Below are 449,698 nucleotides of genomic sequence, written 5' to 3' on the forward strand. Positions count from 1 at the left end.
GGCGGGACCGGAACCGGTCGAGAGCGTCGTCGAGGCCTGGGAGCGGATGGCAGAGCGCGTCTCCGTCCGGAATCCGACGGCGACGACGCCGGTAGAGTACGCCCGTGCCGCCATCGATCAGGGGCTCCCACCCCAACCGGTCAGGCGGCTCACCGAGCTGTTTCGCCGGACCAGATACGGGCCGGACGCGGAGTCCGACAGTCGCCTGGAACGAGCACGGGCGGCACTCGATTCGATCCGGGGAGGTGAGGAGCGATGACCGAACGCGACGAACGCGTGACCGACTCGGCGACGGTCACCGCCGAGACGGTCGACGACGAACCCGGTGGCGGTGGCCGGTGGCGATACGCCGCCGGCCTCGGCACACTCGCGCTCGTCTGTGCCCTGGTCGTCGGCGTCCTACCGGCACGGTACGTCCCTCAGGTGGCCGTCGGCGTGGGCGAGACGGTCCGGGTGGCCGTGTTGCTCGGTGGCGGAGTGGTCGGGTTACTCGGACTCTACGCGCTGTCGGCCGACGACGGAGCGACGCCCCGAGAGACGACATGGGAAGTCGACGACGAGAACCCCGTCGAGCAGCCAGCGCAGGACCGGCCGACGGGCCAGACTGGGACCCAGCCCGGTCGAGAGCTCGACGCCGAACTCGAACGGATCGATGGGGTCGTCGACGAGATGAACCCGAGGGACGCCTATCGTGCGTACAAGATCAGACAGAACCTCCGCGAGCTTGCCGTCCGCGTGCTCACCGCCGAGCGGGGGTGGTCCGCGAGCACGGCACGCAGCCGGATCGAGTCGGGACGCTGGACCGACGACCCGAGAGCGGCCGCCTTCCTCTCCGAGGGGTCGGTCGTCCCGTCGGTGACGCTACGGCTGCTAGACTGGGCGCGCGGAGACGCCTTCCAGCGACAGGTCGAGGCGACCGTCGTCGAACTCGCACGGGAGATGGAGGTCGAGACGACGTGACGAGCGACCAGGTGAAAAACCGCGACGTGGGGCTCGCCGTGGCGCTGGTCGCCGGCAGTGCCGGGCTACTCGCGGGCGAACCGGCGCTGCTGCTCGCAGCCGTCGTCGGCCTCGTGTACACGGCCTACGAGGCGACCACCGGACCGCCAGCGCCGGCCCTCGAAATCGAGCGATCGGTGTCACGGGCGACACCGACGCCGGGACAGAGCGTCGACGTGACCGTGACGGTCACGAACCACGACGAGCGCGCCGCGCCCGACGTTCGGATCGTCGACGGGGTGCCCGAGCGACTCGCTGTCACCGACGGCTCCCCGAGAGTCGGGACTGCCGTAGAGCCCGGCGAGTCTGTGTCGTTCACCTACAGCGTCCGCGCTCGCCGTGGCACACACCAGTTCCAGCCGACGACCGTCGAGTGCCGATCGCTGGCCGGCGACGCGGCCGATCAGCAGACGGTCCCGATCGAGACTGAGATCGACTGCACCGTCGACGTCCGTGACATCGTCACCGGCACACAGACGCTGCCGTACCCCGGCCGGATCGAGACGGACTCGCCCGGTCGGGGGGTGTCCTTTCACTCCGTTCGCTCCTACCACTCGACGGACTCGCTGTCCCGGATCGACTGGAAGCGGTTCGCTCGGACCCGAGAGCTGGCCACCGTCGAGTACAGCGCCCAGCGGGCGGCGGCGTACGTCGTCGTCGCCGACACGCGTGTCGACTTCGCCGCGTCGGAACACTCGCCGACGGCGACCCAGTACGTCAGCTACGCCGCCGAACGAATCGGTACGGCACTGCTCGAAGATAGTCACCAGGTCGGTGGGGCGCTGTTCGATCGGGGAACCGTCCTCTCGCCGGGATCGACGCGGACCCAGTTGCTTGAGCTCCGAACGCTGATACTCGAAGGCCGACACCCCGACCACACCGAGACGGACGGTTCCGTGCTCGAAGGCTTCGACGGCCGTCGGTTCTTCGACGGTGCGCTCGACAGCGAGACGCCGGCAGTCGTCGACGGGGGCTTCGAAGGGGGCGGACGTACCCGGCCTGAATCGATCGGTCGCGATCGGGACGTGCGAGACCTCGACCGGCGTCTCCCGGACCGGGCGCAGATCCTCTTTTGTACGCCCCTGCTCGACCAGCGCGCGTCCCGCGCGGCACGGCGACTCGCCGCCTACGGACGAGATGTCACCGTCGTCTCTCCGGACGTGACCGGCGGGGACTCGCCGGGGACGCTCGTCGAACGGATCACGCGAGCGGATCGCGTTCAGTCGCTGCGACGCAGCGTCGGCGTCGTCGACTGGGACCCGGACCAGTCGCTCTCTGTGGCGCTCAGGCGGGCACAGGAGCGGTGGTCGAGATGAACGAGTTCGAACTCCGGACGACGCCCGCCAGACACACCGCGACGCTCTCGCTGCTCGTCGCAGCGGCCGTGGGAATCGTGCTGGGCTGGAGTGTGGGCGTCCCGCTCGCGACGGTGCTGACGGTCTGTGGCGGTCTCTCGATCGCCGTCGGCACGTGGGGTCTGAACGAACCGTCGGCGCTGCGTCAGGCCGGCGGGAGCATTCTCGCGGTCGCGGGAACGCTCTCGATCGTCGCGGGGACGAACGGGCTCCCGAGTCTCGTCCCGATTTCGGTCGGCGTCGCCGTCACGCTGGTCGGTATCGACGCGACAGTCGGCTTCGACCGAGCGCGTGACCGGACGCTCGGCACCTGGGCAAGGGCAAACGTCGCCGTGGTAGTGGTCGGGAGTGCGATCGTCGCCGGTGGCTGGCTCGGCGCAGTACCGGCCCTCCCGTGGCTCCACCAGTTCTGGCTCGGCGTCGTCGGGCGCTGGACGTTGCTCGATCTCGTCGTCGTGCAGTGTCTGCTCGTCGCGACGAGCTTCCTCCTCTCGGCGGCGATCCCGGTGCTCGATCGTTGGGCGGCGCGCACGGACGAGGGTGAGCAGTCGGTGCTGGCGTCTCTCGATCGGGTCAGTCTGACACCAGCGGGGATGCCAGACACGTACGTTGCCGCTCTGGGAGTGCAGGTGGTGCTGGCCTTCGTGCCACAGACTGCCCGATCCTTCGAGCGGTTCTTCGGGCCGGTCCTCGAACCGGTCCTCGGCACGGGACTCCTGCAACACGGCTTGCTCGTCGTCGTGGTCGGACTGTGTGCCCTGATCGTCGTCGGGAAGCTCCAGCGACTGGTCGTCGTGGTGCTTGGCGGAGCGCCAGCGGACCGGCTCGCGCTGGCGGCCGGCGGTGTGCTCGCGACCACTGCCGTGGTCGCAATCGAGATCGGGAAGTGGGCCGGTGTGGTCGATATTTCTGTCGACGGCGCGTTACCCGCGGCCCCCGTCGGCATCGCTCCGGTCGCCCTGCTCGCCCTCACAGGCGCGATGCTCGGCGTCGCCGTCGTCGCTTACGTCGCTCGGACGCTCGCGAACCATCGAGCAGTGCCGACTCCGGGATCCGGATACGCGCTCGGGAGCGGACTCCTCTTTGGGACCGCGATCGTCGGAAGCCTGCACTCGCTGCCGGCGGTCGGGCTCTTCGTCGGCGTCGCCGGTGCGATCCTCTGCTGGGACCTCGGGAGTCACGCGATCGGCATCGGACGACAGCTGGGCCAGCGCGCCCGGACCGACCGCGCCGAGTTCGTCCACGTCACCGCGACGACGCTCGTGCTCGGCGGTGCCGTCGTCCTCGTGACGGTACTCCACTCCGTCGTCCCGATGGCCGCGCCGACCGCCGGTCCGAGAGCGGAGAGCCGAGCCGTCCTCGGGCTCGGCGCGCTCGTCGTCGCGATGGTCGGCTTCCTGGTGGCCGCTTACCTCCGCCAGCGCGAGCGATGAGACGGCTGGCCGTCACTGGGCTCGCTACTTGCCACTTCGAGAGAGTGAGACGGGCCACAGATCTCCCGGCGGGCAGTGTGAAGCCGTCGCCCGACATTATATACTACCCCGCGTCTAACCACCGGCAATGCTTTCGGGAGTGAACGTCGTCCTGGGGGTGACCGGCTCGATCGCGGCGGTCAAGACCGTCGAACTCGCCCACGAGCTTCGCCGCCAGGGCGCGACCGTCCGGGCCGTCGTCACCGACAGCGCGTCGGGCATCGTCCACCCGTGGGCCGTCGAGTTCGCGACGGACGGCGAGGTGGTGACGGAGCTGACGGGAGCGGTCGAACACGTCGAGTTGTGCGGCGTCGACGGATGGGGCGACGTGTTGCTGATCGCGCCAGCGACCGCCAACACGGTCGGCAAGATCGCGGGTGCGATCGACGACTCGCCGGTGACGACGTGTGCGACGACGGCGCTGGGCGCGGATCTCCCGGTCGTCGTCGCGCCGGCCATGCACGAACCGATGTACGACCACCCCGGCGTGCTCGACGCGATCGACCGCGTCGAGTCGTGGGGCGTCGACTTCGTGGCTCCGCGCCTCGAAGAAGGGAAGGCGAAGATCGCCAGCGAGGACGCGATCGTCGCCGCGACGGCGCGTGCAGCCGGCGAGCGGCCCCTCGCTGGCGAGCACGTCGTCGTCACGAGCGGCGCGACGACGGAGTCGATCGACCCGCTCAGGACGCTGTCGAACCGGGCGTCGGGACGCACCGGTCGGGCGCTCGCTCGCGCTTGCTACGTCGCCGGAGCCGACGTGACGCTGGTCCACGACGGTCCGGACGTGCCCGTCGCGGAGGTCCGTCGCGTCGAGAGCGCCGCCGAGATGACGGCAGCGACCACGGAGGCCTGTGCGGACGCCGACGCGCTCCTCTCGGCGGCGGCGATCTCGGATTACACCGTCGAGCAGCGCGACCACAAGATCAAGTCCGGCGAGTCCTCGCTGACTCTGGAGCTGTCGCCGACGCCGAAACTGGTCGACACCGTTCGATCCGAGCGGCCGGAACTGCCGATCGTCGGCTTCAAAGCCGAGACCGACGTGGACGACGAGACGCTCGTCGAACGGGCCCGCGAGATTCGCGACCGCGTCGACATGGCGTTCGTCGTCGCCAACGACGCCGCCGTGATGGGTGCCGAGCGAACGCGGGCGCTGCTGGTCGGGGACGACGTATCGACCTACGAGGGCGACAAGCAGGGACTCGGGCGACGGGTCGTCGCGGCGCTGACGGAGCATCTGTAACCGCCACGCACGGCGTGTGGGACCCCGCGAACTGACAGACGAAACTGGATCCCGAAATAGTTATGCGTGGGCCGAAGTACCTCCAGAATGAGTCGAAACACGCGTCAACGATCCGTATTCGGACTGGACAACTGTGACATCAAACACACGAACGTTCCTGGTGCCGGTCGCCAAGTCGGTGACGTTACGCGACACCGTCTCGTACGCGATCGAGACGGCCGGTGACGCGGCCGAAACCGGGGAAGCGACCGTTCACTTCGTCGTCGTCGCCAGTGGCAGAGCTATCGATCCCGACGGCCCGGACGAGCTGGCCGCCGACAGGGAACTGCTCGAACGAGTCGAGGCCTGGGCCCAGGAAGACCGCAGCGAGGCGGACGGGATCGCAGTCGAGACCGACATCGTCGGCCTCGATAGGTATCTCTTCTCGCCCGGCGAGTACGCCGAGACGCTCATCGAGTACGCGACAGCGAACGGGGTCGACCGGATCGTCCTCGACCCCGAGTACGATCCCGGCGGCTCCGCGCCGATGTTGCGTCCGCTGCAGGTCGATCTCGCGCGCAGCGACATCGAGATCGAAGAGGCACCGGTCGAGCGCCAGACCCGCCGGACCGTACTCGCGCGTGCCGAAACCCTGCGGAAAGCCGCCGTCGTCTTCGGCGCGTCGCTGCTGTTTTACCTCGTGCTTGGGTCGCTGTCTCTGTTCGACGTACTGACCGGTGCGGTGACGGCCGGCATCGTCGCGGTCCTGCTGGCTCCCGTCGCCTTCAGCGAACAGCCGTCGTTCGGACGGCTCGGACGCCAGGTCGTACGAATGGGTCTGTACGCCCCCTTCCTGCTGTGGGAGATCACGAAGGCCAACGTCGAGGTCGCGTACGTGGTGTTACACCCATCGCTACCGATCGACCCCAAGATGGTCCGCCTCCGGGCGGCCGTCTGGGGCGATACGCCGGTGACGACGCTGGCAAACAGCATCACGCTCACGCCGGGCACGCTGACCGTCGACGTGGCAAAGCGTTCCTTCACGATCCACTCGCTGACCCAGTCGGCGCGAGACGATCTCTTCGACGGCGTGCTCGAACGGGCCGTTCGCTTCGTCTTCTACGGCCGTGCCGCCGCTCGGATCGCGAGCCCCGCCGAGCGGGGGGACGGGGAGGAAATCGATGATTGAACTGTCCACTGCCCTGCAGGGCGTCGCGGCGCTGTTCGTCTGCTTCGCCATCGTCGCCCTCTATCGCGTGTATCAGGGACCGACACCCCACGACCGCGTGATCGCCGTCAACGTCGTGGGCACCAACACCGTCATCGCCATCGCGTTGCTCGCAGGTGCGTTCGACGACCAGCTGTTCCTCGACGTGGCGCTGGTCTACGCGCTGTTGAACTTCCTGCTGAGCATCGCGTTCTCGAAGTTCAACGTCGAGCGCGGGGGTGTGCTGTGATGGAGCCGATCGGCTGGCTCGCCGTCGGCCTCGCGGTCGTCGGTGCCTTCTTCGCGTTCGTCGCGGCCGTCGGACTGGTGCGGCTGCCCGACGTGTACACCCGCACCCACGCGGCCTCCAAGAGCGACACGCTGGCCGCCGTGCTGTCGCTGGCGGGCGCTGCCATCGCGATCCAGTCGGAGCTGGCGACGATCAAGGCCGTCCTGTTGCTGGTGTTCATCTTCCTGACGAACCCGACGGCCGCCCACGCCATCGCTCGCGCTGCCGACGACCAGGGCATCGAACCGTGGACGACCGACGACACGGAGGTGACAGACAGTGCCGACGACAGTTGAACTCGCCTTGCTCGTGTTCGTCCTGGGCTGTGCGCTCGGGGCGGCAGTGCTGCGTGACGTGCTGGCGTCGGTGATCGCCTTCGCGGCCTACAGCCTCGGAGTCTCGATCATCTGGATCGTCCTGCAGGCACCCGACGTCGGCCTGACCGAGGCCGCCGTCGGGGCCGGCGTCATGACGATCCTGCTGCTGCTGGCGCTCGCCAACACGTCCCGGCCCAGCGAGGAACGGCGCTTCGAGTCGATCAGCCTCCGGACGGCGATCGTCGTCCTCGTCTTCGTCGCCGTCATGGCCTCGACGATCCCGGCGCTCCCGGCCATCGGTGGCCCGGACAATCCGGTCGTCGACGGCGAGGTGAGCCAGTACTACCTCGACAACGCCTACGACCAGACGGAGGTCCACAACGCCGTGACCGCGGTGCTCGCGGGCTATCGTGGACTGGACACGCTCGGCGAGGCCGTCGTGGTCTTCGTCGCGGGCGTGGCGACACTGTCGGTGCTCCGACGGGAGGACTTCGCATGAGCGACGCCGAACAGCCCGGTCTGTACGTCGAGAGTACGGTCATCATGACCACGGTGCGGGTCGTCACCCCCTTCATCCTCACCTTCGGCCTCTTCATCATGTTCCACGGGGCCGACTCGCCCGGCGGCGGGTTCCAGGGCGGCGTCATCGCGGGCTCGGTCGTGATGATGCTCGCGTTCGCCTACGGAATCGAGGCCACGCGCGACTGGCTCGACAGCCGTCTCGTCGTGGCGATCGCCTCGCTTGGCGTGCTCACGTTCGCCGGCATCGGCCTGGGATCGATCCTGCTCGGTGGCACGTTCCTCGAATACCACCTGTACCCCATCGAGAAGGCCAGCAAGTACGGCATCGAACTCGTCGAGCTGGGGATCGGCGGGATCGTCGCCAGCGTCATCATCGGCCTGTTTTTCGTGATCGCGGCCGGCTTCGGCCACGCGATCGACGGAGGTGACGAGTCGTGATCGACACGTTCCTGACACACTACAACTACTACGCGGTCGTCGCGTTGCTCGGGATCGGCGTCTACATGCTCGTCGAGTCGAGCAACCTCGTGAAGAAAGTCATCGGCATGAACGTCTTCCAGACGGGGATCTTCCTGTTTTTCGTGACGACGGCCTACCGCAGCGGTGCCGGCCCGGCCGTCGTCTACGAGGGAGCGGGACCCTACGTCAGTCCGCTCCCGCACGTGCTGATCCTGACCGCGATCGTCGTCGGCGTGAGCCTGACGGCCGTCGCACTCGCCCTGATCGTCCGCATCTACGCGGAGTACGGGACCCTCGACGAGGAGGTGCTGCGAGAACTCGACCATGATTGAACACGCCCCTGTCCTTGTGATCGTGCTACCGATCGTCGGCGGCGCGCTCCCGCTACTGTTCGGACTGTTCACCGACCGTCTCGGCTGGCCGATCGCGACGGTGACGCTGCTGGGCCAGACCGTCCTCGCCGTCGCACTGGCGACGACGGTGGTCGACGGCGGCGCGGTGTCGTACGTCCCGGGCGGGTTCGTCGCCCCCTACGGGATCGAACTGGTCGTCGACGGGCTCTCGGCGGTCGTGCTCGTCCTGATCGCCGTCGTCTCCCTGGGCGTGCTCGCGTACGCTCGTCGGGCGGGCCCCCACGCGGACAGCTTCTACGCCCAGTACCTACTGTTGGTCGCCGGGCTCTCCGGGATGACTGCCACCGGCGACGTGTTCAACCTCTACGTCTTCCTGGAGATCACGGGGCTGGCCGCCTACGGCCTCGTCGCGAGCGGCCGGTCTGCCAGTGCCGCCGTGGCCGCGCTGAAGTACCTCATCATCGGGACGATCGGCGCGTCGCTGTACCTGCTCGGTGCGGGCTACCTGCTCGCGGCGACGGGAACGCTCAACATGGCCGATCTGGCGGTCAAGCTCGCCGACGCGGGCTACGACTCCACGCTCGTGCTGACGGCGTTCGGGCTGATGGTCGGCGGCCTCGCGGTCAAGGTCGCGCTCTATCCGCTGCACACCTGGCAGCCCGACGCCTACGCCGCCGCCCACGACACCGTGAGCACGCTCATCTCGGCGCTGGTCTCGACGGTCGCGGCTTACGCGCTGGCACGCCTGCTGTTCTCGGTCTTTACGGTCGGCTTCTTCGACGCCGTGCCGATCGCACAGACGGCGCTGTTGACCGTCGCCGCGGTCAGCATCGTCGCCGGGAGCCTGCTGGCCGTCGCCCAGTCGGACGTACAGCGAATGCTGGCGTACTCCTCGGTGTCGCAGTTCGGGCTGGTGATCGCCGGCTTCGCGGTGGGGACCCAGGCGGCCATCGTCGGTGCGCTCGTCCACCTCGTGGGCCACGCCGTCATGAAGGGCGGACTCTTTGCCGCGACCGGGATCGTCGAGCGACGGACCGGCGCACGACGGCTCGCAGAGTACGCGGGACTCGGCGAGCGCGCACCCGTCACGGCGGCCGCCATCGCCGTGCTCCTGTTCGCGATGGTCGGCGTCCCGCCGGCAGTCGGCTTCGTCGGCAAGTGGTACATCGTCGTCGGCGCGGTCGAGGCAGGCAGGTGGTCGCTCGTCGTCGTCTTGCTCGCGAGTACGCTGCTGACGCTGGCGTACTTCGCGCGGCTGTTCGAGCGGATGTACTTCACCGCGCCGCCCTCGGCCAGTACCACGGACGTGACGCCGGTGCCGGACGGCGGTGACGGACGCGAGGCGGTGTCGACGGGGATGGTGGCCGTCGTCGTCGCCGCGGCCCTGCTCGCGGTCGTCCTCGGCGGGACCGCACCCCTGGTCGAACAGATCGTCGAACAGACTGTCAGTACTTTCCCACACCCATGATCGATCCTTCACTGCGACCGGTACTCGCCATTCTGGCGTCGTTGCTGGCGATTCCGCTCATCTTCGCCACGAGTAGCAGACGGAACCTCCGGGAGGGCGTGACGATCGCGGCCGCGCTGACGAAGTTCGGCCTGATCGCGAGTCTCGTCCCGAGCGTCGTCTGGGGCGGCGAGACCCACGAGGCCTCGCTGTTTACCCTCGCCAGTGGCATCGAGCTGGCACTGGAAGTCGACGCGCTCGGCCTGCTCTTTGGCCTGCTGGCGAGTCTGCTGTGGATCGTCACGAGCTTCTACAGTATCGGCTACATGCGCGGCCTCGACGAGCACGCACAGACGCGGTACTTCGCCTCTTTCGCCGCCAGCCTCGCGGCCGCGGTGGGCGTGGCCTTCGCTTCGAACCTCCTGACGCTGTTCGTCTTCTACGAGCTGCTGACGGTCGCGACGTACCCGCTGGTCACCCACGACGAGACCGACGAGGCCCGCGCGGCCGGCCGCAAGTACCTCACCTACACCTTCGGGGGCGGCGTCGCGGTGCTCGCCGGGACGGTGCTGCTGTACGCGGCGACCGAAACGACCGCGTTCACGCCCGGCGGTATCGCCGAACTCGCGACGACCGACCCGACGATCGCTCGCGCCATCTTCGCGCTGCTGGTGACCGGGTTCGGCGTCAAGGCCGCGCTGATGCCGATGCACTCCTGGCTGCCCGACGCGATGGTCGCGCCGACGCCGGTGTCGGGGCTGCTCCACGCCGTCGCCGTCGTCAAGAGCGGCGTCTTCGGGCTCGCGCGGGTGATCCTCGACGTGTTCGGCCCCGAGACCGTCGAGAGCCTGGGCGTCGGGCTCCCGCTGGCCGTCGTCGCGACGGCGACGCTCCTGATCGCGAGTATCATCGCGCTCGGCCGCGACAACCTGAAGCGCCGGCTCGCGTACTCGACGATCAGTCAGCTGTCCTACATCGTCCTCGGGCTCGCGTTGCTCAGAGAGAACGCGCTGATCGGCGGGCTCTTGCACATCCCCGCCCACGCGTTCATGAAACTCACGCTGTTTTTCTGTGCCGGCGCGATCCACGTCGAGACCCACACCGACGACATCTCCGACATGGCCGGGATCGGCCGGCGGATGCCCCTGACGATGGCCGCGTTCGCCGTCGCGAGCGCGGGGATGGCCGGCATCCCCCTGCTGGCCGGCTTCGTCAGCAAGTGGTACATCGTGATCGGCGCGATCGAGGGCGGCGGGTGGTTCTTCGCCGGTGCCCTGTTGCTCTCGGGCGTGCTCAACATCGGCTACTTCTGGCCGGTCGTCTACCAGGCGTACTTCGAGTCGCCCGACGACCACGACGAGAAGCCCCTCCTCAGGGGGGTCTTCGGCGGCCAGACCGCCGTCGAGACCGACGGGGGCCGCCCGGTCGAAGATGGCGACGACCACGCCGACGAGCCTGAGCCCTACGAGACCGATCACCTCGGCAAGTACGACGAGGCACACGACCACCACGGCGGGCCGCCCGAAGGTGGCTGGACCGCCGCCGGCTGGTGGGGCGGTGAGAGCACGTGGTTCATGCTCGGGCCGATCCTGGCGGCCGCCACGGGCGCGGTCGTGCTGGGGATCGTCCCCAACACCGCCGTCTTCCTGGAGATCGTCACCACCGTCGTCGAGAACGTGGGGGTGATGGCCTGATGACGGGGCTTGCGACTGTCCCGCCGGTGTTCGTCCTGCTGGCGGTCGCGCTGCTGGTGGCCGTGCTCCCCCGCCGCGTCGGTCACGGGCTGGGGGTCCTCGCGACGGGCGCGCTGGTCCCGTGGTCGCTGTCGATCTCGGCTGGCGTCTACCACGACGTGACCTTCCTCGGGTTCGACGCCGTCTTGCTGAACGTCGACGAGTTCTCGCGGCTGATGGGGCTGATCTTCGGGATCATCGGTGCCGTGGCGGTGCTGTACTCGCTGGCCAGCGACGCCGACCGAGTCCAGACGGCGTTCGCACTCTCCTACGTCGCGACCAGCGTCGGCGCGGTGTTTGCCGGTGACTGGCTCACCCTCATCTTCTTCTGGGAGCTGATGGCCGTCACCAGCACGCTGCTGGTCTGGCACTACGGCGGCAAGGCCGTCCGGGCTGGCTTTCGCTACGCCCTGCTGCACGGCCTCGGCGGCAGCCTCCTGATGGGGGCGATCCTCTGGCACTACAGCGTCGCCGAGACGTTCCTCTTTACCGGCGACGGGATCGCCGCCGGACCCGCCGCGATCCTGGCCGCGCTGGGGATCGGCGTCAACGTCGGCTTCGTGGGCCTGCACACCTGGCTGCCCGACACCTACCCGCGCCCGCACATCGCCGCGAGCGTGTTCCTCTGTGTGTTCACGACCAAGACCGGCGTCTACGGCATGTACCGGGCGTTCCCCGACGGTCACCTGCTGATCGCCTACATGGGCGGTGCGATGGCCGTCTTCGGCGTCTTCTACGCCCTGCTTCAGAACGACATGCGGCGGCTCCTCTCCTATCACATCCAGTCACAGGTCGGGTACATGGTCGCCGGTGTCGGCATCGGATCGGTGCTCGGCGTCGGCGGGGCCTTCGCCCACGTGTTCAACCACATCCTCTACAAGGCCCTGCTGTTCATGACCGCCGGTGTCGTCATCTACCGGACCGGCGAGGAGAGCCTGAAGAAACTCGGTGGCCTCGCCCGCGAGATGCCGATCACGGCCGGTGCGTTCAGCGTCGCGGCCCTGTCGATCGCCGGGTTCCCCGGCTTCAACGGCTTCGTCAGCAAGGGCATCGTCATCTCGGCGAGCCACTACGACTTCAAGAAGGAGGCGCTGGTCCACGTCGGCGAGTACACCGGGCTTGAGTTGCTCCTCTTGCTCGGCGGCGTGGGCACGTTCATGTCGTTCATCAAGTTCGGCTACTACGCGTTCTTCCACGGCGAGCACGACGGCGAGGTGAGAGACGCCAACCGCGGCCAGAGCGTCGCGATGGTCGTCGTCGCCGTCCTCTGTGTGGTCTACGGGCTCTACGACACGGCGCTGTTCTCGATTCTCCCCGTCGACGTGACCGCCGAGAGCCTCGCACACCCCTACAAGACCTACACGATACCCCACGTCGCCGAGGGCGTCGTCCTCGCAGTGCTTGGCCTCATCGGGTTCTACGCCACGAAAAAGCCCCTCTCGAAGCTCGGACGCGTGCCGGACCTGGACCGCATCTACAACCCGGCGGTGTTCTACGGCGCGCGCGGCGTCGTCCTCGGGACGATCCGACTGTACGGCGCGGTCGACCGCGTCGCCGTCCGGACGGCGACCACCGCGACCGCCGTCGCGACCCACCCTGAACGGGTGGCCGCACGATTCGAGCCCAGCAATCAGGACGACGGCCCCGTAACGCTGCGGGCCGGCATCGGCCTCAGTGTCCTCGTGCTCGCGCTGTTCGTCACGGTCGGGCTGATCCTGCTGTTCTGACCGCGACGACCGCGGCGCTCAGAACTCGCACCCCCGTCGAAACGGAACCGCCAACAGACGAACGCTGCCGACCATTATCTTCGTTGATTCTGCCGCCAACCCACCGCTGAAGCCCGGAAACACCGTCTCAAGCGAGGCCTAATTTTCTGCTTTGATACTGGCGCAAGAGCCTTTATTTACCCGTCTCGGGTATTTCCGGACAAGCGCGTGACCACCGGACGGCGTGTCCCGAATGGGATGTCGCGACGGCATCGACGGACCGCCGCCGGCAGGCGCGCGACGAACGGAGACAACACATGGACGTGAAAGCACTTTTCGACGACGACGAGGCTGTGAGCCCGGTGATCGGTGTCATCCTGATGGTGGCCATCACCGTGATCCTCGCAGCCGTGATCGCAACGTTCGTCCTCGGCCTCGGGGACCAGATCAGCAACACCGCACCGCAAGCCAGCTTCAGCTTCGACTACACTGAAGACGACATTACTGAAGGAGATACGCTCGAAGTAACCCACAACGGTGGTGAAACCATCTCTGCAAACGAGATTGAGGCAGCTGTCTCCGGTGCTAAAGATGGGGGGTCTGATGCTACCTACAATGGCAATCTGTTCACGGACAATAGTGGTTCAGACGTGAACGCTGGCACGACCGATACGATCAGATACGACGACTTCAGTGGTTCAGTATCGGATCTCGACCTCAGCGGCGCGACGGTCCGCGTCACCTACCAGCCCGCAGAGGGTGGCAACTCGGCGACGCTCGGTCGCTGGGACGGCCCGGACGCCTAACTGACGCCGTTTTTCTCTCGGTTTCGCCCGTTATGTCAATCAAGAGGGCAACCGCCGTGATTATATAGGATCATCCCACATTCCAGTTGTACGAAGGATGGTCGCGTGGGACTGCACCGGCTGGGGGCCGATACACTGTGAGTAACGCCGACGCAGCGCAAGCCACGGGCACGCACCCGACGCTCTCGAAAGGCGAGATCTTCGAGGTGCTCCAGAACAAGCGTCGGCGCTACGTCATCCAGTACCTCCGTCGACACGGCGGCCCGGTCGAACTCGGGGAGCTGGCCGACTACGTCGCTTCCCTGGAGTACGACTGCCCACAGACCAGCGTCACGTCGACGCAGCGCAAGCGCGTGTACACGACGCTCCAGCAGACCCACCTGCCGAAGATGGACAACGCCGGCATCGTCGCCTACGACTCCGAGGACGGCGTGATCCAGACGACGCCACAGACCGAGGATCTGACGGTGTATCTGGAGATCGTCCCCGGCGGAGAGTTCCCCTGGCGGGAGTTTTACCTCTCCTTTGGCGCGGTGAGTCTGGCGATCATCGCTACGCTGTGGGTCGGCGTGTTCCCCTTCACGCTTGTCTCGCCGCTGGTCTGGGCGACGCTGTTCGCGACGATCCTCACCGCCGCGGCGGCTTACCACACCCTCTCCGGCCGGACGATGACGCTCACGGAGTACGGCGAGCCCGTCGAGGACTGCGACGACGAGGCCGACGAGGAGTGACGCCAGAGCGGTCTGTGACTGCGCTCGAACGAATTGCCGAGCACCAGCGGTGTGTCTCGGAACAGAGTGACGGCCTGCGGGCCAGAAGGTCGCTGGTCCGGAGCCATCACACCGCATGGTGCCGTCGACGACTCCACAATCATTATCAACGGTGAAGATTGCTCCTCCCCTCGATATCGGGTATCCAAGGCCCTCTTGAAGCGTTCCAGCGCGTGATTGAAGCGATAAAACGTAGACAGGGTATAAGTACCCCCGGCAGTATCGATTGAGGTAGCACCCACCGCGAGCAGGGGGGCAGGGGATGCCCCGCTCGCTGTGGACGGGTGTGCGTGATAACCATGGATCTGAAACAGCTATTCAACGACGACGACGCGGTATCGCCTGTCATCGGTGTCATCCTGATGGTCGCCATCACGGTGATCCTGGCAGCCGTTATCGCGTCGTTCGTCCTCGGACTCGGTGACCAGACGAATACAACGCCAACCGCGAGCTTCAGCTTCGATTACGACTCCGATGCTCCATCTGTCAAGATCACCCACGACGGTGGAGACCCAATTCAGGCCGACGAACTGTATATCCGCGGTACTGGTGGTTCTGGTGGTGGTAGCGATATTGATGAATCTTGGTCAAACAAAGCTTCGGTACCAACATCTTCAATGGTCACGGCTGGTAATGCCGTGACGTACGACTCGGAAATCGGGAGCAATGGAGACTGGGATCTGAGTGTCGTCTACGTCTCGAACGAGGGCGATTCCTCGGCCTCACTGTCCTCTGACAGCGGCCCCGACGCCTAACGACCGCGCTCTTTCCTCCATTTTTTCGACCGGTGAGCGACGGCGCTGTCCACGACAGCTTTATTTCCCGTGTCGCACTGCCGTGATACGATGGACGTAGACCGGGCTGTCGTCTGGGGAGTCGTCGGGCTCGTCGCGGTGACGACGCTCGTCTCCGGGCCGCTCGTGGGGGCCGTCGATCTGACGAGCGACGCCGAGACGCCTGCGTACGGTTCGGGATCGGTCACGGTCGAGTCGGCGTCGCTGCCAGAGCGGGCGACGCTGACGGCGGGGCGGTTCGGGGCCGGCGAGTACACGCTCCGGGTGCCCGACGCGACCGTGGCGATCACCGCCGTCGAGGGCCAGCCGTTGCTCGTCTACCGGCTGGAGATCGACGAGCGCGGGTACACGCGGTCGACGACGCACTTCCTCTCGACGGAGAGCGTCGGCTCGTACGCGGCGTCGATGTCCGACGACACGTTCCCGCCGGACACGGTCAACCGGACGAGCTACGAGGGCCGCCTGCAGGTGGTCGTGCGCGCGAACGACACCAGCCGGGTCGTCGCCGAGCGCTCGACGACGGTGGAGGTGATCGAGTGATCGACCGCAAGTCGAGGAGACGAGCGAGCGGGCTGTCCTCCCGGTTCCTCTTTGGCGACCGCGTCGGGCTGCTCGTCTTTCTCGGGAGCCTCTGTCTGTTTCTGGCGCTGTGGCGCACGGCCTTTCTGATCAACGACTCCCACACGATCGCCAACGGGCTGGCCGCCGTCGCCGACGGCAATATCGCGTTGACGGACCCGGAGTACGGTTCGCTCCGGTCGCCGGGGACGAACTTCTACGGCGGTTCGACGTACTCGCGCAACTACGGCGTGATCGTCCTCGCGCTGCCGTTCCTCGCTGCCCTCCGCGGGATCGAGGCCGTCGCCGATCTCCCCGTCGCGCTGGTGGCGCTGTGGTCGCTGCTGGTGTACGGAACGATCCTCGTCGCCGGCCGGCAGTTCGGCCGCGAGCGCCTCGCGCGGCTCGGCGGCGGCTGTGTCGTCGCCGCGGTGTTCCTGCTCAACGTCGCGCTGGTCCGGCCGATCGATCCGGTCCCACACCACCAGCTCGCCTTGCAGTTGGTACACGCGACTGCCGGTGCCTTCGTCGGCACGCTGGCGTATCGCCTCGTTTCGTTCACCGACGGTCGACGGCGTGGCGTCGTCGCCGCCGTCGCAGTCGTGGGTGGGACGCCCCTGGCGTTCTGGGCGACCGTGCCCAAGCGCCACGTCGTCACGGCCGCGGTTGCGCTGGCGGTCGCTCTGGGACTCGCCTACAGCCGCGACGCCGAGCGCGACTGGGCCTTCGAGTCGCGAGCGGTCTGTTACGCGCTGCTGGCGCTGTTGGCGTGGGTTCACGCGCCAGAGGCGCTGGTGCTGTTCGTCCTGTTCGTGATCGTCGACGTGCCGACGGCACCGGACAACGGCCCGCGGACTCTGGGTGTGCTCGGCGGAGTCTTCCTGCTGGCGCTCGTCCCGCTGTTCGTGACGAACACGCTCATCACCGGCGATCCGCTGACCGTTCCCCGGATGCTCCGGACTGTCGGCCAGGGAAGCGACATCTCGCTCACCGGCGAACTGTCCTCGGGTGACGGGTCTGGCGGTTTCGACATGACGAATCTCCCTCGGTTCGTACGCGTCGGAATCGTCCTCGGACAGTCCGCGGTAGAGCCACTGATGAAACTGCTCGGACTCGTTCGGCGCGGTATCCACTCGCTCCAGACCGACCCGACAGCTGCCTATCGAACGCTCGTCCGGAGCGGATACATCCCGGAGGTCGCGAACAGCGCCGAGGGGACGCCCGAAGCGAATCTCACTCTGTTGGAGTCCACTCCCGTCCTCGCGACGATTGCAGCGGCGGTTTCGACCAGCCTCGTCGGGATCGAACGTGCAGTCGAGCGGCGATCACTTCCCAGTGGGGTTACGCCCGCCGACGCGTTCCTCGCGCTCGCTGCCGCTTCGCTCATACTCATATATATTGGTTTACTTCCCCACCACGCTCAGGTGACCGTTCGGTACCTGTTCCCCGTCGCTCCCATCCTCGTCTGCCTCGCCGTGAGGCTCCCACCGACCGGGCGAGCACTCGACGCCCACTGGCGGACGGTGCTCTGGAGCTGGAGCGGTGGCGTGCTGATCGGCGGCCAGCTCGTCCTCGTCGCGCTCGTCGCGCTCGACGTGGGCCGTGCCGAAGCGTTCCAGTTTCACGCCGTCCTCGCTCTCGCCGTGGCGCTGGCTCTGGGCAGCTGGTCGTTGCTGTCGGTCGCGAGCGAGCGCTTCGACAGAGTCGGCGCGGCACTGTTCGGGCTGGCGCTCGCGTCGTCGACGGTGTTCGTCGCGTTCGCAGCGGTGGAGTACTTCGGCCTGGGTGGCGCACACGCCCTGCCGATGGTGCGTACGCTGGCCGACGCGATCCCGCTCCGTTGACGACGGGTTTTTGTGCTGGCTCGAAGTACCGCCGACATGGATCAGCTCAAACAGTCGCTGTTGGACGCACCTATCATCGAGAAGGACGGATATCACTACTTCGTGCATCCGATCAGCGACGGCGTTCCGATGCTGCGTCCTGAACTGCTTCGCGAGATCGTCATCAAGATCATTCGGAAAGCCGAGCTCGAAGACGTCGACAAGATCGTCACACCGGCCGCGATGGGGATCCACATCTCCACTGCGGTCTCGCTGATGACGGACATCCCCCTCGTCGTCGTCCGAAAGCGCCAGTACGGCCTCGACGGCGAGGTGTCGCTCTCGCAGGTCACCGGCTACTCGGAAAACGAGATGTACGTCAACGACGTCTACGAGGGCGACCGCGTGCTCGTGCTCGACGACGTGCTCTCGACCGGTGGCACGCTGGCCGCGCTCACGGGCGCGCTCGAAGACATCGGCGCGGACATCTGTGACATCGTCTGTGTCATCAAGAAAGAGGGCGGAGAGAACAAGCTCGCAGACGACGGCTACCACGCGAAGACGCTCATCAACGTCGACGTCGTCGACGGCGAGGTCGTCGTGGTCGACGAGTACGGCGACGACTAAGAGGAGCGGCGCGCGCTGTCGCGGCCGCCGTGCCGCGACGACCGTGTGCGAGGGATGAGCGACCTACGGGAGCGAATCGGTTGGGGAGGCGCGTGGCTGTCGCGTCTGCTGGCCTGGCGGACGAACGGGCGAGTCGAGGGCGTTCAGGAGACGCTCCGCCTCGCCGTCGTGATACTGTCCGTTGCCGTGCAGACAGATTGCCGTACAGCAGATCGTTCGCGACGCTCGTCTGCTGAGGAATTCCCTCGACAGACGTTCTTCACTCGACTGAGAGGGTTCAAATCGACGTGTGCTATTTCGAGCGACCAGTCCACTCGTCGCTACGCTCCTCGTTCAGTTGGTCGCTCGGAAAATAGCGGGAGGTGGATTTGAACCGGAATCAGACGTGCTCGCTTCCCTGCGCGCGACTGATAGGGTACAAATCCACTCGGCGTAGATTTGCCGCTCGCGAGTTTGCTCGCGGCAAAATATAGCGGGAGGTGGATTTGAACCACGCCCACTTCGGTCGCGTCGCTCCCTCGTGGTCTGCTTCAAATCAACGTGTGCTATTTCGAGCGACCAGTCCACTCGTCGCTGCGCTCCTCGTTCAGTTGGTCGCTCGGAAAATAGCGGGAGGTGGATTTGAACCACCGATCTACGGGTTATGAGCCCGCCGGAATCTCCTGGCTATCCCATCCCGCTACTATCTCGTATCGTCTCCCCCCGATTAAGGGTTGTGATTCGGTCGTCCTCTGTGGGTTCCTCTCGCGGCACACTCACTCGTGGACGCGCCAGGTGAAGATGCTCTCGAAGACGTAGTTGACGAACATGGCGATTCCGATCGCGCCGCCCTTGACGAAGATCGGCCAGAGGTCGACCGGACCCACCGAGACGGGCACGTTGACCTCGTAGACGACGAGGACGGCGAAGAGAATGCTCCACTGCAGCGTCGACCCACCGGCACGGACGAGGTGCGAGCGCAAGAGGCGCGTGCCGAGCGAGCGGCGGTCGTCCTCGCCTTCGCTCGCGAAGGTCCAGTTGTCGTTGACGGCGAACATCACGAGGATCGCGATCTCGATGCCGACGGCGTTGGCGACGGCGGTCGACACGCCGACGAACTGGTCGAGGACGACGAACGTCGTCGTGTCGAAGGCGGCCCCGACCGCACCGACCGAGGCGAACTTGCCGAACCGGACCCCCGAGAGCAACGATCGGAGGGGAGCGAGGCGGCTACTCATCGTTGTCGATCAGTGCGGGACCCTCCTCGCGTGTCGCGGCGATGGCGGCGTGCAGACGGCTGTCGCTCAGTCGCTTCGCCCGGTGGCGTGCGCGCAAGAGCGCCGTCGCCATGTTCAGCGACGTTCGCACCGGCGAGACCGTCGAGCCGGGTCTGTCCTCCCACTCGATGGGGACCTCCGCGACGGTCAGCCCCAGCGCACCGGCGATCGCGACCAGCTCTACGTCCCAGGCGAAGCCGGCGTCGTAGAGGTGCGTGCGCACGTGCTCCCACCCCTCGGCCGTGATCGCCTTCGCGCCACACTGGTAGTCGTACAGCGACACGTCGAGCAGGTGGCCGGCGATCCAGGCGAAGCCGTCGCCCAGGAACCGCCGCGCGAAGGTCTGGTGGCTGCTGACGGTCGCGTCGGGGTGACGACGAGAACCGACCGCCAGGTCCGCATCGCCGGCCCTGACCCGGTCGATGACGTGTGCGAGCGAGGCCGCGTCGGTCGATCCATCGGCGTCGGCGAACGCGCGAACGTCCGTCTCGGTCGCCTCGAAGCCGGCGGTGATCGCGGCTCCCTTCCCGCGGCGGTAGGGGACGGCGTTGACCGCGGCAGGGAGCGCGGCCAGCCGCTCGGTGACGCCGGGTTCCGGGTCGTCGAGTTCGATACGGATCTGTGCCGGAGCCAACTGCTCGTCGAGCGTCCTGACGTACGAGCCCAGTCGATCCACGTCCGGTCGAAACGCGGGCACGACGATACCCACCGACTGATCCATTCGTCCGGGCAATCGAGACCGCGGCTAAAAACAGTTCGACATTCCCGCCGGCCACGGGGCAGTGCAAAAAGCGTATTATCGGTGGTGACGCTGTCCCCACTAATGGAATACGGTCTCGTCGCGCTCTGGCTGGCGCTCTATCTCGCTCTACTGGTGGCCGGCAGCGTCGTCACGAGCTGGCTGTTCCCGCGCTTCGAGGACGGGGGCTCCGGCGTCGCGGTCGTGCTGTCGATCGCCGTCGTCTGGTTCGTCACCTTCTTCGTCGGCCGACTGTCGATGACGGCGGGGATCTGGCTGGGCGTCGCCGTGCTGGTCGGCCTGGTCGCTCTGGCGGGAAGCCGTGGCGTCGACCTCGATCTGGGGCGGATCGGCGAGAGCTGTCTGGTCTTTACCGGGGCCTTCCTGTTCCTGGTCGGGATGCGCGTGTTCGCGGTCCCGCTGGGCGCGAGCGACCCGGTGATCGCGCCGCTCCCGCTGGCGATCGGCGAGAAGATGCTGGATTTCGGCCTGCTGAAGTCGCTCGTCCGAGCCGAGAGCCTGCCGCCCGAAGACGTGTGGTTCGCCGGTGAGCCGGTCGCGTACTACTACGGCGGCCACCTCGTCGCGGCGATTCTCACCCGCATCACCGGCACCGCAGGGCGGTTCGCCTACAACCTCTCGCTGGCGGGCTTCTACGCGATGCTCGTGACCGCGGTGTACGGCGTCGCCGGCAACGTCGCGGCCGACCGCTCGATCCCGCGTCGGCTGGCCGGCCTCCTCAGCGTCTTCGCGGTCGGGCTCGCGAGCAACCTCACGACGCCGGTGCGAGTGGTGCTCGCACTCCTGCCCGACGGCCCGTCCGCGTGGCTCGCTGGCGTCGTCGGGATCGAACGGGACGGGCTGGCAGACGGACTCGGTCAGTTCTACTACTTCGACGCGAGCCGCGTCATCACCGATCACCGGAGCGACTTCGCGTTCCAGTTCGGCGACGCCGATCCGGGTGCGACCGCGCCGACGATCAACGAGTTCCCCTTCTTCTCGTGGTTCAACGGCGACCTGCACGCCCACATGATGAGTACCGCGTTCCTCGTCTTCGCCGCGGCGGTCTGTCTGGCCTACTACCGGACGCCCGCCCGCGAGGTGTCGCGCCGTCGGCTGCTCGTGGTCGGCGTCCTTCCACCGGTCGCTGGACTGCTGGCGGTCACGAACACCTGGTCGTTCCCGACACCGGCCGGGCTGGCGCTGCTGACGGTCGTCCTCGCACCGGCCGACGCACGGTCACTGCTGCCCGAACCGCTCGCCGACCGGTTCCCCGAAACTGCCGTCTGGCGGGAGGGGTCGCGCCTCGCCGTCGGCCTGGGCGTCGCCGTCGCCGTCGTCGCGCTTGGCTTGCTCTGGTCGCTGCCGTTCTGGCTCGGGCCGGCAAGCGGGCGCGAGATCGCCGTCCTGCCGGACCGGTCCTCGCTGACGGAACTGCTGCTCGTCCACGGGCTCTTTCTGGTCACCTTCCTCGCGTACCTCGCGGCGCGGGGCCGCCAGCGCTTCGGCGAGCGGGCGACCACCGTGACAGTCGGGGCCGCCGTCGCGATCGGCGGCTTCGCGGTCCTCGATCTCGCCGCCCTCGGCCTGTTCGTCCCGCTGGTGGGCGCGTGCTGGGCCCTCGCGCGACGGCCCGGCACGTCTCCGAGCACCGCCGCACCCGCTGGCGACACGGACCGCGCACGCTCGGACGGCGGCGCGGCCAGTGCCGGGTTCGAGACGGTGCTGATCGTCGCCGGCATCGGACTCGTGACGCTGATCGAGTTCGTCTACCTCAAGGAGCCGACCGGACGGATGAACACGGTGTTCAAGGTGTCGATGCAGGTGTGGGTGCTGTGGAGTCTCGCCCTCGGGCCGGCGCTGGCGTGGGTGTTCACGAACCGCGTCACCGTCCCAGCGGACACACTCGGTCGGGCCCGCTCGGCGCTGCCCCGCGTCGCCCTCGCCGTCCTCGTCGTCGGTGCCGGGCTGTACGCCCCGCTGGCGGCGACGACCGCGTTCGACGGCTCGGACCCGACGCTGGACGGACTCGCCTACCTCGACTCGGAGTACCCAGAGGAGGCCGCGGCGATCCACTGGCTCGACGACCGCTCCGGGCGACCGGTCCTCGTCACAGCGGCACCGGGCGGGTACACCTGGGACGCCTCGGACGGCGAGGGATCGAGTGCGCCGGCCAGTCTGACCGGACTCCCGACCGTCCTCGGGTGGTTCCACGAGGCACAGTACCGCGGAGACGAGCCCTACCAGGAGCGACTGACGGACGTGCGGACGATCTACACCGGCGAGCCCGAAGAGCAGGCCGCGCTGCTCGAAGGCTACGACGTGCGGTACGTCTACGTCGGCCCGGTCGAGCGGGCCACCTACGACCAGATCACCGTCGACGCGGTGGCGGGCGTCGAGCCGGTCGAGGAGTTCGACGGTGTGACGATCTACCGGGTCACAGACGACAGTGACGAAGAGCCGTCCTAGCCCGCAGCAAACGGCGTGTGCCCCGTCGCTGGCGGCCCCAATGGCGGGATCCGAGAATCAGCCACCGGGACCCAGCGCGGCGATGTCGGCCCCGACCGTCGCGAGCGCGTCGGCGGGATTCGGATCGCTGTCCGCGAGGTGTCGCCAGTCGTCGTCCGGTGCCCGTTCGAGCAGCGCGACGACGGCCGCGCGGTACTCGCGGAACTGGGCACCGGGATCTGCCCGCTCCTCCCAGACGCTCCGGATGACCGTCCGCGAGTCGATCCTGACCTCGATCCGTGCGGGCTCGAACTGCGCCAGCAGGCGCGCCAGTCCGAGCGCGAGCGCGGCGTACTCGGCGGTGTTGTTGTCCGTCCGCGAGCCGACCGGCCGCGCGAGACGGAGCAGCGACTCGCCGGCCTCGTCCTGCACGACGGCCCCAGCGCCCGCCGGCCCCGGATTCCCGCGGGAGCTGCCGTCGACGTAGAGAATCGCCGTCTCGCCGGCCAGGTCGCGATCGACCCGCGTTTCGTGGTCGTCGGCCGCCAGCACGTGCTCGATCGCCGCCCGCAACTCCGCCGGCTCGGTTCCGGGCTCGAACAGTCCGCCGATGCCGGGGACCGCCGCGTCGATCGCGTCGATCGCTGCCGACACCTCGTAGTCGTACGCGGCCAGGACGCGCTCGGCCAGCGGTGACAGCGACTCCGCCGGGAGATCGCGGGCCGTCGTCACCGTGACCACCGCCACTGTCGTCGCGACCGTTCCATACGCGGAGTCGGAGCTGTAGCCACCTATCGATGTCGGTGGGTGTGATGTGCCCTCGACAGTCGAGAGTCGCCGCTACGAGAGACCGTCGAGGGCAGTGATAGCAGAGAGAACGAGACAGACCGCCAGCAGGATCAGGCTTCGCCGCGTGGCTCGACGACGCCGACCGCACCGGCGTCGACGTCTTCGGTGTCGAGGTGCATCGCGACGAACTCGCGGCGCATGAACCGTTCGCGCTCCTCGGGTTTGCCGATCGTACACCACAGCTGCGGTTCGTCCGGCCCGTGCCAGTCGCCCTGACGGGCGATCGCGAAGCAGACGTACTCCTCCCCGTCGTACTCGATTGTGGCACCCTTCCGGATTCCCGGATCCCCGTGGATAATGAGCTTCTTCATGCGCCAGTCTTTGCCGACAGCGCACTTAGCTTCTACGGTGCGGAACGCGAATCTGTTGCCCTGACCGAGCGACGCGAGGCGTGAGCGGGCCAACCGCGGGAGCGAGCCCCGACCGTCACGGACGGCTGGCTCTCGAACGGCCACAGCAGTTTTGCCCGTGGGACGACATTTCTTCGGGCATGGACGAAGTGTTCGGACGGCGTGACACGAATACGGGCTCGGGCGTCGGGCGGACAGTCGTGTGGGGCCTCCGCCTGCTCGGCCTGGTGATCGTGGTGCTGGGTCTGGCACTGTGGCTGCTGACCAGCGCGGGCCTGGTCCTCCTGCCCGGCGTCGTCGTTGTCGCCGGCCTCGCGGTGATGGTGATTCCGGGACTCCTCGCCGGGCTCGTCGAGTTGCTCTCCTGATACCGTCGAGTGGCCGGGACCGAACCGTCGGGGTTTTAAGCACCGCTGTGTAACCTCGCCGTAAGGTCGATATCTATGCAGATGCCACGCCGATTTAACACGTACTGTCCGCACTGTAACGAGCACAACGAACACGAGGTCGAGAAGGTCCGTTCCGGCCGCACGTCGGGCATGACCCACATCGGCGGCCGTCAGGCCGACCGCAACTCAAAGGGGATCGGGAACTCCGGGAAGTTCTCGAAGGTGCCCGGTGGGGACAAGCCCACCAAGAAGACGAACCTCAAGTACCGCTGTAGCGACTGTGGCAAGGCCCACCTCCGCGAGGGATGGCGAGCTGGCCGACTGGAGTTCCAGGACTAGAACGATGGCAGGAAGCTTCCTCTCCGTCGAATGTCCGGACTGTGAGAACGAACAGACGGTCTTCAGCAAGGCCGCCACCGAAGTCGCCTGCGCGGTCTGTGGGCACACGCTCGCCCGCCCGACCGGCGGCAAGGCGACCATCGAGGGTGCGGTCCTCGAAACGGTCGAACAGCGATGAAGTACAGCGGCTGGCCCGAATCCGGCGAACTCGCCGTCGGCAAGATCGACGAGATCGAAGACTTCGGTGTCTTCGTCGACCTCGAAGAGTATGAGGACAAGCGCGGCCTCTGTCACATCAGCGAGGTCGCCAGCGGCTGGATCAAGAACGTCCGCGACCACGTCAACGAGGGCCAGACTGTCGTCGTGAAGGTGCTGGAGATCGACGAGGACGCCCAGCAGATCAACCTCTCGATCAAGGACGTCAACGACCACCAGCGCAAAGAGAAGATCCAGGAGTGGAAAAACGAGCAGAAGGCCGACAACTGGATGGAGCTGGCCTTCGGCGAGGACCTCGCCGACGAGCAGTACGCCGCCGTCGCGAACGAACTGCTCGCCGACTTCGGCTCGCTGTACGACGGCTTCGAGGCCGCGGCGATCCACGGCACGGAAGCGCTCGACGAGACGGACCTCTCCGAGGACGAGATCGACGCCATCGTCGAGACCGCACGCGAGAACGTCTCGGTGCCCTACGTCGACGTGACCGGCTACGTCGACCTGACCTGTCCCGACAGTGACGGCGTCGAGATCATCAAGCAGGCGCTTCAGGCCGCCGAAGGCGACGCCGACGCACTCCCCGACGGCGCGGACGCAGACGCCGACGTGCCCGAGGAGGTCGAACTCGAAGTCACCTACGTCGGCGCGCCCGAGTACCGGATCAAGGTCCGGGCCCCCGACTACAAGCGCGCCGAATCCGAGCTCGAAGCCAGCGCCGACCGCGCCAGCGCGGTCGTCGTCGAACACGGTGGCACCGGCCAGTTCCACCGCGAGCGCAACGAAGACGAAGAGTAAGCCGATGCGGGCCGATCTCCGCGTCTGTTCCGAGTGGGCGTCCGAGCACGACCGGCCCGTCTACACGCTTTCTGAGCGCTGTCCCGAGTGTGGGAGCGACGCCGTCAACAGCGCGCCGGCACCGTTCGATCCCGCGGACCCGTACGGCGAGTATCGACGCGCACTTAAGCGGCGCCGACGGGAGTAGGGCCATGGACGAGTTCGAGATCGAGCGAATCGCGGACGGTGCGTTGACCGATCCGGTACTGGTCGAAGGACTGCCCGGCGTCGGCCACGTCGGCAAGCTCGCGGCCGAACACCTGCTCGAAGAACTCGAGAGCGAACTGGTCGCCCGCGTCTACTCCCAGCACTTCCCGCCACAGGTCACCGTCGAAGACGGCACGACACAGCTGGCATCGGCGGAGTTTCACGCCGTCAGACCGGAGGACGGACGGGACATGCTCGTGCTCTCGGGGGACCACCAGGCGCAGGACAACGAGGGCCACTACGGGCTGACCGACACCTTCCTCGACGTGGCCGAGGAGTTCGGCGTCGAGTCGGTGTATGCCCTCGGTGGCGTTCCGACCGGCGAACTGATCGAGGAGTACGACGTGCTCGGCGCGTCGACGACCGAGTCGCTGGTCGAGGAACTCGAATCCGTCGGCGTCGCCTTCCGCGAGAACGAGCCGGCAGGCGGTATCGTCGGCGTCTCTGGCCTCCTGCTTGGCCTGAGCGGCCGCCGTGATCTCGATGCGGCCTGTCTCATGGGCGAGACGTCTGGCTATCTCGTCGACCCCAAGAGCGCGCAGGCGGTTCTGGAGATCCTCCAGGAACTGCTCGGCTTCGAGATCGACTACGAGGCACTCGAAGACCGCGCAGACGAGATGGAGGAAGTCGCCCGGAAGATTCAGGAGATGGAACAGGGGACGCCGACACCCTCCGACGAAGACCTGCGGTACATCGGCTGATCGCGCCGACAGCGAACGATTCTTTATCGCCCCAGCCGAACGTGGAGCCGTGTTCGCGCAGTTTGGGTCGCTGCCGGAGTGGCTCCTCGTCGGCCTCGGGCTCGGAGTGGCCGGCAGTGTCGCCGTCGCCGGCCTGTTCGTCGCCGCGGCCAGACTCTTCCCGCCGCCGGCAGCGGGTGGCTCGTCCGGCACGGGCGAGGGACGGCGACGCGAGGAGCTGCGGTCGTACCTGCGAGCGATCGAGGAGCCCTTCGCGGAGGATCACTTCGTCGAGGGCCAGCCCGTCGCCTTCTACCTGCCAAAGCGCGACGTAGCGATCACGTTCGACGCGCGGGCGTACTACCGGATCGATCGCTCGCCGACCGTTCCCGTCCTGGTCGAACACGAGATGCCGGGCTGGCACCTCGGTGCCAGACTCCCGTTCGAGACGCCAGCGATCGACGGGGAGTCGACCGGAGAGAGCGAGAGGACGGAGTACCACCCGACGGCCGACGCCTTCCGCGAGCTCGGCCTGCCCACGTCGGCGACCCTGGAGGAAGTCAAGGGAGCCTACCGGAGCAAGGTCAAAGAGGTCCACCCGGACCACGGCGGCGACGAAGAGGCGTTCAAGCGCGTTAGACGGGCCTACACGAGAGCGAAGCAACACGCCGCCGACTAGATGCCCTGACTCATGAGGTGGCTGCGAAGCAGGTCGTCCTCCTTCGAGCCCGCGACGGGGTTGACCAGCGCGACCGTCTCTTCGTCGAACTCTGCGGCGAGTTCGCGCGCGCCGGCCAGGGCGACGCCGCCGGTCGCGCTGAGTTCGACGCCGGCAGTGCCGGCCGCGTCGACGGCCGCCTGCAACGCGTCGCTGTCCGAGACGGCGACGCCGCGCCCGCCGGTCTCGTCGACAGCCGCGACGGCGAGCGAGCCGACCGCGGGATCGGGGACTTCCAGGGGACCGACGATCGTGTCGGGCTGTTCCGTGGGCGCGACCGCGTCGGCGGTCCCGCAGGCGTCGACGACGGGCGCACAGCCCGCTGGCTGTGCGGCGTAGAGACGCGGCGTCACGTCGAGGATGCCGGCCTCTCGGAGTTCCTCGATCGCCGCGTGGATCGCGGCGAGGACGATCCCCTGGCCGGTCGGGACCACGATCGCCGACGGGGCCGGCCCGGTGAGCAGCTCGTAGCCCAGTCCCTTGACGCCCGCGCGGCGGTACGGCGACGACGGACCGACGGGGAACCGTTCGGCGTCGCTGTCCTCGTAGGCCGCCAGCGCGTCGGGATAGCGTCCCTCGACGACGTTCATCTCCCCGCCGTGGACGTTGATCATCGCTTTGTTGACGAACGGACACCGCGAGGGGACGTAGCTGTGAGCGGCCACGCCGGCCCGACCGGCGTAGGCAGCCGCCGACTGACCGCCGTTGCCGGTCGTCGGGAGCGAGACGGCGTCGGCACCGACTGCCGCGCCGGCACTGACGGCGACCGCGAGTCCGCGATCCGTCACCGCGCCGGTCGGATTGCGGCCCTCGTCTTTGAGCAGGAGTCGATCGGCCCCGATCTCGTCGGCCAGTGTCGGACAGTCGGTCGCGGGCGTCCCGCCCTCGTCGAGCGAGTGGATGCGCTCGCGGGCCAGCGGGAGCGGCGGCCGCGTCGGCTCCGTCCGGGCGTCGTGATCGTACCGGGCCACGAGGAGGCCGCCACAGGCCGGACAGCGCAGTTCGATCTCGTGTGGGTCGAACGTCTCCTCGCAGTCTGCACAGGCGAACTCGCGAAAGGCCGGACTCGTCTCCATACTCGCACTGTGGGCCCCGCTCCCTTGTGCTGTGCGGTCGGATGCTCCGCGTTCGTCGGCACGGACGACGCCCTCGTGGCGGTCAGGCCGTCCGGCGACGCGCCGGTCGGTAGGTGCGCCAGTACCAGAACGCGAACAGGCCGGCGACGACGAGCAGTCCCGTCCAGAGAGCGACGCCTCCGGGACCGGTCGCGAACGCGGACGCGGCGTCGACGACGGACTGTTGGGCAGACTCCCCTCGCACGGCCCTGACGGACGGTTGCAGGGCGCGCCACCGCCTGTGGACGAGGAGACTCGCGACGCCGACGACGCCGACGCCGCCGAGGACCCGTTCCAGCGCCGTCGTGATCGAGGGCGTCGACTGCTCGGCCCCGGCGTACAACACGAGGGCGGCACTGGTCGGACCGTACACCGCCATCTCGCGGCCCTGCTCGGAGTACCACGTCTCGACGACCTCCAGGAGATCGGCGTCACAGAGTCGATCGAGGTGGTAGCTGACGTTCTGGACGGAGCTCTCGATGGCGTCGGCGATGTCGGAGGCCGTCCGTGGCTCCGCGTAGGCGGCGGCGAGGATGTCCCGTGCGGTCCGCGAGGCGATGGCCGAGAGGATCTCGTCGGCCTCGGCGTCGGCGAGGTCGACGAGCTTCGGGTCGATGTCACGGTCCGCGACCCCCGCTGCCGACGGTTCGAGTGGCAGTAGCGATGACATCGTGTGTGACTCGCCGTCGATCGATATAGCTCCCCGGGAGGCTCAAAGGCGTCTTTCACTCCCGACGCCCCCGCCTCGTCGTGGCCCGGCCGCGACCGGAGCGGTGGCGGGGCAGAGCCCGAGTCGTTTTTTGTGGTCGCGGTCGAACGATCCAGTATGGATGTCGTGGTCGTCGGCGGCGGACTGGCGGGACTGGTCGCGGCCCGCCACCTCGCCGAGTCGGGCGCGGACGTGACGCTGTTCGAACGACGCGAGACCGTCGGTGGGCGCGTTCGCTCTCGTACCGTCGACGGGTACACGCTCGACCGTGGGTTCCAGGTCCTCTTTCCCGCCTATCCGGCGGTCGAACGGGAACTGGATCTCGACGCGCTCGACCTCCGGCGGTTCACTCCCGGTGCGACGATCGCCCGGCCCGGCAAGCGCTCGGTGCTGGCCGATCCCCTCCGGGATCCCGGCTCGGCGCTGGCGACGATCTTCAACGACGAGGTGACGCTTGGCGACCTGTTCGGGCTCTACCGACTCCAGCGCGAGCTGCGCGGACGCTCGGTCGACGAGATTCTCCGGCGTGGCGGCTCCTCGATCGAGGCGTATCTCGCCGACCGTGGATTCTCCGAGGGGTTCGTCGAGTCGTTCGCAGCGCCGTTCTACGGCGGTATCACGCTCGATCGATCGCTGTCGACGGACAGCGCCGTCTTCGAGTACACGTTCAAGATGCTCACCGAGGGCTCGACCGCCGTACCGGCCGGCGGCATGGGTGCGATTACGGCCCAGCTCGCCGACCGGGCGCGAGCGGCGGGCGTCACCGTCGAGACCGGGACGACCGTCGACGCGGTCGTTCCCGGCGGCGGGGTCACCGTCGAGACCAGCGACGAGTCCGTCGGGGCCGACGCCGCCGTCGTCGCGACCGATCCGAAGACCGCGAGCGATCTCACCAGCGTGGCAGCGATCACGACGACGGCACGGAGCTGTGTCACCCAACACGTCGCGCTGCCGTCGGGCGATCGTCCGGAGATGGGGCGACGGATCGTGCTCAACGCCGAGGACGACCGGCCGAACCAGATCGCACCGCTGTCGGCGGTCGCACCGGAGTACGCCCCAGACGGCCACACGCTGTACGCTGCGACCTTCCTCGGGGAGCGAGAGCCCGACGACGAGACGCTGTTCGAGACGGTCCGGACGGCCCTGTCCGAGTGGTACCCCCAGGCCAGCTTCGCCGACCTCGAACTGATCGCGACCGATCGCATCGAGTTCGCGCAGTTCGACCAGCCACCGGGATTCCGGGCCGGCTTGCCGGCGGTCGACGCTCCGGAAGGCCCGGTGGTGCTGGCCGGAGACTACACCCGCTGGTCGTCGATCCAGGGCGCACTGGAGAGCGGTCGAGTCGCCGCCGGAGCGGCGCTGGACACGCAGTGAGAATTGCGGAGCGAGCGATCACTCGCCGTTCGTGATGTGCGTGTGGGCCCCGATCAACGCGCCCGCCAGATCGAGGTCTTCGACGTGGGTCTCGCGGTCGATGATCGACTGCCGGACGTCGCTGTCCCGGATCGTCGCCTCGGGGAAGACGACCGAGTGGTCGAGACTGGAGTCGACGATCTCTGCGCCCGGGAGGACGTGGACGTTCTCACCGACGGTGGTGTTCTCGACCGTCGCCGAGTCGGCGACGACGGCGTCGCCGCCCAGTTCCCAGGCGACCGCGTCCAGGTAGCTCTCGGGCGTGCCGATGTCGTACCACGCGCCGTCGAACGTAAAGGCGGAGACGGCGTCGTTGGCGACGAGCCACTGGATGAACCAGCCGGGCTCGTCGGGGTTGTTCCCACCCGAGAGATACTCCTCGAAACGAACCGACTCGGCGGGGAAGGCGTAGCAGGCGATCGAAACGAGCGTGCTGTTGGGATCGTCGGGCTTCTCCTGGAAGTCGACGACCTCGTCGCCGTCGAGCTCGACCAGCCCGTAGGACTTCGCTCGCTCTCTGGAACCCACGTCGTAGGCCGCGATCGTCGGCGTACCGGCACGTTCGAAGCAGTCGAGGAACTCGGCCACGTCGAAGCTGATGAGGTTGTCACCGGCGATGACCAGCAGATCCTCGTCCGTGATCCCCTCCCGGTCGACGAGCTGGGCGAGCGCGCCGACGACGCCGAACTTCTCGTCTTCCGCCGTCGTGTCCTCGACGGTGAGCTTTGGCTTCTCGTAGTCGGCGTCGGCGAGGTGGGCCTCGAAGTCGGTCGCGAACCGCTCGTTGGTGCTGACGAACACCTCCGAGATCCGGTCGTCGCGTTCGAGTTCGCCGAGGATCCGGTCGATGACCGTGCTGTCACCGATCGGCAGCAACATCTTCGGCCGGTGTTTCGTGACCGGCCAGAGTCGGGTCGCGTAACCACCGGCGAGGACGACAGCCTTCATACCGCCACCCACCCGTGGCGGCAGTAAGTCCTTTTTGTTCTGCTCGTCGGATCCCACGACGAGAGGGTGTCAGTGCTCGACGAACTCCAGCAAGACGCCGCCGGTCGAGCGCGGGTGGAGGAAGGCCACGTCGTGGCCCCACGCTCCCGAACGCGGTTCCTCGTCGATCAGTTCGACGCCGGCATCACGGGCGGTAGCGAGTGCCGCCTCGATGTCGTCGGTCGCCACGGCGAGGTGGTGGATGCCGGGGCCGTGGTCGTCGAGATAGCCGGCGATCGCACCGTCGGCGTCGGCCGTCGGCTCCAGCAACTCGAAGTAGCCCCCGTCGAGTTCGAGAAAGACGACGTCGAGCCCGTCGAAGCGCTCTTCGTGAGCGATCGGTGCGTCCAGAAGGTCGCGGTACAGCCCCGCGAGCGTAGCCGCGTCGTCGGTCGCGATGCCGGCGTGGTCGAAGTGCATGTCCGAGCCGACGGCGCGAACCCACTAATGGCTGGGGCCGCTAAGCGGCCGATTCGTTGAGCTGCCAGAACCGTGACGTGCCGTCGCCTCGGTTCTGGATCCGGAGGACAGCACGCTCGTCGTGCAACACGGTCAGCGAGTCGAAGTTGTCGGGCAGCGTCAACACTGCCTCGTACCGACAGTCGGACGCAGAGCTGTTGGTGTCGATCGTCAGGCGGAAGTCGATATCGCCCTCCAGCGAGCTACTCGCCACCGGACCCGAGATCGTCTGGTTCAGGAGGATCGTCTGGTGGCCGCGGTTCGGGACCTGTGCCGCCCATCCGCTCACGTCAGCGGTCGAGTTACAGTTGCCGGACACGGACGCCGACGGCACCGAAACGCTCAGCGATTGCTGAAAACCCAGGCTCACGGCCGTCGTCGCGGCGACGCCGACGAGCAGTCCGATCAGGAAGACTGCGACGAGCCGTCTCGTTTCGACCATGTGTGCCCCCGATGTACCGCCTACTTAAATCAGTTGTCGCTATCGCCAGACGACGGTCCTACGCCGGTCCCCCGGGCTGGTACTCCCCGAAGGCGTCACGGAGCACGTCGCAGATCTCGCCCGTGGTCGCGTAGGCCTTGACCGCTCGGATCATCGGCGGCAGGAGGTTCGCGTCGCCCTCGGCGGCCACACGGAGAGCGTCGAGGCGCTCGGCGACGAGGTCGTCGTCGCGCTCCTCGCGGAGGGCGTCGAGGCGTTCGTGCTGTCTGGCTTCGAGCGTCTCGTCGACCTCCTCGATCTCGACTGGCTCTTCCTCGTCGACGGTGAACTCGTTGACGCCGACGATGATCCGCTCGCTAGCTTCCTGTTCTTGCTGGCGCTCGTAGGCCACGTCCTGGATCTCCCGCTGGACCCACTGGTCCTCGATAGCCCGGCGCATGCCGCCGCGGTCGTCGACGGTGTCGAGGATCTCGCGGGCGTCGGCGGCCAGTTCGTCGGTGAGAGACTCGACGTAGTAGCTGCCCCCCAGCGGGTCGATCGTGTCTGCGACGCCGGACTCGTGGGCGAGGATCTGCTGGGTCCGCAACGCGGTCCGCACCGAGTCTTCCGTCGGGAGGCCGACGGCCTCGTCTTTGCCGTTCGTGTGGAGGCTCTGTGTCCCGCCCAGCACCGCGGCCAGTGCCTGGTAGGCGACGCGAACGACGTTGTTCTCGACCTGCTGGGCCGTCAGCGTCGAGCCGGCGGTCTGGGTGTGGAACTTCAGTTGCTTGCTCTTTGGGTCCTCGGGATCGAAGCGTTCCTCCATGATCTCGGCCCACAGCCGCCTGGCCGCCCGGAACTTCGCGGCCTCCTCGAAGATGTTGTTGTAGGCGGCGAAGAAGAACGACAGCTGCGGAGCGAAGTCGTCGACGTCGAGTCCGGCTTCGAGAGCGGTTTCGACGTACTCGATCCCGTTCCCGAGCGTGAAGGCGATCTCCTGGGCCGCCGTCGACCCGGCCTCGCGGATGTGGTAGCCGGAGATGGAGATGGTGTTGAACTTCGGCACCTCCTGGGCACAGAACTCGAAGATGTCGGTGATGATCCGCATCGACGGCTCCGGCGGGTAGATGTAGGTGTTGCGCGCGATGTACTCTTTGAGCACGTCGTTTTGGATCGTCCCGCGAAGCTCCTCGCGCGGGACCCCCTGCTGGTCGCCGATGGCGACGTACATCGCCAGCAACACGCTCGCGGGCGCGTTGATCGTCATCGACGTCGAGACCTCGCCGAGATCGATCCCGTCGAAGACGACCTCCATGTCCCGCAGCGAGTCGATGGCGACGCCGGTCTTCCCGACCTCGCCGGCCGCCATCGCGTCGTCGGAGTCGTAGCCCATCTGAGTCGGCAGGTCGAAGGCCATCGACAGCCCGGTCTGGCCCTGGTCGAGGAGGTACTGGAACCGTTCGTTCGTCTCGGCCGCGGTCCCCATCCCGGCGTACTGGCGCATCGTCCACAGCTGGCCCCGATACATCGTCGAGTAGACCCCGCGAGTGTAGGGCTCCTCTGCGGGGAACCCCAGGTCCTCCTCGTAGTCGAGATCGGCCACGTCGGCGGGCGTGTAGAGCCGATCGACCTCGCGGCCCGCCGTGTCGGTGGTAAAGCGCTCTTCGCGCTCTCCGAAGCGATCGAGCGTCGGCTGGGCCGTCTCCTCGTGCCAGCGTTCCTTGCCGGCACGGATCTCGTCGAGTTCCTCGGGATCGAACATAGCTGATCTCTCGGGCGGCGCGATCAAAAGGGTGGTGTGGCACTCATCGGTCGCCCAGCGAAAGTGACAATGTCACACGATCTCCGTGAGAGACACCGTCGATCTCCTCGTCGAGTCGCAACAGTGTGACGCCGTCTCGGGCGTCGACGACACGGGCTTCGAACTCGTCGGCCCGGAGCCGCGTTTCGATCGCGTCGAGTCGACGCTCGATGTCCGCCAATCCCGGCGACCGCTCGTCTGCCGTCTCGTTACTGTCGTCCTGCGATGTCGTGTCACTGGGAGTGTGTGACGATGTACTCGTGTCGACAACTGATTCCGTCTGTTGGAAGCGCTCGTCGAGGCCGTCGAGATGGAGCCCCTCTTCACTCAGATCGACCGACGGAGTCCGTCCGACTGTCGGGACGGGGAGCGTCGATTCCGAGATGCCGTCGAGCAGGTGGCCGGTCGTGTCGGTGTTGGCCTCGACCCTTCGGACGGTTCGCTCTGACACCCAGGGAGGTCCGTGCCAGCCAGTTCGATCGAACAGGCAGTACTCGTCGGTGTCGTCGGTCGCCCATACGTAGCTGTCGTAGTGGTCCTTGAAGCAATCTGCAGCTTCGTTGTGCTGGTGGACGACGACCACGTGGACCGGATCGTACGCCGCCACGACTTCGTCGACGACCTCTCTGGTCGGGTGGTTACTAAAGACGGACGCGGTCGTCGTACACTGACCCGCCGTGACAGGCTCCGTCCCGCCGCCAGTCACTTGCAAGACGAAGGCGTTGGCGTCGGTCCGTAGTTGTTCGAAGAGTCGAGCCGAACTCCCGCCGACTGGCACTTCGGGACCAGCGATGGCGAGCGCGCCGTTGGCGACGAACTGCGTCGGATCGTCGAACACTGGGACCGACTTGACCGACGGCACCTCGTACCCAAGTTGGTCGTACACGTTCGCAACGTGGCCGGCGAGTCGGATCGGGACGTGTTCGTCGATCTGGTCGAAGTAGTGGCCGAGCCAGTAGGCGATCTGGACGCCAGTGAGCGCACTCGTACAGGCGAGGACCGGTGCCCCGGCGAGGACGCGCTCTGTGATCGACTCGACGATCTCCGTGGCCTCGGTCTCGAACGACGAGTTCGTCGCACCGGTCAGCACCAGCACGTCGACCGGGAGGTCGGTCGGCAAGCCGGGATAGCCCGCTGCACCACGTCGCGTAAAGTCCCCAGTCGCCAGGACCGTCCGATACACGTCGTCGTCTCTGACGGCGAAGAGAAATCCACAGGCACCCGGTGCGTGACCTGCCGGTACCGGATGGACGTGCAGACCTTCGACGAGGCGCGTCCACGAAGAGCACGCTTCGAGTCGTTCGAGGACGGTATCGGTCTCTGTGATGTCGTAGTACTCCTTCCCCGCTGCCAGCACGTCTTCGAGAATCGACGCCGTCGACGGCGTAGCGAGGATCGGTGCGCCGTCCCGAATCACTCGTCCGAGCGACTCGTAATGATCGAGGTGAGCGTGTGTGAGACAGACGGCAGTCAGGTACTCGCCGGCCGATCGGTCCAGTAAGTCGTCGACTACCACGCCGCTCCCAGCGTCGATCAGTACGGCGACGGTCTGGTCGGGAATCAATCCCTCGAACCGCAAGACTGTCGACTCCTTGCCCTCGCGAGGATTCGCGTGTTGATACGTTATCTGCACCCCCACCCACCCATTATACCCGCTCTAAACTTCGATTCGACAATAAATGTATCCCACTCGTGTGTCGGGAGTGAACGAACGAATCCCGGGCGTCGAACCGGCCATCTGTCAGGAGTCGGCGTGGGCGTCATACGGATTATTGTAGATCTGTACCGGATCAACCGCACGACAGTGTGCGGTCGACCGGGCAAACGGCTACAATAATCCGTATCAGTCCGCGAATCTCCCGACGACTGTCTCTGGCCGGGATCCGTCACGACGGGTGCTGATGTCTGATCTTCTCGGCGTGGACGCTCGGGACCGGCGTGTGGCAGTCGCCACAGAGCCACGTGGGCGTCCGACCACCGCCCTCGGTCACGAGGTCCTGCTTGAACCGCAGCGTCGCCCCGCAGACGCAGTCGTAGGTCGTCGTTGCCATAGACGACGGTAGGGACACGACGGGAATAATTCAGAGGCCTCAGACGGACGATTGCAGCGACGATCGTCTCCTCCGTACTCCCGGAGTCGCGAGATTCGTCACAGACCCACAGCTGGCAGTATCAGTCGTCGTCGATCAGGTACCGGAAGGCCCGCAGCGTGTTGTGGCCGGCGTCGGTCAGCTCGACGCGTTTCGAGCGCCCTCGCTCGGTGATCGTGACGTAGCCGGTCTCGGCCAGCGGCGAGAGGACGTGACTGTCCAGCAGCCGATACTGGCTCTTGCGGTTGGCCGCGTCGTGTTCCGCGAGGAAGGGCAGTCCCGCCTCCTCGCCGAAGTCGATCAGCGCCCGTTTGGTCACACCGCCCTCCGCTTCGAGGTGTGCCATGACGGCTACTTGCTGGGGGTCGGGATGGTCCATCGGATACGTCGGCAGCTCCGTCACCTCGCGGATCCCCTCTGCAACGTCGCCGTCGGTCTCTGCGGCGTAGCGCTCGGCGCGCACGTAGTACGGCGTCGCGCCCGTGGCCATGCAGGCGATCATGCCGCCGATGGCGGTGACCTTGCTGCCGGTCGCGAGGTTGACGTACACGTCGTGGTCGGCGAATCTGGTCGCCAGTTCGGCGATGGTCCCCAGCGAGTCGTAGAAGTCGAAGATGTTGCAGTCGATCGTCTCGTGGTCGATTCCCGCGTCGTCGAGGCGCTCCCGGATCTCGTCGGCGTAGGACGGGTGGGCCGTCTGATCGTCGTATTCCAGTAGCACGACGCGGTCGGCGCTGAACCGCTGGGCAGAGAGGACGATCCGATCGTTCTCGTAGCCGACGGGCATCAGGTGTACGCGCTGGGCAACGTCCATGTCGACGGCGTCGCCGTCCCCGCACAAAAAGACTGTGTCGACAATAGCGACAACTGTGTCGGCCGTCGCGTGGCTGTCACCGCTGTCGTGACAGTACTCTTACCAGACCGGCGAGTGCGGTCTATTGTGCCGACAGACCTGACCCCAGTCGACGAGTCGCTCGCCGAGGCACTGTCAGCCGAGCGAGAGCGCCAGCACGAGACGCTGACGCTAATCGCCAGCGAGAACCACGCCAGCGACGCCGTGCTACGGGCACAGGGGTCGGTCCTGACGAACAACTACGCCGAGGGTCGTCCCGGCGAACGCTACTACGCCGGCTGTGCGCACGCCGACGAGGTCGAACGGCTGGCCAGAGAGCGCGCGAAGAGGCTGTTCGACACGGTCCACGCGAACGTCCAGCCCCACTCGGGCACGCAGGCCAACCTCGCGGCCTACGAGGCGCTGCTCGAACCGGGCGACAGCATTCTCTCGCTGGAACTGACGAGCGGCGGCCACCTCAGCCACGGCCACGACGCGACCGCGGTGGCGACCCACTACGAGGTCGAACACTACCACGTCGAGCCGGAGACCGGCCGACTCGACTACGAGGCCGTCGCCGAGCGCGCTCGCGAGACGAATCCGGACCTGCTGGTCTCGGGCTACTCGGCGTATCCCCGCCGGGTCGACTGGGAACGGATGCAAGCGATCGCCGAAGGCGTCGACGCCGTCCACGTCGCCGACATCGCCCACCTCACCGGCCTCGTCGCCGCCGACATCTACCCCTCACCGGTCGGCGTCGCCGACGTGGTGACCTGCTCGACGCACAAGACGATCCGGTCGGGCCGTGGCGGCGCGATCATGGCCAGCGAGGAGTACGCGGCGGCGGTCGACCGGGCGGTCTTCCCGGGCCTGCAGGGCGGCCCGCTGCTGCACAACGTCGCCGGCAAGGCCGCGGGCTTCTACGAGGCCCTCCAGCCCGAGTTCGAGGCGTACGCGAGCCAGACCGTCGAGAACGCGACCGCCCTCGGCGAGCACCTCGACGGCCGTGACTTCGATCTGGTCTCGGACGGCACCGACGTACACTTCGTCCTCGTTGACTTCCAGCAGAGTCATCCCGATCTCACCGGCCAGCGTGCCGAAGATATCCTCGAAGACGCCGGTATCGTCTGCAACAAGTCGGCCGTTCCCGGTGACCCACGAAAGTCGACCGTCACCAGCGGCGTCCGCCTCGGTACGCCCGCGATCACGACGCGGGGCTTCGACGCCGACGCGACCCGGCGGCTCGCCGACGCCATCGCGGACGTGCTCGACGCGCCCGAGGACGACGCCGTCCGGGAGAACGCGGGCGAGGTCGTCGACGGCCTCTGTGATCGGTTCCCGGTCTACGAGTGACTACACGAATCTGATCGACTCGCCATCGGGATCGATCTCGACGCGCCCGCCGATCGGGATCGGCGCAGTCGGGTTCGTGTGGCCGAAGTCCAGATCGAAGACGGCCGTCGCCTCCGGGTTGTAGCGGTCGAGCATCGACAGGACCGCGTCGCGCTGGTCCTTGCGATACTGTTCGCGCGTGTCGTCGTCGCGATCCTCGAAGCGGTTTCGCGTCCTGGGCCGACCGACGAGGACGCCGTCGAACCGCTCCAGCAGCCCGCGCTCGCCCATCGCCTGCAGGGTCCAGCGAACCCGATCGGCGTCCGGCAGCGTCTCGGCCGTCTCGATCGCGAGCACTTGCCCGTCGAGTCGTGCGGGATCGGGTAGATACCGGTTCGTCGCCAGTTGCCAGCGAACGATCGCCAGACAGCCGCCCCAGACGCGGCCGGAGACCGCCCCGCCACCGTACCACGACCAGCCGGGCGCGTCCTCGTATCGAACCGATTGACCCACGTAGTCGTCGGTCTCCCAGTCGTACACGGCGTCGGTCCATCGCTTGGCAGCGGTGAGTTCACCGAGATGTTTGTCGAACAGCGCCCGGCGAAGGTACCGCTCCGTGTACTCGTCGAGCGACCCGGGCACGCCGACCTGATTGAGCAACTGCCCGCCGTAGTAGGAGACGATCCCGTGGGTCCACAGAAAGAGCGCGAGGTTCGTGTTGTCGCTCATCCCGAAGAACCGTGTCGGGTGCTCGCGTATGATCATAGGGTCGAGGTGGTCGAGGACGCGAATCTGATCGTCTCCGCCGATCGTCGCGAACACGGCACTGATCTCGGGGTCGCGAAAGGCGGCGTGCAGGTCTGCGGCGCGGGCGCGTGGACTGCGGTCGAGAAATTCGTCGGACTGGCGCGCCGTCGGGTAGACGACTGGCTCCAGATCGAAGTGATCGCGGAGTCGCTGTAGTGAGAGTTCGAGGACGTGTCGAGCGTCGGCCGCACCGCCGCTCGACGGCGCGACGACGGCAACCCTGTCGCCGGGCTCGGCGGGCGGGGGAGTCTGGAAGGTCGTCATCGCTCGCCCTTTCACGCAGCGTTCGAAAAATCGTTGTGCCGGTGTGGGATCGACCCACGAGGCGGGACTGGACCGACCGAGCCGACGCTACCGCCCAGTGTCGTACTTGTAGGTCGCCTCGTCCGGGTCGATCCCGAAGTCCTCCGGCCCTTCCTCCGGTTCCGCCTCCTCGTCGGCACCGGCGGCGGCCTCCTTGAACGCATCACGGAAGCGCTGGGGCAACTCGAAGCGGTCGACGACTAGCCGGACCGGCACCGCGTCGGGCTGGATGTTCTCCTGTTTGGTCGTCAGTCGCTCGCGGAGTTTCTCCGGTAGCTGGGCCACCTCGATGCGCTCGAAGCCGAACTGCTGGAGGTAGTCGGCTTCGTCGGTCAACGAGTACACCTCGTCGAAGCCCTGATCGCCGGCGTACTCGACGAGCCGTTCGATGACGTGTGCGCCGACGCCCTGGCCGCGCCAGCGGTCGAGGACGCCGATGCTCGTCAGCTCGCAGATCTCCGCGTCGTCGGTCCTGTGGATCCGGATGCGGCCGAAACCGGCCTTCTCGTTGTCTGCCTCGTCGATCGCGATGACGTAGTCGCGGGACCGAAACGCACTCGCGTCGAGCCCCATCTCCTCGATGTGATCCAGCAACCAGACCTCTTCTCGGTTTTTGGCGTCCCGGACGTACATGCTCGACTCTAGGCCGGCCCGAGTGAAAAGGATACGGTCACCCGTGTCGGAACGCCCGCCGGTCTACATGAACTGGCCGAGGCCGGTCTGTTCCTGGCCGGACTTGACTTCGTCCCACGAGATGCCCATCGCTTCGAGGATGCGGGCGATCGGACCCTTCAGCGTCTTGTCGAGCATCTTCTCCCAGTCGACCTCGAACTCCTCGGGAATCTGGTCGGCGAACTCGAAACAGATCACGTCCGGATCGCGGCGGAACTCGCCGTACAGCGGATCCTCCGAGGGGTCGAGTCCCTTCTCGGCCTCGATCCGCTGGAAGAAGTCGTCGTGAACTCGATTCAGGTAGAGCCGTTTGGGTTTCGACCCGCTCTGGAAGTTCGTCCCCAGCAGCATGTTGGCGTACTTCGCCCCACGCACCTGGGCCGTGTCGGTGTCGTAGTTGTCGAGCTTCTGACCGATGCCGCCGGGGATACCCACGTCCTCCGGGTCGACGTTGCCGGCCTGGTAGTCCTCGATCACGTCGTGGACGTACTCCTTGATCGTGTCGGCGTCCTCGCCGTGGACGATCATGTCGATGACCTCCTTCTGGACGCGTTTGGTGATCGGGGCGATGTCAGAGCGCTGGTACTCGAAGCCCGTGATGTCGATGTCGTCGACGTCTTTGCCCTCCTTCCAGACGATGTGGCCGGCGTAGCGCTTCTTCTTGCCGGCCTGGAAGAACCGCCGGTAGAGCTTCTCGAACTCGATCTGGAAGCGGTGCTCTTCGGCGTTGAGTTCCTCGCTCGCGAACTGGTCGTAGGCGCTGTTGATGTGCTCCTCGATCTCGAAGGACTGCTCGATGGCGTCCTCGGTGGAGACGTCGTTACCGAGTTCCAGCATGACCGAGTCGGTGTTGTGGAGAACGATACCGCCGACAGCGTCGACGAAATTCTCGTTTTCGGCAACGCTGAGATCGTAGACGTAGCCATCGTGTTCGACTTCCTCGATGACCGGGTCACGACCCGAGCGATAGTAGTCGCAAGTGCAGATCGTGTAGCTCCCTTTCTCGTCGCGGTACTTCAGCGAGTGCTTCTCGCCACGCTGGGTGAGCAACATCGAAAGACCGGCGGCGAGTTCCCGGCTCGTCGTCTCGAAATCGAAGTTCCGTTCGCAGTACGCGTCGCTGTAGCGTGGGAACTCTCGAGAGCCGTCACCCTCGACGAGTACGTCCAGGAACAACTGCTGTTTCTCGTCGTTCAGGTTGAAAACGAACCCAGGAATCCGCTTCCCCCTCGAACCCTGACCGGCGAACTCCCGGAAGAAGACCGCCGAGAGCTCGTTCATCATCTGGAGTTTCTTCGTCTGGTCGTCGTACGTGACTGACGCTTCAGCGCCCTGCGTTTCGTACGCTATAGTGCGCTCGGTACCGCTGTCGGAATCGATGACGCACGTCGTCGCGTTCTCGAAGAGCCTATCGTAATCGGCTTTTAGATCCTTGAGCCACTCGCGGCGAGATTCGGAGAGACTCGCACCGAACTTTGCTTCGGACGTTTCCGTAGTGGAGGCACTGCCTTCCGAGATGTACGCCGCGAGCAGGCGTAGCATCGCCTCACCATCCTCCGAGCTCAGGTCGATATATCGCTGTACTTTGATCGTCGAGTCGAGACTCCCGTGGTGCCTGTGGCCGAACCAGACGTACTCCTCGTCGGCGTGGACCTGTTTTACTTTCTGTTCGGCGTTTGCCGACCCGACGCTGCGGCCGTCTTCGTACGTTCGGGTGTAGCCTTCGAGGACATCGTAGACGTCGATCGTCTCGACAGCGTCCACGTCCGCCAGTCCGGGGATTCGGAGCGGTTCGTCGACGTCTTCGGGCGACGCTTCGACGTAGTCGCCACCTTCCTCGACGACGAACGAGTGGTCACGAGTCGTCGTCGACTCGCCGAACTTATGCTGGAGATTCAGAACGGGCTTTTCGGACTCGTGTCGAATTACCTGGTCGATGGCTTGCCACTCCGCCTCACCGTTCTCATTGAGCGAGAGCGCGTCCCACTCGTCGAGTTGACGACGATCCTTCCCCGGTGAGACCGTCGCTGCGGTGCCTCCGTCGGCGGTAATAACGACCTCTCGTTCCGCATCTGACGTGGCCCTGTCGAACAGGTCTTCGATCGGGAGGATACGGACGATTCCAGAGGGGTCACGGACGACGATCGGACGGTCACCAGTGACACTGTCTCCGTACGCCACCTCGTAGCCGATGTCGTTGGCAGCCGTCTCGGTGAACGAGATGACCTCGCGATTGGTCGAGGTCACGCCGGCGCTCATGTCACGATCGTAGAGTCTGAACCGATCCCACCCAAAAACGCCGTAGACGCTGTTCATGATCACCTTCACCGCGGCTTGTTGACGGTCGTACTGATCGTAGAGTTCACTGCCGGGTTCGTGCTCGTTCCGAAGGCCCTTCAGTTCCTCGCGCTCGGTCAGCAGTTCGTCAATCATCTCCCGGATGACGCCGTCAGGCTCTTTCCGGAAGTGTACCCCCGTCGGTGTGCGATACGTTTCACCGTCGTACTCGTCCGGATCGACCTGAGTTTCAGGCGACGCATTGATCGTCACCATCGACATCGGATAGAGTGACTTCAGGTCCAGCACCGTCACGTTCTCCTTGACGCCGGTGATCGGATCGAAGACGGCACCACCTTCGAAGTCCTCGCTCTCCTGTTGGCCCTTGGAGGGCAGCGCGTACTTGCCGTGGAGCTTGTGGAGGACGTACATGTCGACGGCGTCGCCGGGCGTCGTCGCGTCTTCGAGCTTACAGCCGACGAAAGTCCGGACCTCGTCCCAGAAGGCGACGATGTCCTGGTCGCGGTCGAGTTCGACACACAGCTCCACGTCCCGGAGGTTGTACTCCAGCAGACGCTCGGGATCGTCCTCCCAGAGGTCGCCGATATCGCCGGGATAGCGTTCCTTGCCGACGCCCAGTTCCACCTCGCCGACCGCGTCGAGCCGGTAGGAGTCGAGTTCGCTGAACTGGGTCCGCTGGTAGGCATAGAGGAGGTCGAAGACGACCCGTCCCTTGATGTCGGGGCCGCCCCAGCCCGAGCGCCAGACCTCGTCGACCCGCGAGAGCCGGTCGATACGCAGATCGTAGTCGTGGTGTGGGCCCTGGAGTTCCTCCAGTCGGTCGAGGAAGTACGGCGCGTCGAAGTCGTCGAAGTTCCAGCCGCTGAGGATGTCCGGGTTCGTCGTCTCGACGTAGTCGACGAACGACTCCAGCATCGCCTCCTCCTCGGTGAAGCGCCGAACGTCCACATCGATCGCCCCTTCGATGGGCTCGTAGTCGGGGAGAGAGTCCGGCCCCGCGACGCCGTCCGGGGCTTCGTACAGCCAGAGGACGTACTCGTCGCAGTAGGAGTCGTGGCTCGTCAGGCAGACGATCGGCTCCTCGCCGTCTTCGGGGAACCCCGAGCGGTCGTCGACCTCGATGTCGAAGACGTTGACCCGCGGTGTCGCCTGCACGTTCGCTGGCGCGACCTCCGCGTGGTGGACCTTGAGACTGCCGTCGTCGTCCTCTCTGCGCGGGACTTCGATGCCGCTGGTCAGGCCCTTGTCGATGAGAAACCGGTTGGGAAAGAGGATGTCGGCCTCGTAGTGGTCGAACTCGTCGCGGATCTGTCCCACGTCGCGGGGCGTCCGACCGAAGATCTTGACGAGGCGCTCGCCCCGGATCGACTCGTAGGGATCGCCGTCTGCGTCGGTCTCCTCCCAGCCGGTGATGCTGTCGTAGCCTCGCAGCCGCTCCTCGGAGACGTTGTCTGCGGGCGCGTAGAAGTACGGTCGAAAGTCGTAGATGCGGGCGTGGACGGCGTCCTCGTCTTCTGTCCGGCCGAAGACGTGGATGACCGGGTACTCGTCGTCGCCGCGCCCCTCGATGGTGTAGTCGATCTGGGTGACGGCCATCGAAACCGTCTCCTCGACGTCCTCGAAGAGTCGCTCGCTGGCGTCGACCACGTCGGCGGTCGAGGCGGTCGTGCCCGCGACCGCAGCGGCCTCTTCGGCGACGTCGCGTTCGTCGTCAGAGTCGTCGCTGTCGACGAACGCGCCGAGGTCCTGCTGGCCCTGCTCGCTCATGATGTGGCGTCGTTCGGGATGCCCGATAAAAACTACGGCGGTCGGCGATCCAGGGCCCAACGTGTCGCTCGAATCGCAAGACGAAAGTATGGTCGCGGCCAGAAGGTATATGGTAACTCATAACATACCTACGTTCGAGTCCCCATGTCGGACAACGCACACGCAGACGAGCGGGACAGCACGGAGGAACGACGCTCCGAACCCGGACTACCGTCGGCAGTAGAGACGACCGAGACCTACGAGACCGACGAGGGGACAGTGTTCTACGACGCCGAGAACCCGCTGGCCTGGCTCCAGACAGATTCGGCCGTCGCACTGACCGAGCGTCTGTAAGCCAGGGCGAACTGCTTTTGCCCGGTGGCACGAAAACCCGGACGTGAGCAGCGACGAGCCCGACGATAGCGCCGCGGATGAGGGGCCGACGCCCCCATCGGTCGACGGTCCCGACCCCGAACAGATCGGTCCGGGAGTGCCGACCGCCCCCGGGACAGAGACCGACCCGGAATCGATGGGGCCGGAGATTCCCGAACCGCCGGAACCGGGCGCGGCCGACGCCGACGCCGAGAGCGTTCGCCTGTTCTGGAAACTGGTGTTGGTGTTCAACGTCGCTGTCTTCGGCCTCGCCGTCGGCCCGATGTTCGGGTACTTTCTGGGCGACTGGGACCGGGGCCTCCAGATTTTCGCCGTCGGCGCGCTGGCGCTCGTGTACGGGCTCGTCAGGTACTACGGCTTCCGCCGGGACCGGCCGGAAGACGCTCGGTGAGACCGTCGCCGTCGGCGGTGTTCGCCCACGCGATTTGACGACCGACACCGCGCTCGGACTGCTCGGTCTGGAAACAACACAACACCTACACGCGTTCCGACCGAACGGCGACCGATGCGAACTGTGGAAGACCGGGACGGCGATCGGTATCTGCTGGTCAAGCAGTCCAGCGAGTCGAGTCTCGTCCGCGATCCGGCGACCGGCGAGGAGCACCACCTCCCGAACGACGCTCTCGAACCGGTGACGGAGACGAGCCCGCTCTCGACGGCGGCAACTGCGGTGTCCGAGCCGCTCCGTCGAGTCGTGACCGCCACACACGACGACCGCGCGCTGGGGCTGTTGGTGGCACTCGAAGCGCGCGGTCCGACGGACGTGCGCGTCCTCCTGGACCGGTACGAGCTGTGCGAGAGCGATCTCCACGGCCTGCTGGCGGAGTTTCGCGCTGCCGGGCTGGTCACGGAGGCGGACGTGCCGGGCGGTCGCGGGTACGACACCACTGCACTCGCCAGCGAGGCACTGGCGACGCTGCGAGGCGACTAGTCGGCGGCGTCCGCGACGACGCCCGCCTCGACCCGCTGTGCCGTCGAGCGGTTGGTCGTCGAGTCCTTCTCGACGCGGACCAGCGCGTCGGCCGCGCCGACGAGTTCCTCGTCGTGGCTGACGACGACGATCTGCTCGACGCCCACGTCGTCACGCATGAACTCGATCAGGTCGAGCAGCTGTGACACGTGCCCGGAGTCGAGAAAGACGGTCGGCTCGTCGAGGATCAGCGGCGGCATCGGCGCAGCCCCCTCGATTCCCTCGGCCAGCAGTCGGTAGATCGCACACCGGAGGCTGAGGTTGAACAGCGCGCGCTCGCCCCCGGAGAGCTGCTCGGGATCGAGCGCCTCGCCGTCTTTCTGGTACACCGTCAGCTGGTACTCCCCGTCGAGTTCGATGTGAGAGTACGAGTCGTTCTGGTAGACCAGATCGAACACGTCGTTGAGCATCCGTTCGAGCGTCTCGACGTTGCGCTGGCGCAGTTCCGCGCGGACGGTGCCGTACATCGACTCCAGCTCCTCGGCCTCCTCGTACAGCGTCGCGAGCTTCTCGACGGTCGCCGCCAGTTCGTCGCGGCGCTCACGGAGCTCCTCCAGGGCTTCGATCTCGTTTTCGACGGCTCCGGCGCTCGCCTGCAAGTCGTCGCGTTCGGCCCGGAGTTCGTCGAGCTTCTCGTCTGCCTGCTGGATGTACTCCGTCGCCCGCTCGCGTTCCGCGCGGGCCTCCTCGACGTTCGCGTCGTCGAACTCCGCTTCGAGAGTGGACGTGCGCTCTCGCTTGTCGGCGAGTCGCTCGCGGCGCTCGTCGTTGATCTCGTCTTTCTGCTGGCGCTGCTCGCGCAGTCGTTCGAGGTCGTCTTCGCACTCCTCGACCGCCGCGAGCAGCGTCTCGATGCGTTCGAGCCGTTCCAGCTCCGTCTTGCACTCCTGGCGCTGCTGATTGCAGTCGGCGACGACGTCGCGACACTCCTGGGCCGCTTGCTCGGCCTCGGTGGCCGCCTCGCGCTTCTCGTCGGCCTCCGACGCCAACGCCTCGGCGTCGGCCCGGAGCTCGTCGATCCGGTCTTCCTCCTCGTCGAGCCCCGCCTCGCGGTCCTCGATCAAGCGTGTAACGTCGTCGCGTCTCGTCTCCAGGGTCTCGATCTCGGCGGCCGTCTCGACGAGTTGCTCGGCTCGTTCGAGTCGCTCCTCGCGGGTCGTCACCGCCTCTCGGGCCGCGTCGAGTTCACGCTCGTGTTCCTCGATGCGGTCGCGCCGTTCGTCGATCTTCTCGACGTGAGGCGAGTCTGTCACGTCCTGCCCGCACTCCGGACACTTTCCGGCGTCGAGGAGTTGCTGGGCCTCGGCGACGCGCTCGCGTTCGGCTTCGAGCGTCGTCTCCAGTTCCGTGACCCGCTGGCGTGCGTCTTCGAGCGTCGACGCGACCTCGTCGCGGTGGTCTTCGACGCCGTCCCGATCCACCGGTGCGTCCTCGAAGCGGGCCGTGAGTGTCTCGATTCGTGCGTCGATCTCGTCGAGTTGGTCGCGCCGTTCCCGTACGTCCGCGCGGGTGTCGGCCACCTCGGCTTCGAGTCGCTCGGCCTCCTCGCGTTTCTCCGTGGCCCGCTCGTCGAGAGTCGCGGCGCTCTCGCGCAGCGACTCGGCCTCGCTGCCGTGTTCCGAGGCCGCGACCCGCTGGGCTTCGATCCGGTCTCGCAGCTCGTCGTCGCGGGCGGTCAGTTCGTCGATCCGGTCGGCGACGGCATCGGGGTCGGCGCTGTCGAGGTCGCTCTCGGCGACGGCCTCGCGCAGTTCCGTCTCGCGCTCGCTCAGCGTCTCCTTTCGGTCCCGGATCCGCTCGTCGATCTCGTCTCGCTCCCGTTCGGTCTCTGCGATCGTCTCCCGGAGCTCGTCGATCTCGGCTTCGAGTTCGTCGAGCTCGTCCTGTTTCTCCTCGTAGTCGTCGATGATCGACTGGGCGTCGTCGCGGGTCTGGACTGCCCGCTCGCGCTGGCCTTCGATGCGTTCGATCTCCTCGCTGGTCTCGGCGATCCGACTCCGGAGTTCGTTGAGACGATCGTAGAGGTCGCGGTCCTCCTTCTCGGCGATCTGCTCTTCGAGCTGGCCCAGCGCGCCCTGTTTGTCGTCGCGGACGCGGCCGATGCCGACGCGGGCGTCGCTTGCCCGCTCGCGGTACTCCTCTAGCTTCCCGAGCTGGAGGAGGTCGTCGAGCATGTCCTGGCGCTGGCCCGGCGAGGCGTTGATCAGCTTGTTGACCTCGCCCTGCCTGACGTACGCGCAGTTGACGAACGCCTCGCTGTCCATCCGGAGGAGTTCGGTGACGCGGCGGCGGACGGCGCGAGCGCCGTCGAAGCTCCCCTCCGGCGTTTCGAGGACGCACTTGGCGGTCGTCGCTCGCTCGCCCGTCGCCCGGACGCGGCGCTCGATGTGGAAGTCGCCGCCGCCGTGGGTGAACCACAGCTCGACGGTCGCGTCGTCGGCCCCGATCGAGACGATCTCGTCGAGGTTCTCGTCAAGGGCCTTGGTCCCGTAGAGCGCGAAGAAACAGGCCTCAAGCAGCGAGGACTTCCCGCTGCCGTTGAGCCCGTGAATGATCGTCACGCCGCGGTCGAGTCGCAGGTCGGCCTCGCCGTAACACTTGAAGTTCTCAATCCGGACCCGAGAGATCCTCATCGGACCACCTCTCGGGAGACAGCGTCGTCTCTCACAGGTACTCCTCCATCGTCGACTGGTCGTCCGGGTCCCCTGACTCCGTCTCGCCAGCGGCGTCGTCGGCTGGCTGGTCTGCCGTGGCGTCGTCGGCTCTCTCGTCCGACGCGGAACTGCGGTCGTCAGTCGGTGCGTGGCCGCCGTCGGCTTCGGTCTCTGGCTGCGCGTTCTCGGCGTCGGCTCCGTCGAAGACCGCCAGATCGCCCGCTTCGACGAGGTCGGCGACGCGCTCTTCGACGGTGTCGGCGACGTTCGAGTCGGGGACCTTCGAGGCGCGAATCGTCTCGTCGATGTCTCGGGCTGCTTCGCTCAGACCGAGTTCCCGCACGCGCTCGTGGACGGCCTCGTCGGGGTCGGCGAAGCTCACCTCCACCTCGCGTTCGTCGGCGAACTCCCGGTGGTCGGTGACGCGCGCGACCAGCGCTCCCCGTTCGAGCGCGAACTCCTCGATGCCGGCCGGCGTGATCGGCTCGCCCTCGCCGTCGACGTGGACGATCACGACCGCGTCGGTCAGATCGTACTCGCCGACGCGCTCACGGACGTGTTCGAGCCCCTCGTCGCCGGCCAGCTCGACCTCGACGAAGACGAACTCGCGGGTGTCGAGCCCCCGGCGCGTGATGGTCACGTCGCCGTCGAACGTGACGATGTTGTACCCCCGGTCGTCGCGCTCGTCCGCGCTGGCACGCTCGGTCGACCCACAGTAGGTGAGCCACGTCTCGTCGACCTGCTTCGTGCCGGGCGTGTGCTCGTCGCCCAGCAGGAGCGCGTCGAAGTCGACGGTGGCCTCGTCGACGATGGCCGTCGCGTCCCAGGTGCCGTAGTCGAAGGGCTGGAACTGGCCGTGACTGACCAGCGCGGCGTGATCCGCGTCGTGGGACCCGAAGTCGTAGTCGAGTGCGTCGCGCTGTGAGCGCGGGACGTAGTCGAGGCCGTAGAAGGCCGTGTCTCCGATCACGCGCGGTTCGTCGTCGAGACGCGTCGCCAGCCCCAGCGACTCGTAGAGGTCGAGCCACTGGGCGTCGCGCTTTGCCTCGTGGTTGCCGACGACGGCCAGAAACGGGATGTCGGCGTCGTCGAGTCGCTCCAGTACGTCCAGCGTTCCGAGCACGTCCGTGAGCGTCGGTCGCCGGTCGTGAAACAGGTCGCCAGCGTGGACGACGGCGTCGGCCCCCGAACCGATCGCGTCGTCGACGACCTGTCGGAACGCGTCCAGGAAGTCGTCCCGGCGCTCGGGCACGTGGTACTGCTGGTACCCGATGTGGGTGTCGCCGGTGTGTATGACCCGCGTCATCTGCTCTCGACTTTGGCACCGTCGCCTAAAGAGGTTCCGCGACCGGGGTGAAACTGATCGCCGGACGCAGCGGCCCGGTACCGCCGGTATGCAGCGAGTGTCTCGCGTCCGCGCTGGCTGGCGGCGCTGACCGACTCCTCGGCCGCCTCGACGGCTCGTTCGAGGTCCGCCAGTCCGCCGTCGTCGACGAAGGCTGCGGCCGCCGCCAGATCGTCGAGTGCGTCGGTCGCCCGTTCGATCGTCTCCCTGTGCTCGGCCTGGAGGGCGGTCGGCGTCGCGTCCGAGCGATCGGTGTCGTCGGTGTCTGCGAGCGCACGAAGCCGCGCCTTGACTGTCGCTTCGTCGGTCACGAGGCGGGCTGTGGCGCGTTCACACAAAAGGCTGTGGCGCGCTACTGCTCGACGGTCAGGGTGTAGATGCGCTTCCGTGCGTCCGCGAAGGAGAACCGGGAGTCGACGGCCCCCGCCTCTTCGAGGCGGTTGAGCGCGTAGCGGACGGTCCGTGCGGGCAACAGCGTCTCCTCGGAGAGTTGGCTCTGCGTGAGCGTTCCGTTGTACTCCAGGACCTTCGCGACGAGTTTGGCACTCGGCGGGAGTTCGCGGACCGCGTCCCACTCGACGGTCGTCGGCTCCGATGCACCACCGGGTCGATCGAGTTCTGACGTGCTCATCTTATCCCACCGTTGGAAATACAGAGTGATAATATTTGCTGTTCCATTTAATTACTTGAGGTAATCTATCGGTCGCGAGGGTCGAAACACCTGAGACGCCAGATATTCGGCGCGAGACGGTCCAGAACCGGTGGAGTCAGAACCTGACCCGACCCGAAGCCTCATAATGGCTGACCCGCTAGCGAGTGGTAATGACCGACACCGTCGACGAGGTCGATCTGCCGTACGACGACGACGCGTCCCAGCAGGAGAAAATCGAGGCGTTACAGGAGCGTCTCGAAGTGCTGGAGGATCAAAACGAGGAGATGCGCGACAAGCTGCTGGACGCCAACGCCGAGAACAACAAGTACCAGCAGAAGCTCGAACGGCTCACCCACGAGAACAAGAAGCTCAAGCAGTCGCCGCTGTTCGTCGCCACCGTCCAGGAGCTGACCGACGAGGGCGTCGTCATCAAGCAACACGGCAACAACCAGGAGGCCCTGACCGAGGTCACCGACGAGATGCGCGACGGCCTCGAACCGGACTCCCGCGTCGCCGTCAACAACTCCCTGTCGATCGTCAAACGGCTCGACGACGAGACCGACGTGCGGGCCCGCGTGATGCAGGTCGACCAGAGCCCCGACGTGACCTACGCCGACATCGGCGGGATCGAAGAACAGATGGAAGAGGTCCGCGAGACGGTCGAACTCCCGCTCAAGTCCCCCGAGATGTTCGAGGACGTGGGCATCGATCCGCCCTCCGGCGTCCTCCTGCACGGCCCGCCCGGCACGGGGAAGACGCTGCTGGCCAAGGCCGTCGCCAACCAGACCGACGCCACGTTCATCAAGATGGCCGGCTCCGAGCTGGTCCACAAGTTCATCGGCGAGGGGTCGAAGCTGGTGCGGGACCTGTTCGAACTCGCGCGCAACGAGGAGCCCGCCGTCGTCTTCATCGACGAGATCGACGCCATCGCGGCCAAGCGGACGGACTCGAAGACCTCCGGCGACGCCGAAGTCCAGCGGACGATGATGCAGCTGCTCAGCGAGATGGACGGCTTCGACGAGCGCGGCGAGATCCGACTCATCGCTGCCACCAACCGCTTCGACATGCTCGACCGCGCGATCCTCCGGCCCGGCCGCTTCGACCGCCTCATCGAAGTCCCCAAGCCCGACTACGAGGGTCGCAAACAGATCTTCCAGATCCACACCCGCGGCATGAACGTCGCCGACGACGTGGACTTCGAGCGACTCGCCGGTGACATCGACGAGGCGTCGGGTGCCGACGTGAAGGCGATCTGTACGGAAGCGGGGATGTTCGCCATCCGTGACGATCGCACCGAAGTCCAGATGCAGGACTTCACCGACGCCTGGGAGAAAATCGAGTCCGAAGAGAGCGACGACCAGGACGTGTCGCCGACCTACGCCTGATTCTGCCGGTTTCTCCTTCGGAGCGAGTCACTGCCGAACGACGCGGTTCGTCACGACGTTCCTGCCGGTGAGTCGAGTTCGCCGGAACGTCTTTGCTCGCTCGGCGTCAACAGGGCCGTATGGACGCACTCGATCGGTTCGAGGAACCGCCCTGGCTCGCAGCCGTCGCGACGACGATCAGCTACGGGCTCGTGCTACTGGTCGTCTTCCTGTTGCTGTTCGTCGTCCCGTACGCGCTGCTGTCGTGATCTCGGCGTCGTGACGTTCACATCCCCATGTCGGCGGCTGCATCCGGTACCGGGAGGTCGTGGGGACCGACACCGAGGAGTTCTGCGGCGTGGTCCAGTGCCATGTCGAAGCCGTAGTAACGTTCGAGTTCGTCGCCGTCGGCGGTCGGCCTGACCTTGAGCATGGCGTACCCGTCGGTGTTCTGAGCGATCGCGGCCGTCCGTCCGTCGCGATCGTATTCGAGGACGCGCTCGGAGTCGGTCTCGCGATACCGTGCCGTGATCCCGTCGGCTTCGGCCACCTCGTCTGTCATCGTCGGCCCTAGGGACGAGGGGTAGTCGAAACTGTCGGTCGGTGCGTGCCAGAACGGAACGCTTGTAGGCCAGAGCGCCGAGCCACCGCCCGTGAGGGGTCGTCTCGTCGCTCGTGCCAGCAGCGACGCCAGACAGTGGTTCGAGCAGCGATTTCGCGTCGACACGCGCGCGCTGGCGGCGCTGCGGATCGCCCTGGGAACGATACTGCTCCTCGACGTTCTCCTGCGAGCGCGCCACCTCGCGGCCTTCTACACCGACGCTGGTGTCCTCCCCACGTCGACGCTGCGGGCTGTCGTCGGGACGCCCGCCCTGCTGTCCGTCCACGCTCTCTCGGGGAGCGTCTGGCTGCAGGTCTGTCTCTTCCTCGCGGCCGGTCTCGCGGCGCTGGCGCTGCTGGTCGGGTACCGAACGCGACTCGCGACGCTGCTCTCGCTCGCCCTGTTGCTCTCGCTCCAGATCCGGAACCCGTTCGTGCTCAACGGCGGCGACACGCTCCTGCGGCGGCTGCTGTTCTGGGGCCTGTTCCTGCCGCTGGGTGAGCGGCTGTCTGTCGACGCGACCGAGACGACGCCCCGAGAGACGGTGAGCGGGCTGGCGACCGTCGGAGTGCTCGGGCAGGTCGTCGCGGTCTACGCCGTCAACGCGGTCGTGAAGCTCCGGGGCGACGCGTGGCTCTCCGGACGGGCGCTGGCGCTCGTCTTCGATCTCGACCACTACACCGTCCTCGCGGGCGATCTCCTGGCACCCGTCCCGCTGCTCCCGGCGCTGCTCAGCTGGGGCTGGCTGGCTCTCCTGGTGGCGTCGCCGCTGCTCGTCGGCCTCACCGGCCGAGCGCGTGGGGCGCTCGCCGGGCTGTTCGTCGCGGGCCACGCGGGCATGCTGGTGACGGTCTGGGTCGGCCTCTTTCCGCTGGTCTCGATCGCCGCGCTGCTCCCCTTCTTCCCGGCGTTCGTCTGGGACCGCGTGTGGGCTGGCGTCCCCGACGGGCGGGATCGCGGTAGCGCGCCGCGTCTCGAAGGTCACGCCGCCGCGACGATCCCGGCGGCGGTTCGGCGCGCACTCGGCAGGCTCCAACGGCCGCTACTCGTCCTCGTGCTGGCGGCGATGCTCGTCTCGAACGCCGCCACGCTGGGGGTGGCTCCAGTCGCCGACGCCGACGTGCCAGAGCAGTCCTGGGACATGTTCGCCCCCGCGCCACCGGGCGTCGACGGGTGGTTCGTCGCACCGGGAACGACGACGGCCGGGAGAGAGGTCGACGCGCTCGCGATGGCACCGCTGAGCTGGGAGCGACCGTCGAATCTCGAACGCGCGTACCCGAGTACGCGCTGGCGAAAGTACCTGCTCCGACTCCGGAGCGGAGACACCGAACCGCGCCGGGCAGCCCTCGCTGGCTCCCTCTGTCAGCGCTGGAACCGCACTCACGAGCGGGGGCTCGAACGGGTCGGCCTCGTGTTCGTCGCCGAGCCGACGCGACTGGACGGGCCGGACCCACAGCGCCGGAAGGAACTGGGGACGTACTCGTGTCGATCCGCGACCGAGAAGGGCAACAGTCGAGTGTCGCCCGCGCCTCGGTGAACCCATGACGAAGTGGCTCCAGAGCGGTCGCCGCCGGGACATCTGTATCATCCTCGCCGGCGAAGACGGACTGAACGGTCAGACGCTCAAGACGCGACTGGAACGGCACTACGACGAGCGGATCGACCCCAAGAGCTTCTACGGCGGCCTCTCGGCGATGGTCGACAGCGGCTTTTTGCAGAAGGAGACCGCCGGAATCGCCGACGAGTACTCGCTGACCGAGGCGGGCGAGGCGCGCCTCCGCGAACAGTACGAGTGGATGTGCGAGCAACTGGGCGAGACGGAGAGGTGAGACCGCCCGCCTCTGTCGAGGACAATCTCTATCTGACGGGTGGCCGATGGTCGCCACATGACCCTGTCTCGCTCCGCCCTCTACGCGGGTCTGGACGCCCTCCCGTTTGCCGCCCTCGGGACGCTCGCGGTGTTCGTCTTCGGTACCGCTGGCGGTCTGTCGTCCGAAGCAGTCGGTGGGGCCGCCGCGCTCGCCGGTGCTGCGCTCCTCCTCGGTCTGGGGACGATCAGCGCCAACCGACACCAGACAGAGGGGAAGCCGTTCTACTTCACGCGGGCCGTCGTCGTCGAGGGACTGCTCTCCGTCCCTTAGTCGAGCAGCTGGTCGGCGATGGTGTTGCGCAGCACCTCGCTGGTCCCCTCGTAGATCTCGTTGAGCTTGGCGTCGCGGTAGAACCGCTCGACCGGGAAGTCCTTCGTGTAGCCGTAGCCGCCGTGGATCTGGATGCCCTCGTTGGCGACCTCACGTGAGACCTCCGAGGCGTAGAGTTTCGCCTGGGCGGCCTCCTTGACGAAGTTCTCGCCGCGGATCTTCTTGTCCGCGGCCTTGTGCATCAGCATCCGGGCGGCCTCGGTCTTCGTGTCCATGTCCGCGAGCTTGTGCTGGATCGCCTGGAAGTCGCCGATTGGCTGGTCGAACTGCTCGCGCTCGCCGGCGTAGTCCAGCGCCTCGTCCAGTGCCGCCTGGGCGATCCCGACGCCGCGGGCGGCGATCGTGATCCGGCCGCCGTTGAGCGTCTTCAGCGCGTGGACGAACCCACGGCCCGCTTCGCCGAGGCGGCGGTCTGCGGGCAGGTGCATGTCGTCGAATCGCAGTTCCGCCGTCGGACAGCCCTTGTCGCCCAGTTTGTGCTCGGTCCCCTCGACGTGGAAGCCGTCGTCTTCCTCCGGCCGGACGACGAACGACGAGATTCCCTTGTTGCCCGCCTCGGGGTCGGTCTTGGCGAAGAGGACGACCGTGTCGGCGACGGAACCGTTCGAGATCCACAGTTTGCCGCCGTTCACGACGTACTCGTCGGGTTCTTCGCCCTCGTGTGGATCGCCGCCGACCGGTTCCGCCGTCGTCTCCATGGCCGGCACGTCGCTGCCGGCACCGGCCTCCGACAGCGCGAACGCACCGATCTCCTCGCCTGCCGCAAGCGGCGTGAGGTACGCCTCTTTCTGGGCCTCGTCGCCGAACTCGTAGAGCATGTTGCAGGCCAGCGAGATGTGGGCCGCGACGATGGTCCCCAGTCCGCCGCTGCCCCGCGAGATCTCTTCGAGCGCCATCGCGTAGGCGTGATAGTCGAGGCCAGCGCCGCCGTACTCCTCGGGGATCGGCATCCCCATCAGACCGAGCTCGGCCATCTGGTCCACGAGGTCCTGTGGGAACTCGTCGGTCTCGTCGATCTCGGCGGCCCGCGGGACGACCTCCTCGTCGACGAACTCGGCGACCATCTCCTGGATCTGCTTTTGCTCCTGGGTGGGGGCGAACTCCATACACCGACGTTGCGATCCTCGGTGCTTCATACTACCGGCTGTACAGCTGTGAACGATTTCGCCACCCCGGGTAGCGAAGATCGTCACGAAGTGACAGCCGGCAGTATCAGTGTTGCCCAGCGACCCCTCCGGGGAGCACCTGACTCACCGAAGGGAGAGCCGAGTCACTCGTACTCGTAGAAGCCCTGTCCCGTCTTCTTCCCGAGGTCGCCCGCCTCCACCTTCCGCCGGAGGAGGTAGGCCGGCTGGTAGCGGTCGCCGAGTTGTTCGTGCAGCGTCTCGGTGGCGTCCAGCACCACGTCCAGCCCGATGTGGTCGGCCAGCTCCAGTGGACCCATGGGGACGTTCGTCCCGAGTTTCATCCCGCGGTCGATGTCGGCCTTGGTGGCGACGCCTTCGTCGTACGCCCGGATGCCCTCGTTGAGCCACGGCATCAGGATCCGGTTGGTGACGAAGCCGGGTTTGTCGTCGGACTCCCAGGTCTCCTTGTCCAGCGAAGCGGCGAAGTCGTGAGCGGCTTCGACCGTCGCGTCGGCCGTGCGCTCGCCGACGACGAGCTCGACCCCCGTCATCAGTGGCACGGGGTTCATGAAGTGGAGGCCGACGACGTGTTCGGGGCGGCTCGTCGCGCTCGCGATGGTCGTGATCGAGATCGTGCTGGTGTTGGTCGCGAGCACGACTCCGGGGCGACACACCTCGTCGAGGTCCGAGAAGACCGACTGCTTTACGTCCACGTCTTCGACGACCGCCTCGACGACGAGATCGGCGTCCGCGAGGTCGTCGAGGTCGGTCGTGCCGGTGATCCGCTCGCGGACGGCGGTGCTCTCGGACTCGGTGAGTGTGTCGTTCGCGACGAGTCGCGAGAGGCTGTCGTCGATCGCCTCGAACCCCTCTGTGACCAGATCCTCGGCGACGTCGCGCATCACGACGTCGTAGCCGTGGGTCGCAGCCACCTGTGCGATGCCGCTTCCCATCGTGCCAGCACCGACGACGGCGACCGTCTCGATCTCTCCGATATCGGACATGCGCGACGGTTCGACCGCTATCGTGGTAAATATGGTGCCGCGTGACACGCCACACGTCCCCCCACGAGTCGGCAAGTAGGGCCGCGTCTTGAGGATATTAACTCAGATCGTAGTAAATGTCAAGAACAATGTATATATGCCCTGCTCGTGAACCAGCAGGTGATGCGTCCCATCGACGCGACTCCGCTTACGCGCGACGGCAACGTACTGATCCTGGCATACGATCACGGGCTCGAACACGGCCCGGTCGACTTCGCTGGCCGCCCCGAGAGTGCCGATCCCGAGTCGGTGTTTCGGGCCGCAACGCACGACGCCGTCACGTCGCTGGCAGTGCAGAAGGGAGTCGGCGAGGCGTACTACCCGTCCTACGAGGACGACGTGACGCTGCTCGCGAAGCTCAACGGCACCTCGAACATGTGGATGGGCGAACCCGACTCGTCGGTCAACTGCTCGGTCGAGTACGCCGCGACCCAGCTGGAGGCCGACGCCGTCGGCTTCACGATCTATCCCGGCTCGAACAACGAGGTCGAGATGGTCGAGGAGTTCCGCGAGATTCAGGAGGAGGCTCGCGAGTACGACATGCCCGTCGTCCTGTGGTCCTACCCCCGTGGACAGGGCCTCAAAAACGACACCAAAGAAGACGTCATCGCGTACGCCGCCCGACTCGGCCTGGAGCTGGGCGCGGACGTGACGAAAGTCAAGTACCCCGGTAGCAAGGAGGGGATGGCCCACGCCGTCGAGATGGCCGGCAAGAGCAAGGTCGTCATGAGCGGCGGTTCGAAGCGCTCCGACGAGGCGTTCCTCCAGAGCGTCCGCGCGGTCATGGACGCTGGCGGCGCGGGGCTCGCCGTCGGACGCAACGTCTGGCAACGAGAAGAACCCGAGCAGATCCTCGACGCGCTCGAACGCGTCATCCACGACGGGCAATCCGTCGACGCAGCACTTCAATGAGTAAATCAACCGACCTCACCCCCGGCATGACCGACACGACAACCGGGCGCATCGTCAGCGAGTTCGCCGACGCGGCGACCGAGATCCGCGAGGCGATCGCGACGGAGCGCCAGTTCGCCGACGAGGAGAACCCGAGCGGCGAGAGCCAACTCGCGGCCGACCTGGTCGCCGACGACCTGCTCGAAGAGCGCTTGCTGGCACTCGACGGCGTCGGGAGCTACGCCAGCGAGGAACGCGAGTCAGTCACCGTCGACGAGGGCCACCGCCACGTCGCCGTCGACCCGCTCGACGGTTCCTCGAACCTCGAACCTAACAGCGGCATGGGGACGATCTTCGGCGTCTACGACACGCAGCCGCCGACGATCGGTCGGAACCTCGTGGCCGCCGGCTTCGTCATCTACGGCCCGACGACCTCGATGGTCGTGGCGCGCAACGACCGCGTCCGCGAGTACATCATCCACGACGGCGACGCTCGCGTCGTCGACGACGACGTGTCGGTCCCGAAGGACCCGACGGTCTACGGCTTCGGGGGCGGTCGGGAGAACTGGAACGACGCGTTCGCCGACTACGCAACGGAGCTTCAGGAACGGCTCAAGCTCCGCTACGGCGGCGCGATGATCGCCGACGTGAGCCAGGTCCTCACCTACGGCGGGCTCTTCTCCTATCCCGCGCTGGAGTACCGGCCGACGGGGAAACTGCGCCTCCAGTTCGAAGGACAGCCGATGGGCTACATCGTGGAGGCCGCTGGCGGCAAGTCCTCTGACGGACACCAGTCGCTCCTCGACCGGGAGATCGACGACATCCACGACCGGACGCCGCTACACCTCGGCAACACGTCGCTGATCGAGCGCCTCGAAGAGCGATACGAGCGCCACGAGTAGTCTGCGTGAGTCGACGCTAGTTTTTCCGGTCTCGGAGGATTCCAGAGGCGTCACCCGTCACGCCGACGGGGTCACGTCGCCGGCAGTCTTGTAACAGTGGGGTGTGATGCGACGGACATGAAGGTGCGCATCGCCGCCGGTGCAACCCGCGAGGAGGCGTCAGCAATCGCCGCTGCCATCGCCGAACACGTCGGCGAGGCCGTCCGCGTCTTCGTCGGTGACGACGAAGAACCACGCGTGGTTCATCGGATCGACGAATCGGGAGACGACAGCGAGGACGACGAGACGGGCGACGACGACCTCGGCCCGACCGACCGCGAGCGTCGCCTGCGCGAGGAGATCGCCGACATCGAGGCCGGCGGTCCCGAGCGGTACCGCGAGCGCCTCTCCGACCAGGGGAAGCTGTTCGTTCGGGACCGGCTGGAGCTGTGGTTCGGCGAGCTGACCTTCGAAGACGGCAAGTTCGCGAACTTCGACAGCTGGTCGCCGGATTCGCCCACCGTCGACGAGGCAGATCCCGACCGGCGACTGCCGGCCGACGGGCTGTTGACCGGAGCAGCGGAGTTCGAGGACCGCTCGGTTCACTTCATGGCCAACGACTTCACCGTCAAGGCCGGGTCGATGGCCGAGCGCGGCGTCGAGAAGTTCCTCCGGATGCAACAGCGTGCGCTGACGACCGGACGGCCGGTGCTGTACCTGATGGACTCGTCTGGTGGCCGGATCGACCAACAGCGGGGCTTTTTCGCCAACCGCGAGGGGATCGGGAAGTACTACTACAACCACTCGATGCTCTCCGGTCGCGTCCCACAGATCTGCGTGCTGTACGGCCCCTGTATCGCGGGTGCGGCCTACACGCCCGTGTTCGCCGACTTCACGGTCATGGTCGAAGGGATGAGTGCAATGGCCATCGCCAGCCCGCGGATGGTCGAGATGGTCACCGGCGAGGAGATCGACCTCGACGAACTCGGCGGCCCGGAGGTCCACGCACGCCACTCCGGGAGCGCCGATCTCGTCGCCGAAGACGAAGAACACGCTCGGGAGCTCGTCGCACAGCTGATCGGCTACCTCCCGGACAACGCCGACGAAGACCCGCCACGAACCGACGGCCGCGAGCCCGCCAAGTCTCCAGCGGGGATCGACGGCGTCATTCCGCAGGCACCCAACCGGGGCTACGACGTGCGCCGCCTCGTCGAGCGGGTGATCGACGCCGACTCGTTGCTGGAGTTGCGCCCCCACTACGGCGAGGAGATGCTCACGGCGTTCGCCCGGATCGACGGCCGCCCGGTCGGGATCGTCGCCAACGACCCGAGCCAGCGGGCCGGCGCGATCTTCCCCGACGCCGCCCGGAAAGCCGCCGAGTTCGTCTGGACCTGTGACGCGTACAACGTCCCGCTGCTGTACCTCTGTGACACGCCGGGGTTCATGGCCGGCTCGCAGGTCGAGAAAGAGGGGATCCTCGAAGCGGGCAAGAAGCTCATCTACGCGACCTCCTCGGCGACGGTGCCCAAACAGTGTGTCATCACGCGGAAGGCCTACGGAGCGGGCATCTACGCGATGTCCGGCCCGGCCTACGACCCGGAGGCGACCCTCGCCTTGCCGTCGGGCGAGATCGCGATCATGGGGCCGGAGGCCGCGATCAACGCAGTCTACGCCAACGAGCTGGCCGACATCGAGGACGAGGAGGAACGCGCCAGACGGGAGGCCGAGCTTCGCGAGCAGTTCCGCGAGGACATCGACGTCCACCGGATGGCCAGCGAGGTCGTCATCGACGAGATCGTCCCGCCGAGCGACCTGCGGACGGAGCTGGCCGCTCGCTTCGCGTTCTACGAGGACGTAGAGAAGGACCTACCGAACAAGAAACACGGGACCGTACTGTGACAGTGCGTCGACGGCGAGTCGCGCGCTCGCGGCCGGCCTCGTGACGCGTGACCGGTCTGAAACACTTAACTATTTGAACCGGTAGCGCCACTGTCGACGTAGCTGCGAGGCGATTCGCAGAGAGAACCCTGGGTGGGTGGACGAATGGATCAGTACATCGTACCGTCGACACGTGCGTGGCTGGAGCATCGCTATCTGGAACTGTCGACCGTCGAGCTCGAACTGTGGCTCGTCGCGCTGTCGACCCTGACCCTCGACGTGGTCCTGACCTATGTCGGACTGCAGTCGGGGTTCAGCGAGGGGAACCCCATCATGGGGTACGCGTTCGAGCACGTCGGGTTCGCCGTCCTCGGTCTCGTGAAGGTGCTCGTACTCGGAACCGCGGGACTGGCACGCGAGTTGCGTCCGGAGTACGGGCCGGTCATCCCGCTGGGACTCGCGCTCCCGTGGCTCGCGGCCTCCGTGGTCAACTACACGCTGGTCTTCTAGGGTCGCTCGTCGGGTCGCTTCTCGGCGAGGACCGTCCGTTCGAACGAGCAAACGAGCGTGTCGTCTTGCTTGAACACGTCGACGGTCATCGTCACGACGCCGCGGTCGCCGTCGCTGGTCTCGCGCTTGTCGGTCACGGTCGTCTCGGCCCGAATCGTGTCGCCGTGAAACACCGGCGCGGGGTGTTCGACCTCGTCGTAACCGAGGTTGGCGACGATGGTCCCGTCGGTCGTCTCCGGAATCGTCAGTCCGACCGCCAGCGAGAGCGTGTAGAGCCCGTTGACGACCCGTTCACCGAAGTCGGTGTCGGCGGCGAACTCGGCGTCGAGGTGGAGGGGCTGCTGGTTCATCGTCATGTCGCAAAATCGCTGGTTGTCGCTCTCCGAGATGGTTCGGCGACGGGGGTGTGTGATCGTCTCGCCGACCGTGAACGCCTCGTAGTAGTTGCCGGCCATAGCGACCCGTCGTCGGCGTCGGTGAAAGTACTCGGGGGTGACGAGAAAGTGTCAGACAGTAATTCACACGATAAGGGGTAATTATTTGGGACCCTCGAAATAAGTAGGGACCATTACATGAGTGGCTCGGCAGCACGCGTCGATCAGTCCACGCTGACCGGCCTCCTGTCCGCGAAGAGTCCTGACGACGTGTACGACCGAGTGGTCGACGCCTGTCTCGATCGGCTCGGTGCGGATCGGTGTGTAATCTCGTTGGCCACCGGTGACGGCCTGGAGCCCGTCGCAGTCAGTGACGACGGGGCCACCGTCGAGGATCTCCGAGACCAGCCCGGCTGGGACTACCAGTCACTCGCCGTCCGGGACGGTGACTCCTATCTCGTCGGCGACCTCGCCGACGGCGGGTCGACCACGGGAAGGCCGACCGGGGGCGACGGGGAGAGCCCCAGCGACGCCACGCGATCGGTGCTCAGCGTCCCGATCGACGGCGTCGGCGTCGTCTTCGCGACCGCCACCGATCCGATGGCCTTCAGCGAGTCGGATCGGGAGTGGCTCGAAGCGGTCGCCCTGTACGTCGGGTCGTCGCTGACGCGGTTTCGCTCACCGGAGCCGATCTACACGGCCCCCGCGAGCAGTGGATCGTCGACTCGCTGTGAGCCGACCGAAGAGGACGCGGAAGCACCCGTCGCCCTGGAGGACCTCGACGAGCGGCTCTCGTTCGTGCTGGACGCGACCGACTCGGTGCTCTGGACGGTGAACGTCTCCGCTCGGACGCTCCGGCTGTTCGGACCGGTCGAACGGATCGTCGGTCTCGACCGAGACACAGAATATCCGCTCTCGGAGTTCGTCGACGGGTTCGTCCACCCCGACGACAGAGAGCGCCTCGTCGAGCAGCTACAGGAGGTCGCGACCGAGCAACGAGACAGCGTCGAACTGGAGTACCGTCTGGAGCCAGCCGACAGCGACGAGAGCAGGTGGTTCAGAAATCGCTCCGGGCTGTTGGAAGACAAGAAGACGACGCTCATCGGTCTGTCGACAGACGTGAACGGGCACGTCTCGCGAGAGCAACGGATCAAGCGGCTCCAACAGCGGACGACGCGGCTGATCGGCGCACAGTCCCAGACCCAGATCGCAAACGTCGCAGTGAACGCGGCCGAGGACGCGCTCACGCTGCCACTCGCCGGCATTCACCTCCGGGACGGCGACGTGCTCGAACCGACGGCGGTCAACGAGCGCGTGTGGGAGGTGATCGGCGAAGTGCCGAGCTATCGGGCACACGACGACGATCCAATCGATACGTTCGTCTGGGAGACGTACGGCCGCGGCCGACCGGCCGTCGTCGAGGACACGGCCGAGCACGATCAGTTGAGCGAGGCGACGAACGTCCGGAGCGTGATCATCTATCCGCTGGACGACTACGGCGTCTTCGTCGCGTCCGGACGCGAGCCCGATGCCTTCGATTCGGTCGACGTGGCGCTGGGCGAGGTCCTCTCGATGGGGATCGTCGCGGCACTGGAACGGACCGAGCAGGAAGACCGCCTCAGGGAACAGGCCCAAGCGCTCGAACGGAAGAACGAGCGCCTCGAAGAGTTCACCAGCATCGTGAGTCACGACCTCCGCAACCCGCTCAACGTCGCGCTCGGGCGCGTCGAGTACGTCCGGAACGACTACGACGACGATCACCTCGCGACGGCCCAGCAGGCCCTGGAACGGATGGCCTCGATCATCGAGGAGACGCTGGCGCTCGCCCGGCAGGGTCACTCAGTGAGCGACCGCGAGCCGGTCTCGGTCCCGGAGATCGCTCACCGGTGCTGGCAGACGGTACAGACGGCGTCGGCGACGCTGGAGACGGCGTTCGAGGGAGCGTTCACCGTGCTGGCCGACAGAGAACGGCTTGCTCACGTCCTGGAGAATCTGATCACGAACGCCGTCGAACACGGGGGCGAGAACGTCACCGTTCGGATCGGGCCACTCACAGAGGAACCCGGCTTCTACGTCGAAGACGACGGTCCGGGGATTCCCGAGACCGAACGGTCCGACGTGTTCGAGACGGGGTACACGACCGCACAGGACGGGACCGGATTCGGGCTCTCGCTGGTGCGAGACATCGTCACGGCCCACGGGTGGACGATCACCGCGACGACCGGGTCGAACGGCGGCGCACGGTTCGAAATCACCGGCGTCGAACGGTCGTGAAAGTGTCGTAAGGGCTATGCCACCGAGTGTGCAAGGGCACACCGATGGCCGAGCAACGTCGACGCGAACTGGCGGCGTCCGCCCGACTCGCCGTCGAGACGGAACGGTGGTTCTTCCTCGATTGCCTGCTCGCCGTGGTCGGCTTCGTCGGGTGGGTCGCCGGCACGGCCGCGACGGCTGCGCTGGGTGCCAGAGAAGCGGGCCTCACGCTCGCGCTCGGGACGGCCTCGACCCAGACGCTGGCACTCCTCGCAGGGGGCGTCGTCGCCTGGATCGTGTTGCCCGCACTCGCGGCGACGCTGCGGCTCCGCAGTCGGGTCACGAACGTCTCCGGAAACGTCGAGAGTCACTACCGCTTCGACGCGCCGGGGACTCTGCTGTGGCCCTCGGGGGTCCTCCTGACCCTTTCGCTGGCCGCCGCGATCGCCTCGCCGATCGCCTGGCCGGCGTACGTGGTCGCCTTCGTCGCTGGCGCACACCTGCTCGCACGCACCGCGGCGTTTAGCTACCGAGTGTTCTCGTTTTCCCATCCCGGGCTGGTCCACGTCGCGTCGTTCCTGACGTTCTCGGTGTACGCCACAGCCGGCGTCGTCCAGCTCGGTGCCGTCGTCGGTGCCGGCGCGATGGTCCGGGACGCGATGGCCGTCCTCGGCGTGCCCACGGCACTCGTCGGCGTCGTCGATGTCGGTCCCGTCAGCGCTCCGGCACTCCTGACGGCCGGAGCAGTGACGCCGGCCGTGCTCGTCGGCGCGTATCTCGTCTGTCAGTCGCTGGCGGCGGCGTACGTCAGGTGGTCCGAGCCGACCGTCGACCGCGGCTCGCTGCGTGCCGGCCAGCGCAACCCATTCAGTCAGGTGGCCGCCAGCACCGCGGGAGGACGGGCGACCGCGACCAGCCAGACGCGATCCGGCACGACCGACAGCGGCGAGGACCGGAGCGTCCCCGTCCACATCCAGACGACGCGAGTCTACGATCCCGGCGACGAGGTCTCGGACCCCGCCGGTATCGACACCGCACACCAGGGCCCCGTCGGTCAGCGGTGTCGCACCTGCAACGCGACGTTCTCGCCGGGGACGGAGGTCAGATTCTGCCCGAACTGCGGGCAGCGCCTCGACGACGGATAGCACGCTGTCCGGTCGAGCCGGTGTCCCGAGAGCGACAGAGAGCCACTGGACACTCCGTGTGAGACTATTTCGCAACCAAGAAAAATATTTTTGGATCTCGAAAGACAGTTCGGAGGATTGCGAAAGCATTATGAGCGTGACGACCATCTTTTCGGTTGACCTAAGTACATACTATGGCAGTACTCGAAATCAACAATCTCCACGCGAAAGTGGCAGAAGACGGCGGTGAACGGATCCTTCGCGGTGTCGACCTCGAAGTCGAGTCGGGCGAAATCCACGCGCTGATGGGCCCCAACGGATCGGGCAAGTCGACGACGGCGAAGATCATCGCGGGCCACCCCGCATACGAGGTGACCGACGGCGAAGTGCTCATCCACCTCGAAGACGGCGACGTGGCAGAGGACATCGAGATCGACGACGACCAGCGCACTTGGAACCTGCTGGAGCTAGAGCCCAACGAGCGCGCGGCGCTCGGTATCTTCCTGGGCTTCCAGTACCCAGCCGAGATCGAAGGCGTCACGATGGTGAACTTCCTCCGGACGGCGCTCAACGCCAAGCTCGAAGAGCAAGCAGAGCTGTTCGAAGAGGAAGACGAGGAGAGCGAGGCCGACGAGGAAGCGACCAACGAAGACGCCGCGGGCTACGACAGCTCCCCCATGGAAGGCCCCGCCGACGAGGGCGAGGTAAGCGTCGCCGAGTTCCAGCAGCTCCTCAAGGAGAAGATGGAACAGCTCGACATGGACGAGAAGTTCGCCAACCGCTATCTCAACGCCGGCTTCTCCGGCGGCGAGAAGAAGCAAAACGAGGTCCTCCAGGCCGCAATCCTCGAACCCTCGGTTGCCGTGCTGGACGAGATCGACTCCGGGCTGGACATCGACCGCCTGCAGGACGTCTCTAACGGCATCAACGCGCTGCGCGACGAGCAGGGCACCGGTGTCCTCCAGATCACCCACTACCAGCGCATCCTCGACTACGTCGAGCCCGATCACGTCCACGTGATGATCGACGGCGAGATCGCGAAGTCCGGCGGCGCGGAGCTGGCCGAGAAGCTCGAAGACAAGGGGTACGACTGGGTCCGCGAGGAAGTCTACGAGGCCGCGTGATACGGACAGTTGTAGACGTGTTCCCGATCGACTGCACGATGTCGTGGGGTCGCTCCGGGACAGAACTACAACGTTCCGTATACGGCACAACCCACATAACCAAGAAACCCTAAGCACGACTACAAAACATGAGTTCAGATCAAGACCACCTCAAAGAAACAGATACGGAGAAGCGCTTCGAGTTCAAGAAGGAGGAGAAGTCCGCCTTCGAAGCCGAGAAGGGCCTGACCGAGGAGACGATCCGCGTCATCTCGGAAGACAAAGACGAGCCCGAGTGGATGCTGGAGCGTCGGCTCCGGGCACTCGAACAGTGGCACGAGCTCCCGATGCCGGACGACTGGCCGGGCGCGCCGGACATCTCGGAAGTCGACGTCGACGAGATCGTTCCCTACATCCGCCCGGACATCGAGACCCGCGGCGGCGTCGACGACTGGAACGACCTCCCCGAAGAGATCCAGGACACCTTCGACAAGCTCGGCATCCCGGAAGCCGAGAAGAACGCGCTCTCGGGCGTCGGCGCGCAGTACGAGTCCGAGATCGTCTACCAGAACATGCAGGAGCGCTGGGAGGAGAAGGGCGTCGTCTTCTGTGACATGGACAAGGCCGTCCAGGAGCACGAAGAGCTCGTCCGCGAGCACTTCATGACCAAGGCCGTCCCCCCGAGCGACAACAAATTCGCCGCGCTCCACGGCGCGATCTGGTCGGGCGGTTCCTTCGTCTACGTTCCGGAAGACACGTCGGTCGACATGCCGATTCAGGCGTACTTCCGGATGAACAGCGACGGGATGGGCCAGTTCGAGCACACGCTCATCATCGCCGAAGAGAGTTCCGAGGTCCACTACATCGAGGGCTGTTCGGCCCCGAAGTACTCGGAGTTCAACCTCCACAGCGGCGGCGTGGAGGTCTTCGTCGGCGAGAACGCTCACGTCCAGTACTCGACGGTCCAGAACTGGTCGAAAAACACCTACAACCTGAACACCAAACGCGCCATCTGCGAGGCCGACGGGACGATGGAGTGGGTGTCCGGTTCGATGGGGTCGAAGGCGACGATGCTGTACCCCTCGACGGTGCTGAAAGGCCCCGGTGCGACGGACAACCACATCACGATCGCCATGGCTGGCGAGGGCCAGAACATCGACACCGGCGCGAAGGTCTACCACAACGCGCCCGACACGAAGTCGACCATCGAGTCGAAGTCCATCAGCAAGGACGGCGGCAGGACGAACTACCGCGGTCTCGTCCACATCGCCGACGGCGCGGAGGACGCGTCGACGAGCGTCGAGTGTGACGCGCTGATGTTCGACAACGAGTCCACGTCGGACACGATGCCGTACATGGAGATCCAGGAGTCGAAAGTCGACGTGGCCCACGAGGCGACCGTCGGCAAGATCGGTGACGAGGACGTGTTCTACCTCCAGAGCCGCGGTCTGGACGACGACGACGCGAAGCAGATGATCGTCGCCGGCTTCATCGAACCGCTCACGGAGGAACTGCCCATCGAATACGCAGTCGAGATGAATCGCCTCATCGAACTCGAAATGGAGGGGAGCCTCGGGTAACCCCCGGATTCACAATGAGTACGCAGGTACACGCCAACCTCACGGCAGAACAGGTAACGCAGATCTCCGAGGAGCTCGACGAGCCCGAGTGGCTGCTCGAAACGCGTCTCGACGCGTACGAGGCCCTCGACTCGCTGGACATGCCGGACGTGATCCGGACGCCGGGTCGAGACTGGACGAACCTCGACGCGCTCGACTACGAGACGCTCGTCGATCCTCTGGAGTGGGAACAGGAGAAAGACCGCGTCGACGCCGAGGGTGTCGACGTGCTCTCGTGGGCCGACGCGCTCGATCAGCACGGAGAGTTGATCGAAGCGCAGTTCGGCTCGATCGTCGACCCTCAGCGGGACTACCTCACGGCCCTCTCGACGGCGCTGTTTAGCGCCGGGACGGTCGTCTACGTCCCCGAGGGCGTCGACGCCGAAGACGTGAAGATCCGGACGACGATGAACAGCCGATCGCTGTTCAACTACACGCTGGTCGTCGCCGAGGAGTCCTCGTCCGTGACGATCCTCGAACGCCAGACCACCGGCACCAACGTCGACGGCGAGCAGTACTACTCCGGCATCGTCGAAGTCGCCGCCGAGGAAAACAGCAGCGTCCAGTACGGCACGCTCCAGAACCTCGACGACGACAGCTACAACTTCCAGGTCAAGCGCGGCCACGCCGGCACCTACGCCACGGTCGACTGGATCGAGGGCAACATCGGCTCTCGACTGACCAAGTCAAACGTCGAGACGCGCCTGCTCGGCGACGCCTCGGAGTCCCAGATCGTCGGGGCCTTCTTCGGCCACGAGGACCAGCACTTCGACATCGCGTCCCGAGTCTGGCACGAAGCCGAACACACCACGGCCGACCTCGTCACCCGCGGCGTCCTCGACGACGCCGCCCGCTCGGTGTACGAGGGCGTCCAGGACGTGGGTCGCGAGGCGTGGGACACCAACTCCTACCAGCGGGAGAACACCCTGATGCTCTCAGACGAGAGCGAGGCCGACGCGTCGCCGAAGCTGATCATCAACAACCACGACACCGAAGCCAGCCACTCGGCGACCGTCGGGCAGGTCGACGAGGAGGACATGTTCTACATGACCTCTCGCAGCGTCGATCCCGAGAGCGCGAAGAACATGCTCGTAGAGGGCTTCTTCGTGCCCGTCTTCGATGAGATCGCGGTCGACGAACTTCGCGACGACCTCGACGACCTCGTCGTCGAGCGCCTCCGCGAGTAGTTCGTTCGTCCACGAACCGCGCGTTGCCGACGACCGCGGCTCTGACGCTTTTTCGAAATTTCTGCTACCGTCAGCCGTGCTGTGACCGATGTCGTCACCCCAGATAGCGAATCGCTGCAAGAAGTCGACAGCACCACGCGATCGTCGTCTCCGTATTGCGGACTAGCAGTTGCGACAGACGGAATCTGTGGGCCAGTGACCCGCTATTACGAAACAGCGTGTCCCTAGTTTGAACACCGAGACGACGTTTCGCCAACGTAGATCCGAGTTTTCGTAACGATTTTGTGTGTGAAACGTGTGTGGTTGTGTGGCATCGTTACACAGGGATGTGCCGAGAAACGCACTCGGTGCTCCGGGGGGTGCCACGAGCGGCGATACGGACCGACGTATCGGCGACCGATTTGACACGACGGCTGGGGGTACGAAGCTTGGACGACCACCAGACGCCGTGTCGGTCGGTCGTGGTAGACACGACGCGGTGCTGATCAGTTCCGACTACGGCCCGCGTCCGAACCGACGACACGATCACACCAACACATGAAAGAGACACGACGAAGCTTCCTGCGAAACGCATCAGCACTCTCCGCGCTGGCGATCGGCGCCAGTGCGAGCGCATCGGCAGCAAACTGTAGCGGCGTCGCCGAGTGGGACGCGAGCGCCACCTACACCGGCGGCGATCAGGTCACCTTCGACGGCCAGCTGTGGACCGCCGAGTGGTGGACACAGGGCACCGAACCCGCCGAGAGCGAGAACGTCTGGACCCTCGAAGGGGCCTGTGGCGACGACGGCGACAGCGACGACAGCGGCAGCGGCGTCGACTGCAGCGGCGTCCAGTCGTGGGCGTCGGACGTTGCCTACTCCGGTGGCGATCAGGTCACCTTCGACGGCTCACTGTGGACCGCCGAGTGGTGGACCAAGGGGACCGAACCCGCCGAGAGCGAGGACGTCTGGACCCTGGAAGGGGCCTGCAATGGCGACGGCGGCGACGAGAACACCGCGCCGACGGCGTCGTTCTCGGCCGATATGAGCACGCCCGAACCCGGTGATTCGATCTCCTTCGACGCCAGCGCGTCGAGCGATCCCGACGGGTCGATCGACAGCTACGAGTGGGAGTTCGGTGACGGAACGACGGCGACCGGAGAGACGGTGAGTCACAGCTACGACTCGGCCGGCGACTACACCGTGACCCTGACGGTCACCGACGACGCCGGTGCGACGGCGACGGACTCGACGACGATCTCCGTTTCGAGCGGCAACGCCGCGCCGGACGCCTCCTTCACCGTCTCTCCCTCGAACCCGGCTCCCGATGAGTCGGTCAGCTTCGACGCGGCCGATTCGAGCGACTCCGACGGGACGATCGCCAGCTACGAGTGGGAACTGGGCGACGGAACGACGGCGACCGGCGAGTCCGTCAGTCACAGCTACGAGTCGGCGGGCGACTACACCGTCTCGCTGACTGTCACCGACGACGCGGGCGCGAGCGACACCAACGAGACGGTCGTCTCGGTCGGCGACAGCTCCGGCGGCACCGAAGGGTCGACCGAGTTCGCGCCGTACAACTACGTCTTCACCGATCCGGAGACGACGCTGGTCGATCACGCAGAGCAGGCGGGCAACGACAGCGTCACCACCGCGTTCGTCCTCTCTGACGGGAACGGCAACGCCGCGTGGGGCGGCGAAGTCGACCAGCTCGTCGGGGAAGCCGGCCTCAAGTCGGAGTTCCAGGCCTACCAGGATCAGGGCGGAACGATCATCATCTCCTTTGGCGGCGCGGTCGGGACGATGATCGCCCAGGACACGACCGACATCGAGAAGATCAAATCGGAGTACCAGTCCGTGATCGACACGTACGGCGTCACGCACCTGGACTTCGACATCGAGTCCGTCGACGAGGCCGCCGTCGACCGACGCAATCAGGCACTGGCCGAACTCCAGTCGGAGAACCCCGACCTGAAAGTGTCGTACACGCTGCGCTGTCGGACGACCGGCCTGACCGAGCACGGCACGTACGTCGTCGAGAACGCTCGCGACAACGGCGTCGACGTGCAGTACGTCAACGTGATGACGATGAACTACGGCTGGGTCCGTCCGAGTGCGAGCACCGTCAAAGACACCGCGAACGGCACCCACGAGGATCTGCTGTCGATCTTCTCGGACCTCTCCTCGGACGAGGCCTGGAGTATGGTCGGCATCACGCCGATGATCGGAGAGAACAACGTCGGTGGCCAGCACCGGCCCGAAGACGCCGAGGAGGTCGTCTCCTTCGTCGAGGACAAGGGGATCGGCCTCGTCTCGTTCTGGTCGCTGGATCGAGACAACGGCGACTGTCCCGACGGGACCGTCTCGGGCAAGTGCAGCGGCATCGAGCAGAGCGCCTACGAGTTCGCAGGCATCTACAACCAGGTGCAGTGACGGCGACGACGGTCGACCGCGAGCCCGTCACGAAACCACGACCCCGTTTTTTCGCCGCCGGCCCGTGCTACGACAGCGACAGTAGCCGTCGAAGCTCATACGGACAGTTGTAGCGATGACCGGTAAGCGTCTACCCCGTCGGTAAGCAGCGACAGCGTTCCGTCGCAGTCCATATCCGACCGCGTGACAGCGGTGAGATCGACTGTGAATCGGTTCGGTCGAGACGGCAGTAGTGCGACCGGGCCGTCGCGAGCGACGAAACCGGTCGATCCACCCTGCGAAACAGCCCTCAAATGGCGTTAGAGGGTTCGAAAGAGTGCTCCCCAGACCATGGTACAAAAGGACACACAATCAGCATCACCAGCGCGTTTTTCCTGGGTGAACAATCGTGTAGGACTGCGGCAACGACTCGCCACCGGCCTGGAGAGCAGATTGGATGCTCGGACCTCTGATAGACCGACGAACGCAACGAGAAGGGTGTTGACAACGCCAGTAGTGAGTGAAAGTGTCACATACCTCGTGTTAGTGCGAGAAGAGATCATTTATCATTATAAAATGGCGCAGCTATTCAGATGATTGTAGGGAGACGTTCCATGTATGGAAATATTAATTTTCGGAATTTTTTAGTGTATGCAGGAGTGTGGTACCTACAGCGGCTGGGTGAGAGAACGTTGGGTGCGGATTGGGGACTAGAACGCCGTCCCGGTAGTGGGGCGGCCAGATCCAACGGTGGCACGCCAACGGTCGACACCGCCGCGACAATAACCATGCAACGTCGCAACTATCTACAATCGCTTTCGGCGCTGGCCGGTCTGGCCGGCGTCTCAGCGGTAACAGCACAGGAAGAGTATCCGGCGTACGATTCGAGCGCCACCTACAACGGTGGCGACCGAGTCGTCTACGAGGGATACATCTGGGAAGCACAGTGGTGGACCAAAGGAACGGCACCGAGCGCAGACGAGGCCGTCTGGGAGAAGGTCGGACCTGCTGACGGGGACGGCGGCTCCGACGGCGGCTCCGACGGCGGCAGCAGCGACATTCCTGCCTACGATTCGAGCGCCACCTACACCGGCGGCGACCAGGTCACCTACGACGGATTCGTCTGGGAGGCCGAGTGGTGGACCAAGGGCACCGAACCCTCCGAGAGCGCGAACGTCTGGACGAAGGTCCGTGCCGTCGAGGACGGCGACAACGGCGGCGACAACGGCGGCGACGACGGTGGGTCCTCCGACCTGAACGCCGTCATCGACGCCAGCGCAACGCGCGTAGATGTCGGTGAGGACGTTACGCTGGACGCCAGCGGCTCCGAGGGCGACATCGAGTCCTACGAGTGGATGGTCGGCGATCAGGGTCCGATTTCCGGCGTCGAGAACACGGTCACGCTCGACGAGGAAGGCACCTACGAGGTCACGCTGACCGTCACCGACGCAGACGGTAACGAGGCGACCGCGACTCGATCCGTGTTCGTCGGCACCGCGGGCGGTACGCAGCCCGGCGACAAGCGAGTCGTCGCTTACTACCGACAGTGGGCACAGTACGACCGCGAGTACACCCCGTCCGACATGCCGCTGGACAAGATCACGCACGTCCAGTACGCGTTCGCGCGCCCGGAGAAGGACGGTTCCGTCAACCTCGTCGGCGCCAGTCACGGCCAGCAGGCGTTCTGGGACCAGAACACCGACTGGCGTGACGCACCCGGTGGAAAGAGCATCGCCGAACTCGCCGAGGAGAACGAGGACACCAAGTTCACGCTCTCGATCGGTGGCTGGGGCGACTCCGAGTACTTCTCGTACGCCGCAGAAACCGAGGAGAACCGTCAGCGCTTCGCCGACCAGTGTGCCGAGTGGGTCGACCGAGGCAACCTCGACGGCATCGACATCGACTGGGAGTTCCCCCACGGCGGGGGCTGTCAGGGCGACGGCGGCGAGGCGTGTAACAAGGAGAACGTCGAGCGCCCCGAAATCGACATTCCGAACTTCACGAAGCTGTGTCAGGCGGTCCGCGACCGTCTCGACGAGAAGGCGGCAGAGGAGGGCCGCGAGGAGCCGTACGAGGTCACTGCCGCAGTCAACGCCGACCCCGAAGCGATGGCCGACTACGAGCACGACGCGCTCTCGGACATCCTCGATTTCATCCTCGTGATGACCTTCGACTACGCGGGTATCTGGAGCGAGTACACCCGCCATCACGCACCGCTCAAGGAGAACCCGGACAACCCGTTCGAGAAGTCCGACAGCTGGAACGCTTCCTACGCCCTCAGCTGGTTCGAACAGCAGGGCTGGTCCCCGGACCAGCTCAACATGGCCGTTCCGTTCTACGGGCGTAGCTGGAGCAACGTCAACGACCCGGACGGCGAGGGCAACGGCGAAGACGACGGCCTCTTCCAGAAGTTCGACGGGGAAGACGGCAACGCCAGCGGCGAAGGTACCTTCGGTACCATCGGTGGTATCTACGAGTACTACGACCTCGCCGGTGGCGCCCGTGGCGGCTCCAGTATCATCGACGGCGACGACTACGAGACCTACATCGACGAAGACGCGATGACGGCCTACAGCTACAACCCCGACAAGGGCGGTGGCTACAACAAGGCCAGTGGCGAGATGATCTCCCACGACACCGTCGAGACCATGGAGATGAAAGCCCAGTGGCTCCGCGACTCGCCGTACGGCGGGACGATGCTGTGGGCCATCGGCGGCGACACGAAGGACGGCGAGCTGATCAGCACGCTCTGGAACACGCTCAACGAATAGTCGCGGTTCCACGGCGTTTCCCGGCCTGTGCGGTGACGTGCAATTACGGGGGTAACTGATGCGTCACCCACGGGCTGCTCGCGAAGTGACGGCGAAGGGGGCGACAGCGCGACCCGATAGCCCCGCCGCCGTCACGTCAGCATCGACCGAAACGACACGACGACACCGAACGACACCATACATGAGAGAAACACGACGCGACATGCTACAGAAGGCAACGGCTCTGTCGGCACTGGCAGTCGGTGCCAGTGCGACCGCAACAGCAGCAGACTGCAGTGGCGTCTCCGAGTGGGACTCGGGGGCCACCTACACCGGCGGCGATCAGGTCATCTACGACGGTGCGCTCTGGACCGCCGAGTGGTGGACCAGTGGCACCCAGCCGGCGGAGGACGCCAACGTCTGGACAAAGGAAGGTGCCTGTGGCTCCACGCCACCGGGCGACGGCGGCGACACCACTAATTGCAGCGAAGTATCGGCGTGGGATTCGAGCATGGCCTATTCGGGCGGCGATCAGGTCACCTACGACAGCAAGCTCTGGACCGCCGAGTGGTGGACCAAGGGCACCGAACCAGCCGAGAGCGAGAACGTCTGGACGCTGGAAGGTTCCTGTGGCGACAGCGGCGGCGGTGGCGGCGACGAGAATCAGTCGCCCGAGGCCTCCTTCACCGTCTCGCCGTCCTCGCCCGAGCCGGGTGAGGAAGTGACCCTCGACGCCAGCGGCTCCTCCGATCCCGACGGCGACTCCCTGAGCTACGAGTGGGAGATCGAGAACGTCGGCACCGTCGAAGGTGCGGAGAACTCGCTGACCTTCGACGAGGCCGGAGACTACGAGGTCACGCTGACGGTCACGGACGCCGAGGGCGCGTCCAGTTCCGTCACCGAGACGCTCTCGGTCATGCCGGCACCGGACGGCCCCGACGACGAGTTCAAGGTCATCGGTTACTACCCCGGCTGGAAGGCCACGCCGGAGTACGACTACTACCCCGAGGACATTCCCTTCGACAAGGTCACCCACGTCCAGTACGCGTTCCTCGGCGTCGACGCAGAGAAGGCAGTGCCGACGATCATGAGCGACCAGGACCGCAAGAACCTCGAGCGGTTCAAGGAGCTCAAGGACGGAGCGGCCTCGGACACCAAGATTACGCTCTCGATCGGTGGCTGGGCAGACTCGACCGGCTTCTCCGAGATCGCCGCGACCGAGAGCAACCGGCAGTCCTTCGCCGACCGGTGTGTCGAGATCCTCCGGGAGTACAACCTCGACGGCATCGACATCGACTGGGAACACCCCGGTAGCTCCCAGGGCAAGTGCCAGTGTGGGAGCAACAAGGACTACGAGACCCACGTCGACCTCCTGCAGGCGCTGCGCGACACGCTCGATGCAGCCGCCCAGGAAGACGGCAAGTACTACGAGCTATCCATCGCCAACGGTGGCTCGGACTGGAACGCCGGTGGCCTCCGCCACGGCGACATCGGCGAGATCTGTGACTTCGCCTCCATCATGGCCTACGACTTCACGGGCTCGTGGATGGACGTCGTGGGACAGAACGCGCCGCTGTACGGCGACTCCCACCCCACGGAGAACAGCCAGTACGGCGAGACCTACACCGCCCAGTACTTCGTCGAGTACTCGGTCGACAAGCTCTACGCTGGCGACCACGACGAGACGGGCTACTGGCCCGGTCAGTGGGAGTACCCGCCGGCCGAGCCCGCCGAGTACGACGAACTGGTCCTCGGGCTGCCGTTCTACGGCCGAGGCTTCAACGGCACCGAGATGTACGGCAGCTACAGCGGTCTCCCGAAGGGCACGTGGCACGACCAGCTCGAAGACGGCGCTGACCCGACCGGCGCGTTCGACTTCGGTGACCTCGAAGAGAACATCGAGGGCGCAGACGGCTGGACGAAGAAGCGCCACGACCCCGGTGCGGTCCCCTACATCGTCAACGAAGACGAAGAGACGATCATCAGCTACGACGACGAACAGGCCATCGAAGAGAAGGTCAAGTTCGCCAAAGAGCGTGGCATGCAGGGCGTCATGTTCTGGGAGCTCTCCCAGGACTGGAACGAGACGCTGCTCGACACGATCAACCGGACCGCATAACGCCGGTCACATCGCTTTTTTCGGCGCGTCGAATCGATCGCTGACGAACGAGTCACACTATCACACCAATGAAACAGACACGACGGAACATTCTACGTAAGGCATCGGCACTGACAGCACTCGGTATCGGAGCCAGCGGCATCGCGGCTGGCGCAGACTGTAGTAGCGTCCCGGAGTGGGACGCCGACACCACCTACACCGGTGGCGACCAGGTCACCTACGACGGTGCACTCTGGACCGCCGAGTGGTGGACCCAGGACGAACCGTCCGAGAGCGCCAACGTCTGGACGCGCGAGGGCGCTTGCGGCGGGAACGGGGGAGACGACGGCGACGACGGCGACGGCAGTGACAGCGCGAACTGCGACGACTTCCCCCAGTACGATTCGGGGGCGACCTACACCGGCGGCGACAGAGTGATCTACGACGGTCGGCTCTGGGAAGCCGAGTGGTGGACCAGCGGCACCGAACCCGCCGAGAGCCAGAACGTCTGGACGCTGGTGGGCACGTGTGGGAACTTCGCACCCAGTGCGGTCGCCTCGGCCTCGCCCTCCTCGCCGGAGGTCGGCGAGACGGTCACCTTCGACGGCTCCGGCTCTGCCGATCAGGACGGCTCGATCACGAGCTACGAGTGGAGCTTCGACGACGGCACCACCGAGACGGGCGAGACCGTCACCAGAAGCTACGACGCGAAAGGCGAGTACACGGCGACGCTGACGGTGACCGACGACGCTGGCGCGACCGCCAGCGACTCCGTGAGCGTCGCGGTCGGCGACAGCGGTGGCGGCTCCGAGAAAGAAGACGACGTGTTCGCGCCCTACCAGGGCACGTGGGGAAGTCTCGTCGACGGGACGCTGAACGTCGACACGGATCGTGTCGTCGTTTCGTTCGTCGGCGACGCGACCGACGACGGCGAGGTCAACCCCGGTTGGCTCACCTCGGACGGCCAGCGTCCGCTCACCGACTACACCGACGAGATCCAGACGCTCCAGGACAACGGTATCGAGGTCTGGGTCGCCATCGGTGGCTGGGACGGCCGGACCGTCGCACGGGACGCGACCGACGCGACGGAACTGAAGAACGTCTACGCAGACATCCTCGACACGCTCGGGGTCACTCACCTCGACATCGACGACGAGAACGCCAACGAGGCAGGCCGTGACGGCAGCGTCTACGAGATCCGCAACGAGGCGCTCGCGATGTTGCAAGACGAGCGCCCCGAAGTGAAGATCTCCTACACCGTCCCGGCCGGACAGGGCGGCATCGAGAACCGCAACTACTCGCCAGCCAAGGACATGGTCAGCGACGCCGTCGAGAAGGGAATCGACCTGTCCTACGTCAACATCATGACCATGGGCTTCTCGGGCGACTACACCTCGATCATCCCCTCGGCCGGACAGGGGACCGTCGACTGGCTGGCCAACGTCTACCCGGACAAATCCGAGCAGGAACGCTGGGAGATGCTGGGTGTGACGCCGAACGTCGGCGAGGACAACTTCACGACCGACGACGCCAGCGCCATCGTCGACTGGGCCGAAAACGAGGATCTCGGACTCCTGAGCTTCTGGGCGCTGTACAAGTCCAGTGCTGCCGAGCAGGCGGAGATCTTCGCGACGTTCGAGTCCGACGAGGACTGATACGGCCGGCTGGCACTGTTGCAAGATATGTGCGACCACGGGGTCGCAACATTTTTTACAGACAGTCAGCCGGCGGTATGAGGCCACGAGGCGTCACCGCCGCGAGCGAGTTCCCACCTCCGGGTGGCGGTCACCCGCCCGTAACACAGACCCGTCAGTGACACGTTCGATCCTTCGGGACCCCGTTCTGGCGCTCGAACGACCGGACGGACGGAACTGCGAGGGAACCGCTTAAGTCGCCGCCTCCCCGAGCAACGACTATGACTGTACAGACGCGTGACCGACGGGGGCAGGTACCGTGAGCCTCCAGCGGCCAGTCGGCTCCGACCACCAGCTCGCGCGGCTGCTCCAGATCGGCGTCGTCCTCGAAGAGGTCGTCGAGGCGCGCGCCGACAAGCACGCCAGCGTCTCGGCGGATCTCGATCCCGCGGTCGATCGACTGCTGGACCACGCCGCCGAAGAGTCCGAACAGCATCGACGCGCCCTCGAAGAGTTGATCGCCGAACTGGACGCCGAGACGGTGCCGTTCGACGAGATCCAGACGCTCGTCGAGGCCCAGTACGAGAGCGACGACGAGTTCGACGGCGTCCTCTACGATCAACTGTGCAACGAGGAGACGGCGTACAAGTTCTACGACGACCTGATCGGAGCGATCGAGACCTCCGAGACCGAGTTCAGCATCGACCGAGATCGACTCCTCTCGACGCTCGAACGCATCCGCGACGAGGAAGCAGACGGCGTCGAAGAAGTGACCGAACTCATGGAGGAACGCGAATGAGTGCCGCCGCGACACCAACGGAGGGATCCACGTGAACACCGCTAACCAGTATCTGAAAGCCATCTACCTCGTCCAGGAACAGGAGGACGGCCCAGCATCGACCGGTGACGTGGCCGACATGCTCGAAGTCAGCCCGGCCAGTGCCAACGAGATGATCGGCAAACTCGAAGACCAGGGCCTCCTCGAACACGAGAAGTACAAGGGCGTCGACCTCACGGACGAGGGGATCCACCGCGCTCGCGAGGCGCTCCAGAACTACTGCATCATCGAGCGGTTTCTCCTCGAAGTGCTCGAAGTCGAGGAGTTCCGCGGCGAGGCAAAGCAACTGGAGGGGGTCATCGACGAGACCGTCGCCGAGCGACTGGACACGATCATCGACCGGGAACCGCAGTGCCCGGACTGTTTCGACGCCGAAGACGACGTGTGCGGACTGATCGAACTGGAAGCCGAGGCGTCAGACTAGCGCCGCCGATCTGAACCGAAGACGTGCCCCGACCCGGCTACCCAGTGGCCAGTCCTGTGGCAGACGGCGACCGCAAAGACAATTCTATTAAACACCGCCGAGCAATACCCAGGTGAAGTCCCGTGGTGTAGTGGCCAATCATATGGGCCTTTGGAGCCCATGACGGCGGTTCGAATCCGCCCGGGACTACTTTTGCGCCGAACAAACCCGTGAGGCGCAAATATCCTCGGCGGTTCGAACTCAGAGGACGAGCGAATTCGAGCCTTCGCAGTTCGAATCCGTCCGAGGCTACGTTCGAGAGTTGCATCCCGGACCGCAAGGTAGATTCCCGCCGCCTGGTGAGTGAGAGTATGACCGAGACGATCACGGGCGAGGTGATTCACGTCGTCGGCCCGGCGGAACTCGACGAGGCCGAACTGGTCGCGGAGCTGGCGGCGCTTGCGGAGTCGCGGTACGTCCTCGTCTGTCGCGAGGGCGGCAAGCCGGGCTGGCTCGAACGGCTCTGGTCGTTTCTCAGGCGCGACCCGATCGAACCGGTGACGATCGTCACCGACGACGCCGTCGAAGAGGGCGTAGAAGTGACGGCGACGGTCCGGGGGACCGACCTGCCTGGCGTCTACGAGGCCGTCGACGTCCGGCCTGCGTAAGTGCCATCCACCAGGAGTGAGACACGGACTGTATCGATGGGATTCGAACGCCACCTGCAGTTTCTGCCCGACCACCCCCCGACGTGGCTGGACATCCTGATGGGCGTCTTCATGCTCTGGCAGTCCTCGTACGTCCAGACACGGGTCGTCGCGTGGCCGTGGTTCCTCGCCGGCACTGCCGTTACCCTCCTCACGCTCGGCCCGTTCAAACACACCAGCTTGGGCCGCCGGATCGACGAACACGGTGACGATGCAAGCGGCGTTCGTAAACTCGCGATCGTCGTGCTCATCGCTGGCGTCCTGTGGGGGCTGATACTCTTGTTGGAGATTTCGGTGCCGATCGCCACGAGTGGTGTTGCCGGTGCCATGGCGGGCGTGAGTGTGTTCGTATTCGTCCACCTCGCCAGCGCCCGCTCGGTCGACGGGTGGGTCCGACGAGAGCGATAACTGGGTTACTCGTAGCACTCGCTCTCGACGCGTTCGTCGTAGAGCCGCTGGAGGAGCTTCGTCATCGGTCCGGTGCCCACGTCGATGCCGTCGACGGTTGCGACGGGCCGGATCTCCCAGGTCGAGTTCGTCAGGAACGCCTCGTCTGCCTCGCGAACGTCGTCGACGGTGTACGTCCCGGTCTCGACGGGGAAGTCCTCGGCGTCGGCCAGTTCCATCACGACCGAACGAGTGACGCCGGGCAGCAGGTCCAGTTCGCTGGCGGGCGTTCGCAGGCCGGCCTCGGTGACGAAAAAGAGGTTGCTGGTGGCACCCTCGACGACGTGGCCGTCGGTGTCGCGCAACAGCGCCTCGTCGGCCTGGAAGCGGTCGGTCGCGGCGCGGCGCAGTTCCAGCCGAGCGAGGATTCCGTTGAGGTAGTTGTGGGTCTTGGCGTCGGCCGGAAGCGCCGCGTCGGGCACCCGTCGGGTCTTGACGGTCTGTACGTCCGCCGGATCGTCCCAGACTGACTCGCCTTCGGTCCCGCCGCGTGGAAGCTCGCGGACGACGACGACGATCGACGGATCGACCGTCTCGTCGGGCGTCAGCTTCCCGGGCTGGACGCCGCGGGTGACAGAGAGCTTGACGTAGGCGTCGTCGAGGTCGTTGGCGGCGAGGGTCTCGTCGACGCGGTCCCGGAGGTCGTCGGGCACTGCGTCGCCGAAGCCGAGCGTCTCGGCGGTCCGCTGGAGGCGCTCGCGGTGGGCCGTCCACTCGAAGGGGACGCCGCCGTAGGCCCTGATCGTCTCGAAGGCCGCGTCACCGTACTGGAACCCACGGTCTCTGACGGGGACGCTCGCTTCGCTCGCCGGAACGAGATCGCCGTTTACGTGGTATTGCATTGGAGACAGAAGTTCTCGATCATCGTCTTGCCGCCGTCGGTGAGGATGCTCTCGGGGTGGAACTGGACGCCGACGTGGGGCCGCTCGCGGTGGCGCACGCCCATGACGATACGGCGGTCGCCCTCGGCGTCGTCTCCGGCATCCCCGTCGGTCGCAGAAACCGTGGCTGCAGTCTCTTCGAGCGCGTCGGGCAGTGCGGTTCGCTCGACGGCCAGGGAGTGGTAGCGACCGACCTCGAAGGGATCGGGCAGGTCCGCGAACACGCCCGTCCCGTCGTGGGTGACCGTCGAGGACTTGCCGTGGACGACCGACTCCGCGTGAGTCACCTCGGCACCGTTGGCGCTACACAGCGCCTGGTGGCCCAGGCAGACCCCGAGCGTCGGGTACCGGAGCCGCGAGAAGATCGGCATCGAGACGCCGGCCGCCTCGGGGGTTCCGGGGCCGGGCGAGACCACGATTCCGTCCGGGTCGAGGTGTTCGATCTCAGCGATCGAGACCGCGTCGTTGCGCCGGACGAGCACGTCGTCGGGACCGCCGCCGAGGCGCTCGACGACCGCGCCGACGTACTGGACGAGGTTGTAGGCGAAGGAGTCGTAGTTGTCGATCACCAGGATCGTCGGCGCGACGCTCATCGCTCGGCCTCCACGGTCATCTCGGCGTCGGCGTCGAGTGCCTCGTCGACGGCGTTGATCAGTGCCCGTCCCTTCGCGAGCGTTTCGTCGTACTCCCTGCGGGGGACGGAGTCGTGAACGATTCCCGCGCCCACCCGGAGGTAGTACCGGGACTCGTAGCGCACCAGCGTCCGGATGAGGATGTTCAGCGTCGCCCGGTCGTCGAATCCGAAGATCCCGACCGAACCGGTGTAGGGGCCGCGTCGGGTCGCTTCCAGTTCGTCGATGATCTCCATCGTCCGGGGCTTGGGGGCACCAGTGATCGTCCCGCCGGGGAAGACGGCGGCGACGGCGTCGGCGAGGTCCATCCCGTCGCGTAGACGGCCCTCGACCTTCGAGACGAGGTGCATCACTTCGGAGTAGCGGTCGACCCGCCGGTAGTCGGTCACCTCGACGCTGCCGAACTGGCTGACCTTGCCGAGGTCGTTGCGTTCGAGATCGACCAACATCGCGTGTTCGGCCTGCTCTTTCTCGTCGTCGAGTAGCTCCGTTTCGAGGTCAGCGTCGTCTTCTGGCGTGTCACCTCGCGGGCGCGTGCCGGCGATCGGCTCCGTCTCGACCACCGCGCCGTCGCGGTGGAGCAGCAACTCGGGGCTGGCGCTCACGAGGTCCACGCCGGGGAACTCCACCAGCGCCGAGTAGGGGGCCGGATTGACCGTCCGGAGGGCGTCGAAGGCCGCGACGGGGTGGACGGCCGCCGGGGCGACGAGGCGCTGTGAGACGTTCGCCTGGAAGGTGTCGCCGTCACGGACAGCGTCCTGAACGGCCCGCACGCGGTCGGCGTACTCCTCGGGCGTGCAGTCGCTCTCGAACCGCGCGTCGTCGGCCGCCGAGGGCGGATCACCGACCGACGGATCGCCGTCGACGGCCGCCCTGGCCAACTCCAGCGCGTGCTGGCGGCCGAACTCGTAGGCCAGCGCCGGCCGTTCGAACTCGTCGAGGCGCGGACAGGCGGTCACGCGGAGTGTGACCTCGTCGCCGCGGGGTTCCTCCCAGGCGGCGATCCGGTCGTAGGTCGCGAGCTGGAGGCGCGGGAGCGCACGATCACGGAGTGCGTCGTCGGGCAGTGTCTCCAGTTCGCGGGCCACGTCGTAGGAGAGCCACCCGATCACCCCACACGGATACGGAACGTCGCAATCGCCACGCGCGAGGTCGTCGGCGTCGACGGCGTCGGCCAGGACGGCCAGCGAGTCGGCCTCGCCGGGGCCGACCTCGTGGAAATCGGCTGGCATCGTCGCGAAATAACCCCAGCCGGACTGGCCGCCGGTCGTCCCGAGGTAGACGCCGCCGGCCGCGTCGCCGTCGCGTGCGCGCCGATAGGCGGCGAACGGATCCGAGACGGTGACGCGCACCTCGACGGGAACGCGGGCCGCGGGACTGGCGTCGGCGGCGACCGAGCCGAACGCGTCCCTGTCGGTAACGACAGTGGGCATTACCGAACAGGACGTGTCCAGCAGATAATTCCCTTGCGGTCGACGGTCACGCCGTCGGCCGTCGATCTGTGAGAACACCGCGACTCCGGCGACGGCTGGAAGCGGCGACTGGCGGCAGTGTCAAAAGGAGTTCGCCTGTTCGATCCACCCGGAGACTCTGTTGGGTGAGAGATCGGTCGCCTCGCCCAGTTCGTCGGCGTCGGCCGCCGCGAGCTCCGAGACGGTCGAGATGCCGGCGTTCTCCAGTCGCTCAGCGTAGGCCGGCCCGACGCCTTTGATCTCGGTGACTGGGGCGTCGTTCTCGACCGACGGCTCGTCGTCGGACTGCTCCGTGGAGGGCGTCGCAGTCGTCTCGGCTTCGTCGTCCGCGTCGGCCTGCTCGCCGACGGTCTCTGATTCAGTCTCGTCGTCCGCGTCGTGCGTTGCCTCTGCGGTGTCAGTGTCGGTCCCCTTGACGGCGTCCTCCGACTCCGTCGACGGCTCGCGCTCGACGGTCACGTCGACGTCCTGGGGAGCGTTGGCCCCGGCGGACGGCGACCCCGAAGCGTCGAGCCCGAGTGCCGATTTCAGTTTCTGCAACAGACCCATGTGGGGGGCTACTGGTCGCCGACACTTAACACCTTCCGGGTTAGTGGCAACGTTCTCACAGGCGATCCCGGAGTGCGTCGTTCATCGCCGCGACCGGTGCGGACACACCGGTCCAGCGCTCGAACGCTTCGACGCCCTGGAACAGGAGCATCCACGCGCCGTCGACGGTCGTCGCACCGGCGGCGTCGGCCGCCCGGAGCAGTCGCGTCTCGATCGGCGAGTAGACGGCGTCGAGGACGGACAGATCGCCGTGGAGGGCGTCGGCCGGCACCGGGGTCGCGTCCTCGTCCATCCCGACGCTGGTACAGTTGACCAGCACGTCCGCGTCGGCGACGGTGTCGTGTAGTTCGTCGAGTCCGTGGCCGGTCGCCCCCGGCACGTCCGCGGCGAGGTCGTGAGCGCGCTCGACGGTCCGGTTGGCGATCCGGACGGCCATCCCCTCGTCGGCCAGCCCGAACGCGACCGCCCGACCGGCACCGCCCGCGCCGACCACGACTGCGGTGCCGTCGAGGGCCACGTCGTGGCGGCGGAGCGCGCGCACGGCACCGACGGCGTCCGTGTTGTAACCGCGTGGCTCGTCGCCGGTCAGGTCGACCGTGTTGACCGCGCCGATCCGCTGGGCCAGCGGATCCGGGTCGACGGCTTCGAAGGCCGCCTGCTTGAACGGGATCGTGACGTTCAGCCCCGTGATTCCCAGCGTCCGGGCGCTCTGGATGGCGGCGGCGGCCGCGTCTTCGTCCGGCTCGAAGGTGACGTAGCGAGCGTCCATGTCGAGCTGTTCGTAGGCCGCTTCGTGCATCGGCGGCGACAGCGAGTGACCCACCGGGTTCCCGATCAGACCGAACACGTCCATACCGCCTGGGCACGCGCGGTGGATATCAAAGACACGGTCGCGACGACCGACGACCACTCGCCGGCCGTTTCGCAAGCTTTTCGGACGGACCTATCCAGGGGTGTGGTAGTGAGCCGCCTTCGTCATCCACTGGTCCAGATCGGAGTCGCAGCCGGGCTGACAGCCCCCTGGATGGTGCTGTTCGTCTACAACACGCTGGTCGGCGTCGGTCTGCTTGCCGGTAGCGTCGTCCACCTCGGCACCCTCTCGGAGGTCGCTCTGACGGGGATCGCCGTCCTCGGTGCGTCCTTCCTGCTGGCGTGGGGAGCCGAGACGGCGGAGAAAGACGTGCCGCGTGCCTTCGCGATCGCCGTCCTCGCGGTGCTGGCCGTCGCACCGGAGTACGCCGTCGACGCGCTGTACGCCTGGAACGCCGGTGCCGGTGGCGCGACGACCGAAGCCTGTAACGCGCTCTCACCGGCCGCTATCGAGGCCGGCGAGACGGCCCTTGCCGGGGCCTGCCACGACGCCAACCTCGCCGTGGCCAACATGACCGGCGCGAACCGCATCCTCATCGGGATCGGCTGGGCCGGGATCGCCGTGTTCACGGTCTCGCGGGCCTTCGAGACGAAAGACCCTGCCGTCCAGGACCGCGAGGGATGGCTCGGCGACTCGGTCCAGCTCGACACCGACATCGCGACCGAGATCACGTTCCTCTTTGCCGCGACGGTCTGGGCCTTCCTGGTGCCACTGGGCGGCGGCATCGACATTCTCGATACGGTCGTCCTCGTGGGGCTCTACGTCGCCTACATCGCGTTGATCCTCAAGTCCGACATCGAACAGGGCGAGGAGCACGTCGGCGTCCCCAAGTACCTCCAGCAGTGGCCGTTGCCGTGGCGACCCCTGTCCGTGATCGTGCTGTTCGTCTACTCCGGCGTGGTGATCTTCACGGCCGTCGAGCCGTTCGCCCACGGACTCGAACAGATCGGGATCGACAACGGGATCCCGCAGTTCTTCATGATCCAGTGGGTCGCGCCCCTGGCCAGCGAGTCGCCGGAGCTGATCGTCGTCGCGGTGCTGGTCAACAAGGCCCGCTCGACGGCCGGGTTCAACGCCCTGATCTCCTCGAAGCTCAACCAGTGGACGCTGCTGATCGGGACCCTCTCGGTCGTGTTCTCGATCTCGTACGGGGCCTACGGCGTCCTGCCGTTCGACGCGAAGCAGGCAGCCGAGATCTGGATCACCGCCGCCCAGTCGTACTTCGCGCTGGCGATCCTCAGTAACTTCGAGATCAGCATCCGCGAGGCGCTGGTCCTCTTTGGCCTGTTCATCTCGCAGGTACTCCTCGAGTTCGTCCTGATCCGCGAGTGGCTGGCCCTGCCCGTCGACAGCTACGAACTCCTGTTGGTCTACACTGCGGTCTACATGGTCGCCGGGACCGCGCTGCTGATCAAGCGTCGCAAGTCGGTGCAGTTGCTGTTCGGGTTGACTGCCGACGCGGTCCGTGACGCGACAGATCGTGAGACCGTCCACGAGGAGTTCGCGGACTGATGCTCGCCGTCGTCGTCTCGCGATCTGACTCGGCCTCCGAACACGTGGGCGAACAGCTGCTCGATCTGGTCGAGTGGACGGAGACGGTCGACGAGGAGCGGCCAGACGGCGACGGTGGCGGCACCGTCTACCGTCGGGACGGGGTCGAACTCCGAACGTTCGACGCGATCCACCTCGACCTCGAATCGGCCGCGACGGCCTTCGACGACCCCGACCTGCTCGTCTTCGCGTCGCGCCACGCCGGTGAGACGGGGCCGCTGCTGACCGCACACCACACGGGCAACTTCGGGCCGGCAGAGTTCGGCGGCGCGGACGGCGTCCTCGCCCGTGCCTGCCCGAACGCACACCGCAGGGTCGTCGAGGCGCTCGAATCGTTCGCGCCCGAGGGCTACGAGGTAGGGATGGAGGCGACCCACCACGGCCCCAGCGTCGTCGGCGCTCCCTCGATGTTCGTCGAAGTCGGGAGCGACGAGCCCCAGTGGGACGACGCCGACGCCGCGCGGGCAGTCGCGCGGGCGATCCTCGCGCTGGAAGACACCGAGCCCGACACACCACGAGAGAACGGGACGCGTCGCCATCTCGTGGGCTTTGGCGGGGGCCACTACGCCCCCAGGTTCGAGCGCGTCCTGCGCGAGACCGACTGGGCGATCGGCCACGTCGGTGCCGACTGGGCGCTGGACGCGATGGGCGATCCACGGGACAACCGGGCCGTGATCGAGCGAGCCTTCGAGGAGAGCCGTGCCGACTACGCACTGCTGGAGGCCGAGCGGCCGGCACTGCGCGAGACGATCGAAGACCTCGGCTATCGGGTCGTCGACGAGACGTGGGTCCGCGAGACCAGCGGCGTCTCGCTGGGACTGGTCGACCGACTGGAAGCCGCTATCGGACCCATCGACGACGGCCTCCGGTGTGGCGAGCCCGCGAGAACCCACGACGCTGACTTCGTCGTCTGGGACCCGTCTGGGGAGTTGCTGGCCAGAGTGAGCGGGATCGACCGGGAACGGACCCGAGCGGTCGTCGCCGAGACCGCGCTGGCGTTCGACACCGAACAGAACGGGACCGAAGTCGTCGGCCCCGTGGCGCTGCCAGCGCCCGACGACCGCGAGCCAATCGTCGAGGGGCTCACCGCGGTCCTGGCACAGTCGTACGACGAGGTCGTTCGGGACGGCGACTGCCTCCGGGCGCGCGAAACGACCTTCGACCCGTCGCTGGCCCGCGAGTGCGGCGTGCCCGAAGGCCCGAAGTTCGGCCAGCTTTCGGCCGGCCACTCGGTCGAGGTCGACGGCGAGACCGTCGACCCCGCGGACGTGGTCCGAGAGCGCGTCGACGAGTTCGAACTCCCAGAAGTACGGTCTGCGTAACTGTTCGGCCCGGAATCGGCCGCCGCCGTCGAAATACGTCAGCCAGTCGTCAGACAGCAGGGGAACACTAATAAGCGCTCGTTTGTTATCGGCGTTCAAATTATGGACTCCATAATCGACGACGCAATCGACGAGGCCGAGGAGGAGCGGGACGGAGGCGATCCCGCTTCTGAGGGGCCCGACCAGGACCAGAGTTCGACCACGCCAGACGCCACGAACACGTCTGGGACGATGACCGACGAAGAGCTGGCCGACGTGGTCAAGGACCTCGAAACCAAGATCACCGTCGTCGGCTGTGGGGGCGCGGGCGGCAACACGGTCACCCGAATGATGGAAGAGGGAATCCACGGCGCGAAGCTCGTGGCTGCCAACACCGACGCCCAGCACCTCGCCGACGAGGTCAAGGCCGACACGAAGATCCTCATCGGCAAGAAACGCACCGGCGGCCGCGGTGCCGGCTCGGTCCCGAAGATCGGCGAAGAGGCCGCCCAGGAGAACATCGAAGACATCCAGCAGTCCATCGACGGCTCCGACATGGTGTTCGTCACCGCTGGACTGGGTGGCGGGACCGGGACCGGTGCCGCCCCCGTCGTCGCACAGGCCGCACAGGAGTCCGACGCGCTGACGATCTCGATCGTCACCATCCCGTTCACCGCAGAAGGCGAGCGACGCCGCGCCAACGCCGACGCCGGCCTCGAACGCCTCCGTGCCGTCTCCGACACCGTCATCGTCGTCCCCAACGACCGCCTGCTCGACTACGCGCCCTCCATGCCGCTGCAGGACGCGTTCAAGATCTGTGACCGCGTGCTGATGCGCTCGGTCAAGGGGATGACCGAACTGATCACCAAGCCCGGCCTCGTCAACGTCGACTTCGCCGACGTTCGCACCATCATGGAGAACGGCGGCGTCGCGATGATCGGCCTCGGGGAGTCCGACAGCGAGAACAAGGCCCAGGACTCGATCCGCTCGGCGCTTCGCTCGCCGCTGCTGGACGTGGAGTTCGACGGTGCCAACTCCGCGCTGGTCAACGTCGTCGGTGGCCCCGACATGTCCATCGAAGAAGCCGAGGGCGTCGTCGAGGAGATCTACGACCGGATCGACCCCGACGCTCGCATCATCTGGGGCGCGAGCGTCAACCAGGAGTTCGAGGGGAAGATGGAGACCATGATCGTCGTCACCGGCGTCGAGAGCCCGCAGATCTACGGCCAGAGCGAGGCCGAACGCGAGAAGGCCGCCCAGCAACTCGGCGAAGACATCGACTACGTCGAGTAGTCCCCGACGAGCGACTCGCCCGCGAGACAGTCCTTTCGCTGCCAGCGCGACGAAAAGTACTATTTCGACCGCTCGTGAAGACGACAGTATGGTGTCTGCACCGACGACGCGGAGCGGCTGGGCGACCTTCGTCGGTTCGATGATGGTGCTGTACGCGGCGATACTCCTGTCGAGTTCGGCGATAGAGCTGGTCGACGGCGTCGTTCTGGGTGCGTTCTACGGGCTATCTATGGCCGTGATCGTCGCGCTGCTGGTCGTCCTGTGGCGTGGGCTCCCGGAGCTGCTCTATCGCCAGCGGGTCGAGTAGCCAACGGGAACGGCGGCGGCCGAGCGGCGTCGCCGGTCACGTGACCCGCGACGCCGCGGCGAAATGCCGACCACAATATAGAAAAGCCCCCGGTGGCTACCGGTCGGCATGGACGTACCCTACGATCTCACCTCGTACGTGCGGGTGCTCAAGCTCGCCAGCACGCCCTCCTGGGAAGAGTTCTCCAGGGTCGCCCTCATCGCGGGGGCTGGCATCGTACTCGTCGGACTCATCGGATTCGTCATCTTCGTGTTGATGTCGGTCGTCCCCGGCTCTACGCCAGCGTGATACTATGGGAATCTACGCAGTCAAAACCACGGCCAGTCAGGAACGCACCGTCGCAGACATGATCATCAGCCGCGAGGAGGAGTCGATCCACGCCGCCCTCGCGCCGGACTCGCTGACCAGCTACGTCATGGTCGAGGCCGACGACGCCAGCGTCTTCGAGCGGATCTTGGACGAGATCCCCCACGCCAACGGCGTCGTCCCCGGCGAGTCCTCGCTGTCGGAGGTCGAGCACTTCCTCTCGCCGAAACCCGACGTGGAGGGGATCGCCGAGGGCGACATCGTCGAACTCATCGCCGGCCCGTTCAAAGGCGAGAAGGCCCAGGTCCAGCGCATCGACGAGGGCAAAGACCAGGTCACCGTCGAGCTGTACGAGGCGACGGTCCCGATTCCCGTGACGGTTCGCGGGGACCAGATTCGCGTGCTCGACTCCGAAGAGCGGTAAGCGAGTGTTCGGCGACGAAGTCGCCGATTCGCCGCGACCTCACTTCGCTCGGTCGCGGATCGTTTGCTACGAAGTTTTACAAGGAGTGGGTCGCCACGCGACCCCGACGCTGAAAAAGGTCGAGCCCCGGTGATTCGGAGCAGACGACAGGAGCCGCTACGATAGCAGCGACTGCTTCGAGAGGTCGACGGTCACGTCGGGATGGTACTGGGTCCATCCGTCGGCGTCGGGGTCGCGATAGGAGAGGGGCACGGCGTCGAAGAAGCCACGGAGCGTGTGGGTTCCGGTGTCGACGACTCGCTCGCCGTGGATCTCGTACTGCGCGCTGACCGACTCGCCGCCGTCCAGTGTGTCCGTGATCGGGGTGTTGTCGAGGTGGGCGCTGCTGGCCGTCGCCTCGACCCGGTCCGTCTCCTCGTACTGGTCCGACAGCAGGAGGATCGCGTCGGGTCCGTGTTCGCCGGGTGGGGCGAGGCCGAGCATGCCGAACGGCCAGACGCCCGTCGTTCGGATCTCGATTGGCTTCTCGCTGGTGTTCCGGAGCGTGAGCGCGAGCGTGCTGGGGCTGTCGACCGTCACGCTCCGGTCGACCGGCGTCACGTCGAGTGCGAGTGGGGCAGCGATATCGTCGACGGCGACGGCGCTCACGGAGTACTCCGTGTCGGCCAGACAGCCCGCGAGGCCGCTCATGGCCGCAGTGGCGAGGCCGAGGTAGCGGCGTCGGTTCATTCGCTCACCTCCCCCGTGCGAACGGAGTCGCCGGTGAGTTCCATAAACACCGCTTCGATGGTCGCGTCGGTCGACAGATCACATCGGTCTCGGAGTTCGGCCAGCGACCCCTCCGCGACGAGGCGGCCCCGGTGGAGGATGCCGACGCGATCACAGACCAGTTCGACCTGTCCGAGCACGTGACTGGAGAAAAACACCGTCGCGCCGCGTTCGGATTCGGCGTCGACGACTGCTCGAACGAGGGACGCCCCGTGGGGATCGAGTCCGGTGAAGGGTTCGTCGAGCACGAGGAGGTCGGGGTCGCCGACGAGACTCATCGCGAGGGCCAGCCGCTGTTCCATCCCCTGGGAGAACTCACCGGCGGGCTTGTCGATGGCGTCGACCAGCCCGACGCGTTCGAGCAGCGATCGCGGCGTGTCGTCGGCGCGCTTCGTGTCGATGACGAGTTCGAGGTGGCGTCGCGCCGAGAGATCGTCGTAGGTGTCGAACCGGTCCGGGCAGATGCCGACCCGCTGGTGGCAGGCGACCACGTCGTTCCACGGATCGTGGCCGAGGACCCGCGCCGTGCCCGCGGTGGGTTTGATGTAGTTCAACAGGAGGTTGATCGTCGTCGACTTGCCGGCACCGTTGGGTCCCAGAAAGCCGTACACCTCGCCTCGCTCGACGGTCAGGTCCAGCTCTGAGAGCGCCGTCGAGTCGCCGTACTGCTTCGTGAGGCCGTCCGTTTCGATGGCGGGCGGCGTCACGCGAGATCACCCCGTTCGAAGCGATAGCGAGCCAGTGCCAACGGGACGACACACCAGGCCACAAGCACGACGAGCCCGAGCGCTTCGTGGAGGTAGACCGGTGCCGTGGTCTGTCCAAACGCCGCGTCGACGACGAACGCGTTGACGTTCGATTCTGGCTGGAGCTTGGTCAGGACCACACTGTAGCCCGCGCCGGAGTTGCCGACGCCGAGGAGCCAGTTCGTCACGACGCCGTAGGCGCGTTCCGGAGTGAGACGGAGCAAGACGAACAGGAGCCCGTCGGCCGGCGCGGCGTAGGGATCGGCGGCGCTGCCGGTGAGCGCGCCGTAGACGGGACCGCTCGCGATCGTCTTCCAGAACACTGTGAGCAAGAGATAGAAACCGCCAAAGACCAGCGCTGTCGCGCGGACCGTGCTGGTCGTCACCGCCGACACCGCCGTGGCGACCGAGACGAGCGTGAGGACGTACAGCAGCGTGACGAGCGTGACTCCGAGAAAGAGCAGCGGCGAGAAGAGGCCGAAGCGAACGGCTCCGAGCAGCCCCAGGACGACCGCGGCCACGATGAACGGGACCGCGAGGCCGGCACTCCGCCCGAGGACCTTCCCGACGAGGATGTCGGTGCGAGTCACCGGCAGCCCCAGCAGGAACTTCAGGCTGCCCGAGTCTCGTTCCTCGACGATCGAGCGGTAGCTCAGCAGCAACACGCCGAGTGGGAGGAGCACGCTCCCAGCCGACTGGACGAAGGCGACCGTCATGTTCCGCCCGAGTTCGTCCCAGGCGAGATACTCCGGGCGGTACGCCCAGCCGACGAGGAGGAGGGCCAGTAACCAGGGACCTTTGGCAGTGAGAAGCGCGTACGCCTCGTTGCGAGCGATCGGGAACCATCGTGGGAGGGCCATACGATGGGGTCTGTCTCGCCATCTGATAATACTACCTATCAGTCACGAACTGCGCGAACGACGACACACAGCTACGGCGCACTCTCGTCGCCTTCGAGGCGGTCGATGACTTCTCTGATGTCGGCGGTCTCCTCGATGCTCTCCTTGACGTTCTCACGGCGGCGGACCTCGGAGGCGTCGGCGTCGTAGGCCCGGACGTACTCGGCGCGGCTGTGTTCGTCGAAGGCGTGGCGGATCGCGAAGTAGCCGTCGGGAAGCACCGCTCCACAGACCTTGCACGCGATCCGCTCGTGTTCGATAGACTGGTGGACGATGAGGTCCTCCACGCGTTCGAAGACTTCGCCGTCGGCGTCGATCGCACACTCCCAGCGTGGCATTGTCCGAGGAGATGCGAGCCGGAGTCAAAAGCGTTCTCCCCGACGACCGAGAGCGCAATCACTAATTACGGGACCACGGTACGTTGTGGTGTGACGGAGAGCGCTTGTCGGGTGGACATGCACGTAAAAGTGCTCGACGAACGCGTCGTCGAGCGGGCGAAAGCGCGCGGACTGGACGCACTCGTCTACGCACCGCACTTCACACGGCTCCCAGAGATCGAATCCCGAGCGGCGCAGTTCTCCGACGACGAGCTGACCGTCGTCCCGGCCAGAGAGCTGTTCACCGGCAACTGGCAACAGCGCCGCCACGTCCTCGCCGTCGGGCTCTCCGATCCGGTGCCCGACTTTCTCACCCTGGAGGGGACGATGGAGGAACTGAAGCGCCAGAACGCCGCCGCGCTCGTTCCACATCCCGGCTTTCTCAACGTCAGTCTCACGCGTGAGGAGATCAGAGCACACCGCGACCGGATCGACGCCGTCGAGGTGTACAACCCGAAGCACTGGCCCCACCACAACCGCCGGGCGGAGGCGCTGGCGAGTGACTTCGGTATCGAGCCGTTCACCTCGTCGTACGCCCACGTCAGGGGCACCGTCGGCGAGGCCTGGGTCACCTTCGACCGCGAGATCGACGACGCCGACGATCTCGTCGGGGCGCTCCGCGAGGAGGCTCCCAGACGGGTGTTCCATCGAGACGGGCTCGCACATCAGCTCCGCTGTGGCGTGGAGTTTTGCCACCTCGGCTACGAGAACAGCTGGTCGAAAGTCGATCGCCTCCTGTTGCAGGGAACGGAGCCGACCCACCCGAACCACGTCGCCTACGGCGGTCGGTTCGACGACGTGAAGGTGTACTAGGGGGCCGCCAGGCCGACGATCTGCATCGCCTCGGCCGGCACGTACTGCGGGAGGACGTGGACGAGGACGATCGCGACGACGACCTCGAAGGCGGTCACCACGACGGTGACGATCTCGGCGCGGTCGCTGGAGGTTGTGACGCCGGTGGGCGATCCGTACTCCTGGTCCGACAGCGGATAGAACAGCGCGATCCCCCGCCGAGAGCCGAAGTAGTCCAGCGCGTAGTGGGTCAAAACGCCGAGCCAGACCCACTGGAGGTTCGAGAAGTAGATCGGATACGCGAGGAAGATCGCGAGCACCGGGAGGTTGTGCAGCGTCTTGCGGTGGCGGCCGAAGGCCGTGTCCACGTCGGGAAAGAGCGCGCCGAGGACGATCGGCGCGGACACCTCGGCGATCGTGACGAACGTCACCACGTCACCGGAGGGTTCGAGGACGTACCCCAGTCCGATACTCAACAGGGCCGCGTTCAACACGTGCCCGCGTTTGTTCATGCAGTGGTGGCTAGCTGGCGACCGGTATAATGGTCGGCGATTTCCACCGGCGTCCGGCGTCGGTGCCGACCGGCGTGGACGAGGGCGTCAGGCTCGGCGCTGGACCGCGTCTTGGAGGTCCGAGAGGGCCTGTCTGGCGATCTCGTCTTTGACTGTCGTCCGGTCGCCGTCGAACTCGTAGCGCTCGACCGACGTCGACGAGTCGCCGGTTCCCCACGGCGCGGCGTAGGCGACGCCGACGTAGGCGGTGCCGACCGGCGTCGCCTCGGTCCCGCCCGAGGGGCCGGCGACGCCGGTCGTCGCGACGCCCCACGTCGTGTCGGCGGTGTCTCTGACGCCGCGAGCCATCTGGCGGGCGACCGGCTCGCTGACCGCGCCGACCTCGTCGAGGGCCTCGCGGTCGACCGCTAGCAGGTCCCGCTTGGCGTCGTAGGAGTAGGTGACGACCGACCGGTCGAAGTAGTCACTCGACCCCGGCACGTCGGTCAGCAGCGAGCCGATCAAGCCGCCGGTACAGGACTCCGCGACGGCGACGGTCGCGTCGGTCTCGCGCAGTGTCTCGCCGACGCGGGCCTCGATCCCGCCGTCAGTGTCGTCTGGCATACGCACACGTTGGCCGGACTGTCGGATAATGGTTCCACCCCGGCGGCGGCTGGACCGCGCGGTCAGAACCGACGGTCGGACCGACGGCTTATCTGTCGCCGATTTGTACTGTCCACATGGCCTACAGAACGACGCTCGGCTGGTCGCTCCTCACTTCCGGACTCGTCACGCTCGTCCTCGGATTCCTCCCCGGCAGCGACCTCTTCTGGGGGATCGCCCTGCTCGTGGTCGGCGTCGTCGTCCTCCTCGTTCGGCAAGGGTGACGACCGCAGACAGAAAGAGAAAGGGGAGTCGACGTACACTGTCGATCATGGACTATCAAACGCCCCGGTTCTTCCGGGTGGTCCAGTACGCGCGACGCGCCGATCGAGACGTGATCGACATGGTGTCCGGAAGCCCGGACTGGGACCCGCCCGCAGGCATTCGCGACGGCCTGCGGGAGTACGCCGACTTCCCGGCCGACGACTTCCAGTACCTGCCCAGCGACGGACTCCCGGAACTACGCGATCACATCGCCGCCCGGCGCGGTGTCGACCGCGACCGCGTCATCGTCACCAACGGGGCCGGCGAGGCCAACCACCTCGCGGTGTTCGGCGGTCTCGAACGGTTCAGCGGCAACGAGATCCTGCTGACCGATCCCGTCTTCCCCTACTACGCCGGGCGAGCGCACTTCCTCGACGCCGATGTCGGGTTCGTACCGGTCGAGGAGCAGGGCCACCTCGATCCCGAACGCGTCCGGGAACGGGCCAGCGAGGAGACGGCGGTGATCGTCGTCAACACGCCCAACAACCCGACGGGTGCGGTGTACGACGCCGACGTGATGGAACGGCTCGTCGAGATCGCCGAAGTGAACGACGCCCTGCTGGTCTCGGACGAGGTGTACGACCACTTCGACTACACCGGCCGATTCAGTTCGGCCGTCGAGATCGACTCACCCAACGTCGTCGCCACCAACTCCTTCTCGAAGGCGATGGCGATCACGGGCCTGCGCGTCGGGTACGCCATCTTCCCGCCAGAAGACGGGCCAACCGGCGACCTGCTCGAACGAGCGCGAACGCGACACATGCTCACGAACGTCACCGGCTCGCGCCCGGCACAGTACGCCGTCCTGCGGGCGCTCAAGACGACGGGTCCCGAGTACTACGCCGACATCCGAGACCGACTCCGCGAGCGGATCGACACGTTCTGTGAGACACTGGAAGCTGCCGGAGCGGAGTACGACCGCCCCGAGGGTGGATTCTACGTGATGGCCCGCTTCGATGGCTACGACGGAAACTTCGATCACGCCTACGAACTGATCGACGAGGCCGGCGTCGCGGGGATGCCCGGCCAGGCCTTCGGCGACTCGCGCAGCGAGTGGTTCCGCTTCGCGCTGATGACACCGCGCGTCGACGAGGCAGCCGACCGGCTCGCGACGTTTTTCTCCCGATAGCTGACCCGCAGTCAGCGTCTGACACACGGACCGTGAGCGTCGAGTAGCGACGGCACCCGCTCCGGATCGCGGCGTCGTCGCCCGCCTCGTCTGAGATGGAACGTTGTCGTCGCGTCCCGGAGCGCACCGTCCTCCCGTCTCAGACGGATTATTGTCGCCGTCTGCCCGGTCGACCGCACACTGTCGTTCGCTCGATCCGGGAAAGATCTACAATAACCCGTATCACTCCCTGACGACGTTCGATTCGAGGTCCCGCGGATAGTATGTCAGCCGCTCGATCCCGTCTGCCGTGATCGCGATCGTGTCCGAGTGGCGGTAGCCGGCCTCGTCGGTGTAGAGGCCAGGCTCGATCGTGTAGACGTGGCCCGGTCGCATCTCGGCGTCGTTGCCCCGATCGATGTAGGGCGGTTCGTGGCCGTCCATCCCGATGTTGTGACCCACGTGGTGGCGCGCGAGGTCGGCGACGCCCTGCTCCTCGAAGTAGTCCCACACCGCCTGATCGACGTGGCTGACCGGGACGCCGGGACCCATCGCCTCGAAGGCCACGTCCTGGGCTTCGACCATCAGTTCGAAGTAGTGGGCCTGCTCGTCGCTGACTTCGCCGACGAACATCGTCCGTTCGAGTTCGGCGTAGTAGCCGTCGACGTTGGCGGTCGCACCAGTGACGAGCACGTCCCCGGTCGTGAGCCGCTCGTTGGGCGTGTGACCGTGCGGGAGTGCCGTCTCCGAGCCGCTGATGTAGCCGGCGTGGACCGGGCCGTCGGCTCTGGTCCGGACGGCGTACTCGGAGCCGAGCGTGTCCAGCATGGCCCGTGACGCCTGCAGCGACGCCCGCTGGCTGACCGTCGCCGGGTGAGCCCCCGGCTCGGTGAGGTCTGCGAGGTGGCGGTGCCCGAGATTCGCCCACCGCGCGGACTCCTCGATCAGGTCGACTTCGGCGTCGCTCTTTGCCTCGCGCATCCCGGCCACCCAGCCGTCGTGTTCGGTCACGTCGAGGAACTCGCTCAGCGCTGGCCCCTCGTAGCCCATCACGCCGGGCGCGCCGTCGCTGTCTGCGAGGACCGCCTCGACGCCGAGTTCGGCGATCGTCTCGGCGACCGTCGCGATCGGCTCGCCGCCGGGGTAGTCGAAGTAGCTGTGGACGGCGTCGATCCGTGGGTTGGGCTCGACGCGCTCGACTTCGAGCCGGGGCACGGTGATCTCGACGCGCCCGTCGGTGACGACCAGCGCGACCGGGCGCTCGGTCTGGATGTGGTGAAAGCCGGTCAGATACTCGATGCTCGTCGCGTCGAACCAGACGGCACCGTCGGCGTCGGCTGCCGCCAGCCGGTCGCGGACGTTCGCGAGGCGATCGCGGAACTCGCTCGCCGGAAGTGTTGTCGGCATACTCGCTCCAAGAGCCCGGCCAGAAAAAAGCCAGCGCTGCCGGCACTCTCAGAGGCGGTCCCGCGCGGCTTCGACCGCCTCGCGCGTGTTGAGGTTCTCGAAGGTCTCCATCGTCGCGTGGCGTTCGATCTCGTCGCGGTCGATCACCGCGACGTCGAGGGCGTCCAGTGTGACGGCCACGCGACGCTGACCGTCGTCGAGCGCCCGCCGGCAGGCGTCGGCCATCGCGTCGGCGTCATAGACCGCCTGTGTCGTCTGGAACCACTCGTCGGGCCGTGGGACGGCAGCCTCGCGGCCCGCCGCTCGTTCGAAGAGGTGTGCGACCAGAGCGGGCTCGACGAACGGCATGTCGCAGGCGACGACGGCGGCGTACTCTCCCGCGACCGCGTCGAGTCCCGTCTCGATCCCGGCCAGCGGGCCGCGGTCAGGGACGGGATCTATCGCGAACGAGACCGGCACGTCGAGGCCGTCGAGGGCCGCCGCCACGTCCCGGCGCTGATCGGCGCGGCAGTTGACCACCAGCTCGTCGACGACCGGCGCGAGGCGGTCAGCGACCCGTCGGATCATCGGCGTCCCCGCGAGATCGGCCAGCGCCTTGTCTCGGTCGCCAAAGCGCGTCGAGCGTCCGCCAGCGACGACGACGCCGCTGTGCATGGCTGGACGTTCGCGGCACGCGCTAAAGAGCCTTGGCCGAACAGGTGCCGTGTGGGACCGGCGTCGATCACAGACGCCCCCGAGAGGGCCACAAGCACAACCCCTTTGCACCGGCCAGCCCAAGCACTCGCCAATGTCGAAGTGCGACGCGTGTGGCAAGACCGAGAACATGCCGTACCGGTGTCACCACTGCGGGGGGACCTACTGCTCGGAGCACCGGCTGCCGGAGGCACACGACTGTCCGGGGCTGGACGACTGGGGTGACCCCGACGGCGTGTTCGACAGCGGATTCGACGACAGTGTCGACGACGGCGGCGGGAACGGCGGTCTGGGAGACCGCCTCTCGGTCGACACCGGGCCGGGCAGCATCCTCGGATACTTCCGCGGGAACGCGACCTACACCATGCTGGGGCTGATGTGGGTCACTTTCCTCTTGCAGCATCTGGTCGTCCTCGTGGGCATCCCGATCGGCGGGCCGACCTGGAGCGCGATCTTCACGCTCCAGCCCCAGCACCCCGAGTACGTCTGGACCTGGTTCACCTCCGTGTTCTCCCACGCGCCGCTGAGCCTCGGCCACATCGCGCTGAACAGCATCGTGATCTTCTTCTTCGGCCGGATCGTCGAGGACTACGTCGGATCGAAGCAGTTCACGATCCTGTTTCTCGTCTCCGGTGCGCTGGCCGGCCTCGGACAGATCGGGCTCTCACACCTGCTCGTCTTCCTCGACTACCAGCCCGCCCTCGGTGCCGGCGTTCTGGGAGCCAGCGGTGCCGGGCTGGCGATCATGGGCGTCCTGACGGTCCTCAACCCCAGCCTCCGGGTCTACCTCTACTTCCTGATTCCGGTGCCGATCTGGGCGATCACCGGCTTCTACCTGATCGTCAGCGTCGCCGGCATTCTCGGCGTCGGCGGCGGCTTCACCGGCGGCAACGTCGCCGACATGGCCCACCTCGTCGGTCTCGTGATCGGGCTGTGGTACGGCAGCCAGGTCAAAGGCCAGCGTCGGACGCCCAATCAGTTGCAGTTCGGTGGCGGCGGTCGCGGACCCGGCGGTCCCGGCGGACCGGGTGGTCCCGGCCGCGGTCGGTTCTGATGGAGCCCGCTCGACCCGAGTTCCTTCCGGACCCCGCGCTCGGGCGCGACGAGATGGAGTCGCTCCAGCGAGAGATCGCGGCGACGGCGACGTTCGCTGACGATCTGGAGTTCGACCCGGCCGCCCTGGGTCGCAGCGAGCCGGACCAGCAGCGACTCGGCGACCACGGCGAGGGCGAGCGTGACGCCGGGGACCCGCCGCTGGTCGCGGGCGTCGACCAGGCGTTCGTCGACGACGTGGCGGTCTCGGCGGTCGTCCTCACCCGCGGCGGCGAAGTCGTCGAACGGGTCCACGCCGCCGTCGAGACCGAGATCCCCTACGTCCCCGGCCTGCTCTCTTTTCGCGAGGGCGGCGCGATCGTCGCGGCGCTGGGCGAACTCCGACGGACCCCGGACCTGCTGGTCGTCGACGGCAGCGGACGCATCCACTTCCGCGAAGCCGGGCTGGCGACCCACGTCGGCGTCCTGTTCGACGTGCCCGCGATCGGCGTCGCCAAGAGCCTCCTCTGTGGGGAGCCCCGCGAGTCGCTGGACCGGACACTCCCGGTCGGCGCGACCGTCGGCATCGAGGCCGACGACAGCGTCGAGACCGCGGAGCCGGAAACGTTGATCGGCCACGCCGTCCAGACGCGGCAGTACGACTCGCCGAACCGCCACATCAACCCACTCTACGTGAGTCCCGGCCACCGCGTCGGGGCCGCGACGGTCCCGGAACTCGTGCTCGCGACCACGGCCGGCTACAAGCTCCCGGAGCCGACCCGGCTGGCCGACAGCGCCGCCGACGAGGCGAAAGCCACAGTGCGAGAGGAGCGGGCCTGACAGCGCCGACCGCCACGCCGTCGACCGTTCCGTGAGACTGATGTGCCAGTCGCCGGAAGCCGCGTGTATGTCCCTCCAACGACCGTTCGTCGACGCGGCCGGCGGCCTCGACACCGACGCGATCATCCGCGAAGCGGTCCCCATCAGCGCGCTCATCCTGGTGTTCGTCGCCGTGGCGATCGTCCCGGCGACGCTGGGGCTGTGGCTGGGCGGCGGGCTCGGATTGCTGTTCTCGGTGATCGCACAGTTCGTCCTCGCGGTCGGGGCCGCCATCGTCCTGCTGTACGTGATCGTCCGGGCGCTCCAGCTCCACGAGGAACACGAGTCGGCGGCGACCGACGGAGCGGCCGGCCGGTGACGGGAAGGTTAACTATCAGGGGGGCGAGGCTGCCGACATGACGAAGACGGCGCTGATAACGGGTGCCTCCTCTGGCATCGGGCAGGCGACGGCCGAGGCGTTTCTCGCAGACGACTGGCAGGTGTGGGCGACGGCCCGGAACGAGGCCGACGTGGCCAGTCTCGCCGACTCGGGTGCGAAGACGGCCGAACTCGACGTGACCAACGCCCGCGAGTGCGAGCGGGTCGTCGAGACGGTCGTCGGAGCCGAGGGCCGCATCGACTGTCTGGTCAACAACGCGGGCTACGGCCAGTATGGCCCCCTCGAAGACGTGACGACGGCACAGCTCCACGAGCAGTTCGACGTGAACGTCTACGGCCCCCACAGACTCACGCGGGAAGTCCTGCCCCACATGCGGGACCGCGAGGACGGCACGATCGTCAACGTCTCCAGCGTCAACGGCCGGATCGCGACGCCGGGGGCCGGAGCCTACGCCGGCTCGAAGTTCGCCCTCGAAGCGATGAGCGACTCGCTGCGGGCCGAGGTCGCCGACTTCGGCGTCGACGTGGTCCTGGTCGAGCCCGGGCCGGTGGAGACGAGCTTCGTCGACCGGGCGAGCGAGGCGATGGCCGACACGGAACCCTCGGGCGCGTACGGGTGGCTCTACGACCTCTACGAGGACACCGCGCTGGTCAGCGAGAACGCGGTGTCGGTCTCGCCCGAAACGGTCGCGCACACGATCCGCGACGCCGCCGTGACCACCGACCCACAACCGCGGTACCCCGTCGGCCAGTTCGCTCGCGTCGCCACCCTCGCCAGCCACCTCCCGGGTCGTTGGCGGGACCTGGCGGTCGCCCTCCTGCGGAAGCTCGTCTGACCGACGCGGCGTTTTTGCGACTCGGGCACGTCGTGTCGGTATGGCCGACGCTGCCGTGCTCCTGTTCGACGGGGTCGAATCGCTCGACGCCGTCGGTCCGTACGACGTACTGGCGAGAGCCACAGAGAGCGATATCGCTCTCTCCGACGTGGCGCTCGTGACCGCGACACCGACCGAGAGCGTGACCGCGAGCAAGGGCACCGAGATCGTGCCCCACGGCACGCTCGACGCCGAGGACCCACCAGACTACCTGCTCGTGCCGGGCGGGCGCTGGGCCAGCGGGACCGCTGGGGGCGTCAGAGCGGCCGTCGAACGCGGCGTCGTCCCGGCCCTCGTCGCGGACTGTCACGCCGCCGGCTCGACGGTCGCCGCAGTCTGTACCGGTGCGATGGTACTCGCCCGTGCCGGACTCCTCGAGGGCCGCCCGGCAGTGACCCACGCCAGCGCGCTGTCGGACCTCGCCGCCACGGACGCGACGGTGGTCGACGCGCGCGTCGTCGACGACGGCGACGTGCTCACTGCCGGCGGCGTCACCGCCGGCATCGATCTCGCGCTGTGGCTCGTCGAACGCGAGTGGGGCGCAGGCGTCGCCGAGAACGTGCGAGCGACGCTCGAATACGACCGCTCGGACGACATCTACCGGAGCGAGAGCGCCTAGTCCAGGCAGGCCGCGACGACTTCCAGCAGTTCCTCCCCCTGAACTTCCTCGGCCAGCAGCGGCACGCGCCGGACCTCGTGGCCCCGGAAGAGGTCCTGAGAGCGGGCCAGCGCGTCCTGCTGGACGGACCACCGACGGGCACAGAACTCGCAGTCGTCGTGGTTCGGACCGACGTAGTCGTCCGGCAGTTCCGTGTCGACGACGCTGTCGAGGTCCTGTAACACGCGGTTGACGACGAGGGTTCCCGCCGGGATACCGAAAGCGTCCAGCCGGTCTAGCAGCCGCTCGGACTCCATCACCGAGAGCTCTTCGGGCACCATCACGACCCGGAAGTCGGTCTTCTCGGGATCGCGCAAGATCGCCCGGAGCTGTTCGATCTGCTCGCGCATCGCCTGGAGGTCGCGCTCCATCTCCTCCTGGTCCGCGTCGTCGCCGAACATCCCGCCCAGTCCCTCCAGCATGCCCGACATGCGCTCTTTGAGCGTCAGCAACTTGCCGAGCATCGAGTCCATGGCCTCGGGCAGTTCCAGCAGGCGAAGCGTGTGGCCGGTCGGCGCGGTGTCGACGACCACGCGCTCGAAGCGGTCGTCGTCCATGTACTGCAAGAGCAGGCGCATGGCCGCGGCCTCGTCGGAACCCGGCATCGATCCCGCGAGCGGGTTCGCGTCATCGCCGCCCAGCAACTGTTCGAGACCGCCGAGATCGGCGTCCATCCCCAGCGGCCCCTCACCGACGGCGGCCTCCGGGTCGATCTCGGCGGCGTACAGCGGGAGGTCCTCGCGGATCCGGGCGGGCTCGGCGGGGATCTCGGTCCCGAGCGTGTCCGACAGAGAGTGTGCCGGGTCGGTCGAGACGACCAGCGTCGCCGTGCCGTCGCGGGCGCTCGCCAGCGCCGTGGCCGCGGCACAGGTGGTCTTGCCGACGCCGCCTTTGCCGCCATAGAGGACGTAGTCCGGCGCGTCGACACCGGTCGGCGCGTCGATCTCTTCGACCGTCTCGACGTCGAGTTCGCTCATACGTGGAGGTACGCCGTTCCGTCCTTGAGACTGTCGACTGGGTAGTGACTCGAACGACGGCTGTGACTCGCGGGGACCTGGGAAAAACGGACCGGGCTACTGCCGAGAGGAGCGCGCTTCGCGCACGTCTGCGCCGTCACGAAGCTTGTCCTCGCAGTAGGGGCAGACCCGTGGCCCGTCGTGTCCTTCGGGCGTGAAGACCCGAACGTACTGCTCTGTTACGAACTCTCCGCAGTTCTGGCACTCGGGCATCTATTATTTCACTCACACGATTGCATATATGTTTTCCGCATCGCCACACTGTTGCCGGCAGTCACCAGTCGTGTGCGCGCCGAGCGGACTTCCGGCCAAAGGATATACGCTACGGCTCCAACACCCGCCCATGGACGATCTGACGCGGCGGCGGCTGCTCGGTGGGACCGCCGGACTGATGGCCGGGACGGCGGGCTGTGTCGGCGGTGACGCCAACACCGACGCCGACGCCACTCCGACCGACCGGGAGCTGATGACCAGCGGGAGCAGCGACGTGGACTTCGATCACCCGTCGGCGACGGGGATCAACGACCAGCCGACGCTCGGAGACCGGAGCCGGCAGGGGGTCATCGTCGCCTTCGAGGACCCCTCCTGTCCGACCTGCCGGCGGTTCAACCAGAACACGTTTCCACAGATCGAGTCCGAACTGCTCGCGCCCGGCGACGTGGCCTACGTCTTCCGGGGGTATCCCGTCGTCTACGAGTGGGGTGGCCCGGCGACTCGGGCGCTGGAGGCGACGTTCGCTCGCGACCCGGCGGCCGTCTGGGACCTGAAGGCACACTACTTCGACCAGCAGGGGCAGTTCTCGACGGACAACGTCCTCGATCGCACCCGCTCGTACCTCGACGACGCGACCGACGTGGACGGATCGGCGGTCGTCACAGCGGTGAGCGAAGACGCCACCGCCGAGGCGGTCCAGACCGACTACGACGCCGGACAGGCCGCTGGCGCGTCGGGGACGCCGACGTTCTACCTGTTCCGAGACGGCGAGTACCAGACGACGGTCAACGGAGCCCAGGACTTCACGGTCTTCGAGAACGTCCTGCTGGGATGATGGTCTCGCTACCGACGCGCCGGGCCGACTGGCGACTGATGGGACGCACTGCCCGGCTCGTCGTGACGATCCCCGCCTACGCCGCGGTCGCTCTCGCCGCCACGGGTGCGGGACTGACCGCCTTCTCGCTGTCGCTGAACGTCTCGCTGGTCGTCGACACGCTCTCGCTGCCCATCTCCACGGGGTCGAAAGTCGAGCTTCTCGTGAGCCTCTATCCCTTCGTCGGCACCGCCTTCACGCCGCTCCAGGGCGGCCTGCTCGTGGTCGTCGCCGCCACGCTGGGGGTCAACGTCGCGATGGTGGCCTACCACTTCCGAGAACACGGCCTCTCGCTCCAGCAGGGCGGAACGAGCGTCCTCGGGGCGGTGCTTGGCGCGCTCGGGGCCGGCTGTGCGGCCTGTGGCTCGGCGATCTTGCTGGGACTGTTGTCGCTGGTCGGCGTCTCGACCTCGCTGCTGTGGCTCCCCCTCGACGGCCTCGAATTCGCCGTGGTGGCACTGCTGGTCGTCGTCCTGTCGACGTACTGGCTGGCCGACGGCATGCGCGGCGGGCAGATCAACGGCTGTCCCGTGGACGCCTGAACCCGTCGGCAGTGCCAGTCGAGGGACGGTCCGACGACTCGCGGGTCGCTCGCGCGTCGTAGCGTCGCACCAGCACGCCGAGCCACCAGAACTTCAGCGCGACGCCCAGCGCCGTCGCAGCCGCGGCCGTCGTCGGGCGGCGTCGCCACGCGGCGTACAGCGCGTACCCAAAGGCCGAGGCACCGACGGCGTTGCACACGTTGGGGTAGGCCAGCCCGATCGTCTGGCGCTGCTCGTCGTCGATCCACCACCGTTCGGCGAGGACCGCACGGGTCATCCAGGCGTCGTCGGTCTCGGGCGGCGAGAACAGGACCGGGTTGAGCACCGTCCAGACGAGCGCCGCCGCGAGCAGTCGCCGGTCGCGCCGGTAGATCGCGTACACGATCACGGGGCCGGTGGGAACGCGCGACCAGCCGCTCTTGGGGTTCGCGTGGCGACGCCAGAACGCTGCCCGCGCACGCTCTGCTCGTGAGTCGCTCATGGTGGCAGTACGGACCGGTGGCCCAAATACGTCGGCCACGGGCTACGGGCGGTCCCAGAAACGGTCGAGCTGGTCGGCCAGGAACTCGGGGGTCAGCTGCGTGAACTCCTCGCGTTCGTTCTCCGGCAGGAACTCGTAGACGGAGTGGCGTGCCTCGGGACAGTAACGCCGGCCGACGAAGGCTCGGACGCCGACCTCCTCGGCCCCGCGGATCACCCGCCCGATGGCCTGGCGGGCGCGCCGGACCGCGGGCACGGTCAGGGCGTACTCGAAGGCCACGTCGTCGCCGAAGGCGTCGCCGTAGGCCCGCTTGACCCCCCGGACCCGCGGCGAGCCGATGTTGACCAGCGGGATGCCGACGACGGCACAGGTCGAGAGCTTCTCGCCGTCGTAGTCGACGCCCTCGGTGAGCGTGCCCCGTGCGCTGGTGACGAGCACCTTGCCCGGCCCGTCGTAGAAGCGCTGCTTGAGGCGGTTCGTCGCGTCGTTGCTGGACGACTCGTCGACGAGGACCGGCTTGTCGACGGCGTCGTCGAGGTACGCGCCGGCCCACGCGGCCTCCCGGTAGTTCGGCATCGCTACGAGGACGTTACCCGGCGAGCGCGCCAGGGCTCGCAGGGCGTGAGCGTACTCGTCGCGGGTCGGGTTCCAGGCATCGCCAAGCGGTCGCATCGACTCGGGATCGCCGCGGTTGCGGGCCGTGAAGGGGCGACAGTCCACGAGATACGACGCGCGGTTGTCCGGGGGAAAGGTCAGCCCGTAGGTCGCGGCCTTGACGAAGCGAGGATCTCGGTCCTGGCCGCCGTCACGGAGGAAAGAGAGCCCGGAGACGTGCTGGAACACGTCCAGCGGTTCGAGCGTCGCACTCATCAGGACGCCCCCGCCCAGGTCGTCGAAGACGTTGCGAAGCGCCGTCGAGGGCATGCAGTTGTAACACAGCAGCCCGGCGGTGTACGCGACCTCGTAGTCGGCGTCGACGTGGCGCTCGTCGGCGGGCGCGTGTTCCAGTTCGATCTCGCGGAGGAAGCCGGCGTGGTCGCGCTCCCACCACTGGCCCGCGATCGTCCCGACGGCGGCACAGACCGGCGTCCGTGCGAGCCCCAGCGTGTCGATTGCCTCTTCGACCGCCGCGCCGATCTTCGGGAGCGAGCGCCACAGACCGCCGTCGTACCCCTCGCGCTCGGCCCACTCGGTCAGGGCGTCTTGTTCGACGGTCTCCGGGTCTCGCAGCGGAATTTCGTGGTCGCGCTGGGGGAGCTGGTCGGGGTCGGTGCGCCACCCCTCGAACTCGCCGTCGAGGTAGGACCGAACCCGGTCGTCGAGCCAGTCCAGCACGTCGTCGTAGAACTGCTGGGCCTGCTCGACGGCCGCCAGCGGGACCTCGCGTGCGGCGAGCACCTCCTCGACTTGCTGCCGGTGGTCGTCGGTCTGGCGAGCCCGCTGGAGCAGGAAGTTGAGGTCGTTGCTGGCCTGTGTGAGCGTCTGGCTCCCGACGCGGTCCGAGAGCAGGTCCCGGACGCGCTCTTCGAGCCGGTGGGCCTCGTCGACGACCACGAACGTGTCCTCGTCGAGGATCGAGGCGAGGAGCGGACGGGTCTGTGGGTCGAACAGGTGGTTGTAGTTGCCGATCACCACGTCGGCGGCCTCCAGCAGGACGCTCATCGCGCGGTGTGGACAGGTGCCGTACTCAACCGACGCGGGGAGGTACTCCTCGGCCGTGACGACGCTGTGTTCCCCGACGCCGAAGTCGATCGGCGAGCCGGTGTTGCGGGCGTACCAGTCGGCCTCGAACGGGCAGTACAGCGGCGGATCGTCGCTCTCGGCGATCTCCTCGGGCGCGGCGGGCTGGCTGGGGCGGTACGGGGAGTCGGCACCGGCGGTCCCCAGCGTGCCCTCGCCGAGGCGCTGCTGGTCGCGGGCGTCCGGTCGGGCCGCCGCCGCGAGGTCGCTGGCGATCTGTGGGTCCCACCACTGCTCGTCGTCGCCCAGTTCCGCCTCGATGGCGGCGCTGGCCGGCGCGTGGTCGGTGCCGTCGCCCTCGGCCTCGACGAGCCGTGCCGTGTTCTCGCGCAGGTCTTCACAGCGGTCGTGGACGGAGCCGTCCTCGGGGAAGATACCTTCGCGCCCGTACGGACAGAGGTCGCGCTTGCCGACCAGCGAGATGCCACGCAGTGGCTCGTCCAGTCCGGCGTTCATCGCGCGCAGGTCGGTGACGAACTGCTGGAGTTGCTGTTTGACCGGCGTCACGACGACGATCCGCTCGTAGTGGCCGGCGTCGAGCAGGTGTGCGCCGGCCGTCAGGGCCGCCATCGTCTTGCCGGTGCCACAGGGCCCCTCCATCGCGAGGTAGCCCCGCGCCTGGCCGGCCTCGATCGCGCGCTCGATGGCGTCGCCCTGGTTCGCGTACGGCTCGTCGAACGCGAAGTACTCCTCCCAGCCACGTTCGTCGGCCGCCGAGTCTCCCATTACACCGGCCTTCGTCGTCCCTCCGTTTGAACGTCCGGATCTTCCCGCGCCGACGAGGACCTGTCGGTTTCGTTCGTGTGACAGATTTCCAGTAGTACACGAATCTTTATACTGTTGCAAGGACGCTACGGTAGTACTTAGGGCAGCGAGGGTGACAAAAAGAATGGGACAGCAGCGAGCCGCGGGAGGGGGGAACGGAGACGCCGTCGACGGACGGATCGACGTGCTGTGTATCGGGGACCGATCGTCGTCCGGAGCGATCAGCGAAGCGGCCAAGGACGCCGACGCCCCGATCTCGGTCGCGTGGACGACCGACCGCCGACGGATCCGGACGGTCGCCGAAGCCAGAACCATCGACTGTGTCGTGATCGACGGCTCGCTGAGCGAGCACATCCACGAACAGGTGCGCCAGATCCAGACCTTGCCCGTCGTCCTCTACACCGAGACGGACCCGGCGAACGTGTCCGACGAACTGCTCGACGTCGTCGACACGCTGGTCGACAGGGGCGACCCGGGCGACACCGCCCCGTTCCTGATCGAGAAGGTCGTCGGGCTCGTCAGCGAGCGAGAAGAGAAGAGCGAGTACGCGCTGGCACAGGCGCTGGCGCGGGTCGACGACGACGCCGCCTGCGAGGGGTACCAGTTCCTCGTCGAGCCCGACGGGACGATCTGCTGGGCCAGCGAGCCGTTCGAGACGGTCTTCCCCGTCGACGCCGCGGCGGACTCGGGTGGCTTCTACGAGCGGCTCGTGGCGCTGCTGGGGGACAGACCGAGCGCTATACGGACCGTGACCAGAGCCCAGCGAGGGGTCGACGCGACCAGCGAGACCGTCGTTGAACTGCCGACCGACGACGAGACACGTCACTTCAGCCACTCGGCACACGAGCTGCCAGACAGCGTCGGCTCGTTGCGCCTCGAAGTGTTTCGCGACGTGACGCCACAGGTACAGCGCGAGGCGCGACTGGAGCTGCTGGACCTGCTGGTCGAACAGGCACAGGACGGGCTCTACACCCTGGACGAGAACGGCGTGATCGACTTCTGCAACGAGTCGTTCGCCGAGATGCTGGGCTACGAGCGGACCGAGATCATCGGCCGGCACGCCTCGACGACGCTGGCGGAGGGCGAGCTAGAGAAGGGCCAGCGGACGCTGCGCCACCTCGAACGCACCGACGAGGAGAGCGCCACCGTCGACATGACCTTCCTCGACCGGGCGGGCACCCGCCTTGAGGTGTCGATCCACTACACGCTGTTGCCGTCCGAAGACGGGAGTTACGCCGGGCTGATGGGTGTCGTTCGGGACATCACGGAACGCAAGGAACGCGAGCGGGCACTGGAACAGTACCAGACGCTCGTCGAGAGCGCCGGAGATCCGATGTACGTCCTCGACGCCGAGGGCCGGATCGAACTGCTCAACGAACCGATGGCGTCGTTCTTCGGCCGAGAGAAAGACGCCGTCGTCGGCGAGCGAATCAACGAACTGCTCCCGGAGGCCGGCGGCGAGCGCGGCGACAGGGCGCTCAAGTCGATTCTCGGCGACGAGAGCCGGACCTTCGAGAGCTTCGAGAGCTGGCTGGCCGACGCCAACGGGATCCAGCGTCTCTACGAGGTGACCGTCGGCGTGATCGAAGACGACGGAGAGTTCGTCGGCTCGGTCGGCACGCTCCGGGACATCACCGAACGCGAGCGTCGTCGCGAGGAGCTGGATCTCCTGCGACAGGTCTTCGCTCGCGTGTTGCGACACAACCTCCGCTCGGAGCTGTCGATCATCATGGGCAACACCGAGGTCGTGATGGAGGAACTGGAAGGGCCGAACAGGGAGCTGGCCGGCACGGTGCTGGAACGGGGCAGACGGCTCGAAGAGACCGCGAGGAAGGCCAGAGCGATCGAGTCGGTACTCGACAGCGAGGCGGGCCGGACGACCCAGCGCGTCGAGCAGGTCGTCGACCGCGCCGTCACGGCCGTCGAAGACGAGCACCCCGACGCGGTCATCGAGACCGACGGGTCGTCGTCGCTGTCGGTGCGTGCCCACCCGAACCTGGTCGTCGCCGTCGAGAACCTCGTGGACAACGCCGTCGAGCACGGCGAGGCGCTGGCGACGTGTGATGCCCGCGTCGAGGTCGAGAGCGACCGGGACGGCGTCTCGCTGTCGGTGGTCGACGGCGGACCCGGCCTGCCGGAGTGTGAGCGCAAGGCGCTGAACCAGGAGTCCGAGACGCCACTGGAACACGGGAGCGGACTGGGCCTGTGGCTGGTCAACTGGATCGTCGAGCGTTCCGGTGGGACGCTGGGCTTCGACCACACCGACGGCCGGACGACCGTGACGATCGAACTGGACGGCGATCCCGAGAGCGGTCCCGGCTGACGCCGTTCGGATTAATACAGCAACACTAAGTACAATCGATATTCTCTGTTGTACTAACACGAATGCCGTTCCGCCACCAGGCGACCATCGGCGCGTACGAAACGAGCGGGGACCGAGCAGACGACTCGCCGCAGTTGACCACGCCGGTCGGCGTGTGCCAGGACCCACGCGGAAACGTGTGGGTCGCAGACACCGCGAACAGTCGGCTCGTCGTCCTCGACAGCGCCCTGGAACAGCGCCTGACGGCCGTCGGCGAACCCGGATCGGAGCCGGGATCGTTCGAACTTCCCTTTCGGCTCGCCCACCACCCGAGCGATCCGGCGCTGTTCGTGACGGACCTGGCCAACGGCCGGGTTCAGCGGCTGTCCTACGAGTACGACGGTCGACGGCCCGAAGTCGTCGCCGTCGACACCTTCCGACCGGACGAGGGGGAGCAGTTTCACCCCAACGGCATCGCAGTCTACGAGTACGACGACGGGCTTCGGGTGTTCGTCGCCGACGAGTTCTACCACGAGGGCGACGATCTCCGTGCGCGGATCACGGTCTTCGACGACGAGGGGACGCTCGTCGACACGATCCGGTCGGTCGACTCCGAGTTCGCCGGTGCGCTCCCGCTGTACTGGCCACAGGGGTTGGCCGTCGACACCGCGGGGAACCTCCTGATCGCGAACACTGGTGAGGGCGTGTTGCGCCGGACCGGCGCGTTCCCCTCGTACTTCGCGACGGTCCTTCGCTGTGACCGGGCCGGCGCTGGCGTCCCCTTCGAAGAGACGGGGCTGCCGATCGTCCCGCAATCGTACGTCACGCCCCGTGGCGTCTCCGTGCTGGGCAGCGGCGACGACGAGCGCGTCGCCGTGCCGGACGTAGGCGGTGGCTTCGTCCACATGTACGACACGGCGCGGGGCCACACGAGCGAAGTCCCCTCGACGATCGCGCCGAGCTTAGACGACCGGCGGTTCGGGTCGCCGATGCAGGTCGCCCCCTACGACTCGCCGGGCTACGCGGCGACCGACGACACGACCGAGCGAGTCCTGGTCACCGAGGCGATGGACCACACCGTCGCCGCCTACGATCTGGGGACGATCTCCGAGTCGAAGCGACGGCTGGCCGGCGTCGGCGGCGACCACACCGCGCCCGAGCGACTGGACTTCGCCAGCGCGGCCGTCGGCGTCCCCACGGTGGGCGGCGAGCGACTGCTCGTCGTCGACGCCGACAACGCTCGGCTCCAGGTGACCGACGCCGACGGCGGCGGACCGCTGGTCCAGCGACCACTCTCGCACAACCGATTCCCGGTCGGAACGGCGTTCTGGTCGGTCGAGCCCGGCTTGGGCTATCTCTTCGCGGCCGACTACTCGCTGACCTACGACACGGACAACGACGAGCCACAGATCGCCGTCTACCGCCTCGACTGTCGCGATGGCGTCCGGATCGATCACGTCACGTCGGCCGCCACCTGGGGCATCTGGGGGAACAACTGCAAGCTGCCCCGAGGGCTGGCGACGGACGGGATCGACGACGACCGGACGCGCCTGCTCGCGGTCGACTCCTTCAACGGCCGATTGCTCCGGTGGACCTTCGACCGGACGACCGAGGAACTCACATACGAGGACGACGCCGGTCGCTTCGGGCACGACCGCGGCGAGTTCTGGAACCCCAGCGACGTGGCCGTCGGCGAGCGCGCGACCTACGTCACCGACCGGAACAACAACCGGCTCCAGTACCGCGACGACGACGGGTGGCACGTCTACGGCGAGGCCGGCTACGGCACCGACGGCGATCGGTTCCTGTTGCCCCAGAGCGTCGCCGCCGCCGACGGATACGTCTTCGTCGTCGATCTGGTCGATCGCGCGATCAAGGCCTACAGCGAGACCGACGCGGACGACCCGCTGGCGTTCGTCGACGCGATGCAGGCCTTCGGCGGTGACCGCGACGGGGGCGATCTCTGGATGCCCTCTCTGCTGTCGGCCAGCGGGCGCGAGGACGGGGTCGAGCTGGTCGTCCCCGATTCCGTCCTCGGCGTCGCCTACCGGTACCACTGGACGCCGCCAGCGTGACCTCGCAGACCGCTCGTCGGCGGGTAACCAGCTGCTTCGGACAGGTAGCTGACACGTAACTATCCGGGATCGGCGTCTCTCTGCCGTCGAGATGGACACTGTGACCGGCAGTCCACCCCTCGACGTGCTCGAACCGCCCACTGGCCTGTGGCTGCTGGCACTGGTCTTCTTCGGGATCGGCGACCTCCTCACGACCGGGGTCGGCCTGACGCTTGGCTCCTCGACCGAGGCGAACCCAGTCGTCGCATCGCTCGTCGAACGGTACGGCGTCGCGGTCTTGCTCCCGATCAAAGCGACGTTCTTCGTCGGCACCTACCTCGTGTGGCGAGCGTTGCCCCACCCGTACTCGACGACCGTCCCCGCGACGCTGGCGCTGGTGGGCGTCGTCGTCACTGCCTGGAACACCGGAATACTGCTCGTCGGAGTGCTCTCGTGACGCTAGCGACCGGCGAGAACGGGACGCCAGTCAATCGTCGCTGCCAGCTCGCCGACCGTCTTCAGACTCGCTACCGGCGGCTTCGAGTATCTCTTCGCGGTGTTCGTCCAGCAGCGGCGCGCGGCCACGCGGTCGCGGATCGGTCTCGGTCATCTTGATCGGGCTGCCGGCGATCGTCACCTGCTCGTCGGTGCCGGGCTGGTCGACCGTCGCCAGCATCTCGCGGGCCGCGACGTGTGGGTCCTCGAAGATGTCTGCGGTGTTCTGGACCGGCGCGGCGGGGACGCGGCCGTCGAGGGCGTCGACGATGGCGCTGGTCTCGCGGTCGCGCGTCCAGTCGGCGATGGCGGCCCGGAGCGTCGCCCGCGCGTCGCGGCGGCTGGCGGCGTCGGGGTACTCGGCGGCCAGCGCCGGACGGTCCATCGTCTCACAGAGCGTCCGCCAGTGGCCGTCCGAGAAGGCGGCGATCACGACGTAGCCGTCGGCCGCTTCGAAGGCGTCGTAGGGGAACAGCGTGGGGTGTGAGTTGCCCCGTCGAGTGGGAGCGTGGCCGTCGTAGGAGTACTGGTAGATCGTCCGCTCACACAGCGAGAGCATGGCGTCGTACATCGCCGTGTCGACGTACTGTCCCTCGCCGGTGCGCTCGCGGTGGTGGATCGCAGCGAGGATGCCGACGGCGTTCAGCGCCGCGGTAAAGAGGTCGCCGACGCCGGGGCCGACCTTCGTCGGCGGACCGTCCTCGGGGCCGGTGATCTCCATGACTCCGCCCAGCGCCTGGGCGATGAGGTCGAACGAGGGCTGGCCCTGGCGGTGCGTCTCGCCGGTCCGCGGGTCGCCGAAGCCACGGATCGAGGAGTAGACCAGCGACGGATTACGCTCGCGGAGTCGCTCGTAGCCCAGATCGAACCGTTCCATCGTTCCGGCCTTGAAGTTCTCGACGACGACGTCCGCGCGCTCGACCAGCGAGAGGAAGGCCTCGCGGTCGGCCTCGTCGCCGAAGTCCAGTTCCAGCGACCGCTTGCCGCGGTTGACACTCTGGAAGTACCCGCCGTAGGGCTCGTCGTCGGTTTCGAGGTACGGGGGGTTCGACCGGATCAGGTCCCCGCCGGGGCGCTCGATCTTTACCACGTCCGCGCCCATGTCCGCGAGCAACATCGTACAGTACGGGCCGGCCAACACCTGTGTCAGGTCCAGGACCCGAAGGTCCGAGAGGGCACCCATGCGTCGTGGCTCGGTCGGCACGGCCATGAATCTTTGTGATTAATCATTATGAATTCCTTAAGGACGTATTATCATGAAAGATCATTACATTTATTGTGGGGAGCCTCGTCTGCACTACCACATGCCCCGGACGGTCATCCTCGGCGTCATCGGCTCCGACGCTCACGTCGTCGGTATCACGATTCTCGAACAGGCGCTGTCGGCCGCAGGCTTCGACGTCGTCAACCTCGGCGTCAAGACCTCGCAGGCGGACTTCGTCGACGCGGCACAGTCACACGACGCCGAGGCGGTACTGGTCTCCTCCCTGTACGGACACGCCCGACAGGACTGTGAGGGCTTTCACGACCGGATCGAGGCCGCCGGCCTCGACGTCTGTACCTACGTCGGCGGCAACCTCGCGGTCGGTCAGGACGAGTTCGAGCAGACCCGCGAGCGCTTCCGCGAGATGGGGTTCGACCGCGTCTTCGACGCGGAGACCGACCCACAGGAGGCGATCGCGGCGCTTCGCCAGGACCTCCAGCTGACGGCCCGCGAGGCCGAGCGAGCGAGGGTCGACAGCTGACCATGCCCCGCGACCAGCGGCTCGCTGGCGAGGAGCTACAGCGACTCGCCAACGAACTCCGCGACGAGTGGCACACCGGCCGCGAGGTCGACTTCGAGGAGGCGATCGCCTTCCATGAGTCGCTCCCGGCCGGCAAACAGTTCGCCCCAGTGCTGGAGTCGGCCGACCAGCCTCTGCTCCAGCCACGCGCGGGCGTCCCCTGCCTCGAAGCACAGATCGAGCTGTTGCAGTACCTCGAACAGCAGGGCGGGGCGGACCTGCTCCCGACGACGATCGACTCCTACACCCGCGACAACGAGTATGAGAAGGCAGAGGAGGGGCTGGCGGCCTCGCGCAACAGCGACGAGGACGCGCTGAACGGGTTCCCCGCGGTCAACCACGGCGTCGAAGACTGTCGCCGGCTCGTGCGGGCGCTGGACACTCCCATCGAGGTGCGCCACGGCACGCCCGACGCGCGCCTGCTGGCGATGGTGACGCTTGCGGGTGGCTTCCAGAGCTTCGAGGGCGGCCCCATCTCGTACAACATCCCCTACACGAAGGGCCACAGCCTGGCGGAGACGATCACACACTGGCAGTTCGTCGACCGCCTCTGTGGGGCCTACGCGGAACGGGGCGTCGTCGTCAACCGCGAGCCGTTCGGCCCGCTGACGGGGACGCTGGTCCCGCCGGCCATCGCCATCGCGGTGATGCTGGTCGAGGGGCTGCTCGCGGCCACACAGGGCGTGCGCTCGCTGACGCTTGGCTACGGCCAGGTCGGCAACGTCGTCCAGGACGTGGCCGCGCTGCGAGCGCTGCGCGCGCTGGGCGAGGAGCATCTCCCCGACGACGTGACGGTCACCACCGTCTTCCACGAGTGGATGGGCGGGTTCCCGCCCGACGAGGCGCGTGCCAGCGGCGTCATCGGCCTCGGCGGCGTCACGGCGGCGGTCGCGAAGCCCGACAAGGTCATCACCAAGTCCCCACAGGAGTTCCAGGGCGTTCCGACCAAGGAGGCCAACGCCGCGGGCCTGCGGACGACGCGGCAGCTCATCGACATGACCATCGAACAGGACATCGACCTCGCTGGCGTCGACGAGGAGCAGCGACTGATCGAACAGACGACGCGCGCGCTGATGGACGCGATCGACCGCCACGGCGACGGCGACCTGGCCCAGGGGGTGATCCGAGCCTTCGAGTCGGGCGCGATGGACGTGCCCTTCGCCCCCAGCGACGCCGCGGCGGGAGCGGTGTTGCCGGCCCGCGACGACGACGGCCGCGTCCGGATGTTCGAGTTCGGGGATCTCGCAGTGCCCGACGAGGTCCGCGAGATCCACGAGAACAAGCTCGGCCAGCGCGCCGAGCGGGAGGGCCGAGCCCAGTCGTTCCAGATGGTCGCCGACGACGTGGACGCCATCAGCGACGGCAAGCTCATCGGTCGCCGGGGTGAGACGGATGCGGATTGAGTCCGTCCGGGCGACGCCCGGCGTCGCCGGCTTTTTCTTCGACGACCAGCGCGCGATCAAACAGGGAGCCAACCGCGACGGGTTCGCCTACGAGGGCGAGCCGGTGACCGACGGCTTCGATCGAATCCGAGAGGCCGGCGAGAGTCTGCTCGTCGAACTCCAGCTGGGCGACGGCCGGTGGGTGCGAGGCGACTGTGCCGCCGTCCAGTACTCCGGGGCCGGGGGCCGCGACCCCCGCTTTCGGGCCGAGGAGTTCGTGTCGGTCGTCGAGAGCCAGGTCGCCGACGTACTACGCGGACGGGACGCGACCCACTTCGACGAGAACGTCACGGCCGTCGAAGCGCTGCCCTCTCGCCGGGGCGGCCGCCTGCACACGGCCGTCCGCTACGGGGTCTCGCAGGCACTGCTGAACGCCGCCGCCCACGCGACTCGCGGCACGCCCACCGACGTGCTCGCGACGGCGCTGGGCACGGAACCGGCCACGGAGCCCGTCCCGGTGTTCGGCCAGTCCGGCGACGAGCGATACACCAACGCCGAGAAGATGCTCGTCAAGGGCGTCCCGGTCCTGCCCCACGGCCTGTTCAACTCGACGGACGCGATGGGCGCGGACGGCGACGGCCTGCTCGACTACCTCGACTGGCTGTCGACACGCACGGACGACCTCGGAGGCCCAGAGTACGAGCCCCGTTTCCACGTCGACGTGTACGGGATGATCGGCGAACTGTTCGGACCGCCCTACGACCGCCCCGAAGTCACCGACTACTTCGCGGCGCTCGAACGGGCGGCGGCCCCCTACCCGCTGCAGGTCGAGGGGCCGATGGACGCCGCGGGGCGGGCCGATCAGATCCACGCGATGGCCGAACTCCGCGAGGCCCTCGCCGACGCGGGCGTCGCGGTTGACGTCGTCGCCGACGAGTGGTGCAACACCTTCGACGACGTTCGTCGCTTCGTCGACCACGAGGCGGCGGACGTGGTCCAGATCAAGACGCCGGATCTGGGCGGCGTCCAGCGGTCGGCCCGCGCGGTCCGCTACTGCGAGGGTACCGACACCCGCGCGTATCTCGGTGGCACCTGCAACGAGACGGCGACCTCCGCGCGGGCCTGTGCCCACGTCGCGCTGGCGACCGACGCAGCGCAGGTGCTCGCAAAGCCCGGCATGGGCTTCGACGAGGGGTACATGATCGTTACCAACGAGATGCGCCGGACGGTGGCACGGATGGACGGACGAGCGACCGGGGCCGACGCCGCCGAGCGACGGGACGCCCCGCGTCGCGATCCCGGTCCCGGCCGGGCGGGCGGTGGTCGCCGATGAGCGAGTGGACCGATCCCGACGCCTTCGCGTCGGCCCTCGATCGCGCGGAGACCCGAGAGAAGGGCCACTACTTCGAGCGCTTCGAGGTCGGCGAGACCATCGAGCACGAGCCCGGGCTGGTGCTCGACCGGCCCGGCACCGAGCGGTGGATGGGCCAGACGCTGAACCACGATCCCGCCTACTGGCGGACCGACGCAGCCCGCGAGCGGGACTTCCCCGAGCCACCGATCCACCCGGACTACCTGCTCGCCTGTGTCATGGGCGCGACCGTCGAGGACCTCTCGGAGAAGGGCGGGTACTTCCTCGGCCGGACCGACCTCCGGTTCCACGAGCCCGTCCTGCCGGGGACCGAGATCAGAACCCGATCGACCGTCGAGTCGACCGCCACCTCGAACTCCCGGCCCGACTACGGGATCGTCACCTGGCAGACGGCAGGCTACGACGCCGAGACGGACGCCGTGCTGGTCAGCTACGAGCGGACGAACATGGTCCCACGACGCACCCCCACGGCGGCCGACGGGGGGCAGGTGACCGACGACGAGCGGGAGGCCGACAACGAACAGGCGGTCGAGGAGGGAGCGTCCGACGACTCCCTGCCGGCGACGCTGATCGCCCCCGACGGCCCCCACTTCGAGGACTTTCGGGCGGCGCTCGATCGCGTCGGGGACGACCCGGACGCTGCGGTCGCCTACCGCCACGAGCGCGGTCGGACGATGGACGACCAGCTCGTGGCCGGGCTCCCGCTGGCGACGCTGAACACGGCCCGCCAGCACCACAACCGCGACGCTATGGCCGACTCGCCGTCCGGAGATATCGTGGCCTACGGCGACGTGACCCGCTCGGTCGCGCTGGCCCACGCCCGCTCGGACGAGGCCACGTACCGCGAGCGCGCCTATCACGACGAATCGTTCCACGACTTCGTGACGCTTGGAGACACGATCTACGGCTTCACGCGCGTCCTCGAAGCCGACCCCGACCCCGGTCCGCCGCGAGCCGGCGAAGTGACCTTCGAACACGTCGCGTTCGACCAGGACCGCCGCCCGGTCTACTCCGGCCGGCGAACCGCACTCATCGACAGCCGACACCAATGACACGACTCTGTCGCACCTTCCAGACCGCACCGGCCGCCGTCCCGCGCGAGAACTCGGCGAAGTACCTCGACTCCGGGCTCACCGCCGAGGGGTTCGAGGCCCCGGACTGGCTCGCGCCCGACATCGAGGACGGCACCGCGCCCTCGATGAAAGCCGAGGCGCTCGAAAACACGATCGACCGGCTCCCCGAGTACGGCCCCGACTTCGGCGGCGAGATCTGGCCCCGCGTCGAGTGGAGTTACGCCGACCCGAGCTTCCGAGAGCGAGGCGTCGACCAGATCGACCGCCTCGTCGGCGAGGCCGGCGACCACCTCGACGGCGTCGTCGTCCCGAAAGTCGGTCGACGAGACGACGTAGAACGGGCTCGTGCAGCCGTCGCCGAGGCCGAACGCGAGTACGGGTACGACGACGGGTCGATCGGCCTCTCCGTGATCGTCGAGACGGCGCGAGCGTTCTCGGACCTGCGAGAGATCGCACGGCTGGGCGAGGACTCGCGTCTGACCGGCCTGATCTTCGGACCGGTGGACTACACCGCAGAGCTGGGCGGGCGCGCGATGGATGGCCAGCGCCCGCAGTGGGCCGCGATGCTCGAACGGCTCTCGAACGAGGCCAGCGCCGCCGGTCTCGTCGCCGTCGGCGGCCCCTTCGATCAGCTCTTTCACGAGCGAGCAGGAGTGACCTACTACAACGCACCGGGCTACGCCGACCAGGTGACCCGCGAGGCGACCATCGGCATCGACGGCTCGTGGTCGCTCCACCCCAAACAGACCGTCCAGGCCAACCGCATCCACATGCCGACTGCCGAGGAACTGGAGCGCGACGTGGGCAAGATCGAACGCTTCGTCGAAGCCAAGGCCGAGGGGTCGGGCGCGGTCGTACTGGACGGCCAGATGGTCGACGAAGCCACGTACAAGAACTTCGCCAACACCGTCGCGACGGTCCGTGCCATCGACGAGACCCACCCCGAACAGACGGCCGACCGCTACGACGGCGACCTCGTCGAGCGTGCGCGCGCCGTCGAGCTGGGGTTCGAGGGCTCGACGTAAGCGATCAGAGATCGACGCTGAACTCGACGGTGATCCCACAGCCAGGGCAGACAGTCTCCATGACGCCCTTCCGGATCGCAGACTTGGTGATCTTTTTTATACTACCGGCTGTAAATCTGTGAACGATTTCGCCACCCCTGGGTGGCGAAGATCTTCACGAAGTTACAGCCGGCAGTATTACGATCGTCTTCCCACAGCCGCTACCGGTACAGTTCTTTTTCTTTTTCTCGCCGATCTTTGCAGTACACTTGGCACACTGTCCGAACTGCTTCGCGTATCGGTCGCCACAGATTTTGCATTTGAGCATACGATCACTCCGGTATTTATAGCAGAGAGTTGCTGCAAAAGTTTGTCCCCAGTGTGTGATATTATGCCTTGGGTCGTTCTCTCCATTCCCTATGTCGGTGCGACGAGCCCGCCGGTGTCCGAGCCGGCACGAGGGCGGTCCGGGCAGCGGCGGGCGAAGCGAGTAAGACCCTCCCGACCGAAGGCGACCACGTGAAAGACTTCGAGCGCGAGCAGTTGCTCGAACGCATCGGCCGGGAGAGCGCGACGGTCGGCGTGGACATCCCCGAAGCGATCGAGGTGCAAGGCGAGACGATCGAACTCCAGTCGTTCGTCTTCGAGATCAAGCGCCGGGACACGATCCCCGCCGGAGAACGCGAGCGCGTCGAGAACGCCAAGCGCAACCTCCGACGCGAGCGCCGCCAGCGCACACAGCGCATCGAGGACGACGACATCACGTTCGCGCAGGGAGAGCGCCTCGCGAACTCGATCATCGGGATCGACCGGGCGCTGAACGCCCTCGAACAGCTCGGCCCGGCCGACATCGAGCAGGAGGCCCAGGCCAAGGAAGCCGCCGACAAGAAACGCTGGATGCAGTTCCTCAAGAAGGCGCTGGGCCACGAAGACGCCGACTCCGGTACCGGGAGGGCGAGTCGCGGCCGATGAGTCGCAACGACGAGATCGCCCGGCAGTTCGAGGCCTTCGCGGACCTGCTGGACGCGAAGGGCGTCGACTACAAGCCACGCGCGTACCGCCGCGCCGCGGAGAACATCCGCGAGTACCCGCAGGCAGTGGAGAGCCTCGCCCAGGAGGGCGAGGACGCCGTCGGCGAGATCGACGGCGTCGGCGACGCCATCGCGAGCAAGGTCGTCGAGTACGTCGAGACCGGAGCGATCTCGGAACTCGACGAGCTGCGCGAGGAGTACCCCCTCGACATGGCGGCGATCACCAGCGTCGAGGGCGTCGGCCCCAAGACCGCCGGGACGCTGTACGAGGAACTGGGGATCGAGACGCTCGACGACCTCGAAGCGGCCGCCGAGGCCGGCGACATCCAGACGGTGAAGGGGTTCGGAGCAAAGACCGAGCAGAACATCCTCGACGGTATCGACTTCGCCCGCGAGGCCCACGAACGGCAGTTGCTCGGAGACGCCCGCCCCAACGGCGAGCGCGTCGTCGAGTACCTCGACGCCGTCGACGCGGTCGCGTCGGTCGAGCTCGCGGGCTCGCTGCGACGCTGGCGGGCGACGATCGGCGACGTGGACGTGCTGGTCGGCAGCGACGACGCCGAGCGGGTCGTCGCGGCGTTCACCGACTGGCCCGAGGCCGACAGCGTCATCGAGGCCGGTGACACGAAGGCGAGCCTGCGGGCCGACGGCGTCCGGATCGATCTGCGCGTCGTCGTCCCCGAGGAGTTCGGGGCTGCCCTCCAGTACTTCACCGGGAGCAAGGCCCACAACGTCGCCGTCCGGAACCGCGCGATCGAGCGCGACCTGAAGGTCAACGAGTACGGCATCTTCGACGTGGCCGGCGTCGAAGACGACGACCAGCGGGCCGGCGAGAAGATCGGCGGCGAGACCGAAGCGTCGATGTACGATCCGCTGGAGATGGACTGGGTCCCCCCAGAACTCCGAGAGAACCGCGGCGAGATCGAGGCCGCGGTCGAAGGGGAGCTGCCGGACCTCGTCGAGACGAGCGATATTCGCGGCGACCTCCACACGCACACTACCTGGTCGGACGGCCGCGCCACCGTCGCGGAGATGATCGAGGGAGCGGCCGCCTTCGGCCACGACTACCTCGCGATCACGGACCACGCCACCGGGCCGGGGATGGTCGGCGGCGTCGGCCTCGACGACGAGGAACTGCGCGACCAGCTCGGCGAGATCCGGGCGGCGGCCGACGACGCCGCGATCGACGTGTTCGCGGGCGTCGAGGCCAACGTCGCGGCCGACGGAACGGTGTCGGTCGGCGACGACCTGCTGTCCGACCTCGACCTCGTGGTGGCCTCGCCCCACGCCGCGCTCGACGGCGACGGCACCGAGCGGCTGGTCGCGGCGGCCCGACACCCGGCCGTCGACGTCGTCGGCCACCCGACCGGTCGCTACCTCAACCGCCGTCCGGGCCTCGACGTGGACGTATCGCGGCTGGCGACGGTCGCCGCCGACCACGGCACGGCACTGGAGATCAACGCCGACCCGGCACGACTGGACCTCGCTGGCAGCGCCGTCAAGACGGCGATCGAGGCCGGCGCGACCGTCGCCATCGACACCGACGCGCACTCGCCGGCCGGCTTCGACAGCCTCAGGTACGGCGTCCACACCGGCCGGCGAGGCTGGGCCGAGCCCGCGGACGTACTCAACGCGTGGCACGTCGACGACGTGCGGTCGTTCCTCCACTGACCGATGACCGACCTCTTGCTCGACGTGATGTGTGGGAAGCTCGCGACGTACCTGCGAATGTGTGGCTACGACGCCGCCTACGCGCTCGATCGGGACATCGCCCCGGACGCGCCGGACGAGGCGCTCCTCGCGCTGGCCCGGCGCGAAGGGCGACGGATCGTCACCAGGGATCGCGACCTCGCGAGCCGGAGTCCCGACGCGATCCTGCTCGACGGCCGAACGATCGAGACACAGCTCTCGGCGCTGTCGGCGGCGGGCTTCGAACTCGCCGTCGATGACGAACCCGCGTACTGTGGCGACTGCAACGGGCGACTGGACGCCGTCGACCCCGACCGCTCGACGCCCGACTACGCACCGGAGCCCGACGAGACGGACGTGTGGCGCTGTCGAGCCTGCGGACAGCACTTCTGGCGAGGGAGCCACTGGGACGACGTGGCCGAGACGATCGCCGGAATCGAGGACTGATACTACCGGCTGTACGAGACGGGTTGTTGTAGATCGTTACCAGATCGACCGCACGCTGTCGTGTCGTCGACTGGGTAAACGTCGACGACTCTGTATCATCACGGGCCGGTATGCGGGTGTTACCCACCCGTACCAACCGCCCCACTCAGAGCGGAGTGAGCACGGACCGGCCGGCCGAGCCGACGCAAAAACCGCAAGACGGCAGCGGGTTAACCGACCGTACCAAACCCCCTAAGAGTATCTGATCCGAACGATGGTGTATGAGCACGACAGCGACAACGGCCGACACGCGCCTCTCGGAGAAACAGCGCCGCATCCTCGAGTTCCTGCGAGACAACGCCGACACACAGACGTACTTCAAGTCCCGGCTCATCGGCAACGAACTCGGTCTCTCCGCGAAGGAAGTCGGGACGAACATGACGGCCATCGAAGACGGCGAGTTCGACGTCGACGTCGAGAAGTGGGGCTACTCCTCGGCGACGACGTGGAAGGTCACCTGCTGACCGCTCGTCGAACTCGTTCGTCGCTTCTCGGAGTGCCCCCAGTCAGTGCCCCGACGGCCGGCTGTCGGTCACGCCCCCCGGCAGCGACCTGTAGTCGACCGGAAAACGACGACAGTTCGCCGTCTCACTCCGGATCGTACGAGACGAGATCGGCCGCCTCGGTAGCGAGCGTGGCCGCGTGCTCACCGAAGGAGTCCGCGTAGCGAACGAGCAGCGTCAGGACGGTTTCTGGCTCTTCGACCGCGTAGCCGTCGTCTCGCGAGAGCAGGCCCACACTCTCCAGTTCGCTCGCGTACTTGCTGACGGTCGGCCGAGACACGTCCAGCGTCGCCGCCAGGTCCCCGCCCGTTGCCGACGGATCTCTCAGCAGCGCGACGAGCATCCCACGCGGCGTCTCGCGGCGGAGATAGCTCAACACGACCATCTCCCGCTCGGAGAACTGTCCGGCCGCGAAAAAGCGCCGGTAGTCGCCGTCGCGGTAGCTGTCGATCCGTCCGTCCTCGGCCAGTTGCCGGAGGTGATGCTGGCTCTCGCCGGTCCCGAGCTGGAGGTCGTCTCTGATCTTCGAGAAGTGCGCGCCGGGCGTCGTCGAGACGTAGCCCGCGATCGCTTCGCGGGCGTCGCTCTCGGAGTCCCCGTCGCTGTCAGAGAAACGCGCCAGCGGACCCGCCGCACCGAGCGCGGCGAACCGGCGCAGCGTCGCACGCTTCGATTCGTCGACCGGACCATCCCCACCCATGTCTGGTTCAGCTACGCACACCAGTAATAAAACGGCTTCGACTGTGGTGACTACCTGGCCTACAGATCGTCTTCGTCGGTGCTACCGTCGCCAGGGGCGTTGCCGCCGTCACCGAACTCCTGGTCCATCTCCTCGATGGCCTCGTTGGGGTCCTGGATGTCGGTGCTGTCTTCGCCGTGTTTGATCTTCTGGGCCTGCTGTTCCATCTCTTCGACGTCGACCTGGGCCTCCTGGTCGATCTGACCGAGGATCTCCTCGATGTCGTCGAGTCCCAGCATCTCGCGTGCCTCTTCGTCGAACTCCAGGCCCTCGAGCACGTGGCCGTTCTCCTTCACGTCCGAGCCGGTGAGGTGCTTGCCGTAGCGGCCCACCAGCGAGGTGAGCTCCTGGGGGAGGATGAAGGTGGTCGACTCGCTGCCGCCGATCCCTTCCAGCGTCTCCATGCCCTTGTCGATGATCGCACGTTCGCCCATCGACTCGGCGGATTTGGCGCGGAGGACCGTCGAGATCGCGTCACCCTGCGCTTCGAGGATCTGGCTCTGCTTTTCACCCTGCGCGCGGATGATGTTGGACTGCTTGTCACCCTCCGCGGTCTCGATGGCAGAGCGACGTTCACCCTGCGCTTCCAGGATCATGGCACGGCGTTTCCGTTCGGCGGAGGTCTGTTGCTCCATGGCCTGCTGGACGTCTTTCGACGGATTGACCTCGCGGACCTCGACGCTCTCGACGCGGACCCCCCACTCGTCGGTGGGCTCGTCGAGTTCCTTCCGGATGCGCGAGTTGATCTCCTGGCGCTTGTTGAGCGTGTCGTCGAGTTCCATGTCGCCCAGCACCGCACGGAGCGTCGTCTGGGCGAGGTTCGAGACGGCCCGCTCGTAGTTGTCGACTTCGAGGAACGCCTTCTTCGGGTCCATCACCTTGATGTAGACGACGGCGTCGGCGGTCACCGGGGAGTTGTCACGAGTGATCGCCTCTTGGCGGGGCACGTCGAGTGTCTGGGTTCGCATGTCGAACCGCGTCACGTCGGACACGAACGGATAGATGAAGTGGATCCCCTGATCGAGGAGGCCACGATACGAACCGAGGACCGTGTACGCACCCTGCTGGTACGGGCGGATGATGACGATGCTCGAATACACCAGTGCGACGGCGAGCAAGAGGAAGACCACTGCGACGAACAGGATCCCCCCTCCTTGGAGGACGACACTTGGAAGCATATCGTCCGAACCTCGGGGTGGCTAAAAGAAAAGCCTTCGGTCGTCGTGACAGGTAGTCTCTGCTTACAAATCGCACACGGTGACCGTTCGTACGGACAACTGTAGCGATGTCTCGGTGAGCGTCTCCCCCGTCCCAGCGCTCACCGCGAAGCAGCGACGACGTTCCGTCTCAGGCGGCGTCGGACTCGACGTCGGGGTCGAACTCGCGTTCCGGTTCGGTGTCGGTCACCGACTGTTCGCGGTCGTTTTCGAGCTGTCGGTCGATCTCGTCGCCGCCCGCGACGACCTCGACGGTGACGACGTTGCCGCCGCCGGGGTCGACGACCATCACTTCCGCCCCCTCTTCGATCTCACCGTCGACGCTGCGAGCCTGGTAGTAGGGGTTGAAGCCGGCGTCCTGTAGCTTCACTTCCCCGTCGGTCTGGGTGACTCGCTCGGTGACGCGGCCGAACTTGCCCCGCAGCGAGTCCGAGTCGAGCGTCTGTGCAGAGCCTTCACCGCCGTAGATGTCGATGCGACGGTACCCCCACAGCGTCAGCGCGGTGGTCACGAGGACGGCGGCAGCGAGCACGAGAATCCCGATCGCACCCCCGACCGGCGAGAAGAGTCCGACGACGCCCGCCGTCAGGAGCGCGACGCCCAGCACGAAGAAGTGTGCGCCCGGAGCGACCGCTTCGGCGACGAGCAACAGGGCTCCACCGACGAAGAGCAGCGTCGAGAGCGATTCGCTGAGCAGAGACATACGCGACCTACGGCCTCCGGCGGATTAAGTCTCCGGGGTCAGGAGTCCGAAGACGCCGAAGGACAGCAGGGCGACGACGAGGAGCCCGCCGCCGAGGACGAGCACGTTCTGGAGCGACGAGACGAAGCCAGGTGCGAGCATGGCCGCGAACCCGAAGACCGCGAGGTAGACGCCGAGAACGACGAAGAGAGCGTTCTCGCGGCTCGCCACTTGGGGTTCGATCGGCCCGGCCGAGAGCAGACTCCCGGCGACGTTGCCGTCAGCGTCGGCCTCGTCCTTATCGACCAGCGGTTCCGGTACGTCCTCACTCGACAGCTCGACCGCCTCGTCGTGGCCGTTCGTCGCGGTCTCCGCGTCGGGGCCGACCTCGTCGACCGAGAACTTCCAGTCGTCGGAGTCGGCGTCGTTTGCCATACGCCGTCATTACAGGTGGTGGTACAAAAGCTCCCTGCGTCCGATCAGTGGATACGGGTGCCCAGTGGCGAGTCCTCGTGAGTCGTCAGCAGGTCGGCGTCGTCGCCGGCCGCGAGGATCATCCCGTTGGATTCGCGCCCGAACAGCTCCGCTTTCTCCATGTTGGCGAGGAGGACGACCCGCGTTCCGGGGAGGTCGTCCACGTCGTGAAGCCCCTTCAGGCCGGCCACGACCTGTCGGGTCTCGATCCCGATGTCGACCGCCAGTTCGAGGAGGTTGTCAGAGTCGGCGATGTCCTCGGCGGCGACGATCTCGCCGACGCGCATGTCGACGCCCTCGAACGCCTCGAAGCCGATGCGCTCGTCTTCCAGCGGTTCGAGTTCGACCGTCTCGTCGTCTTCGTCGCTCTCGTCGTCGTCCTCGTCGTCACTGGCCGCCTCGACGCGGCGCTGGAGCTGATCGTTCAGCCCCTCGATGTGGTCGTCTTCGACCTGTCCGAACAGCTCCGTCGGCTCGTCGAAGTCGGCGGGCGGCGTCGCCAGTGCGGCATCGAGCGGGACGTCAGCCACGGAGCCCTGTTCGCCGAGCTGCCCCCAGATCCGTTCGGCCTTCTCCGGCAGCACCGGCTGGAGCAAGATCGCGACGGCCTTCGAGAGCTGGACGCAGTCTCGGATCACCTGCTGGGCCTGCTCGGGATCGTCGTCGACGAGGTTCCAGGGCTCGTTGCGCTGGATGTACTCGTTGCCGAAGTCGGCGAGTTCGACACCCACGTCGGCGAGGGCACGCAGTTCGTAGTCGTCGACCGCGTCCTCGAAGGTCTCGATGGCGTCCTCGATGCGTTCGCGCACGTCGTCGCTGACCTCGGTGTCTGGCGTGCCGCCGTAGTTGCGCTGGGCGAACAGCAGCGACCGGTAGAGGAAGTTCCCGACGTTGCCGACGAGTTCGCCGTTGACTCGCTCGGCGAAGCGGTCCCACGAGAAGTCCACGTCGGTCTCGATGCCCGACCCGGAGACGATGTAGTAGCGGAACAGATCCGGGTGGAAGCCGGCGTCGAGGTACTCGTCGGCCCACACCGCGCGGTTCCGGGAAGTCGAGAGCGACTTCCCGTCGATGTTGACGAACCCGGTCGCGAGGATCGCGCGGGGTTCGTTGTAGCCCGCGCCCCGGAGCATGGCCGGCCAGAAGACGGCGTGGTGCTGGATGATGTCCCGGCCGATCACGTGGACGATCTCGCCGGCCTCGTCGGTCCAGTCGTCGTCCCACTCCGTGCCGTGACGTTCCTCGCCGTCGACCTTCCAGACCGACTCCCAGTCGTAGGTGTCCTCGCCGACCCGCTCGGTGTACTGCTTCGTGGAGGCGACGTACTCGATCGGGGCGTCGACCCAGACGTACAGCACGAGCTCTTCCTCGGTCTCCTCGTCGTCGGCGTCTGCCGGGTAGTCGACTCCCCAGTCGATGTCCCGCGTGATACAGAGATCTTGCAGGTCGCCCTCGACCCACTCGCGGGGCTGGTTCTGGGCGTTGTCGGTGCCGTCGAGACGGTCGAGAAAGCCCTGGAGGTACTCCTGGAAGTCGTTCAGGCGCAGGAACTTGTGCTCGCGGGTGCGGTACTCGGCGGGGTTGCCCGTCCGCGTCGAGACGGGGTCCTCGATCTCGCCGGGTTCGAGGTGGCGCTGACACCCCTCGTCGCACTCGTCGCCACGCGCCCGTTCGCCACAGTACGGACAGGTGCCCTCGACGAGGCGGTCCGGGAGCCACTGGTCGGCTTCGGGGTCGTAGCCCACCTGGATCTCCTTCTCGTAGACGTGGTCCTGCTCGACCCACGAGCGGACGAACTCCTGGGTGAGTTCCTGGTTCGTGGCGTCGTGGGTGTGACCGTAGTTGTCGAACTCGACGTTGAACTGCGGGAAGGTCTCGGCGTAGGTCTCGTGGTACTCCAGCGCGTACGCCTCGGGATCGACGCCCTCCTCGCCCGCGTTGACGACGATCGGCGTGCCGTGCATGTCAGAGCCACAGACGAACGCGGTCTGCTGGCCGACGCGCCGAAGCGCGCGGGCGTACACGTCGCCGTTGACGTAGCCACGAAGGTGGCCGACGTGCAGGTCGCCGTTCGCGTAGGGCAACCCGACCGTCACCACTGCGGGATTGTCGGTGGGGAACTGCTGGTCACTCATATCGGATCGATACCGCCGTGGCTGTGGAAAGTGTGCCGATTTGCAGCCGCGTGCTCGCCGCCGTCGGTGCCGGGGAAAACGCCGCACGGCCGAGGGTGTCAGAAGATCGCGAAAAAGCCCGCGGCGAGCCCGATCGTCACGACCAGCCGGCCGGCGCTGCCGAAGAAGGTGGCGACCGCGAACTTGAGGTAGTCGTCTTCGAGGATCGAGAACGCGTAGATCGAGATCGTGTCGGGGAAGAAAGGCACACACAGCGCCAGCGCGAGGCCGGCGTAGCCGTACTTCTTGGCGATCGAGACCGTCTTGCGCTCGGACCAGCCCAGAATGTCGAACCGAGACCGCTCCAGCAGGGAGAGCAGCGGCCCGTACTCTTTGGTCTCCTGGCCGATGTGGAAGGCAAAGAGACTACCCAGGGCCTTGCCCGCCCCGCTGACGACGATGATGACGGCGATCGTCGCCGGTTCCGAGAGGCCGAGTCGCAGCGTCCCGCTGGGAGCGAGGACGACCTCGCTCGGGAACGGCAACAGGAACGCGATCAGGAACGAGTAGACGCCGATGATCAGCAGTCCGAACGGCCCGGTCGCCGTACAGACCGCTTCTTCGATTCCCGTCGGATCTGTCGCTGTTCCACACTCGGACAGAAACAGCACGAACCCATCGAGCACCACTGACAGGGCCTAACGTGAGGGGCGTAGTAAGTGTTGATATGTCGCGTCGGTACCGCTCTATACTCTCGGTCGCCGTCGTACTGTCGCCTGCGTCGTGGCGATATCCGCCACTCGGGTAGCGAAATCGAGCACAGAGCGACGCCGCCAGAATCAGTACCAGTCCAGATCGGCGACGAAAGACCGCAGCATCGACCGGGTGACGTGGGGCATACAGACGACACGCATCTCGCCGCTGCCGGTCTTGGAGACGCGCCAGCCACGCTCTCGCAGCTCCGTCGTCATCGGGATCGAGAGGTCCGCCGCCACGAGTGGCAGTTCGGGGCCGATCACGTCGTGGCCCCGCACGTCGAGTTGCTCGGCGAGCCACTCGGCGTTGTCCATCGCCCGTTCGTAGGTCTCTCGGTACCCCTCCCGCCAGAGGGCGTCCATGGCGGCGACGGCGCTCGCGACGCCGGCCCCAGAGCGCGTCCCGGTCAGCGTGACCTGACTGCGCGATTCCAGGTACGGCGTATCGATCGCCAGCTCGTCGAGGAGATCGGGCGAGCGCGCGAGCAGTCCGCCCGCCGGCACCGCGGCCTGCCCGACCTTGTGTGGGTCGATCGTCAGCGTGTCGATGTCGGCGTGTCCGAAGTGCCAGTCGTGGTCGGTAAAGGGGAGGTAAAAGCCGCCCCACGCCGCGTCGACGTGACAGAGCGCGCCGACATCGTCTGCGAGGTCGGCGATGGCCGGGATCGGATCGACGTAGCCGTACTCGGTGGTGCCGGCGACGCCGACGACGGCGACGGTGTCGTCGTCCGCGAGGTGGGCCATCGCGTCCATGTCCGCCCGGTAGTCGGTCGCGGGTGCGGTCCGAAGCTCGACGCCGAGCATCTCCGCGGCCTTCGTAAACGAGAAGTGAGCGTGTTCCGGCGCGACGACGTTGGGGTCGTCGGTGTCGCCGCGGTTGCGCGCGATCCGGATCGCCTGCACGTTCGCCTCGGTGCCGCCGCTGGTGACGTAGCCCGCGGGATCGCCGAGGCCGGCGATCGTTCCCAGTCGCTCGACGGCCTCGCGTTCGAGGTCTGCGACCGTCTCGTACGTCCCCGGATCGCCCGGATTCGTCGCGAGGAACCGCTCGGCCGCCTGCCGAGCCGCCGGGTGGGGTTCGGTACACATCGACGAGAGAACACGTTCGAACGACTGGGGCTCGGCCCGCTGCATCAGTTACGAACACGGACTTGACGACTTTAGGCGTTGTGTTCCTACCAGTTCGACGGACCGATCTTCTTGGTCGCCTTCGCCCGGAGGCCCGCCGGCCCGACCGAACTCTCGAAGACGGTCTGGCGTTCGGTGTCCAGCGCGCCGCCGAAAGAGCCGACGCGCATGGTTCGATACGTGTCGTGACCCTGGTCGTTCGAGTAGAAGAAGACCGAGCCGTGGAGCAGTCCGTGGATGTCGGGATCGCTCCGCACGTCGGCGGCCCGGCGTTCGTAGACCACGTAGGCGATCCCGTCCCAGCCGACGACCGCTTCGCGCAACCCCAGCAGGAAGCCGAGCACGACGCTGCGATCGAGCCCGAAGTTCGTCGCCAGGAGGAGGTCCGAAAGCCCGTCGATCACGAGGATCGCGTCGTCGCCGCTGTCGGCGACGTACTCGCTGATCTCGTCGAGCAAGGCGGACACGTCGTCGGTGTCGTCGGTCTCCGTCGAGCGCTCGTCCGGCAGCGTCACGTCGTCGAGCAGCCCGGCGACGCCGCTGTCGTCGTCTTCGGTCGGCGCGGGCACGTCGTCGCGGCGCTGGTCGTACAGCGCAGCGGGCACGTCGACGGCCGAGAGGAACTGCTGGGAGAAGTCGGCGACGGTGAGGTGGTCGGTCAGGACCTCGAACTGCTCGGAGTCGAGGACGGCGTCGAGTTCGCTGTAGATGTGTTCCCGGTCGTGAGTCAGCGAGACGTAGCTGACGCACTCTGGGATCGCCTCGCGCGCGTCGCCCAGCCGTCGCGGGTACAGCGCCGGCTCGTGTTTCGCGAGCATGAGGGAGGCGAGGCTCGTGTACAGGAAGGCGTGGCTGCCGGCGTCGGGCGCGCCCGCGAGCAACACTGCGCTGCCCGTCGGGATGCCTCTGACGGCACCGTCCAGTCCCGGAATGCCGAACGGGACGTACTCGACTCCCGCACTGACGCTCTTGGCCTCGGGCGGCGAGAGTTCGTCCATACGACCACTCCACCGCGCCGGCTGAAAACAGTATCCCCGAAACGCGGTCCGCAGTCGACTCGGGTCGCTACGACTCGCGGACCGACTCAAGCAGGAGGCGCTGCTCGACGCGCTTGACCTCCTGTTGCACGTCGCGGACGGCGTCGACGTTGGCGCTGATCGAGGTGACCCCCTCGTTGACGAGGTAGCGGACCATCTCGGGCTTGGAGCCGGCCTGCCCGCAGATGCTCGTCGCCACGTCGTGCTCGCGACAGGTCTCGATCGTGCGGCCGATCAGTTCGAGCACCGCCGGGTGTAGCTCGTCGAAGCGTCCCGCGACGGCCTCGTTGTTCCGGTCGACCGCGAGCGTGTACTGGGTGAGGTCGTTCGTCCCGAACGAGGCGAAGTCGATCCCCGTCTCGCACAGTTGCTCGATGCCCAGCGCGCTGGCCGGCGTCTCGACCATCACGCCCCACGTTCGCTTGTCGGGGTCGATGCCGGCCGATTCGAGCAGCTGGCGGGCCTGCAACACGTCTTCGGCGTCGTTGACCAGCGGGAGCATGATCTCGACGTTGTCGTAGCCCAGATCGTACAGGCGAGCGATCGCGTCCAGCTCCAGCCGGAACGTCTCCGGCCGGTCGAGGCTCCGGCGGATCCCTCGATAGCCAAGCATCGGATTGTGCTCGGCGGGCTCGTTCTCGCCGCCGTCGAGCTGGCGGAACTCGTCGGTCGGCGCGTCCAGCGTGCGGACCCGGACCGGACGCGGGTAGAACGCCTCGGCGACGGTCCGGACGCCGTCGACGATCTCGTCGACGTAGGCCCGTTCGCCGTGGTCCTCGACGTAGCGTTCGGGCGTCTTGCTCGTCGAGAGGATCATGTGCTCGATCCGCAACAGGCCGACGCCGTCGGCACCGGTCGCGGCCGCCCGCTCTGCGGCCGCGGGGATCGAGACGTTGACCTTGATCTCGGTGCCAGTCATCGGCTTGGGAGCGGGACCGGCGTCGGTGCCGTCGCCGGCCGACGACGGGTCGGGCGTGTCGGCAGCATCGGTCGCGCCCGGTTCGACGATCCCCTTGTCGCCGTCGATCGTCACGTCCTGACCGTCCTGTAGCCGGTCGGTCCCGGCGTCGGTGCCGACCACCGCGGGAACGCCAAGCTCGCGCGAGACGATCGCCGCGTGGCTGGTCATCCCGCCCTGGTCCGTGACGATCCCAGCGGCCCGCTCCATCGCCGGCACCATGTCCGGCGTCGTCATCTCCGTGACGATGATGTCGCCCGGTTCGACTTTGTCCAGCTGGTCGAGCTTGGAGACCAGCCGGACCGAGCCGGCGACCTGGCCCGGACTCGCCCCCAGCCCGGAGACGAGGACACCGTCCTGCTGGCCGGTCATCGCACCGCCGTCGGCGACCCCGGCGTCGGCCCCGTCGGTAGCCCCACTCTCGTCGATCGTCGTGATCGGACGAGACTGGAGGAGATACAGCGTGTCGTCGGCGATCGCCCACTCGACGTCCTGGGGCGTCCCGTAGTGGTCTTCGACCCGCTCGCCCATCTCGACGAGCTGATCGAGCGTCTCGGTCCCCAGGACGCGCTGCTCGCGCTTGTCGTCCGGGACCGCTCGCTCGACGGTGTCGTCGCCGTCCCGGACGTGCATCACTTTCTTCTCGGCGACGGTGACTTCCTCGACCCGGCCGCTCTCGCGGTCGACGACGTAGTTGTCCGGCGAGACCGCACCGGAGACGACCGCCTCGCCCAGTCCCCACGCGGCCTCGACGATGGCTCGCTCGGCTCCCGTCGAGGGGTGGCTCGTGAACAGCACGCCGCTCTCGTCGGCGTCGACCATCGCCTGGACGACGACCGCGATGTCGACCGCGTCGTGAGAGAAGCCCTGTTCCTGGCGGTAGTAGATCGCTCGCTGGGTGAACAGCGACGCCCAGCACTCCCGAACTCGGTCGAGCAGATCGGCCCGACCGACGTTGAGAAACGTCTCCTGCTGGCCGGCGAAGGAGGCGTCCGGGAGGTCCTCCGCCGTCGCCGAGGAGCGGACCGCGACCACGTCGTGGTCGAGGTCGTCGAACGCCGCCAGCAGCTCGTCCCGGACCGAGTCGGGGACGGCGGTCTCCAGAATCAGCTCCTGTGCGTGCTCGGCCGCGGCTGCCAGTGCCTGGGAGTCGTCCGTGTCCACGTCGACGGTCTCGGACAGCGCCGTCTCGATACCGGTGTCCTGTACGAACGAGCGATACGTGTCGGCCGTAACGACGAACGCGGGCGGAACCGGGAGGCCAGCGCCCGCGAGTTCACCGAGAGATGCCGCCTTGCCGCCGACGCTGTCTACGTCGTCGGCCGTGATGTCGTCGAGCCAGCGTAGTGCCATGTGCGCGTTCGTACCATCATGAACGACCGTTATGGTATTGCCGGTTCCGGCACGTTTCAGCGGGAGTCACTCGGATCCGAAAGAAGGATTGATACTGCCGGCTGTAACTGTTGCAAGAGATTCGCGACCACGGGGTCGCGAAATGCTTCACAAACGTACAGCCGGCAGTATGAGAGATCACTGCGACGGAACGGCGTCGTTGCGCATCGGTGAGCGTTGGGACGGAGCACTCACCGGTACATCGCAAGAACCGTCCCGTACGAGGCCGCTGCTCGGTCGACCGCGCTCTAGGCTTCGATGATGTCGTCGTCCTCGCTGTCGGGGACGGTCAGCTCTCCGTCGAGTGTCGTCACCGCCTGCCCGCCGACACGCACGTCGTGGCCGTCGGTCACGACGCGGACGCGGCCGGGGCGGTCGAGGAAGTGGCCCTGTTCGACGACGATCTCCTCGCGCTCGCCGTCTAGCGCGTTGTGCCGGCGCAGATAGGCACATGCCGCCCCGGCGGCGGTGCCAGTGACGGGGTCCTCCGGAACGCCGGCCAGCGGGACGAACGCCCGTGCGTGGATCGTCGCGTCGCCGTCCAGCGTGTCGAAGGTGAAGGCGTACAGCCCCTCGGCACCGACGGATTCACAGAGCGACTCGATCGCCGCCATGTCCGGCTGGGCGTCCCGCAGGTGTTCGAAGTAGTTCACCGGCACGACGAGGAAGGGGAGGCCGCTCGAAGCGACCGAGAGCGGGAAGTCCGCACCCACGTCCCGCAGCGTCGCCACGTCGATTCCCAGAGCGTCGGCCACGTCCTCGTCGGCCACGTCGACGGGCCTCACCGTGGCGGTCGCCTGTTCCATCCAGACGGTGCCGTCGTCGTCGATCTCGATCTCGAACGTGCCCGCGGCCGTCGCCAGCGTGTGGATCCCGGCGTCGAGCCGGTCGTGCTCGTAGAGGAGCGCGTGGGCGGCGACGGTCGCGTGCCCACAGAGATCGACCTCACATTCGGGCGTGAAGTAACGCAGCCGCCGATCCGCCTCGTCGTCCGGGAGCACGAAAGCCGTCTCGCTGGCACCCAGCTCCGAAGCGATCTTGCCGAACTGCTCGTCGTCCAGTCCGTCCGCGTCCGGCACGACGCCCGCCGGATTGCCCGCCATCGGCTCGTCGGTGAAGGCGTCGACGAGCAGCGCCTGTCGCGTGTCCATGCCCGCTCAGACTCGCCGCCGGCAGTAAGGCTTGGTGGTCGACGGGCCCGCCAGCCCGACACCGTCAGCGACGAGATCGACAGCGTTGTGTCCCTGCTGGACAGACCCCCGACCGTGTCGTTGCTCTCGATTTTCGCGACGGCGATCCTACCGGTCGTCGCCGTCGCCGGTGCTGGCTACCTGCTGGGTCGGTTTCGGGACGTGGATCCGGGCGCGCTCAACACGGTCACCGTCTACGTGCTCGCGCCGGCACTCGTCGTCTACAGCTTCGCGACCACTCCTTTCCCCGCCGCGACGCTCCTGCGCGTCGTCGTCGCCGTCACCGCCTTCTCGGCGGCGATGATCGCCGTCGCCGAGTCCGTCGGCCGACTCCAGGGACAGACCGAGCCGCTGCTTGGCGCGTTCGTTCTCGTCGTCGCCTTCCCCAACGTCGGCAACTTCGGCATCCCGCTCTCGGAGTTCGCGTTCGGCCCGACCGGTCGCAGCACTGCGATTCTCGTCACGGCGCTGCAGGGCGTCCTGCTGTACACCGTCGGCGTCTACATCGCCGCTCGTGGCGACGACGGGAACCCGCTGAGCAGCATGAAGCGCGTCTTCTCGATCCCGCTGGTCTACGCCGTCGTCGGGACGCTGGCGGCCCGGTGGCTCGGGGTCGTGCCGCCCGAGTCCAGCGCCGCGATGCAGACCATCGAGATGCTGGGCAACGCTTCGATCCCAGTCATGCTGCTCATCCTCGGGATCCGCCTGTCGAACGTCAGCGTCGACGAGACCGTGCGGCGGGTCGGCGTCGCCAGCGTGGCGAAACTCGCCGTCGCGCCCCTCGTCGGGGTCGGGATCGCACTCGCGGTCGGCTTTCGCGATCCCGTCGTCGCGCGGACGTTCGTCCTGCTCACCGCCGCGCCGACGGCGGTGACCCCCGTCATCCTCGTCGGCGCGTTCAGCGGCGAGAACGACGGCCTGTCGGCCGGTCAGTTCGTCAGCACGTCCGTGCTCGTGACGACGCTTGGCAGCGTCGCGACGGTCACGCTGCTGGTGGCCGTCCTCCAGTCCGGGGCGATCGTCTGACCGAGATCGAGCGTCGTCGATCTGGTGGCCGCGAACTATCGACGGAAAAACGACGGCAGTAGTGACAAGTGGACGGAGTCGCCACTGGAGCGGGCGTCGACGGCCCGCCGCTGGATCAGTGCCGGCCGTCGTCGCGGACGTAGGTGAGCGCGTCGAGGAACTGCTCGGTGTCGATGCGATCCTCGCGCTCTCGGAGGCGTTCGCGGAGTTTCGTCGGCGTCATGCGTGTTAATGACTTACACAATATAGGTATTTAACACTTCTCACGCCGCCAGCACCGCTGCCAGTTCACCGTCGCGAGCCGCGGTGCTGGCAAGAATCAGTCGATCAGCGGCGTCGACACGCCGGCTCCCGCTAGTCGGCCAGTGCCTCTTCGGAGCCGGTCACGGCGTTGGGGTCCTGAATCCAGAGGTCCCCGAACAGTTCGTCTTGCTGGAGACGGACCTGCCCGCGGTGAGAGAGAAAGAGCAGCCCAAGGAACGTCTCGACCCGAGAGCCGCCGATCTGGTGGACCTCCCGAAACAGGACCTCCTCGCGGCCGGCGTCGTACTGCTCGCGCACCGCCTCGTACACCTCGTCGACGATGGCGTCGATGTCCTCGCCGTGGGTGTTTGCCGTCACCTCGTCGGCGGTCGGCTCGTCGTCCATCCGCACGTCCTCGGCCCCGCGGTAGTCCAGTTCCTGGGTCCCGCGGCGGAACCCCGACGGCGAGTCGCTCGTGTCGTAGCTGCGTGATTCTTTCCACCACGAATCGCGCTCGGCCTCCCGGAGGTCTCGCACCAGTTCGTCCAGCGTCTGGGGCATCCCCCGTGCCCGACGGCGCTCCAGTCGCCGATCCATCTCCTGCTCCAGCGAGGCGAAGGGGTCCGGCTCGTCGATGGGATCGTCCCCGGCCATCGCCGCCTCCCAGGGCTCGGCCGGCGGTGCTTCCTCGTCCTCGTCGTTCAGCATCGCGTCGCTCTTCATGCGAATCAGCACCGACGCGTAGAACAGCGCCCGCCCGGAGGTCCGCAAGTCCGCTTCGTCGATCACTTCGAGGAACTTGTCGGTCACCCGCACCACGTCGATGTCCCACGGGTCGATCTCCCCCGCGTCGGCGAGTTGGACCAACACCTCGACGGGCTCGACTTCTTCCTCGTCGTCTTCGTCGTCGCCCTCGCCGGCTTCGACCGTCTCCGACTCGCCGTCCGGGTCGTCGCCTGCCGCTCCGAAGGGGTCGTCCGCATCGGCCTCGCTCGGCGGTGTCCGATCGTCGTGCCCGGCGATGTTCAGCGGGATGTCGTCGCCGTCGTCGCTCTGCTCACGGGTCGCTTCGCTCCCCGTTCGCGTATTCGAGTCCCCCTCGTCCCGCTGGTCCTCGGAGCTCCCGCTATCCTCACGGGTCGCTTCGCTCCCCGCTCGGCTTTCCGAGGGCCGCTCCTCACTTCGTTCGTCGCGCCCCTCGCTAGCTCGCGGGTCACTGCGTTCCCCGCTCGCTTTTTTCGAGTCCCCCTCGTCCCGCTGGTCCTCGGGCGACTCGCTAGTCATCGGCGGGCACCTCCCCGATCTCCCCGGTGAGGTCGATCCCGGTCACCGCGCTCACGTTGTCGTCTTGCATCGTCACGCCGATGGCTCGCTCGGAGCGGTCCAGCAGCGCCGAGCGGTGGGAGACGACGACGAACTGGGCGTCACCGGCGAGTTCGTCGACCATCTCGCCGACCAGTTCGGCGTTGGCGGCGTCGAGGAAGGCGTCGACCTCGTCCAGCGCGTAGAACGGCGCGGGGTTGTGGCGCTGGATCGCGAAGATGAAGGCCAGCGCCGTCAGGGACTTCTCGCCCCCGGACATGGCGTTGAGCCGCTGGATCGGCTTGTCGCCGGGCTGGGCCTTCATCGTCAGGCCACCCTCGAAGGGGTCGTCCTCGTCTTCGAGGTGGAGGTGCCCCGTCCCGTTCGAGAGCCGTTCGAAGATGTCCTCGAACTGCTCGTTGATCTCGTCGAACGCGTCCATGAACGTCGCCTTCTTGCGCTGCTCGTAGGTCTCGATCCGGTCGCGGATGCCGTCGGCCTCCTCGACGAGCGTCTCTTTCTTGTCTTCCAGCTCGTCCAGTTCCGCCTCGACGGCGTCGTACTCGTCGATCGCGCGCATGTTGACCGGCTCCAGTTCCTCCATCCGGGATTCGAGCCGCCCGATCTGGGATTCGACGACGTGGTGGTCCGGAATCTCGTCCGGGTCGTAGTCGCCGACCTCGGCTTCGAGTTCGTCGATCTCCCAGTCGAGGCGTTCGCGCTCCTCGGTGGCGTCGTCGAGGTCGCGTTCGAGTTCGGTGACCTTCGACTGCTGTTCGTCGCGTCGCTCTTTGGCGTCCTGTAGCTCCTCGCGGAGCTCCTCGCGCTCGCTTTTGAGGTCCGCCAGCTCGGCCTCCAGCTCCGCGACCTCGTCTTCTTTGGCGGCTTTCTGGGAGCGTTTCTCTTCGATCTCGGCTTCGAGTTCGGCGATCCGTTCCTCGGCCTCGGCCTTGCGGTTCTGTGCGGCTTCGATGTCCTCGTGGAGCTCCTCGATGTTGTCTTCGGCGTACTGTTTCTCCAGCTGGAGCTCGTTGAGGTCGGCGTCGAGGTCGCTCTCTCGGCTCTCCAGTTCGTCGATCGCCTGTTTGATCTGGTCGGCCTCGTCGGTAAGCGCCGGCAGCTGGGAGTCGGCGACCTCCGCCTCCAGCTCGTCGATGTCCGCCTCGATGATGGCGATGGCCTCGTTCTGGCGGGCGATTTTCCCCTCCAGTACGTCCATCTCGTCGGAGACGTCCTCGCGTTCGGCCTCGATCTCCGCCAGTTCCGCCTCCAGGCGCTCGACGCGCTCGTGGGCGTCCTCGATGGCCGCCCGCTTGCGCTCGATCTCGGATTCGATCTCGCGGACCTGATCGTTCGCGTCGGTCTGTCGGTCGCGGGCGTCGTCGAGGCGCTCTTCGACGTCGCGAAGCTCCTCGCGGCGCTCCTGGCGTTCGTCTTCCAGTTCGTTGATCTTCGCGGCGACGCGTTCGAGCTGGCCCTGGCCGCCGGAGAAGGAGTATCGGGTCCCCGACGAGGACCCCCCGGTCATCGCGCCGGAGGTCTCGACGAGGTCGCCTTCGAGCGTGACCATCCGGAACTCGCCCATGAACTCGCGGGCGGTGTCCATGTCCGCGACGACGACGGTGTCGCCCAGCACGTAGGAGAAGATGCCCGCGTACTCGGGATCGAAGTCGACGAGGTTGTACGCGAAGTCGACGACGCCGCCGTGCTGGGGGAGGCTGGGCAGCGACCGCTGGTGCATCTCCGTGATCGGCAGGAAGGTCGCACGGCCGGCGTTACGGGACTTCAGGTACTCGATACCCTGCTGTCCGACCGTGTCGTCGTCGACGACGACGTGTGCGAGCCGGCCACCGGCGGCGGTCTCGCAGGCGGTCGCGTAGTCGGGGTCGACGCCGCCGAGCTGGCCGACGGTGCCGTGGACACCGTCCATGCCGGCGTTCAGGATCGTCGTCACCGCCCGACCGTACGAGGAGTCGCCGTCCTGCCCGGCCTTCGCTTCGAGGTTCGCGTACTCCTGCTGGAGCCCGCTGATCTCGTCTTCCAGCTCGTCGATGTCGCTCTGGAGTTCGCGTTTCTCCGCCGTGAGGTCCTCGACGACCTCGGTGATCGTCGCCGAGTTCTTCTGGGCTTTCTCCAGTTCCGTCTCCAGGTCCTCGATCTCGGCTTCGAGGTCGGGGACTTCGGCCTCCGCGTCCTCGATCGCGTCCCGTTTCTCTCGTTGCTGGTTCGACCGGCGACGCGCTTCGTCGAGCAGGCGGTCCTGCTCGCGCTGGTGGTCGTTCTTCGTCGATTTGGCCGCTTCCAGCGCGGTCCGTTTGGCCTCTAGCTCCGACTTGACCTCTTCGAACTCCTCGCCGACCGCGTCGATCTTCGCCTGTACGTCCGCGAGTTCGGCCTCCCGCTCGTTGATCTCGGCTTTGACGTTCGACTTCTCGACTTTCGTCTGTCGGATCTCGCCCTCCAGTTCGTCGATGGTCTCTTGCTTGCGGTCGATCTGGACGAACGCCTGTCGGCGCTCGTTCTCGGCGTCTTCGACCTTCTCTTCGGCGGTCGCGGCTCTGTCTTCGAGCCGCGAGATGTCGCCTTTGATCTCCTCGATCTCGCGTTTGATCGCCAGCTGTTCGTCCTCGCCCTTGCGCTCGATCTCGGTGTTGAGCGACTGGAGCTCGTCTTCGAGGCGGACGACCTTGCCCTGGCGTTCGTCGAGTTCGCGCTGGAGGTCCGCGAGTTCGTCTTCCAGCGCCTCGATCTCGTCGCGGATCTCCGCGCGCTCCTCGCGCTTGTCTTCGAGTTCCGCGGCCTTGCGATACCCCTCGTACTCCGCTTTCTCCTCGCGGAGTTCCTGGTACTGCAGGGCCGTCTCGCGTTCGTCGGCCAGCTGGTCGAGGCGCTCCCGTTTCTCCTCGATGCGGAGCTCGGCCTCGTCGATTCGCTCCTGGACGACCTCCAGTTCCTCGAAGGCGTCGGCTTTCTGCTCGTCGAACTGAGCGACGCCGGCGATCTCGTCGATGATCTCCCGGCGCGAGCCGGCCGTCATGTTGATGATCTCGGTCACGTCGCCCTGCATGACGACGTTGTACCCCTCCGGCGCGACGCCGGCCTGGGCCAGCAGGTCCTGGATGTCGCCGAGGTTGACCGAGCGGCCGTTGATGTAGTAGTACGAGTAGTAGTTGTCTTCGGTCTCCTTGACGCGGCGCTTGATCGAGATCTCGTCGACGTCGCCCACGTCCTCGGTGCCGGCCGCGTTGATCACCTGCGAGCGGTCGAGCGTCCGGTCCTCGTTCGCGAGGATGACCTCGACGCTGGCCTCGCGCTCCCCGCTGCCGTCGGTCTCCTCGTCGGCGTGGCCGGGGTTGTAGATCAGATCCGTCAGTTTCTCGGCGCGGATGCCGGAGGTGCGGGCCAGTCCGAGTGCGAACAGAATCGAGTCGATGATGTTGGACTTGCCCGAGCCGTTGGGGCCGGTAACGACGGTAAAGTCCTCGTAGAACGGGATCCGTGTCTTCCGGCCGAAACTCTTGAAGTTGTCAAGGACGAGCTCTTTGATGTGCATGGGGTCGCTCGTGGCCCAGCCTTACGCGACGATGATGTCGGAGTCAGACTCGGCCTCGCTTTCCTCTCGGTTGTGTTCGTCCTTACCGTCCGCTTGCTTAGTACTGTCGGCTACGATCGTCTCACTCGTCGCTTCGGTGTCAGATTCCGGCGCGGCGTCGTCTGTCTGGTCGTCGGCGTCGGTCGCCTTCGGCGCGAGGCCGATGTCTTCGTCGACCGCGCTCTCCAGTTCCCGCAGTCGAACCTTGCACTCGACGAGTTCGTCGGTGAGTCCTTCGACGGAGGCTTCCAGTTCTTTGACGCGCGCTTCGAGTTCCTCGACACGGTTGCCGCACATACCCAGGACCTGCCGGTCTGTCCACTTATACCTACGTCAGACATTGACAACGAGCGTGACAGGTCGCCGATCAGTCGGGCCGCCGGGGGACCTCGACAGAGAGCGACATGACTCCGGAGAGGTCGATCTCGTCGCCGGGACTGATCCGGGTTCGCTCGCCCGGCCGGAGTCGCTCGCCGTTGCACCGGGTCAGTCCGTCACCGCCGACGATCAGCGTGAAGCCGTGCTCGTCCCGGTGGAACCGGAGCTGGCCGTCGTCGATCCACTTCGCGTGCTCGGCTTCGTCGGCCCCGCGCAGCATCGCCCGGAGCTTCTCGTCGACGGTGTCCCCGTCGCCGACGACGACGCGCTGCTTCCCGTAGCCCAGCGCGAGCCGGTCCGGAACGGTGGCGCTCTGGCGGGGCGGTGTCTGCGAGGGCGTCTCAGACGACTGCTGGGAGCCCTTGTTCTGCGCTAATTTGCTCCCGGTCGAGGGGCTGGCGTCGCCGTCTGCGCGCTCGTCGGTGTCGTCGCTCGATCCGGCCCGGTGGTGAGCGCTTTCCTCGTCGTCGCTCGCTGTCGAACCGGAGACGGCGTCGCGGACGCTCCAGTCGGGCTGTGGGACCAGCGCGCTCGCTCGCCCTCGAAGCGCGTCTCCGTCGAGCCACCACGGCACGTCCGTGTCGGCGAGCACGTAGCGACGGAGACCGACGGCGATCAACAGCACGAGCGCCTGAGGGATGAACGTGAAATAATCCAGCAACGCGGTGGAGTCGCCCCCGGGCTGGGCCGTCAGCGCCGGATCGACGCCACCCGCGACGCCGGTCGCCGCGACCGCCAGCGCGACGACCGACAGCCCGATTCTGGTCCGGCGGTGACGTGGGCGGCCGGCAGCCGACTTCGGAGCCGAGCGCCGGCCACGGCGCTGGCTGTCCGCCCGCGGCCCGTCGTCCCGTGACGTGCTGTCCATGGTTCCCTGGTGTATCGCGGCGGCGCTTGCCACCCGGAGTGGTCGCCGACGAACGGCCACTTCCCTCCCGGTCGGGAATCGACATAGCGTTTGGGGCCGTCAGTGATGGGACCGTCTCGGAGGTCGTTAGCCTTTAGCCGCGCGCCACCGAACCGCGGGTAATGACTGCGCAAGCTGCCGAATCGCGCGAGCTCGCGACCGTCATCGGGCTCGAGGTGCACGTCCAGCTCGAGACCGAGACGAAGATCTTCTGTGGCTGTTCGACCGACGGCGGCGAGGAGCCAAACACCAACACCTGCCCCGTCTGTCTCGGGCTCCCCGGCGCGCTCCCGGTGCTCAACGAGGCGGCCGTCGAATCTGCGGTCAAGATCGGCAAGGCCATCGACGCTTCGATCCCCGAAGAGACGACGTTCCACCGGAAGAACTACTACTACCCCGACCTGCCGAAGAACTTCCAGATCACCCAGTACGACTCGCCGATCTGTCAGGACGGCGAGCTGGAGTTCTCCCACGAGGGCGACAGTCGCACCGTCGGCATCCGCCGGGCCCACCTCGAAGAGGACCCCGGATCGATCAAGCACGTCCGCGAGGGCACCGGCCCGCTGGACTCGCGGACGACCGGGATCGACCGTGCGGACTACACCCTGATCGACTACAACCGCGCGGGCACGCCGCTCATGGAGATCGTCACTCGACCGGACTTCCGAGATCCCGGCGAGGTGCGGGCCTTCCTCGAAAAGCTGGAGGAGGTCCTCGAATACCTGGGCGTGTTCGACGCCACCCGCGACGGCAGCCTGCGCATCGACGCGAACCTCTCGCTGGTCGACGCCGAGGAGGTGAACGACGACGGGAGTATCGACGACGACGTGCTGGAGGACGCCAACCGCACCGAGGTCAAGAACATCTCCAGTCACAAGGGCGCGGAGACGGCGCTGGCCTTCGAGGCCTCCCGCCAGAAGAAGCTCGTCCAGTCGGGCCGCGAGGTCGCCCAGGAGACCCGCCACTTCAACGAGACCCACGGCAACACCGTCGGGATGCGCTCGAAGGAAGAGGAGAAAGACTACCGCTACTTCCGCGAGGCCGATCTCCCGCCGCTCCGGGTCAGCCACTGGAAAGAGGAGATCGACATTCCGGAGTTGCCCGACGCCCGCCGGGACCGCTTCGTCTCGGAGTACGACCTCAGCGAAGAGGCCGCCTCGAAGCTCACCTCGACGAAACAGGTCGCCGACTTCTTCGAGGCCGTCGCCGATCGCTTCGACGCCGATCTGGCGGCGACGTGGGTCGCAGACGAGCTGCTTGGCGAACTGAACTACCGCGACATGCTGATCACGGACGTCGACGACCGCTTCGAGGAGATCGAACGCCTCGTCGAACTCGTCGCCGACGACGAGATCACGGCCAAGAACGCCAAGGAGACTGTCCTCCGGACGATGCTCGACGAGGGCGACGCCCCAGACGAGATCGTCGACCGCGAGGGGCTGGGCAAGACCAGCGGCGACGAGGTCCAGCAGGCCGTCGCGGCCGCCATCGAAGAGAACCCCGACGCCGTCGCCGACTACGAGGACGGCGACGACGGCGCGATCAACTTCCTCGTCGGCCAGGTCATGGGCAAGACCGGCGGCAGTGCCGATCCGGGCGACGTGAACCAGTTGCTGCGGGAGGAACTGGCAGAATGACGGCCGCGAGCTGCGAGGCGCGCCGAAGGCGGGCCTCGAATGCGAACGGGGAGGTACGACCCGTGAGCGGTGCGAGCGGCCGCTTTTTCGCCCACGTTTTTGCGCGAGTGGTCGCGAGCGGTGCGAGCGACCCGAAGCGGAAAAAGGTGGTCGTGAACCAGCTGCTGCGGGAAGAGCTGGAAGCGTAGTTTGCTCGTCCCCGACAGTGTCCCCGATGTCGGATCGAGGACACTCGAACGACTGTGTCGCCAGAGAGACTAAGAGGCAGCCCCACAGGAACACAACAACCACTATGCAACAGTATCTCGATCTCGTCGACTCGACGCTCCGGGAGGGCACGTACAAGCCCAACCGAACGGGCGTCGACACGATCGCGTCGTTCAGCCAGCACTACGAAGTCGATCTCGCCGAGGGGTTCCCCCTCCTGACGACCAAGGACCTCTCGGGCTTTCGGTGGAACTCGCTGATCCACGAGCTGCTGTGGTACCTCTCAGGCGAAGAACACATCCGAGAGCTACGAGAGGAGACCGGGATCTGGGACGCCTGGGCCGACGAGGCGGGGCACCTCGACACCGCCTACGGTCGGTTCTGGCGGCGCTACCCGGTCCCGGACGACGACGCGCAGCTCCCCGGCGAGAGCTGGCCCGACGACGCCCACCGCTGGGTCAACGACGACGGGACGTTCGACCAGCTCGCGTACGTGATGGACCAGCTCGAAGCGAACCCCCACTCTCGCCGGCTCGTCGTCAACGCCTGGCACCCGGCGAACGCGACGGTCTCGACGCTGCCGCCCTGTCACTACACGTTCGTGTTCAACGTCCAGGGCGGTCGCCTGAACGTCCACCTGACCCAGCGGTCGGGCGACATCGCGCTGGGAGTCCCCTTCAACGTCGCCGCGTACTCGCTGCTGGCCCAGGCCGTCGCCCAGCGGACCGAGTTCGAACTGGGCTCGTTCGCCCACACCATCGTCGACGCCCACGTCTACTGTGGCAGCGGTGCCCGCGGCGAGTGGTACGGCGAGCACCTCGACCAGCTGCAAGCGCGCCTGGCCAACGTCGAGGCCGACCAGGAGTACCGCGCGGTCCGGGAGTGGCTCGAATCGACCGCACCGGCCGAGGACGACGGACAGGACGGGTACGACCACGTGCCCGGCCTGCTCGAACAGTGCGCTCGCGAGCCCCGTGCGCGCCCGACCATGGAGATCGCCGACGAGCCACTGGACGACCTGACCTACGACGACTTCGAACTGCGCGACTACGATCCCGCGCCGGGGATCTCTTTCTCGGTGGCCGAGTGATGACGGACGAGAGAGCCGACATCGAGATCGTGCTCGTGGCCGAGTGATGACGGACGAGAGAGCCGACATCGAGATCGTGCTCGTGGCCGCCGTCGCCGAGAACGGCGTCATCGGGAACGACGGCGAGTTGCCCTGGCACTACCCCGCCGACCTGAAACACTTCAAGGAGACGACGATGGGCCACCCGGTCGTGATGGGGCGACGGACCTTCGAGGGGATCGTCGCCGACCTCGGCGAGCCACTGCCCGGCCGGACGAACGTCGTCCTGACGAGCCAGCGGCGTTCGTTCCCGGAGGGGGCCGTCGGAGCGGGATCGATCACGGCGGCGATCGACGCGGCCCGCGAGACCGGCAGCGACGTGGCCTACGTCGTCGGCGGCGCGACCGTCTACGAGCAGTTCCGCGAGCGGGCGGACCGACTCGTCCTCACGGAAGTCCACGAGACGTACGACGGGGACACGTACTTCCCAGAGATCGAGTGGGAGCGCTGGACCGAGACGAGTCGCGACGACCGGGACTCCCTCTCGTTCGTCGAGTACGGCCGCGAGGAGTAGCGAGCGTTCACTCGCGCGTCGCGCGGTCGCCGCCGACCGGCGCGTCGTCGACGGTCGACTCGCTCGCTGCGGGATCGCGCCGGAGGAGCCAGGCGAACAGGCCGGCAGCGAGCAGTTCGACGCTCTTGATGACGCCCTCGATCGGCGTCGTGACGTAGTGATCGTAGATCGTGTAGAGGACGCCGCCGTGGGTGTGGCCACCGGTCTCGGGTGCCGGCAAGCCGGTGAGGAAGGCACCGTGGCCGGTCTGGTGCCAGGCGACCCAGGCGAGGAAGGAAAGCACCATCAGCCCGGCCCCGGCGAGATAGCCCCGGCGGACGGTGAGGTACTCGCGAGTCACGAGGTAGGGGCCAGCCAGCAACACGAGCGCGAAGGCGACGAAGAGAAACGGGCGCGGATCGGGAATCAGACCACGGCTCGCGAGCGAGCCGAGTCCCTGGAGGTAGACGAGCATTCGCGGGAACCCCCACCAGAGGTGGTAGGCGGCAGTGACGAACACGAGCCCGGCGGCGACGGCGCGGGCGATCCTGACCGAGCGGTCCATAGTCGACGTTGCCACTCGCCCGAAATGAGTCCGTCGAAGCGAGCCACCGACCGAGACCGAAGCCTACACCACGCCCCCCGCTGAATCGGGAACCAATGAGTGAGATGACAGTCTACGAGGATCGGCTCGCCCGCCAGATGGACCGCGGAGAGTTCGTCCTCGCGGTCGTCACGGCGACGAAGCCAGACTTCTACAAGCAGGCACCGGTCGTCGACGCCGCCCGCGAGCGGGGCCTGCCCTGTTTCGTCCTCCACACCGGCCAGCACTACGACGACGTGCTCGGTCACGGACTCGCGGAGTACGACCTCGAAGACCGGATCGCGGTCGATCTGGGCATCCGCGGCGGGCTCTCGGAGAAGACCGCACAGGTCCACGAGCGCATCAGCGAGCTGGCCGACCGACTCGAACAGTGGGAGGACACGACCGTGCTGCCGCTGGTCCACGGCGACACCCACGCCGCCGGCATCGTCCCCCAGGCCTGGCAGTTCGCCACCAACCAGGCGGTCGCCCACAACGAGGCCGGGCTGCGCGGCATGTCGCCGGACTTCGACTTCGAGGCCGACCCCGCCGAAGCGGTCGAGGCCCAGTGGGAGGGCGAGTGGTCGCTCAACCGCGCCGAACCCTTCCCCGAGCAGTACGACACGTTCGTCGGTTCGGCGGCCTCACACTACCACTTCGCACCGGTCGAGCTGAACCGCGACCACCTCGAAAACGAGGGCTACCCCGCCGAGGTCGACGGGCGTGAACGGATCCCCGTCGTCGGCAACTCCGTCGTCGACGCCATCGCACAGAAGACCGACGCCGACCTCGAAGAGAGCATCTTCGACATCTACCCCGTCCTGGAAGAGCGCGACGACTGGATCCGGGTGGACATCCACCGCCGGGCGAACCTCCTGCCCGAGCGGTTCAGCGCCATCGTCGAGGCCGTGATCGGCCTCGTCGAAGCCGGCTACAACGTCAACTTCCTCGAACTCACCGCGACCAGGAAGGCCCTCGAAGCGTACGGCTACCGCGAGCGCCTGCTGGACCTCGAAGCGGAACGCGAGAACTTCCTCTTTACCGGGCTCTGGAAGAAACACGCTCACGTCTACGAGTTCCTCCAGTCGGGCCAGTGTCTGGCCGAGCTAACCGACTCCGGCAGCATGCAAGAAGAGCTCAACGTCATCGACGAGACGATCTGTCTCACCGCGCGCTTCAACACGGACCGGCCCGAGACGGTCTTCGACGCGGAGACGAACCTCCTCGTCCCGCCGGTCTCTGGCGAGTCCATGACCGAGATGGTCGAGTACGTCGTCGAGACCGACGCCGTGCGCGAGCGGATCCAGTCCGGCGAGACCATCTACGGCGAGAACCCCGCCGAACAGATCGTCGACTTCCTCGACGACCGCCGCGACGACGTGCCCTTCGACTGGGCTCACGACCGCGTGGGCTTCGAGACCGGGGACGCCGACTTCGAGTATCTGTAGCACCGGCCTGCGAGCGGCGAGGTCGGTCCGCGGATCGGCTCCGTTCGGGGGCAGACTCGCGTCCGGGCGCGCGCTCGACGCACAGGGACGCCCACGGGTCCGCAACCGTACGCACACACGCGCTATCCCCCGATTCTGGCGAAAGCCTTTAGAACACAGTCGGCCGTACCCGGAGATATGATCGAAGGGTCTGGTGATGACGTGTGGAACTGATCATCACCGAAAAGGAGAACGCCGCCCGCCGCATCGCAGAGATCCTCAGCGACGGCGCTGCGACCGCCGAGCGGGAGAACGGCGTCAACGTCTACCGCTGGGGGACCAAACGCTGCATGGGACTGTCGGGCCACGTCGTCGGCGTGGACTTCCCACCGGAGTACGCCGACTGGCGCGACGTCGAGCCGGCGGAGCTGGTCGAGGCGGACGTGGTCAAGTCCGCGACCCAGGAGAACATCGTCGCGACCCTGCGCAAGCTGGCCCGCCGGGCCGACGAGGCGACGATCGCGACGGACTACGACCGCGAGGGGGAGCTGATCGGCAAGGAGGCGTACGAACTGATCCGCGAGGAGACCGACGTGCCCGTCGACCGCGTGCGGTTCTCCTCGATCACCGACCGCGAGGTCCGGGAGGCCTTCGCCAACCCCGACGAGATCGACTTCGACCTCGCCGCCGCCGGTGAGGCCCGACAGGTGATCGACCTCGTGTGGGGCGCGGCGCTGACCCGATTCCTCTCGCTGTCGGCCCGACAGCTCGGCGACGACTTCATCTCGGTGGGCCGCGTCCAGTCCCCGACCCTGAAGCTGATCGTCGACCGCGAGCGCGAGATCCAGGCGTTCGATCCGGAAGACTACTGGGAGATCTTCGGCGATCTGCAGGGCGACGACGCCGCCTTCGAGGCCCAGTACTTCTACGACGACGACGGCAGCGAGGCCGAGCGCGTCTGGGACGAGGCGACCGCCGACTCCGTCTACGAGGATCTGGCCGCACTCGACGCCGCGACGGTCACGTCCGTCCGCAAGCGGACCCGCACCGACGCGCCCCCGGAGCCGTTCAACACCACCGCCTTCATCTCCGCCGCGGGGTCGCTCGGCTACTCGGCCCAGCGGGCGATGAGCCTCGCCGAGGAGCTGTACACCGCCGGCTACATGACCTACCCCCGGACGGACAACACCGTCTACCCCGAGGACCTGGAGCCGGACGAACTGCTGGACGAGTTCGTCGGCAGTCGGGCCTTCGGCGAGGACGCCGAGTCGCTGCTCGAACAGGACGAGATCGTCCCCACCGAGGGCGACGAAGAGACGACCGACCACCCGCCGATCCACCCGACCGGGGAACTCCCCCCGCGGGGCGAGCTGGACGACGACGAGTGGGAGATCTACGCGCTCGTCGTCCGGCGCTTCTTCGCGACGGTCGCCGAGCCCGCGAAGTGGGCCCACCTCCGTGTCGTCGCCGAGGCCGCCGGCCACTCGCTGAAGGCCAACGGCAAGCGCCTGCTCGAACCCGGATACCACGCCGTCTATCCCTACTCCTCTGCCAGCGAGAACGTCGTTCCAGCCGTCTCCGAGGGGGATTCCCTCACCATGAGCGACGTGACCCTCGAAGCCAAACAGACCCAGCCACCGCGTCGCTACGGACAGTCCCGCCTCATCAAGAAGATGGAGGAGTTCGGGCTGGGCACGAAGAGCACCCGCCACAACACCATCGAGAAGCTCTACGACCGCGGGTACATCGAGGGCGACCCGCCGCGGCCGACGACCCTGGCCGAGGCCGTCGTCGAGGCCGCCGAGGAGTTCGCCGACCGCATCGTCAGCGAGGAGATGACCGCCCAGATGGAGGCCGACATGTCCGCGATCGCAAGCGGCGAGGCCACGCTGGACGCGGTCACCACAGAGTCCCGCGAGATGCTCGAACGCGTCTTCGAGGAGCTGGCCGACTCCCGCGAGGAGGTCGGCGACTACCTCCAGGAGTCGCTGAAAGCCGACAAGACGCTCGGTCCCTGTCCGGAGTGTGGCGAGGACCTGCTCGTGCGCCGCTCGCGGCAGGGGTCGTACTTCGTCGGCTGTGACGGCTTCCCCGAGTGTCGCTTCACTCTCCCGCTGCCGTCGACCGGCGAGCCCCAGGTCCTCGACGAGCGCTGCGACGACCACGGTCTCAACCACGTGAAGATGCTTGCGGGTCGCGACACCTTCGTCCACGGCTGTCCCCGCTGCGAGGCCGAGAAGGCCGACGAGACCGACGACGAAGTGATCGGGGCCTGTCCCGAGTGTGGGGCGGACCACGACGGGGAACTGGCGATCAAGCGCCTGCGATCTGGCTCGCGACTCGTGGGCTGTACGCGCTATCCCGACTGCGAGTACTCGCTGCCGCTGCCGCGCAACGGCGACATCGTGGTCGGCGAGGACCGCTGTGAGGAACACGATCTGCCCGAGATCTCGATCGTCGACGACGAGGACGACGACGATCCCTGGGAACTGGGCTGTCCGATCTGCAACTACGCCGAGTACCAGGCCCGCAACGCGATCGACGACCTCGAAGATCTGAACGGCATCGGCGGCGCGACCGCCGAGAAGCTCGCGGCCGTCGGCATCGACGAGCCCGCCGACCTCCGGTCGGTCGAACCCGACGAGATCGCCGCCAACGTCCAGGGCGTGTCGGCCAGCCAGATCGAGGACTGGCAGGCCGAACTGGCGGACTGATCTGTTACGCTGTTTCCGTTTCCTGTTGCTGACTGCGCAATCCACCACACCCTGGTGGACTGAAAGGGCGAGGTCCGGTCGCGTTTATATCGTCGGTCAGTGAGCACTACCCGAGCGGGGCGAGGGCTTTCGAGGCCTGCGTCGTCGCTCGAACACTTGCGGTGCTGTGTTCGACCGTCTCTCCTAGAAGCCGATGTGGGAGGTCGAACTCGGCCCGTCGTCGCCGTCGTCGTCCGCGATCGTCCCCTCGTGGACGAAGGTGTAGTCCTCGTCGGCGAGGTAGACCGTCCCGTCCTCGACGGCCACCTCGACGCCGGGCAGCGTCGTCCCCGCGGCCTCGCCGTTGTCGCAGTCGCCCGAACAGGCGTCGAACATGGAGCCGTGCTTGGGGCAGATCATCTGCCCGTCCCGCATCGCCACGCCACGGCCCGTGTCGAAGCGCTGGGCCTCGTGCGTACAGCGGTTGATCCACGCCCTGACCGCGGCGTCGCCGTCCTCGCAGGGCACGACGATCACCTCGTCGCGCTCGCCGTAGTTGTCTCGCACCGTACAGACGTAGGACCGCTGTTCGCGGACCGCCGCGACCGTGGTGAGTTCGCTCGCTCCGAGCATCTCGGGGCTTCGTTCGGCGCTGTCGGGCAAGTGTCTATCGCCCACCACGGGAGGGCGTCGACTGGCACCGACACCGCCGGGGCCGGCTCAGTCGAGAACCTCTCTGAGAATATGTTCGATCTTCTGGTCGACCTCGGAGGCCTGAAGAATCTTGATCGAGCGCTGCTCGTCGATAGGTGCCGTCTCGTCCTCTGGTAGGTCCTGAACTACGAGGACGCCGTTCGATCCGTTTCCGAACATATTCTCGTCGTCGTGGACGAGCGTTCCGTTCTGGCGAAGGAATGCGAGATACTCCAGTGTCTCTGAGATCCCTCGTCGAATCGTTTCGGGGCGTTTCGAGTGTTTGACTTCCGTGATGAGATACTCCTTCGAGTTTCCCGACTGGACTTCCAGTACGATAACGTCCGGACGGCCGGTTGCACTTCGGAACGTTCTGTCTCGGAAATAGCTGTCGGCGACCGCCCGTGCCTCCCGCTCGATCCGCTCTGTCCGTGAGAGCGCCTCTGACGCCTTCTCTGATACATCCGATGCGAACGACACACCGCGGTCACGAGCGGAGTTGTCGTGGTACAGGACGATATCGTCGCCGTTCGTCGACAGGCGAGCGACCTCTTGTGAACCAGACTTGATGGTCTGTAGCTCGAAGTTCTCGTCCGTCATACGCTCTACGGCTGCGATGTAACGGAAGAGAACGAACAGTTCGAACAACGTCTCGTCGTCGTCAGGCGTGATCGCCGTGTCAGACAGGAGGTTCGTAATTGCCTCTGGTTCACCAGCGAGTGTCCGCTGGTACTCTTCGAGGAGTGTTGCGGCCTCACGGTAGATTTCGCTGCGGGACTGGGCTGCCGTCTGGAGCATTCGGTCCGTCGGCTCGTACACTTCTGGTCGGCGGATTCGACGGACGTGTACGTTTCGCTCGACGACTTCGCGCATCGTTTCGACCAGGTCTGTACTCTCCTTCCATCGCTCTGTCACCCAGTCGTACTCTCGTTCGAAGTACGGCTGGCAGTCCTGCAGCGTCTCGTGGACGAGTGCGAGCAGTCGTTTGAGAACGACGTTCTCGTCGATGTCGTAGTTCTCAGTCCGGTTTTCACAGACGAACAACGAGCTTGTCACGAGGATTTCGAGCGTATCGCTCTCGCACAGTGCCCGCCCAGTCGATCCGACCTTCCACGGCACCGCGAGTGGTCGTCGAGACGTTTTCAGTCTGTGTTTTGATGCTTCGCAACCGTTTTGGTAGCTGTTCCACGAAGTCGACGACTGCCGGCTTCAAGACGAAGTGAAGTCGGACGAGCGTCTCGTAGTCGTCGAACCGGTCTGCGAACCCATCTGGTGCAATCTCTTGGACGAGGTGTCGCTCGGGAAACGACCCGTGCATCACGTACGCGAGGATGTCTTCGGACAGTTGCTCAAGCAGAGCGTCCCTATCCATCAGGTCTCACCTGCAACACGTCGCTCGCGACAGATCGAAGTCGAGACGAGTCGATCGCGTCGAGTTCGGCGAGCCGAGCGATGACGGCCTCGCGCTTTCTGACACCCTCTAACTGCGGGAAGACGTAGCTGAGAACGGCCTGAGTAACGACACGATCACGCTGAGCTTGGGGGTGTCCCTCGTACGTGAGAGAGCATATCCCGGACGATCGCCGGACCGATCTTCCGTTCGTCCGCCGCGTTGTTCATGACGAACCAGACATCTCCGATTGCAGCGACGAGATCAGGCGCGACATCGAGATCCCAAACGTCGGCGTACGTGTCAACGAGCCGGCGACGCGCGTCGTCGTCCTCGGGAACGGTCGGAGCGTCGACGTAGACGAACGCAAACCGGCGCATGAACGCGTACGACATCTCGTACAACGACGTTTTGTCGTAGCTGTTCATCGTCGCAAAGATCCGCCAGGACGACGGCATCAGATACTGGTGCGGGGGGAGATCGCTCTTCTCGGTTTCAGAGCCGGGCCGGATATCGATCTGCGACCCCTCCCTCGTGAACGGAAGAGAGATACCCTGACCAGACAGCAACGTGAAGAGTTGGCCGAACGATTTGTCGATGTCCGAGCGATTGATTTCGTCGATGACGAGCAGGTCGTTGCGCTGTTGCTCGTCGCGTTTGAAACAGTGCAACACCTGTCCCGGTTCAAAGGAGAGATCGTCACCACCGTCTTCGCTCGGCATGTATCCGCCGACGGTCTCGAACGTCGACCAGTCCGCTGTGGCCGTAGTCGTCTGGTAGCCAGTGTAAAAGTCAGTCTCTGTTTCGGCGAGGTATCCAGCGACACGGCGAGCAATTTCTGTCTTGCCAGTACCGGGTGGACCAGTGAGGATAATGTGCTTTCCGGCGTTCAACGCATCCTCCAGTTCTCCGAGAAGTTCAGTAACTCGGTCCTCGTGGTTCTCGTCCGACGGAAAGTGTAGTCCGTCGAGAATCGAATCTGGCAGTTCGAATTCCGGCTGACTATCTACGTCGATCCGGGGAGTGATTGTGTCGAAGTCCGTTTGTTCTACGGCGCTATCGTCTCCCGGTCGGTCACCGTAGACGAAAGACTCGATCGATCCGTACTTCCCTCTGAGGCCGCCGATTCCCATCTCGTTTAGCGGGGAGAACCCCATCGGGTAGTCGATGTCGTAGCCAGCTAGCCCGTGTACTTCCGACGAATCGACGCCGAGTTCGACGGGCTCGTCGAGATAGATAACACAGAGCCATGGACTTCCCTCTTCGTAGTTCGGCCAGACATCTTTCGCCAACCGTTCGTTTCGTTCCGTGCCGAGAACTTCGGCAGCGTATTCGTACGTGCCGTCACGGTAGAACAAGAGAAAATCGCCCGGTTCGATGTTGGTCCACGTGCCCTCGATAGACTGTTTGGTCCCCCACAGCCGTACTGGATCGTTATCGGGCGTTCGATCGGTGAACTGCTCGATGCGTTCTGCGGCGATACCGTCACGAACAGTCCGCTGGAAGTTCTCCTGTGCGGCGCTGTTTGCAATCGGGGCCCTGAACACTCCCGGCCCGTCGTACGTCATGCTGTCTCCCAGTCAGTGAGTGCCAATATAAGTAGGGGGGAAGCGGCAGGCCGATAGTTCATCAGTCGGGAGGAATCGAACCCGTGGTATGGAACTCCAGCGACACGACACAGCGAACTGTCGCCACTGCGGAGAGCGCATCTGGTACGGTGTGAAAGCAGAGAGTACGTGTTGGAAAGTCTTCTGTCATTGTCTCACAGGCTGTGGCCGTGAGTGGCGGACTGATCGAATCAGTCGGTCGACAGTGGACTCTCTCGACGACGTGTACCGGCAGGCCGAACAGCAGTGTCAGCGCGTTTTCGGACCAGACTGACGCATTCGACCCACGACGGTAGTCCCCGAGAGACGACTGGCAACAGTAATCAGGCGTACCGACTTCCGAAGCGGTTATACGGCCACGGTTGACTCTGTGCACGTATGAGCACGTGGGCGGACTGGGACCACATCGTCAAGATCGACCCAGACAAGAGCCTGGTCGCGGGCGAGACCTTCGAGGACGTGGCCGCGACCGGAACGGACGCGATCGAGATCGGCGGCACGACCGGCATGACCGAAGAGAAGATGGCCCGCGTCGTCGAGGCGTGTGGGGCACACGACATTCCCGTCTACATCGAGCCGTCGAATCCCGCGTCGGTCGTCCACAGCAACCGTCACGACGGCTACCTCATCCCGGTCGTGATGAACGCCGGCGACGTGACCTGGATCACCGGCGCGCACAAGGAGTGGATCCGCATCGACGACGACATCGACTGGTCGCGCACGTTCACGGAGGCCTACATCGTGATGAACCCCGAGGCCTCCGTCGCCAGCTACACGCAGGCGAACTGCGATCTCGACGCCGACGAGGTCGCGGCCTACGCGGAGGCCGCAGAGCACCTCCTGGGCCAGGAGATCGTCTACGTCGAGTACTCGGGGATGCTGGGCGATCCCGAGAAGGTGGCCGCCGCGGACGAGATCCTCGACGACGCGACGCTGTTCTACGGCGGCGGCATCCACGACTACGACTCGGCCCGTCAGATGGCGACCCACGCCGACACGATCGTCGTCGGCGACCTGGTCCACGACGAGGGCGTCGACGCCGTCAGAGAGACCGTCGAGGGCGCGCGCGACGCCACGGCGGCCACGCCGCCGGGCGAGTAGATCCCGCCGACCGACGGCGTGGTCACCGGGAGCCCTTCTGCGTGGCGACACCCGCCGCCAGCGACGACCGCCGTCCGACTGTGGTTTTCCGACGGTTCGACGCGTACCGCACGAGGTACGGTGCCACTGGACACTGTCGGCTCCGCAGCGACGAGAGTTACGCCACGGCCACGTGCGCTTTTGTTCGTCCGGCGCGAACGGCGTGCCATGACGACGCCCGCGGCCGTCGTGTTCGATCTCGACGGGACGCTCTGCGAGGGGACACAGCCGGAGGAGTCCCTCTACGAGGCCGCGTTCGCGGCGACCGACGTGGAGCCGTTCGGCTCGCCCGGCGAGCTGTGGGCCGCTCTCGACGGCCCGCCAGAGCCCGACCCCGAAGACGAGCGGTCGTCGCTGGCGGCGGGGTTTCGCCGTGTCGGGGCACAGCACGGCCGTCGGGGGGTGCCGGCCGACGCGCTCGCGGCGGGCCTGATCGACGCCGTCGACTACAGCGCCGTCGCCTACCGGGCGGGGGCCGAGGCGGCGCTGGCGGCGGCACGCGAACACGGTCCGGTCGCGGTGATGACCAACGGCCCGGCACGGCGACAGCGGCCCAAGGTCCGGACGCTCGGACTCGACGAGCGCGTCGACGCCGTCGTCTACGCGGGCGACATGGAGCGACGGAAGCCCCACCCCGAGCCGTTCGCGAGGGTCTGTCGAGCGATCGAGACGCCGTCGGAGACGACGCTGTACGTGGGTGACTCACTGGAAAACGACGTGGCTGGTGCACACGGCGCGGGGCTCCTGGCGGCCTGGTGTCCCCAGCACGAGCGCGATCCCGGCCAGTACCGTCCCGAGCACGTCTTCGACGGACCGGCCGATCTGGACGGGGTCGTATGACCCGGATCGCGCCCGACGTGCCCGTCCAGCGGATCCTCGACCGTGTCCTCCAGACGCGAGCGCCGGCTGGGGCCGAGACACCGCCCCAGGGGAACCACAAGGACACCACGATCGTCAGGTACCCCGACCGACCGGACGTGGTCGTCCAGCTGACCGCGACGCCGAGCGGCGCACACACGGAGGCGACGCTGCTGGCCGCGGTCTACGACCAGACGACGGTCCCGGTGGCGCGACTCCTCGGCCGGGGGCGCATCGGCGACCGAGGGTATCTCGTCACGGAGCACGTCTCCGGCCGAGACCTCCACGAGTCGTTCGTGGCCTGCTCGCGTGCGACCCGAGAGCACCTCGCCCGTCGGTTCGGCCGCTGTCTCGGCGAACTTCACGACGCGTTCGCGTTCGACGCCGCCGGCCCCGTCGAGGTCGGGGCGTCGGGGACGCTCGCGGCCACGGGTCCGGACGGCGCGACCTTCTTCGAGGAGTACGCGAGCGACGCCGTCGAGGCGCTCCCCTCGGCCTTCGACGACCGCCGGCCCGCGATCGAGGCCGCCGTCGCGAGTCGCCCGGAGCGCGCCGTCCAGCCGCGTCTCTTCCCCTGGGATCTCAGACCGGGCAACGCGATCCTCGCAGACGGCGATCTCGCTGCGGTGCTGGACTGGGCCGACCCGCTGGCCGCCGATCCGGCTCTCGCGGTCGCGAAGGTCGAACACCTCGTGGCGGCGTGGTACGTCGACGACCCGACCCCGCTCAGGAGCGCGTTCCGCGAGGGGTACGCCGCCGTGCGACCGCTGCCCGACGTGTCGGTGGCCGATCGAGTCGCAGCGATCGCCGCTTCGGCCGTCGACTCGAACGGCACCGTCACGCGACCTCGATACCCCGAGTTGACGGGAACAGCGGCCGTCGCCGTCCACCGCGAGTGGTTCGACGAGTGGCTCGACGAGTAGATCGACGAGCGACACCGCCGTGGCGCGGTCGACGCCGTTCCGAGTCGCGAGCGTCGGACAGATAGCAGTCGAGAGCCCGAAACCCAGAACGCTCAAGCCGCCGCGCTCGCGAGGACCGGTATGGAACCGACGGCCGACGAACTCGCGGGCGTCGTCGACCTGTTCGGCGCGCTCACCCGCGACGAACTGGTCGAGGCGCTCTCCGAGCTGGCGTTCAAGCGGGGCGAAGACGTGGACGATCCAGCGGGGGCGATCGACGACGCCGTCGCCGCCTATCACCTCGCGGTCGTCGAACGCGACGGCGAGACACTGCTCGCGGCCGGGCCGGCGGCGTTCCCGGAACTGCCCGACGGCGCGACTGACCTGCCCCACATCATGGACGTGCCCGAGCGATCGATCGACAGGGGGCGACTCGCGGCGGCCGTCGAAGAGCGGTTCCGCGAGGAGAGTCTGGTCGCCGTCCGCTCGGACAACGAGGCGTTCGTCGAGCGCCTGCTGGACGTGAGCTACGAACTCGAAGTGTGGGGTCCGATCGACGTGAGCGCGGCCCGCGAGCGTCTCGCCGACGCGGCCGGCGAGTGAGCCACTCGCGCGTTTCCGCTCAAATTAAGAGCGTCCCGGCCCCATCCTGACGCATGGAGTTCGATCGGGTCGCCAGCCACGAGGCGATCGAGATCACGGCAGAGCCACGCGAGGCGGCCGTGATCGTCCCCGTCGTCACCGACGCGGGCGACGCCGACGACCACGCCGTGCTGTTCACGAAGCGGGCCGACCACCTCTCGGACCATCCCGGCCAGATGAGCTTCCCCGGCGGCGGCCGCGAACCGGAGGACGACTCGCTGTTGCGGACCGCACTCAGAGAGGCACAGGAGGAGGTCGGTCTGGACCCCCGCGCCGCCAACGTGATCGGGCGGCTGGACGACATCCGCACCGTCTCGGAGTACTCGGTCCGGCCGTTCGTCGCCAGGATTCCCGACCGGGAGTACCAGCCCAGCGACGAGGAAGTGGCCGAGGTCGTCGTCCTCGCCGTCGACGACCTCGTAGACCTGGACAACTACGAGTCCGAGCGCCGGGACCACCCACACTACGGCGACATCCGACTGCACTTCTTCCACGTCGACGGCTACACCGTCTGGGGGGCGACCGCGCGGATGCTCGTCCAGTTGCTCGAACTCGCGACCGACTGGACGATGCCGACCGAGCCGGACCGCGTGGCCGGCCCCGACGACGACTTGCCGTCCAGCGTCCGCGATCAGGTGTAGTCGGGCAGTTGCTGCCCGCCCTCGTCCGTCGAGAGACTCCCTGTCGGTCCGAGAGCGACCGCGATCCCAAGCGACAGGCATTTGCCAGCGGATCGGGTACGGGTGAGCAATCGAACGGGCACGACGCCCACCCAAATCATGCTCACAGGAGTGACGCTCGACGATGTCGGGATCGACGCGGCAGCGCTCAAGCCCGCCGAGGTCGACGTGGCAGAGGCCAGTCGCCTCGACGTGTCGACGGTGACGATCGACTACGAAGGGGTCGAGCACCTGCCAGACCGGTCGACGCTCGCCGCGCTGGCCGACCAGAAACGCGTCAGGCTGACGACGCCGGTCCGGGCCGACGGCTTCGACCCGCTCGGCGACGACAGCACGCTCGCGACGCTTCCCGACGGCGTCGGCCGAGTGCTGGTCGCCGGCCACGACGCCTACCTCACGAGCGACGAGGCCGAGCGGGCGATCGTCCCCCGACTCGAAGCGGCCGCGGCGACGGCCACCGACCCCTGGGTCGGGACCGAGGGCATCGAGCGCGTCGCGCTGGCGATCGGCGGCACCCAGTTCGAGTTGCTCTCCCGATCGACGGGACGGGACCTCCGGGCGCTTCGAACGGCCGGCTTCGAGGGGGAGATCGCCCTCTACGCGCCGACGGTGCTGACCGACGACGAGAGCGAGATCCTCGACGCCGTCGGCGACTACGCCGCCCGGCGTGGCCCGGTCCGTGCGGCCCTGCCCGACGGCGCGGCGACCGACGCGACCGCGAGCGGGCGAGCCCGCGACGTGCTCACCCAGGCCGTCCGCGACTACGCGCTCGTGGGCGAGCCCGAGACGGTCGCAGAACGCATCGCACAGCTTCGAGCGGCCGGCGCGGACACGATCGTCGGCTACCCGGCCAGGGGCATCGAGCCGGTGCGGTGACGATGCGAGTCGCCGTCGTCGGTGCCGGTGCCGTCGGCCTGACCGCCGCACGGACGCTGGCCGACCGTGGCACCGAGGTGGTACTGTACGACCGCGGGGAGATCGCCAGCGGTGCGACCGGGCGCGCGGCCGGGCTGTGCTACGACGCGTTCGCCGAGGACCGGGACGCCGCGGTGGCCGCCGACTCGCTCCGGCGGTTCCGCGAGCTGGGCGTGCTCACCGAGTGTCCGTACGTCTGGTACGCCCGCGACGGCGACGAGGCCAACGCCGACGCCATCGAGCAGCAGGTCCCGCGGATGCAGGCCCACGGGCGCGACGTGGCGCTGGTCGAGCCCGAGCGACTTGGCGAGCGGTACCCACAGCTTCGCACCGACGAGATCGGCGTCGCCGCGATCGCACACCGGGCCGGCTTCGTCGATCCGACCGAGTACGCGAGTGCGCTGACAGAAACCGTGCTGGAACGCGGCGTCGGCGTCCGGACGGAGACCCCCGTCTCGCTGGCCGGGCCGACGACGGTCGCCGAGCCCGACGGGACGGTCGCGTTCGACGCCGTGCTCGTGGCCGCCGGCCCCGCGACGAAGCCGCTCGTCGCCGACGCTGGCGTCGACCTCCCGCTACAGGCCTATCGCGCCCAGGCGCTCGTGACGGAACCGCTGCGGGCGACGCTCCCGATGGCCTACGACGCGACCCAGCAGTGCTACTGGCGGCCCTGCGAAGGCGGCTTGCTCGTCGGCGACGGTGCCCACGAGGCCGATCCCGACGACTGGGACCCCGAGGCCGACGCGAGCTTCGAACGGAGCGCACTCGATCGGCTGACGGCTGCGACGACCGTCGACGCGACGCGAGCGCAGTCCTGGGCCGGGCTCTGTACTGCGACGCCGGACCGAGAGCCGCTGCTGGGTGCAGTTGCAGACGGGCTCTACGTGGCGACGGGGTGGCACGGCCACGGCCTCATGCGATCGCCGGCACTGGGCGAGCGGATCGGCGAGCAGATCCTCGGCGGGCCGGGCGTCGACGCCTACGATCCCGACCGCTTTGCCGGCGACGAGACGATCGACATCGTCGACGGCATGACGCTCGACGAGGACGAGGAGAGACCGAACTGAGACGACGGGTGAGACGACCGGTCAGTCGGCCGCTTCGTCGGCCTTCGGGACCCGGACGTGCAGCGTACCGTCGTCTTTCAGGGTCGCCGACGCGGCCTCGGCGTCGACCACGGCGTCGGCGGGCAGGGTGACGCTGCCGTCGAGAGAGAGCCCGCGGCCGGGATAACGCATCTCGAAGTCCTCGTGGAACGGCCGGAACCGGTCGACGCGGACCTCGACACGGTCGTCGACGTACTGGACCTGCAGATCCGACGCCTCGACGCCGGGCGCGTCGAACACCACGAGGTACGCGTCGTCGCTCTCCAGCAGGTCGGCCGGCAGCGGCGTGCGTTCCTGGACGCGGCCGGCCGCGCGGCCGACGTTCTCGACGATCGCGTCGCCGAGCGAGCGGGCGAAGTCGAACATCACAGCTCGACCTCCTCCAGGCAGTCGACACCCCCGCAGTAGGGACACTGGAAGTCGGTCACGCCCACGCTGTCGGGCATGTCGTAGGTGTAGTGGAGTTCGAACATGTCGAGTTCGCAGCCGTCGTCGGTACAGACGAGTTCGAGCGTCGCTGGCATACGATTCTGTTGGACCGCGCGGGACAAACAGCTTTCGGAGCCCGGCGTACGCGCCCCGCCGGACGCACGGTGACAACGAGAACATTCATGTCGGCCCGGCGAGTGGGCTGGGGCATGAGTTCGCGTGTCTTGGGCGTCGACTTCAGCGGTGCGAGCGACGCGGGGCGCTCGCTGTGGCTGACGGAGGCGCGGGAGACGGGGGACGGACTGCGGGTCGAAGACTGCTATCGCGCGGCCGACGAGTGGGGACCGGACCGCGAGGACGCCCACGCCGGCCTGCGATCGCGGCTCACGGCCTTCGACGTCGTCGGACTCGACTTCCCGTTCAGCCTCCCGCAGGCGCTGCTGGACGAGCACTGCGACGGCGAGTGGGCCGGGCTGGTCGAGTGGCTCACCCTCGACGGCCCGACCGATCCCGACGAGTTCGCCTCGACGTGTCGCTCCTCGGCTCGCGAGTACACGGGCGACGGCACCGCGTCGCTGCGTCGCGAGACGGACCTGCGTCGCGCCGCACTGTGTCCCTACGACCGGATGGTCCAGTACCAGACCTTCTACGGGATCGGGAACGTCCTTGCCGGCCTCGCCGACGACCCCGCCGTCGCCGTCGCACCGATGCAGGACGGCGACGCCCCGACCCGCGTCGTCGAGGTGTACCCCGCCGCGACCTTCGGCTGGCTGGGGCTCTACCGGGAGGGGTACAAGAGCGATCGGCGCGATCGGCGCGCGACCAACGTCGACGGGATCGAGGCCTGCAGCGTCGATCTCGGGGGGTTCCGCGAGGAGTACGAACGACACCACGACGCGCTCGACAGCCTCGCGGCGGTGGTCTCGGCTGGCCGGGTCGCCGAGAACGAGAGACAGCCGCTCCACGGCCCGCGCGAGGAAGGCCACATCTACGTGTGAGTGGCGCAGACGTTCCAGAGCGACGTTCGAGGGCTGACATTTATCCGTCGACCGCGCGTCGGGACGAACACCGTGTCCTCGACTGACGCCAACTCTGCGGAGTCTCCCCGTTCGTTCGGCCCGATCCGGATACTCGAAACGTCGCTCGTTCGGCAACTACTCGGTCTCGCGCTCGCGCTCCTCGGCGTTCAGATCTTCGGCTGGGTGATCGACACCCGCCCATCTCTCTGGTACGGGGTCGCTCACGCCGCTGTCGGAGCCTTCGTCGTCTGCAACGGGCTGTATCTCGGTGGCGTTCGGCTCCGGTAGCCCGGAGAGATCGACTGCCCAGTCATCGTAGACACCTCTGGAGAACCTCGGCGTTCGTGCCCGCTACCGGCCCGGCGAACGCGTGCGGGACTTTTTACTCGGCCACGACGTACGGACGGTCGATGGAAACCCAGGAGCGACCGCAGACGAGCGCCGACGCGGCCGCGACGGACGAGTCGCCCGACGACGCCGCTCTCGTCGTCGAGGGGCTCGCCAAGCGGTTCGGGAGCGGCGAGGCAGCGGTCACCGCCGTCGACGACGTGTCCTTCAGCGTCGGCCGTGGCTCCGTCGTCGGACTGCTCGGCCCCAACGGCGCTGGCAAGACGACGACGATCAAAGCGATCCTCGGGATGGTGTTGCCCGACGCGGGCTCGGTCCGGATCGACGGGATCGACGTGTACGAACAGCCGAGTGCCGCCTACGCCAACGTCGACGCGATGCTCGAAGGCGCGCGCAACGACTACTGGCGGCTGACCGTCCGGGAGAACCTGCGGTACTTCGCGACGATCGGCGGCGTCGATCCCGACTCGGTGACGGCGCGCCACGAGCGGCTGCTCGACCAGCTCGACCTCGCCGAGAAGGCCGACGAAGCGGTGCGGGACCTCTCGCGAGGGATGAAACAGAAGGTGTCACTCGCCAGCGTGCTGGCGACCGACGCCGACGTGGTCTTTCTCGACGAGCCGACGCTGGGGCTGGACGTGGAGAGTTCGCTGACGCTGCGACGCGAACTGCGGCGGATCGTCGACGAGCGGTCGCTGACCGTCGTGCTCTGTAGCCACGACATGGACGTGATCGAAGCGGTCTGTGACCGCGTCGTGATCATGAACGACGGGCGCGTGATCGCGGACGACACCGTCGAGCGCCTCCTGTCGGGCGACGGCACGCAGCGGTTCAGTGTCGCCAGCCCGGACATCGGCGAGGCGCTGCTCGCGCGCCTCCGCGAGCGCTTCGAGGTGACTCAGGTGACGACCGACGGCGAGCGAACGCGCGTCGAGGTGGCGACCGACAGCGAGGGGTTCTACGACCTGACCGACCAGCTACGGGCCGCCGACGTGACCCTCGACAGCGTGAACACGGCCCAGTCCGACCTCGAAGACGTGTTCCTCGGGCTGACCGACGACGGCGAGGGGCGACGATGACGGGGCAGCCAGCCGGTGAGACGCCGAGGGGCGGTGAGACGCCTCGTCCGGCGTCCTACTACCACCTCGCGAGGGCCGTCCTCGTCCGTGAGTTCCTGCTGTTCGTGCGCTACCCGGCCAACGCCATCGGCGGGATCGTCGTCTCGCTGTTCTTCTTCGGGCTGCTGTTCTACGGCGGCCGGATGATCGCCGGACAGGCGCTGACCGACTCGCTAGAGGGGATCGTCGTCGGCTACTTCCTGTGGACGCTCGCGGTCGGTGCCTACTCCTCGATCTCGAACGACATCGGCAGCGAGGTCCAGTGGGGGACGCTGGAACGCCACATCATGACGCCCTTCGGCTTCGCGCCGGTGGCGCTGTTGAAAGGCGTCGCGAAGGTCGTCCGGACGTTCCTCACGTCGGCGGTGATCCTCGCGGTGATGCTGTTGCTCACCGACACCACGCTCCAGTTGCCGGTGGTGACGATCACGGTCGTCTCCGGGCTGGCGATCGCCTCCGTCCTGGGACTTGGCTTCGCGGCCGGCGGCGTCGCCGTCCTCTACAAGCGCATCGGCAACTGGCTGAACCTGCTCCAGTTCGGGTTCATCCTGCTGATCTCGGCCCCGGCGTTCGACCTCGGGTGGACGAAGTTCCTCCCGCTGGCACAGGGGAGTGCGCTCCTCCAGCGGGCGATGATCGACGGGACGCGGCTGTGGGAGTTTCCCGCGCTCGACCTGCTGGTCCTCGTCGGCGTCGCCGTTGGCTACGTCGTGCTTGGCTACGCCCTCTTCGAGGCCGCGACGCGGCGAGCCCGGCGACTCGGCGTGCTCGGAGACTACTGATACTGCCGGCTGTACGTCTGTGAATGATTTCGCCACCCCGAGGGAGACGGTCTTCACGAGGTGATAGCCAGGAGACGGCGACGACACTCCGTCCGGAACGGTAGCTGTCGTCGTCGTGCGCTCGCCCGGGCAAACGGCGAGAATCCGTCTCAGGTCCGGCAGATGTCGTGGAGGTCCGACAGCGAGTCGATGTCCCACGTCGGCCAGACGTTGAGCTCCCAGTCCGTGCGGTGTGGGCGACGGATGAACGCCGAGTCGATCCCCGCGTTCTCCGCGGCGCGGATGTCGGACTCGTTGTCGCCGACGAACAGCGCAGAGTCGGCGTCGAGGTCGGCCAGCGCGCGGTCGAGGTAGTGGCTGTTTGGCTTGCGCCGATCGAGGCTCTGGATCGTCGGCTCGCGGCCGTAGGCGGTGCCGAAGTGATCCCGCACCGAGAAGTGATCCAGGAGGAAGTCGACGGTCGCCTGCTGGTTCGAGCTGACGATGCCCTTCGCGGCGTCCAGGCCGTCGAGGGTGTCGATGTCGTCGTACGGACGCTTGCGTCCGGCGCGGGCCTCTTCCTGCTGGGCCTCGACCATCTTCTCTTCGCGAGCGCGCCAGAACTCCTCTCTGGGGAGATCGTACTGGCCGCAGATCGTCGCTACCTGGTGTGGGGTCGCTCCCACCGTCATGTTTTCGACGTGGTTGGGGTCCGGATCGGTCACACCGAACGCTTCGAACGTCTCCTGGGTCGCGTCCTGAAGAACGTCGAAGGCGGTCCGACCGACGAGGACACCGTCGTTGTCGAACACGACGGTATCGTAGGTCATACGCCAAATACGTCGGTGGGTGGTATAAGTGTTTCACCACCGCGGCTGGAGGCTCCGCTTCGTCCAGTCGGCAGGAGCTCACGAACTCAGAGGTCGGGAAACGGGCGACAGCGACGGATGAATGCGGACGCGAGGCGGCACGTTCGACCGACGGTTTTTCCCGCCGATCTAGTCGCCCCCAGCGCGGTATCGAGCCACGCCGCGAACGACGAGGTTATCGCGGGAGTCTAACCCCCGTTCCGACTTCTAACCACGAATGTGCCGCCTCACGGCGGCTCTGTATAGGGCGTTACAGCCCACAGAGTCCACGGTTTAAAATACCCCTACTCGCAAATAAAGCTTGAGACGATGGGGATCTACGAGGGGACGATCACCGAGACGACACAGGCGTTCTACCTGGAGCGGCTGTTCGATCGGTCCGAGCTACGGCCGGCCGTCCGGAACAGGTCCGAGAGCCTCGTCACCGACGGCGACCACGACGCGAAGACGGTCGAAGTTGACGCCGTCGGCACCTTCGACGGTGGGTGGGAGTTCTGGGATCACCTCCAGTACCCGGAGCGGCGCAACAACTTCGAGTTCCGGCCGCTGTTTTGCGTCCCCAGCTACGAGTTCACGCTCCCCGACTGGACGTTCGGCCGGTACGATCTGGTGAACCTCGACGTGACGGCCCGAGTGCTCTACTACCCGTTCGGTCTGGCCGTCGCCCGGTTCCGAGTGTACTTCGAGAGTTCGAGGCCCCTCGACCTCTCCGATTTCATCGCGTTCCAGCGGACCGTTCGTCAGGACCTCCGCGTCGCAGGAGATCCTCCCTCGTGGGCCGACGGCGGTGGTCCCCTCGTCCAGGAGATCTTCCGACCGATCGATCGGTGGCTCTTCGGAGCGACCGTGCCCGACACGTACGTCGGCCGAATCGGTGAACGGCCAGTTGCCACGATCTCGTTTCTCTACGACGCCGACGCGCTCAGCGAGCGAGAACGGGGGCAGCTGATCCGCCGCGACGACCGGCCGCTGGACGAAGAGACGCTAAACAGCCACGCGAAGCCGTACATCGGCCGCTTCGACACGGACGCCATCTCGGTTGCTCGACCGGGAGCAGTGATCCAGACCGGCGCGTTCGACGAGCACCGTCACTGGAGCCGTCGCTGGAAGCGACTGCAACTGCTCAACAACCTCTACCTGGCGTACGATTTCGCGATGCTGGAAGACCAGCACCTGACGCGGATCCGGGATCGCCTCGGTGCGACCCTCGACGACCTCGACAGCGTTTCCGCCGCTCGGAAACCACTGACTCCACGAGCGCTCCAGATCACGGACGATCTGTTGCGTTTCGGTGGCCAGCTCCGGGGGACCCGTGGGCAGGTCTACGAACAGCTCGAACCCACAGATCTGAAAGCGTCCGCGAACCCGGTCGTCGACGACTACATAGACCGGCTGTTGGGCCACGAGACGATTTTGCAACAGACCGCCGGTCGACTCCCGGCCACGCTCCTGAAGTACATCCCGTTCGCAGGCTGAGCCGCCACCTCCGATCCCGACCAGACACCGTTTTAGGCGTCGAGGCGGTAACGACGGACATGACTACCGACCCCGCCGACCTCTCGGTGACGATCGTCGACGGCTACGTCGACGAGCCGGCCCACTTCGGGGTCCCGCCGTACATCTCGACGTATCCGCGCTACACCGCCGGAGCGCTCGTCGACGCCGGTGTCCCCCGGACACAGATCACCTACCACACGATCGACGCGCTGCGCGAGGACAACGCCCGCTGGCAGGACGTGGAGGCCGCCGACCTGCTGATCTACGTCGGCGGGATGACCGTCCCCGGCAAGTACGTCGGCGGGACGCCGGCAGAGCCCGACGAGGTCCGCAAGCTGGCCTGGACTGCCGAGGGCACGTCGATGATGGGCGGCCCCGTCCGCTTCGGCGTCGGCGAGGCCAACGAAGGGGCCAGCGAGACGGCCCGCGACGACCTCGACTTCGACTTCCTGGCGATGGCCGACGTGGAAGCGGCGGCCTACGATCTGGTCGACAACGGACTCGAAGGGTTCGAAGACCGCTACCGCGGCGTGCCCGAGGAGACTCGCTGGGCGCGCCAGGGGGCTTTCGTCGTCGAGCAACACCCCAACCATCCGGAGTATCTCATCGCGGAACTGGAGACCTCGCGTGGGTGTCCCTACCGCTGTTCGTTCTGTACGGAGCCGATGTACGGCGACCCTGACTTCCGACCGCCCGAGAGCGTCGTCGACGAGGTCGACGCGCTCTCCGATCGCGGCGTCGCGAACTTCCGGCTGGGTCGGCAGGCGGACATCCTCGCCTACGGCGGCGACGGCAAGGCACCGAATCCCGACGCGCTCCGCGATCTCTACGGCGGCATCAGGTCGGTCGCGCCGGACCTGGAGACGCTGCACCTCGACAACATGAACCCCATCACGATCGTCGAGTGGCCCGAGAAGGCCCGCGAGGGGATCCGCGTCATCGCCGAACACAACACGCCCGGCGACACGGCGGCGTTCGGGCTGGAGTCGGCCGACCCGCTCGTCCAGGAGGAGAACAACCTCAACGTCTCCGCCGAAGAGTGTTTTCAGGCCGTCCGGATCGTCAACGAGGTCGCGGGCGTCCGACCGGGCGAGTCGCCCGGCAGCGGTCCCAGTACGGGCAGTGACGCCCCCAACCGACTCCCGAAGCTCCTGCCGGGGATCAACCTCGTCCACGGACTGAAGGGCGAACGCCGGGAGAGCTTCGAGCACAACAAGCGGTTCCTCCAGCGGGTCTACGACGAGGGGTACATGCTGCGCCGGATCAACATCCGGCAGGTCATGGCCTTCGAGGGGACCGACATGGCCGACACCGGCGCGGAGATCGCCAAGGACCACAAGCAGCTGTTCAAGCAGTACAAGCAGGAGGTCCGCGAGACGATCGACAATCCGATGCTCAAGCGGGTCGCGCCGGTCGGGACTGTGCTCCCGGACGTGACCCTGGAGTACCACCAGGACGGCAAGACCTTCGGCCGCCAGCTTGGCACCTACCCGCTGCTGGTGGGGATTCCCGGCGAACGCGAACTCGGCCGGACCATCGACGTGGCGATCACCGACCACGGCTACCGGTCGGTGACCGGTGTGCCCTATCCGCTGGACCCGAACGCCGCCTCGATGGCCGAGCTACGGGCGATCCCCGGCATTGGGCGCTCGACGGCCGGCGACATCGTCGTCGACAGACCCTACGACTCCGTCGAGGAGATCGACGACGCACTGGCTCAGTTCGTCGCCGCCGAACGCCGACGGGGCGCAGACTGAGACGGCCAGCCGTCGGTCTGTCGGCAGTGTCGTGGCGACGGAGTTTCGACGGTCGTCACGATGAAATCGCCGACCGCGGTCGTCGGCCGAACAGAAGGTACTTTTCGGTCGCTCGCGCACCGTGACACAATGAGCGACGTGGAAGTCAGCGTCGTCCTGCCGGCTTACAACGAGGCCGCGACCATCGAGGAGACGGTCGAGACGACGCTGTCGACGCTGGCGGCCTTCCTGCCAGCGGGGAGCTTCGAAGTGATCGTCGCGGAGGACGGCTGTGAAGACCGCACACCGGAGATCGCGACCCAGATGGCCGACGCCGACGAGCGGGTCCGCCACGCCCATTCCGACGAGCGACTGGGCCGGGGCGGCGCGCTGACCGACGCCTTCCGGCGGGCCGACGGCGAGACGCTGGTGTACTTCGATACCGACCTGGCGACGGACATGCGCCACCTCGAAGAGCTGGTCGAGTCGGTCCGTTCGGGCGAGTACGACGTGGCGACGGGATCGCGGTGGCTTCCGGAGAACCGCGCCGATCGCCCCGCGAAACGAGGGGTGCCGAGTCTCGGCTACAACACCCTCGTGCGGCTGTTCCTGCGATCTGACCTGCAGGACCACCAGTGTGGCTTCAAAGCGTTCGATCGGGCGGCGGCGCTCGATCTCCTCGACGATGTCGAAGACGAACACTGGTTCTGGGACACGGAGCTGCTGGTCCGCGCCCAGCGGAAGGGGTACCGCGTCAAGGAGTTCCCGGTCGACTGGACGCCCAAGGGCGACTCGAAGGTCGACCTCGTGCGGGACGTGTTCGGGATGGGGAGCCAGATCGTCCGGACCTGGTGGCAGCTGTCGGTGAGTCCCCGGATCACACGGAAGGTGAGCATGACTGCCGGGTCGCTGCTGGTGATCGCCGCGCTCGTGCTCGCGGTGACGGTCGTCTTCGACCCGGCGGCCGTCCTGGACGCGATCAGCGGGGCGGACGGCGGCGTCGTCGCGTTCTCGGGCGTGGTGTACCTGCTGTCGTGGCCGCTGCGCGGACAGCGCTATCGAGACATTCTCGCTCGGCTGGGCCACGACAGCGACACGTGGTTCCTCACGGGCGCGATCTTCATCAGCCAGACGGGGAACCTCGTCTTCCCCGCCAGGCTCGGCGACGGAGTCCGGGCTTACGTGGTCAAGGCCCGCCGGCAGATCCCGTATCCGACCGGGTTCGCCTCGCTGGCCGTCGAACGCGTCTTCGACCTGCTCGCGATCACCGTCCTGGCCGGGAGCGTCCTCGTGGGCCTCGTCGTCACCGGTGGGACCGACCAGGTCGCCCGAGCGATCGCGGCCGACGTGCCCCCGGTGACGATCGGGGACGACACGCTCGATCCCGCCGCGGCGGCGCGGACGGCGCTCCGTGTCGCCGCTGTCGTCGGTGCGGCGGCCATCGCGGGCGTCGCCGTGATCGTCGTCAGCGCCCGCCGGGACAGCGATCTCGTCCACCGTGCGGTCACCGCGCTCAGCAACGACTCCTACGCCCGGTACGTCTCCGGGATCGTCGAGCAGTTCGTCGGCGACGTCGAGACCGTCGTCGCCGACCGGGGTGCCTTCCTCCGGGTCGGCGTCGGCAGCCTCGTCATCTGGATCGTCGACGTGTTGACGGCGGTCGTCGTCTTCGCTGCCTTCCCCAGCATCGAACTCTCCCCGTCGCTGGTGGCAGCCGCGTTCTTCGCGGTCAGCGTCGGTAACCTCGCGAAGATCCTCCCGCTGTCGCCGGGCGGGATCGGCCTCTACGAGGGTGCCTTCACCCTCATCGTCGTCGGGCTGACGACCGTCACGGGGCCGGTCGCGCTCGCGATCTCGATCGTCGATCACGCCGTCAAGAACGCCGTCACGATCGTCGGCGGGCTCGGATCGATGGCCTGGCTCAACGTCTCGCTGACGACCGCGGTCGAAGAGTCCCAGCAGTCCGGCGAAATCGAGCCGGAGGCCGACTAGTACGTACCAACTGTCGGCCAGACCCTATTTGAACGGGTGCGTCAAACTCTCTCAAACACCACGCTCGCACCGTTCACACCGGTTTCGACTTTCGAGATTCGATAGATTTAAATGAGTTTCGAAGGCACTGTGTTGGTACCAATCGAGCGTCCGGGATCGTCGATGACGGACCGGAACCATCGCCGTTCGTCGCCTGGCATGGGACGACACCAGTCGTTCTCGGCACCGATACCCCGGATAGCGCCCGCATTCGTACAATGAGCGATTCGAACACCAGAACGCGAGCGAGAGCGCGCACGACCACCGACGAGGAACAGACAGAAGAAGAGAGCGAGACGACATCGACCGCGTGTCCGGAGTGTGCGGGCACGCTGGTCGTCGACGACGAGCACGGCGAGACCGTCTGTGAGGACTGTGGACTCGTCGTCGAGACCGACGAGATCGACCGCGGACCGGAGTGGCGCGCGTTCGACTCCAGCGAGAAAGACGAGAAGTCCCGCGTCGGCGCACCGACGACCAACATGATGCACGACAAGGGGCTGTCGACCAACATCGACTGGCGCGACAAGGACGCCTACGGCAACTCCCTGTCGGGCAAGCAGCGCCAGAAGATGCAACGCCTGCGCAAGTGGAACGAGCGGTTCCGCACCCGTGACTCCAAGGAGCGCAACCTCAAGCAGGCGCTGGGCGAGATCGACCGGATGGCCTCCGCCGTCGGCCTCCCGGAGAACGTCCGCGAGACCGCGAGTGTCATCTACCGCCGTGCGCTCGACGAGAACCTCCTGCCCGGCCGCTCTATCGAGGGCGTCTCGACGGCCTCCGTCTACGCCGCCGCTCGCCAGGCCGGCGTCCCCCGGAGCCTGGACGAGATCGACGAGGTCTCCCGCGTCGAGAAGAGCGAGATCGCACGCACGTACCGCTACGTCGTCCGCGAACTCGGGCTCGAAGTCGCGCCGGCCGACCCCGAGAGCTACGTCCCGCGCTTTGCCTCCTCGCTGGAGCTGTCGGACGAGGCCGAACACCGCGCCCGCCAACTGCTCCAGAACGCCAAAGAGCAGGGCGTCCACTCCGGCAAGTCCCCGGTCGGACTGGCCGCCGCGGCCGTGTACGCCGCCGCACTGCTGACCAACGAGAAGACGACCCAGGCCGCCGTCAGCGAGGTCGCCGACATCTCGGAAGTGACGATCCGCAACCGCTACCACGAACTGCTGGAGGCCGAGCAGGGCCTCCCGATGGCCTGATACGGATTCTTGTCGACCAGGGGCAGATCGACTGTACGCCATCGGGAGACGCTCTCCGTCGTCTCCCGAGCCCGTCCGCACAGCGTTCAGCGGGACGCCGCCCGGTCGACCGGACAAACGTCGACGCCACTCCGTCTAACTGGAGCCCGTTTTTCGCCGCTCGGAGACGGCGAGCCGACGCGGCCGCCAGTCTCGCTGCCGCTGGCGTAATCAGCCCTGATAACTGAGTGGTCACGTTTAATTCGGTCCCAGACGCTGGTACCGCTATGGACCAGGAACGAAGTACCGATGGAGGCGTCGAGGCCTCGTCTGGTGGAACTCTCGCTGGTGGCGAACTCGGGAGCGCGATCGACGAGTTGCTCCGGGCCTCCGAGGGTGTCTCGGAGAGTTCCCAGCAGATCAGCGATCTCGCAAACGAGCAGTCCGAGAACATGCGCGAGGTCGCGAGCGAGGTGTCGAACCTCTCGGCGACCGTCGAGGAGGTCGCCTCCAGTGCCAGCCAGGTCAAGCAGGTCAGCGACGACGCCCGCGATCTCGCCGCCGAGGGCCGCGAGGCCGCCGACGACGCGATCGGTGCGATGGAGGCCGTCGACGAGGCCAACACCGACGTGTCGGCCGACGTCAAGCAGTTGCGCGACCGCATCGACGAGATCGACGAGATCGTCGAAGTGATCAACGACATCGCAGACCAGACGAACATGCTGGCGTTGAACGCCTCCATCGAGGCCGCGCGAGCGGGCGAGGCCGGCGAGGGGTTCGCAGTCGTCGCCAACGAGGTCAAGAGCCTCGCCGAGGAGTCCCAACAGAACGCGGCCGAGATCGAAGAGCTGGTCTCGAACATCAAGTCTGACACCGAAGAGACCGTCCAGAGCATCGACCACGCCAACGAGCAGGTCGAGGAGGGGCTCACGCAGGTCGAGACGGCCGTCGACATCCTCCGGAAGATCGACGAGGCCGTCGAGGAGGCCGCGATGGGTGCCGAGGAGGTCGCCTCCGCGACGGACGAACAGGCCGCCTCGACCGAGGAGGTCGCGAGCATGGTCGACACGACCGCCGAGAGCGCCGAGGAGGTCGCCACGGAGATCGAGCAGATCGCCGCGGCCAACGAGCAACAGGCCGCGAAGGTCAACGAACTGCAGGACATGATCGAGCGCCGCTAGAGCGCGAACCAGAAGACACGAGGGGGTTCGTTTCGACTGCCGTTCTATGGAGACGACTCACCGGGTAGTGACGGGTGACGCCCGCGAGCTGGCGCTGCCCGACGACAGCGTCGACCTGGTCGTGACCTCGCCACCGTATCCGATGATCGAGATGTGGGACGACATCTTCGCGACGCTCGACCCCGCCGTCGAGGACGCGCTGGCGGACGAAGACGGCGAGCGCGCCTTCCAGTTGATGCACGACGTGCTCGATACCGTCTGGGCCGAGGTGGTCAGGGTACTCCGGCCGGGCGGGATCGCCTGCATCAACGTCGGCGACGCCACCCGCTCGATCGGCGACGGCTTTCGGTCGTTCTCGAACCACGCGGAGATCACGACCCGCCTGACCGACCGGGGCCTCCGGGCGCTACCGGACATCCTCTGGCGCAAGCCCTCGAACCGCGCGACGAAGTTCATGGGCTCGGGAATGTTGCCGCCCAACGCCTACCCGACGCTGGAACACGAACACGTCCTCGTCTTTCGAAACGGGCAACGGCGCACCTTCCCGCCCGGCGACGACGACCGCTACGAGAGCGCGTACTTCTGGGAGGAGCGAAACGTCTGGTTCTCGGACCTGTGGGAGCTGACGGGCGAGCGCCAGGCCGTCGAGGACGGGCTGCGCGAACGGTCCGGTGCCTTCCCGCTGGAACTGCCCTACCGACTCGTCTCGATGTTCTCGACGTACGGCGACACCGTCCTCGATCCCTTCCTCGGGACCGGCACGACGACGATGGCCGCGCTCGTCGCCGGCCGCAACTCGGTGGGCTACGACCGGGACGCCGATCTGCTCTCTGCGCTCGACGACCGCGTCGAGGACGCCCCCGAGCGCTCGCGGGCGATCGCCCAGCGGCGACTCGCCGATCACTGCGAGTGGGTCCAGCAGCGACGAGCCGACGGGAACGAACCCGGCTACGAGGCCGAACACTACGACACCGCCGTCAACACCAAACAGGAGCGACGCATCCGCTTTTACGGCGTCGACGGCGTCGAACGGACCGACGAGGGGTATCGCGCGACCCACTCGCCGATCGAAGCGTGCCCCGACGGCGAGAGCGAACAGGCTTAGTGGGAGTCAAAAGAACAGCGGCGCATGGACTTCGACTCGTTTACGCTACTGGCAGCGGGGGCCGACCTCGCCGACGAACCGGCCGCTCGCGAGGACGCCGACGGGATGGAGCTACGGATGGACTTCGCCGACGAGCCACTGGCGATGCTCGACGACTACGAAGGAGACCTGCCGCTGCTCGTCACCAACCGCGTCGAGTGGGAGGGCGGCGAAGCCGCGGACGACGCCGCCCGACTCGACGCCCTCGAAACGGCCGTCGAACACGACGGCGTCACGGCCGTCGACGTGGAGCTTGCTGCCCTCGAAGGCGAGGGGGAACACGACGCCGCCCGCGTCGTCTCGCACGCTCGCGATCACGGCGCGAGCGTCGTCGTCTCGACTCACGACTTCGAGGCGACGCCGGCCGAAGACGACATCGTGGCTCGGCTGGAACGGGCCTGCGAGTACGGCGACGTGGGCAAGATCGCGACGACGGCACGGGACCGTGGCGACGTGCTCGCGCTCCTGGAAGCGACCCACCGGCTGACCGAGGCCGGCGAGACCGTGGCGACGATGGCGATGGGCGAGGCCGGCCGCCACTCTCGGCCCGTCGCGCCGCTGTATGGCTCCCGGATCGGCTACGCGCCCGTCGATCCGGCCGACGCCACGGCACCCGGACAGTACGATCTGGCGACGCTCAGACGGCTGGTCGACCAGCTGTCCTGATACGACCGGCTGTACATCTGTGACCGATTTCGCCACCCCGGGGTGGCGAAGATCCTCACGAAGTGACAGCCGGCAGTATGACTCCGGAGAGCGACCGGCAACCACTGGAAGAGAACTCGGTGCGCAAGATTAACAACGATTGGCCCGGGAGTGGGGGGTACCATGGTCGATGCAGACCAGAAACGGCCCCTGCTCGCCGCCGCCCTGGCGTTTCTCTCGCCCGGTCTCGGTCACCTCTACCTCCGTGAGTGGATCCGTGCGCTGCTGTGGTTCAGCCTCGCGATGCTCGGCGTCAGTATCCTCGCGCCGGAGGCCACGCTCCCGGCGGCCACGACGCCGGAGGCGATCTGGACGGCGTCGGTCGAGATGATCCGCGCCCTCTCCTGGCAGGCCCGCGGCGCGTTGCTGGCCGTCTCGCTTTTGAGCGTGCTCGACGCCTACCGGATCGCGACCGAGATCAACGCCGCGGCCGCCATCGAAGAGGGCCAGCAGTGCCCCTACTGCGGGCGGGAACTCGACGAGGACCTCGACTTCTGTCACTGGTGTACGGCAGAGCTCCAGTGACGAGGAGACCGCAGAGCGCTACTTCTCGATGATCGACTCTTCGACGGCCTCGCCGAAGTGACGGGCCTTGTCGTCGGTGTACAGCAGGAGTTCGTCGCCGGGTTCGATGTCGGTGATCGCCGTCCGGCCCTCGCTGGTGTGCATCTTGATCGTCTCTGCGTTCTGGATCAGCGTCTCGATGCGGTCGCCGTCCTCCGTCTCTGCCTGGACGCGGAACATCGGCCGTTTCTCGATCTTGGCGCGGCCGACGATGGCCTCGCGGGTGTTGCCGTCGGTGTCGACGACCTGGACCTCGTCGCCGCTCTGGAGTTCCGAGAGGTACTTGGTCCCGCCGTCGGGCGTGCGGACGTAGGCGTGGACCGCACCGGCGTTGACCCGGAAGGGACGCGAGGCCACGTAGGGCGACTCGGCAGTCTCGGCGTGGACGAAGAAGAGCCCGCGTGCCATCGAGCCGATCAGCATTCCCTCGTCGTGTTCCATCAGCGAGCCCGTATCGATGCAGACGCGGTCCGCGGACCCGGTCTGTTCGATGTCGGTGACCTCGGCCCAGGACAGCGAGAGCTGTTCGCGGCCGGCCTCGTCGCGGACCTCGACGGTGCGGCGGATCTCGTCCGGGTCGTCGGTGTCCAGCAGGACGCCGTCGGCACCGAGTTCGAGCGTCTCGTAGGCGGTCTTGGCGTCTTCTGCGGTCTGGACGCCGGTGATCAGCTCCGTCTCATCGCCCACGCGGGCGATGAGATTCTCCAGAGGGATGATCTGCCAGTCGTCGCCGATGACGATGGTGAAGGCGGCCTCCTCGGCGACGGCCTCGGCGAAGCCCTCGTACTCCTTGGACCGGATGCGGACGTAGCCACCCTGTGGGGCCTCGCCGTCCTGGCGGAGCGCAGAGAGGTCCGCAGAGCCAGAGAAGTCAGAGGGCAGGTCGACGGTGCCGTCGCCCTCGCCGTCCTTGCCGACGACCCGAGCGTCGGGTTCGGCTTCCTCGCCCTCGGCGTCCATGACCGTCACGTCGCCACCGGCGAAGGCGGCGACGTTGACCTCGCCGAGGTCCCGGACGCGGGCCACGTCGTGTTCGTCGACCAGCACCCAGTCGACCCCGGCTTCGAGGCCGGCGGTGATTCGGCGCTTTCGGGTCTCCCAGTCGCCGACCTCGCTGTCGGCCTTGAGCCACACGCTTCGTGTCATTGTCCCACCTCTCGAATCGGTCCCGCTTGAACGTGGCGAATGCGGGCAATCGGCCCGGCTAGAGGGATCGCCGTCGGCACGTCACTGTCTCGTCGGTCAGAAGTCGCAAGCGGTGGCCGTGTTCGTCGTTCGCTACGCCTCGACGGCGAGGCCGGCCGCACGGAGCGCGTCGGCGGCCTCGCTGTCCTCGTGGACGACGCTGGCGACGGCGCGAGCGATCTTCTCGGGTTCCTCGTGCTGGAAGATCGAGCGTCCCATCGAGACGCCCGCCGCACCGGCGTCCATCGCCCCGCGGACGATGTCGAGGGTCTCCTCGTCGGTGCCCTTCGAGCCGCCCGCGATCAGGACCGGCAGTGCGGTCGACTCGACGACGCGCTCGAACGTCGCTGGCGTGCCGCTGTAGGCGGTCTTGACGAGGTCGGCGTCGAGTTCCTCTGCCAGTCGGACCGCGTGGCCGAGGTCCTCGGCGAACAGCTCGGGGTCCTCGTCGCGAACGTCGTGGCCGCGGGCGTAGGCCATCGCCAGCACCGGCAGCCCGTACTCGCGGGCCGCGCTGGTGACCTCGGATAGCTGTGAGATCTGGTCCGGTTCGTGCTCGCTGCCGACGTTGATGTGAAAGGAGACGGCGTCGGCCCCGGCCCGGATGGCGTCCTCGACGGTGCCGGTCGGCCGTTTGTCGCTCTCGTCTGGCCCGATCGAAGTCGAGCCGTTGAGGTGGACGATGTAGCCCGCGTCGTTCGTGTTCTCGTGGACGCGATCGGCGACCCCGCGCTGGGTGAGGACGGCGTCCGCGCCGCCGGTCGTGACCGCGTCGATCGTCGATTCGATGTCGACGAGACCGTCGACGGCCCCGAGTGTGATGCCGTGGTCCATGGGGACGATGACGTGTCGCCCCCCTGTCCCGATCCGCGCCAGTCGTGCTGCTTTCCCTGCGGTCATGTTGTGCGAATGTGTGGCAAGTACGATTATGTTCCTTCCGGTTGCGGCCGATTCTGTGCGCCCCGAAGCGCGCCCTGCTTCAGTTCGCGGGCCTTCTGTTCGAGGCGTGCTGCGACCTCGTCGGCGGGGTCGCCGTTCTCGTGGCCCTGGGCCACGATGTCGACCAGCGCGGAGCCGACGATGATGCCGTCGGCACCGGCCGAGACGATCCGCTCCGCGTGATCGCCGTTCTTGATGCCGAAGCCGACGGCCTTGGGCACGTCCCACTCGCTGATGCGGGCGAGGCTCTCCTCGGTCGCGTCGTCCACGTCGTCGCGCGCGCCGGTGACGCCCAGTCGCGCCTGCACGTAGACGTACCCCGAGGTCTGATCCATCATCGACCGGAGCCGGTCGCCCTTCGTGGTCGGTGCGACGATGAAGATCAGGTCCAGTCCGTACTCGTCACAGGCCGCCCGGAGCGGTCCGGCCTCCTCGGCTGGCAGGTCCGGCACGACGAACCCCTCGATGCCGACCTCGGCGGCCTTCTTCACGAAGGGCTCGGGGCCTTGCCCGGAGCCGTACTGGTAGATGAGGTTGTAGTAGGTCATACAGACCAGCGGCACGTCCACGTCCAGCTCCTCGACGAACTCGAAGAACCGATCTGGACTCATCCCGGCGTCCAGCGAGCGGACGACGGCCTCCTGGATCGTCGACCCCTCGGCGATCGGTTCGGAGAACGGCAGCCCGAGTTCGATCACGTCCGCGCCCCCGCGAGCGAGCGCCTCGACGTACTTGATCGAGGCGTCGTAGTCGGGGTCGCCAGCGGCGAGGTACGGGACGAAGGCAGGTTCGTCGGCGAAAGCTCGCTCCAGTCCCATCTAGATCCCGCCTCCGATCTCGTTGAAGATCGACATGTCCGGCGCGATGTCCAGATCTCGCTTCTGGGTCTCCTCGATGACGGTTTCGAGGTCCTTGTCCCCCCGGCCGGAGACGTTGACGATCACGGTGTCGCCGAGGTCGTCGTGGTGCTCTTCGAGGTAACCGAAGGCGTGGGCAGTCTCTAGCGCCGGGATGATCCCCTCGTCCTGAGAGAGTCGGTGGAACGCCGTCAGTGCGGTGTCGTCGTCGACGTTGACCGGCGTCACGCGCCCCTCGTCGACGAGGTGGGCCAGTTCCGGACCGACGCCCGCGTAGTCCAGCCCCGCCGAGACGGAGTGTGACTCCATGATCTGGCCGTCAGAGTCCTGTAGGAGCTTCGTGCGCGCCCCGTGGAGCACCCCCTCGTCGCCGGTCGACAGCGACGCCGAGTTGGGTGCGACACCCTCCTCCTCGTCGACCGACAGCGAGGAGCCCCCGGCCTCGACGGCGTAGAGATCCACACCCTCGTCCGGAACGAAGTGGTGGAACGCGCCCATCGTGTTCGAGCCGCCGCCGGCACACGCCAGCACGGCGTCGGGTAGCTCGCCGGTCTGTGCCTGGATCTGCTCGCGGGCCTCCTCGCTGATGACCGACTGGAAGTCCCGAACCATCGCCGGGAACGGAGCCGGCCCGACCACCGAGCCGATGACGTAGTGGGTCGTCTCGACGGTCGTCGCCCAGTCTCGCATCGTCTCGCTGATCGCCTCTTTGAGCGTCCCGCGGCCGGTCGTCACGGCGTTGACCTCGGCGTCGTTGATCCGCATTCGGAAGACGTTGGGCCGCTGGCGGGCGATGTCGGTCTCGCCCATGTAGATCTCGCAGGGCATGTCGAGGTGGGCCGCGGCCATCGCCGTCGCCGTGCCGTGCTGGCCAGCGCCGGTCTCGGCGACGATCCGCTCTTTGCCCATGTACTTCGCCAGGAGGACCTGCCCGAGCGCGTTGTTGAGCTTGTGGGCCCCGCCGTGGAGCAGGTCCTCGCGCTTGAGGTACACCTCGGTGTCGTAGCGCTCCGAGAGCTGGTCGGCCCGCTGTAAGGGCAGGGGCCGGCCGCCGAAGTCCGCCAGCCGCTGGCGGAACTCGTCCATGAAGCCGTCCTCGTTGTCGATCACGTACCGCTCGTAGGCGTCGGTCAGCTCCTCGATGGCCGGCATCAACGCCTCGGGTACGAACTGTCCGCCGTAGTCGCCGAATTTGGATTCGCTACTCATGTGTTGTCGTCGCTGTCGTCAGTCGTCGTGTGTTCGCTGTCACGTCCGTCTCCTCGGCCGGTGTGCCGTGGTCCATGATCGCAGAGCCGACGAGCAGGGCGTCGGCCCCGGCCCGGCGCATCCGGGCCACGTCGGCCGGGCTCTGGATGCCGCTCTCGGCGACGAGAGTCACGCCCTCGTGTGCGTCCGGTGCGACCCGCTCGAAGGTGCCCAGATCCACCGCCAGCTTCGCCAGATCGCGGTTGTTGACGCCGACGATCTCCGCGCCGGCCTCGATGGCCCGCGCCAGCTCGTCGGCCGTGTGGGTCTCGACGAGGACCTGGAATCCCCGCTCGCGGGCGGCCGAGAGCAGGTCCGCCAGATCGCCCGTGCCGGGCTCGTCGAGAAAGCGCACGATCAACAGGATCACGTCCGCTTCGACCACGTCTAACTGGTCCTCGTGGAGGACGAAATCCTTGCGAAGAACCGGCACGTCGACGGCCTCGCGGATCCGGGCCAGCGTCGCTGCGGACCCACCGAAGTGGTCGGGCTCGGTCAGCACGGAGAGGGCCGCCGCCCCGCCTTCGACCATCTGCTCGGCCAGCGCGACCGGATCCTCCGTGCGTTCCCCCGCCGCAGTCGGACTCGTCGGCTTTACCTCGGCGATCACCGGGACGCGACCGTCCGCCTCGGCGGCCGCGAACGCGTCGGTCAACGACCGGGGCTCGACGTCGACGCGGCCGTCGGCACCGCCACGCTCGCGGGCCGCCGCCAGGATCGACTCGACCGCCGGTGCGATCTCCTCACTATCGCCCATTACTGTACACTAACGGACAGAGTTGCACATAAGACTTGCCCTTGGCGACGACGCCCTCGGTTCGCTCGGTGGCCCTCGACGGGGTCGGCTCGCTGGCAGGGACCCGTCGGCGTCTCGGACAGCGGTTCGTCGTTCCGGAGCCGAATCTTCAAGACGCGACCGGGCGAGTGACCGGACATGGCCAGCCCAGACGCGGGAATCTACGCGCGCGAGTTCGAGTTTCTCGACCGGTACGTCCAGTTCGGGGCAGCAGGCGAGAAGATCATCCAGCTGTCGTTCCCCGAGCAGCCGGCAGCGGAGAGTCGAGCCGACCACGACCTCCTCGACCGAATCGAGGCGTATCTAAGCAACGAGACGGACGATTTTCGTGACGTCGACGTCGGCCTGACCGTCTCTACCGAGCGCCGGAGCGTGCTCGAAGCGGTCCGGGAGATCCCTTACGGCGAGGAGGCCGGCGTCGACCAACTCGTTCGGATGGCCCCAGTGCTCGATCCGAACGACGACGAGAGTCGCCGGATCGTCAGAGAGTCCCTCGCGGACAACCCGGTCCCGCTGGTGATCCCCGACCACCGCGTCCGGGACGGCCCCAGCGGCGCGCCGCCGGCAGTCGAGCAGAAACTCCGGAGCATCGAGGGACTCTGAGACGGATTATTGTAGATCTTTACCGGATTGACCGCACACCGTGGTGCGGTCGACCGGGAAAACGGCTACAATAATCCGTATGAGACGCGTTCGGGACGACACTCGCCTTCGACCGGGCGCGGACCCGAGGGCCACACGTTTATGTAATACGGCGTAGTTGGACGCAAACATGCCGACGATCAGTGCGCGTCTCTCCGACGAGGAGCAGGCAGAGCTGGACGCCGTCGCAGAACTGCTCGCAGAGGACCGCTCGACGACGATCAGGAAGGCCCTCGACGAGGGGCTGGAGACCCTCCGGATTCGGGTCGCGGTCGAGCGCTACCAGTCCGGCGACGTGTCGGCCGCCGAGGCCGCACAGCTGGCCGATCTCTCGATCGCCGAGTGGCTCGACGTGGCCCGGGAGCGGAACCTCACGACACAGCTCGCGCTGTCGGATCTGGAGCTCGACGCCGACACCGCGACGGAGCTATGAGTCGGATCTACGTCGGTCCGACGGCGGTGTACAGCCTCGGACAGGTCGGCGAACTCTCTTTGCTGACCTCTTTCGACGGCGACGTCGTCGTGCCCCAGCCCGTCCGGGAGGGCTCGACCGTCGAGCCGACGGCGACGAACCTCGACGAGTTGCTCGACGGCGACGACGTACGAGCGATCACCGAAGCCGACGCCGACATCGAGCACGCGCAGCGACTCCTCGGCGAGAAGGATGTGGGGACGGCGGCGTCGGTGATCGCGGGAGTCCTGGCGCGTCGGGACCCCGACGATCGATCGGCCGTCGCCGTCGTCTCGGAGGATCGGACCGTCCGCCAGATGTGTCGCGGACTCGGTGCCCAGGTCACCAGCAGCTTCGGCGTCGTCGTTCGGGCGACGCTGGAAGACAAGTACCTGAGCCCGCGACAGGCAAAGCGGATCGTCCGCCGGATCGACCAGCACGGGACGCACCTGACCGGCGAACTCCGCGAGCGCGCCGTCGGCGAAATCGGCGACTAGGGTGACACCGCCTGGGACGCCGACGAGTCCTCGCGAACGAGGATGTAGATCAGCAGTCCGATGACGCCGCCGACGAACGTGACGACGGCCCACAGCGTCGCGGTGTCCATGCCGCGGTCGGTGGCGTCGGTGTACACCCAGTACGACACCCACACCCACAGCGCGGTGATTGCGAGGCCGAACAACAGAAACACCAGGAAGAATCCAGCCTGGAGGGGGACCATTTGGAACACGCGTGGCTGGTGTCGTGGCTCCAATAAAAATCGTGTGGTCGTCGGCGAGAGCCGCTCGCCTCGTTGGTTCCCAACGTCTTCGCCCTACGGGCTCAGACGTTGGCGATCTCGCGGGAACACCTGAAGACGGTCCTGCTCGCCTCGCGTTGCTCGGCTGCGCGGGCCTGCGACTTCCGAGCACCCGCTCAACTGCCAGCGACCAGTCCTAGGGACTGAGTCGCTGCCGATCTCGCGGGAAGAGAACGGCTTCGCGGATGTTGCCGAGTCCGAGCATCGTCATGATGAGGCGTTCGCCGCCCAGTCCCCAGCCGGCGTGTGGGGGCATGCCGTACTTGAACATCTTCGTGTAGTAGTCGAAGGCTTCGGGGTCGAGGCCCTGCTGTTCGAACCCTTCGACGAGGTGGTCGTAGCGGTGCTCACGCTGGCCGCCCGAGACCAGTTCCATCGACGGGTGCATCATGTCGAAGCCGGTCGAGACCTCGTCGTCCTTGTCCATGATGTAGAACGGCTTGATCTCGCTTGGCCAGTCGGTGATGAAGTAGTGCTCGCCCACGTCCTGGCCGAGTGCGTGTTCGCCCTCGGTCGGCAGGTCGTCGCCCCAGACGAGCGGCTCGTCGAGCTCGCCCGTGGCGTTGATGCGCTCGATGGCCTCCTCGTAGGTCAGGCGCGGGAACTCGCCCTCGGGTGCCTCGAACTCGTCGGCCAGGTCCAGCGCTTCGAGCGCGTCCTGACAGTTCGCCTCGACGGCCTCGTAAGCGGCCTTGACGACGGCCTCACAGGCGTCCATCGCTTCGGTGTGATCGGCGAAGGCCGACTCGAAGTCGATCGAGGTCGCCTCGTTGAGGTGGCGCGGCGTGTTGTGTTCCTCGGCGCGGAAGATCGGGCCGATCTCGAAGACTCGCTCCAGTCCAGAGCCGACCATCAGTTGCTTGAACAGCTGGGGGCTCTGGTTCATGAACGCTTCCTGGCCGAAGTAGGTGATCGGGAACAGTTCCGTCCCGCCCTCGGTGCCGGTGGCGACGATCTTGGGCGTGTTGATCTCCGTGCAGCCGAGTTCGCGGAACTGTTCGCGCACCGCGCGCAGCACTTCCGCGCGGATCTCGAAGATCGCCTTGACCTCGTCCTTGCGGAGGTCCAGCGTGCGGTTGTCCAGTCGGGTCGACAGCTCGGCGTCGACCTTGCCGGAGGGGTCGAGAGGCAGTTCGGGGTCGGCCTCGCTGATCACGTCGACCGACGCGGGCGTGACCTCGACGCCGGTCGGTGCGCGGGGCTCTTCTTCCACGTCGCCCGTCACGGAGATGACGGACTCGCGGTGGACGTTCAGACCCGTCTCGACGAGGTCGTCGTCCATCTCGTCTTTCTCGAACTTGACCTGAATCTTTCCGGTCGTGTCTCGGAGGATGAGGAATGCGATGCCACCGAGGTCGCGCACCTCGTGGACCCAGCCGGCGACGGTGACCGTGTCACCGGGCTCGGCGTCTGCCGTGTACGTTCGATCGTCCATGGGCGTTCGTTTGACGGGCGGGACTTAAACTCCGTTTATTCTCTCTCGTCGATTGCGTCCCGTGACAGTCCGCGGATCGTCTCGGGAGCCACGTCACAGCGATCCCAGGCCGGCAGTCGACGGTCCTCACCGGGGTCGGCCACCCCACGGACGTACTCCCGGACCTGCTCGCGCTCGCTGGCGGCGTCGTAGGTCAGCCCGTTGAACCGCGCGTCGGCGGCGTACTGGTCGACGAGCGCGTCGGCAGCGGTCGTGTACGCGTCCCGGAGGCGGTCGTAGTCGACGGCGACGCCCTGGTCGTCGAGCACCCGGAAGAGCGCACTCCCGACCGCCTCGCACATGTCGCCCAGTCCCGACGGGCCGCCGACCGAACGGTGGTCGTGCTCGTGGGTCCCCAGGTCGACCTGTGCGCTGCCGGAAAAGCCCGCCGCGTCGTAGGCGTCCCCGAGCGTGCCGATCTCCAGTCCCCAGCCGGGCTGGGCGCGGAGCGATCTGGCGACCGCACTCGTCGCGGCGAACTCGCCGGCCAGCGCGTAGCGGAACGACAGGAGGTAGTCGATCACCGGATGATCGACCGTCTCGTCGAGGGCGCGCAAGAGCGGGCGGACGAACAGGCGAAACAGCCGCCCGTAGAGCCGTCCGTCCTCGACGCGGGCGTAGTAGCCCTTGGCGAAGCTGTGGTCGCCGGCCAGCGGTGCGAGCAGCTTCGGGACGTGCTCGGCCCCGTAGCTCGTTGCGTCGGCGTCGTGGACCACCACGTAGTCGTGGCGCGCGGCAACGCCCAGCGCGAGCCACACGTCTCGGCCTTTGCCGGCCTCGGCGACGAGGTCACGCTCGCGCAGGTGCTCCTCGACGCGGGGCGCGTTGCACCACAGCACCTCGGCGTCGAAGTCGAAGCCGTCGATCCACTCGGTCACCGCGACCACCTCGCCCGGGCTGGCCCGCAACGGGACGTACACCCGCTCGGGATCGACCGACGCCAGCGTCGAGAGGACGTGCTCGGCCGCGAGGCTGGCGTGCTCGCGCTCGGTCATGGGGACGACGACCGCGGCCCGATCGGTCGGCGCGTCGGGGTTCGTGTCGTCGTAATCGTGTAGCGTAGCGATCCGTTCCTGGACGTACTCCATCACTCTCCACTTCGGTTCTGGCCCCAAAAACAGCGTGCCTACGCCCGTGCGCCGGTCGGAAGCTGGCCGTCGACGTACAGTCCCGTGAGCCCGAGCAACACCGCCGCGAGCACCGCCACCAGCCAGGTGAAGATCGTCTCGAAGGAGTAGCCGGCCGACGAGAGGCTGCCGACGATCGTGCTGCCCGAGGCCTGGATAATCATCATCGTCCCGCTGTAGACGGCGTAGGCGCTCCCGCGGTGGTGGTCGGGGAGCGAGCCCAGCAGGTACGTGTCGACCGCGGGAAAGAGGCTGTGGATCACGTAGCCGAGAACGGCGCTGAGGACGGCCAGCCCGAGGTAGCTGGACAACAGCGTCGTCGCGTAGACCGAGAGCAGGAACCCGCCGATGATCGAGAGGATGTAGGGCAACACCGGCAGTCGGTCGGCCAGCCGCCCGGAGACGAAGAAGGCCGGCACGCCAGCGCCGAACGCGATCGTCAGCAGCTGATTCGCCTGGGAACCGGTCAGCCCCTTCGCGAGGAAGTACTTCACGTAGAAGTTGAACAGGCCGTTCCAGACCAGTCCGGTGACGCCGATGACGGCGACACCGGCGAGGATGATCCGCCACTGGTGCCGTGCGGCCCCGAGGAAGGCGGTGTCCTCGTCGCCGGCGTCGGGCATCTCCGTCCGACGAGCAGTGAGCGCGAAGGCGATCCCGGAGACGACCGCCGCGACCGCGATCGCGCGAAAGACGGTGCGCCAGTCGCCGAACCCGATGGCGACACCGACGATCGCCGGCGCACTGACGGCTGCGAACTGACTGGCGGTGCCGTGGATACCCAGAGTGGAGCCGACCCGGTCGGGAAACAGTTCGCTCGCCAGGGGATTGCCCGCGATGAAGTACGAGCCGCTGGCGAGTCCCATCAGGAAGGCCCCCACCATCACGGCCGGGACGCTGTTGGCGAGCGACGTGGCGACGGCCGCGACCGCCAAAATCCCCGAGGACGCGAGGATGACGGCGCTGCGAGAGATTCGCGTCAGCAGGTAGCCGGTCGGGATGCGGGGCAGCGCGCTCCCGAGCCACGCGAGCGTCGCGATGGTCCCCAGCGCGGCGTCGTTGGCGTCGAGTGCGCCACCGAGTGGCTCCAGCAGGGGCGCGAACACGACCCGAGCGAGGTTGACCAGGAAGACCAGCCCCAGCAACGACCCGAAGACCGTTCGGCGAGACACGCTAACTGGTCGGTCAGTCAACGGCACAAACCTTCCGGTCCGTCGCGAGCCTTTTTACCCTCGGCCGTTCCACCACCAGCCATGGACTCAGTACGGTCCGGACTGCGGGCGGGGGATCTGGAGAAGGACAACTACGGGCGGCTCTCCTGTACCAGCTGTGACCAGGAGCTGGGAACGGAGAACGATCCCGACGAGATCGGAAAGATCCGCGTCTGTCCGAACTGTGAGAGCAAGTGGCAGGAGATGTAGCTACTCGAAGACGGCGTCGAACGCGCTCGCACCGAGTGGTTCGTACCGACCGGCGGCGACGTTCTCGACGACGTGCTCGGGCGATCCCATCCCCACCAGCGCGGACGTGACGCCCGGCGGCGACCGGGCGAAGTTGATCGAGCGCTGGACGCTGGTGTCGCCGTCGAGTCTGGCCGCGATATCGTCGGGCAGCCCCGTCGACAGCTCCCCTTGCATGATCGACGCGCTGGTAAACACCGACAGCTCGGCCTCGTGTGCGAACCACAGCGCCGACTGGGTGTCCTCCGCACCCTCGTGGGCCTCGACGGTGAAGGCGTCGGCCATCTGCACGTTGAAGGGAAGCTGGACCCCGCGAAAGCCCGTCGTCTCGTTGTCGACCGTGTCGGCCGCCGACTGTGCACGACGCACGATCTCGGGCAGCGAGAGGTAGCTGTCGTGGTCCGCGGGCACCCGGAACGCGTCCCACGTCGCCACGCCGTAGTGTCTGATGTCCCCCGCCGCGCGGCGTCGCTCCAGGCGCTCGAAGGTCGCTTCGAGCTGGTCGTACACCGCCGCTCGCGAGTTCGCTTCGAGCTGTGTCTCCGGGTTGTGGACGTAGTAGAGGTCGATCGTGTCCACCCCGAGGTTCTCCAGCGAGCGGTCGAGCTGGTCCTCGATGAACGCCGGTGCGATGCAGTGGTGCCCGCGGACGAGGTCGTCGCTGTCGACGATGCCGGTGTCGAGATACTCCGACCTGACGTACGCGCCGGGATCGGCCGGCCGGTCCCCGTCGAAGGGGACGAACCCGCCTTTCGTCGCCACGAGGACCGCTTCTCTGTCGACCGGCCCCGTCCGGACCACGTCGCCGACGACGCGCTCTGAACGCTGGTGTCGGTAGTTGATCGCCGTGTCGACGACGTTGATTCCCGAGCGGAGCGCGTCGGCGATCGCTTCCCGGTAGCGCTCGTCTTGCTCGTCGGTCGGGTCGCCCAGGTAGGTGCCGACGCCGATACTGGAAACGACACAGTCGCCGAACCGCCTGAAGTAGGTGCGGGCGAAGTCGTCGTGGTCGTCACGGTAGGCCCAGGTCGCCGACTGAGTTGCCATAGTCGTCGTTGGCTCTCGACCGCCAAAAGCAGTCAGATGTCGCCGGCCATCGCGTCGAACAGGTGCCCCTTGAAGTCGGTCATCGCGACGCCGCTGCCCGGTCCGATCCCGTTCATGTGATCGATCGAGAGCTGGCCCCCACCCATCCGGGCGTGGCCGCCCGCCGACCCCATCGGAATGTCGTCGACGACCGTCTGGAGGACGTTGCCCATGTGGACGCGGTCGTCGCGCGAGCGCCCGGAGAGGTGCAGCGTGTCCTCTTTCCGCCCCATCACGACGACCGCCGTCACACCCTCCAGTCGGAGCAGTTCGTCGGCGGCCTGTGGAATCGCGTCCACGTTCGAGATCGCACCCACGTCGCTGATCGCGAAGGCGTTCTCGATCTGGCGGTCGGTGATCGCACGGGCTTTCACGTCTAACACCTCGGCGTCGACCTGTGGGTTCGCGATTCTGTCGAGCAGGTCTTCGTCGATTCCGTCGTAGAGGTATTCGGCCGCCGAGAACTCCGCGGACGAACACCCCTTCGTGAGCTGCTTGGTGTCCGACTGGATGCCGTAGAGCAGCCCCGTCGCGACCTGTTGGTCGATCTGCTCGTCGTCGTCGGCCGCCGCGTCGTCGTCGGCCAGTTCCCAGTCGAGTTCCTCGAAGTACTCCGCGAAGATCGTCGCACAGGCACCGTATCCGGTGCGCACGTCGGAAAACTCCGACCCCTCGCCGCCGCCGGGGTGGTGGTCGATGACGGCGATCGGATCGATGGTCTCCGCGCCGGGAAAGCCGCGCGCCTCGTTGTGGTCGACCAGGACGACCTCGTTTTCCTGTAGCTGGCCGGCCTTCTCGATGCGATCGAAGTCCAGGTCGAGAACGGTCTGAAATGCACGGTTTTCCTGGTGGCGAATCTGTCCGGGGTAGTACAGCGTCGGCGACGAACCGGCCTGCGCCGCCAGCCTGCTGACGGCCAGCGCACTCGACATCGCGTCCGGATCGGGATTCGGATGCATCAACACGGCGATCTCGTCGGTCGACGCCAGCAGCCGCTGGAGGCGTTCGGCCGGCGATCGGCGGAGTCTGTCGATCGCGAGCCGGACCCCGACGAGAAAGACGAGGAGTCCGACCACCACGAGCGCGGCCACCAGCGGCGATTCACGCGCGAACACGGTGACGCTATCGACGACTCGCTGGAGGCCACCTACTTGCCAGATCGGCATACGGACGCAGTTTTCAGCGTCACCGGATAAGAAGGTTCCCCTGGTCTGATACGTGTGGCCGTCAGTTCCCGGCACGGTAGCGCTCGATCGCGTCGCGGTACCCCGACCGGAAGGTCGGATGGGCGAACTCGTAGCCCAGCGAGTGCAGTCGGTCGTTCGAGCAGCGCTTGCTCGTCTGGATCCGACGACGCGCGGTCTCCGAGAGATCGTCGTCCGCGAGACGCTCGCCCGTGGTCTGTTTGGGTGGCTCTGCGACGCCACACTCGTCGGCCAGCCAGTCGGCGAAGGTCCACTTCGAGACCGGTTCGTCGTCGACGACCAGCACAGTCTCGTCGCGCGCCACTCCCTCGCGGAGGAAGAAAGCGACCGCGCCCGCCGCGTCCGCGCAGTGAACCATGTTCAGGTACCCCTCGGTGACGGGACCGTCGAGGTACCGCTCCAGCCGGTACCGGTCGGGACCGTACAGTCCGGCAAAGCGGGCGACGGTCCCGTCGATGCCGCGCTCCAGCGCCCGCTCCCTGGCGATGCGCTCGGCCTCGGCGAGGACCCGCGTCTTGTCGGTCTGGGGGTCGAGCGGCGTCGTCTCGTCGACCCAGTCGCCGTCGTGGTCGCCGTACACGCCCGTACTCGACGTGTACACGAGCCGCGCTGGCGACTCGTCGCGCGCTCCGAAGTGGTCGATCACCGTCTGAAGGCCCTCGACGTACACCCGGCGCGCCGCGTCGGCTCCCCGCCCGCCGGAACTGGCAGCGAAGACGATCGCGTCTACGTCGGGGACGGCAGCGAGCTCGTCGGCCTCGGTCACGTCGGCCCGGACCGCCGTGCCACCGGCGTCCTCGATCGCCGCCGTGGCGTCTGGAGAGCGGCGTACACCGATCACGCCGTGGCCCGCGTCGGTCAACTGGCGACAGAGCGCCAGCCCGACGTACCCGCAGCCGAGGATGGCGACCCGCATCGGTTACCCCTCGCGCTGGGCGATGAACTGGTGGAGCAGGGCGTACTCCGCGACAGTCATCGGAAACCGACCCTCGACCTTCTGCTGGATCTCCTTCGGTTCGAGCTGGCCGTCGACACCCGACGCGAGCGTTTCCACGTCCAGGACCGCCGTCGTCATCCCCATCAGGAGGATGTCTCGCGCGTCCGCCGCGATCGTGTCGGCGTGGGGACGGTCCTCGTCAAGCGCCAGGATCGCCGCGGCTTCGGTGAGTTCGATCTCCGGGGAGGCACCGTCGAGGAGTGCCGTGATCCGGTCTCGGTCCAGCGGCGTCTCGTCGACGGCCCGGTCGACGCCGACCGATTCGACGGTCTCGGCCAGCCGCGTCTCGTAGGCCCGCCGGAGAGTCTCTGGTGACTGCTCGCCCGCGTCCTCGAATTCGCCTCTGAGCATACTCACCCTACAGGACGGGCCTACAAGTCAGTGTCACTCCGGTCCCGGATCGGGCCACCCCTCGGACTCCTCGATCGCGACGCCGTTGGTGTCGCCGACGCCGGTCTTGCCCGGCGGCACGACGACGAGGACCGTCGCCGTGGCCTCGAAGTCGACGCGGGTGGACCGCCCGAGCCGCTCGGGAGACCCGTCGTCGTCGACGTCGAGAGAGACGTTCTCGCCGTCTCTGGCGTAGACGAACTCGCCGCCGGGCGTCGTCGGCCGCCCCTGAGAGACGCGCACGCCGAAGCGGGCGTACTCGCCACGGACCGTGACGTGCCAGACGTTCGTCGTGGCGTACCACGAGCCCGGTACGGGTGCCAGCGGGAGTCCGGCCGGCATCGCCTCGAACGTGTCGTTCACCACCGCACCGTAGGCGCGCTTCGTGGCCCGTTCCGCACCGGCGGCAGCGGCCTCGCGGGCCAGCTCTCGCGCGACCGTCTGCGTGCGCGATCGGCTCGCGTCGACGGCGTCGGTGTCCGGTCGTCCGCCCTGCTCCCGTAACGTCGCGCGGCGCGTGGCGTTCAGTCGGATGGCGAGCCGGTCGCGTGCAGCCACCGAGAGGTCGGCCCGCTCGCCGGCGAGAGTGACGAGTCGGTGGCTGACGGAGCCGTTCGCCAGCGCCAGCGCCCGAGCGTGGGTCGTCTGCCACGGCGCGAGCGCGTCTCGAAGCATCGCCTCGCGCTCGCTGGCACTGCCGGCGACGCCCCGTCGGGACAGCACCGACCGCTGGCCGTCGAGCACGTGCTCGTTCGCCGACGCGACTTCCCGTCGGAGGGTGTCGCGTTCGCGGGTCAGCGCCGAAACGTTCTCGGCGTGGGGTTCACGCTGGCTCGCGTCCGTCCGTCGAACTTCCTCGCCCTCCACAGCGGCGGCGTTTGCCTCGGCGAGCGTCGCGTTGGTCGCGTTCAGCGTCCGGGCCGCCGTGTCGAGTCTGACTCCCGATCGATCGCCGAACAGACCGTCGACCAGCGAGTCCGAGACGGTCTGGTGGGGCACGGTGAAGACGTTGACGTTGCGCGCGACCAGCGGGTGAGACTCGTTCTCGATCGCCGGGTCGTCGTCGTGGCTGAGCGAGGCCTGCGTGAGGTAGGCCGGTGCGCCGTCGGCCGTCAGCGCGACCGGACCCCCGACACCGTCCAGTCGCGGCTGACGATCTGACGGAGGCCGTCCGCGAGCGTCGAGTCCCTCGCGCAGCGTCTCGATCGACGTACTGGCCTCGTCGAGCCGATCGCCGAACGCGTCGGCCCTGCCACGCCGGTCGTCCGCCCGCGCCCGGAGGCGGGCCTGCACGCGGTCGAGGTACGCGACCCGGACGGCGATCCGCGCCTTCGTCGCCGCGCTGTCGTAGCTGGACGGTGCGTCGATCAGCCGCGTCCGCTCTCGCTCGACGGCCCGTGCCAGCGCTGCCGGCGGGTTCGATTCGTACGACCCGACACGTCCCTGACGCACCTCGACGGCGACGGACCGGACCCGTTCTCGGAGCCCCATCAGATCCCGATACGCCCACTCGGAGGCGTTCGCGGGCACGTCCAGCGCGATCGTGTGAACGTCGGAGTCCGGCCCGCTGTGGACCGCGTATTCGAGGGCCGCGGATCGGCCGCCCTGGCTGTCGATCAGGCGGTCTCTGGCGCGTTCGCGAGCGTCGGCGAGGTTCGGTCCGTCCAGCGGGCCGGCACCGCGCTGGTGGGCTCGCCGGATCGGTCGAACGGGTGCCTGCGAGGTGCGGTCGTGACGGCCGACGACCGCGAGGGTGACGGTCTGTCGGCTCGTGCCCGTCCTGTCGGTGGTCCTCCGCTCGATCTCGACGCTCCCGTTTGGCCCCTCGACTCGGCGCTGCCAGACTGCTACCGCTCGCTCCGTAACGACCGTCTCTCGCCCGTAGGTCTCGAACTCGTGCCAGCCGTCGGGGATCGGTGGCGGCGCGACGGAGACGTTCCGGTGGCGGAGCGATCGCTCACGGCGCTTGTCGACGCGCGTCCAGTTCGAGCCGGCGGGGCGTGGTGCCGACACGCCGACGTGGCGGTCGCCCTCGACGCGGCCGACCGTCCGGACCTCGACGCTGTAGGCGTCCCGTATCGTGCTGTCGATGGCTCCGTCGTCGAGCACGTCGACGAACGCTCTGTCTGCCGTCTCGTTGACCGCGATCTCGCGCCGGTCGTCGGGACTTGACCGGCGCGGTGGCTCCAGTCCCTCGATGTCGCTCGCCGCTGGCTTCGTCGGACCGCTCAGAACGGCGTCGGTCACGCGCGAGTCGGTCCCCGTGGCGACGGTGAGATCGCGTGCAGTCGTCCGTGCCGCCGCGACCGCGAGCGTGCGACGGCCCCGTGGATCGGCGTGGCCGATCGTCTCGCGCTGGAGGTCCAGCAGTGCCTCGTTGGTGACGACGCCCACGTGCTGGTTCGAGACGACGTTGCCGATCGGCACCTCGCCGTACTGGAGGTAGCCCCGCGACCACGCCAGCGCGTACAGCTGGGTCGTCAACCGCTGGCTCAGCCCTCGCTCCGTCACCCCGGCGTCGAGTCGCCGCTGGTAGGTACTGACTCGATCGTGGGCCGCGAGCACCGGCGTCACGACGGTGACAGTCGGAGCGATCGTCGTCCGGGAGCGCACCTGCCCGCCGCGGTGGGTCCGAACCGTCACGTTCTCGACGGTCACCCGGATCGCGGTCTCGTCGTCTGCCCGTTCGATCGTCACGCGGTCGATGGCGGCGCGGCGCTCGGCCCGCGTCTCCGTCGAAGGCAGCGACACCGAGCCGGTGACCTCGCCACGACGGACCGCGACCCGAGAGAGGCGATCGCGGGCCTGTAGGTAGATCCGGAGCCGTAGCGCGTCGCGAAACGCCGTCTCTTCGCCGAGAAGGCGACCGGCGGCGGTGTCGGCCGGATCGACGACGGGGTCCGCTGCGGCCGCCCGGCTGGCGGTCGTCACGGCCTCGCGCAGTTCCGTCTGTGCGGTCGCGGTCGTCCGTTCGGTGACCACCTCGGTCTCGCTGTCGGCGGGTGGACGCCCCGGATCGATCGTCGTCGCAAGCGTCGCGCTGCTGACGAGCAGGAGGACGCCGATCAGTGCGAACGGCACGCGGCCGCGATCGTCCATCACGGCGACCACGTCCTGACGACGATTCGCACCTCGTCCGTCGAGACGGCGCGGGCCGTGGCCGCCGGTGTCTCGAATCGGTCGCGCATGTCGGCCGCGAACCGGTCGGCCAGCGCAGCCGTGAGCCGGTCGTTCGTCGCCGCGACGGAGCCGTTCTCCAGGTCCAGAGCCGGCGCGTCGGTGAGTCTGGCGACGCGGCGGTAGCGGTGGGCCGCCAGCGTGTCGGCCGGCGCGTCCCCCCGGAGCGCGACGCGGCTCTCGGCGGACGAGAAGAACCCCTCGACGACCGCCGCCGCGACCACGTGCGCGACGCCGTCCGTGCCGTCGGTCCGGGCGGCCTCGCGTGCGCGCTCGTCCACTGGCGCGACGCCGCTGTCGACGGTGAGCCGAGCCGCACGTACGTCGGCGCTCGCGGGCGGTGTCGGTCCGGCGTGGACGCGACCGCTCAGGGGCGCACCGTCGTAGGGTTCCCAGACGGCGGTGACGCCGACGGCGGTCGCGCGGCGGTGGACGGCGGCGTGAGTCTCGTTGCGAACCGCTCGCTCGAACCCGCCGCCGGCAGGGGCGATTCGCTCGCCGTCGAGCGTCGCGGCGGTCCGCGTGGCTGCCGCGAGGAGCCCGGCGACCGTCCCGTGTGCCGTCCGGTCGAAGTCGCCGCTGTGGCCGTAGCTGACCCCGTCGCTGTGGTTGTTTCGCGGCGTCAGTTCGTAGTCGACGCCGACGGTGGTGGTCGCCAGCGCGGTCGCCGTCTCGTCGGCGTGGTCGTCCCCCGACGGCGGCGTGTCGAGGCCACCCGTCCCGGCGACGAGCGTCCCGACGGCACCCCCGAGCAGGAGGAGGAACAGCGTCGTGTCGACGACGGTGCTGATCGCTCTCATCGCCACACCGCCACCCGGAGGCGGCCCGCGTCGACGTGGGCCGGCTTCGTCCGGACGCTCACCTGCTCGCTCGCGGTCCCGGCGTCGTCTGGCGGGACCGGTCCCACCCGCCACTGTCGGCCGTCGGCGGTCACGCTCACGTTCGTGTGATAGCCCGACGGACCCGCGTCGACGGCGTCGGAGAGCCGTCCGGGCTCGACGACGCCAGCGGGCGCGAGGTGATCGTCGACCGCCGAAAGTGTCGTCTCGGGCAGTTCTCGTTCGCGTTCGCCCGGCAGTGTGTCGTCGAGGACGCCAGCGTAGAGCGACAGGGCGATCGAGACCGCGGCGACCGCGACGAGGGCAACGATGGGCTCGACCTGTCCCCTATCCCACGAGCGTGACACTGGTCTCACCCCACTGGACGCGTCGCACGTCGATCTCCGTCGGTGCCTGTCGCCACTCCCCTCTGGACTGAGCGTCCGCGACCGCCTGCTCGAAGGCCGCGCTCGTCTCGAAGACGCTCGCTGGCGGCTGCCCGTAGAGGACGAGCGCGAGCCGATCGTCCGCCAGTGTGGGCGTCACGGGGCCGTACGCGAACGTCGCACTCGCGGTCCCGCCGTCGTTACGCAGCGAGAGCTGGCGAGGACCGAGCCGGATCGCCGTCGCGTCGATCGGAACCGTCGCTCTTGCGTCTGGCGGTCCGACGGCGACGCGATCGACGGCGTCGGCTGCTGTGGTCGCGTCGGGCGGTGCGGTCGTGGGGAGCGCGACGACGACGCCGAGCACCGCGACGCTGACGGCCGCGACGCCGAGCCACGCGTACAGTGCGTCGACCGGGACCTCGAACATGGCACGCCCTCGCCGCGCCTTCGAACTTAAACCCTCACACGAGCGAGGTCGCGCCGACGAACGCGGTGAGGTACGTCGCCGTCGCGGCCAGCAGCGCCAGCCCGACGCGATAGCCGACCAGCGACCGATCGAGCCCGTCGGTCAGCCCGGTCGCCAGCGTCGTCAGGACGATCGCGAGCACGAGGACGTACCACCCGACTGCGAGGCCGAGATCGGCGGTCGCGACACTCCCGCCGAGGGGGCCGGCCGATCCCATCGCCGCCGACAGCGCGACCGTCGCACCGCCGACCAGCGGCGCGAACACGGCCGCCGTGTTCGAGAGCGTGTTCGTCACCTGTGCGACCGCGCGGCGGTTCGCCTGCTCGGCCTCGTCGATCGTCTGGAGGTGATCGGCCATCGCCAGCAGGGCGTCCCCGGCGGGGCGTCCCTCCCGAGCCGAGAGGGCCAGTAGCGAGGCCGCGCTCTCGGCCCGTTCGCTCGGCACCGTCGCCAGCGCGCCGCGTTCACCGACGAACGCCGTCCGGAGGTCGACCCCGAGACGACGCTGGCGACCGGCCACCTCGGCCAGCACCGTCCCGGTCGCACCCGGAACCGCCGTAGCGACGTCTTCGACGGCGCGCTCGGTCGCGGTCCCCCGTGTGACGCGCCGGCCGATCAGCGACAACGCGTCGGGGAGCCCCGCTTCGACCGCCTCGACGGTCGACCGGACCGACTGCATCGGCTGGAAGGCGACCACCAGCGCGGTCCCCAGACCCGCCCCGGCCGCGGCGACGAACCCCATCCAGTCAGAGAGGACGAGGCGGACCGACCAGCCGGCGAGGAGAGCGGCCGCGATGCCGGCCACGACGGCGTGTGTCGGACGAGACCACACGTCCGGATGAGATCGACGTATCGGCGTCGGCCGGAACGCGACCGGCCGCTTCGTCAGCAGCCAGGCGCTGGCGAGGGTGACGGCGATGGGCAAGAGCACGTCGTAGACGACCACGAGCAACGACAGCGGTGCCGGCACGCCGGCCGCGTCCAGCGCGGGCAAGAGCGCCACGAGTGCGAGGGGCAACAGGACCCCGAAGGCGTACAGCGCGGTCGCCGGCCCGCTGATCGAGGCCGCGAACGCGGCCGTCCGGTCGTGGATGCCGTCGAGGACCGTCGTCCGAGCGCGTTCGAGCGTCGCCCCGCGCTGCTGGGCCGGTTCCCGCCCGGCGCTCTCGACGAGCGAACACGCGCGTTCCAGTTCCGGCAGCCACGGTCGCCACTCGCGCCCGAACGCCTGGAGACCGGTGTTGGGTCCGTTCGCCGTCCGGCGGACGTGACTCGCCAGACTGTCGGCCAGCGCGCCCGGAACGGACTGGGCACCGAACGCCGCCGCAACACCCGGTGCCGGCGTCAGGGACAGCCGCATCGTGAGCCGAGTCACGAGCGCCGGTGCGTCGCCCAGCGCCTCCGCTCGCCGGACGCTTGCGAACGCGACGACGAGCTTCGTCGTGGCGAGCACGACCGCGGCACAGACGAGACAGCACCCGGCGACTGCCAGTCCGACACTGTCGCCAAGGACGGTCTGAACGAGGAGGCCAACCAGAGCCAGCGCGACGGCTGCCACGTAGCTCGCCCCCACGACCGTCTCGGCGTCGACGCCCCAGCCGAGGAAGGCGACCGCACGCCGGAGCTCTGAATCGGGCGACACCGAGAGGGGGCAGCACCGCGCGACCGCCCGGAGCAGCGTCCGTTTCATGCCTCGACCGGCCGGCCAGTTCGGCGTTCCCGGCGTCTGATCTCGTCCGTGCGCTCGGTCAGTCCCGCACGCACGTCGGCGTAGGATTCGTCGCTGTCGGCGAGCGCAGCGAGGAGTTCGCTGTTGCCCCGTTCGAGCCGATCGGTCGACTGCAAGCGTCCCTCGCGGAGCCGATACAGCGGCTCGAACGCCACCGCGTCCCCGGCGGTGACGACCTCCTCGATCGCCGCGACGCGACGCGCCGGTCCGTCGTCGGTCTCGAAGCGCCCCATCGTGACGACCAGATCAGTCGTCGCGAACGACGAGGCGGGCACGTCGAGGTCGGCGACGACGCGTTCGCGCACGTCCTCGCCCCCGTCGCCGTGGATCGTCCCCAGAACGGCACTGCCGCCGGCACCGACACGCATCGCCTCGTAGAGGACCTGGGCCTCCTCCCCGCGGACTTCGCCGACCGCGAGCGCCCCCTCGCCGAGTCTGAGCGCGGTCCGCAGCGTCTCGTCGGCCGGCAGTCCGGGACCGTCGCCCCGCGCCGTCACCAGCGACTGGACCTCCCGTCCGTCGGCCTGGAGCTGTGCGACCGGCAGCTCCGGGGTGTCCTCGATGACCAGCGTTCGCACGCCGGGGTCGAGCTCCCACAGCAACGCGCCCAGCAGCGTCGTCTTGCCCGCTCCACGGGGGCCGGCGACCAGCGTGGCAGCCGCGCGGTCGACCGCCAGCGAGAGCAACGCGGCGGCTGCCGGCGGGACGGTGTCGTTGTCGACGAGCTGTGGGAGCGTCCACACCGTCCGGTCGTGGGCTCGCAGCGCGAAGGCCGGGCCGTCACTGACCGGCGCTGTCGTCCCGGCGATCCTGACCCGCCGGTCGCCGACCGTCGTGGTGGCGTCAAGCGTCGGACTAGCCCGCGAGAACGCCCGTCCGCTCTCGCGGCGGAACTGCGAGGCGAGCGTTTCGACGCCGCGCCGGCTGACCCGGACGTTCGTCGTCGCCAGTTCCCCGTCGACGCGCACCCGCAGCGGGTTCGACGCGACCGGTGCGGTCGCGAACACGTCCGTCACGCGCGGGTCGTCGAAGCACTCGGCGAGGACGCCGTAGCCGGCGGTGTGCCGGTCGAGCACGCGCCCGAGCCGTTCGACCGGCTCGTCGTCGGAAGCGACCGTCCGGATCGCACGCCAGGCGGCACGCTCGCCGGTCACCGTCCCGTCGGCGACGAGTTCCCGGCCGCGTTCGAGCGTCGCCATCGCAGCGTCGTCCAGCGTGGCCCCCAGCGGTTCGAGGTGGTACACCGGGAGGTCGTCGTCGCGTTCGTAGAGTCGCACGCGTCCGCCCGTCGAGAGTCGCCGGCTGTCGCGGAGCCGACCGTCGGCCGGCGGATCGGCGGCGAGACGGGTGTGTCCGATCGTCGGGCCGACGTACGGGGAGAGCGACGCGATCTCGCCGACTCGCCGGGCGCACACCCCCAGACCGGTCTCGGCCGCGATCGACGCGACTGGACCCGCGCGACCGACGGCCTCTCGGGAGGCGTCGATCGGATCGGACAGGGCCCGTTCGGCGAGGGTCTCGTCGTGGAACCGCGTCCGTTCGACGAACCGGCCGGCCGCACAGAGCAGGGCCGCGTGGTCGTCGAGATAGGCCCGTTCGCGACCGTTCGACCGCGTCACCACGCGCTCGGCGTCGCGTTCGGCGAGCGTCTCGACGACCGTCCGGCGACAGGCTGCCGACTCGGCCAGTCGACCGTCGTCTGGACAGTCCGTGGCGTCGACCAGCAGCGTCTCGCCGCTGTCGTTGCGTCCTCGTCGTACTGTACATCCGCAGTCGGAGGCCGGCGTCGAACGGCTGAACCACCCTCGCATGGGCGGCGGTGGCCCCCTCATCTCACTTCAACCGTCGGACGGTGAGCACCGGCACACCCGGCTGCCCGTCGAGCGAGATGACGAGCCGGTGGGGACCACTGCGCCGGAGCACGACGGGACTACCGTCGGCTGTTCTCAGTGGGACACCGGGGAGCTGTCGCGTTCGGGGTTGTCCGCCCGTGAGGAGCCAGGAGAGTCGTGCCGGCGTCTGGTCTGTCGAAGGGCGGAGCGAGACGCGTTCGACGCCGCCGCTGGTCCACGTCCGGACCGGAACGCGGAGCGTCACGACGCGGCGCGCACCCGGCCCGCCGATCGGATCGTCCGTTTCGAGGAGCGTGTCGGCGGCGCGTTCGAGATCGCTCGCCTGGTCCGAGACCGTCGCCGAGGCACGCTGTCGACGCGCGTCGTCGATCGGACCGAGCGTCGCGGCGACGAGCGCGGTCGCGAGCACGACTGCCAGCACGACGCGATAGATCACAGCCGCGATCGGAGTCTGGCGAGGACACCGCTCTCGTCCCCGCTGTCGCTGCCGTCGACGCTGTCAGTGCCGTCGGCTCCAGTGGCTCCGTCGATCGGGCCGACAGCGCTTCGGCCGTCGCCCGTCGGTCCGGAGACGGGCTGGTCGCTCCGGTCAGACCTCGACGAGTGAACTGGTCGCCGTGTCCCGCTGGCTGTCTCCGTCGACACGGGTTCTCGGCGGTGGCGCTCCGGAGCGGCGTCGGCGCGATCGGCCGACTGCGGCGTGCTGTCCGGACGGCGATCGTCTGTGCCGTCGGCGAGTCGCGCTTCGAGTCGATCCACCGCGGCCACCGCGGCGTCGGCCCGCTGCTCGACGTCCTCGTTGACCGACCGGACGTTGCCCACGTAGCCACGGAGCGCCTGCGTCGCGGCTTCGAGTTCGTCGATCCGTCGCTGGGCGCTGTCGAGTTGCTCCTCCAGTTCCTCGACCCGGCGGGCGAGATCGCCTCGTTGCTGGAGGGCGTCGAGATCGTGGTCGTCGCCCGTCAGCGTCCGTTCGACCGCCCGCAGTCGCCGGTCCAGCCGTTCTCGGTCTGGCATGGCCGTCGGTGGTCCTGTCATCGCATTTGAACCCTCGGAACGGGGTAACGTTGATTAGTCGTCCTGTTCAGTCCTACAGTATGAAGGTCGTCCTGATTGGTGTCGGTCAAGCCGGGGGGAAGATCACGCAGTCACTCGCAGAGTTCGACTACGACATGGGCTTCGACGCCGTCAAGGGGGCACTGGCGGTCAACACGGCCCGTCCGGATCTGAGCGAACTCGACATCGACACGCAGCTGATCGGCCAGGACAGGGTCAAAGGTCACGGCGTCGGCGGCGACAACGAACTCGGCGCGGAGATCATGCAAGAGAGCGCCACCGAGGTGATGGACAACCTCGACGGTCGACTCACCACCGAAGCCGAAGCGATCGTCGTCGTCGCCGGCCTCGGCGGCGGGACGGGATCGGGCGGCGCACCGATGCTCACGCGCGAACTCCAGCGCATCTACAACATCCCCGTCTACGTCCTCGGCGTCCTCCCCGGTCGTGACGAAGGCGGACTGTACCAGGCAAACGCCGGCCGCTCGGTCAAGACCTGCGCCCGTGAGGCCGACTCGCTCATCCTCATCGACAACGACGGCTGGAAGGCCTCCGGCGACAGCCTCGAAGCCGGCTTCGAACGCATCAACGACGCCATCGCCCAGCGGATCGGTCTCCTCTTTGCCTCCGGAGAGGCCGTCGAAGGCGTCGGCGAGAGCGTCGTCGACTCCTCGGAGATCATCAACACGCTCAAGGGCGGCGGCATCGCCTCCGTCGGCTACGCCGCCGCCGAGTCAAGCGAGGACCCCGGCGAGAACGTCAACACGATCACCAGTGTCACCCGAAACGCCCTCCTGACGAGCATGAGCCTCCCGGACGCGATCGACGCGGAGCGTGGCCTCCTCGTGATCGCCGGCCACCCCGAGCGGATCTCGCGAAAGGGCGTCGAACGCGCCCGCAAGTGGATGGAAGAGGAGACCGGCAGCCTCGAAGTTCGGGGCGGCGACTTCCCCATCGACAGCGAGAAACTCGCGTCGCTGGTCGTCCTCGGCGGCGTCGAACGCTCCGAGCGCGTCCAGGAGTTCATGGACCGCGCACGCGAGGCCGAGCAAGAGAAGAACAAGGAGATCGATCCGATGGAAGGCCTCGAAAACGACGGGCTCGACGACCTGATGTGAGTCCCGTCTTTTCGCGCGAGCGGTGAGAGATGTGCGGCGCGCCTTTCGAACGACTACGCTCGGTCTATCCTACACCAGACTGGTGCCGTCGAACTCCGTCCGATCGAAGTCCACGTCCATCAGGTCCAGGATCGTCGGCGCGATGTCGTAGAGGTCGGCGTCGTTGATCCGGGCGTCCGGATCGTCGACGAACAGCGTCGCGTTGTCGAAGCTGTGCATACCGTTGCGCGGGCCGACGCCGAAGACGTCGTCCGAGCCCTTGAATCCGGCCTTGAGGTCGAAGCCGTGGTTCGGGACGACAGTCAGGTCGGGCGCGATCTCGTCGTGGTCGCCGCGGTAGGCCTGTTCCTTGGTGACGACGCGGTCTGCGACGGGGTTGCCGTCGGGACCGGTCAGGTTCTCCAGTTTCTCCTGGAGTTCGTCGCGGACGGCCTCGTACTCGTCTTCTGGCACGGAGCCACGCGGCTCCCGGCCTTCGAGGTTGATGTAGAAGCGACCGGGGATCAGGGAGTACGCCTTCGTCGACTCGTCGATGTCGCCGAGGGTCTCGTGGTCGTCGTCCTCGTAGGTGAGCCACCCCTCTTGCTGGAGCCACTCGTTGAGGTGGACCTCGTAGTCGAGACTGGTGAAGCCGTGGTCGGAGGCGACGACCATCGTGACGTTGTCGGCCAGCAGGTCACGGAGCTGTCCCAGGTAGTCGTCGACCTTGCGATAGAACTCCAGGAACTCCTCTTTGTACTCGCCGTCTTCCTCGTAGTGTTTGAACAGGAAGTGGTTCACCCGGTCGGTGGTCATGAAGACGCCGAAAAAGAGGTCCCAGTCGTCCTGTTCGATGTAGTGTTTGAACGCTTCGAAGCGCCGGTCCAGGGTCTTGTGTGCGTCCTCGATGAACTCTTCTTTGTCCTCGCTGTGGCCGAGTTTGGCGTTGACGTCGATGCGGTAGTCGTTGTCGTCGAGGTAGTCGCCGAGTTCGTCGGGATAGGCGGCGTCGTCGACGCCCGGCGAGAGGAATCCGGAGACCATCCGCTGGACGTTGCGCTGGGGTGGGAACGTGACGGGGACGTTCAGCACCGTCGCGTCGCCGCCGTCGTCTGCGACGCGGTCCCACAGGCGTGTCGCCTGTACGTCGCGGCCCATGGGAACGTAGGTGTCGTAGGAACCGATCTCTCGGTCCTGAAAGCCGTAGACGCCGGTCTCGCCGGGGTTGACGCCGGTCGTCAGCGCCGGCCAGCACGCGCTGGATTCCGGTGGGACGATGCTGTCGATCGGTCCAGCGGTGCCGTCCTCGGCGATCGCCGCGAGGTTCTCGAACTCGTCGTAGTGGTCCGCGATCAAACTGTGCGGTACCCCATCGACGCCGAAGAAGGCGACTCGGGGTCCGTCGTCGCCGCGAATACGGTCGAACAGGCCCATGTCACCTCGTTCATCGTTCGGGGACAAGAAGCTTCTTTTCGCGGCCGAGTCGGGTGTGCGTCACCGGAAGCGGCAATCACTGCTCGGGTTCGGCGCAGTCGTCGTCGGCCGACGAGGAGTCGTCGCGATCGAAGTTCGCCGGAACGACCGTCAGGTGGTTCATACCGACTGTCTGTTTCGTAGCCATCACGGGAGACAGTTCGCCCCCGAAACCCAAGTAATTACCCATAATCATAATTAATCGGCAATACGGACCGCCATTACTCCAGAACATGCAAGGGCCGTGTCGACTCGATGCCCCCAGCGATAGCTGGGTGGACGGATCGTGACACCACGGAAAAATGGCGGAGTCGAACGGCGACGCGGCTCGCTTACGCGATCTGCTCGTCGTACAGCTCCTGGGCGTGTTCGATCGCGTCGTAGGCGGCCTGCTTGTCCTCCCAGCCCAGCGTCTCGACTTCCTTGCCCGCTTCGAGGTTCTTGTAGGTCGCGAAGAACTCGTCGATCTCGTCGAGTTGCTGCTGTGGGATGTCGTCGAGGTCCTCGATGTGGTCGTAGCGGGGATCCTCGCTCGGGACGGCGATGACCTTGTCGTCTTGCTCGCCGTCGTCGTCCATCTTCATCAGGGCGACGGGTCGGGCCTCGATGATACAGCCGGGGAACGTCTGGTCCTCGACGAGGACGAGCACGTCGAAGGGGTCCTCGTCGTCGTAGTACGACTGCGGGATGAAGCCGTAGTCCGAGGGGTAGTGGACGTTGCTGTGCAGCACCCGGTCGAGGACGACGCCGGGAACGTCCTTGTCGTACTCGTACTTGTTGCGCTCGCCTTTCAGGCACTCGACGACCGCGTAGATCTCTTCTGGCGGGTTCGGACCGGTTTCGAGGTCTTCCCAGAGGTTCGTCATCATCGGCGACTGCGACGGGCGTCCAAAAAGTACTTTCGTAATCAACTACGACTATCGAGAGGAAGCGCAAGACGACGGGTATTTCGCCGCCGGTGATATTCGCGGGTGATAACAACACCCGTTATTTGGAATATTTTCGATACACTGGCGCAGAGAGCACGACGGCGCAGTCTCTCGGTAACGCGCCGACCTGCGAGCGAGTTAACAAGTGTTAAATAGCTTGATGACATTCAGCTAACCATGTCAGAGGCACAAACGAAAACTGACACACCCGGCATCGCAAGTGAATTGACGGCGTTCCAGCAGAACATTCTCGTCATCCTCTCCGAAGAGCCACGCTACGGGCTGGCCATCAAGCGAGAGCTAGAGACCTACTACGACGACGAAGTCAACCACGGGCGTCTGTACCCGAACCTCGACGACCTCGTCGAACTCGGCCTCGTCGAGAAGAGCGAACTCGACAAGCGAACGAACCAGTACGGACTGACCGAGGCGGGGAAGGAAGCTGTGCTCGACCAGCTTTCGTGGGTCTTCGGGAAGTTCGTCACCGAGGAATCGCGCGCCGAAGAACTCCGGGACCTCGTCCAGCAGCACGAGTAAGAAACACGATCGCCCCGAGTCACTCGGGGTGATCGCTGCCGAGTGGGTACGGCACGTCCATTTTTTCGAAGGTGCGACGAAGTGACTCGTCCAACAGCGACGCCTGTCGGTCGTCGGGCCAGACGTTGCGCTCGAAGTAGTCGTCGCGAAACTCGACGAGCTCTGCCCGCGTGAGGTCCTCGATCGGTTTCGCGTAGTGGTTGCTCGCGAAGTCTGCCAGCGCGCGGGCGTTCGCTGCGTGGACCTCGCCGTCGGCGTCGGCGACCGCTGCGACGAGTTCGTCGTTGTGTTCGGCCACCACTGCCCAGTCGCTCCCCTCGCCGGGGCCAGACAGCGGCCGTTCGATCCCACGGTCGACGTCGTCGATCCGGTCCGGGTGGATCTGTCCGTCGGAGACCCACTCGCGCGGGTGACAGACGAGCACGTCCCGGGCGTCGTCTTCGCGGACCCGAGCGGTGTACTCGTACTCGGCGAGCAGTTCGTCGCGCTCGTCGCGGTAGGCCCGCGCTTCCGCGTCGTCGACGGCGTCCCTGGCCAGTCGGGTGAGTCGCTCGGCCTCGTCGATCACGTCCGTCGGCAGCGCCGAATCCGTCGTCGAATCGTCGTGTTCAGGCATCGTCGAGTGCCTCGTTGGCCAGTTCGTCTGCGCGTGCGTTAATCTCTCTCGGTACGTGTTCGATCGACCACTCGTCGAAGGCCAGCAGTCGCTCGCGGGCGTCGACGCGGTGCTCTCGGAGTTCGGGATCGTTCGTGTTCCACTCCCCGCGGACCTGCTTGACGATCAGCTCGGAGTCGCCGCGGAGACGGATCTCGTCGAATCCGTGATCGCGTGCGACTTCGAGCACGCGAAGTAGCGCCCGGTACTCGGCCTGGTTGTTCGTCGCGGTGCCGATCCGCTCGCCCCCGTCAGCGACGATTCCGTCGTCGGTCACGAGCACCCAGCCGACCGCGGCGGGGCCGGGATTCCCGCGCGAGGCCCCGTCGAAGTACGCGTGGACCCGCCCGCCGTGTTCGCGAAGGAGCCCCTCCAGCTGGGCCGTGTCACCGCCCTGGACGACGACTTTCCCGTCGTAGGCGACCGCCGTCCCACCGCCGTAGCTCGCCCGCCACTCCTCGTGGTCGGTGTTGCCCGCCTCGACGGTCACGCCCGCCGCTTCGAGGCGTTCGCGAGCCTTCGTCTCGTCGCACTCGATCGTCGGCATCGTCTCGTTGATCACCGACCGACCGATAAAACGCTTCCCTCTCCGAGACCGGCGACGGGTCACGGCACACGTCTGCCACGTCGTTCGGTGGGACCCGCCACTGCGACGCCCAGCCGACGACTGGCGAGAGTCCAGAACCACCAAGTATGGTGGTGGTCGTACAGGCTACCGATGGCACTTTCCGAGGAGGCTCGCGACCGACTCGCCGACATCGTCGAGCTCCAGCCCACGAAGAACGCGGATCTACAGGATCGGTGGGGGATGGACAGCGGGAGCGAGGTCCACCAGTACCTCGAAAACGAGCTCAAGGAGTACTACTACCGCGACGAGAGCAGCCTCATCTGTGCCACGCCGGAGGCCGTCGAGGTCGTCGGCGGCGACCCGGCAGACGGCCAGCAGGTGACGGTCACCGAGTTACAGCAGGCGGTGATCGACTGTCTGGCCGGCCCCGACGAGGAGAGCCAGAGCGTCGTCTCGGTCCTCCACGACTTGCGCGAGGCGGGCCACGACCCCGAAGTGGACGACGTTCGATCCGCGCTGCGGTCGCTCGCGGACAAGGGGATCGTCGAGACCGTCCAGAAGACCGTGCCGACCTTCCGGCTGGCCGTCGGACGCGACCAGATCGACGTGGCACAGCTCGACGATTGATACGGATTCTCGTCGCCGTTTTTCCGGTCGACCGCATACCGTCGCGGTCGATCCGGTGAAGATCGACGATAATCCGTATAATTCACGCAGTGTCGTCGTCGAGGCCGGGCCGGTGCCGCCGTCGCTGCTCGTCGAGCAAGCGTCTGATTCCCGCGCCGGGTCCGCCGTCGATGGGCCACCCACCGGTCCGCCAGGTGGGCGGTTCGGGCTCACAGTCCCGGCAGGCCGCTCGACACGTCGACGGCGTCGGCACTCGGTCCTTCGCTTCACAGTACGGGACGACGCTGTCGCCCTCCGTCCGGAGCTGGAAGTGCCGACAGTCTGGTCGCAGTGAGTCCGCGTAGGCCCGCCAGCCCCGTTCGTAGGCGCGTTCCGCGATCGAACGCCGCTTCTCGACTTTCCACTCGGGGTCGACGTACTCGAAGCGCGCGGCGCTCAGGTCGTCGTCGGGTCGCTCCTCGATTCGCGTGCCCGGCTCCGAGACCGCGAGAGACTGGGGGTACCACGCCACGTCGGCCTCGACCGTCGACGGATCGACCGTCAGGACGCCGGCCGCCGCGGGGAGATCCTCCAGCAGGATCGGCTCGACTCGCTCGTCGGTCCGCTCGGTCGCGACCCACACCTCGTCGGCCAGCCCCAGCGCCACGTCGCGTTCGATCTGGGGCGCGAGCCTGCTGGCAGCACTCGCGTCCAGATCGGGCTTGTTCTCGATGGCGACGATCCGCTCGATCCAGTCGGGATAGGCGTACTTCCGTCGAATCTCGATCCGGTTGCCCCGCTTGCGACGGTCCAGAACGCCGCGGTCGGCGGCCGTGTGAATCGCCTCGCGGACGTACCGCCAGGGATAGCCGGGATGGGGCAGCGCGTCCCGGTAGTACGCCCACTCGGCGGGCGCGTGTCCGAGGACGTGACGGAGGTCCGAATCGAGTCGCTGGCGGCCGAAGGCGGCCCGCCGACGGAGTCCGGCGCGATCGCACTCGACGACGATCGTGTCCCAGCGGCGTCGCTTCGTCCCCAGTTGCCGAGCGACGAGAACGGGGTTGTCGCGGTCGCCGTCTGGCGGCCACGCTCGTTCGGCCCACTGGCAGACGCGCAGTTCGAAGGCGAACTCGGAGTCGGCCACAATCCCCATCGAACGCTCGTCGACATGAAACGCTCGTCTCATGAGCGTCCCCGTCTGGTCACGACGATCCGTTCGTGAGCGATGTATCCCCCCATTTGACACCGATTACACATTCACGTATATTTATATACGAGCCGGAAACACTCCGATTGTATGATTCCAACAATTCCTGCAACGGTAGCGAGTGACACGGCAGTCCTATTACAGAGCAACGGTGGTGGCGGTCTGATCGGGGGAATCCTCGGTATTCTCTTCTTCCTGTTCTTCCTCGTCCTTTCACTGGTCCCGCTTGCTGGTATGTGGAAGGCCTTCGAGAAAGCCGGGCAACCTGGCTGGGGAGCGATCATCCCGATCCTCAACATATTCTACCTGCTGGAGGTCGCCGACAAAGAGACCTGGTGGCTGATCCTGTTCTTTATTCCGTTCGTCAATTTCCTGATTGCAGCCGTCGTGATGATCGACGTGGCAAAGAACTTCGGGAAGGGGCCCGGCTACGGACTCGGGCTGTTCTTCCTCAGCTTCATCTTCTGGCCGTTGCTGGGCTTCGGCGACGCGCAGTACGTCGGCGACACGAGCGCGGGCGTCTAGTCACAGATCACTCTGGACGGGGATCGTCAGAGTGTCCAGACGATCTCTGGTCTGGGAGGACGGCGACAAGCCGTCTTCACTCTTCGAGCTTCTCGTCGAGGAACTCGTGAGCCTGTTCGAGGATCTCACGAGGGCCGTCCTGCGTGACGGTGTTGATCGCCTGCTCGTAGTCGCGCCACTGCAGGTCGCGGTGTTCGTTGGACAGTTCTGCCGATGCTTCGTAGGACTTCGCGACGAACAGATGCACCGTCTTGTGGATGGTGTTGCCGTTCGCCTCGAAGACGTAGTCGTAGTCTTCGCGAAAGCCATCTAACAGCCGGAAATCGCCGATTCCGGCTTCCTCTTTCACTTCGCGGATGGCGGTCTGTTGTAGCTCCTCGTCGCCTTCGACCCCGCCCTTGGGGAACTCCCAGTCACCGGGTCTGCTCTTGAGCAGCAGGTACTCCCGCCGGCCACGCGTGTCGCGAAAGAGGATGGCTCCCGCGCTCGTGGCCTCGATCATTAGATACGCTTAGACCGGCCCTACTTATGAGGATATCGGAGCGACGACGGGCAGACCCGCATCCGTGGCGGGCGCGACCGTCCCACCACGTCGGAACTGGGTACACCTGTGGCCGGCCGTGCGCACCGTCGCCATACCGGACTGGTGGCCCTCACCACGCCTTCGTGCGGACGATTCCGACCGTGATGCGACACTGTTTTGATCGTGGTTTCGTATGCAAAAACGTATGCCGTACATGTCGGCCGACGACTTCTCGGTTCACGACGACGACTGCGAGAAACAGGAGAGCGACTGGATGCCGCTCTCGGACCTCCCCGACGAAGTGACTTCGATCGACGACCTCGACTGTGAGTGCTGGGCCGACTACGAGTCGCTGTCGGAGATCTAAGTAACAATTGAAACGATTGACACACCGATCGCACTGCTGTCGTGCGATCGGGTGTGCATTGACTTGCAATGGCTACTATAGCCCGGTCCGAAAGCGAGCCCTTTTGAGCACGCTCGCCGACACAAACACCAGAGATGCCCTTCGTGACGAAACTTACACTGGAGAGCGGAGATCGACGGCGTCTGGACAGCGTCGTCGACGAGATCAAAGAACAGGCCGAACGGAAGGGTGTCGAGCTCAAGGGCCCACACCCACAGCCACCGGACCACCTGCGCGTGCCACAGTCGAAGACGCTCGGCCCGGCCGGCGGGCGCTTCGAGTCCTGGGACTACACTGTCTACACGCGCACGATCGAGATCGTCGACCACGAGGAGTTCGCCCGCGCGGTCGCGGGCCGAGAGTTCGACGACGGCATCCACGTCGCCGCCGAGGTCGAACAGCGGAGTCACCTGGGTTCCTGACGGGTCCCGACAGGAGAGAGCGCAGGCCCCGAGCAGTATGTTCCGGCTTGGCCGTTCGTCACAGACACACAGCTGGTAGTACCAGCGACGGCGACCGTCACCCGCCGGAAGCCAGGGCCGTCGTCCGTCCTGCGCAGATCTGCCAGACCACGATTTTTATGTGAGTGGAAAATCGTTCACAACACATGGAGTACACACGACTCGGTTCGACTGGGTTGCAGGTATCACCGATCTGTCTCGGGACGTGGCGGTTCGGGCTGGAACACGAGGACAGCGGCGTCGTCGAGACCGATCGCGAGGACGCCCACGAGCTGCTCGACGCCTTCGCAGCGCAGGGCGGGAACTTCATCGACACCGCCAACGGCTACGGGCAGGGCCGCAGCGAGACCTGGATCGGCGAGTGGCTCGAAGACCGGGACCGGGAGGACTTCGTCGTCGCCTCGAAGTGCTACTGGTCGCAGGTCTCTCGGTTCCAGGAGAACCTCTCGAAGAAGAACGTCAAAGCGGAGGTCGAGGGCTCGCTCGACCGGCTGGGCACCGACTACCTCGACATCCTCTACTGTCACCGCTTCGACGACGGGACGCCCCCAGAGCGCACGCTGCGCGCGCTCGACGACCTCGTCAGCCAGGGGAAAGTCCACTACGTCGGCATCTCGACGTGTGACGCCTGGAAGCTCACGAAGGCGCTGTGGGAGGCCGACGTGAACAACTACGAGGCCTTCACCGTCACCCAGCCCCAGTACTCTGCGACCTACCGCGAACCGGTGGCGGAGTACCTCGACGTGTGTGCCGATCAGGACCTCGCGGTCTGCCCGTACTCGCCGCTCCACGGCGGCTTCCTCACCGGCAAGTACGAGCGCGTCGGCGACGGCGAGATCGAGGCCCCGGACGGTTCCCGCGGCGACATCGACGACCACTTCGAGGACTGGTACTTGACAGAACAGGCCTGGGACGTGCTCGACGAGGTTCAGGCCGTCGCCGACGAGGCCGACGCGACCCCGGCACAGGTTTCGCTGCGCTGGCTGATGGACCACGAGCGGTTCACCTGCGTCCCGATCGTCGGCGCACGCACGATCGACCAGCTCGACGAGAACCTCGGCGCGGTCGAGGTCGAACTGTCCGACGACCAGTTCGCTCGGATCGACGACGCGATCGAGGTCTGAGGCGGACAGTTCGTCGCCACGTCACTCGACTGTTTCGTTCGGATCGACGACTTCGCCAGTCGCCGGCCCGCCGCTGCTGTTCCTGGTCGGCTCGGGATCGGGCACTCGTAGGCGTGTCTCGGGCCAGCCGCGAGAAAAGCTCTCCAGCTCGGTCAGGGCGTCTCGACGGCGAACGTGATCGTCGCGTCGGCACCGTCCGCGAGCGCAGCGACGAGCCCCCGATCGAGGTCGGTCGCCGCGGCGTCGGCCTCGACCATCACGGTCCGGTCGTCGACGTAGTCGCTGGTCCGACAGACGTGGCTCCGGTCGCTCTCGAAGGTCAGGTCGGGGTGGCCGCTGCCGGTGACGGTGTCGGTGTCCCCGCCGGCTTCGATCGTCATCGTGATCGTCGCGTCGCCGTCCTGGCAGGCCGCGACGAAGTCGGGGTCGAACTCGGACGGGACTCGATCGGCCTCGATACCGAGGATACAGTCCCCGGCGGGCGTGAGGAAGTCGTCGCTGGTCACTTCCAGCGTACTCTCGTGTTCGGCGCTGACGTGCTCGTGGCCGTGTGCGTGAACGACTTCGTCCATACGGACGCCTGCCGCCGCCCGCACTTCAGCGAGTCGACTCGGGCCGGGAGACGGTGATCGTCACCGCACCACAGGCACACTCGTAGGCCGACTGGCGACCGGCGGCCGTCTCGAAGACGATAGCGGGTTCCTCCGGCAGCGCTCGGTCGCATTCCGGTGCCTCACAGGTGGCCGAACCAGTCGTGAGTTCCTCGATCATGGTCGATCGTTCGGCCGACACCCACGTCAAGGTCCGGAAACCCCGGAGTGAAAGTGAAAGTGGTGGTCGAGGGTAAAGGATATGCCCACGGGGAACGCCCGATGATGCATGTCGCTGGAGTGGAGCGCTGGGGCGGTCGATCCGGGGGGAGATCCGCCGTCAGCCGAGACCTGGCAGCCGATCGACGTGCCTGGGCGACCGACCGAGTTCGTCGACGCCGAGGCCGTGGCCTACCGGGCGACGTTCGAGGACCCGCGAGATCCGACGGAAGCACACGCCGTCCTCGTTCTCGAGGGCGTGTACGCTCACGCGCGCGTGTGGCTCGACGGTGAACTGATCGCGGAACACGACGCGTACTTCGAGCCACTCCGAGTGCCCTTGCCCGTCACCGAGGACAACGAACTGGTCGTCGAGTGTCGCCGTCCCGACGATCGGTTCGGCGGAATCTACGACACCGACCGCGTTCCGACCGCCTCGTCCGTACCGGGTATCTGGTGGGACGCACGCATCGAGACCCACCCGGACCCGTACGTCGCCGAGTTGAACGTCGCGCCCCGCGTCGACGGGGAGGCGGCCTCGGTCGCGGTCGAGGCGACGGTCGTCACCGACGAACCGCTCGACGATCGGCTGACACTCTCCTTGCGACCGACCGGCGAGGTTCGGGGCGGGGGAATGATGAACAGAGCGCGGGTCGACACCGACGCCGGCCGAGCCACGGTCGACCACGAGATCGACGTACGGGACCCCTCGCTGTGGTGGCCCCACGACGTGGGGAGCCAGCCGCGCTACGCCGTCCGGGCGAAGCTGGCCGACGACGAGCGGACGGTCGAGACTGGACTGCGGTCGGTGTCGTACGACGAGTCGGGACTGCTCGTCAACGGACAGCGCGTCCCGGCGCGGGGCGTCACTCTCGTCGACGGGACGGTCGAAGACGTTCGGCGGGCGGTCGACGCGAACGCGAACCTCGTTCGAGCCCACGCCCACGCGCTCTCGCCCGCGGTGTACGAGGCCTGTGACGAGCAGGGCGTGCTCGTCTGGCAAGACCTCCCGCTGACCGGACCCGGCGAATTCGACGCCGACCGTGCCGCGAGTCTGCTGGAGCGGCTCGTGTGGTCGCGCCGTCGACACCCGAGCCTCGCAGCGGTCAGCGTCCACGACGGGCCGGTCGCAGACTACGCCGACGGGCTGGGCTCGGGACTGCTCGACCGAGTTCGGTTCCGCTGGCGGGCGTGGCGTGCCGACTACGACGGTGCGCCCGCTGAGCAGGTGGCCGACGGCATCACCGAGGTCCCGACGTTCCCCGTCGTCGGGCCGGCGGGCGTCGATCCCGACGCGGCGACGATGTATCCCGGCTGGACGTTCGGCGAGGCCCGCGACGCCGAGTGGCTCTGTGATCGCTACGGGCTCGGTACCGTGGTCGCGGCGTTCGGTGCCGGGGCCCTCGCGGACGGCGACGAAGCAACCGACTTCGAGGGGGAACGTCACGCGGCCCGCGTCGACGGCGGTGTCGACGACTCCCAGGCGACCCAGGCCAGCGTCGTCGGGACCGTCGCCGAGACGCTCCGCCGACGCGACGCCGACGTACTCGCCGTCGACACGCTCCGCGACGCCGACGGGGCCGGCATGGGCGTCCTCGCCGAGGACGGGACACCGAAAGCCGCCTTCGAGCGACTCCAGAGCGCCTACGAACCGACACAGGTCCTGCTGGCCGACCCGACGCCGGGCGACAGCGAGGTAGTACTGGTCCACGACCGGCCGACCGGCGGTCTCGCGACGGTCGAGTGGGACGTAGACGGTGAGAGAGAACAGACCGAAGTCGAGATCGAGGCCTACGGTCGCCAGACGGTGACGACGATCGCGCCGCCGGCCGGCTCGGACGTGACCCTCGCGGTCGCGATCGACGACGTGGTCGCACGGAACCGGTACACGCTTTAAGATAACTGCGTTCCGTGTGAATATCTCACAACCACCGTTCTGGGCCGTGTGACCGGCAACCACGGTAGTTGGTGCATCGGAATATTTAAACCACATCCCCCCGAATGTGTAGCTACCAGAACGTCTTCGACGTTCAGGCAGTATCGCGTTACGCCCAGCATGACAGGGAACCCTGCTTATCGGAGACAGCCCATCATCGTTAGGGAGTCGACTGCCCAGCGTCGTGGCGGACATGGCATCGAGGATTAACAACAATGGTAGATTCGATAGATCAATCGAAGAACGTAGAACTCACAGAAGACGATCTCGAAAACAAGTCCAAAGGCGAGCTCATCAAGCTCGCGGGACAGCTTCGAGACCGACGAAACGAACTCAACCAGATGGCGTCCGAGCGCGCGTCCGACCGGGACGACCTCAACGCCAAGACGCGTGAGAAGGTCGACGAGGCCCAGGAACACCGCGAGAAGCGCGACGAGCTCAACGAGCAGGTTCAGGAACACAAAGAGAGCCGCAACGAGCTCAACGCCGAGGCCAACGAGCTGTTCGACAAGGTCGAGGATCTCAAAAACGAGATGGAGCTCGACGAGGGCAAGTCCATCGAGGAGCTCGAATCCGAGATCGAGGATCTCGAATTCAAACAGCAGACGGAAGTCCTCTCCAGCGAGGACGAGCGCGAACTCATCGAGAAAATCGAGGAGAAGCGCGACAAGCTCGCCAGCAAGAAAGAGAAGCTCGACCAGACCGAGGACCTCGACGGCCTCAAAGAGGAAGCCGAGGAGGTCCGCTCGGAGGCCAGCCAGCACCACCAGAAGGTGACCGAGCTCGCCGACGAGGCCCAGAAGCACCACAACGAGATGATCGAGGCCTATCGCGAGGCCGACGACATCCGTGACGAGGCCGACGAGATGCACGAGAAGTTCGTGGAGGCCCAGGAAGCGGCCGACCAGCACCACGAGGACTTCGTGCGCGTCCAGAAGCGCCTGCGCGAACTGGACAAGAAAGAGGAAGCCGAGGAACGCTCGGCTCGCGAGGAAAAGCAGGAGGCCGCCCGCGAGGAGGCCGAAGAGATCTACCAGAAGTTCAAGGAAGGCGAGACCCTCGACACCGAGGACCTGATGAAGCTGCAGAAGGCCGGCAAGCTGTAACTGCTCTCTCACTCTCTCCCGTTTTCAGCCGTCCAGCAGTGCCGACGGTCGCGAACGACAGGATTACACCGGACAGCGACCAACGCCCCCCGTGGAACTGTTCGTGACACTGCTTGGCGGCGTCGTGTTCGGACTCGCGCTGGCGGCCCCGCCGGGACCGATGAACGCCGTGATCGCCGAGGAGAGCGTCCTCCGGGGGTGGCACGCCGGCTTCCGAGCCGGCCTCGGTGCGATGATCGCCGATCTGGCCTTTCTGGGCCTCGCGATCGTCGGTCTGGTGACGGTCGTGCGCGACAACCCCGACGTGGAGACGGCGATGCTCGCGGTCGGCGGCCTGTTGATGCTGTACTTCGCAGTGGGTGCGGTCGACGACGCACAGACGTTCGTCGGCGACGATCCGGGGGACGGAAACGGGTTCTGGAAGGCGTTCCTGCTGGCGCTGACGAACCCCTATCAGGTGGTGTTCTGGCTGACCGTCGGCGTCGGACTGCTGGAGCCGGGCCGACTGGACGTGCTGGCACCGCTTCCCGTCGTCGGTCCGTCGCTGGCAGAGCGGGTCGTCGTCCAGACCGGTCATCCCGTCCTGCTGGTCGGGCTGTTCGCGGGCATCGTACTGTGGATCACGAGCTTTCCCGCGGCGCTCGTTGGGGCCCGAGAGCGTGTCGAACGCCTCGCACCGGCGGTGGCGTGGCTCTCGGCGCTCGTGCTTGCGGGCTTCGGTGGCCTTTTTCTCGTCGAAGCCGTGGGCCGGCTCTAGTCGTCGCTGCCGACGCCGGTCGCCACGTCGCCGACGAGCGAGTCGTCGTCCATCTCGGCGACTTCCATCTCCAGCCACTCCTGGAACCACTTGGCCCGTTTGAGACGGCGGTGGACGATCGCTTCCGCGGTCTCGCTCTCGATGCGCTGGCGAGCGTCCTCGCCGCGTTCGATCACGCGGCCGACCATCTCGGCGGCGTCCATGTGCGAACGCGACTCGTAGCCCATCCGCAGGAGCATCAACGCCGTCCCGTTGGCACCGACCTTGTCGAGTACGTCGGCCTCGATGAGACACTGGGTCTCCAGCGGGAGGTCGGTCAGATCGTCCTGGTAGGAGTGGTCTCGGACGGCGCTACACACCTGCTCGACGAACGAATCGGGATAGTCGCCGTGGCTCAGCAGGTACTCGCGGGCGATCGTCGCGCCGACCTCCGCGTGGACGTCCTGTTCGGCCTCCAGCTTCGCGATGTCGTGAAACAGCGCGGCCACGCGGGTCACGTCGACGTTCGCCCCTTCCTCGCGTGCGATCTCGACGGCGAGATCGACGACGTTCAGGATGTGGTTGAAGCGATACTCCGCGGAGTGCCACGGGTACCACCGCATTCGGCCGCCTTCCTCTTCGTTCTCGACGCTCGCGGCGAGATAGTCGTGGACGAAGTCCCGCATCGCCTCGAACTCGGCGTCCGAAACCGGTGATTCACGGATTTCGACGCCCACAGAAGCACCTCCGTCGTCGCAGTTCGTTATTCATCTTACGTACAAAAAGGTCCGTTCGACTCTTTAGCGTTACGACACCTCCAACGACTCGAAACGATCCCGAATACACCCACAGTCAGGCCACAGAAGCACCACAGCGACGCTCTCGGGGTTAGTCGAGCCGAACAGAGAGACGAACGCGTGTCTCGATCGTGGTCGTCGAGGCGTCGCCATATTCATCGTTGGTTGTCACACAGTCAGCACGTCGCGAAACGAAAAGAGACAGGGGCGACAGATTCGACCGCGGTCGTGGTTGAGCGACGTATTGGATGCAGTCGGAACCTGTCACTGAGAAGTACGCTCTGGAGCATGAATGCCAGATCAGAGCCGATGGGTTTCTGTCACCGTTCGATCTTTTGTTGCCGTATCGTACACCTCCAACAACAGAAGGCAGGCATTCGGACAGTAATAAGCGTTTCTCCGGGAGAGAATAAAGTAGTAAAGCACGGCCCCACACCTCTAGGAGTTCTAGGGAACTGTACGGAGAATGCCGGGCCAGAACACACGACTCCCCGGAAGTAGTGTTGCTCGTCTGAATTTTTATGCCGCCGGGGCCCGAACGAGGACGTATGTCGATCAGAAGAGCGGCGTCCCCAGACAAGCCCGCGATCCGCGACGTTGCCCGACGGTCGTTACAGGCGTCGTACTCGCTCGGACCGCACGCGATCACGAGCGCGATCGAGGAGTGGTACGGCGAGGACCGACTCGACGAGACGCTGTCCGACGACGGCCGCGTGTTGCTGGTCGCCGTCGAAGACGAGCAGGTCGTCGGCTTCTCGGAAAGTACGCTGGCCGGCGCAGAGATCGGAACGCTCCTCTGGTTGCACGTCGATCCGGCTTACCGAGGTCACGGCATCGCTTCGGAGCTGTTCGAGGCGACGAGGACAGAACTCGAATCGCTCGGTGCCGAACGGATCCACGGACGCGTGCTCTCGGACAACGCCGACGGAAACGCGTTCTACCGTTCGAAGGGCTTCGAGCCTGCCGGCGAGGAGACCGTCGAGATCGACGGGCGAACCTACGTCGAGCAGCGCTATGTCGAGACCAGCCCGAGCGGTCGCGAGCCCATCGAGACCGACGGTACCACCGTGTTCGTCGACCACGACGCGACCGAGAAGGGCTCTGTCGACGCCTTCCACCTGGTGTACCGAGACCAGGCGGACAGCGATCTGTACGGCTACTACTGTGTGAACTGTAGCACGCTCGCGAACGCGATGGACGCGATGGGACGGATCGAGTGTGACAACTGCGGCAACGTCCGCAAGCCCACGCGCTGGGACGCCGCGTACCTCTAGGTGTCCCGTCGTACGGACGTTACAGCGGCAGAGCGAGCCGGTCGCGAAGAGAACCGAAGGGCGAGTGCGATGGGGCCAACAGGTCAGGGATCCGGGCCGCGGCCGTCCCGCGCTGGGCGCAACACGAACGCGTAGTAGAGGACGAACACTGCGATCGCGATGGCGACGCCCAGAATCGTATCCATCAGGACCGTTTCGAGCGACGAGTGCAACGCGACGGCTGAAGCGATCGTACCCCCGAGAACGAAGCTTCGGACGAACATAGGCGTAGTTCGACCCACCGTTATATAAACGGAGATCCCCGTTTTCAGTCGCTGGGAGAGGCCCGTACAGAATCGGGGCGTTGAAACGGAGCTGTCCCGAACGGAGAGGCGAGCATGGACGCCGACCGACGTATCGTCGATACCGAGGCCGTTCCCGACGACGGCACCGTGCTGTTCACCATCGTCGACGGGAGCGAACGGAGAGAGGGGATCTTACGGGGCTACGAGGAGAAAGCCCCGACCTTCAGGGCGGGGATGAAGCCGACAACTCCTACGCAATCCACCGTTCGATTGCTCGGCTGGATATTCCACGCTCCAATCCATACTCTCAAGTAACTCTGACTACATAGGTTACGTATGGCGAAACAGGTCGTTACCCGCACCTACACTGCTTCCATTAGGAACCAGCAGCGGGTGTCTGACGACCTTGATTCGCTCGGGTTCGCAGCCTCGAAACTCTGGAACGTCGGACGGTGGGTCTGCGACCGAGTGTGGTCTGAAATCGGCCACATTCCCAGTCACAACGAACTCACCACCTACCTGAAGTCGCACGAACGCTACGATGACCTGCATTCTCAGTCAAGTCAGCGAGTCCTTCAAGAACTCGCTGAAGCGTTCAACGGCTGGTACGGCAAACGACGCAATGGAGACACGAGAGCCAACCCGCCGAAGTACCGCAAACACGGCGACGACCACCCCCGAAGCACGGTCACGTTCAAAGCCGCCGGCTTCAAACTCGACACCAACTACGAGCGAGTCCGCCTCAGCAAAGGCTCGAACCTCAAAGCATACTGGTCGGATTTCATCCTCTGCGAATACCAGACTCGTCCCGACGTTGACCTCTCCACCGTCGAGACCGTGCAACAGGTTCGGGCTGTCTGGACCGGCGACGAGTGGGAACTCCACTTCGTCTGCAAAGTCGAGATCGAGGTTTCTGAAGCACCCGGTGAGAAGACCGTGGGTGTTGACCTCGGCATCAACAACTTCGCCGCACTCGCCTACCAAGACGGTCACAGCGAACTGTACCCGCTCAACTGCTTGAAGCAGGACGACTACTACTTCAGCAAGCGACTCGCCCAATGTGACGATTCTAACTCCGAGCAAGCTACGCGGTTGAACCAGAAGAACTCGGCTCGTCGCACTCACTACTTCCACACGCTCTCGAAACACATCGTTCAGCGATGTGTGGACGAAGGTGTTGGTACGATCGTGGTTGGCGACCTCTCCGGCATCCGCGAGGACGAGGAGACCGACGAGTCGAAAAACTGGGGGAAACACGGCAATCTCGACCTGCATTCGTGGGCGTTCGACCGCTTCACTTCGATGCTTGCGTACAAAGCCGAGATGGACGGCATCACGGTCAAGCAAGTGTCTGAGCGGGACACGTCGAAGTCGTGTTCGTGTTGTGGTCGGAAGCGGAAGGCGAACCGCGTGGAGCGTGGGTTGTACGTCTGTGATGAGTGTGAGACGGTGGCGAACGCGGATGTGAACGGTGCTGAGAACATCCGGCAGAAAGTATCTCCGAATCCTCACGGAGAGGATAGGAGTAACGGCTGGTTGGCACAGCCATCGACGTTCTTGTTTGACAAGGAAACTGGTGCGTTCGCACCTCAAGAACAGATCACGTCGTAAACCACAATATCCCAACGGCGGTCGGGAATCCTCGCGCTTTAGCGCGGGGAGGATGTCAATGCGACTGTCCGACGGCATCGTCGCCTTCGAGAACTACTGCCCACACTGGCGAGACGTGCGTCTCGACAAGGGTTCGGGGGCGACGCTACGGGGAGCCGAACTCGTCTGTGAGAAACACGGCGCGACCTTCGAGACCGACACCGGATACTGTAACTTCGGTCCCTGTGAGGGCGCGACACTCAGCGAGGTCGACGTGACCGTCGCGGACGGCGGCGTCTACCTCACCGAAGACGGCTGCGAGTTCGGCGGACTGGGGCCGGCCGACGACGGTGACCTGTCCTCGGGGAGTCGGATCGGCTTCTCGGGGAACTGAAGCTGTCGGGAACCGGTCACTCGATGCGATAGGCGGGCTCGGAGATCGCCTCGCTCTTGCACTCGGGGCACCTGCTGGGTCGGTTGGTCAGGTCGTCGAAGTCGTCGAATCCACACTCTTCGCAGGCCGGCGGTGCGACGAGCAACTGCTCGTCTGTCGACTCCAGCGAGCGAGCGATGTGTTCGACGTGATCGAGCGCGTCGCTGGTCCGTATTTCGAACTCTCGAGCGATCGCGCCCGCGGCGAGCGCCTCGGCCCGGAGTCGGTCGGCGATGCGCTGGCGCGTCGTCCGACTTGCCTCACGCATGATATCCTTTGGCACACTATCGGTAAAATACTTTTTGTCTCCGGAATCGCCCGGCGACGACGGTTCCGACACCGCAGTTGTACTGTGATTGTTACGAGAGGCCGCGATCCCGGTGGGAGACAGGCGACACAGACGGACGCCCAGCAGTGCCAGCCGACGACGCTGTCGGTCCGAGACTCCCAGCGGAACACCCTGGGAGTCCCAGCTACCCGAAGTTCTCGATCTTGGCGTCGTCAGTCGTCCCGCCGGCATCCTCGACGGCGGCCGTCGCCGCGTCGATGAAGTCGGCGAACCCGTAGACGAACAGCTGGCCACCGTCTTCGAGCGCCGCGGCGGTGGCGTCGATCAGGTCCTCGTCGGCGTCCAGGAGTCGCACGAAGGCACCGGCGTCGTCGAGCGCCGCCAGTCGCTCCTCGTGGACCGGCTCGTCGTCCCGGTAGACGATCGCCGCGTCGTTACCCTCGGACAGCGCACGCTCGGCGATTCCGACGGCGGGGCCGACACCGGGACCGCCGGCCAGCACGACCGCTCGTGACTCGTCCTCGTAGTAGTCGCTGCCGAAGGGACCGGCCACGGTAACGGTGTCGCCGGCCGTCAGCTCGCCAAGCAGCGGTCCGACCGTTCCGTCGGGATCGATCCCGACCGTGATCTCGAACGTCTCGGTCACCTCGGGCGAGGAGATCGTGTAGAATCGCGGTTCGGTCTCGCCGTCGACTTCGAAGGTGAGCTTGACGAACTGTCCCGGTCGAGCCGAGAAGTCCGCTGGCGTCTCGATGTCGATCGCCACCGTGTCGGGGCCGACCGCTCGGACGGCCGCGACGCGACAGTCGGTGTCGTCCATGGAGTCGCTTGGTGGATCGGCGGCAAGCCGGTTTCGATCCCGGCGACGCAACGTGTGACGAAAATTGTGACTCGGAATCGTGTATATATCCCCGACGCTACGATTGCAGAATCGCTCCACCCGATAGTCGACGGTTTACAGAAGGTTTTTCCTTTGGCGACGGGTACCCGAGGCTAGAATGCCCGAAGACCTCAACTGGGCCATCGGCGGCGAAGCCGGCGATGGAATCGACTCTACCGGGAAAATCTTCGCCCAGGCACTCTCACGGGCAGGTCGACACGTCTTCACGTCCAAGGACTTCGCGTCGCGTATCCGCGGTGGGTACACGGCCTACAAGGTCCGGACGGCTGTCGACCGCGTCGAGAGTGTCGTCGACAGACTGGACGTACTCATCGCACTGACAGAACGTACCATCGACGAGAACATGAACGAGCTCCACGAGGGCTCGGTCATCATCTACGACGGGGAGCGGACGACGATGCAGAACGTCGAGATCCCCGACGAGATGATCGGTCTCGAAGTGCCGCTCAAGCGACTCGCCGAGGAGGCCGGCGGCGCGATCATGGCCAACGTCGTCGCGCTCGGTGCCGCCTGTGAAGTGACCGGCTTCCCCATCGAGAACTTAGACGAGTCCCTGGAGAAGCGCTTCGGCGACAAGGGCGAGGCGATCGTCGAGAACAACAAGAAGGCCGCCCGCGCCGGCCAGGAGTTCGTCCAGGCGGAGTACGACCACGACTTTGGCTACTCGCTGGAGACGACGGACAACGACTACGTCCTGCTCAACGGCGACGAGGCCATCGGCATGGGCGCGATCGCCGCCGGCTGTCGGTTCTACTCCGGCTACCCGATCACGCCCGCGACGGACGTGATGGAGTACATGACCGGCCGCGTCGACCAGTTCGGTGGCAAGGTCGTCCAGGCCGAGGACGAACTCGCCGCGATCAACATGGCGCTTGGCGCTGCCCGTGCCGGCGCGCGTGCGATGACGGCCACGTCCGGCCCCGGGATCGACCTGATGACCGAGACCTTCGGGCTCGTCGCGACCACCGAGACGCCGCTGGTGATCTGTGACGTGATGCGCTCTGGCCCCTCTACGGGGATGCCGACCAAGCAAGAACAGGGCGACCTCAACATGGCGCTGTACGGCGGCCACGGCGAGATTCCGCGGTTCGTCGTCACGCCGACGAACATCTCGGAGTGCTTCTGGAAGACCGTCGAGGCGTTCAACCTCGCCGAGAAGTACCAGACGCCGGTCTTCCTCGTGTCCGACCTCGCGCTGGCAGTGACCGAACAGACGTTCGCACCCGAGACCTTCGACATGGACGAGGTCGAGATCGAGCGCGGGAAGGTCGTCGACGAGGACGACATCGACGGCTGGCAAAACGAGAAAGATCAGTTCCAGCCACACTTCCCCAGCGCCGACGGCGTCTCGCCACGGGCGTTCCCCGGAACGAGCGGCGGCGCACACATGACGACCGGCCTCGAACACGACGCGCTCGGTCGCCGGACCGAAGACACCGAGGTCCGCGAGGAGCAGGTCGAGAAGCGCGAACGCAAGGTCGAGACCGCCCGCGAACAGGAAGACTGGGACTACCGCGAGTTCGGCGATCCCGACGCCGACACGCTGGTCGTCTCGTGGGGCTCGAACGAGGGGGCGATGCGCGAAGGACTGGAGATGCTCGCCGACGAGGGCCTCGACGTGCGCTTCATCTCGGTGCCCTACATCTTCCCGCGACCCGACCTCAGCGAGGAGATCGAGGCCGCAGAGCAGACGATCGTCGTCGAGTGTAACGCCACCGGGCAGTTCGCCGACGTGATCGAACACGACGTGCTCGAACGCGTCGACCGCGTCAACAAGTACGACGGCGTCCGCTTCAAGGCCGACGAACTGGCCGAAGAGATCAAAGACGCAGTCGCCGAGGAGACAGAGGTGTCAGCATGAGCTCAGACATTCGCTTTACCGACTTCAAGTCCGACAAGCAACCGACCTGGTGTCCCGGCTGCGGTGACTTCGGGACCATGAACGGCATGATGAAGGCGCTGGCCGAAACGGGCAACGACCCCGACAACACCTTCGTCGTGGCCGGCATCGGTTGTTCAGGCAAGATCGGAACGTACATGCACAGCTACGCGCTCCACGGCGTCCACGGACGCGCGCTCCCGGTCGGTATCGGCGTCAAGCTCGCCAACCCCGACCTCGAAGTGATGGTCGCTGGCGGCGACGGCGACGGCTACTCCATCGGTGCCGGCCACTTCATCCACGCCGTCCGCCGGAACGTCGACATGACCTACGTGGTCATGGACAACCGTATCTACGGGCTGACCAAGGGCCAGGCCTCGCCGACCTCGCGCGAGGACTTCGAGACCTCGACCTCGCCGGACGGTCCGAACCAGCCGCCGGTCAATCCCAAGGCCCTCGCGCTCTCGGCGGGCGCGACGTTCATCGCTCAGTCGTTCTCTTCGAACTCCCAGCGCCACGCCCAGCTGGTCCAGGAAGCGATCGAACACGACGGCTTCGGCTTCGTCAACGTCTACTCGCCGTGTGTGACGTTCAACGACGTCGACACCTACGACTACTTCCGCGACTCGATCCAGGACTTGGAGGAGACCGACCACGACGAGACCGACGCCGATCAGGCCAAAGACAAGATCCTCGACGGCGACAAGGAGTACATGGGCGTGCTCTACCGCGACGACGACTCCGTGCCCTTCGACGAGCGCGAAGGATTCGACCAGAACATGAGCGAGATCCCCGACGGCGCACCCGACGGTGCAATGGACCTCGTTCGAGAGTTCTACTAAACCATCTTTTTGCTCAAGCGGTTCGAGTCGCGCTCTCCGAGCGCGCTCGAACCGCTTGAGCAAAAACATGGGTGAAAAAGGCTCGACCTCACTCCGTTCGGTCGAGTGAACCGGGCGACCTACCGGGTCCTTCGGACCGCTCGGTCGCCCGGATGCTACGACGAAAACGATCGGTACCTCAGCCGTCACCGTCGTCTTCGGGAAGTTCGCCCGGTGTTCCGCGAGATGGAGCGACGTGTTCGTGTCGGAGTCGATGCCCAGCATCAGGACGCGTCCGCCCCGTTCGTACACCGCACCCAGCGGCGAGCCGTCCCCGAGTCCGTAGTCGAAGCTGTGGTCGGCGACGACGGCGTCGGCGTTCGCGCCCATCGCCGCGAAAGGGCGGTCTACACGACGTCGTTGCCGAGACCGATCACGAGATCGACAGCCGACGGACCGACAAACAGGGATTTACCCACGCCTACGTCTACGACGGGCCGATGGGCAGGCCCACATCGACTATGACTGCAGTACCCACCGGGAGAAGGGGATGCGAGGCGTGATCGCAGTGGGCGACGGTGCGAAGCTGTAGCGTCGCTTGATCGTGCTCAGGGTTTGCCGGGCAGTACGTCGGGTTCTCCAGACCGATAGATGTCCTGGCAACCACCGTTTTCGTGGTCGGGTTGTTCGCCCCGTCTGCTCACGGGCCGTAGGCCCGTTCGCATGGTATGCGGGACCGCTGGTCCCGTACTACTCACAACCGCTCCCCGAAAAACGTGGGCGAAAAAGCGGGATTCGCGCACGACGCGAATCCCGTGGCTCAGGGCTTGCCGGGGAGTCCTTCTGGCTCACCAGACCGATAGATGTACTCTACGGCGACGCCGGTCAGCGGCGAGTCGACGGCGGTCGCGTACTCCTTGGCCAGATCGAGGTACTGTTCGGTGATGTCGACGACCCGGCGGTAGGCCGCCTCGTCGTCGGGTGCCAGCAGGTACTCGGCAGTGACCGGCGTCAGCTGGCCCTCTCGACGGTCGTCGGCGTAGTCGTCCACGTCGTCGAGCCAGATCTGTGCGCCGACGATCGCGAGCACGATAGCACGGGCGAACTCGTCTTCGACGTCGAGGCCGGCGAGTCGGTACAGGTCGAGCATACCGTCGTACAGCACGCCGACGCGGGCGTACTGAGTCTTCATGTACGGAAGTTCTCGTTCGGCCTCCGAGAACAGTTCGGCGACGTCGTCGTCGGTGAACGCGGCGAACTTGTACTCGTCGCGAACGTCCGCGAGTGCCGCGTCGTCGCCGTCTTCGGCGGCGTCCATGAGGTCGCGAAAGTGGGCGTCCCGGTCCTGGTGGGCCTCGCTGTAGTCGACGGCCCACTGGTAGCGCTGGGCGACGATCGGCGGCAGCCCGTCGAGGATCTCGTCGAGGTGGTCCTGGAGCGCGCCCTGTGCGACTTCGGCGACGCGGCGCATCTCGTCGGGCTCGAAGTCGACGGCGAAGTCCTCGAACTCGGCGTCGTTGATCGCATCGCGCATGTCGCCGTCGATCAGCGCCTCGATGGAGAGGCGGGTCATCTGCTCGGCCCGAACGACCATCTCACGGGGCGACAGCTCCTGTGCGGGGCCGGCCTGGAGCGCCGTCTCGTCGACGTCGGGGACGCCGCTGGCGATCTCGTCGGTCACGGGGTCCTCGTCGGCTCGCTGGCGCGCACGGCGGTAGACGTAGCCAAGCGTCAGCTGTGCGGGCAACACGAGCTTCGTGTCGTACTCGAAGCTGACGCTGTCGCGGTCGAACGCCTCCGCGAGGGCGTCCTCGACGAGCGCGAACACGTCGTCGATCATCCGCTCGGTCCGATCGTCGATCTCGCCTTTCAGCGACAGACTCCCGTAGTCGAAGACGCCGACGTCGGCGTAGTAGCCAAGCACCGCTCTGACTGCCGTCGGGAGCCGACCGCTGTCGGCGAGTCGCCCTGCACCTGTCTTGAGCATTGAGACCACCTGCGGACGAAATCGCCCGCGCTATCGAAGTGCTGTGCTCGGCGGGGGCTTTACGCTTTCGAGAGACGCGGCGACGACGTTCAGCAAGACTCATTACCGGCACGTCGTATCACAGGATATGAGTGAGCGTTTTGACGTGGTCGTCGCCGGTGCCGGGCCAGCAGGGGCCCAGTGTGCCCGGGACCTGGCTGCGCGGAACTACGATGTTCTCGTCCTCGAAACGGAGCCAGAAGACGGGTTCCCACGTCAAAGCAACAAGTCGACGGCGGGCACCTTCCCCTCGATGATGGCGTCGTTTTCGATCCCCGACGACGTGGTCATGCAGTACACGGACAGCGTCGTCCTCGAATCGCCCAACGACTACTACGTCCAGGATCAGGCCGGCGCGGTGCTCGAGTTCGCCGAGTTCAAGCAGTTCCTCGTCGCCGACAGCCGCGAGAAGGGCGCAGAGTATCGATTCGACTCGCGGGTGACCGCGCCGATCACCGAGGACGGCGAGATCGTCGGCGTCAGCTACAACGGCGATCGGGAGGTCTACGCCGAGATCGTCGTCGACGCGACGGGACCGGCCGCGCCGCTGGCGAAGAAACTCGACGTGTGTGACCTGAAGCGCGAGCACCAGGCTATCGGAATCGAGTACGAGTTCGAGAACGTCGACGTGAACCACCCCGAGTACGCCGACCTCCGGGACGCGATGATGCTCCGGCTGGACCACGACCTCGCACCGGGTGGGTACTCGTGGATCTTCCACACGGGCGGGCGGTCGGCGAAGGTCGGGCTCTGCTACATCCAAAACGACTCCCACAGCCAGCGAGCGAAGGAGGGAATGGGCATCGACGACTACCTCGACTACTGGCTCGACCGTGATCCCCGGTTCGACGACGCCGAGAAGCTCGAATCGAAACAACACCGCGGCTCGGCACACATCCAGCGGCCGTCCTCGATGAGTACGGACTCGTTCATGGCGATCGGCGACACCGTCCCGACGATCGATCCGCTGTGGGGCGAGGGGATCCACAAGGGGATGAAGTCGGCCCGGATGGCGGCGATCACCGCCGACGCCTGCCTCACGCCCGAGACGCCAAACACCGACGCCGAGACGATGGCGACCTACGACAAGCTCTGGCACAGCGAGGTCGCACCACGAGCTCGCGAGCGACTGTTGATGACGGAACTGCTCTATCTCGTCCCCAACAGTCGCTACGACCAGCTGATGGCCGACCTGAAGGAAGTCGGTGCGGGGACGCTCGCACGCGTCAACGCCGGCGAGAAGCGCGCGATCAGCAAGCTGTTGCACCTCTCGGACCTGCCGACGCTCGTGAAGTACGCCCGTCGGCGACTGAGCGCCTGACTGTCGCGGTCGTTCAGCAGCTTTTTTGCCGGCCACTCGGATGCACTACCAATGAGTTCTGGGGCACCAGTCGTCGGTGTCGTCGGTGAGATCGACGACGATCTCGTCGATGCAATCGAAGACGCAGGGGGGCGGGTGCGAACCGGCACGGCCGAGGCCGTCGTCGCAGACGCCCCCGACGTAGTGGTCGCCGTCGGCGAACCCGCGACGCTCGGGGTCGCACGCCAGCACCCGTCGATGCCGGTCGTTCCCGTCGAGGCGGGTCGTGGACTCCGCTCGGTTCCCGGAGACGCCGCCGTCGAGGCGGCCGACTCGATCGTCGCCGGAGAGTGGACGACTGAGTCCCACCCGCTGGTGGCCGTCGAGCTGGACGGCGAGCGAGTCGACCGCGCCCTGCTGGACGTGACGCTCGTCACGTCGGAGGCCGCCCGGATCTCCGAGTTCGCCGTCACCGCACGGGCGACCCGCGTCGGGCAGTTCCGGGCCGACGGCGTCGTCGTCGCCACGCCGGCCGGAACGCCCGGGTACGCACGGCAGGTCGGAACGCCGGTCGTCGCCGCCGGGACCGGCGTCCTCGCGATCGCTCCGATCGCACCCTTCGCGACCAACCCCGACCACTGGCTCGTGGGCGACGAACGGATTACTCTCACTGTCGAGCGGGACGAGGCCGACGTGACGCTGTTCGCCGACGATCGATCCGTCGCTCCGGTCCCACCCGGCGAGACGGTGACGCTGACGACGGATCGCTCGGTCACGGTCGCCGTGCTCCCGGCGAGCCGACCCAGATTCCCGTAGCTCGGACCGAGAATTGGAAAGACACTAATGGGCGTCGGACGGATTTGCTTCTATGGAGCCGTTCGTCAACATCTTCGGGCAGCTGGACACGCTCCAGAGTTTTATCGAGCCTGTCCTGCTCGCGCTCGTCGTCGCCAACATGGTGACGCGATACCTCGCCCACAACCGTCACGTCGAACAGTACGAGGACGGCGGTGCGGACGCGATCAGCCGCTTTATTCCTCACGAGGCGACCAACGTGCTGTTGATGCTGGCCTCGTTTTACTACCTCACCGTCAACCACCACGGGGGAATGGTCCTCTCGATGTTCGTAGCGGGACTGCTCATCACCGATCTCTTCGAGTTCGAGTCCCGGAAGGTCGAAGCTCGTCGTGACATCCCGCTGGACCGACCGAAGGCGTCGCTGAGCCTCTGGACGCTGTCGCTTCTGTACCTGGGCTTCCAGATGCTCTTTACCGGGACGCTCGGAACGATCCTCTGAGACGGATTATTGTAGATCTTTACCGGATTGACCGCACACCGTGGTGCGGTCGACCGGGAAAACGGCTACAATAATCCGTATGAGACGGGCCGTCGCCGTTTTCCGGTCAACCGTACGTGGCGTGTGGCCGGCCGTGATTGCTACCGATCAGTGGTGGGTCCGACAGTCGTCGCTTCGTCTCCGATCGGCCACACGCACTCGTGGCCACGTTTCTGTTCTGTGATCGGCAGCTCCCGTTTCGACGCCGGCAGCGCGCTCGCCGGCTCGGCGACGACGCGATGCAGTCGGCCGTCACCGTCACGAGCGGGGCGCTACGCTCGATACATCACAGACAGCACAGACGATGTCTCTGGCGTCGCCCACGGGACAGCGGCATATTGCGATGGCACGGAAGAGAGCAAAGCGGCTGTCGATCTCACGTGCGGGAGCAGCGAGAACGACGCCGTCGGTCAGTTGCTACGCTCGGCCCAGACCTGGCGGCCTTCCTCGACCAGCGGGATCAGGAGCCAGAACGTGAGCGCGCCGATGATGGCGAACCAGAAGAACGCGTCGCCCATGAACAGGGCCACCTGGTCGTAGACCGTCAGCGCCTCTGCGGGGGGCGCTTCGCCGGTCAGCTGTGCGCCTTCGAAGCTCGGAGTCCTGTACCAGCCGGCGACCGTCATCCAGCCGAGACCCCCGATCACGAGGGCAGATAGCCCTTTGATGAACTCGTCAGCCATTACCTGAATCTTCGGCAGCGTCGTCTTTAGACTTTCCCATTTCCTCGGTGCGAAAGCGCGTCGAGAAGGCGTAGACGACGGCACCGAACACGATCAGTCCGATCCCGGCGAGTGCCACGATCGGGTCGATCTCCGACGCCGGGAGCGTCGCTCGTTCCGTCGCTCGGTCGACGAGCACGAAGCCACCGACGACGCCGACGACCGCAAACAGCGTCGAGAACACGGTGACGGTCTTGTACACCCGGAGGGGGACGACCACGTCACGGTCCTGGTCTGTGCCCGCGTCGACCGACTGTTCGTCCGTCATCGACGGCTCTAGGAGCGGCAGCTACTTATATCGGGCGAGACGGCGACAAAAGAGCGACGGCGAGTTACTTCGGCGGTCGCAGCCGGTAGTAACGACGGTTGAGGTTGAACATGTACCCCTCTCGCATCGTCCGGAGCGCGGCGTAGGTGATCGCTCCGCAGACGATCGGGAACAGGAAGCTCAGGTCGAGCAGGAGATCCGACCCCATGGGGATGAGGTTCTGGACCGACAGCGCCGCGATGGTCAGGCTGAAGACCACGCCGGCCATCCCGACGGCCGCCCAGAACGGCTGTTCGACCGGTCGCCGCGCCGAGCCCTTGTTGAGGAAGGGGACGATCGCGACGATGCCGACGACGACGACGTTCGCGATGACGCCGTACATCCGGTCGCTCATCAGCTTCTGGCCGCCGAGGAGACTTATCTCCGGATTCAGACTCTGGATCTTCAGGAGGCCAAAGGACCAGTAGAGATACCAGTCGGGCAGGATGATCGCCGGGGTCTGGTTGGCGTTGGCCGGGTGGGGCATCTCGGGGGGGAGTGCCGCCGAGAGGAACAGGATCATCCCCACGAAGAAGGAGGTGAGCGCGAGGTTGCGCATCATCTCGTGGGGCCAGGCCGGGAACGCCAGCACGTCGCGCTCGACGTAGTCCGACTGCTGGCGCAGATCCTGATCTTCACGCCGGGACCGCTCGAAGTACTCGTAGGTCAGGCGGGCGAGTCCCTCGGTTCGTTCCTTGCGCTCTCGCCACGTCGGCGTCTCGTCGTCCGGCGCGACGATGCCTGTACCGGAACCGTCCGTACGAACGTCGTCGTTGGTGTCGTTGTCGCTCATGATTAGTGTGGTTCAGCGATGCCCTGCATCCAGACGATACCGATGTGGACTGCGATGATCGCAGTCGTGATGAACGGCAGGAAGAACACGTGCAGGATGTACATCCGTTGTAACGTGCTCTGTGACAGGGTGAACCCGCCGAACATCAGCTGTGCGACCCACTCGCCGATGAGCGGGATCGACAGCGCCATCTCGACGCCGATCTGGCCGGCCCAGTAGCTCAGCTGGCTCCAGGGCAGCAGGTAGCCCGTGTACCCGAACACGAGCGTCAGCGAGATCAGCACGATGCCGATGATCCAGTTGACCTCACGGGGTTCCTTGTACGCGCCGGTGAAGTAGACCCGGAGCATGTGGAGGAACACGGCGGCAACCATCACCTGCGCGGCCCAGCGGTGGATCGAGCGCAGGAGGTACCCGAGGTTGAGTTCGCCCATGATGATCTGGACCGACTCGTAGGCGACCGTCGCGGTCCCGTCGGAGGCGGCCGCAGCCGGTGCGTAGTAGAACCCGAGCAGAGCACCCGAGATCGCCGCGACGACGTAGGAGATCGTCGAGAACGATCCGAGCGCGTACAGCGGGTACCAGTACCAGAACTTGTTGTCGAGGTTGTACTGTTCCGTGTGGCTCTTTGGCATCTGCATGTTGACCTTGTAGTACAGGTCCTCGAGCAGTTCCAGGTAGTCGACGATGCGCAGTCGCTTGTCGAGCCACAGCAGCGCCGTCAGGTAGATGGATTCGAGCGTCGTCAGCTCTCTGGACTCCATCCACCCTTTGTGGTCGTGGTCGTCTTTGCGTTCTAAACTCATTGTTCTATAGTGGCCGCGGCAGCGCGGTGAAGGTCACCTGTGTCGGGCTGAAGGGGTCGTACACCGACTGGTGGCACTGGCAGTACACCTTGTCTTCGGCGTTGTACGCAGCAGCGCCCGACAGCGTCTTGTAGCCAGGGTTACAGCAGAAGTGGGTACACTTGTTGACCCAGGCCATGAAGGACTGTTCGGTCGCCTCGGCGAAGTACTGCTGGACCGGGCCCGGAACGCTGGAGTACTTGCCCTCTCCGTTCGCGATCTTGGGGACCTCCGGTGATCGGAGGACCTGAACGGTGATGCTCTGTACGTCACCATCGGACCGCCAGTTCGCGGTCGCGGGTTTGCCCAGTCCATCGCTCCCGATGTCGTTGCCCCACTCCTCGTAGTTGTCGAACATATCGACGGTGAGGGGGTCGCCGTCGGAGTACTCGGACTGCCAGTCGTAGTCACCGGTCGCCATGGTGAACGTGTTGTTCTGATCGGCCTGGGGCTGGACGCCCTCTGCCGTCTGGAGCCCGCAGTACTGGAGCATCTGCGAGGAGTAGGGGATCCCGCTCCCGCCGAAGTCGTCCTCGATCGCGATTCCACGCTCGGGGTCGTACTCCGGCCAGAGGCCGTTCAGTTCCCCGTCTTCGATCGTGATCGGGATGATCGGCATGCCGCGTGGAGCCGGACCTGCCGTGTTTTCGATCGCGACGTACGTCGACGAACCGCCACCGACACCGCCCGACGACGTGGTACTGTCGAGGGCTGCTGCGCCGCCAGCGCCGACGCTCGACAGCGTCGCGCTCCCGACGACGCCCTTGACGAACCGTCGACGGCCGGATTCGGCCGGATACTTGTCTTCGTCTAGTGGCATAGTTATTTCTTGTAGTAGGGGTAGACCGCTCGCTTGATGCTCTCGATGGGATCGTCGCCGCCGAAGGACTCGCCGTCGACGTCTTCCTCGCGGATGTAGAGGTCTTCCCACTTGCGACGGCGCTTCTTGACGATCATCACGTCGGGGAGGAACTCCTTGCGATACAGTAGCATGATGAACGCGAGGTCGACGAAGATCACGGTCAACACGCCACCCATGAACATGTTGGCGTTGATGATCCGTGGCGTCAGGGACGGCCCGACGCCAGAGGCCCAGCCCGCGAGGATGCCGTAGGTGAACAGGCCGACGAAGACGACCTCGATGATCGTCAGGAGGACGATCCCCAGGGCCGCCGCTGTACTCTCTCGTGGCTGCTCGTAGCGATGGATGTCGCCGTAGTTAGAGCCTGTCGATGACATCAGTTGTTCCCTCCTTTGGTGTTGGCCGATTCACCGTACTTCAGCAGGTAGAACGTAAAGATCGTCGAGACGACCATCGCGAGACCCGCACCGATACCGACCCAGTGGGGCTGGATGGGCACACCGGCTTCCTCGGGGTCGAGCGTCTCGACGCCACCGCCCTCGCCGCCAGAGCCACCGCCCGCGGTGGCGTAGTCGGTCCCGACGACGATCGCCCCTTTCATGTTGAGGCTCTTGTGCGGGGAACAGTAGTACGGGTAGATACCGTCCTCTTCGAAGGTGTGTTCGTACTCGACACCGGTCGTCTCGACGGCGCTCCCGGAATCGAGTGGACCTTCGCCCTCGGAGACGACGTTGTGTCGCCCGCCTTCGCCGGTCCACTCGAACTTGACGGTCGCGCCGTTGTCGACGTGGATCGCCGGTGGGCCGAAACCGAAGGCACCGCTGTTTGCCTGGGTGCCGACCTTGACGGTCGCCGAATCCTGGCCCGTCGCGTCGACGGTTTCGCCGTCGAAGTTGCTCACGCTGCTTAACCAGTCGCCGTAATCCGGTGGGCCGCCACTGCTGCCGCCATCGCCGCCTTCCTCTTCCTGGGCGACGGCAGCGCCGGTGGCGCTGGCGGCCGCGGAGGCCCCAGCGACACCCCCGGCAGTCCGGACGAACTCCCGCCTATTCATAGACGTGCGAAACTCAGGACCGAATTTGTATAAACCCACCGAATACCGCCAGCAGGCACCGTTATCCTTCGTGTTGCCCGTCCTCACGCTGCCCGGAACCGTCGGGTTCCAGCGCCGGCACGAACTCCGGACGCTCTCCGTCCGAGAGGCCGATCGCCCGGAGCCGATCGCGGTACTCCTCCGAGCGGAACTTGTCCGAGAGGCGGGCGTTGGCGACCACCAGAAAGAGCACGAGCGCGATCGCCAGGAACGCCAGTCCGGCGACGATCAGGAGGACCGGGCTCGCACCTTCACCGCCGATCTGACCGGCGGCGGCCAGGATACCGCCGCCGATCAGCACGAGTCCGGCGAGCAACTGAACACCGGCGATCAACTGGAGCATCCAGTTGCCCAGTTCGTTGCCGCCCTCGGGGACCTCCTCCGGTTCGGGGAGCGGATCGTCGCTGGGCGGTTCCGGCACGTCGTAGTCGTCCATCGAACAGAGCGCGACGGTCGGCTTCACGTCGCGCAGCACCGTCCCGTGTCCCTCGACGGTCCCGTCGGGAAAGACCAGCGCGTACCCCTCGTCGGAGTAGGCGAGCACGCGCTGGGGGTCCGTGTGGCGTTCGACGCGGGCGAACACCTCGCGCGTGGCGACGCGCGAGCGGAGGTCGTCGGCCACCCGATCGAGCAACTCGCCACCGGTGATCCAGCTCTCCTCCTCGAAGGCGACTTCCCACTCTTCGGCGGTCATCTTCGCCATGTCCTCGGGGCCGAAGTCGTCGAAGTCGTACTTCTCTTCGACTTCCGCCCGGAGCGCCTCGACCGACGCTTCGTCGGTTGCTGGCCCGGACGACTGCTCGTCGTCGGCGTCGATCCCGCTGTCGGCTGTCGCCCCCTGCTGGTCGGCTTCGTCTTCCGGCGGCGTCGATTGCGGGTCGGCCATGTGGCGACGCTAGGTCCCAAAGGCTCTTGTGCTTTCTGACATCACCGCTGTCGCCGTCCGGCAACGGGACCGCGGCTCCGGCACGTTTTAGCGCGGGCTTTCCCTAGGTGGGGTATGCCGGTCTCCGACGCCCTCGTCGCGACGATCGTCTTCCTGGCTGTGACCGCGAGTCTCCCGTGTTTCCTCTACGGCGCGTACTACATCATCGAGACCGAGCCCGTCACCTGGGGCGTCCTGATGCACCACCTGAAGTTCGTCGTCACCGGCCTCGTGTTGACGACGGTGCCGATGCTGGGCTGGATGCTCCCCCGGCTGCCCGACCAGTTCGGCGGGCTCTCGGCGCTGCACGCCGTCCTCGGACTGCAGGCCTACGCGATGCTGCTGTTCGGGATGACGGGGATCGTCCGCATCTTCGGGGCGAAGTACGAACACGACCTCTACGAGGAGTACGATCAGGAACTGCTGCTCGACGAGATCGGGGGCGACCGGATGGACCACTGGCGCAGTCGCCTCCGGATCGGCGTCTTCGGCTACGTGATCTTCTGGCTGCTCGCCTACGTGGTCGGCGTCGTTCGCTACGTCATCAGATACCTGCTGTGACGGGCCGACGCGCACTCGATCACGACCAGGGCTCGCCGCTGGCGAGGTCCACGTCGCCGTCGCCCTTCTCGGACGGACAGATGTCGGCCAGCACGCAGTCGCCGCAGTCGGGATTGCGAGCGTCACACACCGCGCGGCCGTGGTCGATCAGCAGGTGCGTGAACTGCTGCCACTCCGACTCGGGGACGACCGGCATCAGGTCTTCCTCGATCGCTTCGGGGCGCTCTTCCTCGGTCAGTCCCAGCCGTCGCGTGATGCGCTGGACGTGCGTGTCGACGACGATCCCCTCGACCACGTCGTGGCCGTGCTGGAGCACGACGTTGGCCGTCTTGCGCCCCACGCCCGGCAGGTCGGTGAGTCCGTCCATCGTATCCGGCACCGCCCCGTCGTACTCCTCGACCATGATCTGGCCGGCCGCCGTGAGGTAGCCGGCCTTGTTGTTGTGGAACGTGATCCCGTAGATGTCCTCGGCCAGTTGCTCCTCGTCGGCCTCGGCGTAGTCACGGGCGGACTGGTACTTCTCGAAGAGGTCTGCGGTCACTTCGTTGACCCGTTCGTCCGTACACTGCGCCGAGAGGACGACGGCGACGAGCAGCTCCAGTCGACTGGCGTAGTTCAGCGAGATCGCGGAGTCGGGATACTCCTCGTGCAGTCGCTCGATGACTTCCTCGGCCTGTGCCTCCCGCGTCGCGAGCGTCGTGCCCATAGGCGTGGCTCGGTCCGGCGCGGCTTGAGCGATTCGACTCCGGCATTCGTGACGATCCCTGTGACGGCTACGGGTTCGACGAGCGGAACGCCAGTCTCGCTCTCGACAGTTCAGATCGATTCGAGCGCCGCGAGCACGTCGTCGATCGGCGGATCCGCGGCCGGGTCCTCGGCCCGCCACGCGAACCGGAACCGACAGGACCGGTCGACGACGAACAGTGCGCGCCGGGGCCGCCAGCCGTCGGGCGTCTCCGCGAGGGCGTCGTACCGCTCGGCGAAGAATGCGTTCGGGTCCGCGAGCAGCGGGAACGGGAGATCGAGGTCCGTGGCCAGCGCTTCGACGGTGTCGAGGTCCGCGATCCCGACGCCGAGCACCGAGAGCCGGTCGATCGATCGCGACCAGTCGACGGCGGCGAGATCACGGAGGAGCGCCGTCCCGGACTCGTCCGCGCCGAGGAAGGCCACCACGACCGGGGCCTCGTGGGCCGCCGCGGAGAGGCGATAGGTCTCGTCGCCGTCGGCGAGCGGTCGCGGGAGGTCGAAGTCGGGAGCGGGGTCGCCAGCGTCGAGCATACCCCGACGGAGGAGCGACCGGCACAAGAAAGCGCGGTGTGTCCAAAGACGCGGTAACACACACCACGCCGGGGAAACACTCAGGTGTGTCTCGCCGGTGGGTTGGCGTATGCCCGGCCCACTGTTCATCGACGGCGACGGCGTCGAGTTGCGGACGATCGAACGAGAAGACCTCGACTTCTGTCGGCGGACGCTGAACGATCCGACGGTCCGTCCGGGACTCGCCGCGACCGATCCCCTGACCAGCAGCGCCGAAGAGGAGTGGTACGAGCGCCACGTCGTCGAGGGAGACGACGTACACCTGCTGGTCTGTGACGACGGCGAGCCGGTCGGGACCGTCGGCCTCAACGGCGTGAACGAGACCTTCGGCAACGCGGAGCTTGGCTACTGGATCGCCCCCGACTACCACCGGAACGGCTACGCGACGGCGGCGGCCCGAGCCCTCGTCGACTACGCGTTCACCGAGCGGCGGCTCCACAAGGTGTACGCCAACGCCTTCGCGTTCAACGAGGGCTCTCAGCGCGTCCTCCAGAAGGTCGGCTTCGAGCGGGAGGGCGTCCACAGAGAGCAGGCGTTCGTCGACGGCGAGTACGTCGACGTGTACCGCTACGGCCTCCTGGCACCCGATCACACGGCACCGTGAGGTTCATGCGCGCGAGCGGAGTACCTCTCGCGTATGATCGAACTGACGGGAGACCACACCACGGCTCGGGTCATGGTCGAGGACGAGTCGCTTGTCGAGGAGAACTGCCTCGACCAGATCCGGACGCTGATCGACCACCCCGCGTTCACCGAACCGGTCCGCGTGATGCCAGACACCCACTGGGGAGCCGGCGCACCGATCGGCTTCACGATGCCACTCGGCGAGCGCATCGTCCCCAACATCGTCGGCGTCGACGTGGGCTGTGGGATGGCCGCGACGAAGCTGGGTTCGACGCTCCCGCTCTCGGACGCCGAACGCGAGCGCCGCGTGCGCGATGTGATCCCGATGGGCCAGGCCGTCCACGACTACGACGACGCGGTCCACCTGATAGAGGCGTTCCCCTTCGAGCGGGCCAACGAGGTCTTCGAGGCGTTCGCGGCCAGCTTCGAGGAGCGGTTCGGCACCGCGATCGATCCCCTGGAGTTCGACTTCGACGGCTACGACGCCGACTACTTCGAGGACCTCTGTGAGCGGGTGCTGGCCCAGCAACGCCAGAGCATGGGCTACGTCATCCGGGGCGTCGGGACGCTTGGCGGTGGCAACCACTTCGTGGAGTTCGCTCGCGCCCAGACGACCGGGGACTACTGGCTGATCGTCCACAGCGGCTCGCGATACCTGGGCAAGTCGGTCGCCGAGTACTGGCAGGGCAAGGCGACCGAGCGGCGCAACGTCGCGACGATCCGCGAGTCGCTTCCGGAGCGGTACCACGAGTACCTGAAGTTCGACCCCACGGCCGTCTCGGATCGAGACCTCTACGAGTGGGTCACCGGCGGCAAGGGCGAGTCTCACCTCCGGAAAGACGCCATCCGCGAGGCGTTCGACGGCGGCGAGATCGAGGACGTCTTCGACCGCCTCGGCGACCTCCGGCCCGACAGCGGCGACCGCAACACCGATCTCGACTACCTGGCGGGTCGCGAGGCCCACGGCTACTACGTCGACATGCTGTTCGCCCAGCAGTACGCCCGCTGGAACCGCGCGGTCATGTCCGACCGGATCTGCGAGGCCATCGGCGTCGAGCCCGTCGAGCGGTTCCAGTCGATCCACAACTACGTCGACTTCCGCGACCTGACGATCCGCAAGGGCGCGACGCCGGCCCGCGAGGGCCAGCGACTGATCGTCCCCTTCAACATGGCCGAGGGGTCGCTGCTGGCACGCGGGCGGGGCAACGACGAGTGGCACGACACGGCCCCCCACGGCGCGGGCCGCGTGATGGGGCGGGGCGAGGCCCACCGCACCGTCGACATGGCGGACTTCGAGGCGGCGATGGAGGGGGTCTACTCCGAGTCGGTCGTCGAATCGGTCCGCGACGAAGCCCCGATGGCCTACAAGTCCGCCGACGCCATCGCCGACGCCATCGAACCGACCGCCGAGGTCGAAGACTGGCTCGACGCCGTCCACAACCTGAAGGCGAAGTGATACTACCGGCTGTGAATCTGTGACCGATTTCGCCACCCCGAGGTGGCGAAGCTCGTCACGAAGTGACAGCCGGCAGTACGAGTTACAGTCCCAGTTCGCGTCCCAGCACGAGCCGCTGTATCTCGCTGGTCCCCTCACCGATCTCCATCAGCTTGGCGTCCCGGTAGAACCGCTGGGGTGCGAAGTCGGTCGTGTAGCCGTACCCGCCGAGCACCTGGACGGCGTCCTCGGCGACCTCCCGGCAGATCTCGCTGGCGTCGAGCTTGGCCATCGAGGAGAGGCGTCCCACGTCCTCGCCCTGATCGTACTTCGTCGCGGCCTTGTGGGTCAACAGACGGGCGCGTTCGATCTTGCGGTCCATCTCGACGAGCATGTCCCGGACGGCGTCGAACTCGCCGATTGGCTGGCCGAACTGCTCGCGCTCTTTGGCGTATTCGAGGGCGGCTTCGAACGCGCCCTGTGCAAGTCCCACGGAGAGGGCGGCGATGGAGATACGCCCGCCGTCCAGCGTCTTCTTCGTCTGCTCCCAGCCGTCGCCGGGCTCGCCGAGGAGCCGGTCTGCCGGAATCCGGCAGTCGTCGAAGCGGATCTCACAGGTCGGGGACGCGTTCAGCCCCATCTTCTCCCACTCCGTCGTCACTTCGAACCCGTCGTCGGCCTCGGGATCGACGAGGAAGGTCGAGATACCGTCGTAGCCCGCACCCGGTTCGGTGACAGCCTTGACGACGAGCGAGCCCGCGACCGAGGCGTTGGTGATGAACTGCTTGGTGCCGTCGAGGACCCACTCGTCGCCCGCTCTGGTCGCGGTCGTGCTCATGTCGCTGGCGTCGCTCCCGCTCTCTGGCTCGGTCAGCGCCCAGCCACCCAGATACTCGCCCTCGGCCAGGGGCCGGAGCCAGCGCTCGCGCTGTTGGTCCGTGCCGAACAGCTCGATCGGCTTCGAGGCCAGCGAGACGTGGGCGGCATAAGAGAGCCCGATCGAGCCGGACACCCGGCCCAGTTCCTCGGTCACGAGGGCGTACATGAGCTGGTCGCCGCCCAGTCCGCCCCACTCCTCGTCGATGGGGACCCCCATCACGTCGAGTTCGGCCAGCTGATCGAAGATCTCGGCGGGGAAGCGGTGCTCGTCTTCGATCTCCTGGGCGATGGGTTCGATCTCGGCCGCACAGAACTCCCGGACCGAATCGCGAATCATCCGGTGTTCGTCGGGGAGGGTAAAGTCCATGTCGCTGCCTTCGAGGCGAGCGAACATATAGCATGGTGACGGCTGGCGTCAGAACCGCTTTGAGTGTGGCCCCCCTCGGTACGCTCATGGCGTTTCGACGGTTCCTGCGCGGTCGCGTCCCCTGGGAGACCCTGGAGGGCGTCGCCGGGGAGATGTGCGAGCGGTACGACGAGCCGTCGGTTCGCGTCGAGTTCCTCGACGCGGACAACTGGCTGTCGACCCCGATGGCCGTCGACGATCGCTGGTTCGTGAAGCTGATCACCGAGCAAAACTCCCTGGTCCACGCGCTGTTGACCGCCGGCCGGAACCTCGGGGCCTTCTCCTCGGGGACCGAAGGCTTCTTCGAGCACTTCGGGACGCCCTACGAGATGGCCGACCACGAGCTGGCGGCGACCCGAACCATGCGCGAGCTGGGAGTGAACGCGCCCGAGCCGATCGAGGCCTTCGAGTACGAGGGCCACGGGGTGCTCGTACTGGAGTACATCCCCGACTTCGCCGTCCTCGAAGAGCTGTCGGACGAGACCGCGAGCGACCTCGCACCGGCCGTCTTCGACTTTCTCCACCGGATGCACGACGCGGGGCTCGCACACGGGGACTTCCGGGCCGAGAACGTCCTCGTCGCCGACGGCGAACTGTACTTCATCGACGCGACGAACGTCCGTGACGGTGCGATCGACGACGCCCGATCCTACGATCTCGCGTGTGCCCTGGGTGCGTTGACGCCCCTGACCGGCGGGCGGCGGGCCGTCGACGCGGCCGCCGACCACTACACGCCCGCAGAGTTGCTCGCGGCCCGCGAGTTCCTCGATTTCGTCAACATCCGGCCGGACCACGACTTCGAGGCCGCCGGACTCAAAGGTGAGATCGAGAAACTCGCAGAGCAGTAGCGGCGATCACTCCGACGACCGCGCGGTCAGCGTGATCCCGGCCAGGACGACCGCTCCGCCCGCGACGGTCCACGACGACGGCACTTCCGTGAGCAAGAGCAACGCCAGCAGCGCGCTGCCCAGCGGTTCGCCAAGCAGCGTCACGCTGACCAGGCTCGATTCGACGTGGGCCAGCGACCAGTTCACGAGCGTGTGCCCGAGGATGCCGGGACCGACGGCCATGCCGAGAAAGAGGAGCCACTCCCGGCTCTCGTAGCCCGTCAGCGGGAGGCCCTGTGCGAGGACGACCGCCAGCAGCGCCAGCGCGGCGACGCCGTAGACGACGGTGACGTAGGGGAGCAGGGGGAGTCGCTGCCGCAGCGACCGGCCGGCGAGGACGTAGCCGGCGGCCATCAGCCCGCCGACCAGCGCGAGGGCGTTGCCGTACAGCGGTCGCGGGCCGACGGCCGTCCCGCCCAGCAGATCGCCGAGGGACATGACGACGATCCCGGCGATCGCGACGACGACTCCCAGAACCGTCCGCCCGGTCACGCGCTCGTTCAGGAGGAGCCACGCGCCCGTGACGACGAAGATCGGCTGGGACTGGACGAGCGTGACGCTGGCGGCGACGCTGGTCCACGAGAGGCTCTCGAACCAGGTCGCGAAGTGCGCGGCCAGTGCCACCCCCGTGAGGCCGGCGGCCAGCAGGTGCCGTCCGGAGAGGTCGCCGAGCGCGTCGGCGTGGCGAGCGAGCAAGAGGGGAGCCAGCAGCGCGGTCGTCAGCAGGACCCGATAGAACGCGGCGACGACCGGCGGTGCCGTACTCCAGCGAATCAGGATCGCGCTCGTGCTGATCGCGACGACCGCGACGGCGAGCGCGAGACGCGGCCGAGAAACACTGTCGCTCACGGCCGTACGTGGAACAGCGATGGCTTGAACGCTGGGAAGTCGGCGAGACGGTGGCCGGCCGTCACTCGGCGTCGGCGGGTACGTCGAAGTCGTGGAAGTGCTCGCCTTTCTCCTTCGAGAGGATGTTCAGCGCCGCCGCCGCGCCGTCGCCAGCCGAGATGACCGCCTGCCACTCTTCCGCTCGGACCATCGCGCCGGTGGCGTAGGCGTCTTCGACGCTGGTCTCCATCGAGACCGTCACGTCGACGGTGTCCTCGTCGGTGAACGCACAGCCCAGCGAGTCGGCCAGCGACCGGTCCGCGCCGGTCGCGAGCACGAGGTAGCGCCCTTCGACGGTCTGGTCGCCCCCGGTCTGGTCGCCGGCCTCGCCGGCCTCGGACACCGCTTCGGTCGTCACCGCGAACCCTTCGGCGGTCTCTTCGACGGCCGTCACTGCCTCGTCTCGCAGCGTGACGCCGAACTCCTCGACCTGCTCGCGAGACTGGGCGACGAACTCGGAGCCGTCCATCGAGTCGATGCCGAGGTAGTTGAACAGGTGTGCCTTGTGCATCCACGTCTCGTCGGTGTCGAAGACCACAGTGTCGAGACCGTTCTTCTCGGTGAACAGGGCACCACTCAGGCCGGCGGGGCCGCCGCCGACGATGACAACGTCGTGCATAGGCAGGAGTTCGCAACAGTGACATAAATAACTCCGGCGACACCGGCGTAACCGGGTGTGCTGAGAGAAACGGTCGGAAACGACCCGCCCGATTATTGGCGCTGATAGCGCGGCCACATCGTTTTTGCTGTCATCTCCCCACGGTCAGCTATGGCGGACATCGCAGCGGGGCCAGACCAGAACCACAGTCGACGAAGTTGGGGAGCGACGCTCCGAGAGTTCGTCGAGTACATTCCGAGCGGCGACACGATTCCCGACGAAACGTGGCGTGGACGCCACCGAAACGTCCTCCTCTTGCTGGTGGCACACGTGCCCTTCCTGCTGGCACTCGGTCTCGCCGACGGAACGGAGTCGATGGTGACGGGCGCGCAGTTGCCCGAGATCCCAGTGACGAACGTCCTCGCGGAAGTCGGCGTCGTCGTCACGCTGGCGATCGTTGCGTGGCTGCCGCTGTTCAAGCGGCGAACTCGGACCGCGCTCGCGACGCTGGGGCTCGTGACGACCTCGGGATTCCTGGTCCACTTCTCGGGGGGCTACATCGAAGCGCACTTCCACTTTTTCGTCGTGATGGCCGTCGTCGCCGTCTACGAGGACTGGCTCCCCTTCGTCCTGGGGATCGGTTACGTCACACTCCAGCACGGCTACTTCGGCATGATCGATCCGAGCCGGGTGTACAACCACGCTGCCGCGATCAACAACCCGTGGGCCTGGGCGTTCATCCACGCCGCGTTCGTCCTGGGCCTGGCCGGCGCGCTGATGGCACACTGGTACTCGACCGAGCGGTCCCGAGAGCAGGCCCGGGAGCAGCTTCAACAGGCCCGCGCCAAGACCGAAGAGGTCGAGGATCTGGAGGCCAAGCAGGCGGAGATCGAGCGTGCGAAAGCCGAGGCCGAGGAGGCGAAAGCCGAGGCAGAGGCCAAACGCGAAGAGGTCGAACAGCTGTACGAGCGACTGGAGGCCGACGCCGACGACTGCAGCGCAGCGATGGCACGAGCGGCAAACGGTGACCTCACCGTGCGCCTCGAAACCGACAGCGACAGCGAAGCGATGGCCCAGATCGCGGTCTCGTTCAACGAGATGATCGCAGAGACGGAAGCGACGATGCAGGAGATCCAGTCGTTCGCCCAGGAAGTCGCGGACGCCAGCATGCAAGCAAACGCCAGCGCCGACGAGGTCAAACAGGCCAGCGAGGGCATGAGCGGTTCGATACAGGAGATTGCGAGCGGCGCGAGCGAACAACGCGAGCGGCTCGCAAGCGTCGCCGACGAGATGACCGACCTCTCGGCGACGGTCGAGGAGGTGGCCGCGTCGGCCGAGACGGTCGCCGACAGATCGCGCGAGACCGCCGAGATCGCCGAGGCCGGCGAGACGACCGCACAGCAGGCGATCGAGAACGCACGCGAAGTTCAGGCCGCCATCGACGAGACGGTCGACAACGTCGAACTCCTCGACGAGCAGATGGCCGAGATCAGCGAGATCGTCGAGCTGATCGGCGACATCGCCGAGCAGACGAACATGCTGGCGCTCAACGCCAACATCGAGGCTGCTCGTGCCGGCGGCGAGAGCGGGACCGGTGGCGGCGAGGGGTTCGCCGTCGTCGCCAACGAGGTCAAGCAACTGGCCGAGGAGACCCAGGAGTCGGCCGCCGAGATCGAACAGCGGATCGAGCGGACCCAGAGCCAGACCGACGCGACCGTCGAAACGGCCCGTAGCGCCGAAGCGGACATGCAGGCGGAGGTCGAGGCCGTCGAAGCGGTCGCCGACTCGTTCCGGCAGGTCGCCGAAAACGCCGAGAAGACCGACGACGGCATCCAGCAGATCAGCGAGACGGCAGACGACCAGGCGGCAAGCACCGAGGAAGCCGTCTCGATGGTCGAAGCGGTCGCAGACATCAGCGAGTCGACGGCAGACGAGACCGAGAGCGCGTCCGCGGCGGCCCAGCAACAGGCCGCGTCGATGAACCAGGTCAGCACCAGCGTCGAGGCCCTCAGCGAGCAGGCCGAGCGCCTCCAGTCGCTCCTGGCGAAGTTCGAGGTGAACGCGACGGCGACGGACGGCGGGACCGACCCAGGAACGGACGGGACCCGCGACGCTGGCCGCCGCTGACGCGGACCCCCGTTCGAGCGCGATTTTCGGAGACTACTCTAACAGCTGCTTCGTGGTCCGGTGTCGGTAGCGAAACATCGGCTCGAAGCCGACGTAGGCGAAGGGACCGATCGCTTTGCCGAGCGGGCCACCGGGGAACTGGTACTCGATCCGATCGTGGACCAGCGTCGCGTCGCCCTCCGCGACGAACCGGTGGGTGTGCAGCCAGTGGGCGAAGGGTCCCTCGGTCATGTGGTCGCGGAACATCGCGTGCTCGTCGCTCTCTTCGCGGGCGACGATCTCGGAGGTCCATGTCTGGCGCGGTCCGACACCCAGCGGCCGGACCGACGAGACGATGACGGACCCTTCCGTGAGCACGTCGGGATCCGGTTCGCCGTCTGGGCCGCGTGACTCCTCGATGACGAGGTTCATCCAGTCCGGCGTCAGGGCTTCCAGCCCGTCCCCGGTCGAGTGAAACTCCCACACGTCTGCCAGTGGCGCATCGACGCGAACCGACCGCTCGTAGACGCTCATGTGACGCCCTAGGCGGGCAACGGTGAAAAGCGAGTGGTCCGCGACAGCCCTCAGGGCCAGGTCCCGGCTTCCGTGGCCGCGCGGTGGACCCGCTCGATGGCGACGGCGTACATCGCGGTCCGCAGCGTCGGCGCGTCGGTCGCCTCGTACCGCTCGATCAGGGCGTCGAACGCCGACGTGATCACGGTCTCTAGCTCGTCGTTGACCCGCTCCAGCGACCACGAGAAGCGCTGTCGGTTCTGGACCCACTCGAAGTACGACACCGTGACGCCGCCAGCGTTGGCGAGGATGTCGGGGAAGACGGCGACCTCGCGGTCTGCCAGTACGTCGTCGGCGTCGGGAGTCAGCGGACCGTTCGCGGCCTCGACGATCACGTCTGCGCGTACGTCACGCGCGATGGCGGCGTCGATGGCGTTTTCCAGGGCCGCCGGCACGAGCAGATCCACGTCCAGCGTGAGCAACTCGCGGTTGCTCAGTTCCTCGCTAGCTCCCTCGAAGCCCGTCACCGAGCCGGTTTCGCGCTTGAACGACTTGGCCGCGCTGGTGTCGATCCCCGACGAGTCGTACACCGCCCCCGAGGAGTCAGAGACCGCGACGACGGTCCCGCCCTGCTGGGCGATCAGTTCGGCCGCGACAGAGCCCGCGTTGCCGTAGCCCTGGACCGCGACGGTTGCGTCGGCGATGTCCCCGCCGAGGTAGTCGAAGGCCTCGCGAGCGACGATCGCGACCGACCGGCCCGTCGCCTCGACGCGGCCCTCGCTGCCGCCGGATTCGATCGCCTTGCCGGTGACGACGCCGGGCGCAGTCGTGTTCTCCAGGGTCTCGTAGGTGTCTTTGAGCCAGTTCATCTCGCGCTGGCCCGTGTTCACGTCGGGCGCTGGCACGTCCCGATCCTCGCCGATCAGCGGCCGCAGTTCCGTCGCGAACGCGCGGGTGATGCGCTCGACCTCGCTCTCGGAGTAGTCGCTGGGGTCGAAGGCGATCCCGCCCTTGCCGCCGCCGTAGGGGATGTCGACGGCGGCACACTTGTACACCATCCACCCCGAGAGGGCCGTGACCTCCTCGCGAGAGACCTGCGGGTGATAGCGGATTCCGCCCTTGTACGGGCCGCGGTCGCCGTTGAACTGCGACCGGAAGGCGCGAAACGTCTCGATCGAGCCGTCGTCCAGCTCGACCGACAGCGTCGTTTCGAGGACCCGTTCCGGCCGCTTGAGGCGTTCGAGCGCGTCGTCGGGGACCGCGACGAACGCTGCGGCGTCGTCGATCTGCTCCTGGAGGCTCTCGAAGGGATTGACCTCGGACATGCCGAGAGTGACGGCCAGTAGGCGCAAAAGTGTGACGGCAGTTGACGCGCCACACACCTCACCTGGCGGTGCCCGCCGACGGGATCACTCCGCTGCCCGCGCCAGGATGCGCTCGGCCTGGCGAACCTGTGGCGCGTCGATCATCTCCCCGTCGACGACGAACACGCCACGCCCCCGCTCGTCGGCCGCCTCGCTGGCCTCGATGATCCGGCGCGCCCAGGCGATGGCCTCGTCGTCCGGCGTGAACGCCGCGTTGACGACCGGGACCTGCGCCGGGTGGATCACCATCTTGCCGTCGTAGCCCAGCCGCCGGGCCTCCGTGGCCGCCTCGCGCAGTCCCGCCTCGTCCTCGTACGCCGGATAGTGGGTGTCGATCGCGTCGACGCCCGCCGCACGTGCCGCCAGTAGTGCGTGCTGGCGCGCGTGGGCGACCTCGCGACCGCTCTCGGTCCGGGTCGCCCCGAGATCGCCCGCCAGATCCTCGGCACCGAACAGGAGCGCGTCGGTCGCGTCGGCGGCGGCGATCGCCTCGGCGTGGAGGACGCCAGCGGCCGACTCGACGAGCGCCAGGACCGGGACGCTCGCGTCGCGTTCGGCGAGCATCCCGGCCAGCGTCTCGACGGCGTCCGCGTCCGGTACCTTCGGAGCCATCACGCTGTCGGGCTCGCCACCCGACAGGACGACCGAGAGGTCTCTGGCCGCGCCGTCGTCGACCGGGTTGACCCGCACGCACAGTTCACACGTCGACTCGACCGTCGCCAGCACGTCGCGGACCGCCTCCCGTGCGGCCTGCTTCCGGTCGGGAACGACGGCGTCTTCGAGGTCGAAGACGACGACATCGGCCCCGCTGTCGGCCGCCTTCCGCAGTTTCTCGGGCTGGTCACCGGGGGCAAAGAGGACGCTCCGTCGAGCCATATCGACGCTTCGACGGCCAGCCACGTAACTGTCTGGCACGCTGTCAGAGCGCCACCGAACGCAGTCGCTTCTCGTAGATCACCAGAAAGAGACCGCCTGGTCCGCCGTCAGGGCGTCTCGACGTCGAGCGAGACCACGTCCGACAGGCGGAGTTCGTCGCCGGGGCCGATCGGCTCTCGATCGCCCTTCGACAGCCGAGTGCCGTTGAGTTCGGTGGGATTGTCGCCGAGATCGACCACGTAGAACTGGTCGTCTTCGCGCACGAAGCGGACGTGTTCGCGGTGGATCAGCACGGACGTGTCGTCGTCCTCCCCGGCGTCGGCGAGCAGCGACCGGATCTCTCGACCGACGGTCTCGTCGTCGCCGACGACGACGGACTGCCCGTACGCAGAGAGCGCGAGTCGAGACGGGGCGACGGTCCCGCTCGCGTCGCTCCCGCGGTGGGCGTCCAGATCCTCGCCACACGACGCACAGAAGGCGTCGTCGGGCTCGACGTCGCTCCCACAGCCGGGACAGGCGTCGAGGGTCGTCTCGTCCGTGCCGCGGTGGGCGTCCAGATCCTCGCCACACGACGCACAGAAGGCGTCGTCGGGATCCACGTCGCTGCCACACTCCGGACAGGCGTCGAGGGTCGTCTCGTCCTCGTCTTCGTCGGCGGTGCGGTGGGCGTCCAGATCCCCACCACAGCCCGGACAGAAGGCGTCGGACGGATCGACGGCGGTGTCACACTCGGGGCAGCTTCCCAGCGCCACCGCCTCGTCGGGCTCGCTCGTCTCTACGCTCCCCTCGTCGACGGTGTCGGCGGGCTCGCTCGTCTCGTCGACCGCTTCGTCGACGGCGTCGCCCGGTTCCGGCGCGTCGTCGGTGTCCTCGGTGCTCTGGCGCTCTGGTTCGTCTGTCGCCGTGTCGGTCGCCTCGTCCGCGGTGTCTGCGGGCTCGCTAGCCGTGTCGGTCGCCCCGTCCGCGGTATCCGCGGGCTCGCTCGCTGCGTCGTCGCCCAGCGGCGAGTCGTCCGGCTCGGCGTCTGGCTGCGAGTCTGTCGGATCTTCGAGGTCCAGCTCGTCGTCGCCGAACAGTGGGTTGTCGCTGACGGCGTCGCCCTCCGGGTCGTCCTCCCCCGTCTCGGCCTCGGGCTCGTCGTCCGTGGCCGCCTCGATCTCCCCGTCGTACTGCCACTCGCCACACTCCGAGTTGGTACACCACCCCCCTGCAGCGGTCGGATCGAACGTTTCGCCACACAGCGGACATTCGACCGACCTACTGGTACTTTCTGACATACGTGTTCGATCAGTCTACCTACGCATAAAAAATAGTTTTCCTCAGGGCGTTTCCCCTTCCTCCGGGAGCAGGACCGTCTCACGGTCCTCGACGGGTTCCGTCGCCAGCGCGCGGGTCAGCGGTCGATTCTCCGGTGTCGTCGGAAGCGCCGGGTCCTGCAAGAACAGCGTCGAGAGGTTGTCCTTCCCGCCCCGGTCGTTGGCCATCTCGACGAGCGCCTCGCTGGCCGCGGCCAGCGACTCCGCCGTCAGGACGCACTCTCTGATCTCCTCGTCCGTGACGACGGCGTCGAGGACGCGCTGGGCCGCCGCCTCCGAGCAGTCCGACTCGACGTACTCGTCGTACAGTTCCGGGGCGTCGGTCTGGGCGTCGATGAGCCCGTCGCTGGTGACCAGCAACACGTCCTCGGCGTACAGCGGGACGACGTTGCTGTCGACCGCGACCGTCGCAGCGTCCGGGTCCTGGTCGGCCCCGCCGCCCAGTGCGCGAGTGATCTCGTTGCCGCGAGGGTGGACGTGGGCAGCCACGTCGTCGATCTCGCCGCGATCGCGGAGTTCGGCGACGACACCGTGGTCCCTGGTCAGCAGTTCGATCGTCTCGCGCGCCTCGTTGAGCAGGTACGCGCGGCTGTCGCCGACCCACGCGTAGTAACACCGACCGCCGAAACAGAGGCCGGCGACGACGGTCGTGTACGCTCGGTTGCCGGTCTCGTTCGTGTAGCGGACGATCTCGCGGTGGGCGGTCGTGATGGCCGCCTCCAGCGCGCTCTGGATCTCGGCCGGCGTCGGCGGGTCGGTCGCGACCGCATCGGGCAGGGTCACGTCGAACGCCGCCGGGTTGCTCCGGAGGGCACGACTCGCAACGGCCTGCAGTTCGGTCGTGATCGTCGTCGTGGCGATGTAAGAGGCCACGTCGCCGGCCTCGTACCCGCCCGCACCGTCAGCGAGGACGAAGGTAGCGACGCTGCGGTTCCGTGGCTCCGATCGCTCCTCGGACGCCGCTCCCGTCTCGTCGCTTGCCGCCTCGGCGTCGGTGCCGTCGTGGGCATCGTCCGGCTGGCCGTCGACCTCCTCCGAGCGGTCGACGAGGCCGTCGCGGTGGCCCTGTTCGATCACGTCGACCGCGAGACTGTCCTCGTTGATCCCGCTGGACCGCTTGCGTTCGCCGATGTCGTAGTTCGTCGCGTAGATCATGTCTGAGAGACGTTGAACTCGAATGTCGTCCCGTAGCTCGGGTGGACGAGCGCGATGAGGTCCCCGTCGCCGAGCGCGTGCTCGCTGGGCGGGTCCTCGCCGTTTCGGTCGGTCGGATCGCCGCCACGCGCTTCCAGTAGCTCTTTGCCGCCGGGCTGGAGGAGTCGCTGCCAGCCGGTCTGAGTGTTGACGTAGGTCCCGTTGAGGCTGTGGTCCTCCAGTCGCCAGATCGCCTCGTCGTTGCTCGTATCGAAGCGAACGTGGATCGGCGAGACGTGCTCGTCGGCGTCTTCGAGCGTGATCGACGGCGTCGTCGCACCGCCGTCCCGGCCGATCGTGTCGCCGGGGTGGATGGTGAACGACCGGTCTTCGCCCAGCGCCTCCAGGCTCGCCTGTGGCGGCGGACTGGGGTCTTTGGCCTCTAGCACGTACTTCATCGAGGTCGCGTTGGGGTAGCGATCCCGGTAGTCGGTCTGTGTCGCGCGAGCGATGATCTCCGCGAGGTACGTCGGGCAGTCGACGCCGAAGTCCCGGGGGTCGACGCCGTCTTTCTTCGGGACGGTTCCCTTCAGCAAGAACAGGAGGATCTTCCCGATCGAGTACACGTCAGACCACGGGCCCTGCCCGTCCTCGGCGTCGCTGGCTTCGGCGATCTCTCGGGGTTTGTACGGTCCGAGAATCGTCGTTCCGGCGTCGTCGGCGTCGGTTCCGTCGAACCCCGTCGCCGTGTTGAAGTCGATCAAGATCGGGTGGTCCTGTCCGGCGAGCATGATGTTGTCGGGCTTGAGGTCCCGGTAGACGATGTCGTTCTCGTGGAGGAAGCTCATCGCGTCACAGAGCCCGATCCCGACCCGCCGGACCTCCGCGGGATCGAGCGGCCCGACGCGGTCGATGGCGTCGTCCAGCTCGTAGCCGTCGACGAACTGGACGACCAGCACCGGGGTGTCGCCCTCGTCGGTGCGCTCGATCAGGTCCATCACGTTGTCGTTGCCTCCCGCCGCCCGGACGGTTTCGAGCGCGTCGGCCTCTTTCAGGAAGTACTGCTCGATCACGTCACGGTCGTTGCTGGAGCCGGCGTAGTTTGGGACCTTCACCGCGACCGTGTCGCCGCTGTCCTCGTCGATCGCCTCGTAGGCGACCGCGAAGCCGCCGCTGCCGGCCTCGCCCTGAACGCGATACTGGCCGGCGACGAGGTCGCCCGCCTCGAACGTCGTCATCGAGTCTCACCGCCGACGCGGGCCATCACTGGATGCCGTCGTCGCTGTCGACGATCTGGGTCGCCTGGCTCTGTTCGGCACGACCGCCCTCTTTGACGATCTCGGTCTGGCGTTCGGCCTCTTCGACGGCGTCGGCGTCCTCGCCGTGGATCACCGTCATCTGCTCGACTTTCGTCTCGGCGGCCTCGACGTTGCCCTTGCCAAGCTCCGTCCGGATGACGGTCTGTTTGTGGTCGATGTCGACGGACTCGTTGTGCTCGGCCAATTTCTCCTGTTCGTCCGTGTACTCGACGGCGATCTGGTCGCTCGCAGTGTCGCCGCGGGCCGAGAGCTGTACGTCTGCGAGCACCTCCTCGCTGCCGGGCTCGCGGGGCGGCGCGTGGATCTTGAGGACGACCCGCTGGCTCTCCCGTTCGATCAGGTCGGGGAGCTTGATGCGGGTGGCGTTTGCCTCCCACTCGGGCGAGACTTCCTGGGCCTGCGGGAGCGCGCGATACACCTCGCTGACCTCGACGCCGGGAGCAACGTCGAGATCGAGGTGGGCGTCCGGCGCGACGACCGAGCCGGCCTGCTCGACGGCCTCGCCGAAGAAGTCCTCGATGTCGCCGGGCGCTTCGAGGTGAGTCCACGTCCCGCGCCCGACCGTCCCGAGCGTCCGGATCGTGTCCTCGTTGTAGTCGGTCCCGATCCCGGCCGACTGGATCCGGATCCCGGCGTCGTCGATGGCTTCGGCCAGTCCCTCGAACTCGTCGGGCGTGCGTTCGTTGTCCTTGCCGTCCGAGAGCAAGAGGAGTCGCTTGACCGTGTCGGGGCCGGTCGCGGAGGACGACAGCGTCTCCTTGGCGGCCTTGAGCCCGTTGTACATGTCGGTGCCGCCGCCGGCAGTCAGCTCCTCGACGTGGTCCATCGCGGTCTGGCGGTCGAGATCCGACCACCGTGTCGCGGGCAGGATCACCGTCGCCTCGGTGTCGAACGCGACGATACTCACGTAGTCCTCGTCGGCCAACAGCCCGAAGACCCACGCAGCGCCGTCGCGAGCGCGTTTGATGTTGTCTCCCTCCATCGACCCGCTCGTGTCGATACAGAGAGCGATGTGGCGTCGCACGTCGGTCTCCTGTTCCCCCGGCTCGACGTCGATTTCGGCGGTCACGGTCGTGCCGTCGGCCGGCACGTTCGGCCGATTGACGCTCGTATCGATAGATGCCATGGGTGACAGTAGCTCGCGACTCGTATGTATAAATTGTGCCTGTCGGCCGACAAAACAATAGCTAATCGCCGGCCGTCGCGTCGGGAACCAGTCCGCGGACGGTCGCGCCGAGGGGCGCGGCGACGACCGGCACGACCACCGGCACGAGGCCGAAAACACCCATTCGGAGCGTGGCCACGAGCGAGCCGCCGAGCGCGAGTTCGAACGCGAAGAGGGCGACGACCGCGATCCCGAAGCCGAGTCCGGCGAGGACGGCACGCCGGAGCGTCGGCCACGCCAGACCCACGAGAGCCCCGCCCGCGAGGAGACCACTCCAGTGGACCGTCGCGAGCAACGCCCCCACCGTCCCCGCGAGCACCGTCGCACGCCAGCGGTCCGTCGGGTCCGTCTGGAGCCGCCAGAGCAGATCCGGGAGCCCGGGGACACCGCCGTCGTCACGCACTGTCGCCACCTCCCGGCCGGAAGCGAATCGAGGGCGAGCCCGTCAGACTGGGAGTCAGCGGCGAGTACTCGCCGTCGGCCCACGCACGGAGCTGGTCGGCGTAGTGATCCGAGAAGTAGTCGCCGTCGTTGCCCCCCGGCAGCACCGACAGCGAGCGCTCGCCGTCGAACCGCGCGAGCAGTCGGTAGCTGCTGCCGATGCCCGACTCGACGCGGACGTTCCGCAGCGTCGCGGGCGATCCGTCGGTGGGGTACTCGGGGTAGTTCAGGAAGCCCAGATCGAAGGGGTGGTCGATCGCCGTTCGGTTGTAGTCGCCGTATCGTTCGTACCCTTCGGCGTCGATCTCGGCGGCGGTGTCGGCCACGGCAGCGGCGAGGAGCGACTCGCGTTCGCGGGGCTCGCCGATCGGCGGGTCACGGAACCACGGATCGTCGGCGTCGAGGTGCAACAGGATCCAGTCGTTCGGAACGAGTTCTCGGTCGAGCCCAGCAGCGTCGAAGAGCGGCCCGAACACCCGCTGGCGGTAGTGATCGAGAAAGAGCGCGAAGACCAGCGCCGCCCGCGAGTCCCGGACCATGCGGAAGTCCCAGTCGACGAGTTCGTCGGCCAGCGAGCGGGCACGGTCGTTCATAGCCGGCCGTGCGGCCAGGATCTCTGGGACGAAGAGCGCCGCCCGGCGGTCGTAGCTGTCGAGCTGGAGCGCCCGGCTGTCGGCCGAGGTCAGGGGTGTGTCGGCCGCCACGAGTTCGTCGAGCCGATCGTAGAGCCGCTGGCCGCGCCAGGGTGCGGAATACCCATCCGAGAGGTAGTACTCGCTGGCGGCGTCGGCGACGACGCGCTGGTTCGCCGTCGCCAGCAGTGCGGGGTCGTCGGCGTGGGGTTTGTCTTCGAAGGGGATCCAGCCGTCGCTCTCGAAGTCGGGCTGACCGTAGGGTTCGTAGCCCGCCCACTCGCCCTCCTGTGCGGACCCGTCGAAGATCCTGTCTCCGGCGACCGCTTCGCCGTCGGTCCGCCTGATCGGCACCAGGCCGGTGACGTGGTAGTGAGTGTTCCCGTCCCGGTCGGCGTAGACGGCGTTCTGGGTGGGCTGGTCGAACATCGAGAGGGCCGCGACGGCCTCGTCCCGGCCGTCGCTCCGGTTGAGGCCGCGGACGGCCCTCGCGGTTCGGCCGGCCGTGAGTCCGGTCCAGGCGACGCCGACGCGCTGGCCCCGCCGTTCGAGGAGCGGCCCGTGGACCGTCTTCCTGACGGTCACCTCGCGGTCCCTGCCGCCACTGACCGCGACGGTCTCGGTGCGGGTGTCGAACGACCGCCACTCGTCGCCGTAGCGGTACTGTTCGCCGTCGATCTCGTAGTCGTACACGTCAAGCACGTCCAGACCGGCGTTGGTGAACCCCCACGCGCCCGCGTCGTTCTCGCCGATGACGACGAACGGCTGACCGGGGAACGTGACGCCGCTGACGGAGTGGTCCGGCAGTTCGTGGTGCATCTCGTACCACACGGGCGGCGCGAGCAGCGTCAGGTGCGGGTCGTTGGCCAGCAGGGGCAGCCCGCTCTCGGTGTGTTCGCCGCCGACGACCCAACTGTTCGAGCCGACGCCGTCGGGCCACTCGAACCCCGCGAGCCAGCCGGCGAGATCGCCCGCACCGCTCCCTCCGGCGGACCCGGCTGTCCCGTCGGCGAAGGACACGTCGGGCCGGCGCGAGCGGAGGATCGCGGCGTCGTGATCGTACCGACGCGGGGCGATACGGTCGGCCGTCTCGGCCCCGAACGCGTCGGCGATCGTCGCCCGCCGGAGCGACGTGAAGTCGCCAGTCAGCCCCCACGAGATCTGTTTCTGAATCAGCATGCTGTCGACGGGCGTCCAGGGTTCGGGCTCGTAGCCCAGCAGCCGGAATTCGAGCGGGTCGGATCGACGACGCCGGAACGCGTTCACGCCCGCCGCGTGGGCCGCTACGGCCTCGCCTGCCGGCGTTCCCGACAGCAACTCCCAGTTGGCCTCGGCCGCGGCGGCGAAGTCCATCTGTCGATGGAACAGGTCGCTCTCGACGGTCTGTTCGCCGACGGCGGCCGACAGTTCGCCCCGCATCCGACGGCGGATCAGATCCATCTGGAAGAGTCGATCCGCCGCGTGGACGTAGCCCACCGCGAAGTAGAGGCTGTCCTCGTCGTCGGCCGCGATCGTCGGGACGCCCTGGTCGTCGTACCGTACCGTCGCTTCCCCGTACGGTGTCGCGACGGTCTCCGGAACCGAGTCGGTCGCCGCGTCCCAGACATCGCCGCTCAGCGGTGCGAACCGGTCGAGGCCGCTCCGGAGCGGCTCGACGACCGACGCACCGACGCCACCGGCGAGCAGGGCCGCGACGAGTGTGCGTCTCGTTGGCACGGCCGTACAACGTGAGCGACTGGTAAGAACTTTGCCGCGAGGCCGGACGGCAGCCGCCGCGGCGCTCGGTAGTGTTCCCGCTCGACACGCGCAGCTAGCGGCAAATTTTATGGGAAAGTGGCGAGAGGTTCTAGACAGAGGGCGGTATGTATGCACACACCACAGCCGAACGGCGAGGGTGGACCAGAGGCCCGAGAGACTACCGCGTCGGGAGCGTCTAGCCCCGGAGAGCACGCCGCCTGTGGGCTGGTAGCGCTCCTCGTCGTAGGGGTTGTGACACTCTATCTGTACCCCGCACTGGTGGTCGCCACGCGACCCCTGCTGTTGCTGTCCTCGACGGTGATCGTCGTCGCGCTCCTCTGGGTGTGGCTCTCCGTCTGGCTGAGTATCGAGATCGTCCTGGAGTGGCAGACGACACGGGTTCGTACGCAGTGAGAGACTGCGCTGGCCGTCACCACGAGGCCGAGAACGGCCGACAGGGCCGAAACCTCCAAATCCTCGGGTCGCCCAACACGACCGTGGCAGACATCACGACCCGTGTCGTCGAGACCGTCGCCGAAGCGGCCGACAGCGACGGCTGGTGTTCGCACGACCAGATCGTGGCGCTGATGACACAACGAGGTGTCGACCGAATGGAGATTCGACGGGCGCTCCAGCGCGGCGTCGACGAGTCGCGACTCGAACGAGACGGCGACCGGTACCGGCGACGCTAAGATGCCTGCGCCAGACGAAGACGGCCGAGAGCGACCCGGTGGCCGTCGACCCAGCGACCTGTCTCTGCGGTCGGGCGAGCCACGCATCGGCGGGCGACTGGTCGCCGCACTCGCGGAGGGGCTGGGGTTGACCCTCGTGGCCAACGGCTTCTACCTCCCGCTGTCGGGTCCCGACAGCACGTGGGGCCACCTCGCACTGGCCGCCTTCGGCGGCGTCGTCGTCCTCGCTGGCGTGATCGCCCACCGCGGCGACACCCCGTGGCTCGCGGCACCGTTTCCGCTGGTCGGGCTCGGGCTCCTCGCGACGACGCCGGGGTTCGGCGTCGGATCGCTGTCGGTGACGGCGTGGGCGAACCTCGCCGCGCTCGCGACCATCGGCGCGCTCCCGCTCGTGTGGTACCTCCGGCAGCGAGCCACGGCGCGCCACCGGGCCAGAAAGCGCGTGTAATCGCCCTGCCCAGCCGACAGTCAGCAGACTTTTCTCCCGTCTCGGTACAACCGAGCACATGACCGACACGGTCCTCCGACAACGACTGGACGCCGCCCTCGTCCTCCTGGCTGCGAACTTCCTCCTCCTGCTGGTGGTCGCGTTCGAGGTCCACCCACCGGGCGCAGTCGGCGCGCTCGTCCTGACGCTGCTGGTCGCCTACGCTCACTTCCGCAGGTCGTAGCGCGTCCGCGATTCGAGCCACGGGTACGACGATCCGCTCATACGGATTATTGTAGCCGTTTGCCCGGTCGACCGCACACTGTCGTGCGGTTGATCCGGGAAAGATCTACACTAATCCGTATCACACCGCGAGAGAAGGCAGAGCGTCTGGCCGACTACGACGGCCACACGAGTAACCCAGAAGCGCACGATTTGCCGCGAGCGCTCCCTCTGGGGGCGCTCGCGGTTTTTCACCCACGTTTTTGTGCGAGCGGTTCGCACGAAGCGCGAACCCGAAGCGGAAAAAGGTGGTTTACATGTAGCCGAGGTCGCGCAGGCGCTCCATCAGGTCCTCTTTGTCCTGGGCGCGGCCCGCGCGCTCGGTCGTCGAGTCGAGGTCCTGCTGCCAGGCGGGTTCCTCGGCTGCCTTGTCGGTCGAGACTTCGGAGCCGAGCGAACGGAACCCGGCGAAGTACTTCGGCGAGACGGGGATGTCGTCCTGCTCGATGCCGTCGGGCAGGTCGTCGTCGGTCTCGGGGACGTAGCCCTCCTCGGGGAATCCTTCGACGGTGTCCGGGACGACGAAGTTCCAGAAGGCGTCCCAGACGGCGGCCTCGTCGAACTGGAGGATCGTCTGGATGCGGTCGTGGGGCGGGTAGATGTCCGGGTCGTGGCGCGGCGAGAAGAACGTCTCGTCGGCGCGGGACTCCTGCTCGTCCCAGCGGATGCCCGAGATGATGCCGTCGACGTCGTGGGCCTCGATGGCGTCGTTGAGCGCGACCGTCTTCAGCAGGTGGTTGCCGACGTAGGTATCCAGCAGGAAGGGGAAGCTGTCTTCCTCGTATTCGAGGATCTCGCGGACGTGGTGCTGGTTGTGCTCCGAGAGGGCGTCGATCGGGATGTCGTCGCCCGGATCGAGTCCGTTCTCCTCGACGTAGTCGCCGACATCGGTGTTGCGCGCCCAGATGACTTCGAGGTCCCACTCGTCGGCCCAGTGCTCGACGAACTCGATGAGCTCGTCGAAGTGCTGGTAGTGGTCGATGAAGACGACCGGCGGGACTTCGAGGTCGAAGCGGTCGGCGACCTCCTTGACGAAGTACAGCGTCAGCGTCGAGTCCTTGCCGCCGGTCCACATGACGACCGGATTCTCGTACGCTTCGAGGCCTTCCTTGGTGACCTCGATGGCCTTCTCGATCTTGTGGTTGATCGACGGGTAGTCCTCCGGCGTCTCGCCCTCGCCGTCGGTGTAGTCGACGTCGAGGTAGTCGGGGAAGTCTGCCATTGGTAATGAGATATAATTAGATGGGCTGTAAGTACTTTTTGGAGTTCGAGCGGGCGCGTGACTCGGGCACACACGGCACGTGTCGAACTCCCCGGTTCGGACGCCGACAGCGAACACCGACCGCTGGCCGGGACGGGAGGACCTGAGAGACGGATTCTGCTGGCAGGGAAACGGAGCGTTAGCTGATGAACTCGTTGTTTCGCCAGTCGACGCTCTCGTTGTCGGCGTCGTCGCGTGGCTCTTCGACGACGTTGATCGTCGCGGGGAGTTCCTCGCCGTCGACGATTCGAACCGCTTCGAGTTCCTCGTCGACGCAGACGATCGCCGTAAGCGTCCCCTTCTCGGCGTTTTTCGCGACCTCACAGAGGACCTGGAACATCGGATACTGCAGGGCCGTGTTCTGGAGCACCGTTTCGAGATCGCCCTTGAAACAGGCGTACTCGACGAGTTCGGAGGGGATCTCTTCTTCCTCCTCCTCGAAGGACCCCCACTGTGGACTGCCACCACCGCTGTTGGGACCGGGGCCGGGTCCGTCCATCTCTTCGGGATCTTCCTCGTAGACCCGATTCTCCGTGACGCTGGCCTTCAGCTGGGCCGTCGGCGTGTACTTGCTGATCGTGTCGTCGGCCGAGACGGCGCTGATGATCAGCGTGTTGTTCCGCCGCGTGATCTCCACGTCTTCGATCTCCGGGGGAAGGTCGGGTTCCTCGAAGAGGTCGTACGTGTCTTCGAGTGGCAGTTCGAGTGTCGAATGAAGTCTGTATACACGGCTGGTCATGATTGTGCAGGTGTGGCAGTCTCCGACGGCTGACCCCTGGCGCGGGTCTGCAACGACTCGATTCAATGTAGGAGCCACTCGCTTATATGATCTGTCCTTCTCGAAAGTCCGTGGTAACGTCTCTGAGACCGACAGAACGTGGACGAGGTGGGTTCGAAATTTAGTTCCGCGATTCTTTCTACCTTGGACTGGAGAATTAATACGCTCAGTCGTCGGCGGCCGCCTGCTCGTCGCCGGCCGCGTCGGCCGAGACCTCCGACTCGATGCTGGGCGGGTACTTCCCGCGGTCGAGTTTGAGGTCCGAAGCCGGCCGCGCCATGCAGGTCAGCGCGTAGCGTTCCCGCTCTGCTTCGGTGAGTCCTCGTGCGGCGGGCTGGACGACATCGCCGTCGACGATCTCGGCCGAACAGGCCAGACACATCCCCACGCGACAGGAGTACTCCTGTGCGATCCCCTCTTCGAGACACCGGCTCAGGATCGTCTCCTTCTCCGAGACCGTGATCTCTTCGCCGGTCCCCACGAACTCCACGGTGTACTCGGTCATGTCCCGGCGTTCGGAACCGCTCGGCAAAACTCTTGTTATCGGACGAGTCGGCGCTGTCGGGCAGTTGGCGTCCGGGCGACGCTGTCGTGCCCCAGGTGGTATCGACCACGAGCGGGCGTAACGAGACCGTACACGTTGCTGCGCTGGATCCTCGCCGAGACCATGGCGAACCGACAGATACCGGCATCGTCGGGATAAAGAGTTTTCTCCCTCGGGAGATAGGTCCCGTCCATGACCACCCACGAGTACGACGTGGCCGTCGTCGGTGCGGGCACGTCGGGCTGTTACGCCGCGGCGACGCTCGCCCACGAGGGCTACGACGTCGTCATCGCCGAGCGCAAGGACGCCCAGGAGGCGGGCCACATCGCCTGTGGCGACGCGCTGAAGGGGGCCTCGAACTTCCCGACGGCGATCCCGAAGTCCCAGATCGAGGGCGCGTTCACGAACACCGGCGTCGACCACGGCCGGTTCGAGATCCCCGAAGAGAACACGGTCCTGGAGATCCCGGTCCCCGGCGAACTGGCCGTCATCGATCGCTGGGAGTACGGCCGACTGCTCATCGAGGGTGCCGAGCAGGCCGGCGTCGAATTCCACTACGACACCGTCGTCCAGGACGTACGGCAGGACGACGACGGCCGCGTGACCGGGCTGGAGGCGAACCGGAAGGGCGACCACGCGAGCTACGAGGCCGAACTGGTCATCGACGCCGCGGGCGCGCTGTCGATCATCCAGGAGAAGGCGACGCTCGATTCGGCGACCTTCGACACGAACGTGACGTACTCACAGTTCTGTTCGGCCTACCGTGAGATCGTCGAGACCGAAGAGCCGGTCCCGTGGGACGACGCCCTCGTCTTCAAGCCGGCAAAGCGCGCGGCGGGGTACGTCTGGTACTTCCCGCGAACAGACACCGAGATCAACGTCGGGCTGGGGTTCCAGATGACCGAGGAACCGATGGAGCTCGTCGACGACCTCAAGCAGGACCTCCAGGGCCGTTCGGAGTTCGAGAACGCCGAGGTCCAGGACAAGCTCGGGGCCGCGTTGCCGACCCGCCGACCGTACGACTCGGCGGTCGCGCCGGGCTTTATGGCCGTCGGAGACGCCGCTGGCCACGTCAATCCGACGACCGGCGGCGGCATCGCCGGTGCGGCCTACGCCGGCCAGTACGCCGGTGAGCAGGCCATCGAGGCCATCGAGGACGGTCGGGTCGACGAGGAGGCGGCGCTGTGGGAGTACAACGAGCGCGTGATGGACCACTTCGGGGCCCGCTACGCCGCGCTGGACGTGTACAACATCTTCACGACAGCCTACGACGTGGACGATCTGATGGGGCTGCTCGCCGCGATGCCGGCCAACAAGATCGCCGACGCGCTGTACTCGGGCTCGGCCGACATGGGACTGGGACTGAAGCTCAAGACCGCGATCAAGAGCTTCGGCCACTGGGGGACGATCTACGACCTCTACAAGACCAAGCAGCTGGCCGACCGGCTCCTCGAACACTACGAGTCGTACCCGTCGAGCCCCGCCGGGTTCGACCGCTGGCAGTCCGAGCGCGACGACCTGATGGACGAGATCTACGCCGTCACCGGTGCGGATCCGAAGTACTGACCGGTCAGTGGCTTCTGTCTGCGATCTCGCGTACCGTCTCCGAGAGCCAGTCGACGCCGATCGCCAGCGACGGCTCGTCCACGTCGAACGTCGCGGTGTGGTGGCCGCCGGGGTGGTCGGTGCCGACACCGACGTAGGCGGCAGTGCCGCCCGTCTCCTGGACGCGTCGCATGAGCACCGTCGCGTCCTCGCTGCCGCCCAGCGACGCGGTGCGGAGCCGCGAGTCGACGCCGGGGATCCCTTCGGCGACCTCGTAGCCCAGTGAGACGAGTTCCTCGTCGTTGGTCGCGCTGGGCGCTTCGCCGGTGCGCTCGACCGTGTACTCACAGCCGTGCATGCCCGCGGCGTGTTCGAGCACGTCGTTCGCGCGCTCGCGCATGTACGTCATCAATTCCGTCGTCTCTCCTCTGACCTCGCCCTCGATGCTCGCGTGTTCGGGGATGATGTTCGAGGCCGTCCCGCCCTCGACGACGCCCGCGTTGATCCGCGTTGGGCCGTCTTCGTTGCGCGGGATGGCGTAGAGGTTCTGGACGGCCGCCGCCATCGCCTGCACGGCGTTTTCCCCCTGTGCGGGGTGGCCACCCGCGTGGGCCGGCTCGCCCGTGAACTCGGCGTGGAACTGGCTGACCGCCAGGAAGTCCGTCACGCCAGCGACGATCTCGCCGGTCGGGTGGTCGAGCCCGATGTGTACCGCCAGCAGCGCGTCGATGTCGTCGAGGTGCCGGTGGCTGACGGCTTTGGCCCCGCCGATGATCTCCTCTGCGGGCTGGAAGAGCACCTTCAGCGTCCCGGTGAAGTCGCTGTCGGCGATCGCTTCGAAGACGCCGACGCCGATGGCAGCGTGGGCGTCGTGGCCGCAGGCGTGCATCGCACCGGTCTCCGAGCGGAACCCCTCGGCGACGGGTTCGTGGTCGGGATCGTCCGACTCCTCGCGGGGGAGGCCGTCGATGTCGACCCGCAGCCCGACCGTCGGCCCCTCGCCACGCTCCAGGACGACCATGAGCCCGGTCTGTCCGTCTTCGAGGTGTTCGACCGTCTCGGGGTCTGCGCCGGCATCGAGGGCGCGTTCGCGCCACTCGGCCAGCGTCGTCTCCTCGGGAACGCTCAGACGGTCGTCGGCGTCGAGAAAGTCGGGGCCGACGACCAGTTCGTCCGCGGTGGGTTCCAGTTCCTCGACGAGGCGGGCCGTCGTGTAGAACTCCCGCCAGGCGGGCTCTGGGTGTCGGTGGAGGTCGCGTCGCAACGTCCTGAGTCGCTCGTACTGCGAGTCGTCCATACTGACCGGGAGCGGCCCCAACGTCTTACTGGTGTCGGAGCCCGCCAGAGCTGCCGGCGCTCACCGCGGCGACGCCCTACACGAACCGGAAGGTCTCCAGGTTCTTCGGGGCGAACGTCCGGAGATTGTGGTCGTGGTACAGCGCAGACGAGAGGTCCTGTGTCGCGGACTCGTCGCCGTGGACACAGAGGACCTTCTCGGGACTGGGGTTCATCGTCCGGACGAAGTTCTCCAGTCCCTGTCGATCGGCGTGGCCCGAGAAGCCCTCGACGGTCTCGACGCGCATGTCGAGGGACACGGTCTCGCCGCCGTCGCCGATCGGGAGGTCGTTCCAGCCGTTCCGGATGCGACGGCCGAGCGTGCCACTGGCCTGGTAGCCGAGCATCGCCAGCGTCGAGTCGGCGTCGCCAGCGAGGTGTTCGAGCCAGGAGTGGACCGGTCCGCCGGTGACCATCCCGTCGGGTGCGAGGACGATCCCAGGCTCGTCGTCGGCCAGCGCGGCCCGATCGGCGTCGCCGTCGACGGGCTCGAAGGCGTCCGCGAGGAAGGGGTTGTCCGCCTCGTCGAAGATGCGGTCGCGCAGGTCCTCGCGCAGGAACTCGGGGTAGGTGGTGTGGACTGCCGTCGCCTCCCAGATCATCCCGTCGAGGTAGATCGGCATCTCGGGGATGTCGCCGGCCCGCATCGCGGCTTCGAGGACGAGCATGAGCTCCTGGGAGCGGCCGACTGCTGGTGAGGGAACGACGACCGTCCCGTCGCGGTCGTGGGTCTCCCGGACGAGGTCGAGGAGCTTGCGCTCGGCGTCCTCTCGGTCGGTCTGGTAGTCGTTGCGACCGCCGTAGGTCGACTCCAGGACGAGCGTCTCCACGCGGGGGAACTCGTTGGTCGCGCCCTCGAACAGGCGCGTGTCGTCGTAGTGGATGTCCCCCGAAAAGGCGACGTTGTAGAGCCCGTCGCCGATGTGGAAGTGCGTGACGGCCGACCCGAGCACGTGGCCGGCGTCGTGCAGCGTCAGCTTGATGTCGGGTGCGATGTCGGTCACGTCGCCGTACTCGAGCGTAATGGTGTGCTTGATGGCGTCTCGAACGCGCTCGGAGTCGTAGGGCGGCGCGTGGCCCTCCCCCGTCGTCGTGTCGAGCGCGTCGAGGGTCAACAGGCCGAGCAGATCACGGGTGGGCTCGGTACAGTAGATCGGGCCGTCGTAGCCGTACTCGAACAGCAGCGGGACGAGCCCGGAGTGATCGAGGTGCGCGTGGGTCAGCACGACCGCGTCGATGCCGTTCGCGCCGGCACCGAACGCTTCCGGAATCTCCAGATACGGCTGTTCGTCGGAACCGGGCACGTCGCCACAGTCGACCAGGACGCGCGACTCGGGCGTCGAGAGGATGAAGGCGTTGCGGCCGACCTCTCGACAGCCTCCGAGCATCGTGATCCGGACGTACTCGTCGTCGGACATCGGCTCGCGGTGGATCTGTCGACCAACGCGTTCGAGCACGTCTCGGCGCTCGTCACGTTCCTGCTGGAGGAGGTTCCGGACGTTCTGGACCGTCGCCGACTCGATCGGCGGGGTCCGGACGACCTCGGGGGTCCAGCCGACCCGCTGGGTGATCTTCCGGAGGGTCTCGCCGCTCTGGCCGATGACGACGCCCGGCTTCGTCGCCTTGATCAGGACCTCGCCGGTGTCGGCGTGGAAGTCCAGCTCCGAGATCTCGGCTTCGTCGGGCACGGCCTTCCTGATCGCCTCTTCGGCGCGGGACGGCGGCGTCAACACGTCCGGGTCCGGCCGGACGGAGATTCGCTTTCGAAGCTCGCTGGCCAGTCGGCGCACCAGATCACCGTTGCGCGCGAACTGCTTTGGATCGCGGGTGTAGATGACCAGTTCGGGCCCCTCGTAGGTCACGTCGGAGATCGTGATCTCGCGAGGCACGACTTCGTCGATCGTTTCACGCACCGTTTCGAGTTGCTTGTCTACCGTACTCATAGCTCAGAGAGTGCCCCCGGCGTCGTGGGCGGTCGGCGTACGCCGGGACGGACGCTGTGTAGTAACATAGTTCACGTAATCGGCGACCGTCGAACGCTGCAGGCCGGAACCGACGGCCGGAAAACCGATCCTACCTCAGCGTATTCCCCACAGGTAATAAAAGCCTTCGCAATGCGGAAGGGTCGGATTCGCACTGTCGGCTGGAAGGTCGTGACGGTGTTCCCCACCTCGGGGTGGGAAGTCGGTCACAGAGGGACAGCCGACGGCGTCACCACGCAATCCGGCACGATGGCGGTCGTGTCCTCGACGGGACACAGCGACGAGAGAGCCCCGCTCACTCCCGACGGACGGACAGTCCTTCGAGGTGGTAGATCGACTCGACCTTCGCAGCCGTGTGCTGATCCGCGTGTGACTCACCGGCGAATCCGACCGACGGCGTCACCTGAAACTGGTACACCGTCCCCGCCGTCGCAGTGAACTGGACCTCGACGGTGTACGGGTCGAGTGCCGTCGTGAGGAACGACCCCGCCGTCGGGTCGCGCCGCTCCAGGTCGATTGCCCAGTTGATGACCGCTCTGGCGATCAAGCTCCCAACGACCCCGACGTAGGGGGCGACGAGTCGGTACGCGAGAAATTCGAGCAGCTGTTCGGCCGCCTCCGTCTGGAGCCCGCTGTTGGCGCGCTGTAGATCCGGACGCGTCTGATGAGCCACAGTCCGGTCGTTCGTGAGGACGGCCAGGTTCGTCTCCGAACAGAGCGTGTAGTCACGGTTGCGGTTCTCTCGGGGCGCGTACTCGTAGGCACCGTTGCCCCAGTAGCTCGCGGTCAACGTGTAGGTCCCGCTCTCGGGAGCCCGCCAGTACGTGCGGAACGCTGCACTGGCGTTCATCCCCAGTGTCCCCGTCCCGACCAGCGCGCCATCGACGGTCAGGTGTGCCTCGGAGTCGTTGGAGACCGAAGCCCGGTTGGTCAGAGCGTGGGTCTGGTCGTCGCCGGTAATCCCGCTCGACTGCGGTTCGGCCGGCAGCTGTTCGGTCTCGTGAATCGGTACCGACCCGATCGTCGACACTGGCTCGATCCGTCGTTGCGTCGCCGTCTGGGTCTCGGCCTCCGTGCTTGTTCGTGTCGTGGTCGGCGTCTCCGTCTGGGTGGGAGTCCGGGTCTCGGTGTGCGTAGCGGTGGCGCTCTCGGTCGGCGATCGACGTGTCGCCGTTCGAGACGGATCAGTTGACCCGTCCGCGACATCGTCGGAACAGCCCGCGAGACTACTCGAAAGGGCAGTCAGGCTGACCGCTGCGGACTTGAGTACGCCACGCCGATCGACGTACCGGCGGAGCGTCTCGGCTCCCGATGGTCGCTGGTCGGGCATACATCTCGTCACGCGAGGCAGCGACAAAAATATCCCCGTCCACGCGAGAGTGGCGTATCGACACGACGGCGAGACACAAGTGTGGGGCGTGTGTGAGAACGAACGATGAACGTGACACCCGAGACGGTCAGACGCGAACGCGACTGGGTCCGAGAGCGTGCGGACGTGATCGTTCCGCTGCTCAACGAGACGAGAGCACAGCTCGGCGATGCGTTCGAGGTCGCCGTCGAGCCCGTCGACGAACCGGCGTACCTGGCCGCCGTCGACGAACTGTTCGCCGACGGGGACCGCGCGGTCAACGTCGCCGCGCTGATCGGCCTACTGCGTGATCTGGACGTGACCGACGACTATCCCGGCTTCGTCGTCGACGAACTGCTGGGTCGCGAGCTAGCCGCGATGATCGCTGGAGACCAACCCTTGCGACTGCTCGCAGAGGCAACCTTCCACTACGCGGACGTGACGACACACGGCACCGCAGACGATCCCGCGGGTGCCGACGACCTCGACGCCGCACTGGCCGCGGGCTTCCAGACGCGACTCCCCGGGTGGCCGTGGCGAGAGACGGACAGTCCCTTCGCGGTCGGGGATTCTTGAGAGGGGAGTTGGCCATACTCTTTTGAAACACGGCTTCGTGGGGGCGATTATGGATACGATCGGGGTCATCTGTGAGCCGGACGACGCCGTCTTCGGACGGGCGGCCGAGCGGCTCGCCGCCAGGGGGTTCGACGTGGAGTTCCTGCCGCCCGGTGAGCCGATCCGACCCGAGGACATCGACGCGCTCGACGCGCTGGCCAACAGAACCATCTGTCGGCAGGCCTTCGACGCGCTCTCGTATGCGGACCGCAACGGCGTCGAGACGCTGAACGGCTTCTTCCCGACGACGGCGCTGTCCTGTCGACTCGTCGTCCTCAACGCGCTGGAACAGATCGGATACCGCGTGCCCGCGATCGCGTTCAAGAAGCCCGACGCCGACTACGTCGGGAAGAACCGCTTTCGGTGGGACGGGGCGGCGGGGGTCGACGCCGATCCGGAGTTCTACCAGCAGGCGGTCGGTACCGAGCCGTCGATCGAACGCTACTACGCGCTCGACGACGGGATCGAGACGCACTTGCAGGCGCTGACGATCAGGACGAAGCTGACCGAACGGCGGCCGGTGCTCGAAGAGACGACCGTCCGCGTCCAGCTGGCGACACGCATCCGCGAGCTGCTCGATCGGTTCGACGCGCGCGCTATCGGGGTCGACTTCGTCGTCGACGAGCACGACGAGTGTTACGCCGTCGACATCAGCCCGGTGCCGAGCTTCGACGGGGCCGGGATGGAACGACGGCTCGCGGACTCACTGGCGTCGCTGACGACGATCGGTGCGTAGCTCCGGGAACCGACGGCGACACGGGCAGTGGCGGCGACCGTGGAAACACAGCGCGTTTATCCCCCCGGTGTCAGAGTGTTCGGTATGAGCGAAGAGCAGGAACTCGGGATTACGGAGAGCAAGGAACACAGTCCCGGCGAGTGGTACGCGGAGGTCGTCCAGAAGGCCGGTCTCGCGGACTACGCGCCGATGGGCGGGTTCATCATCACGCGTCCGCGAGGGTACGCCATCTGGGAGCAGATCCAGGACCACCTCGACGGGTGGTTCAAGGACACCGGCGTTCAGAACGCCTACTTCCCGATGTTCATCCCCGAGAGCTACCTCGAACGGGAGAAAGACGTAGTCGAAGGGTTCGACCCCGAGGTCGCGTGGGTCACCCACGGCGGCCACGAGGAACTCGAAGAACGACTCGCCGTGCGCCCGACGAGCGAGTCCATCATCGCCCCCTTCCTCGCCCAGTGGACGCGCTCGCACCGCGACCTGCCGCTGCGGATCAACCAGTGGTGTTCGGTCGTCCGGTGGGAGGCCACCGAGACCAAGCCGTTCTTCCGCACCAAGGAGTTCCTGTGGCAGGAGGGCCACACCGCCCACCGCGACGAGGACGACGCCTGGGAGGAGACGATGACGCGGCTCGAACAGTACGAGAAGCTGTACGAGGACGTCCTGGCGATGCCGCCGCTGAAGGGGCGCAAGCCCGAACACGACAAGTTCCCCGGCGCACACACCACGACGACGGTCGAGACGCTGATGCCCGACGGCAAGTCCGTCCAGGCCGCGACCTCCCACTACCTCGGGACGAGCTTCGCCGAGGCGTTCGACATCACCTACGTCGACGAGGACGAGGACGAGGAGACGGCCCACACCACCTCGTGGGGGCTGTCCTGGCGCGCGATGGGCGCGCTCATCATGACCCACTCGGACGATCAGGGGCTCGTCCTGCCGCCGACGCTCGCGCCCAAGCAGGTCGTCGTCGTGCCGATCTGGCAGGAAGACACCAAAGACGAGGTCCTGGAGTACGCCGCCGACGTGGCCGCCGAACTCGACGAGGCGGGCGTTCGCGTCCACTTCGACGACCGCGACCACCGTAACCCCGGCTTCAAGTACAACGACTGGGAGCTCAAGGGCGTGCCGCTGCGCGTCGAGATCGGCCCCAACGAGGTCGAAGACGAGGAACTCACGCTCTCCCATCGCCCCGACGGCGAGTCGATCACCGAGAGCCGCGAGGACCTCGAAACCACCGTCCGAGACCACCTCGACGAGGTCTTCGCGAAGCTGTACGCCAGCGCCGAGGAGACGCTGGAAGGCGAGATTCGCGAGGCCACCTCTCGCGAGGAGATCCTCGGCACGATCGGCCAGCACGGCGGCTACGTCAAGTGTGGCTGGTGTGGCGACGAAGACTGTGAGGAGCCGATCAAAGAGGCCATCGCCGCCGAGATCGTGATGGTCCCCCTCGACCGCGACGAGGAGCCGATCCACGAGGAGTGTGCCATCTGCGGCGAGGACGCAGAAGAGACGGCGTACTTCGCGAAGAGCTACTAGCGTACCGCGCCGGAGGCGCGGGTTCACCGGTCCGAGCGGGGCGAGGCGCACCGCAGGTGGGTCTCGAATGCGAACGGGGAACTGTGTGACCCGTGAGCGGAGTGAGGACCGGATTTTTCGCCGACGTTTTTGCGCGAGTGGTGCCCGCAGCGAGCGAAGCGACTGCCAGACTGAACTACAGACGTACGCCACCAATTTTTATGTCGAATTAGCTCGTGAGAAACGGTAGCTGACCGGCCTCCGGGGGTGGTGTGGGGCCGATCGGACACAGGGGACCATGGGACACAGCAACAGCACATACAGGGGTGTGGCTCTCGTCGTCCTGGCACTGGTAGTCGCAGCTGGGGTGCCGGGCGTCGTCGGGGGCCAGACCGCGAGTATCGACGAGTGTCGGACGATCGAACAGAGCGGGACCTACGAGCTGTCGGACACGATCGAGGCGACCGACGTGGATCGCTGTCTCGAAATCCGGAGCGACGGCGTCGTCATCGACGGCAACGGCCACACGCTGGCCGGCGGTGACCGGGACGAGGGGACGGTCGGGATCCACGTCGGCGGGAGCGAGAACGTCCAGATCCAGAACGTCGTCGTCACGGGATGGGGCACCGGCCTCCAGGCGGCGGCCGCGGACGGCGCGACGATCAGCGGCGTCACCGCCGTCGAAAACACGGACGGAATCGAGGTCGTCGGCAGCGACGGCGTGACCCTCAACGGCCCGACCGCTCGGGCGAACGCACAGCGGGGACTCTCACTCGGGCGCGGAACGACGAACGCCGTCGTCCGCGGCGGAGTCGCGGCCGACAACGGGGAGGACCTCGTCGTCGCGGGCGGCGACGGAAACCGAGTCCGCTCGCTCTCGCTGGGCGAATCGACGGCCGCAGAGACGAGACTCTCCGCGACGCCGATCAGGAACGCCTCGATCCGGAGCGTCGAGTCGATCCCGGACGCCCCGGACGGACAGCAGTCGGCCGGTCGGGCCGCCGCGATCACGGCGCGTGGCAGCGACACCGAGCTCTCGCTTGCCCTCCACTACGAGGACGGTGACGTCGACGACGAGTCGGCGCTGTCGATCTGGAGCTACGGGGCCGAGAGCTGGGCGACGGTCGGCGGCAGCGTGGACGCAGAGCGAAACAGAGTCAGCGCGTCGATCGACCGGTCGGCGTTCCCGACACGGACGACGCGATTCGCCGCCCTGTCCGGCGACGGGAGCCTGACACGCCAGACGGCGACGGAGACGCCAACGGCGACGCCGACCAGCACGCCGGTGTCGACCGAGGCGACGGACACGGCGACGCCGACAGCGGAGAGCGAAGACGCGACTGCGACACCGGCGGACGGTGACGACGACGCGACGCCGAGCGACGAGCGCGAGTCGACCGACACGGCGAAGCCGACCCGAGAGGGCGACGAGTCGGCTGCCGGCGATGGGACAGCCGCGAACGCGAGCGCCGACGGCGCGGCCGACACCGAGGGCACGGGCGGCGAGCAAACCGGCGCGACGACGACGGACGGAGGCGCTGGCGAGAGCGGCGGCGGACTGTTGATCTATCTGCTGGCGATCCCGCTCCTCGGACTCGTCGTCGGCGGTGTCGTCACCGGAGGACTCCTCGTCCGACGATCCGATCGAGTCGGCGAGTGGCTGGCCGGTGGCGAGCAAGACGACGAGAGCGACGCGGAGGAGGACGACGATGCGAAAGCGGAGCGCGAGGACCAGACGACCGGCGACGCCGTCCGTGGCGTCCGAGATCTGACCAACTGTGGAGATTGTGGCGAGATCGTCGGAACGAACGAACGGTTCTGTAGCCAGTGCGGTGCGAGACTCCGCGAGAACGCCGTCGACGACGGCCCCGAGAATACGGTCCCGACGGCGCTGACGCTGTCGGTCGGCGGCCGCGAGATCGCGGTCGGAGACGGAACGACGGTCGACGAACAACTCCGCTCGCTGTTGCGCGACGGTGGGAAGCCAGAACAGACCAAGTGGATCGACGACGAGCATCTCGTGTTCCAGCGAACGGACGACGGATTCGTTCTCAGGACCCGTGGCGACAATCTGACCAGAGTGAACGGCGAGCGAGTGCGCCCCGGCGAGGCGGAACCGATTGCGCCCGGCGACGAGATCGAAGTATCGGGACTGCTCGCGCTCTCGGTCGAGCAGTAGCACGCCGCCCGCTACTGTTCCGAGAGCTGTCGACTCACCAGGGAGGGAGTCAGCGAACGGAATCGGAGCCGTCGCTGTCGTCGGCGCAGTCTGTCACGTGAGAGTGACCGAGCGACAACAGTGGCGAAACGAAGATGGGGTCGAGGGAGCGTGTGACATTCTCCGGTGCCCCCGGGAGAGAGTGGCGGATGGTCCACCATAAAAGGGCGTCAGACTGTCGTGTGACAAACGACAGACTGAGGGGAGAAGTCGGATCTTGTTGCCGCCAGACTGTCCAATCTCCGCCTTGTACGTCATATAGTCACATACAAGGTATATCGGTGCCACCAAACAATACCTATTCACCAGAAGAATATTACCTCATGTTTTTATATTGGATGATTATGCACTCTGTATCGTTTCGTTATCTTTTAAGGTCGGTGTACAAACATTCAGTTATGGCAGACGTAAACCCGTTCGAGAGTTTCCAGGAGCAGGTAGACGACGCGGCAGCGTACCTCGACGTCGACGAGGGGATGCTCGACCGTCTCAAGAACCCGGAGCGCATTCTGGAGACGAACCTCGCCGTCGAGATGGACGACGGCTCCATCGAGGTGTTCCGCGCGTACCGCTCGCAGTTCAACGGCGACCGCGGTCCGTACAAGGGCGGGATTCGCTATCACCCGAACGTCTCTCGTGAAGAGGTGAAGGCACTGTCGGGCTGGATGGCTTACAAGACGGCGACGGTCGACATCCCGCTGGGCGGCGGGAAGGGCGGTATCATCATCGACCCCAGCGACTACTCCGAGAGCGAACTCGAACGCGTCACCCGCGCGTTCGCGAAGGAGCTGACGCCGCTGATCGGCGAGGATCGGGACGTGCCCGCGCCGGACGTGAACACGGGCCAGCGCGAGATGAACTGGATCAAAGACACCTACGAGACGATCGAGCGCACGACCGAGCCCGGCGTCATCACCGGCAAGGACCTCGCGAGCGGCGGCAGCGAGGGCCGCGTCGAGGCGACCGGTCGCTCGACGGTCATCGCCGCCCGCGAGGCCTTCGAGTACCTCGGCGAGGACATCGCCGACGCCACCGTCGCGATCCAGGGCTACGGCAACGCGGGCTGGATCACCGCCAAGCTCGTCGAGCAGATGGGTGCGACGGTCGTCGCCGTCTCGGACTCCAGCGGTGGGATCTACAGCGAGGACGGCTTCGACGCCGTCGCAGCGAAAGACCACAAGCGTGAGACCGGCTCCGTCGTCGGCTTCCACGGTGCCGACGAGGAGATCACGAACGAGGAACTCCTCCAGCTCGACGTGGATCTGCTGGTCCCGGCCGCACTGGAGAACGCGATCGACGCAGAGATCGCCGAGGGCGTCCAGGCGGACGTGATCTCGGAGGCAGCCAACGGCCCGATCACGCCCGACGGCGACGACGTGCTCGAACAGAAGGACGTGCTCATCGTCCCCGACATCCTCGCCAACGCCGGCGGCGTCACGGTGTCGTACTTCGAGTGGGTCCAGAACCGCCAGCGCTTCTACTGGGACGAAGAGACCGTCAACGAGCGGCTCGAAGACATCATCGTCGAGCAGTTCGACACGCTCGTCGACGCCTACGAGGAACACGACCTCCCGAACATGCGCATCGCGGCCTACGTCGTCGCCATCGAGCGTGTGCTGACCGCCGCCGAGCAGTCCGGCACCTGGCCGTAGATCGGCGCTGGGTTCGTCGTCGACACGCCTGTCGCTGCGTTCCCGTTCGCATCGGCGACGCTACCGTCGCTAGCGACGAGCGGAGAGACAGCAGAACTGCCTTTTTTGCCGTGTAGCGGCCGGTCGTACCGACGATATCGGAGATCCTCATGGTCGATCCGCACAAACCCTTATATGTTAATAATACTCATGCAAATGTGTATAGTGTACCCTTATTGTATCAGGGACACCCTCTTGTGGGGGAACCCCTATGCTCGGATCACACATGGTTGAGCGACAGCAGAGTGACCAGTCCGGGAGCGCCGCAGGGCTCGCGGACCCGACCGATACTCGGTCGAACTGCGGTGTCGGGGTCGTCATGGACCTCGACGGCGGGTCACACGACTGGGTGGTACAGGACGGACTCGAACTACTGGCGAACCTCGAACACCGCGGAACGACTGGTGCCGAAGAGAACACCGGCGACGGCGCAGGTATCATGCTGCAGATCCCCCACGAGTTCTTCGCGGACGAACTCGACGTCGATCTCCCCGAGCCCGGCGCGTACGCCGTCGGGACGCTCTTTCTCCCGCAGGACGACGACGAGGCCGCAGCGCTGAAAGATCTCGTCGAATCGACGCTGGCCGAAGAAGGGCTCGACGTGCTGGCCTGGCGGTCGGTGCCGACGGACAACGAGGACCTCGGCGCGACGGCACTCGAATCGGAACCGGACGTGACACAGGTCGTCGTCACGTCGGCCACCGGCGCGACCGGCGACGCCTTCTCGCGACAGCTCTACGTCGGTCGCCGCGTGCTGGAGAACGAAATCGAGTCGACGGAGCCGGCGGGCCACGAACGGTTCTACGTCTGCTCGCTGGACCACGAGACGATCGTCTACAAGGGTCTCCTGAAGGCAGAACAGCTGTCGGGCTACTACCCCGATCTGAGCGACGAGCGGTTCGAATCGACGTTCGCACTGGTCCACGCCCGTTTCTCGACGAACACGCTCGGCGCGTGGCACCTCGCTCACCCGTATCGGAACATCATCCACAACGGCGAGTTCAACACGATCCAGGGCAACATCAACTGGATGCGCGCCCGCGAGACCGACATCGAGAGCGACGCGTTCGACGACGGCGAGCAGAGCGGGCAGTCGGACATCGAGAAGATCAAGCCGATCATCGACGATCCCGACCAGTCCGACACCGCCAGCGTCGACAACGCGCTCGAACTCCTCTTGCAGGACGGGCGAGACCTCCCCCACGCGCTCCGGATGCTCATCCCGGAGGCCTGGCGCGGCGAGATGAACGACGTACAGGGCGACCGGCGGGACTTCTACGACTACCACGCCTCGCTCGTCGAACCGTGGGACGGACCGGCCCTCGTCGCCGCGACCGACGGTGACCGCGTCGGCGCAGTGCTCGACCGCAACGGCCTGCGCCCCTGCCGGTACGACATCCTGCAGGACAACACGCTGGTGATGTCCTCAGAGGCCGGCGCGCTCGATCACACCGCCGACGAAATCGAGGAACGCGGCCGTCTCCAGCCGGGACAGTGCTTCCTCGCCGATCCCGAAGAGGGTCGCGTCATCCCCGACGAAGAGGTGTTCGAGGACATCAGCGACGAGAAGTACGGCGAGTGGGTCGAACAAGAACAGGTCGACATCGACGACATCGCCAGCCGGGAGTCCGACGCGCCGATCGGCGACGTGGACGGCCTCCGGAGCCACCAGGCGATGTACGGCTACACCTACGACGAGGTCGACCACCTCATCCAGCCGATGGCCGAGAAGGGGAAAGACCCCGTCGGCTCGATGGGCGACGACACGCCGCTGTCGGTGCTCTCTCAGTTCAACCGACCGCTGTTTACCTACTTCAAGCAGCTGTTCGCGCAGGTGACGAACCCACCGCTGGACTACATCCGCGAAGAGCTCGTCACCTCGCTGGAGTCGCGGCTGGGCTACCAGCGGAATCTGCTGGCCGAGACACAGGAACACGCCCGCCAGCTCGTGCTCGACTCGCCGATCCTCAGCGACGAAGAGACGGCGGCGATCAAGGAGCTGGGCTCGTCTGACGACCGCGACGGGAACGGGATGTCGTCGACCGTCCTCGATATCACCTACGAGAGCGGGACCGACCTCCGGGAGGCGATCGAGGACGTTCGCGACGAGGCGACTGCGGCCGCGACCGACGCCGACGTACTCGTGCTCTCGGACCGCGCCGCGGGCGAAGACCGCGTCCCGATCCCGAGCCTGCTCGCGGTCGGTGGTATCCACCACCACCTCGTCCGCAACGGGCTGCGCAACCACGTCGGACTCGTCGTAGAGTCCGGTGACCCGCGGGCGGTGCATCACTTCGCGACGCTGATCGGGTACGGCGCGGGCGCAGTCAACCCCTACCTCGCCTACCAGACGATCGACGACCTCGTCGCCGGACCGGACGGTGCGGACCTGGAGGCGGCGATCGGCGCGTACATCACCGCCGTCGAGGACGGACTGCTGAAGACGATGGCCAAGATGGGCATCTCGACGGTCGAATCCTACCAGGGAGCCCAGATCTTCGAAGCCGTCGGGCTGGGCTCGGACTTCGTCGCCGAGTACTTCGAGGGGACGACCTGCCGCACGGAGGGGATCGGCATCGACGAGATCGAGGCCGACCTGCTCCAGCGCCACGACGTCGCCTGGAGCGAAGAAGAGCCGGACATGCCCCGACAGGGCGAGTACGAGTTCCGGTCGGACGGGATCCACCACCAGTGGAACCCCGACACGGTGGGCAAACTCCAGCAGGCGGTCCGGATGGGCGACTACGAGACCTACAAGGAGTTCGCAGCGGAGATCAACGACCAACAGCAGAACCTCCAGACGCTGCGGGGCCTGCTGGAGTTCGACGACGAGGCCCGCGAGTCGATCCCGGTCGACGACGTGGAACCGGTCTCGGAGATCGTCGAACGCTTCGAGACGGCGGCCATGAGCCTCGGGTCGCTGTCGCCGGAGATGCACGAGAACAACGCGATCGCGATGAACCGAATCGGTGCCAACGCCAACACCGGCGAGGGCGGCGAGCCCCCGGAGCGGTTCGGGACCGAGAAAGAGTGTACGACAAAGCAGGTCGCCTCCGGGCGCTTCGGCGTCACGAGCGACTACCTCGCCTCGGCCGAGGAGATCCAGATCAAGATGGCCCAGGGCTCCAAACCCGGCGAAGGCGGCCACCTGCCCGGCAAGAAGGTCAACGAGATGATCGCCCACGTCCGGTACGCGACGCCGGGCGTCGGCCTCATCTCCCCGCCGCCGCTGCACGACATCTACTCCATCGAGGACCTCAAGCAGCTGATCCACGACCTGAAGGCGGCCAACCCCGACGCCGACATCAACGTCAAGCTCGTCGCCGAGGACGGCATCGGGACGATCGCGGCCGGCGTCGCGAAGGCAAACGCCGACGTGGTCCACATCTCGGGCCACTCTGGCGGGACCGGCGCGTCACCGAAGACGTCGATCAAGAACGCCGGCCTCCCCTGGGAGCTGGGACTGGCCGAAGCAAACCAGATGCTGACTGGGACGGAGCTGCGCGACCGGATCAGAGTCACCTCCGACGGCGGGATGAAGACCGGGCGCGACGTGGCCGTCGCCGCGCTGCTTGGCTCGGAAGGGTACATCTTCGGCACCGCGTCGATGGTCACCTCGGGCTGTGTGATGGCCCGGCAGTGCCACGAGAACACCTGTCCGGTCGGTGTCGCCACCCAGAACGAGAAGCTGCGAGACCGCTTCCCGGGCGAGCCCCAGCACGTGGTCAACTACATGACCTTCATCGCCCAGGAGCTGCGCGAGATCATGGCCGAACTTGGCTTCGAGACCATCGACGAGATGGTCGGCCGAGCGGAGGTGCTCCGACAGCGCGACGACATCGAGAACCCCAAGGCCAAGAAGCTGGACCTCTCCGGACTCGTCGCCGAACCCGAGGGCGACCAGCGCATCAAGACCCGCGAGCAGGACCACGACATCGACGAGCAACTCGACTGGGAGCTCATCGAGGCCGCCGAGCCGGCCCTCGAAGACCGCGAGCCGGTCGCGATCGAGACGGAGATCGACAACGTCCACCGCGCGGTCGGCGCGACTCTCTCGAACCGCATCAGCCAGGCCTACGGCACCGAGGGGCTGGCCGACGACACCATCCGCGTCGACCTCGACGGGACGGCGGGCCAGTCGTTCGGTGCCTTCCTCCAGGGTGGCGTGACCATGGCGCTGGACGGGACCGCGAACGACTACGTCGGCAAGGGGCTCTCCGGCGGGAAGGTGATCGTCGAGACGCCACAGACGGCCGCCTTCGATCCCGCCGAGAACATCGTCGTCGGCAACGTCGCGCTGTACGGCGCGACCCAGGGCGAGGCCTACGTCAACGGGATGGCCGGCGAACGCTTCGCCGTCCGCAACTCCGGGGTCAAGGGCGTCGTCGAGGGCGTCGGCGACCACGGCTGTGAGTACATGACCGGCGGCGCGATCGTCGTCCTGGGCGAGACGGGCAAGAACTTCGCGGCCGGGATGTCCGGCGGCGTCGCCTACGTCTACGATCCCGACGGCGACTTCGAGCAGCGAGCCAACACCGGGATGGTCTCGCTGTCTCGCTCGCTGGAAGGGAAAGACGAGCAGATGATCACCCGACTGGTCGAGAACCACGCCGCCTACACTGACTCGGAGCGCGCGAAGGCGCTGCTCGACGAGTGGGACGCGGCGCTCGACGACTTCGTGAAGGTGATGCCCGACGCCTACGCCGAGGTCATCGAAGAGCGCGACCGCGACGACGTGCGCAACGAACCGCCCGCGTCGGCCACGCCCGAAGCCGGCGCGGTCGACAGCGGGATCGCGACCAGCGACGACTGAAGCTGGGAGTCACAACCATCTCGTTTTCGTCGACCCGGCGAGGGGCCACGCGGAATATTTATTTGTGCCGACAAGTGGGAGACGGGTAGATTATAATGGGTGAGTTTGTCCTCGACGACGAATACGAATCACGGGGAGAGCGAGTCTCGTTGCACTTCGAGCAGTCCTACGTCGACGAGAGCAACGGGAAGACCGCCTTCACCGCGCAGTACGTCGTCTACGACGCGCGTGCCGACGGTGAGATTCCCGACGCGGACCGACTCGGGGAGACCGACGACGAGATCCGTGCCGCGCGATGGTTCCAGACGCCGCCCGACGCGCTCCACGACGGTGACCTCCTGGGGCAGTATCTCGAGTGACCAATCGTTTTCCCGTCGCCGACCGAGAGAGCCACTATGGACTCAGTTCTGGTCGTCGGCGGGACGCGCTTCATCGGCCGAGCGACGGTCGAGGAGTTCCGCGAGCACGGCTACGACGTGACGATCTGTAACCGCGGGAACCACGCCAATCCCTTCGCAGACGATCCCGGCGTCGCACACGTCGCGGGCGACCGACGCGATCGCGACGATCTCGAAGCGGTTCGCGAGCGGGTCGACCCCGACGTCGTGATCGACTGCGTGGCCTACTTCCCCGAGGACGTGCGCGAGGCGACCGACGTGTTCGCCGACTGCGACGCGTACGTCTACGTCTCCAGTGGCGCGTCCTACGGCGTCGAACGCGTCCCCAAGCGCGAAGACGAGACGCCCCTGTGTGAGTGTACGGACGAGCAGGCGACTACGGAGGGGGCGGCGACCTACGGGCCGCGGAAGGCCGAGGGCGACCGGGCGGTGTTCGCGGCCGCCGAACGCGGCGTCAGGGCGATGAGCGTCCGTCCCACCGTCGTCTACGGCCCTCACGACTACACCGAGCGGTTCGACTACTGGATCGATCGCGTGGACACCCACGACCGCGTCGCCGTGCCGGGCGACGGGCTGAGCCTCTGGCAACTGGTCTACGTCGAGGACGTCGCCAGCGCGCTCCGGGTCGTCGCCGAGTCGGGCACTGCCGGCGAGGCGTACAACGTCGGCGACGACCACGTCCCGACGCTGGGCGAGTGGGTCGATCTGCTGGCAGAGGCCTGCGACACGACGGTCGAACGAGTGGACGTGAGCGAGCGCGAACTGAGTCGTGCGGGACTCGAATCGACGGCGTTCCCGCTGTATCGGCCCTCGCCACACGTGCTCTCGACGGCGAAATTACGCTCGCTGGGCTGGTCGTCGACGCCACACGAGACGGCGCTGGCGGCGACGGTCGACGAACACCGCGAGAGCGAGCGCACGGGGCGCGACGAGGGACCCGACCGAGCGGACGAGACGGCGCTGCTGGCGTCGCTCGACGAGTGAGTCGGCGACAGCGCCGAAACGGTCACCTCACACCCACTGGTCCAGGCAGTCCGTCGAGCAAAACGTCAGGTCAACGTCCGAGTCGGCGTCGTGGACGTGGGCTCTGAGCGTGTACGCCCGAGTGTCGGTGTCGCAGTTCACACAGGACATGACACCCGTTCTTCGAGGCCCGGACGGATTGTTATAGAGTGTTTACCAGTTCGTCGCCGAGTCGCTACCAGATCGGCCCCGGTTCGAAGAGGAACACGACCGCCTCGCTGGCGACGAGCAGTGACGCGTACGCGAGCGCCGGAACGAGCAGCGAGTCCGTCCGCTCGTAGGTGTAGGCGGCCACTCCGAGCGTCGCCACGTTGGCGAGCCCGTACAGTCCCGCAGCGATGGAGTCGATCGAGGCGACCCACTGGACTCCGGAGAGGACGACGAACAGCACTGCGGGCACGGCAGCGACGGCCCAGATCCACCAGGCGTCGAAACGTGTTCGGGAGACGTGGACAGCGAGCGACGCGAGCGCGAACAGCCCGACGCCGACGTACTTCGAGGTCTCACCGATGCCGCCGACCAGTCCCTGATCGCCCAGCACGAACGCACCCAGCAGCGTCGTCAGGGCGATCGCGGTGTCGCTGCTCGTGATCGATCGAAAGCTCCCCTGAACGAGGACCTGGTTGAGCACCAGCGCCAGCGGGACGGCGACGAACACCCTGGCGAGCGTCGTGCCGGCGGCGAAGGTGACCGACGCCCGCTCGGCGTAGGCCGTGAGCACGAGCGTCTTGAACGGGACGCTCGTGACGTTGCCGACGAGGTCCGTCACGCCGATCAGGACGAGCGGCGTGACGACGGCCAGTGCAACCATCGCCAGATCCGATCTGCCCGGAAGCGCCGTGCCGACGGGCACGTTTCGGGCACGGACGTAGACGGCCGCGATGACGACGACGCTCGCGACCAACGGCCCGCTGTAGACGAACGAACTCGCGAGGAAGGCACCGAGGCCGTCGACACCGAGCGCGTCGGCCAGCGAGAGACTCCGGACGGCGGGACCGACCACCCGCTGCCACAGCGTCCCGGTCCACAACTGGACCGCCAGCAGCGCCGCCACGACGATCAGCAGTTCCGTGGCCAGCGGGCGGCGGCTCTCGTCGAGTGAGCCCGTCGTTGCCATGTCCGTCCAGTTCTGTCCCACTCGGTAAAAAACGGGGTGACGATCGACGAGTGCGCGCGTCGGTCGCGCGACCGACCCGCCGTCCTGGGACGATCGCCGGCCACGACAAGTGTTTTCACGCCTGGCTGACCACCCACGGGTATGTTCGACAAAACGAGCTGGATCAGGCTCCCCCACAACGTGGTGGTGGGCCACGGCGTCCTCGACCAGACCGTCGCGGCCGTCGAGGACATCCACCTCTCCGGGCGGCCGCTGATCGTCGCCAGCCCGACGCCGTACAGCGTGGCCGGCGAGCGCGTCGTCGCGCAGTTCGAGGACGCCGACGCAGATCCGGCCGAGGTGATCGTCGAGGAAGCCAGCTTCGGTGCCGTCGAGTCGGTCATCGAGACCGCTCGCTCGGTCGACGCCGGCTACCTGCTGGGCGTCGGTGGCGGGAAGGCCATCGACATCGCGAAGATGGCCGCCGACGAGTTGAACCTGGGCTTCGTCTCCGTGCCGACCGCCGCCAGTCACGACGGCATCGTCTCCGGACGCGGCTCGGTCCCGGAGGGGGATACGCGCCACAGCGTCGCCTCTGAGCCGCCCCTGGCCGTCGTCGCCGACACCGAGATCCTCGCCGAGGCCCCCTGGCGGCTGACCACCGCGGGCTGTGCCGACATCATCTCGAACTACACCGCGGTCCGGGACTGGCAGCTGGCACACCGACTGAAAAACGTGGAGTACTCGGAGTACGCGGGCGAGCTGGCCCGGATGACCGCAGAGATGCTCGTCGAGAACGCGGGCTCGATCAAGCAGGGGCTCGAAGAGTCGTCGTGGATCGTCGTCAAGGCGCTGGTCTCCTCCGGCGTCGCCATGTCGATCGCCGACTCCTCGCGGCCCGCCTCCGGCGCTGAACACCTCTTTTCCCACCAGCTCGACCGAATCGCGCCCGACGCCGCGCTCCACGGCCACCAGGTCGGCGTCGGCTCGATCATGACCGAGTACCTCCACAGCGGCGCGAAAGGGCAGTGGATCGACGTTCGCGACGCCCTGGCCTCGATCGGCGCGCCCACGACGGCCGACGAGCTGGGGATCGACGACGACACCGTCCTGGAAGCGCTGACGACCGCCCACGAGATCCGCGACCGCTACACGATCCTGGGCGACGGGATGAGCGAGCCCGCCGCCCGCGAGGCCGCGACCGTCACCGGCGTTATCTAGCCCCACCAGTTTCCGCTTCGGGTGGCCCGCCGTGCTCGCCCTACTCGTGAAAAAGCGCGTCTGCCGGCGAACCGCCGGCTCCGCCGGAGCGCTCGATCGTCCGGATGCGACAGCAAACGCCTGGTCAGTGTAGACGATACACGGATCACCAGCATCCGCGCGAGCGAAGCGAGCGCAGTTCACCGACGGCGAGACCGGTGGTCGAGCCGTCGGCCTTTTTCACCGACGTTTTTCGAGGAGCGGTTCCCGCAACGAGCGCAGCGAGTGAGGAAACCCGACGCAGAAAAAGGTCGATGCCCACACAGACGTACCGACAGCCTGCGACTGCGGACAGACTGGATCGAAGGACAGACTGGATCGAAGGACAGACTGGATCGAAGGACAGACTGGATCGAAGGACAGACTGGACCGAAGAATTACCCGCGTGACGACGGCTACACGAATTCGGGGATCGCCGACTCGGCTGCCCAGACGCCCCGCTCGGTCTGGCCGCCGTCGTACACCGCGTCGACGAGGACGAGCAGTCGGTACACGGTCTCGGCGTCGGTGTCCTCGGCGTTGCGGACGCCGGCAATCGTCACGCGGACGATCTCGTCGATCGTACAGTCGACGCCGGTCGCGTCCGCGACGGCGTCGCGCGCCCGCTCGGTGAGGGGCTTCTCGCTGCCGCCGACACAGCGCGGGACCCGTTTGCGGTCCTCGCTCTGGACGTGCAACACCTCGCCGTCGTCGTTCTCCACCCGGACGTACACGTCCGCGAACCCGTCGCGCGCGCGTTCGGCGGCGTCGCGATACGCCGCCGGTGAGAGGCTGAGCGTCGTCTGGTTGACCGGGAAGGGACCGTGGCGCTGCTGGAGCGACTCGATCCCGTCGCCGATCACGTCTGGAGACCGACTCACCATTCTCGTACCAGTTACTGTGCGTCCGGTCAGATAAAACCGGTCAGTCGTTGTCTCCTTTTGAGAAAGCCGTAGCAGTATCAATGCCAGGCATCAACGGTAGAACCTAACCAACATTATAGTAACAATTGAAACGATTTACACACCGATCGCACGACAGCAGTGCGATCGGGTGTGCATTGATTTTCAATGGCTACTATAGTAAAAATTCCCTGACACTACCGGCTGTACATCTGTGAATGATTTCGCCACCCCGGGGTGGCGAAGATCGTCACGAAGTGACAGCCGGTAGTATGAGACCCAGGGATTGCCAGTACAGATGAAGGGGGAGGTGGAATCCCGAGAGTGGAAAATATGTCGAGAAAAGAGAAGAACAAGCGGGGTATTAAAGAAAACACAAACACGAATGCGATGGGTTTTAGCGGCGAAGCACAAGAACCAACCCACATTATGACTAACCCACCAACCGCAGTTGTTCCGACTCTCCCTCGAGACTCCAAATGATCCAAAAGGAAGTAGACGAGTATATCAGAATTTCCGGTATGAATTAAATAATATATGGTTCCTAGTACCAGACGTACCGTACTATACAGTATACCTGCAGTGATGGTCGGTACCAGTGGCTGTCTCTCCTCGGGCAAATCTTCTGGACACACACAAGATACATCGACAAAAATTATTAATAAGGGTCAAGAAAAGCGCACGAACACCGTCAACATCTTGAGCGACAGCGGAAACCAGACGGTATTTCGAGGAACCCTGTCGGCGGAGCTTCCACCCTGTGAAATCGTCTGTGTTCCCTATTCGAGCGCTGGTGACGAACAGCGGTCGTCGAGACTCGAAATGACGGCGCGCTCGAAAAACAGTGGAGAGCAACAGTATCGGTACTACGAGTACGAGACGACGATCAAGTGGAACGAGCGACCGGCGAAGGTCTACACCCTCCACGCCGGTCCGGACGGAGGAGTTATCGGTCAGGGAGGGCAGCGGATGTTCGAGGACACAGAGGACGGTTACGTGGATCCCTGATATTCTTGTACAATGATATAAATTTTAATATTATGCACACTCGCAGTACCAGACGTGTCGTACTGTGTGGCATACCTGCGGTCATGGTCGGTACCAGTGGATGCCTCTCCGGAGCGGGCCCGCGGGATACACGCAGGACGCAGCGACTGGGGTCATCCATGAGGGACCGGAGTCCTCGTCGTTCATGTCGGCTCAGAGGGCGAATTTATTACTGATGGGTGGACGTTCGAAGAGTCCGGTGACGGGTACGTCGAAAGCTGACAATCAGCAGTAGCGAAGACGCTGGCGAAGCAGTCTCACACGTGTTCGTCGAGGAACTCGACGACCTGCGTGTAGGCCTCGATCCGGTTCTCGCGCTTGCCGATCCCGTGGCCCTCGTCGTCGAAGACCAGCAGTTCGACCGGAACGTCCTGCTCGCGGACCGCGTCGACGATCTGTTCGGCCTCGCCGACCGGGACGCGGGGGTCGTTCTCGCCGTGGATGACGAACAGCGGCGCGGCGATCTGGTCCGCGCTGTGGATCGGCGAGACGGATTCGAGGAACTCGCGGTCGTCGTCCAGAGAGCCGTACTCGGCTTCGCGCAGCGACCGTCGCCAGTCGCCGGTGTTTTCGAGGAAAGTGACGAAGTTCGCGATGCCGACCACGTCGACCCCCGCGGCCCACAGGTCGGGGTACTCCGTCATCGCGGCAAGCACCATGAACCCGCCGTAGGAGCCGCCCTTGGCCACCAGTCGGTCGGGATCGACCGCCGGATGATCGTGGAGCCAGTCGACGCCGGCACGGATGTCGCGGACGCTGTCCATCCGGTGCTCCACGTCGTCCAGTTGCATGTAGGCGGTCCCGTAGCCGCTCGACCCCCGGACGTTGGGCTCGAACAGGGCGTAGCCACGCGAGAGGAAGTACTGCTGGAGGCCGGAGAAGGAGGGCCGGCGCTGGCTCTCGGGACCGCCGTGGATGTCGACGATCACCGGGACGCCGTCGTCGTCTCTGCCCTCGGCCGGCGGCAGCGAGAAGAACGCCGGAATCTCGCGCCCGTCGAAGGTCTCGTAGTGGACCAGTTCCGGCGGGTGGAACGTCGAGTCGGGAATGCCGGCCGTCGAGGCGTGCGTCCAGCGGGTGGCCTCGCCCGTTTCGGTCTCGACGACGAAGACGTTCGTGTTGACCGTCCGGCCGGTGACCGTCACCGCGAACCGATCGGCGTCGGGTCCCCACGAGACGCCGCCAGCGATCCCGCCGGGCAGGTCCGGCGTGGGGAACGCCTCGATCGTGGTCTCGTCGGTCAACCGTCCGACGGTCAGGTCCGTGTAGCCGTCGACGTTCCGAGAGTAGGCGAGCCGTCCGGTATCGACGTCGACGGACACGCCGTCGACGTTCCAGTCGTCGTCCGAGACGACCTCGCGGAGCGTCCCGTCGAGATCGAGGCGGCCCAGCCAGCGCAGGTCCGCATCGCTGTCGGTGACGAGATAGACGCCGTCGCCGTCGGGTGCCCACTGGGCGCTCCCGTAGCGCACGTCGCCGTCGTGGGGCGTGAGGTGCTCGAAGTCGCCGGATTCGAGATCGAGCACGGAGAGGTCCTGGTCGACGTTCGAGTGGGCCTCCCCGACGAGGAGCTTCGAGTCGTCGGGCGACCAGCCACCGACGGTGAGCCAGCCTCCGCCCTCGTGGACCAGTGTGGCCTCGTCGTCGTCCCGACCCTGCACGTAGATGTCGAAGACGCTCTCGTCGCGGCGATTCGAGGCGAAGGCGAATCGCTCGCCGTCGTGGCTCCAGCCGCCCCATCGGTGCTTGGCGTCCGGCCGGTCGGTGAGTGGCGTGCTCTGGCCGTCCGCGTCGAGCCGGAACAGCTGCAGCCGCTCGTTGCCACCCTCGTCCTTGCCGAAGATCAGCTCCGGCCGTTCGGGCGAGTACGAGGCGAAGGACACGGAGTCGTCGTAGAAGGTGCGCTGCTGGGGCCAGCCGCCCGGTTCGTCGACGCTCCAGAGCTGGAACGTGCCGGTCGTGTTCATCCGGAAGGCGAGCTGTCCGTCGGGCCCGAGCGTCGCCCCGGTCGCAGATCTGATGTTGAGATAGCGTTCGAGATCGTACACGTCAGATGTCTTGGCGAGCGCGAGTATAACGGTTTGGCGCTCGCTGAGGGGACTGCGGTATTGAAAGTATATATGTATACAGGTTAGAAATAAAATAATAGATATGTAATCTAGAGGTATTTTATGGCCGTCGGCTGTCGATGAAACTGCAATGCCAAACCGAAGGACATTCCTCCTCACTGCGGGTTCGCTCGCGACTGTCGGAGCTACTGGTGCTGTCACTGCACAGCGACAGTCACAGAAACCGACGACCGACGTAGTCGGCGAGGCGTTCCACCAGGGACTGGTGCGAAACGGGTCCGAGGGCGCGACTCGCGCACTCGAAGGCTTCCGGCTAGAGCCGTCGGTCGAGGCGACACGGGACTTCCAGGTCAACGAAGACGTGCGAGCGGAAGTCGCGGCAGAGACGAACGATTCCACCACCGAACAGGACGTGGAACCGGAGTACACGTACAACGATCCGGAAAACTCGGACTCGGAACTGGTCGTCGGCGTCAGCGACGCGGGCGGCGACGAGGTGTGGGTCGCGGTCGGGATGACACTGGAGGGGCTCAACCGCACCATCCGAAACTCCTGGTGGTGTGACGACGCCATCGGAATCGGGTACATCAACGGCGACTGGGCCCCTGTCGGAGAGCCGAGCGTCAGCGCGACGGAACGTCACTCGGCGAAGTTCACCTCCGACGACGTCGCACAGGACGCACTCGCCGGGACGGTCGATATCGTCAATCACAACGACTTCGGTGCCGCGGCCGGGGACTCGCTGCCGAGTGCGTCCGCGAGCCTGACCGCGAAGTTCCGACTGCGCGACGACGGCGAACCGAGCACGATCTGGGGCTCGTACACGCACACCTTCGCCGGCTCGCCGACCTCGTCGATACAGGGCATCTCCGGCGGTGCCGGTGGCCTCTCGGTCAATCTGAGTCTGGGTGCTGCGAACGCGTGGAGTATCGCACACCCGACCGACCCAGCAGACAAGCTGTAACGTCGAGCCCACTAGGCCAGTCCGACCACGAACAACAGGAGCGCGACGATGCCGGCGACGACGGCCGCCCCACCTCGGGAGACGTTCCGGCCGCGTTCGAGCCCGAACACCCAGATGACGGCACCCCAGAGCGAACCGGCGGCGTTGAGCGCCAGCGCGATCGGCACCCACTCGTTGATCCGGCCAAGCAGCATCGATTGGAAGGTGGCGGGCTCCATCCCCGTGGTGATGGTCACGGGATCCATCGTCACCCACAGCGTCGCGATGGCAAGGGGCAACGTCACCAGTGTCGGGGCGAACCCCCAGGCGGCGACGGTCAGCGTGTTGCCGAACGACCCCTGGCCGCCGGCCAGCGCCGTCCCGAGATGGAGCAGTCCGGCGACGGCGAACAGGAAGATCGGAACGCCGACGAGGATCGGGCCGTAGAACTGCCCCATCGCTTTGTCGATGATCACGTCGATGTTGCGCTCGATCTGGGCCGGTTCGTCACAGCCGAAGGTCGTGTTCGTCTCGGAGAACGTCTCGTTCATCCGCCCGTCACAGAACTGTTCGGACGGGCGGTCCGGGTTGTCGACCATCACGGTGCCGTCGATTTTCGCGGTGAAGACCGCGCCGAGCCCGGCCACCATCACGAGCGTGCCGACGACGACCAGCGCGGCGACGACCAGGCCGCGATCGAACGTCGGCTCGCGGTCTGCGAAGTATCTATCCGGGCGGAGGAAGGGCGTTCGCGGGGCCATGTACGGACGGCTGCAGAGACGAATCAAATGCTTTGTGGATTCCGGCAAGAGAGCGCACGTCTCGGGACCGACGGACGCCCCGGCAACGGTTGGATTTTTCACGGGCCACGTTGACCGTCAGGTATGCGCGTCGCGTTCGTCGCCATGGAGACGACCCACCACCGGGACACCGAGGGGGCCCGCCGACTCGAACGCGTCGCCCAGCAACTGACCGAGCGGGGCCACGAAGTGACGATCTACTGCGCTCGCTGGTGGGACAGCGACCAGCGGACTTTCGAGCCCGAGGACATCACCTACCGCGCGGTGACGGCGACGCCGAACGCGGCAGCGTTCGCGACGCGCCTGCCCGTTCGCCTCGCTCGTCACCCGCCGGACGTGATCCACGCCAGTCCGCGCCCGCCCGGTGGCGTCGTGGGGGCCAGCGTCGGCGGGACGATCACGCGTGCCCCCGTACTGGTCGACTGGTTCGGCGACGAGGCGATCGGTGCCAGTCGACTGGTCGACCGCGCGGCAAAGAGCCCGGACTGCGTGGTCACCCCCTCAGAGATGGTCCGGACGACCGTCCGAGAACACGGGGCCAGCAGCGACCAGACGGCGATCGTCCCCGAGAGCATCGACATGGCACAGATCCGGGACACCGAGCCCGCGGCGACCGTCGACGTGGCCTTCGCTCACCCGTTAGACGAGAGCGCCAACGTCGAGAGCCTCCTGCTCGGGCTGGCAGAGCTCCGGGAACGGGACTGGTCGGCGAAGATCGTCGGCGACGGACCCTACCGCGAGGACTACGAGCGACAGGTCCGCGACCTGCGCATCGAGGACCGCGTCGAGTTCGTCGGTGCCTGTGACCGCGAGGAGCGAATCAGCATCTACCGGGGCGCACACGTCTTCGTCCAGACGGCCTACCGGGAGTACTTCGCCAGCGAGTTGCTGTGGGCACTCGCCTGTGGCTGTATCGGGATCGTCGAGTATCAGGCCCGCTCTAGCGCCCACGAACTGATCGAACACCGCGAGCGCAGCTTCCGGGTCACGAGCACCCAGCAGATGGCAGACGCCATCGTCGCGAGCGGCGACTACCCCCACGAGACGATCGACGAATCGCTCGCCGAGTACGACCACGACGCCGTCCGCGAGCAGTATCTCGAACACTACCGGCGGCTGATCGAGGCCCACGGCCTGCTGTGATGCGGCGCGTCGTCGACCGGGCAAACGGTGTGAGGATCCGCATGCGTCGCTGGCAGCAGTGACACAAGGTGTTTACTCGTCGGGCCGATACCCATCCCCAGTGACCACAGAGGACGACGCCGAGGCCGGCGGTGACGACGCGGGCGACCAGCCCGAGACGCTGACCGTCGCCGACGTGTACGACGCTATCGACGCGGTCGGCAAACCACACCTCACCCCAGCGGAAGTGGCCGGCAAGACCGGGCTCACTACCGACGCGGCTCGCGAGGCGCTGGCGCGACTGAGCGAGGACGCCGAGCTGGAACGACAGGACGTGGCCGGTGCCGAGGCGGTCTACTACCCGCCGGACCTGGACGCGGTGACCGACCGCGAGCGGGTGATTCTCTTTCCGGACCGCCACGAGATCGTCGTGGAACACGCAGACCAGTTCACCCGCGCACAGCTCTCGCAGTTCGCCCACCTCGTCGACACGAACCGCTCCGGCGGCGCGATCTACGAGATCCGCGAAGAGGACGTGTGGCAGGCCCCCTACGAGTCGCTCTCGGACCTGCTTGCGACGATTCACGACGTGGTCGGCGAGCGCTCCGAACACCTGCAGGAGTGGGTCCGCAGCCAGTGGGAACGCGCCCGGAAGTTCAGGCTCGTGACCCACGAGGACGGCTACACCGTCCTCGAAGCCGAGAACGACGACCTGATGGGCAACGTCGCCCGCCAGAAGCTCGCCGACGACGTGTTGCGTGCGCCGATCTCGGACTCGGAGTCGTGGGTCAACGAGGAGCAGACCGCCAAGCTCAAGCGCACGCTGTACGAGGCGGGCTATCCGGTCCGGGACGACCGCGACCTCGAAGACGGCGACGCGCTGTCGGTCGAACTCGGTCTGCCGCTGCGGGACTACCAGGCCGACTGGGTACAGCGCTTCCAGGAGCAAGGGTCGGGAGTGTTCGTCGGCCCGCCGGGATCGGGCAAGACCGTCGCGACGATGGGCGTGATGGAAGCCCTCGGCGGCGAGACACTGATTCTCGTCCCCTCCCGAGAGCTGGCGAGCCAGTGGCGCGAGGAACTGCTCAGACACACCGACTTGGACGAGAGCCAGATCGGCGAGTACCACGGCGGCGAGAAGACGATCCGGCCGGTGACGATCGCCACCTACCGGACCGCCGGGATGGACCGCCACCGCAAGCTGTTCGACGAACGGCGCTGGGGCCTGATCGTCTACGACGAGGTCCAGCACATCCCCGCCGACGTGGCCCGCCGCAGCGCCCGCCTGCAGGGCAAGCACCGCCTGGGACTGACCGCGACGCCGGTTCGAGAAGACGACAGAGAAGAGGAGATCTTCACGCTCGTGGGGCCGCCCATCGGCACCGACTGGTCGGCGCTGTTCGACGCCGGCTTCGTCCAGGAGCCGGAGGTCCAGATCCGCCTCGTCCCCTGGAGCGACGACGCGACCGCCGACGAGTACGTCTCCGCCGTGGGCCACGGCCGCCGCCAGACCGCCGCGACGAACCCGGCGAAGATCGAAGAACTGCGCTACCTGCTGGCCGAACACCCCCACGCGAAGGCGCTGGTCTTCGTCGAGTACCTCGACCAGGGCGAGGCCATCGCCGCGGCGCTGGACGTGCCCTTCATCAGCGGCGAGACTCGCCACGCCGAGCGCGAACGGCTGTTCGACGACTTCCGCCGGAACGAGCGCGACACCCTGGTGATCTCTCGGGTCGGCGACGAGGGGATCGACCTCCCCGACGCCGAGCTGGCGATCGTCGCCTCCGGCCTCGGCGGATCCCGCCGACAGGGAGCACAGCGGGCCGGCCGGACGATGCGCCCCGTCGGCGACGCACAGCTCTATCTCCTCGCGACGCGGGGCACCGAGGAGGAGGACTTCGTCCGCCAGCAGATGCGCCACCTCGTCTCCAAGGGGATTCGCGTGACCGAGCAAGACGCCGAAGCGGTGGGCGAACCGACTGGCGACGACACAGTGGCCGAGTAACAGTTCTGGGACTGCAGGGGCGCGCGCTCGGTCCCCCACATTCAGTGTCGCAGTACGCCGGTCGGCGGCGACAGACGGAGAGATCGGTATTACGCCCGCCCCCAGAACACGGAGAATCCGTCCGACTCGACCTCGGGCAGTCGCTCGTCGACGATCTCGAAGCCCGCCGTCTCGACGATCTCGCGGCTCTTTGCGGGGCCGAAGTAGCTCCACTCCATCGCCGTCCCGGTGTCGAGCCAGTCGTCGTTGCGGCCCTCCCACCCCTCGATGGCACCCATCGACACGAGCAGGTCGCCGCCGGGTCGGAGGACGCGGTGGAACTCCGAGAGGACGCGCTCGTGTTCTTCCTTCGGGACGTGGATGATCGCGTAGAACGAGCAGAGCGCGTCGAAGGCGTCGTCGGCGAAGGGCAATCGAGCGAGGTCGCCTCGGACCAGGTCGGCCGCCGGGACGTGCTCGCGGGCCAGTTCGAGCTGGCTCGTCGCGATGTCCAGCCCGACCGACTCGTGGGCGCGGTCCAGACGCTCCAGTACGGGCCGACCAGCGCCACAGCCGGCGTCGAGCACGCGACTGCCGTCGGCCAGCGACGCGAAGCAGTCCGCACCGATCCCGTCGTCGAGGGCCGGCTGCGTCTCCGTCTCCCGGTACTCGTCGTAGGCGGTGGCGATCTCCTCGTACCCGCCCCGGACCACGTCGCGTTGCTCCATGCCAGCGGTCGCGGCGGCGAGGAGAATAACTCTTGTGGTCGTCTGGAAACCGTTCTCGTGGTACTGTGTCGACCGTGTCGTGACAGTACTCTTGGCGGTATCCGTCGACCGCCCGGTATGTACGTCACAGAACTGACCACCGACGAGCAGTGGGACGCGGCCGTCCCGATCCTCCGGCAACTGTGGTGCCACGAAGACGAGGCGTTCGTCCGCGAGTTCCGTGACGAGGCGGACTATCGCCTGTTCGGGCTGTACGACGACGACCGGCTCGTGGCCGTCGCGGGCGTCTCGCTCCAGCGCGTCCTCCACCATCGACGCCACGTCTGGATCCACGACCTTGTCGTCGACGATGAACTGCGCGGGCAGGGATACGGAGCGGAATTACTGGACTGGATCGAAGACTGGGGCGAAGACGAGGGGTGTGAGTACGTCGCTCTGGCGTGCCCGCGGGACAACGACGATGGGCTGGCGTTCTACGACAGCGAAGGGCTGGAGCAGTGGGGGTACGTGGTGGAGACGGAACTGGACGGCGACGTGAACTAAACGGTCTCACTCTCGATACGACGCGAACGCTGCCAACTGAACGCCCTCGGCCCGCTCGACGGTGCTGTGCGAGCTATTCTCGCTACGCTCGGATAGTGCCCTCGCAGCACCGTCGAGTGCGTCTCGCCCGTTCGTCCACCAGGGCCACACAGCACGGCACCGCAGCCACGCACCTCCCCAACCGATTCGCTCCTTTCAGTCGCTCATCCCTCGCACAGTGATCGCTCGCGACGGAGCGCGAGCGAGCGCGCGCCGCCCTCGATTTCCGTCTCAGTTCTCCTCGACGAACGACTCGGGATCGTCAGCGGCTTCGACGACGTTCACCGCGCGGACCGCTTCGGGCACGTCGTGGACGCGGACGATGTCGGCCCCTCGCTCGGCGGCCAGCGTCGTGCCGGCGATGGTGGCGTCCAGACAGTCCCCGGCCTCGGCTCCGACGAGTTCGAACATCGACTTGTGGGAGTGGCCGACCAGGATCGGACAACCGAGCGACTGGAACTCTTCGAGTCGGCCCAGCAGCTCGAAGCTCTCGGCGGCCGTCTTCCCGAATCCCAGCCCCGGATCGACCACGATCTGCTCGCGGTCGAGCCCCGCTTTCTCGGCCAGCAGGACGCGTTCGGTCAGCTGGTCGATGCAGTCCTCGACCACGTCGTCGTAGTCGACGGCGCTGTCGGGGTCGACCGGCACCTCGATGCTGTGCATCACGACGACGGGCACGTCGTAGTCGGCGGCGACGAGGCGCATTTCGGGGTCTTCGAGCCCGGACACGTCGTTAAGGATGTCCGCACCGGCGTCCAGTGCGGCGCGGGCGACCGGTGCCTTGCGGGTGTCGACGGCCACGGCGGCGTCGAGATCGGCGAGGCGCTCGATCACCGGGACGATGCGCTCGATCTCCTCCTCGACGGGGACCTCGTCCGCGCCGGGGCGGGTGGACTCGCCGCCGACGTCGAGGATGTCGACGCCGGCCGCGACCATCGACTCGGCGCGGGCGACGGCGTCCTCGACGGCGTCGTACTCCCCGCCGTCGTGGAAGGAGTCCGGCGTGATGTTACAGATCCCCATGACTGCGGTACCGTCCTCCCAGGGATAGCCCCGGTCTCGATCGGGCTGCTGGATGTCCAGCGCGGTCCGAAGTTCGTCGGCCAGCGACGCGAGGCCGTACGGTTGGCCGTCGAGTTTGTCCGTCAGGCGGCGGAACTGGGCCATCGTCCCCATCAGGAGTACGTCCAGCATCTCCTCGTCCTGGTCGTTCAGCCCCGAGATCGCACAGTCTCCGCCCAGCGAGAGCAGTTCTTCTTTGAGGTACTGTGCTTGTCGGGGCTGGACGCGCGTCTTGAGGAGGCGATGGACTGCCTTGCCGCGCATACGCCACGCACCGGCGTCGGTGACGTGAGTGGCGTCGATGGTCTCGCGTGCCGCCGCCACGCCGTCGACCTGCTTGGGGATCGTCGGCCGGATCCAGCGCTGGCGAGCCTCGGCGACGGCGTAGAGCGAGCCCGTGACCAGCACACAGTCGTCCTCGCCGGCCGCGTCGAGGGCCACGTCGAACGCGCCGGCCACGTCGCTGCGCGTCTCGACGCTGGCTGCGGTCTCGTCTCGGAACGCCTTTGCGACGACCTGTTCGTCTTCTGCGCGGTCTCGGTCGGGCTCGCAGGCGACGACGTGGTCGGCCCCGTCGAGTGCCCCCGCGATGGCACGCAGGTCCTTGTCGACCATCGAGCCCGCGACGACGTGGAGGTCGTCGTAGTCGAACGTGGCAAGCGTCTCGACGACCCGTTCGACGCCGCCGGGGTTGTGCGCGCCGTCCAGTACCACCAGCGGGTCCCGTCCCATGATCTCGAAGCGACCGGGCCAGTGGGCGTTTCGCAGGCCGCGTTCGATCGTCGCCTCGTCGACGGCCGCGACCTGGCGACACAGCGTCGCGGCGATCCCGGCGTTGATCGCCTGATGAGCGCCCAGCAGCGGGAGGTTCGTCTCGACACGCCAGTCGTCGCCCGCGATCGACACCGACCCCTCCAGTCCTTCGCGGCCGTTGTCGGTGACCGTCACGTCGCCGCTGGTGTCGGCGACGGTGACCACGTCCCCGGCCACGTCCCGGACGGCGTCGAGCGCGTCGCCCTCGGTGGCGGTCACGAGCGGGCGGTCCGCGGGCGCGACGTGTGCCTTGTCTCGGGCGATCTCTGCGACCGTGTCGCCCAGGATGTCCGTGTGTTCGAGCGTCACCGTCGTCACCGCGCTGGCGACGGGGTCGACGACGCTGGTGGCGTCGAGCTTGCCGCCGATGCCGACCTCGACGACCGCCACGTCGACCGACTGGCGCTCGAACTCCCAGTAGGCCAGTGCCGTCAGCGTCTCGAAGAGAGTCGGCGAGGTGCCGTCGGCCGCCCGATCGGTGACGTACGGCTCGACGGACTCGACGAACTCGACGACCGCCGACTCGGTGATCTTCCGGCCGTTGACCCGGATGCGTTCGCGAACGTCGTCTAAGTGTGGCGAGGTGTACAGGCCCACGTCGAGCCCCGCCTCCCTGAGCGTGCGTTCGACCATGCGAGCCGTGCTTCCCTTGCCGTTCGAGCCGGCGATCTGCACGCAGTCCAGCGAGTCGTGCGGGTCGCCCAGCTGGGCCAGCAGCGACCGAGTGGCCTCCGTGCCCGGTCGGAGCGCGAATCGGCGGAGATCGAAGAGGAAGTTCGCCGCCTCGTGGAACTTCATGCCCAAAGCAATCCAGTGGGCGCGCTTTAGACTGGCGGTTACGGGAGCCGTCGAACGTCGAGCCACGCCTCACACGACGGCACTGCGATGGGCGTGGAGATCGTCGTCCCAGCCGCGTCTCATACGGACAGCCGGTGAGCGCTGGGACGGGGGAGACCCACACCGGGACATCGCGACGACTGCCCGTCTCCCGGTCGCTGGCGCATCACTTCCCGAGCGCGTCGTTGACCGCGTCGAGCAGCGTCTCGTTGGGGTCGTGGCCGGAGGCCCAGTACATGATTGGGTGGCCCCGCTCGTCGGCGTAGTCGGCCTTGACCGCGACCGACTCCTCGTCGTCGTAACTCAGCAGGCTGGTGCCGTCGAACTTGTAGGGGACCTTGGCCTCGTCGTCCCAGTAGCGAGTGTGGTCACCGAACTGCTGGGCGATGTCGGCGAAGCCGGTCGCCCCGCCGCTGCCCTCGAAGGGCTGGAGCAGTCCGTCGTTGGCCGTCCCCTCGACGCCCGTGAACTCTCGACCGTAGAAGGCAAGCCCCATGACGAGTTTCTCGGCGGGCCACCCCTGGTCGCGCATGTACGAGAGGGTGTTGTGGATCGAGTCGTCGCTGTCGGCACCGGAGGTGGCGTACAGCGGTGAGTTGTGGTTAGTCTCGTCGACCCAGACCGGAGAGTGCATGTCGTAGGTCATCATCTTCGCGTAGTCCAGCGCGTCGGCGAGTCGGTCGTGGGGGAGCCCGGAGAGGTGTGACTCCGCGTGGTTCAGCGCCGCCGTGAGGTAGTAGTCGGTGTCGTCCTCCTCGGCGGCCGCGTCGAACTGTCGGCGACACTCTTCGATCAGCGCGGCGAAGTTCTCCTCGTCGTCGGGATACGACGTGAGTCCGTCGGGACCGTACGGACCGGGGAACTCCCAGTCGATGTCGATACCGTCGAGATCGCGGTCACGCAGTAGCGCGACACACTCGCTGGCGAAAGTCTCCCGGCTCTCCTGGTCGCTGGCCAGTTCCGGGAACCCCTGGGAGTTCTTCCAGCCGCCGATCGAGAGGAGCGTGGTGACACCGTCGATGCCCCCGGCGTCCCACGGTGCCGAGACGGAGCCGTCGGCGCTGACGCTGCCGAACGTCTGGATGACGTGGGTGAGCTTGTCGGCCGGGGCCGCTCCCTGGAACTCGTAGGCCATGACCGGGTGCTCGTCCCAGCCCGGCGAGGACCCGTCTTCTTCGGAGACCGACACCGTCGTCGTGGCCGAGTCACTGGCCCCCGAGCCGTCGGTGACGGTCAGGCTGACGGCGTACTCCCCGGCAGACTCGAACGACCGCGTGTGTTCGACGCCGGTTACCGTGTCGCCGTCGATGGTCCACTCGTAGTCCAGCGCGTCGCCGTCGGGGTCCGAAGAGTCGGCCCCAGAGAACGTCACCGTCTCGCCCGGCGTCGGTGCCGAGGGCGTGACGCCGACGACGGCCGTCGGTGCCCCGTTCTCGTCACCGCCGGAACCGTCGTCGCTCTCGACCAGTGTCCAGACGGTCGCGTCGGCGGCGGGCTCGGTCCCTTTCGTCCACCACGCTGCCTCCCAGACGGAGCCGTCGTGGGTTACCCGGTCCCCGCCACTGTAGGCGACGCTGGCGTCCCAGGCCGGGTACGAGTCGTCGCCGGAGTCGTCGCCGTCGCCGGCGTCGACCCGTTCCCAGACCGCCGCGTCCGTCGACGGGGCCGTCCCCTGGGTCCACCAGCCGGCCTCCCAGACGGAACCGTCGTAGGTCACTCGATCCCCGCCGGTGTAGACGGTGCCGTCGTCGTAGGCCGGGGGTGATTGCTGTGCCGCTGCTGTGCCAGCGCCGGTCACCGCTGCGACCAGCGCCGAGGCGTGCCGAAGAACGTCGCGTCGTGTTTCTCTCATAGGTACGAACTGCCGACCGATCGGGGCGCTCCGCCGGAGAATCCGACGCCCAACATCCCCCCGCGTCGGTGGCTAGACAGTGACACACGAAAGGCGGGAATAATACTGTCGGTACAGATCGAAATAATGTGTCGGAAGAGAGAACGACCACCAGTCACTTCGCCCCACGCCGCCGGCCTTCGAGTCGCTGACGGTCAGTGCTCGCGTTCGTCGGGCCGCTGGACGCGGCGCAACACGGCACCTCCGAGCGAGAGCAGGGCCATTCCGACCAGCGGCGCGGCGTCGACCGTCTCCTCGTCGGCCGGCGACCGAGATCGCTCGGGGCTCGGCTCGTCGCCGTCGCCAAAGGGCCCCGGAAGCGTCCCTACCTCCGGGATCGGAACGCCGTCGGGCACCGGAACGTCCGGCAGCGTCTCGCCGGACCGCCGACGGTACACCACCACTGCGACCGCCGTCAGCAGCGCCACCACTGCGGTGCCGAGCGCGGCCATCAGGAGCGTCCGACGCCCGCCGTCGCTCTCCTCGGGACTGTCCTCGGGGGCGACCGGATCGCCGGCACCGGGTGGCGGCGTCTCGCCGACGCGTGGCCCGGTTCGCTCTCCGTGCGGTGCGCTCGCGCGCTCGTCGTCGGTCTCGTCGCGCTCGAACGCCGCAGACACGGACGGCTCGACGCCGAGCGATTCGAGGAGGGCACGCATCGCCTCGGCGTCGACGTCGAAGCGAAACACGCTGAACTCGTCGGTCATACGACTACCGACGGCGGGCCGCGGTATAAAATCAGCGTGCTACTCGGCGTCGGATTCGAGTTCGGTACTGGAGGGTGCGCTGTCGGCCGCTGTTCGGGCCGTCGTCTGCTCTTCGCCGGCGGCGAGGTCGGGCTCGATCTCGTCTCCGGCCGACACGGCCGCGTCGTCGTCGGCCTCGGCCAGCAGCACCTGCAACTGGCGCTCGTACTCGACCTCCGTGAGACCGCCGTCGACGTAGCGCTCTTTCAGTCGCTCGCGCTTGGTCTCCGTCGAGACGGCGAAGCGGTCGGCGAGTCCCAGTCGAGACAGTGGCGGGACGAGTCGCTCGGCGCGTTCGAACCCGTCGGCGACACGGTCGTTCTCGGGCAGAGAGGGCAGCGACGCCCGGCGTGCGAGGGTGACCAGAAAGGCCAGTGCGAACGCGACGTCTGCGGCGACCAGGAGGGCAGCGATCGACAACACGAGTGCCACGTCGCCCAGCACGGCACCGAGACCGGCACCGCCGGCCAGTCCGGCGAGGACCGCGACCAGTCCCACACCGACGGTCCCGACCGCGAGGACCGTCGTCACCGCGACGAGCGCGAGCAACAGCCAGTGGCGATTGCGGCTGAACCAGGACACAGGCAGGCTTCGAGCGGCGGCGATAAAAACGCGCGGTGATCGAGCGCGACACCCACTCATTCCGCGTCGGACTCGTCGTCGAACAGCTGTCGCATGACCCGCTGTTGGCCCAGTCGGAGGTGGCGGTTGACGGTCGGCTGTGACACGTCGAGCATCGCTGCGAGCTCCTGACCGGTCGTGTCGCGCGGCCAGTTGAAGAACCCCGAGAAGTAGCCCGTCCGGAGGACCTCCCGCTGGCGATCCGTCAGCGCTCCCAGGATCGTCTCGGCGAGCGCGGGGTCGGACTCCGCAGAGCGTGCTCGTTCGCGTCGGCTGACCAGTTCGACCGTTCCGTCGTCGGTGAGCGTCTCGACGAACGAGCGTACGTCCACCGAGGTCGGCACGTCGACCTCGACGTCGATACCGGACTCCTCGGCGGCGATCTTTCGCACTCGCCCGCCCTGGCGGACGAGTCGAGCGATGACCGTCTCGCCCTGGATCGTCACCTCGAACACGCCGCCGTCCTCGCTCTCGGAGACGAGGTGGTGGTCGGCGATCGTATGCCGGTCGGCCAGCAGCTCCGAGACGGTCGTGGGATCGCAGCCACTCACACGGACGAACAGTCGTGTCTCGTCGGCGGAAACGGTGCCCACGCCCTCGTAGGTGACCGTACAGCCGCTCCCGAACGCGATGTCGAGCAACGGGTCCGTCGTGTCCTCGACGCGCAGTTCGAGCGCGGTCAGCGTGTCGGCGTTGAGCGCCTGCCGGGTCGTGATGCTCGTGATCGCGTTGGCGATGCTCGTCCCCAGCTCCGCGAACACGGCGGTCTCGAACTCGCCGAACACGTCCGGCTCGTCGGCGTACACCGTCAGCACGCCGTACTGGTAGTCGTCGAGCGAGACGGGGACCGCGAGCGCCGACTGGTGACCCACGGCCAGTGCCGCCTGTCGCCACGCCGCCTGCTGGACGTTCTGGGCGATGTTCGAGACGGCGACCGGCTCGTCGTCGAGCGCCGCCGAGACGGCCGGGTCCGAGTGCGTCGCCGAGCGGTCGAACGACGGCGTGTCGAGATACGATTCCCCCTCACCGGCCCAGGCACGAGCCTGGAGCGTCTCGCCGCCGGGATCGAACGACCCGATCCAGGCGAAAGAGATGTCCTCGTCGTCGACCAGTCGCTCGCACACCGCCGCTTCGAGCTGGTCTCGGTCGGTCGCACCGATGAGGGTCTGATCGACGGAGCGGATCGTCTCGTTGGCCCGGATCTGGCGTCTGAGTCGGTCGTTCTGGGCCTCGATCTCGGCCTCGCGCTCGCGCAGCGTGGCCTCGCTTTCGAGTCGCTCGAAGGCGGCCGCCGCGGTCGCGACCAGCGTCTCGACGAGAGAGCGATCCCTCTCACCGATCTCGCCTGCCTCGTCGAGTGCGGCGAAGACGCCGTGGCTCCCGATCGGCACCACGATGCCGGTGTCGGCCGCGTCGACGAAGGGGCCCGACTCGCCGCTGGTGTCGACGCCTTCGAGGACGCTCTGGGTCCCGGTGACGTAGGCGTGCCAGAGGAACGACTCCGTCCCCGGCCCGACGGCATCCGGCTCGCCGCCACAGAGCGCTTCGAAGCCCGGAGACACCGAGGCGGGTTCGAGCAGGTTCGTCGTCTCGTCGTACAGGTAGATCCCGACGGCGGCCTGGTCGAGCAGCGACGCGGCCGTGTCGACGATCAACCGGGTGGCGTCGTCGATCGACTCCGTCGTCAACAGCCCGCGCGCCGAGTCGTGGAGCGACTCCAACGCGAGTTCGCGTTGCTTCTGTGCGGTGATGTCCTGGACCGAGCCTCTGATCTCGACGACAGTGCCGTCTTCGAGGACCGGCTCTCCGATGGTGTGGACCCACCGCTGGGTGCCGTCGGGAGTGTCGAGTCGCAGTTCCTGCTCCCACCCGATCCCGTGGTCGAGTGCGCGCTCGATGGCGCTGCGGTGTCGCTCCCGGTCGTCGGGGTGGTAGAACTGGGGCATCGCCTCCACCGAGCGGGCCTCGTCGTCGGCCAGTCCGAAGATGTCGAACAGTTTGTCGGTCCACTTGGTGTCGACGGCCGCGCCGTCCTCGACGACCGCTGCCCAGCCGCCGATCGCCGCCATCTCTTCGGCGCGGGAAAGCAGGTCCGTCGTGCGTTCGAGCTGGCGCTCCCGGCGCTTTCGCTCGCTGATGTCTCGCCCGATCCCCGCGACGAGCTGGTTCCCGTCTGGGTCTTCGAGAGCGACGGCGACGAACTCGTGGGGGACCCGCTCGCCGTCTTTGGTCAGGTAAGGAATCTCGACCACCGCGTCACCCGTCGCTTTCGTCTCCTCGATCGCTGCCTCGATCTGGTCCCGGTGTTCGGGCGCGAAGAAGTCCGTCGCGTGCATCGATTCGATCTCCGCGTCCGAGTAGCCCGTCACCTGGGTGTGTGCGCTGTTCCAGCGCTGGAGGGAGCCGTCCTCGTCGAGGACGTAGAACACGTCGTCGACGGCGTCGAGGATGTCCTCGGTGAACTCCCGGTAGCGATCGAGTTCGCGCTGGTGTTCCCGAAGCTGGCGCTCCTGGCACTTGCGCTCCGTGATGTCCTCCATGACGGCCATGATCCCGGTGATCTCGCCGTCGACGCCTCGCAGCGGGGCCGCCGAGAGGCTCACGTCGATCAGCGTCCCGTCCTTGCGGCGTCGTCGCGTCTCGACGCTGTTGATCGACTCGCCGGACAGCAGGCGGTCCCGGAACGCGTCGAACTCTGACGCTCTGTCGGCCGGGACGAACGGCAGCGTGTCGCCGACGACCTCCGACTCGCTCCAGCCGAAGATGCGCTCGGCAGCGGGGTTCCACAGCTCGACGACGCCGTCGGTGTCGATCAGAACGAGGGCGTCGGGCGAGGCGTCGATCAGGGTGTTGAGCCGCTCGTTGGTCCGGCGAAGCTCGCGCTCCTGAGCCTTGCGATCGGTCACGTCGGTGACGACCCCCTCCAGGGCTCGGACGGTCCCGTCGTCGTCGTAGATGCCGACACCGCGTTCCCACAGCCACCGACGCTGCCCGTCCGCTGTCTCGATCGGGTAGGTGACCTGGAACTGTTCGTGGTCGTCGACGGCGCGCTGGACCGTCTCCCACAGCTCGTCGTTGTCGCCGACGATGACGTCTTCGGCCCAGTTGACCGCTCCGCTCCGGATCGCCGCTGGGTCGTAGCCCGTCAGCTCCCGGCACCCGTCGCTGACGAACTCGAACGGCCAATCGGGTTCGTTTCGGCAGCGATACACCATCCCCGGGAGGTTGCTCATCAGCGTCGCCAGTTCGCGCTTTCGCTCACGGAGCTTTCGTTCGCGTGCCTGTCGCTCGGTGATGTCCTTGCTGATCCCCATGACGCCGATGATCTCGCCCGACTCGTCACGGTACGGGTACTTGTTGTCGAGGAAGGTCCGGCGCTCGCCGTCGATCTCCGCCGTCGTCGTCGTCGTCACGGTTTCGCCCGACGAGAGGACGTGACGGTCCTCCGAGACGAGCGTCTCGACGGTCCCGCTGTCGAAGAGTTCGTCGTCTCGCTTCCCCAGGATCTCCGCCGGCTCGCGGTCGAACAGCGCCGCGGTCGCTTCGTTGACGAACTGGTAGACGCCCTCGGAGTCCTTGATGTAGATCTGGTTGGTCGTGTTCTCGACGATCGCCTCCAGTTTCCGCTCGTGCTCTTTTCGCTCGGTGACGTACTGCGTGACGCCGATGAGGCCCCGGATCTCGCCGTCGGGTCCCCGCCAGGGCACCTTGGACGTGACTACCCACTCCTTCGCCACGGGATCGTACTCCTCTTGCCCGATGATCGGCTCGCCCGACTCGATGACCTGCATGTCGTCGGCGTAGGTCCGTTCGGCCAACGCCTCGTCGTAGATGTCGAGGTCGGTCTTGCCGCGGTACCACTCCTCGTCCTCGGGGAACTCGGTCACCCGGTCGGAGACCGACTTGCGGACGTGTCTGCCCGCCTCGTCTTTGACGTACAGGGAGACGGGCAACTCCTCGAACAGGGAATCGAGCATCGAGGCGTGTCGCTCCAGCGTCGCCATCCGTTCGCGGCGCTCGACCGTCTGGCTGATCCACCGTCCCATGAGATCGACGAAGACCTTCTCGGCGTGGCTGAGCGAGCGCTCGCGGGGCTCCGAGCCGGCGAAACAGAGCGTCCCGTACAGTTCGCCATCGACGAGCAGCTTCGAGCCGATGTAGCTGCGCACGTCCGAGTCCGCGTACTCGGCCTCGTCGAGGTCGCTCGCCGCGGCCGTGTCGGCGATGCCGAGCACGTCGTCGGACGTGATCGTCCGCTGACAGAGCGTCTCGGAGAGGTCGAACACGCTCCCCTCGGCGACGAGCGGACCGGTCGCCCGCTCGATCTCGTACCGGTCGTCGGCTTCGTCGATCTGTGCGATGAAGCCGGTCTCGACCCCGAGTCGCTCACAGCCCAGTTCGAGCAGTCGATCGAGCTTCGCGTCGTCGTCGAGCGCCGGGTCGCTCGTGATCTCGTAGAGCGAACGGCGAAACGCCTCGTCGGTCCGGTCCTCGGCGTCGGTCGCCGCGACGAGATCGCCGATCGCGTCGTACAGCGCACCGATCTCGTCGTCGCGGTCGGTCGTGAACGTAACGTCGTCCGCGCCGGCTGCCACGCGACGCACCTTCTCGGTCAACTGTGCGATCGGATCGTCGGCGTCGCCCCGGACCGCAAGCCCGACCAGTCCGGTGAGCACGAACGCGATCGAGAACGTGTCAAAGCCCGTCGCACCGCTGGAGACCGAGACGAACCACTCCCCGCTGGCCGCCCCGACGAACGGGGCCACGTCGTGCCAGAGTGAGATCATGTGTCTGAGTTAACAACGGACGATAATGACTTGCAGGGGTCGCACAGACGAGCCCGCGCGTCACAGTCTCGAATCGAGGTAGCCGCACAATACCGGCAGTGATACTGCCGGCTGTCACTTCGTGACGATCTTCGCTACCCCGGGGTGGCGAAATCGGTCACAGATGTACAGCCGGTAGTATGAAACCACACGACGGAGCCGCGGCGACGGAGAGACGCTATATGTATAGCCCAGAGACGCCCCCGCGACGAATACAGTTCTAGGGGAAGCCAAAGGAGACAGCGGGCTACGTTTCAATCAGAAATGACGACCACATCCGTGAAACGCCACTCGCAAACACCGTCGCTGCGCGTCGTCGAGGCAGTTGCAGCCGAAACCGACACCGATCCGACCGAACTCACGCCGCTTGGCACAGTCGTCGACACGGACGCGCTCGACGCACTCGTCTCGTCTGCTGGCGACCTCTCTGTGAACTTCGAGTACGAAGGCTACCGAATCTCGATCGGCACCGACGACCAGCTCGCGCTCGAACCGCTGACGGGAGGGATCTGAGGATGTCGACGAACGAATCCACTCGGGCCGACGACGACCAGATCCGCGAAACCTACGAGGAGTACGTCATCCGCGGCGAGAGCGTCGCGATGATCGCGGATCCCGAGCGCACGCACGCCTGGATCCAGTCGGACCTGACCGTCGAAATCGAGCAGTGAACGCCCCACCGCCGTGTCGGCCCACCCAGTCCCGATCGAACGATCCGCCAATGGACACGACCATCGAGACGACGCCAGTTCGCCCCACGAGCGCGCGACCGGCGACGGTCCTCTGTGTCGACGCCGACCGCGAGTACCTGTCGGCGATCGAACGGGCCTTCGAGGACCGCGACGACCTGCAGGTCCGCGTCGAGACCGATCCGTCGGCAGTGCCCGACCGGCTCGACGGCGTCGACTGTCTGGTCAGCGCCTACCGATTCGACGGCTCTGACGGACTCGAACTGCTGAGAGCGGTCCGCGAAGTCGCTCCGAGCGTCCCGTTCTTGCTTCACTCGGCCGTCCCCTTCGAAGAGATCGATCGGGACACCCTGTGGGACGGCCCGACAGATTACCTCGAAAAAGCGTCTGGGGACTCCCACATGGCACTCCTTGCGTATCGCATCGGCCGACTCGTCGGGCGACACCGTCTGACGACGAGCGCACGGCGCTGTCACGAGGCTCTCGAAGCGAGTCGCGAGGCCACGCTGATCGTCACGCCAGACGGGACAGTGACCTTCGCCAACAACCGGCTCGCGACGGAGCTGTCCGCGTCGCCAGCCGAGTTGCGAGGGCGAGAGTGGACCGAGCTACTGAAGGCGGCGTCCGTCCGGCGACTCCGGACCGAGGCGTTCCCCGTCGCCGCCGACGGCTGGAGCTGGACCGGACAGACGACGCTCGCTACCGACGCAGATGACCCCAGCAGTTCACGGACGACGCTGTCGACGCTCGACGACGGGAGCGCGATTCTGGTCTTTCACGAACTGGACCGGACCGACGAGTAGTGGCAGACGGTCCGTGCGGAGGACCGTGACCGGATCGCGCGAACAACGGGCGAGACGCTCACCGGGCCATCGCGACACCCGTCCGTCTCATACTACCGGCTGTAAATCTGTGAGCGATTTCGCCACCCCGGGGTGGCGAAGATCCTCACGAAGTGACAGCCGGCAGTATCAGTCGTGTCGGAACGACCGCTGGCCGGTGAAGACCATCGCCACGTCGTGCTCGTTGGCGGCCTCGATGACCATGTCGTCGTTCTTCGAGCCGCCCGGCTGGATGACCGCCTCGATGCCCGCCTCGGCAGCCGCTTCGAGACCGTCCGGGAACGGGAAGAAGGCGTCGCTTGCCATCACGGCACCCTCGGCGTCCTTGCCTTCGGCGTGCTCGTCGGCTTTCATCGCGGCGAGTCGGACGGCGTCGACCCGAGAGACCTGACCCATGCCGATCCCGACCGTCTCGGTCCCCTTGGCGAAGAGGATGCCGTTGGACTTGACGTGCTTGAGCGTGTGCCACGCGAACAGCATTGACTCGATCTGTTCGTCGGTCGGCTCGCGGTCGGTGACCACTTCGAGGTCGTCGGCGGTGAGGTGCTGCTGGTCACGTTCCTGCACGAGTCGCCCGCCGACGAGGGGCTTCTCGGTGAGTTCCTCGGTCACGTCGTAGTTGTCGTTGACATCCAAGACACGCAGGTTCTCCTTCTCGAAGAGCACGTCCAGGGCGTCGTCGGTGTAGCCCGGCGCGACGACGACCTCCTTGAACGAGTCGACAATCTGCTCGGCCGTGGCCGCGTCACACTCGCGGTTCAGTGCGACGATGCCGCCGAAGGCGCTCATCGGATCCGTCGAGAGGGCGCGCTCGTAGGCCTCGGCGACGGAGTCGGCGGTCGCACAGCCCGCGGGATTGGTGTGTTTGATGACCGCCGCCGCCGGCTCCTCGAACTCCTTGATGAGGTTCAGCGCGCCGTCGGCGTCGTTGTAGTTGTTGTAGGAGAGTCCCTTCGCGCCCTCGTTGAGCTGGTCGGCGTGGACGACGCTGGCCTCGTCGGTGGTGCGGTCGGCGTAGACCGCGGCGTCCTGATGGGGGTTCTCTCCGTAGCGCAGGTCCGCGGCGCGGTCGTTGCTAGCGAGGCGACGGCTCGGGAACGCGCCGCCGTCGTCGCCGTCGATCTCGACGGTCTCTGACTCCCAGTCGACGGTGACGCGATCCTCGGCGAACCACTCGACCGCACGCGGGTAGGCGGTGAACTCGGCCTCGTAGAGGACGCGCTCTTTGAGCGCCGCCAGGTCGTCGTCCTCGTAGACCGGGACGGGCTCTTGGGTGACGATGGGACCGTCGTCGACGCTCTCGTCGACCACGTGGACGGTACAGCCGGTGGTCTTGACGCCGGCGTCGAGCACCTGCTCGTGGGCGTCCATTCCCGGGAACGCCGGCAGCAGCGACGGGTGGACGTTCAGCGTCGTCGGCACCTCGTCGAGGAACGTCTCGGTGAGCACGCGCATGTAGCCGTCCAGACAGACCAGATCGAAGTCGTACGCCTCGATGGCGTCCAGGACGCGCAGTTCGTGTGCCGCCCGCTCCTGGTCGTCGGGGCGCTCGACGACCTCGGTGGGGATGTCGCGCTCGGCGGCGGCCTCCAGAACGGGCGCGTCGGCGTCGTTCGTGAGCACGACCGCGATCTCGGCCCCGCCGGGCGCGCGGTCGGCGATGTTCATCAGGTTTCGGCCACGGTTGCTGGCCAGACCGGCGATTTTCATGGTCGAGAGGGCGCGGCGGGCGCGCAAAGTAATTGCGGTGTCGGAATGACACAATCGACACGGTTCGGCTCGACAGTAACGCTTTCAGGGGCCGCCGCCCAGCGACGAGGTATGACCGAAGCTGAGCGCCCGTGGGCACAGCTGGCGCTCGTCGTCGGCGGCCTCTGCTGGATCGGCTGGAGCCTGGCGACGATCGTCACCGGATCCGCCGACGGATCCGTCCGACTCCTCGTCGGTACGTCCGGGTTCGTCCTGGCAGTCGGACTGCTCGGCGTCGTCCTCCGGCTCCCCTGGATCTACCAGTTCCCCGGCGGCGAGGGGAGCGGGGTCGCGCTGCTGGGCGGTCTGGCCTTCGCCGCCGGGCAGTGGTCGAGGGTCCTGCTGGGCGGGGCCGGATGGTTCGCCGAGGGCGTCGTCGCGCTGGGCGTCCTCGGACTGGCCGGTGGGACCGTCCTGCTGGCCGCCGGTGTCGTCCGGGCTCGCCGGGTCCCGCCCTGGCTCGGCGTCGCCCTGTTCGTCGGGACCGTACTGTTTCTCGGGTTCGGGAACGGGGACGGGCTGCGTGCGTGGCTCGCACCGCCGCTCGGCCTGGCGTGGCTCGCGCTCGGGGGCTACCTCTTCCGGTACCCAGAGCAACCCTCGGGCCACCTGGAACCCAGCGCGATCAGCCGGTGATCCCGTCCGGCGAAAGACACTCCACGGAGGCTGGTGATAGCCGAGCCATGCCAGACCGCGATCCCGTACAGGATGGACTCCCCGGCGAAGACCTCTACGACGTCGCCGAGTGGGACGCACGGTCGCTGTTAGATCGATTCTCGGTGGCGCTGTACGGCCTCTTGCACACGAGTCGTCGCTGGGCCCTGCTGGTCGTCGCGCTTTTCCTGTTCGTCGTCCAGCTCGGGTTCGCCGGCCTGCTCGTCGTGCGCGAACCGAACCTCGGCGTCCTGGCGCTGCTGTCTGCCGTCCCGGCGGTCGCGCTCGTCGCGTACGTCTGGTACGGCGACCCGACCAGGCGGGAACCGATCGACACGCTGGCGATCACGTTCGTCCTCGCGGTCGTCTTCGCGGCGATCGCAGCACTGGTCAACACGCTGTTGAGCGGCGTCTTCGAACTGATACCGGTCGTCGGGACGGCGCTCTTTTTCTTCCTCGTGGTCGGCCCCATCGAGGAGACCGTCAAGTGGCTCGCGATCCGGACCTACGCCTACGAGACCGAGAGCTTCGACGCCGTCGTCGACGGGGCGGTGTACGGTGCCGTCGCCGGGCTGGGGTTCGCGACGATCGAGAACGCGCTCTACATCGCACAGGGCTACCTACAGGCCGCCAGCCTCGGTGAGATGGCACAGCTCCAGCAGGCGATCGGCACCTCGCTGAGCCGATCGCTCGTGGGGCCGGGCCACGTGCTGTACTCCGCGTTCGCGGGCTACTACCTCGGGCTGGCGAAGTTCAACCCCGACGACCGCGGCCCGATCGTGGTCAAGGGGATCGTCGTGGCGGCGCTGATCCACGGGGCGTACAACACGCTCGTGTCGGTCCTCCCGTCGGTGCTGCGGGTCTGGAACGTCCTGACGCTGCTTGCCTTCGTCGCCATCTTCGATGGGATCGTCGGCTACGCGCTGTACCGGAAGCTGTCGCGCTATCGGTCGTACTACGCCCGAGCGAACGAGGCGACGGACGCGGCGACCGAGACGGGCGACGATCCCGTCGAACCCTGATCGACACGCTTTTTCGCCGGCCTCGCAGATCCCTCAGTATGACTGACCGGGGTCCGCTCGACGCCGTCTCGCCGCTCGACGGCCGCTACGCTCGTTACACGGAACCGCTCGTGCCTTACGCCAGCGAGCGCGCACTGATGCGTGCTCGCGTCCGGGTCGAAGTCGAGTACTTGCTCGCGCTGGCCGATCTCGACGCGACGCCGCTGACGATCGACCCAGCCCAGCGCGACCACCTGCGGAACTGCTACGAGGCGTTCGACGAGGAAGACGCGGCCGTCGTCAAGCAACTCGAAACGGAGGGGTACGGCGAGTACGCCGCGACCAACCACGACGTGAAGGCCGTCGAGTACTTCGTTCGCCTCCACCTCCCCGACGGACTGGACGCGGCCAACTGGATCCACTTCGGGCTCACCAGCGAGGACGTGAACAACCTCGCTCACCGACTGCTGGTCGGTCCGGCCGTCGAGGACGTGCTCGTCCCGGAACTGCGCGCCGTCCGGGACCGCCTGGTCGCGTTCGCTCACGACTACGGCGACCTCCCGATGCTGGCCCGCACCCACGGCCAGCCCGCGACGCCGACGACCTTCGGCAAGGAGATGGCGGTCTACGCCTCGCGGCTGGGGAGAGCCATCGCCCGGATCGAAGCCGCGGCCGACGACCTCTCGGGCAAGCTGGCCGGCGCGTCCGGCACCTACGCCGCTCACCACGCCGCGTATCCGGACGTCGACTGGCCCGCCGTCTCAGAGGCGTTCGTCACGGACCTCGGGCTGGCACACGAACCGCTGACGACGCAGGTCAACCCCTGTGACGACCTCGAAGCCGTCTTCGACGCCGTCCGGGGAGCCAACAACGTCCTCCGAGACCTCGACCTCGATATGTGGCTCTACGTCTCCGATCGCTACCTCGGGCAGGAGGCCGTCGAGGGCGAGACCGGTTCCTCGACGATGCCCCACAAGGTGAATCCGATCGACTTCGAGAACAGCGAGGGCAACCTCACGAAAGCGAACTCGGACCTGGTCTTTCTCGGCGACTACGTCACCACCTCGCGCCTCCAGCGGGACCTCTCGGACTCGACGGTCAAGCGCAACATCGGATCGGCCTTTGCCTACTGTCTGATCGCCTACCAGAAGTGCCAGAACGGCCTGGACAAGGTCGTCCCCAACGAGCAGGTCATGCGCGAGGAACTCGACGACACCCCCGAGATCATCGGCGAAGCCGTCCAGACCATTCTCCGACGCGAGGGCCACGACGACGCCTACGAGCAGGTCAAGAAGGCCACGCGGGGCAAGTCCGTCACCATCGAGGACTTCCAGGAGATGATCGAGGACCTCGACGTGAGCGAGTCCGTCCGCGAGGAACTGCTCGCCGTGACCCCCACGGGCTACACCGGCGTCGCCGACGAACTGGCCGACGGCGTGTAGGGCACGAGCGCGGTTCTCCGATCACCGCACACGCACAGCGCCCAAGACGCTGGGCGCTGGCGTCGACTGGCGCTGGGCGGTCGTGTGATCAGTCCTCGGCCGTCGCGCCGCGGCTCTCGTAGTCCACGTCGGGGCGGCTCTCCAGATTCTCGATGGCTTCGATCCGGTCGGTCCGCTCCATCTGCTCGTAGACGCTGCGCCAGACCGCGGCCTCCTCGTACATGCTGACCGCTTTCAGGAGAGCGATCCCGTCACCGGTGACGGCGTAGAACGTCGTCGGCGGATCGTCGATACTCTGGGAGCGCGGGACCGGGATCTTCTCGACGACGTTCCGGTCGACCAGTTGCCGGAGGTGATAGCGGAGATTCTCTTCGCTTGTCTCGGGATTCCGGTAGACGAGTTCCTCGACAGAGAGGACGCCGTCTGGCTGGGCGAGAATCTGGTGGAGGATCGTCAGCCGCGTCTCGTCCAGGACGAAGCGCCGCCGCTCCAGTCTCTCGCTGAAGCCGTTCGGTCGCTCGCCGCGGTCTTGCGTGGCCATGTCTAGTCGATGCCGCTTCTAGCCGATAAGCGTTCGGGTCGGTACTAAACCGTTTTAGTCTCCACTTTGCTAATCGGGTTATCACTATGATGACCACGACCGTCGACGACCGGACCAGCCACGATTATATACCGCCCCCACGACCGCGGAACTATGAGTGGGCCGAGCTTCGACGGGCAGGAGGTCCTCGACGACACGCTGTCCTTCCTCGGGACACTTCCGCCCGGACAGATCGCGGCGATGCGGGACGTGGTGTACGGCGACCTCGACCGGTTCGCCGACGCCGAGAGGACCTACTTCGTGCTGGGTAACTACGACGAGTACGAGAAGGAGCGCGTCGAATCCGTCCGGGACGCCCTGACAGATCGGGCTGCAGACCGGGTCGCGTTCACGCTGGAGGACGTCGACCCCGACGTGGACGTCTGGCGGAACTTCTACGTGAAGTTCCGGGTGTTCGCCCGGCGGGCAGACCACATCGTCCTCGTCGCCGAAGACAACGACGGTGGGCACGAACTGGAACTGGGCGAGGTGGATCACGAGCGGCTGTACGTCCTCAAGCGGGACTACGACGGGGCGTCGCTCGATCCGCCGGCCGACGACGAACGATCGGCCGCCGACCCGGCGTTTGGCGACCTCGACTACGAGCGCTTCGACGCGATGATGCTGACGCTGTTCGCCCACCTCGACGACGAGGGCCGACTGTTCACCTGGGCCAGTGAGGGCGAACTGGCCCGCGCCGTCGACCGCGTGATCGCCGCGACCGCCTGACAGTCGAGCACAATCCTCACGAGGTTCGGGACCGACTGGGTGGTAGATGGTACTGGACACGGACGGTCGCGTCCTGACGCTCGCGTTCGCGCGGATGGCCGACGCGCTGGGCAACTCCTTTCTGATCATCGTCCTGCCGCTGTACATCGCCAGCGGCCAGATCTCGCTGTCGGGCATCGCCGGCACGGAGATTCTCGGGTTCGTCCTGCGCGAGGAGACCCTGATCGGGCTCGTGCTCTCCCTGTTCGGTCTGCTGAACAGCTTCGGCCAGCCGTTCACCGGGCGGCTCTCCGACCGGACCGGGCGGCGGCGCGTGTTCGTCCTGACGGGACTGGCGATCTTCGCCGTCGGCAGCGCGACCTACCCGTTCGTCACGAGCTACTGGTCGGTGCTCGGGGCCCGTGCTCTCCAGGGAATCGGCGCAGCCTTCACCGTGCCGGCCACGGTCGCGCTGGTCAACGACTACGCGGCCAGCGACCGCGAACGGGGCGGCAACTTCGGCGTGTTCAACACCTTCCGGCTGATTGGCTTCGGGTTCGGGCCGATCGTCGCCGGCGTCGTCATCACGGGCGGGCTGGCGGCCGAGACCGTCGTCAGCTACGGGCTCTCGGACTGGCTGGGCCCCCTGGCCGGCCACACCTTCTCCGGGTTCGTCGCCGCCTTCGCCGTCGCCGTCCTCGGTGCAGTCGTCAGTTTCGTGCTCGTCGTGGCCCTGATCGAGGACCCGCCGAAAGTCGTCGGCGGAGCGGGCAAAGACCTCTCGATCGCGGTACGCCACCGCGACGGGAACGGACTCGATCCCGTCTTCGTCCTCGGCGTCGGGACCTTCTTCATGGCCACGACGATCGCGCTGTTCGCCACGCTCGAAGGGCCGATCCGCGCGCGACTGGACGAGACGACGTTCCTCTTTTCCGTGCAGTTTGCCGCCGTCGTCATCGCCAACGTCGTCTTCCAGATCCCCATCGGGCGCGCCTCGGACGTGTACGGCCGTCGGCCGTTCATCATCGCGGGCTTCGTCGTCCTGATCCCCGCCGTGTTCGCCCAGGGCGTCGTCACGGGACCGTGGACGATGCTCGGGGCCAGACTGCTCCAGGGGGTCGCCGTCGCGCTCGTGTTCGCGCCGTCGCTCGCACTGGCGGGCGACCTCGCCGGGGACCGCGGGTCGGGGACGACGCTGTCGGTGCTGACGATGGCGTTCGGACTCGGCGTCGCACTCGGGCCACTCGCTTCCGGCGTGCTGTACAATCTCGGCGGTCTCGTCGCGCCGTTTACGTTCGGTGCCGTGCTGGCCGTGCTCGCGCTGGTCCTGACCTACTTCGAAGTCGAGGACACCCTGGAGCGTGGTCAGGCCGCCGAGCCAGCCCCACGGGAGTGACACCACGCGGACGGCCACGGAACGCCAGTCGCTCCACGGACTCCGACGACGTGAGTGTCGTCGATGCCGACCCTACGTATAAACCACCGCATAGATCCGGGAAAACTGCCAGTCGGACGGGCGGCCAACGATCCGGCAATGGCTGAATCCGCGGCTGTGACACGAGGTGACGAGAGACCCGACGACGCCCCCACGACGACGATCTCGCTGAGCGGCGGTCGTCGGCTCAGGTACGCGGAGTACGGCCGTCCCGACGGGACGCCTGTGCTGTTCTTGCACGGGACGCCCGGCTCCCACCGGCTCGGTTCGCTGTTCGAGACGGCCGCACGAGAACGCGGTGTCAGACTCCTCGCGCCCGATCGGCCGGGCTACGGCGGTTCGACGCCGTGGTCGGAGCGATCGATCGGCGACGCCGACCAGTACCTCCGTGCGGTCCTCGACGACGCGAACGTCCAGCGAGCCGGACTGGTGGCGTTTTCCGGCGGCGCGCCACACGCACTGGCGATGGCCACGCGGTGTCCCGACGCCGTCTCGCGGGTCGATCTCGTCGCCGGGGCGACACCGCCGGACGTGTCCGGCGAGACACCCACGACACAGCGGCTCCTCGGCGGGCTGGCGACCAGAACGCCGACGCTGCTCGGTGGCCTCCTGCGCGGACAGGCGTGGCTCGCCGAGCGCCTCGACCCGTCGTTCGTCGTCGCACAGTACACCGCGGGCGACGCCGACGAGCCGGTCTCCGAGGAAGTGGCGACGACCATCGAGGCCGACTTCCTCGAAGCGCTCGCCCACACCACGAGCGGCACCGTCACGGAACTCCGGACCGCGGCCACGGAGTGGGCGCTCGACTACGAGTCTCTCACCGCCGACGTGTGTCTCTGGCACGGGACCGCGGACACGAACGTCCCGATAGCGAGCGTGCGAGCGTTCGAGGACCGACTCCCGACCGCGACGATCGAGACGGTCGACGGTGCCGACCACCTGCGGACGCTCCTTCGAGCGATGCCGGCGGCGCTAGAGAGCTATCGATGACCCCGGCGGGCGTCGTCCGGGCGGCCGCGTGAGGTCTTTATGCCGGACGGACGAACGGCGGCCAACGGCCGCATGAAACGGATCCAGTTCTCGGTCACGTACCCCGACCGGCTCCGCCATCCACTTCAGGGACACCTCGACGGCGACGGGCCGCTCACGCGAGCAGAGCTGTTGCTGTGGAGCCCGACGGCGGACGCGACGACGCTGTGCTGGTTCGACGGGGAGCCGGCGGCCGCCGAGCGCGCGGTCGCGACGATCGACTCCGTAGAGACGACCAGCCACGTCCGGGACGGGGACGGGACCTACGTGTTCCTCCAGCAGGACGGGTTCGAGTTTCCAGACGTGGTGCTGGATCTGATCGCCGACGCTGCGGTGATCTTCCGCCCGCCAGTGGTGTTTCGCGACGACGGGACGATCTCGTTCGAGGCGGTCGGCGAGACGAGCGCCCTCAGTGCCTTTCACGACGCACTCGCGTCGGTCGGCGATCTCGCGATCGAGCGGGTCCGGTCGTTCGAGCGCGCCAGTCGCCCGTCACAGCTCACCGACCGACAGCGAGCCGCGATGGAAGCGGCAGTGGCGGTCGGGTACTACGAGATTCCGCGCGAGGGGACGATCGAGGACGTGGCGGCGCGACTCGACTGCGCGACCAGTACGGCGGGCGAACTCGTCCGGAAGGCCGAGGCCGCGGTCGTCGAGGGCGTCGTCGAGGGCCAGTCGCGATCGGCACCACACCCTAACGGCAGGCTTCCGTAGTCGTCCGTATGTTCCGCGACCGCACCGATGCCGGCCGACAGCTGGCCGAGGCGATGGCCGACCGCGGCGTCAGCCCGGAGGTCGTCCTCGCGATTCCACGCGGTGGCCTGCCACCGGGCTGGGTCGTCGCCGACCGCTTCGACGCGCCGCTGGACGTGATCGTCGCCAGGAAGCTCGGCGCACCGAACAACCCCGAGCTGGCCCTCGCCGCCGTCGCCGAGGACGGGAGCGTCTGGCGCAACGACGAGCTGATCGCGCGACTCGACGTGACCGACGAGTACGTCGACGCCGAACGCGTCCGCGTCGGCGACGAGGCACGCGAGAAGGCCGAGCAGTACCGGACAGGCCCCTTCCCGTCGCTACGGGATCGGCGCGTCGCCGTCGTCGACGACGGGATCGCGACGGGCGCGACGATGCGGGCCTGTCTCGCCCGGGTGCGTGCCGCCGAACCCGCGTCGATCGCAGTCGGCGTCCCCGTCGGTCCGGCGGACACGATCGACGGCATCGCGGCGAGTGCCGACACCGTCGTCTGCGTCGAGACACCCGCGGCCTTCCGGGCAGTCGGGGCCTACTACGAGCGTTTCGACCAGGTCAGCGACGAGGACGCGATGGCGACGCTACGGTCCCGATAGCGGACCGAGCGTACGCGGATTCAGACGGTCAGAGCAGCCGTTCGACGGTCGCCTCGACTGCTCTCGCGGCCTCGTGGATCTCGCTGCGGCGGACGTACTCCCGGTCGCTGTGGGCGACCGCGCCCTCCTCGTCGGCCAGCACGCCCGGCCCGAAGACGACCGTCGGTGCGTCGGGCGCGAAGTGTGCGGCCTCCGTCGCGGCACCGAACGGGCGGATCGCACCGTCGCTCTCCGCGGCGAGCGTCTGGACGAGCGTCGCTTCCCGGTCGGTCTCGAACGCCTCGGGGAACGGCGTGTCGGGCCGGACGAGGGAGACGTCGAGGGACATGCCGTCCGGGAGCCACTGCCGGAGGTGTGCTTCGAGCCGTTCGGGGAACTCGTCGCTGGTCTCCGGGGGGACGCTGCGGCGGTCGAAGGTGATCGTACACTCGGCGGGCACCTGGTTGGGAGCCTCGCCGCCCTCGATCATCGAGGGGGTGAGCGTCGGACGACCGAGGGTCTCGTGTGCCGGCGTCGCCGCCGCGTCTCGGGGCTCGGTGTGTTCACCGTCCGACTCGGCGGCCGAGAGCGCCTCGCGCTCGTCGTAGCTCTCCATGGCCTGCATGATCGGCGCGGCGGCCCGGATGGCGTTCGCGCCGTCTGCGGGGTCGGAGGCGTGGGCGCTCTCGCCGTGGATCGTGACTCGGCCCTCGAACTGGCCGCGGGCCGCGGTACACACGTCCAGGTCGGTCGGCTCGCCGACGACGTACCCGTCCGCCGACAGCGTCTCTTCGAGGTGGCCTGCACCGGTCTGGTGGGTCTCTTCGTCGGGCGTGACGGCGAGGGTGAGCCGACCGGTCGACAGCTCGGCCCGGAGGAAGGCGGCGAGCAGCGCGGCAAGTGGCCCCTTGGCGTCACAGGCCCCGCGGCCCCGGACCACGTCGCCCGCCGTCGAGGACCCGTCGGCGGCCTCGTAGGGGACGTGTGGCGGGACGGTGTCGATGTGCGTGTTCAGGACGAGGTGTGGACCTTCGTCGTCCGCCTCGCGGCTGGCCAGCACGTTCCCGGCCTCGTCGACGGTGGCCTCGTGGCCGTCGGCGGCGAGCGTGTCGACGAGCAGATCGCGCATCTCGTCGACAGAGTCGTGAGACGGCGTCTCGACGGCCTCGCGGTGGAAGGCGTCGACGTCGAACGTCGGGGCGTCGGCCATCGATTACTCTCCGGCCTCGTCCTCGACGCGAACCACGTCTGCCATCGTCTCGCGGCGGCGGACCACCCGCTCGTCGCCGTCCTCGATGGCGACTTCGGCCGGGCGGGGCTGGGAGTGGAACTGGTTGGCCAGTTCGTAGCCGTAGGCTCCGGCGTTGCCGATCGCCAGCAGATCGGTCCGCTCGGGACGGGCGATCGGACGATCCGTCGCGAACACGTCTGCACTCGTACAGCACGGGCCGCCGATCGAGACGGGGTGTGGCTCTCGGTCGGGGGCTGAGACGTTCCGGATCGGGTGATAGGAGTCGAACATCGCCGGGCGGATCAGCGTCGCCAGCGAGGCGTCGACGCCGACGACCGTCGTCGCTGGCGTCTCCTTGACCGTGTTGACCGTCGTGAGGATCAGCTCGGCGTCGGCCACGACGTAGCGGCCCGGCTCCAGTTTGATCTGAGCCGAGAGGTCACCGACCGCCTCGCGGACCCGCTCGCCGACGGTCGCCACGTCCAGGGGTTCGGTCTCCTCGCGGTAGGGCACGCCGAAGCCGCCGCCGAAGTCGACGAACGACAGCTCGTCGTCCCCGACCGTGCGAGCGAGGTCCGCGACTTTCGCGATGGCCCGACAGTGGTCGTCGAGGTCGTCGCGCAGGACGCCGCTGCCCGCGTGGGCGTGCAGCCCCACGAGGTCGAACCGGTCGCGCAGCGCCGCGGCCAGCTCGGGCACGTCGTCGTAGGGGATGCCGAACTTCGCGTCCTTGCCGGTCGCGACCTTCTCGTGGTGGCCCGTCCCGATGCCGGGGTTGATCCGGATGGCGACGCGACCGTCGTAGCCGCGGTCTTCCAGGCGGTCGAACGTGTCCTCGGCGCCCGCGGTGATCGTCAGTCCGGGGTACTCGTCGGCGAGCTCGACCGCGTAGTCGAGATCGCTCGCAGGCGGATTGACGGCGGTGTACTGCAGCGTGTTGGGGTCTGCGCCCGCGTCGATCGCCCGCTGGAGTTCGCCGGCAGCGGCACACTCGATGTCCGCGCCCGCTTCGAGGAGTCCCGAGAGGACGGCACGGCCGGTGTGGGCCTTCGCGGCGTACATCACGTGCGCGTCGGGGAAGGCCGCGGCGAAGCGCCGGTAGTTCGCCGCGACGCGGTCCACGTCCAGCACGTACAGCGGCGTCCCGTGTTCCTCGGCCAGCCGGGCGAGACGGTCGTGGTCCCAGTCCGCCAGTCGACGGACCGGAGGCGAGTCGCTACTCATTGGGGAGTACACGGCGCGGACCAGTAACAAGGGTTCCGCTTCGCACCGTCGACTGGCGATCGACCGGCCGCCCCGCATCCAGAGGCGACGCCGCTGCCAGGGTCGGAACCGCGACATTCGAGGGGTGTACCAGATCGTACATGGCGACGCGCGTGCAACGACAGCCCATGCGACGACGGACCTTCCTGGCGACTCTGGGCGTCGTCGGCGCGGCGGGCACGGCCGGCTGTCTCGGTGCGATCGGTACGAACGACCGCCACCCCGACGTCGTCCTGCCCGAGCCAGACCGAGAGTTCGACAGCAGCGAGCTTCCGTATCCGGCGTGGGGACAGCGAGTCCCGGCAGAGACAGTACCCGCGGCACTGAGTTCCCAGCGTGTCTCGTTTCGGACGGTCGACGAGCCGTCGCTGGTCACGTTCTTCTACAGCCACTGTCAGACGATCTGTCCCGTCCTGATCTCGACGCTGCGCAACGTTCGCGCCCACGCCAGAAACAACGGCTACGCCGGTGACGTCTCCTTTCTGCCGGTGACGTTCGATCCGGCCCGCGACACCGCCAAGCGGCTGCGGACCTACGCCGAGGAGATGAACGTCGCCGCCGACGGCGACGGCTGGCGGTTCCTCCGGCCACAGTCGAGCGAGCGGGCGACCGAGGTGGTACAGGCGGCGTTCGGCGTCCACTTCGAGCGGACGGAGCCCGAAGAGATGGACGAGTACATGTTCTCACACGCGTCGATGACGCTGCTGGTCAACGGCGACGGCTTCGTCGAGCGCGCGAACCGCACCAAGTCTCCCGACGAAGACCAGATCATCGAGGACCTGACGGCGGTGAGAACGGCGTGAAGCGACGCCGTCTGCTCGCGGCGCTGGCCGGGACCGGACTCGCCGGTGGCGGCCTGTGGGCTGCCCAGAACGGGATGCCGGGCGTCGCCACCGAGGCGGCGCTGCCTCGGCGCGTCGAGACGCTTTCGGCTGCGGGCTCCGAGGCGGGCGAGGCGACGGTTCCGACGCCGGACACCGTGACGGTCGTGGATCTGTTCGCCACCTGGTGTGATCCCTGTGACGAACAGATCGAGATTCTCGGGGCGATCCGGCCCGACTACGAGGACGTGTCGTTCGTCTCGGTGACCAACGAGCGCCCGAGCGAGACGCTCACGCGTGCAGAGATCGCCGACTGGTGGGACCGGAACGGCGGTCGCTGGACCGTCGGGATCGATCCCGGTAGTGATCTCTTGACCGCGTTCGGTGCCGACGGACTCCCGTACGTCGCCGTCGCCGACGCCGACGGGACGATCAGCTACCGCCAGAGCGGTCTCGCCGGCGAGAGCGAACTCCGCGAGCAACTGGATCGACTGGTCTGAGATGAGCGACATCGCCGTCGCCGGTGTGCTCGCGTTCGCCGCGGGTGCCGGAATCTCGACGTTTTTCGCTCCCTGTGCGTTCCCGCTGTTGCCGGGCTACGTGGGGTACTACGTACAGCGCCGCGAGGGGTCCGGGCCGACGGTGGCGGCGGCCGCCGTCGCCGGCCTCGGGGCACTCGGATCGCTCTCGGTCGTCGCTGCGCTCGTCCTCGCAGTCGGGGAGCCGATCAAACGGACCCTGCCAGTGTTCGAGCCGCTGGTCGGCGTCGCGCTGGTCGGCTTCGGCGCGACGGCACTGCTCGGTCGTGGACCGGAATTGCGGATCGGGCTCCCGCGGCGACCGCGCTCGCTGCTCGGCTTCGGGCTCTTCGGCGCGATCTACGCCGTCGCCGCCGCGGGCTGTGTTGTCCCGCTGCTCGTCGGTGTCGTGACCCAGGCACTCGCCTTCGAGAGCGCGATCAGCGTCCTCGTGGTCGCGGTGTACGCGCTGGGCGTGACGCTCCCGCTGGTCGGCGTGACGCTGCTTGCCGGCGTCGGCGTCGATCTCTGGCACGGTCTGGGCACCCACACCGGTCGGATACAGCAGGCCGCGGCCGTCGTGATGATTCTCGCGGGCCTCGGACAGTTCGCGCTCGGCGTCTCCGAAGTCGGCGTCGTGTAGCGCCGTGCCGGGACGGAGTCGCGAGAAGTGTCGACCGACGACAGAGCAACCCGAGACGAGGTGACCGGTCGTTACCCGGTCTCCTCGTCGGTCGGGGACGCGGTCTCGTTCTCAGCGGGGGCCGTCTCGGTCTCGTCGCCGGGGACTTCCGTCTCGGTCTCGTCGCCGGGCGTGTCGGTCTCCTCGTCCGGTGGTTCCTCCATCTCTTCGGCCATGAACGGCTGGATCGCCGACAGTACGTCCGGGATGGGGAGCGCTGGATCGTAGGCGTTCGGGAAGGGCGACTCGCCGACGAGTGCGTTGAGCACCGCGGCGTGGCGCGCCTCGACGCTGTGGATCGACAGCGCCGCCGAGAGGATGTCCGGACTCTCGATGCGCGGTGCCACACCGGCGTAGGCGGCGACGCCGGTGTTTTCCAGCACCTGTGCGGTCTCGATGAACGTGGCGGCAGAGTCGAGCGCGAACTCGAACGCGGGGGGTTCGGCGGGCGTCGCTCCGAGCGTCTCGATGACGCGGGCCAGCTGCTCGGTGTGGGACTGTTCCTGTGCGCTGATATCCTCGAAGAAGGTGACCAGCAGATCAGCCGGCACTTCGAGCGCGCTCGCGCTCGCCAGTTCGTCGCCGCCGAACTGTTCGAGTCCCGCGTCGTAGAACGCGTCCTCGAGGTATTCGAGCGTCAGCGCGTAGTTGAGCACGTCCACGTCCGTGTCGGGCTGGTCGAACTGGGGCGGGATCTCCGCGGGCTGGTTGCCAGCCGCGTCGTCCTCCTGGGCCGTCGCGGCCGTCCCGACCAGCCCCGCACCGATCACTGCGCCCGTGCCCGCGAGTACGTCGCGGCGCGAACGCATCGTCTGTCGAAGGTCTTCCATCGTCGGCAATACTGTGCTGTCGTCGGTTCGTTGTCTGTCTGTCATGTGTGTGTCCTGCCAGCGCCGTGGCGTCTCTCGCTTGCGGAGATGGACGGTTTGTTATGCGCAGAGATTTCCAGTCGGCGCTCGATACGGCCGCGTTACTCGGTCGCGGGGCGTTCGATCTGGGACGGCCGCGTTGCCACTCCAGATGACGACAGAGAGCGACGAGCGACGGCGTCTGTGCCCGGCGTCGGTGACGGCTGCCGTGAGTAAGGCGAGACAGTGTTCGGGTGCGATCGGCTTACCGCTGCGACCAGTCGCTCACTCCCGTAGCGCGTCCTCTCGTTCCGTCGCCTCCAGGGTCTCCGCTTCCACGTCGGTCGCGACGACGGCGGGCTTGTACGCGCCGCCGTCGAAGAGCTCGTGGTCGCTCACGCTGGACTCGACGAAGCGGGTGAACGCGCGCCGTTCGGGGGGCAACTCGCCGTAGATGATCTCCTCCTCGACGAGGTCGTAGATCGGGATGCGAGGCGTCAGCAGCGTGTTCTCCCCGACGATGCTGTTCTCCCCGACGACGAAGCCGCTGGTGACCCGACAGCCCGCGCCCAGCGAGACGCCGTCCTCGACGACGACCGGCGTGCTCTCGACCGGTTCGAGGACGCCGCCGATCAGCGTGTTCGCGCCGAGTTTGACGTCGTCGCCGATCTGGGCGGCAGAGCCGACGGTGTCACAGGAGTCGACGAGCGTGCCGTCGCCGACGTGTGCGCCGATGTTGACGAACGCGGGCGACATGAGGATGGCGTCGCCGCCGACGTAGGCACCGCGCCGGATGACCGTCCCGTCGGGCGTGTTGCGGCTCCCCCGTTCGTGCAGGTCGTCGGTCTCGCGCAGCGGGAGCACGTCGTGGTAGGTAACGTCGCCGTACTGGCGGGCGACGGTCTCGCGGAGGCCGAAGTTCAGGAGGATCCCCTGTTTGACCCACGCGTTGGCCTCCCACTCCCCGCTGCGTTTCTCGGCGGCCCTGATCTCGCCGGCTTCGAGCGCGGCGAGAAAGTCGTCGAGGACGGCCAGGTGGTCGTCGGTCGCGTCGGCGGCCGTCAGTCCGTCCTGTTTGCGCTCCCAGAGGTCGCGTACGTCTGCTTCGAGGCTCATTGGGACGGGATTGCGCCTCCTCGGATATACGTCTCTGGGTTTCCGACCGGAGCGACTCGCCACGGATCGACGGTCCAGTAAGTGACGATTTCAGACGAAGAACCGTGGGAACGGTCGTATACGGTCGAACTAACAATGCGTGCGTCGACCCACCGTCGGCCCACGACAGATGAGAGCCGACATCGATTCAGCGAGCGAGACGACGGCCGGGAAGCGTCAGGGAGACACGACGACCGCCGCGACGACACGAGAGCGAGGCCGATAAGGTGCGCGGAGAGACGAATCGCGTGACGGTCGACGATGTCACGGCGACCGACACGACGCTGCGAGCGACGGTGACCACGAGTGGCCGCGTCGGGCGCTTCGTCACCGACGAGCCCTTCGTCGCCGACTACGGCGTCGACGTCACCGCCGTGCCCGAGTCACTGCTCGTGATTCCGGTGCTCGCACACGTCTGTCCAGTCGCCTGGGCGACGGGGGCGACGGTCGCAGTCGATCGCGTCGACGCGGCGTTCCTCGACTCGCTCAGACACGTCGGCCAGCGCCTCTGTGAGATGTACCCGTCCTTCATGCAGGGAGGACGGATCGTCTGTGGGGAGACCGTCGACGGGAGCCACGATCCGGGCGAGCGCGCGGGCAGCGCGTTGCTGTTTACCGGCGGCGTCGACTCGACGGCGACGTACGTCCGCCACGAGTCCGAACAGCCCGACCTGATCAGCGTCAGAGGGTGGGTGATGCGAGACCGGGACCGCTGGCAGCGCAACCGCGAGTTCTTCGCCGACTTCGCAGCCGAGCGGGGCCTCGACGCGCACTTCGTCGAGTCGAACATGCTGTCGTTCCTCGCGACGCCGCTGTTGCAGGCCCACTTCCAGCGGTACCTCGACGGCGCGTGGTACAGCTCCGTCGGCCACGGACTGGGGTTGCTCGGCCTGTGTGCGCCACTGACGGCGGCCGCGGACATCGGCCGGCTGTACATCGCAGCGACCCACACCGAGGCGTGGACCCGTCCGTGGGGCTCGCACCCGACGATCGACGACCACGTCCGGTGGAGCGGCACGGCGGCGACTCACGACGGCTACGAGTCGACCCGCCAGGAGAAGATCGAGACCATCGCCGACTACGTGGACAGCCACTCCCGAGAGATCACGCTCCGGACGTGCGTCCACGCCGAGGGGCCGCGGAACTGTAGCCACTGCGAGAAGTGTTACCGGACGATCGTCGGACTCCTGCTGGCCGGCCTCGATCCGAACGACCACGGGTACGACTACGACGCCGCGACGGTCGCGGCGATCAGAGACACCTTCGAGTCCGGCGAGAAACACCTCTCGGCACAGAAACGCTACCACTGGGAGACGTTACAGGACGCCGCCCGCGAGGTCGAGGCGATCGAGGCACCCGGCGGCGCGGAGCTGCTCGGGTGGCTCCGCGACGCCGACTTCGGGGCGTCGGTCGAGCAGTCGGCTCGACCGCTCGGCCAGCGCCTCCTGCAGGCGACGGCTCGCCAGGTCCCGACGAGCGTCTACGCGACCCTGTACCCGGTCTATCGACGGCTGGCCGCCGGTCGGTGATCCCGAGTCGAGACGACAGCGTGCGAACCCACTCGGTGTCGCGACGAGGCCGCGTCAGGCGTGGTCGACGACCGCCTCAAAGTCGTACCAGCCGGGCGCGCGGCCGACGAGCCACTGGGCCGCGTCGAGCGCGCCAGCGGCGAAGACGCCGCGATCCTCGGCGCGATGGGACAGCGAGAGCACTTCGTCGTTGCCCGCCAGCAGCAGCTCGTGCTCGCCGCGGATGTCGCCGGCACGGCGGGCGAAGACGCCGATCTCGTCGTCGTCTCGGGGTGCGTGGCCCTCGCGGCCGTACACCGGCTCCACGTCGCGCTCCTCCTGGACGGTTTCGAGGATCGTGTTGGCCGTCCCCGAGGGGGCGTCGACCTTCCCGTTGTGGTGGCTCTCCAGCAGTTCGAGGTCGTAGTCGTCCAACGCGCCGACGGCCTCGCGGACCGTCCGCAGGAGGGCCTGGATGCCCCGCGAGAAGTTCGTCGCCTTCAGGACCGGGATCTCGTCGGCGGCTTCCCGGAGTCGTGTGAGTTCGTCCTCGTCGAAGCCAGTCGTCGCGACCGCGAGCGCGACGCCGTTGTCGAGACAGCCCGCGAGCACGTCCATCGTCGCTTCGGGCGTCGAGAAGTCGACGACGGCGTCCACGTCGTACTCCTCGAGGACCGTGCCGGCCTCGCTGGCGGGACGCAGTGGCAGACCGTCCGTCTCGTCGGTCGTGCTGGCGAAGCCGGCGACGATCTCCACGTCGTCACGTGCTCGTCCGGCCTCGACGACCGCGGCCCCGGACCGGCCGGTCGCGCCACAGACGGCGATCCGCGTCATCGCTCGGCCTCCTCGTACTCGGCTTCGAGGTCCTCGTCGGCGAGGTCGGCGAGGACGGCTTCGAGCCGGTCGACGTGTTCGCTGGCGAGCCGAGAGAGAGGCTGGCGGAGGTGGGCCGGTCCGTATCCCCGAATTCGCATCGCCTCCTTGACCGGAATCGGGTTCGTCTCGACGAACAGCGCGCGGAAGAGCGGTCCGAGTTCGTGGTGGATCGCGCGGGCACGCTCGTAGTCACCGGCGACGGCCGCGCCGACCATGGCACAGGTGCGTTCGGGTTCGACGTTGGCGGCGACGCTGATACAGCCGTCCGCGCCGATCGAGAGCATCGGCAGGGTCATGCCGTCGTCGCCCGACAGCACCGAAAAGTCCTCGTCGCGGGTCCGCTCGACGATCTCGGAGATCTGATTCATGTCGCCGCTGGCGGCCTTGAACCCCGCGACGTTCTCGTGGCTGGCCAGTTCGACGGCGGTGTCGGGCTCGATGTTCTGGCCGGTCCGAGAGGGGACGTTGTAGACGATCTGGGGGCAGTCGACGGCGTCGGCGATGGTCCGGTAGTGGTCGACGAGACCGCGCTGCTCGGGCTTGTTGTAGTACGGCGAGATGAGCAAGAGAGCGTCGGCACCGGCGTCGGCCGCTCGCTGGGACAGCGACAGCGCCTCGCGGGTGTTGTTGCTCCCCGTCCCGGCGATGACCGGGACGTCGTCGACGGCGTCGACGACCGCCTCGACGACCTCGATGTGTTCGTCGTGGGTCATCGTCGCCGACTCGCCGGTCGAGCCGGCCGGGACGAGGCCATCGACGCCTGCCGCTTCGAGGCGCTGTGCGTCGCGTCGGAGTGTTTCGAAGTCGATGCTGCGGTCGTCGTCGTCGTGGAACGGCGTGGGAATCGCAGGGAACACGCCGGTGAGGTCGATCTGTGTCATTGCTGTCGTGTGTCGGTGGTGGTCGAGGCGTCGATACCCGGCAAAAGAGCGACCGGCCCGAGACGGGAGCGCCACGCCCGCAGCGAGCCGTCAGAAGGGGCGCTTGCGCTTTTTCGGCGGCGTGGACGCACTGCTTGCCACCCTGTCGAGACGGAGTCGTGCGTCCCGTCGCATACTGCACACGGGTCGGGCGACGGACTTATGCGTTGTGTTTGCCGGTTCTCGGACGGCGGTCGACGACGGCGTCCACCGCCGGAGATCGGAGTCGCCTGGTAAATACCCTATAACAATGCCAGTATCGAGCGTCCGTGGAACCGCAACACAGATGGTAGCGATGTTACAAACAGGAGTCTGCCGGACGCTGGCGAGGGGGCTACCGGTATCGACCGTGACGGAACCGACCAGACACGGCCCGAGAGGAAGCGATGTCTGACTGGGTACCCGGAGACGCCGAGTTCGCACTCTGTCTCACTCACGACGTGGATCGACCGTACAAGACCTACCAGTCGCTGTACTACACTGTCGCCGAGCGCGATCCCTCACACCTGCTGGACCTGCTGCCGTGGCGCAACCCCTACTGGACGTTCGAAGACATCGTCTCACTGGAGGGGTCGCTGGGCGTCAGGTCGGCGTTCTACTTCCTGTCCGAACAGTCGCTGTTCCGGGATCGCTCGGTCAGCGAGTGGACCGACGCGGAGAGCTGGCGGCTCTACGCCGGCCGGTACGACCTCGGCGATCCCGACATCGCACAGCTGATGTCGTCGCTGGACGACCGGGGCTGGGAGGTTGGGTTACACGGTTCCTACGAGTCCTACCGGGAGCCGTCGATGCTGGAACGAGAGAAGCAGTGGCTCGAAGAGACTCTCGGACGGGCCGTGCGCGGCGGCCGCCAGCACTACCTCAACCTGGAGCGGCCGACGACGTGGCGCTACCAGCGTTCGATGGGCCTCCAGTACGACGCCTCGCCCGGCTCGTCCGCCGAGTTCGGGTTCCAGGACGGCTACCGCCCGTTCCGTCCGTTCGACGACCACTTCGTCGTGTTCCCGACGGTGCTCATGGAGTGTGCGCTACCGAACCCCGGCGAGGAGTACGAACGCGCCTGGGCGGCCTGCCGGCGACTCCTCGACGAGGCGTGCGACCACGAGGGCGTGATGACGGTGCTGTGGCATCCGCGCTACTTCAGCTCCGACTACGACGGGTACACCGAGCTCTACCGAGAGCTGATCGAGTGCGCGCTCGATATGGGTGCGTGGGTCGGACCGCCGGGGCAACTCTACGAACACTGGCAAGACGACAGAGCGCAGGTCCCGACGCCGGAGAGCGAACGAGCGACCCAGTGACCGGCGTAGGAGGTCGATAACAAAGCCCGAACGGGCAGGTTCTCCGGTGAGAGATGGAGATCGAACGACTCGATATCGACGAGTGGGGCGAGGCAGTTCCGGACTCGGGGATCGAACTCTTCCACCAGCCCGAGGCCCTCGAAGTGCTCGCAGACCACGTCGACGGCGACCTCGAACTGTACGGCGGGTTCAAGGGCCAGCAGGCGATCGGACTGCTCCCGGTGGTCACCGACTCGAAGCTCGTCGGGACGACAGTGACGTCGCCGCCGCCGTCGATGAACGTCCCGCGGCTCGGTCCCGTGGTGATGCCGACCAGCCCCAAGCAACGCAAGATCGAATCGGTCAACTCGAAGTTCACCGAGGCGGTGCTGGAGACGATCGACACCGGCGGCTCGCTGTCGCTGTTCCGGATGGTCTGTAACAGCCAGTACCTCGACCCCCGGCCCTACGTCTGGGCGGAGTACGACCTCACGACGCAGTTTACCTACCGCCTCGACCTCGCGGACGCGACGACCGACGAGACGATGGCGGGCTTCTCCAGTAGCCTCCGCAGAGAGATCCGTTCGGCCAGAGAACTTGACGTGAACGTGAGCGTCGAGGGCCTGGACGGTGCCCGAGCGATCTACGAGGCCACCCGCGAACGCTACGCCGAGCAGGATCGGTCCTTTCCCATCGAGTGGTCGTACGTCCGCGATCTCGTGGCGGCGCTCGGCGACCGGGCACGCCCCTACGTCGCCCGCGGACCCGACGGATCCTTTCTCGGCGGGATCACGGCGCTGTACTCGCCCGACGCCGCGTACTTTTGGCAGGGCGGAACGCGGAGCACCTACGAGGGCGTCAGCATCAACAGTCTCGTCCACTGGCAGATCATCGCCGACATCGTCGCGGACGACGCGCTCTCGTCGGTGACCGGCTACGACCTGATGGGCGCGAACACCGAGCGACTCTGCCGGTACAAGTCAAAGTTCGGCGCTGACCTGGTTCCCTACTACGTCGTCGAGTCCGACGGTATCGGGATGGACCTCGCCAAGGCGACCTACAGCACGCTGAAACGGTGACCCCGTTCGGTGAGTATGGGGAAACGATCTCCGAAAGTACCGTTTTCGGCGCGCATGCGTTCTCTAATGGGAAAATCGGAGCGTCGGGCCGACAGAACTACGTGGGTGCAATTGAGACAGTATCACCATGTCTCTGCCAGACGTGGCCGAACTCGATCTCGCCACCAAAGTCGGACAGCTGTTCGTCGTCGGCTTCGAGGGACCGGAACCGACGGACGACCTCCGCGAACTCCTCACCGACTATCGCTGTGGCAACGTCATCTACTTCAGCCGGAACATCGACTCGCCCGAGCAGGTCGCCGAGCTCAGCCGCGAGCTACAGACCATCGCCACCGAAACGGAGCCCGAGATCCCGCTGTTCGTGACGGCCGACCAGGAGGGCGGCGTCGTCTCACGGACCGACTGGGGGACCGAACCCCCGAGTCAGATGAGCATCGGTGCGGGCCGGGACGCCGACCTCGCCCGTTCGGTGGGCGGCGCTGTCGGGGCGGAACTCGCGTCCATCGGCGTCAACTTCGATCTGACGCCGGTGCTGGACGTGAACAACAACCCGGACAACCCCGTCATCGGCGTGCGGTCGTTCGGCGAGGAGCCCGAACTCGTCGGCGACCTCGGCGCGGCGATGGCCGACGGCATGCAGGCCGAGGGCGTGCTGGCCTGTGGGAAGCACTTCCCCGGCCACGGCGACACCAGCGCCGACTCGCACCACTCGCTGCCGGTCGTCGACCACGACCGCGAGCGCCTCGACGCCGTCGAACTCGCCCCCTTCCGCCGGGCGATCGACGACGGGATCGACGCGATCATGACGACACACGTCTCGTTCCCGACGATCACCGGCGACGACGAACTCCCGGCGACCGTCTCCCGAGACGTACAGACCGGACTCCTCCGCGAGGAGTTAGGGTTCGACGGCCTGGTCGTCACCGACGGGATGGAGATGAACGCCATCGCCGACGAGATGGGGACGCCGGAAGGGTGTGTCCAGGCCGTGGAAGCGGGCTGTGATCTCCTCCTGGTCTGTCACACCCCCGAGGTCCAGAAGGCCGCCGTCGACGCCGTCGTCGACGCCGTCGAGTCAGGCCGCATCGACGAGTCGCGGATCGACGACGCTGTCGAGCGCATCCTCGACTACAAGGAGCGACGCGAGGTCGGCGAGGAGACCCCCTCGCTCGACCGCTGGGAGGCGACGAGCGAGCGCTCCCGCGACGTGGGCCGCGAGGTCGCGGCGGCCGGCATCACGGTCCCACGGGATCGAAACGAGACGATCCCCTTCGACACCGGACGACCGCTGCACCTCGTCGGCTTCCCCGGCGGACGCGCCTCGCCGGCAGAGGACGACCGCTACGAGCCGACACTGGTCGCCGACGCACTCGAAGCCGGCGGCTTCGACGTGGAACTGCACGTGGTCGAGACCGCCGACGCCCTGCCGTCGTTCGAGGGCGACGAGCAGGTCGTGCTGGCGACCTACAACGCCGCTGGCGACGACGAGCAGGTGCGAGCGGTCGAGCAACTGGACGAGGCCGTCGACGCCTTCGCCGCGCTGGTGGTGCGCAACCCCTACGACCTCGCTCGCTTCCCCGACGTGTCGACGGCGGTGTCGACCTACGACTACACGCCCGCGACGCTGTCGGTGACCGGCGAGATCCTGGCCGGCCAGCGCCGGGCCACCGGTCGGCTGCCCGTGACGATCGCGGGCTTCGAAGCGGAAGACTGAGACGGACGGTCGTCGTCGTTTTCCCGGTCGATCCCACGCCCTCCCAGAGTCCCTCCGAGACAGAGCGACAGGACTCCGTGCGAGGCGACGGGCGGTCGTGGTGGCGCGAGTTCGGTCGGCGACGGGCTTTGTATTTTTATTCTGATATCGAAATTCCACACGCTCTAGAGTATTTCGTGGAGACTTCACCGCCTCGTCCGCCTGTTTTGGGGACGAACTTATATACCTAGAAAATAATTATATCCACATCCCAATGGTTTCAGAACCAGATCCAGACGACGAATCGACGGCAGTCGACAAGCGGGGAGACTCCGGCACACCGATCAACCGACGCGACGTGCTCCGGTCGGGAGCGGCGGTCGCTATCACCGGCGGCCTCGCCGGCTGTCTGACCGGCGACAGTGGCGGTGACGGCGGCGATGGTGACAGCGACGGCGAGATGGAGACGGACACGACCGAGAGTGGCGGCGGGACGACGAACATCGCGATCGTCTCCAGTTCCGCCGGCTTCGGCGACCGCGCGTTCAACGACCTCGCACTGGAGGGGCTGGAAAACGCCGCCGAGGAGTACGACATCGAGCTCCAGCAGGTCGAAGAGACCAACCAGTCAAACTACGGGACCGTCCAGTCCCGCCTCGCAGAGAGCCAGAACCCCGACTACGACCTGATCGTCCTGGTCGGCTACCAGCACACCCAGGCACTGGAGACCAACGCCGAGGAGTACTCCGATCAGCGCTGGATGCTGATCAACGACCACGTCGAACGGCCAAACGTCGGCGGCTACATCTGGGCCAACCACGAGATGTCGTTCCAGGCGGGCGTCCTCGCCGGGACGATGACGACCCGAGAACTCACGCACGAAGGGAACGCCAACGACCCCGACGGGACCACCGTCGGCTTCGTGGGCGGCGTCGACGGGGCGCTGATCAACGCGTTCGAACGCGCCTACGTCGCTGGCGTCGAGTGGGTCAACGAGGACGTAGACGTACGCGTCGGCTACATCGGTAACTACGAGGACACACAGACGGCGGCCAACATCGCCTCCTCGCAGTACGACGCCGGGGCGGACATCGTCTACCAGGCCGCGGCGGCCGCCGGACAGGGCGTCTTCCAGGCCGCCCAGGAAGCGAACCGCTTCGCCATCGGCGTCGACGCCGACCAGTCGGTGACGCTGCCGGACTACCAGGACGTGATCATCGGCTCGGCGATCAAGCGCATCAACGAAGGGACGTACCGGGTCGCGGAGGGCATCGTCCAGGACAACTGGGACGAAGTCAGCGGTCGAAACGTCCTCGGCCTCGATCAGGACGCCGTCGCAGTCGTGCTGGGCCAGGCCATCGGCTCGAAGCTGCCCGACGCCGTGAGCCAGAACCTCGAAGAGTCGAAGCAGGCCATCGTCGACGGCGACGTGACCGTCCCCTGTACGGCCGCCGGCTGTCAGGACTGAAGCCACAGCCACCATCGCACTTTATGAGACACGACACCACCACCACACAGCCATGAGCGGGAGCGGGGCACCAGCCGTCGAACTCGACGGCATCACCAAACGCTTCGGGGATGTCGTCGCCAACGACGGCGTCGACCTCACACTCGAACGCGGGACGGTCCACGCGCTCGTCGGCGAGAACGGGGCGGGCAAGACGACGCTGATGAGCGTCCTCTACGGGCTCTACGAACCCGACGGGGGAACGATCCGCGTCGACGGACAGCCCCGGACGTTCGACTCGCCGCGAGACGCGATCGACGCCGGGGTCGGCATGATCCACCAGCACTTCCAGCTCGTGGATACGATGACCGTCCTCCAGAACGTCGTCCTGGGCCACGAGCCGACCGACAACGGGCTCGTCGACGAGGCCAGCGCGCGGGCGACGATCGACGAGGTCTGTTCGACCTACGGCTTCGACGTCGACCAGCACCTGGAGACGCGAATCGAGGATCTCGGCGTCGGCGTCCAGCAACGCGTCGAGATCGTCAAGAGCCTCTACCGGGGGGCAGACACGCTGATCCTCGACGAGCCCACCGCGGTGTTGACTCCCCAGGAGGTCGCGGAACTGTTCGACGTGATGGAAGCGCTGACCGAGCGCGGCCAGTCGCTGATCTTCATCACCCACAAGCTCGACGAGGCGATGGCCGTCGCCGACGATATCACCGTCCTCCGGGACGGCGAGTCGGTCGGGGCCGTCGACGGAGCGACGACGAGCGAGCAGGAACTCGCGCGCATGATGGTCGGCCGAGACGTGCTCTTCGAGGGACAAGAGCGCACGACCGAACCCGGTTCGGTCACCCTCGACGTGGCGGATCTGCGCGTCCAGGACGACCGCGGGCTCGAACAGGTCAGCGGGATCGACCTCTCGGTGCGGTCCGGCGAGGTGCTGGGGATCGCGGGCGTCGATGGCAACGGGCAGGCAGAACTCGTGGAAGCGATCACCGGACTGCGGCCGATCGAGTCCGGGACGGTCAGCTTCGAGGGGCGAGACATCACCGAGACGAGCCGGCGCGACCGCATCGAGTCGGGCATCGCCTACATCCCGGAAGACCGCCAGACCGAGGGGCTCGTCCAGGAGTACGACCTCGTCCGGAACGCCCTGCTCGGGAACCAGACCATCGAGCCGTTCGTCGAGAACGGCTTCGTCGACTGGGATCGCGTCCGCGAACACGCGGCCGAGATCGTCGCCGAGTACGACGTGCAACCGCCCCACGTCGAAGCCGACGCCGGGTCGCTCTCGGGAGGCAACCAGCAGAAGTTCGTCGTCGGACGCGAACTCAGACACGACCCGGACCTGGTGGTCGCCTCACATCCGACTCGGGGGGTCGACATCGGTTCGATCGAGTTCATCCACGGTCGACTCCACGAGATGCGCGACGAGGGGATGGCGATTCTACTGGTCTCCTCGAAGCTCGACGAGGTCCAGAAGCTCTCGGATCGCCTCGCGGTGATCCACGAGGGCGAGTTCGTCGACGTGGTCGATCCAGACTCCGTGACCGAGGAGGAACTCGGCCTGCTGATGGCCGGGCAAGAGCGGGCGGCCGCCGACGGAGGTGTCGGGCGGTGAGCACGGCCAGCGACCGAGCGCGTGCCGTCCTCGATCGGGCGGCCGACCGGATGCTGCGAGCGAGCGTCCTCGAACGGTTCGCGCTGGCGGTCGTCTCGACGCTGCTGGCGTTGCTGATCGGCTCGGTGATCGTCTGGGCGACCGGCTACGACGCCGTGGAGTTCGTCACGTCGCTGCTGTACGGCGCGGTCGGGAACCTCTCGAACGTCGCGTTCACGCTGCGTCAGTCGACGATGCTGATTCTGACCGGCGTCGCCGTCGCCGTGGCCTTTCGGGCCGGCGTGTTCAACATCGGCGTGCAGGGACAGTTCGTCGTCGGCGGGTTCGCGACCGCGCTGACGATCCTCTTTCTCGCGCCGCTGTTGCCCGGCGGCCCCGTCGGGGGCGTCGTGTTGATGGTCCTCGGGACGATCACGGCGATCGTCGCGGGCGGTGCTTACGGGGCGCTGCCGGGGCTGATGAAGGCCTACGCCGACGCCAACGAAGTGATCACCACGATCATGCTGAACTTCATCGCGTCGGGCGTCGTCTACTTCCTCATCGACGCGTACCTCCGACCGTCGGGGACCTCCGCACCGAACACGGAGTCGTTCCCCGACTACGTCGACCTGCCCGGTTTCGCGTTCGGGAGCGGCTCGTTCTCGGTCATCGGGCTGGGGGTCGCGCTGGCGACTGCGATCGGCGTCTACGTGGTCATGGCCCGCACGAGCTTCGGCTACGACCTCGTGACCAGCGGCTACCAGGAGTCTGCGGCGGCCTACTCCGGAGTCGACCCGAAGCGGACGGTCGTGACGACGATGACGTTCTCGGGGATGGTCGCTGGCGTCGCCGGTGCGATGTTCGCGATCATGGTCCTGGGGTACTACAGCGACCCGAGCACGTTCCCGAGCTTCGGGTTCGACGCCATCGCCGTGAGCCTGCTGGCGGCGAACAACCCGCTGGGCGTGATCCCGGCCGGCCTGCTCTTTGGCGGTCTCGACGCGGGCGGCCAGTACATCGGGTTCACGCTCGACGTGCCCTCGGAGCTCGTCGACGGCGTCATCGGTCTCATCGTGCTGTTCGTCGCCGCCCCGGAGCTGTTCCGAATGAGTGCCCGCCGCTTCGGACTCGGGGGTGACGAGCGATGAGCGTCGCCGACTACGCGGCCGAGCACCGACTCGCCGTCGGCGGCGGGCTCGCCGCGCTCGCTGCCGTCGCGGCGATCACGCTGCTGGATCTGCCCGGCGCGGCGCTGCTGACCGTCGGAGCCGCGGAGCGATCACTTCAGGCCGCGATGCCGATCGCGCTGGCCGCGATCGGCGGACTGTACGCCGAGAAGAGCGGCGTGTTCAACATCGGTCTGGAGGGGTTCATGATCTTCGGGGCCTTGACCGCCGCCGCCGCGGCGTGGCTCATCTCCGGCGAGAGCGCGATCACGCAGGGCGATCTCTGGCTGGCCATCCTCGTGGCAGTCGTGTTCTGTGCCCTGCTGACGGTGGCCTTCGCCGTCCTGACGATCCGGTACGAGGCAGACCAGATCGTCGCCGGGCTGGCGGTGTGGTTCATCGGCCTGGGCTTTGGCCCCTTCGGCGCGACGGTTCTGTGGGGTGGCGTCTCCAGCCCGACGCTGCCCAACGTGAACGACGTCGTGATTCCGGGTCTCGCCGAGGTGCCGGTCCTCGGACCGCTGCTGTTCGACGCGTCCCCGCTGGTCCTGCTGACGCTCGTGCTGACGGCCCTCGCGTGGGTCGTCCTCTATCGCACGCGCTACGGCTACTGGATCCAGGCGGCCGGCGAGAACCCCGAGGCGCTGGACACGGCCGGCGTCGACGTGAACCGTGTTCGCTACGCCACCGTGATCTTCTCGGGGGCGATGGCGGGCCTGGCCGGCGCGACGCTGTCGGTCGGCATCGGGAGCGGGTTCACCGGCACCGGCGTCACGATGGTCGACGGCCGGGGCTGGATCGCCATCGTCGCCTACCTCTTTGGCAACTACAACCCGATCGGGGCCTTCCTCGCGTCGCTGCTCTTTGGCGCGATGGACATGCTCCAGATCCAGCTCCAGACGGTCGGCATCGCGCTGCCCGGATCGATCACGGGACTGTTCCCCTACGTCGCCGTGCTCGTCGTGCTCACGCTGGTGGGGTACACGCGCGTGCCCGCCGCGGTCGGCGAGGCCTACGAGACGGAGTCTGAGTAGCTCCGCCGACCACTGCGAGCCCCAAGAGCTATTCCCGCCGCTTCCTCACACGAGTACATGGTCGTTTCACATCCGGGGCAGCGTGTCGGCGTGCTCGCCGACGCCCAGAATCTCTATCACACCGCCCGGAGTCTCCACTCGCGCAACATCGACTACGAATCGCTGCTCGACGAGGCCGTCCAGGGCCGAGCCCTCACTCGCGCCATCGCCTACGTGATCCGGGCCAACTCCCCGGAAGAGGAGAGCTTCTTCGAGGCGCTGGAAGACATCGGCTTCGAGACCCGCATCAAGGACATCAAGACCTTCGGCGACGGCTCGAAGAAGGCCGACTGGGACGTGGGGATGAGCCTCGACGCCGTCTCGCTGGCCCCACACGTCGACACGGTCGTGCTCATCACCGGCGACGGCGACTTCGCTCGTCTCTGTCGATATCTCCGCCACGAGGGCGTCAAAGTCGAGACGATGGGCTTCGAGGAATCGACCGCAGAGGAACTGGTCGAGGCCGCGGACCACTTCCGGAACCTCAGCGACGACGCCGAGCAGTACCTGTTGTAGACTCTGTTCGTTCTGGGTGCGGTGATTTTTGGCCACCCTGGCCACTTCAGTCCACCATTAGAATCATAAGAAATAGCGTCCTGGAAGTTAGCAACCATATTCGTCTTGGACGATGGACCGAACGCAACCGTTCATATTCGCTACGCTCGCTATCGGGGTTGGGTTCGTCATTGCCAGCTATCTTTCGTCCAAGGGAGAACTCGGGCAGTGGTTCCTCGTGTACGCCCAGTTCGGTCTCGCCTACCTCATCGTCGGAGCACTCGTACACTATGAACGAAAACACCACCTCTCGACCAGACGACTGCTCGCACTCCTGACCGCCCCCGGCTTACTTGCGACGGCGATAGCTAGCACGAGTCTCGTAACACCACTACAGTTCGACACACTCTATCCGGAGACGCTGTTCAGATTGCACCTGGGTTACTTCTGGCTTCTCAGTGCGTTCTTCGTTCCGTTGCAGTACGGACTCGCGCGGATCGACGACCGGCGGACACAGTGGGGAATAGCCGGTTCGACCACGCTGTTCGTCGTCGCAATGCCGGTATCTGCGGTAGTACTGCTGTTTTTCCCGTGGGCACTGGACAGTTCGCTGGCAGTCTTGACAGAACACCTATCGTCAATCTCGAATTTCGTCGTCGAAGAGCTGGGCCCAGTGCAGCGAATACTTGTGGTCGACGCTGTCGCGTCGGTCGTTCCGTATGCAGCTGGCAGTATCGTCAAGGGCCGACGGAACAGACGTCCCTCGCGAGCGATCTCTCCCGCGTCACTGCCAGCGGTGGCCGTACCAGCAGTGGTATTGGTGTCTGTGATGATCGAATTCAGCCTCGATCCGTCGGCGTCGGGTAACGGAGAACGGCTGCTACTCGTGACGCTGCTTGCGGGGATCATCTGCTCGGTTATCGCGAAAAACCTCGTGCGCTATCGAAGACAATCGACCGCGTCGTAGCTGGTGTGGCATTCGAGAGTGGCCGCCATCGAAAGCGAGCTTAGACCGGGCGCTTCTCTTCGGAAGTGCCGACGAACAGCGCACCGGCGGCCATCCCGAGCGCGGCGATCGAGGCCGCCCAGACCGGGAAACCACTGCCTAACTGACCGGTGCCGAGGATGATCGCGCTGCTGGCGACGAGCAAGAGCGTGCCCAGTACGACCTTTCGTGTATCGGTTGCCATACCGTCGGCTAGTGGGTCATCCGGTATAAATTTCCCCAAAATCGCCGGAGACTATCACGGTTAATCAGGAAATATCCCACAGTATCGAGGGTCTACACCCGAAGTCGCCAGTCACCCCTCCGCAGGTGTCGCCGCCGGGCCGGTCACTCGCGGCCCGCCAGAACGGTCGACTTTTGGTCGACGGCGACCTTCGCCGGACAATGAGCGAGCGAGCCGCCGATCTCCTGACGCGTGTCGCGACCTACCAGTTCGGCCCCGGAGCCGACGAGGCGCTGTTCCCGGACGTGGACGGGCTGGACGTGACGACGACGCGCTCGGGACGACCGCGACAGGTACGGGACGGCGACGACCGACTGCTGGAGTACGGCAGCGACGGTCGATTCACCCTGGGTGTCGCCGGTGGGCGACGCCTCCTCGACGGCCTCGACGACGCGCGCCACCAGGTCGTCGTCGGCGACGACAGCGAGCCGTTCGTCCGCGAGGGACGCAACGCCTTCGCGAAGTTCGTCACCGACGCCGACGAGGGGATCCGGCCGGGCGACGAGGTGCTGGTGGTCCACTACGACGGCGACCTCCTGGGCGTCGGCCGCGCGGAACTGCCCGGCGAGGCGATGCTGTCGTTCGGGACGGGGATGGCGGTGAAAGTACGCCACGGGGCCGGTCCAGACTCGTCTGAAGCCAGTAGCGATTGAACCGACTCACACGCCGATCGCACCACCGTCGTGCGTCGGGTGTGCACTGATTTTCGATCGCGCTCCCACGCGACGACACAGGTCGGTGTCCTTTTGACGGCGGACCACGCACGGACGGGTATGTTCGGAGGAGGCGGCGGCGGACTCAATCCGCGCAAGATGAAGCAGATGATGGAACAGATGGGCATCGACATGGAAGACATCGATGCCGAAGAAGTGATCATTCGGACCCCCGACAAGGAGCTGTACTTCACCGACGCCGAGGTCCAGCTCATGGAGGCCCAGGGCCAGTCGACCTATCAGGTCGTCGGCGAGCCCGAGGAGCGAGCGCTCGAAGCCGGCGACGACGGTGAGAGCGAGTCCGACGCGTCGGCCGACGACGCCACCGGCGACAGCGGGATTCCCGACGACGACGTAGAGCTGGTCGCGATGCGTGCCGGCGTCGACGAGGGGACCGCCCGCGAGGCGCTCGAAGCGGAGGACGGCGACCTCGCAGGCGCAGTCGAGCGTCTGGAGTGACCTACCTCCTCATCCACGAGGGCGAAGACCGCGAGTACCTCCTCGCGGCCGGCGAGACCCTGGAGACTGACCTCGGCGTGCTGGAGGTCCCCGACGATCCCGAGCCGGGCCAGATCGTCGAGACGCACCTCGACGAGCCGTTCACCGTGCGCGAGCTGCGCGGCCCGGACCTGTTCAACCACCTCGAACGCACCGGCGCACCGATGATGCCACGAGATATCGGGATCGTCGTCGGCAAGACCGGCCTCCAGTCGGGCGACCGCGTGCTCGATGCCGGCACCGGAACGGGCGTCCTCGCGGCCTACCTCGCGCGGATGGGCGTGACGGTGACCACCTACGAGCTCGATCCCGACTTCGCCGACGTGGCCCGCGAGAACATGGCGATGGCCGGCGTCGAGGACCGCGTCGACGTGCGCAGCGGCGACGTGACGGCGGCCCTGTCGACGCTTACCGAGAGCGACTTCGACGTGGTCACGCTCGACACCGGCGACGCCGCGGCGGTCGTCGAACGCGCGCCGGAGCTGCTCGTCCCCGGCGGCTTTCTCGCGGTCTACTCGCCGTTCGTCGAGCAGGCCCGCGAAGCGATCCAGACCGCACGGGACGCCGGGCTACAGGACGCGGAGACGCTGGAAACGATCCAGCGCGCGCTCGACGTGAGCGAGCGCGGCACCCGGCCGTCGACGCGAGGCGTCGGGCACACCGGCTACCTGACGTTCGCACGCAACCCCTGACACTGGCGGCTGTCGGTCCGTGCGGCTCGACTGCGCGTCGTCGACGATCAGCCGAGGCTGATACCCGTCGCCAACAGATTGATGCCGAGGTGTGAAATCGTGCTACTGGCCGTTCCGTAGCGGTGTCTGAGAACGCCCAGAACGACCGCGATCACGATCAGCGACACGAGCCGGAACGTCGGCGCACCGAGGTCGACGACGACGTGTTTCGCCACGAACGCCGTGGCAGTCACACTGATTCCCAGCACCGGGCCGTACGCGTCGACGAGTGCGGTCTGGACCACGCCGCGCCAGGCCAACTCCTCTGCGATCGGGACGACGACGCCGTTGACGACCAGGAGTGTCACGAGGACCCAGACGGCCGTCTCGGCACCGCCGGTAGGTGTCGGTACCGAGGGGACGCCGACGGTGAAGACGTAGACGACCGCGAACGCCAGTAACAGGACGAAGTAGACGACGACGCCGACGAGGCCACCGAGGACGGCACCCCGAGATAGCTCGTAGCGCCAGCGGTTAGGCCCGATGCCGCGCCGGTTCCCGATAGTCGCTGCCAGGACGGCGAGAGCCGGGAACGTGAGCGCGATCAAGAGCATGTCCGCACCCGCACCGCTTCCGACCGCGTCGGCGAGTAGTGGTGTCCCGCGACGACGCACGAGAAACTCCACCGCGACCCACGTTGCGACGACGACGGCCGCGAGCGCGCGGGGGTCCGACGACACGCGCCCGAGTCTCCCGACGGGTGGTTCTGCGTCAGACATCTCGGTGGTCGTTCGACCGCAGTGGAGATTGCGTGTGGCTGGTCCGGTTCACGGTCCCCGAATCGAGGTCCCGAAAGAAAGGCGTTTCCTCCACGGCGAGTGGCGCTGCCGGCGAGATCACCGGCCTACTCGATCGCCCGGATCAGCTCGATCAGCTCGTTTCGGTACCGCTCTGGCGTCCTCGTCAGCACCGCGGGTGGCTCGTCGATTCCGAGGACTTCGGCCACGGGGCGGTCCGGGTACGCGCCGGCACCGATGCGAAAGCCCTCGCCGTGCCAGACGCCGACCCAGCCGGTGATCGGCAGCGTCGCGTCCAGCTCCGACAGCGGCAGTTCTGCCCGATACTGTGTGAGCTTCGCTCGATCACCAGACGCGACGCGGACACGCTCTGTGCGGCCCCGGCCGATCGACTCGAAGCCACGGTCGCGCAGCTCGGACTTGAACGTCCTGTTGGCCTCCGAGCGGACCGTCGGGAGGATCATCGCAGGGCCGATGCCGGGCGACAGCGACGGCGTGAAGGTCAGTTTCGTCGCGAAGAAGAACCGCCAGCGCTGGTCCCGACCGCCGTACTCGGCGGCGGCCCGACGCGTTCGCTCGTCACCGTACAGCACCGTCGCGCCTTCGACGCGGGTCCCGGGGAGCTGAAACACCGTCTCGACGGTCTCGTCGGTTCGCGTCCAGTCGCCGTCGGCGAGGCGTTGCTCGGGGACCGAAGGGAACCGTTCGTCGGAAGGTGACACACCTCGTACTGACAGTGGCACCCACCTAACAGTTCCGTCGAACTGTCAGTGGTCGTCTTCGCGCCACTTGTGGTCGCACTCGGTACAGGTGAAAAAGCGCGTCTCGGACTCGTCGGCGGCCCGGATCTGCTTCATCTCCCAGAAGGCCCGGTCGTTGCCACACTCGGGACAGTGTGCGTCCGTCGTCGGCCCCATGTCCTCGGCCTCAACCTCGGAGGTGTCGACGATCTCGCTCTCTTCCTGGCCCTGCGTGGTCACCATCGAACTTTCGTCCGCCGCGTCGCGGGCCTTCTCGGCACCGCAACTGCCACAGACCCAGACGCCGTCTTCGGCTTTCATCATCGAACCGCAGTCGTCACAGAACTCCATAGTTGACTGGGATTGCCATCGAAGTGGTTTAAGCTCGGGGGTTCACCGCTCAGACGGAGCGCTGTCGTTGCGTACCGGTGAGCGTCTTCCCGGCTCAACGCTCACCGGTACATCGCGACGGCCGTCCGTATCAGCGTTCCAGCCAGCTCGAACAGGCCTCCAGGTCGTCCATGGTTCGCTCGTGGAGCTGACAGTACGGCGTCGACTCGCCGTCTTCCATCACGTACTCGAAGTGCCGACAGTTCCCGCAGTACGCTTCGAGGGCGTCCTCGTCATCCTCCTCGTCACCGTCGCTCGTCGAATCGAGGAAGTCGTTGCTGAAGGCCGCGCCACCGGTCGCCGTTCCGTCGGCGTCGATCACTTCGCCGCCGTCGGCGCTGGGTTCTGTCTGTGGCCCCCCGGAGTGGCCCGTGGCGGTGTCGGCGGTGTGATCGAGGGAATCCGTCTGGGTGGCCCGGTCACGCCGAGCGTCGTCCGGCCGGCGATCGGCGGCTGGCGACCCGCCGTCGTCGGTCACGTCGCTGTCGGCGCGTGTGGCTCCCGTGACGGTCGCGCCGTCGTGGCCGGTCGACGCGGTCTCGCGGTTCGTCTGGGTCTCGACCTCGCCGTCGAGGTCCGTGCCGAAGAGGCCGACGCCGCCGAAGCGACCGAGCGAGCGGGCCTCTTCGACGAGCTGGATCGTCCCCTGGCGGGTGATCTCCATGCGGGCCGTCCCGCCGGGATCGTTGCGGGTCTTGAACGTCGCCAGCGCGACGAACAGACACCAGAAGATCGTGACGACGCCGAAGAAGTAGACGGCCGTCGTCGCCAGCGTCAGCAGCGGCGCGGCGGTGACCCAGTCGTAGGGATAGACGTGCTGGAACATGGCGACGCCGATCGCCGTGATCCCCGTCCCGACGATTGCAGCCCCACGGACCGACCGCGACGCCGGGAGGACGGCGAAGACCCCGAGCAACACGGCCGGCAAGCCCAGCCCCGCGAGGACGCCCGCCAGCTCCCGAGCCGGGTACCGTCCCAGCGACTGGACACCCACGTTCGTCGTCGCCAGCGCGATGGCACCCACCACCATCGTCCCGCCGACGAGAAAGAGCCCGCTGCCGAGGAGCTGCTGTCGCCGGCTGGCCACCCGGCCGACGTTGCCCTCGTACACGTCTGTGAGACTCGTCATGGGGCGTTCTAGGGCCGCTGCCCTCAAAACTACCCGTCAGACGCGTGGCAGACGGGAAGAGAGCCCGAACGTCGTGAGGGATCTCGGAAAGCTCGAACGGTGACGATGAGGTGCCCTGCGAGAGCAGGCGGGGTGATCGACACGCCAGTGCGGTGGTCGTTCGACGGGAGCCGACGCCAGCGTTCCGAAAACCCTAATCACGGCCGCTCGGAAGGTGGCAGTATGAGCGACGACGAGGAAACAGACGAGGGGCCGGCAGTCGAACTCGGCGACGGCGATTCCGTCGCCGGTGCGCCCCTGGCACGCGTTAGCTCCCGACTCACGTGGGGTATCGAGCACAGCACGATCGTCGAGCGCGAGGGCGACACCGAGATCCGCACGCCCGACGGTCCACAGCCACTCGCCGACCTGATGGACGACGTGGACGTCCCCTACTTCGAGCACCGCCGCGAGTTCGAGTCGGCCGTCCGTGAAGTGCTCGGCGACGGCCCGGTTCCGACCGAGTAACACAGCGGACTGTTCTGTCGCAGTCGCCGTTCACGGCGCGTCCAGCGGACACGCTGTACGCCGAGTAGAGAGCCGTCAGTTCGCGCGAGAGCGCGACCCGTGGTCACGCCGGTTCAACTGCGAGCCGCCTCGTCGGACCGATCCCGCCGCTCGTCGTCGGTGTCGCTCTCGGCGCTGGACTGCTGGTGCCGGAGCCGCTCGACTTCGCGTTCGAGTTCTGCCACGCGCTCGTCGGTCTCGTCGTCGCCCGAGAGCCACCGCAAGAGAAGCACGACCAGTCCGACGACCAACAGGAGAGGGGCCGCGAGCATGATGAGGATCAAGAACACGATCACGAGCTCTTGCGTACCTGGGAGACCGATCTGGAGGGCAATCACGTCCGGCACATCTGTCACGCCAGAACAAGAACTTACTGGTCGTCGAGTCGGTCCACGCGGCGCTGTAGCTCTTCGACTTGCTGTTCCAGTCGGTCGAGTCGTTGCTGGTCTGGCGAACGGTTCTGTCTGACGAGCAAGACGCCGCCGACGAGCGCGAGCGACACCACGAGAAAGAGCAACAGGAGCGCGCCGACGAAGAGCAGTTCGACGCCGACCGGAAGCTGTAGCGGTTCCATACCGGCGTCTGGACGGCGAGGCGTATAAGCGCTGTCGGCGATCAAAAGTCGGCCAGCGTCGACTGGAGCCCGGCGACCATGTCGGATTTGCGCCGGAGCGTCCCCAGCGACACCGGGAGCTGTTCGGTGACGGCAGTCACGGCGTCGCGGAAGCTCTCGGCGACGGCGGGCTGGTCCTGGTAGGCAGTGTCGCCGGGTTCGCTCGTCTCGCGAGCGACGCCCGCCTCGAAGGCGTTTCGGACGCCCTCGCGGACCTGCCAGACGCCGACCGGTGCCCAGTAGTCGTCCGTGACCTCCCGCAAGACGAGGCACTTCGCTTGACGGTCCCGCTCCTGGAGGTGTTCGAGCACGCCCAGTCGCGAGGCGTAGTACGCGCCGGCAGTCTCCTCGACGTAGCCAGTGCGGCCCTCGTAGCCCTCGTTGGCGCTGGCGAGATAGTGGGTCTGGCCGGTCGGGTTCCAGACGCTCTCGGGGGCTTTCATCTCGACGAGTTCGAACTCCCACTGGCCCGGAGCCATGAGGACCCAGTAGCGGTTGCCCATGTACTCGTTGTACCAGACCTCGGTCTGGTCGATGGTGTTGCGGTTCTGGATCGTCCCCCGCAGATACTGCCCGACCGTGTCGTCGACGGCGGTGATCGACCACCGCGTCGGGACGAGTCTGCGCTGGCGGCCCCGTCCCAGCGCGCCCGCAGAGAGGATCGTGTTGACCTCGTACACGTCGAATCCCCGGCGGTAGAGGTAGTTCATCGCGCCCTCTGCCTGCCAGTCGTCGTCCTCGAGGGTCTTCTCGACGGCGCGGGGGACGTGTGGGTTCTCCGCGAGGTCGGCGGTGGTCGCGCTGGCGCGCGGCCCCGTGGGCGTGCCCACGTCGTCGAAGCGAACGTCTAAGTCCGGCGTACCGTCGAGTCCGACCTCCACATCGACCGGGTGGTCGGCGATCGCGACCTCGCGCTGCGTGCCGACGAAGCCGTCCCACACGTCGGACACGTCGACGTTCGCCGAGCGCGTGGAGTTGAGCAGCCCCGTCCGGCGCTGGAGCACGTCGTCGATCCCCAGCCCGTCCCGGTACCACTGGCCGCTGGTGGCGAACTGCCCGGCGTCGGCGTCGGACGCCATCGGCGAGAGCACGCCCGTCGACACGTCGGGATAGCCCGACCGGCCGACGAAGATCTCCGGCGCGGTCGAGCCAAAGAGCGCGTCGCCCTGGACGGTCTCCTCGAACTGTCGTTCGACGTCCTCGAGGTGGTTCGTGATCTCGTAGGACTTCTCCTCGGCGAGGCGACGCCGCTCGGCGGCCTCGTCGCGATCGAACCCCTCGATGAACTCGTCGAGACGCATCGAGAGATCGTTGGACGTTCGGCGATAAAACAGTGACTCTCGTGGCGGGCACGCCGACCGACGACCTCACGCGTACTGATCGTAGAAGTACAGTCCGACCGCGACGAGCAGCGCGAACGAGCCGACGGTGTCGATCAAGCGCACTCGCTGGACGAGTTCGAACCCCGCGAGACCCTGATAGGCGATCGACAGCCCGGCGATACCGAGTGTCGCCACCAGCGCCACCGCGACGGGCTCCGTCTCGCGGGCGCGACTGATCCGCCGAGTGCCGACGCCACAGGCCAGTAACACGAGCACGCCGATGAGGAGATCCGAGAGCGGCCCAGCGTAGGGGTTCGTCGTCGAGAGTTCCGTGACGAACAGCGCCACGTACACCAGCAACGCACCGACGACGACCTGTCGCTGGCGCTGTGAGCGGATCGCGAAGATGTCTGTCATCGTCGGGCAATGGACTGGGGGAAAGATAACAGTGACGAGCACGAGACGGTGCCAGCCGGCGGCGCTCCGGACACCGGCGTCCCGTTGGTCGACGACGTGAGGGCTCCGCTGTCGCGCTCGGCTGGGACAGAACGCAACACATAGGAAACTGGCACCGACAGTGGCGTCTGTGCCCTCCAACACAAACAGCGACGTTCCGCGAGACGTCTCCGCCGTCGTCCGTCGATACCGACGCCTCGAACGACCGATCAGTGCCGGCATCGCCGTCCTCGTCGGACTCGTCGCGGCCGCCGCGATCATCACGCTCCCGCTGGCGGTCGGCCTCGCGGTCGCAGTCGCCGTGTTCGTCGTCGTCCGCGTCCCCATCTTCGAGACCGGTGGGACGACGACGCTGTCGACCCAGCAGCGTCCCGACGAGGTGCGTGCGGCCTTCGAGAGTGCCAGCCCGCCACCGCTGGTCTTCCAGTGGGAGCTGGCCGACGAGGTCGAGCGAGTCGACGGAGGCTGGAGCTACGAGATCTCGTATCTCCTGGGACTGCGATCGGTCCGACTGCACGTCGAGACCCGACCCGGCGACGACGCCGACCTCGAACTGGTGGTCACCGTCGGCGACGAGTCGTGGGGAACCTACCGCGTCGACATCGAGGCCCGCGACGACGAGACGATCGTCGTGGTCGACACGACCTCGGATCGCCGATTCGGCCTCCGACGACTACCACAGTGGTTCGTGGGCCAGCGATACCGGACGGCGGCGCTGTCTGCACAGGGCTACACCGTCATCGAGCAGGACACGCGACTGACGCTCTAGAGTCGCTCTGCGGCCCTAATTGCCGATTTCTGAGCGGCTTAAATTGGCGTGTGGAAAATGTACGAGTTTGTGCAGCTATAACGTTATAAAAAGATGAGAAGAATGATTGTAGTGTGTGATGAGTGCTATGACGAGCTGACATACTACAATATTTTGATAGAAATACTCTCGGGAATGCTATTATAAGCATTCCTCGTCTATCGAGAATTAGTGGTAAATGTTTGAATGTATGCCTTGGAGAGATCCTAGAGAGGCTGCTTTAATATTGGCTAACATAATTCTTGCACTCGTCATATCAGCGGTAGCAACAATTACTGTAATGGTTATTGTTCCGCTCGGTGACTTCAGCCCGCAAACTCCGGGGAGGGCGATTATGATTATCGTGTTTTATAGCGTCTGGGCGATGTTGACGTTTAAGTTTTTGTTTGGAGAATATATCCCTCACGAATCGCTCAAAAGAGATGATATTTGATTTTATCAATTGATTTTGCCCTCAGCGCGAAAAGAGCACCCATTTTTGGGTGGTGCTCCGTCAATATCTACATTTTCTTGGAAGAACAAGTTCCAGCTTAGCATGACATCGACTTTTCCCCGATATCATTTACCATAAATTGGCAGTTTGACTCGCTTGAATCATAATGGCTGAAGAAGTCTTGAGTTTGGATCGAATCTGATTTTTCTCCCGGAGAGAATTCGCCATTTAGATCATTTGCTTTGAGTTTAAAGCCCGCACTTTCAGCGAGAGCATACGCCTCCTCAAAATTTTGGTTAGCAACCGCCACCTGGATTTGACGCCGAATATTCTTTTTATGTCTCTCTCGACCCCCTTGTCCTGAGACAGTTGCACTAATGAATGGTGCTGATAGGGCGGTGCCTGCAGTCTTTAGAATGGATCTTCGATCTATATTGCATATTATCAGTTAAGTCTGTGTGTATTAAACTCACATTATTGGAATAGTATTTCCTTCAGTAGAACACAAAATATTCATGTATATATGTGGGCATTTAAGACATGGATGAAATTAAGGGATATCTGGCAATTATAACAATGCTCCTCGGAGTTCAGACACTCAACGCAGTTTCTGATAACACGAGCAGTCTTTTTACTGAAGTTGGAGGAGCTCTCGCCATCTTGGTGATACTGCTTGTCCCAATTTACCTCCTCGGAAAAGCAGTCTACCCGAAATTACGATGATATGATTTTCTGACGGATTTGTTATGTGGCAACAAAGTAACTCGCCGCGCTACAGTACCGCGACGAGGCGCTGGCCGCACGAGTACAGGGCTTTCGACCGGGTGACCGAGGCCTCGTTCTATGGATCGCCCGCGAACGTCTCAACGGTCAGCCGGTCGTAGCCCATTCCCTCGTGGACCGCGAGCTCCAGGGCGTTCACGAGGTAGTGGGCGACGACCACCACGAGCAGGCTGTTCGTGAGGACGTAGCCGGCCGCGAGTGCGAGTCCGAGCCCGCCCGTGACGAGCATGCCGACTTTCCCCTGCGCGCCGTGAGCGGCACCGAAGACGACCGACGAGACGACCGCGAGCAGCCACGGCGAGAGGGAGAAGCCGGCGGCCAGCGCACCGATGGCAGCGCCACGGAAGACGACTTCCTCGACGACGGCGACGGTCGGGAGCGCGACGCCGAGCAGGAGGACCCACCCGCCGACGGAGTCGGGGGCGAGCAGTTCCCGGACGGCCTCGTCGTAGCCCGCACCGGTCGCGTCGGCGATCGCACCCGCGGCTTCGTTGGCGAGCCAGAGGGTGACGCCGAAGCCGATCCCGACGGCGACGCCGGGGAGACCACGGGCGAGAGCGGTCTCGGGGATTCCGAGCGCCCACGGCGGGATCGAGAAGTACACCGCGGCCCCGACGACGACCGCGCCGAACAGCCCCTGGGTCACGACGACGTTGGCGAGCAAGGCACCGGGCGACAGCCGCGCCCGCGGGTCCGCCACTGGCCGCTCGAAGCGCGGCACGACTGGGTCGGTCGGTCGCGGATCGTGTGGCGAGGGCTCCCTGAACCGGACGGGATCGTCGTCGCCACTCAGGGCCGACTGGGACGCTCTCGCGAGTGCGAGAAGCAAGAACAGAGAGACGGCGAGCAGGCCGGCGAAGGCGGCCCACCGCGCCACGGTTCTACTGCGGGCTGGGTGAGCCGCTCTGCTGGCCCACTTCGCGTTCGAGCGCTTTGCCGGTGATGGACTTGAGCCGGTCGACCAGCGAGTCCTTCTCGGGCTCGCCGGCCAGGGCCACTTCCAGCACCTCGGAGATGTGTGAGACCGGGACGATCTCGATCATCTCCTCGTACTCCTCTTCGATCATCACGTCCTGGGTGTTTGCCTCGGGGATGATGACCGTGTCGAGCCCGGACTTGGCCGCGGCCTCGATCTTGTGGGTCACGCCGCCGACGGGCAACACGTCGCCCCGGACCGACAGCGAGCCGGTCATCGCGAGGTTCTGCTCGATCGGGACGTTCTCCAGTGCGGAGATGACCGCCGTCGCGACCGTGATCGAGGCGGAGTCGCCGTCGACACCGCCCTCGCCGGCCTGGACGAACTGGATGTGAACGTCCTTCTCGGAGATGTCCTCGTCCGAGAACTTCTTGATGATCGCCGAGACGTTCTGGACTGCCTCCTCGGCCATCTCTTTGAGCTGGCCGGTGGCGATCACCTGACCGGGACCCTGCGAGGGCGTGACCTCCGCCATGACCGGGAGAACGATCCCGCTGTCCTCGCCCATCACGGCCAGGCCGTTGACGCGGCCGACTACGTCGCCCTCGTTGACGGTCAGCTCGTAGTCCTTGCGGCGTTCGATGTAGTCGTCTGCGAGCTGTTGCTCGATGGAGCGGCTCCGACCTTTCGCCTGGAGCACGTCCTCGCGCGTGGTCACGTCCTGATCCTCCGCGCGGGCGATGTCGCCCGCGACGCGGACCAGTCCGCCCAGTTCGCGCAGCTTCAGGGTCAGGTGTCCCTTGCGGCCCGCACGGCGGCGGGCTTCGAGGATGATCTCCTCGACGGCCTCGCGGTCGAAGTGGGGGAGTCGCCCGTCGTTCTCGACTTCCTGCGCGATGAAGCGGGTGAGCTTCCGGCGCATCTCCGGGGTGTCCTCGATGGTGTCGTCCATGTACACCTCGTAGCCGTACCCCTTGATCCGGGAGCGCAGCGCGGGGTGCATGTTCTCCATGGCGTCGAGGTTCCCCGCCGCGATCATGATGAAGTCACAGGGGACCGGTTCGGTCTGGACCATCGCGCCCGAGGAGCGCTCGGACTGGCCCGTGATGGAGAACTCGCCCTCCTGGATCGCGGTCATGAGCTTCTGCTGGCTGCGGATGTCCAGCGTGTTGATCTCGTCGACGAACAGCACGCCCTTGTTGGCCTTGTGGATCGCGCCGGCCTCGACGCGGTCGTGGCTGGGCGTCTCCATTCCCCCCGACTGGAACGGGTCGTGGCGAACGTCGCCCAGCAGCGCACCGGCGTGGGCACCGGTCGCGTCCTCGAAGGGCGCGGTGGTCTGGTTCGACCGGTTGACCAGCAGGTTCGGGATCATCGAGTCGTTGCCACGCGAGCCATAGCGGAACGCCAGGTAGATGACACCGGCCGCGAGGATCCCCAGCAGGACCGACCCCTGGATGATCAGCGCGTAGCCGATGATGATGGCGATGATGATCCACATCAGGAAGGTCCGCATCTGGTTGCGCTTGCGGGCCTCCTCCTTGTGGGCGTCGACGATCTGCTCACCTTTCCCGGCGGGGACGGTCCGAACCTTCGGCTCGTTTCCGTCGTCCGGGTTGTGGTAGACCAGAACGTCCTGTAGTTCCTCTTTCGGGAGCAGTTGGCTCATCGCTTTCGCCAGCATCGACTTGCCCGTCCCGGGCGAGCCGATCATCATCACGTGACGGCGCTGTTTGGCTGCCTTTTTGATGACGTCACGGGCGTGGTCCTGCCCGATGACCTGATCGACGAGTCGGTCGGGGACTTCGATGTCGCTGGTCGACTCGATGCCGAGCCCACCGAGGAGCCCGTCTTCGTCGTCGAGGGATGCGCCGCTCTCGACTTCGACCTCACTGCCGAGGTTGTCGAGGCCGCCACTTTCGGCCCCGCCACCCTCCTCAGTGTCACCAGCGTCGTCGGCCGCGCTGGGGTCGTCGTCTTCGGGCGGCGTCCCGGTCACCTCCCGCTCGTCGTCGGGAGTGTCGTCGATCTCGGTATTGTCGCTCATACAAACGTTGCTAACACCAGATTGGAGGGACTGTCCACTGATATACTTTCTCCCCGCGACCGTGCTTGCCACACGAGTGGAACCGCAAGAGGGGAGCCGGTTATAGTGGTAAACGGCCACTCGTCGGGTTTATCATTTCCGACAACCAGAGATGGGGTATGCGGGGTTTCTACATCGGTCGATTCCAGCCGTACCACAACGGCCACCACACGGTCGTCGAGGAGATCGCGACCGAGGTCGACGAACTCGTCTTAGGGATCGGAAGCGCGGGCGACTCCCACACGGACCACGATCCGTTCACTGCCGGCGAGCGAATCATGATGATCACGCGCGCGGTCCGCGAGTTCGAGCGCGCGAACGACCTGGTCACGTACGTGGTCCCCATCGAGGACCTGAACCGCAACTCGGTGTGGGTGAGCCACGTCCAGAGCATGTCGCCGACCTTCGACGTGGCCTACTCCAACAACCCGCTGGTGATCCAACTATTCGAGGAGGCGGGCATCGAGGTCCGACAGTCGAAGATGTTCGACCGGGAGCGGCTGGAAGGCAGTGACATCCGGCAGGCGATGATCGAGGGCAACGCGTGGCGCGAACGCGTCCCCGACGCCGTCGTCGAGACGATCGAAGAGGTTCACGGCGTCCAGCGGATCCGGACCGTCGCCAAGGACGACGTGGTCGAACGCTGGGAGGTCGGTGACGGCGAGTGATGATCACGCTCAGTAGCGACTTCGGTTCGCCGTACCCCGCAGCGATGAAGGGCGTCGTCCTCCAGAACAGCGACGCGCGCATCGTCGACGTGAGCCACGAGTTCCCGCGGCAGGACGTTCCCGGCGCGGCGTTCTGGCTCCGGGAGGTGCTGCCGTACTTCCCGCCGGCAGTCCACTGTGTCGTCGTCGATCCCGGCGTCGGGACCGACCGGGCGGCGATCGTCGTCCGGGTCGGCGACCACGCGATCGTCGCGCCGGACAACGGCGTCGCGCTCCCGGCCGCAAGGGCGATCGCGGACGACGGCGACGTGATCGAGGTCTTCGAGATCGAGACCGACGAGCCGGCGAGCGCGACCTTCCACGGTCGGGACGTGTTCGCGCCGATGGCGGCCGCCGTCCACGAGATCGGTGTCGACTCTCTCCACGAGGTCGCGGATCTCGTCCGAGCCGACGGGTACGAAGCGCTCGCCTTCCCGGAGCCGACCGTGAGTCAGACCGGTGCCAGCGGTGCAGTACTCGTCGTCGACGGGTTCGGGAACGCGATCACGAACGTGCCGGGCGAGGCGATCGAGAGCCGGTTCGGCCAGCAGGTCCGGATCAACGGCGAGCCTGCACCGGTCAGACGGACGTACGCGACGGTGGAACCGGGCCAGCGACTCGTCACCGTCGGCAGCCACGGCAACGTCGAACTCGCGGTGAATCGCGGGCGCGGGGACGAGGCCTTCCGCGTCGACGCTGGCGATCGAGTGGAGCTGGCGTACTAGTTTTAGGCACTCCGAAAAACCGACAAGCTTATTACTTTTAGGCTGTCCTAAACAAATGCGTGGGTCGCCGACGGTCGTGATCGTTCCCTGGTTCCGGGAACACACTCCGTGGAGACCGTCGAGCCCCACCGTCTCAGGTCCCAGTTGTATCGTCGGCCACCGTGGCCATACCCTGGCGGCTGTGGGCATCGCTGCCGCCACCGTCTGTCCCTCTATCCACCACCCTCAGTTTTTAGGCTCGCCGAAAATTCGACGCCCTTATGTACTTTAGGTGTGCCAAAAACACGTATGCAACACAGAAGAGACGTACTCGCGAGTCTCGGTGTCGCACTGTCGACCGCACTTGCCGGCTGTTCGGAAGACACCGACGGCGAGACCGTCAGCGAGAGCAGCGACGAGGCGACCGAGACGGACCAGACAGGGTCGAGTGGCCCCGAACTCGCGGCTTCGGCCCAGCTCAACGTCTACCGCGCCCGGCTGTTCGACGCCGTGGCGCTCGGTCGTGCTGGCCAGACCGCCGCGGGGGCCTCGATCGCCGAGTCGATCTTCCAGCGGTTCGAGAACGCGACCGGGGAGTACGGCGCTCACGAGACCCTCGAACGGACCAGCGAGTCGGCCTACGAGGGCTTCGAGAGCGCACTGGGCGAACTCCGGTCGACGCTGGAAGACGGTGACACCGACGCGGCCGCCGAGGCCGCGACGACGGCCAGCGACCAGCTCCAAATCGCCCAGCAGGCCCTGGTCGGCAACGACGCCACGCGCGCGCTCGACGCGCTCCTCCTCGGGAGCCGCGCCGCCAACGCTCGCGTACTGGGCGAGGCGGGCCACTTCGAAGCGGCGGCGACCGTGGCCGCCGAAACCACCGAGCGGTTCGAAGACACGCTCGTCCACGGCGCGCTCGAAAACGCCGACGAGGGTGCCTACGAGGACTTCGAGTCCGGACTGGCGTCGATCCAGCGCGCCGCCAGCGAGGAGGATAGCGAGGGCGTGACCGACGCCGTCGCCGCGGCCCAGTCGGCGGCGGTGGCGGGTGCCTACGCGCTGGGCACCGAGTCGATCGCCGGGACCGGCCACCTCGCAGCGATGCAGGCACAGGGGTACGACGCCGCGGCGCTCGCCGGTCTCGGCGGCCCGAGCGACGGGCTGGCGCACGCGACGACGCTGACCACGTACCGGGCACGGATTCGGGACGCAGCGTGGCTGGCCGACGCCGACGAGGGGTCGACGGCGGGAACCGTCGTCGGGAACGTCTTCGCGGACTTCGAGGGTGCGCGTGCCCACGAGGCGCTGGAAGAAGCCGACCACGAGGCCTACGAGGGGTTCGAGAGCGGCCTGGAGTCGCTCCAGTCGGCCGTCGAGAACGGCGAGGGCGTCGACGACGCCGTCGCCACGGTGGACGAACACCTCCGGACCGGCGTCGCGACGCTGGCCGGCGATCACGCCCCGGTCCTGCAGGCCGGTTTCTTCCGGGCGCGTCTCGCCGACGCACGCGAACGCTACGAGCGAGGTGAGCCCTCGGTCGCCGCGTCGATCTCCCAGGAGCTGTTCGAGCGTTTCGAGGCCGACGAGCTCGGGTTCCACGAGACGCTCGAAGAGACCAGCGAGGACCTCTACCACCGCTTCGAGGAAGAGCACCTGGCCGGCCTGATCGAGGCCTACGAGAACGACGACAGCGAGGCGATCACTACCCACCACGAGGGCGCGCTCGACGCGCTCCTGGCGTTCGAGGCCACGACCGGGGACAGCGTCGCGAGCGCAGCCGAGACCGCGTACTTCGTCGCTCGCGGATTCGACAGCGCCACCGTCGCCACGCTGGGTGACAGCGAACGGGCGGCGACGATCCCACGAGATGCTTTCGAGCACTTCGAGAGCGGTGCAGCGGGCTACCACGAGGCACTGGAACACGCCGACCACGAGACCTACGAGACGTTCGAGTCCGATCTGGGCGCGATCCGGTCGACCGCGGAGTCGGGCGGCGACGTGCGCAGTGCCGTCCAGACGTTCGTCGGCACCGCGATCGACGGCGTCTACGCCATCGTCGGCGCTGCCGGCGGCTCGAACGGCGCGGCCGCTGGTGCCATCGTACAGGACGTGTACGCGACCTTCGAGGAGGCCCGCGTCCACGAGACACTGGAAGAAGCCGACCACGAGGCCTACGAAGGATTCGAGGCGGCGCTGGAAGCGTACGCGGGCGGCCTGGACGGCGAGGGCGACGTGCCCGTCGGTCGCCTCGCAGACGCGACGCTGCGCGCACAGTTCGCCGTCGCCGGTGCGCTCGACGACGCTCCCGTCAGCCAGGACGGCGAGGGGAGTGCCGAGACGGCGGAGACCGAATCGTCGCTGGAAGGCGGTCCGGACGTCGTCGAGGGCGTCCCGGACGACGCCGACCACGTCGTCTCGATGAAAGCAGTGGCCTTCGAGCCGGCCGAGTTGACCGTCTCGGTCGGCGATACGGTCGCCTTCGAGCACGTCGCCGGTGAAGCCCACAACGTGGTGGCCCGAGAAGAGGAGCTCCCGGCGGACGCGAGCTACTGGGCCTCTGGTGGCTTCGACTCCGAGACGGCCGCAGTCGAGGGGTGGGACGACGGGAACGGTGCCGTCCAGTCGGGCCAGTCCTACGTCCACACCTTCGAGACGGCCGGCGAACACCCCTACTACTGTGTCCCCCACGAGATGGCGGGTATGGAAGGGACTGTCGTCGTCGAGGAATAACGCGGTCGCACTCTGTTTTATCCTGCCGGCTGTTACTTCGTGACGAGCTTCGCCACCCCGCGGTGGCGAAATCGGTCACAGATGTACAGCCGGTAGTAGTAGCCACACGACGCCAGTGCGGTCGGCGTGGCGGGGAGCTCGATTCCGACGACAGCCGCCGCTACTCCGACAGTCGAAGAAAAAATCGAAGGTGGTCGTCGACGGTCGTCGTTACGCGTCCGAAGAGATGACGTCGTCGATCCGGGCGATCATCGTCGCGGCCTCGGTCGCGCTCTCGACGGCCTCGCGCTTGACCGCAGCGGGGTCGAGAACGCCGTAGTCGACCGGGTCGTCGATGACGCCGGTCTGGCCCTCGCTGATGATGCCTGCGATGCCCTCACTCTCGTGTTCGGCGCGCAGGTCGACCAGCGCGTCGATCGGGTCCATGCCCGTGTTCTCCGCGAGCGTGCGCGGGATCACGTCGACGGCGTCGGCGAAGGACTCGACGGCGAGTTGCTTGCGACCCTCGATGGACGCAGCCTCGCTTCGGATGTGGTCCGCGATGGCGATCTCGGTGGCACCGGCACCGGGGACGACGCCGCCCTTGTCGAGCGCGGCGACGACCACGTCGAGCGCGTCGTTGAGCGCGCGTTCGAGTTCGTCCGTGACGTGGTCGGTCCCGCCGCGGGCGAAGATGGTCACCGTCTCGGAGCTGGCACCGCCCTGCACGAAGGCCAGTTCCTCGTCGCCGTACTTCTGGACGCTCACGTCCTCGGCCTCGCCGAGGTCTTCGGCCTCCAGCGTGTCGACGGAGCCGACGCGGCTCGCGCCGGTGGTGTGGGTCACGTCCTGGAGTTCGTCGCTGTCGACGCCGTCGAAGGCGACGATGCCCTCCTTGGAGAGCTGTGCGCCGACGCGGTCGTCGACGTCACCGGAGACGAACACGACGTCTGCGCCGACCGCGGCGATGGCCTCGGCGTAGCTCGACAGCTCCTCTTCCTCGGCCTCGATGGCGGCGTTGAGCTGGTCGACGCTGGAGACGTTGTACTCGGCGTCGATGTTGCTCTCGCGGACTTCGAGGTCGGCGTCGATCACGGCGATGGTCGCGTCGGCGACCGCGCTCGGCATGTTGCCGTGGACCGGCTCCTCCTCGATGATGATCCCCTCGACGAGCTCCGTCGCAGAGGAAGACGAGCCGGCCTGGCTCCGAATCGCGATCTGGTCACGCGTCGAGCCGGGGCCGTCGGTCGCCTGTCGGACGGCGGCGACGACGGTCTCGGCGAGTGCGCCGGCTTCCACGTCGCCGGTGCCCTTCCCCGTCATGGAGGACTCGGCGACGCTGGTCAGCGTCTCGTCGTCGATGTCGACGTCCAGCACTTCGCCGTCGATGGCTTCCTGGGCGAGCTGTGCCGCCTCGTGGTAGCCTTCGACGATCGTCGTCGGGTGGACGTCGTCTTCGAGCAGGTCCTCGGCCTGTGTCAGGAGCTGACCGGCCAGGACGGAGGCCGTCGTGGTGCCGTCGCCGACCTCGTCTTCCTGGGTCTCGGCGACTTCGACGATCATCTGGGCCGCGGGATGCTCGATGTCCATCTCGTCGAGAATCGTCGCACCGTCGTTGGTGATGACGACGTCGCCCGAGTCCGAGACGAGCATCTTGTCCATGCCACGGGGGCCGAGTGTCGTCCGTACGGACTCGGTAACTGCCTTCCCGGCGGCGATGTTCGAACTCTGTGCGTCGTCTCCTTGCGTACGCTGGGCGTCCTCGTCGAGAATGAAGAGAGGCTGGCCACCCATGCGTCGCTGGCCGGACTGTGACATTGTTGTATACCTCACTTATGTGTCGTTAGCGGTTCTATATAAAACCATCGGTAGGGAGAGAGCCCTCGATGACGCTCGCCGCCGCCGAATCGGCCGGACCGTCAACGCTTTACTACCCGAACCCGCCACGTTAGTGCAATGCTGGAGCTGGAGCACGGGTTCCGGGTCGTCGACGTACACGCGCGACTGGAGCCCGAGGCGTCGCGGCGTCCGCGGGAGGGGATGGGCGAGCCCGAACGGCTGGAACGCGAGATGCACCAGGCCGGGGTCGTCCGTGCCGTCACGTACTCCGACTACCGCGAGCGGGGCTATCTGAAGGCGAACAACGCCGTGGCCCGGATGACCGTGGGCCGTCCGATGGTCGCGTTCGCACGCGTCGACGGTGCCCGCGATCCGGGCGCGGGAGCCGGCTCCCGGCTCAGGAACATCACGGCCTCGCGCGAGGAGTACCACACCTCGCCCGAAGACATCGAGCAGTACGCGTACGACGACCGATTCGTCGGGTTCAAGCTCCACCCCGCCAGAGACGGCCTCCCCGACGAGGCCGTCCTTGAAGAACTCGCCGCCGTCGACAAACCGATCCTGGTTCACGGCGGCGAGGAGTTCCCACCGAGCGCCGTCGAAGAGCACTTCCTGCAGTACGATCTGCCGGTGATCGTCGGCCACTTCGGCGCACACCCGCTGCGGCGCGACCTGATGCACGAGTCGATCGACCTCCTCGAACAGTACGACCAGTGCTACCTCGAAACGAGCGCGGTCCGCTACCGGGACCCCCTGGAGCGAGCGATCATGGAACACCCCGATCGAGTCTGCTTTGGCAGCGGTGCGCCCAACGTCCACCCGAACGTCGCCGTCATGGAGATTCTGACCCTCGACGTGCCCGAGGACGCGATGAAGAAAGTCTTCTCGAACAACCCCGCTCGCGTCATCGAAGAACTCGCACCGTAGCGCCAGGAGCCGCCGGCCAACGTCGGTTACGCCGTCGGGCCGTCGTCGCGGTCGTCGTACACCTCGACGGCGCGGTCTCTGCGTGCGGACCGACCGTTCGGATTGCGCCGCGGCGGAGCGTCGCGGCGACGGGCCGTGACGCCGTCTTTCCCCCCGAGAGCGGTGCCACGAAGGACGCGCCGACCGGTCCCGAGCCACTGTGAGGGGTCGGCCTCGCCACGGATCACGTCCAGCAGCGAGTCGACGGCGTCGCGGCCGGCGTGGGCGACGACACGCCGTGCGACGGTCGGGCGGACGCCGTAGTTTTTCACCAGCCGATAGGTCAGCGACTGGTACTTGGCGTGCCAGTCTTTCTGTCGGATCCCCCCGTCGGCCTCGAACTCGCTACGGACGCACATCGCGCTCTCCCAGGTCACCTCGTGGTCGCTCTCTGCCAGCCGGTGGGCCAGATCGCGGCTCCCGCCGATGTCGAGGTACTCGTCGAAGCCGTCCAGTTCGTCCAGCACGTGGCTGGCGAACGCGACGTTACCGGGGTTGAAGTAGGTCACGTCGCGCCCCGCGATCGTCCGTTCTTCCGGAGCCTCGGTCGTCATCCCGGCCGGGAGCTTGCGGTGGGTGGGACCGGTGACGACAGCAGCATCGGCCAGCGCGTCGGTCACCGCGTCGAGCCACCCATCTTCGATCGAGAACGAACGGTCGAGGAGTGCAACGGCGTCCCCGGTCGCGCGGTCGATACCCGCGTTGCGCGCCGTGTTGATGGTCCGGTCGGCGATCTCGACGAGCACCTCCACGTCGTCGCGCGCTCGGACCATCCCCGTGGTGCCGTCGGCCGACGGGCCGTTGACCACGATGGTCTCGGCGTCGGGGACGTGGGCTGCCAGGGTGTCGAGACACCGTGACAGCTCTTCCCGACCGTTGAGTGTCGGGACGACCACGGAGAGATTCATGGGCCAACCACGACGCTCGAAGGTCTTAAAGATCACCGAATGACGGCCGGTATTTCGGAGTATCCGTCCGAAGACGGGCGGAATTAAACGCGCGTGTCCCAGTAGGAGACCGACGCGACCTTGTCGCCGACGGGACTCGCGCCGACGACCTCGTCGATCGAACGGAAGCCGGACGCGAGATCGTTCGGAATCTTCCGGTAGAAGCCGTAGGGGAGGACGAAGTCGTGTGCTTCGCCGGCCAGTTCGAGCCCCGCGCCGTCGAGGAGCCGGTCGACCTCCCACCGAGAGTAGAGGCGCGATCCCATCGGGAGCGCCCAGTTGTACAGCGATCGCAGCGAGAAGCGGTTGAACGTGTCGAAAAAGACCTGGTGCTTGGAGACCCGGCGCATCTCTGCGAGGAAGGAGGCCGGCGTGTCCGCCAGGTGGAAAAAGCGCATGGCGACGACGGTGTCGAAGTGGTCGTCGGGGAAGGGCAGTCGAGCGGCGTCGCCACGCATGAACTCCACGTGGTCGTCGACGCCGGCCGATTTCGCCTTCTCGCGGCCCTGTGAGAGCATCGGGCCGGAGATATCCAGGCCGACGATGTCGGCACCACGATCGGCCAGCATCGCGGTGAAGCGCCCGGTTCCACAGGCTACTTCGAGCACGGACTTGTCGTCGACCGGACCGATGGCGTCGAGGACGGCCTCCTTCTCGCGGCGGTCGATGAGTTGTCCGCCACGGGAGAAGCGCTTTGACTCGTACTCCTCGGCGACATCGTCGGTCTGGTACCACTCCTGCCCTTTCACGGTATCGGGTGATGGCTACCCGGGGATAAAACGGTGCTGTTTCACCGTAGTACGTCGTCGGTCAGACAGATCGAGCGCGGTCGGCGGGCAGTTCTGCCGGCGGCCAGCGTGGCACGCGTCAGAAAATATAAGGTGTCATTATACACACTGTAGACTTCCTATTGTATGGTCATACATATAGCCAAGTTTTACGAGTACCCTCGGGGGAGTAGCGTGTATGAGCACGATTCAGGAGGAGACGAAGCCCGCGGCGTTCACCCAGACGGAGTTTCGCGAGCAACTCCGCGAACTCCCGCCGAGCGCGAAGCTCGTCGCGAAGGTCCTGGAGACCGACGCACCGCTGTCCCAGGGGCAACTGGCCGAGGCGTCGCTGTTGCCCGACCGGACGGTCCGCTACGCGTTGAACCGACTCGAAGAGTGTGATCTGGTCGACTCCCGGTACAGCTTCAACGACGCCCGCAAGCAGGTCTACTTCCTCACCAACTGATTTCATACGGTTTATTGTAGTTGCTTACCGGTGATCGTCGCCACGGAGCAGACGATCACCGGTAAATCGCTACAATAATCCGTATCCGTCGCTCCTCCCTGGGGTGGGTATGGAGCGGATCAGCGTCCCCGTCGCGACGCGTGCGCCGAGCGGACAGACGAACGCGTACGTCCTCGGGCGCGACCGTGCAGCCGTGATCGACCCGTGTGCTCGCCACGAACGCGTAGACGACGCGCTGGCGTCACGCTCGCTCGCTCACGTCCTCGTCACGCACCACCACCCGGACCACGTCGGCGGTGTCGCCGACTACGCGGCCGAACACGACGCCACGGTGTGGGCACGTCGGGGCCGCGAGTCGGCCTTCGAGGCCGCGACCGGCGTCGCGCCCGACCGGACGTTCACCGGCGGCACGGAGATCCCGGTCGACGACGACCAGCTGCGAGTCGTCGAGACGCCGGGTCACGCGCCCGAACACGTCGCCTTCGCGACCGACGACGGACTCGTCTGTGGCGACCTGGCCGCGGCGGCCGGCAGCGTCGCCGTCGGAGCACCGGAGGGAGAGATGCGAGCCTACTGTTGCTCGCTGCGGCGCGTGATCGCGCGTGCGCCCGACCGACTCTTCCCCGGTCACGGCCCCGTCGTCGACGACGCGGGCGAGACCTGCCGTCGCCTCCTCGCACACCGACTCGATCGCGAGCGCCGGGTCGAGGCGGCCGTCGCCGAGGGGAGCGAGACGCTGCCGGCGATCACCGACGCGGCCTACGACAAAGACGTCGAGAGCGTGCGAGACCTCGCCGAGGCGACCGTCGCCGCCCACCTCGAAAAGCTCGCCGTCGAGGGGCGCGTCGCGTGGGACGGCGAGCGCGCACGACCACCGTCGGCGTGACGCGGCCCTTTTGTTCGGCCGGTCCGAACGGCGTGTGTGACGCTGGAATCGGACCTCGAACGGGCGCGAGCACTCGACGTGAGCGGGTTGGCCGACGCGATCGAGTCGATCGGCTTCGAGTGTACGCGCTGCGGGGAGTGCTGTACGGCGACGGAGCCCGCGGTCGAGCCCGCCGAGGACGACGCCGCCGAAGAGACGGAGAGCGAGCCCCACACGGCGACGATCTTCCCCGACGAGATCCGACAGCTGCGCGACGACGGCAGGGACTTTCGAGACGTGGCCCGCCCGATGCCCTACGGGCTCTCGGAGACCGAAGACGGCGTCGAGGGCGAGACCTTCGAGTGGGCGCTCCAGACCGACGCCTGTGGCGACTGTACCTTCTACGCCGAGGACGATGGCGTCGGAGCCTGCACGGTCCACGAGGACCGGCCGCTGATCTGTCAGACCTACCCGTTCTCGGTGGCGCTGGACAACACCGTCCAGCCGATGGGAGAGGCCGTCGACGAGGCCGGACTCGTCCGCGCTCACGAGTGTGAGGGGTTGGGTCGAGACATCGCGCGGGAAGACGCCGAAGAACTGGCCGCGACGCTCAAAGAGCGGGCGATCCGCGAACTGGAAGAAGCCATCGCAGTGAGAGACAGCTACGAGCCGGTCGAGCGCGCGGACGGCGAGGTAGTCGTCTACGACTCAGAAGGAGCGAAACGGCCCGACGGCACGCCCCGCTAGACGGTCTCTTCGATGATCTCGCCGACGGCGAAGTTCGACTTGACCTCGCTGACCTCGACCTTGACGCGCTCGCCGATCTCAGCGCCGGGGACGATGATCACGTAGCCCCGTTCGACGCGGGCGATGCCGTCGCCTTGCTTGCCGATGTCTTCGATCTCCACGTAGCGGATCTCGCCCGGTTCGACCGGGGGCTGGGGCTCCGAAGACGGCGTCTGGGACGGCTGTGGCGACGGGTCCTCGCTCTCCTCGCTCGCTTCGTCGGCCCGGATCAGCGCGACGCGATACGTCTCGCCCGGATCGACGGATCCGGTGTCGACCTCCCGCTGTGGGACCTCCACGGTGTAGCGGTCGCCCTCGTCAGTGATCTCCGCACTAAACAGACACAGTAGTTTCTCCGAGATTTCCAAGGCTGTAGACCTCCGCTTTCCGTATGTACATCCATTAATAAAGTATTTGTCGTCGATTTCAGGAGCGACTGCCCTCGATCGCACCGAACGTCGGGGCGTCGGGAGGAACTATTACGTACGATGGCTCGGTAACTACAGCTGTAATACCTATGTCTCGGATCACGAAGGCGCTCTCGCTGCTCGGGACGCTCGTCGCGGTCGCGACCGTGTTTACGCCCGCGCTGTACGCGGTCAGTCACACACAGGCGCTGGCGAACGTGTTGCTGGGCCAGTTCGCCGCGATGACGATCGGCTACACGGCGTATCGCATCGCGTCGGGGAAGCGCCCGACGCTCCGACCGGCGTTGATCGGCCTGCTCTGTGGGCTCGGAATCGCGATCTCGCCCGTGGTGCTCGTCCCGGTCACCGGTTTCACGACGGTGACGATGTTCGGCGGCGGGTTCGTCGCCGCGATCGGTCTCTACGGCGTCGTCGCGAGCCAGTTCGGCGAAGACGAGGATCGAATTCCGGACCTGTCGGCAGAGCACAGTCCCGACGAGAGCCCGAAGGCAGCCTGATACTGTCGCCGGCCGTCCGCGCTCTCGGAACGACTTCGCTGGACACAGCAACGGCCGGCGGTGTCAGGCGTCTCGAAGCGTTTCGAGATCGACGCCGTACCGTGCGAACCGACGGCTCAACGGCGGGTGTGTCGCAGTGACCCGTGCGACCAGCCCGCGCCCCTCGCCGGTCGGGGGAGCGGCGAGCGTCCCGTCCGCCCCCGAAGCCTCGTTGCGGGCGGTCGTGACGCCCAGGAGCCCCCGGCAGAACGCGTTCGCGCCGACGATGGCGACCGCGCGGTCGTCGGCCTGTCGCTCTTCGAGACGCCGTCCCAGTGCGATCAGGGCCAGCGGGAGCAGTACCACGCCGAGACTCCCAGCGAGGTAGTACAGCTGTGGGAGTGGGGTGCGCCGGAAGACGCCGGCCCCGACGTAGACGGCGAGTCCGACCAGCGACAGCGCGGGACCGAGATGCTGTCCGGCCACGACCCAGAACACCGCGGCCCCGACGACGTGGGCGACCGGATCGCGGCTGTCGAGCCAGTCGATGTGACCGCCGTCGAGGTGCGCGAGTTCGTGCCCGACCACACCCCGGAGCGCCTCCCGGTCGAGGTCGTCGACGATCCGTTCCGAGAGGAGCAAGACCGGCCCGTCCCCGCCCTGGAGGACGGTGACGCCGGGTTCGGGCGACGCCTCGACGACGACGCGAGGCGTCGAAACGTCCACTCGATCGGCCACGTCGGCCACCAGCTCGCGGCAGCGTCGGTCGGCCGGTCGTCCCGTCTGCGCTGCGGTGTCGAGGATCCGGCGACGGGTGAGCCTGCCGACGGCGCGTTCCAGCCCGACGCTGCCAGCGACCAGCGCCGCGACGACGACCGGCTGGAGACCGGTGAGCCAGCACGCTGTCACGGCGGCGAGGAGACACGCGACCAGCGCGCCGTCGACGAGACGGCCGGCGGTCTCGGTCCCGAGGGCGTCGGCCAGCATCTTCTCGACCATCGAACGCCGGAACGTAGGGCTCCCGCGAGCAAATACGTGCGGGTCGGGCTCGTGGTTCCGACGAGTCTGGGTCCTCGGTCTCCCGTACTGTTGGCTGTCTTCGTGACGAGATTCGCCACCCAAAGTGGCGACACCGGTCACAGACAGACAGCCGACAGTGTCACTCGTATCGGAGGGCGTCGATCGGGTCGACGCGGGCGGCCCGCCACGCCGGATAGAGCCCCGCAACGACGCCGACCAGCACGCCGACCAGCACGGCCAGCGCCGACCAGAAGGGTGCGAACGCGAAGCCCACCTCGGCGTAGCGGGTCCCACCCCAGGCGACCGCGAGCCCCAGCGGGAGGCCGAGCAACGCGCCGCCGGCACCTAGCAGCGTCGCCTCAAGCAAGAACAGCTCCATCACGTCGCGGTTGCGCGCGCCGACGGCCTTCATGATCCCGATCTCGCGGGTCCGCTCGGTGACGCTGACCAGCATGATGTTGGCGATGCCGATCGCGCCCACCACCAGCGCGATGACCGCGATCCCCGTGACGAAGCGCGTGATCTGGTCGATCACGTCGCTGATCTGCTCGGCGAAGTCACCGCTGGTCCGGGCGACCAGCTCGACGCCGTCGGGCGCGAGCTGGCGGGCGTCGGACCGCTCCTGTAAGTACGTCTCGACCGCGTCGGTGACGGCCAGCGTCGAAGCCGGATCGGCGATGACGGTCACCTGTGGGTACGCGTGCAGGCGAGCGTTCGCGTTCGGACTCTCGACGACGCTCTCGTAGAAGGGATCGGCGGGGACGTAGAGCCCCGGCTGCGGGCCGAAGTTGCCCACCGGCAACTCGCCGGCGGTCCCGTTGACGATGCCGACGACCGTCAGAGTCCACGTCTCGTCGGCGCGATCGACCGTGATCTCGTCGCCGACGGTGACGTTCTCCGCGAAGGTTGCCTCGGCCGCGGCGCGGTTGAGGACCGTCTCGTTCGCACCGCGCTCGAAGCTCCGTCCGGCGACCAGCGTCTCGTCGGTGACGGCCTCGGGGGTCGTGGCCGTCGCCTGCTGGAGCGCCACCGTGTCGCCCCGATGGGTCACCGCGTTGATCGGGATCGACCCCCGCGGGACGACCGCCTCGACGCCGTCGATCTCCGCGAGGCGGTCGAGGTCGTACTCGGTGAACACGGGCTGGAGCGCCTGCTGGAACCCCTCTTCGTCGGCGGGCTGGCCGAGCACGTAGACGTTGTTCGCCCCCGAGTCGGCGATCCCGCCGACGACCTCGGCCTGGACGCTCGCGCCGAAGGTCGCGAAGGTGACGACCGAGGCGATGCCGATGACGACGCCGATCACCGTCAGCGTCGAGCGGAGCTTGTGCGAGCGGATCGAGCGGGCCGCGATCGTGAACGATTCGCGCGGGTCCATCAGTCGCTCAGCTCCTCGATCCGTTCGACGACGCCGTCTCTGACGTGGACGATGCGCTCGGCGTGGTCCGCGATGCGGCGCTCGTGTGTCACCAGCAGGATCGTGTTGCCGGCCGCGTGGAGGTCGTCGAGCAAGCTCATGATCTGCTCGCCCGTCTCGGTGTCGACGTTACCGGTCGGTTCGTCGGCCAGGATCAGCTCCGGGTCCGGTGCCAGCGCGCGGGCGATCGCGACCCGCTGGCGCTGGCCGCCGCTGAGTTCGGTCGGGCGGTGGTCCAGTCGCTCGCCGAGGCCCACGTCGGCGAGCAGGTCGCGGGCGCGCTCGCGGCGTTCGGTGCGCCCCCAGCCGTCGAACACGAGCGGCATGGCGACGTTCTCGACGGCGGTCAGCCGGGGCATCAGGTTGAACGTCTGGAAGACGAACCCGACGCGGCTCCCGCGGATCGCCGCCCGTTCGCCCTCGGTGGCCGCCGAGAGGTCCCGCCCGCCGACGGTGACCGTCCCCTCGGTGGCGGTGTCCAGTCCCCCGACGAGATTCAGGAGGGTGCTCTTGCCCGAGCCACTCGGCCCCATCACGGCGGTGTAAGAGCCCCGAGGCAGCGACAGGGACACGCCAGCGAGCGCCTCCACGACGCCGCCCAGATCGTACGTCTTGCGCACCCCAGACAGCGTGACCACGTCGTCCGCGTCAGCCTGAGCCATTCACTCGCACTAGGGCCGGGACGCCTATCAGCGTTGTCCGAACCTCTCGGATATCGGATAGCAGGAACACACTTTACAGTCCAGCCCTAACCCCACGTAATGAGTCCCAGAGTGGATGGTCGCCGCGGTCTCGTCCTCCTCGTGGTCGTCGCCGTCGCCGTCGCTGGATCGGCCGCCGTCACGGGCGCGTTCGCCACGTTCCAGCAGCCGACGGGCGACGAAGTGCTCGACGAGGTCGAGCAACGGTACGAGAGCGCCGACTCGATCACGAGCACGGCGACGGTGACGGTCGAAAACGAGAGCGCGTCGACGACGGCCACCGTCGAACTGGCCGCGGACGACGAGAACCGGACCCGGATGGTCGTCGAGCGAAACGGTGAGACGGTGCGGGCGGGCTCGAACGGCACCGTCGCGTGGTACGTCGGGCCGAACCGATCGGCCGCCTGGCCCGTCGACTCGCTGGAAAGCCAGGCCGGCGAGCAGTGGACCGGAGCCGACGGCGAGTACGGAGAGACGGGCGAACGGCTCTCGCCCGACGGCACGCCGCTGAACGCCTCGAACGCCTCGGCGACGCTCGTCGGAACGCCCACGGTCGACGACACCAGCACCTACGAGGTCGAACTCACGCACCCCGAACGTGCGGGATCGACGACGCTGTGGGTGACACAGGACGACTACCGCGTGGTCCGGGCAGTCGCCACCGACGGCACGAACCGCACCGTCGTCGCCGTCGAGTCGACGGTGTTCGACGTGTCGATCCACGACAGCACCTTCGACCCGCCGACGGATCGCGTCGCGCTGACGACGGTCGATCGCTACGACAGCTTCGACGCCGCACAGTCCGAGACCGAGCTGTCGCTGCCTCGCCACGACGCGACCTTCAGCGAGGCGACGGTGACGGTCCGACAGGGCGAGACGATCGTCGGCCAGCGCTACGTCGACGACGGGGCGAACGTCACCGTCCTCTCGACGACCGCCGACGAGCGCCTCGATCGACTGACCGAGAACGCGACCGAGCGAACGGTCGACGGCCAGACGGTCCACGTGGCCACGGCCGAGGACCGCGCGATCGCGGTCTGGCAGAACGACGGCGTGACGACCGCGGTCGTCGTGGAGGGATCGACCGACCGGGCGGTCGAGATCGCCGACGAGCTGTATAGTGACAATTGAAACGATTGACACACCGATTGCACTGCTGCCGTGCGATCGGGTGTGCAGTGAATTTCAATGGCGACTATAGTCCGGACCGGCAACGCTTACGGCCCCCGACCTGTTTTCCCGATGCATGACCGACGAGGCGACGGCTTTCGTGCCCGGCCACGTGACGGGCTTTTTCACGACTGACCCGGCCGACGATCCGACGAAGGCGGGATCGCGCGGCGGTGGGATCGCGCTGTCCGACGGCGTGACTGTCACCGTCGAGCGCAGCGACGAGCGGTCGGTGTCCCTGAACGGCGTCGACATCGAGATCGAGGCCGTCGAGCGAGTCCTCGACGCGCTGCGAGCGACCGTCGCGGTGCGAGCCGAGACGCCGCTGCCGCTTGGCTCTGGCTTTGGCGTCTCTGGCGCGACCGCGCTGGGGGCGGCGCTGGGGACCAACGCCGTCCTCGATCGCGGGCTCTCCGAGAACGAACTGGTGACGATCGCCCACGGCGCGGAGGTCCAGGCCGGAACCGGGCTGGGCGACGTGGTCGCGCAGGCCCGCGGCGGCGTCCCGCTGCGACTCGAACCGGGCGGGCCACAGGACAACTACATCGACGCCGTCCCCGCGCGGGGCCGTATCGAGTACCACGTCATCGGCGAACTCTCGACCGAAGCAGTTCTGGACGGCGACACCGCGGAGCTGACCCGTGCCGGCGAGAAGGCGCTCTCGCGGGTCGTCAAGGAACCCACGACGGAGTCGTTCGTCCGGGCCTCGCGCCAGTTCGCCCGCGAGGCGGGGCTGCTGACCGACGACGTGCGGTCGGTGCTCGAAGACGTGGCCGCGGCCGACGGCGACGGCGCGATGGCGATGCTCGGTGAGACGGTCTTTACCGTCGGTTCGGGGCTGACCGACGCGGGCTACGACGCGACGGGCACCGAGATCCACCCCGGCGGTGCGACGCTGCTGGATCCGTCGAGTTGATGCGGGAACGATCGAGGACGTGCCGTCCGACCGCTCTTACTCTTCGGAGTCGCCGACGGCGGCCGCGGGCGTCGACGAGACGTTGTTCCGGAGGTCCGCCTCGATCGCTTCCAGGGACCGCCCCTTCGTCTCGGGCACGAGGCGGTAGGTGAAGACGAGCGCGACCAGGCTACAGAGTCCGAACAGCCAGAACGTCGAGGGCTGTCCGACGCTGGCGGTCAGGACGGGGAAGGCCAGCGAGACCGCGAGGTTCGCGCCCCAGTTGGCGACGGTGACGAGCCCCATCGCGCTGCCACGGGTCGCCAGCGGGTAGATCTCGGAGATGAGCAGCCAGAAGACCGGGCCGAGCCCGATCGCGAAGAAGGCGACGAACAGCATCAGGCTGCCCGTCGCGATCCAGCCCAGCGCGCCGCCGAAGCCGGGCAGGTAGAAGACGACACCGAGGATGCCAAGCGTGACGACCATCCCGCCGACACCCACCAACAGGAGGACGCGTCGGCCGACACGGTCGATCAGCGCGATGGCGACGACCGTCATGACGACGTTGATGACGCCGATCCCGACCGTCGCGAGGATCGACGTGACGCTGCCGAAGCCGGTCGACTCCAGGATCGTCGGGGCGTAGTAGATGACGGCGTTGATCCCGGTGATCTGCTGGAAGACGGCCAGCCCGAGCCCGACGATCAGCGCGGGGCGCATCCACGGCTGGAGCAGGTCCCGCAGGCCGGTGCCCGACTGTTTCTCGACGGTCGAGCGGATCTCCGCCAGTTCCTCCTCGACGCCCTCCTCGCGGGTGCGTGCGAGGACGGCGCGAGCCTCGTCCTCGCGGCCGTTTTCCAGGAGCCAGCGGGGGCTCTCCGGCATCTTCAGCATACCGATCGCGAGGACGACCGCCGGCACCATCCCGGCACCGAGCATCCACCGCCACGCCCCCGCGTCCGCGAAGGCGTAGTTGACGAAGTACGAGACGAGGATGCCGACGGTGACCATCAGCTGGTTCAACGAGGTCAGCGCACCGCGGATCTTCGGCGGCGAGATCTCGGAGATGTACAGCGGGCCGACGATCGAGGCGAACCCGATCGCGACGCCGTCGATGAGCCGTCCCGCGACGAGGACCGGCACCGACGGGGCGACGGCCATGGTCAGCGAGCCGACGAAGAACACTCCGGCACCGAGCAAGATGAGCCGGCGGCGACCGATCCGGTCCGCGAGTCGCCCGCCGACGGCCGCGCCGAAGGCGGCCCCCGCCATCGCACCACTGACGACGATCCCCTCGACGAGCGGGGACATCGTGAACGTGTCTTGGATGTAGAGGAACGCTCCGGAGATGATTCCAGTGTCGAATCCGAACAGGAGGCCGTTCAGCGCGGCGAGGGCGGCCGAGAGGTAGATGAACCGCCCCCCGTCGCCGTCCAGAACGCGCCGGAGTTGTGCTGTCGACATGTGTGAATTCCACACGAGCGTTTACAACATCTATAAAGAAGGCTTGCGATTTATCATCAAGATACGATCATGAAATAGTAGAGAAGACAGTGTAGTACTTCAGTAAGGCGATTACTGGCTAAAAAGAGATGGTAAGAAATGTGTAACGATAGAGCGATGGACTTTCGACGGTCGGCGGTCACCTGTCTCCATGAACGAGATCGACGTTCCCGAGTCCCACCCGCGATACGAGTCGCTGCTGACCCGCCACCGGATCGAGGACGGCGTCGAGAAGGGCATCACCTCTAAACAGGGCCTCATCGCACAGGGCCGCGGCGAGGCGTTCGACTATCTGCTCGGCGAACGGACGACCGACACCGCCGCCGCCGCCGAGCGCGCCGCCGCGGCCCACCTCCTGCAGGCCGACCACGCCGTGCTCTCGATCAACGGCAACGTCGCCGCGCTGGTGCCAGGCGAGATGGTCACGCTGGCCGAAGCGACCGGTGCCGACCTGGAGGTGAACCTCTTCAACCGGACCGAGGCGCGGATGGAACGGATCGCCGACCACCTCCGCGAACACGGGGCCGCGGACGTGCTCGGACTCACCGCCGACGGCCGGATCCCGGGCCTCGACCACGAGCGCGCGAAGGTCGACGCCGACGGCATCGGCGATGCCGACGTGGTGCTGGTCCCCCTGGAGGACGGCGATCGCGCCGAGGCACTGGCCGACATGGGCAAGACGGAGCTCGTCGTCGACCTCAATCCCATGTCTCGGTCGGCCCAGACCGCCGCCGTGCCGATCGTCGACAACATCATCCGGGCCGTCCCGGCGATGACCGACCACGCCCGAGAACTGGCCGGCGACGAGGCCGCCCAGCGCGAGGCGATCGACTCTTTCGACGCCGACGAGGCACTGTCCGCGGCCGAGCGGGCGATCCGCGAGGGCGAACTCTGATCGGTGTCCTGTCGCGCAGTCGACCGGAAGGCGTTTTTGCGACCGCTCGCCAGACAGTGATATGTGTCGGGTTCGCGGGGTGAATGAGGCGTGACGATACCGGAACGCATCGAGATCGACCAGCCACTTCTCGACGGCCGGTCCGTCGCGGCGGGGTTCCGGTCGAACGATCAGACGTGGTGTGACGGCCACGACCAGCTCCAGGGCCTGCTCAGGGTGTTGTACCCGGCCTATCGCGTCGAGTACTCTTACGCCGTCGAGGGGCGGTTCCCGTGGTCGAGCCCGGACCACGAACGCGAGTACGCGCTGCTCGACGGCCTCTGGGAGGACAACGACGCGGGACTGGCGATGCACCGCCACGCCGCGACCGAGACGACGGCGATCGATCCGCGGGCGCGCTACGGCGACGCGTCGGTGCCGACGGTCGCGCTGGGCTTCCACGGCGACGAAGCGCGAGCGGCGTCCGTGTTGCCGACCCAGCTCGAACACGAGCGCGAACGGATCGACCGCCAGATCGAGCGGTGGCACGAACAGGCCGACACAGAGGAATCCGCCGGCAACCACACGAAGGCCCGGCGCTTCCGCGAGCAGGCCGACGCCTACGAGGGCGGCGATCCGCTGGACGACCTCCGTGAGATCTACGGCCTGCCAGACGCCGTCGACGCGGGCTCGTTCGAGGGCGTCGAGTCGATCGATCGGGTGTCTCTCCCCTTCTGGATCGCCGAGTTCGGTGCCCGGGACCAGTCCGAACTGTGCTACGTCGCCGTCCGCCCCACCGACGAGGGCTGGGCGCGAGACACCATCACCTCCGTGGGCTGGCTCGAACAGTTCGTGGCGAGCCACCAGTCGGTGCTCGAATCGGACGGCCACTGGCTGGGTGCCGAGGACGTGGCCGTCGAGGGCACGCAAGACCGGATCGACCGTCGACGCGAGGAGTCGGACGACCGGGCGGCCCGCGGGCAGGACGACGAGGTCGTCGACCCGCCGGAGACGGAACTGCTCGACGCCCAGCGACTCGTCGATCCCAGTCCCGACCGGAGCTTCTCGGACGTGGGCGGGATGACGGGGCTGAAAGAGACGCTGGAGGGGAAAGTGCTGAAGCCACTCGAACACCCCGACCGCTACCGGGAGTACGGGCTCAGCACCGTCGACGGCGTCCTGTTGCACGGGCCACCGGGCTGTGGGAAGACCTACATCACGGGCGCGCTGGCGGGCGAACTCGGTCAGTCGTTCGTCCGCGTCTCGCCGGCCGATCTCTCCAGCAAGTACATGGGCGAACCCGCACAGAAGGTCCAGGAGCTGTTTGCCATCGCCAGGGCGAACCAGCCCTGCCTGGTCTTTCTCGACGAACTGGACGCGGTCACGGTCGCGCGGGACAACGACGACTCGAACCAGAGCGAGCAGGGGATGGTCAACCAGCTCCTGACGGAACTGGAAGGCGTCCGCGACGAGGACGTGGTCGTCGTCGGCGCGACCAACCACGTCGAGGACATCGACAGCGCGATCCGGCGCTCGGGCCGCTTCGACGAGCGCGTCGAGGTGCCACCGCCCGACGCCGACGCCCGCCGGGAGATGCTCCGGGTCCACCTCGCCGGGCGGCCCACGACCGACGACCTGGATCTGTCCGCGACCGTCTCCGCGACGGCGGGCTACGCCGCCAGCGACCTCGAACGCGTCGTCGACGAAGCGGCCCGTGCGGCGCTTGCAGACGACAGTCCGGTCGGCACCGACCACCTCCGGGCGGCCGCCGAGCGGACCGAGACGAGCATCGACGAGTGGATCGGCCGCTACGAGTTCGTCGCCGAGGAGACCGACGGGACGGGGACGGTCGTCCAGCCGTCGAGCGTCGACCACCTCCAGGCCGACGCGATCGTCAGCGGCGACGTGACCCGGACGTTCGAGGACGTGGGCGGGATGGACGGCCTCCAGACGACGCTCGAAGAGAAGGTACTGGAGCCACTGCGCCAGCCCGAGCGGTTCGAACAGTACGGTCTCGAACCGACCAGCGGCGTCCTCCTGTACGGCCCGCCGGGCTGTGGGAAGACCTACATCACCGAAGCACTGGCGGGCGAACTCGATCACTTCTTCGTCGAGATCTCGCCGGCAGAGCTCGTCAGCAAGTGGATGGGCGAGCCCGCCCAGCGGGTCGCTGACCTGTTCGAGATCGCGCGAGCGAACCAGCCCTGTCTGGTCTTTCTCGACGAGATCGACGCGGTCGCGGGGAGTCGCGGCGCCAGCACGAACCAGAGCGGCCAACAGCTGGTCAATCAGCTGTTGACCGAGCTGGAAGCCATCTCCGACGAGAACGTGATCGTCGTCGGCGCGACCAACCTGATCGAGGACGTCGACGGTGCGATCCGGCGCTCGGGCCGGTTCGACGAACGCGTCGAGGTGCCGCCGCCCGACGCCGAGGCTCGCCGCGAGATACTGCGAGTCCACCTCGCAGATCGCCCCGTCGTCGACGGTGTCGACTGGGATCGGCTGGCGACTGCCACGGACGGGTACGCCGCCAGCGACCTCGAACTCGTCGCCGACGAGGCCGCCCACCGCGCGCTGCGGGCCGGCGACAGCGTCGACACGACGCACCTGCTGGACGCCGTCGAACGCACCGAGTCGAGCCTGCGCCAGTGGGACGACGGCCAGCGCTACCAGCAGAGCGAGGAAACGTCGGACCTCCGGTACTTCGGCTAGCGCGACGTTGTTCTGCCCACACCGTCTAGTCGGTGGGTTCCAGTAGACGCCTCCGTTCACGAACACGAGAGCTCGCTGTGTGAGCGGGCCGGCGACGACGTGGTCCGCGCTTTCGATCCCGGAGAGCCACGCGTCCTGACAGCCGACGGCTTCGACTCAGACCGGAACCACTATTGCAACGTGGTGGTACCACTAGGTTGTATGAGCGAATTCGAGCAGTTCAGCGACGTCGGTGAGGCGGAAGTCACACGCGCTATCGGTCAGGAGTGGACCGAGGAGTTCATGGACTTCTCGGACTCCGACGTGATCATCGTCGGCGGCGGCCCCTCCGGGCTGACCGCGGCCAAGGAACTGGCCGAGCGCGGCGTCCAGGTCATGGTCGTCGAGAAGAACAACTACCTCGGCGGGGGCTTCTGGCTCGGCGGCTTCCTGATGAACAAGGTCACCGTTCGAGATCCGGCCCAGAACGTTCTGGACGAACTCGAAGTCGACTACAAGCAGTCCCAGGACAGCGACGGGCTCTACGTCGCCAACGGTCCCGAAGCCTGTTCCGGCCTGATCAAGGCCGCCTGTGACGCCGGTGCGAAGATGCAGAACATGACGGAGTTCACGGACATCGTCATCCGCGAGGACCACCGCGTCGGCGGCATCGTCATGAACTGGACGCCCGTCCACGCACTGCCCCGCGAGATCACCTGCGTCGATCCGATCGCCGTCGAGGCCGATCTGGTCATCGACGCCACGGGCCACGAGGCCATGGCCGTCAAGAAGCTCGACGAGCGGGGCGTCCTCAACGCGCCCGGTCTCGAAGAGGAAGCCAGCGGCATGGACTCGACCGGGGACGACACCTACGGCGCACCGGGCCACGACTCGCCCGGCCACGACTCGATGTGGGTCGGCAAGAGCGAGGACGCCGTCGTCGAGCACACCGGCCTCGCCCACGACGGCCTCATCGTCACCGGGATGGCGACGGCGACGACCTACGGCCTCCCGCGCATGGGGCCGACCTTCGGCGCAATGTTGCTCTCGGGCAAGCGCGCCGCACAGGCCGCGCTGGACGAACTCGAAGTCGACGCCGAACCGGTCGACGTGACGGCGACGAACGCGACCCCCGCGGACGATTAGCTGTATGCAGGCGCTAAGCCCCCGTCCTCAAGGAGCAACGCAGGGCGACGCCCGAGTAGCGCAGTAGGCCGGGGATACAGCGCCGTCATCGTCTATTCGTACACTGTTTTGTTGCCGGCCCACAGGCCAACGTTCACCGAAGTGATTTACGTGTAGCGTGCATAGTGTGCATTGCAGTGAAACGGAAGACAATCACCATTCGGGAGGACCAAGACGAGTGGATTGAGAACCAACACCTCAACCTCTCGTCGTTCATCCGAGAGCAACTGGACGAACTTATCGAGGAACGCAGCGAGTAGAGCAATGTACTACGCCTACAAATACCGTCTCAAGCCGTCCGACACCTACCGCGAGGAGTTGGACCGTCACCGAGACATTTGTCGGCAACTGTACAACCACACGCTCTACCGGCTCAACGAGTACCAAGACGAACACGGCGAACTGCCGTCCATGACCGCGCTACGGTCGGAACTCCCCGACCTCAAGCAGTGGTGGGACGACCTCTCCGACGTGTATTCGAAGGTCCTCCAAACCGTCGTAGAACGGCTGTTCGACAACCTCAAAGGCCTCTCCAAGCTCAAGGAGAACGGCTACGGCGTTGGCCAACTCAAGTGGAAGCCGCCACGGGAGTTCCGCAGTTTCACGTATAATCAGTCTGGCTTCAAGCTCGACAAGAAGGGCGGTCAGGCTGTGCTGTCACTCTCGAAACTCGGAGACATACCGATTCGGCTCCACCGCGCCATCCCCGACGGTGCGAAGCTCAAGCAGGTCACGCTCAAGAAAGAGGCGACAGGTGAGTGGTTCGCCACCTTCGGCGTCCAAATAGACCGCGAACCGTCCGAACCGCCTGAGGACCCCGAGAAGTGCGTCGGCATCGACGTAGGGATTCTCAAGTACGCTCACGACACCGATGGTACGGCTGTCAGATTGCTCAACCTCTCGGACGAACGTGAGCGGTTAGAACGCGAGCAACGGAAGCTCTCGCGCAAACAGCACGGGTCGAACAACTACAAGAAGCAACGACGGCGCGTCGCGGAGTGTCACGCCGACCTCCGGCGCAAGCGCCGCGACTTCTTGCACAAACTCTCGAACTACTACGCTCGGAAGTACGACCTCGTGGCGGTCGAAGACCTGAACGTGAAGGGGATGATGGAGTCGCCCTCGAACAGCCGCAATACGGCGTCGGCGGCGTGGCGGACGTTCCTCTCGTTGCTCCAATATAAGTGCGACCGCGAAGGGACGCAGTTCGTGGCGGTCAACCCGAGAGGGACGACCAAAGAGTGCGCGTCGTGCGGCGTTTCGACCGACAAGCCATTGTGGGTCCGTGAACACTCGTGTCCGTCTTGTGGATTTGAAGCGGACAGGGACGCGAACGCGGCGTGGAATATTCTTTCTCGCGGTCTCGAAGACATAGGAGTGGGACACTCCGAATCAACGCCTGTGGAGACTGCGCTCCCTGTGGATACCACTCAGGTGTCTGCAAAACGCGTCGTGGAAGCAGGAAGCCCCACCCTCAAGGAGCGAACCGCGCAAGCGGTGAGTGAGTAGGGTGGGGTAGTTCACCGAGGCACCGACCAGAGGCCTCGTTACGCGACCGCGGAGCGAAGCGATGCGGGAGCGGGGAGAGCCTGAGCGAAGGGTCTCCGACGCGACCGCGGAACCCAGAGAACTGCGGACAGCCGACTTTCACAGAAGTACCGCGTACGTGCGCCCAGAGAGCAGGACGGAGCGGGTCGTTAGAGCTCGAACTCGCTGTCGTCGTCTTCTTCGGGAGCTTCCTCGAAGGCGTCCGGTGGCTGGCCCGCCTCGTCGACGACCTCGTCGGAGACGATCAGCGGGCAGTCCACGCGCAGCGCGATCGCGATCCCGTCGGAGGGGCGGGCGTCGAACACCATCTCTTTGCGTCGGTCGTCGAGGTACTGCTCGGTGTCGATCTTGGCGTAGAACGTGCCGTCGGCCAGATCGTCGATCCGGACGCGGTCGATCGCCGCACCGAACTCCGCGACCATCTCGACCATGAGGTCGTGGGTCAACGGCCGCTCGAACGGTTCGCCTTCGAGCGCCAGCTGCATCGACTGGGCCTGATCGGAGCTGACGAAGATGGGGACGACCTCGTCACGGGCGCGCAGGAGAACGACCGGCGCACCGGGACCTTCCTCACCGACGCCGATGCCGACGCCTTCCACCGTGGCCTCGTGTTCCATGGCCGACGGTTCGGTGCGGAGGTATGAAAAGCTGTGCAGTGGGCCACACCAGCGAGGCGTTGAGGGACGTGGCGACGAAAGCCGAGTCGTGACCGACGCGTACCGAGTCGCGATCAAGCCCTCCGCCTGGCAGCGCTCGCGGGCGGTCGGCGAGTGGGTGAACCGCGAAGGCGCTCGGCGTCGTTTCGCGTCGAAGGCGCTGGCCCGGGAGTGGGCCAGGGCGTGCTCGGGACACGGCGTCCACCTGTGGGTGCAAGACGTGCCGGACCGCGAGAATCGGCCGATCGACGGCTACCTCGTCGGCGGCGCGCGCGGGACCGACCGCGCTACCGACGGGGCGAGACAGCAGTCGCTCGCCGAGCAGACCGACAATCCCGATTAATGCGAGTTAATCCGGAGCGTGAAACCGGTTGAAGCGGCTTAATTCGACAGAATTCGGCAGTAGCGCGTCCCCCCTTCAAGTCCCATCGGCGGCGTAGGTGTGCCTGGAGACAACGACGATGCAACTCAAGACAATCGCCACGCTGGTGCTGGCCGTCGCCCTCGTCACGGGCTCGGCGGCAGCACTGCCCGGCAACGCACCTGCACAGGCCGACGACCACGCGAACGACGCCGACACCGTGGACGCGAACGCCGACCGCGACACGGACTCCGCCGAGAGCGACGACGCCGACAGTGGGGCGAACGAATCTGCCGACGCCGACCGCGGCCCGCCCGCCGACGTGCCCGGTGACGAACGACGCGGTCCGCCCGCGGACATGCCCGCACAGGTCCCCGACTTCGTCGGTGAGATTCACTCGCTGATCGGCCAGCACAGTGATGGGACGCTGGACGGCTCGCTGGGCGAGCGGATCAGCGACGTGACGCCGGACGACGAGAGCGACGACGCGGGAGCGGACGCGAGCGACACCGACGACGCCGAAAACGACGACGCAGACACGGACGACGAATCCGCAACTGAAGACACGGACAGCGACGACGAGTCTGCGACGACCACCGACGACGGAGACAGCGACGAGCAGACCGAAACGGACGCGTAAGCCGCCCGTCCCCGCTGACGCCGACCGAGCGCGACGTTTTTTACCACAGCGACCCTCGATCTGGATATGGTAGAGTCTTCCGACCGCATCGACACGAGCGACCTGCGTGACGGCCTCGAACTGAACCGCTGGCAGGCGATCAAGGCCGTCACTCCGTTCCTGTTGCTCGGACTGGCGGATCTCGTCCTGTTGCTCCAGTGGGGGCTCGACCCCCTCTGGGGGTTCATGATCCTGCCGCCGATCCTCTTCATCAGCGTGCTGGCCTGGATCGCGTTCCGGACCGGCTTCACCAAGGAACGGACACAGACGGCGGCAAAAGAGTAGCCCGCTACGACGAGAACAGGTCGTCGACGGCGGCCTGGGCCGCGAGCGCCGCGTCGTCTGCGACCTGCGCTTCGTCGTGGCGTCCGTCGGGGGCGTTCACGTAGACGTCGACGTCGAGGACGCCGTCCTCGAACGAGACGGTCACGTCGAGATCCTCGACGGTGCCGGTGTCGTAGCGCGAGAAGACGACATCTTCGGCAGCCGTCGCGGCGGTTTCGACGACCGTCTCGTCGGTGGGGTCGTCACTGTGCGACTGATCGGTCGACATTTACGCGCCGCCAGCGCCGCCCGGACCGGGTGCGCCGCCGGGACCGCCACCGCCGCCCAGCATCTGCTGGAGCTCGCTCTGGAGGTCCTCGAACTGCTCTCGGACGCGCTCTTCCTGCTTTTCGAGGGTCTCCGTGCGGATCTCCAGTTCGTCGACCTTCTCTTCGAGGTCCTCGACGGCCTCGGCGTAGTCGGTCTTGACGAGCAGTTCGCCGACCTCGCGGTACATCGTCGAGTCCTCGTCGATGTCGTCGAGCTCGTCGAGCGCCGTCTGGGACTCCTGGAGCTGTGTCTCGGCCTGCTGCTTCTGGGCTGCGACCTGCTGTGCGGTCTCCTGAAGGTCCTGTAGCTCTTCGAGTTTCTCTTGTGCTTCCGGCGGCAGATTACCCTGCATACCCACCACCTCGGGTGCCGCACTGAAAAACCATTGCTTTCGATGCAGGCGTGTCGAATCCCGGGCCGGCTCGTTACTCTGGGTACAGTTCGACGCGTTCGTCGATACCCTCGATGCGGGCCACGTCGGCCTCGTCGAGCGTGAGGTCGGTCGCGGCGAGGTTCGCTCGCAGGTGGGCCGGCGAGGAGGCCTTGGGGATCGTCACGACGTTGTCGTGATCGCACAGCCACGCGATCGCGACGGTGGCTGGCGAGGAGTTGTACTTGTCAGCGATGTCTTCGAGGACCGGATCGTCGAAGACTTTCCCGCCGGCCAGGGGCGAGTACGCGACGAGCGGGTAGTCGTGTTCCTGGGCGTCGGCCAGGAGTTCGTCCTGCCGGAAGTAGGGGTGGAACTCGACCTGGTGGGCCGCGATCGGGGCGTCGAGGTGCGTTCGCGCCGTCCGCAGCTGATCGGGCTCGAAGTTCGAGAGCGCGACGGCCCGCGTCAGGCCCGCGTCGGCGACCGCGTCGAGCGCCGACAGCGTGCTCGCCGGCTCGTAGTCACCGCGCGGGCGGTGGACGTAGAGGAGATCGACGGCGTCCAGACCGAGCCGGTCGAGGCTCGCCTCGGTGCCGGGACGCACGTCGTCGGCGGCAAGATGGTCGATCCACAGCTTCGTCGCGACCGTCAGGTCGTCCCGATCGACCGGGCTGGCCGCGATGGCGTCGCCGACCGTGGCCTCGTTCTCGTAGATCTGTGCCGTATCGAGGTGGCGGTACCCCAGTTCGATGGCGCGCGTGAGCGGCTCGGTCTCGTCGATACCCATCGTCCCGAGGCCGACGGCTGGCAGGTCCATACGGCCACTACCGAACGGGACAACTAGTGTCTGGCGGTGCTATCGGAGGACTTCGTCGACGTGTTCGGCCCACTTCTCGACGGTCGGCTGGCCCCAGTAGCGGACCGATTCGCTCCGGCGGTCGAAGTCGAGCACGCCCTTCTCGTCGAGTCGCGGGAGGTGGACCTCCACCAGGTCCGTCCGGACGGCAGACACCGATCCAACCTCGAGACAGTCACGACCCATGCCGCGCTGTGTGACCGCCGTGGCGAGGGTCTCGACCGTCGCCGACGACGCCTCGGTGTCGGCGAAGTACAGAACGATCGCCCGCCGACGCCAGTCTGCGAGCAGTTCGAACACGTCGTCGATCATCGGCACGGTGAGACCGCGATCGCGGGGCGTCATCCCACGCCACTCGTCGCTGTCGGGTTCCCCAGTGGGCTGGTTGGTCATGGGTCAAGCACTCGGTTGTAACACCCCCAGGTAGCAATAACTAGCCGCCTAGGTGGCTAGGCTATCGTTCGGCCAACAGGACCGGTCACAGTCCGGTGACACGAGATCACCGGTCGAGCACCCCAGCGAGGAGGTTCCGCTCTGCCCGGCGGAGGTGCTCGTGGAGTGTCGGCGAGGCGATGCTCAGCGAGTCCGCGAGCTCCTCGGCGGTCGTCTCGCGAGGCCAGTCGTAGTACCCCGAGAGGTACGCCGCCCGGAGGACCTCTCGCTGGCGATCGGTCAGCGGCGACAGCGGCGACCGCTGGCCGTCGCTCTCGGGCTGGGTCCGCTTGCGCTTGGAGACGAGCGTTACGTCCGGGAACCACCGTTCGACGACGGTCTGGACCGACCGAAGGTCCGCGTCGTCGGTCGTCTCGACGACGAGGCGAGCACCACCGGGATCGATCTCGGTCTCGACGAGACGGGCACCCACCTCTGCGAGTTCTGTTCCCAGCGACGACGACCCGTGGAGTTCGACGAGAGAGTCCCCGTCGGTCCGGGTCACCGCCGCGTCCTCGACGACCTCGGACTCGCGGACCGTGTCGACCACCGTACTGGGGGCGGCTCCGTCGACCCGGAGGTACTGTACCACGCCGTCGCTGGTCTCGACGACGCCGGCCGTTTCGAGCGTACAGTCACAGCCCCGCGCGATCCGGGCGAGACAGGCGTCGTCGCTGTCGGAGCGAAACGCCAGCCTGAGCGGGGCTTCGTGCTGGAGTAGCCGCTTGTTCTGGATTGCCGTGAGGGCGAGCCCGATCGTCTCCCCGAGGACGGCGAAGCTGCGTGCGATGCGCTCGCTGAACGCCTCCGGTTCGGTCGCGTACACGGCGAGGATGCCGTGGGTCGTCTCGCCGTGACGGAGCGGGGCGACGATCACCGCCTCGAAGCCGGCAGCCAGTGCTCGCTCTCGCCAGGGCGAAAACGCCGCCAGGGATCGCGTGTCCGAGACGACCTGTACCTCGCCGGTGCGATAGGCACGACTGACCGGACCGGCGTCTGCCCCACCGTCGTCGGCGCGGAGCTCGATCTCGTCGAGGTGTTCGGTCCACGCACCGGCGCTAGTTAGCGGAGCGATCACGTCGTCGCCACCGCGGCGCTCGCCGATCCACGCCAGTCCGTAGCGACCGGACTCGACCAGCCGATCACAGACGGTCTGCTGGAGTTCGGTGGTGCTGGCAGCGGTGCCCAGCGAGCCGATAATGTCCTGTACCAGTGCGTTCGTCCGGCTCAGCGTGGAGAGCTCGTCACGCTGGGACTCGATCTGGCGGGTCCGCTCGCGTCGTTCGGTCACGTCGCGTGCGACGCCCATCAGACCGCCGTACGTGTCCCCGCCGGTCGACAGGAGCGTGTAGTGGATCGACAGCTCGCGGTGCTGGCCGTCGCGGGTCCGGAAGGTCATGTCGACTTCCGCGCCCTCGGTGTCGGAGTCGTCCAGCAGCGACTGGACGGTGCGCTGACCGGCCTCCAGTTCGCCGGGAGCGAGTATCTCGGAAGCGTGCATCCCGATCAGGTCACCGCGTTCGTAGCCCAGCATCGCCGCGAACGACTCGTTACAGAAGTCGACGACACCGTTGTGGTCGAGCGTGTACAGGCCGTCCCGCGCCTGTTCGACCAGCAACGCGAGCAGTCGCCGCCGCGTCTCGCGACGGACGCGGTCCGTGATGTCCTCGAACTGCTCGATCGTGATGCCGTCCCCCACACTCGCGAGGCGGTGTCGCTGGTGGACGTAGTAGCGGGTGCCGGTGGGGGTGGGAACCACGACCGAGTGATTTTCGACCGGGCCATCGCGAGCGCCGACTTCGCGGCGGCCACCGTCGTCGGGCTCTCCGGAGACGATCGCGTCCAGTCGCGCGTAGAAGCCTTCCGTTTCCGGGATCGAGCGCTCGATCCGATCGACGGGAAAGAGCGCTTCGAAGCTGTGGTTCGACCAGCACAGGCGGCCGTCGTCGTCGACGACGAACAGCGCGCTAGCTTCGGTCACCTCCCGACAGATCGTCGAGAGAGCACTCGCGCGCGCGGCTTCGAAGGCGTCGGGGAACTGTCCGACGAGCGTCTCGATCTTCTCTGCGAGGAGAGACGGCGCGTCCACGGTCTCCCGTTCGACGATCGTCTCGACTCGGCGTGTCGTCTCCGCTGGGATCGTCGCCGGGTCCACGCTCGCGTACAACACCGACGGACAGTCGACCGCATCGAGGAGCGCGCTGCGTCGGTCCGCCGCGACACCGTCGGTCAAGACGAGTCCGTCCCACGACTCGGACTCGGCGGCCGTGACCGCCTCGACACCGGTCTCGTGGTGCAGGCGACAGCCGAGGCGATCGGCGAGTCGGTCGGCGACGCTGTCGGTCGGCGTGTCGACGTAGAGCACCCGCTCCCCGTCGCTCGTCTCCGATTCGGACCCGTTTTCGCCGGTCATAGTGCCCACCCCGCTGTGATTATCTCAGTGAATACCTTCGACTGTATTCACATAATCATTTCGACAAACCATCGACTAGCGCAAGTACCGAGCGGAGCGACAGTCGCAGTGACTGGCGGCGCTACGGGACGGTGCCGGCGGTCCGTTCGGCGACGGCGACGAGGGTCGCCCAGGTGTTACAGCCGGCACGGAGCGCCACGAGGTCGGCGGCGGTGATCTCGACGACGACCGCCGCCGCGTCCCGCCGGAGCGTGGCGGTCGTCCGCTCCCCGCCGATCTCGCCGATCTCCGGGCGGACGCTGCGTGCGACGCGGCGTGCCTGCTGGTCGTCGTCGTACTCGAAAGAGAGAACGGCTTCGTGATCCACGCTACTTGACGTCGACTTCCTTGACGTCGCGCGACCGCTCTTTCAGCAGCACTCGGTGACCGCAGTACGGACAGCGAACGCCGCCGTACTCGTCGAGCGTCACGTCACGCTTACAGCGGGAACACTTGTAGCTCATTACTCGTCCTCGTCTTCGGCGAGCGCAGCGCGGATCGAACGGGTGACGGTCTTCCCACCGGGGGTCTCCGGACGGTACGTGCCGCCAGTGTACTTGTAGCCACAGTAGCTACACTCCCAGATGCCAGTTCCCTTGCGGTCGACGCGGTCTTTGCCACATTCGGGACAGGCGTGGTCGTCTCGCATGTCGTCTTCGATCTCGGCGACGCGGCGGCGGGCGACCCGGCCGTACCGTGCGCCGAAGCGACCGGCACTTCCGGTTCGTCCCTTGTCTTTGGCCATAGTATCGTACTGTCGGCCCAGGACTTTCATAAACCTGTTGAGTTTGGACCGGCCGCCGGGACCCGGACTGCCCACTGGCGACCGCCCAGATCCGACCGAGCCGTCGATCGACATCCCGTTCGACACGCCACGCTTATTTATTAGACCCATCTAATACTACGCGACTGACTCATGTTCGTCCACGCGGAGCTACCGAACGTCCACCGTGAGGTGAGACCGTGACTGGATTCGTCGAGATCGTCGCGGTCGCGATGATCGCGCAGTTGAGCGTGTTGCCCGGTGAGAAAGTCCAGTTCATCATCGCCGGCCTCTCGACGAAGTACAACCCACTGGTCGTCGTCGCGGCGGCCGGGAGTGCCTTCGCCGGCTGGACGGCCTTGGAGATCGCCTTCGGAGCGGCCATCCAGGCAGCGCTGCCGGGCGTCTACCTCGATGCCTTCACCGCCGGAATGTTCCTCCTGTTTGCCGTCCTGCTCTACCGATCCGCCCCGGCGACGGGAACCCAGCCGGACCCGGCGACGATCGCCGACGGTGACGGGGCTGGGGCCGACCACCGGACCGACGGCGGGACCGCGACCGTCGACCTGCCCGACGTGGTCACGCTCGCGGGCCGTGATTTCACCGTCCCCGACCGCTTCGGGAGTTTCCTCCCCATCTTCCTCCTGATGGCGGCCGGCGAGTTCGGCGACAAGACCCAGCTGATCACGATCACGCTCGCGGCCGAGTACGGTGCGACGGCGGCGATCTGGGCCGGCGAGATGCTGGCAATCATCCCGGTGAGCCTGCTGAACGCCTACTTCTTCTACACCTTCTCGCATCGGTTCGACCTGCGGAAGGCCCACCTCTTCGGAGCGAGCCTGTTCGGCTTCTTCGGGCTGGACACGGTGCTTTCGCTGCTGACCGGATTCTCGATCTGGGAGACCGTCATCGACGCGCTCACGACGGCGCTGCTGGCCGTCGTCTAGTCCTGTAAGTCGGCTTCGGTCAGCGCGTCGTTGAGGTCTGCCCGGACGCGCTCGCCGAGTTCTCGGTCGCCAGCCGTCGTCACGATACGGTTCTCCTGAACGCTGGAGCCGTCCCGGATCAGCAGTCTGACGTTGCCGTGTTCGTCCGCTCGGGTCGCCTTGGCGCGCACGCCGGTCCGCGATCCCGACCCACCGGCGTCGATCGGCCCCGGAATCACCTTCTTGACGTGGGGGTGGCCGGCGACCGTCTGGATCGCTCGCTTGCCGGCCCGGCCGCCCACGAGCGTCGAGTGTGAACCGCCGAGTTTCTCCTCTGGGGCGGCGTCGACGACCTCCAGTGCCGGCTCGCCGCGTCGCTCCAGGACGTGTTCGACCGGCTCGTCGCCGTCGACGCGATAGAAGGGGTAGTGGAGCTGACTGCGGACGGCCCCAACAACGTCGCGGTCGCCGGTGACGTACACCTCCTCTGGCCGTTTGCGACGGACGTCGTCGGCGACGAGCCCGGCGAAGTTGCGCAACTCGACGACGCCGGTCTCGCCGCCCGCTTCCGGCGTCGTCGTGATCGTCCGTGCGGCCACGACCGTCTCGTCGGCGAGTGCGGTGACCGTCGCCCGCTCGCGGTCGAGTTCGAGGACGACCACGTCCGTGTTTGCCGACCGACAGACCAGACAGTAATCGCCCGGTCGGTCGAGTTCGGAGCCACACTGCCGACACGACATACAAGCGTCTCGGGGATACGAACGCAAAAGCGAGGCGGTTCGACCGGGCGACCCGAGCGGCGGGCGGTTCCGGTCCCGTTACAACTGGGCTGGATCGCGCTTCAGGTACTCACGGAGCAGCACCGTCGCGTAGCTGCCTTTCGGCAGCGAGAACGCGAATCGGATCGCGTCCACCTCGCGTCGCTGGACGTCGATCTGGCTCCGGACCTGAACCGCGCGCCGGGTTCCCGACGAGTCGAACTCGCCCGGAAGCGCGAAGTCGGTCGGTTCGAGGCCGGCGTCGGCGAGCACCGCGCGTTCGATCTCGCCCGGTTCGCCCTCTGCTAGCTCCGTCTCGGTCCCGAGCAGCGGTGCGGTGACGAACGCTCGGCCCCGCTCGCAGTGTCGCTCGACGGTGTCGACGCGCTCGGCAGTGACCCGCTGTGTGCGGTCGGTGTCCGGCAGTGGGAGGTCGGCGGGCGCGTCGCCGTCGGCGAAACAGACCACGTCGCCAGCGACGGGGCGGTCGAACGGAAGCCCGCGGTCGAGGCGTTCCGAGAGGATGCGGTTGAACAGGGACGACTGGGCGGCGTTGACGAAGAGCGTCTGGAGGTTCGTCGGCAGCGTCTCCAGCGCGCTCCGGAACGCCGCTGGGGAGGCGTCGTCGGCGTCGGCCAGACTGTGACAGAGCGCCCGCTCGTACCCCAGTGCTCGCGGGAACCGCTCCAGTGCCCCCTCCCAGTCGTGGGTCTCTTGAACGTAGGCCCGTGCCGCCTGTGTCGCCTCGGGCTCGCGCTCGTTGGGGTTCCCGAGGTAGGCCATCACCGCGCCCTCCCAGTCGTTCCGGACGATCGCCAGCCCGACCTCGTGGGTGATCGGGCGCTTGCTGCCAAAGCGTTGCTGGCCGAAGTAGTTCGGCACCGCGACCGTCGGCTCGTCGCCGTCGGCGCTGCCGGCGAACTCGCGCAGTTGCTCGGTGATCGCGTCGACACCTTCCGGGCGGTCCACGTCCCGGACGGTGATCTCGAAGGCGTTGCCGGCGAGGTCACCGAAGAGGACCGGTCGTCCCGCCCGCCCCACGACGTCGATCTCCGCGCCGTCGATCTCGGGCACGTCGGCCGCGTCCGCGTCTGCGATCGAGAACAGCTGGGTCGTCACGGCACGCTTGTCTTTCGTCCCCGCCCACGAGACGCGCTCCCGAGAGATGCCGAGACGATCCGACAGCGCCGACGCGAAGTCGTTGGTGTCCCAGTTGTGTAGCGTCGCGCGCACGACGAGGTGGGCGTACGCGCCGCTGTCGGCGTCGGCGGGTTCGGCCTCGAACGCCTCCAGTTCCCGGACCACGAAGTCCTCGGGCGAGGCACGGAGTCGGCCACCGATGCCGTCGCCGTCGCTGACGTAGTAGCGCATTCCGACGGCCTGCTCGATCGACTGGGCTGGGCGCATGGTCTTGCTGGGTCTCGCCGCGGCGCGCACATAGGGCTAGCGGTGCCACTCCGGGAGACGACGACCGTCCGACGAACAGCGATAAGAGAGAACGAAACGGAGCGCCTACCGCGCGCCCTCGAAGTCGTCGTAGCCGGTGATGTCGACGCCGTCGCCGGTGACCGTGGCGACGTAGACGCCGTTGCCAGAGCCGGTGTCGCGCTCGGTCGCCGCGTACACGGCCTCGACGGCCAGTTCCTCTGCCTCCTCCATCGAGAGGTCGTCGTGGTAGCGGTCTTCGAGCTTCCCGTGGGCGACCTGCATCCCGCTGCCGGTGACGGTGTAGTCGTCTTCCATGACGCCGCCTGCTGGGTCGATGCTGTAGACGTGGCTTCCCTCCTCGTCGACGCCCCCGAGGATGGGGTTGATCGCGAAGAAGGGACCACCGCGGGCGAAGTTGCCCGCCAGCGTCGCCAGCGCGGAGATGCTCATCGGCTCGCCGCGGCGGACCTCGTAGAGGTCGGACTCAGAGCGCAGCGTCCGGATGAACGACTGCGCGCCGCCGACACTGCCCACGAGGGTGAGCGCGGCCGACGGGTGGATCTGCTCGACCTTCTGGACGGACTTGTTCGAGACGAAGCGACCGCCCAGCGACGCTCGCATGTCCGTCGCGATGACGACGCCCTCGTCGGTCGTGATGCCGATGGTCGTCGTGCCGGTCTTCGCGACGGCGTCGCCGTCGCCAGCGTCGGCGTCCATGTCGTCGAACGATGCGAGTTCCGGTTCGTACGGGTTCGCGTCGAGGTTCTTCATACCAGGGAGGTCGGGGAACTTACTCATCGTCATCACCTTCGAGTTCCAGCTCGGTAACTCGTTCGGCGATCTCGTCCTCCGAGAGCGCCGTGAACTGCTCGGACTCGACGTCGATCGTCGCTACGTCGACGCCCGTCGCGTCGAGGCCGTCGTCGCTGACCGATCCAAGCGCTCGCAGCGCCAGCGAGAGCCCGGCTTCGAGGTCCATCTCCTCCTCGTACTCCTCTTCGAGGAACGTCTGGATCTCGTCGCGGTCACCGCCGATCGCGACGGCCTGCCACTCGTAGGGAGTCCCCGACGGGTCGGTCTCGAAGAGGCGCGGTTCGCCGTCCTCGATGCCGCCGACCAGCAGCGCGACGCCGAACGGGCGTGCCCCGCCGGTCTGGGTGTACTGCTGGATGTAGTCGGTGACTTCCTTGGTGAGCGATTCGACGCCGATCTCCTCGCCGTAGCGCAGGTGGTTGACCTGAGCCTGTCGACGCGCCAGGTCGATCAGCTGGCGGGCGTCGGCGACGTGGCCCGCGCTGGCGATGCCGACGTGGTCGTCGGCCTTGTGGATCTTCTCGATGCTGTCACGTTCCAGCAGCGGGGAACGGGCGTGTCGATCGGCGGCCAGCACGACGCCGTCTGCCGTGCGGACCCCGACACTCGCCGTGCCGCGTTTGACTGCTTCGCGTGCGTACTCGACCTGGTAGAGGCGTCCGTCCGGGGAGAAGATAGTGATCCCTCGGTCGTACGCCTGCTGTTGATTTTGTCCTTGCATTGGTTTCGTTCACCTTGGGTAAGGGGCTGCCAGCCATAACCCTTGTGTCACAGACGGCTATTGCCGACAGCGGTGTCGCTCGCTTGGAGTCAGTACAGGGAGAGGTCACCCGTGACTGCGTCGATCCGGTCGTCGGCCGCCGGCCCGACGGCCAGCGCCGTGACGGTGCCCGGATCGAGTTGCGTGTGACCGGCGTCCCTGACGATCGCATTCGGCAGGCCCTTCCGCTCGGCGTCGTCGGCCAGGCGGAACAGCGCATCCTCGCCCGCGGCCGCGAGGACGACCTTCTTCTGACCCTGCCCTTTCCACTCGGACGTGGCCTGTCGATCGGCGTCCTCGTAGGCCATGAGCGAGGCGTGGGCGACCTGGGCCGCCAACTTGCCTTCACCCATCCCGATGTCGGTCCGGGCGACGATGGCCTGCTTCATGCCATTGGGGTGGACCCGGGCAGGTATATGTCTGGTCCCCGCTACGCTTTTCGCCGCCATCTCCACGGGAAACTACCCCACGCGAGCCGAGAGAGCCCCGCGAGCGCGGAACGGAACGTTTTCACGACCGCGCTCGCGAGTACGCGTATGATCCTCTCGGATACGGACATCCTGCGACGGCTCGAAGCCGGCGATCTGGTGATCGAGCCACTCGACGACATCGACCTGCAGGTCCAGCCCGCCAGCGTCGACCTCCGACTGGGTCGGGAGTTCCTGGAATTTCAGCACGCCAACATCCCCTGCATCCACCCAAACAGCGAGCAAGAGACCGAGGAGTACACCGACCGCGTCACGGTCGACGACGGCGACGAGTACATCCTCCACCCCGGCGACTTCGTGCTTGGGACGACCCACGAGCGCGTCGAGATCCCGGCCGACCTGATCGCCCACGTCGAGGGGCGCTCCTCGCTGGGGCGGCTGGCGATCGTCGTCCACGCGACTGCCGGTCTGTGCGATCCGGGCTACGAGGGCCAGATCACCCTCGAGCTGTCGAACCTCGGGACCGCGCCCGTCGCGCTGTCGCCCGGCATGCGGATCTCGCAGCTGACCTTCACCGAGCTGAAGACGCCCGCAGACCGCCCTTACGGCGAGGAACGCGGCTCGAAGTATCAGGGCCAGACCGGACCGCAGGCCTCGAAGATCGAGAAGGATCACGAGTTCGGAGGCGACCAGAAATGACGGCCGTGGCTGTCAGCGGCCTGTCGGCGAGAACTCGGTGCGAGTTCGGAGGCGACCAGAAATGACGGGCGTGACTGTCAGCGACCTGTCGGCGAGAACTCGGTGCGAGTTCGGAGGCGACCAGAAATGACGACTGTGTCCACGAACGGAGGGCGAGCGCCGTGAGGTTCGTCGAGGAGATCGTCGTCGACGAGTTCCTGCCGACCTTCAGGTCGCTGCTCGCGGAGGCGTTGCGCGAGCGTGACCTCACCCAGTCGGAGGTGGCCGAGCTGCTGGGGATCAGCCAGAGCGCCGTCTCGAAGTACGCCCACGGAGAGGTCGAGCGCAACGAGCGGCTGCTGGAGAACGACCGGCTGGCGGCGCTGGTCGAAGAACTGGCCGACGGGCTGGCCAGCGGCGAGATGACGCCCGTCCAGGCGTTGATCGAGACGGAAGTGGTCGTCCGCGAACTCGAACAGGGGGGCACACTGGCGGCGCTGCACGAGGACGCCGTGCCGGAACTCGCCGAGTACGGCGGCGACTTCGCGGTCCACGACCCCGACAGCAATCTCCGGGAGGCAGAACAGACCCGCTCGTCGGTTCGGCGTGGGCTGCGCCTCCTGGAGAACACCAGTGGCTTCGCCACGCTCATTCCGGCGGTCGGCTCCAACCTCGTCGAGGCTCTCAGCGACGCGACGGGCATCGAAGACGTGGCCGGCGTCCCCGGCCGGATCCTCGACGTGAAGGGGCGGGCGACGATCCCGGCCGAGCCGGAGTTCGGCGTCAGCGAACACGTTGCGGGCGTGTTGCTCGCGGCACGGGCCGGCGGCGCGGACGCGAACGCGATGGTGAACATCCGCTACGACGACGACGTCGTCGACGACCTCGAAGCCGCGGGGTACACGACGGTCGCGTTCGACGCCGAGGCCGACACCGAGACCGCGATCGCGGCCGCACTCGACGAGTGTCCAGACGCCGACGTGCTCTACCAGACCGGCGGCATGGGGATCGAGCCGATCAGCTACGTGATCGGACCCGACGCCAGCGCCGTCGCGGAGATCGTCCGCGAGATCGCGTAATGGGCGACGTGCGCGCGTTCTACGGTCGGTGGGCGACCATCTACGACCTGCTGGCGACACTGCCCGGCGTCCGGTCGTGGCGGCGCGCGGCCGCAGCAGAACTCTCGCTGTCGAGGGGGGCGACCGTCGTCGAGATGGGCTGTGGCACCGGCGCGAACCTCCCACACCTGCGGTCGGCGGTCGGTTCCGAGGGGCGTGTCCTCGGACTGGACGTGACCAGAGAGATGCTCAGTCGCGCACGCGGGCGCGGCGACGCCGACTTGCTGTGGGGGGACGCGACCCGACCGCCGCTCTCGGGATCAATCGAGGGGCTGCTGGGCACGTTCGTCGTGGGCATGTTCGCCGATCCGCGATCGGTCGTCGACGAGTGGTGTACCCTCGTCGAACCCGGCCACCGGGTGGCACTGTTGCACTTTAGCCGGAGCCAGCGCGCGTGGGCGCGCCCGATCGACACCTGTTACCGGGCGTTCGTCTGGGCGTCCTCGACGGACAAGCGACAGACGGACGTGGCCGACAGTCACGAGCGCCGCGTCGAGGACGCCTATCGACGGCTGGCCGACCGGACGGCAGACTACCGCGAGCGACGGCTGGCGGGTGGTTACCTCCGGCTGGCGAGTGGCCGCGTCGAGTGACTCCGACGGCGCTGGCGGCCAGTCACGGACGGTACCGTTCGGCGTGGGCCGGACAGAAGTCGGTGCCTCGAAGCTGTGCGGCGACGACGCCGGGCTGGCGGTGGGGGTTCGCCAGCCGGCACCCGTCCTCGTCGCAGAAGTCCTCGCCGGTCTCCAGGTAGTGATACGCCTGGAGGACGTACCCCTTCAGCGCCTCGGTCGTCCGCTGGTCGTCCTCGACGAGGAACTCGCCCTCGACTTCGCTCTCGAGGACCTCTCGGGGCGGGGAGTCTCCCGAGACCATCGCGTGTTTCTGTTGTTCCTTGTAGTACTGTTCTGGCTTGGCCGGGGCCTCGTACAGCCCCGGAACCGACACGAGCGCGGGCTGGCCGAGGACGTTGACGCGCTTGTGCCACCGGCCGTCGTGGTCGCCCCACGTGCCGAGCACGCGATCGAGCACTGGAACGTGGAGGTGATCGAGCCCGCGCTCGTCGGCTGGCAGTCGCTCTCCGAGTAGCTTCTGGACCTGGAAGCCGTCGTAGATGACGCCGCCGGCCCGCTCGGGGTGGTCCAGCGCCCGCTGCTCGTAGCGAACGATCCCCAGCATCGTGTTGCCCGTCTCGCGTTCGTACGGCGAGAGCACCCGCGCGGAGGCGAACGCTTCGGCCAGCTCCTCGTCGGCGTACAGATCGAGGAAGCGATCCCGAACGTCGACGCTCGCCTCGATCCGCTCGGCCAGCCAGTCGGCGATGGCGTCCACGTCGGCGACCGTCGTCGGTGCCCGGTACAGTGTGACCCGTTCGACCATGTATTAGCCAGTGGTACGACCGAGTGAAACAGTTGCGGTCTGAGACAGCCACAATGGTCAAATTTATGCATTGATGTGCAGGTATATGTACTATGGCCGACGAGCATCTCGCTCGCCCCAGAAATGTCGCTTTCCTCGGCGAATTCCAACGCTGTTTCCGTGCCACACGAGAGTCGACCGTCGAGCATTCGCGCGAACGAGCGGTTCGAAGAACCCGGTCGTTCGCGCGATTCACCCGCGAGCGCGCCTTCGGCGCGCTCGCGGCCTTTTTCGCCCACGTTTTTGCGCAAGCGGTGGCGAGCGAAGCGAGCCACCCGCAGCGGAAAAAGGTGGTAGGTCCTAGTCGTCGGCGACGACCGGCTCGTCCTCGTCGGCGATGAGGCGGTCGATGGCGTCGACCATCGCGTGGACGGAGGCCCGGGTGATGTCCGAGTCGCTGTTCGAGACCGTCACCGTTCGGTCGCCCCGAGACATCTCGACCTCGACGGTGACGACGGCGTCGGTGTTGCCGGTGATGGCGTCGACGTGGTAGGAGTCGAGGTTCCAGTCGACGGAGTGCCCCAGCGCCCCCTCGATAGCGCCCATCGCGGCGTCGACCGGGCCGGAGCCGGTCGAACTCGCGGGCTCGCGTTCCTCGCCGTCGACGGCGAGTCGGACGCTGGCCGTGGGAGTGCCGCCACCGGCGATGGTCGTCAAGTCCAGCAGTTCGACGCGGCGCTCGCGGTCGGTGCCCTTGACCTCCTCGGCGATGGTCAGCAGGTCGGCGTCGGTGACCCGTCGGCCGCGGTCGCCGATCTCCTTGACCCGCTGGACGATCGTCGCGAGTTCGTCGTCGCTCACGTCGATGTCGTGCTCGTCGAGCGCGGCGGCGACGCCCGCGCGCCCGGCGTGTTTGCCCAGCGCGAGGCGGCGCTCGCGACCCACCTTCTCGGGCCGGTAGGGCTCGTACATCGCGTCGTCTTTCAGCGTCCCGTCGGTGTGGATGCCCGACTCGTGGGTGAAGGCGTTCTGGCCGACGACGGCCTTGTTCGGGGCCAGCTGGATCCCCGTCGTGTTGGCGATCAGCTGTGCGAGATCGTACACCTCGGTCAGGTCCATCGTCTCGACGCCGTAGCCGTGATCGAGTGCGATGGCGACCTCCTCCAGGGCGACGTTGCCGGCCCGCTCGCCGATGCCGTTGATGGTCCCGTGGACCATGTCCGCACCGGCGGCGATCGAGACCAGCGCGTTCATCACCGCGAGCCCGAGGTCGTCGTGGGTGTGCGTGCTGACCGGCCCCAGCTCCGAGAGCCGGGAGACGGCTTCGAGCGCGCCGTCCGGCGTCGCGTGGCCGACGGTGTCGGCCCAGCAGATCCGGTCCGCACCGGCGTCGATGGCGGCACCGAGCAGTTCCTCGAGGTAGTCCAGATCCGCACGCGAGCCGTCCTCGCCGATGACCTCGACCCACAGCCCCTGCGCTTTGGCGTACTCGACCAGCTCGACGGTCGAGTCGACGTTGTCGGCCCGGGAGGTGCCGACCTTCTCCTCGATGTGGCGGTCGCTGGCGGGGACGACGAGGTTGATCCCGTCGACGCCACACTCCAGCGCGAGGTCGATGTCGTCGCGAATGCCACGGCAGAAGCTCGTCACCGTCGCGTCGAGGTCGAGATCGGCCACGCGGGAGATGGTCTTTCGCTCGCCCGGCCCGGTACAGGCGCTGCCCGCCTCGATCACGTCGATCTCGGCCGCGTCGAGTTGGCGGGCGATCCGTGCCTTCTCGTCGGGCGACAGCGAGATGCCGGGGGCCTGCTCCCCGTCTCGAAGCGTGGTATCAAGGAACTGTACGCCGGCAGCATCAGAGAGGTCCCGCGTCAGCGGGTGACCCCCGAACAATGTCGTCTCTGTCACGGTTGTGTCCTGCGAGTTATCGTCGCTGGCGAATTTCGCGCCCAGCCGCCGTGAGGCGACTTCCTCTATCCTCGTTGTCGGAATCCGACATAGTACTCGAAGGTCAAGCGGCCGCCGCTGATTAATCTGTTGGGATCGGTTCGCACGGTCGGATCACGACTCGATCAGGACGCAGTCGCCGGGCTCGACGCCGTCGGCCGCGCCGGCCGGTAGCTCGACGACGGCGTCCGCGCGGGCCATCCCCAGCCCGGTCCAGGGCGAGAGGGTCTTCACCTGTGCGACGGTCTCGTCCCGGAGCCAGACCACGTCGATGGGGAACCGGACGAACAGCATGTGGATCGACTGGTAGCCATAGTCGCCGAGCAGTGCCGAGAGCGGCCAGGGCGGCCCGTGGAGCCGGAAGACCAGCGCGTAGTCGTCCGGGATCGAGGCCCGAAACATCAGTCCCTTCGCCTGTTCGACGGTCGACTCGGCCACCTCGACGGTGTCGGCGAGCGTCCGCCGTTCGTCTCCATCGTCGTGGACGACGCGCATGGCCGTTGGTGGACGCCGCGGGGCAAAACCCTTGCTGGCCCGAGACAGATTCAAGCGTCTCGATTCGTCAGTGGGAGTATGGAGAAGGCACCCGGCGGGACGAGCGTCGGCGTCGACGACCCCTACGCACACGTCGACCGCTGTGACTGGATCACGGACGACGGGAAGTGCCGGTGGGCAGTCGAACACGGCCACCACGATCCCGAGTTCGCCGACGCCCGCAGTGCCGAGGAGTTCCGGTGTCCCGTCGTCGCCGGGGGAGACGACCACGACCCCAGCGTCTCCTCGACGGAGGCGGCGGCGGGCCGCTGGGAGTGGCGAGACTGCCCGCACTTCCGGCGGCGAGAGCGCGACCGGGCGTGTACCCGCTGCGGGCTCGAAGAGCGACGGATGGCCCACACCGACGAGCGGCCGCTGCTGGAAGAACACCACCTGTCCTATCGCGAGGGCAGCGACGACGACCTGAACCACGAGATCACGATCTACCTCTGTCGGTGGTGTCACGCGAAAGTCCACCAGTCGTGGGCGCGGATCGACGACGACGCGAACCCGGACGCGGCGGCCATCGCCGAGCGGGAGGGGCGGCGCACCCGCGAACAGTCCGAACTCGGGTTCGAGTCGGCCGCCGACCGGTACGAGGAGTGACCGGCCAGTTCCAAGAAATATATACGGACAGACGGCCTCCGTTCGCGTAATGACTCAGATCGCCGTCATCGACAATCACGGCCAGTTCACGCACCTCGAACAGCGTGCGCTGCGTGACATCGGCGTCGACGCGGAACTCGTCGACAACGACACGCCGCCCGGCGAGATCGAGGCCGACGGCCTCGTCCTCTCTGGTGGCCCCGACATGGATCGCATCGGCAACTGCCCGGCGTACCTCGACATGGACCTACCGATCCTGGGAATCTGTCTGGGGATGCAGCTGATGGCCGACCAGCTCGGTGGCCGCGTCGGTGGCGGCGAGTACGGCGGCTACGCCGACGTGACAGTCCAGATCGACGACGACGAGGACCCACTGATCGGATCGCTGGCCCCGGAGACGCGCGTCTGGGCGAGCCACGCCGACGAGGTCAAGGAAGTGCCCGACGGGTTCGAACGCACCGCACAGTCCGACGTGTGCAACGTCGAGGCTATGAGCAACGGGACCGATCGCTTCGGCGTCCAGTGGCACCCCGAAGTCGCCCACACCGAAGAAGGAGAGGAAGTCTTCGAGAACTTCCTCGCCGTCTGTAACGGAGAGTAGCTCGTCAGCTCCGTCGGTCCCACCGCGGGAGGGCGAAGACGAGTACATTTAACCGGATCGATAGGGAGAACTACAGTATGACAGCGACGCAAGGAAACCTCGCGGGGCTCTCGCGTTTTATCTTCCGGGCACCGCGCTGGTACACGAGCGTGACGTTCGCGCTGGTGCTGGCGGCCGTCACTGGCATCGCCGCCTTCGACTCGCGGTTCGTGTTGGACGACGCCTGGCAGGGCGTGTTCTTCGTGGGCATTCCGACCGTTCTCGCGAGTGTCGGCACGGCCTACGTCGACAACGCTCTGGGCGGGCAGCTGACGCCCAATCGCGCGTCGCTGCTGGCGCTGTTTTGCGAGCTGATCGTCATCGCCTTCGTCGTCGGTGCCGGCGTCGTCTCGGTGCTGACGGCCTTCGACCAGGAGTTCGTCCTCGATTCGCTGCTGGTGAGTCTCGCCGCGATCTTCGCCCTCCGTCTGCTGGTCGTGATCGCCGTCTCCCGGCGCTCGCTCCCGGTCGCAGCGATCGCCGCGAGTATCCAGCCGGCGGCGGCAGCCGCGCTGCTCGCGGTGTATACGGGTGCGACTTCGGCGCTGCTCGACGATCCGACGCTCCGACGATTCCTCTCGCGGCCGGATCACGCACCGCCGGAGCTACAGTTCCTCCAGCCGGTCGATTTCGGGCTACTCGCGGTCATGTGCGTGCTGTACGCCGGTGCGGTGTGGCTCTTCCTCGTCCTGCTGGATCGCCCGTGGCGCTCCAGTCTGGGCGTCTCGGTGCTGGATTTCATCCAGGGCTTCATCGGGCACATCGCCGAGGGAAGCCGCGAACTGGAGGACTTCTTCGAAGAACTCGGCGAGGAGGCGCTCGTCCCGGTGACGGTGCTGTCGGTTCGCCGCCCGGACGGCGAAGAGAAGGCCCGCTTCGTCCTCCCGATGATCCATCCGGGACCGATGGGCGAGATCGGCGGCGGGAACCTCCCCAAACGGGTCGCTACCGAGGCCGACGGGCTCGCCTTCCCGCCCCACGCCACCGCGGGCCACGACTTCAACCTCGTCACCGAACGCGAGGTCGACGCGATCCTCGCGGCGGCGCGGTCGGCCTATCGGGACCTCGAATACACCGACCAGGCGACGGCGAGCCAGCGAGTCGAGGAGGGTGACGCGTCGCTGCTGGGCCAGGCGGTCGGCGACGACGCCGTGATCGTCTCGACGTTCGCGCCGGGGTTCGCCGACGACGTGGAGTACGCCGTCGGCCTCTCGGCGGCGGCCGAAGCGCGAGCGGGCTCGCTGGACGAGATCCTGCTGGTCGACGCTCACAACAGCAACGACGGTCTGGAAGGCGACGACCTGGGCCACGTCGTCCCCGGCAGCGAACGCTCGTTCGACATGATCGACGGAGCCGGGAAACTCGGGGCGGAGCTGGCCGCCGCCGACCGTGGCCGGCTCCGCTGTGGCGTCGCCTGGGACGAGACGCCCTGGGAACCCCAAGAGGGGATCGGGCCGCTCGGGATCCGCGTCGCCGTCTTCGAGGTCGCGGGGACCAGAACCGCCTACGTCCTGATCGACGGCAACAACATGGAGCCGGGGCTGCGGGGCGACATCCTCGCCGAACTCGACGGCGTCGACGACGCAGAGGTGATGACGACCGACACCCACATCGTCAACACCGTCGAGGCGGAGAATCAGGTCGGCAGCTCGATTCCCGACGACGAGCTGATCGCGCTGATCGCCGAGTTGACCGAGCGGGCGATCGACGACCTCGAACCCGTCGAGGCCGGGATGGCCAGCGAGAAGGCGACCGTCACGGTCTTTGGCAACGACCGGACCGAGACGCTGGCCTCGACGGCCAACGCCGTCGTCTCGCTGGGCGGCGCGCTCGCGGTGACGTTCATCCTCACCGTCTTCACGGTCAGTATCGGGATCTTCCTCGTGACCGGCGGATAGCAGCGTTTATTCGAACGGCGTGTGATTTTGGGGACAGGTCCGGTCGAAGGATGACCCAGTAACGCCTTTCTCGGGCAGTCGTGCCCCTACGGTCAGGCCGTCTCGATCCGTCGCCAGCGCTCGTTGTGGCGACAGCGACAGTGCGATCCCCGACAGCCACAGATGTCACGACCGAACCACGCAGACAGAGACGAACAGTACACCTGGGATACCGACCGGATCTTCGCGACGCCGGCCGACTGGGACCGATACCGTGAATCGCTGCAGACCGACCTCGACGCGGACGATCCGCCGTCGGAGCCCGTCGAATCCACGGCAGCGGCGCGCGACCTCGTCGACGCCGTCAGTGACTGGTACCGACGTGCCCAGCGCCTCGAGCTGTACGCGACGCTCCGGGACTGCGTCACGGACGCAGAAGCGGCCAGCGACAGGGCCAGACGGGCCCGCGACCTGTCGAGCACGCTGGAGGCGGCCGTCGCCCGGCGACTCGATCGACTCCGCCGGACCGACGAACCCGCACTCGACCGGATCGAGCGGGGGCTCGACGAACGACGCCACTACTTCGCGTCGCTCAGACGGCGAGCCGCCCGACAGCGTTCACCCGACGTCGAAGCCGTGATCGAGCAGTTCGCCGAGCAGCGTACCAGCGCCGACCGGATCGTCCGCGCCGTCACGAACGAGGACTTCGCGCCGCCGACCGTCGAGACGCCAGACGGCGAAGAGCGGACGATTACACAGGGTCGCTACAGACGAGCGCTCTCCAGCCCGGATCGCGAGTATCGCCGCACCGTCTACGAGTCCTATCTCGACGCGTTCGCCGACCACGAGGGGACGCTGGCGACGGCCTACGCCGAGAAGCTCTCGGCCGCCAGCGCGCTCGCCGAGGTCCGGGGCTTCGACTCGATCCGTGAGTTGCAGTTGACGAACCGGACCTACCCGGAGAGCGGGCTCGAGGTCCAGTTCCCGCAGACGCTCCACGAGACGCTGATCGAGAGCGTCGCGGACGCGATCGGACCGCGAGAGCGAGCGCGTGACTTGCGGGCCGAACGACTCGGAGTGGAGAGGGTGCGCCCGTGGGACACCGAGGTCTCGCTGGCCGACGACCCCGAAACGGAGCTGTCGTACGAACGAGCCAGGGACCTGATCGTCGGATCGCTCGCACCGCTGGGCGAGAAGTACCAGGACCTCGCACGCGACTTCTTCGCGAGTCGCCGCGTCGACGTCTACGAGTGCGCGGACAAGCGCAGCGACATCCCCGCGTTCTGTCCCTCCTCGGCCGACGACGGTGCCTTCGTCCTCCTGAACTTCACGGGGGACGTGCGGACGGCCTTCTACCTCGCACACGAACTCGGCCACGCGCTCCACGTCGAACACTACCGTTCGGAGCCGACGATGTACGCCACCGGGCCGCGCCCCGTCTCGGAGATTCCGAGCCTGCTCCACGAGCTCCTGCTGGCCGAACACCTGATAGATCGGGGCGGCCCGCTGGGCGCACACGCCCGGAATCGCCGCCTCGAAGCACTGTCGGGAATGCTCTACGGACAGGCGGCGAACGCGGCCTTCAAGCGTCGGCTTGCCGTGGCCGTCGACGACGGTGAGACGCTTTCGGCCGACCGCATCGCCGACGCGTCGCTCGCGGTACAGTCCCAGTTCGATCCCGCACTCGAACCGTGTGAACGCTCGCGATACCAGTGGCTCACGGGGCAACTCTTCCGCGACGCGTTCCACCACTACCAGTACGTCCTCGGGGCCGTCGGCGCGCTGCACGTCCGCGAGTCGCTACGCGAGGACAGACGTAGCCCGGCGGCGTACCGCGAGTTCCTCCGCACAACCGGACAAGACGAGCCACTCGCTCAGTTCGAACGTCTGGGGATCGACCTGACCACGAGTGACCCCTACGAGCGTGCGACGAGTGTGTTCGACGGGTACCTGGACGAGTGGACGTGAGGGATTCGGGTTTCGACTGCACGGGAAGCGGTGGCGCGCGCCGTCGCGTCCTCGTGGCGTGACGAAGCCGGAGGGACGAGGAGCGCAGCGTCGCGAGCACCGGAGTCGGCTGGGGAGGAACGCGGGTCGTCCTTTCCGACGCACGGACCACTCGCTACGCTCGTCGTATCGCGGGTCAGAACACGCCGGAAAGCAGAGCTTTCCGAGCTTGTGGTCGTTCCACTCGCAAAAACGGCGAGAGACGGAGTCTCCGACACCTACACACGTTCCGTTCGCTGAAAGACGCCGAGAAGCGAAGCCTCTCGTGCTCTATCTCGTTTCACCCGATAGAACGCCGAGGAGGAGATTTGAACCGGAGGAAGACGTTCCTGCTCATACTGCCGGCTGTAACTTCGTGAAGATCTTCGCCACCCCGGGGTGGCGAAATCATTCACAGACTTACAGCCGGTAGTATCACTTCGTTGCGCGGGCTGCGACTTCCGGGGTTCAAATCTCCGCGTGTGGCGTTTCCTGCTCACAGGTCGATCGACACGCACAGCGGTCGCTCGAAGGCTGGTATTCGCAGGAAAACGCCGAGGAGGAGATTTGAACTCCTGTGTCCTGAACGGACAGTTGCTCTCGAAGCAACCGCCTTGGCCGGGCTAGGCTACCTCGGCTCACTTCATCGTAGCGCGATGTGCTCTTTATCGGTTTCGGTTCGAGCCGGGAGTGACAACCGTTGGACAGCGCCACTCCGATTTCTCCGACAGTAATATTGTGTGTGGCCGACAGTAGAAATTATGGACGTGCCAGAAGCCAGTGACGTGTGTTCACGGGTGTTAGACGAGATCGGATCGGCAGTGATCGGCGAGCGATCGTTCTTCGAGACCGTGTTACTGGGCGTCGTCGGCCGCGGCCACGTCCTCCTGGAGGACGTGCCGGGGACGGGGAAGACGCTGACGGCCCAGACGATGGCCCAGACCCTGGGACTCAGCTTCTCCCGGATCCAGTTCACACCAGACCTGCTGCCGGCAGACATCACCGGGACACACGTGTTCAACGAGCGCGAGCGGAGCTTCGAGTTCAACGAAGGTCCGATCTTCGCCAACGTCGTGCTGGCCGACGAGATCAACCGCGCGCCGCCCAAGACTCAGTCGGCGCTACTTGAGGCCATGGAGGAGGGGCAGGTCACCGTCGACGGCGACACCTACGACCTGCCGCAGCCCTTCTTCGTCATCGCGACCCAGAACCCGGTCGAGATGGAGGGGACCTTCGAGTTGCCCGAGGCGCAGGTCGATCGCTTCCTCGCGAAGACGTCGATCGGGTACCCCGACGAGGACGGCGAGTTCGAGTTGCTCCAGCGTCGGGCCGGCCGCGTCGAGCAGAGCCCCTCCGTCGAGACGGTGCTGTCGCCCGAGGAAGTCGACGAACTGCGAGCGCTACCGGAGTCGATCACCGTCGAAGACGACGTGTTGCGCTACGTCTCGAACGTCGCCCGGGCGACCCGAGAGCACCGCCACGTGGACGTGGGTGTCTCGCCCCGTGGCACCCAGCGGCTCTTCGAGGCGGTCCGTGCTCGGGCGCTGATCCGCGGTCGGGAGTTCGTGACGCCCGACGACGTGAAGGCCGTCGCACAGCCGGTGCTGGCCCATCGGGTCGTGCTGACGCCGGAGGCCCGCGTCGAGAACGTCGCCGAGGCCGCCGTCGTCGAGAGCGTGCTGGACGACGTGCCCGTGCCGACCGTGGCTCGCCAGTAGCGTCACCGATCGAGGGCGTAGGTAAACAGCAGCGCCGCACCGAGCAACAGGGCGATCGCGGTCGTGGGCTGGCCGGTGCTCGCGGCGTCGTAGACGACGTAGCCGACGACCGCGACCACGGAGCCGACGGCGACCGTCACACCCACGTGTGCGAGCTGGGCCCGCGTCGAGACCGCCGCGTGTCCGAGTTGCCGACCGAGGCCGATGCCGTGCTCACCCGCGTCCCACGCGACGACCGCCGCCCCCGCAGCGACCAGCATCGGGACCGGATCGGTCCCTGCGACGCCGGCCAGCAGGACGGCCCCGAACAGCCCCGCGGAGCCGATCCGGTGGAGCAGTCGCGACCCCCGGCGTACGCCGAACGAGACCACGACGAGTCCGCACAGACCGACGGCACCGGCAAGCAGCGTCGTCGCGCTGACCAGTACAGTCACGAGCCCGGCGGCGACGGCGACCGCGACCGAGGCCGTGCCCGGCCGGGTGTCGAGCGAGTCGGCGTCGGTGGCGCGGGTGCTCATCGCGACCCCCCGTCCCAGCGGGCGAGCGCGTGCGGGAACGGTTCCGTCCCGTCCCAGTCGACGACCGGAATGTCGCGCTGACGGAGGTCCGCGAGACGCAGCGACCGCCTGACTCCGGCCAGTCGGTGCCCGGCGGAGTCGTCGGTCGTCGGGTCCGGCGAGACTACCGTCGTCCGGTGGCCGTTGGCGTCGAGTCGGATCGCAGCGCCGGCCACGTGGTCGTCGGTCAGCGGCGTGAACACGACGATCTGGGCGTCCGTCGGCGCGCGACGCCTGATTCGCTGGACCGCGGCGTAGAGGTTGGTCTCCGCGTCGGGCCCAGACGGCGAGAGCGCCGGCTCCGTCGAGAGGAACTCGCGTGCTCGAACGCGGTGTTCGTCCCCGTTGCCCGGCGAGAGCCAGCAGTCCGTCGGCGACAGCGCCGTCAGCCCCACGTCGTGGCCCGCGTCGGTCAGCGAGACGTAGGCGTGGCCCGCCGCGTCGACGGCCGCGTCGAGCGCCGTCCGGGCCTGTGGCGCTGGGGCGGCGTACGCCGCCTGTCGGGCGTCGACGACCAGCACGACCGAGACGCTGCGTTCGACCCGGTACTGGACGGTCGTGAGATCACCGGTTCGGGCGGTGCGGTTCCAGTCGACACGATTCAGCGGGTCGCCCGGACGGTACTCGCGAGTCGCGTAGAACTCCACGCCGGGCCCGCCAGTGTCTGCCGGGAATCGGCCCGTGTGACGGGTGGTCTGTGATCGCAGCGGAAAGGCGACGCTCTGGCTCGGTAGCGACGCCTCGCAGCCGACGGTGTCTGGCGCGTCGACCGTGCCGCGTCGCTCCGTGGCCCCGGACGCGTCCCGAGCGAGGACCGTCGTCGGCTCGAACTCGTGACGGCCCCGCCGAGCCCGCAGCAAGTAAGAGAACGTCGTCTCCTGGCCCGGTCGGAGCGCGGTCGCGACGCGGGGCGACCCCTCGACGACGGTCATCTTCGGCGGGACGCCGTCGACGAGTCGCAGGTCCGGCATCGTCCGGTCGCTCTCGTTGCGCACCGTCACGGTCACCGCGACGGTGTCGTCGGTGTCGGGAGCGGCGTCGCTGATCGAGCGCTCGACGCTCACCTCGACCGGCGGCGGCGAGGTGAACTGCCCGTAGCCCGCGAAGGCGATCCCGAAGGCACTGGTCAGCAGGAGGCCGGGCTCGCGGGTCAGGACGCCTACTCCGAGCGCCAGGAGCGCGAAGACGGTAACGCCGTACCACCGCCTCGTCCGGCGGTCGACGACCGTCCCCGGTTCGATCTCGAACTCGGCAGCTTCGTCGGTCGCGCCGGCAGCGCGGGTGGCCGCGGCCGGAATCGAGCTGAACGACATCAGGCCTCACCACCGTCCTCGACGATGCGATCGAGCTCCGCGGCCACGCGGCTGGCGCGTCGCGGGAACGGCCCCGACCCCCAGAACGTGCCGGTGACGGACTCGCGGAACGACGAGCCGGCACCGCTGGCGGACGCGAAGAACTCCGCCGCCAGCTCGTCGTCGGTCCAGGTGCCCTCGTCGAGGCGGCGGCGCGCTTCCGCCTCGGAGAGCCCGCGGTACTGTGTCAGCACCGACAGCGCCGCGTCTTCGAGGTCGCTCCGGACCGCGAGCGCCCGCTGGTCCCCACCGGAGACGCCGAACGAGGGGGCCTGCGAGAGCAAGGCGTCGAACTCGTCGCCCGGGACGGCCGCGGGCCGGCCACGCTCCGGCTCGGGGAGCCAGCCGGCGTCTGGGTCCCGCCCGAACCACTGGTAGGCGCGGGACAGCCCCGCGAGGACCGCGAGGCCGGCGAGCACCGTCGGGAGCAGCGACGGCAGCGAAGCGACGGCGACGGCGTCGGGAGCGAACGCGAGCACGAGGCCGACGACGGCGGCACCCGTCGCGACTGCCAACAGGAGCCTGCGGCGGTTCATCGGTCGCCCTCCGATCGGAGCCGATCCAGCGCGGACCGCGCGCTCGTCTCGCGCTCGCTGGTCGGCGGGCGCTGGCCGTACCGGACTTCGCGGAAGCGGTCGGTCAGAGTCGCTACGGCGTCACGATCGAAGCCCGCCGCCCGTGCGCTGGCGGCGATCTCTGCGGGCGTCTGGCTCCGGCGGTCGGCGTCCTCGACCTCGCTTGCCAGCTCTCGCCAGGCCCGATAGACCGCGTTGGTCGCCTCGGCGTCGGCGTCTTCGAACCGGCCGCTCGCGCGTGAGGCCGCGACGGTGTCCGGCTCGCGGGACGGGTCGGGAGCGTCGGCGACAGACCCCGTCGACTCGTCGGCGTCTGGCGTCAGCCGCGACGCGAGCACGACGAGGCCCGCGACGAGGACGACCGCACCGATCACGAGCGCGACCAGCGGGAGCGCGTCGGTCGCCGTGTCGGCGGCGACGGCGCTGGCGGAACCACCACCTTCGACGTGCTCGGGCGATCCGGAAGCCGAGCGGTCGGTTTCGGGCTCGCCCCAGGAGAGCGTGAACACCTGAGAACCGAACAGCACGAGCCAGGCGACACCGGCGGGGACGATGGTGGTGACGGCGTGTTTGAGTAGTTCGGGCACCGCGCTGGCCCCCTCTCGCCACAGTCGGTACCCGACCCACGTCAGGTACGCGACGGTACCACCGACGAGCAGGAGTTGCAACACGGGGCTGACCCAGTTGCCGAACGGAGACGAGGCGTTCGGAGCGACCGTATCGGCCATCGCCTCGGCGGTGTAGCCGGTACCGTCCGAGGAACCCGCTCCCTCTCCCTCACCCTCGCCGGTCCCGACCGCCGTGGCCGTCTCTGGGCTGTCGAGCCCCGCTGCGGCGGCCGAAATCGCGAGGACCCCCAACACGACGACAAGCACCGGTCCGATGCGGTCGACAGTCATCGATCCCACGTTCGAGGGGGCTGTATGTAAAATTACAGTGTCGCGATCGGCGACCGAAAGCGGACGGTCACGAACTGCTCGCGGCAGTGTTCCACAGAGAGGCAGTCCCGGGAGACAGTCGAGGGGGACACGCGTCAGGCGTCGTCGGGATCGCCGTAGCCGCCACCGCCCGGCGTCTCGACTCTGACGGTGGTGCCGGCCTCGACCGCGCGGGTGAGCTTCGAGGCAACGGCCTCGCCGTCGACGAAGTTCTCGCCGACGGTCCCGTCTGTCCCCCCGGCTCGGCCCGCTGGCGGCGTCTGGCGGCGATCGGTCAGCAGCGAGACGGTGGCGTCGGTCTCGACGACGATCTCCCGGACGAGTCCGTCACCGCCGCGATGGCGGCCGGGACCGCCCGTGTCAGAGCGCAGCGAGTACTCGGCGACCCGCAGCGGGTACGCCGCCTCAAGCGCCTCGACCGGCGTGTTTCGCGTGTTCGTCATCCCCACCTGGACGCCGGAGGCACCGTCCCGGTTCGGCGTCGCGCCCGCGCCGCCGCCGATGGTCTCGTAGTAGGTGAACTCCGGTCCCCCGACGACGAGATTGTTCATCGTCCCCTGGCTCTCTGCCGGGACGCGGTCGGGTGCGGCCGCCGCGAGCGCGTCGAAGACGACCTCGGTGACCCGCTGGCTCGTCTCGACGTTGCCGCCGACGACCGCCGCGGGCGGCGTGGGGTTCAGCAGCGATCCCTCGGGTGCCGCGACCGTGACGGGGTCGTAACAGCCCTGATTCGGCGGGATCTCCGGATCTGTAATACATCGTATGACGTAGTAGACGGCGCTCTCGGCGACGGCGAGCGGCGCGTTCACGTTGCCCGCGACCTGCGGGGCGGTCCCCGCGAAGTCGACCGTCACCGCGCCGTCCTCGACGGTTACGGTCGCCTCGATCGGTACCGCCGTGTCGGTCACGCCGTCGCCCTCGATCGTCCCCGAGGCCTCGTAGGTGCCCGGTTCGAGAGCCGACAGCTCTCGCTCCATCCGCGCTCGCGAGTAGTCGACGACGGCGTCGAAGGCCGCGAGCAGCTCCTCGCCGTGGTCGTCGAGCAACTCTCCGATCCGACGGGCTCCGCGCTCGTTGGCGGCCAGTTGGGCCTGCACGTCGGCCCGGCGCTGGGCCGGGTTGCGGACGTTCGCCAGCACCAGCTCTAACACGTCTGAGACCACCGTCCCGTCGGCGACGATCCGGACCGGCGGCACGCGCAGCCCCTCCTGCTGGATCTCTCGTGCCCCGGCGGGCATGCTGCCGGGAGCCATCCCGCCCACGTCGGCGTGGTGTGCCCGCGAGACGGCGTACGCGACGATCTCGTCGTCTCCGGTGGGCCGGTCGCCGGACCGGGACCGACCGCCGCCTGCTGCCGCCCCGATCGGCGAGACGAAGGTCACGTCCGGGAGGTGGGTGCCACCGGCGAAGGGGTCGTTGAGCGCGAACACGTCGCCGGGCCGTGGATTCCGGTCCCGGATCGCGTCGACGGCACGGGGCATCGCTCCGAGGTGGACCGGGATGTGTTCGGCCTGTGCGACCAGCCGCCCGTCGGCGTCGAACAGCGCGGTCGAGCAGTCCCGACGTTCGGTGATGTTGGGCGAGTAGGCTCCCCGGATCAGCACCTCGCCCATCTCCTCGGCGACGCTCTCCAGCTGGTTCCGGAGAATTTCGAGCTCGACCGCGTCAACGGCGTCGTCGGTCACGCCGACCCCTCCAGACGGATCGTCCCCTCGTCGTCGACGACGAGCGTCCACCCCGGCGGGCAGACGACGGTGCTCTCGCCGCCCTCGACGATCGCTGGGCCGTCGATCGGCCGCTCGGGCACCAGTGCCGGCCAGTCGTAGATCGGCGTCTCACGACGCCCGTCTCCGAAGACCGCCTCGCGAGTCCCGACCCGCGGCTCGCCGCTGCCTTCGAAGGATCGCTCCGGAGCCGTCCCCTCGATCGTCGCCGTGACGCGGCAGTTGACCAGCTCGACGGGCTCGTCGTCGAGCCGGTAGTCCCGCGCTCGCTCGTGGGCCGCGTGGAACCGCTCTCGCAGGTCGGCAGGGCGGAACGGCTCGCTCACGTCGACGGTGAGTTCGTGGCTCTGGCCGACGTAGCGGAGGTCCGCCTGTCGTCGATACGTCGCCGCGCCGGGGTCGCTCACGTCCGCACGGACGCGGTCGCGGAGGTCCTCGTAGAGGTCCTCGATCGTCGCCCGCGTCGCGTCGCCGAGCGTCGTCCGGTGGGTCCTGACCGCGTCGTGGTGCTCGGCCGCCGCCAGCAGCCCGAACGCCGAGAGGACGCCGCTGGCTCGCGGGACCACCACCCGATCGACGCCGAGGCGATCGGCCAGCGGAGCGGCGTGCATCGGCCCGGCTCCGCCGAAAGCGGCCAGCGCGAACCGCCGAGGGTCGTGCCCGCGCTCGGTCGTCACGCCGCGGATCGCTCGCGTCATCGTCGCGTTGGCGACCCGGAAGACTCCCCGCGCCGCGTCGACCGGGCCGTCGAGATCCGCCGCCGTCGCGAGATCGTCCAGCGCGGCCACCGCGGCGTCGGCGTCGAGACCGAGGTCGGCACCGAGCGTCGTGTCGGGGCCGAGATACCCCAGCACGAGCGCGGCGTCGGTCACCGTCGGTTCGGTCCCGCCCCGACCGTAGCAGGCCGGACCGGGGTCGGCACCGGCCGACGCCGGGCCGACGCGGAGCGCACCCCCGGCGTCGACGCTGGCGATCGATCCCCCGCCCGCGCCCACGGTCTCGACGTCGACCATCGGAATCCGGATCGGGTGACCGCCGACGGCCGCCTCCGTCGTCCGCTCGACCGAGCCGTCCCGGACCAGCGACACGTCGCTGGAGGTCCCGCCCATGTCGAACGTGATCACGCCGTCGGCGTCGTCGGGCTCGAAGGCGGCGGCACCGACGACGCCGGCAGCGGGGCCGGACATGACGGTCGTCACCGCTCGCTCGCGGACCGTGGCCGGATCGGCGATGCCGCCGTTTGCCTGCATGACCCGTGGTGCCGGGAGCCCGCGGTCGGTCGCCCGATCCGCGAGCCGGTCGAGGTAGTCGTCGACGACCGGCGTGAGCACGGCGTCGGCGACCGTCGTGGCCGTGCGTTCGTACTCGCGGAACTCGGACAGCACCTCGTGGCTGGCCGAGACGGGCACGTCGAGTTCGGACCGGAGGATCGCCGCCGCACGCCGCTCGTTCTCCGGGTGAGCGTACGCGTGGAGGAAGGCGACCGCGACCGCGTCGGCGTCGATCTCTGTGGCCAGCGCCCGTACCTCGTCGGGATCGACCGACCGCTCGATGCCGTCGATCGTCGCACGCTCGTCGAGTTCGTACCGTCGCGCCGCGGGGACGAGCGGCGTCGGTCCGCGCGCGTCCAGATCGTAGAGACTGGGACGGTCCTGTCGGCCGATCGCGAGCACGTCGGCGAAGCCCTCGGTCGTGACCAGTGCCGTCGTCGCGCCCGACCGTTCGAGCATGGCGTTGACCGCGACGGTCGTGGCGTGGCGAAAGCGGTCGACAGCGGTCGCTCCGACACCGGCCCGGTCGCAGGCGCGTTCGACGCCGTCGAGCACGCCCTCGCTCTGGTCTGCCGTCGTGGGTACTTTCGCCGTCGTCAGCCGTCCGTCTGCGACGACCACCACGTCCGTGAAGGTGCCGCCGACGTCGACCCCCAGCAGCGTCTCGTCCATACCGGTCGCTGGGTCGCCCGGAGATAAACTGTTGTGACTCAGCCAGCGGCGCAGTTCAAATCAGGTTTAAGCTACCGGGACCGCTTAGGGACACGCGCAACCACGACGACCCATGAGACAGCAAACGGTCCCCGCAATCGTCGCGCTCCTCCTCGTCGTCCCGTGCGTTGCGATCGGGGCACAGACGACACCGACCGCGACGATCGACTACGAGGGCGAGGAACTGACGGTCGAAGCCGCACCGGGCGAGCAGATCAGCGGCGAGACGACGCTCCCACCGGGAACGCGGCTGACCGTCCGGATCAAGTCGGCCAACAGCGCCTCGCCGTTCCTCAAGCGCCTGGAGGCGACGGTCGCCGACGACGGCACGTTCACGGCGACCGGCGACCTCAGCGACCTCCCCCCAGACACCGCATTCGAGGCGGCCGTGGTGTACAACGCGACCGTGATCAGCAGGCAGAGCGGGCAGATCGTCCCCTGTACGAGCGACTGTACGGCCACGCCGAGAAGCAGCGACACGCCGACGGCGTTTTCCACCGACGACCCGGCCCTGCCACGGCCCGTCGTGCAGGTCCGACAGGGCGGGACGACCGAAATTCCGATCGCCGTCGGCGACCGCGAGCGCGTGCGACTGTCGATCGGTAGCGACCGGACCAACTACCGGCTCAACGCGACGGTGACAGACGGCGACGGTGACGGTCGTGCAGTCGTCTCGTTCGACTCGGTCAGTGCGGGTCGAGACGCGCCGACCCTGTCGCCGGTCGACGACGACGACCGAGTGACCACGGACAGCGAAACGACGCTGTCGGACGGACTCGACCCCACCGAGTACGATCTCAGGCTGCTCGGTGCCGGCGAAAACGAGACGAGACTCTCGATCGGGACCCTGGTCGTCTTCGATCAGAGCGAGAGCACGGACGCGCCCGAACCACCAGAAGAGACCACGTCGACGCCACCTCTGAACGAGACGACGCCAGCGACCAGTCGCGGCGTCGATCTGGGCGGGATCGGGGCGCTCACCGTCGGCGGACTGCTGGGAATCGTCGGGATCGCACTCTTGCTCGGACTCGCCAGAGGCGGGCGCGGGGAGTGATTCTCGTACTACCGGCTGTACGTCTGTGACGAGTTCGCGACCCCGTATCGCGAATAGCTTGAAACAGTGACACTCTCAGTCGGACGGTGCGCGTCGAACGGCCAGGAGCGCGACCGTCGCGACGAGCAGCGCTCCGAAGAAAAAGAGGACGCCGGGTTCGACGACCTCGAAGACGACCCAGGCGATCGAACCGTCCGGCGGTGCGACGGTCGTGTCCGGGCTCGCGGGGCCGACGGCACTCGGGGGACGGACGCTCCGTCGCATCAGTCGCTCGGCACCCCACTGGACGAACAGCGACGCCGCGGCGAGGACGCCGATCCCGCCGACCACGTCGGTCACCGACTGCCTGACTGCCGGCGTTCGAGCGTCGTCACCGACGAACACCAGCGGGTCGCTGGCCGGACCGTACACCGTCATCTCGTTGCCCTTCTCCGAATAGATCGTGTCGACCGGCTCGACCAGCTCCGCGTCTTCGAGGTTCGAGAGGTGGTAGTGGACGTTCTGGACCGACGTGTCGACCCGGTCGGCGATCTCCGAGGGCGTCCGGGGTTCTTCGAACAGTGCCTGAAACGTCGCTCGGCCGGTATCAGACGCCAGCGCGTCGAGTACCTCGTCGGCGTCGCCCTCGGTCATTTCGAGGACGCGAGCCCGCTGGCTGGTCGTCGTCGCCCGGTCCTGAATGCGGTCGATGAGTCCCGACATGGCCGTCGTACTCGGTGGTAGAGACGGGACCTACTAAGCAGTACGTGAAGGTTAAAACGAGATTGAACGCGTGGACCACCGGCGTCACCCGGTATCGTTGGCGACGGCCCGCACCGTCGGGGCCGGACGGACCAGTCCGTGCCCGGTTCGGGTGTCGACGCCGTCACGACCCACGTCGCGCGCGTGTCGTTCGAGGGCGCGTTCGACGGCCGTCGGCGAGCGGCTCGGGTCCACGTCGAGGAGCAGGGCAGCCAGTCCGCCGACGTACGGAGCGCCGGCAGAAGAGCCGACGAAGCCGTCGGGCCGCTGTGCAGCCGGCAGGCGATCGGGCGCGACCACGTCGACGCCGGTCCGACCGTCCGTGGTGGGACCTCGAGAGGAGAACGGCTCGGGTCGGTCCCGCCGCAGGTCGTACGCGCCGACCGCGAGTACGTCGTCGGCGGTCGCCGGTGCCGTGATGCTCCCCGCGGGATCGTCGTACTGGAACCGATGGGTCGGCGAGACGAGTTCGAGGTGTGCGCCGGTCGCGTCGGACGGTCCGCGGACGACGGCGAAGTAGTCGCCGCCTTCGAGCTGGACGGAGAGGCGCTGGTTGGGAACGCCGTCACGCTCGTAGGGCTGGGAGCGAGCGATCAGCTGGGTCCGGTTCCCGTCGGTCCAGTACAGCGACGCCCGGTACGTCTCCGCGGCGTGAGCGCGGTCCCAGGAGAGCCACAGCGTCAGCTCCGTGGCCCCGTCGCTGCGCAGGTAGTTGCGGGTACCGCCGCTGAAGCGGAGCTTCCCGTCGCTGGGATCGTCGTACTCGCCGTCCCAGTGGCCACGCGCGAGATTGCCGGTCGGCGCGACGAACGTCACGTTCTCGGCCCGAGCGCGTTCGGCGACGCGTGCGACCCGTGCGGAGCCGTCGCCGGGCGTCCCGTAGAACGAAACCGGTGCGACGATCACGTCCACGTCGCGGTCGAGCAGCCACCGGACAGCGCGGTGATACCCCCGCGGAGTGTCGAACGTCGCGAGCGCCAGCTCCGCGTCCGGTGCCACGCGGGCGACCAGCGACGCCGCCGCAGTCCCGTGCTCGTGGCGACCCGCGTTGCGAACCGACTGGTCGCGGCCGAACGAGCGGGTGGCGACGACCTGGCTCTCGATCGACTCGTGGCCCGGATCGAACCCGGTGACGTCGACGACGCCGACGCGAACGTCGTCCCCGGTGATCCCGGAGTCGTGGATCGCGTCGAGGTCCTCGCCAGAGACGACCGGCGTCGTCGATCCCGTGCCCGCTGTGGCCGTCTCGACGGTCGGCGCAGTCACGGCGAGCACGGCGATCAGCGCCGTCACCGCGAGCACGCCGATACCGACCCCCGCCAGTACGAACCGCGGTCGTCTGCCCATCACCCGGCACGTCGACCCACCGGAGTAAAACGCTACTGGACCGAACGGCGTCGGCACTGCGACGGCGAACGCTCGAATCGCCCGCGGGTGGCGTAAAATCTCGTTGAAGCATTCGGCGGGGATACTTACGTGGCGGCGGTAGCCGTGACTGGCATGTCAAAGCGATGCCGCCCACAATCGACAGTCCCGCCCGCAAACCGACACGAACAGGTGGTGAGACGATGAGACGCCTCGCGACCCTCCTCGCAGCCCTCCTCGTGGGGAGTGCGATCGCGGCGACGCCCGTCGCGGCAGCCGCCGAAACCACGACCGCACCGACCGGTACGACCGCACCATCCGTTCCCTTCGACTACGAAGGCGACAACCTGACGCTGTCTGCCGGCTACGCACAGCAGGTCACCGGCCAGCTCGATCGGCCGGCCGGAACGGAGGTCTCCGTCGTGCTCCGGTCCGAAGAGAGCGACCAGCCGTTCCTCCGAAAGGACTGGGCGACCGTCCAGGAGGACGGCAGCTTCGCCGTGCAGTTCGACCTGTCCGTCGTCGAACCCGACAGCGACGCCGTCGCGATCCTCTACGCCGACGGCGAGCGCATCGCCAACCAGTCGGTCCACATCGAGAGCTGTGGCGACGCCTGCACGAAACAACCACAGAACGCGAGCGACGGCTCGGCGTCGTCGACCGACGTGAGCGGCGACGGGAACGGCGTCCGGCTCGCCGACACCCTCGTGTCGGTACGAAACGGCGAGACGGCCGCGTTCGACGTTCAGTTCGGTGAGACAGACACCGCGACGGTCTCGCTCTCGACCGAAGGTCCCGACGGCGAACCGACCTGGGAGGTCGTCGCTACGGTCCGCGACACCGACGACGACGGTACCGCGACCGTCCAGTTCGACACCGCCGCGGCGGGCAGCGACGCGCCGACGCTGACCGCCGACGACGAGCTGACGATCACCGACGAGACATCGCTCGCAGACGACGCACTCGATCCCGCAGAATACGCCCTCGCTGTCGACGACGGTACCGAGATCGACGAACCGGAGAGCATCGGTACGGTCGCCGTCATGACCGATATCCAGAACGACGACACCGACGAGGGAGCGGCGAGCGCGGAGACTGGCGACGCGAACGCGAGCGACGGCGTGCAACTGAACAGTTCGATCGTGTCGGTGCGAAACGGCGAGACGGCCGCGTTCGACGTTCAGTTCGGTGACGCAGACACCGCAACGGTCTCGCTCTCGACCGAGGGCACCGACGGCGAACCGACCTGGGAGGTCGTCGCCACGGTCCGCGACACCGACGACGACGGCACTGCGACCGTCCAGTTCGACACCGCCGCGGTGGGCAGCGACGCGCCGACGCTGACCGCGGACGACGAGCTGACGATCACCCGCGAGAGCAGTCTCTCGGACGACGCACTCGATCCCGCCAGCTACGACCTGGCCGTCGACGACGGCACCGAGATCGACGATCCAGAGAGCATCGGAACGGTCGCCGTCACGGCTGGCACGCAGGACGGTGGAGCGTCGGAGCGTGACGAGACCGACGCAGGCGACACCGACGACGAGGAACCGGCCACGGAGTCACAGGACAACGTGAAGAGCGCAGGGATCGTCGGCGGCGGTATCCTCGCCCTGCTCGCGGTGCTCGGGGTCGGACTGCGCCTTCGCGACTAGGCGACCGTCCCGCCAGTCGTCGTCGACCCGTCTCGGTCTCGACGACGCCAGCACAGGTATGGCAACCGAACGATAATTTTTATTACCACAATAGCTACAATTGGTTTTGAGATAGGAATCGACGATGACACGCCAACGCCCTCTCGCACTCGTCCTCGTCGCCGTCCTCGTCGGCGCGGCACTGACCGGCGGCGTCGCGGCACAGACAGACAGCACCGAGACACCGACCGCATCGTTCACCCACGAGGAGACACTGACCCTCGAATCCGGCCCGGACCAACAGATCCGCGGGACGACGTCACTGGAAGCGGGCACGGAAGTGACGGTCAGGATCCGGTCGGCGAACGCCAGCGATCCGTTCATGGCGCGGCCGACGGCGACCGTCGACGAGAACGGCACGTTCACCGTCACGGCGAACCTGAGCGACATGTCGCCGGGAACGACGTTCACGGCGACACTCCGCATCGATGGAGAAGCGTACGCGGAAACGACCGGGCAGGTCGTCGAGTGCACGACAGCGTGCGGTTCGACGACCGAGACAGAACAGGCGACAGCGGCGACCGCGTCCAGCACGGCGTCACCGACGGGCGAAACGGTCACGGAGCCGACGCCGACGGCGAGCGACGGCCCCGGCTTTGGCGTCCTCGGCGCGCTCGCCGGGCTGGCGCTCACACTCTCCGGTCTCGTTTCGACCCGCAACTGACGGCCGGCCACCGAGCGTGCCAGCCTACGGCAGCTCGATTTCGAGCGCGTCCAGAATCGGTTCGAACCGCGACCGCACCTCGCCGTACTCCGTCGCCGGGTCGCTACCGGTGACGATGCCCGCGCCGCCGTACAGCGCGAGCCGTTCGTCCCACGTCAGCCCCGCGCGGATCCCGACGACGAAGGTGCCGTCGCCGTCGCCGTCGACCCAGCCGACCGGCGAGGCGTACCAGCCCCGGTCGAACGGCTCGACGTCGCGGATCACGTCGCTGGCCGCGCGTCGGGGCGACCCGCCGACTGCCGGCGTCGGGTGGAGTCGCTCGGCCAGCGAGAGCACGCTCGTCTCGTTCGGGACCGTGGCCGTGATCGGGCGATGGAGGTGCTGGAGGTTCGTGATGCGCTTGATCGACGGTTCGGCGACGGTCACGTCGTCGGCGACCGGACGCAACGCGTCGGCGATCGTGTCTGCGACGATGCGGTTCTCGACCTGGTACTTCTCGTCGCCCAGCATCGCGTCGGCCAGATCGGTGTCTTCGGCGGCGGTCTCGCCCCGATCGGTCGTCCCAGCCAGTGCCTCCGTCTGGACGTGGCCGTCCGCCAGCGCGACCAGCGTCTCGGGGGTCGCTCCGAAGAACGTCCGTCCCGGCGTCGGTGAGAAGCAAAACGTCGTACAGTTCGGGTACGTCTCGCGCAGGCGCGAGAGCACCGGGGCGACCGGAACGGGAGCGTCGAGGTCGACCGTGAGTTCCTGTGCGAGAACGACCTTGTCGAGTCCGTCGCTCTCGATGCGGCCGATCACGTCGTCGACGGTCTGTTCCCACTCCTCGCGGGACAGCGACCAGTGGAACGCCGTCGCCTCCGGCCCGGTGCCGTCGTGGGTGCCAGCGTCGGCCAGGCGGTCGGCCCAGTCGTCGAGTTCGCTCGACAGCTCGGAGCGTTCGTCTTCCGGAACCGTGACCGTCAGCCAGGTCGCGTCTTCCCCGGCGACGATCTGGGCCCGCGGCAGGACGAACGTGCCGTCGTCGAAGGCACGCCAGTGGCTCTGTGTGTCGGCGGGCACGGTGTTGCCGTCGAAGAAGGCGAACCCACCGACCGCGCGAGGGGCGGCGATCTCGGGGGCGTCTGGTCCGTCGACGGCTCCGAAAAGCTCCGTCAGGCGGTCGTCTGCGGTCTCGAATCGATCGGGGCTGTCGACCGTCACGGCGGCTGTCGCGCCGACGGCGAGCAGGTCCGGCTCCTCGGGATGGAGCCAGCAGAATCGCCGCCGATCGGGGACGGCACCGGCGGCAGCGAGCGGGGACACGTCGATTCGTCGGGACGCGGAGACGTACGTTTCGGCACCGACCGAAGCCGGCTCGGTCTCGGCCGCATCCTGTCTACTCATCAGCTAAGATTAGGAGTGGCAACTTATATTTCGCTCGTTCCAGCGAAGGCCAGCGGGGGCGAGAGCGGGCACGGAACCGGTAGGCTCGTGTTAACCGGTCGTCCGTCCGCCGCGTCTCGCCGTCCGGGTGGCGACGGCCGTGCAACAGTGACAGCCAGTAGTGTCACTCCGAGTAGCCTTCTTGCAGGAACGCACCCTCAGTCTCGTACACTGAGACGATCTCCTCGATGAACGCCTCGGACGACTCGTCGTCTTCCTTGTGAGCCTCGATGCGCTCTTTGAGTTCGTCGCTGATTTCGATCGTGTGGCTCATACCTGGAGCACCGCCACCTCACACGTCGAGGTCGGCGGTAAAATAACCCACAGTCGGTCCAGACTGTCGGCTGTCACCGTCGCGAGCTATTCGCGACAGCGTCACGGGAGACTGCACGGACGGACAGCTGGCGGTATCGAGACGGCTCTACTCGACGGCGTCCAGCCGGCGGAGCCTGACAGAGCGAGACTGGTAGTCTTCGATGAACGACCCCTTGCCGCCGACGCTGACGATCCCGTCGCCGGTGTCGATGAAGAAGCTGTTTTCCAGCGTGAAGTCGTTGCTCGTGGGCTCGATGAACGCCTGTCTGATCTCGGTGATCGGGCCGGCCACCGTCGCCCCCGACTCCGTCTCGACTTCGGCGTGCAGGTCGACGCCGGCCTGTTCGTGTAAGGTCGCGTGCAGCGTCGCCTGCCGGAACCAGTCGTAGCTCCTGGGCAGTGGGTCCGGATCGGTGACGTACAGCTCCGTCGCGGCTGGCCAGTAGGCGCTGAAGTACATCCCGAGAATCGAGCCCGACAGCTGGGGTTCCGAGACCGTCACGGCGACGTCGTCCGTGTGTGTGCCCGAGACGATCGTGGAGTCGCCGATCATCGCCGCCGCGTCGTCGACCGTGTAGACCAGCGGGAGGCTCTCCCCCCAGTACCGGACCACGTCTGCGATCCCGGCGAACTCGCTGCCGTCGCCGTCGACCTCGTCCATCCCACCGATCAAGAGGAAGACGACCACGTCGCTGTCGACGGCGGTGCGCAGCTCCGACTCGATCTCCGGGAAGACGTGTTCCGGAACCGCCAACAGCAGCTCCTGTCTCGCCGCCGAGATCGCGCTCTCGATGCGTTTGAGCGCCGTCTCGCGGGACTTGATCATCTGGATCTCCGGGGTCTCCGGCGTCGTCTCGTTGAAGCGCGCTTCCAGCGACGGCCTGATCGAGTCGAGACGGTCCGAGAGGTTTTCGATCGCCTCTGCGGGCGGCAGCGCCCGAATCGTCGTCGGAGAGGCGTGGTCGTTGACCCGCACGAGCCCCCGACCTTCGAGTCGCTCGGCGATGTTGTACACCGCCCGCTGGGTCACGTCCGTCGTCTCGGAGACCGTGCTCGTCGAGGCCTCCCCACACGCGAGCAACGCGAGGTACGTGTCGATTTCCGTATCGGAAAGTCCGAAGACGCTCAGCTCATCTCGGAGCTGTTCGTCGTCGTGTTCGTCTGAGGTCCCCATTACCAGTGCAGTAGAACGGCTGCGGCCATGTACGTGTTCATCTCGGAACCACCGCGGGTTCCGGCGATCCCGCCGGGGCTCTCGTGAAGCAGGGATAGCCGGCGGTGTTAGTCCATCGCGACGGTGACGTAGCCGCCGAAGTCGAGGATGACCCGCTGTGTTCGGTCGCCAAAGACCGCCTTGCCGGTCGGCGAACGACGCCGGCCCGGCAGGAAGATGTGATCGCAGTCCGTCTCGTCGGCGAGCGCGATGATCCGGTCGGCCTGGTCCTCGTCGGCGACCTCGACGCGCACGTCGTAGGCGATATCCTCACCCAGGACCTCCTTTGCCAGGTCCGAGACGTCGCTCGCGAGTCCGTCGAGGATCGCGCCCTCGTCGTAGGTGGTGTGTTCGACCTTCCCGATGGCGTCGAGCGTCTCCGCGACTTCCTCGTACTCGTCGGTCGTCACCAGCGAGAGGACGACGAGGTCGCTGTCCGAGCCGGCGGCGAACGAACGCGCGCGGTCCAGCAGTTGGCGATCACGATCGATATCTTCGACGACGACGAGCGCATCTGACATTGTACTGGCTGTCACGTCAGCGTAGAACATTAAAACAGTGTCGCAGTCAGCGCGGGTCGTCGTCGCCCAGAACCGCCACGACGCCGCCCAGAACGGCCGATCGTTTACTATGGCGAATTACTGCTGGCAGACGACACACCGTGATACTACCGGCTGTCCATCTGTGAACGATTTCGCCACCCCGGGGTGGCGAAGCTCTTCACGAAGTGACAGCCGGCAGTATGACGAGTGATCGCCACCTCGTGAGGAGAGGGGGCCGAGCGGGACCGTCGACAGTATCAGCCGAGTAGTTCCTCGAAGGGGTCCCAGTCGGCGTAGATACACGCCGCCGAGCCGAGGAAGACGGCCCCGAGCATCGCGCCGCTGAGCACCGAGATCACGAACGTCCCCGTTCCGGGTTCGATCGTCGGCGTCGCCAGTCCGAGCAAGGCGAGCAACACCGCACTCGACACGAAGAAGCCACGCAGGACGATCGTCATCGGTGGGTACGCTCCGGTAGGGCTGCGTCGATAATCGGGCTTTCGTTCGTCGCGTGGGTGTCGAGTGTGGTCGCGCCCATGCTCAGTCGTTCAGTGTCGGCGACTCGGCGGCTTCGACGCCGTCGAGCGGTTCGCTCTCCCAGTACTCGTGGTCGGGATCGGTGCGGTGACAGGCGGCACAGCGTTCGTTCGCCGTCGCCGCCTCCTCGCCCAGTTCCGGGGCCGTGGTGGTACAGGCTTCCCGAGCCTCCGGACAGCGAGTGTGGAACCGACAGCCCGACGGCGGATTCACCGGGTCCGGGATGTCGATCGAGCGGACCGGCGGATCGGTCATCTCCTGGGCAGTCGGGTCAAGATCGGCGGTCGCCCAGCGCAGCACCTTCGTGTAGGGGTGCTGGGGGTCGTTCAGGACCTCGTCGGGCGGGCCGATCTCGACGATCTCCCCGAGGTACATGATGCCGATGCGTCCGCCAGCCTCCTGTGCCAGATAGCGCGCGTTCGAGAGGTTGTGACTGATGAACACGAACGAGGTGTTGAACTGTTCTTGCAGCTCCAGGAGGAGGTTCATCGTCTCGACGCGCAGCGACACGTCCAGCGCCGAGACTGCCTCGTCGGCGAGGATCACGTCCGGATTCATCAGCAGGGCACGGACCAGCGCGATCCGCTGCTGTTCGCCCCCCGAGAGCTGGTGGGGGAACCGATGCGCGTAGTCTTCGGGTGGCTCCATGCCCACCCGGTCCAGCAGCGCGAAGATCCGCGCCCGGCGGTCCTCGGTGGACATCTCGGGGTCCCACTTCTTCAGGGGCGCTTCCAGCGTCGTCAGGACCTTCCGGTTGGGGTTGAGCGCCGCGCCGGGATCCTGGTGGATCATCTGGAGGGAGCGCCGAATGTCGTCGAAGGGAACGGTCACGTCGCCGCGGCCGTCCTTGGCGTCCCACACGTCTTGCCCCCGGTAGGAGACGGTCCCATCGGTGGGGCGCTGGACGCCGATGATCGTCTTGCCCAGCGTCGTCTTCCCGCACCCAGACTCCCCGACGAGTGCGAGCACGTCGTTCTCGGGGATGTCGATCGACACGTCACTGACCGCCTGAACGGTCTCTGGCTCGTCGAACAGCGACTCGACGACGCCCTGCTCTTTCTCGAAGTCGACCGAGACGTTCTCCAGCGACATCACGATATCGTCGTCGTCCCGGGTGGTCCCCGTCGTCGTGGCGCGGTCGCTCACGCGTCGGACACCTCCGAGATGTCGAACGGAACGGCGTCCTCGGCCTCGTCGTAGTGGAAGCAGGCCGAGCGGTGGTCGTCCTCGACGTCGACCCACGGTGGCGTCTCCTCGTGACACTCCTTGGTCGCGAGCGGACACCGCGGCGCGTAGTGACAGCCCTCGGGGACGTGAGCCGGGTTCGGCGCGGTCCCCTCGATCGGTCGCATCGAGTCGGTCGGGGCGTCGAGGTTCGGCACGGCCTGCAACAGCGCCCGCGTGTAGGGGTGTTTCGAGTCGTGGGCGATCTGCGTTGCGGTGCCGACCTCCGCGAGCTCGAAGGCATAGAGGATCGCCAGTCGGTCGGCCAGCCCCGCGACCAGCGGGAGGTCGTGGGTGATAAAGAGGATCGTCAGATCGTACTTCTCCTTGATGTCGGCCAGCAAGGAGAGGATCGAGCGCTGCATCAGCAAGTCCAGCGCCGCCGTCGGCTCGTCCATCAGGAGTACCTGCGGTTCGAGGATCAGGCTGAGTGCGATCAGCGCCCGCTGGCTCATCCCGCCCGAGAGTTCGTGGGCGTACGAGTCGAGCACGCGGTCGGGATCGAGATACAGGTCCGACAGCAACTGCCGGGCCCGGTCCATCCCCGCCTCCACGTCGTAGTCGTGGGCCGCCAGCGTCTCCTCGAAGTGCCCGCGGATCGACATGGTGGGGTTGAACGACGACAGCGCGCCCTGGAACACCATCGACACTTCCTCCCAGCGGAACTCTTTGAGGTCCTCGGCCGAGAGGTCGAGAACGTCGACCGGTTCGCCGCCGTCTTCGGGGTGGTAGGTCACCTCCCCGGTCGTGATCCCGGGTTCCTCGACGGCGTCCATCATGGCGTTTGCCAGCATCGACTTGCCGCTGCCGGACTCGCCGACGACGCCGAGGATCTCGCCCCGGCGGAGGTCGATCGACACGTCGTCCAGTACCATCGCGTCTCGGTGCTCCAGGTCGTAGGTGACACAGACGTTGCGGGCCTCGATGATCGGGTCCGCGCTGTCGGGGCCACCCTGCGTGCGTTGTCCTTGCATTCAGATCCCTCCCTCGTCGTCGTCGCTCGCGACGGTCTCGGCGTGTCGGGCACGGACCCGCGGATTGAAGATCCGGTCGGCTCCCTGGGCCAGCAGCGTCAGGCCCAGCGCGAGGCCGATGACCGCGACCATCGGGACCAGCAGCCAGTGGAACGCGGCGGGCGAGGAGATCGCGCCGGCACGATTGACGGCGGCGTTCATCATGACGCCCCAGTTGCTGCTGTTGTACGGCAAGACGCCGAGGAAGTACAGGCCGACGACGCCGAAGATGACCGCACGAGCCTGCTGGACGAAGTTCATCGTGATGTAGGGCATCAGGTTCGGGACGATGTCCCCGGAGATGATGACCGAGGTCTCCATCCCCATGATGCGGGAGGCTTCGACGTACTCGGCGTCGCGCAGGGTCAACACCTGCGAGCGGATGGCGCGTGCCAGCCCCGCCCAGGCGTTGATCGTCACGAGGATCCCGATGACGACCGGGTTGCCCTCGATCTGGAGCGCCGAGGCCAGCACGATCGTCAGCGGGAGCCCCGGAATAGTCATCATGACGTCGGTGACGACCATCAGCACCCGGTCGGCGGTGCCGCCCTTGTAGCCGGCGATGGTCCCGAAGACCGTCCCGAGACAGACCGTAAAGACCGCGCCCGAGGCGACCATGGTCAGCATCGACGGCGTGGCGTGGACCACCTGCGAGAGGAGGCTCACGCCGGACTGTGTCGTTCCCAGCGGGTACTCGAGCGTCCGGAAGGCCCCGATCAGATAGCCGCCCTGGTTGGGCGACGGTTCCGTGACGAGCAGGAGTCCGACCGTCCCTACGAACAGGTAAAACAGGACGACGAGCACACCCGTGCGCGCGCGCCAGTCGCTCCAGACGATCCGGGCCGGCGCGAGGAGTTTCTCGTCGATCCACTGTCGCCGCCGTTCGGCGTCGGTCATCGACACGTCGGCCATCTGCTGGAACTCCGAGACCGACGAGGAGCCCCCGTCGGCCGCGACGCGGCCGTTGCGTGCGTGGCCCGAGATGGCACCCCGCTCGGGCGTGCGATCCTCGTCGGTAAAGCGGTCGGGGTCGTCGGTGAGTCCGTCGGCGACGGCGGCGAAGTCGCTCTCGTCCACGTCGTCCGCATCGTGACGATCAGTAGGACTCACGAGAGCCACCTCCCTTGGCTCGCGGATCGAGCACGCCGTAGGTCAGGTCCGCGACGGTGATGCCGATGACCATCGCGATCGTGATGACGATGAACCCGCCCATCATCAGCGGGTAGTCTCGCGCGTTGATCCCCTGAATGAGGTAGAAGCCGACGCCGGGGTAGGCGAAGATGTTCTCGATGATGACCGCGCCGCCGAAGACGGTGCCGATGGCGATCATCAGCCCGGTGTACATCGGCAGGATGGCGTTGCGAGCGACGTAGCGCATCGCGATCCGCCGGGTCGAGAGGCCCCGCAGGCGTGCGACCCGGAGGTAGTCCTCCCCGAGCACGCGAATCGAGTTGCCCCGCATCGACAGCGCCCAGCCGCCGAACCCGACCAGCGCCATCGAGGCGATCGGCAGGGCACCGTGATAGAGCACGCTGCCCAGGAACGAGGCGTTGAAGCCGACGGTCAGCTCCGAGGCGTACCGCCCACCCGTCGGGAACAGCTGCATGCGGTAGCCCAGATACGAGACGAACAGCAGTGCGAGGACGTAGCCCGGCGTCGAGTTCAGCACGAGCCCGACGCCCGTACTGGCCACGTCGAATTTCGATCCCTCTCTGTAGGCCATGAACGCGCCCAGCGAGACGCCGATGGTGAACGCCAGGAACAGCGCCGTCGCCGTCAGGAACACCGTCCACGGGATGGCCGGCCCGATGATCGACATCACGGGGTCGCCGTAGCGCGTCGAGACGCCGAAGTCGCCCTGCAACATCGCGGCCATGTACTCGTAGTACTGGACGTACATGGGCTCGTTCACGGCGATGTTGGTCTGGGCCGCGATGCGAGCGTTGATCTCGGACATCGAGAGGTCACTCCCCCCCTGCTGGACGGCCTGGGCCCGCAGGTAGTCGAGCGGGCCGCCCGGCAGCAGTCGGACCAGTCCGAAGCTGGCCGAGATCACCACGTAGACGGTGAGCACCGATTGCGCGATGCGTTTCAGTACGTAGCTCATGGCACTCCTACTGGTTGGCTGTCGACAGCTCGTCGACGATGTCGACGGGCGTGACGGTCTCCCCGTCGCGTTCCTCCTCGTGGAGGATCGACGATTCGAACTCGCTGGGGAGGTTCCAGGCGTTCTTGGCGTCCCAGCTGTTGAAGATCCAGTCGAAGTGGAAGTACGGGTACGAGTGGTCGTAGGAGGCCCATCCCTGGAGTCCGACGACGAAGTCGCCGTTGGAGTAGTCACTCCCCCAGTACGTGGAGTTGTCGAGCATGATTGACTCGGCCTTGATACCGAAGTCCTTGAGGTTGGAGACGATCGTCTCGACGCCGGTCACCCAGTCCGAGAAGCCCGACGGCCCCTTGATCGGCAGTTCGAGGGGCTCGCCGTCCTTCTGCCAGGTGCCGTTCTGTTTCTCGTAGCCGGCGTCGCGAAGCAGCGACGCCGCCGCTTCGGTCTGGGACTCGCCCGGGCCGTAGGTCTCGAACTCGTCGACGACGCCCTCGAGCCAGCCGCCCTCGATCTGGTCGTTGAACTCGCCGGTCAGTCCGCTGGGGTAGGTGACCGCGAGCTTGGACTGGGTGCCCGCACCGGAGTTGAGCGCCGCGTTCTCGCGGTTGACGACGTGGGCGATCGCCTTGCGGACCCGCACGTCGTCGACGGGCTCTTCCTCGAAGTTGAACATCAGCCCCATCCCCCAGTGACGCGGGATGAGACTGACCTGCATCGAGTCGGGCAGCTGGTTCAGCCGGTTCTGGGGCATGAACAGCGTCGCGGACCCGTCGGTCTCGTTGTTGATCAGCGAGTTCCAGCGCCCCTGGTTCTGTGGCTTGTAGAGGTACTCGGCCTCGGGGACGGTGATGTTGTCCGCGTCCGGGTGGTCCTCGTACTTGGTCAGTAGCGTGCGCTGGCTGTCGGCGTCCTCGAACTGGAAGGGGCCACAGCCGACCGGTTCGGGGGTCGTGTCGTTGGTGAGATCGCTGAGCGCCGACGCGCGCTCGTCCTCGTCGGCGGCCTCGTCGAGTGCGGTGACGAACTCTCCGTAGGAGTCGTCGTGGGCGGTGAGGCGCTTGGGCTGGAGGTACGCGAGCAGGATCGTCTCGCTCGCGGGTTCGGCCAGCGTGATCTCGACCGTCGACTCGTCGACCGTCGTGACCCGGTCCGACACCGCGCCCATGTCGTCGGGCGCGACGAAGTTGCCCAGGGAACCGCCGTTGTAGATGTCGAGTTTGACCTGGTTGGCCACGTCCGTCGCGGTGACGGCGTCGCCGTTGTGCCAGGTCAGCCCCTCGCGGACGGTGAGCGAGACCGTCTCCTCGCCGACTTCCCAGTCCTGGATGGCGTAGCCAGTGTACTCCTGGGTCGCGAGGTTGTACTTCATGAACCGATCGAACAGCAGCCGGCGAGCTTCGCCGTAGTTTTGCCCGTTCCAGGGATTGTACTGCGAGTCCTGGGGGACGGCCCACTGTGCGAAGGTCAGGCGGTCGTCGTCGGAGTCGTCCGTCGCCGTCCACTGACCCTCCCGCGGGAGCCACTCTGTGGGCCAGTACGTCTGGACCGCGTCGCTGTCGGTCCCGGGCACGTTCCAGTCGTCGGTCGACTGGAACGACTGGGCGAGTTTCTCCATGACAGGCAACACCGGGAGCGTCTGGTTCGTGATGTAGGCCAGCTCCTGAATCTTGCGCTGGGCCTCGCTGGTGGCCTGGACCGCCGTTGCGGTCTCGGTGTCGGTGTCGCCCGCGTCGGTCTCGTCGCCGCCGTCACCGGACGCCTCGGTCGCCGTCTGCTGGGCCTGCTGTCCGCCACAGCCCGCGAGGCCGGCGATGCCGGCCAGGCTGACGCCGCTGACGAAACGGCGTCGGGAGAGTATCGACTGGTGCTCGTGATCGGTATGATTATTCGCCATGTTCGTCTACTGCTGTGGGACACCCCCACAATAAAAATTCCGGTAGAATAGGTTCTTCGCGATTCTCGTAGAACTTAAGTGGGAGTCTCGCTTCGTCGTTCGTGAACGAAAGCAGGCGAGCCGCCTGCACGTCGTCGAACACCGACCCACGATGACACAGCACAGCACGCACCGGCCGAGAACGGCCACGAGATCGCCCGACGCGGCGACGGCACCGACTCGACCGGTTCAGCGACGAGGCACGACCGGGCGACCAACTAGACGGAGCCACAGGGACGAACCTCGCGTTCGTCCCCCCGTCGAGGCTCTCGAACGAACGCTTCGTTCGAGACGCACAGACAGCCACGCCCCACGGACTGGCCGCCGCGCCGGTGAGCGACGGTGAGCGAGGCAGTCCAGCGGGTGCGAGCCGATCGCCAGTGGTGGAAAGAAGCCGTCGTCTACCAGATCTACCCGAAGAGCTTCTTCGACAGCGACGGCGACGGGATCGGTGACCTCGCTGGCATCACCGAGCAGGTCGACTACCTCGACGCGCTCGGGGTCGACGCGGTCTGGCTCTGTCCCGTCTACGACTCGCCACAGGCCGACAACGGCTACGACATCAGCGACTACCGGTCGATCTTCGACACGTACGGCGACCTGGCCGACTGGGAGCGCCTCCTGTCCGAACTCCACGACAAGGACATCAGGCTCGTCATGGATCTCGTCGTCAACCACACGTCCAGCGAACACGAGTGGTTCCAGCGCTCGCGTCGACGCGAGGGCGAGTACGCCGACTACTACCACTGGCGCGACGGTCGCCCGGCCGAGGCTGCCGACTACGACACCGACGACGGCCCCGCCGACGAGGTCGCCCCCAACAACTGGGAGTCGATCTTCGGCGGCCCCGCGTGGGCCTACGACGAGGAACGCGAGCAGTGGTACCTCCACCTCTTCGACGAGAGCCAGCCAGACCTCAACTGGGAGCACGAGGCCGTCCGCGAGGACGTGTACGAGATGATGGGCTGGTGGCTCGACCGCGGGATCGACGGGTTCCGCATGGACGTGATCAACCTCGTCTCGAAGACGCCGGGGCTTCCGGACGGCGACCCCGACGGCGGCCTCGTCGGCGCAGAGCACTTCATGAACGGCCCCAAGGTCCACGACTACCTCTCGGAGCTGGTCGCCGAAGCCATCCCGGACGACGACATTCTCACCGTCGGCGAGACGCCGGGGGCGAGCGTCGAGGACGCCCAGCGGTTCGTCGGCGAGGACGGTCTCTCGATGGTGTTCCAGTTCGAGCACGTCAACGTCGGCCACGAGGGCGACAAGTGGTCGCTGGAGGACTACTCGCTGGTCGAACTCAAGGAGAGTCTGGCACGCTGGCAGAACGGACTGGCCGACGAGGGGTGGAACAGCCTCTACCTGAGCAACCACGACCAGCCCCGGACCGTCTCTCGGTTCGGCGACGACGGGCGGTATCGCGACCGTTCGGCGAAGCTGCTCGGGACGCTGCTGTACACGCTCCAGGGGACGCCGTTCGTCTACCAGGGCCAGGAGATCGGCATGACCAACGCCCCCTTCGAGTCGAAGTCCGAGCTGCGAGACGTGGAGTCGATCAACTTCGTCGAGGAGGCCATCGAGAGCGGCGCGGCCGAGAGCTACGAGGACGTACGCGACGCCGTCGAGACCGTCGGCCGCGACAACGCCCGCACGCCGATGCAGTGGTCCGACGACGAGAACGCCGGCTTCACCGACGGCGAACCGTGGCTCAAGGTCAACCCCAACTACGACGCGATCAACGTCGAGCAGGCACGCGCCGACCCGGACTCGGTGTGGCACTACTACCGCGATCTCGGCGACCTCCGAGCGGACCGGGACCTGCTCGTCTACGGCACGTTCGACTTGCTCGCGCCCGACGACGAACAGGTGTTTGCCTACACCCGGACGCTGGCCGACGAGCGCGCGCTCGTCGTCCTCAACGTCTCGGCGCAGGCGGCCACGTTCGCGGTCCCCGACGACGCTGGCGACGGCCTCGAACTCGCGATTGCGAACGTGAACGCTCCCGAAACGCCCGGCAGCACCGTCGAACTCGATCCCTACGAGGCGCGCGTCTATCTGACGCCCGCGGATAGCACCGACCGACCGACGACCACGAACTCCGATTCGACATGAGCACGAACACACTCACGACGCTGGAGCACATCGACCGCGAATGGTGGAAAGAGGCCGTCGTCTACCAGATCTACCCCCGAAGCTTCAACGACACCGACGGGGACGGCGTGGGCGACTTACAGGGGATCGTCGACAAGGTCGACTACATCGACTCGCTGGGCGTCGACCTCGTCTGGCTGTGCCCGGTCTATGGCTCGCCCAACGAGGACAACGGCTACGACATCAGCGACTACCACTCGATCATGGACGAGTTCGGCGACATGGCCGACTGGGAGCGCCTGCTGGCCGAACTCCACGATCGGGACATCCGGCTGATCATGGACCTCGTCCTGAACCACACGTCCAGCGAACACGAGTGGTTCCAGCGCTCGCGCCGCCGCGAGGGCGAGTACGCCGACTACTACTACTGGCGCGACGGTCGCCCGGCCGCGGAGGCCGACTACGACACCGACGACGGTCCCGCCGACGAGGTCGCCCCCAACAACTGGGAGTCGATCTTCGGCGGCCCCGCATGGAGCTACGTCCCAGAGCGCGAGCAGTGGTACCTCCACCTCTTCGACGAGAATCAGCCGGACCTCAACTGGCGGAATCCGACCGTCCGTCGGGCGATGAAAGACGTGGTCTCGTGGTGGCTCGACCGCGGGATCGACGGCTTCCGCATGGACGCGGTGTCTCACATGTCCAAGACCGACGGCCTCCCGAACGGCGACCCCGATGGCACGCCCACCGGGATCGAACACTTCAGCCACGGCCCCCGGCTGGAGGAGTACCTGACCGAGCTGTCGGCGGACGTGCTCTCGAATCACGACATCACGACCGTCGCGGAGATGGGCCACACCTCGATCGAGCAGGCCGCAAGCTACCTCGAAGACGACGCCGTCGGGCTGGACATGATCTTCCAGTTCAGCCACATGGGCGTCGACGGCGGCTGGGACCCCGAGACCGTCGGCGAGTGGGATCTCACCGAGTTCAAACGGATCATGTCCGAACGCCAGGACGCGCTCGCGGACCGTGGCTGGGACGCCCTCTTCCTGGGCAACCACGACCAGCCCCGGATCGTCTCCCGGTTCGGCGACGAGGCCGCCCACCGCGAGTCGGCCTCGCTGATCGCGACCTTCCTGCTGACGATGCGGGGGACCCCTTACATCTACCAGGGCGAGGAGATCGGCATGACCAACGCGGACTTCGAGAGCCTCGACGAGATCGACGACCCACAGACGGTCGGTCGCGTCGAGCAGTACATCGCCGACGGCGTCGCGGACTCCTACGAGGAGCTTCGCGAGGTCGTCAACGCCCAGAGCCGCGACCACGCCCGGACGCCGATGCAGTGGTCCGACGAGGCGGGCACGGGCTTTACCGACGGCGAACCGTGGCTCAAGTGCAACGCCGACTACACCGAGATCAACGTCGCCGCCCAGCGAGACGACCCGGCGTCGGTACTGAACCAGTACCGGACGCTGATCGACCTCCGCCAGTCGACGGACGCGCTGGTCTACGGCGACTACGAGCTACTCACGCCCGAGGACGACCAGCTCTACGCCTACACGCGGACGCTCGACGACGAACGGGTGCTCGTGGTGCTCAACTGGTCGAGCGAGTCGGCGACGTTCGAGGGCAGCGAGATCGAGGCCAGCGATGCGACGGTGCTGTACGGGAACCACGACGACCCGCCGACCGATCCCACCGGAGCGTCGCTCCGGCCGTGGGAAGCCGTCGTCTACAGGCTGTAGGGCTCTGCCCCTCGTCGCTCGGCGACGCCGACTTCGCAGGCTGTTTCCGGTCAGGCGGTTCGAGTGCCCCTTGTTCACAACCCGTTCCCGAACGGTACTGTGAACGTCGAACAGCCAGTTCACACGATCGTTACCACGCAGCGTGTGGGTGCCGACGTAGATTTCACAGAGACGTGTCTCCCCGCGAGCGCCGGGCACACCGACAGCGACGACCGAACTGTCCAGGTACGTTCGGTCTACGAACGTGTGTGCCCGTTTTGATACAACGATAGATGGTAAATACACCAGCACCACGAAACGCCGACCAATTTCGAATCTGATTCTGTGGAATCATCGGAACAGCTTAAGTGAAGGCTGTCGTACAGGTTCACCGATGGACGCTGATGGCACGACAGAGACCGTAGTTGCCGAGCCGGACGGGAGCGAGCCGTCGCAGCCGCGAGCACTGATTCACAAAAAGATACTCGACACCGCGCAGTCGAATCCGACGGCGGCCACGGCAGAGATCGCTACAGAGGTCAGCGGTGCCTCGGTCGAACTCGTCGAACAGGTCCTCCAGGAGTACGGCGACCCGGCAGCGGAAGACGACCAATCGACCGAGAGCGACGAGCAAGACGCCGTCGGCGACGCGACATCCCAACCGGAAGACGACGAGGCCGAACCACGTCTCTCGGCCGAGACAGACCCGAGCGAGGACGGCGAGGTCGTCGATCTCGCGGCGCTGGACGAAAAGCAGCGCGAAACGCTGCGGGCGATCCACAGGCAACCGACGGCGACACAGGCAGAGATCGCCGACACACTCGACGTGAGTCGTGCGACGATCCCCAAGCGCGTCAACGACATCCCGGGATTCGATTGGCCGTCGAGACAGGCGTTCGTCGAAACGCTGTTCGAGACGGACCCCGGGAGCGATGACGACCTGACAGCCATCGAGGAATCACTGACCGAATCCCTGGAAGAGGTGACGGCGCGAATCGAGACGATCGAGAGGCAACTCCAGACGACGACACCCGCAACGAACGACGTGCACGTCGAACCGGAGTTGCTCCACAAGGTCGTCCACGCCTGTATGGACGCCGAGTACGTTTCTCGGGACGAGGAACTACAGTTGCTTCGTCAACTGTTACCGGACACGACAGACGAGTGAGACGATCCCCAGTGTCTCGAAGAGCACCACACCGGGGCAGCGAATCCCACCCCGACCTTACGGCCGGTCGTCTCAGGACCGTCGTCGTATCGTCAGGGTGCCGACGACACCGGCGAGCAGCGCTGCGAAGACGAGTTTCGAGAAGCTCCCGCCCTCTCCGGTCGTCGGACTCGGAGTGGCAGCGTCCGATGGTGTCGGCTCCGCCGTCGTGGTCTCCGACGGCGTGGTCGCCGTGCCCGGTGTCTGGGTCGAGCGCTCGGTGGTCGATACCGGCGTCGTCGTCTGATTCGACGACGGCGTCGGTGTCTGTGTCACTGTCGGCGTCTGTGTCGGCGAGGTAGTGGCGTTCGTCTGGGTCGGCGTGCCAGTCGCCGTCTCGGTCGAGACCTGTCCACCGCCACCACCAGCCCCAGACTCCGTCGGCGTCGCCGACTCGGTCACCGAGATGGTCGTCGTCTCACTGATCCCGACCAGTTCGTTGTGGCCGAAGGCCGTGGCACCCGTTTCGGCACGGCTGACGACCTGGTACGTGCCCGCATCGAGCGTCCCGGCAGGAATCGTCGCCGTGTATCGCTGTCCGTCCGCTCTGCTGGCAGTGATGTCGTGTTCCTCCGAGCCGTCCCAGAGTGTCAGGACGATCCGTTCGTGCTCGGCGTCCTCGTGGATAGCGTCGGCCGTGATCGAGATCTCTGTCTCCGTTCCGGCCGTCGTTTCGTCGGGAACGTCCTGTGAGAGGTCGTAGCCTCGAACGACCAGCGGCATAGCTGCGACTGTGCCGTTCTGTTCGATCGTGACTGCGTACGTGCCCGGCTCGAGCGTCCCGAGATCCAGGGGTACCTCACCGCTACCCGAGGCGCTGTTCGACTGCCGGATGCTTTCCTCTCTGTCGACGACGTAGACCACGTAGTCCGCGTCCTCGGGCGCACTCGCAGTGGCGAGGAACGTCGTCTCTGGGTCCGCGACACCGGTCTGTGAGATCTCGAACGTGTCACCGTCGTAAGAGACCTCCTGTGTCGGGATGTCGACACTGGCGTCCGCAGAGAGCGAGTAGTCCGCACTCGATTGCGCACCGAGAATCCCGGCACCGAGGAGGGCTCCGAGCACCACGCTGGAAAGTAATAACCAACGACGCATTGGTTGGTAGTAACGACCCCCAATGAAATAGATACTGGATATCGGATAGATCAAACAAAAAGAGCGGACGAATCGAAGTGGCCGGGAGATCAGGCTCGCCGTCTGAGGATAGCCAGCGTCGCGACCAGCGCGACCAGCACCATCACGGGCGTGAATCCGGGCCCGTCTCCCTGGGTCGTGTCGTCGTCATCGTCGTCACCGTCGTCCGGCGTGTCGTCGGGCGTGTCGGTGTCCGGCGTGTCGTCGGGCGTATCGGTGTCCGGCGTATCGTCGGGCGTGTCGGTGTCCGGCGTGTCGTCGGGCGTATCGGTGTCCGGCGTGTCGTCGGGCGTGTCGGTATCCGGCGTGTCCGTCGGCGTATCCGTCGGATCGTCATCATCGTCGTCATCGTCGTCATCGTCGTCGGGGTCGCGACCGTCGTCCCGTTTCGTAACGGTGGCTTCGATCGCGATCGTCTTCGTCGTCCCGTGGGCCGTTTCGATCGTCAGCTGTCCGTTGTCGAAGCTCCGGGCGTTGTCGAAGGTGAGGTGGACCGTCTTGGAGTTGCCGGCACCGATCTTGTGGAAGGTTTCGCCGACAGTGAACGACTCACTGTAGCTTCCACTCGTGGTGATGTCGGTGACCGTCAGTTCGGCGGTTCCGGTGTTTTTGATCGTGAACTCCTTGGTGCGGTCGTTCCCTTTCTTGATCTCGCCGAAGTCGATCGTATCGCTGGGGGAGACCTCGATTTTGGGCGAGCCGACCTGTCGCTCGATCGTGGTCGTCGAAGAGCGCGTCTCGCCGTCGATCGTCGCGACGTGGACGAGCGTGTACGTGTCGGCCGGGGTCCCCTCCGGGACGGTGATCGTGACCTCGTCTTTGGCGTCGCCGACGGTGGATCCGACGGCCGCGTAGAGGGTTTCACCGCCATCGGTGTTGATGTTGTCAGAGTCGACGACGTTGTCCAGCAGCGTCGTCACGTCGATGACGTCGCTGGTGTCGCTGGTACCGATCGACGTGCCGAACGGCTCGGCACCACTGGAGAGGTCGCTGTCGGCTTTGATCTCTTTGATCGACGAGTCGATCGAGGTGACCATATCGTCCTCGTTCCCGGTGGCGTGAACGTCCTGTTGACTCAGTCTGTCTTCGTTGATGAGGAGGACGGTGTGACTGACGTCCTTCCCGTCCTGGATACTCCTGAGGTCGTCACCGGCGTCGACCGCGACGTTTCGCGTACTCCCCGGAGCGATGCTCGAGGGGGCGTTGATCGAGCTCTCGCCTTCCTGGACGAGCAAGCTGTCTGCACCGATGATCGTCACTTCGTCGTCGGTGTCGATGTTGCCGGCGGTCGTCTCCTGGAACCCAGTCGGGTCGGAACTGCCGCCACTGTCCTCGATCTGAACGAGACCGACCACGTATCGGCCAGACTCCGTGGGCGTGTACGTGACCGGCTCGTCGTCGAGAATCGTCTCCTGGTCGCGGTACGTCTCGACGACCTCTGCCTCGACGTTCGAGTTGTCGGTCAGCAGCGACGGCAGGTCCTCGACCGACTCTGGCCGAGAGGCGTCGGGCCCGATCCGGGCAGCGACGAGCTGGTAGTCGTCGTTCTTGTACTCACTGACCCCCGTCGGGGGCGTGTACTGGTACTCGATCGCTGTCCCTTCGTCGTAGACGTTCAACTCCTCCTTGTCGAGGTCGAGATCGACTTCGTTGTCGTTGGCGGTCACCGTCGCAGTCACCTGGGCACTCTGGATCGAGGTGGCTGCCGACGACTTCGTGTTGTCGTTGGGACGTAACTGGGCAGGTGCGAACCCGTGAACTGCGATCGTCTCGTCCGGGTTCAGAACGTAGTTGTCGTCGACCTTGGCCGGGACGCCGCCCGATCCGGGCGTCTGTCCGGACGAGATTCTGATCGACGGAGTCGGTGCCGTCTGTTCGAACTGTGCAGACGATGACTGTGCAACGTCTGAACCGCTGACGTGGTCGTTCAGTGACGCCGCAGACACGGTCCCGGCGATCGGCGCACCGAGCATTAGCACGGTCAACGCGATCGCTAAGGCAGTCTGCCGGCCACCTGAAAATAGCCCATTCATATATCGGATCCTTAGCATATCGATTCGTGGAAATGATATAAGCGTTATCATTGGAAGAACAGTAGCAAACTTTTGTGCTCCTTCTACTGACGAATGACTAGTATTTTGTAGCGAGCGTCTGGCGAATTACTCACATCGGGACCTCGAAGGACGCCGCCGACACGACAACACAGGGCGACCGGTAGACCAGTGGGTCGGGAGACAAGGCGGCGTGTGGGTCGAAACACCAAACCTCTTGAGGGCTGCATTTAACGACTGAACTAATGAGGGCCACCGGCCGCAGGCAGGGGTACGCGTTGCTCGTCGCGGCGGTCTTCGCCGTCGCGCTCGCTACACGGCTGGGGACGCTGCAGTGGAGTCCGCTCCCGTCGACGCTGGACGGATTCGAGTACGTGTGGCGTGCCGAAGAGACGATCCGTATCGGATCGTTCCCGCTGGACGAGTTTCGCGCCGACAGCTTCGTGTTCACGACGGTGCTGACGGTCGCGGGGCTGCTCACCGGGGAACGACCGCTGTTCGTCGCCCAGCCGGTGGTCGCGATCACCGGCGGGGCATCCTGTCTCACCGCGATGGCGCTCGCTCGTCGTCTGGGCCGGCGGCTGGGCTGGCGGCCGGGGCGGACGGCGCTCACGACCGGCCTGGCCGGCTTCGGGCTCGCCGTGACCGGCCTGTACGTCCGTCGCAGCGGGACGACCGACGAGGAAGCGCTCGCCTTTCTCCTGGTGCCGCTGTTCGCACTCGCCGTCCATCGGCTGTTCACGCGATCTCGTCGGCGGGGACGCTGGCTCGCCCTGTCCGGACTGTTCTTCCTCACCTTCCCGCTCTTGCACACGTTCAGCTCGCTCGTCGCCGGGCTCGTCGTGACGGGGGTGTTCGGCGCGTACCTCGCCCAGATACCCGATCGGCGCGGCATCGTCACGGCGGTGGGGCTCGTCGGCGGCTTCTGGGTGTATCTGTGGGGGTACTACGAGGTCGCCGAACAGCTCGGCCTGTTCGTGCCCTACGTGAACCGCGTCACAGCCTATCCGGGCCTCTTCGTGGCCTGGTTGATCGTCCTCGTCGTCGGCGTCGCCTGGCTCCAGCGGACCGGCGCGACAGTGCAGCGACTCGGGATCGGGGTCGCGATCGGCCTCTGGTTCGTCGCGCTCGCGGCCAACGTCGGCCAGTCGGTGTTTCCGGGGATGCAGACGACGCCACCGGCGCTGCTCGTCGTCGTCGCGGCGTTTGCCGTCCCCGTCGTGCTGGCACTCGTCGGCCTCCCGGCGGTGAGCTGGGAACGTCGTGGGAGCGGTGTCGTCGTCCTCGCGCTCCTGGTGGGTCCGATCGTCGCCGTGTACTTCTCGCTCACCGCGGCGCTCACGCCGGAGTACTTCGACACGGCAATCCGGGGTCACGTCTTCGTTCACATCGCGATCTTCGTCCTCGCCGCCGTCGGCGTCGGCACGCTCGCCGTGAGACGGGTCGGGACCGGCGACGACGCACGGTCGAAAGCGACCGAGACACGCGGGGTGGCGAGTGACGGCGGTGGAGGGCTCGACCGTACATTGAGCGCCGTCCTCGCCGCCGTCGTCCTGCTCAGTGCCGTCGCGACGCTGCCGGTCGCGTTCGTCCACCTCGATACGCTCACGGGACCCGCGGTAACGTCACAGTCGCAGTTCGCCGCGGCGTCGTTCGCCGCACAGCACACGACACAGCCGTGGACGACCGACGATCCGCTCGGCAGAGTCGCAACACACACGTACCCCGACGGCACGGCCAACTCACAGCGAGCAGTCACCGCGTGGTTACAGGGCGGTCCGCCACCGCAGTGTCCGACCTTGACCCAGGAGTCGTGGGCCACCTCGGGGGCACACCTCTTCCCAGCACCGGCCGAGCGCATCGCCGAGCCGACACTCGATCGCTGGCGAGCGCACAACGACGTTGTGTACGCCACGCGAGGGCTCGACTCGTTGGCGCTCGTCCAGCCGCGCACCGGGAGCAACGAGAGCGCCTGTTGAGCGGGTTGCCTCGTCAGTTCCCCGCTGGGCCGCCGACGCGCCGACTCGCTTCCGTCCGGACCCCGACGCGTCGAATTTTGTCCGACCACTAGATACATTACGGCTCCGGGAAAACCGAACGACAGTGCCTGAATCCGTCCTCGTTGGCTCCGATCTGGTCGTGACGCGGGATGGAGAGCGTATCCTCGACGACGTGTCGATCACCGTCGACGGGGATGCGACGCTCCTCGTACAGGGTCCCAGCGGTGCCGGCAAGACGACGCTGTTCAACGTCCTCGGCTTGCTCGAAGCCCCGGAGGCCGGGACGCTCCAGGTCGACGGACGCGACGCGAGTGCGCTCGCAGAACGCCAGCGGGCGAAGCTGCGACAGTCGACGATCGGGTTCGTCTTCCAGGACTTCCAGCTGATCGGCGACCTGACGGCACGTGAAAACGCCGCGCTGCCCCAGGAACACGCCGGAGACCGCGACCCGGCGTGGCTCGATACGCTGTTCGAGAAGCTGGACATCTCGGATCTCGAACGGCAGTACCCGGCGACGCTCAGCGGCGGCGAGAAGCAACGCGTCGCGATCGCGCGCGCACTCGCCAACAGACCCGAGATCGTCCTCGCGGACGAGCCCACCGGACAGCTCGATCCCGACACCGCCGGGGCCGTGCTGGACCTGCTCTTCGAGATCAAGGAGACGACAGACACCGCGCTGGTCGTGATCAGTCACGACCCACAGCTGGCGACGCAGTTCGACGACCAACTTCGACTCGAAGACGGACGTCTCGTCGAGAGCGGTACTGAGGACGAGCAAGAGCCACAGACGACGCCGTCACAGACCAGCTGAGGGACGAAGATGGGCTATCGACGCGCGCTGTTGTTCCGCTGGTCGCGCCGCGACAGACTGACGATCGTCGTCGTCGCGGTGACGGCCGCGTTCCTCGTCGGGACGGCGCTGCTGTTGTTCACCGCGACCACGTACTCGGAGACGTTCGCGGAACCCCTCTCGAACTCCGCGACGGTCAGCTACGAAACCGCGGACGGTGAGCCACCGGCAGCGACCGACCAGCGAATCGTCCTGCCGACGACGACGGCGACGGTCGAGGGCGAGTCGGTCCGCGTCCTCGGCATCCCGCCGGACGCGCCACGGGTGATCCAGAACGGTTCCGTAGCGTGGCAACAGGGGCGGCTACCGACGCTGCCGTCCGACGCCGACGGACGGGGTCCCGTCACTGGACAGCAGACCAGGACGCTGGACGGCCCCTCCGAGACCACGACGCTCTCGCTGGTCCCGCGCGACGACGAGAACGAGTTTGTCCAGCCGACGTGGTACGTCACGAACGCCTCGGTCGTCGACGAGTTGGGAACGACCGGCTACCTCGTGATCGACCGGAGTGAGCGAGGAGCGAACACCGTCCCCGAAGTCGGGAGCCCGATCGTGAACGCACTGCTGTACGTCCTGAGCGGACTCGAACAGGTGCTCTGGGCGCTGAGCATCGCCGTCGCCGCAGGCGGGCTGCTCGTACTCGTCGTCGTCTACAGTGTCACCCGGATGAGCGTCCGTGATCGAACGGAGGCGATCCGCGTGATCCGATCGACCGGAGCGCCGGGCTGGCGCGTCGGCCTCCTGTTTGCCGCTCGTGCGACGCTGCTGGTGACCATCGGCGTGGCGATCGGCTACGCTGGCGGTCTCATCGCGATCAAGGCGATCGTCAACACGGCCGTCTATCTCGGACTGCCGATCGCCCTCGACGTGACGGTGACCGGCCAGAGCGTGTCAGTCGTCGGTGGCGTCGCCGGGCTGCTCGTCGGGATGGGGGTCGTCGCCGGGGCGTTGGCAGCTTATCCCGCGGCGTCACGGCCACCGGCGACACTGGGAACTCGCCACACGAAGCCCGACACACCGGTGGCGGCCGATAGTGGTCTCGGACGCCTGCGAGCTTGTGGTCACGCCGAAACTCCTCTCCTGGCGCTCGCTCGTCCCGACAGCAGCGACGCTGAGCGTATTCGCCCTCACCTTCTTGCTCGTCGTCTCGATCGCGGGACTGGCATCACCGCTTGGTGGCGAAGCCGGAGGGACAGGGACGATCACAGAAGCCGACGCACCCCATCCCCTGAACAGCCGACTCGACGCGGACTACGCCCAGGCGATCGAGGCGAGTGGCACGCCCGCGAGTGCCGAAATCATCTACGCGCAGGTACGCGACGGACAACCCTATATGGCCCACGGGGCCGACTATCACTCGTTTGCGAACGTGACGGACGCGACACTCGTCGAGGGTCACGCCCCCGAGACGACCGAAGAAGCCGTCATCGGGACGGACCTTGCACAGACCCTCGACGTCGCGGTCGGGGACACACTCACAGTCGGTGGCAGCGTCTCACCGGGGATCCGTCAGTACGAGATCGTCGGGACGTATCGAGCGCGCGGAACGCTGGACGACCTCCTCGTCATCCCGCTCGAATCAGCGTGGGGACTGGCGACGAGAGAAGGGCAGGTCCACATGATCCGCGTCGCCGGTGACGTTCCGACAGGGGACGGCGGCGGTCCCGAGAGGGCCAACCAGAGCGGGCTGGCGATCACCGAGTTCACTGGCCCGGAGCGAACCACAGTGAGAGAGAACGTCACGCTGGCGACGACACTACAGAACTTCGGAGAGGGAGAGCAGACCCGAACGGTGACGGTGCGATACCGCAACGAGAGTCGAGACCGAACGGTGACACTCACCACGGGTGAGCGCACCACCGTCGAGACGACGTTCGCCGCCGGAACGCCCGGCACGGCGCAGGCGACCGCTGGCTCGTACACACACAACGTGACGGTCCTCTCGCCAGACGCCGTCCGCATCCCACCCGAACTGCCCGAGACCGCACCACCCGGGAGCGGACTGTACGTCCCGGTCGTCTCGAACGACGACAGCCCGGTCGCAAACGCGGCAGTGACCGTCGACGGCGTCACCGTCCAGACGGGCGAGGAAGGCGTCGCAGTGATCCCACTGCCTCGAGAGGCGGGCAACTACACGATCACCGCCAAGCACGACGGTCAGACCGCAACGCACGATCTCCAGATCGTTCCGGGCAGTGGTCGCCGCCTCTCCGGCCGACTCAGCGTGTCGCCACAGTCGGGGAACGCGCTGACGAACCCGACGGTGACGGTCGAACTCGCGAACCCCTGGCAACAGGAGCTCACCCGAACGGTGACCGTCGTCGGTCCAGTCTCGTCCCGTGAACGCCAGGTGACGCTGACTCCGGGGAACCGGACGCGCATCGAATACACCGCCGGAGCGGGGACACAGACCCAGCCCGGCGAGTACACCTTCCAGCTGAACGCCAACGGCACGGCGATCGCGACAGCCGGCTACACCGTCACCGGAGACGACCGGCTGGCAGCCGCAGTCGCGAGCAGCGGGCAGTTCGCCTCTGGGACGACGATCGAGCGCTCGGTCGAGGGCGTCTTCGGGAACGTCCAGCTCGTCCTCGTCGCGCTCGTCGTCCTGGCGGGACTAAGCACCGTCGGGAGTACGACGGCGACGTTCGCACAGGCCGTCCACGCGCGCCGACAGTCCATCGGGATCCACCGCTCGGTCGGGGCGACCCGCGGTCAGCTCCTGCGCTTGATCCTCGGGGACGTGTTGCGCATCGCGATCCCGGCAGCGCTGCTCGCCGTGCTGGTCGGCGTCGGCGCAATGGTCGCGCTGAATCGAGCGGGCTGGCTGGTCTTCTTCGGGTTCCGCCTCTCGACGGCCACGCCGCCGGTCTTGCTCACGGTACTCGCCCTCGCAGGTGTGGGCCTCGCCCTCCTGGGCGCACTCGCGGCGACAATTCCGTATCTGACCGCGTCGCCCGTCTCGCTGCTCCCGGCCGGCGACCGTGTGCAGTTGCCGACCGCCGAGCGCGGACGGCAGTCGGACGGTCGCGAGCAGCGGCCACCGCCCGACGCGTCGGACGACGACTGACACTGGCCCGATTCGATCGCTGGACGGAATGTCGACCATCTTTTAACCCAGGTGGATGATACACCAGTATCAATGGCTGACGACGTCCAGTGGCGCGCCCTCCTGCCAGAGCCAATCCGGACGCTCCCTGCGGACCTCGTGGCGATCGTCGTCCTCACACTGCTCACAGCCGCAGCTGCGACCATGCCAGTGGTTCGAGAGACGCCGCTGCGTATCGTCCTGGGCCTCTCATTTACGCTGTTCATCCCAGGCTATGCCTTCATCGCGGCACTCTTTCCGGAGGCGGGAGCGGGACCAGCCGAACACGGCGACGAAGCTGACGCCGACCGAACCGAGGACGGCGGTATCGACGGCATCGAACGCGTTGCCCTCTCCTTCGGACTCAGCATCGCGCTCGTCCCGCTGATCGTCCTCGTCCTGAACTTCACGCCGTGGGGGATTCGACTCGTGCCGATCCTCGTCGGCGTCGGTGGCTTCACGCTGGTCGCGACCGCCGTTGCAGCGCGCCGTCGACGTGCGCTCTCACCCGAAGAACAGTTCAGTGTTCCCTATCGAGCGTGGATCACGGGTGCGCGGACAGAACTGTTCGAGCCCGAAACACGAACTGACAGCGCCCTGAACGTCCTGCTGGTACTCAGTATCCTGCTGGCCGCCGGGAGTGTCGGCTACGCTATGACTGACCCACCACGGGGCGAATCGTTCAGCGAGTTCTACCTCTTGACCGAGAATGACGACGGCGAACTCGTCGCCGACAACTACCCCGAGGAGTTCGTCCGGAGCCAGTCCCAGTCCGTCGTCGTCGGGATCGGGAACCACGAACACCAGCCGACGAACTACACGGTCGTGATGGAACTCCAGAACGTGAGTTTCACCGGCCCCAACGGCACCCAAAGTCGAGTGAATGCTGAAGAGGAACTCGGTCGCTATCAGACGCGACTGGCGGACAACGAGACCGAGCATCGAACGGTCGACATCGAGCCGACGACGACCGGTCGGAACCTGCGCCTGCTGTTCACGCTCTACCAGGGCGACGCTCCGGAAAACGCCTCGATCGAGACGGCCTACCGGGAGACTCACCTGTGGGTGAACGTGAGTTCTGACAGTGGGTGAACGGTCCCAGCAGAGTCAGTGTGCGAAAGCAGAGGGGACGAGCGAGGCCGTGCGTAGACGAGCGCGGACGGAAATCGGATCCCGACACTGTACGCGTCGACTACGCTGATTTAAAATGCACCTACGATGACGTGAACACGATACGGAGGGCCGTCATCGCCGTCCGGTGGTTTGGCGGCAGGCGTTAACATTCATACAATCCAATAGCTATATGCCGACTCGATTTCACAGTTGCAGTAAAGTAATGATCAGATATCCGCGGAACGTTCGTGAGTCGGATTTGACGTGTCTGTGGTGAACGCGCTGGTCGGAGGAGCGATCGAAAAGACGTGATTCGGAACAACCACCAAACAGTAGTGGCCGTGTAAGAGGCTAAATGAGTAGCAGACAACAACAAAATCTGACGCTGTTTGCCACCCGTACGAGCGGTGTATCCACGCGACGAATGCGTGGACATACCACGGTAGTTACGGATGCTGCATCACAACACACTGCCGGCGAACGACCGCGTGGTGATCTAAGCAACGATGTCTGAGAACGCATACGAACAGAAACAGAGTTCGAGCGTCACGACAGCCGATCCGGGACACGCCGTTGGCTTCGTCGTGAGAGAGGAGAACACGGAAGCGTTACTCCGTGCGATCCTGCGAGCACAGCAGCGGGGATACGACGTGTTCGTCGCCACACTGGACCGATCAGACGACGAGAGCGTTCGATTCGCGAAACAGTTGGGTGCGAAAGTGGTCCCGCTGCGAACGGACGAACTGGCACCCGACGCAGTCCGTCGGTGCCTGTCCGTCGCCGCAGAGGAAGCCGGCTGTTCCGGTCTCCTGGTCCACCTCGACGTCGAGGAACGGATCGACTACGAGCGGAGTGTCGAGCCGGCAGAGACGGAGCAGTTCTGTACCGACGCAGCGATCGAAAGTGAGTCGCCGACAGCGGCGACACCCGAGGTGCTCGTGGGCATACCGGCGTACAACGAAGAGCAGGCCATCGAGTCGGTCGTCGAAACCGCGCGTTCCGTCGCAGACGAGGTGCTCGTCGTCGACGACGGCAGCCAGGACGAGACGGCGACACTCGCAGCAGTTGCAGGGGCGACAGTCGTCGAACACGAGGAAAACAGCGGCTACGGGGCGGCGCTCCAGACGACGTTCCGAGAGGCCGACGCCAGAGATGCAACGCACCTCGTGGTCATCGACGCCGACGGACAACACGACCCCGAAGATATCCCCCGTCTGGTTGCAGTCCAGAAAGAGACCGACTCCGAGCTCGTCATCGGGAGCCGGTTCGCCGACGACGGCGACACCGACGCGCCCCTGTATCGGCGGTTCGGGCTCACCGTGGTGAACGTGCTGACGAATCTCAGCTTCGGCGTCGTCCGGCCACGGTCGTGGGTCAGTGATACCCAAAGTGGATTCCGCGCCTACGACCGGCGCGCGATCGAGAGCCTCGCCGAGGACGGTGGTATCGGCGACGAGATGAGTGCCAGTACCGACATTCTCCACCACGCACACACCCACGAGTACGGCATCGAAGAGGTCGGGACCACCATCGACTACGACGTCGAGAACGCCAGCAGCCAACATCCGGTCTCACACGGGATCACACTGGTGAGCAACATCCTGCGAACGGTCGAACACGAACGGCCGATAACGACCCTGGGCGTCCCCGGATTCCTGAGCTCGTTCGTGGGCCTGGGCTTTGGCTACTGGACGTTCTCGAACTACATCTCGTCGGGGACGTTTCCGATGGGGCTCGCGATCACGTCCGCGTTCTTTGCCCTGGCAGGCATCTTCGCGTGTTTCACGGCCATTATTCTCCACTCGCTGAAACAGCACCTTGATACCTGACGCTTCGGAACCACTCCACGAAGCTCATGACGGCACAGTCGGCCCACAAGATAGCATGGCCCTTCGAAGAGTCGGTCTTCGTCACGCTCGATTTCGAATGTGATTACGGAACTGCACTGCCGGAGAACACGTACCAGGCGGTCGACCACGTCGACACGCTCGTGGCGATCCTCGAACGGCTCGACGTTCCACTCACCGTCTTCGTTCAAACGGAGCTCCTGACCGAACGACCAGATGTCGTCGAGCAGCTGCGGGACTGCGGGGCCGACGTTCGCTTCCATCCACACTCACACACCCACCGGCCGAGAGAGGAGACCTCGATCCAGGAGGAGATCACCGACAGTACCCGCGAGTTCGAATCATTTTTCGGACGGCAGCCGACGGGGTACAGACTCCCGAACGGAAACATTCGAGACAGTGATTATCAGTATTTGGCCGACGCCGGCTACGACTTCGACGCCAGTCTCTTCCCGTCGTGGCGACCGAACCACTTCAACAATACGGCAGCTCCGACGGCCCCACATTACCTCCCGGAACACGATCTGGTCGAGATCCCGTTTACCGTCTACTCCTCGCTGCTCCGCGTGCCAACGGCACTATCCTACTGCCGGCTCCTCGGTCGTCCGTTCACGCGACTCTTGACTGCGAGGCCACCGTCGGTCGTGATCTTCAACATTCACATGCACGATCTCGTGAATCCACCGTCGTTCGACGAGCTATCGACCTTCTACAAGTCGATCTACTCACGGAACGACGACGGGTTCGCGATGTTCGAATCGATTCTGGAAAAGTTCAGCCAGCGGGGCTATGCGTTCAGGACGGTCGACGACGCCTACGACGAGTTCGTCGTGGAGTGAAGCCCCCTATTCGAGGTAGCCGATGTCCTCTAATCGCTCTTCGACAGCGTCGTCGAGTTCGTCGGCGTCCTGCGTCGCCTCGTCGAGCGACGACAGCGGTCGACGCGTTTCAGTCGCCCGTTCTGCAGGTGCGCTACCCTCGGCGAAGATCGACTTCACCGGAGCGCCATCCATGTCCGTCGGGATCGAGAGCCCCATCCAATCGAGGATTGTCGGCGCGATGTCCGTGATCCGGATCGGATCGATTTCTCCTGGCTCGATGTCGTCGCCGTGGAACAAGACCATCCCGGCAGGCACGTTCTCGGCGTTCCATCCGGACGGCTCGGTGAACGACTCCGTCTGGCCCATGGCTTCGCCGGTGTGTACGCCAGGACGCTGGTCGAAGATCAGATCCGGCGCACGGTCGAGATACTCACCGGAATAGACTTCGTCGGGCCGGTGGATCGAACGTGCGATCGGTTCGCCGTTCAGGCCGGTCGCGGCTTCGAGATCGGATTCGAGCGACTCGAGTATCTCCACTCGCTCGGACTCGCTGTCGGCGACGACGTAGATGAGTCCCTGGCCACTCCCGATCGCCGTCGTGTTCTCCCAGTCGACCATGTCGAGTTTCGCTTCGCGGACCACGCCCTCGTCGCTGGGAAACCGCTCGATGAGCGGTCGCGGGATCAGCGGGCGAATCACCTTTTCCAGACCCATCGAACGCACGATCGACGCAACCCGCTCCTGTGTGAGACCGACATCGTGAAGCCGTGAGGCGACGCTCGACTCCGTCGCGAGGTACCCCTTCTCTTCGAGCCAGTGGTTGACGTAAAACACCGTGTCGATCTCGGTACACCCGTGATCGGACATCAAGACGAGGTTGTAGTCGCCGTCGACGAACGGTTCGAGTTCTTCGTCGATGATCTCGTAGGCACGCTTCGTCTCCGCCTCGTTCCAGAAGTAGTGTTGCAACACGTTGAGGTGAAACAGCGTCACGTGCAGAAACTCCAAGTCGCGCTCTTCGAAGAGCGTGTGCGCGGTCCGGAGACGCGTCCGCAGGAGGTCGTACACCATCTCGACTTCGGCTTCGGCGTCCTCGTTGGACGTGAGCACGTTCTCGGGGTGAATCCGGTAGTCGAAGCGGTCCTCGACCTCGGCCTGCAGATCGTCCGGTTTCGAGTAGTTCCGTTCCCTGGAGCGGGGGCCGCCCGCGATCATGAACTCGTCGATCTCTCGGGGCGGGTACGACATCGGGAGGTTGACGACGCCGGCAGACCGACCGTCGTCGTTGAGGTAATCCCACAGCTCGGGGCTGTCGAAGTCCGTCGAATCCGGGAGGTGCATCTTCCGGTTTTCCGTATCGATCCGTTCCCACCAGTAGACGCCGAGCTTGCCCGGGTTCTTGCCCGTCGCGTAGCACTTCCAGTTGGGGCAAGTGACGGGCGGCAGTCGAGAACGAGAGATGCCGTGGGCACCCTCGTCTCTGAGCCGAGCGAAGTTCGGGAGATCTCCCTGCTCGATCCAGGGCTCGATCAGCGGCCAGTTCGAGCCGTCCAATCCGACGACGATGGTCCTTTCAGCGCACATATTTAGATCACCTTGAAAAACTTCTTGACGAAACGAAGTCCTTTTTGATCCGGTGCGGTACGGTTCCCCACAACGCCTTCGGATTTTTCACGTACGAAGTTGTCACGATACCACTCATACGTGTCGATAAGTGCCTCCTGGTTCGAGTACTGGGGTTCCCATCCCAGTCTCTGAATCTTCTCGACGTTGAGATACGTGTCCTCGTTTGCTGTTTCATAGAGACTCGGATAGAGTGGTGAAAGATTGAACAGCGTTAGGAGTCGGAGTCCCCAAATAGCCAGGAACGCTGGAGTTCCGATCACACGCTTGCCTGTTCCGGCGTGGTCAATGAGCGCCTGAAAATCTTCACGCATCGTTCCGAACTCTGCCGCCCCGAGATTGAATTCTGTATCGACATCGTCGCGGTCAGCACTCAGCAACAGATCCAGTGCCGCAACGATGTCGTCAACGTGCAAGAGCTGGTACTTGTTCTTCCCAGCACCGACCAGAGGGACGTTCGCACCTGTGTGGACCCAGTCGAAGAGGATCTGGAAGACTCCGAGGCGCTGCCGTCCGATGAGTGCCTGCGGGCGGACAACGGGGACACACAACCCGTCTTCACGATACTCCCGGCACACCTGCTCGGCTTCGAGTTTAGCTTTACCGTAGACACTTCTTGGTTGCAGTGGTGAGTCCTCTGTGACAGGTGGATCGTCTCTCCGACCGTACACAGCGGCAGACGATAGGTAGATTACTCGATCTACGTCGCCATTTTCAGCAGCATCGAGCGTCGTTCTGGTGCCATCAACGACGGCCTCGTGAACCTCTTCGTCGTCCCACGTCGGGATCGCAGATGCCGCGTGGATAATCGCATCAGCCTCATCGGCCAATTCGTTCATCAGTTCCTGATCGCGTACGTCACCCTGTACGTATTCAACGTCGCCAACATCGTCGTCTTCTTGGAACGGGTGCAAGTCCACAGCAGTGACATCAGCACCTTGTTCACTGAAGTAATTGCAGGCGTGAAGTCCGAGAAATCCCGTACCACCTGTGACGACGAGAGACGACAGAGATCGTGCCTCAAGATTCATTCGTGATATGGCTTGGACAAGAACCTACATAGTTGTTCTTCTCTCTCTCCGTAGGAGTGGTATGAACGTATAAGTATGAGAGGGTGGAAGCAAGTGCCAATGTCAGAGAAGTCTGAGAACCCTACTTTCTCACTTGTATTTCTCACGTGGAATGCAGAAGATTGCCTTCCCAAAACATTGGATTCTGTTGCTAAGCAGGAGTTCGACGACTACGAAGTTGTTATCGTCGATAACAATAGCAGTGATAGCACCATTCAGATCGTACAAGAGTACGCAGAGGAGTTACCCATTCAACTCATCGAAAACAACGAAAACCTCGGATTCGCAGCGGGAACCAACCGTGGAATCGATTCAAGTAATGGCAAGTACATATGTTGTTACAATCATGACACAATCTTCACCAACGATTACTTAGAAACACTTGCAAATTGCCTATCACCAGACGCCGTCTGGACAACTGCACGTGAAAACCATCGAGTATCAACCGAGCACCGAACCGTCAGACTGCTTGACTGGCAACGATACGCAATTCCCTATATCGTGGACAACCATACAGGCGTTTCAGAGGTGAATTTTGTTCCTGGAGACGGAGTTATTATACCGCGAATCGTATACGAACAAGAGCTTGATAGTGTTGTTTTCGAACTTCCTGGAAGAGGAGAAGATGTTGACCTCAGCCGTCGTTTGATGGATTCTAATGTACCAATGTATGCTGTTCTAGATACATATTCCATCCATCCAGATACCGGAATTTATGATGTCCGGCTTGAGAATGTATTAGAGCACTTGACTCACGGCAAGATGAGATTTAAAGCATACCGTCGGAATGACCATACTGTTGCAGATCTTTTGTTCATAGCTTGCTCTCTATTCACCCTCCCGCTGGTGATATACCTCAAGCCGTTTCCGAGATCTGAGAGTGATTTTCAAAAGCGAACATCAAATATAACCGAGGGCGACACCAACTATAGATCATCCATTTAAAACCGGACACGATCACTTAGATAGTCTGAGAGACAAATTCGGCCTGTCACTCCGTTAGTGTTAAATTGAGTGTAGCGTTAGTGCGTGGCGTGAGCGATCTTTCAAGGACAGTAAAATTCTCTTTTATTCTTATATCAGCAAGTGTAGCTGCTGGACTCTGGGCCAGAACCACACAAGAAATGGGATCACTCACGCTGATATTTGCAGTGATTGGAATGTCGCCATTTTGGTTATTCTGGCCCAATCGAGAACCAGATACGTTGGAGTACTGGGTTCTTCTCGTAGCAATTGCAATTTCACTTGCACTTGTTCTCCCACTATCTAGCCCCTTATATTTCCAATCTCGGAGACCAAGGCAACGAATTTCATGCAGCTTGGTCAACCCTCCAGCACCATCACTGGGATTATCAGACGACATTACTGCGACACAATACACTACCGACCCTGACTGTTCTAACACCAGTTATCTCAATTGTCACAGACCAATCATTGTCGTGGGTTTTCAAGTCAGTGCGACCGCTGTTTTTACCAGCAATTATATTATTGATGGTTTTAATACATCGGGAGTACGTTAATGAAAAGATCAGTATTTATTGGGTCGCTTTCACTATTATTCATGCACGGGTACTTTCGGACACTGTCGTTCAATACGAGAACATCAGCAGCGATAGTGTTTCTACTTCTGCTTATTTATTCTGGGCTTCATCAATACAACCTTATTGCAATTCTCTCTGTTTTTGGGATGGTGATGAGTCATTATGCGACAAGTTTCATTTCAGTCCTTATCTTCTTCACACTCTATCTGTGTGTCAGTATATACATTCCATTCAGGGAAGTTATCGAAGAAAGGCTTTCAAGGAATGATTCCGGATTCTTCAGCGTATCATTTCGTTCAATTTCACTTCCCAATCCACCAAAACGGCTTAATTCAATAGTATATTCCCTACCACTCCTTGCCACGATGGCGATCTGGTACAATACTTTCGTAGCAGATATGTTCGTCACCGCGTCCACACTTCTTGTTAAGTTCACACAGCGAACAGTAGAGCTATTGTCAGAAGGTCTGCAATCAGAATCTTCCAGTGAATCATATATATTGGTCGTCATCAATAAAGTTGCGAGTGGTGAACTGCCGTTCAGCATCGCTGTTTATGTGCCAATGCTGGTTGTCCTTCTCGGCGTTATTGGTATTGGAGTGTTATCTCTATTCACAAAGGCGCGCTCTAGACTGCCGATCAACGAGTCCATCGCAGGTGAATACGCTCTTATTGGAGTAACCGCTGTTGCTATGGTTGGGACCACAATTCTACCAACGCGTGAATTTAACCCAGATCGAATGGTACCGATGATGCTCACCCTACTTGGGCCGTTCTTTGTTCTTGGTATGATATTTCTGGCGCAGGTTTTTCTGAAAGAGGCCGATAGGGTTGATTACGACCACATCGTACAGATCAGTGCTGTGTTCATGCTCATTATGCTGTTGGTCGGTTCTGGTGTTGTAGCAAATGTCAACGGAGGGAACGACTACTCGATCAATTTTGCACTTGCAGGAGACCGTACACAGGAAATTGGAACACACCAGTTTAATCTCTCATATTGGTCCTCTGTCTGGCCAAAAAAAGATGTCAAGTCAGGAAGGTGGCTTGGTAAACACATTCAGGCAAGTGAGAGTGCCGACGCGTCTGGACAGCAAGGTGCGAAAATACATGCAACTGGTGCAAACAGATGGACATGGGGCCCACTTCTATCATATGGTGGATTAGGGACTGGCGCTCCACCCGAAGAACGACCCGAGTTTGAAAAATACGACAGTATTTATAATAACTCTGTCTCACCAGGAGGATATGTTTATTTCCGATCATTCCAAACGAGTGATCAGAAGCTCACTAAACAACGAAGCCCGACACATATCTACTATAATCGCTCTCAGATCTGGCCACGAATCAACCAGCATCAGAAGATATACACTAATGGTGGGAGTATGACGTTTCACAACGGATGAGAACAGTGAAGAGATGATACTTGATCAGACCACAGATGGAGTCTCTCTGCCTACAACCGATACTAGATCGGACAGTGATGGTGGATATACATGGTGAGTGTGAACAATCTGATTGATCCTTTCCGACGACTCTTCAATCAATCGCTGTATCGAAATGGGCTATTTCTCATCCTCAAGAACGCTGCTGGTGCCGGTATCGGCTTCCTGTTTTGGCTGGTCGCGGCACAGGTCACTACAAAAAACGCGGTCGGTCTTGGGAGTGCTATCGTTTCAATAATCAGACTTCTTGCGATTCTATCTTTGGCAGGCCTGGAAGTTAGTATTATTAAATATTATCATAAATACAACAACCAGTCGTCATTAACGAACTTTATAGTCGCTATAGTCGCAGTTTTCGGCTTCGTATATAGTATCATATATCTTCTTGGACAGAACCTATGGACCCCAGACCTCGATATAGTGACCGCTTGGCCGTTCTGGGGGTTGATTATCTGTGCAACGATGACGACAACGATGGCAGATGTCCTCTCCAAAGGGGTGTTTATCGCACAACAGCGCTCTCATCGTGCGTTCGCCCAACATATGATATCGGGGCTTCGAATCCCAGCACTCTTAATTTCAGTCATTTCACACACATTTTCAGTCGTGTTTGCATACTTTATCGGTATGTTTGCAAGCCTCATATCAGGTTTCGCTTTTCTCTATCGAGATCCAAACTACAGTTTCACCATATCAATCCCTACGAGAGATGTATCCGAGCTCAGTCCGATATTCATTTGTCAACTACATATCCAGGATACTGGAGGAGCTTCCTGGCCTACTTCTTCCAGTACTCGTCGTCGCAACGCTGGGTCCAGAAGAGAATGCAGAGTTTTTCATCGCGTGGTCAATTGCATTCTTATCCATCCAGATACCGCGAGCCACAGCGAATTCGCTATTCGCAGAGGGTTCTAACGAAAGTGACGGCTATGATTACAAAAAGTACTTTTTATTCACCATTCCGATACTTTTTGTATTCATCACTGGAGTCTATTTGTTTGGCGGACTACTACTCTCGCTGTTCGGTTCCGGCTATGAATCCGCTGGCGGAGTATTGAAGCTACTGGTGATCGCTGCACTACCGTTTACGATCGTTGCAGCATACATTACCCGGTGCCGGGTCAGATCGAACCTCATCCAATTGTTCATTACCTACCTGGTACTGAATATCGTTACCTATGGTGCTTCTATCCCACTGATGGAAACAAGAGGTATAATGGGAATCGGTTACGCGTGGCTGATGGCCAATCTCGCAGCAGCGGCGTATTCTCTGTATCGAATTGTTGCAGACTGATTCAAATTGGCCTGCTTCAGACTTCAGAAGAGGAGGGGAAGAAAGATGCTCTAAACAAGATCAAGAATTTGAGGGGGAGTCACACAAACGCCCGGAACTTGTCGGCTAGCTCTTCGACACCCTGATCGAGCGTGTACCCCGTCTCGAAGCCTTCCGAGCGGATCTTCTCGTCGCTGACGATGTAGGACAGCTGATTCAGCTGTTCCGCCTCGGTGTAGCCGATCTCGACGTTCGGGAAGTGGTTTTCGATGGCGTCGACGACATCTTGCAGGCGACCGTTCTGGCCGACGACGTTGTAGGCCTCCCCGTCGCCCAGGTTCTCGGCTGCGAACAGCATCGACCGGACTGAATCCTGGACGTGGAGATAGGGGCGTTTCTGATCTTCGGCACCCTCGTAGACCGTCAGGGGTTCACCCATCGCCGCCAGCAGGGCGAACTTGTCGACGACGGTGTCGAAGCGCATCCCCGTGGTCCAGCCGTAGACGGTTCCCAGGCGGAGTCCGGTCAGGCCCATCTCGCCGTCGTAGAGGTCGAACATCTCCTGTTCGGCGGCGAGTTTCGCCTCCCCATACGGGGACTCGGGCTCGCAGTCGAAGCCCTCCTCGATCTTTTCTTCGGTCGTTCCGTACACCGAGCAGGTGACGGCGTTGACGAACTCGTCGACGCCGGCTTCACGAGCGTCCTCGAAGAGGTCGACGGCAGCCTCGTGGTTGACCTCCCACGTCTTTTCCGGGATGTCGAACGTCTCGGGTGCGTTCGTGATCGCCGCGAGGTGAAAGACCGTATCCACGCCGTCGAGTGCCGCCGCGCGGTCCTCGGCGTCGCGGATGTCGCCTTCGACGAAGTCGTAGTCGGCGTAGGACGGCAGGTCCCACAGCGCGTGAAACCGCGGCTGTCGGAAGTTGTCCATGATGCGAATCTCTTCGCCCGAGAAGGCGGGATGGTCCGGAATCTCACGGATCAGTCGCGAGCCGATGTATCCGAGGCCACCAGTAACAAGTACTGTCATGATTGCTTTCTCGTCACTCCATCGTATATTTCTCTCGGTTGGCGAGGATGTGCTCGCGGTCGTCGTCCGCGAGGTCCGAAAATCGGAGGACGGCCTCGCAGTCGAGACCCGGGCACTTCATCTCGCGTCGACTTTCGAGGACGTTTCCCGCCACGACGGTCCCGCAGTCGGGGCAACTGAGTGTGATGATACGCATTGTTATAGTTCGAGCGTGGAGTTGCGACCGACGACCATTCGGTCCCCGGCAGGTTGTTTCTCGTCGCTTGACGTGATCGTCGCTTGACGGCCGACGAGGCTGTCGACGATCGTTCGCTCCGCAGAGATCTCGTTGTCGCCCATCGTGACGCTGGCCTCGATGTGGACGTCGTCGATCTCCGAGTCCGCACCGATGCTCGTGTACGGTCCGATGTACGCGTTCGAGCCGATCCGAGTGTTCGGACCGATCGAGACCGGACCGCGAACGACGGCACCCGCTTCGATGACGGCACCGTCGTGGAGTTCGACGCGACCGATGACGGACTCTTCGTCTTCGACAGTGCCGGCGAGGTCACGCTCGATCGCGTCCAGGACCAGTCGGTTGGCGTGGAGCACGTCTCCCGGTTTGCCGGTGTCTTTCCACCACCCGTGGACGACGTGTGACTGGATTCGGTTGCCGTCGTCGAGGAGTCCCTGAATAGCGTCGGTGATCTCCAGTTCACCGCGCCAGGACGGTTCGAGACGCTCGATCTGGTCGAAGATCGCCGGTGTGAACACGTAGATGCCGATCAGTGCGAGGTTCGACGGCGGATCGTCGGGTTTCTCGGCGAGTTCGGTGATGTCGCCGGCTTCGTTCCGGCCGACGACGCCGTACCGAGACGGCTCGTCGACCTCCTGCAGGCCGATCCCGGCTGCGTACTCCTCTGGATCGAAGTCCGCGACCATCTCCTCGATCCCCTCGCGCATGAGGTCGTCACCGAGATAGACGACGAAGGAGTCGTCGCCGACGAAGTCCTTCGCACAGCCAATCGCGTGTGCCAGCCCGAGTGGATCGCCCTGAACGAGGTACGTGATGTCGACGCCGAAGTCCGACCCGTCACCCAGGTGTTCCTGGATCGCCTCACGACCTTTGTGACCCAGGACGACGCCGATCTCGGTGATACCAGCCTCCTTGAAGTCCTCGATCGCGTAGTCGAGCACCGGCTTGTTCGCGATAGGGACCAGTTGCTTCGGGCCCGTGTGCGTGATTGGGTAAAGACGCGATCCCGTCCCGCCTGCGAGTAGGACACCCTTCATGGTCTACTCGTGTGGAGGCTCTTCCCAGTCGAGCGGGATCTTGTCGGTGTCGTAGGGCAGCCGTTCCTCGTCGGGGTCCTCGTAGTCGTAGAGGTTGGTCGGGAAGTTGAGCAAGAGGACACGCTCGTCGCCGACAGCCTTGAACCCGTGCCAGCAGTCGCCCGGAACGCGGATCGCGTTCATGCTACCCTCGCCGATGATGTACGTGTCGAGTTCGCCCTCCGTGGGTGACCCCTCGCGGTCGTCGTAGATGCCGACCTTCGCTTTCCCCCGTGGAACGACGAAGTGGTCGATCTGACCACGGTGGTGACGATGCCACGCACGGACGATACCTGGGTACGTCTCCGAGAAGTAGGACATCTCCGGTTCGTCGTCACCGGCATAGAAGTCCCAGTCTGACCGCCAGATTTCGGTCAGCTGTCCACGCTCGTCGGCGTTGATCTGGAGGTCTTTGACTTCCACGTCGTGTATCATTTGTTTGCAATCTGGCCAACTCCTCCGTGGCTATTACTTCTTTTGATGCAGCCGACACGCGGGGAAAGTTGAGTAACACAAACCTCAATACCGTAGAATAGCAGTACCAAATATGCCAGAGTACGACGTTGCGATCGTCGGGGGCGGATGCGTGGGCTGCTCTGTGGCCTATCACTTGGCAACGGAGACGTCGCTCGATATCTGTGTCGTAGAGAAAGAGCACCATCTCGCACAGCACCAGAGTGGTCGCAACTCCGGCGTTTTGCATCCCGGATTCAATTACTCACCGGGCTCGCTGAAAGCCAAGTTTGCGACGGAAGGCACGAAACGGATGAAGTCGTACTGTCGCCAGAACAACATACCCATGGAAGAGCTCGGCGTCCTCGTCGTCGCTACCGACCAGCAGGAGCGACGCCGTCTCTCAGAGATTCAGGACCAGGCGACCGAAAACGGCGTCGAGACCGAAATTCTCGAAGACCGGGCGGCCATCCGCGAACACGAACCACACGCGGCCGGCCAGGCAGCGCTCTACTGTCCGGAGGCTGCGTCTGTCGATTCACAAAAGTACGTGTATTCGCTCGCTGGCGATACGGAGGACCTCGGTGTTGATTTCTTCACGGGCTATGAAGTAGAGCGCGTCCTGCGGTCCGGCGATACCCATCACGTGGAAACGTCCAACGGCACGATCACGGCTTCCTACCTGCTGAACGCCGCCGGCCTGTACGCCGATAAACTGGCACACCAGATGGGCGTCGGAGAGCAGTACCAGATCGTTCCGTTCCGCGGCGAGTACTACGAGCTCGTCCCGAAGAAGCGCGATCTGGTGAACTCGATGATTTACCCGACACCGGACCCAGAGCTTCCCTTCCTCGGTGTGCATTACACGCGGCGGACAGACGACAAGGTGATCATCGGTCCGAACGCGGTACTGGCCTTCGGCAGAGAGGCCTACGAGAACACTCAGTTCGACGTTGCAGAGCTCGCCGAGACCTTCGGTTACGAGGGTTTCTGGAGGCTGTTTTCGTCCTCGAAGATGGTTCGCGTCGCGCTGACAGAACTCAACAAATCGTATCGGAAAGAAGCGTTCGTCGACGCGGCGAAGTCGTTGGTTCCGTCGGTCGAACCCGACGACTTCGAGAAGAGTTACGCGGGAATTCGGGCCCAGATTCTTCGAGACGACGGGACACTCGTCAAAGATCCGCTCTTCGAGCATGGACCCCGGTCGACGCACGTGCTGAATGCGGTCTCACCGGGACTCACATCGTCGTTACCGTTCGGTGAACACCTGTCAGAGGCGATCCTCGAACGGATGGAATGAGTTTAGAACCTCTGTTTGGAACATCACGATATGCGACTGCTCGTCATCGGTGGCTCTGGACTCGTCGGTACGAACATCGTAGAGGAAGCCGAGGCCGCAGACATCGACGTTCACGCGACCTACCACACGACACAGAGAGACCACACCGGGATTCAACTGGACAAGACGGACCCGGAACAGACGGCAACCGTCATCGAGGACCTCGAACCCGATGCTGTCGTCGACACGGCCGCGTTTCACGCGGTCGACGACTGTGAAACTGCGCGTGAACGTGCATGGCGTGTGAACGCGACGGGCACGAGGAACGCGGCGGTCGCGGCCGACGAAGTCGGTGCTCACTTCGTCTACCTCTCGACCGATTACGTGTTCCCCGGGAATCCGACCGAGACACCGTACGTCGAAGACAATCCCGTCTCACCGCTCAACTACTACGCAGAGACGAAGTACGCGGGCGAACGCGCGGCCCGGATCGCGGACGAGGCCACGGTGCTCCGTACGAGTGTCGTGTACGGTCTCGCGAACGAAAACTTCGTCACGTGGGTGTTTGGTGAACTTGAATCGGGTAACGAGATGCAGATTGTCGACGATCAGGTATCGACGACGACGTACGCACCCGATCTGGCGAGAGCGTGTGTCGAAGTTGCCCGCGGGGGCGACACCGGTCTGTATCACGCGGCTGGGCCCGTCGCTCAGTCCCGCTTCGAGTTCACTCGTCAGCTCGCGGAAGTGTGTGGCTACGACCCGACACACGTCACGCCGATCACGACCGAAGAATTTGGTCAGGAGGCACCGCGACCAGCAGACGGCAGTCTGGACTCGTCGCGTCTCTACGAGACGATCGACTACCGGTTCCGTGAGCCAGCGACCGCGTTCGAAGAGATGCGAGAGCGCCGAGCCAACTGAGAGGACCGAACCAGAGAGCCCCGGACGGGCCTCACCCCCGCCCCGGCCCGCCTTCCATGCTGGCTTTCGAGAACGAGTACTCCTCACCGGCGACCGTCAGCCCCCGGTAGTACGCGTCGAGCACCGAGGGGCCGTCGTAGGGATCACCACGGCCGACGCCGACCATGAGGACCTCCGCGTCGCCGTAGGCCGACAGCGGCGTCTCGCCGATGTCCACGAACAGCTGGGACGGGGCGGACAGTTCCTGCCAGGCCGGCTCGGCGTCCTCGTCGAGTTCGACGCCCACGTCGCGGGTGTGCCACTGGCCGGTCCCGCGGTCGGCTTCGACTTCGCGGACCAGCGCCGTCAGCCGACCAGCGACGGCGTCGTCGACGAGCCCCGTGTCGGCCGCAGTGGGTTCGCGCACGACGAGCCAGACTTCGTCGGGGCCGACACCGGCCCGTTCGGCTTCGGTCCCGACGGCGGAGACGTTCTCGTCGGTGACCAGCCACTCGTAGGCGAGGCCGGTGCCACCGCCGTACGTGGCGAGGTCCTCGACCGTGAGGTCTCGATCGGAGACGCCGACCATCGAGAAGCCGTAGTCGTAGGTCACGCCGTCGTCGCCGCTGTGCTCGCCGTCTGATTCGTCGTCGGACCCGCTCCCTCGCCCGCCGCCACGCTCCCGGCCCGTGTCGGGGAGCGAGGTGATGTGGAGCACGTCCTCCGAGGATTGCCCTTTCCCCTGTCCGGGTTCAGTAGGGTCTCGAGCACTGGTGACGCTGACCGTCTCGCTCAGGCCGAGGAGCTGCTGGTCCTCGGTGAACTCGGCCGCAAGGTGGACGCCGTTCGTACTGGCCTGTCTGTCCTGGAGTTCCTGTACCTCTGCCGCCGACAGCGACGTCAGCGCTGTGCCTCCGACGAGGGTCGCACCGACGCCTCTGAGAAGCGATCGCCGATCGAATTGCATGGGAATTCGCGAGAACGTACGAGTCCACCGTTCATTGTTAGCCGCGCGGAAGCGACGCCACAGATCGATAAGCACGGCTTTGCGACGAGACAGCGTGGGTCCAGAGACAGAATCGCGTGGGGGACAAAGCGGAGCTTACCAGGGCGCAGTTCGCTGTCGTCGACGCGATCACACAACAGCGCTAGTCGTCCGCCGGCTCGGCGGGGTCGCGTTCGAACAGGGAGCGAGCGGCGTCGATCGTCGCCGCGGCGTCGTCACGGTCGATTCCCTCGGCCGAGAACGCGGCGCGTTCGTACGTCTCGACGATCCGTTCGAGCGCGGTCCGCTCGGCGTCGTCGAGCGCCTCGCTCCGTTCGAGGAGTTCCCAGTGCGTGTCCGTCGAGGACGCCTCCAGGTAACCGTCTCGCACGCCAGCGTACGCGGCGCGGACGGCCGCACCCGCGGCACCGCCGTCGAGGAACCGGTCTGCCCGGTCGAGTGCCGCCACGAGCGCGTCGTCGGCAGTGGGGGTCGCTGTCCGTGTGGGCGTCGAGCGGTCGACGGCCTCGTCCGGAGCCTCCTCGCGAGTCCGACGACGACGGACGAACAGTCCACCTCCAGCGAGGATCACGACACCGGCCGCGATCGTGAACCAGCGTCCGTCACCGAACAACCAGTTCACGACACCGCCGTCCGACGCGTTCACATCGGTCGAGATCGTCACCGTCGCACGGCTCGATTCGAGGTTGGTTCCGCCCCCGTCGAAGCGAGCGCCCACGTCGACGGTCGCGGCGGACCCGTCGGTGGGGAGCGTCGCGGCGAAGCGACCGTCCTCGTCGGTCCGGACCGTCGTCACGAGACTGCCGTCGCGAGTGATACTCACCGTCTGTGAATCGACCGGATCGCCAGCCTCGGTCGTGAGCTGGCCGGTCAGCGAGACGTTCTCGTCGGCCCGCGTCGCGTCGACCGAGAGGGTCGTCGGCGTCGACACCACGTCGACGGTGGCGTTCGAGCCAGCGGTGGTAATCGCTCGCTTCGACAGCGCCGTCGACACCCGTAGCGATCGTTGGCCCGGAGACACGCGTGCGGACAGGTTCGATCGGAACCGGACGCGGCCGCGTTCGTCGGTCGTCGCCCGCCCGAGCGAGACGCCACCGAGCGTCGCGGTCAGTGGAACGCCCTCGACGGGCTCGCCCTCGACTTCGAGCACGGCAGTCCCGCCGGCCGGTCGTCCGTAGCTCGTCTCCTCGGTCGCGTTCCGGACCGTCAGCGTCGCGGGCACCTGCTCGACCTCGACGGGGAGCGTCGCGCTAGATCCGAGGTAGATCGAGGCGTTGTCTGGCACGTACCGGACCGTGACTGCCGACGCATTGTGGGGAAGCGTCCGCGGACGGTAGGCGAGCTCGAAGCGACCGTCGCCGTCGGTCGTGATCTGGTGAGGGCGATCCGCGATCTCGATCACCAGACCCTCGTTCGTGACGGCGGTGCCGTTGGCCGTCGCGAGACGGCCGGTCAGCCGGAGCGGGTCGTCGTAGGCGATCGTGCGGGTCGCGTCGAGCACCGTCAGGTTCGTCTCGACGAACGTCTGGCGTTGTACCGTCGTCGCGGTCTCGGTGGTGTTGGTGGTGAGGTTCTGGACGGCCGTCTGTTCGGTGGTCGTGTCGATCCCGCTCTGGTTCCCGAGCCGGGCGTAGCCCTGCGTGACGCTGGTGCCGGTGTCGTTGACCCGGTCGGCCAGCCGTGCCATCTCGCGGGCCGCCGCCCGTGCTTCGGACGTGTTGCCCTCTCGACGGGCCGACTGGTAGCGCTCCTGGGCGCGCTCGAAGCGCTGGAGTTGTGTCGTGAGATTGCGCTGGTTCTGGCCGACCTCGCGGTACGTCTCGCCGGCGTCCCCGTCGCCGCCACCGGCGGTGTCACCGGCGACGTCGACGTACTGTTCGAGTCGAGAGTCGTAGTCGTCGCCGAGGACGGCCCGCGCACGTTCGTACTCGCCTTCGCTGAGGGCGACGGAACTCGACTCCAGTTGGCTGTCGAGTCGGTTTCCGAGCCAGCGGCGAAGCTGTTGGACGTCACCAGAATCCGACACCGAGTCGGGGTCCTCGTGCTGGACGGTGGCGTTGGTCGTCTCGTCGGGCGTCGCCGTCGACTGGGCGACGGCGGCGTCGCTGGCGACGCCGGTGAGGGCGATGCCGGTCAGACAGAGACACACGACACAGGCGACGGTCCAGCGGTCCGACACTGTCTTGGCGAGAGTACCGACCGGGTGCGTAAAAACCGTGCGCCTTTCGGGGCGTCGGCGGCGCTGCCATGACGACGGGACAGTCTCGGGCCGGATGGCGTCGCGACGACCGTCCACTCAGTCTTCGAACCGTTCCTCGTACGCACAGGACGGGCAGCTCACGATCGTCGGTGCGTCGGCACCGCCGGGCATCGCGGTCTTGTGGTCCAAGAGGGCGTCACACCGGGGACACGTGCTGGGGATCGTTTCGGACATCGAGCGACGATTCTCGGGCACACCCGATATAATTTCTGGATCTGAGTAGTTATAATCTGTATGTGTAGCTGTGATTGGAGTCCGGAGAATGTGAAACGAACGCCCGACGCCAGCGGCCTGGGTTCACGAAACCAGTAGCTTCAATGGGACGCGAGCGAAGCAACGAGCCATGCAGGTGACGCGTCGGTACTGGACGGTCGCCGCCCTCGGGACGGCGCTTGCCGTCTGGGGCGTCGTCGTCGCTGGCCCGCTCGCACTACTCGGGTGCGGTGCCGTCGGGGCCTGGCTGCTCGCCCGACAGTACCGGTTCGTCCGCTCGGCGACGCGGGTCCCGGCGGCGCTGAGCGTCGATCTCTCGACGCGGGATCGAGTGACGGCCGAAGAGACCGCCGAGTTGACCGTGGCCGTGAGGCTCGACACGGCGGTGTCGGTCCCAGTCACCGTCACCGTCGACCCACCGGTCGGTGCGACCGGCGATCCGGCGACGGTCTCGCTCGCGCCCGGCGAACGTGAGGGGGTCGCGTCCACCGCCGTGACCTGGCCGGTGGCGGGCTCGTTCACCGTCGACGACGTGTCGCTGTCGATCGCCGACACGGACGGGCTCTTCGCCCAGCTGGTCGAACTGGACGCCGGACAGGAAGTCGCAGTCAGCCCGCG

At 66.6% G+C, this 449,698-nt stretch carries 437 protein-coding genes, 3 tRNA genes and 6 pseudogenes (2 of these 446 only partly in view); 234 read left to right on the forward strand and 212 right to left on the reverse strand.

Features of this window, described 5'->3' with window-relative positions; all coding sequences use genetic code 11:
- The 20 genes from AC5FRZ_RS11300 to hpt form a co-directional block, all read left to right on the forward strand.
- A protein-coding gene (locus AC5FRZ_RS11300; protein WP_493564623.1) for a DUF4129 domain-containing protein crosses the window boundary here: on the forward strand, positions 1–259 show its final stretch. The gene continues 779 nt to the left of window position 1, outside the view; the window shows 259 of its 1,038 coding nt (coding positions 780–1,038); the start codon falls outside the window, past its left edge; it ends in the stop codon at positions 257–259.
- A complete protein-coding gene (locus AC5FRZ_RS11305; RefSeq protein ID WP_493564624.1) occupies positions 256–960 on the forward strand; it encodes a DUF7269 family protein in 705 nt (234 codons plus the stop codon). Before AC5FRZ_RS11300 ends, AC5FRZ_RS11305 begins: the two co-directional genes overlap by 4 nt.
- Positions 957–2,315: a DUF58 domain-containing protein gene (locus tag AC5FRZ_RS11310; RefSeq protein WP_493564625.1), complete on the forward strand. Its 1,359-nt coding sequence runs from the start codon at positions 957–959 to the stop codon at positions 2,313–2,315. Before AC5FRZ_RS11305 ends, AC5FRZ_RS11310 begins: the two co-directional genes overlap by 4 nt.
- Positions 2,312–3,787 (forward strand): DUF7519 family protein, encoded by a 1,476-nt coding sequence (locus AC5FRZ_RS11315; protein ID WP_493564626.1) that lies wholly within the window; start codon positions 2,312–2,314, stop codon positions 3,785–3,787. The genes AC5FRZ_RS11310 and AC5FRZ_RS11315 overlap by 4 nt, the downstream gene beginning before the upstream one ends.
- Positions 3,788–3,914: 127 nt before the next feature.
- Entirely contained in the window at positions 3,915–5,066 is a 1,152-nt protein-coding gene (gene coaBC / locus AC5FRZ_RS11320) for a bifunctional phosphopantothenoylcysteine decarboxylase/phosphopantothenate--cysteine ligase CoaBC (protein WP_372480594.1), read from the forward strand.
- A gap of 133 nt (positions 5,067–5,199) precedes the next feature.
- The gene (locus AC5FRZ_RS11325) at positions 5,200–6,234 is read left to right on the forward strand and encodes a monovalent cation/H+ antiporter subunit E (RefSeq protein ID WP_208626462.1); all 1,035 of its coding nucleotides are present in this window, start codon (positions 5,200–5,202) and stop codon (positions 6,232–6,234) included.
- Positions 6,227–6,502, forward strand: a complete 276-nt coding sequence (locus AC5FRZ_RS11330; protein ID WP_153553898.1) for a cation:proton antiporter — start codon at positions 6,227–6,229, stop codon at positions 6,500–6,502. The genes AC5FRZ_RS11325 and AC5FRZ_RS11330 overlap by 8 nt, the downstream gene beginning before the upstream one ends.
- A complete protein-coding gene (mnhG, locus tag AC5FRZ_RS11335) occupies positions 6,502–6,837 on the forward strand; it encodes a monovalent cation/H(+) antiporter subunit G (RefSeq protein WP_170094899.1) in 336 nt (111 codons plus the stop codon). Before AC5FRZ_RS11330 ends, mnhG begins: the two co-directional genes overlap by 1 nt.
- Positions 6,821–7,357: a DUF4040 domain-containing protein gene (locus AC5FRZ_RS11340; RefSeq protein WP_170094900.1), complete on the forward strand. Its 537-nt coding sequence runs from the start codon at positions 6,821–6,823 to the stop codon at positions 7,355–7,357. The genes mnhG and AC5FRZ_RS11340 overlap by 17 nt, the downstream gene beginning before the upstream one ends.
- Positions 7,354–7,818: a Na(+)/H(+) antiporter subunit B gene (locus tag AC5FRZ_RS11345; RefSeq protein WP_015763808.1), complete on the forward strand. Its 465-nt coding sequence runs from the start codon at positions 7,354–7,356 to the stop codon at positions 7,816–7,818. Before AC5FRZ_RS11340 ends, AC5FRZ_RS11345 begins: the two co-directional genes overlap by 4 nt.
- On the forward strand, positions 7,815–8,171 hold the full coding sequence (locus tag AC5FRZ_RS11350) for a cation:proton antiporter subunit C (protein WP_015763809.1): 357 nt from the start codon (positions 7,815–7,817) through the stop codon (positions 8,169–8,171). The genes AC5FRZ_RS11345 and AC5FRZ_RS11350 overlap by 4 nt, the downstream gene beginning before the upstream one ends.
- Entirely contained in the window at positions 8,164–9,660 is a 1,497-nt protein-coding gene (locus AC5FRZ_RS11355; protein ID WP_493564627.1) for a monovalent cation/H+ antiporter subunit D family protein, read from the forward strand. Before AC5FRZ_RS11350 ends, AC5FRZ_RS11355 begins: the two co-directional genes overlap by 8 nt.
- A complete protein-coding gene (locus tag AC5FRZ_RS11360) occupies positions 9,657–11,333 on the forward strand; it encodes a cation:proton antiporter (protein WP_493564628.1) in 1,677 nt (558 codons plus the stop codon). The genes AC5FRZ_RS11355 and AC5FRZ_RS11360 overlap by 4 nt, the downstream gene beginning before the upstream one ends.
- The gene (locus AC5FRZ_RS11365; RefSeq protein WP_170094903.1) at positions 11,333–13,099 is read left to right on the forward strand and encodes a Na(+)/H(+) antiporter subunit D; all 1,767 of its coding nucleotides are present in this window, start codon (positions 11,333–11,335) and stop codon (positions 13,097–13,099) included. Before AC5FRZ_RS11360 ends, AC5FRZ_RS11365 begins: the two co-directional genes overlap by 1 nt.
- 296 nt (positions 13,100–13,395) lie before the next feature.
- Positions 13,396–13,884, forward strand: a complete 489-nt coding sequence (locus tag AC5FRZ_RS11370) for a type IV pilin domain-containing protein (RefSeq protein ID WP_493564629.1) — start codon at positions 13,396–13,398, stop codon at positions 13,882–13,884.
- A gap of 137 nt (positions 13,885–14,021) precedes the next feature.
- Positions 14,022–14,615, forward strand: a complete 594-nt coding sequence (locus AC5FRZ_RS11375) for a DUF7344 domain-containing protein (RefSeq protein ID WP_170094905.1) — start codon at positions 14,022–14,024, stop codon at positions 14,613–14,615.
- A gap of 338 nt (positions 14,616–14,953) precedes the next feature.
- On the forward strand, positions 14,954–15,409 hold the full coding sequence (locus tag AC5FRZ_RS11380; RefSeq protein WP_372480587.1) for a type IV pilin domain-containing protein: 456 nt from the start codon (positions 14,954–14,956) through the stop codon (positions 15,407–15,409).
- A 90-nt stretch (positions 15,410–15,499) separates the two neighbouring features.
- Entirely contained in the window at positions 15,500–15,988 is a 489-nt protein-coding gene (locus tag AC5FRZ_RS11385; protein WP_493564630.1) for a hypothetical protein, read from the forward strand.
- Complete coding sequence (locus AC5FRZ_RS11390; RefSeq protein WP_493564631.1) at positions 15,985–17,850, forward strand: hypothetical protein; 1,866 nt, start codon at positions 15,985–15,987, stop codon at positions 17,848–17,850. The genes AC5FRZ_RS11385 and AC5FRZ_RS11390 overlap by 4 nt, the downstream gene beginning before the upstream one ends.
- A 36-nt stretch (positions 17,851–17,886) precedes the next feature.
- Entirely contained in the window at positions 17,887–18,456 is a 570-nt protein-coding gene (gene hpt, locus AC5FRZ_RS11395; protein ID WP_153553910.1) for a hypoxanthine/guanine phosphoribosyltransferase, read from the forward strand.
- A 606-nt stretch (positions 18,457–19,062) separates the two neighbouring features.
- On the opposite strand, the gene AC5FRZ_RS11400 is transcribed toward hpt, so the two are convergent.
- From AC5FRZ_RS11400 to AC5FRZ_RS11410, 3 genes are all read right to left on the reverse strand, one after another.
- Positions 19,063–19,137, reverse strand: a tRNA-Met gene (locus AC5FRZ_RS11400).
- Positions 19,138–19,211: 74 nt separating this feature from the next.
- On the reverse strand, positions 19,212–19,673 hold the full coding sequence (locus AC5FRZ_RS11405; protein ID WP_170094909.1) for a GtrA family protein: 462 nt from the start codon (positions 19,671–19,673) through the stop codon (positions 19,212–19,214).
- Positions 19,666–20,433 (reverse strand): glycosyltransferase, encoded by a 768-nt coding sequence (locus AC5FRZ_RS11410; protein WP_493564632.1) that lies wholly within the window; start codon positions 20,431–20,433, stop codon positions 19,666–19,668. The genes AC5FRZ_RS11405 and AC5FRZ_RS11410 overlap by 8 nt, the downstream gene beginning before the upstream one ends.
- Positions 20,434–20,535: 102 nt before the next feature.
- Between AC5FRZ_RS11410 and AC5FRZ_RS11415 the strand changes: the two genes are divergently transcribed.
- A complete protein-coding gene (locus AC5FRZ_RS11415) occupies positions 20,536–22,920 on the forward strand; it encodes a DUF2298 domain-containing protein (RefSeq protein ID WP_493564633.1) in 2,385 nt (794 codons plus the stop codon).
- Positions 22,921–22,977: 57 nt separating this feature from the next.
- On the opposite strand, the gene AC5FRZ_RS11420 is transcribed toward AC5FRZ_RS11415, so the two are convergent.
- Together AC5FRZ_RS11420 and AC5FRZ_RS11425 are read right to left on the reverse strand one after the other, a co-directional pair.
- Positions 22,978–23,640, reverse strand: coding sequence for a ribonuclease HI family protein (locus tag AC5FRZ_RS11420; protein ID WP_493564634.1), 663 nt, complete (start codon positions 23,638–23,640; stop codon positions 22,978–22,980).
- Between the two features lie 158 nt (positions 23,641–23,798).
- Complete coding sequence (locus AC5FRZ_RS11425) at positions 23,799–24,059, reverse strand: HAH_0734 family protein (RefSeq protein WP_153553914.1); 261 nt, start codon at positions 24,057–24,059, stop codon at positions 23,799–23,801.
- A gap of 179 nt (positions 24,060–24,238) precedes the next feature.
- On the opposite strand from AC5FRZ_RS11425, the gene AC5FRZ_RS11430 reads away from it, so the two are divergent.
- From AC5FRZ_RS11430 to AC5FRZ_RS11460, 7 genes are all read left to right on the forward strand, one after another.
- Complete coding sequence (locus AC5FRZ_RS11430) at positions 24,239–24,466, forward strand: hypothetical protein (protein WP_170095369.1); 228 nt, start codon at positions 24,239–24,241, stop codon at positions 24,464–24,466.
- 75 nt (positions 24,467–24,541) lie between these two features.
- Complete coding sequence (locus tag AC5FRZ_RS11435) at positions 24,542–24,826, forward strand: 50S ribosomal protein L44e (protein ID WP_153553916.1); 285 nt, start codon at positions 24,542–24,544, stop codon at positions 24,824–24,826.
- 4 nt (positions 24,827–24,830) lie between these two features.
- Positions 24,831–25,004: a 30S ribosomal protein S27e gene (locus AC5FRZ_RS11440; RefSeq protein ID WP_015763826.1), complete on the forward strand. Its 174-nt coding sequence runs from the start codon at positions 24,831–24,833 to the stop codon at positions 25,002–25,004.
- On the forward strand, positions 25,001–25,834 hold the full coding sequence (locus tag AC5FRZ_RS11445) for a translation initiation factor IF-2 subunit alpha (protein WP_372480580.1): 834 nt from the start codon (positions 25,001–25,003) through the stop codon (positions 25,832–25,834). Before AC5FRZ_RS11440 ends, AC5FRZ_RS11445 begins: the two co-directional genes overlap by 4 nt.
- Positions 25,835–25,838: 4 nt before the next feature.
- A complete protein-coding gene (locus AC5FRZ_RS11450; protein ID WP_170094913.1) occupies positions 25,839–26,021 on the forward strand; it encodes an RNA-protein complex protein Nop10 in 183 nt (60 codons plus the stop codon).
- A 4-nt stretch (positions 26,022–26,025) separates the two neighbouring features.
- Positions 26,026–26,781, forward strand: coding sequence for a proteasome assembly chaperone family protein (locus AC5FRZ_RS11455; protein ID WP_170094914.1), 756 nt, complete (start codon positions 26,026–26,028; stop codon positions 26,779–26,781).
- Positions 26,782–26,830: 49 nt separating this feature from the next.
- Positions 26,831–27,439 (forward strand): DnaJ domain-containing protein, encoded by a 609-nt coding sequence (locus AC5FRZ_RS11460; RefSeq protein ID WP_170094915.1) that lies wholly within the window; start codon positions 26,831–26,833, stop codon positions 27,437–27,439.
- On the opposite strand, the gene AC5FRZ_RS11465 is transcribed toward AC5FRZ_RS11460, so the two are convergent.
- Both AC5FRZ_RS11465 and AC5FRZ_RS11470 read right to left on the reverse strand, forming a co-directional pair.
- The gene (locus AC5FRZ_RS11465; RefSeq protein WP_493564635.1) at positions 27,436–28,554 is read right to left on the reverse strand and encodes a threonine synthase; all 1,119 of its coding nucleotides are present in this window, start codon (positions 28,552–28,554) and stop codon (positions 27,436–27,438) included. The two genes, AC5FRZ_RS11460 and AC5FRZ_RS11465, sit on opposite strands and share 4 nt — an antisense overlap.
- An 82-nt stretch (positions 28,555–28,636) precedes the next feature.
- Positions 28,637–29,263, reverse strand: coding sequence for an ArsR/SmtB family transcription factor (locus AC5FRZ_RS11470; protein ID WP_493564636.1), 627 nt, complete (start codon positions 29,261–29,263; stop codon positions 28,637–28,639).
- A 156-nt stretch (positions 29,264–29,419) separates the two neighbouring features.
- Here AC5FRZ_RS11470 and AC5FRZ_RS11475 point away from each other — a divergent pair, with 156 nt between their 5' ends.
- Entirely contained in the window at positions 29,420–30,676 is a 1,257-nt protein-coding gene (locus tag AC5FRZ_RS11475) for an NAD(P)/FAD-dependent oxidoreductase (protein ID WP_493564637.1), read from the forward strand.
- An 18-nt stretch (positions 30,677–30,694) separates the two neighbouring features.
- Here AC5FRZ_RS11475 and AC5FRZ_RS11480 read toward each other — a convergent pair whose 3' ends face one another.
- From AC5FRZ_RS11480 to AC5FRZ_RS11510, 7 genes are all read right to left on the reverse strand, one after another.
- Positions 30,695–31,663 (reverse strand): nucleotidyltransferase family protein, encoded by a 969-nt coding sequence (locus AC5FRZ_RS11480; RefSeq protein WP_170094919.1) that lies wholly within the window; start codon positions 31,661–31,663, stop codon positions 30,695–30,697.
- A 69-nt stretch (positions 31,664–31,732) separates the two neighbouring features.
- Positions 31,733–32,122 carry a methylmalonyl-CoA epimerase gene (mce, locus tag AC5FRZ_RS11485; protein WP_170094920.1) on the reverse strand — a complete coding sequence of 130 codons (390 nt, stop codon included), beginning with the start codon at positions 32,120–32,122 and terminating at the stop codon, positions 31,733–31,735.
- Between the two features lie 40 nt (positions 32,123–32,162).
- Complete coding sequence (locus AC5FRZ_RS11490) at positions 32,163–32,603, reverse strand: hypothetical protein (RefSeq protein ID WP_372480576.1); 441 nt, start codon at positions 32,601–32,603, stop codon at positions 32,163–32,165.
- A 58-nt stretch (positions 32,604–32,661) separates the two neighbouring features.
- Complete coding sequence (locus AC5FRZ_RS11495; protein ID WP_493564638.1) at positions 32,662–34,344, reverse strand: acyl-CoA mutase large subunit family protein; 1,683 nt, start codon at positions 34,342–34,344, stop codon at positions 32,662–32,664.
- 43 nt (positions 34,345–34,387) lie between these two features.
- A complete protein-coding gene (locus AC5FRZ_RS11500) occupies positions 34,388–36,016 on the reverse strand; it encodes an MBL fold metallo-hydrolase (RefSeq protein ID WP_493564639.1) in 1,629 nt (542 codons plus the stop codon).
- 253 nt (positions 36,017–36,269) lie between these two features.
- A complete protein-coding gene (locus AC5FRZ_RS11505; protein WP_493564640.1) occupies positions 36,270–36,434 on the reverse strand; it encodes a hypothetical protein in 165 nt (54 codons plus the stop codon).
- Positions 36,435–36,555: 121 nt separating this feature from the next.
- Positions 36,556–37,287 carry an HFX_2341 family transcriptional regulator domain-containing protein gene (locus AC5FRZ_RS11510; RefSeq protein ID WP_493564641.1) on the reverse strand — a complete coding sequence of 244 codons (732 nt, stop codon included), beginning with the start codon at positions 37,285–37,287 and terminating at the stop codon, positions 36,556–36,558.
- A 126-nt stretch (positions 37,288–37,413) separates the two neighbouring features.
- Between AC5FRZ_RS11510 and glyA the strand changes: the two genes are divergently transcribed.
- The gene (glyA, locus tag AC5FRZ_RS11515) at positions 37,414–38,658 is read left to right on the forward strand and encodes a serine hydroxymethyltransferase (RefSeq protein WP_493564642.1); all 1,245 of its coding nucleotides are present in this window, start codon (positions 37,414–37,416) and stop codon (positions 38,656–38,658) included.
- Here the strand turns inward: glyA and AC5FRZ_RS11520 are convergent, their stop codons facing one another.
- The 3 genes from AC5FRZ_RS11520 to AC5FRZ_RS11530 all read right to left on the reverse strand — a co-directional run bounded on the left by AC5FRZ_RS11520 (position 38,659) and on the right by AC5FRZ_RS11530 (position 44,484).
- On the reverse strand, positions 38,659–39,708 hold the full coding sequence (locus AC5FRZ_RS11520) for a S66 family peptidase (RefSeq protein ID WP_170094927.1): 1,050 nt from the start codon (positions 39,706–39,708) through the stop codon (positions 38,659–38,661).
- A gap of 87 nt (positions 39,709–39,795) precedes the next feature.
- A complete protein-coding gene (locus AC5FRZ_RS11525; protein ID WP_170094928.1) occupies positions 39,796–40,380 on the reverse strand; it encodes a GNAT family N-acetyltransferase in 585 nt (194 codons plus the stop codon).
- A 63-nt stretch (positions 40,381–40,443) separates the two neighbouring features.
- Positions 40,444–44,484: a DNA polymerase domain-containing protein gene (locus tag AC5FRZ_RS11530; RefSeq protein ID WP_493564643.1), complete on the reverse strand. Its 4,041-nt coding sequence runs from the start codon at positions 44,482–44,484 to the stop codon at positions 40,444–40,446.
- Between the two features lie 144 nt (positions 44,485–44,628).
- Between AC5FRZ_RS11530 and AC5FRZ_RS11535 the strand changes: the two genes are divergently transcribed.
- From AC5FRZ_RS11535 to AC5FRZ_RS11545, 3 genes are all read left to right on the forward strand, one after another.
- The gene (locus AC5FRZ_RS11535) at positions 44,629–44,817 is read left to right on the forward strand and encodes a DUF7331 family protein (RefSeq protein WP_170094930.1); all 189 of its coding nucleotides are present in this window, start codon (positions 44,629–44,631) and stop codon (positions 44,815–44,817) included.
- Positions 44,818–44,860: 43 nt separating this feature from the next.
- Positions 44,861–45,247, forward strand: a complete 387-nt coding sequence (locus AC5FRZ_RS11540; protein ID WP_208626507.1) for a DUF7322 domain-containing protein — start codon at positions 44,861–44,863, stop codon at positions 45,245–45,247.
- A 114-nt stretch (positions 45,248–45,361) separates the two neighbouring features.
- Positions 45,362–45,787 (forward strand): DUF7346 family protein, encoded by a 426-nt coding sequence (locus AC5FRZ_RS11545; protein ID WP_493564644.1) that lies wholly within the window; start codon positions 45,362–45,364, stop codon positions 45,785–45,787.
- On the opposite strand, the gene rad50 is transcribed toward AC5FRZ_RS11545, so the two are convergent.
- From rad50 to AC5FRZ_RS11565, 4 genes are read right to left on the reverse strand one after another with little or no spacing between them, the layout of a single operon-like run.
- Entirely contained in the window at positions 45,784–48,459 is a 2,676-nt protein-coding gene (gene rad50 / locus AC5FRZ_RS11550) for a DNA double-strand break repair ATPase Rad50 (RefSeq protein WP_493564645.1), read from the reverse strand. The genes AC5FRZ_RS11545 and rad50 overlap by 4 nt on opposite strands.
- A gap of 31 nt (positions 48,460–48,490) precedes the next feature.
- Complete coding sequence (gene mre11, locus AC5FRZ_RS11555; RefSeq protein ID WP_493564646.1) at positions 48,491–49,786, reverse strand: DNA double-strand break repair protein Mre11; 1,296 nt, start codon at positions 49,784–49,786, stop codon at positions 48,491–48,493.
- Positions 49,783–50,136 carry a DUF7966 family protein gene (locus AC5FRZ_RS11560; RefSeq protein WP_170094935.1) on the reverse strand — a complete coding sequence of 118 codons (354 nt, stop codon included), beginning with the start codon at positions 50,134–50,136 and terminating at the stop codon, positions 49,783–49,785. Before AC5FRZ_RS11560 ends, mre11 begins: the two co-directional genes overlap by 4 nt.
- A 41-nt stretch (positions 50,137–50,177) precedes the next feature.
- Complete coding sequence (locus AC5FRZ_RS11565) at positions 50,178–50,456, reverse strand: MarR family transcriptional regulator (protein WP_015763848.1); 279 nt, start codon at positions 50,454–50,456, stop codon at positions 50,178–50,180.
- A 191-nt stretch (positions 50,457–50,647) separates the two neighbouring features.
- Here AC5FRZ_RS11565 and pan1 point away from each other — a divergent pair, with 191 nt between their 5' ends.
- Positions 50,648–51,862: a proteasome-activating nucleotidase Pan1 gene (pan1, locus tag AC5FRZ_RS11570; RefSeq protein WP_493564647.1), complete on the forward strand. Its 1,215-nt coding sequence runs from the start codon at positions 50,648–50,650 to the stop codon at positions 51,860–51,862.
- Positions 51,863–51,981: 119 nt separating this feature from the next.
- Complete coding sequence (locus AC5FRZ_RS11575) at positions 51,982–52,110, forward strand: hypothetical protein (RefSeq protein WP_255317959.1); 129 nt, start codon at positions 51,982–51,984, stop codon at positions 52,108–52,110.
- Between the two features lie 17 nt (positions 52,111–52,127).
- Here AC5FRZ_RS11575 and AC5FRZ_RS11580 read toward each other — a convergent pair whose 3' ends face one another.
- Positions 52,128–52,403 carry a DUF7111 family protein gene (locus AC5FRZ_RS11580; RefSeq protein ID WP_153553939.1) on the reverse strand — a complete coding sequence of 92 codons (276 nt, stop codon included), beginning with the start codon at positions 52,401–52,403 and terminating at the stop codon, positions 52,128–52,130.
- A 91-nt stretch (positions 52,404–52,494) separates the two neighbouring features.
- Here AC5FRZ_RS11580 and AC5FRZ_RS11585 point away from each other — a divergent pair, with 91 nt between their 5' ends.
- The 3 genes from AC5FRZ_RS11585 to AC5FRZ_RS11595 are packed head-to-tail and all read left to right on the forward strand — an operon-like array spanning position 52,495 to position 54,583.
- The gene (locus tag AC5FRZ_RS11585) at positions 52,495–53,979 is read left to right on the forward strand and encodes an HTTM domain-containing protein (RefSeq protein ID WP_493564648.1); all 1,485 of its coding nucleotides are present in this window, start codon (positions 52,495–52,497) and stop codon (positions 53,977–53,979) included.
- A gap of 4 nt (positions 53,980–53,983) precedes the next feature.
- A complete protein-coding gene (locus AC5FRZ_RS11590; RefSeq protein WP_170094938.1) occupies positions 53,984–54,271 on the forward strand; it encodes a PadR family transcriptional regulator in 288 nt (95 codons plus the stop codon).
- Between the two features lie 57 nt (positions 54,272–54,328).
- Positions 54,329–54,583 (forward strand): hypothetical protein, encoded by a 255-nt coding sequence (locus tag AC5FRZ_RS11595; protein WP_493564649.1) that lies wholly within the window; start codon positions 54,329–54,331, stop codon positions 54,581–54,583.
- Here AC5FRZ_RS11595 and AC5FRZ_RS11600 read toward each other — a convergent pair.
- Positions 54,580–55,749 carry an acyl-CoA dehydrogenase gene (locus AC5FRZ_RS11600; protein WP_493564650.1) on the reverse strand — a complete coding sequence of 390 codons (1,170 nt, stop codon included), beginning with the start codon at positions 55,747–55,749 and terminating at the stop codon, positions 54,580–54,582. The genes AC5FRZ_RS11595 and AC5FRZ_RS11600 overlap by 4 nt on opposite strands.
- Positions 55,750–55,913: 164 nt before the next feature.
- Positions 55,914–56,774, reverse strand: coding sequence for a 3-hydroxyacyl-CoA dehydrogenase family protein (locus AC5FRZ_RS11605; RefSeq protein ID WP_170094941.1), 861 nt, complete (start codon positions 56,772–56,774; stop codon positions 55,914–55,916).
- Positions 56,775–56,936: 162 nt separating this feature from the next.
- Here AC5FRZ_RS11605 and AC5FRZ_RS11610 point away from each other — a divergent pair, with 162 nt between their 5' ends.
- The 4 genes from AC5FRZ_RS11610 (at position 56,937) to AC5FRZ_RS11625 (ending at position 60,973) form a co-directional block, all read left to right on the forward strand.
- Complete coding sequence (locus AC5FRZ_RS11610) at positions 56,937–57,725, forward strand: class I fructose-bisphosphate aldolase (RefSeq protein ID WP_170094942.1); 789 nt, start codon at positions 56,937–56,939, stop codon at positions 57,723–57,725.
- Positions 57,722–58,606, forward strand: coding sequence for a class 1 fructose-bisphosphatase (locus tag AC5FRZ_RS11615; RefSeq protein ID WP_493564651.1), 885 nt, complete (start codon positions 57,722–57,724; stop codon positions 58,604–58,606). The genes AC5FRZ_RS11610 and AC5FRZ_RS11615 overlap by 4 nt, the downstream gene beginning before the upstream one ends.
- Before the next feature lie 117 nt (positions 58,607–58,723).
- Positions 58,724–60,484, forward strand: coding sequence for an acyl-CoA carboxylase subunit beta (locus AC5FRZ_RS11620; RefSeq protein ID WP_170094944.1), 1,761 nt, complete (start codon positions 58,724–58,726; stop codon positions 60,482–60,484).
- A 144-nt stretch (positions 60,485–60,628) separates the two neighbouring features.
- Positions 60,629–60,973 carry a DUF5658 family protein gene (locus AC5FRZ_RS11625; RefSeq protein WP_170094945.1) on the forward strand — a complete coding sequence of 115 codons (345 nt, stop codon included), beginning with the start codon at positions 60,629–60,631 and terminating at the stop codon, positions 60,971–60,973.
- Here the strand turns inward: AC5FRZ_RS11625 and AC5FRZ_RS11630 are convergent.
- Positions 60,970–61,428 carry a MaoC family dehydratase gene (locus AC5FRZ_RS11630; protein WP_493564652.1) on the reverse strand — a complete coding sequence of 153 codons (459 nt, stop codon included), beginning with the start codon at positions 61,426–61,428 and terminating at the stop codon, positions 60,970–60,972. The genes AC5FRZ_RS11625 and AC5FRZ_RS11630 overlap by 4 nt on opposite strands.
- Before the next feature lie 117 nt (positions 61,429–61,545).
- On the opposite strand from AC5FRZ_RS11630, the gene AC5FRZ_RS11635 reads away from it, so the two are divergent.
- The 14 genes from AC5FRZ_RS11635 to AC5FRZ_RS11700 all read left to right on the forward strand — a co-directional run bounded on the left by AC5FRZ_RS11635 (position 61,546) and on the right by AC5FRZ_RS11700 (position 79,862).
- Positions 61,546–63,621: a GAF domain-containing sensor histidine kinase gene (locus tag AC5FRZ_RS11635; protein ID WP_493564653.1), complete on the forward strand. Its 2,076-nt coding sequence runs from the start codon at positions 61,546–61,548 to the stop codon at positions 63,619–63,621.
- A gap of 44 nt (positions 63,622–63,665) precedes the next feature.
- Positions 63,666–64,745: a hypothetical protein gene (locus AC5FRZ_RS11640; RefSeq protein ID WP_493564654.1), complete on the forward strand. Its 1,080-nt coding sequence runs from the start codon at positions 63,666–63,668 to the stop codon at positions 64,743–64,745.
- Between the two features lie 173 nt (positions 64,746–64,918).
- Entirely contained in the window at positions 64,919–65,848 is a 930-nt protein-coding gene (locus AC5FRZ_RS11645; protein ID WP_170094949.1) for an ABC transporter ATP-binding protein, read from the forward strand.
- Between the two features lie 128 nt (positions 65,849–65,976).
- Positions 65,977–67,407 carry a Fe-S cluster assembly protein SufB gene (gene sufB / locus AC5FRZ_RS11650; protein WP_170094950.1) on the forward strand — a complete coding sequence of 477 codons (1,431 nt, stop codon included), beginning with the start codon at positions 65,977–65,979 and terminating at the stop codon, positions 67,405–67,407.
- 14 nt (positions 67,408–67,421) lie between these two features.
- Positions 67,422–68,633, forward strand: a complete 1,212-nt coding sequence (gene sufD, locus AC5FRZ_RS11655) for a Fe-S cluster assembly protein SufD (protein WP_170094951.1) — start codon at positions 67,422–67,424, stop codon at positions 68,631–68,633.
- 537 nt (positions 68,634–69,170) lie between these two features.
- Positions 69,171–71,045: a PKD domain-containing protein gene (locus AC5FRZ_RS11660; protein ID WP_493564655.1), complete on the forward strand. Its 1,875-nt coding sequence runs from the start codon at positions 69,171–69,173 to the stop codon at positions 71,043–71,045.
- Between the two features lie 767 nt (positions 71,046–71,812).
- Positions 71,813–73,795 carry a glycosyl hydrolase family 18 protein gene (locus AC5FRZ_RS11665; RefSeq protein ID WP_493564656.1) on the forward strand — a complete coding sequence of 661 codons (1,983 nt, stop codon included), beginning with the start codon at positions 71,813–71,815 and terminating at the stop codon, positions 73,793–73,795.
- 181 nt (positions 73,796–73,976) lie between these two features.
- Positions 73,977–75,893: a glycosyl hydrolase family 18 protein gene (locus AC5FRZ_RS11670; RefSeq protein WP_493564657.1), complete on the forward strand. Its 1,917-nt coding sequence runs from the start codon at positions 73,977–73,979 to the stop codon at positions 75,891–75,893.
- Positions 75,894–75,961: 68 nt separating this feature from the next.
- Positions 75,962–77,527, forward strand: coding sequence for a PKD domain-containing protein (locus AC5FRZ_RS11675; protein WP_493564658.1), 1,566 nt, complete (start codon positions 75,962–75,964; stop codon positions 77,525–77,527).
- Positions 77,528–77,825: 298 nt separating this feature from the next.
- Positions 77,826–78,305 carry a ferritin-like domain-containing protein gene (locus AC5FRZ_RS11680; RefSeq protein ID WP_170094955.1) on the forward strand — a complete coding sequence of 160 codons (480 nt, stop codon included), beginning with the start codon at positions 77,826–77,828 and terminating at the stop codon, positions 78,303–78,305.
- A gap of 31 nt (positions 78,306–78,336) precedes the next feature.
- Complete coding sequence (locus tag AC5FRZ_RS11685; RefSeq protein ID WP_015763873.1) at positions 78,337–78,768, forward strand: metal-dependent transcriptional regulator; 432 nt, start codon at positions 78,337–78,339, stop codon at positions 78,766–78,768.
- Between the two features lie 116 nt (positions 78,769–78,884).
- Positions 78,885–78,957, forward strand: a tRNA-Gln gene (locus AC5FRZ_RS11690).
- Positions 78,958–79,118: 161 nt separating this feature from the next.
- Positions 79,119–79,415 (forward strand): DUF7526 family protein, encoded by a 297-nt coding sequence (locus AC5FRZ_RS11695; protein WP_493564659.1) that lies wholly within the window; start codon positions 79,119–79,121, stop codon positions 79,413–79,415.
- 99 nt (positions 79,416–79,514) lie between these two features.
- Positions 79,515–79,862 carry a hypothetical protein gene (locus AC5FRZ_RS11700; protein WP_493564660.1) on the forward strand — a complete coding sequence of 116 codons (348 nt, stop codon included), beginning with the start codon at positions 79,515–79,517 and terminating at the stop codon, positions 79,860–79,862.
- A 5-nt stretch (positions 79,863–79,867) separates the two neighbouring features.
- Here AC5FRZ_RS11700 and AC5FRZ_RS11705 read toward each other — a convergent pair whose 3' ends face one another.
- From AC5FRZ_RS11705 to AC5FRZ_RS11725, 5 genes are all read right to left on the reverse strand, one after another.
- Positions 79,868–80,743, reverse strand: a complete 876-nt coding sequence (locus AC5FRZ_RS11705; protein ID WP_493564661.1) for an aminotransferase class IV — start codon at positions 80,741–80,743, stop codon at positions 79,868–79,870.
- A complete protein-coding gene (locus AC5FRZ_RS11710) occupies positions 80,728–81,375 on the reverse strand; it encodes an anthranilate synthase component II (RefSeq protein WP_493564662.1) in 648 nt (215 codons plus the stop codon). Before AC5FRZ_RS11710 ends, AC5FRZ_RS11705 begins: the two co-directional genes overlap by 16 nt.
- Complete coding sequence (gene pabB / locus AC5FRZ_RS11715; protein WP_493564663.1) at positions 81,372–82,847, reverse strand: aminodeoxychorismate synthase, component I; 1,476 nt, start codon at positions 82,845–82,847, stop codon at positions 81,372–81,374. Before pabB ends, AC5FRZ_RS11710 begins: the two co-directional genes overlap by 4 nt.
- 120 nt (positions 82,848–82,967) lie before the next feature.
- Entirely contained in the window at positions 82,968–83,435 is a 468-nt protein-coding gene (locus AC5FRZ_RS11720; RefSeq protein ID WP_170094961.1) for a DUF4332 domain-containing protein, read from the reverse strand.
- A gap of 55 nt (positions 83,436–83,490) precedes the next feature.
- On the reverse strand, positions 83,491–84,288 hold the full coding sequence (locus AC5FRZ_RS11725) for a shikimate dehydrogenase (protein ID WP_170094962.1): 798 nt from the start codon (positions 84,286–84,288) through the stop codon (positions 83,491–83,493).
- A gap of 108 nt (positions 84,289–84,396) precedes the next feature.
- Here AC5FRZ_RS11725 and AC5FRZ_RS11730 point away from each other — a divergent pair, with 108 nt between their 5' ends.
- From AC5FRZ_RS11730 to AC5FRZ_RS11755, 6 genes are all read left to right on the forward strand, one after another.
- Complete coding sequence (locus AC5FRZ_RS11730) at positions 84,397–85,818, forward strand: calcium:cation antiporter family protein (protein ID WP_493564664.1); 1,422 nt, start codon at positions 84,397–84,399, stop codon at positions 85,816–85,818.
- A complete protein-coding gene (locus AC5FRZ_RS11735) occupies positions 85,818–87,179 on the forward strand; it encodes a D-aminoacyl-tRNA deacylase (protein WP_493564665.1) in 1,362 nt (453 codons plus the stop codon). Before AC5FRZ_RS11730 ends, AC5FRZ_RS11735 begins: the two co-directional genes overlap by 1 nt.
- Before the next feature lie 102 nt (positions 87,180–87,281).
- Complete coding sequence (gene ftsZ / locus AC5FRZ_RS11740; RefSeq protein ID WP_153553968.1) at positions 87,282–88,451, forward strand: cell division protein FtsZ; 1,170 nt, start codon at positions 87,282–87,284, stop codon at positions 88,449–88,451.
- An 88-nt stretch (positions 88,452–88,539) separates the two neighbouring features.
- Entirely contained in the window at positions 88,540–88,758 is a 219-nt protein-coding gene (locus AC5FRZ_RS11745) for a hypothetical protein (protein ID WP_208626545.1), read from the forward strand.
- A 108-nt stretch (positions 88,759–88,866) separates the two neighbouring features.
- Positions 88,867–89,046, forward strand: a complete 180-nt coding sequence (locus AC5FRZ_RS11750; protein ID WP_015763884.1) for a protein translocase SEC61 complex subunit gamma — start codon at positions 88,867–88,869, stop codon at positions 89,044–89,046.
- A gap of 4 nt (positions 89,047–89,050) precedes the next feature.
- Entirely contained in the window at positions 89,051–89,488 is a 438-nt protein-coding gene (locus tag AC5FRZ_RS11755) for a transcription elongation factor Spt5 (protein WP_153553970.1), read from the forward strand.
- Positions 89,489–89,644: 156 nt separating this feature from the next.
- On the opposite strand, the gene AC5FRZ_RS11760 is transcribed toward AC5FRZ_RS11755, so the two are convergent.
- From AC5FRZ_RS11760 to AC5FRZ_RS11775, 4 genes are all read right to left on the reverse strand, one after another.
- A complete protein-coding gene (locus AC5FRZ_RS11760; RefSeq protein ID WP_493564666.1) occupies positions 89,645–90,217 on the reverse strand; it encodes a DUF8130 domain-containing protein in 573 nt (190 codons plus the stop codon).
- Positions 90,214–90,963, reverse strand: a complete 750-nt coding sequence (locus tag AC5FRZ_RS11765) for an ABC transporter ATP-binding protein (protein ID WP_493564667.1) — start codon at positions 90,961–90,963, stop codon at positions 90,214–90,216. The genes AC5FRZ_RS11760 and AC5FRZ_RS11765 overlap by 4 nt, the downstream gene beginning before the upstream one ends.
- Positions 90,960–91,862, reverse strand: a complete 903-nt coding sequence (locus tag AC5FRZ_RS11770) for an ABC transporter permease subunit (protein ID WP_493564668.1) — start codon at positions 91,860–91,862, stop codon at positions 90,960–90,962. The genes AC5FRZ_RS11765 and AC5FRZ_RS11770 overlap by 4 nt, the downstream gene beginning before the upstream one ends.
- A 71-nt stretch (positions 91,863–91,933) precedes the next feature.
- Positions 91,934–92,239 carry a DUF7565 family protein gene (locus tag AC5FRZ_RS11775; protein ID WP_018258068.1) on the reverse strand — a complete coding sequence of 102 codons (306 nt, stop codon included), beginning with the start codon at positions 92,237–92,239 and terminating at the stop codon, positions 91,934–91,936.
- A gap of 117 nt (positions 92,240–92,356) precedes the next feature.
- On the opposite strand from AC5FRZ_RS11775, the gene AC5FRZ_RS11780 reads away from it, so the two are divergent.
- Positions 92,357–93,091 (forward strand): PHP-associated domain-containing protein, encoded by a 735-nt coding sequence (locus tag AC5FRZ_RS11780; protein ID WP_170094967.1) that lies wholly within the window; start codon positions 92,357–92,359, stop codon positions 93,089–93,091.
- Here AC5FRZ_RS11780 and AC5FRZ_RS11785 read toward each other — a convergent pair.
- The gene (locus AC5FRZ_RS11785; protein WP_208626552.1) at positions 93,088–93,582 is read right to left on the reverse strand and encodes a metal-dependent hydrolase; all 495 of its coding nucleotides are present in this window, start codon (positions 93,580–93,582) and stop codon (positions 93,088–93,090) included. The genes AC5FRZ_RS11780 and AC5FRZ_RS11785 overlap by 4 nt on opposite strands.
- Positions 93,583–93,669: 87 nt before the next feature.
- Positions 93,670–94,185, reverse strand: coding sequence for a CinA family protein (locus AC5FRZ_RS11790; protein WP_493564669.1), 516 nt, complete (start codon positions 94,183–94,185; stop codon positions 93,670–93,672).
- Positions 94,186–94,301: 116 nt separating this feature from the next.
- Between AC5FRZ_RS11790 and AC5FRZ_RS11795 the strand changes: the two genes are divergently transcribed.
- Complete coding sequence (locus tag AC5FRZ_RS11795) at positions 94,302–94,448, forward strand: hypothetical protein (RefSeq protein WP_493564670.1); 147 nt, start codon at positions 94,302–94,304, stop codon at positions 94,446–94,448.
- A gap of 47 nt (positions 94,449–94,495) precedes the next feature.
- On the forward strand, positions 94,496–95,617 hold the full coding sequence (locus AC5FRZ_RS11800; RefSeq protein WP_372480541.1) for a pyridoxal phosphate-dependent aminotransferase: 1,122 nt from the start codon (positions 94,496–94,498) through the stop codon (positions 95,615–95,617).
- A gap of 222 nt (positions 95,618–95,839) precedes the next feature.
- Here the strand turns inward: AC5FRZ_RS11800 and AC5FRZ_RS11805 are convergent, their stop codons facing one another.
- Together AC5FRZ_RS11805 and mobA are read right to left on the reverse strand one after the other, a co-directional pair.
- Positions 95,840–97,003 (reverse strand): M24 family metallopeptidase, encoded by a 1,164-nt coding sequence (locus AC5FRZ_RS11805; protein WP_493564671.1) that lies wholly within the window; start codon positions 97,001–97,003, stop codon positions 95,840–95,842.
- A 48-nt stretch (positions 97,004–97,051) separates the two neighbouring features.
- Positions 97,052–97,657, reverse strand: a complete 606-nt coding sequence (gene mobA, locus AC5FRZ_RS11810; RefSeq protein ID WP_170094972.1) for a molybdenum cofactor guanylyltransferase — start codon at positions 97,655–97,657, stop codon at positions 97,052–97,054.
- A 133-nt stretch (positions 97,658–97,790) separates the two neighbouring features.
- Here mobA and AC5FRZ_RS11815 point away from each other — a divergent pair, with 133 nt between their 5' ends.
- The 5 genes from AC5FRZ_RS11815 (at position 97,791) to AC5FRZ_RS11835 (ending at position 101,440) form a co-directional block, all read left to right on the forward strand.
- Entirely contained in the window at positions 97,791–98,750 is a 960-nt protein-coding gene (locus AC5FRZ_RS11815) for a rhomboid family intramembrane serine protease (RefSeq protein WP_170094973.1), read from the forward strand.
- Positions 98,750–99,568 (forward strand): endonuclease V, encoded by an 819-nt coding sequence (locus AC5FRZ_RS11820; RefSeq protein ID WP_493564672.1) that lies wholly within the window; start codon positions 98,750–98,752, stop codon positions 99,566–99,568. The genes AC5FRZ_RS11815 and AC5FRZ_RS11820 overlap by 1 nt, the downstream gene beginning before the upstream one ends.
- 67 nt (positions 99,569–99,635) lie before the next feature.
- The gene (locus AC5FRZ_RS11825) at positions 99,636–99,926 is read left to right on the forward strand and encodes a hypothetical protein (protein ID WP_372480538.1); all 291 of its coding nucleotides are present in this window, start codon (positions 99,636–99,638) and stop codon (positions 99,924–99,926) included.
- Positions 99,927–99,963: 37 nt separating this feature from the next.
- Positions 99,964–100,782 (forward strand): SDR family oxidoreductase, encoded by an 819-nt coding sequence (locus AC5FRZ_RS11830; RefSeq protein ID WP_493564673.1) that lies wholly within the window; start codon positions 99,964–99,966, stop codon positions 100,780–100,782.
- A gap of 40 nt (positions 100,783–100,822) precedes the next feature.
- On the forward strand, positions 100,823–101,440 hold the full coding sequence (locus tag AC5FRZ_RS11835; protein ID WP_493564674.1) for a DJ-1/PfpI family protein: 618 nt from the start codon (positions 100,823–100,825) through the stop codon (positions 101,438–101,440).
- Here the strand turns inward: AC5FRZ_RS11835 and AC5FRZ_RS11840 are convergent.
- Positions 101,437–102,456, reverse strand: coding sequence for an ArsA family ATPase (locus AC5FRZ_RS11840; protein ID WP_208626568.1), 1,020 nt, complete (start codon positions 102,454–102,456; stop codon positions 101,437–101,439). The two genes, AC5FRZ_RS11835 and AC5FRZ_RS11840, sit on opposite strands and share 4 nt — an antisense overlap.
- A gap of 96 nt (positions 102,457–102,552) precedes the next feature.
- Positions 102,553–102,708, reverse strand: coding sequence for a DUF7563 family protein (locus AC5FRZ_RS11845; RefSeq protein WP_015763918.1), 156 nt, complete (start codon positions 102,706–102,708; stop codon positions 102,553–102,555).
- Between the two features lie 130 nt (positions 102,709–102,838).
- Here AC5FRZ_RS11845 and AC5FRZ_RS11850 point away from each other — a divergent pair, with 130 nt between their 5' ends.
- Entirely contained in the window at positions 102,839–103,543 is a 705-nt protein-coding gene (locus tag AC5FRZ_RS11850; RefSeq protein ID WP_493564675.1) for a DsbA family protein, read from the forward strand.
- Positions 103,540–104,124, forward strand: a complete 585-nt coding sequence (locus tag AC5FRZ_RS11855) for a hypothetical protein (RefSeq protein WP_153553986.1) — start codon at positions 103,540–103,542, stop codon at positions 104,122–104,124. Before AC5FRZ_RS11850 ends, AC5FRZ_RS11855 begins: the two co-directional genes overlap by 4 nt.
- Here the strand turns inward: AC5FRZ_RS11855 and AC5FRZ_RS11860 are convergent.
- Together AC5FRZ_RS11860 and AC5FRZ_RS11865 are read right to left on the reverse strand one after the other, a co-directional pair.
- Complete coding sequence (locus AC5FRZ_RS11860) at positions 104,099–104,605, reverse strand: DUF6653 family protein (protein ID WP_493564676.1); 507 nt, start codon at positions 104,603–104,605, stop codon at positions 104,099–104,101. The genes AC5FRZ_RS11855 and AC5FRZ_RS11860 overlap by 26 nt on opposite strands.
- Before the next feature lie 42 nt (positions 104,606–104,647).
- Positions 104,648–107,071, reverse strand: coding sequence for a helicase C-terminal domain-containing protein (locus AC5FRZ_RS11865; protein ID WP_493564677.1), 2,424 nt, complete (start codon positions 107,069–107,071; stop codon positions 104,648–104,650).
- Positions 107,072–107,234: 163 nt separating this feature from the next.
- On the opposite strand from AC5FRZ_RS11865, the gene AC5FRZ_RS11870 reads away from it, so the two are divergent.
- The 3 genes from AC5FRZ_RS11870 to AC5FRZ_RS11880 all read left to right on the forward strand — a co-directional run bounded on the left by AC5FRZ_RS11870 (position 107,235) and on the right by AC5FRZ_RS11880 (position 111,923).
- Positions 107,235–109,433, forward strand: coding sequence for a PAS domain-containing protein (locus AC5FRZ_RS11870; RefSeq protein WP_170094983.1), 2,199 nt, complete (start codon positions 107,235–107,237; stop codon positions 109,431–109,433).
- Between the two features lie 62 nt (positions 109,434–109,495).
- Positions 109,496–111,487 (forward strand): NHL repeat-containing protein, encoded by a 1,992-nt coding sequence (locus AC5FRZ_RS11875; protein ID WP_493564678.1) that lies wholly within the window; start codon positions 109,496–109,498, stop codon positions 111,485–111,487.
- Positions 111,488–111,578: 91 nt separating this feature from the next.
- Positions 111,579–111,923, forward strand: coding sequence for a DUF5658 family protein (locus AC5FRZ_RS11880; protein WP_170094985.1), 345 nt, complete (start codon positions 111,579–111,581; stop codon positions 111,921–111,923).
- A gap of 30 nt (positions 111,924–111,953) precedes the next feature.
- Here the strand turns inward: AC5FRZ_RS11880 and mct are convergent, their stop codons facing one another.
- Positions 111,954–113,144 (reverse strand): succinyl-CoA:mesaconate CoA-transferase, encoded by a 1,191-nt coding sequence (gene mct / locus AC5FRZ_RS11885; protein WP_493564679.1) that lies wholly within the window; start codon positions 113,142–113,144, stop codon positions 111,954–111,956.
- Between the two features lie 121 nt (positions 113,145–113,265).
- On the opposite strand from mct, the gene glmS reads away from it, so the two are divergent.
- The 9 genes from glmS (at position 113,266) to AC5FRZ_RS11930 (ending at position 122,246) form a co-directional block, all read left to right on the forward strand.
- The gene (gene glmS, locus AC5FRZ_RS11890) at positions 113,266–113,706 is read left to right on the forward strand and encodes a methylaspartate mutase subunit S (protein ID WP_153553993.1); all 441 of its coding nucleotides are present in this window, start codon (positions 113,266–113,268) and stop codon (positions 113,704–113,706) included.
- Positions 113,707–113,708: 2 nt separating this feature from the next.
- Positions 113,709–115,148, forward strand: coding sequence for a methylaspartate mutase subunit E (locus AC5FRZ_RS11895; protein WP_493564680.1), 1,440 nt, complete (start codon positions 113,709–113,711; stop codon positions 115,146–115,148).
- Positions 115,138–116,460 carry a methylaspartate ammonia-lyase gene (locus AC5FRZ_RS11900; protein WP_170094988.1) on the forward strand — a complete coding sequence of 441 codons (1,323 nt, stop codon included), beginning with the start codon at positions 115,138–115,140 and terminating at the stop codon, positions 116,458–116,460. The genes AC5FRZ_RS11895 and AC5FRZ_RS11900 overlap by 11 nt, the downstream gene beginning before the upstream one ends.
- Positions 116,457–117,551, forward strand: coding sequence for a 2-methylfumaryl-CoA hydratase (gene mch, locus AC5FRZ_RS11905; RefSeq protein ID WP_493564681.1), 1,095 nt, complete (start codon positions 116,457–116,459; stop codon positions 117,549–117,551). Before AC5FRZ_RS11900 ends, mch begins: the two co-directional genes overlap by 4 nt.
- Positions 117,548–118,597, forward strand: coding sequence for an L-malyl-CoA/beta-methylmalyl-CoA lyase (citE, locus tag AC5FRZ_RS11910; protein WP_493564682.1), 1,050 nt, complete (start codon positions 117,548–117,550; stop codon positions 118,595–118,597). Before mch ends, citE begins: the two co-directional genes overlap by 4 nt.
- 498 nt (positions 118,598–119,095) lie before the next feature.
- Positions 119,096–119,548 carry a DUF5788 family protein gene (locus AC5FRZ_RS11915; RefSeq protein WP_153553998.1) on the forward strand — a complete coding sequence of 151 codons (453 nt, stop codon included), beginning with the start codon at positions 119,096–119,098 and terminating at the stop codon, positions 119,546–119,548.
- Entirely contained in the window at positions 119,545–121,278 is a 1,734-nt protein-coding gene (polX, locus tag AC5FRZ_RS11920; protein WP_493564683.1) for a DNA polymerase/3'-5' exonuclease PolX, read from the forward strand. The genes AC5FRZ_RS11915 and polX overlap by 4 nt, the downstream gene beginning before the upstream one ends.
- Positions 121,279–121,281: 3 nt before the next feature.
- Positions 121,282–121,743, forward strand: a complete 462-nt coding sequence (locus AC5FRZ_RS11925; protein ID WP_170094993.1) for a DUF5615 family PIN-like protein — start codon at positions 121,282–121,284, stop codon at positions 121,741–121,743.
- Between the two features lie 260 nt (positions 121,744–122,003).
- Positions 122,004–122,246: a DUF7123 family protein gene (locus AC5FRZ_RS11930; RefSeq protein WP_170094994.1), complete on the forward strand. Its 243-nt coding sequence runs from the start codon at positions 122,004–122,006 to the stop codon at positions 122,244–122,246.
- A 124-nt stretch (positions 122,247–122,370) separates the two neighbouring features.
- Here the strand turns inward: AC5FRZ_RS11930 and AC5FRZ_RS11935 are convergent, their stop codons facing one another.
- From AC5FRZ_RS11935 to AC5FRZ_RS11980, 10 genes are all read right to left on the reverse strand, one after another.
- Complete coding sequence (locus tag AC5FRZ_RS11935) at positions 122,371–122,985, reverse strand: winged helix-turn-helix transcriptional regulator (RefSeq protein WP_015763936.1); 615 nt, start codon at positions 122,983–122,985, stop codon at positions 122,371–122,373.
- Positions 122,986–123,044: 59 nt separating this feature from the next.
- Complete coding sequence (locus AC5FRZ_RS11940; RefSeq protein WP_153554083.1) at positions 123,045–124,202, reverse strand: SPFH domain-containing protein; 1,158 nt, start codon at positions 124,200–124,202, stop codon at positions 123,045–123,047.
- Positions 124,203–124,371: 169 nt separating this feature from the next.
- A complete protein-coding gene (locus tag AC5FRZ_RS11945) occupies positions 124,372–124,944 on the reverse strand; it encodes an NfeD family protein (RefSeq protein ID WP_170094995.1) in 573 nt (190 codons plus the stop codon).
- A 24-nt stretch (positions 124,945–124,968) separates the two neighbouring features.
- Positions 124,969–125,358, reverse strand: coding sequence for a DUF7312 domain-containing protein (locus AC5FRZ_RS11950; protein WP_170094996.1), 390 nt, complete (start codon positions 125,356–125,358; stop codon positions 124,969–124,971).
- A gap of 44 nt (positions 125,359–125,402) precedes the next feature.
- Complete coding sequence (gene metG, locus AC5FRZ_RS11955; protein WP_170094997.1) at positions 125,403–127,532, reverse strand: methionine--tRNA ligase; 2,130 nt, start codon at positions 127,530–127,532, stop codon at positions 125,403–125,405.
- A gap of 98 nt (positions 127,533–127,630) precedes the next feature.
- Entirely contained in the window at positions 127,631–128,200 is a 570-nt protein-coding gene (locus tag AC5FRZ_RS11960; RefSeq protein ID WP_493564684.1) for a YqaA family protein, read from the reverse strand.
- Between the two features lie 150 nt (positions 128,201–128,350).
- A complete protein-coding gene (gene mfnA / locus AC5FRZ_RS11965) occupies positions 128,351–129,400 on the reverse strand; it encodes a tyrosine decarboxylase MfnA (protein ID WP_493564685.1) in 1,050 nt (349 codons plus the stop codon).
- A 41-nt stretch (positions 129,401–129,441) separates the two neighbouring features.
- Positions 129,442–130,392, reverse strand: coding sequence for an RAD55 family ATPase (locus AC5FRZ_RS11970; protein WP_372480522.1), 951 nt, complete (start codon positions 130,390–130,392; stop codon positions 129,442–129,444).
- 67 nt (positions 130,393–130,459) lie between these two features.
- Positions 130,460–132,742, reverse strand: coding sequence for a phosphoenolpyruvate synthase (gene ppsA / locus AC5FRZ_RS11975; RefSeq protein WP_493564686.1), 2,283 nt, complete (start codon positions 132,740–132,742; stop codon positions 130,460–130,462).
- A gap of 287 nt (positions 132,743–133,029) precedes the next feature.
- Entirely contained in the window at positions 133,030–133,932 is a 903-nt protein-coding gene (locus AC5FRZ_RS11980; RefSeq protein ID WP_493564687.1) for a PhzF family phenazine biosynthesis protein, read from the reverse strand.
- 114 nt (positions 133,933–134,046) lie between these two features.
- On the opposite strand from AC5FRZ_RS11980, the gene AC5FRZ_RS11985 reads away from it, so the two are divergent.
- Positions 134,047–134,997: an AEC family transporter gene (locus AC5FRZ_RS11985; protein ID WP_170095003.1), complete on the forward strand. Its 951-nt coding sequence runs from the start codon at positions 134,047–134,049 to the stop codon at positions 134,995–134,997.
- Positions 134,998–135,351: 354 nt separating this feature from the next.
- On the opposite strand, the gene AC5FRZ_RS11990 is transcribed toward AC5FRZ_RS11985, so the two are convergent.
- The 4 genes from AC5FRZ_RS11990 to AC5FRZ_RS12005 all read right to left on the reverse strand — a co-directional run bounded on the left by AC5FRZ_RS11990 (position 135,352) and on the right by AC5FRZ_RS12005 (position 141,380).
- On the reverse strand, positions 135,352–136,524 hold the full coding sequence (locus AC5FRZ_RS11990; protein ID WP_493564688.1) for a segregation/condensation protein A: 1,173 nt from the start codon (positions 136,522–136,524) through the stop codon (positions 135,352–135,354).
- On the reverse strand, positions 136,517–140,095 hold the full coding sequence (smc, locus tag AC5FRZ_RS11995; protein WP_493564689.1) for a chromosome segregation protein SMC: 3,579 nt from the start codon (positions 140,093–140,095) through the stop codon (positions 136,517–136,519). Before smc ends, AC5FRZ_RS11990 begins: the two co-directional genes overlap by 8 nt.
- Before the next feature lie 21 nt (positions 140,096–140,116).
- Entirely contained in the window at positions 140,117–140,431 is a 315-nt protein-coding gene (locus tag AC5FRZ_RS12000) for a DUF7518 family protein (protein ID WP_170095006.1), read from the reverse strand.
- 70 nt (positions 140,432–140,501) lie between these two features.
- Positions 140,502–141,380, reverse strand: a complete 879-nt coding sequence (locus AC5FRZ_RS12005) for a hypothetical protein (RefSeq protein ID WP_493564690.1) — start codon at positions 141,378–141,380, stop codon at positions 140,502–140,504.
- 161 nt (positions 141,381–141,541) lie between these two features.
- Between AC5FRZ_RS12005 and gatB the strand changes: the two genes are divergently transcribed.
- The 3 genes from gatB (at position 141,542) to AC5FRZ_RS12020 (ending at position 144,906) form a co-directional block, all read left to right on the forward strand.
- On the forward strand, positions 141,542–143,056 hold the full coding sequence (gene gatB / locus AC5FRZ_RS12010; protein ID WP_493564691.1) for an Asp-tRNA(Asn)/Glu-tRNA(Gln) amidotransferase subunit GatB: 1,515 nt from the start codon (positions 141,542–141,544) through the stop codon (positions 143,054–143,056).
- 292 nt (positions 143,057–143,348) lie between these two features.
- On the forward strand, positions 143,349–144,353 hold the full coding sequence (gene thyA / locus AC5FRZ_RS12015) for a thymidylate synthase (protein WP_493564692.1): 1,005 nt from the start codon (positions 143,349–143,351) through the stop codon (positions 144,351–144,353).
- Positions 144,354–144,399: 46 nt separating this feature from the next.
- Entirely contained in the window at positions 144,400–144,906 is a 507-nt protein-coding gene (locus tag AC5FRZ_RS12020) for a dihydrofolate reductase (protein ID WP_493564693.1), read from the forward strand.
- Positions 144,907–144,913: 7 nt separating this feature from the next.
- Here the strand turns inward: AC5FRZ_RS12020 and AC5FRZ_RS12025 are convergent, their stop codons facing one another.
- Positions 144,914–145,450, reverse strand: coding sequence for a hypothetical protein (locus AC5FRZ_RS12025; protein WP_493564694.1), 537 nt, complete (start codon positions 145,448–145,450; stop codon positions 144,914–144,916).
- 95 nt (positions 145,451–145,545) lie between these two features.
- Here AC5FRZ_RS12025 and AC5FRZ_RS12030 point away from each other — a divergent pair, with 95 nt between their 5' ends.
- Both AC5FRZ_RS12030 and AC5FRZ_RS12035 read left to right on the forward strand, forming a co-directional pair.
- A complete protein-coding gene (locus tag AC5FRZ_RS12030) occupies positions 145,546–146,916 on the forward strand; it encodes a UDP-N-acetyl glucosamine 2-epimerase (RefSeq protein WP_372480512.1) in 1,371 nt (456 codons plus the stop codon).
- Between the two features lie 203 nt (positions 146,917–147,119).
- On the forward strand, positions 147,120–149,609 hold the full coding sequence (locus tag AC5FRZ_RS12035) for a DNA topoisomerase I (protein WP_493564695.1): 2,490 nt from the start codon (positions 147,120–147,122) through the stop codon (positions 149,607–149,609).
- A gap of 183 nt (positions 149,610–149,792) precedes the next feature.
- On the opposite strand, the gene AC5FRZ_RS12040 is transcribed toward AC5FRZ_RS12035, so the two are convergent.
- The 3 genes from AC5FRZ_RS12040 to AC5FRZ_RS12050 form a co-directional block, all read right to left on the reverse strand.
- Positions 149,793–150,221, reverse strand: a complete 429-nt coding sequence (locus AC5FRZ_RS12040) for a Rieske (2Fe-2S) protein (RefSeq protein ID WP_493565084.1) — start codon at positions 150,219–150,221, stop codon at positions 149,793–149,795.
- An 87-nt stretch (positions 150,222–150,308) separates the two neighbouring features.
- On the reverse strand, positions 150,309–151,079 hold the full coding sequence (locus tag AC5FRZ_RS12045; protein ID WP_493564696.1) for a hypothetical protein: 771 nt from the start codon (positions 151,077–151,079) through the stop codon (positions 150,309–150,311).
- Between the two features lie 729 nt (positions 151,080–151,808).
- Complete coding sequence (locus tag AC5FRZ_RS12050; protein ID WP_493564697.1) at positions 151,809–153,239, reverse strand: AAA family ATPase; 1,431 nt, start codon at positions 153,237–153,239, stop codon at positions 151,809–151,811.
- Between the two features lie 417 nt (positions 153,240–153,656).
- Between AC5FRZ_RS12050 and AC5FRZ_RS12055 the strand changes: the two genes are divergently transcribed.
- The 7 genes from AC5FRZ_RS12055 (at position 153,657) to AC5FRZ_RS12085 (ending at position 159,482) form a co-directional block, all read left to right on the forward strand.
- Entirely contained in the window at positions 153,657–154,379 is a 723-nt protein-coding gene (locus tag AC5FRZ_RS12055; RefSeq protein WP_170095015.1) for a phosphoglycerol geranylgeranyltransferase, read from the forward strand.
- 207 nt (positions 154,380–154,586) lie between these two features.
- The gene (locus tag AC5FRZ_RS12060) at positions 154,587–155,258 is read left to right on the forward strand and encodes an HAD family hydrolase (protein ID WP_170095016.1); all 672 of its coding nucleotides are present in this window, start codon (positions 154,587–154,589) and stop codon (positions 155,256–155,258) included.
- The gene (locus AC5FRZ_RS12065; protein ID WP_372480507.1) at positions 155,255–156,199 is read left to right on the forward strand and encodes a phosphotransferase family protein; all 945 of its coding nucleotides are present in this window, start codon (positions 155,255–155,257) and stop codon (positions 156,197–156,199) included. Before AC5FRZ_RS12060 ends, AC5FRZ_RS12065 begins: the two co-directional genes overlap by 4 nt.
- Positions 156,200–156,319: 120 nt before the next feature.
- Positions 156,320–156,781, forward strand: coding sequence for a DUF7109 family protein (locus tag AC5FRZ_RS12070; RefSeq protein ID WP_493564698.1), 462 nt, complete (start codon positions 156,320–156,322; stop codon positions 156,779–156,781).
- Between the two features lie 53 nt (positions 156,782–156,834).
- Positions 156,835–157,461: an NUDIX hydrolase gene (locus tag AC5FRZ_RS12075; protein WP_170095019.1), complete on the forward strand. Its 627-nt coding sequence runs from the start codon at positions 156,835–156,837 to the stop codon at positions 157,459–157,461.
- Between the two features lie 138 nt (positions 157,462–157,599).
- Entirely contained in the window at positions 157,600–158,376 is a 777-nt protein-coding gene (locus AC5FRZ_RS12080) for a DUF7388 family protein (protein ID WP_170095020.1), read from the forward strand.
- 2 nt (positions 158,377–158,378) lie between these two features.
- Entirely contained in the window at positions 158,379–159,482 is a 1,104-nt protein-coding gene (locus AC5FRZ_RS12085) for an NAD(P)/FAD-dependent oxidoreductase (protein ID WP_170095021.1), read from the forward strand.
- Positions 159,483–159,506: 24 nt separating this feature from the next.
- Here the strand turns inward: AC5FRZ_RS12085 and AC5FRZ_RS12090 are convergent.
- Both AC5FRZ_RS12090 and AC5FRZ_RS12095 read right to left on the reverse strand, forming a co-directional pair.
- Positions 159,507–159,887: pseudogene (locus AC5FRZ_RS12090) on the reverse strand (Hsp20/alpha crystallin family protein); the annotation flags it as partial.
- On the reverse strand, positions 159,887–160,045 hold the full coding sequence (locus AC5FRZ_RS12095) for a DUF7559 family protein (protein ID WP_170095022.1): 159 nt from the start codon (positions 160,043–160,045) through the stop codon (positions 159,887–159,889). The gene AC5FRZ_RS12095 and the pseudogene AC5FRZ_RS12090, both read right to left, overlap by 1 nt.
- Before the next feature lie 114 nt (positions 160,046–160,159).
- On the opposite strand from AC5FRZ_RS12095, the gene AC5FRZ_RS12100 reads away from it, so the two are divergent.
- From AC5FRZ_RS12100 to AC5FRZ_RS12115, 4 genes are all read left to right on the forward strand, one after another.
- Positions 160,160–160,948, forward strand: a complete 789-nt coding sequence (locus AC5FRZ_RS12100; protein ID WP_493564699.1) for a DUF429 domain-containing protein — start codon at positions 160,160–160,162, stop codon at positions 160,946–160,948.
- Positions 160,949–161,020: 72 nt separating this feature from the next.
- Positions 161,021–161,257, forward strand: a complete 237-nt coding sequence (locus AC5FRZ_RS12105) for a hypothetical protein (RefSeq protein ID WP_170095024.1) — start codon at positions 161,021–161,023, stop codon at positions 161,255–161,257.
- A 122-nt stretch (positions 161,258–161,379) separates the two neighbouring features.
- Positions 161,380–162,396, forward strand: a complete 1,017-nt coding sequence (locus AC5FRZ_RS12110) for an ABC transporter ATP-binding protein (RefSeq protein ID WP_493564700.1) — start codon at positions 161,380–161,382, stop codon at positions 162,394–162,396.
- Positions 162,393–163,217, forward strand: a complete 825-nt coding sequence (locus tag AC5FRZ_RS12115; protein WP_493564701.1) for an ABC transporter permease — start codon at positions 162,393–162,395, stop codon at positions 163,215–163,217. The genes AC5FRZ_RS12110 and AC5FRZ_RS12115 overlap by 4 nt, the downstream gene beginning before the upstream one ends.
- Before the next feature lie 149 nt (positions 163,218–163,366).
- On the opposite strand, the gene AC5FRZ_RS12120 is transcribed toward AC5FRZ_RS12115, so the two are convergent.
- Entirely contained in the window at positions 163,367–164,026 is a 660-nt protein-coding gene (locus AC5FRZ_RS12120; protein ID WP_015763973.1) for an HAD family hydrolase, read from the reverse strand.
- A 348-nt stretch (positions 164,027–164,374) separates the two neighbouring features.
- Between AC5FRZ_RS12120 and AC5FRZ_RS12125 the strand changes: the two genes are divergently transcribed.
- The 8 genes from AC5FRZ_RS12125 to AC5FRZ_RS12160 all read left to right on the forward strand — a co-directional run bounded on the left by AC5FRZ_RS12125 (position 164,375) and on the right by AC5FRZ_RS12160 (position 174,065).
- Positions 164,375–165,541, forward strand: a complete 1,167-nt coding sequence (locus tag AC5FRZ_RS12125) for a hypothetical protein (RefSeq protein WP_493564702.1) — start codon at positions 164,375–164,377, stop codon at positions 165,539–165,541.
- Between the two features lie 59 nt (positions 165,542–165,600).
- Entirely contained in the window at positions 165,601–167,319 is a 1,719-nt protein-coding gene (locus tag AC5FRZ_RS12130; RefSeq protein ID WP_493564703.1) for a radical SAM protein, read from the forward strand.
- A gap of 129 nt (positions 167,320–167,448) precedes the next feature.
- Entirely contained in the window at positions 167,449–169,290 is a 1,842-nt protein-coding gene (locus AC5FRZ_RS12135; protein WP_493564704.1) for a lysylphosphatidylglycerol synthase domain-containing protein, read from the forward strand.
- A 257-nt stretch (positions 169,291–169,547) separates the two neighbouring features.
- Positions 169,548–170,531 (forward strand): transcription initiation factor IIB, encoded by a 984-nt coding sequence (locus AC5FRZ_RS12140; RefSeq protein WP_153554049.1) that lies wholly within the window; start codon positions 169,548–169,550, stop codon positions 170,529–170,531.
- Positions 170,532–170,797: 266 nt separating this feature from the next.
- Entirely contained in the window at positions 170,798–171,691 is an 894-nt protein-coding gene (locus tag AC5FRZ_RS12145; protein WP_153554048.1) for a methyl-accepting chemotaxis protein, read from the forward strand.
- 46 nt (positions 171,692–171,737) lie between these two features.
- Positions 171,738–172,796 (forward strand): DNA-methyltransferase, encoded by a 1,059-nt coding sequence (locus AC5FRZ_RS12150; RefSeq protein ID WP_493564705.1) that lies wholly within the window; start codon positions 171,738–171,740, stop codon positions 172,794–172,796.
- Positions 172,797–172,820: 24 nt separating this feature from the next.
- On the forward strand, positions 172,821–173,501 hold the full coding sequence (locus AC5FRZ_RS12155; protein WP_493564706.1) for a type I 3-dehydroquinate dehydratase: 681 nt from the start codon (positions 172,821–172,823) through the stop codon (positions 173,499–173,501).
- Between the two features lie 162 nt (positions 173,502–173,663).
- On the forward strand, positions 173,664–174,065 hold the full coding sequence (locus AC5FRZ_RS12160; protein WP_493564707.1) for a DUF6677 family protein: 402 nt from the start codon (positions 173,664–173,666) through the stop codon (positions 174,063–174,065).
- A gap of 18 nt (positions 174,066–174,083) precedes the next feature.
- Here AC5FRZ_RS12160 and AC5FRZ_RS12165 read toward each other — a convergent pair whose 3' ends face one another.
- The 5 genes from AC5FRZ_RS12165 to trpC all read right to left on the reverse strand — a co-directional run bounded on the left by AC5FRZ_RS12165 (position 174,084) and on the right by trpC (position 179,090).
- Complete coding sequence (locus AC5FRZ_RS12165) at positions 174,084–175,250, reverse strand: 3-dehydroquinate synthase II (protein WP_170095032.1); 1,167 nt, start codon at positions 175,248–175,250, stop codon at positions 174,084–174,086.
- 132 nt (positions 175,251–175,382) lie between these two features.
- Complete coding sequence (locus tag AC5FRZ_RS12170; RefSeq protein WP_153554043.1) at positions 175,383–176,189, reverse strand: 2-amino-3,7-dideoxy-D-threo-hept-6-ulosonate synthase; 807 nt, start codon at positions 176,187–176,189, stop codon at positions 175,383–175,385.
- Between the two features lie 26 nt (positions 176,190–176,215).
- Positions 176,216–177,046: a tryptophan synthase subunit alpha gene (gene trpA, locus AC5FRZ_RS12175; RefSeq protein ID WP_493564708.1), complete on the reverse strand. Its 831-nt coding sequence runs from the start codon at positions 177,044–177,046 to the stop codon at positions 176,216–176,218.
- Positions 177,047–178,294 (reverse strand): tryptophan synthase subunit beta, encoded by a 1,248-nt coding sequence (gene trpB / locus AC5FRZ_RS12180; RefSeq protein ID WP_493564709.1) that lies wholly within the window; start codon positions 178,292–178,294, stop codon positions 177,047–177,049. It abuts the gene before it with no gap.
- Positions 178,287–179,090, reverse strand: a complete 804-nt coding sequence (gene trpC / locus AC5FRZ_RS12185; RefSeq protein WP_493564710.1) for an indole-3-glycerol phosphate synthase — start codon at positions 179,088–179,090, stop codon at positions 178,287–178,289. Before trpC ends, trpB begins: the two co-directional genes overlap by 8 nt.
- A gap of 177 nt (positions 179,091–179,267) precedes the next feature.
- On the opposite strand from trpC, the gene AC5FRZ_RS12190 reads away from it, so the two are divergent.
- From AC5FRZ_RS12190 to AC5FRZ_RS12200, 3 genes are all read left to right on the forward strand, one after another.
- Complete coding sequence (locus AC5FRZ_RS12190; protein WP_493564711.1) at positions 179,268–179,732, forward strand: MGMT family protein; 465 nt, start codon at positions 179,268–179,270, stop codon at positions 179,730–179,732.
- Positions 179,733–179,901: 169 nt separating this feature from the next.
- The gene (locus tag AC5FRZ_RS12195; protein ID WP_018257935.1) at positions 179,902–180,204 is read left to right on the forward strand and encodes a UPF0175 family protein; all 303 of its coding nucleotides are present in this window, start codon (positions 179,902–179,904) and stop codon (positions 180,202–180,204) included.
- Positions 180,201–180,719 (forward strand): PIN domain-containing protein, encoded by a 519-nt coding sequence (locus AC5FRZ_RS12200; protein ID WP_493564712.1) that lies wholly within the window; start codon positions 180,201–180,203, stop codon positions 180,717–180,719. The genes AC5FRZ_RS12195 and AC5FRZ_RS12200 overlap by 4 nt, the downstream gene beginning before the upstream one ends.
- Here AC5FRZ_RS12200 and AC5FRZ_RS12205 read toward each other — a convergent pair.
- The 4 genes from AC5FRZ_RS12205 to AC5FRZ_RS12220 form a co-directional block, all read right to left on the reverse strand.
- Positions 180,716–180,943, reverse strand: coding sequence for a PLDc N-terminal domain-containing protein (locus AC5FRZ_RS12205; RefSeq protein WP_208627365.1), 228 nt, complete (start codon positions 180,941–180,943; stop codon positions 180,716–180,718). The two genes, AC5FRZ_RS12200 and AC5FRZ_RS12205, sit on opposite strands and share 4 nt — an antisense overlap.
- Positions 180,944–181,157: 214 nt before the next feature.
- Positions 181,158–182,456, reverse strand: a complete 1,299-nt coding sequence (aspS, locus tag AC5FRZ_RS12210) for an aspartate--tRNA(Asn) ligase (RefSeq protein WP_493564713.1) — start codon at positions 182,454–182,456, stop codon at positions 181,158–181,160.
- Between the two features lie 35 nt (positions 182,457–182,491).
- Positions 182,492–183,583, reverse strand: coding sequence for a glycosyltransferase family protein (locus AC5FRZ_RS12215; protein WP_493564714.1), 1,092 nt, complete (start codon positions 183,581–183,583; stop codon positions 182,492–182,494).
- 38 nt (positions 183,584–183,621) lie between these two features.
- Positions 183,622–184,758, reverse strand: coding sequence for an MFS transporter (locus tag AC5FRZ_RS12220; RefSeq protein ID WP_493565085.1), 1,137 nt, complete (start codon positions 184,756–184,758; stop codon positions 183,622–183,624).
- A 117-nt stretch (positions 184,759–184,875) separates the two neighbouring features.
- Between AC5FRZ_RS12220 and AC5FRZ_RS12225 the strand changes: the two genes are divergently transcribed.
- On the forward strand, positions 184,876–185,043 hold the full coding sequence (locus AC5FRZ_RS12225; protein WP_170095042.1) for an HVO_0758 family zinc finger protein: 168 nt from the start codon (positions 184,876–184,878) through the stop codon (positions 185,041–185,043).
- Here the strand turns inward: AC5FRZ_RS12225 and AC5FRZ_RS12230 are convergent, their stop codons facing one another.
- The 12 genes from AC5FRZ_RS12230 to AC5FRZ_RS12285 form a co-directional block, all read right to left on the reverse strand.
- Positions 185,044–186,129 carry an aldo/keto reductase gene (locus AC5FRZ_RS12230; protein ID WP_493564715.1) on the reverse strand — a complete coding sequence of 362 codons (1,086 nt, stop codon included), beginning with the start codon at positions 186,127–186,129 and terminating at the stop codon, positions 185,044–185,046.
- 32 nt (positions 186,130–186,161) lie between these two features.
- A complete protein-coding gene (locus tag AC5FRZ_RS12235; protein ID WP_170095044.1) occupies positions 186,162–187,334 on the reverse strand; it encodes a DHH family phosphoesterase in 1,173 nt (390 codons plus the stop codon).
- Positions 187,335–187,395: 61 nt separating this feature from the next.
- Entirely contained in the window at positions 187,396–188,289 is an 894-nt protein-coding gene (locus tag AC5FRZ_RS12240) for an SDR family oxidoreductase (RefSeq protein ID WP_493564716.1), read from the reverse strand.
- A 3-nt stretch (positions 188,290–188,292) separates the two neighbouring features.
- The gene (locus tag AC5FRZ_RS12245; RefSeq protein ID WP_170095046.1) at positions 188,293–188,721 is read right to left on the reverse strand and encodes a DUF5791 family protein; all 429 of its coding nucleotides are present in this window, start codon (positions 188,719–188,721) and stop codon (positions 188,293–188,295) included.
- 33 nt (positions 188,722–188,754) lie between these two features.
- Positions 188,755–191,871, reverse strand: coding sequence for a DUF7286 family protein (locus AC5FRZ_RS12250; RefSeq protein WP_493564717.1), 3,117 nt, complete (start codon positions 191,869–191,871; stop codon positions 188,755–188,757).
- Positions 191,859–192,737 carry a DUF7284 family protein gene (locus AC5FRZ_RS12255; protein ID WP_493564718.1) on the reverse strand — a complete coding sequence of 293 codons (879 nt, stop codon included), beginning with the start codon at positions 192,735–192,737 and terminating at the stop codon, positions 191,859–191,861. The genes AC5FRZ_RS12250 and AC5FRZ_RS12255 overlap by 13 nt, the downstream gene beginning before the upstream one ends.
- Positions 192,734–193,123, reverse strand: a complete 390-nt coding sequence (locus tag AC5FRZ_RS12260; RefSeq protein WP_372480486.1) for a DUF7285 family protein — start codon at positions 193,121–193,123, stop codon at positions 192,734–192,736. The genes AC5FRZ_RS12255 and AC5FRZ_RS12260 overlap by 4 nt, the downstream gene beginning before the upstream one ends.
- Complete coding sequence (locus tag AC5FRZ_RS12265) at positions 193,104–193,568, reverse strand: DUF7283 family protein (RefSeq protein WP_372480485.1); 465 nt, start codon at positions 193,566–193,568, stop codon at positions 193,104–193,106. Before AC5FRZ_RS12265 ends, AC5FRZ_RS12260 begins: the two co-directional genes overlap by 20 nt.
- 34 nt (positions 193,569–193,602) lie before the next feature.
- Positions 193,603–195,297, reverse strand: coding sequence for a hypothetical protein (locus tag AC5FRZ_RS12270; protein WP_493564719.1), 1,695 nt, complete (start codon positions 195,295–195,297; stop codon positions 193,603–193,605).
- Positions 195,294–197,147 carry an ATPase, T2SS/T4P/T4SS family gene (locus AC5FRZ_RS12275; protein ID WP_493564720.1) on the reverse strand — a complete coding sequence of 618 codons (1,854 nt, stop codon included), beginning with the start codon at positions 197,145–197,147 and terminating at the stop codon, positions 195,294–195,296. Before AC5FRZ_RS12275 ends, AC5FRZ_RS12270 begins: the two co-directional genes overlap by 4 nt.
- A 22-nt stretch (positions 197,148–197,169) precedes the next feature.
- Positions 197,170–197,625, reverse strand: a complete 456-nt coding sequence (locus AC5FRZ_RS12280; RefSeq protein WP_372480482.1) for a DUF7311 family protein — start codon at positions 197,623–197,625, stop codon at positions 197,170–197,172.
- A complete protein-coding gene (locus AC5FRZ_RS12285) occupies positions 197,622–198,206 on the reverse strand; it encodes a DUF7310 family coiled-coil domain-containing protein (RefSeq protein ID WP_372480481.1) in 585 nt (194 codons plus the stop codon). The genes AC5FRZ_RS12280 and AC5FRZ_RS12285 overlap by 4 nt, the downstream gene beginning before the upstream one ends.
- An 80-nt stretch (positions 198,207–198,286) precedes the next feature.
- Between AC5FRZ_RS12285 and AC5FRZ_RS12290 the strand changes: the two genes are divergently transcribed.
- Positions 198,287–199,363: a tubulin/FtsZ family protein gene (locus AC5FRZ_RS12290; protein WP_153554021.1), complete on the forward strand. Its 1,077-nt coding sequence runs from the start codon at positions 198,287–198,289 to the stop codon at positions 199,361–199,363.
- Between the two features lie 69 nt (positions 199,364–199,432).
- Here the strand turns inward: AC5FRZ_RS12290 and AC5FRZ_RS12295 are convergent, their stop codons facing one another.
- Together AC5FRZ_RS12295 and AC5FRZ_RS12300 are read right to left on the reverse strand one after the other, a co-directional pair.
- Positions 199,433–200,776: an alkaline phosphatase family protein gene (locus AC5FRZ_RS12295; RefSeq protein WP_372480480.1), complete on the reverse strand. Its 1,344-nt coding sequence runs from the start codon at positions 200,774–200,776 to the stop codon at positions 199,433–199,435.
- Between the two features lie 371 nt (positions 200,777–201,147).
- Positions 201,148–201,681 (reverse strand): inorganic diphosphatase, encoded by a 534-nt coding sequence (locus tag AC5FRZ_RS12300; protein ID WP_018258046.1) that lies wholly within the window; start codon positions 201,679–201,681, stop codon positions 201,148–201,150.
- Between the two features lie 240 nt (positions 201,682–201,921).
- On the opposite strand from AC5FRZ_RS12300, the gene AC5FRZ_RS12305 reads away from it, so the two are divergent.
- Positions 201,922–202,281, forward strand: a complete 360-nt coding sequence (locus AC5FRZ_RS12305; protein ID WP_153554019.1) for a PadR family transcriptional regulator — start codon at positions 201,922–201,924, stop codon at positions 202,279–202,281.
- A 19-nt stretch (positions 202,282–202,300) separates the two neighbouring features.
- Here the strand turns inward: AC5FRZ_RS12305 and AC5FRZ_RS12310 are convergent, their stop codons facing one another.
- Both AC5FRZ_RS12310 and rnhA read right to left on the reverse strand, forming a co-directional pair.
- Positions 202,301–202,897 (reverse strand): DUF7108 domain-containing protein, encoded by a 597-nt coding sequence (locus tag AC5FRZ_RS12310; RefSeq protein WP_153554018.1) that lies wholly within the window; start codon positions 202,895–202,897, stop codon positions 202,301–202,303.
- Positions 202,890–203,483 (reverse strand): ribonuclease HI, encoded by a 594-nt coding sequence (gene rnhA, locus AC5FRZ_RS12315; protein ID WP_170095055.1) that lies wholly within the window; start codon positions 203,481–203,483, stop codon positions 202,890–202,892. The genes AC5FRZ_RS12310 and rnhA overlap by 8 nt, the downstream gene beginning before the upstream one ends.
- 171 nt (positions 203,484–203,654) lie before the next feature.
- Here rnhA and AC5FRZ_RS12320 point away from each other — a divergent pair, with 171 nt between their 5' ends.
- Entirely contained in the window at positions 203,655–204,131 is a 477-nt protein-coding gene (locus tag AC5FRZ_RS12320) for a DUF5797 family protein (protein WP_153554016.1), read from the forward strand.
- 82 nt (positions 204,132–204,213) lie between these two features.
- Here AC5FRZ_RS12320 and AC5FRZ_RS12325 read toward each other — a convergent pair whose 3' ends face one another.
- Positions 204,214–205,263 (reverse strand): DUF5787 family protein, encoded by a 1,050-nt coding sequence (locus AC5FRZ_RS12325; RefSeq protein ID WP_493564721.1) that lies wholly within the window; start codon positions 205,261–205,263, stop codon positions 204,214–204,216.
- A gap of 144 nt (positions 205,264–205,407) precedes the next feature.
- On the opposite strand from AC5FRZ_RS12325, the gene AC5FRZ_RS12330 reads away from it, so the two are divergent.
- The gene (locus AC5FRZ_RS12330) at positions 205,408–205,842 is read left to right on the forward strand and encodes a DUF5684 domain-containing protein (RefSeq protein WP_493564722.1); all 435 of its coding nucleotides are present in this window, start codon (positions 205,408–205,410) and stop codon (positions 205,840–205,842) included.
- Positions 205,843–205,918: 76 nt separating this feature from the next.
- On the opposite strand, the gene AC5FRZ_RS12335 is transcribed toward AC5FRZ_RS12330, so the two are convergent.
- Positions 205,919–206,344, reverse strand: coding sequence for a bis(5'-nucleosyl)-tetraphosphatase (locus tag AC5FRZ_RS12335; RefSeq protein ID WP_493564723.1), 426 nt, complete (start codon positions 206,342–206,344; stop codon positions 205,919–205,921).
- A 226-nt stretch (positions 206,345–206,570) separates the two neighbouring features.
- Here AC5FRZ_RS12335 and AC5FRZ_RS12340 point away from each other — a divergent pair, with 226 nt between their 5' ends.
- From AC5FRZ_RS12340 to AC5FRZ_RS12350, 3 genes are all read left to right on the forward strand, one after another.
- Entirely contained in the window at positions 206,571–206,732 is a 162-nt protein-coding gene (locus AC5FRZ_RS12340) for a hypothetical protein (RefSeq protein WP_164731970.1), read from the forward strand.
- A gap of 134 nt (positions 206,733–206,866) precedes the next feature.
- Complete coding sequence (locus AC5FRZ_RS12345; RefSeq protein WP_153554012.1) at positions 206,867–207,193, forward strand: uS10/mL48 family ribosomal protein; 327 nt, start codon at positions 206,867–206,869, stop codon at positions 207,191–207,193.
- 185 nt (positions 207,194–207,378) lie between these two features.
- Positions 207,379–208,356: an aldo/keto reductase gene (locus AC5FRZ_RS12350; RefSeq protein ID WP_493564724.1), complete on the forward strand. Its 978-nt coding sequence runs from the start codon at positions 207,379–207,381 to the stop codon at positions 208,354–208,356.
- A 152-nt stretch (positions 208,357–208,508) separates the two neighbouring features.
- On the opposite strand, the gene AC5FRZ_RS12355 is transcribed toward AC5FRZ_RS12350, so the two are convergent.
- Both AC5FRZ_RS12355 and AC5FRZ_RS12360 read right to left on the reverse strand, forming a co-directional pair.
- Entirely contained in the window at positions 208,509–208,928 is a 420-nt protein-coding gene (locus AC5FRZ_RS12355; protein ID WP_208626697.1) for a DUF371 domain-containing protein, read from the reverse strand.
- A 25-nt stretch (positions 208,929–208,953) separates the two neighbouring features.
- Positions 208,954–209,127, reverse strand: coding sequence for a hypothetical protein (locus tag AC5FRZ_RS12360; protein ID WP_170095060.1), 174 nt, complete (start codon positions 209,125–209,127; stop codon positions 208,954–208,956).
- Positions 209,128–209,235: 108 nt separating this feature from the next.
- On the opposite strand from AC5FRZ_RS12360, the gene AC5FRZ_RS12365 reads away from it, so the two are divergent.
- The 3 genes from AC5FRZ_RS12365 (at position 209,236) to AC5FRZ_RS12375 (ending at position 212,964) form a co-directional block, all read left to right on the forward strand.
- The gene (locus tag AC5FRZ_RS12365; RefSeq protein ID WP_493564725.1) at positions 209,236–211,062 is read left to right on the forward strand and encodes a glycoside hydrolase family 2 protein; all 1,827 of its coding nucleotides are present in this window, start codon (positions 209,236–209,238) and stop codon (positions 211,060–211,062) included.
- A 254-nt stretch (positions 211,063–211,316) separates the two neighbouring features.
- Positions 211,317–212,207: a coiled-coil protein gene (locus AC5FRZ_RS12370; protein WP_153554008.1), complete on the forward strand. Its 891-nt coding sequence runs from the start codon at positions 211,317–211,319 to the stop codon at positions 212,205–212,207.
- 91 nt (positions 212,208–212,298) lie between these two features.
- Positions 212,299–212,964, forward strand: coding sequence for a LysE family translocator (locus tag AC5FRZ_RS12375; RefSeq protein ID WP_170095062.1), 666 nt, complete (start codon positions 212,299–212,301; stop codon positions 212,962–212,964).
- Here AC5FRZ_RS12375 and AC5FRZ_RS12380 read toward each other — a convergent pair.
- A complete protein-coding gene (locus tag AC5FRZ_RS12380; protein WP_153554007.1) occupies positions 212,961–213,680 on the reverse strand; it encodes an HD domain-containing protein in 720 nt (239 codons plus the stop codon). The two genes, AC5FRZ_RS12375 and AC5FRZ_RS12380, sit on opposite strands and share 4 nt — an antisense overlap.
- Before the next feature lie 608 nt (positions 213,681–214,288).
- Between AC5FRZ_RS12380 and AC5FRZ_RS12385 the strand changes: the two genes are divergently transcribed.
- Positions 214,289–215,014, forward strand: coding sequence for a GNAT family N-acetyltransferase (locus AC5FRZ_RS12385; RefSeq protein ID WP_170095063.1), 726 nt, complete (start codon positions 214,289–214,291; stop codon positions 215,012–215,014).
- A gap of 83 nt (positions 215,015–215,097) precedes the next feature.
- On the opposite strand, the gene AC5FRZ_RS12390 is transcribed toward AC5FRZ_RS12385, so the two are convergent.
- Positions 215,098–215,277, reverse strand: coding sequence for a hypothetical protein (locus tag AC5FRZ_RS12390; protein ID WP_170095064.1), 180 nt, complete (start codon positions 215,275–215,277; stop codon positions 215,098–215,100).
- Between the two features lie 114 nt (positions 215,278–215,391).
- Here AC5FRZ_RS12390 and AC5FRZ_RS12395 point away from each other — a divergent pair, with 114 nt between their 5' ends.
- The 3 genes and pseudogenes from AC5FRZ_RS12395 to AC5FRZ_RS12405 form a co-directional block, all read left to right on the forward strand.
- Positions 215,392–215,613, forward strand: a complete 222-nt coding sequence (locus tag AC5FRZ_RS12395; protein ID WP_493564726.1) for a hypothetical protein — start codon at positions 215,392–215,394, stop codon at positions 215,611–215,613.
- A 21-nt stretch (positions 215,614–215,634) separates the two neighbouring features.
- Positions 215,635–216,909 (forward strand): RNA-guided endonuclease InsQ/TnpB family protein, encoded by a 1,275-nt coding sequence (locus AC5FRZ_RS12400; RefSeq protein WP_493564727.1) that lies wholly within the window; start codon positions 215,635–215,637, stop codon positions 216,907–216,909.
- Between the two features lie 58 nt (positions 216,910–216,967).
- Positions 216,968–217,282 (forward strand): annotated as a pseudogene (locus tag AC5FRZ_RS12405) (Rieske (2Fe-2S) protein); the annotation flags it as partial.
- 16 nt (positions 217,283–217,298) lie between these two features.
- Here AC5FRZ_RS12405 and AC5FRZ_RS12410 read toward each other — a convergent pair.
- Together AC5FRZ_RS12410 and AC5FRZ_RS12415 are read right to left on the reverse strand one after the other, a co-directional pair.
- Complete coding sequence (locus AC5FRZ_RS12410) at positions 217,299–217,589, reverse strand: transcriptional regulator (RefSeq protein WP_015764032.1); 291 nt, start codon at positions 217,587–217,589, stop codon at positions 217,299–217,301.
- A 205-nt stretch (positions 217,590–217,794) separates the two neighbouring features.
- Positions 217,795–218,430, reverse strand: coding sequence for an FAD-dependent oxidoreductase (locus AC5FRZ_RS12415; RefSeq protein WP_493564728.1), 636 nt, complete (start codon positions 218,428–218,430; stop codon positions 217,795–217,797).
- A gap of 178 nt (positions 218,431–218,608) precedes the next feature.
- Here AC5FRZ_RS12415 and AC5FRZ_RS12420 point away from each other — a divergent pair, with 178 nt between their 5' ends.
- Together AC5FRZ_RS12420 and AC5FRZ_RS12425 are read left to right on the forward strand one after the other, a co-directional pair.
- Entirely contained in the window at positions 218,609–220,372 is a 1,764-nt protein-coding gene (locus AC5FRZ_RS12420; RefSeq protein ID WP_372480474.1) for a 2-oxoacid:acceptor oxidoreductase subunit alpha, read from the forward strand.
- Positions 220,369–221,232, forward strand: coding sequence for a 2-oxoacid:ferredoxin oxidoreductase subunit beta (locus AC5FRZ_RS12425; protein WP_170095068.1), 864 nt, complete (start codon positions 220,369–220,371; stop codon positions 221,230–221,232). Before AC5FRZ_RS12420 ends, AC5FRZ_RS12425 begins: the two co-directional genes overlap by 4 nt.
- A 180-nt stretch (positions 221,233–221,412) precedes the next feature.
- Here the strand turns inward: AC5FRZ_RS12425 and AC5FRZ_RS12430 are convergent.
- A pseudogene (locus AC5FRZ_RS12430) lies at positions 221,413–221,682 on the reverse strand (AAC(3) family N-acetyltransferase); the annotation flags it as partial.
- Between the two features lie 349 nt (positions 221,683–222,031).
- Positions 222,032–223,198 carry a hypothetical protein gene (locus AC5FRZ_RS12435; protein WP_493564729.1) on the reverse strand — a complete coding sequence of 389 codons (1,167 nt, stop codon included), beginning with the start codon at positions 223,196–223,198 and terminating at the stop codon, positions 222,032–222,034.
- 127 nt (positions 223,199–223,325) lie between these two features.
- Here AC5FRZ_RS12435 and AC5FRZ_RS12440 point away from each other — a divergent pair, with 127 nt between their 5' ends.
- Genes AC5FRZ_RS12440 through AC5FRZ_RS12450 form a run of 3 tightly spaced genes read left to right on the forward strand, consistent with a single transcriptional unit; the run spans position 223,326 to position 225,834 of the window.
- Positions 223,326–224,558, forward strand: a complete 1,233-nt coding sequence (locus AC5FRZ_RS12440; RefSeq protein WP_153554088.1) for a digeranylgeranylglycerophospholipid reductase — start codon at positions 223,326–223,328, stop codon at positions 224,556–224,558.
- 51 nt (positions 224,559–224,609) lie between these two features.
- Positions 224,610–225,353, forward strand: a complete 744-nt coding sequence (locus tag AC5FRZ_RS12445) for an NAD(+)/NADH kinase (RefSeq protein WP_493564730.1) — start codon at positions 224,610–224,612, stop codon at positions 225,351–225,353.
- Between the two features lie 52 nt (positions 225,354–225,405).
- Positions 225,406–225,834: a DUF7313 family protein gene (locus AC5FRZ_RS12450; RefSeq protein WP_170095072.1), complete on the forward strand. Its 429-nt coding sequence runs from the start codon at positions 225,406–225,408 to the stop codon at positions 225,832–225,834.
- A gap of 449 nt (positions 225,835–226,283) precedes the next feature.
- Here AC5FRZ_RS12450 and AC5FRZ_RS12455 read toward each other — a convergent pair whose 3' ends face one another.
- From AC5FRZ_RS12455 to AC5FRZ_RS12490, 8 genes are all read right to left on the reverse strand, one after another.
- Complete coding sequence (locus tag AC5FRZ_RS12455) at positions 226,284–226,556, reverse strand: DUF7314 family protein (protein WP_170095073.1); 273 nt, start codon at positions 226,554–226,556, stop codon at positions 226,284–226,286.
- Positions 226,549–226,863 (reverse strand): DUF7315 family membrane protein, encoded by a 315-nt coding sequence (locus AC5FRZ_RS12460; RefSeq protein ID WP_153554092.1) that lies wholly within the window; start codon positions 226,861–226,863, stop codon positions 226,549–226,551. The genes AC5FRZ_RS12455 and AC5FRZ_RS12460 overlap by 8 nt, the downstream gene beginning before the upstream one ends.
- Before the next feature lie 64 nt (positions 226,864–226,927).
- Positions 226,928–227,695, reverse strand: coding sequence for a cytochrome bc complex cytochrome b subunit (locus AC5FRZ_RS12465; RefSeq protein ID WP_493564731.1), 768 nt, complete (start codon positions 227,693–227,695; stop codon positions 226,928–226,930).
- Positions 227,696–227,697: 2 nt separating this feature from the next.
- Positions 227,698–228,501, reverse strand: a complete 804-nt coding sequence (locus AC5FRZ_RS12470; RefSeq protein ID WP_170095075.1) for a cytochrome b — start codon at positions 228,499–228,501, stop codon at positions 227,698–227,700.
- 4 nt (positions 228,502–228,505) lie between these two features.
- Entirely contained in the window at positions 228,506–229,360 is an 855-nt protein-coding gene (locus tag AC5FRZ_RS12475; protein ID WP_493564732.1) for a ubiquinol-cytochrome c reductase iron-sulfur subunit, read from the reverse strand.
- A gap of 2 nt (positions 229,361–229,362) precedes the next feature.
- The gene (locus AC5FRZ_RS12480) at positions 229,363–229,779 is read right to left on the reverse strand and encodes a DUF7318 family protein (protein ID WP_170095077.1); all 417 of its coding nucleotides are present in this window, start codon (positions 229,777–229,779) and stop codon (positions 229,363–229,365) included.
- Positions 229,779–230,456, reverse strand: a complete 678-nt coding sequence (locus AC5FRZ_RS12485) for a halocyanin domain-containing protein (protein WP_372480468.1) — start codon at positions 230,454–230,456, stop codon at positions 229,779–229,781. The genes AC5FRZ_RS12480 and AC5FRZ_RS12485 overlap by 1 nt, the downstream gene beginning before the upstream one ends.
- Positions 230,457–230,517: 61 nt before the next feature.
- Entirely contained in the window at positions 230,518–231,381 is an 864-nt protein-coding gene (locus tag AC5FRZ_RS12490; RefSeq protein ID WP_493564733.1) for a DUF7319 domain-containing protein, read from the reverse strand.
- A 114-nt stretch (positions 231,382–231,495) separates the two neighbouring features.
- On the opposite strand from AC5FRZ_RS12490, the gene AC5FRZ_RS12495 reads away from it, so the two are divergent.
- Positions 231,496–231,981 carry a DUF7321 family protein gene (locus AC5FRZ_RS12495; protein WP_153554099.1) on the forward strand — a complete coding sequence of 162 codons (486 nt, stop codon included), beginning with the start codon at positions 231,496–231,498 and terminating at the stop codon, positions 231,979–231,981.
- A 19-nt stretch (positions 231,982–232,000) separates the two neighbouring features.
- Here AC5FRZ_RS12495 and nth read toward each other — a convergent pair whose 3' ends face one another.
- Entirely contained in the window at positions 232,001–232,687 is a 687-nt protein-coding gene (gene nth, locus AC5FRZ_RS12500; RefSeq protein ID WP_170095080.1) for an endonuclease III, read from the reverse strand.
- 110 nt (positions 232,688–232,797) lie between these two features.
- The gene (locus tag AC5FRZ_RS12505) at positions 232,798–233,259 is read right to left on the reverse strand and encodes a redoxin domain-containing protein (protein ID WP_493564734.1); all 462 of its coding nucleotides are present in this window, start codon (positions 233,257–233,259) and stop codon (positions 232,798–232,800) included.
- 109 nt (positions 233,260–233,368) lie between these two features.
- On the opposite strand from AC5FRZ_RS12505, the gene AC5FRZ_RS12510 reads away from it, so the two are divergent.
- On the forward strand, positions 233,369–233,902 hold the full coding sequence (locus AC5FRZ_RS12510) for a GNAT family N-acetyltransferase (protein ID WP_170095082.1): 534 nt from the start codon (positions 233,369–233,371) through the stop codon (positions 233,900–233,902).
- 33 nt (positions 233,903–233,935) lie between these two features.
- Entirely contained in the window at positions 233,936–235,378 is a 1,443-nt protein-coding gene (locus tag AC5FRZ_RS12515) for an RtcB family protein (RefSeq protein ID WP_493564735.1), read from the forward strand.
- 82 nt (positions 235,379–235,460) lie between these two features.
- Here the strand turns inward: AC5FRZ_RS12515 and AC5FRZ_RS12520 are convergent, their stop codons facing one another.
- Entirely contained in the window at positions 235,461–236,603 is a 1,143-nt protein-coding gene (locus AC5FRZ_RS12520; protein ID WP_372480463.1) for an acyl-CoA dehydrogenase family protein, read from the reverse strand.
- Between the two features lie 86 nt (positions 236,604–236,689).
- Here AC5FRZ_RS12520 and AC5FRZ_RS12525 point away from each other — a divergent pair, with 86 nt between their 5' ends.
- The gene (locus AC5FRZ_RS12525; protein ID WP_208626726.1) at positions 236,690–237,490 is read left to right on the forward strand and encodes an RIO1 family regulatory kinase/ATPase domain-containing protein; all 801 of its coding nucleotides are present in this window, start codon (positions 236,690–236,692) and stop codon (positions 237,488–237,490) included.
- Positions 237,491–237,496: 6 nt separating this feature from the next.
- Here the strand turns inward: AC5FRZ_RS12525 and AC5FRZ_RS12530 are convergent, their stop codons facing one another.
- Positions 237,497–238,378, reverse strand: coding sequence for an EamA family transporter (locus AC5FRZ_RS12530; RefSeq protein ID WP_170095087.1), 882 nt, complete (start codon positions 238,376–238,378; stop codon positions 237,497–237,499).
- Positions 238,379–238,439: 61 nt separating this feature from the next.
- Positions 238,440–239,036: an NAD(P)/FAD-dependent oxidoreductase gene (locus tag AC5FRZ_RS12535; RefSeq protein WP_170095088.1), complete on the reverse strand. Its 597-nt coding sequence runs from the start codon at positions 239,034–239,036 to the stop codon at positions 238,440–238,442.
- 150 nt (positions 239,037–239,186) lie between these two features.
- On the opposite strand from AC5FRZ_RS12535, the gene AC5FRZ_RS12540 reads away from it, so the two are divergent.
- Positions 239,187–241,142, forward strand: coding sequence for a methyl-accepting chemotaxis protein (locus AC5FRZ_RS12540; protein WP_493564736.1), 1,956 nt, complete (start codon positions 239,187–239,189; stop codon positions 241,140–241,142).
- A 33-nt stretch (positions 241,143–241,175) separates the two neighbouring features.
- Here AC5FRZ_RS12540 and AC5FRZ_RS12545 read toward each other — a convergent pair whose 3' ends face one another.
- The 9 genes from AC5FRZ_RS12545 to AC5FRZ_RS12585 all read right to left on the reverse strand — a co-directional run bounded on the left by AC5FRZ_RS12545 (position 241,176) and on the right by AC5FRZ_RS12585 (position 251,597).
- On the reverse strand, positions 241,176–241,655 hold the full coding sequence (locus AC5FRZ_RS12545; RefSeq protein WP_208626730.1) for an SRPBCC family protein: 480 nt from the start codon (positions 241,653–241,655) through the stop codon (positions 241,176–241,178).
- 50 nt (positions 241,656–241,705) lie between these two features.
- Positions 241,706–242,959 (reverse strand): Glu/Leu/Phe/Val family dehydrogenase, encoded by a 1,254-nt coding sequence (locus tag AC5FRZ_RS12550; protein WP_493564737.1) that lies wholly within the window; start codon positions 242,957–242,959, stop codon positions 241,706–241,708.
- Positions 242,960–243,043: 84 nt separating this feature from the next.
- The gene (locus AC5FRZ_RS12555) at positions 243,044–243,874 is read right to left on the reverse strand and encodes an HpcH/HpaI aldolase/citrate lyase family protein (RefSeq protein ID WP_493564738.1); all 831 of its coding nucleotides are present in this window, start codon (positions 243,872–243,874) and stop codon (positions 243,044–243,046) included.
- A gap of 107 nt (positions 243,875–243,981) precedes the next feature.
- Positions 243,982–245,151, reverse strand: a complete 1,170-nt coding sequence (locus AC5FRZ_RS12560; RefSeq protein WP_493564739.1) for a double zinc ribbon and FHA domain-containing protein — start codon at positions 245,149–245,151, stop codon at positions 243,982–243,984.
- Between the two features lie 42 nt (positions 245,152–245,193).
- Entirely contained in the window at positions 245,194–246,345 is a 1,152-nt protein-coding gene (locus tag AC5FRZ_RS12565) for a PP2C family protein-serine/threonine phosphatase (protein WP_493564740.1), read from the reverse strand.
- Complete coding sequence (locus tag AC5FRZ_RS12570; RefSeq protein WP_170095095.1) at positions 246,342–247,562, reverse strand: FHA domain-containing serine/threonine-protein kinase; 1,221 nt, start codon at positions 247,560–247,562, stop codon at positions 246,342–246,344. The genes AC5FRZ_RS12565 and AC5FRZ_RS12570 overlap by 4 nt, the downstream gene beginning before the upstream one ends.
- Positions 247,563–247,587: 25 nt before the next feature.
- Entirely contained in the window at positions 247,588–248,769 is a 1,182-nt protein-coding gene (locus AC5FRZ_RS12575) for a vWA domain-containing protein (RefSeq protein ID WP_153554117.1), read from the reverse strand.
- A 61-nt stretch (positions 248,770–248,830) separates the two neighbouring features.
- A complete protein-coding gene (locus AC5FRZ_RS12580) occupies positions 248,831–249,211 on the reverse strand; it encodes a hypothetical protein (RefSeq protein ID WP_493564741.1) in 381 nt (126 codons plus the stop codon).
- Positions 249,204–251,597: a penicillin acylase family protein gene (locus tag AC5FRZ_RS12585; RefSeq protein ID WP_493564742.1), complete on the reverse strand. Its 2,394-nt coding sequence runs from the start codon at positions 251,595–251,597 to the stop codon at positions 249,204–249,206. Before AC5FRZ_RS12585 ends, AC5FRZ_RS12580 begins: the two co-directional genes overlap by 8 nt.
- Before the next feature lie 273 nt (positions 251,598–251,870).
- Between AC5FRZ_RS12585 and AC5FRZ_RS12590 the strand changes: the two genes are divergently transcribed.
- The 4 genes from AC5FRZ_RS12590 (at position 251,871) to AC5FRZ_RS12605 (ending at position 252,981) form a co-directional block, all read left to right on the forward strand.
- Positions 251,871–252,032 (forward strand): hypothetical protein, encoded by a 162-nt coding sequence (locus AC5FRZ_RS12590; protein ID WP_493564743.1) that lies wholly within the window; start codon positions 251,871–251,873, stop codon positions 252,030–252,032.
- A gap of 83 nt (positions 252,033–252,115) precedes the next feature.
- Positions 252,116–252,310, forward strand: coding sequence for a hypothetical protein (locus AC5FRZ_RS12595; RefSeq protein ID WP_170095099.1), 195 nt, complete (start codon positions 252,116–252,118; stop codon positions 252,308–252,310).
- Position 252,311: 1 nt separating this feature from the next.
- Positions 252,312–252,758, forward strand: coding sequence for a hypothetical protein (locus tag AC5FRZ_RS12600; RefSeq protein WP_372480452.1), 447 nt, complete (start codon positions 252,312–252,314; stop codon positions 252,756–252,758).
- 58 nt (positions 252,759–252,816) lie between these two features.
- Positions 252,817–252,981 (forward strand): hypothetical protein, encoded by a 165-nt coding sequence (locus AC5FRZ_RS12605; protein ID WP_493564744.1) that lies wholly within the window; start codon positions 252,817–252,819, stop codon positions 252,979–252,981.
- Between the two features lie 291 nt (positions 252,982–253,272).
- On the opposite strand, the gene AC5FRZ_RS12610 is transcribed toward AC5FRZ_RS12605, so the two are convergent.
- The 3 genes from AC5FRZ_RS12610 to AC5FRZ_RS12620 all read right to left on the reverse strand — a co-directional run bounded on the left by AC5FRZ_RS12610 (position 253,273) and on the right by AC5FRZ_RS12620 (position 255,563).
- On the reverse strand, positions 253,273–254,241 hold the full coding sequence (locus AC5FRZ_RS12610) for a phosphoadenosine phosphosulfate reductase family protein (protein WP_153554123.1): 969 nt from the start codon (positions 254,239–254,241) through the stop codon (positions 253,273–253,275).
- Positions 254,242–254,419: 178 nt separating this feature from the next.
- Positions 254,420–255,019, reverse strand: a complete 600-nt coding sequence (locus tag AC5FRZ_RS12615) for a DUF7110 family protein (RefSeq protein WP_208626749.1) — start codon at positions 255,017–255,019, stop codon at positions 254,420–254,422.
- Between the two features lie 205 nt (positions 255,020–255,224).
- Positions 255,225–255,563, reverse strand: a complete 339-nt coding sequence (locus AC5FRZ_RS12620; RefSeq protein WP_493564745.1) for a 2Fe-2S iron-sulfur cluster-binding protein — start codon at positions 255,561–255,563, stop codon at positions 255,225–255,227.
- Between the two features lie 231 nt (positions 255,564–255,794).
- Here AC5FRZ_RS12620 and AC5FRZ_RS12625 point away from each other — a divergent pair, with 231 nt between their 5' ends.
- Complete coding sequence (locus AC5FRZ_RS12625; RefSeq protein WP_153554126.1) at positions 255,795–257,168, forward strand: geranylgeranyl reductase family protein; 1,374 nt, start codon at positions 255,795–255,797, stop codon at positions 257,166–257,168.
- 4 nt (positions 257,169–257,172) lie between these two features.
- On the opposite strand, the gene AC5FRZ_RS12630 is transcribed toward AC5FRZ_RS12625, so the two are convergent.
- The 3 genes from AC5FRZ_RS12630 to AC5FRZ_RS12640 form a co-directional block, all read right to left on the reverse strand.
- A complete protein-coding gene (locus AC5FRZ_RS12630; protein WP_493564746.1) occupies positions 257,173–258,444 on the reverse strand; it encodes an amidohydrolase in 1,272 nt (423 codons plus the stop codon).
- Positions 258,445–258,520: 76 nt separating this feature from the next.
- On the reverse strand, positions 258,521–260,425 hold the full coding sequence (locus AC5FRZ_RS12635; protein WP_372480450.1) for a beta-CASP ribonuclease aCPSF1: 1,905 nt from the start codon (positions 260,423–260,425) through the stop codon (positions 258,521–258,523).
- A gap of 334 nt (positions 260,426–260,759) precedes the next feature.
- Positions 260,760–261,794 (reverse strand): hypothetical protein, encoded by a 1,035-nt coding sequence (locus tag AC5FRZ_RS12640; protein WP_493564747.1) that lies wholly within the window; start codon positions 261,792–261,794, stop codon positions 260,760–260,762.
- Between the two features lie 105 nt (positions 261,795–261,899).
- On the opposite strand from AC5FRZ_RS12640, the gene AC5FRZ_RS12645 reads away from it, so the two are divergent.
- The 8 genes from AC5FRZ_RS12645 (at position 261,900) to AC5FRZ_RS12680 (ending at position 274,785) form a co-directional block, all read left to right on the forward strand.
- On the forward strand, positions 261,900–262,388 hold the full coding sequence (locus tag AC5FRZ_RS12645) for a DUF7984 family protein (protein WP_170095108.1): 489 nt from the start codon (positions 261,900–261,902) through the stop codon (positions 262,386–262,388).
- Positions 262,389–262,437: 49 nt separating this feature from the next.
- Complete coding sequence (locus tag AC5FRZ_RS12650; protein ID WP_493564748.1) at positions 262,438–263,163, forward strand: hypothetical protein; 726 nt, start codon at positions 262,438–262,440, stop codon at positions 263,161–263,163.
- Between the two features lie 84 nt (positions 263,164–263,247).
- Complete coding sequence (gene proS / locus AC5FRZ_RS12655; protein WP_372480447.1) at positions 263,248–264,702, forward strand: proline--tRNA ligase; 1,455 nt, start codon at positions 263,248–263,250, stop codon at positions 264,700–264,702.
- A 307-nt stretch (positions 264,703–265,009) separates the two neighbouring features.
- A complete protein-coding gene (locus AC5FRZ_RS12660) occupies positions 265,010–266,860 on the forward strand; it encodes a right-handed parallel beta-helix repeat-containing protein (RefSeq protein ID WP_493564749.1) in 1,851 nt (616 codons plus the stop codon).
- A gap of 437 nt (positions 266,861–267,297) precedes the next feature.
- Positions 267,298–268,551, forward strand: a complete 1,254-nt coding sequence (locus AC5FRZ_RS12665; protein WP_153554133.1) for a Glu/Leu/Phe/Val family dehydrogenase — start codon at positions 267,298–267,300, stop codon at positions 268,549–268,551.
- A gap of 265 nt (positions 268,552–268,816) precedes the next feature.
- The gene (gene gltB / locus AC5FRZ_RS12670) at positions 268,817–273,403 is read left to right on the forward strand and encodes a glutamate synthase large subunit (RefSeq protein WP_372480445.1); all 4,587 of its coding nucleotides are present in this window, start codon (positions 268,817–268,819) and stop codon (positions 273,401–273,403) included.
- A 95-nt stretch (positions 273,404–273,498) separates the two neighbouring features.
- Positions 273,499–273,762 (forward strand): hypothetical protein, encoded by a 264-nt coding sequence (locus AC5FRZ_RS12675; protein WP_493564750.1) that lies wholly within the window; start codon positions 273,499–273,501, stop codon positions 273,760–273,762.
- A 36-nt stretch (positions 273,763–273,798) separates the two neighbouring features.
- Positions 273,799–274,785, forward strand: a complete 987-nt coding sequence (locus AC5FRZ_RS12680; protein ID WP_493564751.1) for an NAD-dependent epimerase/dehydratase family protein — start codon at positions 273,799–273,801, stop codon at positions 274,783–274,785.
- 214 nt (positions 274,786–274,999) lie between these two features.
- Here the strand turns inward: AC5FRZ_RS12680 and AC5FRZ_RS12685 are convergent, their stop codons facing one another.
- A complete protein-coding gene (locus AC5FRZ_RS12685) occupies positions 275,000–275,941 on the reverse strand; it encodes a hypothetical protein (protein ID WP_493564752.1) in 942 nt (313 codons plus the stop codon).
- A 141-nt stretch (positions 275,942–276,082) separates the two neighbouring features.
- Between AC5FRZ_RS12685 and AC5FRZ_RS12690 the strand changes: the two genes are divergently transcribed.
- Entirely contained in the window at positions 276,083–277,141 is a 1,059-nt protein-coding gene (locus AC5FRZ_RS12690) for an NAD(P)-dependent glycerol-1-phosphate dehydrogenase (RefSeq protein ID WP_170095117.1), read from the forward strand.
- A gap of 434 nt (positions 277,142–277,575) precedes the next feature.
- Here the strand turns inward: AC5FRZ_RS12690 and AC5FRZ_RS12695 are convergent, their stop codons facing one another.
- Positions 277,576–278,043, reverse strand: a complete 468-nt coding sequence (locus AC5FRZ_RS12695) for a hypothetical protein (RefSeq protein ID WP_372480439.1) — start codon at positions 278,041–278,043, stop codon at positions 277,576–277,578.
- 840 nt (positions 278,044–278,883) lie between these two features.
- Here AC5FRZ_RS12695 and AC5FRZ_RS12700 point away from each other — a divergent pair.
- Positions 278,884–279,069, forward strand: coding sequence for a hypothetical protein (locus AC5FRZ_RS12700; RefSeq protein ID WP_170095120.1), 186 nt, complete (start codon positions 278,884–278,886; stop codon positions 279,067–279,069).
- A 296-nt stretch (positions 279,070–279,365) separates the two neighbouring features.
- Here AC5FRZ_RS12700 and AC5FRZ_RS12705 read toward each other — a convergent pair whose 3' ends face one another.
- Positions 279,366–281,156 (reverse strand): S9 family peptidase, encoded by a 1,791-nt coding sequence (locus tag AC5FRZ_RS12705; RefSeq protein ID WP_493564753.1) that lies wholly within the window; start codon positions 281,154–281,156, stop codon positions 279,366–279,368.
- 151 nt (positions 281,157–281,307) lie between these two features.
- Between AC5FRZ_RS12705 and AC5FRZ_RS12710 the strand changes: the two genes are divergently transcribed.
- On the forward strand, positions 281,308–282,141 hold the full coding sequence (locus AC5FRZ_RS12710; RefSeq protein WP_170095122.1) for a hypothetical protein: 834 nt from the start codon (positions 281,308–281,310) through the stop codon (positions 282,139–282,141).
- An 11-nt stretch (positions 282,142–282,152) separates the two neighbouring features.
- Here the strand turns inward: AC5FRZ_RS12710 and AC5FRZ_RS12715 are convergent, their stop codons facing one another.
- Positions 282,153–282,881, reverse strand: a complete 729-nt coding sequence (locus AC5FRZ_RS12715; protein ID WP_493564754.1) for a Yip1 family protein — start codon at positions 282,879–282,881, stop codon at positions 282,153–282,155.
- 123 nt (positions 282,882–283,004) lie between these two features.
- On the opposite strand from AC5FRZ_RS12715, the gene AC5FRZ_RS12720 reads away from it, so the two are divergent.
- Entirely contained in the window at positions 283,005–284,063 is a 1,059-nt protein-coding gene (locus AC5FRZ_RS12720) for a glycosyltransferase family 4 protein (RefSeq protein ID WP_493564755.1), read from the forward strand.
- 100 nt (positions 284,064–284,163) lie between these two features.
- On the forward strand, positions 284,164–286,047 hold the full coding sequence (locus tag AC5FRZ_RS12725; RefSeq protein WP_493564756.1) for a DEAD/DEAH box helicase: 1,884 nt from the start codon (positions 284,164–284,166) through the stop codon (positions 286,045–286,047).
- 89 nt (positions 286,048–286,136) lie between these two features.
- Here AC5FRZ_RS12725 and AC5FRZ_RS12730 read toward each other — a convergent pair whose 3' ends face one another.
- The gene (locus AC5FRZ_RS12730) at positions 286,137–286,754 is read right to left on the reverse strand and encodes a class I SAM-dependent methyltransferase (RefSeq protein ID WP_493564757.1); all 618 of its coding nucleotides are present in this window, start codon (positions 286,752–286,754) and stop codon (positions 286,137–286,139) included.
- Positions 286,755–286,871: 117 nt separating this feature from the next.
- Between AC5FRZ_RS12730 and AC5FRZ_RS12735 the strand changes: the two genes are divergently transcribed.
- The gene (locus AC5FRZ_RS12735) at positions 286,872–287,297 is read left to right on the forward strand and encodes a GNAT family N-acetyltransferase (protein ID WP_493564758.1); all 426 of its coding nucleotides are present in this window, start codon (positions 286,872–286,874) and stop codon (positions 287,295–287,297) included.
- 270 nt (positions 287,298–287,567) lie between these two features.
- On the opposite strand, the gene folP is transcribed toward AC5FRZ_RS12735, so the two are convergent.
- The 6 genes and pseudogenes from folP to AC5FRZ_RS12765 form a co-directional block, all read right to left on the reverse strand.
- On the reverse strand, positions 287,568–288,662 hold the full coding sequence (folP, locus tag AC5FRZ_RS12740) for a dihydropteroate synthase (protein WP_493565086.1): 1,095 nt from the start codon (positions 288,660–288,662) through the stop codon (positions 287,568–287,570).
- A 108-nt stretch (positions 288,663–288,770) separates the two neighbouring features.
- Positions 288,771–290,009 (reverse strand): annotated as a pseudogene (locus tag AC5FRZ_RS12745) (bifunctional folylpolyglutamate synthase/dihydrofolate synthase); the annotation flags it as partial.
- 205 nt (positions 290,010–290,214) lie between these two features.
- A complete protein-coding gene (locus AC5FRZ_RS12750; RefSeq protein ID WP_493564759.1) occupies positions 290,215–291,900 on the reverse strand; it encodes a glycosyl hydrolase family 18 protein in 1,686 nt (561 codons plus the stop codon).
- Positions 291,901–292,094: 194 nt separating this feature from the next.
- A complete protein-coding gene (locus tag AC5FRZ_RS12755; RefSeq protein WP_493564760.1) occupies positions 292,095–292,646 on the reverse strand; it encodes a hypothetical protein in 552 nt (183 codons plus the stop codon).
- 39 nt (positions 292,647–292,685) lie between these two features.
- Positions 292,686–293,267 carry an SHOCT domain-containing protein gene (locus tag AC5FRZ_RS12760; protein WP_493564761.1) on the reverse strand — a complete coding sequence of 194 codons (582 nt, stop codon included), beginning with the start codon at positions 293,265–293,267 and terminating at the stop codon, positions 292,686–292,688.
- A 56-nt stretch (positions 293,268–293,323) separates the two neighbouring features.
- A complete protein-coding gene (locus tag AC5FRZ_RS12765; RefSeq protein WP_493564762.1) occupies positions 293,324–298,093 on the reverse strand; it encodes a PAS domain S-box protein in 4,770 nt (1,589 codons plus the stop codon).
- 318 nt (positions 298,094–298,411) lie between these two features.
- On the opposite strand from AC5FRZ_RS12765, the gene AC5FRZ_RS12770 reads away from it, so the two are divergent.
- From AC5FRZ_RS12770 to AC5FRZ_RS12780, 3 genes are read left to right on the forward strand one after another with little or no spacing between them, the layout of a single operon-like run.
- On the forward strand, positions 298,412–298,645 hold the full coding sequence (locus AC5FRZ_RS12770) for a HalOD1 output domain-containing protein (RefSeq protein ID WP_346775264.1): 234 nt from the start codon (positions 298,412–298,414) through the stop codon (positions 298,643–298,645).
- 2 nt (positions 298,646–298,647) lie between these two features.
- Positions 298,648–298,803, forward strand: a complete 156-nt coding sequence (locus AC5FRZ_RS12775; RefSeq protein WP_170095132.1) for a hypothetical protein — start codon at positions 298,648–298,650, stop codon at positions 298,801–298,803.
- Positions 298,804–298,853: 50 nt separating this feature from the next.
- Complete coding sequence (locus tag AC5FRZ_RS12780; protein WP_493564763.1) at positions 298,854–299,624, forward strand: PAS domain-containing protein; 771 nt, start codon at positions 298,854–298,856, stop codon at positions 299,622–299,624.
- Positions 299,625–299,792: 168 nt separating this feature from the next.
- Here the strand turns inward: AC5FRZ_RS12780 and purH are convergent, their stop codons facing one another.
- Entirely contained in the window at positions 299,793–301,373 is a 1,581-nt protein-coding gene (gene purH / locus AC5FRZ_RS12785; protein ID WP_170095134.1) for a bifunctional phosphoribosylaminoimidazolecarboxamide formyltransferase/IMP cyclohydrolase, read from the reverse strand.
- A 111-nt stretch (positions 301,374–301,484) separates the two neighbouring features.
- Here purH and AC5FRZ_RS12790 point away from each other — a divergent pair, with 111 nt between their 5' ends.
- The 3 genes from AC5FRZ_RS12790 to purB are packed head-to-tail and all read left to right on the forward strand — an operon-like array spanning position 301,485 to position 304,509.
- The gene (locus AC5FRZ_RS12790) at positions 301,485–302,048 is read left to right on the forward strand and encodes a hypothetical protein (RefSeq protein ID WP_170095135.1); all 564 of its coding nucleotides are present in this window, start codon (positions 301,485–301,487) and stop codon (positions 302,046–302,048) included.
- A 47-nt stretch (positions 302,049–302,095) separates the two neighbouring features.
- Positions 302,096–303,088: a PrsW family intramembrane metalloprotease gene (locus AC5FRZ_RS12795; protein WP_372480427.1), complete on the forward strand. Its 993-nt coding sequence runs from the start codon at positions 302,096–302,098 to the stop codon at positions 303,086–303,088.
- 38 nt (positions 303,089–303,126) lie between these two features.
- Positions 303,127–304,509: an adenylosuccinate lyase gene (gene purB / locus AC5FRZ_RS12800; RefSeq protein ID WP_493564764.1), complete on the forward strand. Its 1,383-nt coding sequence runs from the start codon at positions 303,127–303,129 to the stop codon at positions 304,507–304,509.
- Between the two features lie 88 nt (positions 304,510–304,597).
- On the opposite strand, the gene AC5FRZ_RS12805 is transcribed toward purB, so the two are convergent.
- Positions 304,598–305,050: a winged helix-turn-helix domain-containing protein gene (locus tag AC5FRZ_RS12805; protein WP_493564765.1), complete on the reverse strand. Its 453-nt coding sequence runs from the start codon at positions 305,048–305,050 to the stop codon at positions 304,598–304,600.
- Positions 305,051–305,203: 153 nt separating this feature from the next.
- Between AC5FRZ_RS12805 and AC5FRZ_RS12810 the strand changes: the two genes are divergently transcribed.
- The 5 genes from AC5FRZ_RS12810 to AC5FRZ_RS12830 all read left to right on the forward strand — a co-directional run bounded on the left by AC5FRZ_RS12810 (position 305,204) and on the right by AC5FRZ_RS12830 (position 309,607).
- Positions 305,204–305,818 (forward strand): DUF8170 family protein, encoded by a 615-nt coding sequence (locus AC5FRZ_RS12810; protein ID WP_493564766.1) that lies wholly within the window; start codon positions 305,204–305,206, stop codon positions 305,816–305,818.
- Positions 305,819–305,864: 46 nt separating this feature from the next.
- Entirely contained in the window at positions 305,865–307,193 is a 1,329-nt protein-coding gene (locus AC5FRZ_RS12815; protein ID WP_493564767.1) for an MFS transporter, read from the forward strand.
- A 138-nt stretch (positions 307,194–307,331) separates the two neighbouring features.
- Positions 307,332–308,222, forward strand: coding sequence for an alpha/beta fold hydrolase (locus AC5FRZ_RS12820; RefSeq protein WP_493564768.1), 891 nt, complete (start codon positions 307,332–307,334; stop codon positions 308,220–308,222).
- Between the two features lie 39 nt (positions 308,223–308,261).
- Positions 308,262–308,975 (forward strand): helix-turn-helix domain-containing protein, encoded by a 714-nt coding sequence (locus tag AC5FRZ_RS12825; protein WP_493564769.1) that lies wholly within the window; start codon positions 308,262–308,264, stop codon positions 308,973–308,975.
- 8 nt (positions 308,976–308,983) lie between these two features.
- Positions 308,984–309,607, forward strand: coding sequence for a phosphoribosyltransferase (locus tag AC5FRZ_RS12830; protein WP_493564770.1), 624 nt, complete (start codon positions 308,984–308,986; stop codon positions 309,605–309,607).
- A gap of 28 nt (positions 309,608–309,635) precedes the next feature.
- Here the strand turns inward: AC5FRZ_RS12830 and AC5FRZ_RS12835 are convergent, their stop codons facing one another.
- Both AC5FRZ_RS12835 and lysA read right to left on the reverse strand, forming a co-directional pair.
- Entirely contained in the window at positions 309,636–310,796 is a 1,161-nt protein-coding gene (locus tag AC5FRZ_RS12835) for a M20 family metallopeptidase (protein WP_493564771.1), read from the reverse strand.
- Positions 310,797–310,799: 3 nt separating this feature from the next.
- Positions 310,800–312,041 carry a diaminopimelate decarboxylase gene (gene lysA / locus AC5FRZ_RS12840; RefSeq protein ID WP_493564772.1) on the reverse strand — a complete coding sequence of 414 codons (1,242 nt, stop codon included), beginning with the start codon at positions 312,039–312,041 and terminating at the stop codon, positions 310,800–310,802.
- Between the two features lie 167 nt (positions 312,042–312,208).
- Here lysA and AC5FRZ_RS12845 point away from each other — a divergent pair, with 167 nt between their 5' ends.
- The 3 genes from AC5FRZ_RS12845 to AC5FRZ_RS12855 are packed head-to-tail and all read left to right on the forward strand — an operon-like array spanning position 312,209 to position 314,062.
- Positions 312,209–312,883: an SCO family protein gene (locus tag AC5FRZ_RS12845; RefSeq protein WP_493564773.1), complete on the forward strand. Its 675-nt coding sequence runs from the start codon at positions 312,209–312,211 to the stop codon at positions 312,881–312,883.
- Positions 312,880–313,401, forward strand: coding sequence for a TlpA family protein disulfide reductase (locus AC5FRZ_RS12850; RefSeq protein ID WP_493564774.1), 522 nt, complete (start codon positions 312,880–312,882; stop codon positions 313,399–313,401). The genes AC5FRZ_RS12845 and AC5FRZ_RS12850 overlap by 4 nt, the downstream gene beginning before the upstream one ends.
- Before the next feature lies 1 nt (position 313,402).
- On the forward strand, positions 313,403–314,062 hold the full coding sequence (locus AC5FRZ_RS12855) for a cytochrome c biogenesis CcdA family protein (RefSeq protein WP_493564775.1): 660 nt from the start codon (positions 313,403–313,405) through the stop codon (positions 314,060–314,062).
- Positions 314,063–314,133: 71 nt separating this feature from the next.
- Here AC5FRZ_RS12855 and AC5FRZ_RS12860 read toward each other — a convergent pair whose 3' ends face one another.
- Positions 314,134–314,976: a ferritin-like domain-containing protein gene (locus AC5FRZ_RS12860; RefSeq protein WP_493564776.1), complete on the reverse strand. Its 843-nt coding sequence runs from the start codon at positions 314,974–314,976 to the stop codon at positions 314,134–314,136.
- 258 nt (positions 314,977–315,234) lie between these two features.
- Positions 315,235–316,065: a 2,3,4,5-tetrahydropyridine-2,6-dicarboxylate N-succinyltransferase gene (locus AC5FRZ_RS12865; RefSeq protein WP_493564777.1), complete on the reverse strand. Its 831-nt coding sequence runs from the start codon at positions 316,063–316,065 to the stop codon at positions 315,235–315,237.
- A 287-nt stretch (positions 316,066–316,352) separates the two neighbouring features.
- Here AC5FRZ_RS12865 and AC5FRZ_RS12870 point away from each other — a divergent pair, with 287 nt between their 5' ends.
- A complete protein-coding gene (locus tag AC5FRZ_RS12870) occupies positions 316,353–317,633 on the forward strand; it encodes a hypothetical protein (protein ID WP_493564778.1) in 1,281 nt (426 codons plus the stop codon).
- Between the two features lie 54 nt (positions 317,634–317,687).
- Here the strand turns inward: AC5FRZ_RS12870 and dapB are convergent, their stop codons facing one another.
- Both dapB and dapA read right to left on the reverse strand, forming a co-directional pair.
- A complete protein-coding gene (gene dapB / locus AC5FRZ_RS12875) occupies positions 317,688–318,446 on the reverse strand; it encodes a 4-hydroxy-tetrahydrodipicolinate reductase (RefSeq protein WP_493564779.1) in 759 nt (252 codons plus the stop codon).
- Entirely contained in the window at positions 318,443–319,369 is a 927-nt protein-coding gene (gene dapA, locus AC5FRZ_RS12880; protein ID WP_208626831.1) for a 4-hydroxy-tetrahydrodipicolinate synthase, read from the reverse strand. The genes dapB and dapA overlap by 4 nt, the downstream gene beginning before the upstream one ends.
- A 425-nt stretch (positions 319,370–319,794) precedes the next feature.
- On the opposite strand from dapA, the gene AC5FRZ_RS12885 reads away from it, so the two are divergent.
- The 9 genes from AC5FRZ_RS12885 to AC5FRZ_RS12925 all read left to right on the forward strand — a co-directional run bounded on the left by AC5FRZ_RS12885 (position 319,795) and on the right by AC5FRZ_RS12925 (position 330,214).
- Positions 319,795–320,709, forward strand: coding sequence for a polysaccharide deacetylase family protein (locus AC5FRZ_RS12885; RefSeq protein WP_170095153.1), 915 nt, complete (start codon positions 319,795–319,797; stop codon positions 320,707–320,709).
- A gap of 53 nt (positions 320,710–320,762) precedes the next feature.
- On the forward strand, positions 320,763–321,767 hold the full coding sequence (locus AC5FRZ_RS12890) for a GNAT family N-acetyltransferase (protein ID WP_170095154.1): 1,005 nt from the start codon (positions 320,763–320,765) through the stop codon (positions 321,765–321,767).
- A gap of 127 nt (positions 321,768–321,894) precedes the next feature.
- The gene (gene nagZ, locus AC5FRZ_RS12895) at positions 321,895–323,481 is read left to right on the forward strand and encodes a beta-N-acetylhexosaminidase (protein WP_493564780.1); all 1,587 of its coding nucleotides are present in this window, start codon (positions 321,895–321,897) and stop codon (positions 323,479–323,481) included.
- Between the two features lie 253 nt (positions 323,482–323,734).
- On the forward strand, positions 323,735–324,928 hold the full coding sequence (locus AC5FRZ_RS12900; protein ID WP_206039173.1) for a BMP family lipoprotein: 1,194 nt from the start codon (positions 323,735–323,737) through the stop codon (positions 324,926–324,928).
- A 52-nt stretch (positions 324,929–324,980) separates the two neighbouring features.
- On the forward strand, positions 324,981–326,534 hold the full coding sequence (locus tag AC5FRZ_RS12905) for an ABC transporter ATP-binding protein (protein ID WP_493564781.1): 1,554 nt from the start codon (positions 324,981–324,983) through the stop codon (positions 326,532–326,534).
- Entirely contained in the window at positions 326,531–327,661 is a 1,131-nt protein-coding gene (locus tag AC5FRZ_RS12910) for an ABC transporter permease (RefSeq protein WP_244256774.1), read from the forward strand. Before AC5FRZ_RS12905 ends, AC5FRZ_RS12910 begins: the two co-directional genes overlap by 4 nt.
- Positions 327,658–328,713: an ABC transporter permease gene (locus tag AC5FRZ_RS12915; protein WP_170095157.1), complete on the forward strand. Its 1,056-nt coding sequence runs from the start codon at positions 327,658–327,660 to the stop codon at positions 328,711–328,713. The genes AC5FRZ_RS12910 and AC5FRZ_RS12915 overlap by 4 nt, the downstream gene beginning before the upstream one ends.
- 57 nt (positions 328,714–328,770) lie before the next feature.
- A complete protein-coding gene (locus tag AC5FRZ_RS12920) occupies positions 328,771–329,268 on the forward strand; it encodes a LabA-like NYN domain-containing protein (protein ID WP_153554176.1) in 498 nt (165 codons plus the stop codon).
- A gap of 112 nt (positions 329,269–329,380) precedes the next feature.
- Complete coding sequence (locus tag AC5FRZ_RS12925; RefSeq protein WP_493564782.1) at positions 329,381–330,214, forward strand: hypothetical protein; 834 nt, start codon at positions 329,381–329,383, stop codon at positions 330,212–330,214.
- A 40-nt stretch (positions 330,215–330,254) separates the two neighbouring features.
- Here AC5FRZ_RS12925 and AC5FRZ_RS12930 read toward each other — a convergent pair whose 3' ends face one another.
- Complete coding sequence (locus AC5FRZ_RS12930) at positions 330,255–330,437, reverse strand: hypothetical protein (RefSeq protein WP_170095159.1); 183 nt, start codon at positions 330,435–330,437, stop codon at positions 330,255–330,257.
- 200 nt (positions 330,438–330,637) lie between these two features.
- On the opposite strand from AC5FRZ_RS12930, the gene AC5FRZ_RS12935 reads away from it, so the two are divergent.
- The 3 genes from AC5FRZ_RS12935 (at position 330,638) to AC5FRZ_RS12945 (ending at position 332,379) form a co-directional block, all read left to right on the forward strand.
- Positions 330,638–331,129 (forward strand): PUA domain-containing protein, encoded by a 492-nt coding sequence (locus tag AC5FRZ_RS12935; protein WP_493564783.1) that lies wholly within the window; start codon positions 330,638–330,640, stop codon positions 331,127–331,129.
- A gap of 120 nt (positions 331,130–331,249) precedes the next feature.
- On the forward strand, positions 331,250–331,648 hold the full coding sequence (locus tag AC5FRZ_RS12940) for a nascent polypeptide-associated complex protein (protein ID WP_170095161.1): 399 nt from the start codon (positions 331,250–331,252) through the stop codon (positions 331,646–331,648).
- Complete coding sequence (locus AC5FRZ_RS12945) at positions 331,645–332,379, forward strand: tRNA (adenine-N1)-methyltransferase (RefSeq protein ID WP_493564784.1); 735 nt, start codon at positions 331,645–331,647, stop codon at positions 332,377–332,379. Before AC5FRZ_RS12940 ends, AC5FRZ_RS12945 begins: the two co-directional genes overlap by 4 nt.
- A gap of 47 nt (positions 332,380–332,426) precedes the next feature.
- Here the strand turns inward: AC5FRZ_RS12945 and AC5FRZ_RS12950 are convergent, their stop codons facing one another.
- The 4 genes from AC5FRZ_RS12950 to AC5FRZ_RS12965 all read right to left on the reverse strand — a co-directional run bounded on the left by AC5FRZ_RS12950 (position 332,427) and on the right by AC5FRZ_RS12965 (position 335,414).
- Complete coding sequence (locus AC5FRZ_RS12950) at positions 332,427–333,137, reverse strand: CPBP family intramembrane glutamic endopeptidase (protein WP_493564785.1); 711 nt, start codon at positions 333,135–333,137, stop codon at positions 332,427–332,429.
- A gap of 125 nt (positions 333,138–333,262) precedes the next feature.
- Positions 333,263–333,877: a DUF6517 family protein gene (locus AC5FRZ_RS12955; protein ID WP_170095162.1), complete on the reverse strand. Its 615-nt coding sequence runs from the start codon at positions 333,875–333,877 to the stop codon at positions 333,263–333,265.
- Between the two features lie 45 nt (positions 333,878–333,922).
- Positions 333,923–334,246: a transcription factor S gene (locus AC5FRZ_RS12960; protein ID WP_153554185.1), complete on the reverse strand. Its 324-nt coding sequence runs from the start codon at positions 334,244–334,246 to the stop codon at positions 333,923–333,925.
- Between the two features lie 130 nt (positions 334,247–334,376).
- On the reverse strand, positions 334,377–335,414 hold the full coding sequence (locus tag AC5FRZ_RS12965) for a cell division protein CdpA domain-containing protein (RefSeq protein ID WP_493564786.1): 1,038 nt from the start codon (positions 335,412–335,414) through the stop codon (positions 334,377–334,379).
- Between the two features lie 222 nt (positions 335,415–335,636).
- Between AC5FRZ_RS12965 and AC5FRZ_RS12970 the strand changes: the two genes are divergently transcribed.
- Positions 335,637–335,921: a DUF5789 family protein gene (locus AC5FRZ_RS12970; RefSeq protein ID WP_170095164.1), complete on the forward strand. Its 285-nt coding sequence runs from the start codon at positions 335,637–335,639 to the stop codon at positions 335,919–335,921.
- Positions 335,922–336,034: 113 nt separating this feature from the next.
- On the opposite strand, the gene AC5FRZ_RS12975 is transcribed toward AC5FRZ_RS12970, so the two are convergent.
- From AC5FRZ_RS12975 to AC5FRZ_RS12990, 4 genes are all read right to left on the reverse strand, one after another.
- Positions 336,035–336,298, reverse strand: coding sequence for a preprotein translocase subunit TatA (locus tag AC5FRZ_RS12975; protein ID WP_493564787.1), 264 nt, complete (start codon positions 336,296–336,298; stop codon positions 336,035–336,037).
- A gap of 32 nt (positions 336,299–336,330) precedes the next feature.
- Complete coding sequence (locus tag AC5FRZ_RS12980; protein WP_015764138.1) at positions 336,331–336,534, reverse strand: hypothetical protein; 204 nt, start codon at positions 336,532–336,534, stop codon at positions 336,331–336,333.
- Positions 336,535–336,575: 41 nt separating this feature from the next.
- The gene (nreA, locus tag AC5FRZ_RS12985) at positions 336,576–337,874 is read right to left on the reverse strand and encodes a DNA repair protein NreA (protein WP_493564788.1); all 1,299 of its coding nucleotides are present in this window, start codon (positions 337,872–337,874) and stop codon (positions 336,576–336,578) included.
- A gap of 66 nt (positions 337,875–337,940) precedes the next feature.
- On the reverse strand, positions 337,941–338,312 hold the full coding sequence (locus tag AC5FRZ_RS12990; protein WP_170095167.1) for a hypothetical protein: 372 nt from the start codon (positions 338,310–338,312) through the stop codon (positions 337,941–337,943).
- A gap of 169 nt (positions 338,313–338,481) precedes the next feature.
- Here AC5FRZ_RS12990 and AC5FRZ_RS12995 point away from each other — a divergent pair, with 169 nt between their 5' ends.
- The 3 genes from AC5FRZ_RS12995 to AC5FRZ_RS13005 all read left to right on the forward strand — a co-directional run bounded on the left by AC5FRZ_RS12995 (position 338,482) and on the right by AC5FRZ_RS13005 (position 340,315).
- Complete coding sequence (locus AC5FRZ_RS12995) at positions 338,482–339,120, forward strand: hypothetical protein (protein ID WP_493564789.1); 639 nt, start codon at positions 338,482–338,484, stop codon at positions 339,118–339,120.
- A 217-nt stretch (positions 339,121–339,337) separates the two neighbouring features.
- A complete protein-coding gene (locus AC5FRZ_RS13000; RefSeq protein ID WP_493564790.1) occupies positions 339,338–339,592 on the forward strand; it encodes a hypothetical protein in 255 nt (84 codons plus the stop codon).
- Between the two features lie 540 nt (positions 339,593–340,132).
- Entirely contained in the window at positions 340,133–340,315 is a 183-nt protein-coding gene (locus tag AC5FRZ_RS13005; RefSeq protein WP_170095170.1) for a hypothetical protein, read from the forward strand.
- Between the two features lie 118 nt (positions 340,316–340,433).
- Here the strand turns inward: AC5FRZ_RS13005 and AC5FRZ_RS13010 are convergent, their stop codons facing one another.
- Together AC5FRZ_RS13010 and lonB are read right to left on the reverse strand one after the other, a co-directional pair.
- Positions 340,434–341,252, reverse strand: a complete 819-nt coding sequence (locus AC5FRZ_RS13010; RefSeq protein WP_170095171.1) for a CPBP family glutamic-type intramembrane protease — start codon at positions 341,250–341,252, stop codon at positions 340,434–340,436.
- A gap of 4 nt (positions 341,253–341,256) precedes the next feature.
- Positions 341,257–343,338, reverse strand: a complete 2,082-nt coding sequence (gene lonB, locus AC5FRZ_RS13015; RefSeq protein ID WP_170095172.1) for an ATP-dependent protease LonB — start codon at positions 343,336–343,338, stop codon at positions 341,257–341,259.
- Between the two features lie 158 nt (positions 343,339–343,496).
- Here lonB and AC5FRZ_RS13020 point away from each other — a divergent pair, with 158 nt between their 5' ends.
- The 3 genes from AC5FRZ_RS13020 (at position 343,497) to AC5FRZ_RS13030 (ending at position 347,521) form a co-directional block, all read left to right on the forward strand.
- Positions 343,497–344,045, forward strand: a complete 549-nt coding sequence (locus AC5FRZ_RS13020) for a nicotinamide-nucleotide adenylyltransferase (RefSeq protein ID WP_170095173.1) — start codon at positions 343,497–343,499, stop codon at positions 344,043–344,045.
- Positions 344,045–344,809 (forward strand): SAM hydrolase/SAM-dependent halogenase family protein, encoded by a 765-nt coding sequence (locus tag AC5FRZ_RS13025; protein WP_493564791.1) that lies wholly within the window; start codon positions 344,045–344,047, stop codon positions 344,807–344,809. The genes AC5FRZ_RS13020 and AC5FRZ_RS13025 overlap by 1 nt, the downstream gene beginning before the upstream one ends.
- Positions 344,810–345,097: 288 nt before the next feature.
- Entirely contained in the window at positions 345,098–347,521 is a 2,424-nt protein-coding gene (locus AC5FRZ_RS13030; RefSeq protein ID WP_493564792.1) for a DUF5059 domain-containing protein, read from the forward strand.
- A 210-nt stretch (positions 347,522–347,731) separates the two neighbouring features.
- Here the strand turns inward: AC5FRZ_RS13030 and thsA are convergent, their stop codons facing one another.
- Positions 347,732–349,294 (reverse strand): thermosome subunit alpha, encoded by a 1,563-nt coding sequence (gene thsA / locus AC5FRZ_RS13035; RefSeq protein WP_372480790.1) that lies wholly within the window; start codon positions 349,292–349,294, stop codon positions 347,732–347,734.
- A gap of 162 nt (positions 349,295–349,456) precedes the next feature.
- Between thsA and AC5FRZ_RS13040 the strand changes: the two genes are divergently transcribed.
- Positions 349,457–350,266 carry an amidohydrolase family protein gene (locus tag AC5FRZ_RS13040; protein ID WP_170095176.1) on the forward strand — a complete coding sequence of 270 codons (810 nt, stop codon included), beginning with the start codon at positions 349,457–349,459 and terminating at the stop codon, positions 350,264–350,266.
- 26 nt (positions 350,267–350,292) lie between these two features.
- Here AC5FRZ_RS13040 and AC5FRZ_RS13045 read toward each other — a convergent pair whose 3' ends face one another.
- Both AC5FRZ_RS13045 and AC5FRZ_RS13050 read right to left on the reverse strand, forming a co-directional pair.
- Complete coding sequence (locus AC5FRZ_RS13045) at positions 350,293–351,213, reverse strand: glycosyltransferase family 2 protein (protein WP_493564793.1); 921 nt, start codon at positions 351,211–351,213, stop codon at positions 350,293–350,295.
- An 83-nt stretch (positions 351,214–351,296) separates the two neighbouring features.
- A complete protein-coding gene (locus AC5FRZ_RS13050; protein WP_153554199.1) occupies positions 351,297–352,001 on the reverse strand; it encodes a class I SAM-dependent methyltransferase in 705 nt (234 codons plus the stop codon).
- A 217-nt stretch (positions 352,002–352,218) separates the two neighbouring features.
- On the opposite strand from AC5FRZ_RS13050, the gene AC5FRZ_RS13055 reads away from it, so the two are divergent.
- The 3 genes from AC5FRZ_RS13055 to AC5FRZ_RS13065 all read left to right on the forward strand — a co-directional run bounded on the left by AC5FRZ_RS13055 (position 352,219) and on the right by AC5FRZ_RS13065 (position 354,100).
- Complete coding sequence (locus AC5FRZ_RS13055) at positions 352,219–352,488, forward strand: helix-turn-helix domain-containing protein (RefSeq protein ID WP_018256205.1); 270 nt, start codon at positions 352,219–352,221, stop codon at positions 352,486–352,488.
- A gap of 103 nt (positions 352,489–352,591) precedes the next feature.
- Positions 352,592–353,374, forward strand: a complete 783-nt coding sequence (locus AC5FRZ_RS13060; RefSeq protein ID WP_493564794.1) for an MBL fold metallo-hydrolase — start codon at positions 352,592–352,594, stop codon at positions 353,372–353,374.
- A 36-nt stretch (positions 353,375–353,410) separates the two neighbouring features.
- Positions 353,411–354,100: a YkgJ family cysteine cluster protein gene (locus AC5FRZ_RS13065; RefSeq protein ID WP_170095179.1), complete on the forward strand. Its 690-nt coding sequence runs from the start codon at positions 353,411–353,413 to the stop codon at positions 354,098–354,100.
- On the opposite strand, the gene AC5FRZ_RS13070 is transcribed toward AC5FRZ_RS13065, so the two are convergent.
- Positions 354,097–354,507 carry a TRAM domain-containing protein gene (locus AC5FRZ_RS13070; protein ID WP_153554202.1) on the reverse strand — a complete coding sequence of 137 codons (411 nt, stop codon included), beginning with the start codon at positions 354,505–354,507 and terminating at the stop codon, positions 354,097–354,099. The genes AC5FRZ_RS13065 and AC5FRZ_RS13070 overlap by 4 nt on opposite strands.
- A gap of 149 nt (positions 354,508–354,656) precedes the next feature.
- Between AC5FRZ_RS13070 and AC5FRZ_RS13075 the strand changes: the two genes are divergently transcribed.
- The gene (locus AC5FRZ_RS13075; RefSeq protein ID WP_493564795.1) at positions 354,657–355,064 is read left to right on the forward strand and encodes a hypothetical protein; all 408 of its coding nucleotides are present in this window, start codon (positions 354,657–354,659) and stop codon (positions 355,062–355,064) included.
- Between the two features lie 63 nt (positions 355,065–355,127).
- On the opposite strand, the gene AC5FRZ_RS13080 is transcribed toward AC5FRZ_RS13075, so the two are convergent.
- From AC5FRZ_RS13080 to AC5FRZ_RS13090, 3 genes are all read right to left on the reverse strand, one after another.
- Positions 355,128–356,042 (reverse strand): M48 family metallopeptidase, encoded by a 915-nt coding sequence (locus tag AC5FRZ_RS13080; RefSeq protein ID WP_493564796.1) that lies wholly within the window; start codon positions 356,040–356,042, stop codon positions 355,128–355,130.
- A 160-nt stretch (positions 356,043–356,202) separates the two neighbouring features.
- Positions 356,203–357,438 (reverse strand): ABC transporter permease, encoded by a 1,236-nt coding sequence (locus tag AC5FRZ_RS13085; protein ID WP_170095182.1) that lies wholly within the window; start codon positions 357,436–357,438, stop codon positions 356,203–356,205.
- On the reverse strand, positions 357,438–358,139 hold the full coding sequence (locus AC5FRZ_RS13090; RefSeq protein WP_153554206.1) for an ABC transporter ATP-binding protein: 702 nt from the start codon (positions 358,137–358,139) through the stop codon (positions 357,438–357,440). Before AC5FRZ_RS13090 ends, AC5FRZ_RS13085 begins: the two co-directional genes overlap by 1 nt.
- Before the next feature lie 99 nt (positions 358,140–358,238).
- On the opposite strand from AC5FRZ_RS13090, the gene AC5FRZ_RS13095 reads away from it, so the two are divergent.
- Both AC5FRZ_RS13095 and AC5FRZ_RS13100 read left to right on the forward strand, forming a co-directional pair.
- On the forward strand, positions 358,239–359,309 hold the full coding sequence (locus tag AC5FRZ_RS13095) for a LolA family protein (RefSeq protein WP_493564797.1): 1,071 nt from the start codon (positions 358,239–358,241) through the stop codon (positions 359,307–359,309).
- 115 nt (positions 359,310–359,424) lie between these two features.
- Positions 359,425–360,264 (forward strand): pantoate kinase, encoded by an 840-nt coding sequence (locus tag AC5FRZ_RS13100; protein ID WP_493564798.1) that lies wholly within the window; start codon positions 359,425–359,427, stop codon positions 360,262–360,264.
- A gap of 36 nt (positions 360,265–360,300) precedes the next feature.
- Here AC5FRZ_RS13100 and AC5FRZ_RS13105 read toward each other — a convergent pair whose 3' ends face one another.
- Entirely contained in the window at positions 360,301–361,707 is a 1,407-nt protein-coding gene (locus tag AC5FRZ_RS13105; RefSeq protein ID WP_208626895.1) for a sugar porter family MFS transporter, read from the reverse strand.
- A gap of 190 nt (positions 361,708–361,897) precedes the next feature.
- On the opposite strand from AC5FRZ_RS13105, the gene AC5FRZ_RS13110 reads away from it, so the two are divergent.
- The 5 genes from AC5FRZ_RS13110 to AC5FRZ_RS13130 all read left to right on the forward strand — a co-directional run bounded on the left by AC5FRZ_RS13110 (position 361,898) and on the right by AC5FRZ_RS13130 (position 368,005).
- Positions 361,898–362,641, forward strand: coding sequence for a 4-phosphopantoate--beta-alanine ligase (locus tag AC5FRZ_RS13110; protein WP_493564799.1), 744 nt, complete (start codon positions 361,898–361,900; stop codon positions 362,639–362,641).
- Between the two features lie 90 nt (positions 362,642–362,731).
- Positions 362,732–365,332 carry an AAA family ATPase gene (locus tag AC5FRZ_RS13115; protein WP_493564800.1) on the forward strand — a complete coding sequence of 867 codons (2,601 nt, stop codon included), beginning with the start codon at positions 362,732–362,734 and terminating at the stop codon, positions 365,330–365,332.
- Between the two features lie 201 nt (positions 365,333–365,533).
- On the forward strand, positions 365,534–366,457 hold the full coding sequence (locus AC5FRZ_RS13120; protein ID WP_153554212.1) for a sulfide-dependent adenosine diphosphate thiazole synthase: 924 nt from the start codon (positions 365,534–365,536) through the stop codon (positions 366,455–366,457).
- Between the two features lie 176 nt (positions 366,458–366,633).
- On the forward strand, positions 366,634–366,756 hold the full coding sequence (locus tag AC5FRZ_RS13125) for a hypothetical protein (RefSeq protein WP_493564801.1): 123 nt from the start codon (positions 366,634–366,636) through the stop codon (positions 366,754–366,756).
- Between the two features lie 4 nt (positions 366,757–366,760).
- Positions 366,761–368,005, forward strand: a complete 1,245-nt coding sequence (locus AC5FRZ_RS13130; RefSeq protein ID WP_493564802.1) for an RNA-guided endonuclease InsQ/TnpB family protein — start codon at positions 366,761–366,763, stop codon at positions 368,003–368,005.
- A 188-nt stretch (positions 368,006–368,193) separates the two neighbouring features.
- Here the strand turns inward: AC5FRZ_RS13130 and AC5FRZ_RS13135 are convergent, their stop codons facing one another.
- Positions 368,194–368,661, reverse strand: a complete 468-nt coding sequence (locus AC5FRZ_RS13135; RefSeq protein WP_153554213.1) for a bifunctional nuclease family protein — start codon at positions 368,659–368,661, stop codon at positions 368,194–368,196.
- 88 nt (positions 368,662–368,749) lie between these two features.
- Between AC5FRZ_RS13135 and AC5FRZ_RS13140 the strand changes: the two genes are divergently transcribed.
- The 3 genes from AC5FRZ_RS13140 to AC5FRZ_RS13150 all read left to right on the forward strand — a co-directional run bounded on the left by AC5FRZ_RS13140 (position 368,750) and on the right by AC5FRZ_RS13150 (position 370,025).
- Positions 368,750–369,043: a DUF8081 domain-containing protein gene (locus AC5FRZ_RS13140; protein WP_493564803.1), complete on the forward strand. Its 294-nt coding sequence runs from the start codon at positions 368,750–368,752 to the stop codon at positions 369,041–369,043.
- Between the two features lie 118 nt (positions 369,044–369,161).
- Positions 369,162–369,701, forward strand: coding sequence for a hypothetical protein (locus AC5FRZ_RS13145; protein WP_493564804.1), 540 nt, complete (start codon positions 369,162–369,164; stop codon positions 369,699–369,701).
- A gap of 66 nt (positions 369,702–369,767) precedes the next feature.
- A complete protein-coding gene (locus tag AC5FRZ_RS13150; RefSeq protein WP_170095190.1) occupies positions 369,768–370,025 on the forward strand; it encodes a DUF8142 family protein in 258 nt (85 codons plus the stop codon).
- A 4-nt stretch (positions 370,026–370,029) separates the two neighbouring features.
- On the opposite strand, the gene AC5FRZ_RS13155 is transcribed toward AC5FRZ_RS13150, so the two are convergent.
- From AC5FRZ_RS13155 to AC5FRZ_RS13190, 8 genes are all read right to left on the reverse strand, one after another.
- Entirely contained in the window at positions 370,030–370,293 is a 264-nt protein-coding gene (locus AC5FRZ_RS13155; RefSeq protein WP_153554216.1) for a DUF3194 domain-containing protein, read from the reverse strand.
- Entirely contained in the window at positions 370,294–370,686 is a 393-nt protein-coding gene (locus AC5FRZ_RS13160; RefSeq protein ID WP_012807552.1) for a prefoldin subunit beta, read from the reverse strand.
- A 73-nt stretch (positions 370,687–370,759) separates the two neighbouring features.
- Positions 370,760–371,524 carry an aldo/keto reductase gene (locus tag AC5FRZ_RS13165; RefSeq protein WP_493564805.1) on the reverse strand — a complete coding sequence of 255 codons (765 nt, stop codon included), beginning with the start codon at positions 371,522–371,524 and terminating at the stop codon, positions 370,760–370,762.
- Positions 371,525–371,563: 39 nt separating this feature from the next.
- Entirely contained in the window at positions 371,564–371,956 is a 393-nt protein-coding gene (locus AC5FRZ_RS13170; RefSeq protein ID WP_170095192.1) for a DUF7344 domain-containing protein, read from the reverse strand.
- Positions 371,957–372,062: 106 nt separating this feature from the next.
- On the reverse strand, positions 372,063–374,408 hold the full coding sequence (locus AC5FRZ_RS13175; protein WP_493564806.1) for a bacterio-opsin activator domain-containing protein: 2,346 nt from the start codon (positions 374,406–374,408) through the stop codon (positions 372,063–372,065).
- A 121-nt stretch (positions 374,409–374,529) separates the two neighbouring features.
- The gene (locus AC5FRZ_RS13180; protein ID WP_493564807.1) at positions 374,530–374,775 is read right to left on the reverse strand and encodes a KEOPS complex subunit Pcc1; all 246 of its coding nucleotides are present in this window, start codon (positions 374,773–374,775) and stop codon (positions 374,530–374,532) included.
- A gap of 1 nt (position 374,776) precedes the next feature.
- Complete coding sequence (locus AC5FRZ_RS13185; RefSeq protein ID WP_012807557.1) at positions 374,777–374,911, reverse strand: DNA-directed RNA polymerase subunit P; 135 nt, start codon at positions 374,909–374,911, stop codon at positions 374,777–374,779.
- Positions 374,911–375,192 carry a 50S ribosomal protein L37ae gene (locus AC5FRZ_RS13190; protein WP_049940679.1) on the reverse strand — a complete coding sequence of 94 codons (282 nt, stop codon included), beginning with the start codon at positions 375,190–375,192 and terminating at the stop codon, positions 374,911–374,913. The genes AC5FRZ_RS13185 and AC5FRZ_RS13190 overlap by 1 nt, the downstream gene beginning before the upstream one ends.
- 218 nt (positions 375,193–375,410) lie before the next feature.
- Here AC5FRZ_RS13190 and AC5FRZ_RS13195 point away from each other — a divergent pair, with 218 nt between their 5' ends.
- Positions 375,411–376,157: a TMEM165/GDT1 family protein gene (locus AC5FRZ_RS13195; RefSeq protein ID WP_493564808.1), complete on the forward strand. Its 747-nt coding sequence runs from the start codon at positions 375,411–375,413 to the stop codon at positions 376,155–376,157.
- On the opposite strand, the gene AC5FRZ_RS13200 is transcribed toward AC5FRZ_RS13195, so the two are convergent.
- From AC5FRZ_RS13200 to pth2, 5 genes are all read right to left on the reverse strand, one after another.
- Complete coding sequence (locus AC5FRZ_RS13200; protein ID WP_153554224.1) at positions 376,154–376,876, reverse strand: DUF2103 domain-containing protein; 723 nt, start codon at positions 376,874–376,876, stop codon at positions 376,154–376,156. The two genes, AC5FRZ_RS13195 and AC5FRZ_RS13200, sit on opposite strands and share 4 nt — an antisense overlap.
- A 78-nt stretch (positions 376,877–376,954) precedes the next feature.
- The gene (truD, locus tag AC5FRZ_RS13205; RefSeq protein ID WP_493564809.1) at positions 376,955–378,301 is read right to left on the reverse strand and encodes a tRNA pseudouridine(13) synthase TruD; all 1,347 of its coding nucleotides are present in this window, start codon (positions 378,299–378,301) and stop codon (positions 376,955–376,957) included.
- Positions 378,302–378,406: 105 nt separating this feature from the next.
- Entirely contained in the window at positions 378,407–379,120 is a 714-nt protein-coding gene (gene psmB, locus AC5FRZ_RS13210; protein WP_153554226.1) for an archaeal proteasome endopeptidase complex subunit beta, read from the reverse strand.
- Entirely contained in the window at positions 379,113–379,856 is a 744-nt protein-coding gene (gene psmA, locus AC5FRZ_RS13215; RefSeq protein ID WP_153554227.1) for an archaeal proteasome endopeptidase complex subunit alpha, read from the reverse strand. The genes psmB and psmA overlap by 8 nt, the downstream gene beginning before the upstream one ends.
- An 89-nt stretch (positions 379,857–379,945) precedes the next feature.
- A complete protein-coding gene (gene pth2 / locus AC5FRZ_RS13220; RefSeq protein ID WP_170095197.1) occupies positions 379,946–380,284 on the reverse strand; it encodes a peptidyl-tRNA hydrolase Pth2 in 339 nt (112 codons plus the stop codon).
- A 147-nt stretch (positions 380,285–380,431) separates the two neighbouring features.
- Here pth2 and dcd point away from each other — a divergent pair, with 147 nt between their 5' ends.
- The 3 genes from dcd to AC5FRZ_RS13235 all read left to right on the forward strand — a co-directional run bounded on the left by dcd (position 380,432) and on the right by AC5FRZ_RS13235 (position 382,712).
- Positions 380,432–381,022, forward strand: a complete 591-nt coding sequence (gene dcd, locus AC5FRZ_RS13225; protein WP_170095198.1) for a dCTP deaminase — start codon at positions 380,432–380,434, stop codon at positions 381,020–381,022.
- Positions 381,023–381,183: 161 nt separating this feature from the next.
- Positions 381,184–382,080 (forward strand): thiamine-phosphate synthase family protein, encoded by an 897-nt coding sequence (locus AC5FRZ_RS13230; RefSeq protein ID WP_170095199.1) that lies wholly within the window; start codon positions 381,184–381,186, stop codon positions 382,078–382,080.
- On the forward strand, positions 382,080–382,712 hold the full coding sequence (locus AC5FRZ_RS13235) for a class I SAM-dependent methyltransferase (protein WP_493564810.1): 633 nt from the start codon (positions 382,080–382,082) through the stop codon (positions 382,710–382,712). The genes AC5FRZ_RS13230 and AC5FRZ_RS13235 overlap by 1 nt, the downstream gene beginning before the upstream one ends.
- A 22-nt stretch (positions 382,713–382,734) precedes the next feature.
- Here the strand turns inward: AC5FRZ_RS13235 and AC5FRZ_RS13240 are convergent, their stop codons facing one another.
- The 3 genes from AC5FRZ_RS13240 to AC5FRZ_RS13250 form a co-directional block, all read right to left on the reverse strand.
- The gene (locus AC5FRZ_RS13240) at positions 382,735–383,499 is read right to left on the reverse strand and encodes a DUF7001 family protein (protein WP_493564811.1); all 765 of its coding nucleotides are present in this window, start codon (positions 383,497–383,499) and stop codon (positions 382,735–382,737) included.
- 339 nt (positions 383,500–383,838) lie between these two features.
- Positions 383,839–385,386, reverse strand: coding sequence for a (R)-citramalate synthase (locus tag AC5FRZ_RS13245; RefSeq protein ID WP_372480372.1), 1,548 nt, complete (start codon positions 385,384–385,386; stop codon positions 383,839–383,841).
- Positions 385,387–385,539: 153 nt separating this feature from the next.
- Entirely contained in the window at positions 385,540–385,920 is a 381-nt protein-coding gene (locus AC5FRZ_RS13250) for a DUF192 domain-containing protein (RefSeq protein ID WP_493564812.1), read from the reverse strand.
- Positions 385,921–385,998: 78 nt separating this feature from the next.
- On the opposite strand from AC5FRZ_RS13250, the gene AC5FRZ_RS13255 reads away from it, so the two are divergent.
- The 4 genes from AC5FRZ_RS13255 (at position 385,999) to AC5FRZ_RS13270 (ending at position 391,050) form a co-directional block, all read left to right on the forward strand.
- Positions 385,999–386,565: a DUF7097 family protein gene (locus tag AC5FRZ_RS13255; RefSeq protein WP_493564813.1), complete on the forward strand. Its 567-nt coding sequence runs from the start codon at positions 385,999–386,001 to the stop codon at positions 386,563–386,565.
- A gap of 49 nt (positions 386,566–386,614) precedes the next feature.
- Positions 386,615–387,166 (forward strand): GMP synthase subunit A, encoded by a 552-nt coding sequence (locus AC5FRZ_RS13260; RefSeq protein WP_372480370.1) that lies wholly within the window; start codon positions 386,615–386,617, stop codon positions 387,164–387,166.
- A 77-nt stretch (positions 387,167–387,243) separates the two neighbouring features.
- Positions 387,244–389,103: a DUF2070 family protein gene (locus tag AC5FRZ_RS13265; protein ID WP_493564814.1), complete on the forward strand. Its 1,860-nt coding sequence runs from the start codon at positions 387,244–387,246 to the stop codon at positions 389,101–389,103.
- Positions 389,104–389,265: 162 nt separating this feature from the next.
- Complete coding sequence (locus AC5FRZ_RS13270; RefSeq protein WP_493564815.1) at positions 389,266–391,050, forward strand: M3 family oligoendopeptidase; 1,785 nt, start codon at positions 389,266–389,268, stop codon at positions 391,048–391,050.
- Between the two features lie 570 nt (positions 391,051–391,620).
- Here the strand turns inward: AC5FRZ_RS13270 and AC5FRZ_RS13275 are convergent.
- Positions 391,621–391,706, reverse strand: a tRNA-Ser gene (locus AC5FRZ_RS13275).
- A 123-nt stretch (positions 391,707–391,829) separates the two neighbouring features.
- Here AC5FRZ_RS13275 and AC5FRZ_RS13280 point away from each other — a divergent pair.
- Positions 391,830–392,786 (forward strand): AAA family ATPase, encoded by a 957-nt coding sequence (locus AC5FRZ_RS13280; protein ID WP_372480368.1) that lies wholly within the window; start codon positions 391,830–391,832, stop codon positions 392,784–392,786.
- Positions 392,787–392,788: 2 nt separating this feature from the next.
- Here the strand turns inward: AC5FRZ_RS13280 and AC5FRZ_RS13285 are convergent, their stop codons facing one another.
- The 6 genes from AC5FRZ_RS13285 to AC5FRZ_RS13310 all read right to left on the reverse strand — a co-directional run bounded on the left by AC5FRZ_RS13285 (position 392,789) and on the right by AC5FRZ_RS13310 (position 399,875).
- On the reverse strand, positions 392,789–393,304 hold the full coding sequence (locus tag AC5FRZ_RS13285) for a DUF7519 family protein (protein ID WP_372480367.1): 516 nt from the start codon (positions 393,302–393,304) through the stop codon (positions 392,789–392,791).
- On the reverse strand, positions 393,301–394,656 hold the full coding sequence (locus AC5FRZ_RS13290) for a DUF58 domain-containing protein (RefSeq protein WP_493564816.1): 1,356 nt from the start codon (positions 394,654–394,656) through the stop codon (positions 393,301–393,303). The genes AC5FRZ_RS13285 and AC5FRZ_RS13290 overlap by 4 nt, the downstream gene beginning before the upstream one ends.
- Positions 394,656–395,231: a DUF7269 family protein gene (locus AC5FRZ_RS13295; RefSeq protein WP_170095210.1), complete on the reverse strand. Its 576-nt coding sequence runs from the start codon at positions 395,229–395,231 to the stop codon at positions 394,656–394,658. The genes AC5FRZ_RS13290 and AC5FRZ_RS13295 overlap by 1 nt, the downstream gene beginning before the upstream one ends.
- A complete protein-coding gene (locus AC5FRZ_RS13300; RefSeq protein WP_493564817.1) occupies positions 395,228–396,169 on the reverse strand; it encodes a DUF4129 domain-containing protein in 942 nt (313 codons plus the stop codon). The genes AC5FRZ_RS13295 and AC5FRZ_RS13300 overlap by 4 nt, the downstream gene beginning before the upstream one ends.
- A 134-nt stretch (positions 396,170–396,303) precedes the next feature.
- On the reverse strand, positions 396,304–397,893 hold the full coding sequence (locus AC5FRZ_RS13305) for a hydantoinase B/oxoprolinase family protein (protein ID WP_493564818.1): 1,590 nt from the start codon (positions 397,891–397,893) through the stop codon (positions 396,304–396,306).
- Complete coding sequence (locus AC5FRZ_RS13310) at positions 397,890–399,875, reverse strand: hydantoinase/oxoprolinase family protein (RefSeq protein ID WP_493564819.1); 1,986 nt, start codon at positions 399,873–399,875, stop codon at positions 397,890–397,892. Before AC5FRZ_RS13310 ends, AC5FRZ_RS13305 begins: the two co-directional genes overlap by 4 nt.
- 112 nt (positions 399,876–399,987) lie before the next feature.
- On the opposite strand from AC5FRZ_RS13310, the gene AC5FRZ_RS13315 reads away from it, so the two are divergent.
- The gene (locus AC5FRZ_RS13315) at positions 399,988–400,968 is read left to right on the forward strand and encodes a BGTF surface domain-containing protein (RefSeq protein WP_493564820.1); all 981 of its coding nucleotides are present in this window, start codon (positions 399,988–399,990) and stop codon (positions 400,966–400,968) included.
- A gap of 75 nt (positions 400,969–401,043) precedes the next feature.
- Here the strand turns inward: AC5FRZ_RS13315 and AC5FRZ_RS13320 are convergent, their stop codons facing one another.
- Both AC5FRZ_RS13320 and AC5FRZ_RS13325 read right to left on the reverse strand, forming a co-directional pair.
- Positions 401,044–401,670: an ArsR/SmtB family transcription factor gene (locus tag AC5FRZ_RS13320; RefSeq protein WP_170095214.1), complete on the reverse strand. Its 627-nt coding sequence runs from the start codon at positions 401,668–401,670 to the stop codon at positions 401,044–401,046.
- Between the two features lie 84 nt (positions 401,671–401,754).
- Entirely contained in the window at positions 401,755–403,056 is a 1,302-nt protein-coding gene (locus tag AC5FRZ_RS13325) for a S8 family serine peptidase (RefSeq protein ID WP_493564821.1), read from the reverse strand.
- A 221-nt stretch (positions 403,057–403,277) separates the two neighbouring features.
- Between AC5FRZ_RS13325 and AC5FRZ_RS13330 the strand changes: the two genes are divergently transcribed.
- Both AC5FRZ_RS13330 and AC5FRZ_RS13335 read left to right on the forward strand, forming a co-directional pair.
- Positions 403,278–404,729, forward strand: a complete 1,452-nt coding sequence (locus AC5FRZ_RS13330; protein ID WP_493564822.1) for a DUF7827 domain-containing protein — start codon at positions 403,278–403,280, stop codon at positions 404,727–404,729.
- Positions 404,730–404,853: 124 nt separating this feature from the next.
- Positions 404,854–405,432: a BGTF surface domain-containing protein gene (locus AC5FRZ_RS13335; protein ID WP_493564823.1), complete on the forward strand. Its 579-nt coding sequence runs from the start codon at positions 404,854–404,856 to the stop codon at positions 405,430–405,432.
- Positions 405,433–405,456: 24 nt separating this feature from the next.
- Here the strand turns inward: AC5FRZ_RS13335 and AC5FRZ_RS13340 are convergent, their stop codons facing one another.
- The 10 genes from AC5FRZ_RS13340 to AC5FRZ_RS13385 form a co-directional block, all read right to left on the reverse strand.
- On the reverse strand, positions 405,457–406,815 hold the full coding sequence (locus AC5FRZ_RS13340; RefSeq protein WP_372480356.1) for an isochorismate synthase: 1,359 nt from the start codon (positions 406,813–406,815) through the stop codon (positions 405,457–405,459).
- A 163-nt stretch (positions 406,816–406,978) separates the two neighbouring features.
- On the reverse strand, positions 406,979–407,128 hold the full coding sequence (locus AC5FRZ_RS13345) for a DUF7557 family protein (RefSeq protein ID WP_372480355.1): 150 nt from the start codon (positions 407,126–407,128) through the stop codon (positions 406,979–406,981).
- 147 nt (positions 407,129–407,275) lie between these two features.
- Positions 407,276–408,343: a TrmB family transcriptional regulator gene (locus tag AC5FRZ_RS13350; RefSeq protein ID WP_372480354.1), complete on the reverse strand. Its 1,068-nt coding sequence runs from the start codon at positions 408,341–408,343 to the stop codon at positions 407,276–407,278.
- 107 nt (positions 408,344–408,450) lie between these two features.
- On the reverse strand, positions 408,451–408,903 hold the full coding sequence (locus AC5FRZ_RS13355; protein ID WP_372480353.1) for a universal stress protein: 453 nt from the start codon (positions 408,901–408,903) through the stop codon (positions 408,451–408,453).
- A 278-nt stretch (positions 408,904–409,181) separates the two neighbouring features.
- Positions 409,182–409,382, reverse strand: coding sequence for a hypothetical protein (locus tag AC5FRZ_RS13360; RefSeq protein ID WP_012807589.1), 201 nt, complete (start codon positions 409,380–409,382; stop codon positions 409,182–409,184).
- 82 nt (positions 409,383–409,464) lie between these two features.
- Complete coding sequence (locus AC5FRZ_RS13365; RefSeq protein ID WP_194286880.1) at positions 409,465–410,607, reverse strand: ABC transporter ATP-binding protein; 1,143 nt, start codon at positions 410,605–410,607, stop codon at positions 409,465–409,467.
- Positions 410,604–411,659, reverse strand: coding sequence for an ABC transporter ATP-binding protein (locus AC5FRZ_RS13370; protein WP_493564824.1), 1,056 nt, complete (start codon positions 411,657–411,659; stop codon positions 410,604–410,606). The genes AC5FRZ_RS13365 and AC5FRZ_RS13370 overlap by 4 nt, the downstream gene beginning before the upstream one ends.
- Positions 411,660–412,808 (reverse strand): ABC transporter permease, encoded by a 1,149-nt coding sequence (locus AC5FRZ_RS13375; RefSeq protein WP_372480349.1) that lies wholly within the window; start codon positions 412,806–412,808, stop codon positions 411,660–411,662.
- On the reverse strand, positions 412,795–413,805 hold the full coding sequence (locus AC5FRZ_RS13380; protein WP_493564825.1) for an ABC transporter permease: 1,011 nt from the start codon (positions 413,803–413,805) through the stop codon (positions 412,795–412,797). The genes AC5FRZ_RS13375 and AC5FRZ_RS13380 overlap by 14 nt, the downstream gene beginning before the upstream one ends.
- Positions 413,806–413,812: 7 nt before the next feature.
- Positions 413,813–415,699 carry an ABC transporter substrate-binding protein gene (locus tag AC5FRZ_RS13385; RefSeq protein WP_493564826.1) on the reverse strand — a complete coding sequence of 629 codons (1,887 nt, stop codon included), beginning with the start codon at positions 415,697–415,699 and terminating at the stop codon, positions 413,813–413,815.
- A 381-nt stretch (positions 415,700–416,080) separates the two neighbouring features.
- Here AC5FRZ_RS13385 and AC5FRZ_RS13390 point away from each other — a divergent pair, with 381 nt between their 5' ends.
- The 3 genes from AC5FRZ_RS13390 (at position 416,081) to AC5FRZ_RS13400 (ending at position 420,730) form a co-directional block, all read left to right on the forward strand.
- Positions 416,081–417,853 (forward strand): glycoside hydrolase family 13 protein, encoded by a 1,773-nt coding sequence (locus AC5FRZ_RS13390; protein WP_493564827.1) that lies wholly within the window; start codon positions 416,081–416,083, stop codon positions 417,851–417,853.
- Positions 417,850–419,583: a glycoside hydrolase family 13 protein gene (locus tag AC5FRZ_RS13395; RefSeq protein WP_170095226.1), complete on the forward strand. Its 1,734-nt coding sequence runs from the start codon at positions 417,850–417,852 to the stop codon at positions 419,581–419,583. The genes AC5FRZ_RS13390 and AC5FRZ_RS13395 overlap by 4 nt, the downstream gene beginning before the upstream one ends.
- A 373-nt stretch (positions 419,584–419,956) precedes the next feature.
- Positions 419,957–420,730, forward strand: a complete 774-nt coding sequence (locus AC5FRZ_RS13400) for a winged helix-turn-helix transcriptional regulator (RefSeq protein WP_493564828.1) — start codon at positions 419,957–419,959, stop codon at positions 420,728–420,730.
- A gap of 72 nt (positions 420,731–420,802) precedes the next feature.
- Here the strand turns inward: AC5FRZ_RS13400 and AC5FRZ_RS13405 are convergent, their stop codons facing one another.
- Positions 420,803–421,864, reverse strand: a complete 1,062-nt coding sequence (locus AC5FRZ_RS13405) for a cell surface glycoprotein (RefSeq protein ID WP_493564829.1) — start codon at positions 421,862–421,864, stop codon at positions 420,803–420,805.
- 89 nt (positions 421,865–421,953) lie between these two features.
- Entirely contained in the window at positions 421,954–423,876 is a 1,923-nt protein-coding gene (locus AC5FRZ_RS13410) for a choice-of-anchor D domain-containing protein (protein ID WP_493564830.1), read from the reverse strand.
- 323 nt (positions 423,877–424,199) lie between these two features.
- Between AC5FRZ_RS13410 and AC5FRZ_RS13415 the strand changes: the two genes are divergently transcribed.
- The 7 genes and pseudogenes from AC5FRZ_RS13415 (at position 424,200) to AC5FRZ_RS13445 (ending at position 433,691) form a co-directional block, all read left to right on the forward strand.
- Positions 424,200–425,933 (forward strand): sodium:phosphate symporter, encoded by a 1,734-nt coding sequence (locus AC5FRZ_RS13415; protein WP_493564831.1) that lies wholly within the window; start codon positions 424,200–424,202, stop codon positions 425,931–425,933.
- Positions 425,934–426,057: 124 nt separating this feature from the next.
- Positions 426,058–426,765, forward strand: coding sequence for an ABC transporter ATP-binding protein (locus AC5FRZ_RS13420; RefSeq protein WP_493564832.1), 708 nt, complete (start codon positions 426,058–426,060; stop codon positions 426,763–426,765).
- A 705-nt stretch (positions 426,766–427,470) separates the two neighbouring features.
- Positions 427,471–427,725 (forward strand): annotated as a pseudogene (locus AC5FRZ_RS13425) (FtsX-like permease family protein); the annotation flags it as partial.
- Between the two features lie 112 nt (positions 427,726–427,837).
- Positions 427,838–429,874, forward strand: a complete 2,037-nt coding sequence (locus AC5FRZ_RS13430; RefSeq protein ID WP_493564833.1) for an FtsX-like permease family protein — start codon at positions 427,838–427,840, stop codon at positions 429,872–429,874.
- Positions 429,875–429,946: 72 nt separating this feature from the next.
- Complete coding sequence (locus AC5FRZ_RS13435; RefSeq protein ID WP_493564834.1) at positions 429,947–430,984, forward strand: DUF8471 domain-containing protein; 1,038 nt, start codon at positions 429,947–429,949, stop codon at positions 430,982–430,984.
- A gap of 527 nt (positions 430,985–431,511) precedes the next feature.
- On the forward strand, positions 431,512–432,834 hold the full coding sequence (locus AC5FRZ_RS13440) for a glycosyltransferase family 2 protein (protein ID WP_493564835.1): 1,323 nt from the start codon (positions 431,512–431,514) through the stop codon (positions 432,832–432,834).
- 26 nt (positions 432,835–432,860) lie between these two features.
- A complete protein-coding gene (locus AC5FRZ_RS13445) occupies positions 432,861–433,691 on the forward strand; it encodes a polysaccharide deacetylase family protein (protein ID WP_493564836.1) in 831 nt (276 codons plus the stop codon).
- Between the two features lie 6 nt (positions 433,692–433,697).
- On the opposite strand, the gene AC5FRZ_RS13450 is transcribed toward AC5FRZ_RS13445, so the two are convergent.
- Together AC5FRZ_RS13450 and AC5FRZ_RS13455 are read right to left on the reverse strand one after the other, a co-directional pair.
- The gene (locus tag AC5FRZ_RS13450; RefSeq protein WP_493564837.1) at positions 433,698–435,257 is read right to left on the reverse strand and encodes an alkaline phosphatase family protein; all 1,560 of its coding nucleotides are present in this window, start codon (positions 435,255–435,257) and stop codon (positions 433,698–433,700) included.
- A 2-nt stretch (positions 435,258–435,259) separates the two neighbouring features.
- Positions 435,260–436,327, reverse strand: coding sequence for an NAD-dependent epimerase/dehydratase family protein (locus tag AC5FRZ_RS13455; protein WP_493564838.1), 1,068 nt, complete (start codon positions 436,325–436,327; stop codon positions 435,260–435,262).
- Between the two features lie 99 nt (positions 436,328–436,426).
- Here AC5FRZ_RS13455 and AC5FRZ_RS13460 point away from each other — a divergent pair, with 99 nt between their 5' ends.
- The 4 genes and pseudogenes from AC5FRZ_RS13460 (at position 436,427) to AC5FRZ_RS13475 (ending at position 440,646) form a co-directional block, all read left to right on the forward strand.
- On the forward strand, positions 436,427–437,311 hold the full coding sequence (locus tag AC5FRZ_RS13460) for a glycosyltransferase family 2 protein (RefSeq protein ID WP_493564839.1): 885 nt from the start codon (positions 436,427–436,429) through the stop codon (positions 437,309–437,311).
- 616 nt (positions 437,312–437,927) lie between these two features.
- Positions 437,928–439,313 carry a DUF2206 domain-containing protein gene (locus tag AC5FRZ_RS13465; RefSeq protein ID WP_493564840.1) on the forward strand — a complete coding sequence of 462 codons (1,386 nt, stop codon included), beginning with the start codon at positions 437,928–437,930 and terminating at the stop codon, positions 439,311–439,313.
- A gap of 90 nt (positions 439,314–439,403) precedes the next feature.
- Positions 439,404–440,018: pseudogene (locus AC5FRZ_RS13470) on the forward strand (oligosaccharide flippase family protein); the annotation flags it as partial.
- A gap of 43 nt (positions 440,019–440,061) precedes the next feature.
- Complete coding sequence (locus AC5FRZ_RS13475) at positions 440,062–440,646, forward strand: polysaccharide biosynthesis protein (RefSeq protein WP_493565097.1); 585 nt, start codon at positions 440,062–440,064, stop codon at positions 440,644–440,646.
- Between the two features lie 79 nt (positions 440,647–440,725).
- Here AC5FRZ_RS13475 and AC5FRZ_RS13480 read toward each other — a convergent pair whose 3' ends face one another.
- From AC5FRZ_RS13480 to AC5FRZ_RS13495, 4 genes are read right to left on the reverse strand one after another with little or no spacing between them, the layout of a single operon-like run.
- Positions 440,726–441,655, reverse strand: a complete 930-nt coding sequence (locus tag AC5FRZ_RS13480; RefSeq protein WP_493564841.1) for an NAD-dependent epimerase/dehydratase family protein — start codon at positions 441,653–441,655, stop codon at positions 440,726–440,728.
- A gap of 13 nt (positions 441,656–441,668) precedes the next feature.
- Entirely contained in the window at positions 441,669–441,851 is a 183-nt protein-coding gene (locus tag AC5FRZ_RS13485; protein WP_493564842.1) for a hypothetical protein, read from the reverse strand.
- 2 nt (positions 441,852–441,853) lie between these two features.
- The gene (locus tag AC5FRZ_RS13490) at positions 441,854–442,927 is read right to left on the reverse strand and encodes a glucose-1-phosphate thymidylyltransferase (protein ID WP_170092425.1); all 1,074 of its coding nucleotides are present in this window, start codon (positions 442,925–442,927) and stop codon (positions 441,854–441,856) included.
- 3 nt (positions 442,928–442,930) lie between these two features.
- On the reverse strand, positions 442,931–443,401 hold the full coding sequence (locus AC5FRZ_RS13495) for a cupin domain-containing protein (RefSeq protein ID WP_170092426.1): 471 nt from the start codon (positions 443,399–443,401) through the stop codon (positions 442,931–442,933).
- A 112-nt stretch (positions 443,402–443,513) separates the two neighbouring features.
- On the opposite strand from AC5FRZ_RS13495, the gene lhgO reads away from it, so the two are divergent.
- The gene (gene lhgO, locus AC5FRZ_RS13500) at positions 443,514–444,719 is read left to right on the forward strand and encodes an L-2-hydroxyglutarate oxidase (protein WP_493564843.1); all 1,206 of its coding nucleotides are present in this window, start codon (positions 443,514–443,516) and stop codon (positions 444,717–444,719) included.
- 30 nt (positions 444,720–444,749) lie between these two features.
- Positions 444,750–445,622 carry a dTDP-4-dehydrorhamnose reductase gene (gene rfbD / locus AC5FRZ_RS13505; RefSeq protein WP_372480340.1) on the forward strand — a complete coding sequence of 291 codons (873 nt, stop codon included), beginning with the start codon at positions 444,750–444,752 and terminating at the stop codon, positions 445,620–445,622.
- Between the two features lie 31 nt (positions 445,623–445,653).
- Here rfbD and AC5FRZ_RS13510 read toward each other — a convergent pair whose 3' ends face one another.
- The 3 genes from AC5FRZ_RS13510 to AC5FRZ_RS13520 form a co-directional block, all read right to left on the reverse strand.
- Positions 445,654–446,568 carry a hypothetical protein gene (locus tag AC5FRZ_RS13510; protein WP_493564844.1) on the reverse strand — a complete coding sequence of 305 codons (915 nt, stop codon included), beginning with the start codon at positions 446,566–446,568 and terminating at the stop codon, positions 445,654–445,656.
- A gap of 181 nt (positions 446,569–446,749) precedes the next feature.
- Positions 446,750–448,786 carry a COG1361 family protein gene (locus AC5FRZ_RS13515; RefSeq protein ID WP_493564845.1) on the reverse strand — a complete coding sequence of 679 codons (2,037 nt, stop codon included), beginning with the start codon at positions 448,784–448,786 and terminating at the stop codon, positions 446,750–446,752.
- A gap of 117 nt (positions 448,787–448,903) precedes the next feature.
- The gene (locus tag AC5FRZ_RS13520; protein WP_170092431.1) at positions 448,904–449,041 is read right to left on the reverse strand and encodes a hypothetical protein; all 138 of its coding nucleotides are present in this window, start codon (positions 449,039–449,041) and stop codon (positions 448,904–448,906) included.
- 169 nt (positions 449,042–449,210) lie between these two features.
- Here AC5FRZ_RS13520 and AC5FRZ_RS13525 point away from each other — a divergent pair, with 169 nt between their 5' ends.
- Positions 449,211–449,698, forward strand: the 5' end (the start) of a protein-coding gene (locus AC5FRZ_RS13525) for a DUF58 domain-containing protein (protein ID WP_493564846.1). The gene runs 934 nt beyond the window's last position; the window shows 488 of its 1,422 coding nt (coding positions 1–488); it begins with the start codon at positions 449,211–449,213; its stop codon lies beyond the right edge, outside the window.

Source organism: Halomicrobium sp. HArcht1-1, from assembly GCF_058933285.1.

Bases quoted from the DNA above. Each gene is read 5' to 3' on its own strand.
- AC5FRZ_RS12270 (WP_493564719.1), bottom strand. From the start codon at position 195,297: ATGAAACGGACGCTGCTCCGGGCGGTCGCGCGGTGCTGCCCCCTCTCG.
- thyA (WP_493564692.1), top strand. From the start codon at position 143,349: ATGCAACAGTATCTCGATCTCGTCGACTCGACGCTCCGGGAGGGCACG.
- AC5FRZ_RS11820 (WP_493564672.1), top strand. From the start codon at position 98,750: ATGGAGCCCGCTCGACCCGAGTTCCTTCCGGACCCCGCGCTCGGGCGC.
- AC5FRZ_RS12485 (WP_372480468.1), bottom strand. From the start codon at position 230,456: ATGAATAGGCGGGAGTTCGTCCGGACTGCCGGGGGTGTCGCTGGGGCC.
- AC5FRZ_RS13385 (WP_493564826.1), bottom strand. From the start codon at position 415,699: ATGGCGAATAATCATACCGATCACGAGCACCAGTCGATACTCTCCCGA.
- AC5FRZ_RS13200 (WP_153554224.1), bottom strand. From the start codon at position 376,876: ATGTCGTGTCGGCAGTGTGGCTCCGAACTCGACCGACCGGGCGATTAC.
- AC5FRZ_RS12305 (WP_153554019.1), top strand. From the start codon at position 201,922: ATGTCAGAGGCACAAACGAAAACTGACACACCCGGCATCGCAAGTGAA.
- AC5FRZ_RS11360 (WP_493564628.1), top strand. From the start codon at position 9,657: ATGATCGATCCTTCACTGCGACCGGTACTCGCCATTCTGGCGTCGTTG.
- AC5FRZ_RS11505 (WP_493564640.1), bottom strand. From the start codon at position 36,434: ATGGCAACGACGACCTACGACTGCGTCTGCGGGGCGACGCTGCGGTTC.
- AC5FRZ_RS13340 (WP_372480356.1), bottom strand. From the start codon at position 406,815: ATGAGTAGACAGGATGCGGCCGAGACCGAGCCGGCTTCGGTCGGTGCC.
- AC5FRZ_RS12905 (WP_493564781.1), top strand. From the start codon at position 324,981: ATGAGCGGGAGCGGGGCACCAGCCGTCGAACTCGACGGCATCACCAAA.
- AC5FRZ_RS12735 (WP_493564758.1), top strand. From the start codon at position 286,872: ATGTACGTCACAGAACTGACCACCGACGAGCAGTGGGACGCGGCCGTC.
- dcd (WP_170095198.1), top strand. From the start codon at position 380,432: ATGATCCTCTCGGATACGGACATCCTGCGACGGCTCGAAGCCGGCGAT.
- AC5FRZ_RS11545 (WP_493564644.1), top strand. From the start codon at position 45,362: ATGCGAACTGTGGAAGACCGGGACGGCGATCGGTATCTGCTGGTCAAG.
- AC5FRZ_RS12160 (WP_493564707.1), top strand. From the start codon at position 173,664: ATGGTCGATGCAGACCAGAAACGGCCCCTGCTCGCCGCCGCCCTGGCG.
- AC5FRZ_RS12730 (WP_493564757.1), bottom strand. From the start codon at position 286,754: ATGGAGCAACGCGACGTGGTCCGGGGCGGGTACGAGGAGATCGCCACC.
- pan1 (WP_493564647.1), top strand. From the start codon at position 50,648: ATGACCGACACCGTCGACGAGGTCGATCTGCCGTACGACGACGACGCG.
- AC5FRZ_RS11380 (WP_372480587.1), top strand. From the start codon at position 14,954: ATGGATCTGAAACAGCTATTCAACGACGACGACGCGGTATCGCCTGTC.
- AC5FRZ_RS12045 (WP_493564696.1), bottom strand. From the start codon at position 151,079: ATGCTCCAGACGGCAGCCCAGTCCCGCAGCGAAATCTACCGTGAGGCC.
- AC5FRZ_RS13085 (WP_170095182.1), bottom strand. From the start codon at position 357,438: ATGGACCCGCGCGAATCGTTCACGATCGCGGCCCGCTCGATCCGCTCG.
- purB (WP_493564764.1), top strand. From the start codon at position 303,127: ATGACTGACCGGGGTCCGCTCGACGCCGTCTCGCCGCTCGACGGCCGC.
- AC5FRZ_RS12470 (WP_170095075.1), bottom strand. From the start codon at position 228,501: ATGAGTTTAGAACGCAAAGACGACCACGACCACAAAGGGTGGATGGAG.
- AC5FRZ_RS12845 (WP_493564773.1), top strand. From the start codon at position 312,209: ATGCGACGACGGACCTTCCTGGCGACTCTGGGCGTCGTCGGCGCGGCG.
- AC5FRZ_RS12460 (WP_153554092.1), bottom strand. From the start codon at position 226,863: ATGACGGACGAACAGTCGGTCGACGCGGGCACAGACCAGGACCGTGAC.
- rfbD (WP_372480340.1), top strand. From the start codon at position 444,750: ATGCGACTGCTCGTCATCGGTGGCTCTGGACTCGTCGGTACGAACATC.
- AC5FRZ_RS11315 (WP_493564626.1), top strand. From the start codon at position 2,312: ATGAACGAGTTCGAACTCCGGACGACGCCCGCCAGACACACCGCGACG.
- AC5FRZ_RS12675 (WP_493564750.1), top strand. From the start codon at position 273,499: ATGGGTGAGTTTGTCCTCGACGACGAATACGAATCACGGGGAGAGCGA.
- AC5FRZ_RS11355 (WP_493564627.1), top strand. From the start codon at position 8,164: ATGATTGAACACGCCCCTGTCCTTGTGATCGTGCTACCGATCGTCGGC.
- AC5FRZ_RS11860 (WP_493564676.1), bottom strand. From the start codon at position 104,605: ATGAGCGACTCACGAGCAGAGCGTGCGCGGGCAGCGTTCTGGCGTCGC.
- AC5FRZ_RS12970 (WP_170095164.1), top strand. From the start codon at position 335,637: ATGAGCGACGACGAGGAAACAGACGAGGGGCCGGCAGTCGAACTCGGC.
- AC5FRZ_RS11775 (WP_018258068.1), bottom strand. From the start codon at position 92,239: ATGCCACGCTGGGAGTGTGCGATCGACGCCGACGGCGAAGTCTTCGAA.
- AC5FRZ_RS13450 (WP_493564837.1), bottom strand. From the start codon at position 435,257: ATGTGCGCTGAAAGGACCATCGTCGTCGGATTGGACGGCTCGAACTGG.
- AC5FRZ_RS12620 (WP_493564745.1), bottom strand. From the start codon at position 255,563: ATGACCGAGTACACCGTGGAGTTCGTGGGGACCGGCGAAGAGATCACG.
- AC5FRZ_RS11895 (WP_493564680.1), top strand. From the start codon at position 113,709: ATGCCCCGCGACCAGCGGCTCGCTGGCGAGGAGCTACAGCGACTCGCC.
- AC5FRZ_RS13310 (WP_493564819.1), bottom strand. From the start codon at position 399,875: ATGGACGAGACGCTGCTGGGGGTCGACGTCGGCGGCACCTTCACGGAC.
- AC5FRZ_RS13520 (WP_170092431.1), bottom strand. From the start codon at position 449,041: ATGTCCGAAACGATCCCCAGCACGTGTCCCCGGTGTGACGCCCTCTTG.
- AC5FRZ_RS12480 (WP_170095077.1), bottom strand. From the start codon at position 229,779: ATGTCATCGACAGGCTCTAACTACGGCGACATCCATCGCTACGAGCAG.
- AC5FRZ_RS13330 (WP_493564822.1), top strand. From the start codon at position 403,278: ATGAGACGCCTCGCGACCCTCCTCGCAGCCCTCCTCGTGGGGAGTGCG.
- folP (WP_493565086.1), bottom strand. From the start codon at position 288,662: ATGCGCGGCAAGGCAGTCCATCGCCTCCTCAAGACGCGCGTCCAGCCC.
- AC5FRZ_RS13160 (WP_012807552.1), bottom strand. From the start codon at position 370,686: ATGCAGGGTAATCTGCCGCCGGAAGCACAAGAGAAACTCGAAGAGCTA.
- AC5FRZ_RS11575 (WP_255317959.1), top strand. From the start codon at position 51,982: ATGGACGCACTCGATCGGTTCGAGGAACCGCCCTGGCTCGCAGCCGTC.
- AC5FRZ_RS13265 (WP_493564814.1), top strand. From the start codon at position 387,244: ATGACAGCGACGCAAGGAAACCTCGCGGGGCTCTCGCGTTTTATCTTC.
- AC5FRZ_RS12455 (WP_170095073.1), bottom strand. From the start codon at position 226,556: ATGGCTGACGAGTTCATCAAAGGGCTATCTGCCCTCGTGATCGGGGGT.
- AC5FRZ_RS13150 (WP_170095190.1), top strand. From the start codon at position 369,768: ATGGTAGAGTCTTCCGACCGCATCGACACGAGCGACCTGCGTGACGGC.
- AC5FRZ_RS12005 (WP_493564690.1), bottom strand. From the start codon at position 141,380: ATGGACAGCACGTCACGGGACGACGGGCCGCGGGCGGACAGCCAGCGC.
- AC5FRZ_RS12835 (WP_493564771.1), bottom strand. From the start codon at position 310,796: ATGGCCGACGCCCCGACGTTCGACGTCGACGCCTTCCACCGCGAGGCC.
- AC5FRZ_RS12805 (WP_493564765.1), bottom strand. From the start codon at position 305,050: ATGGCCACGCAAGACCGCGGCGAGCGACCGAACGGCTTCAGCGAGAGA.
- AC5FRZ_RS11455 (WP_170094914.1), top strand. From the start codon at position 26,026: ATGGACGAGTTCGAGATCGAGCGAATCGCGGACGGTGCGTTGACCGAT.
- AC5FRZ_RS12240 (WP_493564716.1), bottom strand. From the start codon at position 188,289: ATGCGGGTCGCCATCCTCGGCTGCGGGTACGTCGGGCTGGCGCTCTGT.
- AC5FRZ_RS12110 (WP_493564700.1), top strand. From the start codon at position 161,380: ATGGAAACCCAGGAGCGACCGCAGACGAGCGCCGACGCGGCCGCGACG.
- AC5FRZ_RS13285 (WP_372480367.1), bottom strand. From the start codon at position 393,304: ATGAGCACCCGCGCCACCGACGCCGACTCGCTCGACACCCGGCCGGGC.
- AC5FRZ_RS12555 (WP_493564738.1), bottom strand. From the start codon at position 243,874: ATGGCTCGACGGAGCGTCCTCTTTGCCCCCGGTGACCAGCCCGAGAAA.
- AC5FRZ_RS12050 (WP_493564697.1), bottom strand. From the start codon at position 153,239: ATGACGTACGACGGGCCGGGAGTGTTCAGGGCCCCGATTGCAAACAGC.
- AC5FRZ_RS11940 (WP_153554083.1), bottom strand. From the start codon at position 124,202: ATGCTTCCAAGTGTCGTCCTCCAAGGAGGGGGGATCCTGTTCGTCGCA.
- AC5FRZ_RS11525 (WP_170094928.1), bottom strand. From the start codon at position 40,380: ATGTACGTCCGGGACGCCAAAAACCGAGAAGAGGTCTGGTTGCTGGAT.
- AC5FRZ_RS12145 (WP_153554048.1), top strand. From the start codon at position 170,798: ATGGACCAGGAACGAAGTACCGATGGAGGCGTCGAGGCCTCGTCTGGT.
- AC5FRZ_RS11705 (WP_493564661.1), bottom strand. From the start codon at position 80,743: ATGCAATACCACGTAAACGGCGATCTCGTTCCGGCGAGCGAAGCGAGC.
- AC5FRZ_RS13190 (WP_049940679.1), bottom strand. From the start codon at position 375,192: ATGGCCAAAGACAAGGGACGAACCGGAAGTGCCGGTCGCTTCGGCGCA.
- AC5FRZ_RS12635 (WP_372480450.1), bottom strand. From the start codon at position 260,425: ATGAGTACGGTAGACAAGCAACTCGAAACGGTGCGTGAAACGATCGAC.
- AC5FRZ_RS13485 (WP_493564842.1), bottom strand. From the start codon at position 441,851: ATGCGTATCATCACACTCAGTTGCCCCGACTGCGGGACCGTCGTGGCG.
- AC5FRZ_RS12425 (WP_170095068.1), top strand. From the start codon at position 220,369: ATGAGCTCAGACATTCGCTTTACCGACTTCAAGTCCGACAAGCAACCG.
- polX (WP_493564683.1), top strand. From the start codon at position 119,545: ATGAGTCGCAACGACGAGATCGCCCGGCAGTTCGAGGCCTTCGCGGAC.
- AC5FRZ_RS13315 (WP_493564820.1), top strand. From the start codon at position 399,988: ATGAGACAGCAAACGGTCCCCGCAATCGTCGCGCTCCTCCTCGTCGTC.
- AC5FRZ_RS12235 (WP_170095044.1), bottom strand. From the start codon at position 187,334: ATGCCGATCTGGCAAGTAGGTGGCCTCCAGCGAGTCGTCGATAGCGTC.
- AC5FRZ_RS13040 (WP_170095176.1), top strand. From the start codon at position 349,457: ATGCTGGAGCTGGAGCACGGGTTCCGGGTCGTCGACGTACACGCGCGA.
- AC5FRZ_RS12130 (WP_493564703.1), top strand. From the start codon at position 165,601: ATGACTACCGACCCCGCCGACCTCTCGGTGACGATCGTCGACGGCTAC.
- AC5FRZ_RS11565 (WP_015763848.1), bottom strand. From the start codon at position 50,456: ATGAGCACGTCAGAACTCGATCGACCCGGTGGTGCATCGGAGCCGACG.
- dapA (WP_208626831.1), bottom strand. From the start codon at position 319,369: ATGACACAGATCGACCTCACCGGCGTGTTCCCTGCGATTCCCACGCCG.
- sufD (WP_170094951.1), top strand. From the start codon at position 67,422: ATGAGTACGCAGGTACACGCCAACCTCACGGCAGAACAGGTAACGCAG.
- lonB (WP_170095172.1), bottom strand. From the start codon at position 343,338: ATGAGCGACAATACCGAGATCGACGACACTCCCGACGACGAGCGGGAG.
- AC5FRZ_RS12000 (WP_170095006.1), bottom strand. From the start codon at position 140,431: ATGTGCGGCAACCGTGTCGAGGAACTCGAAGCGCGCGTCAAAGAACTG.
- AC5FRZ_RS11720 (WP_170094961.1), bottom strand. From the start codon at position 83,435: ATGGGTCTGTTGCAGAAACTGAAATCGGCACTCGGGCTCGACGCTTCG.
- AC5FRZ_RS12290 (WP_153554021.1), top strand. From the start codon at position 198,287: ATGAAGGTCGTCCTGATTGGTGTCGGTCAAGCCGGGGGGAAGATCACG.
- AC5FRZ_RS11535 (WP_170094930.1), top strand. From the start codon at position 44,629: ATGTCGGACAACGCACACGCAGACGAGCGGGACAGCACGGAGGAACGA.
- AC5FRZ_RS12165 (WP_170095032.1), bottom strand. From the start codon at position 175,250: ATGACACGAAGCGTGTGGCTCAAGGCCGACAGCGAGGTCGGCGACTGG.
- AC5FRZ_RS12135 (WP_493564704.1), top strand. From the start codon at position 167,449: ATGAGCGACGTGGAAGTCAGCGTCGTCCTGCCGGCTTACAACGAGGCC.
- AC5FRZ_RS11520 (WP_170094927.1), bottom strand. From the start codon at position 39,708: ATGACGACCTTCCAGACTCCCCCGCCCGCCGAGCCCGGCGACAGGGTT.
- AC5FRZ_RS12900 (WP_206039173.1), top strand. From the start codon at position 323,735: ATGGTTTCAGAACCAGATCCAGACGACGAATCGACGGCAGTCGACAAG.
- ppsA (WP_493564686.1), bottom strand. From the start codon at position 132,742: ATGGCACTACGCTGGCTCGACGACATCACGGCCGACGACGTAGACAGC.
- AC5FRZ_RS11490 (WP_372480576.1), bottom strand. From the start codon at position 32,603: ATGGTCGAAACGAGACGGCTCGTCGCAGTCTTCCTGATCGGACTGCTC.
- AC5FRZ_RS12325 (WP_493564721.1), bottom strand. From the start codon at position 205,263: ATGGGGATTGTGGCCGACTCCGAGTTCGCCTTCGAACTGCGCGTCTGC.
- AC5FRZ_RS12140 (WP_153554049.1), top strand. From the start codon at position 169,548: ATGAGCGATTCGAACACCAGAACGCGAGCGAGAGCGCGCACGACCACC.
- AC5FRZ_RS11445 (WP_372480580.1), top strand. From the start codon at position 25,001: ATGAAGTACAGCGGCTGGCCCGAATCCGGCGAACTCGCCGTCGGCAAG.
- AC5FRZ_RS12820 (WP_493564768.1), top strand. From the start codon at position 307,332: ATGGCTGAATCCGCGGCTGTGACACGAGGTGACGAGAGACCCGACGAC.
- AC5FRZ_RS12450 (WP_170095072.1), top strand. From the start codon at position 225,406: ATGGAGCCGTTCGTCAACATCTTCGGGCAGCTGGACACGCTCCAGAGT.
- AC5FRZ_RS13355 (WP_372480353.1), bottom strand. From the start codon at position 408,903: ATGTCAGATGCGCTCGTCGTCGTCGAAGATATCGATCGTGATCGCCAA.
- AC5FRZ_RS12685 (WP_493564752.1), bottom strand. From the start codon at position 275,941: ATGGCAACGACGGGCTCACTCGACGAGAGCCGCCGCCCGCTGGCCACG.
- AC5FRZ_RS11825 (WP_372480538.1), top strand. From the start codon at position 99,636: ATGTCCCTCCAACGACCGTTCGTCGACGCGGCCGGCGGCCTCGACACC.
- citE (WP_493564682.1), top strand. From the start codon at position 117,548: ATGACACGACTCTGTCGCACCTTCCAGACCGCACCGGCCGCCGTCCCG.
- AC5FRZ_RS13030 (WP_493564792.1), top strand. From the start codon at position 345,098: ATGCAACACAGAAGAGACGTACTCGCGAGTCTCGGTGTCGCACTGTCG.
- AC5FRZ_RS12190 (WP_493564711.1), top strand. From the start codon at position 179,268: ATGGCCAGCCCAGACGCGGGAATCTACGCGCGCGAGTTCGAGTTTCTC.
- AC5FRZ_RS12060 (WP_170095016.1), top strand. From the start codon at position 154,587: ATGACGACGCCCGCGGCCGTCGTGTTCGATCTCGACGGGACGCTCTGC.
- AC5FRZ_RS11935 (WP_015763936.1), bottom strand. From the start codon at position 122,985: ATGGGTGGGGATGGTCCGGTCGACGAATCGAAGCGTGCGACGCTGCGC.
- hpt (WP_153553910.1), top strand. From the start codon at position 17,887: ATGGATCAGCTCAAACAGTCGCTGTTGGACGCACCTATCATCGAGAAG.
- pabB (WP_493564663.1), bottom strand. From the start codon at position 82,847: ATGCCCACTGTCGTTACCGACAGGGACGCGTTCGGCTCGGTCGCCGCC.
- AC5FRZ_RS11605 (WP_170094941.1), bottom strand. From the start codon at position 56,774: ATGTCCGATATCGGAGAGATCGAGACGGTCGCCGTCGTCGGTGCTGGC.
- AC5FRZ_RS11835 (WP_493564674.1), top strand. From the start codon at position 100,823: ATGGCCGACGCTGCCGTGCTCCTGTTCGACGGGGTCGAATCGCTCGAC.
- AC5FRZ_RS12395 (WP_493564726.1), top strand. From the start codon at position 215,392: ATGGACGCCGACCGACGTATCGTCGATACCGAGGCCGTTCCCGACGAC.
- AC5FRZ_RS12990 (WP_170095167.1), bottom strand. From the start codon at position 338,312: ATGACAGACATCTTCGCGATCCGCTCACAGCGCCAGCGACAGGTCGTC.
- trpA (WP_493564708.1), bottom strand. From the start codon at position 177,046: ATGGGACTGGAGCGAGCTTTCGCCGACGAACCTGCCTTCGTCCCGTAC.
- AC5FRZ_RS11305 (WP_493564624.1), top strand. From the start codon at position 256: ATGACCGAACGCGACGAACGCGTGACCGACTCGGCGACGGTCACCGCC.
- nth (WP_170095080.1), bottom strand. From the start codon at position 232,687: ATGGGCACGACGCTCGCGACGCGGGAGGCACAGGCCGAGGAAGTCATC.
- AC5FRZ_RS12445 (WP_493564730.1), top strand. From the start codon at position 224,610: ATGAGTTCTGGGGCACCAGTCGTCGGTGTCGTCGGTGAGATCGACGAC.
- AC5FRZ_RS11410 (WP_493564632.1), bottom strand. From the start codon at position 20,433: ATGGATCAGTCGGTGGGTATCGTCGTGCCCGCGTTTCGACCGGACGTG.
- psmA (WP_153554227.1), bottom strand. From the start codon at position 379,856: ATGCAAGGACAAAATCAACAGCAGGCGTACGACCGAGGGATCACTATC.
- AC5FRZ_RS12285 (WP_372480481.1), bottom strand. From the start codon at position 198,206: ATGCCAGACCGAGAACGGCTGGACCGGCGACTGCGGGCGGTCGAACGG.
- AC5FRZ_RS12605 (WP_493564744.1), top strand. From the start codon at position 252,817: ATGACCGACACGGTCCTCCGACAACGACTGGACGCCGCCCTCGTCCTC.
- AC5FRZ_RS13120 (WP_153554212.1), top strand. From the start codon at position 365,534: ATGAGCGAATTCGAGCAGTTCAGCGACGTCGGTGAGGCGGAAGTCACA.
- AC5FRZ_RS11800 (WP_372480541.1), top strand. From the start codon at position 94,496: ATGGACTATCAAACGCCCCGGTTCTTCCGGGTGGTCCAGTACGCGCGA.
- purH (WP_170095134.1), bottom strand. From the start codon at position 301,373: ATGAAAATCGCCGGTCTGGCCAGCAACCGTGGCCGAAACCTGATGAAC.
- AC5FRZ_RS12960 (WP_153554185.1), bottom strand. From the start codon at position 334,246: ATGGAGTTCTGTGACGACTGCGGTTCGATGATGAAAGCCGAAGACGGC.
- AC5FRZ_RS13020 (WP_170095173.1), top strand. From the start codon at position 343,497: ATGCGGGGTTTCTACATCGGTCGATTCCAGCCGTACCACAACGGCCAC.
- AC5FRZ_RS12410 (WP_015764032.1), bottom strand. From the start codon at position 217,589: ATGCGTGAGGCAAGTCGGACGACGCGCCAGCGCATCGCCGACCGACTC.
- AC5FRZ_RS13440 (WP_493564835.1), top strand. From the start codon at position 431,512: ATGTCTGAGAACGCATACGAACAGAAACAGAGTTCGAGCGTCACGACA.
- AC5FRZ_RS12100 (WP_493564699.1), top strand. From the start codon at position 160,160: ATGAGTTCGCGTGTCTTGGGCGTCGACTTCAGCGGTGCGAGCGACGCG.
- AC5FRZ_RS13435 (WP_493564834.1), top strand. From the start codon at position 429,947: ATGGCTGACGACGTCCAGTGGCGCGCCCTCCTGCCAGAGCCAATCCGG.
- AC5FRZ_RS12025 (WP_493564694.1), bottom strand. From the start codon at position 145,450: ATGGACCGCTCGGTCAGGATCGCCCGCGCCGTCGCCGCCGGGCTCGTG.
- AC5FRZ_RS12115 (WP_493564701.1), top strand. From the start codon at position 162,393: ATGACGGGGCAGCCAGCCGGTGAGACGCCGAGGGGCGGTGAGACGCCT.
- mre11 (WP_493564646.1), bottom strand. From the start codon at position 49,786: ATGACGCGGGTCATACACACCGGCGACACCCACATCGGGTACCAGCAG.
- AC5FRZ_RS11470 (WP_493564636.1), bottom strand. From the start codon at position 29,263: ATGTCATCGCTACTGCCACTCGAACCGTCGGCAGCGGGGGTCGCGGAC.
- AC5FRZ_RS13090 (WP_153554206.1), bottom strand. From the start codon at position 358,139: ATGGCTCAGGCTGACGCGGACGACGTGGTCACGCTGTCTGGGGTGCGC.
- AC5FRZ_RS11945 (WP_170094995.1), bottom strand. From the start codon at position 124,944: ATGTCTCTGCTCAGCGAATCGCTCTCGACGCTGCTCTTCGTCGGTGGA.
- AC5FRZ_RS13495 (WP_170092426.1), bottom strand. From the start codon at position 443,401: ATGATACACGACGTGGAAGTCAAAGACCTCCAGATCAACGCCGACGAG.
- coaBC (WP_372480594.1), top strand. From the start codon at position 3,915: ATGCTTTCGGGAGTGAACGTCGTCCTGGGGGTGACCGGCTCGATCGCG.
- AC5FRZ_RS12020 (WP_493564693.1), top strand. From the start codon at position 144,400: ATGACGGACGAGAGAGCCGACATCGAGATCGTGCTCGTGGCCGCCGTC.
- AC5FRZ_RS13145 (WP_493564804.1), top strand. From the start codon at position 369,162: ATGCAACTCAAGACAATCGCCACGCTGGTGCTGGCCGTCGCCCTCGTC.
- proS (WP_372480447.1), top strand. From the start codon at position 263,248: ATGAGCGAAGAGCAGGAACTCGGGATTACGGAGAGCAAGGAACACAGT.
- AC5FRZ_RS13300 (WP_493564817.1), bottom strand. From the start codon at position 396,169: ATGACTGTCGACCGCATCGGACCGGTGCTTGTCGTCGTGTTGGGGGTC.
- AC5FRZ_RS13175 (WP_493564806.1), bottom strand. From the start codon at position 374,408: ATGACCGGCGAAAACGGGTCCGAATCGGAGACGAGCGACGGGGAGCGG.
- trpC (WP_493564710.1), bottom strand. From the start codon at position 179,090: ATGGGCGATAGTGAGGAGATCGCACCGGCGGTCGAGTCGATCCTGGCG.
- mnhG (WP_170094899.1), top strand. From the start codon at position 6,502: ATGGAGCCGATCGGCTGGCTCGCCGTCGGCCTCGCGGTCGTCGGTGCC.
- AC5FRZ_RS13395 (WP_170095226.1), top strand. From the start codon at position 417,850: ATGAGCACGAACACACTCACGACGCTGGAGCACATCGACCGCGAATGG.
- AC5FRZ_RS11770 (WP_493564668.1), bottom strand. From the start codon at position 91,862: ATGGCCCTCCCACGATGGTTCCCGATCGCTCGCAACGAGGCGTACGCG.
- AC5FRZ_RS12370 (WP_153554008.1), top strand. From the start codon at position 211,317: ATGGTAGATTCGATAGATCAATCGAAGAACGTAGAACTCACAGAAGAC.
- gltB (WP_372480445.1), top strand. From the start codon at position 268,817: ATGGTTGAGCGACAGCAGAGTGACCAGTCCGGGAGCGCCGCAGGGCTC.
- AC5FRZ_RS13240 (WP_493564811.1), bottom strand. From the start codon at position 383,499: ATGGTCGAACGGGTCACACTGTACCGGGCACCGACGACGGTCGCCGAC.
- AC5FRZ_RS12330 (WP_493564722.1), top strand. From the start codon at position 205,408: ATGATTCCAACAATTCCTGCAACGGTAGCGAGTGACACGGCAGTCCTA.
- AC5FRZ_RS12400 (WP_493564727.1), top strand. From the start codon at position 215,635: ATGGCGAAACAGGTCGTTACCCGCACCTACACTGCTTCCATTAGGAAC.
- lysA (WP_493564772.1), bottom strand. From the start codon at position 312,041: ATGAGTAGCGACTCGCCTCCGGTCCGTCGACTGGCGGACTGGGACCAC.
- AC5FRZ_RS13460 (WP_493564839.1), top strand. From the start codon at position 436,427: ATGTCAGAGAAGTCTGAGAACCCTACTTTCTCACTTGTATTTCTCACG.
- AC5FRZ_RS12690 (WP_170095117.1), top strand. From the start codon at position 276,083: ATGTTCGACAAAACGAGCTGGATCAGGCTCCCCCACAACGTGGTGGTG.
- AC5FRZ_RS11465 (WP_493564635.1), bottom strand. From the start codon at position 28,554: ATGGAGACGAGTCCGGCCTTTCGCGAGTTCGCCTGTGCAGACTGCGAG.
- AC5FRZ_RS12170 (WP_153554043.1), bottom strand. From the start codon at position 176,189: ATGACCGCAGGGAAAGCAGCACGACTGGCGCGGATCGGGACAGGGGGG.
- AC5FRZ_RS11845 (WP_015763918.1), bottom strand. From the start codon at position 102,708: ATGCCCGAGTGCCAGAACTGCGGAGAGTTCGTAACAGAGCAGTACGTT.
- AC5FRZ_RS13370 (WP_493564824.1), bottom strand. From the start codon at position 411,659: ATGCAAGGACAACGCACGCAGGGTGGCCCCGACAGCGCGGACCCGATC.
- AC5FRZ_RS12415 (WP_493564728.1), bottom strand. From the start codon at position 218,430: ATGGACGACACCGACTGTCGCGTCGCGGCCGTCCGAGCGGTCGGCCCC.
- gatB (WP_493564691.1), top strand. From the start codon at position 141,542: ATGACTGCGCAAGCTGCCGAATCGCGCGAGCTCGCGACCGTCATCGGG.
- AC5FRZ_RS13510 (WP_493564844.1), bottom strand. From the start codon at position 446,568: ATGCAATTCGATCGGCGATCGCTTCTCAGAGGCGTCGGTGCGACCCTC.
- AC5FRZ_RS12310 (WP_153554018.1), bottom strand. From the start codon at position 202,897: ATGCCTGAACACGACGATTCGACGACGGATTCGGCGCTGCCGACGGAC.
- mch (WP_493564681.1), top strand. From the start codon at position 116,457: ATGAGCGAGTGGACCGATCCCGACGCCTTCGCGTCGGCCCTCGATCGC.
- mct (WP_493564679.1), bottom strand. From the start codon at position 113,144: ATGGGTGCCCTCTCGGACCTTCGGGTCCTGGACCTGACACAGGTGTTG.
- AC5FRZ_RS12950 (WP_493564785.1), bottom strand. From the start codon at position 333,137: ATGTCTGACGCAGAACCACCCGTCGGGAGACTCGGGCGCGTGTCGTCG.
- AC5FRZ_RS12320 (WP_153554016.1), top strand. From the start codon at position 203,655: ATGGCACTTTCCGAGGAGGCTCGCGACCGACTCGCCGACATCGTCGAG.
- psmB (WP_153554226.1), bottom strand. From the start codon at position 379,120: ATGAGTAAGTTCCCCGACCTCCCTGGTATGAAGAACCTCGACGCGAAC.
- AC5FRZ_RS12570 (WP_170095095.1), bottom strand. From the start codon at position 247,562: ATGACGACGTTCGAGGCGGGCGACCTCGTCGCCGGCCAGTATCGCGTT.
- glmS (WP_153553993.1), top strand. From the start codon at position 113,266: ATGCCCCGGACGGTCATCCTCGGCGTCATCGGCTCCGACGCTCACGTC.
- AC5FRZ_RS12865 (WP_493564777.1), bottom strand. From the start codon at position 316,065: ATGAGCCTCGAAGCAGACGTACGCGACCTCTGGGAGCGCAAACAGGAC.
- AC5FRZ_RS12930 (WP_170095159.1), bottom strand. From the start codon at position 330,437: ATGGCAACCGATACACGAAAGGTCGTACTGGGCACGCTCTTGCTCGTC.
- AC5FRZ_RS13410 (WP_493564830.1), bottom strand. From the start codon at position 423,876: ATGCTCGGTGCGCCGATCGCCGGGACCGTGTCTGCGGCGTCACTGAAC.
- AC5FRZ_RS13380 (WP_493564825.1), bottom strand. From the start codon at position 413,805: ATGAGCTACGTACTGAAACGCATCGCGCAATCGGTGCTCACCGTCTAC.
- AC5FRZ_RS11510 (WP_493564641.1), bottom strand. From the start codon at position 37,287: ATGGACGTTGCCCAGCGCGTACACCTGATGCCCGTCGGCTACGAGAAC.
- AC5FRZ_RS12575 (WP_153554117.1), bottom strand. From the start codon at position 248,769: ATGGCATCTATCGATACGAGCGTCAATCGGCCGAACGTGCCGGCCGAC.
- AC5FRZ_RS12520 (WP_372480463.1), bottom strand. From the start codon at position 236,603: ATGGACTTTACCCTCCCCGACGAACACCGGATGATTCGCGATTCGGTC.
- AC5FRZ_RS11405 (WP_170094909.1), bottom strand. From the start codon at position 19,673: ATGAGTAGCCGCCTCGCTCCCCTCCGATCGTTGCTCTCGGGGGTCCGG.
- AC5FRZ_RS12640 (WP_493564747.1), bottom strand. From the start codon at position 261,794: ATGCCCGACCAGCGACCATCGGGAGCCGAGACGCTCCGCCGGTACGTC.
- AC5FRZ_RS12765 (WP_493564762.1), bottom strand. From the start codon at position 298,093: ATGATCTCACTCTGGCACGACGTGGCCCCGTTCGTCGGGGCGGCCAGC.
- AC5FRZ_RS13080 (WP_493564796.1), bottom strand. From the start codon at position 356,042: ATGGTCGAGAAGATGCTGGCCGACGCCCTCGGGACCGAGACCGCCGGC.
- AC5FRZ_RS11880 (WP_170094985.1), top strand. From the start codon at position 111,579: ATGGACACTGTGACCGGCAGTCCACCCCTCGACGTGCTCGAACCGCCC.
- aspS (WP_493564713.1), bottom strand. From the start codon at position 182,456: ATGGACGATCGAACGTACACGGCAGACGCCGAGCCCGGTGACACGGTC.
- AC5FRZ_RS12070 (WP_493564698.1), top strand. From the start codon at position 156,320: ATGGAACCGACGGCCGACGAACTCGCGGGCGTCGTCGACCTGTTCGGC.
- AC5FRZ_RS12610 (WP_153554123.1), bottom strand. From the start codon at position 254,241: ATGGCAGACTTCCCCGACTACCTCGACGTCGACTACACCGACGGCGAG.
- AC5FRZ_RS12795 (WP_372480427.1), top strand. From the start codon at position 302,096: ATGCCAGACCGCGATCCCGTACAGGATGGACTCCCCGGCGAAGACCTC.
- AC5FRZ_RS11725 (WP_170094962.1), bottom strand. From the start codon at position 84,288: ATGGACGTGTTCGGTCTGATCGGGAACCCGGTGGGTCACTCGCTGTCG.
- AC5FRZ_RS12680 (WP_493564751.1), top strand. From the start codon at position 273,799: ATGGACTCAGTTCTGGTCGTCGGCGGGACGCGCTTCATCGGCCGAGCG.
- AC5FRZ_RS12340 (WP_164731970.1), top strand. From the start codon at position 206,571: ATGCCGTACATGTCGGCCGACGACTTCTCGGTTCACGACGACGACTGC.
- AC5FRZ_RS12365 (WP_493564725.1), top strand. From the start codon at position 209,236: ATGTCGCTGGAGTGGAGCGCTGGGGCGGTCGATCCGGGGGGAGATCCG.
- AC5FRZ_RS11480 (WP_170094919.1), bottom strand. From the start codon at position 31,663: ATGAAGGCTGTCGTCCTCGCCGGTGGTTACGCGACCCGACTCTGGCCG.
- AC5FRZ_RS11365 (WP_170094903.1), top strand. From the start codon at position 11,333: ATGACGGGGCTTGCGACTGTCCCGCCGGTGTTCGTCCTGCTGGCGGTC.
- AC5FRZ_RS12860 (WP_493564776.1), bottom strand. From the start codon at position 314,976: ATGACAGACAGACAACGAACCGACGACAGCACAGTATTGCCGACGATG.
- AC5FRZ_RS12065 (WP_372480507.1), top strand. From the start codon at position 155,255: ATGACCCGGATCGCGCCCGACGTGCCCGTCCAGCGGATCCTCGACCGT.
- AC5FRZ_RS13445 (WP_493564836.1), top strand. From the start codon at position 432,861: ATGACGGCACAGTCGGCCCACAAGATAGCATGGCCCTTCGAAGAGTCG.
- AC5FRZ_RS12885 (WP_170095153.1), top strand. From the start codon at position 319,795: ATGTCTGACTGGGTACCCGGAGACGCCGAGTTCGCACTCTGTCTCACT.
- AC5FRZ_RS11590 (WP_170094938.1), top strand. From the start codon at position 53,984: ATGACGAAGTGGCTCCAGAGCGGTCGCCGCCGGGACATCTGTATCATC.
- AC5FRZ_RS12125 (WP_493564702.1), top strand. From the start codon at position 164,375: ATGGGGATCTACGAGGGGACGATCACCGAGACGACACAGGCGTTCTAC.
- AC5FRZ_RS12495 (WP_153554099.1), top strand. From the start codon at position 231,496: ATGCCGGTCTCCGACGCCCTCGTCGCGACGATCGTCTTCCTGGCTGTG.
- AC5FRZ_RS12150 (WP_493564705.1), top strand. From the start codon at position 171,738: ATGGAGACGACTCACCGGGTAGTGACGGGTGACGCCCGCGAGCTGGCG.
- AC5FRZ_RS11700 (WP_493564660.1), top strand. From the start codon at position 79,515: ATGGGCGTCTTCATGCTCTGGCAGTCCTCGTACGTCCAGACACGGGTC.
- AC5FRZ_RS12715 (WP_493564754.1), bottom strand. From the start codon at position 282,881: ATGGCCCCGCGAACGCCCTTCCTCCGCCCGGATAGATACTTCGCAGAC.
- dapB (WP_493564779.1), bottom strand. From the start codon at position 318,446: ATGACGCGGATCGCCGTCTGTGGCGCGACCGGCCGGTCCGGGGCCGCG.
- AC5FRZ_RS12295 (WP_372480480.1), bottom strand. From the start codon at position 200,776: ATGGGCCTGTTCGACCGTATTCGCGGCGACGACGGACCCCGAGTCGCC.
- AC5FRZ_RS12920 (WP_153554176.1), top strand. From the start codon at position 328,771: ATGGTCGTTTCACATCCGGGGCAGCGTGTCGGCGTGCTCGCCGACGCC.
- AC5FRZ_RS11930 (WP_170094994.1), top strand. From the start codon at position 122,004: ATGAGCACGACAGCGACAACGGCCGACACGCGCCTCTCGGAGAAACAG.
- AC5FRZ_RS12650 (WP_493564748.1), top strand. From the start codon at position 262,438: ATGGATACGATCGGGGTCATCTGTGAGCCGGACGACGCCGTCTTCGGA.
- AC5FRZ_RS11785 (WP_208626552.1), bottom strand. From the start codon at position 93,582: ATGAACAAACGCGGGCACGTGTTGAACGCGGCCCTGTTGAGTATCGGA.
- AC5FRZ_RS11430 (WP_170095369.1), top strand. From the start codon at position 24,239: ATGGACGAAGTGTTCGGACGGCGTGACACGAATACGGGCTCGGGCGTC.
- AC5FRZ_RS12195 (WP_018257935.1), top strand. From the start codon at position 179,902: ATGCCGACGATCAGTGCGCGTCTCTCCGACGAGGAGCAGGCAGAGCTG.
- AC5FRZ_RS11450 (WP_170094913.1), top strand. From the start codon at position 25,839: ATGCGGGCCGATCTCCGCGTCTGTTCCGAGTGGGCGTCCGAGCACGAC.
- AC5FRZ_RS11580 (WP_153553939.1), bottom strand. From the start codon at position 52,403: ATGACAGACGAGGTGGCCGAAGCCGACGGGATCACGGCACGGTATCGC.
- AC5FRZ_RS12505 (WP_493564734.1), bottom strand. From the start codon at position 233,259: ATGCTCGACGCTGGCGACCCCGCTCCCGACTTCGACCTCCCGCGACCG.
- AC5FRZ_RS11425 (WP_153553914.1), bottom strand. From the start codon at position 24,059: ATGAAGAAGCTCATTATCCACGGGGATCCGGGAATCCGGAAGGGTGCC.
- AC5FRZ_RS11600 (WP_493564650.1), bottom strand. From the start codon at position 55,749: ATGGAGTTCGCCCCCACCCAGGAGCAAAAGCAGATCCAGGAGATGGTC.
- AC5FRZ_RS12700 (WP_170095120.1), top strand. From the start codon at position 278,884: ATGACGGCGCGCTCGAAAAACAGTGGAGAGCAACAGTATCGGTACTAC.
- AC5FRZ_RS12475 (WP_493564732.1), bottom strand. From the start codon at position 229,360: ATGCCACTAGACGAAGACAAGTATCCGGCCGAATCCGGCCGTCGACGG.
- AC5FRZ_RS11385 (WP_493564630.1), top strand. From the start codon at position 15,500: ATGGACGTAGACCGGGCTGTCGTCTGGGGAGTCGTCGGGCTCGTCGCG.
- AC5FRZ_RS12565 (WP_493564740.1), bottom strand. From the start codon at position 246,345: ATGATCTACGCGACGAACTACGACATCGGCGAACGCAAGCGGTCCAGC.
- AC5FRZ_RS13005 (WP_170095170.1), top strand. From the start codon at position 340,133: ATGGATGAAATTAAGGGATATCTGGCAATTATAACAATGCTCCTCGGA.
- AC5FRZ_RS11855 (WP_153553986.1), top strand. From the start codon at position 103,540: ATGATGGTCTCGCTACCGACGCGCCGGGCCGACTGGCGACTGATGGGA.
- AC5FRZ_RS11615 (WP_493564651.1), top strand. From the start codon at position 57,722: ATGAGTAAATCAACCGACCTCACCCCCGGCATGACCGACACGACAACC.
- AC5FRZ_RS12490 (WP_493564733.1), bottom strand. From the start codon at position 231,381: ATGGCCGACCCGCAATCGACGCCGCCGGAAGACGAAGCCGACCAGCAG.
- AC5FRZ_RS12560 (WP_493564739.1), bottom strand. From the start codon at position 245,151: ATGTCAGAAAGTACCAGTAGGTCGGTCGAATGTCCGCTGTGTGGCGAA.
- AC5FRZ_RS13170 (WP_170095192.1), bottom strand. From the start codon at position 371,956: ATGACCAACCAGCCCACTGGGGAACCCGACAGCGACGAGTGGCGTGGG.
- AC5FRZ_RS12440 (WP_153554088.1), top strand. From the start codon at position 223,326: ATGAGTGAGCGTTTTGACGTGGTCGTCGCCGGTGCCGGGCCAGCAGGG.
- AC5FRZ_RS12300 (WP_018258046.1), bottom strand. From the start codon at position 201,681: ATGACGAACCTCTGGGAAGACCTCGAAACCGGTCCGAACCCGCCAGAA.
- AC5FRZ_RS12645 (WP_170095108.1), top strand. From the start codon at position 261,900: ATGAACGTGACACCCGAGACGGTCAGACGCGAACGCGACTGGGTCCGA.
- AC5FRZ_RS13345 (WP_372480355.1), bottom strand. From the start codon at position 407,128: ATGAGCCACACGATCGAAATCAGCGACGAACTCAAAGAGCGCATCGAG.
- AC5FRZ_RS12980 (WP_015764138.1), bottom strand. From the start codon at position 336,534: ATGGAACCGCTACAGCTTCCGGTCGGCGTCGAACTGCTCTTCGTCGGC.
- ftsZ (WP_153553968.1), top strand. From the start codon at position 87,282: ATGGACTCCATAATCGACGACGCAATCGACGAGGCCGAGGAGGAGCGG.
- AC5FRZ_RS12810 (WP_493564766.1), top strand. From the start codon at position 305,204: ATGAGTGGGCCGAGCTTCGACGGGCAGGAGGTCCTCGACGACACGCTG.
- AC5FRZ_RS11875 (WP_493564678.1), top strand. From the start codon at position 109,496: ATGCCGTTCCGCCACCAGGCGACCATCGGCGCGTACGAAACGAGCGGG.
- AC5FRZ_RS12055 (WP_170095015.1), top strand. From the start codon at position 153,657: ATGAGCACGTGGGCGGACTGGGACCACATCGTCAAGATCGACCCAGAC.
- AC5FRZ_RS12815 (WP_493564767.1), top strand. From the start codon at position 305,865: ATGGTACTGGACACGGACGGTCGCGTCCTGACGCTCGCGTTCGCGCGG.
- AC5FRZ_RS11660 (WP_493564655.1), top strand. From the start codon at position 69,171: ATGAAAGAGACACGACGAAGCTTCCTGCGAAACGCATCAGCACTCTCC.
- AC5FRZ_RS13045 (WP_493564793.1), bottom strand. From the start codon at position 351,213: ATGAATCTCTCCGTGGTCGTCCCGACACTCAACGGTCGGGAAGAGCTG.
- AC5FRZ_RS11710 (WP_493564662.1), bottom strand. From the start codon at position 81,375: ATGAGCGTCGCGCCGACGATCCTGGTGATCGACAACTACGACTCCTTC.
- AC5FRZ_RS11805 (WP_493564671.1), bottom strand. From the start codon at position 97,003: ATGCCGACAACACTTCCGGCGAGCGAGTTCCGCGATCGCCTCGCGAAC.
- AC5FRZ_RS13025 (WP_493564791.1), top strand. From the start codon at position 344,045: ATGATCACGCTCAGTAGCGACTTCGGTTCGCCGTACCCCGCAGCGATG.
- AC5FRZ_RS11745 (WP_208626545.1), top strand. From the start codon at position 88,540: ATGGTGTCTGCACCGACGACGCGGAGCGGCTGGGCGACCTTCGTCGGT.
- AC5FRZ_RS13465 (WP_493564840.1), top strand. From the start codon at position 437,928: ATGCACGGGTACTTTCGGACACTGTCGTTCAATACGAGAACATCAGCA.
- mce (WP_170094920.1), bottom strand. From the start codon at position 32,122: ATGCACTTCGACCACGCCGGCATCGCGACCGACGACGCGGCTACGCTC.
- AC5FRZ_RS11610 (WP_170094942.1), top strand. From the start codon at position 56,937: ATGCGTCCCATCGACGCGACTCCGCTTACGCGCGACGGCAACGTACTG.
- AC5FRZ_RS13475 (WP_493565097.1), top strand. From the start codon at position 440,062: ATGTATCCGAGCTCAGTCCGATATTCATTTGTCAACTACATATCCAGG.
- AC5FRZ_RS12155 (WP_493564706.1), top strand. From the start codon at position 172,821: ATGGACTTCGACTCGTTTACGCTACTGGCAGCGGGGGCCGACCTCGCC.
- truD (WP_493564809.1), bottom strand. From the start codon at position 378,301: ATGCGCCCAGCCCAGTCGATCGAGCAGGCCGTCGGAATGCGCTACTAC.
- AC5FRZ_RS11865 (WP_493564677.1), bottom strand. From the start codon at position 107,071: ATGGGAGACTCGGCGGCCGACGAACGTGGCTGGGAGGAGTACTTCGCG.
- AC5FRZ_RS13325 (WP_493564821.1), bottom strand. From the start codon at position 403,056: ATGGGCAGACGACCGCGGTTCGTACTGGCGGGGGTCGGTATCGGCGTG.
- AC5FRZ_RS12215 (WP_493564714.1), bottom strand. From the start codon at position 183,583: ATGGAGTACGTCCAGGAACGGATCGCTACGCTACACGATTACGACGAC.
- AC5FRZ_RS12435 (WP_493564729.1), bottom strand. From the start codon at position 223,198: ATGCTCAAGACAGGTGCAGGGCGACTCGCCGACAGCGGTCGGCTCCCG.
- pth2 (WP_170095197.1), bottom strand. From the start codon at position 380,284: ATGAAGCAGGCCATCGTCGCCCGGACCGACATCGGGATGGGTGAAGGC.
- nreA (WP_493564788.1), bottom strand. From the start codon at position 337,874: ATGCGTCTCGACGAGTTCATCGAGGGGTTCGATCGCGACGAGGCCGCC.
- AC5FRZ_RS11980 (WP_493564687.1), bottom strand. From the start codon at position 133,932: ATGGACACGCGACAGGCGCTGCTCGTCGACGCCTTCACCGACGAGCCG.
- AC5FRZ_RS11735 (WP_493564665.1), top strand. From the start codon at position 85,818: ATGCTCGCCGTCGTCGTCTCGCGATCTGACTCGGCCTCCGAACACGTG.
- AC5FRZ_RS11870 (WP_170094983.1), top strand. From the start codon at position 107,235: ATGGGACAGCAGCGAGCCGCGGGAGGGGGGAACGGAGACGCCGTCGAC.
- AC5FRZ_RS12255 (WP_493564718.1), bottom strand. From the start codon at position 192,737: ATGAGAGCGATCAGCACCGTCGTCGACACGACGCTGTTCCTCCTCCTG.
- AC5FRZ_RS11925 (WP_170094993.1), top strand. From the start codon at position 121,282: ATGACCGACCTCTTGCTCGACGTGATGTGTGGGAAGCTCGCGACGTAC.
- AC5FRZ_RS12345 (WP_153554012.1), top strand. From the start codon at position 206,867: ATGCCCTTCGTGACGAAACTTACACTGGAGAGCGGAGATCGACGGCGT.
- AC5FRZ_RS12710 (WP_170095122.1), top strand. From the start codon at position 281,308: ATGCCAAACCGAAGGACATTCCTCCTCACTGCGGGTTCGCTCGCGACT.
- AC5FRZ_RS13100 (WP_493564798.1), top strand. From the start codon at position 359,425: ATGACCGACGAGGCGACGGCTTTCGTGCCCGGCCACGTGACGGGCTTT.
- AC5FRZ_RS11815 (WP_170094973.1), top strand. From the start codon at position 97,791: ATGTCGAAGTGCGACGCGTGTGGCAAGACCGAGAACATGCCGTACCGG.
- AC5FRZ_RS11950 (WP_170094996.1), bottom strand. From the start codon at position 125,358: ATGGCAAACGACGCCGACTCCGACGACTGGAAGTTCTCGGTCGACGAG.
- AC5FRZ_RS12830 (WP_493564770.1), top strand. From the start codon at position 308,984: ATGTTCCGCGACCGCACCGATGCCGGCCGACAGCTGGCCGAGGCGATG.
- AC5FRZ_RS11640 (WP_493564654.1), top strand. From the start codon at position 63,666: ATGGCCGAGCAACGTCGACGCGAACTGGCGGCGTCCGCCCGACTCGCC.
- AC5FRZ_RS13490 (WP_170092425.1), bottom strand. From the start codon at position 442,927: ATGAAGGGTGTCCTACTCGCAGGCGGGACGGGATCGCGTCTTTACCCA.
- AC5FRZ_RS12540 (WP_493564736.1), top strand. From the start codon at position 239,187: ATGGCGGACATCGCAGCGGGGCCAGACCAGAACCACAGTCGACGAAGT.
- smc (WP_493564689.1), bottom strand. From the start codon at position 140,095: ATGCACATCAAAGAGCTCGTCCTTGACAACTTCAAGAGTTTCGGCCGG.
- AC5FRZ_RS12085 (WP_170095021.1), top strand. From the start codon at position 158,379: ATGCGAGTCGCCGTCGTCGGTGCCGGTGCCGTCGGCCTGACCGCCGCA.
- AC5FRZ_RS12630 (WP_493564746.1), bottom strand. From the start codon at position 258,444: ATGGACGACTCGCAGTACGAGCGACTCAGGACGTTGCGACGCGACCTC.
- AC5FRZ_RS11695 (WP_493564659.1), top strand. From the start codon at position 79,119: ATGACCGAGACGATCACGGGCGAGGTGATTCACGTCGTCGGCCCGGCG.
- AC5FRZ_RS12525 (WP_208626726.1), top strand. From the start codon at position 236,690: ATGGCGTTTCGACGGTTCCTGCGCGGTCGCGTCCCCTGGGAGACCCTG.
- AC5FRZ_RS13360 (WP_012807589.1), bottom strand. From the start codon at position 409,382: ATGACGATCGTCCTGCGTGGCTTCTTCGTGTCGAGTGCGGTGTTGCTC.
- AC5FRZ_RS12780 (WP_493564763.1), top strand. From the start codon at position 298,854: ATGGACACGACCATCGAGACGACGCCAGTTCGCCCCACGAGCGCGCGA.
- AC5FRZ_RS13110 (WP_493564799.1), top strand. From the start codon at position 361,898: ATGAACGAGATCGACGTTCCCGAGTCCCACCCGCGATACGAGTCGCTG.
- AC5FRZ_RS13415 (WP_493564831.1), top strand. From the start codon at position 424,200: ATGAGGGCCACCGGCCGCAGGCAGGGGTACGCGTTGCTCGTCGCGGCG.
- AC5FRZ_RS11850 (WP_493564675.1), top strand. From the start codon at position 102,839: ATGGACGATCTGACGCGGCGGCGGCTGCTCGGTGGGACCGCCGGACTG.
- AC5FRZ_RS12120 (WP_015763973.1), bottom strand. From the start codon at position 164,026: ATGACCTACGATACCGTCGTGTTCGACAACGACGGTGTCCTCGTCGGT.
- AC5FRZ_RS11635 (WP_493564653.1), top strand. From the start codon at position 61,546: ATGAGTGGCTCGGCAGCACGCGTCGATCAGTCCACGCTGACCGGCCTC.
- AC5FRZ_RS12855 (WP_493564775.1), top strand. From the start codon at position 313,403: ATGAGCGACATCGCCGTCGCCGGTGTGCTCGCGTTCGCCGCGGGTGCC.
- rad50 (WP_493564645.1), bottom strand. From the start codon at position 48,459: ATGAGGATCTCTCGGGTCCGGATTGAGAACTTCAAGTGTTACGGCGAG.
- AC5FRZ_RS12465 (WP_493564731.1), bottom strand. From the start codon at position 227,695: ATGAGCGACAACGACACCAACGACGACGTTCGTACGGACGGTTCCGGT.
- lhgO (WP_493564843.1), top strand. From the start codon at position 443,514: ATGCCAGAGTACGACGTTGCGATCGTCGGGGGCGGATGCGTGGGCTGC.
- AC5FRZ_RS11970 (WP_372480522.1), bottom strand. From the start codon at position 130,392: ATGGACGAACTCTCGCCGCCCGAGGCCAAGAGCGTCAGTGCGGGAGTC.
- AC5FRZ_RS11990 (WP_493564688.1), bottom strand. From the start codon at position 136,524: ATGACTAGCGAGTCGCCCGAGGACCAGCGGGACGAGGGGGACTCGAAA.
- AC5FRZ_RS13075 (WP_493564795.1), top strand. From the start codon at position 354,657: ATGTCTCGGATCACGAAGGCGCTCTCGCTGCTCGGGACGCTCGTCGCG.
- AC5FRZ_RS12510 (WP_170095082.1), top strand. From the start codon at position 233,369: ATGCCCGGCCCACTGTTCATCGACGGCGACGGCGTCGAGTTGCGGACG.
- AC5FRZ_RS12790 (WP_170095135.1), top strand. From the start codon at position 301,485: ATGACCGAAGCTGAGCGCCCGTGGGCACAGCTGGCGCTCGTCGTCGGC.
- AC5FRZ_RS12545 (WP_208626730.1), bottom strand. From the start codon at position 241,655: ATGAGCGTCTACGAGCGGTCGGTTCGCGTCGATGCGCCACTGGCAGAC.
- mfnA (WP_493564685.1), bottom strand. From the start codon at position 129,400: ATGCAGCGGGCCGAGCCCCAGTCGTTCGAACGTGTTCTCTCGTCGATG.
- AC5FRZ_RS11795 (WP_493564670.1), top strand. From the start codon at position 94,302: ATGGCCTACAGAACGACGCTCGGCTGGTCGCTCCTCACTTCCGGACTC.
- AC5FRZ_RS11620 (WP_170094944.1), top strand. From the start codon at position 58,724: ATGAAGGTGCGCATCGCCGCCGGTGCAACCCGCGAGGAGGCGTCAGCA.
- AC5FRZ_RS12275 (WP_493564720.1), bottom strand. From the start codon at position 197,147: ATGCGAGGGTGGTTCAGCCGTTCGACGCCGGCCTCCGACTGCGGATGT.
- AC5FRZ_RS11440 (WP_015763826.1), top strand. From the start codon at position 24,831: ATGGCAGGAAGCTTCCTCTCCGTCGAATGTCCGGACTGTGAGAACGAA.
- AC5FRZ_RS11630 (WP_493564652.1), bottom strand. From the start codon at position 61,428: ATGGCCGGCAACTACTACGAGGCGTTCACGGTCGGCGAGACGATCACA.
- AC5FRZ_RS13165 (WP_493564805.1), bottom strand. From the start codon at position 371,524: ATGGACCTGCCAGCCGTCGGCCTCGGGACGATGGGTATCGACGAGACC.
- AC5FRZ_RS11665 (WP_493564656.1), top strand. From the start codon at position 71,813: ATGCAACGTCGCAACTATCTACAATCGCTTTCGGCGCTGGCCGGTCTG.
- AC5FRZ_RS13105 (WP_208626895.1), bottom strand. From the start codon at position 361,707: ATGTCGACAGCACAACTCCGGCGCGTTCTGGACGGCGACGGGGGGCGG.
- AC5FRZ_RS12075 (WP_170095019.1), top strand. From the start codon at position 156,835: ATGGAGTTCGATCGGGTCGCCAGCCACGAGGCGATCGAGATCACGGCA.
- AC5FRZ_RS12665 (WP_153554133.1), top strand. From the start codon at position 267,298: ATGGCAGACGTAAACCCGTTCGAGAGTTTCCAGGAGCAGGTAGACGAC.
- AC5FRZ_RS11675 (WP_493564658.1), top strand. From the start codon at position 75,962: ATGAAACAGACACGACGGAACATTCTACGTAAGGCATCGGCACTGACA.
- AC5FRZ_RS12200 (WP_493564712.1), top strand. From the start codon at position 180,201: ATGAGTCGGATCTACGTCGGTCCGACGGCGGTGTACAGCCTCGGACAG.
- mobA (WP_170094972.1), bottom strand. From the start codon at position 97,657: ATGCACAGCGGCGTCGTCGTCGCTGGCGGACGCTCGACGCGCTTTGGC.
- AC5FRZ_RS12965 (WP_493564786.1), bottom strand. From the start codon at position 335,414: ATGACGAGTCTCACAGACGTGTACGAGGGCAACGTCGGCCGGGTGGCC.
- AC5FRZ_RS12350 (WP_493564724.1), top strand. From the start codon at position 207,379: ATGGAGTACACACGACTCGGTTCGACTGGGTTGCAGGTATCACCGATC.
- AC5FRZ_RS11595 (WP_493564649.1), top strand. From the start codon at position 54,329: ATGACCCTGTCTCGCTCCGCCCTCTACGCGGGTCTGGACGCCCTCCCG.
- AC5FRZ_RS12360 (WP_170095060.1), bottom strand. From the start codon at position 209,127: ATGATCGAGGAACTCACGACTGGTTCGGCCACCTGTGAGGCACCGGAA.
- AC5FRZ_RS11330 (WP_153553898.1), top strand. From the start codon at position 6,227: ATGATTGAACTGTCCACTGCCCTGCAGGGCGTCGCGGCGCTGTTCGTC.
- AC5FRZ_RS11435 (WP_153553916.1), top strand. From the start codon at position 24,542: ATGCAGATGCCACGCCGATTTAACACGTACTGTCCGCACTGTAACGAG.
- AC5FRZ_RS11415 (WP_493564633.1), top strand. From the start codon at position 20,536: ATGGAATACGGTCTCGTCGCGCTCTGGCTGGCGCTCTATCTCGCTCTA.
- AC5FRZ_RS12755 (WP_493564760.1), bottom strand. From the start codon at position 292,646: ATGACCGACGAGTTCAGCGTGTTTCGCTTCGACGTCGACGCCGAGGCG.
- AC5FRZ_RS12080 (WP_170095020.1), top strand. From the start codon at position 157,600: ATGCTCACAGGAGTGACGCTCGACGATGTCGGGATCGACGCGGCAGCG.
- AC5FRZ_RS13130 (WP_493564802.1), top strand. From the start codon at position 366,761: ATGTACTACGCCTACAAATACCGTCTCAAGCCGTCCGACACCTACCGC.
- AC5FRZ_RS12230 (WP_493564715.1), bottom strand. From the start codon at position 186,129: ATGGCAACTCAGTCGGCGACCTGGGCCTACCGTGACGACCACGACGAC.
- AC5FRZ_RS11345 (WP_015763808.1), top strand. From the start codon at position 7,354: ATGAGCGACGCCGAACAGCCCGGTCTGTACGTCGAGAGTACGGTCATC.
- AC5FRZ_RS11900 (WP_170094988.1), top strand. From the start codon at position 115,138: ATGCGGATTGAGTCCGTCCGGGCGACGCCCGGCGTCGCCGGCTTTTTC.
- AC5FRZ_RS12390 (WP_170095064.1), bottom strand. From the start codon at position 215,277: ATGTTCGTCCGAAGCTTCGTTCTCGGGGGTACGATCGCTTCAGCCGTC.
- AC5FRZ_RS13405 (WP_493564829.1), bottom strand. From the start codon at position 421,864: ATGCGTCGTTGGTTATTACTTTCCAGCGTGGTGCTCGGAGCCCTCCTC.
- AC5FRZ_RS13235 (WP_493564810.1), top strand. From the start codon at position 382,080: ATGGGCGACGTGCGCGCGTTCTACGGTCGGTGGGCGACCATCTACGAC.
- AC5FRZ_RS12385 (WP_170095063.1), top strand. From the start codon at position 214,289: ATGTCGATCAGAAGAGCGGCGTCCCCAGACAAGCCCGCGATCCGCGAC.
- AC5FRZ_RS13295 (WP_170095210.1), bottom strand. From the start codon at position 395,231: ATGAACCGCCGCAGGCTCCTGTTGGCAGTCGCGACGGGTGCCGCCGTC.
- AC5FRZ_RS13480 (WP_493564841.1), bottom strand. From the start codon at position 441,655: ATGACAGTACTTGTTACTGGTGGCCTCGGATACATCGGCTCGCGACTG.
- AC5FRZ_RS12265 (WP_372480485.1), bottom strand. From the start codon at position 193,568: ATGTTCGAGGTCCCGGTCGACGCACTGTACGCGTGGCTCGGCGTCGCG.
- AC5FRZ_RS12695 (WP_372480439.1), bottom strand. From the start codon at position 278,043: ATGGTGAGTCGGTCTCCAGACGTGATCGGCGACGGGATCGAGTCGCTC.
- AC5FRZ_RS13185 (WP_012807557.1), bottom strand. From the start codon at position 374,911: ATGAGCTACAAGTGTTCCCGCTGTAAGCGTGACGTGACGCTCGACGAG.
- AC5FRZ_RS12515 (WP_493564735.1), top strand. From the start codon at position 233,936: ATGATCGAACTGACGGGAGACCACACCACGGCTCGGGTCATGGTCGAG.
- AC5FRZ_RS13155 (WP_153554216.1), bottom strand. From the start codon at position 370,293: ATGTCGACCGATCAGTCGCACAGTGACGACCCCACCGACGAGACGGTC.
- AC5FRZ_RS13255 (WP_493564813.1), top strand. From the start codon at position 385,999: ATGGAGAAGGCACCCGGCGGGACGAGCGTCGGCGTCGACGACCCCTAC.
- AC5FRZ_RS11370 (WP_493564629.1), top strand. From the start codon at position 13,396: ATGGACGTGAAAGCACTTTTCGACGACGACGAGGCTGTGAGCCCGGTG.
- AC5FRZ_RS13320 (WP_170095214.1), bottom strand. From the start codon at position 401,670: ATGTCGGGACTCATCGACCGCATTCAGGACCGGGCGACGACGACCAGC.
- AC5FRZ_RS13280 (WP_372480368.1), top strand. From the start codon at position 391,830: ATGGACGTGCCAGAAGCCAGTGACGTGTGTTCACGGGTGTTAGACGAG.
- AC5FRZ_RS11760 (WP_493564666.1), bottom strand. From the start codon at position 90,217: ATGAACCGACGCCGCTACCTCGGCCTCGCCACTGCGGCCATGAGCGGC.
- AC5FRZ_RS12750 (WP_493564759.1), bottom strand. From the start codon at position 291,900: ATGAGAGAAACACGACGCGACGTTCTTCGGCACGCCTCGGCGCTGGTC.
- AC5FRZ_RS11670 (WP_493564657.1), top strand. From the start codon at position 73,977: ATGAGAGAAACACGACGCGACATGCTACAGAAGGCAACGGCTCTGTCG.
- AC5FRZ_RS11750 (WP_015763884.1), top strand. From the start codon at position 88,867: ATGGACGTACCCTACGATCTCACCTCGTACGTGCGGGTGCTCAAGCTC.
- AC5FRZ_RS11495 (WP_493564638.1), bottom strand. From the start codon at position 34,344: ATGTTCGATCCCGAGGAACTCGACGAGATCCGTGCCGGCAAGGAACGC.
- AC5FRZ_RS13270 (WP_493564815.1), top strand. From the start codon at position 389,266: ATGTCACGACCGAACCACGCAGACAGAGACGAACAGTACACCTGGGAT.
- AC5FRZ_RS11475 (WP_493564637.1), top strand. From the start codon at position 29,420: ATGGATGTCGTGGTCGTCGGCGGCGGACTGGCGGGACTGGTCGCGGCC.
- AC5FRZ_RS12355 (WP_208626697.1), bottom strand. From the start codon at position 208,928: ATGGACGAAGTCGTTCACGCACACGGCCACGAGCACGTCAGCGCCGAA.
- thsA (WP_372480790.1), bottom strand. From the start codon at position 349,294: ATGGGTGGCCAGCCTCTCTTCATTCTCGACGAGGACGCCCAGCGTACG.
- AC5FRZ_RS12720 (WP_493564755.1), top strand. From the start codon at position 283,005: ATGCGCGTCGCGTTCGTCGCCATGGAGACGACCCACCACCGGGACACC.
- nagZ (WP_493564780.1), top strand. From the start codon at position 321,895: ATGTCTCTGCCAGACGTGGCCGAACTCGATCTCGCCACCAAAGTCGGA.
- AC5FRZ_RS12940 (WP_170095161.1), top strand. From the start codon at position 331,250: ATGTTCGGAGGAGGCGGCGGCGGACTCAATCCGCGCAAGATGAAGCAG.
- AC5FRZ_RS12775 (WP_170095132.1), top strand. From the start codon at position 298,648: ATGTCGACGAACGAATCCACTCGGGCCGACGACGACCAGATCCGCGAA.
- AC5FRZ_RS13335 (WP_493564823.1), top strand. From the start codon at position 404,854: ATGACACGCCAACGCCCTCTCGCACTCGTCCTCGTCGCCGTCCTCGTC.
- AC5FRZ_RS12205 (WP_208627365.1), bottom strand. From the start codon at position 180,943: ATGGTCCCCCTCCAGGCTGGATTCTTCCTGGTGTTTCTGTTGTTCGGC.
- AC5FRZ_RS12040 (WP_493565084.1), bottom strand. From the start codon at position 150,221: ATGCTCGGAGCGAGCGAACTCACCACGGTCGCGGCGGTCCGCGAACAG.
- AC5FRZ_RS12225 (WP_170095042.1), top strand. From the start codon at position 184,876: ATGGACTCAGTACGGTCCGGACTGCGGGCGGGGGATCTGGAGAAGGAC.
- AC5FRZ_RS12890 (WP_170095154.1), top strand. From the start codon at position 320,763: ATGGAGATCGAACGACTCGATATCGACGAGTGGGGCGAGGCAGTTCCG.
- rnhA (WP_170095055.1), bottom strand. From the start codon at position 203,483: ATGCCGACGATCGAGTGCGACGAGACGAAGGCTCGCGAACGCCTCGAA.
- AC5FRZ_RS13350 (WP_372480354.1), bottom strand. From the start codon at position 408,343: ATGGGGACCTCAGACGAACACGACGACGAACAGCTCCGAGATGAGCTG.
- AC5FRZ_RS12030 (WP_372480512.1), top strand. From the start codon at position 145,546: ATGAGTGAGATGACAGTCTACGAGGATCGGCTCGCCCGCCAGATGGAC.
- AC5FRZ_RS12915 (WP_170095157.1), top strand. From the start codon at position 327,658: ATGAGCGTCGCCGACTACGCGGCCGAGCACCGACTCGCCGTCGGCGGC.
- AC5FRZ_RS13055 (WP_018256205.1), top strand. From the start codon at position 352,219: ATGAGCACGATTCAGGAGGAGACGAAGCCCGCGGCGTTCACCCAGACG.
- AC5FRZ_RS12600 (WP_372480452.1), top strand. From the start codon at position 252,312: ATGCCTGCGCCAGACGAAGACGGCCGAGAGCGACCCGGTGGCCGTCGA.
- AC5FRZ_RS13290 (WP_493564816.1), bottom strand. From the start codon at position 394,656: ATGTCGTTCAGCTCGATTCCGGCCGCGGCCACCCGCGCTGCCGGCGCG.
- AC5FRZ_RS12935 (WP_493564783.1), top strand. From the start codon at position 330,638: ATGAGCGAGCGAGCCGCCGATCTCCTGACGCGTGTCGCGACCTACCAG.
- AC5FRZ_RS13260 (WP_372480370.1), top strand. From the start codon at position 386,615: ATGACTCAGATCGCCGTCATCGACAATCACGGCCAGTTCACGCACCTC.
- AC5FRZ_RS13000 (WP_493564790.1), top strand. From the start codon at position 339,338: ATGTTTGAATGTATGCCTTGGAGAGATCCTAGAGAGGCTGCTTTAATA.
- AC5FRZ_RS12095 (WP_170095022.1), bottom strand. From the start codon at position 160,045: ATGCCAGCGACGCTCGAACTCGTCTGTACCGACGACGGCTGCGAACTC.
- AC5FRZ_RS12335 (WP_493564723.1), bottom strand. From the start codon at position 206,344: ATGATCGAGGCCACGAGCGCGGGAGCCATCCTCTTTCGCGACACGCGT.
- metG (WP_170094997.1), bottom strand. From the start codon at position 127,532: ATGAGTGACCAGCAGTTCCCCACCGACAATCCCGCAGTGGTGACGGTC.
- trpB (WP_493564709.1), bottom strand. From the start codon at position 178,294: ATGAGTAGCGAATCCAAATTCGGCGACTACGGCGGACAGTTCGTACCC.
- AC5FRZ_RS12615 (WP_208626749.1), bottom strand. From the start codon at position 255,019: ATGACCAGCCGTGTATACAGACTTCATTCGACACTCGAACTGCCACTC.
- AC5FRZ_RS13400 (WP_493564828.1), top strand. From the start codon at position 419,957: ATGGACGCTGATGGCACGACAGAGACCGTAGTTGCCGAGCCGGACGGG.
- AC5FRZ_RS11645 (WP_170094949.1), top strand. From the start codon at position 64,919: ATGGCAGTACTCGAAATCAACAATCTCCACGCGAAAGTGGCAGAAGAC.
- AC5FRZ_RS11830 (WP_493564673.1), top strand. From the start codon at position 99,964: ATGACGAAGACGGCGCTGATAACGGGTGCCTCCTCTGGCATCGGGCAG.
- AC5FRZ_RS11530 (WP_493564643.1), bottom strand. From the start codon at position 44,484: ATGAGCGAGCAGGGCCAGCAGGACCTCGGCGCGTTCGTCGACAGCGAC.
- AC5FRZ_RS12245 (WP_170095046.1), bottom strand. From the start codon at position 188,721: ATGCTCAGAGGCGAATTCGAGGACGCGGGCGAGCAGTCACCAGAGACT.
- AC5FRZ_RS12420 (WP_372480474.1), top strand. From the start codon at position 218,609: ATGCCCGAAGACCTCAACTGGGCCATCGGCGGCGAAGCCGGCGATGGA.
- AC5FRZ_RS12925 (WP_493564782.1), top strand. From the start codon at position 329,381: ATGGACCGAACGCAACCGTTCATATTCGCTACGCTCGCTATCGGGGTT.
- AC5FRZ_RS12550 (WP_493564737.1), bottom strand. From the start codon at position 242,959: ATGTCCGAGGTCAATCCCTTCGAGAGCCTCCAGGAGCAGATCGACGAC.
- AC5FRZ_RS12825 (WP_493564769.1), top strand. From the start codon at position 308,262: ATGCCGGACGGACGAACGGCGGCCAACGGCCGCATGAAACGGATCCAG.
- AC5FRZ_RS11840 (WP_208626568.1), bottom strand. From the start codon at position 102,456: ATGAGCGAACTCGACGTCGAGACGGTCGAAGAGATCGACGCGCCGACC.
- AC5FRZ_RS11755 (WP_153553970.1), top strand. From the start codon at position 89,051: ATGGGAATCTACGCAGTCAAAACCACGGCCAGTCAGGAACGCACCGTC.
- AC5FRZ_RS12535 (WP_170095088.1), bottom strand. From the start codon at position 239,036: ATGCACGACGTTGTCATCGTCGGCGGCGGCCCCGCCGGCCTGAGTGGT.
- AC5FRZ_RS13095 (WP_493564797.1), top strand. From the start codon at position 358,239: ATGAGTCCCAGAGTGGATGGTCGCCGCGGTCTCGTCCTCCTCGTGGTC.
- AC5FRZ_RS13455 (WP_493564838.1), bottom strand. From the start codon at position 436,327: ATGAATCTTGAGGCACGATCTCTGTCGTCTCTCGTCGTCACAGGTGGT.
- sufB (WP_170094950.1), top strand. From the start codon at position 65,977: ATGAGTTCAGATCAAGACCACCTCAAAGAAACAGATACGGAGAAGCGC.
- AC5FRZ_RS13250 (WP_493564812.1), bottom strand. From the start codon at position 385,920: ATGCGCGTCGTCCACGACGATGGAGACGAACGGCGGACGCTCGCCGAC.
- AC5FRZ_RS11780 (WP_170094967.1), top strand. From the start codon at position 92,357: ATGCACGTAAAAGTGCTCGACGAACGCGTCGTCGAGCGGGCGAAAGCG.
- AC5FRZ_RS12625 (WP_153554126.1), top strand. From the start codon at position 255,795: ATGACCACCCACGAGTACGACGTGGCCGTCGTCGGTGCGGGCACGTCG.
- AC5FRZ_RS13135 (WP_153554213.1), bottom strand. From the start codon at position 368,661: ATGGAACACGAGGCCACGGTGGAAGGCGTCGGCATCGGCGTCGGTGAG.
- AC5FRZ_RS11625 (WP_170094945.1), top strand. From the start codon at position 60,629: ATGGATCAGTACATCGTACCGTCGACACGTGCGTGGCTGGAGCATCGC.
- AC5FRZ_RS11790 (WP_493564669.1), bottom strand. From the start codon at position 94,185: ATGCCAGACGACACTGACGGCGGGATCGAGGCCCGCGTCGGCGAGACA.